Origin of the sequence: Aeromonas salmonicida (assembly GCF_028355655.1) — a bacterium.
GTDB lineage: Bacteria > Pseudomonadota > Gammaproteobacteria > Enterobacterales > Aeromonadaceae > Aeromonas > Aeromonas salmonicida.
Window position 1 is genome coordinate 835001 of sequence record NZ_CP110645.1, and the last position, 459020, is coordinate 1294020.

The following is a 459020-nucleotide window of genomic DNA, read 5'->3' on the forward strand; positions in this document are numbered from 1 at the left end:
GGAAGACCAAGGGTTCCTGTCCAACGTTAATCGGGGCAGGGTGAGTCGACCCCTAAGGTGAGGCCGAAAGGCGTAATCGATGGGAAGCAGGTTAATATTCCTGCACGACTTGTAATTGCGATGGGGGACGGAGAAGGCTAGGTGGGCCAGGCGACGGTTGTCCTGGTGAAAGTGCGTAGGTGGTGTTTCTAGGCAAATCCGGAGACACAACACTGAGACACGAGACGAAGCCACTACGGTGGTGAAGCCATTGATGCCCTGCTTCCAGGAAAAGCCTCTAAGCTTCAGATTACAAGTCATCGTACCCCAAACCGACACAGGTGGTCGGGTAGAGAATACCAAGGCGCTTGAGAGAACTCGGGTGAAGGAACTAGGCAAAATAGAACCGTAACTTCGGGAGAAGGTTCGCTCTTGACAGTGAAGTCCCTTGCGGATGGAGCAGTTGGGAGTCGCAGTGACCAGATGGCTGGGACTGTTTATCAAAAACACAGCACTCTGCAAACACGAAAGTGGACGTATAGGGTGTGACACCTGCCCGGTGCCGGAAGGTTAATTGATGGGGTTAGCGCAAGCGAAGCTCTTGATCGAAGCCCCGGTAAACGGCGGCCGTAACTATAACGGTCCTAAGGTAGCGAAATTCCTTGTCGGGTAAGTTCCGACCTGCACGAATGGTGTAACCATGGCCATGCTGTCTCCACCCGAGACTCAGTGAAATCGAATTCGCCGTGAAGATGCGGTGTACCCGCGGCTAGACGGAAAGACCCCGTGAACCTTTACTACAGCTTGGCACTGAACATTGAACCTACATGTGTAGGATAGGTGGGAGGCTTTGAAGGCGTGACGCCAGTTGCGCTGGAGCCGTCCTTGAAATACCACCCTTGTATGTTTGATGTTCTAACGCAGGGCCCTGAATCGGGCTCGCGGACAGTGCCTGGTGGGTAGTTTGACTGGGGCGGTCTCCTCCCAAAGAGTAACGGAGGAGCACGAAGGTTGGCTAATCCTGGTCGGACATCAGGAGGTTAGTGCAATGGCATAAGCCAGCTTAACTGCGAGACGGACAGGTCGAGCAGGTACGAAAGTAGGTCATAGTGATCCGGTGGTTCTGAATGGAAGGGCCATCGCTCAACGGATAAAAGGTACTCCGGGGATAACAGGCTGATACCGCCCAAGAGTTCATATCGACGGCGGTGTTTGGCACCTCGATGTCGGCTCATCACATCCTGGGGCTGAAGTCGGTCCCAAGGGTATGGCTGTTCGCCATTTAAAGTGGTACGCGAGCTGGGTTCAGAACGTCGTGAGACAGTTCGGTCCCTATCTGCCGTGGGCGTTGGATGATTGAAGGGAGTTGCTCCTAGTACGAGAGGACCGGAGTGAACGAACCTCTGGTGTTCGGGTTGTCACGCCAGTGGCACTGCCCGGTAGCTAAGTTCGGAATCGATAACCGCTGAAAGCATCTAAGCGGGAAGCGAGCCCTGAGATGAGTCATCCCTGACCCCTTGAGGGTCCTAAAGGGCCGTTGGAGACCACAACGTTGATAGGTGGGGTGTGTAAGCGCGGCGACGTGTTGAGCTAACCCATACTAATTACCCGTGAGGCTTAACCATACAACACCCAAGAAGTGTTCTAAGGCTTGTAGCAAATCGAAGAACTACTACCTAATTCAGTGATAACGAAGCCAACAGGCAAATCGTTATTCACGTCAGCTTTCTCAGATTGAAGAATTTGCCTGGCGGCCATAGCGCCGTGGAACCACCTGATCCCATGCCGAACTCAGAAGTGAAACGCGGTAGCGCCGATGGTAGTGTGGCATTCGCCATGCGAGAGTAGGACACTGCCAGGCACCCAACACGAAAAACCCCGCTCATCGAGCGGGGTTTTTTATTGCCTAAAATTTCCTTCCCACCGTTTTTTGCATTTCTGTACAAGGCATTGTCCAAATAATTCGCCTTCCCTTCGCGTTCAGTTTGATGATTTCCTCTTTTTATCCTCGGATCCCTATTTGGCCAAAGTCGTGATGCCTCGGCTATTCCCTCCGTTGATAATCACTATTGCTGCTACGGGGGATGACAAGAGACATGGGATCCATAGACTGTCTCTTTCACGAACAAGGAGCTGTGTATGTTGGGGATCCACGATCTGGCGTTGTTTATCGTATCTGGCTTGCTGTTGAACATGATGCCCGGGCCTGATTCTCTGCTCATCATGCTGCGCAGCGGCTCTCAGGGCTGGCGGGCGGGTTCCGTGGCTGCGCTGGGGATTGGGACGGGCACCATGGTGCATGTGCTGGCGGCTGCACTGGGGTTGTCTGCTTTGCTGAGCACCTCGGCTGAGCTGTTCACCGTCATCAAGTTGATGGGGACGCTCTATCTGGTCTACCTGGGGTTTTCCATGTTCTGGCAAGGGGCCAAGGCGCCTTCTGCTACCAACGTAGCTGTGCCCTTGCCTGTACTCTCCTATGGCCGGATCTTTCGGCAGGGGTTGCTGACCAATGTGCTCAATCCCAAGGTCGCGCTCTTCTTCCTCGCCTTTGTGCCCCAGTTTATCGCCCCGGATGCGCCACAGAAGGCGCTGGCCTTCATTCTGCTTGGCTGCATCTTCAACCTCAACGGCATGATCTGGTGCCACCTGCTGGCCTTCTCGACTGCCTATGCGAGCCGCAGGGTGAGCTTGCCTGCCCGGCTGGGGCGCTGGCTCAACCGTCTGATGGGGGGCTTGTTCGTGGGGCTGGGCATCAAGCTTGCCAGCGAGTAAATGGCAGCCATAGAAAAAGGCGTATCCCATTGCTGGAATACGCCTTCATCTGCACTGCAGCAGATCTGACCGAGATCAGTTCATGCCGTATTATCACACCACCTGTCTAATGCTGTTTGGTGTCGTCCATGACTTTAAGCTATCTATCTGATTTTTAACTTTAAATAATCCATTCCTGTCTAAAGCTATCTTAGGGTATATAAGACAGGTGTGGGTTCAAATGCGGGTTCAAAATGGCAATTTCAGATTCAAAACTCAAAGCAATGCTGCGTGGTCACGATGATGATACGCCCAGAAAGGTTGCGGACAGGGATGGGCTCTCTGTTCTGTGGAGGAATAGCGGAAAAGTCAGCTTCTTATACCGCTATCGAATTTTAGGTAAGGCAAAAAATCTGACTCTGGGCTCCTATACCGGCCAGGAGGGGGGGCTGTCGCTTTCCGAAGCAAGGAAAAAGGCGGCGCAATGTCGAGCTTGGTTGGAAGAGGGTTATGATCCCGCCTTGATGACGCGGATCGGGAAAGATGAAAGGCTTAAGGCTGTCACGGTTAAAGATGCACTCGAGTATTGGCTCTGCCATCACGCCGATAAGAAAAGGTCGAACAGTGAGAAGCATCGCCAGCAATTTGCGAAGTGGGTCTATTCCCGTATTGGAGATCTTCCTTTGTCAGATTGTGATACTCGTCACTGGTTGAGCGTCTTTGACGAGTACTCGAAGGTAGCGCCTGTGGCTAGTGGCTATTGTTTCCAAAACTGTAAGCATGCTCTGAAGTTTTGTCGTGTCAGACAGTTTGCAGTGAGTAATGCGTTGGATGACTTGACCGTCGCTGATGTTGGGCAAAAAGCAAGTAAGCGAGATAGGGTTCTGACTCTAGAAGAACTGCGAGGTGTAGTGGTCAACTAAATCCGGACACTTGGTTAGGCCGAGTCTCGGCTTTTGCTGGCGGCATCCCGTCATTGTGTTGATGTGGACGCCGCCAGTTGTAGTAATCCATCAGGTAATAACTGATATCCCGCGTTGCTTCCCGCAGGCTCATGTATCCCGTTGCCGGGAGCCACTCTGACTTCAGGCTTCTGAACAACCGCTCCATCGGGGCGTTATCCCAACAGTTGCCACGCCGACTCATGCTCTGGGTCATGCGATAGCGCCACAGTCGTTGCCGAAATGCCCTACTGCCATATTGGCTGCCTTGGTCGGAGTGAAACAACACACCAGAGGGGCAACTCCGCTGCTGATAGGCCATCTCCAGTGCTTTGATTGCCAGCTCTGCATCAGGCTTGTCAGACATTGCCCAGCCCACGACTCGGCGAGTATGGAGGTCAAGAACCACAGCTAGGTAATGCCAACGAGTACCTGCCCAGACGTAGGTGATATCGCCACACCACACTTGATTGGGTTGCGGAACATCAAATTCGCGGGCCAGCAGATTCGGAATATCCGGTCGTTCAGACCGTGCAACCTTATAACGATGTGTGCCCGGCTGTTTGGATGCCAACCCGGCTTCCTTCATCAGGTTACGGACTTTGAATCGGCCAATCTGATACCCCAACTCTCGCATCATCGACATCAAGGCACGGCTGCCTGCCGAGTCCCGGCTCGCTGTGAACAAGCGGCGCAACTCACTGCGCTGTTGCATGCGCTCACGGTTAATCACTCTCCTGCGAGCCAGATAATCGTAAAAACAGGATGTGGGAATATCGAAAGCGCAGCAGACCAAGGTGATGGGGGCTTGCTCCCTTAATCGGTCTATCAGCGCGTACGTGTGAACTCGTCCGCCATCAAGAGAGCAGTAGCCTTTTTTAGTATGTCCTTTTCACGTTCGAGCCGGTTGATACGGGCTTCCAGCTCCTGAATTTTCTGCTGCTCCGGAGTCAGTGCTTTGCTGATTGGGGTTGTGCCACTGCGTTCGGATTGCAGTTGCTGAACCCAGCGACGAAGCACGGTTTCACCGACATCCAGTGAACGGCTTGCTTCGGGAACAGAATACCCCTGGTCGAGCACCAGGGATGCGGCTTCGAGTTTGAATTCGGCAGTAAATGAGCGACGTAATCTTGTCATTGAACACCTCAGGTCATGGTGGCGACTGTACCACCTAAAATGGTGTCCGGGATGATTAGACCACTACAAACACTATGGAATTGGGCTGAGAAGCTAGGTCCATATTGCTACTATGGAAATTTGGCCAAGATTCTGTTGTCGTTTGGTGCAAGAACTCAAGAAGCTCGGCTATCAGCACCCGCAGAATGGAATCTAGTCGAAGGTACATGGACAGTACCTGCGTCCAACTCAAAAACAGGTAATAAAATCGTGAGACCAATACCTGATTTTATTCGGCCGACGATAGACGCTTTGCTGAAAGCTGCAGCCGCACAGTCATCCTCATACTTGCTAGGGGAGCTCAAGCGACCAGAAGCGGTAAGTCAGTGGGGAAGGGGGATTTGGAAACGGATCGGGCATAGCGCCCCTTGGACATGGCACGATCTGCGAAGGAGCTTGGCGACCCGCCTAAACGAGGCTGGGATTGCCCCCCATGTCGTGGAAAAAATTTTAGGGCATGCTCTACCTGGTGTAATGGCTCACTATGTTCATACGGTTCGGTTACCGGAACAAAAAATCGCTCTGGAGTTGTGGGGAGGGATTTTGAAACCATCAGAAAAACCGGCAGACAATATTGTGCATCTACAAGTGGGGTAGGGGAGTTACAGCTCTTTTCTTTAGTTCGATTTGTAGGCTGTGTCTATGGGGGTTACACCCAGAGTAACCCCCATTTATTTTTTACCTAGGTTGTACAGCTAGTGCCATCTTGCAGGCTGTGTATGGATATGGTATTCACCTGACAGTTGCCCACAAAAGGGAGTGGTCATACGGCTTCAAACCGGATAACAAAAAGGTACCCCTACCGTGTTATCTGGAGTCACCATATGACCACCAACGAGAAAGTAGCACGTCGCAAACTCAGCCTGCTAGAGCTCGCCAAAGAGCTCAATAACGTCAGCAAAGCCTGCAAGCTCATTGGCTACAGCCGTCAGCAGTTCTACGAAATTCGCCGTAATTACCAGTCCTATGGCGCCGAGGGCTTGCTCGACAAATTGCCTGGCTGTAAAGGGGCTCATCCCAACCAGGTCGCTCCCGAGATTGAGCAGGCCATCCTCGATTACTCCCTCACCAGGCCGACTCACGGCTCATTGCGGGTAGCTCAAGAGCTGGCGCTGCAAGGTGTCAACGTTGTTGAGCAGCGCGCAAAAATGACCAGGTTTCCGGTTTTTTCAGCGTCCAATTTTGACCACCCCGGAGTGTGTGCAACTATCCGATCTTTGGATCGGAGAACCTGGAGTGTTAATCATGGAAACCGTGTTGAAGATCCGGCGTCTGCATCAGGTGGACGGCCAGTCCATCAGCTCCATCGCTAAAGTCACAGGACTCTCTCGCAATACCGTTCGCAAGTACCTTCGCCAACCTCCCTCCGAACCGCCCAAGTACCGACGTCCACAACCGGCCAGACTTAAGCTCGGCGAATTCGAGCCGATACTGACCCAGTGGCTGGACCTCGATGCCAAGCGGTCCAAGCGACAACGCAGCTGTACCAGACAACTCTTCGAAGACCTACAACGCCTGGGCTACCAGGGTGCCTACGACAGCGTCCAGCGCTTCGTCCGTGACTATAAACAGCTGCCGGCCAAAGTGGCTGCCTTTGTACCCCTGACGTTCGCGGTTGGTGAGGCCTATCAGTTTGACTGGAGCGAGGAAGAGGTGGAGATCGGCGGTGTGGTGCAACGGGTCATAACACCTCCAATAGTTGCCTCATTTTAAGGCTGTGAGGTGTCTAGGGAACTGGGGGCGATTCATACCATGCTCATCTTTCATATCGTTACTAACATGGTCCTTTTCACTTACCTTGAAATAGATTTGTGAGAAGAATAGTAACTTTTCTTCAGGGGCATCAAGACTATTAATAATTGCAATAACATTCTGACATGTCATTGACATAAAAGATAGTATGGCAATTAGCGAAATACGTCTGAATAATGCGTGCATTGCTAACTCCTGTGAGGTTGAATGGTTATATACATACTATGTTCGAGTTATTCTTAGAATGGACAAGTAGTTATTGTTATGGCCTGATAATTAAAGTGACCCCAATGAAAATCAATGCAATACCTTAAAAATGGTTTTTACATCAATCTCATATCTTCTAATATTTTGAACGTACGGCATTAATGAGCGGTAGAGCACTCCAATTAGCGTTAATATTTCCAGGCCAAATACAAATACAAATACAAATACAAATACAAATACAAATACAATTGGAATGTCATGTATACTCCATTTCACATTGGTAGCACTCCAATTACCAAAGAAATTAAGTGCAAAACCGATCGCAATACCATTCGCTGTAATTAAACTAGCTCTGGCTTGATCGCTAATATACGCAGGATTATTAATTTCCAAAAATATTCACTTCCTTGATTTATGAATTTTAAATTGTATTCTTTAATCGAATATAACTCGATGACCATAGATAACCTTGCCCATATAGAGCATTTGTACACAATGCATGGCTTAAGTCACTCTTGGTTTCAATACCTTCAATAATGACCATTCCACATTTTGATTTAACATCATCAATTAGACTGGCTAATTGAGTATCATGCCTTTCACTCAGTTTCCAAAACTTATATTTATCGATTTTTATCGCTTGCCAAGGAATCGCAGAATTTATACTCTCGACAGAACTACAATCGTCTAGCCAGAAATCGATACCTGATTGCATCAATTTGGATATGTTGTCATGGAGTTCTTTCGGATAGATGGTTCCTTCTAGTTCTATACATAACTTTATTCGTGTGGACAAGAATTTCAGCTCCATTAATAAATCAGCCGAAAGCAAAGCGGATAATGGAATGTTTATGGTATAAAAGATATTTTCATTACTTAAGAATTTTCTTGCATTAGACAATTTGTTTAACCAAGAAATTTGATTTTCTAAAATTACTGAAAGGTTTTTACTGCTCATTTCTTTAAATAATCTCTCTCTAGATTTACTGCTATTATCCCCAACAGGTCTAGAGAGTAATTCATACCCCACTATAACCTCATTTTTTAAGTTCACTATTGGCTCCAGTCTTAACTTGAAACAGAAACCATCAACAATAAATCGATATGGGGGAAATTTCATTTTTATAGTCCGACACCATTGACAGCTAAGATAAGGGCATTTGATGCTACACAGTCGATACTAATCGAGTAATAACTACCAAATTTATTACTATGGGGGATAGATATTAATAATTTATCTGGAGAGAATTGATCTATTTTGAAAGTGATTTCAATACCATTCAAAGAGACGATATGATTTGATATTTTTCTGCGTGACATTGTCTGTATCTTTATCTTGCATTTTATTGTTAACCATAAAAATGGGGAGGAGGCCCTCACCTTAAAAGGACATGCTTGCACGAAATGTAAGGTGACTCACTTCCTTACAAAGAAAAATATCATAGAGACAATCTAAAAAATCAATAAAATAAAATAAAATATGTTTTAATGTTTTTTACTTTGATTATCTTGTTGTTTCGGCTTAAATGGTTGCGAGCTTAATTCTGAGCTCATATCAAACATGTATCTGCGTAGTGTGTTTATCCCGTGTGTTTATCCCGTTTGGGGGAGCGTTGCTCCCCCCTTTTTAAATATTACTATTCAGTATAAGGTTATTTAATATTCGGACTTAAGTTAAAACTGAATCGCCCCTAGTTCCCTAGACACCTTACTGTAGTGGTCTGTATGGAGATGGTATTCACCTGACAGTTGCCCACAAAATGGAGTGGTCATACGGCTTCAAACCGGATAACAAAACGGTACCCCTACCGTGTTATCTGGAGTCACCATATGACCACCAACGAGAAAGTAGCACGTCGCAAACTCAGCCTGCTAGAGCTCGCCAAAGAGCTCAATAACGTCAGCAAAGCCTGCAAGCTCATTGGCTACAGCCGTCAGCAGTTCTACGAAATTCGCCGTAATTACCAGACCTATGGCGCCGAGGGCTTGCTCGACAAATTGCCTGGCTGTAAAGGTGCGCACCCGAATCGGGTCGCCCCCGAGATTGAACAGGTCATCCTCGATTACTCCCTCACTAGGCCGACTCACGGCCCATGGCGGGTAGCTCAAGAGCTAGTGCTGCAAGGCATCAACGTCAGTGCGGGCGGTGTGCGTGGTGTGTGGTAACGTCACGATTTGCTCTCCAAACACGACCGCTTGCTGCGCCTCGAAAAAACCCACAGGGAACAAACGATTGAACTCAATGACGAGCAAATTCGCCTGCTCGAGCGTTTCAGCCCGGAGTTCCGCGAACGCCAGATAGAAGTCCACTACACCGGGGAACTGGTGGCGGTCGACACCTTCTTCGTCGGCGCGCTCAAGGGCGTGGGCAAGGTGTATCTACAAACCGTGCTGGACTGCTACAGCCGCCACGCTTGGGGCGGCTCTACACCAGCAAGCTGCCAATCACCTCTGTCCATGTGCTCAACGAAACGGTACTGCCATTCTTTGAAGCCCATGAGGCGCGGGTCTATACCATCCTGTCGGACGACGGGCGCGAGTTCTGCGGGTGCCCTGACCATCATCCCTACGTTCCTGCAACTGGAGGGGATTGAGCACCGGACCACCAAGGTGCGCAGGCCGCAGAGCAACGGCTTTATCGAGCGGCTGCACCGAGCCTTGCTGGATGAACACTTCCGTATCAAGGGGAGAACGACTTGGTATGAGTCGGTGGAGCAGATGCAGACAGACCTGGATAGCTACCTGGAACACTACAACATCCAGAGGCCATATCAGGGCAGGATGATGGAGGGTCAGACCCCCTACAGCATGTTCAAGAAGGGTCTGAAATTGATACCGAAGGAAGTGCGCACTAAAGTAGCGTAAACAAGACACCGGTTTGAGGCCGGTGTCAGGTGATAACTAGAGCTGTACAATTTCGGATACACTTTACTCTGCGCTCCATGGTAAGAAGGACGGAGGATTATACCGCTATCCTTGGCGTGGGCTCAGTATGCCAGTTCACTCCATTTATGATTGAAGTCACGAATAAGTATCTCCCCCACCTCGTTACGCGGAGTGACAAGATAAAAGGTGACATTCTGGCGAAACAGGGACAACCGGTATAAGGCTGTATAGTCCTCCTTGGATAGGCTCTTTTTAGAGGTATCATTAATGGGCACAAGGTCTACCTTGCCCTTTTTCAGCAGTTCCACACACTGCCTCAGACGGTTGGTAGTTCTGACTATTAGCCCTTGTTCGGTAATAACCCGCGCGATGACTTCAGAGAACCATCCCTTAGGTACGCAGGCTGTTTTTTGGTGCCAAGACAATGATTCCAGTATCTTCTTATCCGGAGTGGTGTACCAAGACTGGATATCGAAAGCGACGGGAGTACTGAACAGTAGGCGGTTACCCCGCTCGTTGGTCCAGGTAAAAGGGAACGCGGCGATGGCATTGCCAAGTTCAATGTTTTTAAGCCCTCTCGGCCATGGCTGATAAGAAACCTGTAGATCCGGGTAGCCGACCGCTCTCAAGACGGTGAGCACCTTGCTAGCTAGCTCGCCATTGTTTGCAAGTCCAGCAGATGAGTAGGGGGGCAACTCCCCGGTGATGATCACTTCCGCCCTGACGCAACCGGCCGAGAGAAGCAGCAGAAGGGCGGAAAGAGAAATTAGGGGGAACGGACCGGATGCAATCGCAACTGCACGATGAGTGACAAAAGGGACCAACTGATAACGCATGTTCATACCTGCTGAACTCACCATCATCTATTCCATTTGACAGCGTAGCGGTTTCACAGGGAAAAGCCAGATTCGATGTGCGCTGTATCCACTTGCGCAAAGGCAAGGAGAGTGCTTGCCGAAATTTCCGTCAGGTTGTTCATGCCTGATGGGCAACATTGCCATCTCAATGATTTTCTCGGGTATGCCACAGCCGCAGCACGTAGATGATCGAACTAAGAACCTCGTACTCACCAACCAAAATCTTCCTAACCTCGTGTGGCTCGATCTGGAACAGTTGATCTCCAATGTAGTGGTCAACTAAATCCGGACACTTGGTTAGGCCGAGTCTCGGCTTTTGCTGGCGGCATCCCGTCATTGTGTTGATGTGGACGCCGCCAGTTGTAGTAATCCATCAGGTAATAACTGATATCCCGCGTTGCTTTCCGCAGGCTCATGTATCCCGTTGCCGGGAGCCACTCTGACTTCAGGCTTCTGAACAACCGCTCCATCGGGGCATTGACGCTCCTATGTCAACAAGCTCGCGCTGAGTCAGCTAAATCGGCCAAGATCAAAGGGTAGAGTTCCCTGACGATATAGCGTTTCAAACAACGCTGGATCTCTTTCGAAGATAAGCCTTGGGCGCTACGTCGTGCGACGTAAGATTGGGTTTGTTGATCTCCCCGCATCCGGACCATTGCAATCGTCCATAACGCATTATTTGCGGCACGGTTACCACCTCGGTTTAAGCGATGTCGTACGGTCTTTCCCGAGGATGCGGGTAAAGGGTTAACCCCACCACAAAGTGCCGCAAGCGATGCTTCATTTCTTAACCGTTCAGGGTTATCGCCAGCAGTTGAAAGCAGCACCGCTGCGGTTTGAGGGCCGACGCCAAATTGCTCGCGCAGACGACGAGCATGTTGATGGGTCAAGGCATCCAACATGGCATCAAGTTTTTCAACTTCGTCTGCCAATAGCAGCCAACGCTTGGCCAGCAGACACAGGGTAGTCGTTAACGTATGCAGGAGTTCAGTGGTACCCAATGACCTAACTCGTGCGCATCCCTTTGCACAGTCAACGGGCTTGCTCTTCCAGAGCCGTTCACGAACATCCTGGGGGGCACTGACAAGCAATGTTCTGAGTTGATTCATTGCCTGCGTTTTGGCTTTGACGGCGCTGCGTCTGGCGACTGATACCACTCGCATCATTTCTGCCGCGCCTGACTGGGTCTTTGCTATCGCGGTAGCACTACCGGAAAGAACTGATCTCGCTGCACTTTCAGCATCGGTAGGATCCGATTTCCCCTGGAGCCTGCGTTTGGAGCGGTCAGAGCGATTAACTTCGAAGACTTCGATACCATGCTTGCGCAGTACACTGGCCAAGCCAGCACCATACGTGCCAGTGCCTTCAACGCCTGCTCTCTTCAAGCACCCGAAAGAGTTTGCCCAGGTCACGAGTCTCTCATATCCGCTGATATTGGTCGTGACCATCAAGCATCCCAGCTGGTGTCCTTGTGCATTAAGCAAAACCCCAACATGGGTATCCATATGGGTGTCTACACCAAGGATAACTTCAGCTTTGTTTCTGGAATTGTTCATGGCTCATTCCTCCAAGGAATCTGCACTACCAACCCCATACGCAGGACAGGACACTCAAGATGCAGCACAAGGCTCCTATTAGGTCACAGACGCTGGGCCCGGCAATGCCAGGGAACATCAGCATCCAATCGACAGGTCAACGCAAAGGCATTATGTTCGCCAATCCCAGCACGGGTCAGATTGGGCTGATGTTCTTGAGCATAATGAACTGAGTGTCCCAACAGTTGCCACGCCGACTCATGCTCTGGGTCATGCGATAGCGCCACAGTCGTTGCCGAAATGCCCTACTGCCATATTGGCTGCCTTGGTCGGAGTGAAACAACACACCAGAGGGGCAACTCCGCTGCTGATAGGCCATCTCCAGTGCTTTGATTGCCAGCTCTGCATCAGGCTTGTCAGACATTGCCCAGCCCACGACTCGGCGAGTATGGAGGTCAAGAACCACAGCTAGGTAATGCCAACGAGTACCTGCCCAGACGTAGGTGATATCACCACACCACACCTGATTGGGTTGCGGAACATCAAATTCGCGGGCCAGCAGATTCGGAATATCCGGTCGTTCAGATTGGCCAACCTTATAACGGTGTTCGCCCGGCTGTTTGGATGCCAGCCCGGCTTCCTTCATCAGGTTACGTACTTTGAATCGACCAATCTGATACCCCAACTCCCGCATCATCGACATCAAGGCACGGCTGCCTGCCGAACCCCGGCTCTCTTTAAACAAACGGCGCAACTCGCTGCGCCGTTGCATGCGCTCAGGGTTAATTGCTCGCCTGCGAGCCAGATAATCGTAAAAACAGGAAGTGGGAACATCGAAAGCGCAGCAGACCAGGGTGATAGGGGCTTGCTCCCTTAATCGGTCTATCAGCGCGTACGTGTGAACTCGTCCGCCATTAAGAGAGCAGTAGCCTTCCTAAGAAACACCCTCGATTGCCTGTAGGGTAAAACCAAATTCGGCGGCCCGACGGTGCAATCCCTTGACCACCCGATCGCGGTACTGCTGCTCGTAGTGATCGGCGCCAGGATCCTGATATTCCATACCAAAACGCATGGCGGCGAGCATCGTGGCATTTCGCTCTCCTGCGACAATGGCACGGATGATCCGCATACCGGTGGCGCCGGTGATGTCACTCACCACATGCTGTAATTGCAGGTTCATGTGAGTTAGCACCTTCTGCATGTGCTGGATATGGGCCGCAGCGTAATCGAGGTGACGTTCACGTAGCCGCAGATAACTGCGCAGCGCGGCGATCTCCCGCTCAGGATGGAAGCTGGCTCGCAGTAGACCGCAAGCATGCAGGCGCTGGATCCATTGCGCATCGCTGACGTCGGTTTTACGTCCAGGTACGGCCCGGGCATCCCGGGCGTTAGCCAAGATGACCTGTAAGCCATGGGTCTCCAGGATCTCGTACACGGGTATCCAGTACACGCCTGTTGACTCCATTGCCACGGTGGTGATCCCAAGCTCGACCAACCAAGTAGCCATACGCTCCAGGTCTGCCGTGAAAGCCTGAAAGGTTTGCACAGGTTCTTCAGCGAGCGCGGTGGGCACCGCAACCACATGGAACCGCGAGCCGATATCGATGCCCGCTGCGCGTGCATGGATGATCGGCAAACCGTGTTCAGTGTTGTGCTTTTTCATGATACCCCTCCATCACAAATAGTACCGGACGGGGACTCGGATTCGATCACATTCCTAAACGGGGTCACCAAGGTGCCACCACTCACGGGTCCGCAGCTTCCCCTGGGTCAGGTTTTTTGACGGGGACTCAGCCTCCAAAAAGCAAACGACCACTGTCCGGTGAGATCAGTGTAGTGGACGTGTTTCTAATTCCATGGGCCACGGAGTGCCGGGGAGGCGGTTTTTTAGTATGTCCTTTTCACGTTCGAGCTGGTTGATACGGGCTTCCAGCTCCTGAATTTTCTGCTGCTCCGGAGTCAGTGCTTTGCTGATTGGGGTTGTGCCACTGCGTTCGGATTGCAGTTGCTGAACCCAGCGACGAAGCACGGTTTCACCGACATCCAGTGAACGGCTTGCTTCGGGAACAGAATACCCCTGGTCGAGCACCAGGGATGCTGCTTCGAGTTTGAATTCGGCAGTAAATGAGCGACGTAATCTTGTCATTGAACACCTCAGGTCATGGTGGCGAAAAATGGTGTCCGGGATGATTAGACCACTACATACAGCCTTAAAATGAGGAAACTATTGGAGGTGTTATGACCCGTCAGTGTTATCCAGAAACATTCAGAATAGAAGCTGTGAAGCCACAGCCTGTATGCCTGGTTCAAGCAGCACGGTAAGCTAGCAGGAGGATGAAGCAATCATGGCTGGAAAGTGGTGCTATTTATGGTTACCGCAAGACAAATCGCGATCTCCCTAACTTGGGGGATGCCTGTGAGAAAGCCCCGAGAGTAGCGGTCATTTTGGGCTGAGGAAGTCATGGCTTGCTGGCTGATTTAGGCAACAACGCCGTCGTCTAAAGCTTTTTTCAGTTGCTCAAACGGGAGCGGATAAAGCGCAGGATTTACTCGACAAGAGGTGAAGCCCGCAGCGACGTATTTGATTATATGGAAATGTTTTACAACCCAATCAGGCGCCATGGTTCCAATGATGGGCTGTCGCCGGTAGAGCTTGAAAAGCAGTTCAATGTTCAACAACAGAGTGTCTAGAAAACCCAGGGCGATTCACTCAGATGCCGTTTTGGGGAGGGGTGACCATCCCATTAGCTATAGTCTGGTGCAACCTGCTGGCTCGAATGAAACATTTCATGGATATCGTGTCTCCTTCCCTTCCCTAGGAATCGCTATGGAACAGCGAAGGTGTAACACTATTAGGATCAGTTATTTAAGACCGGGGATGAAAACAGTGTGGGTCTCCAGCGAGTCTGTGGATGTAAATGAAAAGATGCGACCGAGTCTTTTTATTTGAATTCTGTTATATATTTTTACAATTTAGGGTTGACCCTAGAGGCACTCCTTGTATATCTATAATCGGATGGACTTGGTACACTGATAAAAATCCTGCTTTAGCAGGTATTCAGTGTTATGTAACATCGGGTTATTTTACAGTGTTAATTTTTACAGGCAGTGAAGTTAAGGTTGCATGCAATTTCACTCAATTTGCATGAAAATGCTTGAGTCCGCATGGGAACAATATCTAGTGGGTATGATATATGTCACAATGCATAGTAAATGTAGATAAAATCACTGGTTATGTTCATGCATATGATAACGAAATAATCGCAGGGGCAGGAAAGTTAAATGAAAATGAATTAAACGTGTTGTATGCGTTACATAATGCAAATGGATTAACTGTGGAGAGAAATACCTTACTAGAAATTGGGTGGCCGGGTAGGGTTGTTGGCCCCAACTCACTAAACATGGCAATTAATAAGATAAGAAAGTGCATCGCACTTGCAGCGAATGACGAAGATACCATATTCATTTTCACTGTACCTAGGCAGGGTTTTAAGTTGATCCCCGGAGTTATTTCATTTGTTAACGAACGAGAATTAATTTTACAAGAGGTAATACAGGGGGGCATTGTCAAAGAAGACTCAAGTAAGGCTGTTGAGAATTACGAGAAACCTAAAAAAAAGGCTTACCTAAAGGCTTGCATAGAAAAATTAAAACTAAAGATTTCAGTTTCTTTAGTTGTATTGTTTTCAGTTTTTTCTCTGTCTAGTGTTGCTGTGCTAGGAATTTATTGGTCAGATGTGGATTTATACTGCCACCTTGAAAATGGTCGTTGGATGTGCGGACTGGATAAAAATAAATGTAACGAAAAGAAATCAAACAGAGAAGTCGCAGAATTGAAAGGGGATGTCTATGTTTACGGCGAAGATTGTACAATTGAAAAATCGGTTAAAGTATCTGGAGGCAATAATTAAACGGGTGCTACTTTACTCTATTATCATCATCTTGGCCTTTATTTTGTACCCATTTATTAATGGGTTTGGATGTAACTTTTCGTTTGCAACTGAAAACGAACGTTTCAAAATTCACGGAGAGTGCAAAAACGGAATATTGTCCTACGTAACACTTTTTAAATCTACCAATATGCTCAGCATGCGTCAGAATTTATATGGCGTTGTTGGTAGAAAAGTAATAACAGTGAAGTTGGATCGAGCTATTTATGCATCTTCATCACCTAATCTATCGCAATTGTCTGTTGTATTTGATGAGTACAAATTGACATCAGATGTTTTTCGTTTTTATTACTGGGGACGTTCATCTGAAAATGAAAAATCAAAAAATCATGACCGGTGGTTTTTTCTTCAAAAAGTTAATGATGATTACATAGCATCACAAGTATTCACTATCGATGTTCCCTCATCAGCAAAACTAGCATTTATAGTGCCAGATTAGTCATAAAGGAGGGCGTTGTTGTCCAAATCAGCCATCGAGATTATAAATTTTTCTGTGTAAGTAGCGGTTAGTGGTGTTGTTTCCCAAATTAACTTCGCCTAAAGTGACTATTTTGGGGCTATTTGGTCTGATCACTACCATCCCCCCTTCAAGTCTGCATCATGGGAAGATTGCTTAATCCCATCCGCTGATGGAGGCCTCAATCAACAACGAGCTCTTTAAAGAGCCGTGCCTAAACCGGGTTTTCCCCATCACGGTCTGGCCCGTCTTGCCATCACTTAAGGCTTTCCTGAGCAATCAGTGGTGTTATCCCTCTCTTGCTGGCTCCGAATATTACGCATTCATCACTGATGCGTAGTATTCCTGGTTTTTGACCAATAAGGCCCACACTTTCCGTGCATTCTTATTGGCCAATGCTACCAAGGCAATGTTGTTATTCCGGCGCTCCAATAGCCTACTGGCCCAACCCGATATGGTATCCTGTTTACGTTTAACAGACTGTAAGAAAGCCTTGGCGCCATGAATAAGCGGGGTCTCAAATGGACGTTTCCACGTTTCCACGTTTCCACGTTTCCACGTTTCCATATCCCAAACAGCACTTGTTTACCTACACAGGGAATGCCGGCGTGGCACTAAGCCAAGCCAGGCTGCAAGTTGTCTGCGATTCTCGAAATTGTTGGCGTTGTCGATGATCGCAATCAACGCACTGGCGTTGATGGGGCCGATGCCCGGGATCTTACCAATACGCTGGCATAATGCGTTTTGCTGATGGCACGGTTCGATCTGTGTGTCGATTGTCGACATGACATCAAAAAAATACTCCATATGTTTCTGTAGCAAACTTGATTGAACCTGAAACAGGTTGGGTAACTGGTTCTCTGCGCCCTCCAGGCTCTCCGCTAACCATCGCGTAACCGTTCACCGAGAGTGGCTCCTGCATCAACAGCATCATGCTTGTTGGTTTTGGAGTCATCAGTTTGACGGTATGTCCCAGCCCTTGGAGCTTATTGGCCCAGAAATGTGCAGAGGCACAGGTCTCCATGCCGATCAAGCCGGGTGGGATATGGGCAAAAAGGAGGCTATTTGTGAACGCCGGAATGGCGTGTTGAACAACCGCTTACCGTGCTCATCCCCCCCGTGGACCTGAAATACCTCTTTTGCCAAATCGATGCTGATTGTCGTAGCCTTCATGGGGGTCACCTCCCATCAGTGGGAACGTACATTCGCCACTTTGGTACTCAGATGCCGTTTTGGGGAGGGGCAACCATTCAACATAAATAAAAATAATGCAATGCCATGGTCGGGCCAGCATCCAAATAGCTATTTGGATATGTTGGGGGGGGGGGCGATGTCAGTAATACAGCGCGAGATTCATGTGAGGTCATTATGTTTAAATAAAAATAATGCAATGCCATGGTGGGGCCAGCATTCAAATAGCTATTTAGATATGTTGGGGGTATTTTCGATGTCAGCAATACAGCGTGAGATTCATGTGAGGTTATTAGATTGAAATAAAAATAATGTATCGCCATGTGGTGATGCTTCCGAACAGTTGAGGTGGTAATTTGTTGTACAGCTTAATCAAGAGAAAGAGAAAGCAGATGGTATTGCGAGGCGGACTGCAGGTGTCTTACCTTGGCTATAGATATGGTAAAAGTGGCAGCGATAAGGGGATAGATGCGATAAATTTTGGATAAAGATCTTGTGTGAGTGATGCTATATGATTGTTTTCTCTACTTTTACTTGTTGTAGGCTATACGTTTATTTTAAATGTTGATTGAGTTTATATTCATCTATACAGGTTCAATATTCACAGTAAATAAAATAACAACATAAGACCCGCTTATAAAGAGGCGGTATCGGCGCTATACGACGTCGCAGTTTTAGGAACATAAAATGAAGAGTATTAGAACTCAAGAGAAGGGGGATATGACTCTCCTCAACTGGTGCATGTCTGCTTTTAGTATCATTGAACAGCGGCAGGAGGGAATATATATTATCCTGGAAGGAACGATGAGGTGGCAGGACTGCACCGATACCTACGAGGTATCCCCTAACGAAATGATATTCGTGAGTTGTGGTAGCTATGCTGTCTCGACCGGCGGAGAGCCCTGTCATCTGCTCAGGATACCCCTTTCTAAAGGCTTTTTGCAGGATTTTGTGCAGCGTTTCGGTTCAATGCTGAGTGAGATAAAGCGGGTCGAGGGGCGAGCATCTAGCCTGCTGCCGTTTCATGCATCCCCTCTGCTTACCCAGTCTATCCAAGGCTTGAAAGGGCTGATGGACCACAGGCATCCTCCCGAATTAGCTTGGTTACGAACTCAAGAGCTTCTATTTTTGCTTGCTTTTGAGAAACAGGGGCCGCAATTGATGTCCATTTTGCGCCAGCTGAGCAATCGTCAGGTCGAACGACTGCATCAGTTCATGGAAAAACACTATCTGATGGAGTGGTCACTCAGTGAGTTTGCCAAAGAGTTCGGCATGGGGCTAACAACATTCAAGGCATTGTTTGGCTCAATATATGGTGTTTCTCCCCGAGTCTGGATATGCGAACAGCGGCTCCTCTACGCTCATCAGTTATTATGCAATAGCGAAATGAGCATCGTCGATATTGCGATGGAGGCGGGGTTTTCCAGCCAGTCCTATTTCACCCAGAGTTATCGTCGGCGTTTTGGCTGCACCCCGAGCCATGCCCGTCATGACAAAGATTAAGGTCGGACTAAAATAATATGACGTTTTTTATAAGTCGCAGGGCGGGACAATGGGTAGAATAGCTAGCATACCGAAACATTATTCCATAAATTGCCCGCAGCGCAGCAAGATGAGCAAGGCATAGCATGAGTCAGCAAGATCACACATCATCCAATCAGGACCTCTTAGCAAGTCGCCGGGTTGCGGTTGTCCAGCAAGAAAGCATCAACCAGGCCCAACTGGTGGGGCGACAGTCTGTGCTCCGTTATCAGGATGCCGGCGTGATCAGCTCCCATCAGCTTGCGTTGCTGCAGCGTCTGCTGCCAAGAACCCGTGTGGAGCGACTGCTCGGGTCCATCTGGTTTCAGCGCCGTCTCGATATTGCGCTCGCCGTCTCGCGCGAGGAGCTGCAACAGCTGCTGCGCATCGCTAGCAGTGACCGCGATGATTGGCTGCAGCAGCTGGGGGATTGCATCAATCTGGCCGATCCGCAGCGGCTGTGGCATTCGGTGCTCTATCCCCTCCATCGCTGGTGGGTACAGCGTTTAGAACCACTCTATAGCGTCTGGCTCAACGAGTTGGATCAGCTGCATGTGATGCAATCTCAACTCAATGCCCTGTCGAAATTTTGGCAAACTGGGCTCTATATGCCCTCCGATCTCGAAAGCCGGATTGTCGAGCAGCTCGCCACCTTGCGCGAGCGCGAGCAGAAACTTGAGCAGTTGCAGGCGCAGTGCCAAGCTCGGCTGCAACAAGCCTGGCTGGCCTGGTACGCAGAGCTGGGCTCGCAGGTCACCATTGAAAGCTTGCAACCGGTGCCGCTTGAGCTGGAAAGTTTTTGGAAAGCCCTGCAGGCGCTGCCTCATGATGTCAGTGCCGCAGGTACTTTGCATGAGTTGCTGGTGGCGCGGGGCATAGCTCTCGCTAAGGATCATTTCTACTGGCACCCCCCGTGCCCTAGATAGCTTGAGGTTTTATGCAAAAGCTACTGAATCAATTGGCCGGAAAGCTTGGTCTAGAGCCTTTTGTTGCCGACGCACAGGGTAACTACTATCTGCGAGTCGATGACTATGCTCTTTTTTTGAGCCTAGTAAGGGGTGAGTTGCTGCTCAGCACCCCTCTCAACTCGACCCATAACAGTGAGGGTGATAGCCATGATCCTGCCTTGCTCAAGCGCCTGTTGCAACAGGTAGTGACTTGGGGGCGTCATACCCCGCATGCACTGGTACTGGATGGGTTAGGAAACCTGCAGTTGGAAGCCCGGTTAGCTCTGGAGTGGCTAGACGAAGCACAGCTGGAGCTCAGGCTCAGTCAGCACATCACCCTGCTGGAGCGGCTGGCGCCCCAGCTGACCGAGGTCGCGCTGGCCCCCCAATGGAGGCAGATGATATGGCAACCTTGAGCGTGCAAAGAGTTATCCGCCCGCTCTGCTGGCTGGCGCTTGCCATCATCGCCTGGCTGCAGCCACTGACGGCGCAGGAGCTGGACTGGGTGCCCATGCCCTACAGCTATGTGGCAGAGGGAGAGAACCTGCGGGATGTGCTGGTTAACTTCGGTGCCAACTACGAGGTCTCAGTGGTGGTCAGCGACAAGGTGAACGATCAGGTCAACGGTCAGTTCGAGCACGATGAGCCGCTTGCGTTCCTGCAGCAGCTTGCATCCCTCTACAATTTGGTCTGGTACTACGACGGCAATGTGCTCTACGTCTTCAAGAACAGCGAAGTGCAGTCCCGGCTTATCAATCTGGAACAGACCGGCGCAGGCGAACTCAAGCAGGCGCTGCAGCGCGCCGGCATCTGGGAACCCCGCTTTGGTTGGCGCCCCGATGCGAATAACAGGCTGGTCTATGTCTCCGGCCCGCCTCGCTATCTCGAGCTCATAGAGCAGACGGCCGTCGCACTGGAGCAGCAGTCGCAGTTGCGTAGTGAGAAGACTGGGCCGCTCGCCATCGAGATCTTTCCGCTCAAATATGCCTCCGCCACCGACCGCTCCATCCAGTATCGCGATACCAGTGTGGATGCGCCCGGTGTGGCGACCATTCTTGCCAAGCTGCTGAGCGATGCTGGCGTACAGATGGTGCTCGGGGAGGGTAATAAGGGGGCAGCAGTGACCTCCCGCGGGGCCATCGTGCAGGCTGACCCTTCCCTCAATGCGGTGATCGTGCGCGATGCGCCGGAGCGTATGGCGATGTACGGCAAGCTGATAGCAGCGCTCGACAAACCGGCTGCTCGTATTGAGGTGGCCCTCTCCATCATCGACATCAATGCCGAGGATCTCTCCCAGCTGGGAGTGGACTGGCGAGTGGGGATCCGCACCGGCTCCAACCAGCAGGTGATCATCAAGACCACCGGCGATCGCAAGGGAATTGAAGGTGGCGCAGCCCTCGGCAGTCTGGTTGATTCCAAAGGACTCGACTATCTGCTGGCCCGCGTCAATCTGCTGGAGAACGAGGGCAATGCTCAGGTGGTCTCCCGCCCGACCCTTCTTACTCAGGAGAATACCCAGGCGGTCATTGATCACAGCGAAACCTACTACGTCAAGATCAGTGGGGAGCGGGTGGCAGAACTTAAGGACATTACCTACGGCACCATGTTGCGGATGACGACACGGGTGATCCATATGGGTGACAAGCCCGAGATCAGCATGAGCCTCCATATCGAGGATGGCAATCAGAAGCCAAACAGCTCCGGTATCGACGGCATTCCGACCATCAGCCGTACCGTGGTGGATACCATCGCCCGGGTCGGCCACGGCCAGAGCCTGCTTATCGGCGGTATCTACCGCGACGAGATGAGCGAAAACCTGAGTAAGGTGCCTTTCCTCGGTGACATCCCCTATCTGGGGGCCCTGTTTCGCAGCAAGGAGACCCAGACCCGTCGTTCAGTGCGGCTCTTTATCATCGAACCTCGTCTTATCGATGACGGCATTGCGCACTATCTGGCCCTCGGTAACGGTCAGGATCTGCGTGCCGGAGTGCTCGAGGTTGATGAGATTTCCAATCAGAGCCTCTCCCTTGGCAAGGTGCTGAGCGGCGCCCAGTGCCAGAAGCTGTCTTCGGCCCGTGACTTGCAGCAACTGCTGCGTCAGGGGGGGAAGAGCTCCTATCTTACCCAGTGCCGGATGGGCAACGAACTGGGATGGCGGCTGGTCGAGATGAACAAGGATCAAAAATGTACGCCTGCTGCCAGCTGGTGTGAGCAGGCGGGTAACAGTGGTGCCACCCGATGAGCTGGAAGTGCCGCGTATATCGCGGGCTTAACCGCGGGGTGGAAGTCGCCTTGCCGGAAGGAAGGCTGGTCATAGGTGCCGACCCGCTGTTGGCTGATCTGGTGCTGGTGGACGAGGGGATGTCCCCCGAGCATCTGGTGCTGCTGGTGTCGGCCGAAGGGATCACCTTGCAAGGATGGGTAGAGGGTATCCTGCCGACTCAGGATGGCGTGGCTCTGGAGGTAGGGGCCCAGCTGATGGCTGGTTCTCGGCTGGAGGCTGGCCCTCTGCTCTGGAGCTTTTGCGACAGTAGCCGGTCGCTACCCGAACAGCTGGAGGCGTTGCCTGCTATTGCGGTAACGACATTCCCACGGTGGCGCGCTGCCAGTGCCGAATGGTGGCTGGTTGGCCTCTGTCTGTCACTGATCATTGCGGTAGTAATGATGCTTGGTCACGGCTGGTGGCAGGGAAGCCGCGAGAGCGATACTGCTCGCAGCGATCAGGAGCTCAAGCGCTTTCTCGCTGCGCCCATCTATCGCCAGGTGGTGCTCAACAGTAGTGACCCCGAACTTTGGCTGCTCTCGGGTTATGTGGATGAGAACGGTAACCGCCTAGCCCTGCAGCAGTATCTCGATGGCAAGGGGCTCAACTATCGCCTCGATCTGCGCACCATGGAAGATCTGCGTCAGGGGGCGAGTTTCATACTGCAAAAGCTCGGTTACGAGCAGTTGCAGATCCGCAATGGCAAGGAGCTCGGCTGGCTGCGTTTGAGCGGTGCTATCAGTGCTCAGGATGAGCGCTGGAACAGTATTGAATCCCTGCTCAAGCAGGAGGTGCCGGGGCTGCTTGGCATTGAAAACAGGGTTCAGGTTGCCGGCGCTCATCGCAAGCGACTCGATGCCATGTTGCAGGAGATGGGGCTGGCCGGTTTGCTGCGGGTGCGTGAAGCGCGCGACCGGATCGAACTGTCAGGTCAACTGGACGAGGCGAGGCTGGCTCAATTTCAGCAACTGCAGTTGCAGTTTCGCCGCGAGTTCGGCTCCAACCCTGTGCTTGAGCTGATCAACCAGAGCCGTACGCCCCGTCAGGATAAGCTGGAGTTCGAGGTACGCAGTGTCTCTCTCGGGCGGGTACCCTACGTCACTCTGGCAGATAACCGCCGCTACCCGGTCGGAGGGGTCACAGCCAACGGGATCCGCATCCTCTCTATCCAGCGTGAAGCTGTGGTGGTGAGCAAGGGCAAGCAACAATATATCGTCAGATTGAAAGGAGGCGAAAGCCATGATGACCAGTTTGGAAACGCAACTGTCCGGCGCTGATCCCGCCTTCGCCCGCATGCTGCAAGAGCAGCTGGTGCTGGCGCTGGGGGAGGTCAAGCGCCAGCTGATGCGCGGGGGATCTCCGCAGCAGTACCGGCAGTGGCAACAGGAAGCGGACGCCATTGAGGCGGGCATGCAGATACTTGAGCAAATCAGAGGAGCATAAGAGATGCCAGATATTTTTAACCCAGGGATTACCCTTGATAACGTCGCCAATAACCTGAAGGAGGCGGCCAATACAGCCAATGCCGATGTCAAGAAGTCGATTGATGAGCTGAAAACCAGCCCCGATGATCCGGCTCGGCTGGCCGAGTTGCAGCACAAGATCAACAAGTGGTCGGTGATCTACAACATCAGCTCCACCGTGACCCGCAGCATGAAAGACCTGATGGCGAGTATTTTGCAGAAGATTGGATGATGAACGCTCAACTCAAACGACAGCTGGCCGAGCTCGCGCTGGCCGGTACCGGACACCATTGCCACCAGGAGGCTGCCACCATCGCCGATTGGCTCGCAAGCGATCCGCAGATCAGCGAGTGTGTCACCTTGATCCGCTTATCCTCCCTGATGAACCGGGGGGATTACGAAGGGGCGTTGGCACTGGGTGAGGCGAGTTGCACTCAGGATCTGGAGCCTTGGCTCGCCCTGTGCGAATGGCGGTTGACGCGGCTGGATGCACTGCAGCTCCGGCTCGACCGCCTTGAGCAGAGCGATGAGATCGGCTTGCAGCAGTTTGCTGCCGGCATGCGAGAGCAGATCGTCTCATGAAAGTTGAGGGTAACGAACAAGGCCTCCATCCGCTTGCAGTGACGCCGCCGAGCTCGCCACCTGCTGTGGCAGAGCGGCAACATTTCGAGCAGCTGCTGGCAAAAGAAGAGGTGCGAGGCTCCTTGCTGACGCACTGTAAAGAGCTGGCGCAGTTGGAAGCTCTGTTCGAGGGGGGCTCTGCCGCCACCCGGCGTGAGCGCCTCTGGCAGATCTATCAGCAGGATGATAAGGCGGCCGGTGTAGCCGACCAGCTCTTCAAGCCGGTAGCGAGCAAGCTGGTTGAGCATTTCGGCGAGCGCCAGCTGCCGGTGGTGGCTGCTATCGACCTGCCAGAGCTGCGCGCCCTGATGCGGGAGTTTGATCCGCTCTCGTCACGACGAGAGACGGTGCTGCTCAAGGTGATGGCAGAGTTGCAGGGGGAGGGGCGCGGCGTATTGTCCGGTAACGACTATCTGGTCGAACTGGCCCGACGCGAACTGATGACCCTGATCCCGCACAACGGGATGGTCAACAATCTGGTGCGTTACGCACACAAACTGGATCTGGAGGAGTGATGGAGATAGCACAAAGCCTAGAAGCCGTGGTGACCAGCCTGGATGAGCTGAAAGCGGCGGATGTTCCCGATGCCCAGATCGCCGCCTTTGAGCAGGCGATGGGCAGTGATACCCAGGGGATTGGCAGTACACTGCTTGGCGAGATTGGTCAGATCAAGCAGCAGTTTGTCGAGGCCAAGCAGAGCCTGCAGGCCTCGCTGGCAACTCAGGTTGATGATCCCAGCAGCCTGATGCAGATGCAGTGGTCACTGATGCGGATCACCATGGAGGTGGATCTCATCGCCAAGACTGTGGGCAGGATGGGCCAGAACTTAGAAAACCTGTTGAAGACCCAGTGAGGTAGTGTGAAGAGAACGATGCTAATGGGGGTGCTGTGCACCTCGCTGCTGCTCAGTGGCTGCAAGGTGGAGCTCTATACCGGGGTGAACCAGAAAGAGGGAAACGAGATGCTGGCGCTGCTGCGTACCGAGGGTATCGCTTCGGACAAGCAGCCGGACAAGGATGGCAACATCAAGCTGCTGGTCGAGGAATCCGATGTGGCGCAGGCGGTTGAGCTCCTCAAGCGCAAGGGGTATCCGCGCGAGAGCTTCTTCACCCCGCAGGATCTCTTTCCCAAGGATAGCCTCATCTCCTCGCCGACCGAGGTGTTTGCTCGTCTCAACTACGCCAAGGCGCAGGAGATCTCCCATACCCTCTCGGAGATCGACGGCGTGCTGGTAGCTCGCGTCCATGTGGTGTTGCCAGAAGGAAACGAGGGGTTCGGCAAGAAGCCATCTCCCGCGTCGGCCTCGGTCTTTATCAAACATGCGGCGGATATCCAGCTAGACACCTACATCCCGCAGATCAAGCAGCTGGTCAACAACAGCATCGAGGGGCTCGCATATGACCGGATCAGCGTTGTGCTGGTTCCCTCGGCCGATGTGCGCCAGAGCCCCTTGATGCAGCGCAATACCACCCTCTTCTCCATCGAGGTGGGCGAGGGCTCCAAGTGGCGGTTGGGAGGGCTGATCGTGCTCCTATTGGCGCTGGTGGTGACCACCAATCTGGCCCAATTCATGTGGCACCGGCGTCGGAGTCGCTGATGGCGTTCGGCCTTACCCCCTATCAACTGCGCTTTTGCCCCGCCAGCTATCTGCACGATGATCACTTCCCCACCTCGTGGCGCTGGCTACAGGCGAGTGTGCCCGAGTGGCGCACTCTGCCTGCCTGCAATCAGGCCCTGCTCGACGAGCTGGCACTGGCTATCGACTACGAACTGCCCGCGCAGCTTGGCGGGCTGGCGCTCTTTCCGGCTGAGGTGCTTGCCCTCGTACTGCGCCAGCTCGGTGCCGTGCTACATGGCGAGGCGATCCGCCACTGCCTGCAAGCATCGGTGCTGCGCCAGATCATCGCCATATTGGGGGAGGAGGGGCACAGAGCGCTGCTTGCCCGACTCGATCTGCTGATTGGCCCCTGGCCTGCTGGCTGGCAGCAGCCGCTTCCCGCCATGGTGGACAGTGCCTCGCTGGAGGTGGTTGGCTTAGGATTCTGGCTGGCTGCAGCAGGGGCTGCTCATCCCGCCTGGGCCCGTCGCCTCGCACTGCGTATGCCCGTATCACCTCAGCGCCCAAGCTGGTCACTGGCTGATGCCGAGCTGCCGCTGGCGCGGGCACTCTGTCTCAAAATTGCCAAACAGGTAATGCCACAATGCTGCCATTTATTGAAATAAAGAGTGAACACCTGCAACTGGCTCCCGGTCAGCGGATCCTGTGCAGTAACGACTATCAGGCCTATCTGAGTGCTCAGGCGCTGGTCGATGCCGCCCGGGCACAGGCCGCCGACATCCTCGAGGAGGCGCGCGCCGTCTACCAAGAGCAGAAGCAACTCGGCTGGCAGGCTGGCCTCGAGGAGGCTCGCCTCGAGCAGGCAGTGCTAGTGCACCAGACCCAGCTACAGTGTCAGCAATACTACCGTACGGTGGAGCAACAGATGGGCGAGGTGGTGCTGCAGGCGGTGCGCAAGATCCTGCACGATTACGATCAGGTGGCGCTCACCCTCAAGGTGGTGCGCGAGGCGCTCTCGCTGGTGAGCAACCAGAAGCAGGTGACTGTGCGGGTTAATCCCGAACAGGTGCAGGCGGTACGCGATCAGATTGCCCGGGTGCACAAGGATTTCCCCGAGATCGGTTATCTCGAGATCTCAGCCGATGCCCGCCTCGAGCAGGGGGGCTGCATCCTCGAAACTGAGGTGGGGATCATCGATGCTAGTCTCGATGGCCAGCTCGACGCGCTCTCGCGGGCGATGGCGGTGACGCTGGAACGCGCCGATGTTCACGAGAGAAAATAAATTCCCGCATTGACAAAATCGCGGCTTCTGTTACCAAACGACCACTTGTTGCATCCCTATAATCGGGACAATCCCATCGTAACAAGGAGAAGCACGATGCAGATTCAGCAAGCCCCCCGTATTTCACAATCGACACACACGACAGCTGTTGAGCTGCAACCGAGCCAACCGCAGGAGAGTGCTCCCAGCCTTGTCGCGACACTGGGGGGCGTATCCGGCCCTCAGCTGGAGATTGTGAGTCATGCCCCATTGGCGGCTTCTGCCAAGAGCGATGTGATCTGTGAGGGCTGTGGTCCACGTCAGGTGACCATCACCCGTAAGCAGGATGGTTCGGCATCCGTTACCCTGGCACGCCCCCCGATCACCAGCCTGGTGCTCAGTGGTGGCGGTGCCAAAGGGGGTTCCTATCCGGGCTGCGTGCGGGAGCTGGAGGCGCAGGGGAAACTGGAGGGTATCCGCACTATCTCTGGCTCCTCGGCCGGAGCCATTACCGCAGCACTGCTGGCTTCCGGCATGAATGCGAGTGAGTTCAAGGCGCTCTCTGACAAGATAGACTTCATCAGCCTGCTTGATTCGCCGGTAAAGGAGATCAGCTTGGCCCAGCAAATGAGTGGCAAAGCAGGCAAAGCGATCGCAAGCGTGCTAGGAAAGCTGAAGCTGGGTAGGCTTGGCGGCTTCGTGCAACTGCTGAGTAACATCTTGCCGCGCCTGCAGTCGGACGCCGTCCCGCTCGAAAGGATAGTCAAGCAGGAGTCACGCAGTTCGGTTCTGGCGCAATTGAAGGCCCATCCCGAGCTGGCCACCAGACCCGACGTAGCAACCATTCGCCAGCGCCTCGAACAGGGTGGCGGTGTAACCTTCGGCGATCTGGCTCTGCTTGGTCGCCACATTCCGGCCATCAAGGAGTTGAACATAACGGGAACCGGCATGTTCGATGGTCGTCCCCAGATGATCCTGTTTAACGCCAGCCTGACGCCAGACATGGAAATTGCCCGCGCCGCGCACATATCGGGCTCATTCCCGGTGGTGTTCAGTCGCCCAGAGGAGCAGCACCAACCTTTCTTGGCGCAGGATGAGAAACTGTCATTGCAAGATGGCGGCGTCATGCTCAACGTCCCTGTGCCTGAACTTATCCATCCCGAGACCCGGGGCGCCACCATCGCCGAGCACGAGAACCTGATCCTCAAGTTTGAAAGTGAGAGCGGTAAACCGGCTGATCGCGGTACTCGCAAGGGGGCGATTAAAGACTGGATTGTGGGTGCTACGGCCGGCGCACGCTCGGCGCTGCAAACCAGAGGACTTGGCGGGTTTGCCGATCAAATCGTGACTGTCCCGCTTAAGTCCGAGCACGGCGATTTCAGAGGCACTTTCAGTGGCACCCTCAACTTCACCATGAGCGATGCTGACAAGCAGCATCTGCAGGAGCAGTTGGCTGACGTGGTCAGGCAACATCTGGAAGGACGGGAGATCAGCCGCAAGGATTATCAGTTCCAGGATCTGGAATCGGCGCTGCTGGCGCTCTCTGATCGGGATTTTGCCGCGGTGGCCGAAGAACGTACCCCAGATGTTCAGGCGACGGCCCTTTTTCGTCAGGCAGCTCAGGAGCAACTCTCTGTGCTGGTTGCATCGGTGTTGAATCAGGATCGCTCGGCGCGACTCGATCTCTCTGGCCCGCTGGCTCAGGCACTGGATCAGCTCGGAACGCTCGCAGACTCTCCTGCCCGGCAGCAGTGGCTTGCCGCTCAGTTCAATCAGGCAGACAACCCAGCACTTGCCAGGTTGCTCGATACGCCGAGCCCGACAGGGCGTTTCGCCGCGCTGGATCTTGGCAAGGAAGAGGCCAGTCGCCGTCAGGTGGCAACGGTCGCTAACAACATCATTCATGAGGTGATCTACCCCTCCCTGTTCCGCCCCGGTCAGCCGGACAGCAATGTGGCGCTACTGCGTAAAACCGAGCACGCACTTGTCGGCGCTACCACGCCGGCTGAGGTCAATGAGGCCCTGCGGGAGCTGGCTGATAACTATGGGGCCCGCAATAAACCCTGGAGCAAGCCTCTCTTCTCCTCTACCACGGTTACTCAGGCTCGCTCTTGGATGATGAGGGAGTAAATATGCTGATTGATTGGTTGGGTTCGCTGGGATTGGTTCTGCCCGCTGCGGGTGAGTGTCGGGTGATCAGGTTTGAGGATGAACCAGAGCTATGGCTTGAGAAGATCGACGGGCAATATGAGCTGGCACTGCCGCTGGCACCGCTTCCCTCCAAGATGCTTTCCGGCGTCATGCTGCTGTTGTTTCAGGTCAACAGCCCACTATCTACCTTGCAACCGGCCAGACTGACGGTGGATAGTCGAGGGTATGTGCTGTTATGGTGCCCCCTTGATGAGCATGTGGATCCAGAGGCATGCCAAGCTGCCTGCGACAAGCTTCATGCCGGCTACCACGAACTGCTGCCCTTGCTACAGGCTCAGGAGGAGATTATTCCGGTGCGCTTGGGGAGTATGTTCGTCTAGCCAAACGCAGACAGTCAATTCAAGCGCTTTCGCCTGTAGCAACCTTTCGGCTCGCAGATTGGCCAAACAAAACCGCCCCGGTTATCCGGTGAAGTGAACCCCATTTATTTATCGAGAGCGGAGGGATGGGCCATAAAGACCCGCTCGATGGCAAACTCGGTGGGTTTGAACTGGGTGATGATTTCGCATACCCCGTCATAGACCTGCTTGAGGCGCTCCGGCAGCTCGCCGCAATCGGTGCGGATGCAGCCAGAGCCAAGGTATTCGGCCTTGCCGCCCAAGACCCGGATAACCCCGTATCCGGTGATCCGAGCACGGCACCCACCACCTTGTTCGGGAAGTTCTGGAAGAAGCCCTCGAACGCTTTGCCAATCAGGTAGAGGTTGCGCTCCACCGCGTACTGCACGAACGGCAGATCGGAGACCATTCGGCCCTGATCCTCGTAGTGCTTGAGTGTGGCGGAGGCCAAGTAGAGGTGGCTCAGCACGTCACTCAGACGGGCGTAGATCATCTCCTTGTGCTTGAGATCGCCACCCAGCATTAGCATGGATACGTCGGTGCAAAGTGTCAGCCCTTTACTCATGCGGGACAGCTGCTTGTAGTAGCGGGCAGTTTCGCCAGCCACCGGTGCACTGTTGAACTGCCCCAGGGGCAGCCCCTGGAAAAGGGCGCCGAAGAAGTTGCTAGTGCCGAAGGCGATGTGCTTCATCAGCAGGGCGTCAAACTTCTCGAGACCGCGCTCCACGTCGGTGTCGGCGGCCGATTCAAGATCGGCAAATACTTAAGGGTGGCAGCGGGTCACCCCCTGACCGAAGATCATCAGGTTACGGGTCAGGATATTGGCCCCTTCCACAATGATGGCGACCGGAATGCCCATGTAGGCGTAGCCGGTGTAGTTTCTCTGGCCCAGCTGGATGGCACGACCGGCGTGGATGTCCATGGAGTCATCCATTATATGGCGGGCCATTTCGGTCATGTGGTACTTGGAGATCGCGGTGACGATGGCCGGTGCCTGACCCAAGTCCAGCGAACCGGCGGTCATGCGACGGGCCCCTTCCAGCTGATAGGTCAGGCCGCCGGTGCGAGCCAGTACTTCCTGCACACCTTCAAACTTGCCGATGGACATACCGCACTACTTGCGCCCGCAGGCGTAGGCACCCACGGTGCGGCTCGCCATGTGACCGAAAGCGGTACCTAGGGCAGTCAGCGAGATGCCGCGACCGGCGTAATCCGGGCCACCGATGATCCAGTCGGGTGGCATGAATATATCCTTGCCGAAGGTCGGGCCGTTCAGGAACGCCAGACCCATGGGGTAGTGGCGATCGCCAACACGCTCGTCTGGGTGGCTGGTGTGGATGAGCGCGCAGGTGATGTTGAGATCTTCCTTGTCACCCAGCAGTTTCTCAGGGTCGTAGAGTTTGAATGCCAAGCCAAGCTAGGTGGCGCGCAGCGCTAGGTGATGTAGCGCTTGTTCCATTTGAGGTTAGCATCCAGCACCTCTTTGCCATAGGCCAGCCCCGGCAGCCAAAAATCTTTCTGGGCATGGGTACCGTAGTGCATCAGCAGCTCACCCGGACCGAGGGAGTTCGGCGCCATGACGGTGCCCGCGACGCTCAGGCTCTTGGTGGCGATGCGGGTGATGATGGTGGAGTTGGCAATCGCTGAGAATTTGCGGCCGCCGTAGGATTTCGGGATGATCAGGGAGAAGAAGTCTTCCTTCTTCAGATAGTCCCAGACCTGTTCCGACAGGTCTTTGGTTTCGTTGACGATCTTGAAGTCGTCAACCATGGCGAGCAGGGTTTCGACCTGATTGTCGATGAAAGCCTGCTTCTGCAGTCATCTTGGCCTTGCCGTAGCTGTGCAGCTTTTTCCAGTCGGGGTTACCACGAAAAAACTAGCCATCCCACCATATGGAGCCGGCCTCCATGACCTCCCGCTCGGTGGCCGACAAGGGCGGCAAAATCTTCTTGAAGATGCCGAACACTGGACGGGTTAGCTGTGTAAACCCACCAGGTTGTTCACAGATTGAAGACGACTGATGGGGGGCTGGTAGCCCAAACTTGCATGAGGACGATGCCAGTTGTACTCATGTAGCCACGGTTGCAGGTGTTCTGCCCGTTGCACTGATGAGTCATAGCTCCGTGCATAAGCCATTCACGTAGCGCTGTCTGAATGAAGCGCTCTGCTTTGCCATTCGCTTGGGGTGTGTAAGGTTTGGTGCGCAGGCGCTTGAGCCCCAAGCGACGACACAGCTTCTGGAAGCGTTTCGACCGATAACTGGCGCCATTGTCAGTGAGTAGCCGACTGAAACGAATACCGAGCCCGGCGTAGTAGCGAAGTGCTTGTAACAGCGCCAGGCAGGCACTGCGTCCTGTTTCATCAGGATACAGGGCGCTGAATGCCACACGGGAGTGGTCATCAACCGCCACATGCGCATACTCCATCCCGCCCCCGGAGAGTCCTGGCGGCGGTCACCCGTCACCCGATGGCCGGGCCGATGGAAACGCCCCAACTTTTTGATGTCCAAATGCAGCAAGTCACCCGGTTTTGAATCGCCCCGGATTTTCTAGACACTCTGTTGCTGAAAAATAAATTGCCTTTCAAACTCTACCGGCGACAGCCCATCATTGGAACCATGACGCCTGATTGGGTTGTAAAACATCTCGATATAATCAAACACATCGCTGCGGGCTTCGTCTCTTGTCGGGTAAATCCTGCGCTTGATCCGCTCCCGTTTGAGCAACTGAAAGAAGCTCTCGGCGACAGCGTTGTCGTGACAGTTGCCACGTCGACTCATGCTGCAACTCAGGTTGTGGGCCTTCAGAAAGTCCTGCCATTCCCCACCGGTAAACTGGCTGCCCTGATCCGAATGCACCAGTACCTGCTGCTTGGGCTTGCGCCGCCAGACGGCCATCAATAACGCATCAACCGCCAAGTCTGCCGTCATGCGTGGCTTCATCGCCCAGCCGATGATCTGGCGAGAGAACAGGTCGAGCACCACCGCCAGATACAGCCACCCTTCTTGAGTGCGGATGTAGGTAATGTCAGTCACCCAGGAGATGTTGGGGGCTGGCACCTTAAACTGACGTGCCAGCGTGTTTGGGGCAGCCTGTGGGCTCTTGCCTCCATAATGCCCCTTACGGCGTTGATAGCCCGTTTGCGAACGCAGCCCTTCCCGCTTCATTAATTTGGCCACACGGTGCTTGCCGCAGGCTTCCCCCAAGTCACGAAGATCGCGATGGATCTTGCGATAACCGTAGACAGCACCACTTTCCAGCCAGGATTGCTTGACCAATCTGGTCAATCGTTCGTCCTCCTGCTGCCGTGGCGACGCGGGCTGTTTCAACCACGCATAGAAGCCACTTCGGTGAACCCCCAGGGTCTGGCACAGGGTAACTACACTGTACCGGTCGAGTCGGGAGGTTATGAACGCGTACCTTTCCTTGACTCGCTGGCAAAGTACCCGGCGGCCTCCTTTAAAATGTTGCGCTCCTCGGTGACTTGGCGCAGTTCGGCTTTCAGACGGCGTATCTCGGCTTGCAAGGCAGACTCTTCGTGCTGCTGGTCAGCGGGCTTACCGTACTGCTTGAGTCAGGCATACAGACTGTGGCTGGATACCCCGAGTGCTCGTGCAACATCAGCCACAGGCCGCCCGCGCTCGGTGACTTGTTTAACCGCTTCTATCTTGAATGTTTCTGGGTAACGCTGACGGGTCATAACACCTCCAATAGTTGCCTCATTTTAAGGCTGTGAGGTGTCTAGGGAACTGGGGGCGATTCATACCTCGGTCGATGCGGCAACCTGTCAGAGTGAGCTCGAGCGGGATGCGTCCCGCCTTGTGAACCTTTTTGACCCGACGCAGCAGCTTGAGGGCCTTGGCTCTGCTGCGTTGATCCCCGAATGGATGGGGCTGTCTGGCCCGCAATGAGAGGTGGGTCATTATCTTCGGCGCGGTGGTGTGGTTGAGCTGACCGATGGCAGCAGTTATCTGCCGAGGGGACAGGGTGTTGTAATCATGCAGATCGTGCATGGTTGGACTTCCTTCAAATGCAAAAAGCTCCTCAGCGTGAGGGGCTGTACGGGGTCGGTGGTTGGCTGTGTTCGGGATAACGGCTGGAGTGAGCACAAGGGCTCTGGGACGCTTCGTCAATTATCGAGGAAGGGTAATTGTCGTCTTATCGTTCTCAGTCGAACTGGGAGAGACCTGAGCCTACAGCCAGTGCTTGAGGCGGTTGATGTCTCGCTGATAGAGGTGACGGTGGCGGTGCTAAATCACCCATTCGGCAGCCGCTTCCTGCAGGCCGTGGTCATGGTGCGGGGCAGGACCAGATTTGTCCCGTCCCAGTTATCCAGGTCCAGCACGCCGGAACGCGCCAGACTCACCAACTGCGTATCGAGCTTGTGGGTCAGCTCCAATGCGATGAATTCTTCAATATGGGCTCGGAGACTGGAGATAGCAGCCTCTGGCGCGACTGCTCCAGCCAGCGCAGTACCTCGGCGATCGCCTCGATCTGGTCGGCGGGGATGTAGTTGTTGATCAGCGCATCGCGATAGAGGGCTCGGGCCAGCGGGATGCGCTGCAGCACCGGGATACCCTCCTCCTCGGCAATCTTGCGCACCTGCAGCGCCTGGGCATCGGTGAACTTGAGGGTGACCACCGGCAGCGGGGTCTCCCCCCGCTCGTAGCGAATGCCGATGGCGATATGGGTCGGGTTGGCGACGATGACCGAGGAGCGCTTCACGTCGGCGCGCATATTGCTTGATTGCAGCTCCTGATGGAACTGGCGGCGCTTGCTCTTGATCTCTGGGCTCCCCTCCATCTCCTTGTGCTCCCGCTTTGCCTCATCCTTGCTCATCTTGAGCTGCTTGATGTGCTGGTAGTGCTCGAAGGCGTAGTCGGCGATGGCGATCACCACAAAACCCATGGCGCAGACCGCCATCAACTGGCCCAGCATGCCCCCCAGCACCGGAGTGATGCAGCTCATGCCACAGCCGGGCAGTTGCAGCATGGCCTGCAGATTGCCCTCGATGGTTACCCACACCAGCAGGCTCAGGAGGCTCACCTTGAGCAGGGATTTGACGAACTCCATCAGGCTCTTGATGGAGAAGATCTTCTTGGCCCCCTCCACCGGATTGATCTTCTTGATGTCGGGTTTGATGGACTCACCGCTCAGCAGAAAACCGTACTGGGCGAAGTGGGAGGCGAGCACCACCAGCACCGCGACCGCCAGGATCGGTATGCAAAGGTAGGCCATCTCCTGCATCAGGTTTTCCACCACGTGGTTGAGCGCCTGACTAAAGGGGAGGTTGAGGTGGGATTCCGGGATCAGCATCAGCTTGCCCAGATGTTCGAGGTAGTAGTCGGACATCGCCATCAGCATGCCTACCAGACTCAGGATTATGGTGGTGGAGATCACCTCCTTGCTCTTGACCACCTGCCCCTTCTGCCGGGCATCCCGCAACTTTTTGGGGGTGGGTTGTTCGGTCTTCTCGCCGCTCATCGCGCCTCCAGAATGGGGATCAGCAGTTGCAGTGGATCCAGCACCGTCAGCACCTGCCAGTAGGCGTGATCCATCATCAGCTTGATGTAGATGACCAGCAGCAGGCTGGCGACGGCGCTTTTTATCGGCATCGCCAGTACGAAGACGTTGAGGGAGGGGGCGAAACGGCTGATGAGGGCCAGCCCGAACTCCGCCAGAAACATGGCGATCAGCAGCGGTGCCGCCAGCAGGGCGCAGAGTAGCAGCATCTGGCTGAACTGGCTGTAGAAAAAGCTCACCCAGAGATCTCCGATGGCGGGAAAGAAACGGGTAACCGGCCAGCTGGCATAGCTCTGGAACAGGGCCGAGAGCAGGGCGAGAAAGGCGCCGCCGGCGAAGAAGAGAGTGATCAGGGTCTGGGTCAGCAGCAGACCGGTGGGGCTGGTCTGGCTGGCGAGGCTCGGGTTGAAGAGCGACGCCATGGCCGCACCGCGCTGGTTATCCACCAGAAAGCCGCTTGCCTCGACTGCCCAGAAGGGGATTGCGGCGACAAAGCCGATCAGCAGGCCGAGCAGCACCTCCTTGGCCACCAGCAGCGTCAGATCGAGGGCATTGATGGCAGGGGGCAGAGTGTCAGCCACCATGGGGTAGGCGAACAGTGCCAGCGAGCAGACCACGCCGTTGCGGATCATCGCTCCCCCCAGCATCTGCTTGCTCAGCACCGGTAGCATGACAAAGCAGCTGATAAAGCGCGGCAGCAGCAGGGTGTAGGCCAGCATCTGGCCCTGCAGGCTCTCGATGGTCATTGGATCTGCGGCACCTTGAGCAACACCATGTCGGCAAAGCTGTAGAGCTCGTTGCCAAGCCAGGCGGCGGTGGCAAACAGGGTGATCACCACGGAGATAAGCTTGGCGACAAAGCCCAGAGTCTGCTCCTGGATCTGGGTCAGTGCCTGCAGCAGAGAAACGAGTGTGCCCACCAACGCTGCCACCAGCACCGGCGGCATCGAGAGGATCAGCACCAGCCAGAGGGTCTGGCTGGTGAAGTGGAGAATATCGGCGTGACTCATCCTAGCCTCCGTAACTGGTGACCAGCCCGTGGGTGAGGCGGGCCCAGCCATCGAGCAACACGAACAGCAGCAACTTGAAGGGGAGCGAGATGGTCATGGGGGAGACCATCATCATCCCCATCGCCAGCAGAATGTTGGAGATGATGAGATCGATGGCGATAAAGGGCAGATAGATTAGAAACCCTATTTCGAAGGCGCGGCTCAGCTCGCTTACGGTAAAGGCAGGCAGCAGGATCAGCAGGCTGTCGGGCTCCAGCCGGTCGGCATATTCGCTAGGCCAGAGCTGCTTGGTGCTGTCGATGAAAAAGGCGTGCTCCCGCGGCTTGATCTGCTTTTTTAGAAAGGCGCGGTAGGGGGCCATCCCCTCGTCGAGAAACTTTTCCACCGATTCGGATTTGGCCAGCGACACGTCGTTCTGGCGAAGGTAATCCTGAGTGGCAAAACCGACCGGCGCCATCACATAAATGCTGAGGATGATGGCCAGCCCGTACATTGCCATGTTGGGGGGGATCTGCTGCACCCCGAGGGCGTTGCGCAGTAGCGAGAAGACCACCGCCAGCTTGAGGAAGGAGGTTGCCATCACCGCTATAAAGGGGAGCAGAGCCAGCAGCGCTAGCCCGAAGATAAGGTTTAGCTCGTCCGGCAGCTGGATCATGACGGCGACTCGCTCTTGAGGCTTTCGACCCGTACCCCGAGTCGCCCCTGGATCTCCACCAGCCGGCCACTGCCGAGCAGGTGACCGTTGCTGATGATCCGCACCTCGCCATCGATGGGGGTGCCGAGATCGATGAGTGAACCCGGTTGCAGGGTGGTGAGGGCGTGCCAGTCCAGTGTCTGGCGGCCCACTTCAAAGGTGACCTGCACCAGCAGGTGCTCGAGCTGGGTGGCATCGAGGGCGTCATCGGGGGCTGCGTAGTGCATAGCGGTTAGTTCCAGATGTTGTTGATTAGGTTGGCAGTAGGCAAATGGGCGCTCCTCGATGCAGACCAGCAGTTGCTGGCCGAGCAAGGGGCTCGGCGGTGGCAGCAAGACATCGCCGCAGCTCAGCGCCTCAAGCTCGCTGATTGCAACGCGCATCGTCCTCCACTGAAGGGAGAGGGTGAGCGGTAGCTGTAAGCGCTGCAGGCTTGGTCGTGGGGGCAGTTTGCCAAACAGCGGGCCTGGCTCGGCCAGCCAGAGGGCGAGGGTAGCCCCCTCTCGCTTGAGCAGCAGTTGCAGCGCAGCCTCACCGGCCGCTTCGCAGGTGGCGAGTGGGGACAGCGCCGAACAACTGAGGCCGCCAAGTGGTTGCCCGAGGCGCTCGATCAGCGCCAGTTGCAGCGATTCTGGCAGACTGAACAGGGCTGCCTGCTGCAAGTCCTGCGCAAGCCAGTGGGCCAGTTCGGTGCAATGGCAAAACAGCGGCAGGGAGAGCCCTTGCCACTGCAGTTGCAGCCGGCAGTCGAGGGAAGCTGGCTGCTGCGCGATGGCGAGTGTGAGCTCGCCGCCACTCCAGCAATAGGAATGGCGGTAGTGGCTGAGGCGCTGCTGCAGGGTCAGCTCCGCCGGTGAGGCGGAGGGAAAGGCAATCGATGTCATGCGTCGGCATCCCACTCGTCATAGATGGATCGTTTCTGGCGTGACCCTTGTTCGCTGTCGCTTCGTGTAAAGAGGTTAAAGGCGACCTGTTCGCCGGGGTAGAGGCGTTGCAGGCGGTCGATCAGCTCGCCGCGTCCCTGATTGAGCAGCTTGGAGCCCTGCTCGCTGGCCAACATCTCCACTTGCAGCGAGCCCTGATGGTGCTCGATGCTAATGACAAGCTCCCCGATCGCCGGCAGGGTGAGCTGGAGCATTGGTGGGCGCTCCGGGCGGCCCAGTTCAAGGTGAATATCCACCGCTAGTCGGCTGAGCAGCTGACCCAGCTCGTGATGATCGAAGCGGGGTGCAACCCGTGCCAGCAGCAGGTCCCCCTGTGTTGCCGCGAGAGGCGGAACCCGGATGGCCGAGCCGGCAAAGATCTCTTGACCAAGCAGCTCTTCCTCGCTGGTCACTAGTGCCTGTTTGGTTGGCTCATCTGCTGTTTGCTGCCGTTCACCCACCTCAGGCCGGGCGGCCAGCACGCTTTGTTCCTGCTGCTTGTGGCTCTTGGCCAGCGTACTACTCCCCAGGGGCTTTTCATCCTGTGGTTGCTTGGTGAATCCTTCGATTGACATCTCGGCTAGTGGCAGGCCAGAGGCATATTTATTGCCTCTATCATGAGCGTCTGGCTCGGCAGCGACAGGTAGCTTGTGGCTCTTGGCCAGCGTACTACTCCCCAGGGGCTTTTCATCCTGTGGTTGCTTGGTGAATCCTTCGATTGACATCTCGGCTAGTGGCAGGCCAGAGGCATATTTATTGCCTCTATCATGAGCGTCTGGCTCGGCAGCGACAGGTAGCTTGTGGCTCTTGGCCAGCGTACTACTCCCCAGGGGCTTTTCATCCTGTGGTTGCTTGGTGAATCCTTCGATTGACATCTCGGCTAGTGGCAGGCCAGAGGCATATTTATTGCCTCTATCATGAGCGTCTGGCTCGGCAGCGACAGGTAGCTTGTGGCTCTTGGCCAGCGTACTACTCCCCAGGGGCTTTTCATCCTGTGGTTGCTTGGTGAATCCTTCGATTGACATCTCGGCTAGTGGCAGGCCAGAGGCATATTTATTGCCTCTATCATGAGTGTCTGGCTCGGCAGCGACAGGTAGCTTGTGGCTCTTGGCCAGCGTACTACTCCCCAGGGGCTTTTCATCCTGTGGTTGCTTGGTGAATCCTTCGATTGACATCTCGGCTAGTGGCAGGCCAGAGGCATATTTATTGCCTCTATCATGAGTGTCTGGCTCGGCAGCGACAGGTAGCTTGTGGCTCTTGGACAGCGTACTACTCCCCAGGGGCTTTTCATCCTGTGGTTGCTTGGTGAATCCTTCGATTGACATCTCGGCTAGTGGCAGCAACTTGGCCTGATCCACTCGTGTAGTCTCACGCCCTTGTTGTGCAGTTGATGCCAATATACCCTCGGGTATCTGCGAGGACGTACTGGGGAGCTGCTGGGATTCCTGCAGATCATCGTTTACCTCCAGCTTGTCGTTCAGGGCTTTGCTGCGCGTGGTCGGCCGTGCCAGCCCTCTGTCCACCAGCTCCTTCTCCTTGTCCGCCACTTTGCTGCTGGTAAATGGAACCGCTGGCTCTGCCCGACGGTTCTCATCCTGTTTGCTGGGTTTGTCGAGCAGGGCTTTGTTGTCACGTGCTCTCTGTTGTGCGAGCGCCTGCTCGAAACGCTGCTGCAGCACCTGATCCGCCTTGAGCGGTTCGAACGGCAAGCCTTGCTGTTCGTCAGCAACCCGGGTATCTGTGCGGGGGGCGGTGAGTCGGTTCATCTCTGGTTACATCCTGATCTGCTGGCGGAACTCTTCCTGTTCCTGCTCTTCGTTGTAGTCGAGCAGTGCTTGCCGGGCGGCCAGCTCCTGCCTGTGTAATTCGGCGAACTTCTCCCGCTGCTGGCGGGCGCAATACTCCGTCTGTTGGCACGCCTGCAGACGGGTGCGTTCTTCGATCACCTGTTCACCCTGTTCGGCAGCCAGTTGCTCAAGGTGGGCCTCTTTCGCTCGCAGTAGGGCCACCTGTTGTTGCCACGCTTTGAGCCCCTTGCGATCGAGTTGCTCCGCCTGACAGATGGCAAACAGGCGCGCCTCCTCGGCAAGGCGCCACTGGCGGTAGTCGAGGCTTTCCTGCTCAGCTTCGCGCTGGCGGATGCGGGCGAGTTGCACCCGAGCCTGTTGTGCTGTGAGCTGCTGCTCGGCCCGCTCCAGCCGCACCTGCTTTATCTGTTGCAGGCGGCCAATCATTGGGTCAGCGCTTCCAGAGTTGCGAGCGATTCGAGCAGGGTGCTCGGTTCATGGGTGTCCTGTTTGAGCCACTGTCGGATTGCCTCGATACGGGCGATCGCCTCGTCGGCCACCTTGTCCTGCCCCTTCTGGTATTCGCCGATCTGCAGCAACAGTTCGACCTCTTCGTACTTGGCCAGCCAACTGCGTAGCCGACCGGCTTGCATCTGATGCTCGGGCGCGATGATCTGGTTCATCACCCTGCTGGCGGAGCGCAGCACGTCGATGGCCGGGTAGTGGTTGGCCGCCGCCAGCTTGCGCGAGAGAATAATGTGGCCATCAAGGATGGAGCGGGTCTCGTCGGCTACCGGCTCGGTCATGTCATCCCCCTCCACCAGCACGGTATAGAGGGCGGTGATGGAGCCCTTGTCCGACTGACCGGCCCGCTCCATCAGTCGAGGCAGGGCGGCAAACACCGATGGCGGGTAGCCGCGCCGGGTTGGCGGCTCGCCTGCGGCCAGACCAATCTCGCGCTGAGCGCGGGCGAAGCGGGTGACGGAGTCCATCAATAGCAGCACCCGCTTGCCCTGATCCCGGAAATATTCGGCGATGGAGGTGGCGACAAAGCCCGCCTTGGCGCGCTCCATGGCTGGTCGATCCGATGTGGCCACCACCAGTACCGCCTTTTTAAGTCCCTCTTCCCCCAAATCTGCTTCGATAAACTCCCGCACCTCCCGGCCCCGCTCACCGATGAGCGCCAGCACGGTGACATCCACCTCGGCGCTGCGAATAAGCGAGGCCAGCAGGGTGCTCTTGCCCCCCCCCGCGGCAGCGAAGATCCCCATCCGTTGCCCCTCGCCGCAGGTGAGTAGACCGTCGATGGCGCGAATGCCCAGTGAAATGGGTTGTTCGATCCGCTTGCGGCTCATGGGGGATGGGGCATCGCGATAGACCTGATACCAGGCCGCAGGCTCATGCTGCTGGCCGCCGCCAAAGGGGTTGCCCAGACCATCCAGCACCTGACCGAGCAGGTGCTCGCCGACCCCGACCTGATGCATGGCGCCGGTCGGGCTCACCTCGGTATTGGAGGATATGCCGAACATCTCGCCAAGGGGGGTGAGCAGTGCCTGATGCTGGGCAAAACCGATGACCTCCGCCTGTAGGGAGAGGGTGTTGTCGGGGTTGCGCAGATGGCAGAGCTCACCGATGCGCACGCCGGGCACTACCGCTTTGAGCAGGGTGCCGGTCACCTGGGTGACCCGGCCACGGATCTGTATCAGGCGGCACTCGTCGATAGCGTGGCGAAGCTGGCCTGTGATGTTGTCGAGCGAGAAGAACATTGGGAGATCTGCACCATTAAAACGGGTGGCAACTATAAGCGATGAGGGCGAGCGGGGATTTCAGCGCAAGTCGGGACTTTTTAGAAAAGCGTTACGAGCCGGCTAAAAATTCACGACCGATTTTGGCATGGGCACCAGAGGGCGATTTGTATAATCCCATCAACTTTAATCGACCCATTTATTACGGGATCCGCCATGGCCACTATCAACCAGAGTAATGAGATTGCAGCCTACACTGACGCTGCGAACCGGTCTGCATCTGCTACTGATGCGGCCAGATACCCCCTTAGCACCCAGCAGGGAAGTTTTCAGGGAGAGCGGGTGGTGCTGATCCCCAACGGGGTGAACGGGTTGCAGGCCAACCCGGCCAACCCGGCCAACCCGGCCAACCCGGCCAACCCGGCCAACCCGGCCAATCAGGCCAACCCGGCCAATAATGTGGATAATCTGGAGGAGATAACCTTCGCTCCCACGTTAGCAAGGGGTCAAAAGCGCCCCAGCCCGGCAGGAAAGAAGGGTAAGGGACTAAGAGTAAGTGACCGCAATGCCCGCATCGGCAAGATAAAAGAGTTGGTTGATGGTTATATCAAGAAATTGCCATTGATTGAGCGTCAGATGAGGCTAAGGGAGGTAATGAACTACCTCGATAACCTCGATAGTAGCTTGCCGACAAAGCTACCCGAACTGCTGGCCAGCCTCACGGGCTACTCAGAGGAGGTGAGCCAGCAGTACTTGGCACTTAGCCTCGCCCGCGAGACTCTTGCCGAGCGCCCCGAAATGCGGGGTACGCTGACGTTGGTAGAGCAGGCGCTGGGCAAACTGGCCGATGAGCAGGGCAGAGCCATCGTGCTTGGCGTTCGTATTACCGGTCCGGCGCAGGAGGCCGCCCGCGAGGGGGCCGGCTCTGAGCAGGAGCTGCGGGTTTACTATTGCAAGAATGTGGTGCAGGACTACCCCGGCCTCTCTGCCGCCTGGCGCGATATTCACAGCCGCTTTGGCAATGGTGCCCTGGAGAAGGTGATCAGCTTCATGATCAAGGCCCTCGGTGCCGATCTCGACAGTAAGCAGCCTTTGCTCGACCGGGTCAAAGTGACGCTGCTGATCAACGATATGAATACGCTGCAGCAGCTCAGAACCTTCTCAGAGCAAGTGGACGAGCTGTGGAAGCGGGTGAAGGAGGGGGGGGGCTATGGCATACGGGCCTTCTGATCTGATGGGGGATCTCATCGAGTTGGTGGAGAAGCGTTGGTCTTCGGTGTACGACGTAGAGCAAATCGGCGTCGCTATGGAGCTGAAGCAGACACACCAGCAGGTGCAGCTCTATCAGGAGCTCAAGCGGTTGATCCGCCTGCTGCCGGTGGATCTTTTTAGCGAGGAGGATCAGCGCCAGAACCTGTTGCAGTGTTGTCAGGGCGCGCTCGATAACGCCATCGAACGGGAAGAGGATGAGTTGTCCGGAGAGTCGTCATGAACTGGCTTGAACCTCTGCTGGTACAGTTTTGCCAGGATTTGGGCATCACCATCGGGGATGGCCCCCACTACTTGATCCAACTTGAACTGGAGCAGAGCGGTACCCTGCAACTGGAGCGTCATCAGGGGCAACTGACTTTTTGGCTTGCCCGCACGCTGCCGTGGCATCAGAGCGGTGAGGCCATTCGCCGCGCCATGAGTTTTACCGCCGCCGCCCAGGCGCCCGCCCTGCCGGTGCGCTGTGGCTGGCTGGGGGAGGATCGGCTGATCCTCTTCGTAACCCTCGATGAGCGGGCGGTGACCCTACCGCTGCTCCATCAGGCGCTGCGCACCCTGACCCGACTGCAACATGACGTGGTGGCGCCATGATCCGGATCACAGCGGCCCATATCGGAATTGAGCAGCTCAGCGCCATCTGCCTCGACGATCAGGAGCAGAGCCTGCCTGGGCGCTACGCCCTGCTGCCGGATGGCAAGTGCATCGAACCTCACATCAGCAGGCTTTATCCCGCCAATCTGGTAGAGCGCACCCTGTATGACTTCGCCACCCCGGTTCACTATTTTCCCGGCCTGCTGCGCCCGCGCGACTTTACACAGGCGATGGCGGGGTTGTGGACCGTGCTGGAGGCCGGGACAACCCCCGAGTTGAAGGCAGCTAGTGAGCTGCTGAAGCAACTGATCGGGGACGAACAACTGATGCAGATGACTCTCCATCTGCTGCACAAGGTATGACCATGATCATCTCGTCACAGCAGCAGGATGCGCTGCTGCTTACCGGCTGGCTGCACCTGCAGTATGGCCACGCGGATCGTGCCCGCATCCTGCTGGTAGCGTTGCTGCAGATGCATCCCGACAATCAGGCGGCCCGCCGCACCCTGCTGGTGGCCCTGCTCAGACTGGGTCTTGGCGAGGAGGCGCTCGGTCATGCCGATCTGCTGATGGCGGAGGGGGAGGCCGATGGTCCGCTCTGGCTCTGCCGCAGCCGCGCCTACCAGCTGGCAGGAAGACTGGATGAAGCCCGTTTCGCCTATCAACAATATCTTGAACTGGAAGAGCAGAATGAACCAACGCTCCCTTGAGCTGATGCGCCGGATTGGCGAGCGCAAGGACATCATGCTGGCGGTGCTGCTGCTGGCCATCGTTTTCATGATGGTGCTGCCGCTGCCGCCGGTGGCCCTCGATATCCTGATCGCCATCAACATCACCATCTCGGTGGTGCTGTTGATGATGGCGGTCTATATCAACTCGCCGCTGGAGTTCTCCGCCTTTCCGGCGGTGCTGCTCATCACCACCCTGTTCCGGCTTGCCCTCTCGGTGAGCACCACCCGGATGATCCTGTTGCAGGCCGATGCGGGCCAGATCGTCTACACCTTCGGCAACTTCGTGGTGGGGGGCAATCTGGTAGTGGGGATCGTCATCTTCCTCATCATCACCATCGTCCAGTTTCTGGTTATCACCAAGGGATCGGAGCGGGTAGCAGAGGTAAGTGCCCGCTTCTCTCTCGACGCCATGCCCGGCAAGCAGATGAGTATCGATGGCGATATGCGTGCCGGGGTGATCGATGTCAACGAGGCTCGCGAGCGGCGCAGCGTCATCGAGAAGGAGAGCCAGATGTTCGGCTCCATGGATGGTGCCATGAAGTTTGTGAAGGGGGATGCCATCGCGGGCCTCATCATCATCTTCGTCAACATTCTCGGTGGGGTCACCATAGGGGTCAGCCAGAAGGGGTTGTCGGCGGCCGATGCGCTGCAGCTCTACTCCATCCTGACGGTGGGGGACGGTATGGTCTCCCAGGTGCCGGCGCTGCTGATCGCCATTACCGCGGGCATCATAGTGACCCGGGTATCGTCCGAGGAGTCTACCGATCTCGGTTCCGACATCGGCGCCCAGGTGGTGGCCCAGCCCAAGGCGATGCTGATAGGCGGCCTGTTGCTAGTGCTGTTTGGCCTGATCCCGGGCTTCCCCATGATCACCTTCTTCTCGCTGGCCGCCGTGGTGACGGCAGGGGGCTACTTTATCGGGCTGCGCCAGCGCAAGGCGCAGAGCCAGCAGAGCCAGGATCTGCCCACCATGCTGGCGCAGGGGGCCGGCGCTGCTGCCGCCCGCAGCAAGCCGAAGGCGGGCAGTAAACCCCGTGGCAAGCTGGGTGAAAAGGAGGAGTTCGCCATGACGGTGCCCCTTCTGATCGATGTGGATGCGGCCCTGCAGGCCGAGTTGGAGGCCATTGCCCTCAACGACGAGCTGGTACGGGTGCGCCGCGCCCTCTATCTCGACCTTGGGGTGCCTTTCCCGGGCATTCATCTGCGTTTCAACGAGGGGATGGGGGCGGGTGAATACCTGATCCAGCTGCAGGAGGTGCCGGTCGCCCGCGGCCAGCTGCGGCCGGGCCATCTACTGGTGCAGGAGAGCTCTGCCCAGCTCAATCTGCTGGGATTTTCCTACGAGGAGGGGATACCGCTGTTGCCAGGGCAGCCCACGCTCTGGGTGGCTAGCGAACATCAGGCACGACTGGAAACCTCCCGCCTTGCTGCGTTGACCCCGGATCAGGTGATGACCTGGCATCTCTCCCACGTGCTGCGCGAATACGCTGAAGACTTTATTGGCATTCAAGAGACCCGCTATCTGCTGGAGCAGATGGAAGGGAGCTATGGCGAGCTGGTGAAGGAGGCGCAGCGGATCATTCCGTTACAGCGGATGACCGAGATCTTGCAACGGCTGGTGGGGGAGGACATCTCCATCCGCAACATGCGCGCCATTCTGGAGGCCATGGTGGAGTGGGGCCAGAAGGAGAAAGACGTGGTACAGCTCACCGAGTACATCCGCAGCAGCCTCAAACGCTACATCTGCTACAAATATGCCAACGGCAACAACATATTGCCTGCCTATCTTCTCGATCAGCAGGTGGAGGAGCAGATCCGCGGTGGCATTCGCCAGACCAGCGCCGGTAGCTATCTTGCCCTCGATCCCACCGTGACCCAGGGCTTTCTCGATCAGGTGCGCCACACCGTGGGGGATCTCACCCAGATGCAGAACAAGCCGGTGCTGATTGTCTCCATGGATATCCGCCGCTATGTACGCAAGCTCATCGAGGGGGATTACTACGCCCTGCCGGTGCTCTCCTATCAGGAGCTGACCCAGCAGATCAATATCCAGCCGCTTGGCAGGGTCTGCCTATGAGCGGCGATCCGCTCATCCCGTGGCTGCAGGCTCACGGCGTGACAGTGACTCCTCACCATCTCGGGGAGACCCCGATCCAGCTCGGCAATGGATTGCACTATCGCCACATCTATCTCGCCTGGCGTGTCGATAGCGACACTCGCCGAGTTTGGATCCTGCTGCTGCGCCGTGAGGGGGAGCGGGGCGGCGGGTTGGCCAACCCCTTCGCCGCGCTCTACCTGCTGGCCGAGGCCACACGGGCAGTGCTGGGGGCAGGTTACGAGCTCTACGGCAACGTTGATGTGTTTCGTGGCAGTCGCCTTAGCGGTGAGCGGCTGGGCCGCTTCTATCGCCACTGGACCGGTGCCAGCGAACCCGAACCTGGCTGGTTTGCTCTCGCGGTTGAACAGGTCTGCTCCCTGCGCGAGATGCGAAAACGACAAAAGCACGGCCTTGCGTGACAGGCAAGCCCAAAAAGGACTCATAGAATAGGAGTCATGATGAAACAACCCCGTTTTGCCCACCATAGCGATGTCATCGAGCGAGCCGAACAGGCCATCGCCGACAGCGAACAGCGTAATGCCATGCTGCAGGAGATGCTGGCTGGCCTTGCCCTTTCGCAGCAGACCTGTCAGCTGCTGTTCGAGGCACCCGGCGAGCAGGTCGCCGTAGCTGAACAGGAGTTGCTGGCAGAGTTTCGCCGCAGGCAGGCGATGTTACCGGAGCAGCAGGGGGAGAGCCGCAAAAGCCGGCGCCCGACCATGATGCGCGGACTGATGATTTAAGGAGACGTGATGAGCATTATCTCTGACTACACCCGCAACCAGAACCAGATAAACAGTTGGTTGGACGCAGCGCCATCCCCTCTACAGGGCAAACAGCAACAGCTGGTCGAGCTGTTAGCAAGTAAAGGGATCTCGATCAGCAAAGATGATTTCACGCGGCTCACACTGCCCCAGCTGGAACAGCTTGTATCTCGTCATTTCACTACTGACAGTGCTCTCGACAAGATGCTGGCAACATTCAAGCAGCCAGATTCGCCCACGACCCTGACCTCTTTGGCTGCGCTGGCGGCACTGAACGATGATCTCTGGCCGGTTATTGAGACCCCTTTAAATGACCGTCTCATCAGCATCTTTAAAGAGGTAATGGGAGTTCAGGACGACAAGCGCAAGGGGCTCACTGATGAGATCAGGAAGCTTACCACCGAGCTGAAAATCTACTCGGTGATCCAGTCAGAGATCAATAAGGTGCTCTCATCTACCCCCGAAAATAGTAAGGATAAACTGGTATTTTCGCCCGTAACACTCAACCTGGAGGATTACCGCCACTACGGTTATGACTCCCATGAAGCGTTCACCAAAGGGCCTGAATATGACCTACTAAAAGATATGAGTAAGGATAGTTGGGGGGGTAGTAAATATGTTAGTGCCCGTACGTTCCTCGAGAGCGACAAGAAACAGAGCGGTGCCATGAAAAATGTCGAAGTATTCTACGCTTACGACAAGGACAACAACAAGCTGGGCAACTTTGCTACCAGCGTGAGTGACCGCTCACGTCCGCTCAATGATCTGGTGAGCGAGAAGACCACCCGACTCAACGATGTTAGCTCCCGTTACAACTCGGCCATCGAAGCCCTCAACCGTTTTGTCCAGAAATACGACAGCATCATGCGCGACATTCTTGGCGCCATTTAAGGAGATCACATGCAGACCGATACCACTCTGGCCCCGGAGTATGAAGCTGAACTGGAGGCCTTCCTCGCCGATGGCGGCACCATCGCCATGTTGAAGGATATCTCCGCCGATAGCCTGGAGCAGCTCTATGCGCTGGCATTCGGTCAATACCAGGCGGGCAAGTGGCAAGATGCACACAAGATTTTTCAGGCCCTCTGCATGCTGGATCACTACGAGCCGCGCTATTTCCTCGGGCTTGGTGCCTGCCGTCAGGCGATGTGCGAGTACGAAACGGCAGTTCAGAGCTACAGCTTTGGCGCCATGCTCGATTTGAAAGATCCCCGTTTCCCGTTTCATGCAGCCGAGTGCCGGTTGCAACAGGGGGATTTAACCGGGGCCGAGAGTGGCTTCCACTCGGCCCACCTGCTGGCGGGCAGCGACCCGCAGCTGGCTGATCTGGCGGCAAGCGCCAAGGTCATGTTGGAAGCCATCGCAACCAGAAGGGATCAGCAAGATGAACCCGATCAGCAATGAAAGAAGCGTTTCCCCGCAGGGAAACATCGGCAATGTGGCGGGCTTGCAGCCTGCTGCCGAGCCGCGCAGTGAAACCCGGCTCGATGCCACTGTTATACAGGAGGGCGGCGTAGTCTCCAGCGCGGGTGTCGCTCTGCCCCCGCCGCTGGCAGCCAGCAATGATCGTCCCGGCCAGAATGTGATGGCAGAGATCCGCGGGTTGGTCAGCGCGACTGTGGAGAACAACAGCAAGCTGCTGCCCCGTGTCGGCGCCCTGGTGACGGCAGCCTTCACCTCGCCGGCCGCCTTCGAGATTGAGCTTGGCATGCTCACCAGTAAACTGGAGCAGACCCAGACCAAGCTTAAGCTCGATGATGTCCGCCGCGCTCGTGAATTGAACGAGAAGAAGATTGGCGAGAACCAGGAGAAGATCGAAGAGGCTCAGCAGAGTGCCACGGAGGCCAAGAAAGCGGGCATCGTCGGCAAGGTTTTCGGCTGGATCAGTGCCATCGCTTCTGTGGTCATCGGAGCCATCATGGTGGCGACCGGGGTGGGCGCCGTCGCAGGTGCCCTGATGATCGCCGCCGGCGTGGTCGGCATGGTCAGCATGTCGGTGCAGCATGCCGCCGAAGCGGGGCTGATCTCGAAAGAGGTGATGAAGCATCTGGGTCCTGCCCTCATGGGGATCGAAATAGCCCTTGCTGCCATCTCTGTGGCGGCCAGTTTTGGCACCTCTATCGGCAGTATCATTACCAAGGTCGGGGCCAAGATCGGCGGGAAGGCTGCGGAGATGAGTGCCAAGTTGGTGACCAAGGCTGGTGAACTGGCGGCGAAAATGGCAGCCAATAGCACGGTTAAAGCCATGACGATGACTGGCCAGGGAGCCAAGGTGATGCAGTTGGGCACACAGGCTACCGACGTGGCGCTCAATGTGAGCGGTGGGGTGACCAAATCGGTTCAGTCATCCAAAGAGTCTGCTGCGCTTAATGCGCAGGCAGATTTGCAGCAGAACAAGAGCGAGATGACCCAGCTGCAGGAGGTGATCGATAAGATCAAGGACGCACTCTCTCAGGTAATGGAGGCGTTCCAGCAGACCATGGAGATGATCTTCCAGATGCTCAGCGCAAGGGACAAGATGATGAGAGATATTGCCAGCAGACCGGCCACCACATAAGGACATTGTCATATGAACATTAACGAGAACACCTGCAATCCGGTTCTTACCAGATCCTTCACAGAAAAAGCCGTGAAGCCCTTTGCGCCGGGGCGCCCTGAAACCATCCACGCAGCGGGCATTACATCATCTGGCAGCGAAATCACGTTGACGGGAAGGCCTGACTTGCCGCCCCCGACCCAGCGCCTCGACAGCACAAATCTGGGTCAGGTCAGTGCGGTGATTAGCGAAACCGTCGATATGATATCTGAGCTTTTCCTGTTTGGCAGCGCACAGCTGGAACAGGTCGCTGGCGTCATCAGTGATCACTTTGACCTGATGTCAGGGCTGGTTTTGTCTGACCGCACCAAGCTTGATGGGGCCATGGCCACGATCAGCGAAAACCTTGATTCGATGTCAGCGTTGTTCCAGCTTGACCGCACTAAGCTCGCGCAAGATGTTGCCCTGATCAAAGAGAACCCAGACGACCACCTCGATTTGTTGTCACAACTGTTTCTGCTGGCTCGTCTGGCACGCGAGATGGGGCTGACCCAGCGCGACCAGCTGAACAACCACGTGATCCGCAGCCAGACGGATCAGGTGGCCGAGATGCGCCATGGCGCCAAGCTGATGATCGCCATGGCTGTGGTCTCCGGCGTGATGGCTGGTTTTTCGGCCATCACCGGGGCGCTCAACCTGAAAGACGGGGCCAAGGCCATCAAGCAGCAGAATAATCTCGAAAAGAATATGGCTATTCGCGATAATGTTGTGCGTAACGAGGTCGCTAACTTGCGCGCGCAGGGCCAGCAGCCAAATCATAAAGAAGTGGCTAAGGCCTTCTTCGGGATGGAGCAGCAGAAAGATCGTTCTGCTTTGAACGCGCTGAAGACGAAGTCCGGCCAAACATCGGTAGAGATGCAGACCAACAACACCGTGAGCCAATCCGTAACGCAGATGAGCAACTCGGCGGTGCAGGTTGCCCAGGGCGAGAGTCAGGCAAAGGCCAAGGAAGATGAAGTCATGGCGACCATCCATCAGACCGAGAAGCAGAAGGTTGAAGACAACATGGCCTTCAATGCCAACTTCATGAAGGATGTGCTGCAACTGATGCAGCAGTACTCCCAGACCCTCAACCAGACGCTCAAGGCAGCCTTCGGGGTAGCTTGACGCGAGCAGGCAGCAAGGCGCCCATCGGGCGCCTTTTTTGTTTGCCAACCACTTTTCTAAAATTAGTCGCCTTTGAGTGATAGCCCTCATCAGGACGCCAGAGCTAACATCCTCTCTGCTGGAGGAAATCATGGACGCCACCATCATCAATCGGCTGCTCGTCGAGTTTGCCACCAAATATGGTTTGCCCTTACTGATCCTGACCCGGGAGGGGGGGCAGCACTCTATTTTAACGAGCGCTTGTCGCTCTCCCTCATTCTGGTACCCGAACGGTAGCATCCTGGTGATGCAGGTCGATGTCGCCGTGCAGCCTCATCAGGTGATCGAGGTGATATTTCGACAACTAAACAGCTTCAACCGCAGCCCTGAACGGTTCAATTTCCGCTTTAATTTCGATAAAAAGAGCCTGACGCTGCAACGCAATCGCCAGATATCGGCCTGCAAGATCAGGCTACGGATCTCCGCTAGTCCGGCTACTTCGTCGGGCGCCGCCATCCAGTTGATATAGGCCAGCTTTCATTGATAACGGCATTGCGCCAAACTTTCATTTTGACTTGAACTCAGGAGCAGACATTGGATCGTCTGTTGCTGGACGAGAGAAGGATCCGGTGTTATGAGGCCTTTATTGTTATGTGTGCTGCTGACTCTCGGCGGCTGCGTTACCACCACGATTGCCCCCCCTATGTCACAGATCCTTAAAGGAGAGGTGCACTTGAATGAAGCTCTGCCTCATCCCGCTACCGTGGAGGTGACAGTGTTGAGCCAGATGGAAGGACGGCCATTGCAGGTAGCCTCCATCCGTTATGAAGTGACCATGCTACCCCTGGTTTTTGATATGCGGCTGACGCCTTTGCAGTGGGGAAAGGGTGAACTCTATGTGCGCACTCGGTTACGGTTTGTCGGTAACTCCGCGATTCAGGCTACTGGTCTGCAAAAGGTTCATAAGGTTTTAAATGGCCGTCCGATGGTGATTTTGTTGCAACCGCGCTCTTGTTATCCAAAGTGTCAATAAGCGGGGGGGGGGGTAATAAAAAATGGCGTTGTGCCCAAATCAATTCAGCTTGAATGGAACTTACGGAGATCTCTGTGAGCTGATCACCACGTTCCCCTTCAAGTCTGGATTATGGGCACATCACCATCCCATCACTAGCAGGTCTAAAGATAACAACTCTTTGATTAAACGTGGCTCGCTCATCTGCTTGATATTCAAGGAGAGGTTCAGTCTGACTCTGCGAGCAACTCAAGAGCTACTCGACTTCTTGCTCGAGTGGCCTGAAGGTGTTTGGTGAAGGCGAGTGGAATGCTAGGAAACGCGGTACCGGAAAGCACCGAGTGCTGAAAGAAGCTCTCATGGGTCTAGGCTGTGTTCTCAAAATGCTGGTTTTCTGTGCACCAATAGTTCCCGTAAGTAACGAAGGCAGAAAGCCAGCTTGATAAAGGCTGCAAAACTTCCCGCCAGCTTTTCATACCTCGTTGAGAATCGGCGAAACTTCTTCAGCGATCCGAAGCACCGTTCGACCACATTTCTCCTACGATAACGAGCTTTGTCTAACACCAGTGGACGTCCCTTATGGTGCCGTTGCTGGTCGCTGCGTTGCGGGATAACCGCTTTTGTCTTTCTGCGCCGGAGTTCTGCCCGCAGAGCCCTGCTGCTATAGGCCTTATCTGCGGCAAGATGCGTTGGCCGCGTGCGATAACGGCCTGATGAAGTCGGGCTCCTTGCCATGGCCAACGCACTTGTCGCATATCTGATTTCCGCTGATTGCCCCGGCGAAAGGCAGAACCCCAGCGGTAAACCATTACCATCAGTGACCAAGTGAATTTTGCTGCCGAAACCACCACGAGAGCGACCAAGCGCTTGATTAACCGGAGTGTTTTTTTACGCGCCCCGGCAGCATCTTTTGATGCCCTGACATTGGAGCCGTCAATGCACCACAGGTCGAAGTCGATAAGCCCTTCTTCATTGAGATGCAGTTGCAGCGCCGCAAGGATGGCATCGATGCGGCCTGTGCTTTGCCAACGTCGAAAGGAGTTGTAGACCGAGTTCCATGGGCCGAAACGTTCTGGCAGATCTCGCCAAGGTGCACCGGTGTGAAGTATCCAGAGAATGCCATCAAGCACTTGGCGTGGCTCACGAGTAGGGCGTCCGCTTATGCGGTGGTATGGAAAAATGGGCTCGATAAGCCCCCATTGTGCATCGGTCAACTGGTAACGACGGGACACTGCATAGGTCTTAAGCTGTTGAGAAGATGTGAGATTATATCTTCATCACTTTAAGAACACAGCCTAGTCACAGCAAAGCCAACCACAGCCGAAGATCGGCCTAACCAAGTGTCCGGATTTAGTTGACCACTACAGACAGACAGACAGACAGACAGACAGACAGACAGACAGACAGACAAGAAATAAGGTCGTGCAGGAGATGCAAAAGGAATGGCTGGCGTATAAGGAAGAAAATATCGGGGGGGGCTCCGTTGCTCGATGGCGGCAACGGCGATGTGTCGGTTCAAAAAGTTGATGATGGGTAAAATCAGTTTGCGTAACTACACGGCCCAGTAGGAGAAGTCACGGCGTATGTGAGAGTAATAAATAAACTAAACAGACCTTGGTCTGCCTGTCAGAAAACCCCGAGTGTGGCTGTCACTTGGGGTTTGGGCATTCATAGGCTATAACGCCCATGAATAATTAAAAAAATTAAGTTATGCATTTTAGGTGGAGCTTTCTATAACAAATGGTGCTGTTAATGGGATGCTCGTCGTCTCATTAACTTTTATTAACTCTCAATAATAGCGGGGAATTAAATGCGAGTTGATGATTTTTCTTCAATAGACGTTGAATCAAATTGCGAATTTGACGGTCCTAATGTTATTAGGATTTTACAAAAGGGAATGAATGAAGGAAGAGAATTGGCGTTTAAGGTGGAGGATCTTACTCTCAAAGAAAATATTGATAGTTTCATGAGATATATTAAATCAAATCATGTTGCTGATATTAAATCATTTGTTGAGCTAATATTCCCGTCTACAGATGTTAAGAGTGACAGGGGGGAGATAGTACCATACCTTACTAAGGTGCTAATAAAGGCTATTGCGGAGAATGATGAAAATCAGCTCAATATAGGAAAAAAGATAAGGGATTGTGTTCATAATAAAATATTGAGCTCGTTAACGTTATCTCAATTTGCTATGAATAATCCAGAATTGTTATTGATGGCTGCTGTGATTTTCCCAGGTGAGCATGGCGCACCCTCGGTGGAAATTTCATTGATGATTGAAGAGTATAATAAGAATGATCTCAAGCCACAGTGGTGGCTCAGTTTTTCGCCTGTAAATAATGCTTTCACATTAAGATCAATAAAGTCAATTGATGCTCAATATGAGTCTGAAGATCATTTTTCCAAGGTGTTCAATGTAAAGTCTGATGGCGCATGTTTCTTTCGAGCATATATGGCTATAAAGTTGCGTGATGATTTTTGGCTGAGTAGGGCAACTAAGGGCGAGGTGTTAAGCGTAATTAACTACAAAGGGGATTTAGATAGTCCGCTCAGCCAGGTGTCAACCTCATTGAGTGATGTCATTAAAGAACAAATTCATGAGGCAATTTGTGATTTGAAAAGAGTCTACTCTGGTCAAGATACGATCGAACGGACTTTGCTTGATAAACTTGATGCAGAAAGATTATATGATAAAACCATTGGCAATGGTCGATTTTATTTATATTGTGCCGATGGGGTGAAAAAAGGTTTTAATAAATCAGACTTGCAGCGCATGAGTGATTGTGATGAGTTTTTTACCATTATCTCCGATGCTATCGGAAATAAATTAATGGAAAAGCTAGACCTCTGTACTCGATATGAGGATGCTGATGGTGTGGCTTATCTAAAACAAAATGACAGTCATGATCATTTCGATGTTGTTGCCCCTCTTGATTATTTTGACCGCGTAACAAATTATGATGAAATATATAATGGCAATCTGCATACTCCCGTGAGCATTAATTTTATTCAGGATACTAGCATTCCGCCAAATGAATTGATTAATAGGGCTGTCAATCGTAGGGTGAAGGGGAGAGAATTTACCGGCCGCTTGCTTGAGGCTTGCTGCTTGGCAATGACTGAAAACATTCAGCCTATGGGTTTGCGACTGCATCAGCCTTTGGCACTATGTGAGCCAGGAGAGGGTAGTCCGCACTCAGTCTTTACTGATCAGGTAGATGCATGTTGGATTGGGTACAGCGAACTTGATATCAAACAGACGGATATAATAGAAATAGAGTGCCATGGCCATCAGGGCAAGGGATTGGCTTATAATCAGTACGGTATCAATGGAAGAGTATTTAATGGAGAGAACGCGTTTTTTAAAGCTATAATTTATGCTAAAAATAAAGCTTTGTCAGATGATGACATTGAAAAAAAAGCAAAAATATTATCATCTAATTTAATGAAGTATCTTCGCTCACATGCGGAACAATTAGGTTTTCTCTTGCAGAGAGGGATCGAAGATGGTCTCGGGCTAGAGTGTGGAAAGGAGTCGACTGATGAGTGTGAATGGATCCCTGCTCTACCAGCTGATCTATCAAAGAGTGACAGAGACATTTCATATCGGGATATTGCCTTGACGCTGATGCAATTAACGGCTTCAGGCGTGAATACATATCGCAATGTTGTAGGTTCAGTCGCTCATAGGGAAGACTGGGTTAATACGTACGGGCGTGAGTGGCCGGATATACCGTCGGGAAGTCAAGCGAATGTGGCTAATGGGACTGATGAAGGCAGCTCATATCTGTCATATATGGCCGGCCAAGCTGGGCAATATTTTTACAATATTGTAAGTGATGTTTCAATGAGGCTAGATAAGTTTGCAGGCTACCTTCCTCCTTATCATGAGGGGGCCGATGCTGCGCCTGTAAGTAACAGTGCTGCCAAGTCATTCAATTCTGACCATGGCCCATCCCAAACTATATCGATAAATGATTGGGCATCAAACGCAACAACTTCTAGTGTGGTGCGGATGTCATTGCCGCCTTCCGTCAGGCTACCAAAGTCCGGTCAAGACCTTCTATACATAAAAAGAGAGGTCGAGGCACAATATTTAAAAGATACACAAAAAGGAAATTATAGACCCACATTCGTGGGAAGACCCAGAGCCCTTATCGATGACGTTACGGAAAAAGTTATTCCAGGTATGTTTGTCGTTGAGAATAATCATGGACAATTCATTGTATATAATTTGCTGTCGCGAAATTATTTAATTTGTATCAGGACCGAGGGGATGCAAATTATAAGCAATCCTGATATTAAAATACTCTACAGTTCTAGCGGGAAAAATGAATTTGTTGAATTGATGCAGTTTATGTTGCCAGAAGTTAAAGATCCTCTTAGTGCTACATACTATCTATCTGTTTTTAATGCTGAAAAAATATTTAGTGCTATGTATTCAGATATTCAACGGAATGCTGTATTAGGTCTTTATCTGAACGCTACGTCTACGAAATCTCGGGAGATGACGTTACCAACGCTGCCTTTTACCAGCAAGTTCGATGGGGTTACTGCAACGGCGACAACAACAACAACAACAACAACAACAACAACAACAACAACGGCCACTGCGGCAACGCCCACTATTACCTCTGCGATCCCTTTGCAGCTAGGTACTGAAGGGGTACTATTGAGTCTTGATAACGGTATGCTTGATCTTTTGATTAAGATAAAGTGCCGCAATTTCGTAACAGATACAAAACAGCCTTCGGTGCGTAGGCAGGCAGTACAGCAATATCTCGATGGTAATAACCCTGGAAAAACAATTTGGCATGGGAACTTAATCTTTGTCGACTTGTTTGCCTTGGAGTCTCAGGACGGTCTGATGGTGTTCAGTATTTCTGAAAATTGGCATACCTTTATCCCTCAAAAAGTCCATAGATATACAACAAACTGCGTGGAGGAACAACCTAGTCTATTTGGCGGAAAACTAATCACCTATTGCACTCCACATGAACAGAGATACTTTGACTGGGATAGTAATTGGCAGTTTAAAGCAAAAATGCGGGCTGCGACGCCGAGATTTCCATCAGAGATTAATGATTGGGTTTTTCCTACTCTTAAACCCGCGCATGGACCCGTTGTGCAGAATTTGGTTTTATCGGTATCCAGCAGATCTTTGGGGGGGGAATTGTTGTCCAGCTTGAACGAGTCTAGGCATCAATTATGGCGTAGTAAGGTCCAGGACCATCTGCAGATGTTTGGCGATGAGCTTGACCTTTTTCTTAAGCAATTTACCGATAATTTATTTAATGCCAGCAGGCCATTGATCGATGATGCTATGATGGATCGTATGGTTACTCATATGACGCAGCAAGCCGATCTGGCATTTGCTTCATTTTTCAACCCAGTTCATTTTGTTGATAATGCAATAAAAAAAGAAATTAAAGAGTATGAGCGTAAAATCGGACGTTCAATAAATCTAAAACCAGACAGTCTGATTTTAATTTTGCGAGATACTGTGATATCTAGCGGGACTCCATATCTTCCATTAACCGTCCATGATAGAGTCGCATATAAAATACCCGTTCGAGAGTTCGCTATGGGGTTAATTGAACGGAACAGGCCGCTTTTATCTAGTGAGACGCCACTGTACTTAGAGGGGCATAGTGATTTTTTGAGGGGATTGCAAAGTAAAATATCAAATATTCAGAATGACATGTTGGATAGCATAAATGATTACAGAAATTCTTCACCGCGTATGATGGCATTACAAAATCATTATCGTGGAGAAATTGTTCTTCGCTGCCTTAATTTTTTGGCGGCACCGAATGATAAGGTTTCTATTGAGCATAAAAAACTGATAACTGATTTCTTGAATGGTGACAAGTCAGCAATGGGAGTAAGACTCACGGGTACATCAATAGAAAGCATGGGTGGCAGTCCCCTTCGCAATCTATTTTTTATCCCGTCAGGTAAAAAGAAAGATATAATAACCGAGAGGTTTTATCATATTCCAAATAGGCCGCCAGAAGGTATTTTATTGTCATTGGATGATGAGCGGGTCTGGGATTTGACTGGTTCAAATATGAACGGTGCTGTGGTAGACACTAAGTTTCGTGATTATGTAAGTAAGGGTTTTGAGCTTAAAGATATACCAAATGTGAAAGATGCTATTAAGTTCAGATGCTATGTACCTGGCCCGGCTTTCTTTGCAGGACCAGCTTCCGACCGCCGCCAAATTAAATATTACCCTCTTAATGTGTTTGCTATTGGAGGGGTGGATGATGTGGCGAAATCATTAAGTGATATTGGACTGGATCATGCATCTTCAAATATTAACTATCTTTTTTATACTGATAAAGAGAGGCTCTGGGATATATTCACAACAGTGGCAGAAGAATTAATCTCTGTGGCGATGTTATCTACCATGTTTATCGGCCTCCCTGCTGGGTTAATCGGTAGGGTAATAATGCTGTCTGTAGAAGCTGGACTTTCCGCTGGGAGTATTGCTTTGAGTGTGAATAAATACATGATGGCATCTACAGACACAGAGAGGGAGAGTGCATTAGGTGAGATTATAATTGGAGCTCTCTGTACGACATTGATGACACCTGAGTTTTTGCAAATCGGTAAAGCTGTTTCAGATCCTGCTCGCTTGATGGCTGGCTATTCACGTATAAAGTCAATGTCATCTGATCTACGTGAACTGGTAGTTTGGCGAAAATCCGACCTGGCCAATAAAGTTAAACTGCTTGTGAGTAAAAAACCCGCCGTAAAAGAGCTCGCTCAAGTATTTGGAGATAAGCGATTTGAAATGATTATCAGAAGACAGTTGAGTCGACCTTCGTCGGAAACGACATTTCGAGCATTGTCGACTGACCTGGCTCGTGTGCAGGCTGAATATCGACGAACTTACCCGCTAGGTTTCTTTAATCGTTCGCGTGTGAACAATAATCCTGTGGTGGCGGCAAGAGAACCGATACGCGAGATCGTTCAGGAAAGCACCTCCCTTTACACACTGCCAGAGGCGTTGAGCAAGGCAGAAGATGAGTTGCGCGCTATATCAGACATCGGGCAGATGATGGCTAAGCCAGCAGAGAATTGTGAGGCTGTCGTGATGCCTGTTCAGAGGTTCATGCAACAAAAAGGTATGACCGATATTAGAGTTCGTGGAATGTATATCTGGGTGAATGGTGGGGATAAGATGCCTGCGAACCATTTTGCAGTAATAGGCCGATTGAATAATCAGGATTATATATTCGATGTGACTGCCGCGCAGTTTGCTCCTGCCATCGACACGCCGCTGATCCTGCCGTTATCTGGGTGGGAGAGGCGATATCAACAAGCTTGGAAGCGCAAAGTCATTAAGTACGCAGACTTTAGCTCCCTTGTGGATGCTCGGTCGACTTTTAGTGCTGTGAACATGGGACAGCTCCCGACGGAGGTGATGCCAAACGCAAAGGTGTTGGCCGCGCCAGACTGGTATAGAGCGCAATCGCTGGCAGCGTCACCTTCCGCTGCTATGCCTCTGACGTTTGTTGGTGGCCGAACTCCTCTGCATAATGCGGTGAGAAAAAGCATCTTTCGCGCTGATACCGGCCAGGAAGTTTACTGGGATTATGCTGTTAATATGGTGCGGGAGAGTGGAGGGGGGCGTCCACTGTTGCTTCAGCAACTGAAACAATTGGCAGCGCGCTCTGGGCAAACAGATATAGCGTCGGATATTACATCAATACTTTCAGGTTCTCGCCAACTCAGTAGCCTCGATGATGCATTGAGGGTGTCTTCAGGTGAGCTTTTGCTTTTTTTCAGGGAGCAGCAACTCGTCCACGTGATGGGTTCGCTGGGAGGCGGTCGCTACTTCGGGATGAAAAATGATGCCCTGAATCCAGTTTTGGGCGGAGGAAGGCAGATTGTATCGGTGGAGCAGTTGGGTCAATTCAGCGAAAGTGGCTTTCTGCCGTGGGCAAATAGTGATAGATTAGCGAAGGCTTCGAAAGAGTCTGCAATGGTGGTTTACGCGGGCATGCCGTTGGGAGAAAATCCGTCTTCGATCGTGTCGCCGCCAATTGCCAATTCGGCTGGGGGGCAGGGGGCGATAAGTATCCTGGAGGCCAGCGGGCTGGCGCCGGAGCAAGTTGCTGCCTTTGAACGGGAATTGAGTAATACCAATCAGATTTCGAGCCTACTACTCTCTTCGCCGCAGCACATCACTCAGCTTGAGCAGTTGCATGCACTTCCTGAAGGGGCCGTCGTTATGCCTAGTACAGGTACCGCAGATGTTGCTTGGGTCCATGCGGGAGAAGGCCGCTTTGTGCCAATGTTTTCCAGTGGTGTGGTAGAGGCTAGTCATATTCTGTTGAAATATCAGTTGGTCGCTGGCCGGGTTGATGTTATGCGATTACGGACCCCTGCATTGTTTGGTGAGCATGCGATGATTATTTTCAACGAACGTTCAGGGACGCTGACCGCTAGGCTTCATGGTAGGCCGAATATTATAAATCATATGGATGCGGGCGAGCTTGCTAATGCTCTAAGAGGTTGGATGATTGGCCGTAATCAGCAGTCTCGTTATATAAAACGTATTGAATTGCAATCTTGCTATGGCGCTTTTGGGCTGTGTTCATCGGGACAAGTCCTCGCGAATGAGTTTAATGTTGATGTGACAGCATATCGGTGGCGGTACAGTGCTGGAAAAGCTGATAGTTTTCTTAATAGGGTGGTCTTTCGACCAATGCCCTCCAAGACACCTGCTGAGATGGAAGCAGTGAGGTCTGTCGCCATAAAACATGCAAGAAATCATGAGTATTGGAATACGCTATTGACCGCATTTTATAGAGGAATAGCAAGATTGCGTGTACCACGCGCGGTTGCAGAAACGGATCAGATTGATTGGCGAGCAGCCTATCCGCAGATTAGCTCACTAGCATCCTTGGTTTTTGGAATGGAAACCATTGATAAATTCTTGGGCAATAATGAGAATGCGTGGTTTTGGGGGGGCTTGGACCTAAACCTGACAGATAAAGAACGGTATGATTTCAAAGAGAAAATGAAAGATGAATTGAGAGGTATCCTGTTGCCTCCCGGTAATAAGACCATTTCAATAGAAGTCTTCAAGCAGCGATGCGAAGAGGTTATAACATTGAATCCGTATACGTATTTTTATATAAAAGATATGTTTGAATGATGACCGTTAACAAAACTGCGGTGATGCCTCCGATCGGTTGAGCTGGTATGATGGGGGCCTTTGAGACTCATAGCTTCATGGCATCCATTACCGTTCACGACCCTCGCTGTCAATTAAATCACGTATATAGGCTGTCTCTTATACAAAAATCCCCAAGTATCGCTTGGGGATTTTTTTGAACTTATCTCCGATAGATCAGTTCGATCTGATGGTCGCCTAAAAATAGGCGCTACAAACTTTCTCGGGCTCTATCCCTTAATGCAATAGAACCGCTCCGCCGCTACACGTAACGTAAACTGGGCTTAGGAGGATCGAAGCTTTCCATCTCTCCCAGAGAAGCAAGCAGTTGCTCCAAGCGGGTGGCGAAACGGTCTACGGCTTCGGCAAAGTCATGGGACGATAGCATGTCGCTGGTCAAGTGCTTTACCAGCATGACGGCGCCGGTGCTGTCGTCAAGCACCAAGCTACCTTCGCCAGCCTCAGTCAGCGTCAGATTAAGGGCCAGTGCTTGTTGCCAGAAGTCGGCGCTACCATTGACGTCGAGTTCACCCAACATGCCGTACACAATGAGACTGCCGGGCAGGCTGCGAATAGAGAGCATCAACCGCTGGTCCAGCAGCAGGAAACACTGGCCGCGCTGGTCAAACGTAAGTTCCATGCCGATGGTTCGGCCCAGGCTGTTTAGAAGTTCTGCGTTTTTGTCCATAGCGATACCTTGTGAGCGGACCGACAATGGTCCGCGGTGCTTATTCAATGGCGAGCCCCATCAAATCTTCGATGCATTTGATCATCGCGTGAGCGGCAAGACTCAGTTGCTCAGCGCCTTGGGGATTGCTCTCATTATAGTGGTGCAACGCCTCCACCAAGCCAGCGGCTTTACGGGTGAGGGCGGTCGCGTCGTCGGTATTGGTGGGTGTGCCTTCACGAATGGCCTTGGCCAACGCACCCGCTCTGCCGGCGGTCAGTGCTCTGATGCAAGAGGCTTGCTTGGCATATAGGTTCTTCAACGCTGGGGGCTGCTTAGCTCGGTCTTCCGACGTGCTTTGCTCATTGAGTGGTTGATTGAGCTGGTCGATTTCTTTCTTTAATTCGCCCATATCGCCCTGATGGAGGAAGGCATCCCATTCCGTTTTGACCATGGGCTGTAGCAGCATCTTGTCGTAATGCTTGCGGATGTCGGCGACTTGGCGGTTGAGGTTATCTATCCTAGACTGCAGGCGCTGGGCATAGGCATGAGCCTTGTTGGGGTCTTCGGTTATCCAACTGGCGCTGAACGGCACGAAGTTTTCCGCGCCGCCGGCGAGCAGCATGCGCAGCGCCATGGAAGCGCAGTTTTCCTTAGTACTGCACATGGTATAGCCTATATGGCCTTCGTGTGCTTCGTCTTTGACGTGGCGGGCATCGCGAAGGATGGCTTTTTCATTGAGGCCGAACAATACGAATTTGGCGTTTCTGTCGCTGGCGGCGACGTCTTTATTGTGTCCGATCATCGGCAGGTAGACTTTGCGGGCGCTGGTGCCCCAGGATCCCTGTGTAGTGCGCTTTTGTTCAGTGCGGGGGCGGTACTTGGCTTCGGCAATCAGGGACGGGCTCGCGTCTTTACCCATGCGGCTCCATTGCTCACGCGCGGCCTCGCCGGCGTTGAGTTTATGCGCGGTGCGATCGGACATTTCGATTATTTTGTCATTCTGATATGTAGAATGCGAGTTTCCTTTAGTCGACTTTAACATGCCACTGAGCTTGCCCTCGTCATAGCTTCGCGGCAACCAGCTGACATGCTCATGCACGTGGCGGTGAGCATCCGCATCCATTTTGTTCTTGATGGTGACGGAAGAATGGCCGGGATGGAATATGCCCTTGTAGTCCCAAGTGCGGAATACGACTTGCCTCGCCAACGGCTTGGCGTCGCCTTGACCATGGAAGCGTGCGGCCACGGCAATCAGTTGCGCCACCTTTCGCTGATTAAGCGGCGAGCCCTGGAACCCGCCCATGCTATCCAGCGCTGCTTGGCCACTTTCAAGGCCATAACGGCGGGACAGCGTGTTGATGAACACTCCAAGAGCTGTGTTGTTTTCAGCCTGTACGCGCTTGCAATAGTTTTTGACGGCGTCCAGTTTTTCCAGTAGCGGCAGTTTGTTTAGGCAGGCATAGCACCGCCCCTTGAAACCTTGCCTGGCGACGGTTATGGTGGGCTCTGGGGTGTTTTCATTGATGACGACCCTGCCGCCATGACTAGCTGCTTGGACGAAGGAATTAAGATCGTTCATGTGGATTGCCTGTTTTTATCAACACTCTGTTGAGATTGCAACTTTTTATAGATTCCAAGCTTAATTTATTTACAGCTGAGTTTTCTTATAGATACTGGCATGATGATTATCAATATGGGGTTGAGGTGAGTAGACCGGTTCTGAGGTTACTTCTACAATATCATTCTAGGTCTATTCGGATCTAATTTTAGTTCTTCAAGCTGAGGAACTGCACCCCATGTAGCCATTAGAGCATGAACATATTTTAAATTTTCAGGAGGGGGTAAAAAGTGCCCAGAAGAATTATTAACAACAAACCGACCATCCGGCTCAGCTCTTATCATTCCAGCAGATTTAACCGGACATTTTATATTCTCTAAAGCAGCAATCGCTTGGTGACTTATATGTCTATAGTCTTCCTGATAAAAGCTTGATAAATATGGCATAGAATAAATGGCCAATCTATCATCAGCAGAAAGAACAAATTTATGCACCTTCCTATCGCCAGGAAAAATAGCAGCCTTTAATTGTTCCAGATTAGTAATAGTAGTGGTGATTGCACCTTGTCGACGCATAGTTAACTCTGCGGATCTAAGCTCCCGGTCTAAATCATCAGATCTATTGCTACTTAAAAGTGCTGGCTCAGATAGTGGGCGTAATGAGCTAGGATAACCAACCTGAGGTTTGGTATTAAAAACCCGTTTGATGCTCTCAACAAAACCGCAGATATCCTTGTGCTTAGCGTGCTTAGCGTGCTTAGCGTGCTGAGCATCAGAATTAAGAATAGAGAGCGAAGTAGATGCTTTCATAAAACCACCTAAAGTATGGGATGGGAAATACTCAATTAATCAATAGGAAACGTAAATAAAAAAATATGATAAAAGTGGACAAACCCAAGAAATGGTAGGCTGTATAGCATTATTAGGCACTCTGACAGTGGGTGATACCTCCGATCTTTTGAGGTGTTATAATAGGAGCTTTTGAGGCTCAACTCTTCATGGCATCCATCATGCCAGCGCAACCGTTTGGAGGCATAACTACCTATTTTAGGACTCGAAAAAATAACTTACTCTCTTTTTTATTTGAAAAGTGAGACCAGACAAGAATGAAAACAGGTTATAGTTTGTGCTAACTTATTTTCTTTTAGTGCATCTAAACTAATTAGCGCTTTCAACTCAAAGCCACCATCACACTGTCCTAAAGTTATGTGGCCCGTTTCAAAAAATTCAACAGGTGATGTAAGGATAGAAAGGATTGCTCTAGAGTTATAAAATAGTTTCTCTTCACTGAGAGAAATTAAAGACCAAAAAAACAACCGATCATCAATCAATGAGATATTGATCGCAAGCCCCTCATCCAGATCGATAGAAATGGTTGAGTGTGAATCAAAATCATTCAGTAGATTGTGTGAGACACCTATTCCAGAAAGAGCATCCCGAACCAAAGAACTAAGGTCTTGATGGATATTTTGAGAAAAAGAAAGTGGGTTATGAATCATATGCTCCAATCACAATGATGTAATAAGGTCAGCTATATGGCCACAATCGAGAGTTATTGTCAAATAGAGTGTAAAGTTCTAGGGGGCTTGTAAATAATTCGGTGTAACCGCTCACTCCATTACTGGACTGAGTTCCCTTCCTCCGGTTAGCTTCCATTCGGAACGGCTACCAATATAAAAAAAACGACAAATAATGATAGCTGGTTGTGCCTCTAATCAGTTCAAATGATGCCTTTAGATAAAGGCACAGATGACTTTATCGTTGAGCTCAAGAGAGCGAGAGAAGCAGATGGTTTTACGCGCCAATCGTTTAAGACGCGCTCTAAGCGTCAGGTTATTACGCTCAATACGCTGCGAGAAGATTTTCCCGGTCAGATGTATCTCGCTCGGCACCTCTCTGCGTAGCTACCCCTGTCATCACTGCTGATAAAGCCAATCTGGAAAGGGGGGGAGCAAACTCAGCAAGCGACGGCATGTCTCATCGTTTTGTTGGCCACAGGTATAAGGCAACGACTCGTTTTCTTTTAGTATCAAAGGCATACCAAAACCAATGTCGATGCTGTTTGTTGCCGACATAGGCCCATTACTCATCAAGTTCGCAGATAAGCGCTACATCATCGAGCACCACCTGTTCAGAGGTCACTTGCCTTTGGGAGAGTTTTTAGGGTGCGTATGACGGTGTTGATGCCAATCTTGAGGGCTAGAGCGGTATCACGAACACCTGAGCCGTTGAACGCCATATCAACAATCTTCCCTTTGAGCCCAGGCTTGCGGGCTTCATAGGTATAGGTGAGCTGAAAGACCTGAGGACAGGCAGTGCAACGGTAACGAACGTGACCGGCAGGAGTCTTACCATGGCGATATACGCGGTCAGAGTTGCAACGAGGACAGTGAACGGTGATGGATGCCATGAAGCTATGAGTCTCAAAAACACTTATTATACCGCCTCAACCGATCGGAGGCATCAGCTGTTGCATTAAGGGAGCTCTCTGGCAAGATCCCCCTTATTTTATCGGTAATTAATAAGAGGAATTATTATGTCTGCGATAATCGGTCTTGATGGAACGAGATTTAACCGAAAAATCACTGAATCTGATATGGAAAAAATTAGCTCAGCGACAAACATAAATGATGTAAGTAGTATTTTTGGAAATATTGTAGACTGGTTCTGTGGCACGAGAAAAGAAGCAGCAAAAGCAGAATTGTTTCATTTAATACACAGTGAGTTAGGCTATCAAAAAATTGAGCATTTCACTAAGCTAAAAAATATGGCATCTCCTGTCTATAAAGATAACTTCACTTATCAGGCAAGCAATTGTGAAAATGGTTCATTTAATGTTGACTTGACAATAATGGGTGTTTTGGAAATAAGGCAAGTCAACACACCTGGTAAAATCGAAGAGATTTCTGAAAAAGTAAAGTCATCTCTTGATTTAAAAATCATTGAAGGGAGTGAAAGTCTAGAGCAAATAAAGAAAGATATTGGTAGGTTTACATATCATTGCGAAGGTGTCACATATCAGGATGGCTCGTTACCAGAAGAAACGCTTAAAGCGTTCACATCAAAAATGAGTCCAAATCAAAAAAAGTCACTTGATGTTATAGCATCGCAAACTGGAATTATTGCAATCAAAAATGGGATCCATAGAATAGGTGATGGGCGATCTTTTGTTGGAACTCCTGAATTACAGGAGATATCAATGTCAAAGGATGGGGCTGGAGTGGTTCAGGTTGAGTTAAAAATGAAGCAAAATCATCAAGAAGATCGATTTGAAATATATAAAAAATCAGTTCCAGGAGCTCAGTACCCTTGCTTATCTATGAGCGCAATTATAAAAATAAATCCTGATGGGAGTCATTGTTTTGAGTCTGTGAAGGTTTCTCACCCAGGTTTTTAAAGGCTATGTCCCAATTACGTGTTGCATGGGGTGCCCCAGCGCCTCATGCAAACACGCTTTGATATTCACCCCCCTCCCGTAACGCTCCAGCATCCTGCGCCACCCCAGGTAGTTCTTCAGGTAGTGCGTCGCCACGCCATGGAAGCGCACCATCCACTCCTGCAACCGATGGTGATACCTGTCCACGTCTACAGATCTAGTTATCACCTGACACGGGCCTCAAACCGGTGTCTTGTTTACGCTACTTTAGTGCGCACTTCCTTCGGTATCAATTTCAGACCCTTCTTGAACATGCTGTAGGGGGGCTGACCTTCCATCATCCTGCCCTGATGTGGCCGCTCGGTGTTGTAGTGTTCCAGGTAGCTATCCAGGTCTGTCTGCATCTGCTCCACCGACTCAATGATCCAGTTTATCGATAGCTATGGTAATACGGGTAGAATGACATTTACGCCATCATCTACTTGGGATTTCTCTATCAATTAACTTGGGGATATAGACAGAGAGCCCTTGGTAACTAGAGGGGGGGATGCCTCCAATCAGCTGAAACGGTGCCTTTCGATAAAGGCACCGATAACCTTCTCGTGGCGTTCCACGGAGCGAGAGAAACAGATGGTTTTGCGAGCCAATCGCTTTATGCGCGTTCTGAGCGTCAGGTTGTTACGCTCAATACGCTAGACCATTAAACTTTTTGGATGATAGGTATCCCACCCTACAGCATTAAATACATATTCATGAGACACCGGATTCCCATTTAAATAAAATTTAACATTTTTTTGCACGTTCTCATCGTCGCGATGTCGATATAGCCATCGTAGTTCATGAGCTGTGATCGCATCACCATAAGATCCTTTTTTCCCTGCAATGTCTGGAATTTCTTTCATTAGACCATCTACACAGAAAAGGACCGATTTTTTTTGTATTGTTGTTTGAAATTCTAACCCAGCCTTGCTGGTTCTCATCCAAGATTGATCGCTAGCATCACTCAACGAGGGTGCTCTTGTAGTAACATTATATTTTACGTGCTTTTTCATTAAGGACTTAAAGTCCAAACCACGCTGACCATCTTTTAATACGGATTTAATTTCTTCATCTGATTTAAACTCATCTGGAACATCTCTACTCCAAACAGCATTCGTTAATGTATTTTGTACGACAATATCATTTCTACCCCTTTCTGGTAGAAAGCCGTTACGAAAATATATCATGTTCCCGACAAAAGCTCTTGGCGTCGCTAGTCCATAAAGAATATCGCCTTTATTGAAATTTTTGGCCGCACGTGTACCTACCCCCGAGAAAGTAACGTTGTCAAGATTATAACACTCTGGGTTTATATCCACGTTATAAAGTTTAATGTTGATATTAGGTGGCAAGCTCTGTGGTGAAATATCCCATTTTGTTTTTTTGAAGCAATTTAGGCTTATTTCATTTAGGTCATCAGGCAGCACAGTTGGCAATAACATCCTTTCACAATCATGGATCTCCAATCTTTTCAATTCTTTTGGTAGCGGGGTTGGCAGATTGCTTATTGAGTGACTGTATATGATCTTTAATTGCTGTAGCCCATCTGGTAATGGTGGTAATTTCGTCGTGATGTTGCAAAATTCAATGTTAAGTTGTTTCAAGCTATTGGGTATTTTTGGAGGCGTTGCTTGGCTATTTCCTTCGCTAACTTCAAATGCTTTAACGTTACCAACTATTAATTCCTCCAACCCCTCCTGGAGCGGAGGTAAAATCAGATTTTTACATTTTGAAATACTCAACGCCTTCAAGCTATTTGGCATGAGTGGTAAAAAGGAAAGCTCATGACAATCTACAAGTGATAGTCTTTCCAATCTATTTGGTAGAGATGACAATGATGTTAGGTTAGTGCAGCCGGACAGCTTCACATCATTCAAACTATCAGGCATGTCAGGTAATGATGTGATCTTAGGGCAATCATCAATTGATAAGGAGGTGCACCCTTGTGGTAAAGCAGGAAGGTTCTTAAGGTCGTCCAGAAACTGAAGCCGGACCGTCAAAATCCCTTCGGGAAGAGGTGGCAATGAACTGATTTCTGTGCAAAATAGCTCCAAATGCCCACTTGAACTTGCCTCTCTTATTTGATTTGCCACTGAGCGTCTATCCTCACCAGGAGGGGCATCTTGCTCCCACTGACTGACAGGATCCATGTTAACATTATTTGTAGCGTTAGTGGGAATGTCTGGAGAGGCCGTTGGGTTGATGACGCTGATTGATGGCATGGTTTAATCTCCTGTTCCGGTAGTTTGGTAAAACGAGGCGAGCAGACGGATAAACCTCTGCGCAGTAATAAGCAGCCCATCCCCCTGATGAAACCAGCTAGGATTGACCTGCCCCTTCAATTCATACCCTTCTTCACTCTCTCCCAGGGTCAACTGACCTCCCAGTCGACCAGCGCAAGCATTAATTTGGGCAACCCCTCCAGCTGTAGGGGTTGCAGAGTATCGAGAGGTAGCAGTGAGAATCCATTCCTTGCCAATGCTGGCATAGGTGGTCGCTTTCTCGAAAACTACTCTCGTATTGATCTGTTGAAAAAACCGAGTTGCGAGAACTGCGATAATGAGGTGTTTAGGTGGGTGGTGGGGCGTGCGCAAAACCTCTCCGTTACTTGGACTCGAATACGTTAACGTGTTTTAATTTCCAAATTCTAAAGCGACCCCTTGTAGGGGGTGTCCACAATAATGCGAGTGAATGGGGGTCTGATCTATCGTTATTGGTCTTTTTTCTTCTAATCACGGGCGTTGTTGACTAAATCCGGAGCTTTCAGCGCCTCAGGGGATCTGATCATCTGAGCCGACTAACCTAGAGTGTCAGATGGGCAAGTCCAAACTGAAAGTCTGCAATTGGAAGCAGTACAACCACGCCTTGGTACAGCGTGGTTCCCTCACCCTCCGGATGGATGAGCAAGCTATCAAGCTATGGTATTGCAAGACTCACCATGGTCGTAGAGGGCGAGGATGTCACTTCAGCGACAGGGCAATTGAGACCGCGCTGATGCTCAAGAGCGTGTTCAAGTTGCCCCTGCGAGCACTGGAGGGTTCACCAATTCGCTGTTCCAGTTGATGGATGTTCCCTTGCAGTCACTGGGCTACATAGATGGTCGCCCCGGTTTGCCAAGCGCTCAATCGATGAAAATGAGTCAGGTGGAGATTGCAGCCATAGATCCGGATTTCGATCGAGGCTACCGCCTCTATCCCTGATGGAATTCGCTGATGGGGACCTCTATCAGCTACGTTCTTACAAAGCCTTGTAGTCCACGGGTTTTCCCATCACTGTCTGACCTGTCTCGCCATCACGTCATGATTGCCTGTGCAATCGGTTGTTCTGATCGATATCAGTTACTATTAGAGTCGCTACGCAGTTGGTGTCGCGGGACACTTGTTGTTCAGGCTACCACGCCATAATTAGCTTCATATTCTCTTTCCTGAGCAATCAATGCCCAGACTATGCTGGCATTCTTGTTGGCGAGTGCCACGGCGGCAACGTTATGATTGCGCCGCCCCATCACCCCGGCTAACCAACTGTTTGCGTGCCCGGAGTACAGCCCGAGCGCCATGGACCAGCAGGGTGCGCAGATAGCTGTCGCCGAGTTTGCTGATCCCCAGTAATGTTTGCTTGCCACCGCTGGAATGTTGGTGTGGTACCAGTCCCAGCCACGCTGCCAACTGCCTGCCATTCTTAAAACTTTTTGCGTCTCCGACGGAGGCGATCAAGGCACTCGCGGTGATCGGGCCGATCCCCGGGATCTGCGCCAGCTTCTTGCTGGCGACGTTCTCACGATGCCAGCTCTGGAGTTGAACCTCTAGTTCCTGAACCTGCCGGTCGAGCGCCTTGAGGTGCTCCCCCAGGCGCTCGAGCAATTGCCGAAACGTCCCTGGCAACCCGTTCTCGTACTCCTCTAGGATCTCGGGCAGATGCTTGCCAATGTGGGCAATGCCTTTAGGGATGATGATCCCGTGTTCTGCCAGCAGACCGCGTAGCTGGTTGGCCTGTGCAGTACTCGCCTTAACAAAGCCTTGTCGGGCGCGGTGCAGCGCCAGGACGGCTAACTGCTCACGACTCTTCATTGGCACAAACCGCATGTTCGGCTGGCTCATCGCTTCGCAGATCGCCTCAGCATCCGCCGCATCGTTCTTGTTGGTCTTCACGTAGGGTTTAACAAACTGCGGGGCCATCAGTTTAACGGTATGTCCTAGCCCTTGCAGTTTTCTGGCCCAATAGTGGGCGCTGCTACAGGCTTCCATACCAATCAGACAGGGTGGCAGATTGGCAAAAAAGCTGATCATTTGTACCCGCTTGAGCTGCTTGTTAAACAGGCACTTGCCGTGTTCGTTCACACCGTGTATCTGGAAAATCGCTTTCGCCAAATCGATCCCGATAGTTTTAACGTTCATGTTGATCGCTCCACTCATATTGATGAATGTATCGTCCCACACGTTGGCACAGGTGCTGCCAGTTTAGGAGGGACGACCATCCCATTAGCTGCATCAGCAAACGCGCCAAGCAGGTCAGCATTCAGTACCGCTTGTCTAGCAAGGGGCCCGTGGCTCATCTTGTGATTGATGCCACTGGGCTGAAGGTCTACGCGAGGGTGCGTAAGCACGGCAAGAAGAAGCGGCGAGTCTGGCGCAAGCTTCACTTGGCGGTAGGTGTACAGACCTACGCCATCGTTGGTGCCGAAGTCAGCCTTGAAACGGTGGGGGATAATGACGTCTTGCCGACCTTGCTCAATCGACTGCGGCGCAAGATAGAGCAGGTCAGTGCTGATGGTGCCTATGACACCAAAGAGTGCCTGCCCTCCTGAAGAAGAAAGGTGCCAGGGCAACGATCCCGCCGAGGAAAAATACCGCATGGTGGGAAGAGGGCCATCCCCGCAAAATTGAGCCTGAGAAATGACAATGCCCAGGTTGGTGGTGCGCACAGACACTGTTTGCAACGATAGCGAGGTAGTCCGCGACTCCAACCCTAAGGTGCCCGGGTGCGAGCCGGGCGGCATCGGCGTGACAATGAGGGCAACCGCGGCATGCGTGCAACTGTGCATTGAGAGAGGTAATGGGGAGGGTGCTGGCAAACTCCTGCTTATCTGTACGATTCATAGAGAGCGTTTCAATTTGCTAAGCTGTAAATCCAATCTGTAATTGGGATCGCGAATCCGTTCCTTTTCTGGAACAAGTGTCTAGGGTACTGGGGGCGATTCACTGAAGCCGCTAAACTAAAATAGTGCGACCATGGCAAATAAACTCCGTTTTCATTTGTTGGTATGCTGAAGAGCAGATGTATATATGACAATGAAACAATGAAACAATGAAACAATGAAACAATGAAACAATGAAACAATGAAACAATGAAACAATGAAACAATGAAACAATGAAACAATGAAATAAGGAACCAACCTCATGGCTATTAATGGGCCAAGCCCGACGATGTTGACGGCGATCAACAGCCTGCAGTTCGCCACTGTCACTCCCGGTAGCAATCAGACGCTTGCTCTTCATCTGGGTCAAGGCAAGGATTACACAATTCGTATCGACGAGAGTGGGAATGTCTCTGTAAAACGGGACCTGGCCCATTTAAGCACTCTGGAGCGCGTCAAAAACGCAGTGGTCGACTTCTTTAGCCGAGCTGCGACCAATGGGGAGAGTGCGTTCACCACCCGTGCCACTCAAATTCAATCCGTAGTGCAGCAACAGCTGCCTGAACGTGTCTCGATCGAGAAGATTGTGCATCCGCCGGAGATTGAACTTGGCTCGGTCGAGGAGATGGTGCGGGAAGCCTTTGACTGGCCACAGGACAAGTTCGAAAACGTTGCTCAATATCTGAATAGTGGTGCTGCCATCAAAACGGCGACCATGGCTGATCTTAGAAGCGCAAACACCAATCGACTGGGCCTTGAGCAGATGAGTGACGCAGACCGGGGCTTTGCTCTGGAGAACTTCCCCGCTTTTATCAACGGCAAAGAGGCCATCTTCTCAAAGATTAGCGATTGGTATGTAGAGAAGATAAATGCCCTGAATAACGTGACAGAGAGGACGAAAGCCCTGATGGGCGACGAGGCTGGTCAGGATTTTATAAACAATAGTATATTTGCGTTGGGGCTGATGACGAATGAGTTCAGGGACAAGGTCAATGCCGAGTTCAATAGCAGCTTCGTCCACTTGTCTGAGCAAAGAGCCGCTGCCGACGAGCTGCAAGCAAACACCAGCGCCAACAGAATCTCACCACAGGTCGAAGAGCGCACTGGCCCATCGGACGGGGAGAACCCCGCTGCCAAGATGAAGAAAAGCGTGTCCTTTAACGACAACCTGAGCGATGTCCGGGTGTTCGAGCTTGAAGAGGGCCGAGCACTCAATATCAAGGTGTAACCCTTGCCGTAAATATGAATGACGGCCCTGCCCGCTCGGTGGCGGGGCCGTCTCTTTGTGATCTTGCCCTGCCCGGGCAACCGGACTGGAGTGTTGTGTTGGATATTTATCAAAAAATTGTGGCCGAGCTGTCGGTCGAACCGCTGGCCTTCGATGAAAACGGCGTCTGTGCGTTCGAGATCCAGCGTGCAGAAGAGGAAGCGAGCGCCCCCTTTGTGGTCAATATCGTGGTCCACCCCGACGAGATGGCGCTGGTACTCTCGGTGACCACGGCGAGCGATCTTCCCGAGCGTCTGCCCCGCGAGTTGTTCCTGCGTTTTGGCGAGCATGCCCTCGCCCCATTGCTCCATGGCTATGGGGTCGGCATCTATCCCGGCACCGAGCGGGTATCATTTTTCTCCCAGATCGCGCTGGGGAGCTATCGCCCGCACCAGATCAGGGAAAGCCTCGCCGATCTGCTGGAAAAGGCCCATGAGTGGGAGGCCCGCTTGTCCCAAGAGGGGCAGACTCCGAATGCGACAAAGAGCGATATGGGGGTGGGTCAGACCCTCAGGGTGTAATAGCCGGAGCCATAAAACTGGGTGAAAAAAGAGGGAGGCATGATACCAGTCGAACAGGCGCCAATGTCAGTGTCAGAAGCAAGTGGAGTCGTGTTGCGTTGCGCTGAGTTGTGCGCCACAGCGCCACAGCGAAAGGATTAGCTAGCTCATTACAATGACAAAAAAATGACCAATCACGATAGTTCAGCCTCCCGTTTGTTCGCACTATAGCCGATACCGACTACAAGAGATTTTTCTTATATGACCGTTATCCCTCCCAATGTATTACAAGCACAAATAGGCAGTATGCTGACAGGCTTAGGACTGCCTCTCGATACACTGCATACCCTCGAGGCAGAGCGCACTCTCGCCCTCCAACTGGAGGGGTTGCCCGAACTAATGCTTTCGCTGATCGACGGGGAGCTCTGGCTCTGGAGTCAGCTGCAGGATCTGAGCGCCAACAGGTTGATGGATAATGCCCCCGCCGTACTAACCCAGCTTATTATGCCAGTGGATGGGATACAGGGAGGTCAGTTGACCCTGGGAGAGGGTGAAGAAGGGTATGAATTGAAGGGGCAGGTCAATCCTGGCTGGCTGGATCAGGATGATGGTCTGCTTATTACAGCGCAGGGATTTATCCGTCTGCTTGCCTCGTTTTGCCACGCTACCGGAACAGGAGATTGAACCATGCCACCTATCAACGGCGTCAACACTGCCACTCCAACCATTACAGCCCACACTGCAAACACTGATGCTACAACTCCTATCGGCCAAGCCACATCTGCCAGTGTCAGCTTTAATGAGGGCCCCAATACTCATAAAGAACGCGCGATGTATGCGCCCTTTCCAGCACTAGACATGGTGCGGATTGCTGCATTCGAGAACGCCACTCGCCGCCGAAACGGCAAGACCGAGGCCCCATTGATCTGCGGGAACCAAGCGGAACTTGAGGGAATAAGGCAAGGCCTGATCAGCGTCAATGAAAACGCAATTAAAGAAACCCTATCAATCATCAACGAAATCCAATACAGCATCGAAAATCCTGTTATTTGGGATCCATTGGATAGCGCTGAGGACTCCCCCGAATTTTGGGATCCATTGGATAGCGCTGAGGACTCCCCCGAATATTGGGATAAATTGGATAGCGGTGAAATCATCCCAGATAGGAAGTCACAATTCGCTTATCTACAATCATGGGAATTGGAGGCGCTATTGGTGGAGCAAACAGAAGATCTCGATATGCTTTCCTCTGTAGTTGATGCTCTAAAAAATTTAACGATAGAGACGAGTGATGCCCTTAAATTACTCTCCCCAGGCCAACATAAACTCTATGTTCTTGGACACGGCGAGCCTGGCTCGGATGTTTTGTCGGCAGATTCTGAGTGTAGGCACGGAATGGTCACCGCCATGAAGGTTGCCCATCTGTTGGCCGAACAGGGACTAAACAAGGGCTTTCGCGATGTTCGAGTGACCTCCTGCTTTAGCGCAGATACCTGTGTGCCAACCTCGTTTAAAGAACCTGCTCTTTATAAGGCCTCACAACCGCTGTTCGCTCCCAATGGCGATGTCGTGGCCGAACCATTCGCCCAGACCTTGAGCAACGAGATGAAACGGGTGGGTTTCGAGCAACCTAGAGTGAGCGGTTATCACGGTGCAGGCTTGTCATCAATATATGCTGAGCACCACCAATATTGTTTACCCGACACTCAGGAGCCTGTCGTTCGCGCCTCCATAGTGCGGCAAGTCTTCATCCCAGCCTAAGAACCAGGGGGAGGCATCACCTGTAGAAGTCGCAACCTGATCTGACAGATACCCGTTTTGTGGATGCAGGACTGTCAGATCAATTCAAGCTGGTCACATCACCGAACGGTTGAAAGTGGGGGCGTCTCAGAATTCTGAAATTAAAGCACGCTAGGCTGTGTTCTCAAAATGCTGGTTTTCTGTCCACCAATAGTTGCCGTAAGTAACGAAGGCAGAAAGCCAGCTTGATAAAGGCGGCAAAACTTCCTGCCAGCTTTTCATACCTCGTTGAGAATCGGCGAAACTTCTTCAGCCATCCGAAGCACCGTTCGACCACATTTCTCCTACGATAACTAGCTTTGTCTAACACCAGTGGACGTCCCTTATGGTGCCGTTGCTGGTCGCTGCGTTGCGGGATAACCGCTTTTATCTTTCTGCGCCGGAGTTCTGCCCGCAGAGCCCTGCTGCTATAGGCCCTATCTGCGGCAAGATGCGTTGGCCGCGTGCGATAACGGCCTGATGAAGTCGGGATCCTTGCCATGGCCAACGCACTTGTCGCATATCTGATTTCCGCTGATTGCCCCGGCGAAAGGCAGAACCCCAGCGGTAAACCATTACCATCAGTGACCAAGTGAATTTTGCTGCCGAGACCACCACGAGAGCGACCAAGCGCTTGATTTACTGGAGTGTTTTTTTACGCGCTCCGGCAGCATCTTTTGATGCCCTGACATTGGAGCCGTCAATGCACCACAGGTCGAAGTCGATAAGCCCTTCTTCATTGAGATGCAGTTGCAGCGCCGCAAGGATGGCATCGATACGACCTGTACTCAGCCAACGTCGAAAGGTGTTGTAGACCGAGCTCCATGGGCCGAAACGTTCTGGCAGATCTCGCCAAGGTACACCGGTGTGAAGTATCCAGAGAATGCCATCAAGCACTTGGCGTGGCTCACGAGTAGGGCGTCCGCTTATGCGGTGGTATGGAAGAAGGGGCTCGATCAACCCCCGTTGTGCATCGGTCAACTGGTAACGACGGGATACTGCATAGGTCTTAAGCTGTTGAGAGGATTTGAGATTATATCTTCATCACTTTAAGAACACTGCCTAGGGCAAGATCCTCTACTGGGACGGGGTCAGTCCACCATAGGCATGGGGGTGGACCTTGATATGGCTGGCATCGGTCATCAGCCATTCATAATCAGGTTCTTCTATCAGACGTTCTTGAAGCCGGGTCCAAATACCCTTGTCGCGCCAGTCACAAAAGCGACGGTGGGTGTTTTTCCCGTCCCCGTAATCAGATGGCAAGTCTCGCCAGGGAGCCCCAGTGCGCAATATCCAGAAAACAGCATTGATAAACTATCGGTTATCGCGAGCCACATGTCCCCATTGACCTTTTGGCACAGTAGATGAGGAGCGAGTAAGGACCATACATGGTCGGAGATATCGTGGCGACGGTGAGCGGGTGTTGACATGAGGCGATGATATTTACGTTAACGGGGCAGGTATTGTACCGAAATTCATCAGCTCAAGACGACTGCCCCTAGTTGACAGCTACAATCACTCATTATTATTGGAAGCGTCACACCCTGCCCTGGAAGAAGGCTAATGCATCGTTAAACTTAGGGCTCTTAGGCACCTGCCAATCTGGGTGAGCGTTGAAGTGGTAGCCATTTTCCTTGATGCATGCGACGAACGTCTTGAAGCTCTGCTCGTTCGGCACGACGCAGATCTCATCGAAGCGCATCAACTCTCCCCCCACGCGATGCTCCATGGCTTGGGGAAGGTAGAAGGTCGCCGGGAAGTTATCCCCCATGGCAGAGACAGGATTGCCCGCGTCATCGCCGTGGTGAAACATATTCTTGTGCTCTCCACGCCCCAGCGTCTCATTGAGGGTATCCACCAACTGCCGGGTTCGTGACGTGGTGTTGCCATGGTTTGCATCCTGTCGGCTGTAAAAAGTCTCCGTGGTATAGGGGTCATTAGGCAAGGGTTTGTACTTGACCGCCGTGTTGGATCTGGCATCCGCCCCCCCACTGCCATACTCCTCGATCGGCGGGGCCACCATAAAAAGGTCGTAGTCTGCCGTCATGGGCAAGCCGCTCTTGGGATCAGCCAAGACTTGAATGGCCTTTTCCTCCCCCTTTAGAGAGATCTGATACATGTGGCTATCACCCTCTTGCTTGGCAACAAACTCATAGGGCTTGCCACTGGGGCCCTGGGCTAGTAGCAGTCGCACCGACCCGCCTCCCTCAGCCTCAAGTCCAAACTTCTCAATCAACTCTCCAATACGCTGATGGCTGATCTTGAGGTCGGCTTGGGTATAGCCGTTACCCATCCCCTTCGCCACCGCTTGGTTGAGCTTGCCGATCTCCACTTCGCCACGATTTTCCCGTTTGCTCAACCCCTGCTCGACACAGATAAAACCGGCCTGCGGCCCCCAGTTCGCACTCTTTCCTTTGACAGAGAGCCCCTTGGTCGGATAGCCCTCGTCAATCAGAGTTGTCACCATCCCTTCAACCGGACGAATGCCAAAGACGGTATTCTTCTCCTTGGCCACCGCTTGCATACGCATAGCATGCCCTACCGGGACTCCCACCCCATGAGAGGTAAACAGGCTCTTCACTGCCTGGTGATCCAGGCCAGCTGGGCGTGTGACCTCCTTGGGTTGCTCTACCTCTCTTGGCTGCACTTCACGAACATTGTCAATACGCATCATCTATCTCTCCGGTGTGAGTCAGGTGGTCAGTTTAAAGGCTACCGAAGATCGAAATTTGTACTATTGGCCGCAATGTTGTCGATTATGTTGTGGGTGCGTTATGGGGTGTAAAAATCCAGGTTATGTTTCATTAAGAGATTGCTGCTTATTCCCGGCGAGGTTGAACAGCTATTCCGGCCAACGTGAACACCCTGATCGGGAATCGGTGTTCATGATCGGCCGTAATATGCAAACGCATGATGATGCGGTCGCTCCACGTTGTAAATATCCACCGCCTCACGCACCATCTCCCGCGCTTGAGCCAGGTCCTGCGGGCTTTGCAACAACAACTCTCCTTTCAAAATCCCGTTCATCCCCTCTGCCAACGCATTCTGGTAACAGTCATACCCATCGGTCATCGAACATCTCACCCCGTACCATTCATGTAATGACTGATACAGGCCCGAGCAATACTGCACGCCGCGGTCCGAGTGATGGATAAGCAGCCCCGCTGCCACGCCGTGGCTTCAGTGCTTTTTTAAACGCCATCGCAACCGACTCGGCATGTATCCCCTCGTGCACGGGATGGCCCACTATCTTGTGTGAGTAAGCATCCGTCACCAGGCTCAGGTACAGCGGCCCGCTCTTGGCTGGCAGATAGGTGATGTCGGCGACCCACGCTTGTTCCGGTGCCACCGGCGTGACCTAATTAAGCCCCGCTTTGAGCAAGTTGGGATGACGGTAGAAACGGTAAAAACTGTGGGTGGTCTTGTGATACTCCCGCTTGGGCTGCACCAGCATGCGGTGCTCGGTCAATATCTGAAACAGCCTGTCCCGCCCGACCTTGAGCCAGCTATCATCCTGACCTTGAAGCAGATAATGCAGCTTGCGGGTACCCTCCCGTGGTTGGCGTAAACGTACCTGACGCACGAAGCTCACCACCTGCAACCCCTGACAATGGTCAGCCTCTCGACTTGCCGCTGCGAGAGGACTTGCCGGGTCGCTTTTTTACGATGGAGGCGCTGTAGTCGTTCTTCAGCGTATCGACGACGGCCTCAAAGAACTGGGTCTTCTGGCTCATCAACGCCAGCTGCTGCTCAAGCTCCTTGATACGCTGTTCGGGCGTTTTGTTGTCGGGGTCAGGCATGGTGATGCTCCTGCCGGCGCGCACAGAAGCCCCCAGGCTCCAATCCTGCCGACCATGTTTACGCAACCATACGGCGTTGTTGCCCAAATCAGCCAGCAAGTCATGACTTCCCCAGCCAGGTACCGCTACACTCGGGGCTTTCTGACAGGTAGGCCCAGGGTATTCAGTTTGTTTATGGCGCGTACATACGCCATGACTTCTCCCACTTGGCCGTTGTAGTTACGCAGACTGATTTTCCCCGTCAGCAACTGCTTGAATCGATACATCGCCGTCTCTGCCAGCGAGCGACGGTGGTACCCCGAGATCTTCTTCCAGTGCGCCAGCCCTTCCTTGCGCATCACCAGCACCGCCTCATTTCTTGGGTGTCCCTTTTTCCATAACCCCGCGCTCTTGCGAGGCGGGATACAGGCTGTCGCCCCTTTGCGCAAGATAAGCTGATGGCATGCTTTGCTGTCATAGGCGCCATCCGCATAAACATGTCCAAGCTTACGCCGCAGAGGGTTGAGTCAGGTGGGCAATACCTCGGCATCATGGACATTCTCTTTAGACACCTCTGCCGCCACGATATCGTGGGTCACCGGGTCAACCGCCAGGTGCAACTTGCGCCAGACTCGCCGCTTCTCGGCGCCGTGTTTTCTGACCTTCCACTCGCCTTCACCAAACACCTTCAGGCCAGTCGAGTCGATAACTAGGTCGGTGATGCGCCCCTTGCTGGGCAGCCGATAGGCCACTGTCACCCTGCGGGCCCGCTTGCTGACACAACTGTAATCGGGGGCACAAAGCGGTACGTTCATCAACTCGAACAGGGAGTCGAGTAGCCCCTGAGTGGCCCGCAGAATGAGGTTGAAAATCCCCTTGAGCATAAGGAAGGTAGAAATGGTCTGGTCAGTGTAAAGCTGGCTGCGGCCCCGCCGCCCATGATGGTCGTGGTGAAACCAGTTGCTCATGGCCTCGGCATCAACCCAAAGGTGAGTGAACCAGGGTTAATCAAAGACTTGTTGTATTTAGACCAGTTGGTGATGGGGTGAAGCGACGTGCCCATGATGCAGACTTGAAGAGGGTGGTGGTGATCAGATCACCGCGCCCTCAGTTAGTTCCATTCAAGCTGCATTAATTTGGGCAACAACGCCCAACCATACCAGAATGGTCGAGTTGGCCTGAATGCCATAATGCACCTGAGCCTGTTTGTAGGTGAGCTCGCCTTTTTCAATGCCAGTTTAAAAGTCAGCGAGTAATCGCGCTGTGTCCGTTTCACACCTTGTCCCATCGGGCTCTCCATTTATTGGGGGAAAGGTGTAAACCATATTCAGGACGGGACACTGTAAACAGAAAGGCCACACCCTATCGGCATGGCCTTGTCTGCTTTAGATGAGGAAGTCATCCAGCTGACGACCTTGCTCGAGTTGCTCAGCCAGGAACTTGGGTGTACGGCCCTGACCGGTCCAGGTTTTCTCTACCCCATTCTCGACATAACGGTATTTCGGGGGGCGAGGCTCTCGTTTAGCTTTGGCCACATTCGCAACTACTGGAGTACTGCCTACCAACTCAGCCGGATCAATCCCGGCATCGGCCAACATCTCTTGGAACTTAGCCAGCTTTTGCTGACGCTCGGCATTGGCGGCTTGCTCTTTCTCTGCGTGCTCCAGACGCTTCAGATAAATCGCTTCAATCTTCTCGTGGGCTTCTTGTATTTGCTCCAGAGACAACTCACGCAGTGCTGCCCGCAGGCTACGGATGTTCAACAGCACTTTCAGAAATTCACTCATAGATATCCTTTAATTAAATTCGTAGGGATTTTTCTATAGCATACTAATGAGCACTGATGTGCTCAAGCATCTTATCGTAATTGACTACAACCGAAGTTGCGTTGTCCGTCCATAACCTTAGTTCTCTGTTTACTTAGGTAAGCCAGACGAAATAGAAATGCGCTGAAATTATCATCTAAGTTTCGCGCCGAGTTACGGTCAAACCTGTATTGTGGATTTACAGGAAAGTTCACTAACGTTGCATTGTCAGGGTATAGGAGGCTCAACGCGCTGCACCACGCCTTCTGGATCCGAGTTCCCATATTGTTGGCATCATAATCCCGATAATCCCCTAGGAAGGCATACACGTCTTTGTTAAAAAGCAGCATCAGGTGGTAATGAGGTGATGCCGAAGACTCCTGCTCCCGACACCAGATGAAGGTTGGTAGTGACGGAGGTCCACACCGTTTCTGACGATAATGGTCTGCGCGTAATTGGCTTTTCAGTGACTCCATAAAGCGAGTGATCACTGATGAATCTGAACGCTGTAAACACGTCAGCGTATCAGTATCATCTTCAGGCGACTCACTAGCAAAGCGCAGATCCACACGCAGAGCATAAACACGAGGATACCTAGCCAGGGTACCGGAAACAACATCTAAGCTACGCCTCAAATAAGTACTATTCATAGGGCCATAACTGTATGCGTATAAACTAGTAAGCGCTTTCATCTTCAATACTGAATTTTTTAAGTGATTCAACATAGGAGTCCCTACCTTGGTTAATAAATACAGGGGTATAGTTCTATTGGATTAAATAAATAGATATGTTTTTTGCTTAAGAAAATACACCATGCTCTGGATGCTATCCATAGTGGTACATGCTTAGAGGCATGTAGTCTTCATGCTCCTCTCATCATTAGGTTGCATAGCGTATATGCTGTATTGTTAGTAGTGTGCATGGCAATGGATGTATATAAGAGTGTATGTATTGTTATATATAATACATATACCGCACTATGTCTTATTTAAATAACCTAACTCACAACTCAATCAAATCGATATATACACTGAAATATAAACATAAGGTTCCTAATTAAGATGCAATAATGATACATCCATATATAACAACACTCTTAAGTTACTTAAGGCGAGGTATCGCAATAGTTAATGCTAAACTATCAATAAAAGCTCATGGAGCAACTATTAATTTCGCAGTTTATTTCTCATGTCCATCAACGACCTTTTAAAAAGATCAATTGATGGTATCCCTAAGTGGCGTTTCCCTTGATACTCTACGAGATCGCTAACATAAATCCTATCGCTGGTGCGTACCAAAGAGCGCCTAACAAGCCTAGGGTATTTCTTCCACGATAAAGAAATATAGATTGACTGTTTCTTTTTAAAGCAAATAATATCTCCTCGAGCAATAAGAACTTCTATTGCATCTTCTAGCTTATTCGAATTACGAACGCAATGTGGGCCACTTCGTCTAATGTCACCTTTCAAAAACAGCTCATTATTCCAGTTATGAATAATCCACTCCAGTAGCTTATTAACATGTGTCTCGTCCACGAACTCCCTAGCCTCGGGCGATCTAAATATTATCAATGCTTGATGTAAGTATATTTCAGCCAGTTCAATAGCAGTCTGCATAGTTTCATGAGTCACAAGCGCGGTTCTGTAGTTTACATTGTTAAAAACATGAAGTGCCGCCGCAATTCTTGACGCCTGCTCCATAAACTTTGAACCAAAATCTTTATAGTGTTCCAAATATTCCCCACGCCTCATTGCGTATTCAATGTCATTGAACTTGTCATTCCAAATTTTCTTAGCACTTTCTGTTAAATTCAGGCAATGACGCTCCTTGCCTTGTGCTCTCATCTCGAGCCCTTCTTTCAGTAAAGAATCAATCCTGGAGTTAAATCTACCTAATTTAATTTGATCCTCTAGTGATGCGCTCTCATTTCTATCTTCTTGACGATAGCCAATCTCTGACTCAGGCTCACAAAGTAAAATTCGAGCGTCTAATCCAGAGCTCCTCATCGCATCACCATTACTATCTCTGAATGTTCTATATATATCAGGTTGGATTTGCATGCTCAAAGTCAAACGAGCACCTTCAATATGAGCTTCATTGGCATTGACTCTGTCAACACGTATAGTTTGACCTGACCATAAAGAGTTAAACAATGCATTATCTTTCATCAAGTCACTCGACAGTAGTGTCCCTGCCTCATCGGACACCAGAGCTAATGACGTATTTTTTCCAGCTAACATCGACTTCAGTTTTGCGATAGTTATATCTTCAGCTAAAATCCTCTTAACTACCGGAGCTACAGGCATATTTGCATGATGAGTATGCCATGTCTCTATTAGAACAGGCTGCTCATCACCTTTTTTATACATTTCATCTAACTCCTTGCTTAACACTTTCTTCTTCATATTCCACAATTCTAGTTCGACCTGATATTTCTGTTGTGCAGCTTCTACCTGCTCAGCCAAGCATTTTTCAAATTCACGGACTTGTTTCATGAGCAGCTTATCGACCGTGCTTTTTCTCTCACCAGAAGCCGCTAGAATTAGAATGTATAGCGATGCTGGGATTTTCATTTCGCTTTTTGGGCTAATATCTACCAACTGCTGCGATGCGATAGCTATTACAGACAATATTTGAGTCAAGATCATAAATCTCGGGGCCTTTGTTTTATAGGCGACGACATCCAGTGGATCCCAAAGGGACTGATCTAACCGCTCAATGACAGCTTCAATGGCTCTGTGTTGATTCATTATTGACCTCCATTGCTTGACTACTTTGCGACCTGGTTGCTATCCATTGATTGACCTCGCTCTGACGCCAGCCGATCGCTGACTTGCCAAGCTTTATCGCCTTGGGAAAGCTGGGGTCATGCCGGGAAGACCTGGCGTTCAACTTGTCATAAATCGTTGATCTAGCTAGGCTAATCATCTTTGTAAGCTCAGGCATCCTAATGATGCGGTCTATTGCTTCTTGCATTATGTGATGTCCTTCTAACGTCTGATTGGATGAGCTCGCATTATGGTGGACCTGGGGGTAACGTGTCAGGGGGACAAATTACGGACCCAATCGTGGGCAAACACACGAACATTTATTGAGCGAAAGCCATATTTTGTGAGCATAAATTGAGCAATCAACACTTACCAACATCAACTCAATCGTGTATATCCAACGATGCTTTCATCGAAACAGATCTTGAGTGTTCACAAACCGCACATACGCTCGACCACCCTGCAACGAACCCAACAGGTAAATCATGAAGACACATCCCTTTGCTGAATTTATCTACTCTGTAGAAGACACCCTTGGTCTTTGGCATAAGGCTCGGAAAACAGAGCAAACAAGTAAACGCCCTTTCGATGCGCACCGTGAACACTTTCAAAGTGTTGATCCAGCAAAATCTGATAGAGATGAATACCGACCAAGACTAGAAAAAATATGTAGACGGCTACATGTCGGCAGTCATTTGTCACTTGACATTCTTTCCAATCATGTTGACATATTGGAGAGTGTGTACATTGGTCTGGCTCGGCAAACCAATGTTGTTGAAGCATTCGCAGATGATATCAACCAGTTTTATATTGCTACCATATTAATCCCTCTAATATGTGCAGACATATTGATTTTCAAAGAGAAGGCTGATGAAAACTCCATCTACTATCATCTTAACCGGATCCTAGCAATAGAAGGGCTGGTAACACTCGATGGCGAGCAGGATAAACTCAGAAAAAGAACAGCACGAAAATATATGATTGACTATATAGATCACTATTTCACTGCAAATCGCGAGGTGCTTAAAGTCGATTATGAAAAACCTGCTTCGTTAATATTGGAGCTACTAGAATACTTAGATGAACTACCTAAGAAAGGCAATCAAACATGTGTGACATTAAATCAAAAAATTGATGTGTGTAACAAGTTGATTTTCAAGAAAAAAATTGAAAACTTTAGCATTCAACCAATTACCGCAGCTTACACCGCGATTATCATCCTTCAAGATATCGATACCAAAACAAATATGTTTGGGTATTTCTGTAAAATTTACAATGCAATGTCCATACAGGGTGATGAAGATGCTTTAAAATCAAGCCTGCACGCAGCTCTTAATGAGAATTACAATGACATTGATATAAATGAGTTTTTGGCATGTAAATATCTCAGCTATGAGCCCAAAAGACTCTTAAGCATCAAGAAGAAAAACAACTTAGACAACATTATTTATCACGCCCTTGAATTGTGTGAAACACGGTTACCATCTAATTATTTGGATATGCTAGCTCCATTCCCAACACAGGAATTATATTTGTCAAAGATGGTGTCTCTTCCACCTCAATTCGATATACCTATGGTAATCAGTGAAGATGCCATTTATTCAAAATATAAAACTGCCGCTATTGATATGAATATTATAGTGTTTGATAAAAAATCCATATTCGCTATGGCAGAACTAAAGCATAAAACTAAAAATCGAGTTGAAATACATTATGCTCAATACACGCCATTAATCGATGCTCTGAACTGTATTAAACTAAATAATCCAGATGCGGCTTTAAAGATAGTTGAGAATGCAGTGAAGAAAAGTTACCCACTGTTTGGCTTCATTAAGTATTCACTCGCAGTGCTTTACGTTGGACTCATTTATAAGCTAGAGAGAAGAAAAATAAAACATCAATCGTTAATGCAACAAGTAAATGACATTATAAATCACCAAGGGATTGTTTTCATCCCTGTAATTAGACCGTCTCATGTAACTACATCCTCCAATACTTCTTGGCTTTCCGAAGATGATTATATCAAATATTCTATAATCACCGGAGATAATACTTATAACGCAATCATATTGCAGGCCATATACAGTTATAACTTCACTGTTGCACGGCACACCTCTACGGACAATAATATAATTGATGCGAACGACTCCAAAATTTTGAGAGTGAACCTTCTTGATATAAATTACGCCTCCTCGATGATCTGTCACGATTTACTAGAACGGTTTAATTTGATATCAGGAAAAATACTCGCTGGGTTAGATAAAGTGAACACGGAGTCAACACCTGAATTATTTGTAAGTGACCTAATAAGTGCACACGTTATCTTACCTGAAGATTTAACTGACAACCTGATCCACTGTATAGGTGGTTCTTCACTCGGTGTCTGTCTACTAGACCATTTATCGATTATATTGTTTTTATCTGTTCCTGGGGATGATGTTGAGAACATTATAGCATTGGGTAAAAATACTAAAGTTGTAGAATTATTGTTCAGGTATCAGCATTCTTTAACTAACTGAGGTTCTGTACAGGAGTCAGGGTAAAGGTCGAGGTGTTCTTGGTTCATACCGGAATTATACGGATAACAACTGGGTACGTAACTTCCGTTAACTAAGAGCAAGAACACCTTTTGATGTATGTCACTGCCAAACACATCTATGAATAATGATTTGAACATGTTTTTATTATTAGGTATATTTTCACTAGGCGAGGATGTTACAAACCATGGATTTATGCTCTGATGACATGACAGCGACCCAATCCGGCAGCATCTACTCTGGTGTATGGTTATACTTCCTTCCCTTATCCGCGAGATGCCAGCAATCTAAAAAAAGAGAGCTCCGGATACTCTTTGATACAAATATCAAAAATATCTAAAATGTCAAATATATCACATACAAACGAGTCTCATGGATGCTAGTGGCTGCCGCCACAAAACCTCATATAAGGTTGCTTGAACTTTAATCTCTATGCATGGTGCATTGCGGTTATCGGACATTCTCATTACGACATTTAAAATAAACCCTCTAATATCCGTCTCTCTATACTCCTATCTGTAGTAATAATTTATTAAATTCATTTCCATCGGATGTTTTATATGTTTCACCTTATTAAAAGCATGATCTGCACTGGCAAGTCCACCCTGGCAAGGATTTGATAATCCATTACCAAAAAATATTTTAAGATTTCACTGAATAATGTAGAAATGACATTAATTAACAAACAGACTGAATTAATGTCTAATGTTTTTTCGAGCCTCTATATACTCATGCCTATAGTGTTCGCAAGGGTTATGATATCACGTCCCCCTCGCACGAGTATCTCAGCATCATAATGTGGTGTAGCCCCATAAAACTCCAGTAGAAGCAAAATGTTTTGAGCTGGGAACAGATGTGTCCTCAAAGGTGGTCGTAATATTTGAGCTCATGATCGTATCGCTCATGATATGAAAACTAGGGTGAGAGTGTTAATCTTATATGCCTCTTGCCACCAGCTGCAATGTAAGTTTCTTGATGACTACGGTATCAACCTAGAATTGGATAAGCGACGCCTTGATGTGTTAACGCCGATATAATAATACCCCTCAATCACCGAGCGATGCCTCAAGGGAATGCGAATAACGAGCGATTTGCGATACGCGACTGGATGCCATGCTTTATTTTAGGCACAGATATACACTCACCAGTGACAGCCGAGGAAAGGAGGTCATACAACTGAAAAAAGCCAGACAACGGTCTCTACCTCTCCACTCTCGGGCCTAAATAAAATACTGGACAGGTATTTACCCATCCAAATAGGTAAGTGGATGATGTTCCCGAACTTCGTCTTGGTAGATCACGATTATCGCTCTGCCGGTCCGATTGAAAAGTAACTCAGATAGATATTATCAAGGGAGAGTAAACACATATCGCTGTAAAGCAGCTTGGGAGCGCCATTGCGGCCTCCCAAGTTATTGACCCTGGCATCGGGTGTCAGTCAGTCATAGATGCGCACTGCAAGCTGTTAAGGCGTCAGTCGTGCCACCAGCTTATCAACCACCTCCAGCACCAGCTCTCTGTCCGCTGTATCGAGTTTGGCCAACTGTTGGCTGAGCACAATGCCTTGTTCGGTGGGGCGGTTGCTGGTCTCACGCAAGAAGTCTGCAAGCTCACAACCAAACAGCTGTGCGAGCTCTGCTAACCGTACCACGGTCGGCACTACGAGACCTCGCTCCATCCGAGAGACCGCTTCCATCCCAATATCTAGGTGCTCTGCGACTTGCTCCTGGGTCAGCCCCACCTGCTGGCGTTGGCGTCCAATCGCTTTGCCCACGCTCTTTGCCAGCTCTTCAGAGTTGATGCTTGTCATAAGTCCTCCAGTCAACCTTTATAGTTGACTATGGACTTCCATTGACATTAAGGACCCTTTTCGATGAGGATCACCCCATTAGATCTAATTCATTGAAATAGTCACCCCAACATCGAAAGGAGTTCGACACGACCTAACCTCAATCCATCCCCTTGGTGGCCCTGCACCACCATTAACCCATTACGTTTACACCCGTTAGCCCGACAGGTTCGCCTCGTCGGTCAGGCATCCTTTTGCCATTTTTATTAAGGAGAGATTATGAATCGCACACTGCTTTATCCCTTACTGCTGGCCTGTGGCCTATCACTGAGTGCCTGTAATGCTGAATCTGCCGATGGCCCAGAATTCACTCTGGAAGTGGAATACACAGCTATCGGGCGACCTCAGATATCTGTCACCTCGCTCAACGATCAAGTCACCATTCAGAAAGTGCTGATCAATGGCGGCAAGAGTAAATGCCGGGTGATGCTGCGCAATGACATCGGTGGTCAGCTCGGAGGGACCCATTTCCCGCTCAAGCTCAATTACACCCAACGCTGGCTCTTGGTCATGACCGAGCCGTGCCGATTGAGAGAGGTCACCCTCTTCACCAATCTGGGCAATGCCTCTTACACCATTAAATAATTGTCTGGAGAGTGACATGACAGAAAAAATCAAACTGGCACTGTGGTGCACATGGTTATCGCTGTTTGCCTTACCGGCCTGGGCTGCGCCTCAATTCACTGTGCCAACGGTCACTAAGCGGGTACCGGCCAGCGTCGAAGGGACCCTCAATTTCGCCAGCATGCAGTTTTGGATAGAGACCTCGAAAGGGGATCGCATCATGCTGATGCCGCAGGATGAAGATGAGCCAAGGCTCATACCCAGTGTCAGCCAGCCAGTTTCACTGAACGGTTTTATGCTGACCTATTCAGATGGCAGTCGTTACTTCGAGCCCTCCTTTGCACCTGCGTCAACTGCATCAAGTACCACGTCATTTACCATCGTGAAAAATGACGATGACAGCATCGAGATCCGGCATGGGGGTGAGGTGCTGCTGCGCACCTATGAATATGACGCCATCAAACTTACGCACCGTTTGCCGCTGGCCAACGGGCAGGCGGTCTTGTTTGAGCTGCACAGTGGCGGTGTGGCATGCCCGGTGCTCTATCAGTTAGCGGTCGTTCAGACGGGGGCATTGACCATGCTTTCACAACCCTTTGGTACCTGCAGCGATGAAGGCAAGCTGACCCCCGACCCCAACGGTTTCATCCTCGACCTGCCCGGCAATCCTCGTCAGCGCTGGGTATGGGATCCCAACAGCTTGACGCTGCGCAAGCAATCCTGACCACCAGCCACCACACATTCACCACCATCAGGGCACCTTCGGGTGCCCTCTGTTTTATGCCGCATTTCGTTTAAGGAACTGTCTATGCCATTACCGCAATCAGGGGACCACCTCGTTTCCCCACGCACCGGTTACCAGCACCACGGTCTCTACCTGGGTGACCACCAGGTCATTCACTACCTGGGCTTCAGTGCCGGTGAACTGTCTGGCCAGATAACCATCACCTCTTTGCCTGAGTTTTGCCAAGAGCGCGATTACTACATCCAGCATCATGGGACACGCGCCTACAACCGGGAGGAGAGTATCGACCGTGCCTATTCTCGCCTCGGGGAGGCGCACTACAGCACCCTCTTTAACAACTGCGAACACTTCGTGCTTTGGTGTATCGAGGGCTTTCACTACAGCAAACAGATTAACCAGCTGATTGCGACCGGGTGGGTGGCCCATCAGGCGCTGCGCACCGTGGCGAGTCAGCCCACCACTTCAGCACTCGCAGGGCTGGCTACCAGCTCCATGCAAAGTACGTCTACGCGCACAGTACTCACAGCAACCGCGGGTTCGCTGCTGAGCACCACTGCTGTCCCCATCACGCTTTCCCTCGCCGCTACCTACGGCCTCTACCGCGCCTGGCGTTGGTTCAGGGATTAATGCACCTCACATTCGATACGAAAGGACACACCATGATGACCATGCCATTTCACCTGGCAGGGATGGCCCTGCCGATTTCCCCCGAACTACCTGACTTGCTGCGCAAAGCAGTGCGGAAACAGCAGCTCAGCCTAGCCGACTTCTCGACCCTGACTGTTAACTTTCGCAGCCCCGGCTACAGTGCCGAAAAGGGTGGTGTCCATCCGGTAGAGCTGCGGCTTATTCGGGGATTAAACGGCTGGGTCTTCGATTACATCACCGACTTCAGTTACCAGGGGCTGGGTCAGGATGCCGAACTCTGCAAGGAGCTCGACTTCAACCTCTCCTGCGACGAGCACTATCTGCAGGGCTGGGGACCTCTGCCCGACGTGGAAGCACGGGAACTGTTTACCCTGTGGCAGAGCAATTTCATTAGCTACGCCCAGTTGGGGTATTTTGCCGTCATGGTCAGTGGGGAGTAGGAGGTGTGTGATGACTAACGAACTGGCGCTCTCCCACACCTTACGTCAGTGGCTGGGATTGGTAGCGGCCAAGGCTAAGCTAACCCTCACCCACAGTGGTCAGTGCTGGTTGCTGCACCTCACTCCTGGTAGTCCAAACGCCCGCACCGTCACGCTGCATCTGCGCTGGTCTGGAGTGCAGTGGCAACTGCTCTCCCTCACCAATGCCGAGGACTGGCGCACCATGAGCCAGCCCGTGGATGAAATCTGTGTGGACCCCACGCGTCGCTCTTTCTGGCGCAGCCAGGCAGGACCCGTCCCACTATCTGAGCAGCCCCGTGTACTGGGCAGCTTTTTGAGCGACCTGCAGCGTACCTGCATTCATCACGGCTATTGCGTGGAGAGTGACCCCTTACCCCAAGAGGAGGCACACGATGCCCAAACAACCGATAGCCGTTGAGCTTGAAGCGATTAATCGAGATGGCGAGACGCAGGTGGTGCGTGACAGTGGCATTACCGTACACGGCTACAGCGTCTACCTGCGGGCTGTGGAGGGCAGTGGATTGGCGCTGGCCACTTGGGTAGCTGACTACGACACTATCGGCCCCGCTTACGAACTGGCAGAACGATTAAGCCTGGCACTGGCTATCCCGCTCACCGTGCAGGTCCCCGGATCGCTGATGCCGGTGAAACGTGAATCCACAGCACGGCTGGTGCCATCCCCACAACCAACTGAACACCACTCAAAGTGAACCAGCAACCTCTCTGCATTTAGCCCCGGTATGCCTCGCACTGCCGGGGTCTTTCTTTTTCTGGAGAATTCAACATGCGTTACCACAAACTCAAAGCCGGGGAATGCCCCGGCACCTATGTCGTTACCGAACCGGTGACCGAGCAAGACCTGCTGCGCATCGCCAACCAGATTGCCCGCAAGCGGCTGGCCAAAGGCACTGCCATCACTAGTACCACAGAGGCCGCCAAACGGCTGCAAACCCTGCTGCAGGACCGGGAGCACGAAGTGTTTGGTGCACTGTTCCTCGACTCCCAACATCGTGTTTTGGCTTTTGAGGAGCTGTTTCGCGGAACCCTGGACAGCGCCAGCATCTACCCACGGGAAGTGGTCAAGCGGGCGTTACTGCTTTGCAGTGCTTCGATTATCGCGGTCCACAATCACCCCAGCGGTGACCCTGAACCCAGTCAATCTGACCGGGTCTTTACCCAAGCCCTCAAAGAGGCCTTGGCGCTGGTCGATGTGCGACTGCTCGACCATCTGGTGGTCGGTGCCGAGGGCGTGGTATCCCTGAAAGAGAGAGGCCTGCTATGAATCTTATCCTAGGTAAAACACACCTCACCGCTCTCGACATCCTCGTCGAACTGCGCAACTGGCTGGCAGACAACATAGAGATACAGGCAGAGCCCGCCATCGTGGCCCATCTGCCGAGCGGCTACCTGCTCACCCAGGCCGACTGTATCGATGCCATTGATTCGCTACTGCATCAGTTGCGCCATTAGCCCACCGAAGAAGGGTCCCGCACTATGCGATTACCCAATCCCTATTCCCTTGAGGAAACTCTCGAGAAGCTACGCCATCGCTTGGCAGCCACCTGCAACGAGGATGCTCTGACGTTGCTGGAAAAGGCCGTCACCAAGGCGCGTGATGACCCGGTTTATGCCAAGCGGCTTGAAGGGACCTTGCTGCAGGGCTCCACCGTCGAGATCCGCGAGTGCCTCAGCTGCTTTGGCGACTACTTCGAACGCTCCAGAGACTCGCTGCCCTATTACCCGCATCACGATGTCGTCAATGGCATTGATTGTGCGCTCTACGCCATCTTGTTCGATGCTGCTCACCCAGACGCAGAGCAAGCGCACGAATAACGGCAGCATCCCAAACCCGGATCATCAGTGCCAACACCATGATCCGAATATTCCGACACAACCCACTGGGCCACCTCATTGCAGGTGGCCTTTTTCATTTCAAGGAGTCATTCCCATGTCTGCTTTCATGATCGATCGCAAGGACTACCTTGCCTTTGCCGTACAATTGCACCGTTTTTGCAATGCCCCGATGCCACCCCACTACACCCTTGAGTTGCTGCGCTCCCTCTGGTGGATAGCGCCAGCAGACACGACCAGTATCTGGACGTGGCGGGTAGACCGGCTGGTACGGTTGATGATGCTCGCCAATCGGCGGGCTGTCTGGCATCGCTATCAGCTAGGGCGTCCGCAGGACCACAAGGAACCACGCCAGCACAGCTCTACCAAACTGAGTCCATTTAAACCTGCCCATCGTTACCATCAGGCACCACTCACCGATGCCGAACTGGTGGCGCTGTACAAATTCACCTGCTGCGCCCTGTACCAGTCGAGCGAATGGACCGGGAGCCCTGAGCAGGCCCCACGGCTAGTGAAGGTGATACAGCAGTTTCAGCAAGCGCTGGCGCAAGACGTGCTGACCCGGTTGTCACTGTGGGAGCAAGCACCTTGGGTAGAGATGTGATGGCTCTCTCCATCACCCTGACCATGACGAGTTCACCACCGGATGGTACAGCCCAACGCATTGCCGATGACATGGCACACCTGCATCACCGTCTGGGTGATGGGGTCAGTGATGAACTGGGCATAAGTATCAGCTATCTGGTCGAACAATTTGCGCTGTTGGCAGCAGCCTACCGCTCACCAGCTGAAAGGGAGAAACACCCATGATCGAATTCAAGGACAGTTTTAGCCAGGCCGCCGTAGCGGAGGCCATGTGTGCCCATTCAGGGCTCGCCAAGCTCATCAGTCAGCAGTTGATGCTACCGGGCTTTGCCTATGCCCACGATGTGGAGGGACGGCGTATTGGCGGCCCACTGGTCGCGCCCAACCCGGCGCTGCACAAAACAACGCTCTTTGTCAGTCCCCGCGATATGCGTGAGCACCTGCCGCGAGAGATTAACTTCGCCCGCTTTCGCTGCCCCTGTAATGCAGCGGGTCAACCGGTCGGCGAGTGGCAGCGGGTGATAGTAGGGGCTTACGTTAACCACGGCAGCAACGACGCGCCGGATTGGAGCAGCCATACATGACAACGCCGACAGCACCACCAATATCGCCAGAGGCCGCTATCGCCAGTCTCCGGGCTCATATCGAGGAGTTCATAGCGCTGGAGCTGACACACAAGCTCGATGCGCAGTTGGCCGGACTGGTGCGCTCCGGCGTGCTGGACCTAGATAGCTGGGAGGGGGCAACTCTGGTCCTGCCTCGTACCGTGACCACCGCACTGCTGGAGGCTGCTGCCGAGCGGGTGATTTGGCACAGCCACCGGCGTCGCTATCAACGAGACATCAACCGCCTCAAGCAATCGCTGTAGACAATCCTCCCCACAACCTCATGCAGCCCCTCACACCGAGGGGCTGTTTGCATTTTAAGGAACCCACCCATGCACGACCTGCGTGATTACAAAACCCTGACCGCTCGGCAGATAACCACTGCTATCGGCCATCTCAACCACAATACCGCTCCGAAGATAATGACCCACCTCGCATTGCGGGCCACACAACCACACCCGCTCGGCAATAGTCGCAGCCGAGTCAAGGCGCTCAAGCTGCTGCGTCGGGTCAAGAGAGCCCACAAGGTGGGGCGTATCCAACTCGAGCTCACAGTGACAAGTTGCCGCATCGACCGGGGTAGCCATCAGGCAGACCGCTACTACTACGACCGAACACTGCTGGCCCAAGGCTGGCAGCAATACGACACAGACCAAGATGCCTGGTATTTCGGAATCTGGATTAACACGAAGAAGCTGGAGACCTTTACCTACGCCGAGGGGGATACCCACCATGTGATTGCACCGAACATCGAGGCGTTTCGCTCTGAATTAGAGCTGCTCTACCAGTACCACCCGCAAGCCCCGGCGTTTATCAGCATTGACCCGGAGGCAGGCGTTGTGACCCGCCACTTTGAAAGCAAACCGGCGGTGTGAAATGGCCAAACACATCACCATCAGAGTGCCTGGCAAACATCCACAAACCGTGGAACTCACTACCTTCGAGCTTAAGGGGCAACGCATCGATATCGACATCGGCGGCCAAGCCGTGCCCTTCCTCATTCACGGGAGGGGCATCGGCACTTCGCTCACCCACATTCCGAGTGGCTACCGCATCGCGCTGCTCGGCGGCTGGCTCACTGCTCGTTACGCAATACCTGAGAACAAGCCAAGCAGAACGGCCTGCGCCCAGATGGCCATAGACCGGCTGGTGGCCCAATACGGCTCACTGCACCTGCTGGACAGGCTCAATTGCAAGCCTGTGATCAATGAGACCGCTGACTGCGCTCGTTGAAGACACACCGTCTCGCTTAGCCACAAACAGCATAAAGGGCCAGCCCTCACAGGCTGGCCCTTGACATCATTGGAGTCACCGAACATGACCCGCCTTATCACCGGGCTCGAGGTGCATTGCTATGCCCCCGAGCTCAACAAACTGTATCTGCGCAACCGGCAGACGTTACCGGCTCCCGGTGTCACCACCATCAAAGAGGCGAAAGCCAGCCTATTTGGCCGCTGGCAACCAGGGCATCAGGTGACCATCACCGTAAGCCATCCCAACCACATAAATCTCTCCCGCCTCTATCGGGGACGGCTGGTAAGTCTGACCGACCTCCCTGAGCATCTGACCAGGCTATGCCAGCGCCACAACGTGCCAGGCACCTGCATCGATATCCAACTGAGGTATCGCTAATCATGACCATGACAACCACCCACACCCATGACCAACAATCCACTGCGCCAGACCAGCCCACCCGGATTTTTGCGCAGTGGGGCTTGCCTCATACCGTTACACCACGCTTTGGGGCTCGTCTCATTTAGGAGCATCATCGGTTTCACTTTCTGTCAGATCGGGCCTCACTGGTTGGCGAATGGGCAGAGGAGACAATAGACCTGCTGGAGGCAGCTTTCCCAGCCATCATCAAGGAACTGGATGCAAAATTGCTGACAGGTGAACTGGATGCCCAACGCCAACACCGTATTATCGTCCAGCACTGTGGGTTTATCTGCGAAGCCGATACCCTCGGCAGCCATGGCTATGTCTACCTAGCGATTTACCCCGCGACGAGTATGAAGAGTGATTGCCGATTGTCGATGGAGTCGTCAAAGTAGTTAAGTGTTGAGTAGATTTACTTGCACTTACAACAGAAAGAGGCTCTTTTAATTGGCTATGTCCCAATTACGTGTTGCATGGGGTGTCCCAGCGCCTCATGCAAACACGCTTTGATATTCACCCCCCTCCCGTAACGCTCCAGCATGCTGCGCCACCCCAGATAGTTCTTCAGGTAGTGCGTCGCCACGCCATGGAAGCGCACCATCCACTCTTGCAACCGATGGTGATACCCGTTCACGTGTTGAATGTGATATGCGCCGGCCACTCGCTCACCCTGACGATTGCGCACCACTTGATGCGTCACGCCCTGTACTTTGCTGAAGCTGGCATACACACCCGCGCCATCGCTACACAGCACTGCATCCGGCGAGAGAAGGGGCTTCAACACCGCGATGGCTCTTTCGGCATTCATCTCTTCCAACTGAAAATCTGCATGGTGGCCAGCCCGGTCTTGTACCACCATAACCGGAATATAATCCCGTCCGGTTCCACGGGTTCGTCCTTTACCACCACGATGCCGTACAGGACGCGGTAGTCCCCGTTGCCCCTTGAACGATTCGAGGAAGAAGGTCTCATCGACCTCAACGATGCCTTCTTCACGGGGGGCTTGATGGGCGGCCATCGCACGCAAGAAGCGGTGACGCCAGAGGAAAGCGGTGTTTTTGCTTACTCCGCAACGCTGCCTGGCGGATAGTCAGTCCTTCAATGAGGGCTTGCGCATAGTCTTCCCAGCATTGGGCTTTTCGTAATCTGGCCAGTGGAGTCTTGGTGAGGATGGAGCTGGTGCGCAGGCACAGTTTGCAACGGTAGCGACTTAGTCCGCGACTCCATCCCCAGGGAGCCAGCTGATTGGCATCGGCCTGACAATGTGGGCAACCACTGCATGCAGGTAACTGGGTATTGAGTGAGGTAATGGTGTGGGGTGCTGTGAGCTCCTGTTGAGCAACACGGCGCTGGCGCAGGGTTAACTGGGGAAAGAGGACAACAGGTGTTGAAAGGCTGGGGTATCCATGATGTTAGCCCTCAAGGTGATGGCCTACTTCAAGATTAGCCTTTCAACACGTAATTGGGACAGAGCGTTTTAATTGGGTGGTAATAGGGCAGGTAGTTCAACATTGTTCATCAGGCTGCACGACCTGCGTTATCAACAATGAAACTTGCTTTGGAAGATGTGGGTTTAAATGTGGGTTCAAAACGAAAAAAAGCACTTCCAGTTTTATGAAAGTGCTTTGTTTTAAATAGCTTATCTGCTTATGCTTAGTTCATACCGTAGCGCTTGAGTTTCTTGCGCAGGGTGCCACGGTTGATGCCCATCATCACAGCGGCGCGGGTTTGGTTACCGCGGGTATATTGCATGATCACGTCCAGCATGGGAGCTTCGACTTCGGAGAGGACCATATCGTACAGATCAATCACTTCCTGACCGTTCAACTGGGCCAGGTAGTTACGCAGGGCCTGTTGCACAGAGTCACGCAGGGGGCGCTGGGTCGGCTCGGCAGCGTGATTGTGAGTAGTTGTTACCAATGCATCAGAAGTCAGGGTTTGTTCGAACATATTCGGTCGGCTCTTTAGTTATGCGTTAACCTAATCCATCGAAATACGCTTCGAGTGCCTCTAGTTGTGCGTCTGCACAATCCAGGGCATTGAAGTGCTTACGGAATTCTCGGCCCGTCTCTTCTTCATCCAGATACCAGCCCACGTGTTTACGAGCAATGCGCGCTCCCAGATATGCACCATAAAACTGATGCAGGTTGGTTACATGCTCGTTCATCAGGGTGCGAACCTCTTCCCTTTCGGGAGGCGGCAGCTTGGTGCCCGTCTCAAGAAAATGACGGATTTCCCGGAAAATCCAGGGTCGTCCTTGCGCTGCACGGCCGATCATCACGGCATCAACGCCGGTATAGTCGAGGACATACCGGGCCTTCTCCGGGCTGTCTATGTCGCCATTGGCGACAACAGGAATCGATACGGCCTGCTTAATCGCCTTAATCGTGTCGTACTCAGCGTGACCCCGGTAGAGGCAGGCACGGGTACGACCATGCACGGCGAGGGCCGCGATACCGCAATCTTCGGCGATTCGGGCGATCTCCTCGCCATTGCGGTTATCCGGATCCCATCCTGTGCGGATCTTCAAGGTAACAGGCACATCCACTGCATCCACTACGGCCCGGCAGATAGTTCTGACCAGATCGGGATGGCGCAGCAGGGCGGAACCTGCCAACTTCTTGTTCACTTTTTTTGCTGGACAACCCATGTTGATGTCGACGATCTGAGCGCCCTGCTCCACGTTGTAGCGGGCGGCAAACGCCATCATCTCTGGGTCGGCTCCGGCAATCTGGACCGATCGCAAGCCACCTTCTGCAGAGTGATCCATTCTCATCCTGGTTTTCTGGGTATCCCAGACATCCGGGTTGGCCAGCAGCATCTCGGAAACGGCCATGCCGGCACCCAATCGTAAACAAAGTTCACGAAATGGTCGGTCTGTTACACCGGCCATGGGCGCCACAATCAAGGGTGTTTCAAGCGTGTGGGGACCTATCTGCATTCCACGGTTACCATCGGCTTAGGGCGGCGTATATTACGCATTTTTTAGTCAGGAGAAAAGGTTAGTATTTGAGCGTCAGCCATTTTTTTCTGAAAAAAACGTCGCGCCAAGGCTTGCAAATTCAGGAGTGCTTGAAAATCAGGCATATTGTCGGGGTGGATCTGCGGGGTCAAATGAGTGGGTGGCTCGACGATTTGGCTGTCCCCCTCTTGTACTGGTTTGCGCTATTATACCGGCCTTGAATCGAGCAAAGGCTCCAAACAATTTCATTACAAACAGATTGGGGATGTATGACGTCAAGGTTCATCAAATCTCTCTGCCCATGCCTGCTTGGGGCCATGCTGGGCTCAGCCCAGGCACAGACGGTCAGTTTCAGCGAAGCCTGGAGTCGGGTTATCCAGCAGGATGACGGACTGGCGGCAGAACAGGCCGGTGTGGATAGAGCCAAGCAACTGCGCGAGGCTGCCAAGGCCATGTATCTGCCCAAGGTGGATGTGGGGGCCAGCTATACCCACCTCGATCAGCCGATGGAGCTCGACATGATGGATCTCAATCCTATCGCCAGCCATCCGGAATTTGGCAAGGTGCTGGCCCCTGTCATGCAGGCGCTCAATCTCTCCGCCAGTGATTTCGTGACTCCCCTGACCAAGCAGAATGTGGTGACCAGTTCGGTCAAGATGCTGTGGCCACTGTTTACCGGTGGTCGCATCGATGCGGCGCAGGATATCCGTCAGGCTCAGGTGAGCGAAGCGCAGCAGCTGCTGGTGCTCAAGCAGCAATCCACCTTCGAGAGCCTCTCCCAGACCTATTTCGGCGTAGTGCTGGCCGCGCAGGTGGTGCAGACCAAGCAGGAGATAGAGCAGGGGCTGGCCCATCATCTGGATCATGCCAAGAAACTCGAAGCCCAGGGCCAGATCGCCAAGGTCGAGCGTCTCTCTGCCCAATCCGCCTATGACAGGGCGCGCATAGATACCCAGAAATCCCGCCGCACTCTGGAGATAGCTCAGCTGGCGCTGGGCCACATGCTCAAGCTCAAGCAGGCCGAGCCCAACACCCAGCTCTTCATCAATGAGGGCATGCCGCAACTGGATGCCTTCGTACAGGAGACCCTGGCGGTCCACCCCGGCCTCAGGCTGCTGGCTGCCAAGAAAGAGCAGGCGCAGGGTCTGATCAAGCTTGAGAAGGGCAAATATGCCCCCGAGTTGTTCCTGTTCGGTAACTACAACCTCTATGAAGATGACTCGCTGGCCTCTAAAACCACGCCTGACTGGCTGGTTGGCGTCGGGGTCAGTATGCCGCTGGTAAGTCGGGATGGTCGCTCTGAAACGGTGCAGGCGGCCAAGAGCGCCGAGCTGCAGGTCAATCTGCTGCAGGCCAAAACCCGCCAGGATCTGGAGTTGCTGGTCGAGAAGACCTGGCGCGAGGCGGCGCAGGGGCTGGAGGAGTATCAGGCACTCTCCTCTTCCCAGGCCCTGGCCGAGGAGAACGTACTGCTGCGGGACAAGGCATTCGGTCAGGGGCTGTCCACGTCGCTGGATGTGGTCGATGCCCGTAACCAGCTGGCGGGGGTCAAGACCCAACGCGCCGCCGCTGCCTATCAATATGTGATTTCGCTGGCTCGCCTGTTGGCACTCTCCGGTCAGATGAACAGTTTCAATCAATATCAGCATGGTCAGGCAATAAAGGTGAATTCATGAGTCATTCTCCCATCAAGAAGAAGATGAGCCAGGGCAAGCCGCTGTTGTTGCCACTGGTATTGGTGTTGCTCGCTCTCTGGCTGGGCTGGCGCTTCTGGCTTGCCTATCAGCCTGAGCCGGTTCGCTTGCAGGGCCAGATAGAGGCGCAGCAGTATTCGGTTTCTTCCAAGGTGGCGGGCCGGATCGACGAGGTGCTGGTGAAGAAGGGTGACGTGCTAGCCAAGGATCAGCTGGTATTCACCCTGGCCAGCCCCGAGATTGAGGCCAAGCTGAGCCAGGCCAAGGCGGGTCAGGCTGCGGCCGGGGCCATGGCCGAAGAAGCCGAGAAAGGGGCGCGTGCCCAGCAAATCGCTGCGGCCAAGGATCAGTGGCAAAAAGCCAAGGCGGCCGCCCAGCTGCGTGGCAAGACTTACGAGCGTATCGCCAGTCTGCACCGTGATGGGGTCATGCCGCTGCAAAAGCGCGATGAGGCCTGGACTGCCTGGCAGGCGGCCAAGTACAGCGAAGGCATGGCCTGGCAGCAATATCAAATGACCCTGGAAGGGGCGCGGGAAGAGACCAAGGTGGCGGCCCGTGAGCAGGCCAATATGGCGGCAGGCTCGGTGGCGGAAGTGGAGGCTTATCTGGCCGATACCCGCATCGCCAGCCCCCACTCAGGAGAAGTGTCACAGGTGTTGTTACGCAGTGGCGAGCTGGCGCCACAGGGATTCCCTGTGGTGACGCTGCTCGACATGGGCGATGCTTGGGCCCAGTTCCATGTGCGTGAAGACTTGCTGCCCCGTTTTGCGTTGGGTACCGAGTTTGACGCCACCATTCCTGGTCTGGGTGAGCAGACGGTCCGCTTCAAGGTCACCCATGTGGCCGTGATGGGTGATTTTGCCACCTGGCGTGCCACCGATACCCGTCAGGGCTTCGACATGAAGAGCTTCCAGGTGGAAGCGCGCCCCTTGCAGCCGGTTGACGGTCTGCGGGTCGGCATGAGTGTGCTGGTCGAACTCTGATGAGACATGAATGGCGGCGATTGTGGCAGGACCCCTTCGGTCGTGCCCTGATGAGCTGGGTTCCCCTCTTGCTGATGGGTATCCTCTGCTGGATCTTCTCGGCCGGGTTGGCGCGGGATCTCAAGGTTGGTCTGGTGGATCTGGATCGGAGTGTTCTCTCCCGTCAGCTGGCATTTTCGCTGGATGGTTCCGCCGGCCTGCGCCTCACGGGTCAGTTTGATTCCATCGATGAGGGGGCCCGCGCCCTGCGAGGGGGGGAGATCTACGCCCTGGTGGTGATCCCTCATCATCTGGATCGGGATGCCCGCCAGGGGACCCAGCCCCAGGTGACAGTGTTCAACAATGGCCAGTTCATCCTGATTGCCAAGTTGGTCAACTCGGCGCTGGCTCAAGTGGTCGGCACTCTCAATGGTCAGGTAGGCGTGCTCGCAGCCATGGCCGATGGCAAGGCACTGTCCGGCGCCGTGGGGCAATCCGTGCCTATCAGCAGCCAGGTGACGGCGCTTTACAACATCAACTCCAGCTATGCCCAGTTTCTGCTGAGCGCCCTGCTGCCTGCGGTATGGCAGATCCTGGTTGTGCTCTACGGGATCAATGCCCTGGCTCGCACTGATCGATTGGGACTGGACTGGACTACTCAAGGGGTCTGGTTCGGCCTCTGGCGCATTTTGTTGCCTCATGTATTGATTGGGTGGGCTTGGGGCCTGGCGTGGAGCCTGCTGCTGTTCAAGGCGTTTGGTTATCCCATGCAAGGCAGCTGGCTGGTGCTGACACTGGGACTTGGGCTCGCCTCGGCGGCCTGCGTCAGCATGGGGGCCTTCTTTTACGGGATGATCCGGGATCCGGCCCGCGCCTTGTCGCTGGCGGGCGCCTATACAGCGCCGGGATTTGCCTTTATGGGGGTAACTTTCCCGGTCAGTGCCATGGGCGATTTTGCCCAGTTTTGGCGAAATCTCTTGCCCATCTCCCACTATGTGGAGCTGCAGATAGGGCAGACCAACTACGGTCAGCCGCTCGGTGCCGCCTTGCCCCAGTTCGGCGCCCTGCTGCTGTTTCTACTGCCGTTGTTACTGGTTGTTCGTCGTTACAAGCAACAGGCCGATCTTGCTCGTCAGACAGCCGATAAGGAGCCGGAACAATGCTAGGTTTCTGGGATCTGTTGCGGCTGGAGCTGCGTACCCTGCTGGCCGACAGGGCCATCATGCTGACCCTGTTTGGCGGGGTACTCTTCTACTCCTTCCTCTATCCGCAACCTTACCTGCACCAGTTGCCGCGGGAAGAGGCGGTGGTGGTAGTCAACGAAGATGGCAGTCAGCTCTCTCGCCAGCTGGAGTTCATGGCCGATGCCACCCCCCAGGTGAAACTGGTGGCGCGGGCGGCCAGTCTGGATGAGGCGCGTCATCTGCTGCTGACGGGTAAGGGCCGCGGTATCCTGCACATCCCTCGCCATTTTTATCGGGATCTGATGCAGGGCAAGAGCGTCACTCTGGGTTACGCCGGTGATGCCTCCTACTTCCTGGTTTACGGCACCATCGCCGAGGGCCTTGCCCTGGCCGGTGGCTCGCTCGCTGCGCAGGTGAAGGTCGCCCGGCTGCTGAGCCATGGCGAGGCCTTGCCCCAGGCCGCCACGGGCTGGAATGCAGTGGCACTCAACGTGCTGCCCGTTTTCAATTCCACCATGGGTTATGTGAACTATGTGGTGCCGGCGGTGTTCGTGCTGATCCTGCACCAGGTGTTGCTGATGGGGACTGGGATCCTGGGGGCGACCCAGAATCAACGCAGTGGGCGCGGTGAGCATGGTTATTGGCAGAGTGCCCCTGTGCTGGCCCTGTTGCTGGCCAGAACCCTGGTGGTGGGCGGGCTCTTCGTGCTGCCCGTGGCCTACTTTTTCGGCTTCTGCTTCGATCACTACAACATAGTGCGTACCGCAGAGCCGGCCGCGCTGTGGTTGTTCACCCTGCCGTTCCTGCTGGCGACTACCTGGCTGGGGGTGCTGCTGGGCGCCCTGTTTACACGGCGGGATTTGCCAACCCAGGTGGTGCTGCTCTCCTCCATGCCGCTGGTCTTCCTGGCGGGTTTCATCTGGCCGCTGGAGCTGATCCCGACCCCGCTCAACTGGCTGGCCCAGTGGGTGCCGAGTACTCCGGCCATCGAGGGCTTCTTGCGTCTCAACCAGATGGGCGCCGATTTTGACCAGGTTTCCCGCTACTGGTGGCAGTTGTGGGGACTGGCATTGCTCAACGGCGGCCTCGCTTGCTGGGTGCTGGCATGGCGCCAGCGGTCCGTGCCTGCCGTCAATTGACCCTGCCCGATATGGAAACGGTCAGCTGAGGCTGACCGTTTTTTTTAATTGGCTGGCAGGATTAACCGCGTTGCAGTGTGGGGTCACTGATGGCGTAGATATTCCCTTGTGTCGTCTCGTCGGCAAGCAGGCGCAATCCCTGTGCGGCCACATCCTGGCGTCGTACCAGGCCGTGTATCTCTTTCCCCTGACTCAGTTCCGCCTGTCCGGTGGCGTCACCGTCCTGCAAGCCCGCCGGGCGCAATATGGTCCAGCTAAGTGTGCTGCTTTGCAGCCAGCTCTCGGCCAGACTCTTCAAGCGCACCTCATGACCGAAGGCAGCCCGCGCCCGCTCTGGCAGGTATTGCCAGCTGTCGCCGCAACCGAGCGAGGTGACCATCAGCAGGCGTGTCAGCCCGGCTTGTTCCATCTCGTCGATCACATGGCGATTACCCAAATAGTCGACGGGTTCCGGTTGGCGGAAACTGCCGAGGGTCGAGACCACTCCGGCTTTGTGGCCAGCCAGCCTGCAAGCTTGCGCCACGGCCTCCTGGTCGAGGGCGTCACCCTCAACGACCTCGACCCCCAATGTACGCAGCTCTGCGGCCATCTCCGGGTTACGGACCAGGGCCACGACCCTGTGGCCCTGGCTCAAGGCACAATGGGTGAAGGCGCGGCCCAACCCGCGGCTGGCTCCGAAGATAAGTGTGGTTGGCATGGTTCTGCTCCCTTTGGCGAAAGGGTTAGCCTAGAGGGTTGGCATTGCTCTGTAAATGAGAGTTGTTTTTATTTGGTGGCGGGTAAGCAGGGAGGCACTGCGAGCCCGGCCAGCTGGCACGGGCTCGCGTGGAGATCAGCCGTTGTAGTGGCCTATGTTGGGGCGACGACTGGGGCCGCTCAGTTGGATATCCACCGGGTTGAACGCCTTGATTGCCTCGAAGCTGAAATCACCAATGGCCTGATGCAGGCTCTGGGGGCTGTGGTTGGTGATGATGATGACGCTTTTGGAGAGGTTGCGCCGGCGACGTAGCAGGTGGCCGAGGAAGCTGGACTGACTCTCCGCCATCTTGGCACGATTGGCGGACACCTCGTCGATGATCAGCAGGTCGACCTCTTCCAGAGCGCGGCGGTACTGATTGCGCTCCTCCTGATCCTGGATCACGTTGAAGAAGAGGCGATCCACTATGGAGGCCCACTGCTGAAAGATCACCGATTTCTGGTGCAGGGCGATCAGTTCATGGGCCACGGCGCCTGCCAGGGTCGATTTGCCGGTGCCATAGTCGCCATAGATGAGCATGCAGCCGCCACCGCTCTTCTCCCAGTGCTCGAAACCGCTGATGAAGTAGCGGGCCGTCTCCATGGGGTACTGCAGCGCCGGATCGGTGGCATCCATCTTCTCGAATACCCAGTCCGGGTTGAGATCCGCCTGGGCGATGAGCTTCTGGATCCGCTCCTGGCGAGCCGCCTTCTGCAGTTCGCGTACCTCGGCGTTGGCCTTGGCGTCGTACTCCTTGCGCAGGGTTTCGTAGTCGTACTGGCTGCCACCGGTCTGGGCCTGCAGACGGCGAATGCGCTCAAGCAGGCCGCCCACGTGCTGGCTCAGCTCGGTGTCGTGCACACGATGATCCTGTTTGGCTTTGGCGATCTTCCGGCGTTTGGCTTCAATCTCTTCCAGCTCCTGGCGCAGGGGATCTTGCGGGTCAGTCATGGAATGCTCCTTCTGCTGGGTCAGGGATGGGTTTGCAAGGGGTTGATTTTGCCTGCAGGCAGGGGCCGCTATCAATCATTATCCGGCTCCTGCAGTGGCGCCTGTTCCTGGGTCTGCACTTGGGCCAGCCGTTTGGCCTCTTCTATCATCTGCTGTGCCCGCTTGCTCGGTCCTGCCTCTGCCGGGGCTGACGTGACCTGCTGGTAGCCTTTCGCTTCCATGGGTTGGCGACGGACGTAGCGGCGGGTCTTGAGAGCACGAATGAACTTGAGCATCCATTGATGCTGGGAGTCGAACACCTCGGGGCGGCCCAGCCAGTAGGCGATGAACTCCCCCAGATCATCTTCGTTGTAGCTGGCATCGATCACCCCGCACAGGCGGGCGAGGGCGGGCAGCTCTTCATCCGGTCGCCATTGCAGGTGCATCTGGAAGGGGCGCTCCGGCAGCGGGCTGCGCACCTTCTGGGTCAGCAGCGGCAGCTGGAACGTACACTGATGGTAGTGCTCACTGTCAGCCTGCGCCTCGACTTGCAGCAGGCCGGCCTCCATCAACTCGTCGAACAGCTCGGTCAGCTGGCGGGCGTTGACCTGAAAACAGAAGCCGCTGGGATCGCTTGGATCAACCACTGCCAATGAGCGCCCAAGCTCGGGATAGTTGAGACGGGCCAGCTGATTTTCCAGCACCAGTCTGCGCAGCTGCAAGGTATAGAGGCTGCGAGCCGGATGGGACAACCTGGGATGGGCGAGGGCGCTGTATTCGGCTGGTGTCATGATGTTCTTCAGGGGCTGGCGTGGGAGGCATTATCCCCCATGGCGGGGTCTCATACAATTCGCGCCGAGCGCAGAAGTGGTCAGGTCGGGATTTTTCAGCATTCCCCGCTGACGTTACTGTGGGAATAATAGCGGGACGAAAAGGCTTCATGTGAATTCTTTTTTGCGCGAAAACCGTCAAGCCGGAAAATCCGGGCCTGCGCTCATCGATTGGAATTACCCACCTTTTATCAGATAGTTGGTCATCGAACCTGTAGGAAAATGCCGTTGTTCAAGCATCATGTTGGTCAGGCCAGCCAGTTATGGTCTAGGCTTGAGGCTAAAATAACTGATTGACTAATAAGAGCTTTATCAAGATGTCAAAAGCCGGATTACGGATCTTGGTGGTGGAGGATGAAGCCGTTTTTCGCCACTCTCTGGTAACTTATCTCGAGCATGACGGGGCGTGCGTATTTCAGGCCGAAGACGGGATTGAAGGCCTCTCTGCCGCCGCGATTTATCACCCCGATGTGGTGCTGTGCGATCTGAACATGCCCAACATGGATGGGCATGAGGTCATCGCCTGTCTCTCTGCCCGCTATCCCCATATTCCCGTCATCGTCATCTCGGCCCAGAGCAAGATGGAGGCGGTCGAGCGTGCTCTGCGCGCCGGTGCCCGTGATTATCTCATCAAGCCGGTATCTGACTACGGTTTGGTGCGCCACAGCATAGAGCAGTGTTTGACGGCCAACTATGGTCATGGGCAGCAGCTGGAACTGATGGATCACATCGACTTCTTTCGTGATCACGACAAAGCCGCCACTCGCTTGCTGGCTTGGCTGAGGCCGCCATCACTGCAGGAGTGGGGTCCCTGGCAAGTCACCTTCAAAGGGATGGGCAACCTGTTTATCCCGGATACCTTCAAGGTGGATGACAAGCTGCTGGTACTGGTGATGGAGCTGCCGATCCTCGGGGTGGATGCGGCTTTCTGCGGCGCCCTGGTGCGTTCTCTGATGAATGCCCCCTATCGCCAGTTCCAGCACAAGGAGAGCCTGCTGCTGACCCAGCCACACCGGTTGCTCGACTACCTCAATCTGCAACTTATCGAGTCCGGTCTGCGTCACTCCTTTGCCATGGCGGCTCTGCTGTTTGATCAGGAGGACGGGCTGGTATTTGCCAATGCCGGGCTGACCTCACCACACTGGCTGATGCGAGCTGGCGGTTTGCCGCTCGGTCTGATGCGCAGCAGCCACTACGCACTGCACAAGCGCAGCTGGCACGACCCCTTTGATCTGCAGTTTCACAACGATAGCGGCAGTGCTCTCCATATGCAGGTACGCCATCACTGATGGCTGGTTTGTGGCAGACATAGACAAACGGGGCGCCCAGTGGGCGCCCCGTTTGTCTTTTACAATCCTGACCGGTTAGACGGTGGCGGACTGCAGTTTCTTGTCGTGCTCTTCGGGCTCTTTGGCCGGACCTTCGGCGCCGTGCATCCAGTAGACCAGGCGGTTGGCCATGGTCAACAGGATCAGGGCACTGATCACGGCCGCGATGGCAATGCCGCCGAAGATGGCGATGGGACCGGATTCACCGACGAAGGAGCCAACGAAGCCGGCGATATAGTTGGCCAGGGCAACGAAGCCGAACCAGGCACCCATCATCAGGGAGGCCAGGCGCAGCGGGGCCAGCTTGGTCACCATGGAGAGACCGATTGGGGAGAGGCAGAGCTCACCCAGGGTGTGGAACAGATAGGCGCCGACCAGCCAGAACATGGAGGTCTTGACGCTCTGATCGCCACCCTGCTCCAGCACGGCACCGATCATGAACAGGAAGCCCACGGCCAGGAACAGCAGGCCCATGGCGAACTTCACCGGTGAGTTCGGCTCTTTGTTGCCGAGCTTGATCCAGATGGCTGCGACTATGGGGGCCAGCGTGATGATGAAGAAGGGGTTCAAGGACTGGAACCAGGCGGTCGGCACTTCGAAGCTGCCGATCATGCGGTTGGTATATTCCTGTGCGTACAGGTTCATCAGACCACCGGCCTGCTCGAAGCCTGCCCAGAAGATGATGGTGAACAGACCCAGCACCAGGATCACCTTGATGCGATCCACTTCCTGTTTGGTCAGCGGCGCCTTCTGCTCTTTGGAACGTTGCTGGGCTGCGCGCTGGGCGGCCGGTACACGACCTATGTCCCCGAGGAAGCGTTGCGCCATGGTGGCCTGCACTACCAGAGAGAGCAGCATGCCGATACCGGCGCTGACGAAGGCTGCTTGCCAGCCATAGGCAGTGGCAGCGGCGCCACAAATAACGCCTGCCAGCAGGGAACCCAGGTTGATGCCCATGTAGAAGATGGTAAAGGCGCCGTCACGACGGTGGTCACCTTCCTTGTAAAGGTCACCCACCATGGTGGAGATGTTCGGCTTGAACAGACCGTTACCCAGGATCAGCAAGCCGAGACCCGCGTAAAAGACGCTGTTGACCATCTCCGGGAACATGGCATGCGGCAGGGCCAGAGTGAACTGACCCGCTGCCATGAAGATGGCACCGATCAGGATGGCGCGGCGTTGGCCGAGGAAAGTATCTGCCAGCCAGCCACCTATGATGGGAGTGATATAAACCAGACCGGTATAGATGCCGTAGAGCTTGAGGGCATCGGCCTGAGTCCAGCCCATACCGCCGTTGGCAGTCATGTCTGTCAGATAGAGAACGAGTACGGCCCGCATGCCGTAATAGGAGAATCTCTCCCACAGTTCGGTACTAAAGAGCAAAAAAAGCCCTTTAGGGTGACCTAAAAAGGTCCCTTTGGACGGATTATTCATTGGAACTTCCACCTGTGTCTTATATTTTTTTAGGAGTTTTATGCAAGGGCTAGGAACAAGCCTTAATCCTTATAGAACAAGCGTGATTAAATTACAATATTATGATTTAGCGATATTTTATCTATCAATGGTTGAATAATTGTTTATAAAATGAAAAAGGGCATCGAACGATGCCCAGTTATTTATTCTGTAGATAGGTTAAATATTCAGCGTTTACAACTGTTTGACAAACTGCTTCAGCCAGGCGGTGAATTCACCGTTCAGTTCCGGATGGCGTACCGCGTATTCCACGTTGGCTTTCATGAAACCCATCTTGCTGCCGCAGTCGTGGCTGCGTCCTTTCATGAAGTAGGCGTTGACCTGCTCATGTTCCATCAGCATGGCGATGGCGTCGGTCAGCTGGATCTCGTCACCTGCACCGACAGGGGTGCGCTCCAGCAGTGGCCAGATGTTGGCTGACAGCACGTAGCGGCCGACCACGGCCAGATTGGAAGGCGCTTCGTCACGGGGCGGCTTCTCGACGATGGCCTGCATCGGCAGGGACATGCCCTCGGTCAGGGCTTCGCCCTTGATGTCGGCGATACCGTACTTGTCCACTTCGCTGTCGGGAACCGCTTCCACCATGATCTGGCTGATCTGATCCCCTTCGAACATGTGTACCATTTCGGCCAGGTTATCGCGCTTGAGGTTGCTGGCCATGTCATCGATCAGCACGTCCGGCAGCAGCACGGCGAAGGGGTTGTCGCCGATCAGCGGACGGGCACACAAGATGGCATGACCCAGACCTTTGGCCTCGCCCTGGCGCACATGCATGATGGTGACATCTTTGGGGCAGATGTGTTGCACCTCCTCCAGCAGCTGCCGCTTGACCCGCTTCTCCAGGGTGGCTTCCAGTTCGAAGCTCTTGTCGAAGTGGTTCTCGATGGAGTTCTTGCTCGAGTGGGTCACCAGGATGATCTCCTTGATGCCGGCAGCGATGGCTTCACGCACCACATACTGGATCAGCGGTTTGTCGACCACGGGCAGCATCTCTTTGGGGATGGCCTTGGTGGCAGGCAGCATACGGGTGCCCAAACCGGCAACGGGAAGAACGGCCTTGCGTACAACGAGCTGTGTCTTTTTCATGGAGAGAGTCCAGAGATACAAAGTGGCCCCATGATACCCGAAGAAAAATAGGGCAGCCACAGGCTGCCCTCATGATGGAAGAGGTCCAAACCGGCTATTTGACGATGATCATGTCCCGATTTGCTTCCAGGGTTGCCGGCCCTATGCCGCTGACATCCGCCAGTTGTTCAACCGTGGTGAACTTGCCCTGCTTCTCACGAAAATCGACGATGGCCTGCGCCTTCTTCTCCCCGATCCCCTTGAGGGCAGTTAACTCATTGATACTGGCCGTATTCAGGTTCACCTTACCACTCTCCTTGGCGGTGGTGACCGTGGTGGCTGGCTTGGCAGCCGGCTTGTCGGCGGCCAGCAAAGGCTGGCTCAACAGGGGCAGGCAGCTCAGCAGCAGGGTGGCGGTCAGGGTCTTGTAGTTCATTGCTTCATGTCCTTATGTTGCGTCGAATGACTATTGAGAATTAGCCGAGTCGCGCCACTTTTTGTCTGTCAGAAGTGACAGGTAATAACTCAGCTAAATCAGCTATAAGCCATGCCAATCCAAAATAGGTACACTGTGTTAACCATTTGACCAGGATGTCTTTTCTATGTTTTTCCCTGCAATTTCCGAGCTGGAGCCCATCGCCCGTGCTGCCGGTGACATCATCATGGCCATCTACAGCCAGCCCTTTACGGTGGAGTACAAGGGGGACGAAAGCCCGCTGACCGCCGCCGACAAGGGGGCGCATGAGGTGATAGTGCAGGCGTTGGCAGGGCTTACCCCCGATATTCCCGTGCTCTCGGAGGAGTCCGGCCCAGAGGTGATGGGGTTGCGCCATGGCTGGTCCCGTTACTGGCTGGTGGATCCGCTGGACGGCACCAAGGAGTTTGTCTCCCGCAACGGCGAGTTCACCGTCAATATCGCGCTGATCGAGGATGGCAAGCCGCTGTGGGGTCTGGTCTATGCCCCCGTGCTGGACCGGCTTTGGTATGGCGGCAAGGGGATGGGAGCCTGGCGTGTGGCCGATGGCAAACGTGAAGCCATCCAGACCTTGCCTCATCAGGAAGGGTCGCCATGGCGGGTGGTGGGCAGTCGTAACCACCTGTCCCGGGAGACCCTCGATTACCTGGCGCGCTTTGGTGACATAGAGCGGGGCGAGATTGAGCTGGTTTCCATGGGCAGCTCTCTCAAGTTCTGCATCATTGCCGAAGGGGGGGCCGAGCTCTATCCACGCCTCGCACCTACTTGCGAGTGGGATACGGCAGCGGCGCAGGCCGTGCTGGAAGGGGCCGGGGGCAGCGTGACCCGACTCGATGGATCACCCCTTGCCTACAACAAGCCAGATATTCTCAACCCCTGGTTTGTCGCGCGGGCCTGAGCGACCTTTAAACAAGGGCAGCACAGATGTGAAAAGGCCGGATAGTGTCCGGCCTTTTGCATTTTCGCCCACCACCTGAGCTCAAAACACCTTTTTGTAGGGCTTGATGGTGACCTTGGCATAGACACCGGCTGCCACATAGGGATCGTCATCTGCCCAGGCCTTGGCATCGGCTTGGCTGGCAAATTCAGCGATGACGGTACTGCCGGAGAAACCCGCATCGGCCGGATCGTCGGCATCTATGGTCGGGTTGGGACCTGCAGTCAGCAGTCGTCCCTCATCCTGCAGCGCCTGCAGGCGGGCCAGGTGGGCAGGACGGACCTGTTTGCGCAGGGGCAGGCTGTTGGGAACATCCTCGGAGTAGATGAGATACCACATGAGACAATCCTTCTTCTTGATGGCAATTATTTTTTCAGTTCGCCTTTCTGCTCGGCCGGCAGGTGGCGGTAAAGGTAGACACCGCTCAGCAGCGTAAACACCAGCGTCATGCCGAGCAAACCGAACACTTTGAAATTGACCCACATCTCTTGCGGCAGGTTGAAGGCCACATAGAGGTTGAGCAGGCCGCAGACGGTAAAGAAGCCAACCCAGGCAAGATTGACTCTATCCCAGATGGCATCGGGGGCTTGCAGCTCCTTGGCCAGCATCTGCTTGATGAGGTTTTTGCCAAAGCCGTAGCGGCTGATGAGCAGGCCCAGTGCGAACAAGATGTTGATGACGGTGACTTTCCACTTGATGAAGGCGTCGTCATGGAAGAAGACGGTGAGGCCGCCGAAGAAGCCGACCAAGAGGAAGGTAAAGAGCTGCATCTTCTCGACTTTGCGGTAACGCACCCAGCTATAGATGAGTTGCAGACCGGTCACGACGACAAGAGCGCCGGTAGCCGTGTAGATGTCGTAGAACTTGTAGACCGCGAAGAAAACGATAAGTGGAATAAATTCAATAAATTGCTTCATGTCTGGCTCATAGCCCTCAAAAATAGACCTCAAAATTTTGTCCAGTCTACCTGCAAGGTAGACAACGGCAAATGAATAAGACCGCTCATTTGGCGTCCAGTTCCTTGCCGCTTGCCTGGCCGAATAACTGCCGGGCAATGTCGGCGCCGAGGCGTTGTTGGTCTGCCAGCAGCTCGCGAATATGGCGTTCCTCAATCAGCGGATTGAGCAATACGGCGCGCAGCAGGGTGAGCGGCTGGGCACCATAGCGGACTACCGCTCGCTGGGTGCGGGAGACAAAGCTGTGCCCCTCGGCCCGCTGGGCTTTTTGCAGGGCGACGTTGAACTGGTTGATCTGGTCGTTGGCCGCCTCATCGAGCGCTTTGCCCTGTAGATGGGGCGGAATGCAGCGGTAGGAGAGCAGGTTCATCACCGGGGCCGACATCAGCTCGAAGGCGGGATCCTTGTTGATGAGATCCGCCATCAATCTGGCTCTGTCGTAGTTGGCCTCGATAAGCCGGGCGTAACCCTGCTGGCCAAACAGCTGGAAGGCCGCGTCCAGATAGAGGGCATTGGCGGGACGGGTGCCTTCCAGGGTAAAGCGGCCCTGATCAAAGGAGCTGGCACGGATGGCGTAGGGTGCTTCTCGCTTGACTGTCATCATGAGATCCGGCTGGCGGCAGAGCAGCATGCCGGTACCGAGCGGTACCAGCAGTTGCTTGTGACCATCCAGGGTCACTGTATCGGCCAGTTCAATTCCTGCAAGCAGCCCCTGATAGCGGGGGGAGAACAGGGTCGGGCCGCCCCAGGCGGCATCCACGTGGAAGTGGATCTGCTCGCGGGCCGCAATGGCCGCCAGCTCGGGCAGGGGATCGATGGAGCCAAAATCGGTACTGCCGGCTACCCCGACCAGCGCCAGCACCTTGAGTTTCTGCTCCTTGCACTGGATGAGTGCCAGCTCCAGCTCGGCCATGTCGAGCCGGTTCTGGTCGTCGGTCGCGAGCCGCCAGAGACTGTGCGCACCCAGCCCCAGCAGATCCATCCCCTTGTCGAAGGAGTAGTGCATCAGCCGGGATCCCAGGATCACTGCGCCGCGATAGCCCTGCTCGTAGAGGGCGAACAGATTGTCACCGCAGGCGCGGTTGCGGGCCAGCCAGAGGGCGGTGACGTTGGCGATGGTGCCGCCGCTGGTCATGACGCCGAGGGCGGCATCCTTGGCATGCATCTGCTCGCTATAAAAAGCATCATCGGCGCGATAGATGAGACGGTGCAGCTTGGCCAGCACCTCTCGCTCCAGAAAGCTGAGCAGGCGGGAGGACTCCATTTTCATCGGATTCTGGTTGAGCATCACCAGCAGGCGCGACAACTCGGCGGTGAAGGCGGGCAGTGGCGCCGTCATGTGCCCCATGTAGCGTGGGGAGGTTAGATGGGAGGCCCCTGGCACCAGGGTTGCCAGTCGCGCCAGATAGTCATCCATCGAGATGCCGACAGTGGGCATCCGGGATTTATCGAGCTGGTGGGTGAAGTGATCGTGCTGGTAGGGGGCCTGACTGTCATCCGAGTGATGGAAGGTCTCCAGCAGGGCCGTCATGGCCTGACCGAAGGCCGGATCCGGTAGTGCAAACAGTTCAGTCAACTTCATCAGGTTCTCCAGACCAGGTTGCCAGGGTATCACCGGGAGGTGAGCAACCGTGGCAGCGACAGCGACGTGGGCATCGGCCGCAGAGCATACACCAAAGGTAAACGGGTGACAGCCATGAGCGCATCATGGGGATGAGCCCAATCAGATGAGGTTTCATTTAAGCTAACACTTGTACTCTGAAATGACGACGGCTAGAGTGAGCCCAGTTTGGGCAGGAGTATGTTATGAGCAGTGTGACGGATTATTCTCCCCGCGAGGAGTTGGCCAATCGCCTCAGCCACGGCTTGGGGCTGGTGTTCGGGATCCTGGGCTTGATCCTGCTGTTGAACAAGGGTTGGGGGCAGGGCACCCAGGCGCTTATCAGCTATAGCCTCTATGGCGGCAGCCTGGTGTTGCTCTATCTTGCCTCGACCCTCTATCACAGCATGGCGGAGGGAAGTGCCAGACGTTGGTGCAAGGTGTTTGATCACTGCGCCATTTATCTGCTGATCGCTGGCACTTATACCCCTTTCCTGCTGGTGGCGCTCGATACCCCGCTGGCGCAGGGGCTGATGGTGGTGATCTGGGGACTTGCACTGGCGGGGGTGGTGTTCAAGCTGTTTTTCATCCACCGATTCGAAAAATTGTCGCTGTTTACCTACCTGATGCTGGGCTGGTTGTCGCTGGTGGTCATCTATCAGCTTTACCTCCATCTGGAGGGCGAGGGCTTGTTGCTGCTCGGGCTCGGTGGTCTCATCTACAGCCTGGGGGTCATCTTCTACGTGGCCAAGCGCATTCCTTACAACCACGCCATCTGGCATCTGTTCGTGCTGGGTGGCAGTGTTTGTCACTTTATGGCCATTTATGGTTACATCGCTTGACTAGCCCTTAATTGGTATTTTTGCCGCTAAGAAGGATAAAATCGTGCGGTATCACACAGTTGGCGTCAGCGTTTGCTGACAAGCTAGGGACAGTTCAATTCAGAAAGGATGCACACGATGAGTGATATCGCGCTTTCCATCAGCATGTTGTCGCTGGTGGCGGTGCTGGGGCTCTGGCTGGGAAACTGGCGGGTCTATGGCGTTGGCTTGGGAATAGGAGGTGTGCTGTTCGGTGGCATCATAGTGGGCCACTTCGCGGGAGTGTCGGATCTGGCGCTCGATGAGCAAACCCTGCACTTCATTCAGGAGTTCGGTCTCATCCTGTTTGTCTACACCATCGGCATCCAGGTCGGTCCCGGCTTCTTCTCCTCCCTGCGCAGCTCCGGCCTCAAGCTGAACGGATTCGCCGCCTTGCTGGTGATCCTTGGCTGTGTGGTCGCGGCAGGGCTGCATCAACTGTTCGATGTACCCTTGCCAGTGATCCTCGGGGTCTTCTCCGGTGCCGTGACCAACACTCCCTCCCTCGGTGCGGGTCAGCAGATCCTGGCCGAACTGGGAGCCGATCCCGGCTCGACCGGCTTGATGGGTATGGGCTATGCCGTTGCCTATCCGTTCGGCATCTGCGGCATCTTGCTGACCATGTGGCTGGTGCGCCTGTTTTTTCGCATCAAAATCGACGAAGAAGCCGACCTGTTCGAACAACATGCAGGCAAGACCAAGGAGAGTCTGCAGACCATCAATATTGCGGTGCGCAACCCCAATATGCATGGCCTGATGCTCTGCGAGATCCCGAGTCTCGACGAGTCTGATGTGATCTGTTCCCGCCTCAAACGCGGTGAGGAACTGATGGTACCTCGGTCGGATTCACGCATCGAGCTAGGTGATTTGCTGCACCTGGTGGGTGAACGCCACGCACTGCACAAGGTGTTGCTGGTGTTGGGGGAGGAGGTGGAGACCTCGCTCTCGACTCGCGGCACCGATCTGCGGGTAGAGCGGGTGGTGGTCACCAACGAGCAGGTACTTGGCAAGAAGATCCGCGATCTCGACATCAAGCAGAAATACGACGTTGTCATCTCGCGCCTCAACCGGGCCGGTATCGAGCTGGTACCGACCAGTCAGACCAGCCTGCAGTTTGGTGACATCCTCAACCTGGTGGGTCGACTCGACGCCATAGAGGCGGTAACCAATGTGGTGGGCAACGTGCAGCAGAAGCTGCAGCAGGTGCAGATGCTGCCGGTGTTCATCGGCATCGGCCTTGGCGTGCTGCTCGGCTCCATCCCCTTCTATCTGCCTGGGTTCCCGGCGGCGCTCAAGCTGGGTCTGGCGGGAGGTCCGCTGGTGGTGGCGCTGATCCTGTCGCGGATTGGCAGCATCGGCAAGCTCTACTGGTTTATGCCGCCGAGTGCCAACCTGGCGCTGCGGGAGATTGGCATAGTATTGTTTCTGGCGGTGGTGGGCTTCAAGTCCGGTGCCGGCTTTGTCGATACCCTGATCAACGGTGATGGTCCAGCCTGGATGATGTACGGCATGGCGATCACCCTGATCCCGCTGCTGGTGGTCGGTGTGCTGGCCCGTTTGTATGGCAAGATGAACTACCTCACCCTGTGTGGCTTGCTGGCAGGTTCCATGACGGATCCTCCCGCCCTGGCATTTGCCAACGGTATGCACCCTACCAGTGGTGCCAGTGCCCTGTCATATGCCACCGTCTATCCCCTGGTGATGTTTCTGCGGATCATTTCCCCCCAGTTGCTCGCCATCCTGCTGTGGGCGGGTGTCTGATCATGACCCGGACGGGGGCACAACTATGTGCTCCCATCATCAAAACGCAACACATTGATCATCTTGATTTTATTTTTACCTCCTCCGTCATTGACCCTTCTGTTTAACCGGCCGGTTTAGCCTCAAATCAGTCTATCCATTCGAATTTTCTAACTGGTTTCTGGCGTCATTCACGGGCACATTAGACGGTGGAATATTGCATGCCAATAGAGATTCAGGAGAGAACATGAGCAGCCATAAAATCGCATTGGAACAGGACGTCGTTGTTACCCAGTTGAAAGGCAACATTTACCTGGTCGCCGCAGATGGCAGCCAGAAGCAGCTTGCCGAAGGCGATATTCTGCCCAGGGATGCGGTGCTTATCACTCCTGAGGGCGCCAGTTTCAACGGCGGCAACCAGACTTTCACCCTGAGCCCGACCAACGAGCAGCAGGCTGAGGATGAAACGTCTCAGGCACCTTTGCTGGCCCAGAATCAGGATGTGGCCACTGGCACTCCTGATGAGATATCGGCTTTGCAACAAGCCATTTTGGGCGGGGCCGACCCGACCCAGGCGTTTGAAGCGGCTGCAGCCGGCGGTGCTCCTGCCGCAGGCGGTGGCAACATAGGTGGTGTAGCCGGTGCCAGTGGCAATGGCGGCTTCGTCACCATAGATCGTACCGGCGATGCCACCATAGCGGCGGCGGGATTTGATACCGCCAACCAGACGGATGCCGGTGTGACAGGCGATGCGGTCGCGGGTGAAGATGATCCCTTCGACTTGGTGCCGCCGGTGATCACCGTCTCTGCACCAGACAATACCAATGACACCACCCCGACCTTGACTGGTACCACGGATGCGCCGGCAGGCAGCACTGTGACCCTGCTGGTCACTGATGCCAATGGCAATCAACAGACCCTGACCACAACCGTCAACCCGGACGGAACCTTCAGTGTGGACGTCGTCACTCCGCTGGCAGATGGCTCCTATACGGTCACAGCCAATGTCACCGATCCTGCCGGCAACACAGCCACAGCCACAGATGATGGCAGTGTGGACAGCACGGCTCCCTCTGCTCCCCTGGTGGAAATACAGGATGGTGCGGACAATGTCATTTCCGCCAATGAACGTGAAAATGGCGTGGATGTGATTATCCGTTTGCCAGCCGATGCCAAAGTCGGTGATCGCCTCGATGTGGACTGGAATGGTGATGGTGTGCCTGACTCCAGCTCCATCCTGACTGCCGATGACATTAGCAATACACAGGTTACTCTGACTATTCCCACTACGGATCTGCCGGTCAATGGCCCCGTCATGGTGGATGCCACTCTTACCGATCCAGTGGGCAATACCTCTCCCAAGGGTACTGACAACAGCGTTGTGAATGCCGCGCCTGTGCCAGGGAACGACCAGTTCACCGTGGAAGAGGATGGGACGGTCACCATCAAGGTGCTCGACAACGACACCGACCTGGATGGCGATAGCCTCAGCATCACCGCCATCAATGGCCAGGCCATTGCCGAAGGTGGCTCAGTGGCCATTGGCAATGGTTCCGTCACCCTGACCAACGGTCAGCTGGTCTTTACTCCATCCCCTGATTTCAATGGCAATATTTCGTTCGAATACACAATCACAGATGGTTTGCATAGCTCGACTGGCGGTGTTACCGGTATTGTCACCCCGATCAATGATGCCGCCATTATTGCCGGTGCCGACATTGGTGCCGTGGTGGAAGACGAAAGCACGCCGACGCTGACCGAGACCGGCAACCTGACTGTGACCGACGTGGACGGGGCCGACGAGGCCAAGTTCGTGGCCGGTGCTGGCACCCCGAGCGCCGATGCACTGGGCAGCCTGACCATCACCGAAGGCGGTGAGTGGACTTACAACGTGGCCAACGGCGACGTGCAGTACTTGGGCAAGGGCGAAACCAAGGTCGAGACCTTCGTGGTCAAGAGCCTGGATGGCACCGAGCACACAGTGACCATCACCATCACCGGCGTCAACGATGGCGCGGTGATCAGCGGCAACGACACCGGTGGTGTCACTGAAGACGAGACCAACCCGACCCTGACCGAGACTGGCAGCCTGACCGTGACCGACGTGGACGGGGCCGATGAGGCCAAGTTCATTGCCGGCAACGGTACCCCGAGCGCCAATGCCCTGGGCAGCCTGACCATCACCGAAGGCGGTGAGTGGACTTACAACGTGGCCAACGGCGACGTGCAGTACCTGGGCAAGGGTGAAACCAAGGTCGAGACTTTTGTGGTCAAGAGCCTGGATGGCACCGAGCACACTGTCACCATCACCATTACCGGCGTCAACGATGGCGCGGTGATCAGCGGCAACGACACCGGTGGTGTCACTGAAGACGAGACCACCCCGACCCTGACCGAGACTGGCACTCTGACCGTGACCGATGTGGACGGGGCCGACGAGGCCAAGTTCGTGGCCGGTGCTGGCACCCCGAGTGCCGATGCCCTGGGCAGCCTGACCATCACCGAAGGCGGTGAGTGGACTTACAACGTGGCCAACGGCGACGTGCAGTACCTGGGCAAGGGTGAAACCAAGGTCGAGACCTTCGTGGTCAAGAGCCTGGATGGCACCGAGCACACGGTCACCATCACCATCACCGGCGTCAACGATGGCGCGGTGATCAGCGGTGCTGACACTGGCGCGGTGACCGAAGATGCCAGCCCGGATGTGCTGACTGACAGCGGCGTGCTGACCGTGACCGACGTGGACGGGGCCGACGAGGCCAAGTTCGTGGCCGGCAACGGCACCCCGAGTGCCGATGCCTTGGGCAGCCTGACCATCACCGAAGGTGGTGCCTGGACGTACAACGTGGCCAACGGCGACGTGCAGTACCTGGGCAAGGGTGAAACCAAGGTCGAGACCTTCGTGGTCAAGAGCCTGGATGGCACCGAGCACACGGTCACCATCACCATCACCGGCGTCAATGATGGCGCGGTGATCAGCGGTGCTGACACTGGCGCGGTGACCGAAGATGCCAGCCCGGATGTGCTGACTGACAGCGGCGTGCTGACCGTGACCGACGTGGACGGCGCCGACGAGGCCAAGTTCGTGGCCGGTGCTGGCACCCCGAGTGTCGGCGCGCTGGGCAGCCTGACCATCACCGAAGGCGGTGCCTGGACTTACAACGTGGCCAACGGCGACGTGCAGTACCTGGGCAAGGGTGAAACCAAGGTCGAGACCTTCGTGGTCAAGAGCCTGGATGGCACCGAGCACACGGTCACCATCACCATCACCGGCGTCAACGATGGCGCGGTGATCAGCGGTGCTGACACTGGCGCGGTGACCGAAGATGCCAGCCCGGATGTGCTGACTGACAGCGGCGTGCTGACCGTGACCGACGTGGACGGGGCCGACGAGGCCAAGTTCGTGGCCGGCAACGGCACCCCGAGTGCCGATGCCTTGGGCAGCCTGACCATCACCGAAGGCGGTGAGTGGACTTACAACGTGGCCAACGGCGACGTGCAGTACCTGGGCAAGGGCGAAACCAAGGTTGAGACCTTCGTGGTCAAGAGCCTGGATGGCACCGAGCACACGGTCACCATCACCATCACCGGCGTGAACGATGGCGCCGTGATCAGCGGCAATGACACCGGCGGCGTGCTGGAAGATGAAAGCACCCCGACCCTGACCGAGACTGGCAGCCTGACTGTGACCGACGTGGACGGGGCTGACGAGGCCAAGTTTGTGGCCGGTGCTGGCACCCCGAGTGCCGATGCCCTGGGCAGCCTGACCATCACCGAAGGCGGTGCCTGGACTTACAACGTGGCCAACGGCGACGTGCAGCACCTGGGCAAGGGCGAAACCAAGGTCGAGACCTTCGTGGTCAAGAGCCTGGACGGCACCGAGCACACGGTCACCATCACCATCACCGGCGTCAACGATGGCGCGGTGATCAGCGGTGCTGACACTGGCGCGGTGACCGAAGATGCCAGCCCGGATGTGCTGACTGACAGCGGCGTGCTGACCGTGACCGACGTGGACGGGGCTGACGAGGCCAAGTTTGTGGCCGGTGCTGGCACCCCGAGTGCCGATGCCCTGGGCAGCCTGACCATCACCGAAGGCGGTGAGTGGACTTACAACGTGGCCAACGGCGACGTGCAGTACCTGGGCAAGGGTGAAACCAAGGTCGAGACCTTCGTGGTCAAGAGCCTGGATGGCACCGAGCACACGGTCACCATCACCATCACCGGCGTCAACGATGGCGCCGTGATCAGCGGCAATGACACCGGCGGCGTGCTGGAAGATGAAAGCACCCCGACCCTGACCGAGACTGGCAGCCTGACTGTGACCGACGTGGACGGCGCCGATGAGGCCAAGTTTATTGCCGGCAGCGGCGTGGCCAGCAATGGCGCACTGGGCAGCCTGACCATCACCGAAGGCGGTGAGTGGACTTACAACGTGGCCAACGGCGACGTGCAGTACCTGGGCAAGGGCGAAACCAAGGTTGAGACCTTCGTGGTCAAGAGCCTGGATGGCACTGAGCACACCGTCACCATCACCATCACTGGCGTCAACGATGGCGCGGTGATCAGCGGCAATGACACCGGCGGCGTCACTGAAGACGAAAGCACCCCGACGCTGACCGAGACTGGCAGCCTGACCGTGACCGACGTGGACGGGGCTGACGAAGCCAAGTTCGTGGCCGGCAACGGCGTGGCCAGCAATGGTGCGCTGGGCAACCTGTCCATCGCCGAAAACGGCACCTGGAGCTACAACGTCGACAACAGCAAGGTGCAGTACCTGGGCCTGGGTGAAACCCGTGTCGAGAACTTCACCGTGCAGTCGGTGGACGGCACCACGCACACCGTGACCATCACCATCACCGGCGTCAATGACGGTGCCGTGGTGGCGGGTGATGACCGGGGTGCGGTGACCGAAGATCTGAACGTGGTAAGCGGCAAGCTGACCGACACTGGCGTGCTGACCGTGAGCGATGCAGATCAGGGTCAGGCCAAGTTCGTGGTCGGGGCGGGCGTGGCCAGCAATGGTGCGCTGGGCAACCTGTCCATCGCGGAGAACGGCACCTGGAGCTACAACGTCGACAACAGCAAGGTGCAGTACCTGGGCAAGGGCGAAACCAAGGTCGAGACCTTCGTGGTCAAGAGCCTGGATGGCACCGAGCACACGGTCACCATCACCATCACCGGCGTCAATGATGGCGCGGTGATCAGCGGTGCTGACACTGGCGCGGTGACCGAAGATGCCAGCCCGGATGTGCTGACTGACAGCGGCGTGCTGACCGTGACCGACGTGGACGGCGCCGACGAGGCCAAGTTCGTGGCCGGTGCTGGCACCCCGAGTGTCGGCGCGCTGGGCAGCCTGACCATCACCGAAGGCGGTGCCTGGACTTACAACGTGGCCAACGGCGACGTGCAGTACCTGGGCAAGGGTGAAACCAAGGTCGAGACCTTCGTGGTCAAGAGCCTGGATGGCACCGAGCACACGGTCACCATCACCATCACCGGCGTCAATGATGGCGCGGTGATCAGCGGTGCTGACACTGGCGCGGTGACCGAAGATGCCAGCCCGGATGTGCTGACTGACAGCGGCGTGCTGACCGTGACCGACGTGGACGGCGCCGACGAGGCCAAGTTCGTGGCCGGTGCTGGCACCCCGAGTGCCGATGCCCTGGGCAGCCTGACCATCACCGAAGGCGGTGAGTGGACTTACAACGTGGCCAACGGCGACGTGCAGTACCTGGGCAAGGGTGAAACCAAGGTCGAGACCTTCGTGGTCAAGAGCCTGGACGGCACCGAGCACACGGTCACCATCACCATCACCGGCGTCAACGATGGCGCGGTGATCAGCGGTGCTGACACTGGCGCGGTGACCGAAGATGCCAGCCCGGATGTGCTGACTGACAGCGGCGTGCTGACCGTGACCGACGTGGACGGGGCCGACGAGGCCAAGTTTGTGGCCGGTGCTGGCACCCCGAGTGCCGATGCCCTGGGCAGCCTGACCATCACCGAAGGCGGTGCCTGGACTTACAACGTGGCCAACGGCGACGTGCAGTACCTGGGCAAGGGTGAAACCAAGGTCGAGACCTTCGTGGTCAAGAGCCTGGATGGCACCGAGCACACGGTCACCATCACCATCACCGGCGTCAATGATGGCGCGGTGATCAGCGGTGCTGACACTGGCGCGGTGACCGAAGATGCCAGCCCGGATGTGCTGACTGACAGCGGCGTGCTGACCGTGACCGACGTGGACGGCGCCGACGAGGCCAAGTTCGTGGCCGGTGCTGGCACCCCGAGTGTCGGCGCGCTGGGCAGCCTGACCATCACCGAAGGCGGTGCCTGGACTTACAACGTGGCCAACGGCGACGTGCAGTACCTGGGCAAGGGCGAAACCAAGGTCGAGACCTTCGTGGTCAAGAGCCTGGATGGCACCGAGCACACGGTCACCATCACCATCACCGGCGTGAACGATGGCGCCGTGATCAGCGGCAATGACACCGGCGGCGTGCTGGAAGATGAAAGCACCCCGACCCTGACCGAGACTGGCAGCCTGACTGTGACCGACGTGGACGGGGCTGACGAGGCCAAGTTTGTGGCCGGTGCTGGCACCCCGAGTGCCGATGCCCTGGGCAGCCTGACCATCACCGAAGGCGGTGCCTGGACTTACAACGTGGCCAACGGCGACGTGCAGCACCTGGGCAAGGGCGAAACCAAGGTCGAGACCTTCGTGGTCAAGAGCCTGGACGGCACCGAGCACACGGTCACCATCACCATCACCGGCGTCAACGATGGCGCGGTGATCAGCGGTGCTGACACTGGCGCGGTGACCGAAGATGCCAGCCCGGATGTGCTGACTGACAGCGGCGTGCTGACCGTGACCGACGTGGACGGGGCTGACGAGGCCAAGTTTGTGGCCGGTGCTGGCACCCCGAGTGCCGATGCCCTGGGCAGCCTGACCATCACCGAAGGCGGTGAGTGGACTTACAACGTGGCCAACGGCGACGTGCAGTACCTGGGCAAGGGTGAAACCAAGGTCGAGACCTTCGTGGTCAAGAGCCTGGATGGCACCGAGCACACGGTCACCATCACCATCACCGGCGTCAACGATGGCGCCGTGATCAGCGGCAATGACACCGGCGGCGTGCTGGAAGATGAAAGCACCCCGACCCTGACCGAGACTGGCAGCCTGACTGTGACCGACGTGGACGGCGCCGATGAGGCCAAGTTTATTGCCGGCAGCGGCGTGGCCAGCAATGGCGCACTGGGCAGCCTGACCATCACCGAAGGCGGTGAGTGGACTTACAACGTGGCCAACGGCGACGTGCAGTACCTGGGCAAGGGTGAAACCAAGGTCGAGACTTTTGTGGTCAAGAGCCTGGATGGCACCGAGCACACTGTCACCATCACCATTACCGGCGTCAACGATGGCGCGGTGATCAGCGGCAACGACACCGGTGGTGTCACTGAAGACGAGACCACCCCGACCCTGACCGAGACTGGCACTCTGACCGTGACCGATGTGGACGGGGCCGACGAGGCCAAGTTCGTGGCCGGTGCTGGCACCCCGAGTGCCGATGCCCTGGGCAGCCTGACCATCACCGAAGGCGGTGAGTGGACTTACAACGTGGCCAACGGCGACGTGCAGTACCTGGGCAAGGGTGAAACCAAGGTCGAGACCTTCGTGGTCAAGAGCCTGGATGGCACCGAGCACACGGTCACCATCACCATCACCGGCGTCAACGATGGCGCGGTGATCAGCGGTGCTGACACTGGCGCGGTGACCGAAGATGCCAGCCCGGATGTGCTGACTGACAGCGGCGTGCTGACCGTGACCGACGTGGACGGGGCCGACGAGGCCAAGTTCGTGGCCGGCAACGGCACCCCGAGTGCCGATGCCTTGGGCAGCCTGACCATCACCGAAGGTGGTGCCTGGACGTACAACGTGGCCAACGGCGACGTGCAGTACCTGGGCAAGGGTGAAACCAAGGTCGAGACCTTCGTGGTCAAGAGCCTGGATGGCACCGAGCACACGGTCACCATCACCATCACCGGCGTCAATGATGGCGCGGTGATCAGCGGTGCTGACACTGGCGCGGTGACCGAAGATGCCAGCCCGGATGTGCTGACTGACAGCGGCGTGCTGACCGTGACCGACGTGGACGGCGCCGACGAGGCCAAGTTCGTGGCCGGTGCTGGCACCCCGAGTGTCGGCGCGCTGGGCAGCCTGACCATCACCGAAGGCGGTGCCTGGACTTACAACGTGGCCAACGGCGACGTGCAGTACCTGGGCAAGGGTGAAACCAAGGTCGAGACCTTCGTGGTCAAGAGCCTGGATGGCACCGAGCACACGGTCACCATCACCATCACCGGCGTCAACGATGGCGCGGTGATCAGCGGTGCTGACACTGGCGCGGTGACCGAAGATGCCAGCCCGGATGTGCTGACTGACAGCGGCGTGCTGACCGTGACCGACGTGGACGGGGCCGACGAGGCCAAGTTCGTGGCCGGCAACGGCACCCCGAGTGCCGATGCCTTGGGCAGCCTGACCATCACCGAAGGCGGTGAGTGGACTTACAACGTGGCCAACGGCGACGTGCAGTACCTGGGCAAGGGCGAAACCAAGGTTGAGACCTTCGTGGTCAAGAGCCTGGATGGCACCGAGCACACGGTCACCATCACCATCACCGGCGTGAACGATGGCGCCGTGATCAGCGGCAATGACACCGGCGGCGTGCTGGAAGATGAAAGCACCCCGACCCTGACCGAGACTGGCAGCCTGACTGTGACCGACGTGGACGGGGCTGACGAGGCCAAGTTTGTGGCCGGTGCTGGCACCCCGAGTGCCGATGCCCTGGGCAGCCTGACCATCACCGAAGGCGGTGCCTGGACTTACAACGTGGCCAACGGCGACGTGCAGTACCTGGGCAAGGGCGAAACCAAGGTCGAGACCTTCGTGGTCAAGAGCCTGGACGGCACCGAGCACACCGTCACCATCACCATCACCGGCGTCAACGATGGCGCGGTGATCAGCGGTGCTGACACTGGCGCGGTGACCGAAGATGCCAGCCCGGATGTGCTGACTGACAGCGGCGTGCTGACCGTGACCGACGTGGACGGGGCCGACGAGGCCAAGTTCGTGGCCGGCAACGGCACCCCGAGTGCCGATGCCTTGGGCAGCCTGACCATCACCGAAGGCGGTGAGTGGACTTACAACGTGGCCAACGGCGACGTGCAGTACCTGGGCAAGGGTGAAACCAAGGTCGAGACCTTCGTGGTCAAGAGCCTGGATGGCACCGAGCACACGGTCACCATCACCATCACCGGCGTCAACGATGGCGCCGTGATCAGCGGCAATGACACCGGCGCCGTGCTGGAAGATGAAAGCACCCCGACCCTGACCGAGACTGGCAGCCTGACTGTGACCGACGTGGACGGGGCTGACGAGGCCAAGTTTGTGGCCGGTGCTGGCACCCCGAGTGCCGATGCCTTGGGCAGCCTGACCATCACCGAAGGCGGTGCTTGGACTTACAACGTGGCCAACGGCGACGTGCAGTACCTGGGCAAGGGTGAAACCAAGGTCGAGACCTTCGTGGTCAAGAGCCTGGACGGCACCGAGCACACGGTCACCATCACCATCACCGGCGTCAATGACGGTGCCGTGGTGGCGGGCGATGACCGGGGTGCGGTGACCGAAGATCTGAACGTGGTAAGCGGCAAGCTGACCGACACTGGCGTGCTGACCGTGAGCGATGCAGACCAGGGTCAGGCCAAGTTTGTGGTCGGGGCGGGCGTGGCCAGCAATGGTGCGCTGGGCAACCTGTCCATCGCCGAGAACGGCACCTGGAGCTACAACGTCGACAACAGCAAGGTGCAGTACCTGGGCCTGGGGGAAACCCGTGTCGAGAACTTCACCGTGCAGTCGGTGGACGGCACCACGCACACCGTGACCATCACCATCACCGGCGTCAATGACGGTGCCGTGGTGGCGGGCGATGACCGGGGTGCGGTGACCGAAGATCTGAACGTGGTAAGCGGCAAGCTGACCGACACTGGCGTGCTGACCGTGAGCGATGCAGATCAGGGTCAGGCCAAGTTTGTGGTCGGGGCGGGCGTGGCCAGCAATGGTGCGCTGGGCAACCTGTCCATCGCCGAGAACGGCACCTGGAGCTACAACGTCGACAACAGCAAGGTGCAGTACCTGGGGCAGGGCGAGACCCGTGTCGAGAACTTCACCGTGCAGTCGGTGGATGGCACCACGCACACAGTGACAGTGGTGATCAACGGCACCAATGACTTGCCAACCCTGTCTATCTCCAATGGCGCAACTGTTTCCGAAGAGGGCTTGCCCAACGGGATCATCGACACCAACGGCAACCCGGATACCACGGATGCCAAGAGCATGTCCGGTACCATTTCAGTGGGTGATGTGGACAGCAGCAGCGTGGCTGTTTCACTGGGTGGACCGGCAGGCCTGACCTCCGGTGGGTCCGCAGTCCAGTGGAGCTGGGATGCCGGCAGCAAGACGCTGGTTGGTTATACCGGCACTCTGGGAAGCGACGGCTACAAGGCGGTGGTCGAGGTCAAACTGACCGCACCGAACGCCAGCGGCAAAGGTGATTGGGCCTATGATCTGACCCTCAAGGCGCCGCTTGACCACCCGGTCAAGGGCCAGGAGGATTCCCTGTCGTTCCAGTTGGATGTCAAGGTCTCCGATGGCAAGGGCACAACCACTGGCAAACTGGATGTCACCGTTGAGGATGACGCGCCAGTGGCGGGTGATGCTGCTGCCGTCTCCGTTACCAAGACAAATATTCCAGATGTGTTGACCGGGGTATTTGATCTGACCAAGGTCAGTGGCAACAAGGCCCTGGTGGATTTGGCTGGCTTTACCATCACAGCCAAGGGGTTCACCTCTGCAACCAACTCAACTCTGATTGATGCCAGTGTCAATGGTTCCAATGCAGGGTTGGGGGTGTCCAGCGTGGCCGGGCCGTACCACAACATTGCCAACGAGATAGACTTCCGTCACTTCGCGAACGGAACCTCTGCCTCCGAGCAGTTGATTGTGAAGCTTGATCCGGGCACGGTTGCCTATGGTGCCAACATCAAGTTCAGCCAGATGTTCGGTGGTGAGCTGGAAAGTGGCGTGGTCGAGTTCTACCGTGCTGGCGTGCTGATCGGTACCCAGACCTTCAGCTCCAATGCGACCAGTGGCGATTACGCCGAGAACTTCCAGGTACAGCAAGGCGGCTTCGACACCATGGTGATCAAGGCTACCAATAACGGCAACACCAATACCTCGGATAACAGCGACCTGACGGTGAAGAGCATAGAGTTCATCGGCTCCTCTACCGCCCAGGCTATCGCTTACGGCTCAGGCACGGTAACACCGCAGTGGGGGGCTGATGGCAAGGGCTATATGCAGCTGCTCGGCTCCAACGAAACCGGCCTGACCACGGCAACCGGCAAGCTGATCACCACCTCCATGGAATCGGCCAATACCTTGATAGGTAAAGCCAGCGATGGCTCCCTGGTGTTCCGTCTGGAATTTACCCCGGCCACCGGCAAGTGGGAGTTCTTCCAGTACCAGAACATGTCCAGGCCGCTTGGCGACGGTGATATCGACTTCCAGATCAAGGTAGTGGATGGGGATGGTGATTCCAGCCTGGGATCCTTTGCAACCAAACCACTGGTGACGCCAGTCGTACAATCTGTCTCGAGCGGCAACGCGGAGGAAGGCGGCAATCTCTCTCATACGGTGACCCTGTCTGACCAGACCCATGAGGCGACCCAGTATGACTTCGCTATTCAGGGCAGCGGTGCAAATCCGGCATCCAGCTCTGATTGGGGAATTGCACAATTCAGCAATGGGGTGACCTACAACAGCGCCACAGGCAAGCTCACTGTGCCGGCCGGGGTATCCGGCTTTACCGTGACGCTGCCGACCGTGAACGATCGACTGGTTGAAACTACCGAGACGCTGACGGTGACAGTGGGCGGTCAGAACGGCACGGGCACCATCATCGACAACGACCGCGCGCCTGTGACCACGGGTGGGCACGGTGTCGGGATGGAAGATACGCCACTGGTACTGAAGTGGTCCCAGTTTGGTGCCAGCGATGATCAGGCTGCGTCTGATCTGGGCGTCGTGATCGGCACGCTGCCGCAAAATGGCACGCTGGAGTATCTCAATGCCGCGGGTCAGTGGATTGCCGTCAAGGTTGGTGACCTCGTCTCTTACGGTGACATCAATACTGGCCATCTGCGCTTTGTGCCAGGACTCAACGAGTCCAGCACCAGTGCCGCCAATGGCAACGGCACGTCCATGGGTAACCAGCAAGGGGACTACGCCAGCTTCGGCTACCAGATCAGCGACGGTGCCAACTTGAGCAACTCAGGCAAGCTGGTGATCGACATTGCTGCTGTGGCTGACAAGCCGGTGGTGGATATCAGCCTGACCGGCAATGGCGTACCGCTTTATACCCAGTACCCGTCGTCCGGCATCTCGACCGGCGCGTTCCAGAGCGGCAACTTCAACAAGGGCAGCTTCGGGATCACCAACAGCCTGACCGACAGCACTAACAGTCAGGACTCTGTGGTGGGCGGCAATGGCAACGACTACATCGTCAGCGTGAAGGGCGGCGGCGACTATTTCGTCGGCGGTCTGGGCAATGACGTACTGGTCGGTGGCAACTCTGTCTCAGGCGATACCCTCGACGGCGGCGTGGGTAACGACATTCTGGTTGCCGGACTGGGTGGTGACACCCTGTATGGTGGCGCAGGTACAGACCTTGCCGTGCTGATGGGGTCGCGCGCCAACTATGTCATCGAGCGCAGAACTGATGGCGGCTTCAACTTCCTGGTGAAGGAGAACGGCACCACCATCAGCAAGTCGCTCTATGACATTGAACTGATTCAGTTTGATGACGGCATCTACCAGTTCAATCAGACTGACGGAACCTTGACGGCAGTACAGCCCAGTGTGGTGGACTACCCCCTCGAGATCAGTGCATCCCTTACCGATAGGGATGGCAGTGAACAGCTAGACAGCCTGGAGCTGAGCGGCATGCCGAGTGGTGCGACCCTGTATCAGGGCGGCACAGTGCTGGGAACCTCAGGTGCCGATGGCAAGCTGACCCTCAGTGGTCTCTGGAACCAGGGCGCGCTGGACGTCAAGCTGACCGGTCTGACCCTGCGGGTGCCGGGTAGCAATGCGGGTCAGTTCGACCTCAAGGTGGAGGCCATCGCCAAGGAGGTGGTGACCGACCAGACCAGTAGCGCATCGGATCAGGATTCGATCCGCATGAGCTACTTCCTCTCCACAGAAGGGGAGCCGGGCGACCAGAACCGTACCTACGGCAGCGAGCACAATATAGTGGTGGGCGATCTCGACGGCAGCGTGGTATTGCCGGGCCAGAACTATAACCTTGCCTTTATGGTCGACAGCTCTGGCAGTATCGGTACAACGGCCATGAATACCATCAAAGCCCAATTGGCACAGGTCTTTGACAGCCTCAAGACCAGCGCTGGCACCGATGGGGCTGGCAAGGTGAATGTCTTCCTGGTGGACTTCGATACCCTGTCCAACAAGTCGGTCAGCGTGAACCTGAAAGACAGCAATGCCCTTAGCCAGCTGCAGGCGATTCTCGACAGCATGGATGGCAGCTCGAACAACGGCGGCGGTACCAACTACGAAGACGTGTTCAAGACCACGGCCAACTGGTTCAACGGTTCTACCGCTCAGGGCAACACCAATGCCCAGAACCTGACCTACTTCATCACTGATGGTAAGCCGACTTACTATCTGGGCAGTGAAGGTAGCAACCCACTGATTGATGACTATCCGAACGATTCTCGTGATGTCTATCTCAATCAGCTGTTGCAGAACGGCTATGTGCCTGGTCAGGTTTATAAGAGCAGCGGATATACCATTATCGATGCTCAGGGTGCGGTTTATAAAGTTGATACAAAGGGGGATTCCTCCAAGATTGGCTACATGCGTCCTGATGGTCTGGGTGGTTACACCTATTCCACCTTGGCAGGTAACGGACAGGACTCCACGTCTACAACCATCAGTAATGCGGTGGCAGGTTTTGCCTTGCTGACCGGCATGGGTGTGAAGGTGGAGGCGATCGGCCTGGGATCCAACATCTCCTACAACGATCTCAAGTCCTATGACTCTGACGGTGTGATCATGACGGGCGTCAATGCCAACGATCTGGCCGGCGCCATTCTGGGGACCTCCATCAACAACAAGCCGGGCAGTGACCGGATTGATGGCGATGCCGGCGACGATATCCTGTTCGGCGATGCGGTTCACTTCGCCGGTATCAACGGGGAAGGCTACGCGGCCGTCAAGCAGTATGTAGCCGGTAAGTTGAGTGCAGGTTCGGTGACGGATGCCCAGGTCCATGACTACATCAGCAGTCATGCCAGCGAGTTCGATCAATCCTCCGCCAACGACAAGGGCGATGTGCTGATCGGCGGGGAAGGCAACGACATACTGTTCGGTCAGGGGGGTGATGACTTCCTGTTCGGTGGTGCCGGCAACGACATCCTGTTCGGCGGGAGTGGCAACGATACTCTGTATGGCGAGAGCGGCAACGATACCCTGTACGGCGGTAGCGGCAACGACACCCTGTATGGCGGTGCTGGCAACGACACCCTGAGCGGCGGTCTGGGCAATGACATTCTGGTCGGTGGCCTGGGCAACGATATCCTCAAGGGGGATGCCGGGGCTGACACCTTTACCTGGCTGCAGGGCGATACCACTGGCGGCACCATTGCCAAGGACTATGTGGTCGACTTCTCCAGAGCTGAAGGTGACAAGCTGGATCTGAGCGACCTGCTGGATCACGATGGTTCTCACAACCAGAACGATCTGAAGGGCTTGCTCTCTGTGTTCCAGGACAGCGAAGGGGTTCACTTGCAGGTCAAGGAGAACAGTTCGGCGTCCGTGACTCAGGAGATAGTGCTGATGAACCACACGTTCGACAGTCTCACCGGCAGTGCGGCGTCCACCTCTTCCCAGGTGATCGACTACATGCTGAGCAACAACATGCTGGATATCGACAAGTAATCCGGTTTGAAGTTAGTCAAAAGCGGCAGAGCAATCTGCCGCTTTTTTTATGTCTGGCCAACGGAAAGTGTATCCACTGGCGGTGATGGCCGGGGATTCGGCTGCGCATCGTAAAAGTCTGGCCCACACCCGGGGCCGAAAGGGCTGCGGGTCAGCCATTTGGCTGCTGACAAGTGTGGGGAGAGACCGGCTTTGAGCCGATTCTCGATTTTTTTCATCAAGTTCCGTCATCATCTGGCCGACATAGGATAAGAATACGGGTCGTGTTGGGATTCTGACCCTTCTATACTATGGCGAGACTCGGGCAACGGACGTAAGGGCTTTATATGGCGAGCATATTGGATTCAGTGGATCAACGTACCCAGCTGGTAGGGGAGAACCGTCTGGAGTTGTTGATGTTCCGTTTGGGATCCCGACAACTGTTTGCTATCAACGTCTTCAAGGTGAGGGAAGTGGTCAAGCTGCCCCATCTCAACAAAATGCCGGGGGCGCACCACAACATCAGCGGGGTGGCCAACATCCGTGGCACTTCTATCCCCGTGATCAACCTGCGCAGCGCCATTGGCATGCGCGCCATGCCCATCGACAGCGAGTCCAACCTCATCATCACCGAATACAACCGCACCATTCAGGGCTTTCTGGTGGGGCAGGTAGCCCACATCGTCAACATGACCTGGAAGGATATTTTGCCCCCCCCGCGCTCCGCCGGGCGGGCGAACTATCTGACGGCCATTACCCGGGTACCCGAAGATGGCGTCGACCAGATTGTCGAGATCATCGACGTGGAGAAGGTGCTGGCCGAGATCATTACTTACGACATCCGCATCTCGGAAGAGGTGCTGGACCTGGCCATATTGCCGCAGATGAATGGTCGCAAGGTGCTCATCGTCGATGACTCCAGTACGGCCCGCAATCTGGTGCGAGAAACCCTTGCCCAGCTTGGCCTGGAGGTAATCGAATGCCAGGATGGCCTGGAGGCGCTCAATCTGCTCAAAGGCTGGTGCGATGCGGGCAAGAAGGTGACCGACGAAATCTTGCTGATGATCACGGATGCCGAGATGCCGGAGATGGATGGCTATCGCCTGACCCACGAGATCCGCAGCGATGCCCGCATGTCGGATCTCTTCATTACGCTCAATACCTCCCTGAGCGGCAACTTCAACGAGGCCATGGTCAAGAAGGTGGGGTGTGACCGCTTTATCTCCAAATTCCAGCCGGACCTGCTGGTCGGGGTGGCACAGGAGCGGCTGCGCCAGATACTGGAACGCTGATGGTCATGGAAACAAAGATCCCGCTTCGGCGGGATCTTTGTTTTGGGCCGACAGGGCCCGATAGTGCGTATAGGGGGATACTGGGGGCATTATTGGGTCAAGAGGGGCTCGATAAAGCTGGCCACACGGTCGCGGATCAGCGGCTGGGCCGCCGCCGTGGGGTGGATGCCATCGTTCATCATGAGTTCAGGGCGCAACGCAATATCATCCATGAAGAAGGGCATCAGTGGCAGCGCATTGGCGGCGGCCAGCTCCGGAAAGATCTGCTCGAACTGGCGCAGGTAGCGGGCCCCGTAATTGCGGGGCAGCTGGATTTGGGTCAGCACTGTCTTGACCTGCAGCTCCTTGGTCAACGCCACCATCCTGGCCAGATTGTCACGGGTGATGGCGGGGGCGAACCCTCGCAAACCGTCGTTGCCTCCCAGCTCAATCAGTACCCAGTCCGGTTGATGCTCCTTGAGCAGAGCGGGCAGGCGGGCCAGGGCCCCTTGCGTTGTTTCACCACTGATGCTGGCATTGATAAGCTGATGCTCGCCCCCTTGCTGCTGCCATTTCTGGTTGAGCAGGGCAGGCCAGCTCTGCTCCGCCGGCATCTGATAACCTGCACTCAGGCTGTCACCCAATACCATCAGGGTTTGTGCCTGTACCGATGAAACCAGGCAACATAAGGCGAACAGGAAACGCGTCATGAATTCAACTCCCATTATTGTCGTCAAGGGCCTGGGCAAAACCGTTAGCCTGGGCCAGGAAAGCCTCACCATCCTTGAAGGGATCGACCTGCAAGTCAATACCGGCGAGACACTGGCGCTGGTCGGCGCCTCAGGCTCGGGCAAGTCTACCCTGCTGGGGTTGCTGGCTGGCCTGGATCTGCCGAGCGAGGGGGATATCGAGATCCTCGGGCAGTCGCTGGTGCAGCTGGACGAGGAGGGCCGTGCCCGCCTGCGTGCCGAGCAGGTCGGCTTTATCTTCCAGTCCTTCCTGCTGTTGCCTACCCTGAGTGCGCTTGAGAATGTGATGTTGCCAGCCGAATTGCGTGGCGAGACCCGCTGCGAGCCCAGAGCCCGCGAGCTGTTGGCGGCGGTGGGGCTCAGCGAACGTCTCCACCATCTGCCACCGCGCCTCTCTGGCGGTGAGCAGCAGCGGGTTGCCATAGCGCGCGCCTTCATGACCCGTCCCAGCCTGCTGCTGGCTGATGAACCGACCGGCAATCTCGACAGCAAGACCGGCGAGACAGTGATCGAACTCTTGTTCCAGCTCAATCGTGAATATGGCACCACCCTCGTGGTGGTCACCCATGATCACGACTTGGCCCAGCGTTGCCAGCGGCAACTGGTGATGGCGGCAGGACGACTGGAGGTCGAACAACATGAGGTGCAGCGTGCATAAGAGAATGCCTGGATATGACTGCAAGGTTGGCCGATTGAACGGGAGTGGTGACGCATGATGCAGTGGCGATTGGGATTGCGCCTGTTGCGGCGAGAAGGCTTCAACGGCGAGTTGCGCTGGTTCGTGCTGGCACTGGCGCTGAGTGTGGCCTGCGTGCTGAGCGTGGCTCTGGTGGCGGACAGACTGGATGCCGGACTCAAGGCATCGGGGCGCGACTTTATCGGTGCCGACCAGGCGCTGCGCTCGGCCACACCTGCGCCAGCTGACTGGCTCAAGCAGGCAGAAAAAGCGGGCCTCTCCGTGCAGACGACGGTCAGCTTCAACAGCATGCTGTTTCATGGCGATGCGCTGCAGCTGGCCTCCATCCGCGCCGTGCCGAGCGAGTTTCCCTTCTATGGCAAGCTGGAGCTGACTCCCCAGCGTGCACCGGCCCCGGGCGAGATCTGGCTCTCGGCCCGTGTGATGCAATTGCTGGAGGCAAAAATTGGAGATGAGCTGGAGGTGGGCAATACCCTCCTCAAGGTGGCAGGAGTGCTGGGTCAGGAGCCGGATCAGGGCTTCAGCCCCTTCCTGCTGGCGCCAAGGGCGCTGATCCACAGTGATGATATCGAGGCGACCGGCGCCCTGCTGCCGGGCAGCCGCCAGCAGTGGCGTTACCTGTTCAAAGGAGCGCGCGAGGACGTAGCCAGCTATGAGCGCTGGCTCAAACCCAAACTAAAAGCGGGACAGAAACTGATCAAGCCGGACGATCAGGGTTCCCAGGTGGGTCGCTCGCTGGCCAATGCCGAGCGCTTTTTCCGGCTCGCCTCCCTGGCAGGGGTGCTGCTGGGGGCGCTGGCCATGGGCATAGCGGTGCGCCACTTCGCCGAGCGGCAGACCAATATGGTGGCACTGCTCAAGACGCTGGGGGCGTCCCGCCGTACGCTCTGGCAACTGATGGGCTCACTGCTGCTGTCACTGACCCTGGTCGGTGCCCTGCTCGGTCTGGTGGCGGGCAGTGCCATGCAGTGGCTGACCCTGCATCTGCTGGGCAATCTGCTGCCGGCCGATCTGCCACCGCCGTCCTGGCGACCCTTTGCCCTCGGTCTGGCGGTCGCCTTCTTCATCACACTGCTGCTGGCCTTCGTGCCCTTCCTGCGCCTGCTGAAGGTACCGCCACTGCGGGTGCTGCGTCGTGAGCTGGAGGCTGGGATCCCGCCTTGGCTGGCGTTGCCGGTCGGTTTGCTGGGGCTGTTTGGTCTGGTGTGGGGCTTTACCTCGGATGCGACCCTGGCGTTGGGACTGATCGGTGGCATGGGCTTGCTGATGGGGCTGCTGGCGCTGATCGCTTCCCTGCTGCTGCGGCTTGGTCGTCGGGTCAAGGGGCCCCATGCGCTGCGCCTTGCCATCAATCACCTCTCCCGCGAGCGTGGCAGCGGCCTGTTCCAGCTGGCTGGCTTTGCGCTGGCGCTCATGCTGTTTGGCCTGCTGTGGGCGGCACGGGTTGACCTGCTCGACGAGTTTTCCGCCCGCTTGCCGGTGGATGCGCCCAACCGCTTCCTGGTCAACGTGGCCGATCACGAGCGGGAAGGGATCCTCACCGAGTTGCGCCAGGCGGGTGCCCTGACCTCGGATTTCTATCCCATGGTTCGGGGCCGGCTGGTCAGCATCGCCAGCGAGGCGGTGCGAGACAACGACGAGGATGGGCGGGAAGGGGTGAACCGTGAACTCAACTTCACCACCACGGCCAGCCTGCCGCCAGACAATCGTCTGACCGATGGACGCTGGCTGGATGGGCCCGGCCAGGTGTCGGTGGACCAGGACCTGGCCAAGCGACTCGACATAGCGCTCGGCGATACTCTGGGCTTCACCATAGAGGGGCGCAGCTTCAAGGCGCAGGTCACCAGTTTGCGGGCCATCAAGTGGGACAACATGCGGCCCAATTTCTACATGATCTTCTCCCCTGACATGCTGGCCTCTTTCTCCCAGACCTGGCTTGGCAGCTATCGCCTGCCGGAGCAGGGCCGAGCGGCAGAGGTGGAGATCATCCGTCGTCATCCCACCGTGAGTCTCATCGATGTAGACGATCTGATAGTGCGGCTGACGGCTGTGTCTGATCAGGTGAGCCGGGCACTCGGTCTGATGCTGGGTCTGGTGACGGTGGCTGCCCTGCTGGTGTTGCTGACCCAGACCCAGGCCAGCATGGCCCACCGCCGTCGCGAGCTGTTGCTGATGCGCACCCTGGGGGCCAGCAGCGACCTGCTCAAGAAGATGCTGCGCTGGGAGCTTGTTGCCAGTGGCCTGCTGGCGGGGCTGTGCGCCGCCATGGTGGTCGAGCTATGTTCCTTCGGTCTGCAATGGTGGTGGTTTGAGGGGCAGTGGCAGTTCCACTGGGCCATCTGGGGCGGCTTGCCCTTGCTGGGCGCCCTGCTGGTGACGCTGGCGGGGCAGGGAATGCAGCGTCAATTGCTGGCGGGCACCCTGAGCGATCGTCTGCGCGGGCTCGGTCAGGGGCTGCTCTAGTCTCTTGCTCTTTGCGCAAATGCAACAAGCCCGGCCACATGGCCGGGCTTGTTATTTTCGGCAATCATCTTGCCGGAACAGGTTCAGCGTGGCCGGTGCAGCAGGTTGGTGAGGGCCTGGGGCAGTTCGGGAAAGGTGAAGTGAAAACCGGCTTCTAGCAGGCGGGCCGGCAGCACTTTCTGGCCGGTGAGCAGCAGGTCGGCCGCCTCTCCCATCAGCAGTCGCAACGCCAGTGCGGGGACGAAGAAAAGATGCGGTCGGTGCAGAGTAGTTGCAAGGGTTTGGCTGAACTCGCGATTGCTGACGGGGTGGGGGGCCGTACCGTTGAAGATGCCGTCATACTCGTCGTGCTCCAGCAGGAACAGCATGGCGCGCACCAGATCCTGAATGTGGATCCAGCTCATGATCTGCTGGCCTGATCCCATGGGGCCGCCGAGGCCGAGCTGATAGGGGGGCAGCATCTTGGGCAGGGCGCCACCATCTGCGCCGAGCACCAGGCCGATACGCACTATGCAGACCCGGGTGTGGGCGCTGCGAGCCTCTTGCGCCAGGGTTTCCCATTGCTGACAGAGTTGATGGGTAAATTCGTCGTGGGGAGTCTTGCACTCTTCATCCAGCGGCGTCTCCCCCTGCCGCCCATACCAGCCGATGGCGGAGGCATTGATCAACACCTTGGGCGGCGTGCTGGAGAGCTTGATGAGGTCGACCAGCTGTTCGGTCAGCAGCCAGCGGCTGTCACACAGCAGCTGTTTGCGTTGCTCGCTCCAGCGCCCGGCGGCGATGGGCTCCCCCGCCAGATTGATAACAGCATCCACGTCGTTGAGGTCGTCGAGCCGATCCAGATTGTCGAGCAGCTTGATGTCATGGCCGAGCAGGTCGTAGGCGCGGCTCCCCTGACGGGTCAACACCACTACCTCGTGCTGTACCTTGAGATGTGCCACCAGGCGGCGGCCGATAAAGCCGGTTCCTCCCGTGATCAATATTTTCATATCCATACTCCCTGACTCTGTTGGCTCTACTCTAGTGGGCCAGCACAACATGAACAAGCAACTGTTTTTGCAAAGATTATAATCGTCACACCCGCTCTGGTTGCCGAGGCATCAGCTGGCTCGATATGAGCCAGGGCCAGATTGGGGGGATTGGGTATGCTCCGGCCCGGATGCCTTGCTCTATGTGGCTGCGAGCCCTGTTTTGATGGCGTATGGTGTCAATCAGGCCAAACCTGATTGCAGCCAATCGTATCAGAAGGACTTGCTAGGTGAGCGGAGACCAGTAGACTTGCCCGCTTTTTTGTCGTTGCCGTGAGGATGATTATGCCTTTTCGTCGTTTGAGGTTGCGCCAGTTCTATACGAGGCTGGGAGTGTCCCTGCTGGCAGGCTTGCTGTCTGTGTTGCTGGGGGGGTTGATCATCTCATGGCAGACGTTTTCGGGGGTGAAGCAGGATGCCGAGGAGCGTCTCTTGCATGCACGACACATGTTTGACCGTACCCTGGACAATGCCCAGCAGGCGGCGTCCATGGTGCGAAGCAGCATGGATCGGCCTTGCGACGAAGTGGTACAGGGGCTGCGGGATCAGGTGGCGACCGTGCCGGACATACGTACCGTCAACCTGGCCAGGGGGGAGCATATTTACTGCACCTCCCTCTACGGTTCCTACAGCGGTCTCTTCTCCCTGGCCGATTACGCAGAGGGTCAGCTCGACTTGCTGAGAGGCAACCCTGTGACGCCGGATCGCCCCCTTGTCGTCTATCGGCAGGCAGTGGGGGATAACAGCGTGCTGGTCGGGGTAGACGGCTACTATCTGCACAACATTCTCGACATGCTGAGCCGCAACTCGCCGCTGGCGCTGGTCATCGGCAGCCGGACTATGCAGGCCAACGGCCAGGTCAGCGAGGAGGTACCATCCCGTACGGGCGGCTATCTGGAACAGGTGTCCTCGAAGTATCCATTCAGGGTGGTCACCGATCTGTCCCACAATGAGTACGGCAGCCATGTCTGGAGTTACTCCAGGGCCAGCCTCATCATCTATCCCTTGCTGGGCATACTGGTGGGGGTTTGCGTGTTCTGGCTGACCGGCCGCTCTACTTCTCCTTCACAAGAATTGCGGCGGGCGCTGGCCCAGCGGGAATTCATACCCTATCTGCAACCCGTGGTGACGGGGGACGATGGACACTGGTGTGGCTGCGAGGTGCTGATGCGCTGGCAGCATCCCCGTCAGGGCATGATATCGCCGGATCGCTTCATTCCGCTGGCGGAAGACAGCGGCCTCATAGTCCCCATGACCCGTCTGCTGATGGCACAGGTGCGGGATCAGTTTGCCGGCAAGGCCCATACCCTGCCGAGGGGATTTCACTTTGGCTTCAACATCTGTGCCAGCCACTGCAAGGATCTGAGCCTGGTGGAGGATTGTCGCGACTTCATCGATGGGTTCAAGGCCAACCCCATCAAGCTGGTGCTGGAGCTGACCGAGCGGGAGCTGATAGTGGCGGATGAGGTGACCGACCGCTTGTTCGCCGAGTTGCACCAGCTCGGGGTCTTCATCGCCATCGACGATTTTGGTACCGGCCACTCCAGCCTGACCTACTTGCAGCAGTTCCAGGTGGATTTTCTCAAGATTGACCAGAGCTTCGTCGGCATGATCGGCTCGGATGCGCTCTCCAGTCATATCGTCGAGAACGTCATCGATCTGGCGACCCGGCTCGGCCTGATGCTGGTTGCCGAAGGGGTGGAAAACGAGGTTCAGGCCGCCTATCTGAGGGCGCGTCAGGTGACCTTCCTGCAGGGCTATTTCTATGGCAGGCCCATGCCGATGAAGGAGTTCGCCAAGCAGCTGGCAGCCTGACAGGCCCGGTTTCTCCTGCGTGAGAAATAAAAAAACCAGCGATCTGGACAGATCGCTGGTTTTTCTTTATTCAGGCGGCAGCGCTGTCAGAGCATGCGGGCCAGGGCACGGGTCAAGCGTTTGACCCCTTCCTCTATGGTGGCTTCATCCACGCAGGAGAAGCTCAGCCGCAAGGTGTTCTTGATCTCGGGGCGCACATAGAAGGGGGCACCGGGTACGAAGGCGACCTTCTCCTTGATGGCTTCCTCGAACAGTGCCATGGCACTGACACTGGCAGGCAGGGTCAGCCAGAGGAACATACCCCCTTCCGGTCTGGTGTAGCTCACGCCGGGCGGGCAGTGACGAGCCAGTGCGGCCTCCATGGCGGCGCGCTGGCGGCCATAGACCTCCTTGATCTTCTCCAGATGGGCATCCAGCGAGTTGTCGATCAGGAAGCGGTGCAGCACCTGCTGGCTGAAGGCGTTGCTGTGCAGGTCGGTGGCCTGCTTGGCGATGGTGACCTTCTGGCGCAGCCAGTCCGGCACCAGCATCCAGCCCAGACGGAAGGCGGGCACCACAGTCTTGGAGAAGGAGCCGAGCAGCACAGTATTGTTCGGAGCCAGCTTGGCGATGGGGGGCAGGTGCTCCCCTTCGAAGCGCAGCTCGCCATAGGGGTCGTCTTCCACCATCAGCAGCTCGTGGCTAACCAGTCGCTCGGCCAGTGCTTCACGGTTGGCGCGGCTGTAGGAGACACCGCTCGGGTTCTGGAAGTTAGGCACGCCGTAGAGCAGTTTTGCGTTGGAGCCGCTGGCCAGCAGCGCATCCAGCGCCACCAGGTCCAGACCCTCTTCCCCCAGCGTAATGGGCTGGAATGCCGGTTGATAGACGGAGAAAGCCTGAATGGCGCCAAGGTAGCCCGGCTCTTCAATGATGAGATCCTGCCCCTCGTCGATCAGCACCTTGCCCAGTAGATCCAGCGCCTGCTGGGAGCCGCTGGTGATGAGGATATTGTCCGGGTTGACGCTCATGCCATGGCGCGCCAGATAGCGATCTGCAATGTACTGGCGCAGCGGGGCGAAGCCCTCGGTGGCGGCATATTGCAGGGCGGCGGCGCCTTGCTCGCGCAGCACGTCCTGGCAGGCCTGATCGATGGCCTTGACCGGAAACAGGTGCGGATTGGGCAGGCCACCGGCAAAGGAGATGATCTCGGGATTGGCCGCGACCTTGAGGATCTCGCGGATAAATGAAGGCTCTACCTTCTCGAAGCGCTGGGCAAAAAACGGTTGCATAGGATTCTCTCTGGCATGGTGAGCGGTCGCTCCATTCGACCGCCAAGTTATCCGTTTGTATCAGATTTAAAAAATGAGGCAATGGCTGCAACAAAAATCGATAAAAAAGGGCAGGTTTGGCACCTGCCCGAATATTATCGGCCGGGGGCAGCCGTTGAGCGTAAAAAGCCCTGAATTGGTCCCTGGCCAACGCGCGTCATTGACGGCTTGTTGGCGTTACAGACCAGGTTCCTTGAGGAAGCGGATCATCAGATCCGTGTTGGCACTGAGCTGCTGCTCCACCCGGCCCGGGAACAGCTCGGCCATCTTGTCGAGACGGTCGTACTGGGTATGCCAGATCTTGCCCCACTGGGTCTCGCTGTCCCGGTCGCAGGCGCTCTTGGTGGCATCGTCGTAGCAGTCCCACAGCGCCGGATTGGTGGTCTGGGAGTAGCCGTCATAGCCATCTGCCCCGTTGATGGTGAAGTTGGTGGCCTCCACGTAGGCGATGGGCACCCCCAGGCAGGCGAAGGGGGCGTGATCCGACCAGCTGCCTGTCTCCCCTTCCGGATAGCCGGCGTAGCTGGGGTGGATGGCGAACGGGGTGTCAGTCTGTTTGGAGATGGCCAGCAGACGGTCACGGACCTTGGGATCGAAGCTGTAGCGGCTTGGCTCGGCACAGTTGTATTCGGCCACATCCGAGTGAGCAGAGTGAACATAGACGATGTCGCCGCCGGCTATGGTGTCGTAGTTCACCATGGCCACCAATTGGGCGATGGCGGCGCTGTCGAGGCTGGCGACATAGGCTTTGGAGCCGTTGAGGCCGTTCTCTTCCGCGCCGAAGAAGGCGAAGCGTACCGTGTAGGGCAGGGTCTGCCCCTTGAGCGCCTCGGCGACCGCCAGCAGCGCCGCGACACCGGCGCCGTTGTCGGTGGCGCCTTCAGAGCCATGCTTGTCACCCGTGCTGTCGTAGTGGGCGCCGATCAGGATCACCTTGTCGCTCTGGCCCTTCAGCTCGGCGACAAGATTCTGGGAGGCCTTGCTGGCCCCACTCTTGGTGTAGGTGAACGGCTGCTTCTGCACATCGTAACCCCAGCCTGTCAGATGATCCTGGATCCAGGCTGCGGCGCGGGTCTCGGCCTCCGTGCCTGTGGGTCTGGCCCCTATCCCCTCGGCGCTCGAGCTCAGTTGCACCAGATACTCATAGGCTTGCTCGGCGGCGCTGGGCGCCTGTGAATCATTGCTGGAGGTGTTGCACCCGGCCAGCAGGGCTGCGATGGCAAACGCCAATGCTGTGTGTTTCATACTGCAATCCTTTGTTGTGTATGGTTTTATTTTCGCAGGCAAGCATGCGCCCGACCCCACGCAGATTCTGTGAAGGGGGTGGCATTTGTCAATCGTGGTGGCGGAATTGGTCAGTGACGGGGGATTTGTTTCGCGAAACACTTGCGCCTTGGGCCTATCTTGGGATAATTCGCTACCCTGTTTCGCGGATTGATGAAATAACGCGCCATTCATCCATGTGATCCGTGACCCTGGGCAATGAAATAACGAGTAATCCATTCATGTCGTCTGTGACCCAGACCGATGCAATAACGAGCAATTTGATTATGTCTGTGACCCAAGATGTATTTAACGAAGACGGCAAGTTCATGCGCAAAATCCGCAGCTTTGTCCGTCGCGAAGGCCGCCTGACCAAAGGGCAGGAGAAGGCCCTGGAAGAACTCTGGCCGGTCATGGGTATCGATTTCGCGCCAGCACCGCTCGATCTGGTCGCCCTGTTTGGCCGCGAGGCTCCTGTGGTGCTGGAAATCGGCTTTGGCATGGGCGCCTCCCTGGTGGAGATGGCCAAGAATGTCCCCGAGAAAAACTTCATCGGCATAGAGGTACACTCACCGGGTGTGGGAGCCTGCCTCGGCACCGCCCAGGAAGCGGGCGTCACCAATCTCAAGGTCATCTGCCACGATGCAGTAGAAGTGCTGGAGCACATGATCCCGAATGGTTCGCTGGCCTGCCTGCAACTCTTCTTCCCGGATCCCTGGCACAAGAGCCGTCACCACAAGCGCCGCATCGTGCAGCCGGCATTTGCCCAGGATATCCGCCAGAAGCTGGCCATAGGTGGCGTGTTCCACATGGCCACCGACTGGGAAAACTATGCCGAACACATGCTGGAAGTGATGAGCGTCGCCGAGGGTTACGAGAACACCTCCACCACCGGCAACTGGGTGCCTCGTCCCGACTGGCGTCCGCTGACCAAATTCGAACAACGGGGCCATCGTCTGGGCCACGGGGTTTGGGATCTGATTTTCAAACGCGTTAACTAATTTAACGAGTCAACTAACCTAAGGAGCTATCATGGCCAATCGTAGCCGCCGTCTGCGTAAGAAACTGCGAGTCGACGAATTCCAGGAAATGGGATTCGACATCAGTTTCAATTTCCCGGTCGGCACTGCCGAAGAGACCATCGATGCGGTAGTCGATGCGATGATCGATGAGGTTGTTGAACCCCGTAGACTGGCGTTCGCCGGTTCAGGCCACCTGGCCTGGGAAGGGATGATCTGCACTCAGCAACTGGGCAAATGTACCGAAGAAGACCGCGCCGTTCTCAAATCCTGGCTGGAAGGCAAGGGGATGGAAGCCGTGGTGGTCACCGAACTGTTTGACCTCTGGTACGGTGAACCGGCCTGATAACCGCTTGCCTGTTGTGGGCGACCTGTTACGGGTACCCTGTGTCGGGTACATAGACAAATCCCGCCATTGGCGGGATTTTTGTCAGTGGGGATGGGATCTCCACAGTCCCTAGTTATGGAATCGCTTATGGTGTTGTCATCCGAATTACTGGCCAGCATTCTGGCCGAGGTGCGCCCGCTGCTCGGGCAGGGGAAGGTGGCCGACTATATTCCGGCCCTGGCCCAGGTGCCGGCCGATCGGCTCGGCATGGCGGTCTGTACCGTGGAGGGGGAGCTGTTCACCGCCGGTGACGCCTTCGAGCCCTTCTCCATCCAGAGTATCTCCAAGGCCCTGAGCCTGACGCTGGCGCTCACCCTCTATCAGGAGGAGGAGATTTGGGCCCGGGTGGGCAAGGAGCCCTCCGGCCAGCCGTTCAACTCGCTGGTGCAGCTGGAGTTCGAGCAGGGCATACCTCGCAACCCCTTTATCAACGCCGGTGCCCTGGTGGTGAGCGATCTGCTTGAGACCCGGCTCACGGCCCCGCGCCAACGTACTCTGGAGCTGGTGCGGCGCCTCAGTGGCAACCCGGCCATCATTGCGGATCAGGTAGTGGCCCGCTCCGAATATCAGCACTCCGCCCGCAACGCCGCCATCGCCTATCTGATGAAGGCTTATGGCAACTTCGAAAACGAAGTGGACAAGGTGCTGCAAAGCTACTTCAATGCCTGCGCCATCCGCATGAGCTGTGTCGATCTGGCGCGGGCATTCATCTATCTGGCCAACCGCGGCGTGCCGCTGGGGGCCGGTGAGCCGCTGCTGCCGGCCCGCACCACCAAGCAGGTCAATGCCCTGCTCGCCACCTGTGGTCTCTATGACGAGGCCGGTGATTTTGCCTATCGGGTCGGTATGCCGGGCAAATCCGGTGTCGGAGGGGGTATCATGGCGCTGATCCCAGGTGAGCTCTGTGTGTGTGTCTGGTCGCCCGAGCTCAACAAGGCTGGCAACTCGCTGGCGGGCACGGCGGCACTGGAGCTGCTGGCCGAGCGTCTGGGCCGCTCCATTTTTTAACCTTGTTTACCATGAATCGAGAAAACATCATGAAAGCATATATTGGTCTGTTGCGGACCGGTCTGACGGCCCTGTTGCTCTGGTGCGCGCTGCCCGCCTTTGCAGCCGAACTGCCACCCCTCTCGCTGGCGGATGCCAAGGCCAAACAGGCCGTTATTCTGGATACCCGTGCCAGCCACTTCTATCAGGGCTGGCCCATGGAAGGGGAGAAGCAGGGTGGCCACGTTGCTGGCGCCGAAAATCTCTCGGCCGACTGGAAATACAGCGATGACGAATGGCCCAAGGCGCTGGAGATCAAGGGCTTGAAAGCCGACCGTCCGGTGGCGCTCTATGGCGAGCCGCGGGAAGTGGCCGAGGTGGCCCGTCTGCTGCGCAAGCAGGGCATCAAGCAGCTGTTCGAGCTGCAAGCGTGGAAAGCCGCGCCGCGCGAGTATCTGGCGCGCTGGCAGCAGCTGGTCTATCCGCGCTGGCTGGCGGACCTGCAGGAAGGCAAACCCGTGGTTGCCGCCCCCAAAGGGGAGTGGAAGCTGTTCGAAGTGGATTGGGGTTCACCCAAGGCCTATCTCATCAGTCACATACCCGGGGCTGGCTATATCGATACCAACCGCCTGGAAGAGGAGCCGTTGTGGAACAAGGTCTCTGACGAGGCGCTCAAGGCGCTGCTGCTGGAAAATGGCATCCGTCACGACACCACCGTTATCCTCTATGGTCGCAACACAATGGCGGCAGCCCGCGCGGCGCACCTGATGATGTATGCCGGTGTGGCCGATGTGCGCCTGCTGGATGGCGGGCTCGATGCTTGGTTCGTGCAGCACCTGCGCACCGAAACCGGCCTGCCCAACAAGTTCGAGCCGGTGAAAGAGTTTGGCGTGGCCATTCCGGCCCACCCCGAGTACTACACCACACTCGATCAGGCCAAGGCGTTGCTCAAGCAGCCCGACAGTGCCCTGGTCAGCGTGCGCACCTGGGACGAGTTTGTCGGCAATACCTCAGGTTACAGCTACATCAAGCCGAAAGGCGACATTCCGGGAGCCAAGTGGGGTCGTGGTGGCGTGGATGCTAACAGCATGAGCGACTTCCACAACCCGGACGGCACCATGAAACCGGCCCGCGAGATCCTCACCATGTGGGATGAGTGGAATATCGAGCCGACCCAGCAGGCCGCCTTCTACTGCGGTACCGGCTGGCGCGCCTCCGAAGCCTTCTTCTACGCCTGGTTGATGGACTGGAAGCGGATCAGCGTCTATGACGGTGGCTGGTACGAGTGGAGTGCAGACCCTGCTAACCCCACAGTGACCGGTGAGCGTCAGCCCGCCAAGTCATGAACAGGCAGTAACAAGAGGCCGGACAGATGTCCGGCCTTGTTCATATGCGCTGTTGGCATCACGTTCAACGCCGACGCCAAGTCACTGATTTTTGATGCAGATCCCGTTCTGTCAATCCACTCTGTGGGGGCGGTGAGGTTGCGCTAGGCTTCAGTCAGCGTCCTCGTGGTGAGGATGAAGAGGGGATACAAGCAGCGATGAAACAACTGATGATGATCCTGGTATGTGCACTGGGGCTGGCGGCGTGCAGTTCCCAATACATCATGAGCACCAAGGATGGGAAGATGATCACCACCGACAGCAAGCCCAAGCTGGATGAGAGCACCGGCATGTACCGTTACTACGATCACGAAGGGCGGGAGGTGATGATCAAGCAGGACGACGTCACCCAGATACTGGAACGCTAGTCGGCATACTCGATAACAAGGGCTGCCTGCGGGCAGCCCTTGTTGTTTCTCGTGTCAGTTGATCTGGGCCACCTGGCGGTTGACCTGACCGACAAACAGCTGATGGAAGCGGGAGTGGGAGTTGGCCAGCAGGCTGACCGGCGAGCCCTGTTCCACCACGGTTCCCGCTTCCATCACCACCACCTTGTCCACCGACAGCAGCGGCTCCAGATGGTGGGCGATCACCAGATAACTGGCCTCCGGCCGATAGCGATAGAGCAGCTCCGCCATCTTGCGCATGCCGCCGTGATCGAGATCCGAGGTGGCCTCGTCCAGTACGATGAGCGGGCGACGTGACAGCAGTATGCGGGCGATCACCAGCAGCTGGGTCTCGCCGGCCGAGAGTTGCAGCTTGTCGAGGTCCTCGTCCAGCCTGCCAGCGCAGCGTTCTGCCAGACCGACCCGTGCCAGTGCCAGCTCCAGCGCCTCGTCATCCTGCTCGGTGAGCGGCGCCAGGTTGGCGCGCAAGGATCCGAAGAAGGTGAGGGGCGTCTGGGAGACGGTGTCGTAGAGATCCCGTACCGCCTCCGGTGCAAGACGGGACAGCGGCTGATCGCCGTAGTAAATCTCTCCCTGTGAGGCCGGATACATGGCTTGCAGCACACCGAGCAGCGAGCTCTTGCCCGCACCGGTACGACCGCAGACCCCCACCTTCTCGCCGGGGGCCAGCTCGAAGTTCACCTTGTGCAGGGCCCACTGGCTCGCCTCCGGATAGCGCAATCCCAGGTTGTCGAAGCGCACCCCGGGATGGGGCGTCACCAGCGCTTCCCCATGCTGGCGCTCACTCTCGATTTCACTGTATTCGCGCACCCGCTCCACCGCATTCATCACCTGCTCTACTTCGGCGAAGGTGCGAATGAGGGAGTTGAGCATGGCCGAGGCGGTAAAGGCGTAGGTGATGGCGACGGCCCCCAGCAGCGAGCTGTTGCCAAAGGCCACCATCAGCGCCACGGCGCCTACCAGCACGGCGGAGAGCAGGGTCTGGTGCATGCCGAGCCAGCGGTTGATGGAGGTGGTGGTGTACCAGCTGCGCAGGTTGTTGTCATAGTGCAGCAGCACCTGATCCAGCGCGAAGCGCTCGGCTCCGGCCAGACGCAGGGCGGGGGCTCCGCGAATGGTCTCGCTGATGCTGATGTAGAGCGGCGAGCGCAGCACGGATGCCTGCCGCCGCAGCTTGAGCTGCACCGCCCGGTAGCGCCGTTGCAGCACATAGAGCGCCCAGCCCACCAGGGGGGCGATGAGCAGCAGCAGCGGCATGTTGACGCCTATCACCACCACCTGCAGCAGCACTGAGATGAGCATGCCGAACAGCCCCATCAGCATGGACAGCAGTATCTCTTGCGCCTCCCCGAGATCCCGGTCGAAGCGGTTGAGGATGCGCCCCTGCGGCACCTTGTCGAAGAAGGCCATGGGGGCGCGGCTGATGCGGCTCAGCATGCCGTCGAACAGGGTCCATGCCAGCTTGAGCCCCAGCTTGTAGTTGATGACCCGCACCACCATGATGCAGACCAGTGATCCTGCCCCCAGCAGCACATAGATGCCGAGCAGTGAACTCACCTCTGTGAGGCCGGCCTTGCCGCCGAGCCAGAGATCCGAGGCGATGCGCAGCCCCTCCTGCCCCAGGGTGAGCAGCAGGGCGATCAGGATGGCGCCCGGGGCGGCGAGACGCTGCCACATGAAACCAAACAGCCCCCAGTCCACCTTGCCTTCCACCACCTTCTCTTCGCTGAACTGCTCCGCCTCCTGCGGTGCCACCATGGGGGCGGGAAGCGGGTGCTGGATGAGATCCGCCAGCTGGCGGGCATCGAGCTCAACCAGTCGGCCCTGCTCGATGCGGATCACCCGATCGCAGTGGGCCAGCACGTCCGGATCATGGCTCACCAGCAGCCGGGTCGGGCCCGGCTTGAAGGCGAGCCCTTGCTCGAGCACCTGGGCCGAGACGATGGGGTCCAGTGCCGAGAGAGGGTTGTCCAGCAGCAGAATATCGGCCTGGGCATAGAGGGCGCGGGCCAGAGCGACTCGCTGCTGCTGACCGCCGGAGAGGCGGGTACCCAGCTCGCCCACCAGGGTCTGATCGCCATGGCTGAGCAGGCCGAGGTCGGCGCCGAGGGCGCAGGCTCCCAGCACCCAGCGATAGCGTTCACCGTGCCAGGGCTGACCGAACAAGATGTTGTTGCGAATGGTGTCGTTCATCAACCAGGGCTTGTGGCCCAGGTGGGCGACCCGGCCGTGACGGCGGATCTCCCCTTCGAAGCTGTCATCGAAGCCGGCGATGAGGTGCAGCAGGCAGCTCTTGCCGGCCCCGGTGGGGCCCGTGATCCCCACCAGCTCCCCCGGCTGTATGATGAGGCTGGCCCCTTGCAGTACCGATTTTTGCTGGTGCAGGGCAGTGACCGCATCGACCCGCAGGCTGCCGACGGGCAGGCTGGCATCGGTGAGATCCCTGTGCTGCTCCGGGCTGTTGAGGAACTCGCACAGCCGGTTGAAGCCGGTGTTGAAGTTGATCAGGGTGCGGATGAGATAGGGCAGCCGCATCATGGGGATCCGCAGCACGGCGAACAGGGCTATGGTGGTGAACACCTGGGGCAGGGTCAGGCTCTGGCCCGATACCAGATAGGTGGTGAAGGTGGCCAGGGTCACCAGCAGCGGCGTGCTCAGCATCAGGCTGTCGTTGATGGCATCGAGCTTGAGCACCCGACCGAGCACCCCCAGCTCCTGCTGGCGTTTGGCGTTGGCCGCCCGGGTGAAGAAGGCGCCTAGCCCGTTCTGGCGCACCAGCCGCAGCTTCTTGATGTATTCCGCCAGTATGCCGTTGCGCTCGTCCTGCTGGCGCTTGAGCTGTTGCTCCTGCTGGTTCATCCGCCGCACCACCCGGGTGGAGATGAGCAGCAGCAGGGTGAGCACCGCAAAACCCACCAGGCCTGCGCTGCCCACTTGCCACACCAGCAGGGCTATGGTGCCCAGCAGTTGCAGTGCCATGGTGAGCGGCATGGCGGGGTCGGCCAGGATCCAGGTAATGTCCCACACATCCCGGTTGATGAGGTTCTGCACCCGACCGCCGGCCCTGTCGTCGAAGCTCTTGCCCCCCAGCTTCATCACCTTGGCCAGCAGGGCTTCGGCCAGCAGGCGGCGAATGGGGACGTGCATCTTGAGCGCCAGCTGCAACGAGTGCTCCGCCAGCATGCCGGCGGCGAGCACAGAGGCAAACAGGGCGAAAGCCAGCAGCAGTTTTTGCTCCGTGGGGGCGCCCGCACCGAGCTGGGTCATGCTGTGGTTGAGCAGCCAGGGGCTGGCCAGGGTCGCCAGCATGCCGAGCAGCTGCAACAGGGTGAGCAGGCCAATCCGCCCCTTGTAATGGCGCCAGATAAAGGCGGTGATGGGCCAGGGGCGTACCGGCTGGGTGGCGGTGAGCTGAAGGAAGGCATCGGCCCTGCCATCCCGTCTGTCTTCCGGCAGCAGGGGATAGAGATCGTCGAGGCCGACCTGGGGTTCGGTCAGCCCCTTGCGTTGCAGCGGGCCCGTCCAGTGATAGAAGAGGCGGCTCAGCCAGCCGGCCGAGATTTCCGGGTGATCCAATGGGTGTCCTTATTATTGTGCTGCTTCCAAAGGGTGGGGCGACTCATGGGTCGCCCTCGATATTATGTGTATCGCGACGGGCTCGTCGCCCGGCCGGGATCAGCGATCCCGGTTCAGCCGGATGAGGCGGTCCAGGATCAGCTCGCCATCGACTCGCAAGCCGTTGTGTTCATATTCATTGGTGATCCAGGCCCGGCTGTTGCCGAGGCCCTTGAGGGTCTCGCGGCTGTAGTCGAACTCCACATACATGTCTTCGGCATAGACGGCGCAGGCAACGGGCACAGTGTTGCGGGCCAGCTGCGCCGGGTCGTAGAGCGGCCCCCAATCGGCCTTTTTGGCCAGCAGGTGGGCCGCGTTCTTGAGTGGTATCAGCTCGCGGAACTGCTCGAACATCCAGGGGAAGATCATCTCGCCGGTGAAGGCGAAATCCTTGCCGGGTGCCCAGGCCAGGGCCGGATATTCGGCTCTGACCCGCTCGGCCGCCCAGTTGCTGGCGGCCCCTTCGGCGTAGATGGACTCATGCAGTATGGCGAACACAGGGTTGGTGTTGAACGGCTGCATGGCTTGCAGCTGATAGAGGAAGGCGGGGTTGAGCCGCTCGCCGATGAAGGCATCTTCCAGCAGGTAGTAGAGCTCCTCGAAGGCACCGCTGGCGCCGAGATCCAGCCCCTGCTGCTGCAACTGCTCCACCGTCAGGCGCTGGCCGTTGGGCAGGCGCACCTCGTGGCTGTGCAGGTGGTTTGCCAGCCGGTTGGCGATGCCCTGGGCATGGGGGAAACGGGCGAAGAAGGCACGGTTCTTGTCCGCCACCCGCTGATAGGTGGCGCGATAGACCTCATCTGCACTGCGGCCTATGGGGGCCACGCCGCCGGTGAGGTAGACCTCGTGCAGGCTGTCCGGGAACAGGGAGAGATAGGTGAGGCTGCAAAAGCCTCCAAAGCTCTGGCCAAGCAGGCTCCAGGGGCGAGCAGGACTCAGTATGGCGCGAACATATTCCGCATCGCGCACTATGCTGTCGGCGCGAAACAGGCTGAGGTAGTCGGCCTGCTCCTGGGCGCTGCGCTGGGCCAGCGCATTGGCACTGATGGGGGTTGAATGGCCGGTGCCGCGCTGATCGAGCAGCAATACCCGAAACTCCTGCAGGGCCCGCTTGAGCCAGCCGCTATTGGCGGTCGGACGCGGGGCACCAAAGCCGGGCCCCCCTTGCAGGAACAGCAGCCAGGGCAGCTCCTCGTGCAGCTTGTCCTGGCGGCAGAGGGTGCGACCAAACAGGATGAGCGTCTCCTCATCGTCCGGCTGCTGGTGATCAAGGGGCACGGTGAAGAAGTGTGGCTCGCAATGGATGCCGTCCAGCACGTAACGCAAGGGGCTGCTCATCTGACGTTCTCCCTGAACGAGGTGATTTTTTGGTGGGAGCCATATCATAACCATGGCCCCCGGCCCGGTCACGCCGGTTTTTGAAAGGGGTGGCAAGATGGGTAATTCCCCTCCTTTTACTCGCGATCCTGTGCCCGCAGTCAGCCCCTCGTGTTCTGGCTCATGAAATCCTCATCCTCTATGTCTATCGCTGTCTATTGCTCCCCTTCTATCAAGGTGACATCCGGTGTGGCATCGACAAAAAGCCACCGCCACACCCTGTTTTTGTGGCCTCCAGATGACCGTTTTCATGGCTGGGGGTGGGCAACTGACTGAAATGAATTTGGTTTTTCTGCTCTGCATAGTAACCTTTTAGAAATAAATTGATTTGATATATAAATCAAATTCACGCCTTTCGTTGTTATCTATCTGTTTGTTTTTTAATGTTGTTTTTGTTTGTTCCTGCATTTTGTTTTTTTATTCACTCTTTTTTACGTGGTTGATCCTTTCTGCTCTAATCTTTATGGTTGTTGCTGGTTGAACAATCAATTAACAAAAAATGCCCATAGTCGGAGTCTTTGAAGTACGTCATCAGGAACCGGTCCAGGCCACCATCTCTTCGGTGGACGAGTTCGGTTTGCAACACACCACCATCCATCACATCTGTGTCAAAGCTGGCTTGTTTTCTGGCCTCAGGCCAGCCACGAACCGTGCCCGTCTGCAGTACAACACATCCCCATGAGCGATGGCTTCTGGCTACGCCGTGCCTTGAACCCGACTTCAGCCGCGCCGAGCGGCTTTGCAAACTGTTTATCCAGCAACGACTGACCCCAGCGGAGTGAATTCATGTCTTTGAAGCGTTATCAGAATTTTGTCGACGGCCGTTATCTGGCCAATGCCTCGGGCGAGTACTTCGAGGTCATTAATCCTGCTAGCGGGGTCGTCATCTACGAGGTCGAGGTGGCCGATGAGGCAGTGCAAACTGCGGCCATTGCGAGTGCCCAGAAGGGTTTTGCGCTCTGGTCGGCCATGAGCGGGGTCGAGCGTGGCCGGATCCTGTTGCGGGCCGTGGCTTTGCTACGTGAGCGTAACGATATCCTTGCCGCCATCGAGGTAGCGGACACCGGCAAGCCCTGGCAGGAAGCCTCAGTGGTGGACGTGGTCACTGGCGCCGACAGCATAGAGTTCTTCGCCGGCCTGGCTGCTGCCATCGAGGGCAATCAGCAGCAGCTGGGGGCTGATTTTTACTACAGCCGCCGCGAACCCCTCGGCGTCTGTGCCGGGATCGGCGCCTGGAACTACCCGCTGCAAATTGCCTGCTGGAAGGCGGCCCCCGCGCTGGCCTGCGGCAACAGCATGATCTTCAAACCCTCGGAAGAGACGCCCCTCGGTGCCCTCAAGCTGGCGGAGATCTTCATCGAGGCCGGCATGCCCGCCGGCGTCTTCAATGTGGTGCAGGGGGATGGCCGGGTCGGTGCCTGGCTGAGTCAGGCGCCCGAGGTGGCCAAGATCTCCTTCACCGGCGAGGTGGGCACCGGCAAGAAGGTGATGCGCGCCGCTGCTGAGACCCTCAAGGGGGTGACCATGGAGCTGGGTGGCAAGTCCCCCCTCATCATCTTTGACGATGCAGATCTGGAAGAGGCGGTCAGCGCTGCCATGGTGGCGAACTTCTATACCCAGGGCGAGGTGTGCACCAATGGCACCCGCGTCTATGTGCAGCAGGGGATCTACCCCGCCTTCATGGCGCGGCTGCTGGCCCGAACCCGGGACAATATCCGGATCGGCGACCCCATGGATCCCGCCACCAACTTCGGTGCCCTCATCTCCCGCGAGCATCAGCGCAAGGTGCTCGACTACATCCGCATTGGCCAGGAAGAGGGGGCCACCCTGCGCTGTGGCGGGGAGGCGCTGCGGCCGGCCATGGCACCGGATGGCTTCTTCGTCGCTCCCACCATCTTCAGCGAATGCCGGGACGAGATGCGGATCTGCCGGGAAGAGATCTTTGGTCCCGTTATGTCGGTACTCACCTTCGATGAGGAGGAAGAGGTGGTACGGCGAGCCAATGACACTGCCCTAGGGCTGGCGGCCGGGGTCTTCACCCGGGATATTCGCCGCGCCCACCGGGTGGTGCACCAGTTGCAGGCCGGGATCTGCTGGATCAACAGCTATGGCGCCTCCCCGGCCGAGATGCCGGTGGGCGGCTTCAAGCAGTCCGGCATAGGGCGGGAGAACGGCCTGGCGACCCTGCAACACTACACCCAGCTCAAGTCCGTCTATGTCGGCATGCAAGCGATCCAGAGTCCGTTTTAAGGAGGCACCATGACGCAATTTGATTACATCATAGTGGGGGCGGGTAGCGCTGGCTGCGTGCTGGCCAACCGCCTGAGCGAGGACGGTCAGCACAGGGTGCTGCTGCTGGAGACGGGGGGCAGCGACAAGAGCATTTTCATCCAGATGCCGACCGCCCTCTCCATCCCCATGAACACCAAAAAGTATGCCTGGCAGTTCGAGACCGAGCCCGAGCCCCATCTGGACGGGCGGCGCATGCACTGCCCACGGGGCAAGGTACTGGGAGGCTCTTCCTCCATCAACGGCATGGTCTATGTGCGCGGCCACGCCGGTGACTTTGACGAGTGGCAGCAGGCGGGGGCGCAGGGTTGGGATTACGCCCACTGCCTGCCCTACTTCAAACGGGCCGAGCAGTGGGCCTTCGGTGGGGATGAGTATCGCGGCACTGAGGGACCGATTGGAGTCAACAACGGCAACCAGATGCAAAACCCCCTCTATCAGGCTTTCGTCGATGCCGGTGTGGAAGCGGGCTACGACGGGACGGCGGATTACAACGGCCGCCAGCAGGAGGGGTTCGGCCCCATGCACATGACGGTCAAGCAAGGGGTTCGCAGCTCCAGTGCCAATGCCTATCTCAGACCCGCCATGGGGAGGGCCAACCTCACTGTGCTGACCGGTGCCCTGGTCCACAAGGTACTGCTCGAGGGCAAACAGGCGGTCGGGGTGCGCTTCGAACACAAGGGCAAGATGGAGGAGGTGAGAGCCGGCAAGGAGGTGATCCTGAGTGCAGGCCCTATCGGCTCACCTCATCTGCTGCAACTCTCCGGCATCGGCGATCCCGATACTCTGAGGGCGGCAGGGATAGGGGTATTGCACCCTCTGCCCGGGGTGGGCGAAAACCTGCAGGATCATCTGGAGTTCTACTTCCAGTTTCGCTGTCAGCAACCCATCACCCTCAATGGCAAACTGGGTCTGTGGCACAAGTTCCTCATCGGCAGCCGCTGGCTGCTGCGCAAGGACGGTCTGGGGGCGACCAATCACTTCGAGTCTTGTGGCTTCATTCGCTCCAAGGCGGGGGGGCCCTGGCCGGATCTGCAATATCACTTCCTGCCTGCCGCCATGCGTTATGACGGCAAGGAGGCATTCGCGGGGCACGGTTTCCAGGTACACATAGGTCATAACAAACCCCGCAGTCGTGGTCAGGTGCAGGTGCGCTCGGCCGACCCCCGTCAGGCCCCCGCCATCCGCTTCAATTACCTCTCCCATCCGGATGATGTCGAAGGATTTCGCGCCTGCGTGCGACTGACCCGGGAGATCATCGGTCAACCGGCCCTGGATGCTTATCGGGGAGAGGAGATACAGCCAGGGGGGTCGGTACAAAGCGATGAGCAGATAGATGCCTTTGTACGCAGTGCCGTGGAGAGCGCCTACCACCCCTCCTGCTCCTGCAAGATGGGTATGGATCCCATGGCGGTGGTGGATCCCGAGACCCGGGTTCATGGCCTGCAGGGGCTGCGGGTGGTGGATTCCTCCATCTTCCCGACCATTCCCAACGGCAACCTCAATGCCCCCACCCTGATGGTGGCCGAGCGCGCCGCCGACCTGATCCTAGGCAAGGTGCCACTGATGGCGCACCCGGTCGAGGTGGGGCTGGCCGACCACTGGCAGGAGAAGCAGCGTCCGCGGGAGCCAGTGCGTTCCCTGGCTTGAGCCTGTTGGTTGAATAAAAAGAGACGCCACTACCCGGATGGCAGTTCGTCAGACCTTAGCTATCGCCTTGTCCGTTCAGATAACGGCGATAGCTAAGCCCTGATCCCGTGTCCATTTCCCCTCGCCAATGCGGGGTTGGGGAAGCCATGTCCGCAGGAAGCCGAACTGCCTCTTGAACACCACTATGCAATGACAAGGAGCACTTATGTTTGGTCACGAAAGGGATATCGCAGGAGGTCAGTCATGACAGTCTGGCTCAGTGCAGGAATACTGTTTACCTTTGCCGCCATCGCCTTTGTGCTCTATCGCTGGGGCAATATTCGTTGTATCGGTACCACGCCGGTGCACACCTTTACCTTCGTCGCCATCCTGTTCACCTCCGGGTTGGATGTGGGGCTCATCATGTTCCCGCTCACCGAGTTTGCCGGTTATGCCGATCTGCAGGCGAGCCCGGAATATGGCTTCACCAATCCGCTTGCCATTGAATTTGGTTACTGGGGATTTCTCATCTGGGGTTTCTACTTTCTGACCTGTTTCTATTTTTGCGTGATAGAACCCAGAGTGAAGTTCTTTGAGCTGGCGCCGGTGAAGTTCCTCAACAACCTGGTGATCATAGGCACCTGTGCCTTCACCGCTTATCTGCTGCTGAGCAACCTGCCCTGGTATCTGCCCCAGATCGGGGATGGCGAGAGCCTGGTGGCGAGTTTTTACCTGATAGTGCTGCTGGTGATTGCGCTCTCCATCTATTCGAGCACCAGCCTGAAGTTCGTCAGGATCCTGAGTCTGGGCACGACGACCTGCTTCATCGCCCTGATCGCCCTGATGTGGGGCGCCGCCTTTCTCACGCCGGCGGGATCCTTGGCCGATTTTGCCGCAACGCTGGCGCTGGTGGGAGGATACTTTGGTCACATAGAGCGCTTCGTGCTGCCCCTCAATGATTACCACGCCTTTTATCTCTATTGGTGGTTCTCCTGGAGCATCATGATCGGTCAGTTCACCGCCCGCTTCGTCGGCGGCTTGCGCACCTGGCAACTGCTGGGGGCCATGCTGGTGTTCCCTTCTCTGGCCATCGCCATCTGGTTCGCCGTGCTCTACTACTACCACGAGCAGGGGCTCTCGACCGCCGGCTTCTTCAACTGGGCCATGGTCGCCGTGGGGATCACCATGGTGATCAACTCCCTCGACTCCCTGATCCGCCTCTATACCGACAACCTGGGGTTGACGACCCAGCGGCTCGGCCAGTGGCGTTACTTCGGGCTCAACTTGCTGATGCTGGCCGGCTTGACCCTGCTGTTCAAGCTCGACTTCCTGCAGATCCAGTGGGTCGGTGCCCTGGTGATCGGCCTATTCTTCGCCTGTTTCGGCTACATCATCAGGTACAAGCTGAAGGCAGTGAGCCACATAGAGGGCGCGCCGAAGGAGAATCGCCTCGACTACGGCAAGATAGAGCTGGCCGGATAAGAGGGGGAGCCAGGGGCGCAGAGTCGGTGTGCTTCAAGCCCGAAGCCGCCGGTCAGTCACCCCCTTGTGAGCCAGGCGTATGATCGCCCGCACATTCGCACATTCGCACATTCGCACATTCGCACATTCGCGCGTCAGCATGCTCATGAAGCGGGACAGGGTGGGTCTCTTTGATGAATTTATTATCGAGGTGAAGATTGACGATAAAGGGGGGCTGATACAAAGATGGCTCGCCTGCCGATGTGTGCAGGGGCCAGTGCAGGAACAGGGTGAGGTGGGCTCGATGAAGCCATCGTGGATACGACGTCGGAAAAAAGAGAAAGGGGTAAACCCGGAAGGCGTGCTGCAAACAGGGCTCTTGCTGTTTAGCGCCGCCTGTGGGGCTACCCTGCTGTTGGCAGCCTGCAACGGCAGCTGAAAGGCATAAAAAAAGCCCGCTCGATGAGCGGGCTCTTCAAATTTGGCTCCTCCTGCTGGACTTGAACCAGCGACATACGGATTAACAGTCCGCCGTTCTACCGACTGAACTAAGGAGGAATTATTGGTGCCCAGAGACGGAATCGAACCGCCGACACGGGGATTTTCAATCCCCTGCTCTACCGACTGAGCTATCTGGGCAACGGCGCGCATTAAACCCTTTATACGCAGATGTGTCAACCACAGGGGGCAGATTGAGGTACCGTTCGCTCGATAACCGAGCAATTTCCCCTCCTGTCAGCGGTTTTTACCCTCAATCCTGCCTTGTTGTGCTGTTTTTTCGTTGTGGGCAATGAAAAAGGGGGCCTGAGCCCCCTGGGTGCATTGGATGACTCAGTGACGGCTGACGATGATCCGTCCCGTGCTCATGTCGCGGGCCTGACCGGTGACGCTGATCTTGAGGCCATGATCGGGCAGCAGGCGACCCGCATCCGGGATCTCCTTGCTCTGGTAGCTGCGGGAATCCTTGAACACCCGGTTCGGGGTGACCCAGAAATCGCGCAGCAGGGAGCCGCTCGGGTGCTTGAGGTTGAGCGGTTGCTGGAAGCCCAGGCTGAAGGTGGCATCGTGGATCTGGTAGCGGGTGCCGGCGACGGCGCCGTCACTCCACTTCAGAGTGCGTTGGTCTGCATCAACGACGCCGAGGAAGCCCTCACCCGGGTGGACGCCTACCCAGTTGTTGTCCTGGCTGTTGTCCACGTACCAGAGCAACATGCCCGGCTCGTAGCGCATCAGCTGGTCAGACACATTGATGTGGGCCAGCCCCTTGTCGACCCCCGCATGGTTGCGCCACTCGGCCAGATAGTAGTGATCCTTGGCCTCGTTGCCGTTGCTCTTCACAAACCCGGCCAGGGTAAAAGCGGAGTTGCCTTCAGCCCCGTCGCTCACCAGCGAATCCCCGTCGGCCAGGATCAGGATTTCGTCCACGAACAGGCCGTTCTCGGCCACGCCGCCATCGCTCAGGTATTGCAGGGTCAGGGTTATCTTCTGACCTGCCCAGGGGCTCAGGTCAAATTCGGCATCGGTCCAGCCATTGGAGTTGCCCGTGATGCCGACGCCAAAGCCGATCCCGTTCGGATCGTCGCTGGTGGTCAGGTTGCCGGGGATGGGCTGACCGTTGACCAGCACCCGCCCATAGTCAAACCCCTCTTCAATCTGGTACCAGGCCTTGAACGCCAGACTGGCGCTCTGCTTGCCGGTCAAGTCCAGGGTGAGGTTCATGCGGTTGTCGAGGTTGTTGGCCTTGCCACCGTGGTATTCGTATTGGCCGGCATAAGGCGGATTGAGCGGGATCTGCTTGGCGGGCAGATTGATGCGTACCACGTCGTCGTTGCGGCCCTTGTCGTTGGCTTGATCCAGCATGTAGACGTTGCCATGGGGGCTGAGGTCGGCGAGCTGCACATTGCTGCCGTGCAACCAGTTGCCGCCGAGGGAGGCCTGCAGGAACTCCTTGGCCCAGGCGGAGAAACCGGTCGGCTCTGTGCCGCCTATCACGCCGGCCCAGGAGCCGGATGACATGATGGACCAGGTGGCCACAGGTTCACCCTTGCCGGTGTACTTGGTGTCGTACTCGTCCGGCAGTCCCAGATCGTGGCCATATTCATGGGCACAGACCCCGGCCGCCGCATCGATGGGCTGGATGGTGTAGTCGTAGGCGGCAAACTGGCCGCCGAAGTTGCCGTTCGGGCTGCTGGTGCCGGGGATGGGGAAGGGGGCACCCAGGTTCCAGCGATGGGCCCAGATGGCATCCTCGCCAAGATCGCCACCACCGGCCTCTTCCCCCACGCTGGAGTGGAAGATCATCAGGTGGTCGATGAGACCATCCGGCTCGTTCCGGTTGCCGTTGCCGTTGAGATCGTAACGATCCTCCTGGTCAAACTGGGCCAGATCGATGGAGGGGTCATTGGCCACCTGGATCAACGCCTCCTTCACCAGGTCCCGAATGGTGTTGGGGGTGGCATTGGCGCCGTAGTAGGCGGCATTCTTGTCGGCGGTATACCAGCCCGCCACCTGCCCGCGCACGCTGTAGCTCTTGCCGGATTGCTGCTCGTAGAACTGGCGCATGGAGATGAAGGTTTCACCGTTCGGGCCCTTGTAGCCTTTGCCGGAGAACAGCAGGTCGTTGTAGTGCTCGGGTGTGTAGTCCGGGTAGTACATCTTGGTGAGATCCGGGGTGACGCTGTTCTTCGGGTAGTCGGGAAAGTCCACCAGGATGGCGAGGATCTTGTCCTTGCGCATCTTGCCGTTGTAGTGCTCCTTCTCGATGGACTTGAGCAGCAGGGTGGGCACCCGGTCGCCGGGACGGGCCGTGCCGTTCAGGCGGATCTTCTTGAGGATGGTCTCCCGCATCTTGCCCTCTTTCACCGCCAGGGTGCCGCTGTGGCCCTGGTAGGCTCGCGACTTTTCGCGATAAAAACGGGCGAGGGCGGCCTGCTCCATCTCGGGGGAGGCCAGGGTGGGGATGCGGCCGCTTTTCTTCAGCATATCCAGCACCTTCACCTCGTCGGCCAAGGGGGCATCGAACGGGCCATGTACCGGGGCGGCCATGGCGTGGTTTCCAATCATAAGGGTTGAGCCGATGAGCAGGCTCATTATTGTTTTTTTAGGCATTCTATGTGCTCCTTCACATGATAAAAGGGAGCCTTGCTGGCTCCTCTTTCCGTACGGGCCCTGTTGCGCCCGCGTCCCTTGATACACCCCTTGAGTGACCCTTGTCACTGAGTGAAAACTGGTGGATAGTGCTGATTTCACAGTGCTTTTCGATGTGGTTGTGCGTATCGTCAATCCAGATGTGAAGTTCCGTATGGGACATTTCACGAGAAGCGGCAGATTACACTTTATTAACCTTTTATGATGGCACCCCATTTGGGGTGGCTCCGGGCGAGACGCTATCTTGGCTTGCGCATTGAGCCGGATGCACTCTGCGGGTATGCTTTGCCGCAACTATGCCGCGCCGGGTGAATGTGAGCCGAAGCAGGCACCCGATTGCCGACGGCATGTGACACTAACAAAGTAGTAGCTGGGGTTAATATGAGTCTTGATATGCAAGAGTGGCGTGCAGAGACCACCGCCATCGTCAACGAGTTGCTGGCCGATGGCAGCAACCCGGATCTGGAATATGACATTGAGCACCACTTCGCCTGTCAGGATTTCGATCAGCTGGAGAAAGCGGCCGTCGACCTGTTCAAGGCCGGTTTTGAAGTGACTGACGCGGAAGAGATGGAGCTGGATGACGGTGCCCCCATCTTCTGTTTTGATGCCACCATAGAGCGCAAGCTGGACATAGAGACCATAGTGGCCGACATCGAGAAAATGTTGCCGATCCTCAAGAAGTACGGCGTGGATTACGACGGCTGGGGCACTTACTTCCAGGAGTAAGGACGACAGCGGGTGTCGGCGCTGTGCCGGACAACAAAAAGGCCACTTTCGAGTGGCCTTTGTTTTGTCTGCGATCAGCTGCCGGGCAACTGATAGTTGCGGGCAAATTCGTCGGGTGGCAGCGGGCGGCTGAACAGGTAGCCTTGCAGCCGATCGCAACCGGCTTGTACCAGCCAGGCTTGCTGCTCGGGGGTTTCAACCCCTTCGGCGGTGATCCTGATCCCAAGCTCGTGGCCCAAGCCGATGACGGAGCGCACTATGGCGGTGGTGGCCTGGTTGGTGGCCAGCCCCTGGGTGAAGCTGCGGTCCAGCTTGAGGGTAGCCACCTGCAGCCGTGGCAGGTAGGCGAGCGAGCAGTAACCTGTGCCGAAGTCATCGATGGCGAGCTGGAAACCTGCCTCAATCAGATTGGCGAGGTTGCTCTCAATCTCGTCGGCGTTCTCCATCAGCACCCCTTCGGTGATCTCCAGCTCCAGTTGCCAGGGGGCGAGCCCGTGACGCTCTATGCAGGCGAAGATCTGCGGGCAGAGGTCGGGGTCACGAAATTGCAGCGGTGACAGATTGATTGAGAGCACCAGATCCGGTGCCGCACCCTGCCAGCGAGCCAGTTGGGCACAGCCCTGTTCCAGCATGCGCTGACCGAGCTGGCCGATGAGCCCCAGCTCCTCTGCCAGCGGGATGAATTCATCTGGCGAGATCATGCCGAGTTCGGGGTGGGGCCAGCGGCAGAGCAGTTCAGCCCCGTGCAACTGGTTGTTGCGGGTGCTGATGATGGGCTGATAGACGGCGGTGAGCTGCCCCGATTTGATGGCCAGCGGCAGCTGGGCCGCGATCAGCTGACGGCGTTTGAGTTTGGCGTCTAGCTCGGGATCGAACAGGGTACAGTGCTGCTGCTGACGCTTGCCCTGGGCCAGCGCGGCCTCGGCATGGCTCAATAGCCGTTCGGCGTCGTTGGCCCTGCCGTGGGCAATGCCAAGGAACACAGGGATCTGGATCCTGTGCTCTTCGATCTGGTAGGGCACCATCAGCTCGTTTTGCAGGCGGCGACTCCAGTCTGCCAGCGGTTCGCTCAGCTCCGGCAGCAGCATGGCGAAGTCGTCGGCGGCGACCCGGCACACCAGTGACTGGGGCGGCGCCAGCTGTTGCAGACGACGAGCTACCTGGCTCAGCAGGCGATCGGCGACCCGGATGCCGAAGCGGTCATTGATCTCGCGAAAGTGTTGCAGGTCGACCAGCAGCAGGCTGGCCTTGCGGGCCCCGAGGTGGCGGCTGGTCTGCAGAAAATGGGAGAGTTTGAGCAGGCCGGTCAGACTGTCGTAGTGCTGCTCCTGCTGCAACTGGGCCTGGGTGGTCCGCAGTCCCGTGATGTCACGGCTCAAGGTCAGGATGCCGAGGGAGTTGCCCTCGTCGTCCGGCACATCGACCCGGGTTATCTCCAGGTGGCGGCCCTGGCCGTTGGCATCCACCAGGCAGTATTCGCCCCGTCCCATGGGTAACTCTGTGGAGAGTCTGTGTGCGACACGCTGGCCGAGCGCCTCGCTCGCCGCCATGCCCATGAAGTCGAGAAAGGCCTGGTTGCAGTCGATGAGCAGTCCCTGATGGTCTTCCAGCCGGATGGGATCCGGGATGGCGTCAAGCAGCCGGCGCTGCAGCAGCTGCTGCTGACGAAAGGTCTGCTCCAGCTCCTTGCGCTGGCCAATCTCGTTGACCATGCCAAACAGCGCTACTGGCTTGCCCTGCTCGTCATAGAGGGGGATCTTGTGGATCTCCATCCAACGGGTGCTGTCGCCACTGTTGCAGTGCAGCTGCTGATAGAGCAAAGGATTGCCCTCTGCCAGCAGGCGATCATCCTCTTCCCGAAAGATGTTGCCCCATGGCATCTCTATGTCCGTCTTGCCGATAAGCTCTTCTGTTTGCTGCAGACCTGCCTGCTCCACAAACGTGCGGTTGGCAAACAGGTAGCGCCCGTCCGTATCCCGACAGAAGATATTCATGGGCAACTGATCGATGATCTGCTGTAACAGCGTCAGGGTGAGCAAGGAATTCACGCAGGCACTCACGGGGGTAATTTCGAGCAAATCTATGATAGCAGACGGGTTTTGTAAAGCTTGGGTTAACGAGGATGCATTTCTGCCGATCTCTGCTGACAGTCTGTGTCGTCAACGCCATAATAGCCGCCGGTTGGCCGATGGCCGAATAATATGGATGAGAGAAGCAGCATGAAAAAGATATTGGGGATCGCCCTGGCCCTGCTGATGGCCGGGTGTGCCAGCGACAACAATGGTGGTGAGCAGTACCGCTATAACCCGCCGGTTGCCAAGGCGACCAACAACACCCAGGAGATGCAGATCCCTGTGGATCTGGTGTGGGCCCGTGCCGAGAAGTGGTTTGCCGATCACGGTCTCAACATCGAGAACAGCCAGCGTGGCTCGGGTCTGATGACGGCCAACGTCGAAAACTCCGCCGATGGTCTGGAGTGGCTGGATTGCGGCACCATGGGCTCCAAAGTGGCGCTGGGCAACCCCAATCTGCAGATCAATCTGATCATCACCCAGAGCGGCAACAACAGCGTGGCGACCGTCAACGTCAAGGGCAATACCCAGCTCTACTTCGTTGAGTCGTCCGGCGAGCGTGTCGCAGCTCCTTCCATCACGCCTGTCTGTGTCTCCCAGGGGCGCCTGGAACAGAGTCTGTTTGCCACACTGGGCAACTGATCCGCCTCTGTCAGTCGCCTGCTTGTCTGGCGGCCAGCATCAAACACCCCCTTGCTTGCAGCGGGGTGTTTGTTTTTGGGCGGTCAGCGTGCCCTGAATAGAGGAGATGCCACCGTCAGCGCATTTCAGGTTCTGACACCCGGGTGCCCCTGTGTTGCCGCCAGACATAAAGAAAAACGCCCACGGCAGGGGCCGGGGGCGTTCGGAGCGTCAGCACGACTGGCTGGCGACTAGAGGGCGCTGTCACCGTGAAAGAGAGCCTGCTCGCCGGATTTGAGCACATAGCCTTTCCAGGGGAAGAGCTGGTAGGCACCTCCCTGCCAGGACCAGTTGCCCTCATCCCCTTGTCGGGTCAGCAAGGTCTGCTCACCGTTTGGCAGAGTCAGTTCGGCCTTGCTCTGGTCGGCATTGAACAGCACGAAGGCGCTGCCGGTCTCATCCGATTTGAGGGATTGCAGTCTCACCGCCTGTTCAAACAGGCGCACGCACTGGTTGGTCAGCGCTGACCATTGATAACCGGCGCTGGCACGACAGCCGTGGATATCCTGATCATTGCCGACCATATGCTGAGTCGGGGTACTGCAAGCCGCCAGCAGCAGGGAGGCGGCCATCAGAGTCAGAGTGCGCATGCTTACTCCTGCTTGTCTTCGAGATTGTCCCGTTCGATGACGATGTTGGAGAAACCCAGCTCCTTGAAGTAGTTCTCCTGGTAATCCTTCACGCTCTTTTTGTCGCGGCGGCAGACTTGGGCCAGCTGGGCCTCCATGGCGTGGAAGCTGGAGAGATCCAGCCCTTCGGCGGCGGCAATGGCATCGTAGATGCTGCGAAACTTGTCGTTCGCATAGCCGAGCTCTTTGGTCTGCTTTTTGTAGGTGTAGGTAATCTTAAACGCCATCTGGCCCTTCCTTCTTCAATTTGGCTTGCTTGCGCTGGACATAGAGGTAGAGGCTTTCGACCTTCTCCCGTGCCCAGGGGGTCTTGCGCAAGAACTTCAAGCTGGACTTGATACTGGGGTCGTCGGTGAAGCAGCGGATGTTTATCTGCTGTCCGAGCTCTGCCCAGCCATAGTGCTCGACCAGGGCGGTGACGATCGCCTCCAGGGTCAGCCCGTGCAGCGGGTTCTTTGCTTGTGAGGAGCCTGGCTGGTCACTCATGCGTCGGCCGCCAGCTTGGCAAAGGGTTGACCCATGCGAGTGGTGACGCCATTGGCCAGATGGGGCTCAAAACCGGCCAGCATGCCAGGGCCAAACAGGCAGACCACGGTACTACCGAGCTTGAACAGGCCCATCTCGGCCCCTTTTTGCAGTGTGATGGCTTCATCACCGCTGTAATCCCAACGCACCACTTCTTTCTGCTTGGTCGGCGCTATATTGCCGGCCCAGATGGTTTCGATACTGGCGACGATAGTGGCGCCGACCAGCACCAGCGCCATGGGACCATGGGGGGTGCGGAAGGTGGCGACCACACGTTCGTTGCGAGCGAACAGGTTGGGCACGTTCTCGGCGGTGAGCGGGTTGACGGAGAAGAGATCCCCCGGCACGAACACCATGCTTTCCAGCACGCCGTCCAGCGGCATATGGATGCGGTGGTAATCCTTGGGTGCCAGATAGATGGTGGCAAAGTCCCCATCCTTGAATGGCGCCACCAGATCCTCGAAGCCACCCAGCAGCTCGCGGGCGCTGTAGTCGTGGCCCTTGGCCTGGATGATGCGGCCCTGATGGATGGGGCCGAGCTGGCTGACGGTGCCGTCCACCGGCAGGGCCAGGGTCATGGCATCCTCGACCAGCGGACGGATCCCCGGCTTGAGCTCGCGGGTGAAGAAGGCGTTGAAGCTCGCGTAGTGGGCCGGATCTTCGTGCAGCGCTTCGCTCATGTCGACGCCGTACTGCTTGATAAAGGCCTCTATCACCCTGGTGGTGAGGTTGCCCGCTTCTGCGGCAGCCAGCTTGCCCACCAGACGGGAGAGGGCGTGCTTGGGCAAACAGTATTGACCGGCAATTTTCAGGTTGTCAGTGATGCTCATGATCTTGATCTGGTCTTTATGGAAAGAGGGTTGAATAGGTCACGTCCGGGCTTGTTGCCGACCGTGGCGGGCTTCCTGCATGGTTTCCAGGATGCGGTGATAGTTATGGAAGCGATCGGCACTGATGTCGCCACGGTCGACCGCCGCACGCAGGGCGCAGCCTGGGTCGTCCTTGTGGGTGCAGTCGCGGAATCGGCAACCACCCAGGTAGTCACGAAACTCGATGAAGCACCAGGTGATGCGATCGGCTTCCAGATGCCAGAGTGCGAACTCGCGGATCCCGGGGGAATCGATTAGATCGCCGCCGCTCGGGAAGTGATAGAGTCGCGCCGTGGTGGTGGTGTGCGTACCTAGCCCCGAGTTTTCGGAGATCTCGCCGGTCAGCACATCCAGCCCCGGCATCAGGGCGTTGGTGAGCGACGATTTGCCCACCCCGGACTGGCCGACGAAGATGCTGATCTTGCCTTCGAACTGGGCCTTGAGCTCATCGAGGCCTTCGCCGCTCTCACAGCTCACCAGGATCACCTGGTAGCCCAGCTTGCGATAGGGGTCGAGTTGTCGTTCGACACGGATGCGGGCAGCATCATCGAGCATGTCGACTTTGTTCAGCACTATGAGTGGCTGTATCTCCACATCCTCGGCGGCGACCAGATAGCGGTCGACAATGTTGGTGGAGAACTCGGGCATCACCGCCGAGACGATGATGATCTGGTCGATGTTGGCGGCGATGGGTTTGACCCCGTCGTAGAAATCCGGCCGGGTCAACACTGAGTGGCGCGGATGTACCGCCTCGATGACCCCTGCGGTCGCGGTATTGAGGCCGGGCCGCCAGACCACCTTGTCGCCACACACCAGGCTGCTGATGCTGCTGCGACGCAGATTGCTGCGGTGGATGGTGCCGTCAGTCGCTTCTACGTCAGCATGCTGACCGAAACGGCTGATCACCACTCCTTCAATGGCCGGGCCAAACAGGGTGTCATCCACGACAGTGGTGTGATCTTTTTGCAACCGCCGCTCGCGGTTGGCCTGGACGCGCCTTTGTTGACCCAGATTGAGTTTTGCTTTCTTTGCCACTCGATTCGCCAGTTTATGAACAGATTCAAAGCCAGTATGATACATGCAAATTGGCAAAATTCCGCCATTCCTCCCAATAGAGAGAATAATCATGACAGTCAGCGCGCAGAACCTGGTATGGATCGACATGGAGATGACGGGTCTGGACCCCGAAGAGAACGTGGTACTGGAGATCGCCACCATAGTCACCGACAAGGATCTGAACGTGCTGGCAGAAGGGCCTGTCATCGCCATCCACCAAAGCGATGAAGAGCTGGCCAAGATGGACGACTGGAACGTCAATACCCATACCAGGAGCGGACTGGTGGCCCGGGTCAAGGAGAGTCAGTACGACGAAACCAGGGCCGTGGCCGAGACCCTCGATTTCATTCGCCAGTGGGTACCTGAGCGCACCAGCCCGCTGTGCGGCAACAGCATAGGCCAGGATCGCCGCTTCATGGTCAAGCACATGAGCGAGCTGGAAGCCTTCTTCCATTACCGCAACGTTGACGTCAGCACCATCAAGGAGCTGGTACGTCGCTGGCAGCCCGAGCTGCTGGATCAGTTCACCAAGAGTGGCTCCCACATGGCGCTGGACGATATTCGTGAATCCATCGCCGAGCTGCGCTTCTATCGTAGTCACGTCTTCAAGATCTGATTGCCTGGCATGGGGTTGCCATCGATTGGTTGCTAAAATCGACAGTTCGGCCAGCTTTTGAGCGAACACGCGCAACCAGACGAAAAAGCCCTTGCAATTGGAAAGACTGCTCTTATAATTCGGCTCCCGTGCAGTAGCGCAAGCAACCAAATGCTGCACGATTTGTTTTGATGCCATTTTATGGTGTGTGCGGGAATAGCTCAGTTGGTAGAGCACGACCTTGCCAAGGTCGGGGTCGCGAGTTCGAGTCTCGTTTCCCGCTCCAAATTGTGATGATGAAACTGGTTCAATCCAGCCCGATGCGGGAATAGCTCAGTTGGTAGAGCACGACCTTGCCAAGGTCGGGGTCGCGAGTTCGAGTCTCGTTTCCCGCTCCAATCATCTTCACAGACCAGATAATGACAACGCTGTTGCGGGAATAGCTCAGTTGGTAGAGCACGACCTTGCCAAGGTCGGGGTCGCGAGTTCGAGTCTCGTTTCCCGCTCCAAAATGTGATGATGAAACTGGTTCAATCCAGCCCGATGCGGGAATAGCTCAGTTGGTAGAGCACGACCTTGCCAAGGTCGGGGTCGCGAGTTCGAGTCTCGTTTCCCGCTCCAATCATCTTCACCAGCGCAAAACGACCATTTATGTTGCGGGAATAGCTCAGTTGGTAGAGCACGACCTTGCCAAGGTCGGGGTCGCGAGTTCGAGTCTCGTTTCCCGCTCCAAATATTTGCAATGTGACATCCTGTTGCGGGAATAGCTCAGTTGGTAGAGCACGACCTTGCCAAGGTCGGGGTCGCGAGTTCGAGTCTCGTTTCCCGCTCCAACACATTTGCAAGTGACATCCTGTTGCGGGAATAGCTCAGTTGGTAGAGCACGACCTTGCCAAGGTCGGGGTCGCGAGTTCGAGTCTCGTTTCCCGCTCCAATCTCTCTCTTCGAAGTACCCAAATCCAATAGATAAACATATTGATTACAACACCCGGTTGGTAGAGCATCATCCATGCCAGCCAAGGCTGGGGTCGTGTATTCGAGTCTCGTTATCCGCTCCAATTTCTCTTCGTAGTACCAGCATTCCTTTTAATCCTCCAAAAATGACTTCCGTATCGCGCTGCGATGCGTTTGTGTTCCTGCTTTTCAGCTCTATCCCTCTGTTTGCCAAGTTCGCTTACCCTGATAGCAAGACGCTGCCCTGGTCCGGGATGAGCTGATACCCAGTGGTCGTGATGGCCTGATGGTTGAGGGGCGACAAGAGGGAAATGGCGGGCAAGCGCAGTCACAACCCGGAGAGGGTCTGGTCACAAGCGGGCGATGAACAATAGTGGAGTGGTAAACGGCAGGCAAAAAAATAGGAGGAGCAGGTCTCCTCCTACAGGCTCACTGGCGTGGCTTAGAGCAGAGTAACGTTCTCAGCCTGAGGACCTTTTTGGCCCTGAGTCACAGTGAACTGGACTTTTTGACCTTCAGCCAGGGTCTTGAAACCTGTGCTCTGGATGGAGGAGAAGTGAACGAAAACGTCCGGTCCCTGGGATTGCTCGATGAAGCCAAAACCCTTGGTTTCGTTAAACCATTTTACTTGGCCGGTGCGAATGTCAGACATGTGGTAAGTCCTATCTATAACGAAATGAAACTAAGCCTTGTTGGGCAGCATTTGCCTAGGAATCAGGGGTTGAAGCATGACTGACCACGTCAATTTGTCCCAGTAGCATGTAGAACAATCCCTGTCTAAAGCACAAACGATTGTACGTGAGAGCAGATCCTTGTCAATTTTGCGCTTTTCATTTTTTGAGCAAGCTAAAAATATTGTGAAGTCAGCGGCTTATTTCACTGTGCTGGATCAAAAAGCGGGAGGCTCATGGCCTCCCGTTTTGTCACTCCTTGAGGGCGAACCCTTGGCCCTGCCGGTCATACCGATAGATGGCCTGACCGTAGGAGCGGATCTCCACCCGCTGGATACGGCGGTTGTCATCCACCAGAATGAACACCGACTTGCCCGATTGCAGCCGGGTCAAAGGGCGGTCCGGCCCTTCGATGGCAATCAGGCGACTGAGCTCGGCGCCTGGCAGCTCGAACTTGCGCCAGATGGAGTAGAGGGTTTCACCGGCTTGCACATCGTGCTGTAGCCAGCTGCCATCTACTTTCTCTTCGACCGGTTTGGCGGCCGAGGTGCCATTGCCAGTAGTCAGTGCTTCGGCTGGCACGGCCAGCGGCACGGCGAGCGAACCGGACGGGGCGATTGTCGGCATGGCAGGCGCAGGTTCCCAGGCCAGCAACAGCAGCCAGATGGGCACTAGCACCAGCAGGCCTATGGTGTGTTTGCGGGGCAGCGGGTTGGCCAGCTTGAATTTGCCTGCGCTGGCCTCCTGGCCGCGTTGGCCAAGGCCACGCATCCCTTGGCCGATGCGCTGGCGCAGGGGCAGGGTAGCGGCATTGATACGATGGAGCAGGGATCCTTGTGATTCGTCTTGTCGACGCTGCTGGGCTCGTCTGTTATGGCCACGTGGGCGACGGTCCGGGGTGGGCACGGCATTTACCTCTCACTACATTGCCTGCCATCAGGCAAATTCGTTGCCTATGGTAAACGGACTCGCCCCCGAGGGGGAGAGTCCGAGAGAGGAAAATTGTCAGCTGAGACGAAATTGTCCCAGTAATTGCTGCAAACGCTCGGCTGCCTGACGCAATGCCTGGCTGGCTTTGGCCGTTTCGGTCGCATCCTGAGCGATGTCGTTGGCCAGTGCGTTGGTTTTTGACAGATTGCCGGACACCGTCTCGGAGACGGAGCTCTGCTCCTCGGCGGCGGAGGCGATCTGATAGGTCATGTCGTTGATGGTAGAGATGGCCTGATAGATGCTGGCGAGCGCCTCTTCCGCTAGATCCGCCTCGCCCACCGCCTGATGGGTCAGCTGTTGGCTTTGATTGATGGCGCTGACCGCATTGGCCGAGCTGAGACGGATCTTCTCGAGCAGCTCCTGGGTGTTCTGCACCGCCTGCTGGGTGTTGCCCGCCAGCTTGCGCACCTCGTCGGCCACCACCGCAAAACCTCGGCCCTGTTCGCCGGCCCGTGCAGCCTCTATGGCGGCATTGAGCGCGAGCAGGTTGGTCTGATCGGCAATGCCCTGGATCACAGTGAGTATGTTGGTGATCTGCTCGCTGTCGTGAGCCAGCCCCTCGACCACTTCGGCGCCTTTGCCTGCTTCGGCCGCCACCTTGTGCATTGACTGGATCACCTGCTGGAAGCGTACCTTGCCCTGATCCGCCGCGCTCTGGGCCTGCTTGGCCGAGTCGGCGGTGTTGTTGGCGTGGGTGGCCACTTCCTGGCTGACATAGGACATCTCCTGTACCGCGGTCAGCATCTGCTCCATCTCCGCCTGGTGATGCTGCAAGTTGGTGTCGGTCTGCCCTGCGATGCGGTCGGTATCACCGGCGTGGCGGTTCACCTCGCTGGCGGTTTTCAGCACATCCCCCAGCAGCACCTGCAGCTTGTCGATGAAGCGGTTGATGCCCTTGGCGAGATCCCCCAGCTCGTCGACGGAGCGGGTGGTGAGGCGCTTGGTGAGATCCCCCTCGCCATCGGCAATGTCATCTACCAGGCTGACCATCTGGCGGATGGGGCCCGTGATACTGCGCGCTATCATCAGCATGGTGGCCAGTGCCAGCACCAGTACGACAAGGGCACCCACCAGTTGCTGGGTCATGGCAGCCCGACTCATGTCGCTTAGCTGACTTTCCAGCTGATCGGCGCCCGCCAGTACCACCTTGTAGGGCAGGGTGACTATGATGGCCCAGTTGCGGCTCATGCCTGGTACCATGATGGGCACAGAGATACGAAACGACTCGTCCAGCTCCTGACGCTGCACTTCCGGTTTCAGATATTGCTGCCACTGGTTGCCGAGCAGCTTGTCGGCCCGGCTGCCAAGCAGGCTGGCGTCACCGCTGGTACCCGTGATGACGCCGGCGGCGCTGACGATCAGGGTCTCGCCCTTGCCGTCATAGATGTTGCTGTTGAGGGACTGGGCCTGACGGCTGATGGAGTCCACCGCCAGATCCAGCGCGGCGATCCCCTTGAACTTGCCTGCCACCATGATGGGGGTGGTGATGGTGCTCACCAGCACCTGCTGGCCGTTGATATCCACCTTGAAGGGGTCGATGAGGCAGGAGCGTCCCTCCCGTTTCGGGCAGGAGTAGTAGTCATTGGCCGGGTTGCCGAATTCATCCGGATCGGTCTTTTCGATGGAAAGCAGCAGGTCTGTGCCTATCTGGTCCTTGTCACGATAGAAGTAGGGCACGAAGCGGCCCTGGCTGTCGCTACCCAGCGCGCTTTGACCGGCGAAGGTGGCGTCCTGGTCGTCGAAGCCGTTCGGCTCGAAGCCGGCGAAGGCGCCATACAATTGTGGTTCGAGCGCGAGCTGCGCCTTGAGTAGATCCGTGGCCTGCTGGCGATCCAGCGGTAGCTTGCCCTCTTGTTGCAAGGCGAGGGCACTGGCCATCTGCTGGGTATAGGAGAGCCCCTTTTGCAGCAACTGTGTGATGGTGGCGGCCTCGGCCCGTGCGTTGGCACTCACCTTTTGCCAGGCTTCTTGCTGCAGGGCGGCGCGACTGGAGCTGATGGTCAGCTGTTGGGTCTGTTGACCGGAATACTGGTTGAGCAGGATCAGTATGACCAGGGCTGCGGTCATGGCGATCCCGGCCATGACCAGAATTCGATTCTGGATAGAACGGAACTGCATCGTCTCTTCCTTGTGTCGTGAGAAGTAGTGTGAGAGTTGTTTGGATATCGGCCGGAGGAGGCAGCTCTCCAACACTCCCCATAGCAAATCGGAAATGCCGCTTCGGTTTTGCGATCCCCCTCAAATATCAGGCGGCAGGCGGCCGGGCTGCAAATTTAACCCCCTACTTTAGCCCGCAACGGCCTCATGGTTTTCCCATCCGGGATTCTGAGTGCTAAAATGCGACGGTTTTTTCTAACGAATTGGCCCAAGGCCCTCTACACAAGGCTTAAAGATGAAAGTCAAAACCCGTTTTGCTCCCAGCCCGACCGGCTTTTTGCATGTCGGCGGTGCCCGTACCGCACTCTATTCCTGGTTGTTTGCAAAGAGCCAGGGCGGTGAGTTCGTGCTGCGTATTGAGGATACCGACCTGGAACGTTCCACTCAGGAGGCGATCGACGCCATCATTGAGGGCATGGAATGGCTGGAGCTGAACTGGGATGAGGGCCCCTACTACCAGACCAAGCGTTTCGACCGCTACAATGGCATCATCGACGAGATGCTGACCGATGGCCGTGCCTACAAGTGCTACTGCTCCCGTGAGCGCCTGGACGCGCTGCGCGAAGGTCAGATGGCCAACGGTGAGAAGCCCCGCTATGACGGCAAGTGCCGTGATGCGGCTCACGATCACCCGGCCGATGCGCCGCACGTTATTCGCTTCCGCAACCCGACCGAAGGTTCAGTCGTATTCGATGACCACGTGCGTGGCCGCATCGAGTTCGCCAATACCGAGCTCGACGATCTCATCATCCGCCGTACCGATGGCGCGCCGACCTACAACTTCTGCGTGGTGGTCGATGACTGGGACATGGAGATCACCCACGTGGTGCGTGGCGAAGACCACATCAACAACACCCCGCGCCAGATCAACATCTACAAGGCGCTAAACGCGCCCGTGCCGGAGTTTGCCCACGTTTCCATGATCCTGGGTGACGATGGTGCCAAGCTCTCCAAGCGCCACGGCGCTGTGTCCGTGATGCAGTACCGCGACGACGGCTACCTGCCGGAAGCGCTGCTGAACTATCTGGTGCGTCTGGGCTGGTCCCACGGCGATCAGGAGATCTTCACCCTGGACGAGATGATCAAGCTGTTCAGCCTGGATGCCATCTCCAAATCCGCCTCCGCCTTCAACACCGACAAGCTGTTGTGGCTGAACAACCACTACATGCGCAGCCTGGATCCGGCCTATGTGGCCAAGCATCTGGCCTGGCACATGGAAAACCAGAAGATTGACACCAGCAAGGGCCCATCACTGCCAGAGGTTGTCACTCTGCTGGCCGAGCGCTGCAACACTCTGGTAGAGATGGCCGCCCAGAGCCGCTATCTGTTCGAAGAGTACGAAGCGATCGACGAAGCGGCTGCCAAGAAGCATCTGCGCGGCGTCGCTGCCGAGCCGCTGGCGCTGGCCAAGGCCAAGCTGACTGCGCTGGACACCTGGACCACCGAAGCGCTGCACGAGCTGATTGAAGCCACTGCCGCCGAGCTGGGTCAGGGCATGGGCAAGGTCGGCATGCCGCTGCGCGTGGCCGTGACCGGTCTGGGTCAGTCCCCTGGCATCGACGCCGTGATGGCGCTGGTGGGTAAAGAGCGTGTGCTGACTCGCATCGATCGCGCGTTGGCGTATATCGAAGCGCGCATGGCCGCCGAGTAAGTCGCCTGCTGCCGCGACGGGTGGCAGCCGGATAAATTGCCTTCCGCTGACAATAAAGGGCTCCCGCAAGGGAGCCTTTGTTTTTCGCGGTTAACCAGATTTGTGACATAAAACAGCGAGATAGCGGCAAGGTTGCCGGTAAAAACAGCTAACTGCTTGAATTTTGACTAAACGCTCCAGCCGGTGTTATTTTTGGGTTGACAGCAAAGCGGGTGATGCCTATCATGCGCCTCCGTTGCCGGAGATAACTTCGTCAGCGCCGAGGTGAGTTGGGGTTATAGCTCAGCTGGGAGAGCGCTTGCATGGCATGCAAGAGGTCCGCGGTTCGATCCCGCGTAGCTCCACCAAATTCTCCTCGAACAATCTGGAATCAAAGGGGTTATAGCTCAGCTGGGAGAGCGCTTGCATGGCATGCAAGAGGTCCGCGGTTCGATCCCGCGTAGCTCCACCAGGTTCCTGATTGAAGATAAAGTACCCAGGGCAGTGCGGTGTGTATCACCCAAGCCGACCTTTGTGGGGTTATAGCTCAGCTGGGAGAGCGCTTGCATGGCATGCAAGAGGTCCGCGGTTCGATCCCGCGTAGCTCCACCACTATTTGCGACAGATGGCCGCCAGAACCATTTGTTGAGTACGAAATTCGGGGTTATAGCTCAGCTGGGAGAGCGCTTGCATGGCATGCAAGAGGTCCGCGGTTCGATCCCGCGTAGCTCCACCACTATTTACGACAGATGGCCGCCAGAACCATTTGTTGAGTACAAAATTTGGGGTTATAGCTCAGCTGGGAGAGCGCTTGCATGGCATGCAAGAGGTCCGCGGTTCGATCCCGCGTAGCTCCACCAAATTTTTGTGACAAGAAGCCAAAAGGCCACCGTTATCGCGGTGGCCTTTTTGTTTTGGCTCATTTTGCGTCCGGCCGCCTCCTGCCCGTAAAAAAGCCCGCATCGCAGCGGGCTTTTGGCGTGATGGCAAAGCTGCATCAGCGGCGACGACGCCAGGCCAGGGGCAGCAAGGCCAGCAACAGGGCGCTCATGGCACCGCCGCCGCCGTTGCTCTCTTCCTTCAGCTTGAGGTCGACGATGATGGGATCATGATCAGAGGCGCTGAACGGACTGTCGGACTTGATCATGTCACCGGTGAAGCCACTGCCATATTCGAACAGGTTGCTCTCGAACGAATTGATGTGCCAGTCGGCGACCGCGATTACCTTGCTGGCCAGTGCCGGGTTGGCGAGGGCATAGTCCAGGGTACCGAGTTCGGCCTCGTAGCTGTAGGAGATAGCCTTCTCCTTGTTGAACCTGACATTCATGTCGATCAGGCCATAGCTCTTGCTCACGTCGCTGCCGGTCTGCTCATAGACTTGCTCGCCGAGGAAGGTCCGGGAGGCCGAGACTATCTTGCGCTGACCCTCGGTCGGCACATAGTCGGTCAGCACCCGGATCGCATCTTCCCTGGCGTAGGAGTTGAGGTCACCCACCAACATGACCATGCCCGGCAGCGTGTTCACCGTTTCGCCCAGTACCTTGGCGGCACTGACCCGGAACTCGGTACACTTGCCCTGCAGATCGGCCGGCTCCTTGCCGTCCAGGTTCTCCAGGCAGCCGGACCCCTTGGATTTGAGGTGGTTGACCACCAGGGTCAGCGGCTCCTTGCTGCCCTCGACGGTGAAGCTCTGCACCAGGGAGTCACGCTGGGAGGCCTGTTTCTCGACTCCTTTCGCGTCCTGGTATTTCTGTACCGGCAGCGTGATGACGCTGGCATCCCCCTGCGGCGTCAGCTTGGCGGGTCGGTAGATCATGGCGACCATGATGGCGTCGCCGCCGAAGAAGCGCTCGTCGCCAAGCAGCGCCTTGGGCAGGGCCACGAAGGCGTACTGTTTGTCGGCTTCCTTCTGTTGGGCGTTGAGGCTTTGCACCAGATCACTGATGGCTGAGTGGCTGTCAAAGCCGTTGTTCTCCATCTCCATCAGGCCGAGCAGATCGGCATCCATCTCAGTGATGGCGTTGACTATCTTGGCGCGCTGTTTCTGGAAGTCCTCCAGGTTTTTGGCGCCGCGGTTGCAGCCCTTGGCGCTGTCCGCATCCGCCTGATCCTTGCACAGCACATTGAGGCCCCCCCCCACGCTGGAGTGGCTGGTGAAGTAGTTGAGCACGTTGAAGCTGCCGATACGCAAATCGGTGCCATCGGCACGGGCCGGTGCGCTCTGGCGATCGTTATCGCCGGTGCGCAGCAGATCGCCGGCGGTGATCACCTGATCCTGCGGCACTATCAACCGGTATTCGTTGTAGCTGTAGCCCACCAGCGCATCCAGATTGACCGGGGCATCGCCGATGCGCAGATAACCCTGCTCCGGATCCCAGCCTGGCAGCCAGGGCAGTTTGCCATCGGCGGCCTTGAAGTCAGACTCGAGGAATACCCGGTTGCGGGCGTTGGCCCTGGCCAGCGCCTTTGCTTCCTTGCTGTCGGCGGCATGCAGCTGGGTCGGCTTCATCAGCGGTGCCTGGTGTGACAGCACCAGATTGTTGCGTTTGGCGGCGTAGTCATAGCTGAAGTTGCGGCTTACCTTGAGCGCGCTGTCAGCATCGAGGCGTACCCGCATCCCTTCGTGACGCTCCAGCGCCCGGGCCAGGGTCTCGTTTTCCAGTACCCGCAGCGGCACGGCGGCAGGCACAGAGCCCTGAGCGAGAACCTGCAGACGCGGGGCGCTGCTGTCAACGACCGGCTTGAGCTGGGTGTGGTTGTAGTACTCCTCGACCTTGGCCTCCAGACAGACTTCGGCACCCGGCTTGATGTCCGGGTACTTGCTGGCGAAGTTTTTGTCGTTGAGGTAGACGAAGATGCCATCCGACGTCTGGGGATTGTCATCCCCTTGCAGATCCTGCAGGTAGAAACCCTTGTTGAGACTCTCACCAAGTGCCGTGACCACCGCCTTGACCGTGACGCTCTGCGCACTTTCGAACTTGCCATCGGGGATGAGGGGACTCTTGCCACCAATGCCCTGAATGACGGGGATGGGGGTGAGGGCACTGTCAGCCGGGCAGCTGAAGCTGGCGGCATGGACGGACGGGGACGCGAGTGCAAACCCCACGGCCAGCGACAGCAGGGTACGTGTTCTTTTCATAACGGTTCCTTTTTTATTTTTTGCCAGTGTTTCCATAGCCTTGGCACCTTGACCAAGGGCGCGCATTGTCACATTTCTGGCACGTCATACCAGTGAGCCAACGCACATTACCGGGATGCAAATGAGGGCAGTGCTGGTTTTTTTGACCTGACTAACATTATGAAATTAATGACAAAATCATTAATTCACTGTTCTCGGGAAAGTGTGATCTGGCTTGCATCCACATATTTTTCTTCGAGAATGAAGATTGAGACTCTGCTGGTTGATTCCTATACTCGGCTTGTTCCTCACGGAACCCAGGTAAAGGGCAAACCGGTCGAAATGCCGGGACGCAATGCCTCCGGTCTCCAGATCAGTCGATCCAGATAGCGGGGCTTCCCAGGGTGAAGGTGGTGTTTGTGGCACGTCCATTGCCAGTTGTCTGCTCCCATCACGCCGGTTGCGCTTGTTCTTTGCCCTGGTGACCAATGCCAAGACAAAACAAGGAAGATAACAATATGCAACAGACCTTAAGGCCCAGCAGGCTTGCCATGCTGGTGGCCCTGGCTGCCATGCCCGCTTGGGCACAAGCCGCTTATCCCGCCTATCAGGCCGGCACCGCTTACAAGGCTGGTGATGTGGTCAGCAACGCAGGCGCTCTCTACGAATGCAAAGAATTTCCCTACTCCGGCTGGTGCGGGGCATCCCCCTATCACTATGCCCCCGGTGTGGGTGCTGTCTGGGCCGATGCCTGGAAGCTGTTCAACGACGGCGGCACGACTCCGGGCCTTGGGCTGGCAATCAGTTCGCCCGCTCTTGGTAGCGCTTTCAACGAAGGTGTACCCGTGGCCCTTGCGGTCACCCTGAGCGGCAACAGCAGCGCCCTGGTCAAGGTCGAGTATCTGATCGATGGTCAGCCGGTGGCGGTGAGCAGCGGGGCCCCCTGGTCGGCCAGCTGGGTCGCTACCGGTGTCGGCCCCCATCAACTCAAATCTCGTGGGTTGGACAAGGATGGCACTGTGCTGAGCGAGGCGGATGCCAGCTTCAGCGTCAACGCCGTGGTCGCGCCAGAGGCGCCCGGGGTGAGCATCAGCAGCCCGGCCAACGGCGCCAAGGTAACCCTGGGGCGCAGCGTGGCGGTCAGTGGCAATGTGACCGATGCCAACAATGACGTGGCCAGGGTCGAGCTCTACGTAGATGGCAAGAAGGTGGGCGAAGATACCAGCGCCCCCTGGCAGGTGAGCTGGACGCCCCAGAGCAAGGGGGCTGCCGCCCTCAAGCTGGTAGCGACCGACAAGGAAAATCTGGTGGGCGAGTCTGCCCAGGTCGATGTGCAGGTGGAAGAGGCGGCGCTGCCGCCCACAGGTGGCAACCTCTCTTGTGACATTCGCCAGATCTATCGCCCGGACGGTTACGAGTGCATGGGGGATGACCACGCCCGCCGGGTGATCGGTTACTTCACCTCCTGGCGCACTGGCAAGAATGGCCTGCCCGCCTACCTGGTGAACGACATCCCCTGGGACAAGCTCACCCACATCAACTACGCCTTCGCGGCGGTGGACGAGCAGAGTCACCAGATCAAGGTGGATGATGCAGCCACCAAGCTGACCTGGGATGGGGTGCCGGGCGCCGAGATGGATCCCGAATTCGCCTATCAGGGCCACTTCAACCTGATCTCCAAGTACAAGAAGCAGTATCCGGACGTGAAGACCCTTATCTCGGTCGGAGGCTGGGCCGATACCCGCGGCTTCTACACCGCCACCACCAAGGGCGACTGCTCGGTCAATACAGCCGGCATCAACGCCTTTGCCGATTCGGCGGTGAGCTTTATCCGCCAGTACGGTTTCGATGGGGTGGATGTGGACTACGAGTACCCCACCTCCATGAAGGATGCGGGCAACCCCAACGACTTCCCGCTCTCCAACCAGTGCCGTGCCAAGCTGTTTGCCAACTACGAGGTGCTGATGAAGACCCTACGGGCGCGGCTCGACAATGCCGGGACCGAGGATGGGCGCAAGTACATGCTGACCATAGCCTCACCGGCGTCAGCCTACCTGCTGCGCGGCATGGAGAACTTCCAGGTCACCCAGTATCTGGATTACGTCAACCTGATGACCTATGACTTCCACGGTGCCTGGAACCACTTTGTCGGTCACAACGCGGCCCTGTTCGACAACAATGCCGATCCCGAACTCTCCCACTGGGGCGTATACAATCAGGCCCAGTTTGGCGGTATCGGTTACCTCAACGCCGCCTGGTCGGCCCACTACTTCCGCGGTGCGCTGGCGGCCGGCAAGATCAACGTGGGTGTGCCCTATTACACCCGCGGCTGGCAGGGGGTGAGCGGTGGCAGTCACGGTCTGGGTGGCAAGGCGGCCCTGCCGAGCCAGAACGAGTGCCAGCCGGGCACCGGTGGCAGTACGATTCCGTGCGGCAATGGTGCGGTCGGCATCGACAACATCTGGCATGATCTGGACAAGAACGGCAAGGAGATCGGCGGTGGCGCCGTGCCCATGTGGCATGCCAAGAACCTGGAGCACGCGGCCAGCCTGGGCATCACAACGCTGCCGAGTTACGGCACTGCCTGGGGTCAGGATCCCAACAACCCGGCCCACGTGATGCAGGGCAAGTACGTGCGTTACTACGATGACAAGGCGCAGGCGCCCTGGCTCTGGAACGAGGAGAAGAAGGTGTTCCTCTCCACCGAAGATGAAGAGTCCATGGGTCACAAGCTGGACTACATCATCAAGCGCGGGTTGGGTGGCGTCATGTTCTGGGAGATGGCGGGCGACTACGCCTTCGATCCGGCCAAGAACGAGTACGGCATGGGCAGCACTCTGACTACGCTTGCCTACGAGAAGTTTGCCAAGGCAACTCCGTACAACAACAAGCAGAATGATCTGGCCGCGCCGAGTGCCCAGCTCGACATCCAGGTCAGCCTCTCCGGCTTCAAGGAAGGTGACTCCAACTACCCGATCAACCCGAAACTCAAGCTGGTCAACAAGTCGACTCAGACCATTCCGGGCGGCGCTCGCATCGAGTTTCTGATGCCGACGTCCACCTCTGACACCATCACGGATCAGAGTGGCATGGGGCTGAAAGTGGTCGAGAGTGGTGGCAACGACAACTCGGAGGGCATTGCCAACGAGAAGGACTTCCACAAGGTCGCCATGAACCTGCCGAGCTGGCAGACCCTGGCGCCGGGCGCTGAAGTTGAAGTCGCCATGACTTACTACCTGCCCGCCGCCGGCGTGCCGAGCGGCATGCGTATCATCAGCGGTAGCCAGACCATAGGCCTCAAGGCCGAGTTCCCGACCCTGCCAGAGGCCGTACTGGGCTCGGGCGGTGGTGAGAACCCGGGCGGCGCCACCTGCAGCAGCCAGAACGTCAATCCGGCGGCCTACAAGGCCTACCCGACCTGGCCGCAAGGGGATCACGCAGGTGGTGGCGATCGCATCACCCATAACAAGGTGGTGTGGCAGGCGAATTGGTGGACCAGCAGCGAGCCCAAGGCAACCGATGGCAGCTGGAAGCTGGTATGCAGTTACTGATGGCGCAACGGAGCGGGCACGGCCGACACCCTCACCGATGAGGTAATGCCCGTCCCCATGAATGACCCAATCCGGAGCCCAGGCTCCGGATTTTTTATGACGGCATATATAAATAGGAGGTCGCAGGCATAAAAAAGACCGCTCCGGGGAGCGGCCAATTGCCACCAAGGCAAGCGGTGGGGCGAACCCCTTGTGGTATGAAACGGGGGCGGGGAGGGCGCCCGCACCCGTTTCGCGTCATTGAGCCTTGACCTCGACCCGGGAGTGAATGGCCGGGGCCAGTGCGCTCGGGCACTTATTGAGTGACGGCACCGCCCTGTTGCTCCTTGAGGAAGCTTATCCAGGGGGAGGCACGGCCACTGACGTTGCCATTCTGGGCTGCCTGGGTGAAGGCGTTCAATGCTTCCTTCGGTTTTTGCTGCTCAAAATAGGCGACTCCGGTCAGGAACTTCAGGTCGGCGCGTTGCTCACTATTGGCATTGGCGGCCGGCTTGGCGGCCAGGGCCACCAGATCCTGATAGCGTTTGCTCTGGATCATCATGCGCGCCATCTTGAGCTGCAGATCGGCACTGGGGGCCATCTTGTAGGATTTGGCCAGTGTATCGATGGCCGGATCCAGCTCCTTGGCCTGGTGCCAGTAGTTGGCCAGTGTCTTGTAGTTGGCGGCACTGCTCTCGATGCTCCCCTCCTTCATCGCCTTCTCCATCACGCGAGCGGCGCGGTGAGGAATGCCGGCAAAGGCCAGGTAGTTGGCGAGACGCTGCAATTCGGCCGACTCGGTCAGCATGCCGAGGTTGTAGGCCGATTCGAGCGCCGCCAGCGCCTTGGCATCGTTGCCTGCCTGCATGTGCATGGCGGAGAGCTGGGTCCAGTACTTCTTCTTCTCCGGGAACTTGTCCACCAGAGCGGTCAGCACCTCTGTGGCCGGCTTGTACTGTTTCAGCTCGTAGTGCGCCGCCATCTTGAGCAGATACCAGGATTCCGGCGCCTTGCCCGCTGACAGCTTGATGGCCTGATCCACAGCAGGGATGGCCTCTCGATACTGCTTGAGCTGCACATGTGCGTTGGCCAGGGTGATGTAGGCGTGCGGGGTCGGTTTCTCATCCTTGCCGAGACTCGCAAACCACTGGTTCATGGTGCTGATGGAGCCCTTGAAGTTTCCCTCCGCCATGTAGAGCTGGGCCAGGTTGTAGCGCACCTGTTGTGCCACCGGTTGTGGCAGGCCGCCGGTGGCGATGGCCTCGGCGAAATACTTGGTCGCCTGACCGTATTTCTCCTGCTGGGCGGCCACGAAGCCGAGGGTCTGCAGTATCACCCCCTTGTCGTAGACCCGCTCGCCGGCACCGGACAGCGCCTCCTGCAGCTTGGCATTGGCCTCGCCGTATTTCTTCTCTGTGATCAACGCCTGCGCCTTGTTGACCGCGCGGTAGGCACGGTCAGACAGGGCTGGCTGCTCGGCGGCCCAGCTGGCGGTGCTGAGCAGCACCGCCATGGCAACCGGGGCGAGGATCAGGGTGTGTAACTTTTTCATCGCCACCTTCCTTAGTTGGTCGCAAACTCGATTTCTTGCTGCATGCGACTGGCTTGCGGCTTGCCATCGACCATGGCCGGCTTGAACGTCCACTTGGTGATGGTCTTGCGCGCTTCCTTGCCGAGGTCATAGCTGCGCGGCTCTTCCTTCACGATGCGGATATTGCTGACGGTGCCGCGTTCGGTCACGGTGAACTCCACCAGCACCTTGCCGGAAGCGAGCCCGGCCAGCGCCGCCTTGCGGGGCATCATGGGTTCGAAGGTCGCCAGCGGAATGGCACCGTTGTTGCCACCCATGCCGCCGCCACCGCCGCCCGTGCTGTAGGCACCGAGGGCATTGCCGCCCCCTATGTTGACCGGGATGTCGAGTTTGGGCATGTCCATGGGCGAGCTTTCCATCTGCGGCCTGTCCGTACTGGCCACTTCCATCTCGGGAGGGGGAGGCGGGCGGTTCGGCGGCGGCGGCTTGGGCAGCTCCCGTTGTTTCTCTTGCAGCGTCTCCTGGGGCTTGAGGCGGATGAAGTCGGTCATGCTGACGTCTTCGGATTCCACCAACTCCCGGTGATCCGGTGTGATCAGCTTGTTCATTCCCAGAAACAGGAAGAACACCACCACACAGGAGACAGCTAACGATATCAGGTATCTCATGGCGCTCGCTCCGGCATCAGCTGCTCTTGTCTGCCGCGATGGAGATGCTTTGGACACCGGCCATGCGGATCTGATCCATGACCTGGACCACCAGACCGGAACGGGATTCGGTGTCGGCCTGGATCACCACGGCGCTCTCCGGGTTCTCGGCCCGCAGCCGTTCGATGTTGGCGCGCACGGCACCCACTTCGACGATGCGCTTGTCGACCCAGACCTGACCATTTTCGCGAACCGCGACCATGATGTTCCCCTTCTTCACCGTCTCGGCCGTGCTGGCGCTCGGGCGGTTGATCTCCACGCCGGACTCCTTGACGAACGAGGTGGTGACGATGAAGAAGATCAGCATGATGAACACTATGTCCAGCATGGGGGTCAAATCGATAGCCGCCTCGTCAGCACCGCTGTCGCTGTAACGTTTTCTCATAGCAGAAACTCCTTGCTTGTTCTGTGCCCCCAGCAGGCCATGCCTGGCCGGGGGTATGCATCCTGCATCAACCGTGTTTCAGGTTGTCTTCCAGCTTTTGCACCGCCAGTTTGGCTTTGTGATCGAGCTGGTTGACAAAAAACAGGCCGGAAAGGGCGGCAATCATGCCCGCCATGGTTGGTACCGTCGCCTTGGAGATCCCTGATGCCATGGCGCGTGGGGAACCCGTGCCTGTGATGGCGAGGGTGTCAAACACCTGCACCATGCCGACCACGGTTCCCAGCAGCCCCATCAGTGGACAGAGGGCGATCAGCACCTTGATGACCGGCATCCCCTTGTCCACCGCCATGGAGACTCGCGACACCAGTTCACGCCGGATCTGTTTGGCAGACCAGGAGAGGTGATCGCTGCGTGCCAGCCAGGCCGTCTTGGTCTGCTTCACCTGCTTGGGGTAGACAGCCATGAAGTAGAACCAGCGTTCCAGCAGCAGGGCCCACATCATCAGGGTGAGGAAGAACAGGGCGACCAGTACGTCGCCCCCCAATCCCAGAAACCGGCGGACCGACTCGACTTCTTCAATCAACCAGAACCACATGGAAGACTCCTTATGCTGCTGCTTTGGTGGCGTGCAGGCTTTCCTGATAACGGGCGACGAAACCGGCGCTCTGCTCTTCCAGCACCTGGATCAGACGACGGCTCTGGGTCTGCACTATGGTGTAGAGGAACAGCATGGGGACCGCGACCACCAGACCCTGCATGGTGGTGACCAGGGCCTCGGAGATACCGCCAGCCATCAGCTTGGGATCGCCGGTACCGAACAGGGTAATGGCCTGGAAGGTGGCAATCATGCCGACCACTGTCCCCAGCAGGCCCAGCAGGGGGGCAACCGAGGCGATCAGCTTGATGATGCTGATGCCCTTTTCGAACTTGGGCACGTTGCGCAGTATGATCTCGTCCAGCTTGGATTCCAGATCCTCTATGTTGTCACCACGATGGCTCTGGTAGGCCCCCAGCATTTCGCCGATGGGGTTGCCCTTGATGATCTGGTCGGATTTCAGCTGCTTGCGCATGGATCCGCCGATGAGGGACAGACGAGCACCGCAGAACAGGGCCAGCAGGGTACCGAGCACGCCGAGTACCATGATGACGTAACCTACCTCACCCCCCTGATCGATCCGCTCTTTCAAGGTCGGAGACTGCACCAGCAGGGAGAGGATCACGCCGCGAGACGGGTCGACGAAGATGGGCTTGACGCCACCGTCACCCTGCTCAAACTCGGCAATCGGTTCCAATACGCCTTTGTCGGGTTGACGAGGCAGCTGTTCGAACTTGCCGGTTTCCGGCACGAAGGTAAGGTACTTGCCTTCGGAGACGGTATTGAACTCACCAATCTGGGTAACGGTTTTGTCGGCCTGGTTGCCCTCGCCGTACACCACGGTTGCCGGTATCTGGCTCACCTTGCCACCGTCGACCATGCGGCCCAGGGTCGTGGTCCAGAAGGCGGTCAGGTCGTCGCTGGAGGGGAGCTCCTTGCTCTCGGCCAGACGGGTCAGCAACGCGGCCTGCTCAGGGTGCTCGACCCGGCGGGCGGAGGCGTTGAAGATCCCCTTGAACTCACCTGCAAACTGACGGAGCACGCCAAACATCTCGCCCATGTTGCCGGAACGCTGGCGCAGGGTCTCGGTCAGTTCGGTCAGTTGCTTGTCATTGGCATCGAAGGTGGCCTTGAGCTGCTCGCCCTTGGCGGTTTCGGCGGCGAGCTCGGCCTTGGCTTTGGCCAGCAGGGCCCCTTGCTCGTTCTTGTCTGCCAGGAAGCGGGCTTCCCGCTCCTTGTTGAGCTGGGATTCACTCAGGCTGGATGCCTTGACCTGACTCAGCAGAGCATTCAAGTCCACCGGTTTTTCGGCTGCGGTCACCGGCAGGGTGATCAGGGTGGCTCCCGCGATCAGGGAGGCAATGGCGAGTTTGATTCCTTTCATGATGCTTTCTCCGCAGTTTGAACCGGCAGCTTGATGAGCGCGGGCGGTGCCTGCTTCTTGGCGATACGCAAGCCCTGTTCGACTGCACTGCGATACTCCTGGGGCAAGGCTTCCCACTGACGAGTCTTCTTGTTCCACATGCCTGTCTCGTTACCATCCGGGGACTGGTAAAGCAGGGCGATGCGGCCGACACGCAGGAACTCGTAGGTTTTCTCGCTGCCATCCTTGTCCAGACTGGCCTTGTAGGCCTCTATGGTGCGACTGAAGCCCTCCTCGATCTGGTAGGCCTCCAGGATCTTGCGGTACTTCTCGGAAATGGTGACATCGGCTCGGTTCATCAGGTCGGTCAGGGCCGCCACGCGGTCCTCCCGTTCTACCTTCTGGAACGGCAGATCCAGCGATACAAACTGCTCGAGGGAGTCGATCATCTTGAGCATCAAGGGCACCACTTCGGTGCTGGTCTGATCGATCTGGGCAATCTGGCGCTGCATCGAGGCCAGCTCGCTGCTCTGGGAGTCGACCATCTTGCCCACTTGCTCGTTGTAAGCGCGCAGGCTGTCGACCTGGCGCAGGGCGGCCTTGTACTGTGCCAGGGCTGACTCGGCAGACTCGGCGTAGTTGTCGATCTTCTGCTGGGAGACTTTGGATGCATTGTCGGTGGCGGCTTGAGCGTCCACTGCCTGACCGGCAGAGGCGGCACTCAGATTGAAGCTGGTCAGCAAGGCAGCGGATACCAGGCTGCCGAGGAGCGCTTTCTTCATTTTAATAGTCCTTGTCTTCATAGGATTACCCTATCTCCGTAACTTCCTTGGACGTTGGGCAAAGCCGGCCCGACCGGGCCGGCTTGGGTCGTATATCAACGGGGTTGATTAGAACTTCTGGGTGTAGTCGAGGTAGTAGATGCGACCGTCGATGCTGTAGAGACTTGTGTCCGGGTTCCTGTCATAGGTGAAACCATCGCTTTCCAGTGATGGGCCTACGTTGAACATGTTCTTCACACCGACCTGGATCTTGCCATCCCAGGGCGCTTCCACACCGACGTTCAGGTTCCAGGTAGTCTGGGACGCAATGTGACCCACTTCAGCACCGGTATCGGCGATGTAGTCCTGGCTCTGGGAGTCGATGTAGCTGGCGCTCAGGTAGGTATCCATGTTCCACCATTGGGGCACGTTGACACCGACCCCAGAGTTGAAGCGCAACTGCGGTTTGCCTTGTTGACCAACTTTGTCTATGACGGGACCACCGGCATACAGACCTTCCTTGTACTCAAGGATGTAGGTGCTGCCGAAGTCATAGCGCACCGTCGCCACGTTCAGGTCGTACTTGTAGTCCGCCTTGAAGTCCAGGCCGCTGGTGTTCAGCTCGCCCAGGTTGACCATGGGAGCGGTGCCCTGTTTGATCTTGCCCTGGCTGTTACGCACTATGTTGCTGGAACTGCCAGAGTTCAGCTCGTCATAGATAATGGACTGAAGTGAGTTCAGCTGGATGACATCGGTGATCTTGATGGTGTAGTAGTCCAGCGACAGATTCAGATCATCCAGCGGGCTGTAGGCCACACCGAAGTTCCAGGTATCGGCCGTCTCTTCCTTCAAATTCTCGTTGGAGGTGCGGATGGTAGTGTATTGCTGGTTCGGGCATGCTGCCGCCGAAATGCCGTTCGCTGCGCAATAGACATAATCCTTGGCCCAGTCGGCAGACTCGGAGTCTGCAGAGTAGAGATCGCTCAGGCTGGGAGCGCGGAACGAACGGGACCAGGAGGTGCGCAGCATCAGGTTGTCCAGCGGCTGGTAGCGCAGACTGGTCTTGGGCGAGAAGGCACTGCCAAAGTCGCTGTACTTGTCGAAGCGACCAGCCACGTTGAGCTCAATCTCATCCGTGATAGGCACCAGGGACTCGATGTAGGCGGCTGTGACGTCGCGCACCCCACCGGACGAGTTGCCCGCTGAACCTATGATGTTGCCTGCTTCGGACTGGGCATCGTACTTGTCGGCATAGACCCAGTCGTTGTATTCGGCGCCGGCGTACCAGCTGACCGGCCCGGCCGGCAGTTCACCCATGTCCCACTGGACACCGGCATACCACTGGTAGAAGTCCATGGTGGAGCGGCGGCTGGTGTCGGCAGCCATGGAGGCAGTGGTGGAGGCATCAAACTCGCCACCGACGAACTTGCCATCCTCGATCGCCTTCTGGGCGGCAGACTTCAGCACATAGCCGGTACCGTTCTCCTTGTTGTCGGTCTTGGAGTACATGTAACCGGCGTTCCACTGCATGTCGCCAACGCTTTCGGTGGCTAGGGTGCCTTCAAAACCCAGGTTCATGCTGCCAGTGGTGTCTGTGACCAGGTTGTCACGGGTACCGACGTTGTTGAAACGGTAGTAGGCATAGGCAGCTTCCCCCAGCCCTTGAGTGGCTGCGGCATCCAGGCCGTTGTCGGTGAAAAACTGCGCATTTTTCGGGTTGGCAGGGTCTATGGTGAATGCCCCTGCTGCCGGAGCATAACGACCAAAGCTCTCGACCCGTGAGCCAATGATCTGGGGTACGAAGTCGACGTTGTCGTTGATATGATAACGACCGTTCAGATAGAGGGTGTCACGACTGCGGGAAGCTGTCTTGGCCGCGACTTGACCGTAGTTGAAGTTACAACCGCCTTGGAAATTGGTGAAGGGCTCCTTGCAGGTACCATTTGCATTGGTTGCACCCGCCAGTGGGCCATATTTCCAGATTGGGTCGCCATTGGTATCCAGGCCAGTGATACCTTCCACGTTGCGGCCATAGACGCTGGGGGAGTCGTTGCCCTGTTTGGCGAGATAGTCACGGTCACGGCTGTAAATGACGTCTTTCTTGTCGTGCTCGTAGACTGCCATCAGGGAGCCTTTCTCGCTGGCGACACCGGCGACGATGGAGCCACTCTTCTCGTCTCCCCCCTCTTCGGTCGGGCTGCCGATGCGGCCCTGGAAGGTCAGACCCTCATACCCTTCTTTGAGCACCACGTTGATGACGCCGCCGATGGCATCGGAGCCATAGATGGCGGAGCCACCATCCAGGTTCACTTCCACCCGTTCAACCGCCGCCATGGGAATGGTGTTCAGGTTGATGGAGGTGCCGCCCATGGTGGGAGAGCCGGCGACACGTTTGCCATTCAGCAGTACCAGGGTGCGCTCAGAGCCAAGACCGCGCAGGCCAATAGTGGCCTGGGACTGAGCAGAGCTGCCCGAGGAGGGAGATACGCCACCGAAGGAGTTGTAGGAGGCCTGTTTCAGGTAGTCAGCCACTGTCTGCTGACCGGATTGCTCAATCTGGGCCTTGCTGACGGAGACAACCGGGGTGGCACCTTCCACATCGACGCGGGAGATACGTGAGCCGGTCACCTTGATTTTTTGCAGCTTTTCGACGTTTTGGCCTTCTTCGGCCAAGACAGGGGTGGTCATAACTGCCGCGCTCGCCAAGGCAAACGCTACGGCAGCAGAGAGTCTGCTTTTCCTAAGCATCGCTTATATCCTTCCTGGTTGTTTTTTGTTTGCTTCCATACCGCCCTCGTTGGAGCGATGCGTAAGGCTTATCAATCTTTGGCTGGTGACGTCAATGGAGCAGGGGAAAAGCGGCGTGCCGAATGCAAGTCGAGTGTAATAAGAGGAGTGTGTTATTTATGTGGTTATTTCTTAGTGAATAATGCTCTGAATAACATGCAAGGCAATGTGAAAATTTTGTTAATTGCCTTTTGTGTCGCCTAACTAAAAAGTGATGAACTTATTATTAATGCTGATGTCTCTTTGTATCTTGTTTTGTGAAAATGAGAAAAGAAAGGAGGAAACACTGTTTTAGTGGTGATGGATGCCATTGGTGGATATCCGTGGAACAATATAGAGGTGTTGTGGTGATATCGTTTTCAGTTCGGCAGGCTGGAAGCTAAAGCTATTTAAATTCATGTGGTTGGCTTTTCTTTAATAGCAGTTAAACAACTGTTCATTGTTTTTAAAATTTAATTGATAGCCAGCGTTTTGTTTTGATTTTTCTTTTTTAAATAAAAAACGTCATTTTCTTGCAGCTTTTACACCAAGTGGCCATTTCCAACGGTTTTACCCTTTCTTGTACTTGATTTTTGTTGCAGAGCTTTTACAGTGACCGAGCGGATTGTCTGCCAATAAACAGACTATCCAGTGAGTAATGCCAGGAAGGACAGGCAGGTCATCGGAATTGACTAGCCGCACAAGAACAACAAGGACGAGGTTTCACCATGCTGTCGTATTTCTTACGTCGGATGCTTTTGATCATCCCGACGTTTCTCGGTATCACCCTGCTCGTCTTCTCCATCACCCGCTTCGTGCCGGGCGGCCCGGTCGAACGCATGCTGTTGCAGGCTCAGGTCTCACAGAATGAGACCGGGCGATCCAGTGGCAGCAAGGGGGCTCAGGCGCTCTCCGATGAACAGATCGAGGAGTTGAAGGCATTTTACGGGCTGGACAAGCCTATGCTGGTCGCCTATTGGGAGTGGCTGCAGAAGCTGGCTGTGCTGGATCTGGGGGAGTCGACCCGCTACTACGAGCCAGTGTGGGATCTGATAAAGGACAAGCTTCCCGTGACGGCCTTTTTCGGGTTGGCGACCTTTCTGCTCAGTTATGCGGTATCAATACCGCTCGGGGTTGCCAAAGCCCTCAGGCATAACAGCAGCTTCGACTCTTTAAGCTCAATGCTCATCTACATGGCCTATGCGCTGCCCGCCTACGTGGTGGGGATCTTCCTCATCACAGTGTTCGCCTTCCATCTGGAGTGGCTGCCCATGGGCGGTTTTCCGGGGGACGACTTTGAATCTATGGAGAGTAGTTGGGATCAGGTCCGCACCGTCTTTGCCCATGCCCTGCTGCCGCTCATCGCCTACGCCATCGGGGATTTCGCCATCCTCACCATGACCATGAAAAACAGCCTGATGGAGAATCTGTCGGCGGATTATGTGCGTACCGCCGTGGCCAAGGGGTTGCCGTTTCGCAAGGCGGTCACCGACCACGCCATGCGCAATAGCCTGATCCCCATCGCCAGTCACTTAGGGTCCGTGCTCACCGTTTTCTTCGGCGGCTCCTTCCTCATCGAGACCATTTTCAACATCGACGGCATAGGCTTGCTTGGCTACGAGGCGATCGTCGAGCGGGATTACCCCACCGTCATGGGCATTCTGGCCATCACCTCCATGCTGATGCTGATAGGCAATATCGTTTCCGATATCTGTGTAGCCCTTGTTGACCCACGCGTGCGGTTTGGAGAATAACCATGAAGCTCAATCCGGTTACGCTGAAAAAACTCAAGCGCTTCAAGTCGATCAAGCGCGGTTTCTACTCGTTTGTCATCTTCACGGCCCTGGTGGTGCTCTCCCTGCTGGCGGAGCTGCTGGTCAACAGCCGGGCACTGATGGTGAGCTATCAGGGCCAGCTCCACTTTCCCACTTACGGTGATGTGATCCCGGGCCAGCACTTCGGGCTCGATTACGAGTACGAGACCAATTACCGCCAGCTCAAGGCCAAGTTCGCAGCACAAGGCAAAGGTGACTGGGTACTGCTGCCGCTGGTGCCCTGGAACCCCTATGAGCAGGACTTCAAGGAGGATGCCTATCCCCCTTACGCTCCCAGTGTGGCGGAGCGCCACTTCCTTGGCACCGACACCAGCGGTCGCGACGTGCTGGCGCGGCTGGTGTACGGTTTTCGCATCGCCATCGGCTTTGCCTTTATCGCCCTGGCGGCCAGCTATGCCATAGGGGTGACCATAGGCTGCATGATGGGGTTCCTCGGCGGGCGCTTTGATCTCATCCTGCAACGCTTCATCGAGATCTGGTCTCAGGTGCCGTTTCTCTACGTCATCATGATCCTGGTGTCGCTGGCCAAACCCAACTTTGGCCTCTTTGTCGGCATCAATGTGCTGTTTGGCTGGATGGGGATCACCTGGTACATGCGTACCCTCACCTACAAGGAGCGGGCGCGAGACTATGTGATGGCGGCGCGGGCCCAGGGGGCCACCACCAAACGCATCATCTTCAACCACATACTGCCCAATACCCTGATGATGATCGTCACCCTGGCGCCGTTTGCCGTGGTGGGCAACATTTCCACCCTGACGGCGCTGGATTATCTGGGCTTTGGCCTGGCGCCACCGACCCCAAGCTGGGGGGAATTGCTCTCCCAGGGCATCAACAATCTGGATGCCATCTGGATTGTGAGCTCAGTGGTGGCGGCGGTGAGCCTGGTGCTGATCATGGTCTCCTTTATTGGCGAGGGGATCCGCGAGGCGTTTGACCCGCGCAAATTTACCCGTTATCAGTGAGGAAGCGGCGCCACATCGCGTTGGTATACGCTGGCTACGAACAGTAATTAATGAAGGGCGGGCTGCCACCACAGGCGGACCGGGAGCAAGGGATAAACCCGTTATCAATCAAGACCCCCAGTGCAGGGGCTAGACTTGGAAGTCAAACATGAACAATAAAATCAAATGGATAGGTGCTCTTTTTCTACTGGTGAACGGATCCTGGGGTTGGGCCGTCAGCCTGCCCGCGGATCTCAAGTGGGAGACCAACGATACTGACCCGACATTCGCATCTCCCAAGGCGCTGCCCGGTGGTGCCATCACCATGTTTGTCGACAGCTTTCCCCTGACGTTTCGCACAGTGGGGCCGGACTCCAATGGTTCGTTCCGCTCCTATATTCTGGATAACCAGCTGCGACTCATCAGTTTTCACCCCAATACTGGCAATCCCATACCATCGCTGGCGACTCATTGGGCCATAGCACCAGACAGCCAGACCGTCTATTTCAAGCTGGATCCGCGCGCCAAGTGGTCCGATGGCAAGCCGGTTACCGCCGATGACTACACCTTCGGCTACGAGATGATGCGCTCCAAAGAGATCCGGGCCCCCTGGTTCAACAACTACTACACCACCGAAGTGGTGGCGGTAGACAAGATTGATGCCCACACCATTCTGGTCAAGGCGGGCAGCCGCAAGGCCAAGCTGGACCTGCTCAACACCACTGAGCTGTGGCCTCAGCCCAAGCATTACTACAAGCTCACGCCCAACTGGGTTAAGCAGTACAACTGGGCCGTGGTCCCGACCACGGGTCCCTATGTGATGAGCGAGGTCAAGAAGGGCAAGTCCATCACCTTCAGCAAGCAGCAAGACTGGTGGGCCAAAGACGATCGTTACAACCAGCACAGATTCAATATCGACACCATCAAGGTGCAGGTGATCCGGGATCACAACATAGCGTTTCGCCACTTCCTGAAGGGGGAGCTCGATACCTTCGAGATGATCCTGCCCAACTGGTGGCATGAAAAAGCGGTCACGCCGGAATACAAGAAAGGGTATGTGCAGAAGGTGATGGCCATGACCGACACCAAGCAGGGGGGGCAGGGGGTACACCTCAATGTCAGTAACCCCAAACTGTCGGATGTGAACGTGCGCCTTGGCATTCAGCATGCCATGAACCTCGACAAGATGATCGAGACGGTACTGCGTGGCGACTATGACAGGGCGACCACTTTCGGCTCGGGTTTCGGTGACTTTACCGACATGTCACTGCCAAGCCGGGCTTATGACATCACCAAGGCACGGGAGTACTTCGCCAAGGGCGGCTACAACAAACCGGGGCCGGACGGCATCTTGCAAAATGACAAGGGCGAGCGGCTGACCCTGGTGCTCACCTACACCACCCAGGAGCACTCCAAGCGACTGACTGTGCTCAAAGAGGAAGCCAAGAAGGCGGGCCTGGATCTGGAGCTCAACCTGGTGGATGGCGCCACCGGCTTCAAGGTGATGCTGGAGAAGAAACACGAGGCAGCCTGGCTCGGTTGGGGCGGCGGTGGTCTCTATCCCCAGTATTGGGAATCCTTCCATTCGGCCAACGCCAACAAGCCCCAGACCAACAACTTGTTCAACGTGGCTGACAAGGAGCTCGACACTCTGATCGACGCTTACAACATAGAGTTCGACATGGCCAGGCGGGCCGGGATTTCCCGCCAGATCCAGCAACGTATTTACGATTTGGCCATCTTCGTGCCCGGGGTACAGCTCAACTATGTGCGGGCCAGCAGCTGGCGCCATGTGATGCTGCCCGAGGTGCCGGCCACCAGAAATACCCCGGATCAGCTCTACTGGCCCATGGATGGCTACCCCCACAGCAGTGGCGGTCTGCTTTGGCTCGATCCCAAGGTGAAGGAAGAGACCCTGAAAGCCAAGGAGGCAGGAGAGGCGCTGGCGCCCATCAACCTGCTCGACAAGACCTATGCACATCACTGATGCCATTGAGAAGGGAGCGGCAGTTATGCCAACCATACAGGCTCCCATCCTCGACGTCCGAGATAATGGGGTGAAGTTCACCGTTGATAACGGCCAGAGCAGCGCCTCTATTCTCGAGGTACGTGATCTCGAGGTGGAGTTCGCCGTCGACGACGGCAAGATAAAAGTACTCGACGGGGTCAGCTTCTCTGTGGCCCCGGGCCAGACTCTGGGGATAGTCGGCGAGTCCGGTTGCGGCAAGAGCGTCACCTCGCTCGCCATCATGGGGCTCTTGCCCAAGCCCCATGGTCAGGTGGTGGCGGGTTCCATCCGCTTTCAGGGAGAGGAGTTGCTCACCCTGGCGCCGGATCAGATGTACAAGGTTCGCGGTAACCGTATTTCGATGATCTTTCAGGAGCCGATGACGGCGCTCAACCCGGTGCAGACGGTCGGTGATCAGCTGATGGAGGTGTTTCGCCTCCACAGGCCAGAGTACAGCAAGGCCCAGCGCAAGGAAGCGGCTATCGCCATGCTGCAAAAGGTGGGAATACCTGAGCCAACCCAGCGCTTTGCCGTCTACCCCCACAATCTGTCGGGTGGTATGCGCCAGCGGGTGATGATTGCCATGGCGCTCTCTTGCGAGCCGGACCTGCTCATCTGTGACGAGCCGACCACGGCGCTTGATGTGACCATTCAGGCCCAGATCCTGGAGCTGATGAAAGAGCTGCAGGCCCAGACGGGCATGGCCATCATCTTCATCACTCACGACCTTGGTGTGGTGGCGGAGCTGTGCGACGAGGTGGTGGTGATGTACGCCGGCCGGGCGGTGGAGCAGGCCGATGTCTTTGAGCTGTTTGACAGTCCGCGCCATCCCTATACTCATGGTTTGATGAGCTCGATCCCTCGGCTGGAAGATGTGCCCAAGAGCCTGCTAAAGACCATCAAGGGTCAGGTGCCCGCCCTGCACGAGATGCCGGCCGGGTGTCGTTTTTCCAATCGCTGTCCACACGCCACCGAGCTCTGTGTGATCGCCATTCCGGCGACTGAACAGCTCAATCCCCACCACAGGGTTGCCTGTCACCATTGGAAGGAGCTGGCCGTATGAACACGCTTTTATCCGTGCGGGATTTGAAACAGCATTTTCGGCTGGGCGGTGGCTTTTTGCGCAAGCACTACACCGTTTATGCGGTGGATGGCATCAGTTTCGATCTGAAACAGGGGGAGACGCTTGGGCTGGTAGGGGAGTCAGGTTGTGGCAAGTCCACCCTGGGTCGTTCACTGCTCAAGTTGTTCGAGCCGACTGCCGGCACCATCAGTTTCGAGGGGCGGGATATCACCAAGCTCTCGACCAGAGAGATGCGTTCCCTGCGCCAGGAGATGCAGATGGTGTTTCAGGATCCTGCAGAATCCCTCAATAGCCGCCATACGGTGGGCCAGATCCTGGAAGAGCCCTTCATCATCCACGGCAAGGGCGACAGCCAGCAGCGGCGAGAATGGGTATTGGCGCTGCTGGACAAGGTCGGTTTGCCGAAAAGTGCGGTGGATCGCTACCCGCACGAGTTCTCCGGCGGCCAGCGTCAGCGCATCGGCATCGCCCGCGCCATCGCCCTCAAGCCCAAGCTGCTGGTGTGCGACGAGGCCGTATCGGCCCTCGATGTGTCGGTGCAGTCCCAAATCGTCAATCTGTTGCTCAACCTGCAGCGGGAGATGAACCTCGCCATCATCTTCATCGCCCACGACCTGTCGGTGGTGAAACACATCTCGGATCGCATTGCCGTCATGTATTTAGGAAGGATTGTCGAGCTGGCGGATGCGCAAACCCTCTACCTGTCCCCTCGCCATCCCTATACCCAGGCGCTGATCTCGGCCATTCCGGTACCGGATCCGCGCCGTCGCAACCAGCGCATCCTGCTGACCGGCGATGTACCTTCTCCCATATCGCCTCCCAGCGGTTGCCACTTTCATCAACGTTGCCCCCATGCCACGGATCTGTGCCGCAATACGGCACCGAGCCTGCAGATTTGTGATGGGGATGCCCATGAGGTAGCTTGCCACACCCCCTTGCCGGTGGCTGAGGCGGTGCCGTTGGGAAAGGCGGTGTGATGTCGCTGCCGGCGTCACAGCTGGAAGGCAGGGAAGAGAAGCAATAAAAAATGGGGCCTGTAGGCCCCATCTTCATGGTTGGAGTTCAGGTTTGGCCGTGGAACATCTGGCCAGGGCAGGACAGCGGCCCCGACATGGGGTGGCTGTTGTACGGATTATAATGTGTGTAATTTTACTACTTTTAATGTACTTCCCTGATGCATCAGGCACCGTAACGGAAGTAGTACTCACGGGTTGACGGGGCGTAGGTGTCTTTCTCTACGGCGCCTTTTTTGCTGGTTGCACCCTTAAGGTGGAACAATACTGCCAGGTTCTCAAACATATATTCACCTCATCGCTCTGTTATCTAATTGTTGTTTGTGACCTGAGTCACAATTTGATCCTATGGCCTTATGTGATATGGATCAACTTTTTGAGTGGTAAAGTTACATAAATCATGGAAAAGGTTTTCAAACCCAGTTCTGTTCATGGAGACGGTTTCAGAGACATGCATCGCTGGATGGGGGTATTGGGATGCTCAAACAGATGAAGGGCGGGTGGATCAAAGAAGGGGACCTGCAGATGCGCCGATCCGACTCCTCGGGAGTGTGCTGGCACGGCTCCGCGGGTGACGGTTGCAAAAAAATACCCCGCACTGGGCGGGGCATAAATCATAGTGCTAGCGGACTAGCCTATTCTGCGAAAGATCAGAGGCCGACTCCCGCTGATGAGCTTGCAGGTTTACTTGGCCGGGATCTGTTCCAGCACATGGACCAGCAGCTGCCAGAAGCGCTCGACGGCCGGGATATGTACCTTCTCGTCCGGTGAGTGGGCGCCACGAATGGTCGGGCCGAAGGAGACCATGTCCCAATCCGGGTAGGCGCTCTTGAACAGGCCGCACTCCAGGCCTGCGTGGATCACCATGACGTTGGGCATCTCGCCGAACAGGGTCTGGTAGCTGTTGCGTACCAGTGCCATGACGGGGGAGTCCACATCTGGCGCCCAGCCAGGATAAGCGCCGGTAAATTCACAGCTGGCACCGGCCAGATTGAACAGGGAGCGAGTCATCTGTTCGACGCTCTCGCGACCGGAGTCGATGAGGGAGCGGATCAGGCACTGCACATAGACCTCACCTTCGAGCGTCTTGATGACGCCGAGGTTGGTGGAGGTCTCGGTGACGCCCGGGATGGCATCGCTCATGCGGATAACGCCGTTCGGGCAGGCCATCAGGGCGTCCAGCAGACGGGCCTGCAGGGTCTCGCTCATCAGTTTGGCCGGTTTGTCTTGAGCCGTGAGCAGCACTGTCAGGTTGGCTTCGGTGGCGGTCAGTTCGCTCTGGTAGATACCGGCGTAGCGATCGACCAGGGCCTTGAATTCATTGACGTGAGCAGCGGGCACCAGCAGCTTGGCGCGGGCTTCGCGCGGGATGGCGTTGCGCAGGGTGCCGCCGTGGATCTCGGCCAGACGCACGCCCAGTGGCTCGGCAGCCTTGAGCAGGCGTACCAGCAGCTTGTTGGCGTTGCCACGACCGCGGTGGATGTCAACGCCGGAGTGACCGCCACGCAGCCCCTTCACCTGCAGTTCAAACCCTTCACCTTCGGTAGTGGCTACCATCTCCAGCGGGAAGCGAATATTGGCATCCACGCCACCGGCGCAACCCATGTAGACCTCGCCATCCTCTTCCGAGTCGGTGTTGAGCAGAATTTCGCCTTCCAGCCAACCCGCTTCCAGTCCGAATGCGCCCGTCATGCCGGTCTCTTCGTCCGTGGTCAGCAGCACTTCCAGCGGGCCATGCTTGAGGCTCTTGTCGGCCAGCACGGCCAGGCAGCCGGCCATGCCCATGCCGTTGTCGGCACCGAGGGTGGTACCGCGGGCCGTCACCCAGTCACCATCTATATAGGCATCGATGGGATCTTGGGTAAAATCATGCCGGGTATCGGCGTTGGCCTGGGGCACCATGTCGATATGGGCCTGCAGCACCACACCCTTGCGGTTTTCCATCCCGGGGGTGGCCGGTTTCTTGATGATGATGTTGCCCACGGCATCTTGCTTGACCGCGAGACCTTCCTCTTGGGCCCACTGCACTATCCAGGCGCTTAAGCGGGCTTCGTGCTTGGAAGGGTGGGGAATGGAGCAGATCTGCTCGAAGAAATGCCAAATCAGTTTGGGAGAGAGAGAACTAAGCTGTGCCACGTCGGGACTCCTTACCAGCAAGGAAAATGATTGGGCCCCATCAACGGGCCGGGGAAGAGGATAACGATAATACAGTCAATCACACAAAAATGTGAGCGAACAGCGCAAATTGCGGGCGGCTTGTGCTGGCAATCTGGCGGTTCACAGCGTGCAGCCGATGTGTGAGTGACCAGATCCAGCACAAAAGAAATTATGTGACGCATATCACAAAAATATTGTGTTTATGGCGCCGACTGGTAAATTAGTGACCGTGGTTCGCCACCCGTCAGGATGACGAGGAGTGCCTCCAGGGAACCGAAGCAAAGCAAGTGCGCCTCCATGGAACCGAGTATCTGTTCAAGGATTTGAGCCCGCATTAAAGGTACGTAACTTGTTAAGCAATCAGGAGTTTTACTATGTCCGGCAGCAATTCAACCTATTGGTTTGCCCAATCACTTTATACCCAGGGTTATAGCTACCCGAATCCCTTCGCTTACCGCTAAGCCAGGGGGGCCCACAGGGGCAACACGCAAGATGCAGCAGCAGGTGAGCGAGGAATCTATCCTCCCCCTGCTATTTTTTTATCTGCAATTGGCGCCAGTGTCTGGTTATGCAGCGAGCATGGCAGGCCAAAGCCGGATCGCGCGAGCGGGATGACGCAGTTTTTTCCTGTATTTCGCATACGTTTGCCAGTCAATTTATCCGCAAACGGTGCTATCATTCCGGCCCAACAGCCTGTCTGGGGTCTTTCCTCCAAACGACATGGCCGCCAGCTATGCCCATCCCGCTTTCATTGAATCCGTTTTTGCTGCCGAGGTCCCAGCCCTGAGGCAGCCAACGTGCAAGCCGAATTCGGGAGACAGAGGCGCCAGCATTGACTCAGCCGCGCGTGAACGCGAGGCGATTATTTTTTAAGTAATTGTTTTATATAACTCTTCGAGATCGATAACATGCCGAAAAAATTCTACGTCTCATGGGATAACCTGCAACGTGAAGCGCGCCGTCTGGCCCGTCGTCAACTGCCTGTCAGCCAGTGGAAAGGGATCATAGCGGTTAGCCGTGGTGGTCTGGTGCCCGCCGCGCTGATGGCTCGCGAACTTGGCATCCGTAATGTCGAAACCCTGTGCATCTCCAGCTATGACCACAACAACCAGCGTGATCTGGTGGTGGTGAAGGCTGCCACCACCGCAGGTGATGGTGAAGGCTGGCTGGTGGTGGACGATCTGGTGGATACCGGTGGCACTGCCAAGGCAATCCGCGATCTCTATCCCAAAGCCAAGTTCATCACCATCTTCGCCAAGCCGATGGGTGAGCCGCTGGTGGATGATTTCGAGGTCGCCATTCCGCAAGACACCTGGATTGAGCAGCCATGGGATATGGCGCTGGAATTCGCCCATCCAATCTGCGACGAAGAGTAATCACCACACAGGGCTCCCATCCGGAGCCCTGTTTTTTTGTGGTGTAACTGGCTGCCTGGCGTGAAAAGTGGTTAAGATGGGACCACTGCCTGACAGTATGAGTAATTGCTTTGGACTTGAATGATGACCTTAACCTGACCGAAAAGCTTTTCACCCGGGTAAAGAAGGTGCTGGAGACGTCTGAAATCTCCAACAGCAGCCCGGTGGAAGAGCAAGATGCCAATCTGGACGAAACCTATATCGACGGTTCCATGTCGTCACACTGGTATCGTCTGCTGCGCCGACCCACCTGGGCCTGGCAGGGGGCGGATCCGGTCGAAGTGGAACAGACCCTGGCTTGCATCGCCATGGGAAAGGGTGAGCGCACCCACGAGCGTTATCTGGATACCATCAAGGGATATGTGCCCGGAAACTGGATCTACGAGTGGAGTCTGCTGGCTGGCAGTTACTTCAAGCAGGGGCGGGCACTCGCGGAGCAAGGTGACTCGGCGGCAGCCCTCAAAGATCTGCTCAAGGCGGTACGCTACTACTCCATCGCCAGCTATCCCCATCTCAAGAATGACGAGCTGGCCGATCAGGCTCAGCTGCTCTGCAACATGGCTTACCGCGAGGCTGGCCGTCTGTTCAAGGTCCCCCTCAAAGAGATACAGGTGCCATTTCGTGGCAAGAGCATTCAGGGCTATCTGCATCTGCCGACCATCGACAAACCCGTGCCTCTGGTCATCGTCAGCGGTGGCATAGACTCCTTGCAGGTCGATTTCCTCAGCCTTTACCTCAAGTATCTGGAACCCAACGGCATCGGCATGTTGTCGCTGGATATGCCGGGCATCGGCTATGCCGAACACTGGCCGCTGGTGCAGGACACCAGTCGCCTGCATCAGGCAGTGTTGAACCATCTTTCCGAGGTTGCCTGGGTCGATCATCAGCGCATCGCCATGGTGGGCTTTCGTCTGGCGGGCAATGTGGCGGCACGGCTGGCCTTCATCGAACCTTTCAAACTCAGAACCGTCGTCTGCATCGGTGCCGGCGTCAATCAGGTGTTCACCAATCAGGAGATGTTTGCCCGCTGCCCGCGCATGATGCGCGACGGACTGGCGAACCGCCTTGGGGCCGATGCGGCTCAGTGGGAGTTGCTGCGCACCAAGTGCCAGGTATTTTCACTCAAGACGCAAGGATTACTGGGGACTCGCACTTCCGTGCCGATATTAAGTATCGGACACAAGAAGGATTTTATTTGCCCCGAGCAAGATGTACGGGCGTTGGCAGCCGCCAGCCACAATGGCAAGGCGGTGGTGTTCGACAAACAACCCTTGCTGGAGGTGTACGACGAGGCGTTGAAAGAGATGATCGACTGGCTTAAAAAACACCTATGCACATGATTTAGCGCTAAAAATATAACGTCACCCAGGTGATGTGGCTTGTTCAACAGGGAGGTTAACATGTCAGAAAGAGTGACCTACAAGCGACTGCTGAGGCAGTTTGCAGCGATCGGCCCCTATTTACGTGAGGACCTGTGTGAAGAGGGCCGTTACCGTTTCGATTGTCTTTCCGTCTGTGTCAGTGCCAAGCCGGCACCGGACAAGCGGGAGTTCTGGGGCTGGTGGATGGTGCTGGAACAGCAGGATCGCAGCTTCAGTTATCACTATCAGGTCGGTTTCTACAATGCAGAAGGGGAGTGGATCAACAAGCCGTTGCCCAAGAAGCACCAGGCAGAAGTCGAACGAACCCTCAACCGCTTCTACAAGCTCATCAGTGACAAGCTCACCTTGCTGGAGTGCCATCTGGCCCCTTCCGAGCAGGTGACCAACGAGCTGGCGGTCACCGCCGCCTGATGATCTGATGCCCTGCGAGTTGTCCATTCACTCGCAGGGCCATCTTTTCCACACTGCTTTCCTCCACTCACCCACTCTCTCTTTAGTCCTGGTCGATGCTGTTGCAAGTCAAGCCTGCCTGGCCCCTTCCTTTATCCGAGTACAGCTCGCGGGCTTAATTGCCTTGCAGGGCAACAGGGCCGTGGGTATAAAGGGATTCCTAATTTTTCAGCCTTCTTGCTCCCATGGAAAACAGAACCATAGTCGTCAAACTGGGCACCAGCGTGCTCACAGGGGGATCTTCCCAGCTTAACCGTGCCCACATGGTGGAGCTGGTCAGACAGTGTGCCGCCTTGCATCGTCACGGCCATAGAGTCGTGGTGGTCACCTCGGGGGCCATTGCCGCCGGGCGTGAACATCTGGGTCACCCTCCGCTGGCGCCGACTCTGCCCAACAAGCAGATGCTGGCGGCGGTAGGCCAGACCCAGCTCATCCGGGTATGGCAGGACTTGTTCAACCTCTATGGGCTGCATATCGGTCAGATGTTGCTGACCCGCGCCGATCTGGAGGACAGGGAGCGTTACCTCAACGCTCGCGATACGCTGCGTACCCTGCTCGATCATCGCATCATTCCCGTCATCAACGAGAACGACGCCGTGGCAACCGCCGAGATCAAGGTGGGAGACAACGACAACCTCTCGGCTCGTGCCGCCATCCTGGCTGATGCCGATCTGCTGATCCTGCTGACCGATCAGACAGGCTTGTTCACTGCCGATCCGCGCAGCAACCCTGATGCACAGCTGATAGAAGAGGTGCAGACCATAGACGACACGCTGCGCAAGTTGGCGGGTGGCAGTGTCGGCGGGCTCGGCACTGGCGGCATGGCGACCAAGTTGCAGGCGGCCGACGTGGCGCGCCGTGCCGGGGTCAAGGTGGTGATCGCCACCGGCCAGATGCCCGAGGTGATCGGTCGTCTCGCCAAAGGTGAGCGTATCGGTACCCTGTTCCCGGCGCTCGCTTCCCCGCTGGAAGGACGCAAGAGCTGGATTTTGGCCGGTCCGCCCCCGCACGGTGAAGTCCAGGTCGATCAAGGCGCTGTTGCCGCCATGCAGGACAAAGGCTCCAGCCTGCTGCCCAAGGGCATAGTCTCCGTGAAGGGCGACTTCGTCCGGGGCGACGTGGTGCGCATTCTCGATCCCAAAGGCGTCGAGCTGGCGCGGGGCATCTGTCGCTATGATCACGTCGAGCTCAACAAGCTGCGCGGCGTGCATTCGGACAGCATCGAGCAGGTATTGGGTTACGGCTATGGGGCCGTGGCCATTCACAGAGATGATATGGTACTGCTCTAAGGCCGTTCGATAGAACGGGATAAATGGTCCATTCGCAGAGACGATATGGTACTGCTCCAGGGTGGTACCCAGAGTCGAGAGACAAAGGGATTAGGTTATGAGTCTGGAAAAAATGGGGCAGGCTGCCCGTGAAGCCGCCTATCAGCTGGCGACCATCAGTACGGCGCAGAAAAATCGGGCGCTGGCTGCCATTGCCGACGAGCTGGAAGCACGCAGCAGTCAGATCCTGGCTGCCAACGAGAAAGATATTGCGGCGGGCCGCGAGGCAGGCCTCTCCGAAGCCATGCTGGATCGCTTGCTGCTCAACCCGGCACGCCTTGCCGGGATAGTGGCCGATGTGCGCAAGGTGATCACCCTGGATGATCCGGTCGGTGCCGAGATAGATTGCCGGGTGCTGGAAAACGGCCTGCGCCTCTCCCGCCGTCGGGTTCCCATCGGCGTCATCGGCGTCATCTACGAGGCGCGCCCCAATGTGACCATAGATATCGCCAGTCTCTGCCTCAAGACAGGCAATGCCAGCATACTGCGTGGCGGTCGCGAGACCTTCCACTCCAATCTGGAACTGGTGCGGGTGATCCAGGCCGCGCTGGCTGCGTCCGGCTTGCCTGCCGAAGCGGTACAGTACATCGACAATCCGGATCGGGCGCTGGTGGGCGAGCTGCTGCGTCTCGATCGCTATGTGGACATGATCATCCCCCGTGGCGGCGCCGGGTTGCACAAGATGTGCAAGGAGAACAGCTCCATCCCCGTCATCATCGGTGGTTTTGGCATCAGCCATGTCTTCGTGGACGAGAGTGCCGATCCGGTGCGCTCACTGGCGGTCATCGAGAATGCCAAGGTGCAGCGCCCCTCGGCCTGCAATGCCCTCGATACCCTGCTGATGCATGAGAAAATAGCGGCGAGCTTCTTGCCGCAACTGGTCCGCCTGATGAACGAGCGCCAGGTGACCCTGGTGGCCGCTCCCAACGCCATGTCACTGCTGGCTGGTGCCGACAACCTGTGCGAAGCAGGCCCGGAAGACTTCGATACCGAGTGGCTGGGGTTGACCCTGGGGGTCAAGCTGGTGGCGGACGTGAACGAAGCGCTGGCCCACATGCGCGAGCACAATGCCGGTCACTCCGATGCCATCCTCACCAATGATCTCGCCAATGCGGAGCGTTTCGTGAACGGCGCCGGTTCGGCTGCTGTCTACGTCAACGCCTCCACCCGTTTCACCGACGGTGGCCAGTTTGGCCTGGGTGCCGAGGTGGCGGTGTCGACCCAGATGCTGCATGCCCGCGGCCCTATGGGGTTGACCGAGCTGACCAGCTACAAATGGGTGGGATTGGCGGACTATCTGATCCGCGCTTGATAGCACAACCAGAACGCATTGCATGATGCCGACCATGGTCGGCATTTTTTTTTCTTGCGCCCCATCAGGGGCTTGCATATAACTATCCAGCAGGCTGTGGCGATATTTTGCACACTGCGCTACCAACAAAAACGGGAGCAGATTCAAGGATGAAGCAAACAGATTGGATAAAGCGATTTGGTGCGCTCTGGTTGAGCTTGCCGCTCCTGTTCGGAGCGATCTGTTTCAGTGCCAGCAGCCATGCCAGTTGGGATCAGGATCTCTATCGTCAGCTTGGGTTGGCAGGCAAGCTCGACAAGCAGGTGTTTCGCAAGGCCATCGACAGTTACCAGAGCGTGCGCCACAAGCGCAAACCCATCCTCACCATCATTGATTACACCAAGCCCTCGACCCAGCGCCGACTGTTCGTGATCGACGTGAAACGCCACAAGTTGCTCTACCACACCTGGGTCAGCCATGGTCGCAATTCAGGTGAGCTGGCCGCTCGCCAGTTCTCCAATCAGTTGAATTCCAGGCAGAGTTCCCTCGGTGTCTATCGCACCGCCGAGACCTATCAGGGGAAGCACGGCTATTCACTGCGTCTCGATGGCCTGAGCCCGGGCAAGAACTGCAATGCCCGCAAGCGGGCAATTGTGGTGCACGGGGCCAGCTATGCCAGCCCGCAGCATCTGCGCAAATATGACAAGCTGGGTCGCAGTTGGGGCTGCCCTGCGCTGCCCAAGGAGCTGTCCAGAGCCATCATAGACACCATCAAGGGTGGCAGCGTCATCTACGCCCACGGTTGAGCGCGTTTCTGAAAGAGATAAGGCCAGCAGAGTGCTGGCCTTATCTCGTTGATTGGCGATGGAAGGGTTAGCGGACAACCAGCACAGGGCAGGGTGCGTGGCGCACCACTGACTCGGCGACACTGCCCACCAGCAGGTGGCTGAGGCCGGAACGGCCATGGCTGCCCATGACCACGAGATCAATCTTGTCCTCTTTTGCCTGAATGACGATTTCGTCGGCGGCGCGGCCGAAGCGTACTTCGAAGCTGGCGGGAATGGGCAGGGTGGCGACCAGCTCTTTCAACTGGGTCTTGGCCTGGCGTTCCATTTCGTGGGTGATCTCGATGGCGGTCATGTGCAGGATTTTGTAGCTGTCGAAACCATGCAATTGATCCACCACATGGATCAGCTTGAGCTCTGCCTTATGGCTCTGGGCCATGAACACGGCATAGTCGAGCACTGACTGGGACATCTGGGAAAAATCGACGGGGCAGAGCAGGGTTTTGATGGATGGCATATGAAGGCTCCCCTATGGTTGGGTTACTAATGAATCTTATTGTCAATAATACCCATTCAGAGGGCAATAACCCTCGACTCGCTCGCAAAACAGGGAAAAAGAGGTGATTCGGTTCGAGATCCCCATATCATGTGGTATGGCTTTGGTGTACTCATCGCGCAGGCTGATCCGTCCGATGAGCGCATCGCCACCGAGGAAATTGTGAATCATGGTTCGTCTGCTGCTTTCGTTGCTGTTTCTCTTGTTCTGCTTGCCTGGCAGGGCCGACCCTTTGCATGTCTATTGCGATGACTGGCCCGCTTTCTGTCAGCCCGATGGGCGGGGCATCTATCTGGATATCGTCGGCGCCATCTATCAGCCCCATGGCTATGAGGTCGTCCCGCACATAGTGCCCTACAAGCGGGCGTTGGCGGTGGTGGCGCAGAAGGGGGGCGACATGGCGATGGGGGTCTATCGGGACGAGGTCAACGGCGTACGCCAGCCGGACTATCCAGCCTCTGCCGACGATCTGACTGTGCTGATGCTCAAGAAGTGGCAACCCCAGTGGCTGGGTGAACACAGTCTGAAAGGGCAGGGGGTGCTGTGGCTGCGGGGCTGGGCCTTCGACAAGTACATCCCGGTCTCAATGCGCTGGCACGAGATTGACAGCCACGACATGGCGTTGCAACTGCTGGCCAAGGAGCGTTACCGCTACTACCTGACCGCCGGTGTGCTCTATTCAGCCGACTCCATTCCCGCCAACATGAATCGTACCTTCCTGCGCTGGATCCCGACCTACCCCATCTTTGCCGATACCGAGCGGGGGGCCCGCCTGCAGCAACTCTGGGATCAGGGCATGGTGCGCCTGATCCGCAGCGGCACCCTGACCGAGATCTATCGACGTTATCAACTCCATGATTACTATCGCGGTTTTATCAAGGAGTTGGAACAAAGAGTCGAGCCAAGCGGTAACTGATGCAACTATAGATGGAAAAGGAGTGAAGTAACTCATTCTCTGGTCGATAGAAAGATAAATCTATCGAAAATCCAGGGAGATAACATGCAAGTGCCCCTTCCATCAGCCGCTATCGGCCGCAGCGATACTGCTTCTACAGGCAGCCGTGCATCTGGCGACCCTCAAAGCAGAATTGCTCAATTAGAAGCAAAATCGGCAAAGATTAGGGAACAGATAAAAGCGCTCACAGACAAGAAAGATGAGAGCGCGGCAGCGGATCCCCAATCAGCGAAAGCACAGCAAGAGCAGATCAAAGTCCTGCAACAACAACTGGAACTGATCATGGCGGAAATTGCTCGCCTGCAGGCGGAAGCCGCCAAGAAAGAGGAGCCGACCAACAAGCGTCAAGAAGCTCCCGCGGCCGCCAATTCTGACAACTTGCCAATGAACAGCACATTTTCCATTACGGTTTGACTGTTCGTCACAGCGCCACGGCTCAGGACTGAGGTTATCCCTTCGCCAACTGGTCGTAGAGGATAACGTTGATCGAGGCACCTGGTTCATGCTGCCTTGCTGTGTAGTCACATAGACCAGATGCTTATTATCCCTTGGCCCTCAGGCGTTTGGCCAGCCGGTCATAGAGGATCACATTGACCGAGGCGGCCAGGTTCATGCAGCCCTGGGTCGGGACATAGATCACCTCCTTCACCGCCGCGAAGCGGGCGGGATCCAGGGTGCCATCCTCGGGACCGAAGATGTAGAAGGCACGTTCAGGGTGGACATAATCTGGCAACGATGTGGCCCCCTCGATAAGATCCACCAGCACAGGGGTGCAGCCGGTCGGCACAAAGTCCAGCAGCGCCTCGACCCCGAGCAGGGGGATCTTGTCCACCATCTGCTTGGTATCGGTAGCAAAACGGCGTGCCAGCTCGAAGCGGTTGCCCGTGTAGTAGACCTCGTCCGCCCCGTAGCAACCGGCGGCACGCATCACGGCCCCCACGTTCTCCGGTGACTTGGGATTGACCAGTCCGATGCAGCAATACGGGGATGCGTCCTCTGTTGGTGACTGTGGATTGGTTTGTCCCTCACAGCCGTAATCCGACTCTTTCATCTCTCTCTCCTCTGTGGCGGCGGCATTATAAGCGGCAGTCGCCCGCCCGCACATGAAAAGTGGCGCACATAGACGAGAAAGCCGTCGCAGCTTGCAGCTGATTTTTTGTGCGCAAATCGACATTTCTTGCACGAGAGGATGGCGGGAAAACGTTTTTCATAAATAATAGACAAACGTTTGCAACTGGATGTTTGTCTATGACTGAGCGTGAACAAGAGATCCTCGCCCTGCTGCGCCAGGATCCCATGATTGCCCAGCAGGAGCTGGCGGATCGCCTCGGCATCAGCCGCTCGGCGCTGGCGAGCCATATCTCCAGCTTGATGCGGCAGGGCTATGTGCAGGGGCGGGGCTATGTGCTGCGGGAAGGCCCCTACGCCGTGGTGATCGGCGGCGCCAATATGGATATCTGCGGCTGCAGTCATGACAACCTGCGCATCGGCGATTCCAACCCCGGCAAGGTGCGCACCTCCGCCGGCGGTGTGGGGCGCAACATAGCCGAGAACCTGGCACGGCTTGGCACCGACACCCGGCTGCTGACCGCGGTGGGCAACGACCAGTACGGTCATCATCTGCTGGAAGTGAGCCAGCGCGCCGGGGTCGACGTGCGCCAGGTGCTGGTGCTGGAGGGGCAGGCTACCTCCTGTTACCTCAGCCTGCACGATGGCAGCGGCGAGATGAGCTGCGCCGTCAACGACATGGCGATCATCGACCAGCTCACACCGGCCCGGCTTACCCCGCTCACCGGTTTCCTTGGCGCGGCGCGGCTCTGGGTGCTCGACACCAACCTCGCCACCCACACCCTGGACTGGCTGTTCGAGCGCCAGGGTGAGCACATCATCTTCGTTGACACAGTCTCCGTGGCCAAGGTGGAGAAGATCCGCCCCTGGCTGCACCGGATCCACACCCTCAAGCCCAATCGCAGCGAGGCTGAGCAGCTGTGCGGCTTCACCATTGCCGGGCCCGATACCTGGCCCATGGTGGCAGCCTGGTTCCACCGCGCCGGGGTGCAGCGGCTGTTCCTGAGCCTCGGCGATCAGGGGATTTTCTATAGCGACGGGGAGTGCCAGGGCCATCTGCCCGTGCTCGGCAGCCCTGTCGTCAACGTGACCGGCGGTGGCGATGCCTTCATGGCAGGGCTGGCCCACGCCTGGTTGCAGGAGAGCGACATGACCGACACCACCCGCTTCGCTCTCGGCTGCGCCGCCCTCACCGTCAATTGTTCCGATACCGTCTTTTCCGGCCTATCCAAGGCCGCCGTTGAACGCATGCTGGAGGAGTACCCATGTTGAACGCTTACCTCGATATCCAACCTGAAGTCGCCGCTGCCCTGGCCGCCGGCAAGCCTGTCGTTGCCCTGGAGTCCACCATCATCTCCCACGGCATGCCCTATCCGCAGAACGTGGAGACGGCGCGCCAGGTAGAGCAAGTGGTGCGCGACAACGGCGCCGTGCCGGCCACCATCGCCATTCTGGATGGCCGCCTCAAAGTGGGTCTGGATGCGGGGGCGCTGGAGGCGCTGGGCCGGGCCGGTCATGCCGCCACCAAGTGCAGCCGACGGGATATCCCCTTCGTGCTGGCGAACAAGGGGCTGGGCGCGACCACGGTCGCCTCTACCATGATCATCGCTGCCATGGCCGGTATCCGGGTGTTTGCCACCGGCGGTATCGGCGGCGTGCACCGCGGTGCTCAGGAAACCTTCGACATCTCGGCGGATCTGCAGGAGTTTGCCCAGACCCCGGTCGCCGTGGTGTGTGCTGGTGCCAAGTCGATCCTCGACATCGGCCTGACCCTGGAGTACCTGGAGACTCAGGGTGTGCCGGTCATCGGTTATCAGACCGAGGAGCTGCCCGCCTTCTACACCCGCGAAAGCGGCTTCAAGGTGGATTACCGCCTCGACACCCCGGCGGCCATTGCCGAGGCGCTGCGTCTGAAGTGGGAGCTGGGACTGGCCGGTGGCGCCGTGGTCACCAACCCGATCCCGACCCAGTTCGCCATGCCCAAGGCCGACATAGATGCCGCGATCAAACAGGCGTTGCAAGAGGCGGACGAGCAGGGAGTCAAGGGCAAGGCATCCACCCCCTTCCTGCTGGCGCGGGTGTGTGAGCTGACCGGCGGCAACTCCCTGGCGGCCAACATCCAGCTGGTGCTGAACAACGCCGCCCTGGGGGCGCGTATCGCCGCCAGTTTGTAATCACTTGCTGCAGACGAAAAAGAGGGCCCCTTGGCCCTCTTTTCTATTTCGGCGCTGTGATCGCCCGGGTGGATTATTGCAATACCAGCCGACCATGCAGCGGCTGCACGGGTCTGTTGTTGGGGTGGTGCATCACCGCCTTGAAGGCGTCGATCTGGGCCTGGCTCACCTGGACCGGCTGCTTCATCACCAACCAGCGCACCCCTTCCGAGCAGGGCGGTGTGGTCAGCGAACCGCTGAAGCGGTAGTAGTCGCGATTGGCTGGCAGCAACTGCTCGGCCGAAAGCGGCGCCTTGAGGGCGTGGATCTCGCCCGTTTTCGCTGGCAACTGATCCCAGGCCCGGGTCAGCGCCGGATTGGCCTTGCCCGCTTCAAACATCACGGCCAGCACGGCGATCTCGCCCTTGGCATTGGAGTGCACCAGGTGCCCTTCCAGCGGATAGGATTTGCCCTTGATGAGGTTTTCACTGGGAGCATGGAAGTGGAACTGCTTGAGCTCGAAGCGTATGCCATCGAGCATCAAGGTACTGCCCGGGGCATAGCCGACTTGTACTGTATGGCCATTGTTGACCAGGGTTTTACCGCCCGCCAGATAGTGGAACTGCAGTGGAACCAGCTTGGCGTCTACCAGACCGTCGAGGTCTATCGGCGACTGGTTGCTGCCTGCACACTGGCCAAATTCCGGCGTCAGTTTGGCCCATTGTGCCGGCCCGGCTTCACCGTTGTACTCCCAGTGCGGGGTGGCGGCGAAGACGGCGGGGCAGAGCAACAGAGAGCAGGCCAACAGAGACTTTCTCATCATACATCCTTATCTTGATTGAAAAGCACAGCCATCCGCTTCCTTAATAAGTGAAGGAACAGTGGATAGCATTATCTAAAATGCGGGATACAGAATGTTAGACAGTATTTTTATTATTAACAGCCGTATGACAGATCATATTTATGATGTATATAAAATAGATCTAATTAACAGGTGGCTGCCACTGCATATTGAATAATCGTTTTATTCAATGACAGCAATCTAATTAATCGGCTGTTATTGAAGATGGATTTGTTCATAATTCACTCATCGAAATTCAGCTCTTTTTTGCCTCGCAAGTCCCCGCCACCAGTCCGTCTTAAATATATTAATTCATTGTTTTTATTGTGGTTTTTGTTGGTTTCATTTGATCTTGAGCAAATAACGCACAAGCGTTCCCGGTCAGGCTGAGCTTGCTGTTATGCACAGCCACAAGGGAGAGAGAAAAATGAATAAATATTATTTTTTGCTGGCGTTGGGCCTGCCGGGGATGGGGTGGGCAGTCGAACCGATCCAACCTGTCGAGGCAGTCAAGGTGGGATCGCCAGAGAAAGTCGAGCTGGGCAAGATGTTGTTCTTCGAGCCGAGGCTCTCCAAATCCGGCGCCATCTCCTGCAACTCCTGCCATAACCTGGCGACCGGCGGCGTGGACAATCAGGTCAGCTCCCTCGGCCACAAGTGGAAGGAGGGACCGATCAACTCCCCCACAGTGCTCAACTCCAGCCTCAACTTCGTGCAGTTCTGGGATGGCCGCGCCAAGGATCTGAAGGCGCAGGCGGCAGGCCCCATCGAAAATCCGCTGGAGATGGCCTTCACCCACAAGCTGGCGGTGGATACCCTGCATACCCTGCCCGAATATCGCAGCCGTTTCAGCGCCGTCTACGGCAAGGCGAACTTTGGCATTGATGAGGTGACAGACGCCATCGCCGCCTTCGAAGAGACCCTGGTCACCCCCAACGCGCCGTTCGATCGCTGGTTGAAGGGAGACGGCAAGGCGCTGACGGCGCAGCAGTTGAAGGGCTATCAGCTGTTCAAGGAGAAGGGCTGCACTGCCTGCCACAACGGGGTGGCCATAGGTGGCAACTCCTATCAGAAGATGGGGCTGGTCAAGCCGTTCAAGACCGACAACCCGGCCCAGGGCCGTGGCGGCGTGACGGGCGAGAAGCAGTTCATCGGCTGGTTCAAGGTGCCGACCCTGCGCAATATCGAGCTGACCTACCCCTACTTCCACGATGGTTCAGTCTGGGATCTGAAGGAGGCGGTGCAGATAATGGCGGACATCCAGCTGGGCCAGGCGTTGAGCGAGCAGGAGGCCGACGACATGACCGCCTACCTCAAGAGCCTGACCGGCAAGCGGCCCCGGATAGTGCTGCCGATCCTGCCGCCCTCCCGACCCGATACCCCCAGGCCTCAGGTCAAGAGCTGACCGGGTCGTGAGTCTGAATCCAGGCGGGGCTGAGGCCCCGCTTTTTCATGGCTCTATCTCTCTGATAACACAGCCAAAGTACCGTATTCAGCATAATGACAAGGGGATGACAATCCCCCAGCTGGCGGCGGGGATTTCACCGATTTGCAGCCCTCTTCACAATTTCAACACGCTCACAATCTGTTCGATTGCCTAACTCATCCGACCTGGTGTCAAATCACTCCGCCCAATACAAGGAGTGGCATAATAATGAATAATATCAATAAATTAGTTCTGGCTATCGGATTCACTCTCACCACCTTCCCGGCCCTGGCGGCAGGCTTCCAGTGCAAGGATCACGTCAAACTCGGGGTCCCGAGTCAATCCAGTCAGCTGTTGTGCCGGGACGGTTATGCCGCCGGATACAACTATGACACCAAGGTCGCAGACTGGGTCTCTTACCGTATGACGGCGGCCAGCGCCCAGGGTCAGGTGCCGCGCAAGGATGCCTTCGCCGAAGACAGGGAGGTGCCGGTGCAGTTCCGCGCTACCCTGGCGGACTACAAGGGGTCGGGCTACGACAGGGGTCATCAGGCGCCCGCGGCGGACATGCGCTCCACCGCCGCTACCATGAAGCAGAGCTTCCTGCTGACCAACATGACGCCGCAGTTACCGGCGCTCAATCAGGGGGCCTGGCGCATTCTGGAAGAGAAGACCCGCCAGTGGGCCATCGCCTATCAGGATGTTCAGGTGATCACGGGCCCCATCTTCACCAACTCCGATGGCGCCATCGGTAACGGTGTAACTGTGCCCCACGCCTACTACCGGGTGGTGATGGATGTGGCCAACCAGGAGGCGATCGCCTTCGTGCTGCCGCAACAGAACGTATCGGCCAGCCGGCTTGCGGATTACATAGTGACTGTGGATTCGGTGGAGGAGCAGACCGGACTGGATCTTTTCACCGAGCTGCCGGATGAGCAGGAAGAGGCCATGGAATCACGGCTGATGGCCATGTGGGGCAACTGACTCGCGGCAACGACAACAGGGGCCTGGGCCCCTGTTGTCAGTCGTTCAGGTCGTCACCTATCTTCTTGACGGTGTCCCGGGTGCCGTGACCAATTTCGCGGGTCACATCCCGGGTGGTGTGGCCAATCTCGCGGGTCACGTTGCGGGTGGTATGCCCCACGGTTCTGCCCGCCTCCTTGATGTCGGCACATCCGCTGGTCAATGTGCCCAGGGTCAGGCCGAGTGCCAACAGTGCCATGCAGTTACGCATCATGCCGTGCTCCTTCAGGTTTCATCGTTATATCCGATTTGCGGCGGGCATTATGGCCTCGTGTGCAGCGGGCGGGCAACCAGCAGGGTATGGCCAGGGCCCGGGATCTCGTGCTCTTCCTCCACGTGGAAATGCGCCTCGCGCAGGCACTGGTACATCTGTTTGGAGTGATAGAAGCGGCTGTTGCCGTTGGCCAGACAGGTGAAGTAGAGGGAGGTGGCGTTGAGACTGAAACTGGCGGCTTCGAAGGTCTGCCGGTCCCAGAACAGCTCCAGGATGCAGACCCGGGCATCGGGTTTCATGCAATGCCGGATCCGGTTCAGGATGGCGACTATCTGCTTGTGGCTGAAGCAGTCGAGGAACTGGCTCATCCACCAGATGTCTGCCTCGCCGGGCAAGGGGCCCGGTTGCAGCAGATCCACCCCATGACCCTGTACTCGATCGCCGAGACCTGCCTCTTCAATATTCAGGCGGGCCAGTGCCAGCTGCTCGGGCAAGTCCAGAATGGTGACGTGCAGGGCGGGATCCCGCTTGGCACAAGCGATGGCCCACTTGCCGGTGTTGCCACCGAGATCGTAAAGGTGGCTTGGTTCATAGCTGAACACCTTGTTCTGGGCCTGCTGGAACGCCCAGTCGGAGTAGAAGTGATCAAACGCAAACCAGCTGCTGCGGGCAGGCTCCGGCAGCTCGCTCAAGTGCGGGTAGAGGGTCTGCCAGGGGCCGAATTCCTGCAAGCCGGCCGGTGTGCCCTGACGGATGGCATCGAGCAGGTGGGCGAGGGGCTGATAGCAGACATGCTGGGTGAAGTCGAGATTGACCCGGCTCATGGCATCGTGCTGCAGATATTTGCCGACCCGGCCCAGCACATAGTGCTCGCCGGCCAGGTAGCAGAGTCCGCCGCCGAGCCCCATGTCCAGCAGAACGCTGACGGCATATTCGCTCAGCTCGCACGCACTGGCTATCTGTGCCAGCGGAGCACCCTGCTGGCCACGGGTCTCGAGAAAGGCGAGCACCCCGGTTTCACGCAGACACCAGCTGGCCTGGAACAACATGGGCCCGAAGGCGATCTTCTGGGCCGCACTGATGGCCTCCAGCGCGTTATAGGGGTCTGCCTGATAGTGGTTCACTGGATGGCTCCTGCCGGATCAGCGGCTGTTTGCGCGGGCGAGTTCGGTCTGGATGGCCTGATTCAGGCCCAGGATCCAGCGGTTATAACTGCGATGAATGTTGCCCTTGCCTTTATCATCCAGATTGACGCTGCTCACATAATTAATGGAATAGTCGTGAGCGCTATATGGAATATCGATCACAGCCTGATGTTGGCGCACATTGACTTGGCCACGAATAAGTCCCGGCTTCTCTTTTTTCATCACCCAGCTCTTGCTGATCCCCGCCGTGATAATGGCGTTGGCCACCTGATCTTCGGTCAGATTGAAGGCAACCGGGTTGGCGGCCATATTGCGAATGGGCTGGCTGGTAGAGCAGGCGGCCAGCAGGGCGCAGGCCAGCAACAGGGATACCTTGTTAATAACTTTCATAATATTCCTTGCGACGATATTCAATATTGAGGACATGGCAATGAGACAACACAAATCATTTATTTTCAATCACTATGCCAATAGATAATCTGCGCCAGCTATTATTTTTGACGAATAATGGTATTATTCGCGCAGCATTAATGTGATGACTCCAATTGTTAATTTCCATGGAGCAGGCACTGCCCAGCGGGTGAGTGCTTTTTACCGTCTTCGCGCTCACGCCAAATGTTAAGGACAGGTTGCCTGAAATATGCTCTCTTTTTCGCTGCAAGCTAGTCAGGCACTGTCACCGGGTCTGGTCGACGAACGCGACTGGCAGGAGTGGGCGCAGTGGGGTCAATGGCCTGCGGCGGTACCATTTCCTGCCACTCCTCTGTTGCCCATGATGATGGCGCGTCGCCTGAGCCAGGGTTCCCGGTTGGCGGTGCAGGTCGGCTTGAGCCTGCTGGCCCGCCATCCCGTCGATTACGCCATCTTCGTCAGTCGACACGGCGAGCTGGCTCGTTCCGTGACCCTGTTGCAGGCGCTGGCGGCCAGACAGGCGCTCTCACCCACGGATTTTTCCATGTCAGTCCACAATACGGCCGCCGGCCTCTGTTCCATCCAGGGCCAGGCCGCCATCCCCATGACGTCGCTGGCGGCGGGGAAGGGCGGATTGATGGCGGGGTTTACCGAGGCGGTGGCGGCCTTGCACGCCGGTGCTCAACAGGTGCTGTTGGTGGCGTTCGAGGGGCCTGTGCCGGATTTTCATTGCCCCTGGCTGCCAGACGAGGCGCCACCCCATGCACTGGGGCTGATATTGCAGGCCGGTGAGCAGTGGTGCTGCCAAGCTGCGAGTGGCGTGAGTCCGGGATCCGGGGCAACTTCGACTTTGCCTCAGTCGCTGGCCTTCTGGCGGGCCCTGCTGCGGGATGAATCGGCACTGACCCTTTGCAATGGCCGGCAGGAGTGGACATGGCAGCGGCACTGAACCTGTGCTGGCGCCTGCTTGGCACGGCCTTTGGCTTCGCCCTGTTCGGGGTGGGCGGTCTGCTGCTCACCCTGTTCTGGTTTCCGTTGCTGGCGCTCTGCCTGCGCGGTGAGCGACGGCGTACCCTGGCCCAGCTGACCATACGTCACAGCTTTCGGCTGTTTCTCGGTGTGCTGCGCGGCTGGGGCGTGCTGGATTATCGGGTGAGCGGCATGCCCGCCGACTTGCGCGGCGCCCTGGTAGTGGCCAATCACCCCAGTCTGCTCGATTACGTCATGCTGGCGGCCGAGATGCCGGTGTGTGACTGCATCGTCAAGCAATCCCTCTGGCGCAACCCTTTCGTGGGCGGCGTGGTCAGGGCGGCAGATTATATTCCCAACGTAGAGGCGCAGCGCCTCCTGCCCCTGTGCATGGCGCGGATCCAGGCAGGCGGTCTGTTGCTGATCTTCCCCGAGGGCACCCGCACCACGCCGGGGGAGCCCATCAAGTTGCAACGGGGCGCCGCCCAGTTGGCGGTGCGCAGTCAGGTGCCCCTGCAACCGGTGCGGATCCACTGCAACACCCGATTTCTCACCAAGCAGGACAAATGGTTCAAGATCCCGGAAAATAAGCCGACCTTCACCATAGAATTCCTGCCGCAAGTGGCGCCAGACGAGGTGGTCGCCACCGGACAGAGCAGCGCTCTGGCCGCGCGCCAGTTGACCCGTTTTCTCACCCGGACCCTGCAAACAGGGCCCCAATGACAGCGTATGGAACAGTTATGCAAGACCTGCACCTAGAGATCAAACAACTCATCATCGACAGTCTCAACCTCGAGGGACTGACCCCTGAAGATATAGACAGCCAGGCCCCGCTGTTCGGTGATGGCCTGGGACTGGACTCTATCGATGCGCTGGAGTTGGGCCTTGCCATCAAGGGCCGCTACGGCATTGTGCTCTCCGCCGAGGATGAGAATACCCGTCGTCACTTTGCCTCAGTCGCAGCACTGGTCGCCCTGGTGCAGGCCCAGTCGAAAGGGGAGGCCTGAGCCATGACCCGTGACGACATCTTTGCCCAGATCAAAACCGCCCTCGTCGATCTGTTCGAAGTCGATGAAGAGGCCATCACTCCCGAGGCACGCCTCTATCAGGATCTCGAGCTCGACAGCATAGATGCCATCGATCTGGTGGTGCACCTGCAAAAGCTGACCGGCAAGAAGATAAAGCCGGAAGAGTTCAAGTCGGTGCGCAGCGTCAATGACGTTGTGGATGCGGTCGAGCGTCTGCTCGCCGGCGCCTGATGCGGATGCGCGCCAGATCATGACGCGCTGGCTCTCCTGGCTGGCCGGTGGTGCCCTCTTGCTCTACCCGCTGGCGGTGTACTGGGGGCTGACTCACACCAGCCAGACTCCGCTGCTGGTGGGGCTGCTGGTCATCTTCTCCTTGCGGCTGCTGCCGGGTCTGCTCAAGCGGCGGGTCCGGTTTGGTCCCCTGCCTGAGTGGCTCTGGCTGGGTCGCCTGCTGGCCTGCATCGGGCTGGGGCTGACCCTGCTGTCGGCGCTATTCTCTGCCCGCCACTGGTTGCTCTATTACCCGCTGGCGGTGAGCCTGGCGCTGCTCTGCCTGTTTGGCTGGAGCCTGACCCGCCCCATGAGTCTGGTGGAGCGGCTGGCCCGCTTGCAGGATCCCCGCCTGCCGGATGTCGCCATCGGCTACACCCGGCGGGTGACCCAGATCTGGTGCGGCTTCTTCGTGGTCAATGGCGCCCTGGCGGCCTTCACCATCTGGTACGGCGATCTGGCGCTCTGGAGCCTCTACAACGGCCTCATCAGCTATGGGTTGATGGGCGCTTTGATGGCTGGGGAGTATCTGGTACGCCGGCGACTGATGAAGAGGCTGGCCCCATGACCCTGCTGCAAACGCTCTGGCAGCGGGACGACGACCAGCTGGTGGCGTTCGGTCAAGGCGGCGATGTGACTCTGGCCGAGCTACGCCTTGGCAGCCTGCAACTGGCTCGGGCCATGGCTCGCCATGCTCGCCCCGGGCAGTCGCGCGCGCGCTGGGCGATCTGTTTCGATGACAGCCTGCTGTTTGCGCAAGCGTTGCTCGCCTGCGCCCTCGGCGGTCATCAAGCCATCTTGCCGGGCCATCAACGGCTGGCCGGGCTGCTGGCGCTGCGGGATCAGTTTGACGGCCTGCTCACCGATGGCGAGTTGCCAGCCGATGGGCTTGATGTGCCCCAGTTGCGGTTGCCCCTTGCCGATTGCCATGACGAGCTGGATGCAGAGCGCGCCGACCTGACACCCGAACGTCTCGATCTGACCCTGTTCAGCTCGGGCTCCACCGGCGAGCCCAAGGCCATCCCCAAAGCCTGGCCCCAGCTGGAGGCCGAGCTACGGGTGCAGATAGCGCTCTGGGGCCAGGCCCTGGCCGACACCCGGGTGCTGGCCAGCGTCAGTCACCAGCACATCTACGGCCTGCTGTTTCGTATCCTGCTGCCCCTGGCCCTGGGGCGTCCGTTCGATCGCCGCAGCATCGACTATCCGGAGCAGCTGGCGGTGCAAACCGCCCCCTGGGTGCTGATCGCTTCCCCCGCTTTTCTCAGCCGACTCGATCCGGCCATTCCCGCCGCGGGCTGCCGCCTCATCGTCTCCTCCGGCGGGCCTCTGCAACCAGGGGATGCCCATCAGGCCCGGGCCCTGCTCGGCCAGCTGCCGGTGGAGATTTTCGGCAGCAGCGAGACTGGCGGTATCGGCTGGCGCCAGCGCAATCAGGCGCAGACCCCCTGGACGACGCTGCCCGGGGTCGAGGTGCGGGTCGGCCCGGATCAGGGCTTGCTGCTGCATTCCCCCTTCCTGGCAGAGGACGGCTGGCTGGCCTGCGCCGATCGCATCCTGATGAAGGGGGCCGGATTCGAGCTGCTGGGGCGCCAGGACAGGGTGATCAAGCTGGAGGAGAAGCGCATCTCCCTCGACGAGGTGGAGGCGCGCCTGCAAGCCCTGCCTGAGGTGGAGCAGGCCGCCGTGCTGCCTCTGCAGCAGGGCCAGCGTCAGATCCTCGGCGCCGTGCTGGTGCTGAGCGAGGTGGGGGCCGTCCGCTGGGCCGAGCTGGGTCAGGGCCGCTTCCTGCTGGCCCTGCGCCAGCAGCTGCGCCCCTGGCTCGAACCGGTTGCCCTGCCGCGCAGCCTGCGCCGGGTCGAGTGCATGCCCGTCAACGCCCAGGGCAAACGCCCCTGGCCACAACTCAAGGAGCTGTTCGATGAGCCTCTCTGCTGACACTCTGCCGATGAACTCGCTACCGACAGTGCTGGGCTGCGAGACGCTGGCCGATGGCGTGCGCCTGCACCTGCGGCTCGATCCGGAGCTGCCCTGGTTTGCGGGCCACTTTCCCGGGGCGCCCCTGCTGCCAGGGGTCACCCAGATCCACTGGGTCATGCACTATGCCGCCAGCCGGCTCAACCTGGAGCTGCCGTTTCACGGGCTGGATCAGCTCAAGTTCCAGCGTCCGCTGCGGCCGGGGGCCGAATGCAGCCTGAGCCTGCAGTGGCAGCCACAAAAGGATCAGCTCGTTTTCAGCTATACGCTGGGGGATGAGCCGGCGAGCAGCGGACGGGTACGCTTCATCCCATGACACCCTGCATCCTGATCCCCTGTTACAACCACGCCGGCCCGCTGGCTGCCGTACTGGATCGGCTGGCCGGCTACCAGTTGCCCTGCCTGCTGATCGACGATGGCAGCGAACCCGTCGCCGCCGCCGCGCTGGATGGGCTGGCCGCCTGCCACCCCTGGGTCACCCTGCTGCGCCATTCGCACAACCAGGGCAAGGGCGGCGCCGTGATGACGGGGCTGCGCCACGCCCATGGCCTCGGTTTCAGCCACGCCCTGCAGGTGGATGCCGATGGCCAGCACGATCTGGCAGACATTCCGGCCCTGCTGGCCGAGGCGCACCGGGATCCTGATGCGCTTATCTCGGGGCGCCCTGTCTACGACGATTCCGTGCCCAAAGGGCGCCTCTATGGCCGCTACATCACCCATGTCTGGGTCTGGATCGAGACGCTGTCGTTTGCCATCAAGGACAGCATGTGCGGCTTTCGGGTCTATCCGCTGGCGGCCAGCTGCGCGCTGCTCGAACGGGTGACGCTCGGCAGGCGAATGGATTTTGACACCGAGGTGATGGTGCGCCTGTACTGGGCCGGGGTGGCGGTGCGCTTCGTGCCGACCCGGGTCATCTACCCCGCCGATGGCAGCTCCCATTTCCAGCTCTGGCGCGACAACCGCGACATATCCTGGATGCACACCCGACTGGTGTGCCGCCTGTTGTGGGATCTGCTGTTGCGCCTGGCGAGCGGGCCTCGCCGCCTCTGGTCATGGGCGACCCAGCTGTGGCGCGAGCGCCGGACCCACTGGTCGCGCACGCCGGAGCGCGGCTCATTGCTCGGCATGCAGATCATGCTGGCCAGCTATCGCCTGCTGGGGCGGCGGGGCTTCTCCCTGCTGCTCTACCCCGTCATCGGCTACTTCTGGCTAACCGGTCGCGCCCAGCGTCAGGCATCCCAAGCCTATCTGGCCCGGCTTGAGGCCTTTTCCCGGACTCAGGGCATACGGCTCCCCCCTGAGCCGAGATCGAGCTTTCGCCACTTCCTGCGTTTTGGCGAGGCGGCGCTCGACAAGCTGGCCGGCTGGCGCGGCGACATAGCCGAGGATCAGATCGAGCTGGTGGGGAGGGTGCACTACGAGGCCGCCATCAACAGCGGCAAGGGCTTGCTGCTGCTGGGCTCTCACCTCGGCGATCTCGAGCTGTGCCGGGCCCTTGGCAGTCGCAAGGGGGAGGTGCGCATCAATGCGCTGGTCTTCACCCGTCATGCGGCCCGCTTCAACGCCCTGCTCAAGCAGATCAACCCGGATTCACGGCTCAACCTCATCCAGGTGCAGGAGATGGGGGCCGATACCGCCATCCTGCTCAAGGAGAAGCTGGATCAGGGGGAGTGGGTGGTGATCGTCGGCGATCGCACCTCTGTGACCCGGGAGAAGCGGGTGGTCTGGGCCGACTTTCTCGGCGCGCCGGCCCCCTTTCCCCTCGGTCCCTTCGCCCTGGCCAGCGTGCTGGGTTGCCCGGTTTACCTGATGTTCGGCCTCAAGGAGCAGGGGTGCTTTCGGGTGCATTTCGAGCCCTTTGCCGACAGCCTCAGTCTGCCGCGCCAGGGACGACAACAGATACTCGCGTCCCGGGTGCAGGCCTATGCCGATCGCCTGCAGCATCACTGCCTGCGCGCCCCGCTGGACTGGTTCAACTTTTTTGATTTCTGGCAGCTGACCGATGAACAAGAGTGAGATGAAGTGCGTCACCTTCGGCGCCGAGCCGTTGACCATTGAAGATGTGGTGGCGCTGGCAGAGCGTCGTGCCCGCCCGGCATTGAACCGGGATCCCGCCTTTATGGCCTGCATCCAGCGGGGCGCCGATTTTCTCGACCGACTGCTGGCCGAGGAGGGGGTCATCTACGGGGTGACCACAGGCTACGGGGATTCGGTGACCCGACCCGTGCCCGCCGAGCTGGTGCCAGAGCTGCCGCTGCACCTGACCCGCTTCCACGGCTGCGGGCTGGGGGCGGATCTTGATCTCGATGCCGGTCGCGCCGTGCTGGCGACCCGGCTCTGCTCCCTGGCGCAGGGAGTCTCCGGCGTCAGCCCGGGTTTGCTTGAGAGGCTCTGCTGGTTGCTGGAGCAGGATCTCATACCGCGCATTCCACAAGAGGGCTCCGTCGGCGCCAGCGGCGATCTGACACCGCTCTCCTACGTCGCCGCCGTGCTGGTGGGGGAGCGCGAGCTCCATCACGATGGCGCACTGCGTCCCGCCGCCGAGGTCTATCAGGAGCTGGGGATCACTCCCCTGACCCTGAGACCCAAGGAGGGCCTGGCGCTGATGAATGGCACCTCGGTAATGACGGCGCTGGCCTGTCTCGCCTACGCCCGCGCTGACTACCTGATGCAACTGGCGACCCGGATCACTGCGCTGGTGAGCGTCGCCATGGGGGGCAACGCCTTCCACTTCGACGAGCGGTTGTTTGCCGCCAAGCCCCACCCCGGCATGCAGGGCATAGCGGCCTGGCTGAGGGCGGATCTGGTGGCCGGCGAGCTGCCGCGCCACAGCGACCGGCTGCAGGACAGATACTCATTGCGCTGCGCCCCCCACGTCATAGGTGTGGTGGCCGACAGCCTGCCCTGGTGGCGCCAGCTCATCGAAAACGAGCTCAACAGCGCCAACGACAACCCGCTGATCGACGGGGAGGGGGAGCACGTGATGCACGGTGGCCACTTCTACGGCGGCCACATCGCCATGGCCATGGACAGCATGAAGACGGCCATCGCCAATCTGGCGGACCTGCTGGATCGCCAATTGGCTCAGCTGGTGGACACCAAGTTCAACGGTGGCCTGCCGAGCAACCTCTCGGGGGCGCCGGCCGGGCGGCAGATGATCAACCACGGCTTCAAGGCGGTGCAGATCGGCGTCTCGGCCTGGACCGCGGAGGCGCTCAAGCAGACCATGCCCGCCAGCGTCTTCTCCCGCTCCACCGAGTGCCACAACCAGGACAAGGTGAGCATGGGCACCATAGCGGCGCGCGATGCCCTGCGGGTGCTGACCCTGACCGAACAGGTCGGGGCCGCCTGCCTGCTGGCGGCGGTACAGGGGGTCGAGCTGCGCCTGGCCCAGCCCACGCCCTTCACCCGGCCGCTCAGCCCGGCCCTGGCCCATATGGTGCAGCAGGTGCGGGCCGAGTTTGCGCCTCTGCTGGAAGACAGGGCGCTGGAGCAGGAGCTCAGGGCGCTGATCGCCCGTCTCCGCCAGCGTCACTACCCCCTTTATGGGCCGAGCCAGGACTGAAACAAGGTCACTATTGATGAGACAACCCATGCAGAATGAACCCTGGCAGATCAGTGCCGAAGTGGAAGTGACCATCCCCTTCCACGATGTGGACATGATGGCGGTCGCCTGGCACGGTCACTACTTTCGCTACATAGAGCTGGCCCGCTGCGCCCTGCTCGATCTTATCGATTACAACTACCCGCAGATGGAGGCTTCCGGCTACCTCTGGCCCATCATAGATACCCGGATGAAGTACTTGGCACCGCTGCGCTTCGGCCAGCGGGTGCGGGTGCGCGCCACCCTGACCGAGTACCAGAACCGGTTGAAGATCGACTACCTGCTGAGCGATGCCGCGAGCGGTACCCGCACCAGCAAGGGCTACAGCATCCAGGTGGCGGTGAGCAAGGCGAGCGGCGAGATGTGCCTGGCCTCGCCCCAGGTGCTGCTGGACAAGCTGGGGGTGAGCCAGTGAAGCCTCTTCTGAACCGCGTGATGGTCGGGCTGACCCTGCTGCTGGCGTTGCCGCTGCAGGCGGCCCCCCTGAGCCGTGACCAGGTGCAGCAGTTGCTGACTCTGAGTCAGGCCAGGCAGGCGCATTTCGAGCAGGAGAAGCAGGTGGCGGGGTTGAGCCAGCCGCTCAAAGCCTCCGGTGAGCTGCTGCTGGTGCGCGACCTTGGTCTCTGGTGGCAGCAGCAGAAGCCTTTTGCCCTGACTCTGACCCTGACGCCGCAACGCATGGTGCAGCAGATGGCGGGTCAGCCCGCCACCGTCATCGATAGTCCCCAGTTGCTTGAATTCAGCCAGATGCTGCTGGCGCTGTTCGGCTCGGACGAGGCGACCCTGAGTCGCTACTTCAAGATCGATTTTCAGAGCACGGAGGCGGGCTGGCAGCTGCTGCTGGTGCCGACCCTGACGCCGCTGGACAAGGTGTTCGCCAGCCTCACCCTGAGCGGTCAAGGGCAGCTGGATGAGCTGGTCATTGCCGACAAGCAGGGTGACAGCACCCGCATCCGTTTCAGCGCCTGGCAGGAGCGAAGCCTGCCACTGACCCACGAGGAGCAGGCCCGCTTTGCTGCCCACTAGCCCCGCATCGCGCCCTGCCACTGCCAGTGGTTTGGCCGGGAGAGTCGACCTTGCTGCAATCTGAAACCACCTGGCGCCGGCTTGGCACTATCTGGATCGGCCTCTGCCTGCTGCTGGTGGCCGTGCTGGTCTGGCAGCTGCCCCACAGCCGCATCAACACCAGCCTGATGGATCTGTTGCCCCACGAATCCCGCAGCGATCTGGATCCGGCGTTGCAGCAGGGCTTGCTGCAACAGCTCGATCGCCAGCTGGTCTGGATGCTGAGCCTGCCTGCCGGACAGAACGGGCAGGCGGCGGCCGAGCTGTGGGTAAAACAGCTCGACCAGATAGCGGCCTTCTCCCATATCAAGGGCTATCAGCCCGAGCTGGCCCCCGCCTGGCAGGGCTATCTGCACAGTCTCGCCTGGCAGCGGCTGGATGAAGCGGGCCGGGCCCGGCTGGCGGCTGGCGCCGAGGGCTGGAGCCAATGGGTGCTTGGCCAGATCTACTCGCCCTTTGGCGGCGTTTCCCGCGCCGAGTGGCAGAGCGATCCGCTGTTGTTGACCCGGGCCGGTGTGCTGGCAGAGGCCCGCGGCCCCATGCAACTCAAGGAGGGCTGGCTGGTCAGCCGGGACAAGTCGGGTCGCGACTGGTTCATGGTGCGGGCCGAGCTGGATCTCTCCGCCTTCGATATCCAGCGCAATCAGGGGTTGCTGAGGGTGCTCGACAACGCCGAGCTCCGGCTGGCCGAAGCCTATCCCGGTGCCGAGCTGCTGCGCCGTGGCACCCTTTTCTACAGCCAGCACGCCAGCAACCTGGCCCAGCAGGACATTTCCACCATAGGGCTTGGCTCCATGATCGGAGTCATTCTGCTTATCTGGGGCGTATTTCGCTCGACCCGGGCGCTACTGCTCTCCCTGCTACCCATCTGCGTGGGGCTGATGTGGGGGCTGGGCACTGTGCTCATCCTGTTTGGCGAGATCCATCTCTTCACCCTGGTGATCAGCAGCAGCCTCATCGGCATCGCCATCGACTACGCCATCCATTTCCTGTGCGAGCGACGGTTGCACGGCGGCGACGAGACGCCGCATCAGACCCGACTACGGCTGCTGCCGAGCCTCTCGCTGGCGGTGTTGACCACCCTGATCGGCTATGGCCTGCTCTGGTTTGCCCCCTTCCCCGGGCTGCAGCAGCTGGCGGTGTGCGCACTGGCGGGCCTGTTCAGCGCCTTCATCACTGTGCTCTGCCTGTTCCCGCGCTGGTCGGGCCCCCTGCCGACCCGGCCCTTGCGCAGTCAGCCACTGCTGATGGCCTGGCTCAGAGCCTGGCAGCAGCGTCGCCTGGTGCGCATCGGCCTGCCGCTGCTCTGCCTGCTGCTGGCCACCCTTGGCATCAGCCAACTGCAGGTGGATGACGACATACGCCGGCTGCAACCCTTGCCGGTGGAACTGCAGGCGCAGGAGAACCAGATCAAGGCCCTGACCGGTCAGCAGGGGGGCATGCAGGGTTTTCTGGTGACGGGTACGGATGCCGAGCAGGCGCTGCAACGGCTGGAGCGACTGGATGATCAGCTGACCGGGCTTAAAAATAGCGGCGCATTGCGGGACTTTGTCTCCCTCAGCCGCTGGCTGCCCTCGCTGGCGCGCCAGCAGCAGGATGCGGCCGCCATTCTGGCCCTGTTGCCCCGGGTGGTGACCCGACTGCAAGAGGCCGGAGTGCCAATACCAGCAGGGGGGCAAGGGCCCGACCGTCAGCCTGACTGGTTGACCCCGGCAGCCTGGCTTGCCAGCCCGGTCAGCGAGGGGAGCCGTCTGCTGTGGCACTCGCTGGAGGATGGCCGCGTCGCCATCTGGGTGCCACTGGTCGGGGTGCAGGACGAGGTCGCCCTGACGGCGCTGGCAGCTGCCGAGCAGGGTATCTACTGGCAGGATCAGCGCAGCGAGTGGAGCCAGTTGTTTGCCCACTACCGGATCAAGCTGGCCGAACTGCTGCTGCTGGCCATCGGCTTGGTGGCCCTGCTGCTCTGGCGGCGGATGGGGGCAGCCAGGGCGTCCCGGGTGCTGCTGGTTAACCTGATTGCGCTCGCCATGGGGCTGGCGCTGCTCGCCGCCTGCGGCCAGCCGCTCACCCTGTTTGGTGTGCTGGCGCTCAGCCTCATCTTCGGTATCGGCATCGACTACGGGCTCTTCTTTGCCCACTGTGGCAACCAGCTGGCGCGGCAGAGTTCCACCCTGCTCGCCATCCTGCTGGCGAACCTCACCACCCAGTTGGCGTTCGGCTTGCTGGCGCTGAGTCACACCCCCGCCATAGCGGGCTTTGGTCTGGTGTTGAGCGGCGGTATCTTTACTGCCTTCCTGTTGTCGCCTCTGGTGCTGGACCGCGTGCAACCGGATGGCGCGGTGCGGGAGCCCCAGTTGCCAGGGCAGGATAGCCGGGAGCCAACATGACAATAAGATCACTGTTTGTATTACTCATCTTTTTGCTGGGGGGCTGCAGCAGCCAGCCTTCCCCCACCGCCTATCTCGACAAGGGGACCGTCATGGCGCTGCCGGCCCCTGTGCTTGCCACCCCCTTCTATCGCCAGCAGTTGCTGACGGCCACTGTGGGTGAGGGTGCCCATCAGCTGATGACTGTGCTGGAGGCTGATGGCAGCCAGTTGACCCTGGTCGGCCTGACCCCGGCCGGGATCCGGCTGTTTCGGGTGCGTTACGACCAGCAGGGCATAGCGACTCAACAACTGAGCCCGCTGCTCGCCACCGGCATGCCGCCAGTGACCCAGGTGCTGGCGGACGTCATGCTCTGCTACTGGCCGCTGGCCAGCTGGCAGCCGCAGCTGCCGCCGGGCTGGACGCTGCGGGACCAAGGGCTGACGCGCCGGCTGCGCTCTCCCGATGGCGCCCTGGTCACCGAGATCGGGTACCAGGACAAGGGCGGTGTACGGGAGCCGGTCAGCCTGCAACAGCATGTATTTCACTACCGTTTGCAGCTGGAGACCCTGTCCCAATGAGTTGTTATATCGCGGCTTACGGCCTCATTTCGGCATTGGGGGAGGGCAGGGATGTCAGCGCCGAGGCCCTGCTGGCTTGGCAGACAGAGGGGATTACGCCACTCACCCGCCACAACCAGACCTTGCTGGATGGTCGGCTGACTCCGGTGGGGCGGGTCGAAGGTGCGCTGCCCGAGATACCGGCGGCGTTGGCCCCTTATGCCTCGCGCAACAACCGCCTGCTGCTGGCGGCGCTGGCGCAGATCCGCCCGGCCCTGGACAAGGCGCTGGCGGAGTTTGGCCCTGCGCGGGTAGGCCTGGTGCTTGGCACCAGCACAGCAGGGATCGGCGAGGCCGAGCTGGCGATCGCCGCCGCCCGGCGGGGGGAGGCAATTCCCCCGGCCTTTGACTATCGCCAGCAGGAGCTGGGCTCTCCGTCCGAATTTCTGGCCCGTTATCTCGACATCTCCGGGCCTGCCTACACCCTCTCCACCGCCTGCTCTTCCAGCGCCCGCGCCTTCATCAGCGGTCAGCGGATGCTGGCGGCCGGACTGGTGGATGCGGTGATCGTCGGTGGCGCCGACAGCCTTTGCGGCTTGACTATCAACGGTTTTGACAGCCTGGAGTCCCTGAGTGGCAAACTCTGCCAGCCATTCGACAACGGCCGCCAGGGCATCAACATAGGCGAGGGGGCTGCGCTGTTTCTGCTGAGCAAACAGCCTGCGCCGCTGGCCTTGCTGGGGGCGGGCGAGTCGTCCGATGCCTGGCATATCTCGGCCCCTCATCCGGACGGCGTGGGGGCCGAGGCAGCCATGCAGATGGCGCTGGCTCAGGCCGGTATAGCGCCTGACCAGGTGGGTTATATCAACCTGCACGGCACGGCCACTCGCCTCAATGACGCCATGGAGAGCCAGGCCGTGCATCGCCTGTTCGGGGACAAGGTACCCTGCAGCTCCACCAAGCCGCTCACCGGCCATACCCTGGGCGCCGCGGGGGCCATCGAGGCCGCGCTCGCCTGCCTGCTGCTGGAGCGGGCCCTGCCGCTACCTACCCAGTGGGTGACGACGGCGGATCCGGCGCTGGCCCCCATCCGGCTGGTGAGTGGCGCCACTCGGCTTGCGGCACCCCGGGTCCTCTCCAACTCCTTTGCCTTCGGTGGCAACAATGTCAGCCTGTTGTTCGGGAGATCACTCTCATGAATGAGCGCATACCGCTGCCCGCAATCGAGGCCCTGTTGCCCCATCAGGCCCCCATGCTGCTGCTTGACCACATCTGCACCGTGGATGCGAGCCAGGTGCGCTGCGAGACACGAGTCGGCCCCCGACACGCCTTGTTGCTCGATGGCGAGGGCCATTTGCCCGCCTGGGCAGGCATAGAGCTGATGGCCCAGACCATAGCCGCCTGGGCCGGCATGCAGGGGCGGTTGCGCGGCGAGCCGGTGCGCATCGGCATGCTGCTCGGTACCCGCAAGTACCGCTGCCAGCCCGCCCGCTTTGCGGCGGGGGCTCTGCTCACCATTGAAGCCAGCTGCCTGTTGCAAGACGGCGGCATGGCCAGTTTCGATTGCCGGATCCTGCAAGATGGGCTGGAGTGTGCCACTGCGCGCCTCTCGACCTATCAGCCCGCACCCGGTGAATTGTCCGATTTGTTAGCGTAAGGAAGCTTCATGATCTCTACCGTATTGGTCACGGGCGCCAGCAAGGGGATAGGCCGCGCCATCGCCCTCAAGCTGGCTGCCGACGGTTTTTTCGTCGTCGTGCACTACCACGGCGACCGCGCCGGTGCCGAGGCCACCCTGGCGAGCCTGCAAGCTGCAGGGGGACAGGGGCGCCTGATCCAGTTCGATATCGCCGATCGTCAGGGCTGCCGCGAGCGGCTGGAAGCCGACATGGCAGAGCACGGCGCTTATTACGGCGTGGTCTGCAACGCCGGCATCATACGTGACGCCGCCTTCCCCGCCCTCACGGACGAGGATTGGGACGGGGTGCTGCACACCAATCTGGATGGCTTCTACAACCTGCTCAAGCCCTGCATCATGCCGATGATTGGCCTGCGCCGGGGCGGCCGCATAGTGACCATCTCCTCGGTTTCCGGCCTGATGGGCAACCGTGGCCAGGTCAACTACAGTGCCGCCAAGGCCGGCATCATGGGGGCCACCAAGGCGCTGGCGCTGGAGCTGGCCAAGCGCAAGATCACGGTGAACTGCGTGGCACCTGGCCTCATCGATACCGGCATGGTCGATGCCGAGGTGAAAGAGGAGGCGATGAAGCTGATCCCTCTCAAGCGGATGGGGCAGGCCGACGAGGTGGCGGGGCTGGTCTCCTACCTGATGTCGGATATCGCTGCCTATGTGACCCGGCAGGTCATCTCCATCAACGGGGGCATGGTATGACGCTGATGCAATGGCTCTCCTGCCTGATGTCGACTCCAACTGGTACTGTCTCTGTGACTTGCCAGATCATCTCTGTGAATGGCGGTATGGTATGAAGCGGGTAGTAGTAACCGGCATGGCCGGGGTGACGGCGTTCGGCCAGGACTGGCCAAGTGTGCGGGCAAAGTTGCAGGCGGGACGCAACGCTGTGGTGACCATGCCGGACTGGGCCATCTACGAGGGGCTCAACACCCGGCTGGCTGCGCCCATTACCGACTTTGTGCTGCCTGCCCACTATCCACGCAAGAAGACCCGGGCCATGGGGCGAGTCTCCCAGCTGGCGACCGTGGCCACCGAGCTGGCGCTGGCGCGGGCCGGACTGCTCGACCACCCTGTGCTGACCGGCGGTCGCACCGGCATCGCCTATGGCTCCTCCACCGGCAGCACGGATCCCATCCGCGCCTTCGGGGTCATGCTCAACGACAAGAGCACCGCCAGCATCACGGCCACCACCTATGTGCAGATGATGCCGCACACGGCGGCGGTCAATACCGGCCTCTTCTTCGGCCTGCGCGGACGGGTGATCCCCACCTCCAGCGCCTGCACCTCCGGCAGCCAGGGGATTGGCTATGCCTACGAGTCCATCAAGCACGGCTACCAGACCCTGATGGTGGCCGGCGGGGCGGAGGAGCTCTGTCCGTCTGAGGCCGTGGTGTTCGACACCCTGTTTGCCACCAGCCAGATGAACGACAACCCCGAGCTGGCGCCACGGCCGTTCGACCGGCAGCGGGACGGACTGGTCATTGGCGAAGGGGCGGGCACCCTGGTGCTGGAGGAGCTGGAACATGCACAGGCGCGTGGAGCCACCATCATCGCCGAGCTGGTGGGGTTTGCCACCAATTGCGACGCTGCCCATGTGACCCAGCCCCAGCAGGAGACCATGCAGCTCTGCATGGAGATGGCGCTGGCCCAGGCAGGGCTGGTACCGGCCGACATCGGCTACATCAGCGCCCACGGCACGGCCACCGAGCGGGGCGACATTGCCGAGAGCCACGCCACCGCCGCCATCTTTGGCGACAAGACGCCTATCTCGTCGCTCAAGAGCTTCTTCGGTCATACCCTGGGGGCCTGCGGTGCCGTTGAGGCCTGGCTGTCGCTGGAGATGATGCAGGAGGGCTGGTTTGCCCCCACCATCAATCTGACCGAGCCGGATCCGGCCTGTGCCCTGCTGGATCATGTGGTGGGCAATGGTCGCGCGCTGGCGGTGGACTATCTGATGTCCAACAACTTCGCCTTCGGCGGCATCAACACCTCCCTCATCTTCAAGCGCTGGTCCTGAAGCCATGCGCCTTGCCTGCGGGCAGGGCGCCTGTACAGCCTGGGTTTGGTCTTGATGAATTAAGATGCCTCCCATTTTTAGGGAGGCATAATGTCTGTTCCATCTGCTGTTTTCTCTGTTCAACCCCACCTGCGCCGCGGCTTCAATGCGCTCTTGCTGTCCACCCTTTTATTGGCGCTGCCTGCACCGGCCATGGCCGATGATGAATTTCGGCTGGGCAAGACTCTCTTGCTGGGAGTGGGCGACCATGCCGCCATTATTCCCATCATCGTCTGCCGACCTGCCAAGTCCATCATGGTCAAGGCAGGACGGGAATTGACCCTTAACCGGGTCAAGGTGTTTTATGGCAACGACAGTAGCAAGACCCTCACTTTTGACAAGGATCTGAAAGAGGATCAGGAGTCGGACTGGAAATCCCTCGGCAGCCGCCTTTGCATCAAGCGGATCGAGGTCTATGGCAATTCGGAGGGGAGCAAGGCCGGGGTCAAGGTATACGGCCGCAAATAAGAGATGGACGGGGGGGCACATCCCCCGTCCATTTACCTATTTCTTGGGGCGAAACGGCTTGATGACGGCTTCGTTGCACTCGAGATAGGGTCCATCCATCAGGTCGATGCAGTAGGGGATGGCGGGGAAGACCGCATCCAGGCACTCACGGATGGATTTGGGCTTGCCCGGCAGGTTGACGATGAGCGAGCTGCCGCGCAGGCCGGCGGTCTGGCGCGACAAAATGGCGGTCGGCACGAACTTGAGGGACTCGGCCCGCATCAGCTCGCCAAAGCCCGGCATCATGCGATCGCACACCGCCTCCGTGGCCTCGGGGGTCACATCCCGTTTGGCGGGGCCGGTACCGCCCGTGGTGACGATGAGGCAGCACTGCTCCTCGTCTGCCAGCCGGATCAGGGTTGCTTCAATCTGATCCTGTTCATCCGGGATCACCTGATAGACGGGTTCCCATTCAGAGGTCAGATACGCGCCCAGCGTCTCTATGATGGCCTTGCCGGAGAGGTCTTCGTAGATGCCTGCACTGGCGCGATCGCTGACGGTGACGATGCCGATTTTTGCCTTGCTCATGGTCTGCTCTTGGTTGCGCTGAATAAGTGGCAAATAAAATAACATAATCAGTGAGATATGTTAAACGAGGCCAGACATTGGCGAGTGTGGTGCTCAACATCGAGTGCCGAATGAAAAGCAATATTGCAGGTTCCCTTTCAATAAGACATAAGGCTAGGGTGTCGTCGCCATAAAAATGTATAAACAGGTCCAGTGAAAATATTCAGGAATAATCGGTTGATCCATAACGAATAAGCCAGTGGCAGCTTGCCGCTGCCGTCATTTTTTGGCGCAATCGGGTTCGAAAGAAGGCTGTATGGATTGAACCAGGCGGGTAATCGTCTTATATAACTTCTTATACGGTTGGTTGAATTATGAGCTGATCGTTGTTGTTTGAGTATCACCATGCAGCGGCTGGCCGCGGGAGGGCATATGGAGTTGCCTGATTTTGATACCTTGAGACGGTTGGCTGTGGCGGAGCCCGAGCGGCTCGACGAGTTGCTGCGCCAGCAGATAGAGGGCTTGATCGACCGGGTCAGCCCAGAGCAGCAACAGCGGCTGCGCGGCCTGCAGTTTCGCATCGACTGCCAGCGGAAATTGGCCAAGAACAACATGGACAGCTGTATTCGTATTGCGGCCATGATGCACGACTCCTTTTATTCCATGCGCAGCGAGATGATCCAGCTCAATGCCAATCTCTATGCCGATCAGGCGCCCGTCTATCGGGGAAATAATGTTGTTTCTTTCTTTGATTATTACCACAAGAAGAAATAACACCCTTCATTAATAATTCAGTTAAATATTATTTTAGATAATATATTCGTTACCAGGTGAGGCTCGCTTGGTGACGTTAATTTATCTGGAGTTATTTGTAATCCATTTGATGTATTTTAGTGGCATCAGCTGTTTTATTAAAAATTGATTATTGCCGTGATCGGTGTGGATGAATGGCGCCGACAGTTAGGCTAATATGGCGATACTTTAAATTTGCTACGACTCGAAGGGATTATGAGAAGTATCACACCAAGGCGGGTGCTGTCGCGGGATCAACAGACAGAGATCACCCGCATCATCGTTAAGGCGGGCCAGATGCTGGCCCAGTTCGGGGCGGAGAGCCGCATCATAGAGCAGACCACGGTCCGGCTCGGCATGGCGCTTGGGCTGGAGAGCGTCGAGATGGCCATCTCCTCCAGTGCCATAGTGCTCACCAGTCTCTATCAGGGCAGTTGTGTCACCACTACCCGCCGGGTGCGGGAACACGGTATCAACATGCAGGTGGTGTGCGAGATCCAGCGTATCTGCATCATGGCGGAAAAGGAGCTGATAGGGGCACGAGAGGTGCGTCTGCGGCTCGATGGCATAGTGCCGTTTCATTACCACCCCTGGCTGGTGGTCCCCATGGTGGGGCTCTCCTGCGGCGCCTTCAGCCTGTTGTTTGGCGGTGACTTGCCCATCTTCATGGTGACCTGTCTCTCCGCTGCCGTAGCGATGCGGGTGCGCCAGCTGATCGCCCGTCATCACCACAGCCCGCTCATCAACTTTGCCGTGACCGGTTTTATCGCCACCTTGCTCTCCTCCAGTGCCACCTTCTTCAACTGGGGCGCCCAGCCCTATCTCGCCATGGCAGCCAGCGTGCTCTTGCTGGTGCCGGGTTTCCCGCTCATCAATGCTGTCTCCGACATGGTGAAGGGTTACTTCAACATGGGGCTTGCGCGCTGGGGCACGGCAACTCTGCTTACCATCAGCGCAGCCATTGGCATCATTCTGGCCATGTCGGTGACCGGTATCTGGGGGTGGAAGGTATGAAGGACTTTGACTCTGTATTGGCCAGCAGGAACGGACTTGACCTGCTGACCATCAGCGCGCGGATCAACCTCGGCATCATTCTCACCATGTCGGTCACGGGTATCTGGGGGTGGAAAGTATGATGGACCTGATCTGGCTACTGGCCAAGGATGCCTTCTGGTCTTCCATTCCGGCCGTGGGGTTTGCCATGTTGTTCAACGTGCCGCCGCGCATGTTGAAGTACTGCGCCATGGGCGGTGCCCTGGCCCACAGCTTGCGTACCTTGCTCATTCATTACGGCATGCCCATCGAGTGGGCGACCCTGGCGGCGGCGACCACGGTCGGCTTTGTCTGTGTCTACTGGTCCCGTCGCCTGCTGGCGCCACGGCCCGTGTTCAGTGTCGCCTCCATCATTCCCATGATCCCCGGCAGCTATGCGTTCAAGACCATGATCGCCGTGGTGGAGCTCAATATCTCGGGGGTGACTATGGAGCTTATCCAGAGTGCGGTGGAGAACGGCCTCAAGGCGTTGTTTATCGTGGGGGCCCTCAGTTTCGGTTTGGCGATCCCCTCTCTGGTCGTGTACCGTAACCGGCCCATTATTTGACAGACGCTGTGAGAGGCTGACCCCATGAAGATTTCCATGATTGCTGCCATGGCGCACGATCGCGTGATAGGCCTGGATAACCAGATGCCATGGCACCTGCCGGCGGATCTGGCCCACTTCAAGCGGGTGACCCTGGGCAAGCCTGTGTTGATGGGGCGCAAGACCTTTGAATCCATTGGTCGGCCGCTGCCAGGGCGGCGCAATCTGGTGATCAGCCGCAATCCCGATTACCGGGCCGACGGGGTGGAGGTAGTCGATTCTGTCGAGGCCGCGTTGGTGCTGCTGGCAAACGCCGGGAATGTGGACGAGCTGATGGTGATCGGCGGTGGTCATCTCTATGGCCAGCTGCTGCCACGGGCTGACAGCCTCTATCTGACCAGAATCGATCTGGCGGTGGCCGGGGATACCCGCTTCCCCGCCTTCGAGGAGGACGAGTGGCATTGCGTTGAGCGCGAACCCCATGAGCCCGACGAGAAGAATCCTCATCCCTACTGCTTCGAAACCTGGCAGCGGCGCTGAGTCTGTTGTTGGCTGCGCTGCCTCTATTTGTAATGGAATTACGTTTTTTGAGTGAATAACATGGATAGCAATTCAATTTATCCCATTGTACCCCCGCTCGCTTCCTTGCTCGCCCAATTTGATTACGCTTCCTGGCCCCGCTTTCCCAAGCGAGAACCCTATTGTCGTAAGAAGCTGCTAGCAAGGGTTTCAAGTGAAAATCAATTTTACGATAGAGATCGACAATGGATTGACAAGACGCTCGCCAATATCCCCGTTCCTGAAGGGGATGCATACGCGGTGTTGCCAAGGGTTGAGAGTGTTTGCCTAGCGGAGCTGGATCACTTGGTGGGAACAAGCTTGCTGGCAGGCCGTTGGCCACAAACAGAATATCGCCGCTATCCGCTGCTCTATTGGCAACTGGTGCGTTACTACCAGATAGAGTTGCATCGCAGCAGACAGTTGAACCTGTTGCAGCCTCATGCAGGATTTGACTTTAGGCGCATGGGGTATGTGGCGATGCTGCTGGCCTTGCTCGGTGATCGCCGTCGTTTGATGGATTGTGTGGCATTGGCTCATAGCGCCCCGGCTATCTGCCCAGCGACTAAGTTTATTCGCCCCTATTTTATAGAAACCTTTGCCTTGCAGCTCACCAGCCGCTTTCTGGGGTGGGGGCCCTTGCCACTGGGCGTCGACTTGGCTCAGGAGCCGCTCTATCTGGCGCTGTTGACCTTGTGGGACAGTGAAGATGTGGGCACGGTGGGACATTTGTTGACCCAGGCATGTCATTTGCACACTTACGGCGAGCTCAAGGATCCCCGTTTCCATCGAAAGGAGGCGATCATCGGCTGGTGGTGCTACTGGCCGCTGGAGGTGCTGTTGGTATTACGCCTGCGTCAATGGGCGGGGTTGCCCTTGCCGGTAGTAGAGCATCCTCTGATGGCTGCGCCTTTTGATGTGCTGCCACCTGCGCTGGAGGAGCCCGCCGAGGTGTGGCCTTATGAAGCCCTGCCGCGCCACTTTGCCACTCACTATCCCGAAGCCCCGGCACTGTTGGCGCAGATGTGCCAGCCCCCAGCATCAGCAGAACCAGATGCCTGGCCGAGTCTGAGCGAGCTGGAGGCAGTTCTGGCCCAAGGTATTCCCAAGTGGCCACCACAGCGGGGTGATGCCCCTAAACCGCGCCGAAAGAGCGCCGCCAAATCATCATCGACCCCATAAGAGAATGTGTATGTCTCCTCACCTGACCGCCCTGCTCGCCCAATTTGATTACGCTTCCTGGCCCCGCTTTCCCAAGCGAGAACCCTATTGTCGTAAGAAGCTGCTAACAAGGGTTTCAAGTGAAAATCAATTTTACGATAGAGATCGACAATGGATTGACAAGACGCTCGCCAATATCCCCGTTCCTGAAGGGGATGCATACGCGGTGTTGCCAAGGGTTGAGAGTGTTTGCCTGGCGGAGCTGGATCACTTGCTGGGTACAAGCCTGCTGGCAGGCCGTTGGCCACAAACAGAATATCGCCGCTATCCGCTGCTCTATTGGCAACTGGTTCGTTACTACCAGATGGAGCTGTATCGAAGTAAACAATCTGGCCAATTACAACCCGATGCTGGTTTCAAATTTCATCGTATAGGCTTTGTGGCAATGCACCTGGCCTTGCTTGGTGATCGCCGTCGTTTGATGGATTGTGTGGCATTGGCTCATAGTGCCCCGGCTATCTGCCCAGCGACTAAGTTTATTCGCCCCTATTTTATAGAAACCTTTGCCTTGCAGCTCACCAGCCGCTTTCTGGGGTGGGGGCCCTTGCCACTGGGCGTTGACTTGGCTCGGGAGCCTCTCTATCTGGCGCTGTTGACCTTGTGGGACTGTGAGGATCTGAATGCGGTGGGTCACTTGTTGACCCAGGCGTGCCATTTGCACACTTACGGCGGGCTCAAGGATCCCCGTTTTCATCGAGAGGAGGCAATCATAGGTTGGTGGCATTACTGGCCGCTGGAAGTGTTGTTGGTGTTACGCCTGCGCCAATGGGCGGGATTGCCCTTGCCGGTGGTGAATCATCCCCTGATGGCTGCGCCTTTTGATGTGCTGCCACCTGCGCTGGAGGATCCCGCTGACGTGTGGCCTTACGCAGCCCTGCCACACCACTTTGCCACTCACTATCCCGAAGCCCCGGCACTGTTGGCGCAGATGTGCCAGCCTCCTGCATCAGCAGAGCCAGATGCCTGGCCGAGTCTGAGCGAGCTGGAGGCAGCTCTGGCCCGAGGTATTCCCAAGTGGCCACCACAGCGTGGTGATGCCCCTAAACCGCGCCGAAAGAGCGCCGCCAAATCATCATCGACCCCATAAGAGAATGTGTATGTCTCCTCACCTGACCGCCCTGCTCGCCCAATTTGATTACGCTTCCTGGCCCCGCTTTCCCAAGCGAGAACCCTATTGTCGCAAGAAACTGTTATCTTGGGTTTCAAACGAGGATCCATTTTACTATGCAGATCGACAATGGATTGATAAGACGCTCGCCAATATCCCCGTTCCTGAAGGGGATGAATACGCGGTGTTGCCAATGGTCGAGAGTGTTTGCTTGGCGGAGCTGGATCACTTGCTGGGTACAAGCCTGCTGGCAGGCAGTTGGCCACAAACGACATATCGCCGCTATCCGCTGCTCTATTGGCAACTGGTTCGTTACTACCAGATGGAGCTGTATCGAAGTAAACAATCTGGCCAATTACAACCCGATGCTGGTTTCAAATTTCATCGTATAGGCTTTGTGGCAATGCACCTGGCCTTGCTTGGTGATCGCCGTCGTTTGATGGATTGTGTGGCATTGGCTCATAGTGCCCCAGCTATTTGCCCCGCGAATGAGTATATTCGTCCCTATTTTATAGAAGCCTTTGCCTTGCAGCTAACCAGCCGCTTTCTGGGGTGGGGGCCCTTGCCACTTGGCGTTGACTTGGCTCGGGAGCCTCTCTATCTGGCGCTGTTGACCTTGTGGGACTGTGAGGATCTGAATGCGGTGGGTCACTTGTTGACCCAGGCGTGCCATTTGCACACTTACGGCGGGCTCAAGGATCCCCGTTTTCATCGAGAGGAGGCAATCATAGGTTGGTGGCATTACTGGCCGCTGGAAGTGTTGTTGGTGTTACGCCTGCGCCAATGGGCGGGATTGCCCTTGCCGGTGGTGAATCATCCCCTGATGGCTGCGCCTTTTGATGTGCTGCCGCCTGCGCTGGAGGATCCCGCCGACGTGTGGCCTTACGCAGCCCTGCCACGTCACTTTGCCACTCACTATCCCGAAGCTCCGGTACTGTTGGCGCAGATGTGCCAGCCTCCTGCATCAGCAGAACCAGATGCCTGGCCGAGTCTGAGCGAGCTGGAGGCAGTTCTGGCCCGAGGTATTCCCAAGTGGCCACCACAGCGTGGTGATACGCCGAAACCAAGACGAAAAATGGGATAACTGTGACAGCGGTTACTCTTGCAAGAATTCGTACAAGTCTATTCAAGAAGAGGAGCTGTACTGGCAGAGAGGACCCGTAGACAACAGGGCCGGATCTGTGTCTGGTCCTGGTATTGTGTAATCCTGTTTCAAGAGCTGTCCGGCAGGCAAGGCCTCCGCCATTGCTGCGTTCAACCCCCCCTCCTATATACCCTCGTTTTTTGCCTACATATCATTAGGACTGTAAGGATTTTTCATACCCTGCTGCCTGTTCGGGATCCTGCCTGGCTGCATCCCCCGATCTGCCTGGTTGCCCCCTCCGATCGGCCTGTCAAAACACCACAATGATTAGTTATCTAACCAAAATGCATGCTGGCATGGGTCATGCTTGTCGGTTTGTGGGTTTTTATTGTCAAAAATAAACTATTAAAATCAATGCATTATGTTTTCATTGTTTTGTGTGGACTCTTATGGTTCTTTCGTTTTTGGTGGAAATTGCTTAGTGTAGTAAGTAATTGGTTAGCGTTCGGCGGGTTAATTATCAAGATGCCGACAATAAAAATAGGACAGTATGACAGTCAAACTCGAAGTCAAATCACTCTATAAAATCTTCGGAGAACAGCCGGAGAAAGTCTTCAAATTGCTGGAGAAAGGGCACGACCGCGCCAGCATTTTGAAAAAGACGGGTCAGACCCTGGGTGTGCATGGGGTGGATCTCGCCATCCACGAGGGAGAAATCTTTGTGGTAATGGGCTTGTCCGGTTCGGGCAAATCTACCCTGGTGCGTCTCTTCAACCGCCTTATCGAGCCGACCCGTGGTCAGGTGTTGATCGACGGTGAGGACATCGCCGCCATCTCGGACAGCGAGCTACGTCAGGTAAGGCGCAAGAAGATCAGCATGGTGTTCCAATCTTTCGCCCTCATGCCTCATCTGAGCGTGCTGGAAAACGCCGCCTTTGGTCTGGAGCTGGCCGGTGTGCCGCTTCTCGAACGCCAGGAAAGTGCTCGCCAGGCACTCAATCAGGTGGGTCTGGGCCAGTGGGTAGACTCCTTCCCCGATGCCCTCTCCGGTGGCATGAAGCAAAGGGTCGGTCTGGCCCGCGCACTGGCCAATGACCCCGACATACTGTTGATGGATGAGGCTTTCTCCGCGCTGGATCCGCTGATCCGCACCGAGATGCAGGATGAACTGCTCAAGCTGCAGGCCAGCCATCAGCGCACCATCGTCTTTATCTCCCACGATCTGGATGAAGCGATGCGCATCGGTGATCGCATCGCCATCATGCAGGACGGTCAGGTGATCCAGGTCGGGACCCCCGACGAGATCCTGAGCCAACCGGCCAACGATTATGTGCGTGCCTTCTTTCGCGGCGTGGATCTGGCCAATGTGTTCAGTGCCCGCGATATCGTCAGCCGCAAGCAGATGCCGCTTATCAAGAAGCACACCACGGATGGACCGGGCAACGCCCTGCGTCAGCTCAAGGACCAGGAGCGGGAGTTCGGTTACGTGGTGGATCGCAGTCGTCGCTTCCTCGGGGTCGTCTCGGTCGAGTCGCTCGGTCAGGCGGTGAAAAACAAAGGCAGCCTGGAGCAGGCCTTGCTGGCCGATATCCAGCCCATCCTGGGCGACACCTCGCTCAATGAACTCATCAGTCAGGTGGCCTCAGCGCCCTGTCAGGTGCCCGTGGTCGAGGAAGATGGCACCTACCTGGGCCTTATCTCCAAAGCCAACTTGCTGAACACCCTGGACAGGAGTACCCCGGTATGAATATCAAACCCTTTCATCGTCTGCTGACCGGCTTGCTGGCACTCTTGCTGCTGGCGAGTGCCCCCGTCCGGGCCGATGAGGCGCAGGCCGACCCCTGGGGTGCCTCTGCCTCCACGACTGTTGCCACGGATCCCTGGGGTAGCACAGAGACTGAAGCCGCTGACTGGCAGAACCAGATTGAAGCGACGGATACCTCTGCGGCTGTCGACTGGCTGGATCCCTTCCAGCAGGCACTGGTGCCGCTGGATGTCTGGGTGGAGAGCGGTATCGGCTGGCTGGTCGAGAACCTGCGCCCTGTATTTCAGCTGATCCGGGCGCCGGTAGAGGTCACTCTCAACGCCATGACCCATCTGCTGCAGACAGTGCCATCCACCCTGATGATGGGGATGCTGGCCCTGATAGCCTGGCAGATGGTCAATGGCCGCATGGCCCTTGGCACCCTGCTCTCTCTCGTCGGGATCGGGCTCATAGGTGCTTGGTCCGATGCCATGGTGACCCTGTCGCTGGTGCTGACCTCGCTCTTCTTCTGCATCCTGATTGGCTTGCCGGTCGGCATTATGCTGGCTCGTAGCGAGCGGTTGTCTACCTGGACCCGACCGCTGCTGGATGCCATGCAGACCACACCGGCTTTCGTTTACCTCATTCCCATCGTCATGTTGTTCGGTATCGGCAACGTGCCCGGTGTGGTGGTGACCGTCATCTTCGCCCTGCCACCCATGATCCGGCTGACCATGCTGGGGATCAGGCAAGTGCCTGAGGATCTGGTGGAGGCGGCCCACTCGTTTGGCGCCAGCCCCTCCCAGTTGCTGTTCAAGGTACAACTGCCACTGGCCATGCCCACCATCATGGCCGGGGTCAATCAGACCCTGATGCTGGCACTCTCCATGGTGGTGATCGCCTCCATGATAGCGGTCGGTGGTCTGGGCCAGATGGTACTGCGCGGCATTGGTCGCCTCGACATGGGGCTCGCCTCCATCGGTGGTCTCGGCATAGTGCTGCTGGCCATAGTGCTCGACCGTCTGACCCAGGCAATGGGGCAGCGGGATCGCAGCCGCACAGGCCGCTGGTATCAACATGGCCCTGTGGCGCTGCTGATGCGCCTGCGTGGCCGTAGCAAATCTATTGATTACAAAGGAGTAAACGTATGAAACCCATTACCAGGACACTGACCCTGAGCACACTGCTGCTGAACTCCCTGTTGCTGAGTTCTGTCGCCGTGGCCAGTGCTGAATCACCGGGGGAGGGGATCCGCGTTCAACCCTTGCAGAGCTCCCTGCCGGAAGAGACCTTCCAGACCTTGCTGGTCAGCAAGCTGATGGGCCGCCTCGGCTATGACGTCCAGCCTGTGCAGGAGGTGGACTACAACGTGGCCTATGCCTCGGTGGCACAAGGCGACGGCACCTTCCTGGCCTTTAACTGGATCCCGCTGCAAAACAACAAGTACGAACAGGCTGGCGGCGACAAGGTATTTTTCCGTCAGGGCACCTATGTATCGGGGGCCGCCCAGGGTTATCTCATCGACAAGAAGACGGCAACCCAGTACGGCATCACCAATCTGGGTCAGCTCAAGGATCCCAAGCTGGCGGCGCTGTTTGACGGCGATGGTGACGGCAAGGCGGATCTGGTGGGCTGCAACCCGGGTTGGGGCTGTGAAGAGGCCATCAATCATCATCTGGATGCGTTTGGTTTGACCCCGACCGTTACTCACAAGCAGGGCAACTACGCGGCCCTGATCGCCGACACCCGGGCCCGCTATCAGAGTGGCAAGCCGGTGCTCTACTACACCTGGACGCCTTACTGGCTGAGCAGCGAGCTGGTGCCGGGACGTGACGTTGTGTGGCTGGAAGTCCCTGCCAATGCCAAGGATGCGGACAAGACCCGTTTGCCCAATGGCAAAAACTACGGCTTCCCCGTCAACTCCATGCACATCGTCGCCAACAAGGGGTTTACCGAAGCCAATCCGGCGGCCGCCAAGTTGTTTAGCATCGTCAAGCTGCCCCTCAATGACATCAATATCCAGAACGGTCTGATGAACAAGGGTCAGAACACCCAAGCGGATATCGAGCGCCATGTGATGGCCTGGCTCAAGGGACACGAAGCCCAGGTCAACGACTGGTTGACTCAGGCTCGCGCCGCCAAGTAAGCGGATAATCAGGGCGCAAGAAGGTGCCACGCCATCAGGGCGCGCCTTCACGCGCTGAATATCACCCATAAAAGCGCCCGGCAGTTGCCGGGCGCTTTTTTATTGTCAGAACCCTGAAGAGGGATCAGATACCTGAGCCGTCGTGCTCGCCGCTCTCTTCGTGCAGGCCGCACTCGCGCTTGAGGCCGAAGAAGCGGGTCTGCTCCTCGCTCATGCCCGGCTCCCACTTGGTGGTGGTGTGCACGTCGCCGACCGAGAGGTAGCCTTGCTCCCACAGTGGGTGGTAGGGCAGGTCGAACTCCTTGAAGTAGTAGAAGACGTCCTTGTTGCTCCAGTCGATGACAGGCAGGAACTTGAAGCGACCGCGCTGGATTGCCAGCACTGGCAACTTGCCACGGCTGCCCGCCTGCTCCCGGCGCAGGCCGGAAAACCAGGTCTGGGCCCCCAGCTCGCTCAGGGCGCGGTCCATGGGTTCCACCTTGTTGAGCTGGTTGTAGCGGGTGATCCCCTCCACCCCCTGCTCCCACAGCAGGCCGAAACGCGCCTCCTGCCAGGCCGGTGACAGTTCTGCCCTGTATATCTTCAGATTGAGTGCCAGCCGTTCGGTCAGCTCATCGATAAAGCGGTAGGTCTCGGGGAAGAGATAGCCGGTATCGGTGAGTACCACGGGTACGTCGTTGCGCTCACTGCTCACCAGGTGCAGCATCAGCGCGGCCTGGATGCCGAAGCTGGATGACAATACATGTTCCCCCGGCAGATTGGCCAGTGCCCAGCGCACCCGCTCGGGGGCGCTCATGGTGTCCAGCTCCCGGTTGAGGGGGGCCAGCGCCTCGGTCTGCTCTTCACGGCCGAGGGTCAGCAGGGCTTGCAGGTCAAGACGGCCATTTTCAGTGACATCAAGCGGCATAGAAGTCCCTCGCTGAGTCGATAACGGGGGCCACCACACCAGTGCGGATCACGAAGTCACCGAAGCACTCCGCCGCATTGCGTTCGGCAGCCCAGCGGCCGATCAGTCGATCCAGCTCGGCCAGGATCTGCGGCTCAGTGATGTTCTCCTGATAGAGGCGCGGGATGCGTGTCCCTTCCAGATTGCCACCCAGGTGCAGGTTGTAGCGGCCCGGTGCCTTGCCCACCAGACCCACCTCCGCCAGCATGGCGCGGCCGCAGCCATTGGGGCAGCCGGTGACCCGGAAGATGATGGCGTCATCCGCCAGCCCGTGTTTGGTGAGCAAGCCTTCGATGTCGGTGACAAACGCCGGCAGCATACGCTCGGCCTCGGCCATCGCCAGCGGGCAGGTGGGCAGGGCCACGCAGGCCATGGACTGCTTGCGCTGCTCGCTCACGCCGTCATCCAGCAGGCCGTATTGACGCGCCAGGGCTTCAATGCGCGCCTTCTCGCCAGCGGGGACGCCGGCGATGATGAGGTTCTGGTTGGCGGTCAGGCGGAAATCCCCCTGGTGGATCTTGGCGATTTCCAGCATGCCGGTCTTGAGCGGCTTGCCCGGGAAGTCCAGCAAACGGCCATTCTCGATAAAGAGGGTCAGGTGGTGCTTGCCATCGATTCCCTCGACCCAGCCGAAGCGATCGCCACGGCTGGTGAATTCATAGGGGCGACTCTCGGCGAAGGGGATACCTGCGCGGTTCTCCACCTCGGCCTTGAAGGCCTCGACCCCCACTCGCTCGAGCGTGTACTTGGTTTTGGCGTTCTTGCGGTTGACCCGGTTGCCCCAGTCACGCTGGGTGCTGACTACGGCGGCCGCCACCTCCAATACGTGGGAGAGGGGAATAAAGCCAAAGTCACTCGCCTTGCGCGGGTAGGTGCTGGTGTCACCGTGGGTCATGGCCAGACCCCCGCCCACCAGCACGTTGAAGCCCACCAGCTTGCTGCCTTCGGCAATCGCCACGAAGTTGAGATCGTTGGCGTGGATATCCACGTCGTTGTGGGGCGGGATCACCACTGTGGTTTTGAATTTGCGCGGCAGGTAGTTGGAGCCCAGGATTGGCTCCTCGTCCCCACCCAGCTTCTCGCCATCCAGCCAGATCTCGACATAGGCGCGGGTCTTGGGCAGCAGGTGCTCGGAAATTTTTGTGGCCCACTCGTAGGCTTCCTGATGCAGTTCAGACTCCACCGGATTGCTGGTGCAGAGCACGTTGCGGTTCACGTCGCCAGCGGTGGCGATGGAATCTATGCCGGTGCTGTTGAGGGTCTGGTGCATCAGCTTGATGTCGCGCTTCAATACTCCGTGGAACTGGAAGGTCTGACGGGTGGTCAGGCGGATGCTGCCATACAGGCTGTGCTCCTCGGCGAACTTGTCGATCACCTGCCATTGGGCCGGGGTGATGATGCCGCCCGGCAGACGGGCGCGCAGCATGACGTTGTGCAGGGGCTCCAGCTTCTGGGCGGTACGCTCCGGGCGTATGTCTCTGTCATCCTGCTGATACATGCCGTGGAAGCGGATCAGCTGGAAGTTGTCGCCGTTGAAGCCACCGGTGAGCGGGTCTTGCAGATCCTGCTCTATGGTGCCGCGCAGAAAGTTGCTCTCGCGCTTGAGGCGCTCGTTGTCAGCCAGAGGCCCTTCAACTGGACCGGGAATAAGTTGTTTGCTCATCAATAGACATCCCTTTGATAACGTTTGGCACGACGCAATTCGCTCAAATACTCTTCTGCTTCCTCACGGCTCTTGTGGCCATGATCGCTAATCACATCCAGCAGGGCTTCCTGCACATCTTTCGCCATCTGGTTGGCATCGCCGCACACATAGAAGTGAGCACCTGCTTCCAGCCACTGGTAGAGCTCCAGACCCGATTCACGCAGTCTGTCCTGCACATAGATCTTGTTGGCCTGATCCCGGCTGAAGGCCAGCGAGATCTTCGACAGCAGGCCCGATTTCACATAGCGCTGCCACTCGACCTGATAGAGAAAGTCCTGGGTGAAGTGGGGATTGCCGAAGAAGAGCCAGTTCTTGCCCTCGGCCCCTTGTGCCTCGCGTTCCTGCATAAAGGCGCGGAACGGAGCTATGCCGGTGCCCGGTCCCACCATGATGACGGGGGTATCGGGATTGGCCGGCAGGCGGAAGTTGTCGTTGTGCTCCACAAACACCCGTACCTCGGCATCTTCGGCCAGCCTGTCCGCCAGATAGGAGGAGGCGGCGCCACTGCGCACAGTGCCATCTTCTTGCGGGTAGCGCACCACGCCAACGGTGAGATGCACCTCCTCTTCCACTTCGCTCTGGGCGGAGGCGATGGAGTAGAGGCGAGGGGTGAGGGGGCGCAGCAGGCCAGTCAACTGCTCCGCGCTGAGTTCGGTCGGGAAGCGCTTGAGCACATCCACCACTTGGGCAGAGGCGACCAGGGCATTGACCTGGGCCTTGTCACCGGCCAGGTCTTTGAGGGCTGCGTTACCCGAGATCTCTGCTAACCCCGTGATAAAGCCGCCGTGCAACCGGGTCAGTTCCAGATTGCGGGTGAGCACCTCGCGCAGGCTGCCATGGGCGGTGGCTTCGTCACCACTGCGTCCGGACAGGGCCAGCACTTCCCCCACCAGGTCGGCGTCGTTGTCGAACCAGACCCCGAGGGCATCCCCAGGCTGATAGGTCAGCCCTGACTCTTCGAGGCTGATCTCGATATGGCGGATATCCTTGGTGGAATCGCGGCCGGTGATCTTCTGATTCACCGACAGGCGGGCCGGGAAGGGATTAGCCTTGTCGTACTGACTGTGACCGACAGCCGCTTGTACCGCCCCCGCCACGCTGCTGGTGGCAACCCCGGCAGAAAGCGTGGCAGCAATGGCATTGACCGCCTGCTCACCCCAGGCCTTGGCTGCTTCCTGATAGTCCACATCCAGGCTGGCAAGCTCATGAATGCGATCGGCGCCCGCCTTGGTCAGCAGGCTGTCAAAGTCCTGACCTGTCTGGCAGAAAAATTCGTAGGAGCTGTCACCCAGCCCCAGCACGGCGAACTTGAGCCCCTCGAGTTTGCCAACCTTGCCCTTCTTGAGCTGCTCGAACAGATCGACGGCACTCTCCGGTGGTTCACCCTCCCCGTAAGTGCTCACTACCACCAGCAGGTGGGTCTCTTTCTTGAGCTGCTTGGGTTTGTAATCTGCCATGGAGGTGAGGGTCACCGGCAAGCCGCGGGCCTGTGCCTGCGCCTGGATGGCACTGGCCACGCCTTTGGCATTGCCGGTCTGGGATCCGTAGAGAATGGTCAGGCTGCCGCCGGGTGCTGTCACGGCACCCGTTGCCGCCACTGGCTGGCTGCCGGATTGGGAGAGACCGTAGAGATAGCCGCTCACCCAGACCAGTTGTTGGGTATTGAGGGTTGATAATGCCTGGTTCAGCTGACGTTGTTGTTCATCAGAGAGGGGGGCCAGATTGGTCAGGGAGTCCTTCAATTGCATCACACACGTCTTCCATGGTCTGATTTTTGGTCAGGTTAAGGGGTGTGATGGATAACAACAAAGAATAAAAATGTCTTTTTTATTCTATTAATGCATTAAAACCCCAAGGGATCCTGTCTTGAGCCTGCTCGGGCTGCGCCCTGTTTCATGGTATAAACGGCGAAGAATGAGCCCCGTCGTGACGTCACAGGAAAAACGAATGCCGACTATCAGACTGTTTCATGTCAATGCCTTCAGCCAGCAGCCCTTTGGCGGCAACCCGGCCGTGGTGGTGCTGGGGCCGGCCCAGCCAGATGCGCGACTGCAGGCCATGGCGGCCGAGTTCAACCTGTCGGAGACCGCCTTTCTCACACCGGCAGGGGCGGCGTGCTATCAGCTACGCTGGTTTACCCCTCAGGTCGAGGTGGATCTCTGTGGTCACGGCACGCTCGCCGCCGCCCACGTGCTGTGGCAGACGGGGGAAGTAGCCCCTCAGGAGGTCATCCGTTTCGAGACCCGCAGCGGCGTCTTGCTGGCCCGGCGCGAGGGAGAGTGGATCTGGCTCGACTTCCCGCGGATCCCGCTCACGCCACTGGTGCTGGACCCGGCTTACGGGGCTGCGCTCGGCTGTACGCCGCGGCAGACCCTGGCGGTCGGTGCCAAGTTCCTGCTGGAGCTTGAAGGCGAGGAGGAGGTGAGGGGGCTAGTACCGGATTTTCATGCCCTGCGTGCCCTGCCTGGGCGGGGGCTGATGGTGACTGCCCCGTCCAGCCGTGCAGGCGATGACTTCGTCTCCCGCTATTTCGCTCCCTGGGTCGGGGTGGATGAGGATCCCGTCACCGGCTCCAACCACTGTGCTCTGGTGCCCTTCTGGGCCGAGCGACTGGGCAAGAGAGAGCTGCGGGCTCGCCAGATCTCGGCGCGCTGTGGGGAGCTGAAGCTTGTCCTGCAGGGGGATCGCGTGTTGATGTCGGGTCAGGCGTTGACCCTCTGGCAAGGGGAGTGGCTGCTGCCATCCACTCTGTAAGGTACAAGCGTGTGCCCCTCTATGGTCGCCATAATGTTCGCCATAAAAAACGCCCCGCAGTTGCGGGGCGTTTCGTTGCCATCGAGTCACAGGTCTGGCCTGCACTCTGAGCTTATTTCTGTTGCGGGCGCAGGGCCGGGAACAGGATGACGTCACGGATGGTGTGGCTGTTGGTGAACAGCATCACCAGACGGTCGATACCGATACCCTGACCGGCAGTGGGCGGCAGGCCGTGTTCCAGCGCGGTCACGAAGTCGGCGTCGTAGAACATGGCTTCGTCGTCACCGGCTTCTTTCTGGTTCACCTGATCCTGGAAGCGCTTGGCCTGATCTTCCGCATCGTTCAGCTCGGAGAAGCCGTTGGCCAGCTCGCGGCCACCGATGAAGAATTCGAAGCGGTCTGTCACGTCCGGGTTCACGTCGTTGCGGCGCGCCAGCGGAGAAACAGCTGCCGGGTACTCGGTGATGAAGGTGGGTTGCAGCAGCATGTGCTCTACCGTCTCTTCGAAGATGGCGGTGATCACGTGGCCCAGCTCCCAGCCCTTCATCAGCTCGATGTGCAGACGCTTGGCAACCGCCTTGGCGCTCTCCAGGGTAGCCAGATCCGCCGGGGTCACATCCGGGTTGAACTTCAGGATGGAGTCCACCATGGTGAGACGCTGGAACGGCTGACCGAAATCGATGGTCAGACCCTCTTCACCCTCTTTGGCGTAACGGATCTTGGTGTCACCCAGAATGTCCTGGGCCAGGGTGCGCAGCAGCTCCTCGGTCAGGTCCATCAGATCGATGTAGTCGGCATAGGCCATGTAGAACTCGATCATGGTGAACTCGGGGTTGTGACGCACCGAGATACCTTCGTTACGGAAGTTGCGGTTGATCTCGTACACGCGCTCGAAACCACCGACCACCAGACGCTTCAGGTAAAGCTCGGGGGCGATACGCAGGTACATGTCGATGTCCAGCGCATTGTGGTGAGTGACGAACGGACGCGCGGAGGCGCCACCCGGGATGACCTGCATCATGGGAGTTTCCACTTCCATGAAGCGCTTGTCGTTGAAGAACTTGCGGATGCCGGCAACCACTTTGGTGCGGATCATGAAGGTCTTGCGGGACTCTTCGTTGGCGATCAGGTCCAGGTAACGCTGGCGGCAGCGTGCTTCCTGGTCGGTCAGGCCCTTGTGCTTCTCGGGCAGCGGACGCAGTGCCTTGGTCAGCAGGCGGATGGTGGAGACGTGTACCGAGAGTTCACCTGTGTTGGTACGGAACAGGGTCCCTTCCACGCCGACTATGTCACCCAGATCCCACTTCTTGAACTGCTCGTTGTAGAAGCCTTCCGGCAGATCGTCACGGGTCACGTAGATCTGGATCTTGCCAGCCATGTCCTGCAGGGTGGCGAAAGACGCCTTGCCCATGATCCGGCGGGTCATGATGCGACCGGCAATCTTCACCTGTTTACCCAAGGCCACCAGCTCTTCGGCGCTCTTGTCGCCAAATTCGGCATGCAGATCGCCAGAAAGGCTGTCACGACGGAAGTCGTTGGGGAAGGGGTTGCCCTGGGCGCGCAAGGCGGCCAGCTTGGAACGACGCTCCGTCATCTCGTTGTTCAGTTCGAGAGTGTGGTCGACTTCCGGAGTTGTGGTTTGTTCAGACATGGTGATTCCTGCTGTTCTGTTTTTACAGGCCTGATTTCAGGCTAGCTTCGATAAACTTGTCCAGGTCGCCGTCGAGTACCGCTTGGGTATTGCGGGTTTCGACGCCGGTGCGCAGATCCTTGATGCGTGCATCATCCAGCACATAGGAACGGATCTGGCTGCCCCAGCCGATATCGGACTTGGTCTCTTCGAGGGCTTGCTTCTCAGCGTTCTGCTTCTGAATTTCCAGCTCGTAGAGCTTGGCTTTCAGCTGCTTCATACACTGATCTTTGTTTTTGTGCTGGGAACGATCGTTCTGGCACTGTACCACGACACCGGTCGGGATGTGGGTGATACGTACCGCGGATTCGGTCCGGTTGACGTGCTGACCACCGGCGCCGGAAGCGCGGTAGACGTCGATCCGCAGGTCGGCCGGGTTGATCTCGATGTCGATGTCATCATCGATCTCGGGATAGACGAATACGGAACAGAATGAGGTGTGGCGACGGCCACCCGAGTCGAACGGTGACTTGCGAACCAGACGGTGGACGCCGGTTTCGGTACGCAACCAGCCGAAGGCATACTCGCCGGTGAACTTGACGGTGGCGGACTTGATGCCGGCCACGTCGCCGTCAGAGAGCTCGATAAGCTCCGGCTTGTAACCGTGGGCATCGCCCCAGCGCAGGTACATGCGCAGCACCATGTTGGCCCAATCCTGGGCTTCGGTACCACCTGAGCCGGACTGGATGTCGATGTAGCAATCGGAGCCGTCGTGCTGACCGGAGAACATGCGACGGAATTCGAGGTCCACCAGCTTGGTTTCAAGTACATCGGCTTCGGCCACGGCTTCGTTGAAGGTATCTTCGTCTTCCCCTTCCACCGCCAGGCTCACCAGCATCTCGACGTCTTCGGCACCCTGGGTCAGGGTGTCAATGGTGCCGACCACGTTCTCCAGGGAGACGCGCTCCTTGCCCAGCGCTTGTGCGCGCTCGGGCTCATTCCATACGTCCGGCTGTTCCAGCTCGGCGTTGACCTCTTCTAGACGCTCTTTCTTGGCGTCATAGTCAAAGGTACCCCCTAAGAAGCTCTGTCCTCTCAGACAGCTCCTTAAGTTTGTTTAATACAGGATTGACTTCAAACATCGTGAAAACTCTCGGGGTCGATGTGATTTAAAAACGGGATATTCTAGCCAATTGTGGAAGGAATAAACAGGGTCGCCTCTTCTTGTGCGCATCCGGTAGTCAATTTCTGGTGCAGTTTTCCCCAACTCGGTGGAAAATATCGTCCGCAGACTCATTTGCAGGTTCAGTTTTCGCCTGCCGGGTCGCTAATAACTACGCAGTGCTGTGCACTCTTTTGGGAAATCCGGTTCCTGACCTCATAAGAAGAAATCATGATGAAAAACCTATCACTCAAGCAGAAGATACTCTTGTCGGTGGTGATCGCCTTGTCATTGGTGATCCTGCTGCTCTCCTGGCAGAGCTATACCAGCCAGAAGTCCCTGTTGCTGCAAGGCAGTCAGGAACAGGTGCAACGATTGGGCAGCCAGCAGGCAGCCAGCGTCAGTGACTGGCTCTCTGCCCGTCGCGACGTGATCCAGGCCCTTGGCAACAAGGCCAGTGCAGAACCCCTCAATGCCCTGCAACAGGCGCAAGTGTCGGGTCGCTTCCAGCTCACCTACTTCGGTGAGGGCAATGGCAAGATGAACGACTCGGATCCTTCCATCAACCGTAGCGGTTATGATCCGCGCTCCCGTGGCTGGTATCAGGAAGCCATGAGCAAGGGTGGCCTCATTGTGACCAAGCCCTATCTGGACGTCGCCTACAACATCATGGTGGTGACGCTGGCCCAACCCGCTCAGGGCGGCGTGGTCGGTGGTGACCTCTCCATCGCATCCCTGGTAGAAGACATCACCAAGATGAAGCTGCCCGCCGACGGTTTTGCCATCATGATGCACAAGGATGGTACCGTCATCGCGTACAAGGACGCAGCCAAGGCGATGAAGCCGGCCACCGAGATCGACAACGATCTGACCAATGCCCTCATCGATCAGAGCAAGGCTGGCAATACCCTGATCCCTGCCTACTTTGACAGCGAAGGCCGTGACAAGCTGCTGATGGCAGTAGACATCCCGGATACCGACTGGGAACTGGTGCTGGTGCTGGACAAGGCTACCCTGGAGGCGCCGCTCTCTTCCTTGCTGATGACCCAGCTCGGTCTTGCCCTGCTGGTGCTGGTGGGCAGCATTCTCGCCATCTCCTGGCTGGTCAGCCTGTTGCTCGGCCCGCTCACCAAGGTCTCCCAGGCCCTGGCCCGCATCGCCGACGGTAACGGTGATTTGACCCAGCGCATCAAGATCGACGCGAACGACGAAGTGGGCCAGCTGGCCAACAGCTTCAACCGTTTCGTCGGCAGTCAGCATCAGCTGATCGCCAATATCCGCAAGCTGGCCAACGAGCTGAACGCCGACGCCGAGCGTAGTCTGGTGACCAACCAGGCCTCGGTGGACGAGCTGCAGCGCCAGCAACAGGAAGTGACCATGGTTGCCACTGCCGTCACCGAGATGGCGAGTGCCACCATGGAGATCGCCGGCAATGCCGAGAGCACGGCCGCCGCCGCCCAGCAATCCGCCCAGAGCAGTGAGCAGGGCAAGATGCTGGTGAACCAGACCCGCCAGTCCATCAACGGTCTGGCCGAAGAGGTGGGGCAGGCGACCGCCGTGATCGGCGAGCTGAGCCGTCACGCCCAGGCCATTTCTGGTATCCTCTCCACCATTCAGGGCATTGCCGAGCAGACCAACCTGCTGGCGTTGAACGCGGCCATCGAAGCGGCTCGTGCCGGTGAACAGGGTCGTGGTTTCGCCGTGGTGGCGGACGAAGTAAGGGTGCTGTCCCGTCGTACCCAGGATTCCACCCAGGAGATCCAGTCCACTATCGAGACGCTGCAACAGACTACTGCCCGTGCGGTCAGCCTGATGCAGACCAGCCAGGGTCTGGCCGACAACAGCGTGAAAGACGCCGATGCCGCCGCTGCCGCGCTGGAAGAGATCACCCAGGCCGTATCGCTTATCTCCGACATGGCGGGTCAGATCGCCACCGCAGCCGAGGAGCAGACCCAGGTGACTGGCGAGATCACCCAGAACACCACCGCCATCAAGGATGTGAGTGACGAGATCACTGCCGCCGCCATGCGCGATCTGGATCAGGCCCATCGCCTCAAGGGTCGTGCCACCGACCTAAACCAGCAGGTGTCGACCTTTATCCTGTAAGGAACCGGATTTCAGGCGGCAGAGACCGCCATGAAAAAGCCCCGCACTCGGCCGAGTGCGGGGCTTTTATTTTGTGGTTGCTGGCGCGCTTACAGGAAAGGCAAGGCCATAAACAACTTGATCACCATGGCGTTGATGATGTCGATGAAGAAGGCACCCACCATGGGCACTACCAGAAACGCCAGGTGGGACGGACCGAAGCGCTGGGTAATGGCCTGCATGTTGGCAATGGCGGTCGGGGTTGCACCCAGGCCGAAGCCGCAGTGGCCTGCCGCCAGCACGGCCGCGTCATAGTTGCTGCCCATGACCCTGAAAGTGACGAAGATGGCGTAGAGCGCCATCGCCACCGTCTGGGCGACCAACAAAATAAAGATGGGCAGGGCAAGGCTCGCCAGATCCCACAGCTTCAGGCTCATCAGCGCCATGGCCAGGAACAGCGACAGACTGACGTTGCCGAGCAAAGAGACTTCCCGATCGCTCACCTCGTGCCAGTTCAGCAGGGTCAGCAGGTTGCGCAGCAGCACGCCGACAAACAGCACACAGACGAAGACCGGCAGCTCGAAGGCGCCGCCTTTGAGGAAAGTGGAGAGCATTTCCCCCCCTTTCAGGCTGATGGCGATCAGCGCCAGGGTCTCGATCAGGCTGAAGGTGGTGAGCGGACGTTCCATGTCGGGCATCTCGAAGCCCCGTGGTGCGTCGTCCTTGTTGTGCTCCTCACCGGGCACCTGCACTTTTTTCACCAGATAGCGTGCTACCGGGCCACCGATGAGGCCCCCCAGTACCAGGCCGAAGGTGGCGCAGGCGATGGCAAGCTCGGCGGCGGATTGCACCCCGTACTTTTCGGAGAAGGTGGCGCTCCAGGCCGCACCGGTACCGTGGCCGCCGGAGAGGGTGATGGAGCCGGCCAGCAGTCCCATGTGCGGGTCCAGACCGAGCAGGGTTGCCAGACCCACGCCCAGGGTGTTTTGCACCAGCAGCAGGCCGGTCACCACCATCAGGAAGGTGATCACCGCCTTGCCACCGCGCTTGAGGCTGGCAAGATCGGCGGAGAGACCGATGGAGGCGAAGAAGGCCAGCATCAGCGGGGTTTGCAGGCTGGTATCAAATTGCAGCTCTACCTGAAGGGTGGAGCGCAACAGCAACAGTACCAGGGCGACCACCAGGCCGCCGGCAACCGGTTTGGGGATGTTGAAGGTGCGCAGCAGCCCGACTCGGGTCACCAGCAAGCGGCCAAACAGCAACACCAGGGTGGCTGCGACCAGGGTGGCGTAGGAATCAAGTTGTAACATTCAGTACTCCCATGTTGATTGGCTGTGTCTTTCGTTGATGAAGACTCACAGATTCAGCCGGGATAAAAACCAGGGTGGCTCAAGTGCCAACAAAGAAGGGGCTAGCAGCCCCGGTCCCACGCAAAGGCGGGATCTATGCGGGCCTGAATTGATCAGGCATCCAGATGAGATTTATGAAAAATCCGCCGGATAGTAGCAAAAAGCACCGCTTATATCCATATTTGTCAGATAAATGGTCGGCTTTAAACTTTATTGTGACATTTAACACTATTGGGACAGACGTCATGTTATGGGCGGGATCTGCTATTTCCCGGCTGTCATTTGGGGCGCCAGTCTCTATAATTCGCCGGTTTCCAGCCCACAAGAGGAAACCGGTCAGGTGTGAAGTCGTCGGTTTATTCCTTTATTAATTTGCCGGTTGCCGGTCCATCAAGAGGAGAGGGTGTGAAGAAGTCCATCTACATTGCTTACACAGGCGGTACCATAGGAATGCAGCGTTCCGACCACGGTTATGTGCCGATGGCGGGCTTTATGGAAGACTGTCTGGCGCGGATGCCCGAGTTTCATCGACCCGAGATGCCGGATTACCATATCCACGAATATGACCCCCTTATCGACTCCTCCGACATGACGCCTGCGGACTGGCAGCGGATCGCCGAGGACATTAAAGGCAACTACGAGAAATACGACGGTTTCGTGATCCTGCACGGCACAGACACAATGTCGTTCACCGCCTCTGCGCTCTCCTTCATGCTCGAAGATCTGCACAAGCCGGTCATCATCACCGGCTCCCAGATCCCGCTCGCCGAGCTGCGCTCCGATGGTCAGCAGAACCTGCTCAACGCCCTCTATATCGCTGCCAACTACCCGATCCACGAGGTGACGCTGTTTTTCAACAACCAGCTCTATCGTGGCAACCGCAGCAAGAAGGTGCACGCCGATGGCTTCCACGCCTTCGATTCGCCGAACTATCCGCCGCTGCTCAATGCCGGCATCGCCATCTCGCTGGAAGCGGGTGAGTTGGGGGAGCCGTCCGATCGTCCGCTGGTGCTGCACGACATTACCCCCCAACCCATCGGCGTGGTGACCCTCTATCCTGGCATCTCCAGCGAGGTAATCGCCAACATATTGCAGCAACCGGTGAAGGCGCTGATCCTGCTCTCGTTTGGCGTGGGCAATGCGCCGCAGAATCCGGCCATGCTGGCGCTGCTCTCCGAGGCATCTGCCCGCGGCGTCATCATAGTCAACTTGAGCCAGTGCCTGCACGGCAAGGTCAACATGGGGGGCTATGCCACCGGCAATGCGCTCTCCCGTGCCGGGGTTATCTCGGGGTTTGACATGACTGCCGAGGCGGCGCTCACCAAGCTGCACTTCCTGCTGAGCCTGGACTTGCCTGCACCCCGCATCCGCGAGCTGATGCAACAGTCTCTGCGCGGCGAGCTGACGCCCTGATCGTCCTCACGGTAGGATGCAATAGCGGCGTAATTCACCCGCTTTATTGCACCCGGCGAATAGTTAGATGAAGTAAAGAGGGGAGCCTTATTGGCTCCCCTCTTTACTGTTTGCCGTATCCGGTCGCGGCACGGGATGGGCGGCTTGCCTCAGTGACTGAGGTCGATCCGCACTATCTCTTCCTCGTCACGATACTGACGCTTGAGCTCGCTCTTGCTCTTCATCACTATCTCGCCGTCCCGGCCTATGTTCATGTGCTCAGGATTGTCGAGGTGCATCGCCTGCCAGGCCATCACGGCCTGCAGCGAGGTTGCCTTCTGCTCGTCGCTCAGGGGTTTGCCATCGGGCCATTTGCCCAGCTCGACCGCTGTCTTGAGCCGTTCGTACACTTCTTTGGGCATCTGTCTGATGGCCTGTTGAAACTCACCCTGTTGAAACGACATCCGGCTTCTCCTTGAAAATTGAGCCATGAACCCAGGATCTGACGGGCAGATCCTGGCGGGCTATGCAGGCAGATCCTGGCGGACTACGCCAGCCATCTGCTCCATCACCCGCACTACCTGACAACTGTACCCGAACTCGTTGTCATACCATACGTAGAGGACGCAGTGATCCCCCTCGGCGATGGTGGCCTGGGAATCCACTATGCCTGCGAAGCGGGAACCTACCATGTCGGAGGAGACCAGCTCTGTGCTGGCGCTGAAATCGATCTGGCGATGCAGGGCCGAGCTTAGCGCCATCTGCTGCAGATAGGCATTGAGACTCTCCCTGTCGGTGCTTTGCTCCAGGGAGAGGTTGATGATGGCGAGCGACACGTTGGGGGTTGGCACCCGAATGGCGTTGCCGGTCAGCTTGCCCTTGAGCTCCGGCAGTGCCTTGGCCACCGCCTTGGCGGCCCCCGTGCTGGTCATCACCATGTTGAGGGCTGCGCTGCGACCGCGACGCTCGCCCTTGTGATAGTTGTCTATCAGGTTCTGATCGTTGGTGTAGGAGTGGACCGTCTCCACGTGGCCGTGGCGGATGCCGTACTTGTCCTGCATCACCTTGAGCACAGGTGTGATGGCGTTGGTGGTGCAAGAGGCGGCAGAGATGATCTTGTCATCCGGCCCGATCACTTCATGATTGACCCCGAACACCACGTTCTTCATGTCGCCCTTGCCCGGCGCTGTCAGCAGCACACGGGCGGCGCCGCGCGCCTTCAAGTGTTCGCTCAAACCGGCTTCGTCGCGCCAGACACCCGTGTTGTCGACGATGAGTGCATTGTGAATGTCGTATGCCGTGTAGTCGATGTCGCTCGGGCTGTTGGCGTAGATCACCTGAATGAAGGTGCCGTTGGCGATGATGGCACTGCGATCACTGTCCACCTCGATGGAGCCGTTGAAGGGGCCATGTACCGAGTCACGGCGCAGCAGACTGGCGCGCTTCTCCAGATCTCCCTCACGGCCACCACGCACCACTATGGCTCGCAGACGCAGTGAGTTGGCGGCGCCGGTACGCTCTATGAGCAGGCGGGCCAGCAGGCGGCCGATGCGACCAAAACCGTAGAGCACCACGTCCGTCGGTTGCGGGATGTCACCCCGCCTCAGTGCTGGTGCCAACTTGGCACGCAGGTAATCGTCAATGCCTGCTTCGTCCTGGTGATCCTGCCAGTAGCCGACGGCCAGCTTGCCAAGATCGATCTCGGCTGCGGTGGGGTTCAAGGCCAGGATGGCCTGGAGCAGGGGGAAGCTTTGCTGGATCGGAAGCGGGGTGCCCTGATGACGGCGGACGACCCTGTGGGCTTTGAGGATATCGATGGTGGAGGCGTTTTGCAGCGGGCGGCCGTAGAGGGTGATCTCGATCCCTTGTTGTCGGTAGAGGCGACCTATCAAGGGTTGCATGGCTTCGGCGAGCTCCTGGCTCTCCTGCCACGCCTGCAAGTAGTGCTCGTGGGTCATTAACCAGATCCTTTATTTCACGTTGTTGGGGCAAATAGAAATTCGTCGAATGCAGATCAGTGTAGGGGTGTATATTTCGTTATATCATTCTGCAATCGCGGCCTTATACGGCGCGCGCATTGTAATGGATATGTAGCCGGTTTGCTAGCCAGAGGTGGCTGCACAAGGCTCCCATTGTTACCAACCAGATGTGAACTATGACTCCTTTTCCACTGCGTTCCGTACTGCTCGGCCTCTCCTGTGGCCTGACTCTGATTGCCTGCAACGATGACAGGATCCACAACATCTGTGCCAATCATCCCGAGCTGTGTCAGGACCTGGTGGACGATGGCTGGTGCCGCTACGAGCGGACCGACATCATCCGCAGCCGCTTCTATCTGCAAGAAGAGGGGACGGACAGGCGCAAGTACGAGCTGATGCGCAATCTGGAGCGTTATCTCAAGTGTGCGGAGCGGTCGACCAACATAGAGTACAAGACGGCGAGGGAGCAGAAGAGCCCCAGAGTGGAAGGCATGCTGGCGGCCGGTGATCAGCTGGCCGAGCTCGATGCCGCTACCCGCAACTCGCAGGATCCCTATCTGCTGCTCTGGCACTGGACCAATAACACCAACGAGCAGGCCCGTGAGCAGTTCACGGCGCTGGAGGGGCAGCCGGTGCTCGAGGAGCCCGAGCTGCAACTGGCGCTGGGAGGCATTTATGCCAAGAGTGCCCCACAGAAAGCCATCACTCTCATGCACCATGCCCTCTCCCTCTATGGAGAAGGGGACAAGGTCAACAGCCGGATCCTCACCTCTCTCAGCACCCTCTACATGGGCCAGAAGGAGTACGGTCTGGCTTATCTGTGGGGCAAGGTGAGCGAGTCGTTTCAGGATTCTCCTGACGTCTCGGCCAAACGCTTTGGTCTCTATCACTCCTTGAGCAAGACAGAGCAGGAGGCCTGGGATCTGCAGGCCGCCACCATAGTCGAGCAGCTAAAAAGCGGGACTTATCGTCCCTGATCCTTGATGAACCACATAAACCAACTGGCCAGTGACTGGCCTCATCCCTTCGACATCCAGCTGATGCATGGCCAGGTGGCCATTGATGGCCGCCGGCTGGAGCGAGTGACTGTCAGGGCCATAGTCCTGCGTGGAGACCGATTGCTGCTGGTACACTCCCGGGTCAACGGCGATCTCATGTTTCCTGGCGGCGGCATTGAAGAAGGGGAGTGCCACGGCACAGCCCTGGCTCGCGAGCTGCGGGAAGAGTGTGGTGCCGAGCTGGTGGAGGTCGGTGCCCTGCTCGGCCAGACGCGGGAGTACCGCGCCGCCCGGGAGGCCGACTATGATGCCTATTGCATCCGCTCTTTCTATTACCTGTGTCGGGTCGGTGAGGGGTGGAGTGAACCTCGCCCCCAGCCCTACGAGGTGCGGCTCGGTTTCACTCCGGGCTGGTTCGAGCTGGATGATGCGCTGCAAACCAACAAGACCCAGCTGGCGGGCCCTTGCCCCCAGTGGACGGCGCGGGAGACCCGGGTACTGGCTGAGTTGCATCATTGGCACGAGTCCGGCCTGCTGGTGTGAATCAGGCCCCTTGAGCAAGATGCAAAAAACCGCCCGAGGGCGGTTTTTTTATTGCGGGTGTCCGGTTACTGCACACAGACCGGGCAGAAGGCATAGGTGCCTTGAGGGTCGTTGAAGCGGGTCAGCGGATCCAGACTGCGGTTCACCTCCACCAGCGCCTTGCCAAATCCGGCCGGCAACCAGCTTTGCAGGTGCGGGGCCAGCGCTTGGGCACTGCTGTCGAACAGCTGGCGCAGGAACTTGTCCCTGGCAGATTCCTCCTGCTCTATGGGGGTGACCTGCCACTCCTTGAGGTTGGCAAGCGTGGCCGCCGCCTTGATGGCGTCTTCCTGATTACCGAATTCATCCACCAGACCCAGCGCCTTTGCATCCTGGCCGGTCCAGACCCGGCCTTCGGCGGCTTTTTCCGCCTCTTGCGGGCTCAAACCACGGCCCTTGCTCACCAGACCGACGAAGCGCTGATAGGTATCTTCCACGCTCAGCTGAATGGCCTGGCCTACGTGTTCAGGCAGGGCGCGGGTCAGGCCGACACCGACGTAATCCGTTGTGCCTACTCCATCAGTGTGTATCCCGTACTGGGAGAGCGCCTTGTCGATGGTGGCGAACATGCCGAACACCCCGATGGAGCCGGTGAGGGTGGTAGGGGAGGCGAAGATCTTGTCCGCATCGGCGGAGATCCAGTAGCCACCCGAAGCGGCGTAGCTGCCCATGGAGATCACCACCGGCTTGCCAGCCTGTTTCAGCGCCAGCAGCTCGGCGCGGATCTGCTCGGCGGCGAAGGCGCTGCCGCCAGGGCTGTCGACCCGCAGTACCACGGCTTTCACCTTGTCGTCACGGCGGGCATCGGCCAGCAGATCCGACAGACTGTCGCCACCTATGGTGCCGGCCGACTGTACGCCATCCATGATGGCGCCGCTGGCAACGATGAGGCCCACCTCATCCTTGCCGTTTTGGGGATATTGCTCGGGGGCGGCTGTCAGATACTCTTTCAGGCCAACCCCTTTCCAGCCGTGATCCTCGTCTTCACCCACTTCCTTGATGACAGCCTGGGTCATCTCGTCACGGGTGGCGAGCTGATCCACCAGACCGTTGTCGAGGGCGTAGCTGGCGGCGTTGCCGCCGGCCTTGCGCAGCAGCTCGAGGAAACGATCTTTGCTTGGGGCGACGGCCTCGGGTTCTATCTCCCGCTGCTCGGCCACGTCCGCTACATAGGATTGCCACAGCTGATCCAGCCAGCGCTGGTTCGCCTCCTTGCTCTCCGGGGACATCTCGTCCCGGGTGTAGGGTTCGACGAAAGATTTGTAGGTACCGACCTTGAACACGTGAGGGGTGACGTTGAGCTTCTCCAGCGCCGACTTGAAGTAGGTCTGGTAGACACCGAGTCCCTCGATCAGCACGGCGCCGCTCTGATTGAGCAGCACATGATCGGCGTGAGCAGCCAGCAGATACTGACCCTGGTTGTAGTAGTCGGCCATGGCGATGACAGGTTTGCCACTTTCCTTGAACTCGTCGATGGCGCCAGCCACCTCCTGCAGTTTGGACAAGCTGGTGCCTTGCAATCCCTGTGGTTTGATCACCAGCGCCTTGATGCGGTCGTCATCTTTTGCGCTGCGAATGGCCCATAGCAGATCAGAAAGCAGGATCTCGCTCGGCTGCTCGTCGCTGCTGTCCACCTGGCGCAGCAACTGCACAGTGGGATCTGTCTGGGTGCGCTGTTCCACCAGCACGCCGTTGAGATTGAGGGTCAACGCCCCTTCAATGGGAGCACTGGGTGCTTCTTTCTGGCTGATGCTAAAGACGATGACCAGCACCAGAATGAGAAACAGCAGATTGACCAGCATCAGCCGGGTGAAATTGAGCAGGCGCCACAGACTGCGAAACAGCCAACCCAGACCTTTGAAAATAGACATAGCCGCGTTATCGCCCTGTTAATGGGTAGAGAAAGGCCATTATTAACCAGTTGGCCGGTGAATTGCCATTTCCGCTTCGGTGCGATCGATAGCCCTGTCACCCCTTCTTGCTTCGGAATACGCCTGTTCGCTGAAAAAATGTCCAAACATTTGTTTGAAAAAGCATTTTTGATTCTTTACTCTAGCTGCAATTTGATAACAAAAAATTAACTGGAGGCATTGTGAGCCTTTATCCTACGTTGCTGACGCCCCTTGACCTCGGGTTTACCCAGTTGAAGAACCGGGTACTGATGGGTTCCATGCATACCGGCCTCGAAGAGGAGAAGGGTGGCTTTGACAAGCTGGCCGCCTTCTATGCCGAGCGCGCCCGTGGCGGTGTCGGCCTCATCGTCACCGGTGGCATAGCCCCCAATCTGCGTGGGCGGCTGGTGCCCCACGGCTCACAGCTGAGCTTCCCCTGGCAAGTCGCCAAGCACAAGAAGGTGACTCAGGCGGTGCATCAGGAGGGGGGCAAGATAGCGCTGCAGATCCTCCATGCCGGCCGCTATGCCTACCATCCCTTCAGTCTGGCGCCGAGCGCCCTCAAGGCGCCCATATCCCCATTCAAGCCGCGCGCCATGAGCGAGCGGCAGATCCGCGGTACCATCCGTGACTTTGCCTCCACCGCGCAGCTGGCCAGGGCGGCCGGTTACGACGGCGTCGAAGTGATGGGGTCGGAAGGCTATCTCATCAACCAGTTCATCTGCGAGCGTACCAACAAGCGCACCGATGGCTGGGGCGGCAGCAATGAGAACCGGATGCGCTTCCCGGTGGAGATAGTGCGGGCCATCCGCGAGCGGGTCGGCACGGATTTCATCATCATCTTCCGTCTCTCCATGCTGGATCTGGTGGAGCAGGGTTCGACGCTGGAGGAGGTGGTAGCCCTTGGCAAGGCGCTGGAGCAGGTCGGCGTGACCCTGATCAACACCGGTATCGGCTGGCACGAGGCGCGCATCCCCACCATAGCCACCAGCGTACCGCGCGGTGCCTTCAGCTGGGTGACCGCCGAGCTGAAAAAGCACCTCACAGTGCCGCTTATCACCACCAACCGGATAAATACCCCGGAAGTGGCCGAGCGCATATTAGCCCAGGGAGAAGCGGATATGGTCTCCATGGCGCGCCCCTTCCTGGCTGACCCTGAATTTGTCATCAAGGCCGCCGAGAACCGGGCGGACGAGATCAACACCTGCATCGCCTGCAACCAGGCCTGCCTGGATCACGTGTTCAAGCAAAAACGCGCCTCCTGCCTGGTCAATCCCCGCGCCTGTTTCGAGACCGAGCTGACGTTTGGCCGCGTGCCCCAGCCCAAGAAGCTGGCGGTGGTGGGGGCGGGTCCGGCCGGGCTGGCGTTCGCCTGTTACGCCGCCGAGCGCGGCCATCAGGTGAGCCTGTTCGATCAGGCGAGCGAGATTGGTGGCCAGTTCAACTTTGCCAAGCAGATCCCGGGCAAGGAGGAGTTTCACGAGACTCTGCGTTATTTTGCCAGGCGGTTGGAGAAGTGCGGCGTCGAGCTCTACCTCGGCCAGCGCCAGAGCGCCGAGAGTCTGCTCGGCGGCGGCTTTGACGAAGTGATCCTCGCCACCGGCATACGCCCGCGTACCCCGAACATACCAGGCATAGAGCATCCCAAGGTGCTCAATTACATCGACGTGCTGCGGGATCACAAACCGGTCGGCCAGAAGGTGGCGGTGATCGGTGCCGGTGGCATCGGCTTTGATGTGGCCGAATACCTTGTGGAGAAGAAGGCTGATAGCGGTACCGACGGACATCGCGATCACTGGCTCAAGGAGTGGGGCATCGACAAGCAGCTTGGTGAGCGCGGTGGCCTGATCACGCCGGAGATCGACGCCCCCGAGCGCCAGATCTGGCTGCTCCAGCGCAAGGAGAGCAAGGTGGGTGACGGTCTGGGCAAGACCACTGGCTGGATCCACAGAACCGTGCTCAAGAACCGCAAGGTGCAGATGCTTTCCGGCGTCCAGTACCTTGGCATCGACGATGAAGGCTTGCATATCCAGATAGGTGAAGCCAAACAGTGCCTGCCGGTGGATCAGGTGATCATCTGTGCCGGCCAGGAGCCTCTCAAGGAGCTGCAGGCCGGCTTGCAGGCGGCAGGCAAGCCGGTGCACATCATAGGTGGCGCCGACGTGGCCGCCGAGCTGGATGCCAAGCGGGCGATCCGCCAGGGGGCCGAGCTGGCCGCCGTTATCTAGTTGCTCCGCCTTGGCCCGCTATTGGTCTGATATTGCGATAAACCCCTGAGCCTCAGGGGTTTTCTTCATTGTGCGCTGTGCTAAGGTAGCGCCATCACAGCCCCTGACAAGGATTTGCCCATGGATGCCCTCACTCTGTTGCTCAACCGCCACTCCTGTGGCCGCCTGACCACACCCGCCCCCAGCGGTGAGGTGCTCGACAATATCCTCAAGGCGGGCTTGCGCGCGCCGGATCATGGCACCCTGACTCCTTGGCAGTTCATCCTGTTTGAAGGGGAGGGGCGTGAGCGGCTGGGGGATCTGCTGGCCGAGGCTGCTCGTGCCCGTGGCGAAGATGAAGAGAGCATCAAGAAGTGCCAGGAGGCGCCGCTGCGCGCTCCCTTGCTGGTGGCCGTTGCCACCCGTTATCAGGCCCATCCCAAGGTGCCGAAACTGGAGCAGGAGCTCTCCGCCGGTTGCGCCCTGATGGCGATGCAGATGGCGGCGCAAGCCCAGGGCTTCAACGGCATCTGGCGATCCGGCTGGTTCATCTTCGATGAGTTGATCAACAAGGGGCTGGCACTGGCACCGGAGGATCAACTGGTGGGCTTTCTCTACCTCGGCACCCCCATGCTGGAGGCGCGCAAGTTGCGCGAACTGCCGCCAGGCGAGTTTGTTCGCCGCTTCTAAGCTGCTTGAATTTCAGCCAAAGCCCTGACTTTTCAGGGCTTTTTTTATCTCGATCGATCACGAACCTGAGGCTGTACTGATAAATAAATACTTGCCAAGAGGGTGATGGGGATTGTCAGGGAATTTTTTAAATAGTGAGATGCTGTTCTCAATCCTGGTTGATTACGCTATGTAAAACGTTTGCGCCTCGTTAATATCCCTGTGCCAGTTTAGAAGGTGACCCCTTCTAATTTTCTGCGATGAGAGTCGCAATTCCGTAGCACCTTTTTACAGCCCAACGTCTTCATGACATTGGGCTTTATTTTTATGGGATTCTTTTGACTGCAGCATGCCTGCCGTTGCTGCACTGCTGGTAGGTGAAGCGGGCCCCGCTCGACGGTCCCTGCGGCGGACTGGCGGCGGGAATGGGTCAGCGCCCCGCTTTGACAGGCAGGATCCGCGCCGGGTTGCCCACTACCCGGGCGCCGGCAGGCACGTCTCTGGTGACGACTGCCCCCGCGCCGACAATAGCCTCCCGCCCGACGGTGACACCGGGCAGCAGTATGGCGCCGCCGCCAATCCAGACTTTGTCTTCTATGGTCACCGGCAGCGCCGTCTCCACTCCCTGGATGCGCTCATCGGTGGCCAGCGCGTGGGCAGCAGTGTAGATCTGCACGTTCGGCCCTATCATGACGTTGGCGCCGATGCGGATCGGTGCGCTGTCCAGAAACGTGGCCCCCATGTTGATATAGGAATCCTTTCCCAGGCTGATATGGCGGCCATAGGTGCAGTAGAGGGGCGGGCAGATAAAGGCGTTCTCCGCCAGCTCACCGACTATCTCCTGCAACAGCGCCAGCTGTTCATCCTCCTCTTCCGCCCGATTGAAGCTGCGATAGCGGCGCGCCGTCTCACGGCGCATGACATCCAGCTCCGGCGCCATGCAGTTATAGGGCTGGCTGCTGATCATCTTCTGATATTCGGTCATGGGGATTCCTGCTCTCTGGTTGGCATGAGGCGATTTGGGTGGCTGGCTGTCGCGCAAGCGCAGCACCTCCAGTGCAGACCTGTCCACCGGCAACAAGCGCACTGACAGAGGCATATATTACTGCTTTGTCAGCAGGATAAGAGTGAGCCTCAGCCCAGAGCCGGCATCACCAGGTGTTGTGGCCTGCCCTCGGAAAAGGCCAGCACATTTTCAAATGCCTTGCGAAAGTAGAGCTCATAGCTGTTTTGCTCCACATAGCCCAGATGCGGTGTGGCCAGCAGGTTGGGCAAAGCCAGGAGAGGTTCGTTATCCAGGTTGGCGGGCTCGCTATCGAACACATCCAGTGCCGCTCGCCGGGTGGGATTCGCACTGAGCACCGCATGGAGTGCGCCAGTTTCAATGAGCTCGGCCCGGCTGGTATTGACCAGCAAAGAGTCTGCCTTCATTCGAGCCAAGTCGGCACGGGTGACACAGGCTCGAGTGAGCTCGTTGAGCCGCAGATGCAGGGACAAGACATCGGCACGTTGGAAAAACGCTGTCTTGTTGGGGGCGGCGTCGAATCCATCCTGTGTCGCCCGCTGACGAGAAGATTCGCTACCCCATACCAGCACAGACATACCGAATGCATTGCCGTAACGAGCAATGCGCTGACCTATCTTGCCGTAGCCCCAGATACCGAGCGTCAGACCGTACAGGGTGCGTCCCAGGCCGAGTGAGCCAGATTGCTGCCACTGGCCCTTGGTCAACTCGCGAGTGTAAGCCGGAATATGGCGGGAGGCTGCCATTATAAGTGCCCAGCAGAGTTCGGCGGGAGCAACAGGGCTGCCTACGCCTTCTGCCACGGCAACGCCGTACCGCTGGCACAGTGCCGGGTCGATATGCTGGCTGATTTTGCCGGTCTGGCTGATCAGTTTGAGGGTGGGAAGCCGCATCAGCAGCTGTTCATCGATACGAGTACGCTCGCGGATCAGCACCAGTGCTTCTACTCCCTCCAACATGGCGGCGAGGCACGCTGTATCGGGTTCGCTCTGGTTGAGGATGGTAACGTCATGACCCGCCAGCAAGGCAAAGCAGGGCAGGTGACGAACCTGATCCTGATAGTCATCCAGAATGGCAATCTTCATCCGTTCCTCTTGTGTATCAAGCAATTGTCCTGAGGGGTAGAGGCGCGCCCCTTGGCTTCTTGGCGGGGGCAGGCGAGACGATGCCCAGTTTTCATTGCAGATTCAAGTGGTTCAGTTTGGAATTGGTGATGGGGCGGACCAGGCTGGCCGCCCCGTTGTCATGTTGGACGGCAAGGGGGAAGCGGGGCGTCGTGTTCGATCAGGCTGGCCAGCTCGCCGCTCTCATCCTTGAGGGCAACCCCGGTCAAGCGGCGGTTGAAGGCCTGCTCCAGCAACCAGGCCAGCTTGTGAGCCGCCTGAGGGAAATCGAGCCCGGCGGGACGTACGTTGGAGATGCAGTTGCGTTGTGAATCCATGCCCCCGACTCTGGGTTGCCAGGTCAGGTAGAGCCCCAGACTGTCGGGGGAGGAGAGGCCGGGGCGCTCGCCAATCATCACCAGTACGGCCCGGGCCCTTAGCAGCTCCCCTACCTCATCTCCCAGTGCCACTCTGGCCTGGCTGGCGATCACCAGAGGGGCACAGGCCAACCCAAGGCGCCTGAGATGGGGTTGCAGCACCTCGATAAAGGGCAGGGCATTCTGATGCAGGGCGGTGGAGGAGAGTCCATCACCCAGCATGATGACAAGATCGGCTTCAGCCTGCCGGGTCTGATACTCCAGGGGGGCGAGATCGGCCTCTGCTTGCGGGAGCTGGCTCAGCAGGAGGCGGCTGGCATCGTTCAGCCGTCGGCCCAGATCCGGGCGACGCAAATACTCTTCCCTGCTGGTGGCGGCGCTGTGCACCGTCAGAACTTTGTGTCCTGTGGCGTGCAGTGCTTTGGTCAGGGCGGCCACTTCCAGGGGCTGGTGCACAGCATCTCTAGCCTGTGCATGGGCCAGACCAAACGCCAGCAGTGCCTCTGTGGGCAGGCTGACTCCGGTGCGCCCCAGCGCTATGCGGGCCGAGGTGTAGCGTTTGAGTTCCAGCCAGGGATTGATGTGCACTATGTCACTCATGTCATGGGGATCCTTGCTCATCAGGCCACCTTGCCGCTTTGGCCAAAAGCCGTTAACAGAGGGTGGCGCAGGCTGGCATCGAGCAGTTGGCCGCCAGGGTTGGTGAGCTGCATCCGCACCAGCCAGTCTGCAAATTCCGGTGCGTGCTTGAGGCCGAGCAGCTCGCGAATATAGAGGGCGTCATGAAACGAGGTGCTCTGGTAGTTGAGCATGATGTCGTCCGCCCCGGGAACGCCGATGAGGAAGGTGAGGCCAGCGTTGCCAAGCAGGGTGAGCAGGGTGTCCATGTCGTCCTGATCCGCTTCGGCGTGGTTGGTGTAGCAGACGTCACAGCCGAGCGGCACCCCCAGCAGTTTGCCGCAGAAGTGATCTTCCAGTCCGGCGCGGATGATCTGCTTGCCGTCATAGAGGTATTCCGGTCCGATGAAACCGACCACGGTATTGCACAGCAACGGCTTGAAGTGGCGAGCTACCCCGTAGGCTCTGGCCTCGCAGGTCTGCTGGTCCAGTCCGTGGTGGGCATTGGCCGAGAGGCAACTGCCCTGGCCCGTCTCGAAATACATGACGTTGTTGCCAAGGGTGCCGCGCCCCAGGCTGAGGGCAGCGTCATATGCCTCTTGCAATAGGGCCAGATCGATACCAAATCCTCGGTTGGCAGCCTCTGTACCGGCGATGGACTGGAACACCAAGTCTACCGGCACATTGCGCTCTATGAGCTGCAAGGTGTTGGTGACATGGGTCAGGATGCAGGACTGGGTCGGAATGGCGAAACGCTGGATCACTTCGTCGAGCATCTGGTTCAGGCTGGCCAGTACGGGCAAGTTGTCACTGGCGGGATTGATGCCGACCACCGCATCTCCCGCGCCGTATAGCAGACCGTCCAGCATGGCTGCCGCTATCCCTTGAGGATCATCGGTGGGATGGTTGGGTTGCAGCCGCACGCTGAGGTGGCCGGGCAACCCTATGGTGTTGCGAAAGGCAGTGACGACCCGGCACTTCTTGGCGGCCAGGATCAGATCCTGATTGCGCATCAGCTTGCTGACCGCTGCTGCCATCTCGGGTGTGATGCCGGGGGCTATGCGTGCCAGGGTCTGGCTGTTGGCCGTCTCAGACAGCAGCCAGTTGCGAAAATCCCCTACCGTCAGGTGGCTGATGGGGGTGAAGGCGGCGTGATCGTGGTTGTCCATGATGAGGCGGGTTACCTCATCCTGCTCGTAAGGGATCAGCGCCTCATTGAGGAAGGTTTTGAGCGGAAGGTCTGCAAGCGCCATCCTGGCCGCCATGCGTTCCTCGGCGCTGTGGGCGGCCACGCCGGCCAGATAGTCACCGGAGCGGGCAGGGGTCGCCTTGGCCATCAGGGTGCGAAGGTCGGGAAACTGATAGCCGTGGTGTGACAGTTGGGTACGATACATGGGGCTCTCTCGTCGATGCAGGGTGGGGAAACAAGGCCAGCGCATGGCCTTGCTCCTGATGGGCGGATCTGGTTCAGCTTGCCTTGACCAGCTCACCGTCACTGGCGGCAATCCCTTCATCATGGGTCAGACGGAAGTAGGCATAGCCCGCCAGCATAAGGGCGCCAAAGATCAGCGCCAGCAAACCGTTGTAATAGACCATAGCGACCAGACAGAGTACTGCCAGTCCCAAGGCGAGAGCCGGAGCAAAAGGATAGAGAGGGGCTCTGAATGGACGCTCCAGTGCCGGTTCGCTGTGGCGCAGCTTGAACAGGGCTGCCATCGAGATGATGTACATCACAATGGCGCCAAACACCGCCATTGTGACTATGTTGGCGGTGAGGGATAGCCCGCCTATGACGATCAGCGAGTCGGAGAAGATCGCCAGGATCCCCACAACGCCACCGGCCAGAATGGCCCAGTGGGGGGTCTGGAAGCGGCGGTTGACCGAGGCCAGGGCTCCGGGTAGATAACCGGCCCGGGCCAGGGCAAAGATCTGGCGTGAGTAGCCCATTATGATGCCGTGGAAGGAGGCGATCAGGCCGAACAGCCCCAGCCAGACCAGCATGTGCAGCCAGCCGCTGCTCTCGCCCACTATCATCTTCATCGCCTGGGGCAGGGGATCATTGATGTTGGCAAGCTGGCGCCAGTCTCCGACGCCGCCTGCGAACACCATGACCCCCATGGCCAGCATGACCAGGGTCAGGATGCCACCGATGAAGGCTTTCGGAATTGTCTTCTTCGGATCCTTGGCCTCTTCGGCCGCCATGGCGGCGCCTTCAATGGCGAGGAAGAACCAGATGGCGAACGGGATGGCGGCAAAGATACCGGGGAGAGCGCCGAGGCTGAACTTCTGCTGGCCTGCCCAGCCGTTGAGCATGAAGTTGCTGGCGCTGAAACCCGGGCTTACTACTCCCATGAAGACCAGCAGTTCGAAAATGGCGAGCAGGGTGACCAGCAACTCGAAGGTAGCGGCGATACCGACTCCGACCAGATTGAGGGTCATGAAGATGAGATAGGCGCTCACCGCCACCCACTTGGGGTCTATGGCCGGAAACTGGACGTTGAGGTAGGCCCCGATCGCCATGGCGATAGCGGGCGGCGCGAACACAAATTCCACCAAGGTGGCAAAGCCTGCGATATATCCTCCGACCGGACCAAAGGCACGGTAGGCATAGGCAAAGGGGCCTCCTGCATGGGGAATTGAGGTGGTCAGCTCGGTAAAACTGAAGATAAAGGCGGTGTACATGGTGGCCACCAGCAGGGAGGTGACCAGAAAGCCCATGGTACCTGCTTGCGCCCAGCCGTAGCTCCAGCCAAAGTATTCCCCCGAAATGACCAGTCCCACGGCGATCCCCCACAGGTGAAAAGCCCCCAGGGTTCGTTTCAGTTCCGGTTTCGCACAATCCTGTTGCTGCATACGCTTCTCCAATATGACGTTCAATGGTGAAAGTCTCTGAAGAGGCAAATTGCAAGGGATATGCCATCCAGTTATATGGCTATTTAGTCATTTTTATTCATATGGTTACAGCTATTTTATGGTCTGAGGCCAAGGTGTGTCCGCTGCGTTGTTGTGGTGCAGCAGCACCAGATTGTTCGGCCGAAGTCCGGGCCTTTGCTTGTATGTGGGGCAGTGAGCAGGGGAGACACGAGAGGATGGCGGAAACAACAAGGGCACCCATCGGTGCCCTTGTTGTATGAGGTGGTTGCCATCAGCCGTGCTTGCGGCCGGAGAGGCGGCACCACTCCTCTTTTACCGCGGTCGGGTCCATGTCGAACCACTGGCCGTAAATGGTTTCCAGCTCCGGGGCCTGGCTCTCCAGCACGCCGGAGAGCGCCATCAGGCTGCCCGGCTTGCCGTGGCCGGCGATGAGCGGTGCCAGCTCGCGCAGCGGGCCGGCCAGTATGTTGGCCACCACCACGTCAGCTTCTACGTCTTGCGGCTGATCCGCCGGCAGGTAGAGTTCGATCTGGCCGGCGACGCCGTTGCGCTCCGCGTTGTCATGGCTGGCCTGAATGGCCTGCGGGTCTATGTCGATGCCGATGACGCGGGCGGCCCCCAGTTTCAGGGCGGCAATGCCGAGGATGCCGGAGCCACAACCAAAATCGACCACGGTTTTGCCGGCGAGATCCAGCCCGTCCAGCCACTGCAGGCAGAGCGCCGTGGTGGGGTGGGTACCAGTACCAAATGCCAGACCCGGATCCAGCATGACGTTGACCGCATCGGGGTTTGGCACATCGCGCCAGCTCGGGCAGATCCAGAGCCGCTCGCCAAACTGCATGGGGTGGAAGTGATCCATCCACTCGCGCACCCAGTCCTTGTCTTCCAGCTGCTCGACCTTGTAGCCCACGTCTTCCCCGAAGATCTGCTGGAAGAAGGCGATGGTGGGGGCCGGATCGGTTTCGGCATCGAACAAGCCCATCACTTCGGTCTCACCCCAGAGCGGGGTTTCACCCGGCAGCGGCTCGTAGACGGGTACATCCTGGGCATCCATAAAGGTCACGGCCTGGGCTCCACGCCCCAGCAGCATGTTGCTCACCTTGTCTGCCGTCTTGGCAGTGGCGTTGATTCGAATTTGTATCCAGGGCATGGCGTCGACTCTTCATAAATGTGAAACCGCGAGATTCTATCATCATGGGCCTGTGCTGTCGTGGTTTGCCCATGTCTGCATAGCGCAGGAAGAGAACTCTGCCAAGTTGGCACGGTTAATGTATTCCTCATTGGGTGACGGGAAGCAACCTGTTCCCGCTGAATGCTTTGCTCTAGGAAAGTTCCGTCATCTTTTTTCAGCCACCTTGGGGTGGCTTTTTTTTTCGGCATTAGTGCTGGCCGGGGGAAACAAGTGCGGATGACAGGCGTGAGGGGATGAAAAAGGGGGGAAGTGGGGGCGTTGGCACACAAGATGCAAAGATGGGTATGTCCTGCATAAGGATATGTGTGTGATTGTTACCCCAACGTTCAGGTATTTAGGGCCATCCCGGCGGGATGGCCCCTTTTTTATGTCGTTTTTATGGTGATGCTGCGTGGTGACTGTCTGGTGCCTGATATGAACTGTGCACTGTTGGGGCCTGTCACTGGTGAAATCACCCCATGATGGTGCAGTTTTTACCTATAAGGGATTAGTTTGCAAATCTGCTCATGTCGATCACCAGCTTGCCCACCATGCGGCCCGCTTCCACCTCGGCATGGGCCTGGGCCAGGGTGACCGGGGTCAGCTCGGACAGGGTGCGGGTGAGTGTGCTCTTGAGCACCCCTTGGTCGATGAGGGAGGCAACCTGACCAAGCAGCTTGTGTTGCTCGATCATGTCCGGGGTCTGGAACAGGGATCGGGTAAACATGAATTCCTGACTGAAGGTGGCACTCTTGCTCTTGAGCAGGGAGAGATCCCAGGGCTCGCTGGATTCGGCGATGGTGCAGATGTGGCCGAATGGGCGAATGAGGCTGGCCATGGCATCCCAGTGCTGCTCGGTAGCATTGGTGCAGAAGATGGCGTCGAGTTGGGTGATGCCCAGAGCGGTGAGCTCTGCCTGCAGCTTGTGATGGCTTACCACCTGATGGGCGCCCATTTCCAGACACCATTCACGGCTTTCTGGTCGGGAGGCTGTGGCAATCACTTCCATATTGGTGAGCTGGCGAGCCAACTGAATGGCGATGGAGCCTACCCCACCGGCCCCGCCAATGATCAGCAGCTTGCCTGTGCTCTCGCGGCGAAGGCCGATGCGCTCGAACAGTGTCTCCCAGGCTGTGATGGCGGTGAGCGGCAGGGCGGCGGCTTCCAGGTCGGTCAGGCTGGTAGGGGCGAGGGCGGTGATGCGCTCATCCACCAGTTGCAGGGCGCTGTTGCTGCCCGGGCGGCTGATGTCGCCGGCATACCAGACTCTGTCGCCCGCCTTGAACAGGCTCACTTCGCTGCCGACGGCCACGACTTCACCGACTGCATCCCAGCCCAGTACACGCGGGCTGGCTTCAACCTTGGCCTTGGGGGCGCGCACCTTGGTATCCACAGGATTGATGGAGGTGGCAGTCACTTTCACCAGCAGATCCCGCGGGCCTGGGGTCGGGTCGGGCAGATTGGCCTCGATGAAGCAGTGGGGGTGATCGCTGGGCAGATAATGGGTGAGGGCAATGGCTTTCATGGCAGTTCCTTTCAAATCGGATGGATTGGGATTGCCAGCTACTCTAGTCTGGTTAATTATTCTTATTAAGATGGGTAATTGGTAAAGACTGTTTGAATATATGAACAATGTCGATCTGGAGTTGATGGGGCTGTTCGCTACCGTGGTGGAGCAGGGCAGTTTTACCGGTGCCGCCGAGGTGCTCGGCATGCCCAAGTCCTCGGTGAGCCAGAAGATCTCGCGGCTCGAAACCCAGCTTGGGGTGCGACTGCTGCAGCGTACCACTCGCAGGCTCAGCCTGACCCCTCAGGGTGAGATCTACGTGGAGCAATGCCAGGCGCTGCTGGCGCTGGCCCGTAGTGCCAATCTGGCGATGGCGCGGCTGCGCGCCGCCCCCGCCGGTCGGGTAAGGATCACGGCGCCCGAGGCGACCGGCACTCTGCTGCTTGGCAGGATCCTGGCCGAGTTTCGCGCCCTCTATCCCGAGGTGGTGCTGGAGCTGACCCTCTGCGATGAGCAGCTGGATCTGGTGGGGGAAGGTTATGATCTGGCGCTGCGGGCGGCGCCGCTGAAAGATTCCAGTCTCATTTGCCGGCGCATTGGTCAGGTGCCGCGTCATCTGGTGGCGGCTCCCGGTTATCTGGCGGCTCATGGCGCGCCGCAGCAGTTGTCTGATTTGGGGCTTCACCCCTGTCTGGTGCACTCGGCATTGCCTGTGTGGCCATTGCAGGAGGGGGGCTGGCGGCCGCAAGGGGCCTGCATCAGCAACAGCTTGCTGGCGCTGCGGGAGCTGGCATTGCACGAAGGCGGGATTGCCCTGTTACCACACCATGTCTGTCAGGAGGATCTGGCGACGGGGCGGTTGCAGAAATTGCTGCCGGATCACCCCATACCGCCCAATCCCTTCTATCTCATCTACCCGAGCCGGGAACATCTGGCGCCTGCCTTGCGCTCGCTGATGGACTTTGTCGCCGAGCGGCTGCCGTTCGCCTGAGCCTACCAGTTGCCTGGGCTGGCAGACTCCTGATTGGGTTTGAGGCCGAGCGGCACCGACTGACGCTCCGCCAGCATGCGGATCTGCCCCTCGATCAGGCTGGCGTTGGGGCCCAGCACCAGTACCAGTTGATGGTCGTTGAGCTGGATCCAGGAGAGGCAACCCAGCCCCGGCAGGCGGGACTGATCCACCTGCGCTATGTCGCGCACCCGCAGGCTGAGGCGGGTCAGGCAGACGCTCATGGCCTGCAGGTTGTCCATCCCGCCCAGCGCCTTGAGGTACTGGATCGCCAGCATCTGGGGATCCGAGGGGGCGACACTGGCCAAGCGTGGGTGCTCATTGGCGATGGGCTTGCTCGGCAGGCTCAGGGGCGCTCGCTCCAGCAGCTGATAGAAGAGCAGTGTGTAGGCGACGAAGAAGAGTATGCCGACCGGAATGAGCCAGAAGCTGTGCTCGCCGGACTGATAGCTCAGCACCAGATCCAGCAGACCGGCGGAGAAGTAGCTGCCCACCTGGATGCCAAGCCCGCAGCAGATGGCCAGCGACAACCCGGTCAGCAGGGCATGGGCCAGAAACAGCCAGGGGGCGGTGAAGGCGAACAGGAACTCGATGGGCTCAGTGATCCCCAATAGTGCAGAGGTGAGCGCCAGGGTGAGCAGCAGTCCACCCTGCGGCAGTCGCTGCATGCGCTGGCGGTGCAGCCAGATGGCAAAGCAGGCGCCCGGCAGGCCGAACATGATGATGGGATAGAGGCCGGCTACATACCCTTCATGCAGCGGCTGGGCGGTGGCCAGCGCCTGCAGGTTGCTCTCGCCAAGGCCGATGAGACTGCCCAGTACCTGATGCAGGCCAAGGGGGATCAGCAGCCGGTTGAGGGTGCCGTAACAGAAGGCGCCCAGTGGGGTGCTGAGCAGTTCCGAGGCCAGTAGCGTGATGCCCTGCTCCAGCAGCGGCCAGAACAGGGAGAGGGGAAACGCCAGCAACAGGCAGGCGATCGCCGAGATGCACAGGCAGGCGAAATCCCCCTGTGCCATCTGCAGCCAGCCAGGCATGGTGCGCCGTTTCACCCAGGGGTAGATGATGGCGGTGGTTAGCCCCGCCAGCAGGCCGCAGATCATGTCCGCATGCAGGCCGGGGGCCAGGGTGCCCAGCGCCGAGCTCAGCAGCAGGAAGTTGACCGCCCCGGCCAGCGCCTGAGTGCCCTCTCCTTGTCGGCTCAGACCGAAGGCGATGGCCACCGCGTAGATGAGCGGCATCTGGCTGAACAGGGCGCGCCCCGTGAGGGAGAGCACAGCCTGATCCAGTACATCCGGTTGACCGAGCCGGTAGAGCAGCGCAGCCAGTGGCAGTATGGAGACCGGCAACAACAGGGCATAACCGAGTCGTTGCAGGGCCTGGATCAGGGTCTGTCTGGCGTTCTGTACTGGCATAAAGGTGCTGAGTTTTGTGACTTGGCGCACAGTTTACCCGTAAAACACCTATTTTGGGATAGTTTTGGAACCCTTTATTAATCTCTTTGTTACTGCTGTTCGAATAATCGCCGAACCCCCTGACTGGGAGGCGGAGTCAGCAGGCTGACCAGCACAAAGGCAACCAGTCCCAGCCCCAGACTCGGTACTATGGCATGCAGTCCGGCCAGTTTTATCCCCCACTGGCTCAGTACGCCATAGCAGACGATACCGGATACCATGCTGGCCAGGGCGCCCGGCCCGTTGGCCCTTGACCAGTAAAGGCCGAGTACCAGCGGCCATAGGAACACGGCCTGCAGGCCACCGAAGGCGAGCAGGTTGAGCCAGATGATCATATCGGGGGGCTGCAGCGCCGCCAGCAATACGAGCGTGCCCAGGATCAGGGTGCAGAGCAGGGAGAGGCGAGGAATGTGCACCTCCAGCTTCTCCTGCTTGGGATTGAGGTAGTTGAGGTAGAGATCCTTCACCAGGGTGGCGGAGGCCTGGATCAGCTGGGAGTCGATGGTGGACATGATGGCCGCCATCGGTGCCGCCAGAAACACCCCGGCCAGCCAGGGCGGCAGCACTTCCATCATCAGGGAGGGCATGATCTTGTCCGGGCTGTCCATGCCGGGCAGGATGGCGCGGCCCAGGGCGCCGGCCAGGTGCATGCCGAACATCAGCAGGGCACTGACGACGGTGCCGATAAGGATGCCGCGATGGAGCGCCTTGCTGTCCCGATAGCCGAAGCAGCGCAGGGCCGAGTGGGGCAGCCCCACCACTCCGACACAGACCAGGATCCAGAAGCTTAGCATGAAGGGTTGGGTCAGCATGTCGCCGGCCCCCGTCGGGCTCACCAGCTTGGGATCGATCACCTTGAGCTGGTGGATGAGGTTGGGCAATCCATCCCCGGCAATCAGGATCCCTGCCAGCAAAGCACCGGTGCCGATCAGCATGATGATCCCCTGCAGGGCGTCGGTCATCACCACGGCGCGAAAGCCGCCGATCACTGTGTAGAGCAGCACGCAACTGGCAAACAGCATCAAACCCTGCTGGTAGGAGAGGCCGGTGGCCGTCTCCAGCAGGCGGGCACCGCCGATGAACTGCACCACCATGGTGGCGATAAAGGCGAGGATGATAGTAACGGATCCGAGAATGACCACCGCCTTGCTCTGGTAGCGGGCCCACAGCATGTCATTGATGGTCACCGCATTGACCCGGCGGGCAATGATGGCGAACTTCTTGCCGAGCACCCCCAGGGTAAGCCAGACGGTGGGCAGCTGGATCATTGCCAGCAGTACCCAGCCAAGGCCAATCTTGTAGGCGGCACCCGGCCCGCCGATGAAGGACGAAGCCGAGGTATAGGTAGCCACCAGCGTCATGGCGAGCACCAGACCGCCCATGCTGCGGTTGCCGATGAAGTACTCCTGCACGAAGTCGCCGCCGGTGCGATGGCGACTGGCCCAGAAACCGACTCCCAGCACCAGCACCAGATAGATGATGAGCGGCAGCATCAGCTCAAGATTCATGGGGGGACTCCTTGGCATGGGGGTGAGGCGTATCGAGGGGAATATCCACAAACAGGCGATCCACCATCAGGCCACACAGCACAATGAACAGCAGCGGCATCACCATGCAGCTGAGCAGGAACCAGAGTGGCATGTCCCAGTATTCGATCTCTTCCGGGATGAAATACGCAGTGCCATACCAGGCAAAGAAATAGAGCAGGGTCAGCAGCAGGCAGAGGGCTGCTTCCCGACGAGCGAGCGCGAAACGATTCACCTTGGCCTCCGACAATTTTGAGGGGCGCAAGAATAACAAAAAAGGGCCATGTCGCCATGGCCCTTTTTCAACAGAGGCTCCTTGCGGAGCTGACTTCTATCGGAAGTCATTGTTCTGCCTTGGATCCTTACAGACCCAACTTCTTGTGCAGGTAGTGGGCGTTGGTACTGCCACCGTGCAATGTCATCGGGTCTCTATCAGAGATCCTTACAGACCCAGCTTCTTGTGCAGGTAGTGGATATTGGTACCACCGTGCTGGAAGTTTTCGTCTTTCATGATCTCTTTTTGCAGGGAGACGTTGGTCTTGATCCCTTCTACCACCAGCTCGTCCAGCGCCTGACGCATGCGGGCGATGGCGACGTCACGGTTCTCGCCGTAACAGATCAGCTTGCCGATCATGGAGTCGTAGTAAGGCGGTACCTTGTAACCGGCGTAGATGTGGGAATCCCAACGTACGCCCAGACCACCCGGCGCATGGAAGCGCTGGATCAGGCCGGGAGACGGCATGAAAGTAGCCGGGTCTTCGGCGTTGATCCGGCATTCGATGGCATGGCCACGGATGCGGATGTCCTGCTGGGTGATCGACAGGGGCTGGCCGGCGGCGATGCGCAGCTGCTCCTTGATCAGATCCACGCTGGTGACCATTTCGGTGACCGGATGCTCAACCTGGATACGGGTGTTCATCTCGATGAAATAGAACTCGCCGTTTTCGTACAGGAACTCGAAGGTTCCCGCACCGCGGTAGCCGATCTCGATGCAGGCGCGTACGCAGCGCTCTCCGATGAACTTGCGCATCTCTTCGGTGATGCCGGGTGCCGGTGCCTCTTCGACCACTTTCTGGTGGCGACGCTGCATGGAGCAGTCACGCTCGCCCAGATAGAGGGCGTTGCCCTGGCCGTCTGCCAATATCTGAATTTCGATATGGCGCGGGTTCTCCAGGTACTTCTCCATGTAGACCATGTCGTTCTTGAAGAACTGGCCTGCTTCGGATTTGGTCAGGGCGATGGCGGCAGCCAGCTCGGCTTCATTGCGCACCACGCGCATGCCGCGACCACCACCGCCACCGGCGGCCTTGATGATCACCGGATAACCGATGCGCTTGGCGATGGCGGCGTTGTGCTTGGCATCGCTGTCGACCGGGCCGTCAGAGCCAGGCACGCAAGGTACGCCCGCTTTTTTCATCGCCTCGATGGCGGAGACCTTGTCACCCATCAGGCGAATGGTCTCGGCGCGCGGGCCGATGAAGATGAAGCCGGATTTTTCGACCACTTCGGCGAAATCGGCGTTCTCCGAGAGGAAGCCGTAACCCGGGTGGATGGCAACGGCACCCGTTACCTCGGCAGCGGCTATGATCGCCGGCACATTGAGGTAGGATTCACCGCTGGCAGGCTTGCCGATGCAGATGGTTTCGTCGGCCAGGAGCACATGTTTGAGCTCCCGATCGGCGGTGGAGTGAACGGCCACTGTCTTGATCCCGAGCTCTTTGCAAGCGCGCAGGATCCGCAGGGCAATTTCACCGCGGTTGGCGATGACTACTTTGTCCAACATGGGTGGCAACTTCCCTTATTCGATGATGAACAGCGGCTCGTCAAATTCGACGGCCTGACCATTTTCAACCAGAATCGCTTTGATCACGCCGGTCTTGTCAGACTCGATTTGGTTCATCATTTTCATGGCTTCGACGATGCACAGGGTATCGCCGACATTGACGTGCTGACCGACTTCCGCGAACGGCTTGGCTTCCGGGCTGGAGGAGCGATAGAAGGAGCCAACCATGGGGGAGCGCATCAGGTGACCACTCGGGGTGGCCGCATCTGCGGTCGGTGCGACGGCGGCGGCTGCCGGTGCGGCGGCAGGGACCATGGCCGGCTGCATCATCATCTGCGGCATGGCGGTGGTCACCTGACCGGAGAAGTTGCGGCTGATGCGAACGGACTCTTCACCTTCGGAGATCTCCAGTTCGGCAATGCCGGACTCTTCAACCAGTTCAATCAGCTTCTTGATTTTGCGGATATCCATTAGCATTCTCTTTCTTCTTTATCTGATCAGTGATTATCAAGCCGCGCGCAACTGATGCACGGCCGCGGTTAAAGCGAATTGGTAGCCATCTGCACCCAGCCCGCAGATTACTCCTTTAGCGACATCAGACAGATAGGAGTGATGACGGAAAGGCTCCCTGGCATGGACGTTTGACAGGTGCACCTCGATAAAGGGGATGGCGACACCCAGCAGCGCATCGCGGATGGCGACACTGGTGTGGGTGAAGGCGGCTGGATTGATGATGATATAATCCACCTGGCCCATGGCCTGGTGGATGCGGCTGACCAACTCATGTTCGGCGTTGGATTGCAGGTGTTCCAGTGTGACGCCGAGTTCGCTGGCGTTGTGCTTCAGATCGGCGACGATCTCATCGAGCGTCTTGCTGCCGTAGATGCCCGGTTCCCGTTTGCCCAGCAGGTTCAGGTTTGGCCCGTTGAGCAGGAGAATACGGTGATTTTGCGACATATTGAGTACATCCTCGATGATAATGCTGCTATCTACCAGCTATCTTGTGGACTACCGGAAATCTAGCCATTTTCTGCGCAATTCGGTGTGCACTGGCACACAGATTTCGCAATTATATTGATTTCGTGAAAATTAGCAGCATTTTACTGGTCTAATCTCTACATCTGTCTGTTTTTTGCACTAATCGGTGCGCTGTTCAATTGCTCAGTAGCAGAGACGACAAAGCCGGCACAGGGCCGGCTCTGGAGGCAGATAACGGGCTACATCAGGCCGCTTCCGACTTCTCGCGGATGAGTTTATCCACGACCCCGGGATCCGCCAGAGTGGAGATATCCCCCAGGCTGTCGGTCTCGTCGGTGGCTATTTTGCGCTGCATTATGGAGCGCATGATCAGGCCGCTTCCGACTTTTCGCGGATAAGCTTGTCCACCACACCCGGATCCGCCAGGGTGGAGATATCCCCCAGACTGTCGGTCTCGCCGGTGGCGATCTTGCGCAAAATTCGGCGCATGATCTTGCCGGAACGGGTCTTCGGCAGCCCCTCCGCCCAGTGGATCACATCCGGGGTGGCGATGGCACCGATCTCCTTGCGTACCCACTCCTTCACTTCTTTGTGCAGCTCGCGGCTAGGCTCTTCCCCGGCGATCAGGGTGACATAGGCGTAGATGCCCTGACCCTTGATCTCGTGGGGCACTCCCACCACCGCCGCTTCGGCGATCTTGGGATGGGAGACCAGCGCTGACTCTATTTCAGCGGTCCCCATGCGATGGCCGGATACGTTGAGTACATCATCCACCCGTCCCGTGATCCAGTAGTAACCATCTTCGTCGCGACGGGCGCCGTCGCCGGTGAAGTAACGACCCGGGAAGGTGGAGAAGTAGGTCTGCTCGAAGCGCTCATGATCGCCAAACACGGTGCGCATCTGACCCGGCCAGGAGTCGGTGATCACCAGGTTGCCCTCGGTTGCACCCTCCAGCGGCTCGCCCATGTTGTCCACCAGCGCTGGCTGTACCCCGAAGAAGGGACGGGTAGCCGATCCCGGTTTCAGGTCGGTGACGCCGGGCAGCGGGCTGATGAGGATGCCGCCGGTCTCGGTCTGCCACCAGGTATCGACGATGGGGCAGCGTTCCTCGCCTATGGTGCGGTAGTACCACTCCCAGGCTTCCGGGTTGATGGGCTCGCCCACTGAACCCATGATGCGCAGGCTCTGGCGGGAGGTGCCCTCTACCGCATCACGGCCCTTGGCCATGAGGGCGCGGATCGCCGTCGGGGCCGTGTAGAGGATGGTGACCTGGTGCTTGTCCACCACCTGGCTCATGCGGTTGGTGGCCGGGTAGTTGGGCACCCCTTCGAACATGATGGTGGTGGCGCCGTTGGCGAGCGGCCCGTAGACCAGATAGGAGTGGCCCGTGACCCAGCCCACATCGGCGGTACACCAGTAGATGTCCTCCTCGTGGTAGTCGAACACGTACTTGAAGGTGAGGGTGGCGTAGACCAGATAGCCGCCGGTGGTGTGCAACACTCCCTTGGGCTTGCCGGTGGAACCCGAGGTGTAGAGGACGAACAGGGGATCTTCGGCGTTCATTGCTTCGGGTGGGCAGTCGCTGCTGGCGGCGGCAGTTGCCTCATGCCACCAGATGTCCCTGTGGTTGTGCCAGGCAACGTTGCCGCCGGTGCGCTTGAGCACTATCACCTTGCTGACCCGGGTATCCGGATTGGTGAGCGCTTCATCCACGTTTTTCTTGAGCGGGACAGGGCGGCCGCCACGCAGCCCCTCGTCGGCCGTGATGACGATGGAGGAGCCTGAGTCAATGATGCGGCCGGCCAGGGCCTCCGGCGAGAAACCGCCGAAGACGATGCTGTGCACGGCACCTATGCGGGTACAGGCCAGCATGGCGATGGCCGCTTCCGGCACCATGGGCATGTAGAGGCAGACCACATCACCCCGATGCACACCCTGTGCTTTCAATACGTTGGAAAACTTGCACACCTCTGTGTGCAGCTCGCGGTAGGTCAGCTTGCGATCCTCTGCCGGGTTGTCCCCTTCCCAGATGATGGCCACCTTGTCACCGCGCTGTGCCAGATGACGGTCCAGACAGTTGGCCGATACGTTGAGCAGGCCATCCTCATACCACTTGATGGAGACATGCCCCGGGTCGTACGAGGTGTTCTTGACCTTGGTATAGGGCTTCATCCAGTCGATGATTTTTCCCTGTTCACCCCAGAAGGCATCCGGATCCTGCACGGAGGCTAGGTACATGGCCTCGTAACCTGCCTTGTCCAGCAGGGCGCCGTTGCTGATGTGGGCTTTGACTGGGTAGACCTTGCTCTCGCTCATCTGTCACTCCTTTGAATACATTCTTGTAATGATTAAGTAACAACTTATACCTTTGGCGTACGAGGGCAATTAGACTTTTGGATAGATGGAAACATCTGCTTACAGTGCCATTCGTGACAATTCATCGGTGATTGAGTAAAAACATCGGTTTTATCGATGGAGATAGCCATGTTGTCCCTGCTCCTTTGCACCGCCCTCTGGCAGTCCGATGCCTCTACGCTTGCCGATGAAGCCGCACTGGCTGCTCCCCAACCCAAAGAGTTCCCCGTGACGCGCGATCAGAGCGGCTCGCCAGCAGTGCGAGAGCGTATTGCCGATCAGATGGGCAATGCATTTCTGGCGCGCAAACCCCCCGTGACTGTTACCCTCGGGCAGCCAAAACCGCGCTACCCGAAGGATGCACTGATGGCAGACTCGCTCCAGGGCCAGAGCGAGGGGTGGGATGCCAGGCTGACGTTCAGTGAGTGAGCCGTATTTTCGATCATTGAGCGGCTCTTGCAGCACTTGCCGGCTTCAGCACCAGACTCCCTTGCGGGGAGTCAGCTGGGCAGCCAGATGGGGTTCGGTCAAGGGGTGGCTGAACAGGTAGCCCTGTCCCTCCTGACAGTGCAGGGATTGCAGAAACTGGCGCTGGGCCTGGGTCTCGATCCCCTCGGCGGTGACCGCCATGCCCAGGCTGTCGGCCAGGTTGATGATGGTACGGCACAGCTCCCGACTGTGCTTGTCATCGGGCAGCGCCTGCACGAAGGTTTGATCTATCTTGATGCGATCGATGGGCAGGCTTTTGAGCAAGCTCAGGGATGAGAAGCCGGTGCCGAAGTCATCGATGGCAATCTGCACCCCCAGCGCCTTGAGGCGGGTGAACAGCTGCAAGCTATGGTCGACTCGCTGTATGATGCTTTCCGTCACCTCTATCTCCAGCCGCTCCGCCGGGAAGCCGGTCTCCGCCAGGATGGCCGCGACCCGTTCCACATAACCAATGGCGCGCATCTCCCTTACCGACACATTGACCGAGAGCCGTGGCACGGCCAGCCCGGCCGCCAGCCATGCCTGTCCCTGCTGGCAAGCGGTGCGCATTACCCACTCCCCAATCTGTTCTATCAAACCACACTCCTCTGCCACCGGTATGAAGCGGGCTGGCGCTATCATGCCTTCGCTGGGATGTTGCCAGCGCAACAGGGCTTCCAGCCCGCTCAGGCGGTTATTGGCCAGATCCGTCATGGGTTGATACAGGATGCAGAGCTGATGCTGATCAATGGCCTTGAGCAGCCCCTGCTCCATGCTCATCCGTTCCCGTTTCTGTTCGGCCATGTCGGGACTGTAAAACAGATAGCCGTTACGGCCCTGGCTTTTGGCTTCGTACATGGCGTTGTCGGCGGCACTGACCAGGGCGTCCGGGCTCCGGGCGTGCTCAGGGTAGAGGGCTATGCCAATGCTGGCGGAGATGGCGACCTGCTCGTGTTCCAGTTCGACCGGCTCGCGCAGACGTGCCAGCAGCTGTTCGGCGAGCTGTGCCAGCTCCTCCTGTTGTTCGAAATAGGGGATCAGCACCAGGAATTCATCTCCGCCTAGCCGAATGGCAACATCGTTGTGACGCAGGCTTTGGCGGATGCGCCCGGCCAGCAGTTTGAGCAGTTGGTCCCCCGCCCTGTGGCCCAGGTTGTCATTAATCAGTTTGAAACCGTCGAGATCGATGAACAGCAGGGCAAGTTGCTGCCGATTGAGCTGGGCAGTCTTGATTTCCAGTTCGAGCCGCTCCTGCAACAGGTTGCGGTTGCCAAGCTCGGTCAGAGGATCGTGATAGGCGAGGTGGTTGAGCTGAGCCTCTGCCTTGCGAATAGCGCTGATGTCGGAGAAGGTGATCACATAGTGGGCCGTGTTGTGGCGGCTGTCATAGACGGCGCTGACATGCTGCCAGGAGGTGAAGTAGTCGCCATCCTTGCGCAGACACATCATCTCCCCGTGCCAGGCGTGGCTGCCGGGCAGCAGGGTGTGCCAGGGGTAGTCAATGTCGGTATGGCGACGGGGATGCATGATGGCCTCCGGTGACTTGCCCACTATCTCGTCCGGTTCGTACTGGGTCATGTTGCAGAAGGCCGGGTTGACCGAAATGATCTGGCGCTGCCCATCCATGATGATGATGCCTTCGGCCGTGGTGTCGAAGACCACATTGGCCTGGCGCAGCTTGTCTTCCTGATTGCAGCGATCGGTTGCATCGTGGATCACTCCCATGATGCGGCGTCCCTGAGTGTCGGTGGCGGCCACATGATCGGCATGGAGATCGACCCAGCCCCGCATCTGGTTGGGCCCCAGGTAGCTCAAAGTCAGGTGAAGGGGGGCCGTGCCGTTGAGGGCGGTTCTGAGCTGCTCCCCCGACACGGGATCGAAGCGCTTGATGAAGTTATCCATTCCCCCCTGAAACTGGTTGGCGGCCGTGCCGAGCAGGCGTTCGACCTGGCCATCAAATTGCAACCTGTCTTCGGCCACATGCCACTCCCAGACACCAATCTGGCCCGCACTCATGGCCAGTTGCAGCCGTTGCTGCACTTCATACTGCTCGGTGACATCCCGCACTATGGTCAGTATGCCGTCAGGGGTGCCCTGTTCATCCAGCATGGGGCTGTAGATTGCCTGCCAGCGTCGTTGCTGGCCCTGATGGGCCTCCGTCTGGCCGCTCAGGCTCAATTCCACCTGGGGAATGCCGCTGCTGATGATCTGTTGAAACAGGGGTTCCAGCACAGGGGCCAGCGTCGGCACTATGTCACGCAAGTATTTGCCGTAGTGATCTTCCCGGGAGAGGCCGTTGATATCGGCCAGCGTCTGGTTGACGCTGCGGCAGCGAAAGTAGCGGTCGAACACGCCTATACCGAACGGCGCCAGCTCAAACAGCTGTTGCAGCTCGTTTGGATTCAGTTGACCCGGCGTTGGCGGATCTGGCATGGATTCGGATGTCTCTTCCTGCATGACGGCTCCTGAATTGACTTTCTTGTCATTTAAGGTGTTGTCAGTATGGCATGAAGCGCTTTGGAGGGAAGAGAGAGGGCTGCATTTGCCCCCTATCTGGTTGTGTTGCCGGTTGAAGTGGTGGCTACCAGCTGAAGCGATAGCTCAGGGTCAGGTTCACCACGGGTTGCCAATCGCGATCCTTGATGAGCCACTGTTTGGCGCCCACCTCTGTGCCCAGTCGCCATTGCTGCCAGCCCCAGCTGCGCTCCAGCGTGACGCCCCAATCCCGCCACCCCTCGCTGGCACCATAGGCCGCCATGTGAGCCTGGCTGCCTCGCGTCAGCCAGAGATTGAGGGAGAGGGCTGCCGGCAGTGGCAGGCTGTGTTCCATATACCAGAGTTGGCCATAGCGACCGGTCACATCATAGAGCTGTCCCAGGCTCAGCTGATGGTCCTCGTCCAGTTGCCAGCCGAGGCGCCAGAGCGCGCTGAAACGGGTGCGATCTACCACCTGCATGGGACTGACCCCCAGCGCGAGGAAGCTCTGCTTGTAGATCGGCAAGGCCAGCCCGGCGCTCTGTCCATCGGCAAAGATCAGGCCGACCATGGTTTCTCGTTCATAGGCGAGCCAGAAGTGGGCACTGGCGTCAGCCTTGACCCCGGCCTGATTGCTGTCGAGTTGCCACTGGCCGCCCACCTGCCACAGGTTATCCTGCTCCTTGGCCGACAAGGGCAGCGCGAGTGGCAGGGTCAGCAGCAGCCAGCGACTACTTGCCATAGAGCCGCACCCAGTCTCTGTCCTGATGCATGCCCATCAGGTGGCAGATGATGCCGGAGCGCTGGAAGGCATAGATGAGCAGCACGCTGGTGGCACTGAGCAGCATGATAAGGCCGAAGCTGTTGGGCAGAATGGTGCCCTGGCGGGCAGTCCACCACAGCAGCAAGGGGCCCCACAGGTGCACGAAGATACTCTTGTGGAAGATGAAGACGGTCAGCGAATACATGCCGATCCAGTTGAGCGGTCGCCAGCACAGGTTGATGTTGCGCTGATGCAGCCAGAGTACGGCCCCGATCACCAGAAACTCCATGCCCCAGATCCCGGCGCGTCCCGTCATGTCCAGCGCCAGCTCGTGCTCGTTGGCGTAGATGTCACTGAGTTCGACCGAACTGCTCTCGCCAAACGCAAGATAGATAACGAGGGCGATGAGGGAGAGGGTGAGTACCAGGCCATTGAGGCGATCCCGCCACTGAGGGCGCTGATGCCAGCACCAGCCGTACAGGAAACCGAAGCAGCCGCTAGCCATGAAGAGATCGAGGCGGGCATCCAGCTCATAGTCGGGGTGCACGTGCAGCTTCATCCAGCTGTCGATATTGCCAAGCAGGGTCTGCACGCCGAATTGATCCAGCAGCAGGCTGAGCACTGTCAGTACCAGCATGCCCCGGATGCCGAACCAGGCGTAAACCAGAGAGAAGAGTGCCAGCAGGCACATCCACAGCATGACAGGATAGAAGGAGATGGCCTCGCCGAAGTTGGGGGCTATGACCAGCCCTTCGACATAGAGGATCAGTATGATGCTGGCAAACAGCACCAACTTGCCGCCCAGTTGTGGTCTGAAACGCTCCTGGCTGCGACGGCTCAGGTTGAAGGCCGCCAGGGCCAGGTAGATCTGGCTCACCCAGGGGATAAGCCAGGCCGAGACCTGTGCCGTGGTGTTATCCATGGGCAGCAGGTGGCCGGCCATCGCCTTGTGTGACAGATAGAAGCTGTCCCAGAGGGCATGTTCACGGTTGAAAAAATCGATGTACCAGTAGTTGAGATAGCCGGTGTAGTGCTCGAAGACGGCCATGAAGATGACAAGCCCTCGCAACAGATCGAGACCCGTGATGCGCGCATCCTGTGGAGGCATGCTGTTGCTCCTGTGTCGGTTGGTAAAAAGGAGCCGCACTATAACGGTTGCAACAAAACTGAATGGGAGCTGAATGTAAGCAGATGTTACCGGCTCCCACCACGCCGACCTTGCTGGGACGGGGAATGCGGGGATCCGGCTGTCATGATTTGTAATACTTTTGGCGGTTTTTCAGCCTTTCTGGCGGCCGAATGCCTGAATGCCGCGCGTCAGCACCAGCAGGCCGAGCACATGAAAGGGCAGGGAGAGGGCAAGTAGCAAGAGCCAGTGGGCTTCGCTGCCGCTGGCATTGATAAAGCCTATCCAGGCGACCAGCAGGGTCAGCATGCCGGCTATCTGAAAACGGCGGCGAAGCACCACCTCCACCCCCAGGTTGGCGAGATAGAGGGTCAAGAGTATGCCGCCGAAACCGGTGAGCTGGGCCGTGCCATACAGATCTCTGTCCGGATTGAACAGCAAGCTGAAGAGCGGCGTCAGACCCTGATCTTGCGGGATCAGGGTCAGCAGCCAGCAGGCGATCAGTAGCAGGGCAGTTTTCATCGGCTTAGTCGGCGGAGGATGCCGGTTTGACCAGGCTGAGGTAGTTGGCATCCATGGTGAGGAATACACCCAGCAAGCGAGCACTGGCGCCGTAGAAACCAAAGGGGTCAGCGGCGCGGCAAGCGGCTTCGAAATGGGGGAACCAGGCCAGCAGATGGCCATGCAGCAATGCTTCCTGCTCGCCTAGCCACTGTTCACGCTGATCGGCACTGGGGGCTTCGGCGGCACGTATGATGAGGTTGCCCATCAGATCCAGTTCGACCCCAAGGTGATCGACCGGCTGCGGGTATTTGGCACTGACATCGATGGCAAGGCGCACCAGTCGTTGCTGCATGCGGCCGAGGGATGAGGCATCCAGATGGGCGGATTCATAAGGTTGAACGGCCGTATCGGCCAGAAACAGTCCCTTGAAGTCGGCCGCCAGGGCAGTGGCGCGCTCGTCACGCACCAGCAGGCGGGCGATGGCCTCATTGAGCTCGGCGACGGCCGGGCGCATGGGATCCAGCGTGGAGAGGCTCTTCAGGAAGCTTCGCACATCGTAGCTGTCGTATTCGGCGATCTGTTCATCGCTGAGCTCGGCGCTAAACAGGGTGGCGAACCACCAGTAAAGTTCGGCCCGACGTTCGCTAGTGGCCAGAAATTCCTGCATTTTTCCTCCGTGGATGGCAAGCGGGAAACAGAGTGAGCCCGATTCTAACGGCTTTGGCAGAAAAGTTAACCCATAGGTGACAATTCGGCGAACAAGCCAGAAAAAACGCCGCCGATGGCGACGTTTTCAGGGCGTATTGATGGCAACTCAGAGGGGGCGGGTCTCGAACTGAGGCAGCCTATCGGCTATTTCGTGCCGGGCCGTATTGGAGCCCACGAAGATGTGGAAGCCGGGTCGAGGATCCTGAGGCGTAATCGGCCCCGGAGAACTTGCAGCTCCCAGGGTGATGAATCAGATATCAGATCTCTTCGCGGTAGATCGCCTTCTTGCAACGGGTGCAGATATGCTGGCGGCGAAAATCGGTCTGGTGCAGCAGGCCGACATCCAGTTGCTGATGATGGCCGCAGTGAATGCAGAAGATGATATCGCCATCGATGGCCTCCGGGTGCGCCGCCAGATACTGCTCTTTGGTGGGCAATGTCTCCCACTGGGTGGTGAAAGGGCTTTTGCGACTGCCGGTATAGTAGACCCAATAGAAAACAGCGAATACCGATATGATCAGAAAAAGCATCAGGTTATCCATCATGGTGTACCTCCGTGTTGAGGTGATGCAAGGAAGGATGAGAGAGGCTTGACCCGCCATGGAACAGGTGTGCCGAGTGGAAATTCTTGTTGCCAGCGTTCGGTCGGCAGGCAGGCTGGCGAAAGCTCAGTGCCAGGGGAAGGTGCAAATTGAGATCCATCGGGAGCGTGGCGAGGGTCTTGCCCGGCATGTTTTGCCTCCATCTATAGGCGGTGCAACCGCTGTGCCGTGTAAAGATGTTATCTGTTAGTAACGGCTATATCCATGATCCGGCTCTGGTTTTGGCTGTTTGTTGTCCCGGTTTCTGTTTACTGGCAGGGCTATGGTGTGATGGGTATCGGGGACGGATGGACAGAGGGAGGATTATTCGCCAGCACTAATGTCAGCGCTATAGCTAAGGGGAGAGCCTGCACTGATTTCGAAATTTGCGACACATTTTACATTTTATAAACATTTTTTTGGGTGGTTGGACTGTCTCTTTGATCCAGCTCACGTTACAATGCGCGGGCCCACTTCACCTAACGCGCAAACGATTTTCAGGAGAGAAACGGATGTTGAAACGTGACATGACCATCGCCAATTATGATCCGCAATTGTGGCAGGCCATCACAGACGAGACCCGTCGTCAGGAAGAGCACATCGAGCTGATCGCGTCTGAGAACTACACCAGCCCCCGTGTCATGGAAGCCCAGGGCTCCCAGCTGACCAACAAGTACGCTGAAGGCTATCCGGCCAAGCGCTACTACGGTGGTTGCGAGTACGTCGACGTGGTTGAAACCCTGGCCATCGAGCGCGCCAAGGAACTGTTTGGTGCCACTTACGCCAACGTGCAGCCGCATTCCGGCTCCCAGGCCAACAGCGCCGTTTACATGGCTCTGCTGCAGCCGGGCGACACCGTGCTGGGCATGAACCTGGCTCATGGCGGTCACCTGACCCACGGCTCCCCCGTCAACTTCTCCGGCAAGCTGTACAACATCATTCCTTACGGTATCGATGAGTCCGGCAAGATTGACTATGACGAAATGGAACGTCTGGCCGTTGAGCACAAGCCGAAGATGATGATAGGTGGCTTCTCCGCCTACTCAGGTATCGTCGACTGGGCCCGCATGCGTGAAATCGCCGACAAGATTGGTGCCTGGCTGTTCGTTGACATGGCTCACGTCGCCGGTCTGATTGCCGCTGGTGTCTACCCGAACCCGGTGCCCCACGCTCACGTGGTTACCTCCACTACCCACAAGACCCTGGCCGGTCCCCGTGGTGGTCTGATCCTCTCCGCCGCTGACGACGAAGATCTGTACAAGAAGCTGAACTCAGCCGTCTTCCCGGGCGGCCAGGGCGGCCCGCTGATGCATGTCATCGCCGGTAAAGCCGTGGCATTCAAAGAGGCGCTGGAGCCCGAGTTCAAGACCTATCAGGCTCAAGTCGTCAAAAACGCCAAAGCCATGGCGGCGACCTTCATCGAGCGCGGTTACAAGATCGTCTCCGGCGGTACCGACAACCATCTCATGCTTGTTGATCTGATCGGCCGTGAGCTGACCGGGAAAGAAGCCGATGCCGCTCTTGGCAAAGCCAACATCACAGTCAACAAGAACTCGGTGCCGAACGACCCGCGTTCCCCGTTCGTCACCTCAGGTGTGCGGATCGGTACCCCGGCCATCACCCGCCGCGGTTTCAAGGAAGCAGAGTCCATCCATCTGACCAACTGGATCTGTGACGTGCTGGACAACCATGACAACGACGAAGTGCTGGCCAACACCCGCGAAAAGGTGCTGGATATCTGCCGTCGTTTCCCGGTTTATGCCTGATACACCAGCCATGCTGGTTTGAGACCAATGCCACCTGCGGGTGGCATTGTTTTTTCTGTTTCGGCCCCGCCATGGGCGCCGAGCTTGTGCAGCAGACATAGGAGGCATAATGCCAGCCCAGCCCGGTATCACAGATGACGCTCTGATCGTGTCCATCCGTGCCCAGTACCATTTTCGCGATAGTCCGGAGGGGCTGCTGGCATGGGATGTACGGCGTCTGGTGCGGTTGAGCCAAGGTTTGCCGGTGCAAGCTGTGCCATTGGTGCAGATTGCCGAACTGGATACCGATCACTGGTACGGACACGGCGTGGTCAGACCCACGGTGCGCAGCATAGCCGAGCATTGTCAGTTGATTGCCAGTGCTTCCCTTGCCTATCCCATCATTCTGGATAGTGCAGGTCGGGTCATGGATGGCATGCACAGGGTGTGCAAGGCATTGATAGAGGGGCACACTCACATTGATGCGGTGCAGTTTGCGCAAGATCCGGTACCCGACCACGCAGGTTGTGAGCCCGACGACTTGCCCTATGACGACTGAGCTCAAGCTTGACTGAAGGGTTAAATATCGCCTTGCTGGCGGTATTTTTTTAGCTGGAGAAAGTGCGATGAAGAGAGTGCTGGAAATCCGCAGTTATCGGCTCAAGGCGGGGAGCCGCGCCGCGTTTCATGCGCTGGTGACCGAGCAGAGCATGCCACTGCACCGTAAATGGGGGATGGATGTGGTGAGCCACGGTCCCTCCCTGCATGATCCGGATGCCTATTTTCTGATGCGGGCATACGATGATCTTGCGCATCTGAGCGCTTCCCAGGCGGCATTCTATGCAACGGATGCTTGGCGAGAAGGCCCGAGAGACGCCATTGTTGCGCTGATCGAAACGGATGCAAATACCGTCATCAGCTTGCCTGCAACGGCCATAGACGGACTTCGCACCCTCTGAAGTGTTTAAGGAATATAGACGGTGACATATTGTTTTTCTGGGCTTTTACCGGTTTTGGATGGCCGTGCTACACTGGCCCGCCAAGATCCTGCCCCTGTGGTCAGGTGCCCTGTTTGTTAACGCCGGAGGTCCGATGCATTGCCCTTTCTGTAGTGCGGTTGATACCAAGGTGATCGATTCCCGTCTGGTGGCAGAAGGCCATCAGGTACGCCGCCGTCGTGAGTGCCTGCTCTGTCACGAGCGCTTCACCACCTTCGAGATGGCCGAGCTGGTGATGCCCCGTGTCATCAAGTCCAACGGCTCCCGCGAGCCCTTCAATGAAGAGAAGCTGCGTGGTGGCATCCTGCGGGCGCTGGAGAAGCGACCCGTGAGCATGGAAGCCATCGAAAAGGGGGTCAACCATATCAAGTCCTGCCTGCGAGCCACCGGTGAGCGCGAAGTCGCCTCCCAGCTGGTGGGTAATCTGGTGATGGATGAGCTCAAGAGCCTGGACAAGGTCGCCTATATCCGTTTTGCCTCCGTCTATCGCAGCTTCGAGGACATCCGCGAGTTCGGCGAAGAGATCGCCAAGCTGGAGAAATAAGCTTCCCAATGTCCGGTTACGCTGCGCTAATCGAACCTACAACGCCCATTTTCTCGCTTTGAACGGGAGCCCAGATGTTTAGTCAAGATGATTACCAATGGATGAATCGGGCCCTTGAACTGGCCCGCCGTGGCCGCTATACCACGGCCCCCAATCCCTGTGTCGGCGCCGTGTTGGTGAAAGCCGGCGTTGTGGTCGGCGAGGGATGGCACAAACGAGCCGGAGAACCCCATGCAGAGATCTATGCCCTGCATGAGGCCGGTGACGAAGCCCGTGGTGCGACCGCTTATGTGACCCTGGAGCCCTGCTCCCATCATGGACGTACCCCCCCTTGCGCCGAGGCGCTGATCAAGGCCGGGGTGACCCGGGTGGTGGCGGCCATGGTCGATCCCAACCCCGAGGTGGGCGGGCGTGGTCTGCGGATGTTGTCGGAAGCGGGCATCAAGACCGATTTTGGCTTGCTGTCGAGCGAAGCCGAGGCGCTCAATCCGGGCTTCTTCAAGCGGATGCGTACCGCTTTTCCGCTGGTGACCGTCAAACTCGGTGCCAGCCTCGATGGCCGCACCGCCATGGCAAGCGGCGAGAGTCAGTGGATAACGGGCCCCCTGGCCCGTGCCGATGTGCAGCGGCTGCGCGCCGGTCACGACGCCGTGCTCTCCAGCGCCGCAACCGTGCTGGCCGATGGCGCCTCCCTGACGGTGCGTTGGGATGAGCTGCCCCCTTCTCTCAAGGCCACTTATGCCAAAGAGACGCTGCGCCAGCCTCTGCGGGTCATCGTCGATTCCCAGAACCTGCTGACCCCGGACTTGCCCCTGTTCCAGAGCACAGGCCCTGTCTTGCTGGCCCGTCACAAGGCGGCTGGCGACTGGCCTGAATGGGTGCAGCAACTGGAGCTGCCCCTGCTGGATGGCAAGCTGGATCTGGTCAGCCTCTTTATGCTGCTGGCCAAGCGGAACATCAATTCCGTGCTGGTGGAAGCCGGCCCCAGGCTTTGCGGTGCCTTGCTGGACAAGGGGCTGGTGGATGAGCTGGTGCTTTATCAGGCGCCGAAACTGATGGGTGATGAGGGGCGTGGCCTGTTCCATCTGCCAGCGCTCACCCGTCTTTTCCAGGCGCCCAAGCTCTGCATCAAGGATGTGCGGCTGGTGGGACAGGATATCCGCATCACCGCCAGGATAGCCTGATTTTCCAATCGTTATCGGGGGCCGAACCGGCCCCGTCATCATCAAGGTGATCTGCATGTTTACCGGAATTATCGAAGCGGTGGGAACCCTTGCCGCGCTGCGCCGCCAAGGCGAGGACATGGCCCTCACAGTTCACGCGCCGACGCTGGATTTTGGCGACGTCAAGCTGGGCGACTCCATTGCCACCAATGGCGTCTGCCTGACCGTGATTGGTCTTGGCGACAAGAGTTACACCGCCGATGTGTCGCTGGAAACCCTGTCCCGTACCGGCTTCGCCGCGGCCAAAGTCGGCGATCCCGTCAATCTGGAGAAGGCCTTGATGCCGACCTCCCGGCTTGGCGGCCATCTGGTCTCCGGTCATGTGGACGGGGTGGGTGAGGTGAAGAGCAAGTCCAGCAGCGGCCGCGCCATCGAATACTGGATCAAGGCACCGGCGGAACTCTCTCGCTACATCGCCGAGAAGGGGTCGATCGCGGTAGATGGCATCAGCCTGACGGTCAATGCCGTGCAGGGGGACTTGTTTCGCCTCACCATAGTGCCGCACACCGCCCAGGAGACCACCATAGCCCGCTGGAAACCGGGTCATCACGTGAATCTCGAGGTGGATCAGATAGCCCGTTATCTGGAGCGGCTGATGCAAGGCAAGGCGCAGGACGCTGCTACCTCCAGCCTGACCCTGGAGAAACTGGCCCAGTCCGGTTTCCTGTAAGTGGCGAAACAGCTGACCAAAACGATTTTCTGTGATCCCGCTCTGATTGAAATGGGGCCCAGAGCCCCCATCTAGAGCAACATAATTCTGTATCAAAGTGAGCCTCCGGGCTCAATCCCCGAAGCAAGTTGATGGAGTAGCCCATGGCGCTGAGCACAACCCAGGAAATCATTGCCGATATCAAGGCTGGCAAGATGGTGATCCTGATGGATGACGAAGACAGGGAGAACGAAGGGGACCTCATCATGGCCGCCTCCTGTGTCCGCCCGGAGGATATCAACTTCATGGCCCGTTACGGCCGTGGCCTCATCTGCCTGACCTTGACCCGGGATCGCTGCAAGCAGCTGGCGCTGCCGCTGATGGTTGATCGCAACAATGCCCAGTTCTCCACTGCCTTCACCGTGACCATCGAAGCGGCCGAGGGGGTGACCACAGGTATTTCGGCGGCGGATCGCGCCGTCACAGTACAGGCCGCCGTAGCGCCCGATGCCAAGGCCGCCGACCTGGTGCAGCCGGGCCACATCTTCCCGCTGATGGCGCAGGATGGTGGTGTGCTGACCCGTGCAGGTCACACCGAAGCGGGTTGCGATCTGGCCCGTCTTGCCGGTTACGAGGCCGCTTCCGTCATCGTAGAGATCCTCAACGAGGATGGCTCCATGGCCCGTCGTCCGGATCTGGAAGTGTTCGCCGAGCAGCATGGCATCAAGCTCGGCACCATCGCCGACCTCATCGAGTACCGCAACCAGCACGAGACCACGGTGGAGAAGGTGGCCGAGTGCAAACTGCCCACCGAGTTTGGCGAGTTCGACCTCATTACTTTCCGCGACACCATCGACAACCAGGTGCACTTCGCCCTGAAGAAAGGCGACATCCAGACCGAGCAGCCAACCCTGGTGCGGGTACACCTGCACGATGTGCTGAGCGATCTGCTGTTGACCGACCGCCATGCTGCCCGCAGCTGGCCCTTGCCCAAATCCATGGCCCGCATCGCCCAGGAAGGCGGCGTGCTGGTGATCCTGGGGGCCGAGGCCCACGGCGCCGAGTTGCTGGCGCGGGTCAAGGGCTTCGAGGCCGCCGACAAGGGGCTGCAACCGGAAGGGGCCAAGTGGCAGGGTACTTCGCGTCGGGTCGGTGTCGGCTCCCAGATCCTCAAGACCCTGGGGGTTGGCAAGATGCGGCTCTTGAGCTCACCGAAGAAATACCACGCTCTGGGTGGTTTCGGTTTGGAAGTGGTGGAATACGTAGGCGAATAAGCCTGATGCCATGAAATAAGGGATGACCTCGGTCATCCCTTATTGTTTTGCCTTAGCGGCGACGGCGCAACCAGACAAGCGGCAGCAGCAACAGGGCTCCGAGGCCCATGGCGCCACCACCGCCACCACCATTTGAGGTCGTGGTCGTTGTGGTGTCCGGGATCTTGGTGGGTTCGCTGGTGAGGCTCATCAGGGCGGCCTCAAGACGCTGACTCGCGCCTCGCTCGTCAGTGACTGTGAGCTCTACCCCCTGCAGGCGAAGTGTGCCGAGGGTGTCGTTGCCGTCGGCACGAAGGCGCAGTGTGCAGGTTTGGCCTGCTTCCAGACGGCTGGGACAGCTGTTGCTCATGGCCGGAGCATCGCTGTAGACGCCGCTCAGGGTCACAGCCTGGTTGCTGCGATTGGCAAGCAGGTAGTCGGCCCAGCCACTGGTGCCGGAGGGCAGGATGAGGCCGCGGATCGTGGTCAGGGTGACGCCCTGCTGCTGCTCGGTGATCCAGTCACTAAAGGCAGGAGCGTAGACATAGCCACCGGCGCTGCCGGTTGCACAGGGGAAAGCCCCGTAGCTGGTCACGCCGACCAGCTTTCCGCCATAAGTCAGCGGACCACCACTGTCGCCTTTGCAGGAGTCCTGACCGATCTGGTTGCCAGCGAAAATGTGGGTTGTGGTGGGGTCACCGTACCAGTAGTCGCGTTCCCCCCGATAGGCGAGATCCACCGCCAGCAGCTGTGGACTGGATGTGGTCGCGTCAGGGTTGGTGCCGCCGTAACCAAGGGCATGCAGCATGGTCGTGCTCCACTGCCAGGTATCCTTAATGGTTGGGTCAGCGATGGCAATGGGGGACTGGGTAACCGGGGTGGCAAGGTGCAGCAGGGCCACATCCGAGGCGTTCGGGGGTTCGCCATAACCCAGATTGCCCAGTAGATTGACATAATACTCGGGGTGCATCAGCACCTGGTCGACCTTGCTGCGAGCGTGGGGACGGCTCAGGTCAGTCACTCCGATGGCGACTTCCATGGGGCCGGACTGGGCATCGCCTACGCAATGAGCGGCGGTGAGTACCCACTGCTTGTCGATGAGGGTGCCGCCACAGAAATTGCTCCAATTGCCGTTGACGACTTCCCCGATGGCAACCATCCAGCTTGGGGCCGTCACAGCGCTGCCGCCGATGATGCGCGGACTGCCAGCATCGGCCTGGACAGCCAGTGGCAGCAGGCAGGCGAAGGCGACGCTGCTGCGTTTGAAATCCAACATACTGAACTCCTTGATGTTATTATTTTTACCCCGTGCCAGGGCCCGGTATTATTAACAGGTCGGAGCAGCTAATTAAAATCTCAATAGTGGTCTCGTTGTCGAAACTGTGATGCATGTTTTTGTCCGATTCCCCTTTGTGCTAGAATGTGCGCACTTTTGACTCCGGCCCCTTTTGATTGCACAGATACAGGATTTCCAATGAAGGTTATCGAAGGAAATATCGCCGCTCCTGAGGCGCGCGTTGCTATTGTCGTTGCCCGTTTCAACAGCTTCATCAACGAAAGCCTGGTGGACGGTGCTGTGGACGTACTGAAGCGTCAAGGCCAAGTCCAGGACAGCAATCTCACCCTGGTACGAGTGCCGGGCGCCGTCGAAATTCCCTTGGCTATCAAAAAGCTGGCCAAGAGTGGTCAATACGATGCCATAGTTGCGCTGGGCACCGTCATCCGTGGCGGCACCTATCACTTCGAGCTGGTGGCAAGCGAGAGCAGCAAGGGCATGGCCCAGGTAATGATGGAATATGAAATTCCGGTTGCCTTTGGCGTGCTGACCACCGAAAACATTGAACAAGCCATCGAGCGCGCCGGTACCAAGGCGGGTAACAAGGGTGCAGAGGCTGCACTGAGCGCGCTCGAAATGATCAACGTCCTGAAACAGCTGGACGTGTAACGAGGAGAAGTACATTGAAACCGTCCGAGCGCCGTAAAGCCCGCCATTGCGCCACCCAGGCCATCTACCAGTGGCAGATGACCAGGGCCAACGTGGGCGACATCGAAGAGCAGTTCAAGATCGATCAGGACACCAAGGGTGTGGACCTGAACTATTTCCGCGATCTGCTGTTCGGGGTAGCCCTCCACTGCAACGAGCTGGACAAGGTGTTTGCACCTTTCCTCTCCCGTCCGCTGGAAGAAGTGGACATGGTGGACAAGGCGATCCTGCGTCTGGCGACCTATGAACTGACTCGTCGCGATGATGTGCCGCCCCGTGTGGTGATCAACGAAGCGATCGAGTTGGCCAAGGCCTTTGCTGCCGATGACAGCCACAAGTTTGTCAACGGTGTACTGGACAAGGTGATCAAGACGCTGAACAAGCGTTGATCCTGATGTCCATCAGCATCACGAGCGTGTTTACGGCTTCGCAGCAAGATCGTGAACCGCTTTGAAGAGAGGAGCCAGCCTAACCGCTGGCTTTTTATTGCATGGGTGAATTTGAGCTGATTGATAAGTACTTCAAGATCCCCCACGCCCGCAAGGACGTGGTAATGGGCCCTGGAGATGACTGCGCCCTGCTGACCCTGCCAGCGGATACCCAGCTGGCGGTGAGCACAGACACCCTGGTGAGCGGCGTCCATTTTTTTCCCGACATGGATCCGGTGGATCTTGGCTACAAGGCGCTGGCGGTCAATTTGTCCGATCTCGCCGCCATGGGGGCCGAGCCGCGCTGGGTCTCGCTGGCACTGACCCTGCCCGCCATCAATGAAAGCTGGGTCGCAGGTTTTGCCGAAGGCTTTCTGGAGTTGGCCGAATACTACAATGTGGCGCTGGTGGGCGGTGACATGACCCGCGGCCCGCTTTCCATCACAGTCTCGGTGAAGGGATCCGTTCCCGCAGGCCGAGCCCTGATGCGCAGCGGCGCCAAGGCCGGTGATGGCATCTATGTGACCGGTACCCTGGGGGATGCCGCCCTGGCGCTCTCCCATCTGCTTGGCAAGCGTACCCTCAACGAGAACCAGCTGGCCGCCGTGCTGCCCAGGCTCGATCATCCCCATCCCCGTATTCTGGCCGGTCAGGCCCTGCGCGGGCTGGCGGGCAGTGCGCTGGATCTTTCAGATGGGCTTTCCTCGGATCTCGGCCATATCCTCAAGGCCTCCGGCGTGCGGGCCCAGATTGACCTTGGTCTGCTGCCCCTCTCGCCCGTGCTGCAGGATGCGGTGCCCGAGCAGGATGCCTGGCAGCTGGCGCTGGCCGGGGGCGATGACTACGAGCTTTGCTTCACCGTGCCCGAGGAGTATCGCGGCGCGCTGGACACGGCACTCGCCAACTGTGGCGTCAAGTTCACCCGCATAGGCCGCATCCTGGCCGGTGAGCCGGGTATCGACTATGTCCGCGGCGAGCAAACGGTCGAGCTGCAATTGACAGGCTGGGATCACTTCGCATGACCTTGTTTATGATAAAGCCCGAGCTGAAAAGGCTGAACCTGAAGAACCTGCTCCATTTTCTGGCGGTGGGGTTTGGATCCGGCCTCTCTCCCAAGGCACCGGGTACCATGGGGACGCTGGCCGCCATACCGCTGTACCTGCTGGTGAGCGGGCTTTCCACTCCCTGGTTCATTGCCCTGCTGGTGGTGGGTTTCGTGGCGGGTATTCGCATCTGTCAGAGTGCCACTGACGCCATCGGTATGCCGGATCACGGCGCCATCGTCTGGGATGAAGTGATCGGCTTTGGCGTGACCATGATAGCGGCGCCAGCCGGCTGGGCCTGGGTGCTGGCCGGCTTTGTGCTGTTCCGGTTGTTCGATGTATTCAAGCCCTGGCCCATCTCCTGGTTTGATCGCCGCATTCACGGCGGACTCGGCATCATGCTGGACGATCTCATCGCCGGTTTGTTCGCCCTGCTTTGTATGCAATTATTGGCATATTGGCTGGGTTGAATTACCCGACCAGGGGGATGGCCACGCTGGCATCCCCCTATATACCACTGTTTAATTTTCATTCGCCGGCATATGCTGCCGTTTAAAAATCATTTCACATAAATATTCACTACTCATTCGAAGCTTAATGCTATTGTGCTGATAGTGAATATTCCCGTCTGTTGCGTCTTTGTTGAAAGTAAAAGCACTAAAAATGATTGGTGGTGGTCATATAGTCTGGTTATGTGACATAAGTCATCATTTATGACTATCGGAATACCCTCTGACTAGGCAAAGTATTGCGAAATTGTATAACCCGATCATTTACACTCGCGGTTAAACCGTCTAAGTTACTCGCGGGTTATTCCAAAAAAATGCAAAAAACCCGCCCGGATCGCTGGTTTAACTGCCTCATGGATTGAGCGTTTCTTACTCAGAACAAGCACTCAAGATAAGTACCAAGGCAAACCGGCATCTGCGGCTGATTTACGGACGAATTATTTGGGACGGATGTCCCCCGCAGAGGTAAACATGTCCTTGCTCGAAGTGAAAAACTTGCGGATCGAGTACCCCTCCCGCTATGGGGTGCTGGCCGCGGTCAAAGATCTCTCTTTGTGTGTCGAAAAAGGGGAGATTGTCGGTGTGGTAGGCGAATCTGGCGCCGGAAAATCCACCATAGGCAACGCCGTCATCGACCTGTTGAGCCCACCGGGTCGCATCGCCCGTGGCGACATCTATCTCAACGGCGAACTCATCTCCGGCAAGAGCCAGAACGAGATGCGAGCTATCCGTGGTTCCCGCATCGGTTTCATCTTTCAAGATCCCATGACCTCCCTCAACCCCTTGTTCACCGTTGAACAGCAGTTGGTGGAAACCATTCTGGCCAATACCGACCTTTCCCGTGAGGCGGCCTTTGCCAAGGCCCTCGAGCTGATGGGGGCGGTGGGGATCCCGCAGCCCGAGCTGCGGATCAAGCAGTATCCCCACCAGTTCTCCGGCGGCATGCGTCAGCGGGTCGTTATCGCCATCGCCCTGAGTGGCGATCCCGAGCTCATCATTGCCGATGAGCCGACCACGGCCCTCGACGTCTCCATTCAGGATCAGATCCTCCAGCTCATCCGCAACCTCTGCAAAGAGCGCCAGGTGGGCTGCATGCTGGTGACCCACGACATGGGCGTGGTTTCCAACGTCACCGACAAGGTGGCGGTCATGTACCGCGGTGATCTGGTGGAGTTCGGTACCACTGAACAGGTGCTGGGCCGCCCCAATCACCCTTATACCCGCAGCCTCATCTCGGCTGTGCCCCGCTCGGACGTCAAACTGGTGCGCTTCCCGCTGGTCTCCTATATCGAGGATGCCAGTGCGCCGGATACCAATATCGATCTCAAGACCCACTGGCTCGGTCAGAGTCAGGACGAGCGCGCTTACGAAGGGGCCCTGCTGCGGGTGGAGAACGTGGATCTGAGGTTTGTCACCAAGGATTCCATCTTCCCGAGCCGCCGTCAGTACGTGCGGGCTTGTAACAACATCAGCTTCGAGATCTTCGAAGGGGAGACCTTCGGCCTAGTGGGGGAGTCGGGCTCCGGCAAATCCACCATAGCCCGCGCCATTACAGGGCTTTATCCGCCCGATACCGGCAAGATCTTCTTCGAGGGGATCGATCTCACCGCGCTCAAGAGCGAGCGTGAGCGTCGCCCCCTGCGCCGCCAGATGCAGATGGTATTCCAGAACCCTTACTCCTCGATGAACCCGCGCATGAAGGTGCGTGACATCATCGCCGAGCCCATCCGCTTTCATAAGCTGGCGGGCAGCGAGAGCCAGATCGAGGGGATCGTCAACGATCTGCTCGATCACGTCGGGCTCGGCCGTGGTGCCGGGGTCAAGTATCCCCACGAGTTCTCCGGCGGTCAGCGTCAGCGCATCTCCATCGCCCGAGCCCTGGCGACCCGCCCGCGCTTCCTCATCTGTGACGAGCCCACCTCGGCGCTGGATGTGTCGGTCCAGGCCCAGATCCTCAACCTGCTCAAGGATCTGCAGCAGGAGCTTGGGCTCACCATGCTGTTCATCAGCCATGATCTGCCGGTGATCCGCCAGATGTGCGATCGCATCGGTGTGATGCAGCACGGTCATCTGGTGGAAGTGGCCGAGACCGAAAAATTGTTTACCAATGCCGAGCATGAGTACAGCCGCAAGCTGATTTCCCTCATGCCGGAATTCAAGGGAATGTCCCGTGAGGGGCTGGAAATCGCAAGCTAGGAAAGCACCGGTTCGCCGGTTTGTCTGTCAATAAGAAAGCCAAAAGCATGGAGAAAGACATGAAGAAAGGATTATCCAAGATCGCCATGGCGCTGTTCGCCGCCGGCCTCGCCTTTAACGTTTCTGCCGTCGACATCAAGGTCGCCGTTGCATCGGATGCCACCTCGCTGGACCCGCAGGAGCAGCTCTCCGGCCAGACCCTGGAGATGTCGCACCTGGTGTTCGATCCCCTGATGCGTTACACCCAGGATCTGAAATTCGAGCCACGTCTGGCCGAGAAGTTCGAGCGTATCGATGACAAGACTGTCCGCTTCCACCTGCGCAAGGGCGTCAAGTTCCACTCCGGCAACGACTTCACCGCCGATGACGTTGTGTGGACCATCAATCGCCTGAAATCCTCCGTCGATTTCAAGGCCATCTTCGATCCTATCGCCGAAGTGAAAAAGGTAGATGACTACACAGTCGATCTGATCACCGCCAAGCCGTTCCCGCTGGTGCTGCAGACCGTCACCTATATCTTCCCGATGGACTCCAAGTTCTATACCGGCAAGACAGAAGCAGGCAAAGACAAGGCCGAGATCGTCAAGAACGGCGACTCCTATGCTTCTACCAATGTCTCCGGTACAGGTCCGTTCAGCGTCAAGTTCCGCGAGCAAGGCGTCAAGCTGGAGTACACCCGCAACGCCAACTACTGGGACAAGGCTTCCAAGGGCAACGTTGACAACCTGACAGTGGTGCCGATCAAGGAAGATGCGACCCGTGTTGCCGCCTTGCTGGGCGGGGACGTGGATGTCATCTATCCGGTTGCCCCGAACGATCTGGAGCGCGTCAAGAATGGCAAGGACACCCAGCTGGTGACCCTGTCCGGTACTCGCGCCATCATCATAGAGCTGAACCAGAACACCAACCCGGCGTTGAAAGACAAGCGCGTGCGTCAGGCGATCAACTACGCCATCAACCAGGTGGGTATCGTCGACAAGATCAACAAGGGATTCGGTACCCCCGCTGGCCAGCTGAGCCCGAAAGGCTATGCCGGTCACAACGAAGCGCTGGTACCACAATATGACCTGACCAAGGCCAAGGCGCTGATGAAGGAAGCGGGCTACGAGCAGGGCTTCAAGATGACCTTCATCTCCCCGGCTGCCCGTTACGTCAACGACGTCAAGATTGCCCAGGCGGTCTCCGCCATGCTGGCCAAGATCAACATCAAGGTGGATCTGAAGACCATGCCGGTGGCGCAATACTGGCCCGAGTTTGACAAGTGCGCCGCTGACATGCAGCTGATCGGCTGGCACTCGGATACCGAAGACAGTGCCAACTTCTTCGAGTTCCTGACCTTTACCAAGGATGCCAAGACCGGCATGGGTCAGTACAACTGCGCGGGCTATGCCAACGCAGAAGCTGACAAGATGGTGATGGAAGCGAACACCGAAACCGATCCGGCCAAGCGTGCTGCCATGTTGCAGAAGGTGGAAGCCATGCTGATCGACGACGCAGCCTATGTGCCGCTCCATTGGGAAGATCTGGCCTATGGCGCCAAGAAAAACGCCGACATCAAGCCCATCGTCAACGTAATGAACTTCCCTTACTTCGGCGATCTGGTGGTCGGCAAGTAAGCGAGTCGCAAGGAAGGACTGAGCGGGGGTTGCCTGTGGCGACCCCCGCCATTAACAGAAGCCTGTGCCAAGACACAGGCCACGTAGAAGGACAAGCATGTTTACATTCCTGCTGAAACGGTTCTATCAGGCCGTGATAGTGATGTTCGTCATCAGCCTGGTCGCCTTCTCCATCCAGGACAACCTGGGGGATCCGTTGCGCGAGCTGGTGGGACAATCCGTCTCCGAAGCCCAGCGTCACGAATTGCGCGAGAAGATGGGCCTGAACGATCCTTTCCTCATCAAATACAGCCGCTTTTTGAAAAATGCGGTGCATGGGGATCTGGGCACCTCCTATTTCTTCAAGCGACCGGCCCTCGAGGTGATCCTCGACAAGCTGGTAGCGACCCTTGAGCTGGTGTTTGGCGCCGCCGTGATCATAGTGGTGGTCTCCATTCCGCTTGGGGTCTACTCCGCGATCCGCCCGCGTAGCATCCTGACCAAGATCATCATGGCCGTGAGCAGCATAGGCATCTCCATCCCTGTGTTCCTGACCGCCATCATGTTGATGTACCTCTTCTCCATCCAGCTTGGCTGGCTGCCGGCCTATGGCCGTGGCGAGACCGCCAATGTGCTTGGCTGGGAGTCGGGTTTCTTCACTTGGGACGGTATCCTGCACCTGATACTGCCGGCTGTGTCCCTCTCCTCCATCATGCTGCCGCTGTTTATCCGGCTGGTACGCTCCGAGATGCTGGAGCAGCTCTCATCCGAGTACGTGAAGTTTGCCCGTGCCAAGGGGCTGGACAACAACAAGGTCTACTACCAGCACGCTCTGAAAAACACCATGCTGCCGGTGATTACCGTCGGTGGCGTGCAGATCGGCACCATGGTGGCTTACACCATACTGACCGAGAGCGTGTTCCAGTGGCCGGGAACCGGTTTCCTGTTCCTTGAGGCGATTCACAGAGTGGATACGCCGCTGATCACTGCCTACGTCATCTTCGTGGGACTTATCTTCGTGGTGACCAATACCCTGGTCGACCTGCTCTACGGGTTCATCAACCCGACCGTCAACCTGACCGCCAAGGGGTAACCGCATGAGTAACGCTGTAACTGCAAGCCCAAGCCGTTGGGCTCGATTCAAGAACTCTGATTTTGTCTACTACTTCCTGCGGGACAAGGTAGCCATGTTCAGCTTTGCGGTGTTTGTGGTGTTCGTGCTGGCGGCGTTGTTGGCGCCCTGGCTGGCACCGCACAACGTCTATGACCAGACCAGTTTTGATCTGATGGATGCGGAGCTGCCACCCTCCTGGCTGGATGGTGGCGAAGAGCGCTTCTGGCTCGGCACCGACAATCAGGGGCGCGATATCTGGAGCACCATCCTCTATGGTGCCCGCATCTCGCTCTCCATCGGCCTGTTCGCGGTGGGGTTGCAACTGGTGCTCGGCATCGTCATCGGCCTGATCGCCGGTTACTTCGGTGGTCGCATCGACAGCCTGCTGATGCGCTTTGCCGACGTGCAGCTGTCGTTCTCCACCATGATGGTGGCCATTATCATCTCCGCCATCTTTCAGGCAACGTTTGGCTCCGAGTTTTACTCCAAGTTTGCCATCCTGATGCTGGTAGTGATCATCGGCATTGCCGAGTGGCCCCAGTATGCGCGGACTGTGCGTGCCTCTGTGCTTGCCGAGAAGAAGAAGGAATATGTGGAAGCGGCCAAGGTGATGGGGTTCCGTGCCCCGCGCATCATGTTCCGCCACATTCTGCCGAACTGTCTGTCACCCATCCTGGTGATCTCCACGGTGCAGGTGGCCAACGCCATCATGAGCGAGGCGGCACTCTCCTTCCTCGGATTGGGAATGCCGGTGGATCAACCTTCGCTGGGCTCGCTCATCAGTGTCGGCTTCAACTACATCTTCTCGGGCTCCTGGTGGATCACCGCCTTCCCCGGCATCTGTCTGGTGGTGCTGGTGCTGGTCATCAACTTGCTGGGTGACTGGTTGCGGGATGTGTTTAACCCGAAGATCTACAAGGGTTGACTCGGGTCAGAAGTGAAAACAAAAGAAGGGCGCCATAAGGCGCCCTTCTTTATTGCTTGCGATTGTAGCCAGTGTTTGCGTCAGGCTTGCAGCCAGGCCTCTATGCTGGCTTGAATGCCCGTGCTGTCGAGTCCCAGCAGCGCATAGATCTCTTCCTGGGTGCCTTGCTCCACGAAGCGATCCGGCAGGCCCAGATTGAGCACCGGCTTGCACTGCTTGTTGCGCATCAGCAGCTCGTTCACCGCAGAGCCGGCGCCACCCATGATGGCGTTGTCCTCTATGGTCACGAACTGGTCGTGGCTGGCAGCAAGCGACAGCACCAGCGCCTCATCCATCGGCTTGACGAAGCGCATGTCCACCAGAGTGGCATCAAGCGCCTCGGCGGCAGCCCTGGCCTGCTGCAGCAGTGTACCGAACGCCAGTATGGCGGTGCCTTTGCCATTGCGGACGATGCGCCCCTTGCCGAGTTCCAGCACCTGCATCTCGGTCTGCACCTCGATACCTGTGCCACTGCCACGGGGATAACGCACCGCAGCCGGCTGGTTGCACTGATAGCCGGTGTAGAGCATCTGACGACACTCGTTCTCGTCGGACGGGGTCATGACGACCATGTTGGGCACGGTGCGCAGGAAGCTGATGTCGAACGCCCCTTGATGGGTCGGCCCATCGGCGCCTACCAGACCAGCCCTGTCGATGGCAAACAGCACCGGCAATGACTGCAGCGCCACATCATGGATCACCTGGTCGTAGGCCCGTTGCAGGAAGCTGGAGTAGATGGCAACCACAGGTTTCTTGTCGGCGATGGCAAGGCCGGCGGCGAAGGTGACCGCATGCTGTTCGGCGATGGCCACATCGAAGTAGCGATCCGGATACTGCTGGCTGAACTTGACCAGCCCCGAGCCCTCGCGCATGGCGGGGGTGATGCCGACCAGCTTCTCGTCTTTCGCCGCCATGTCGCACAGCCACTGGCCGAAGATGGCGGAGAAGCTCGGCTTGCCGCCACTCGCCTTGGGCAATGTGCATTCGTCCGGATCGAACTTGGGCACACCGTGATAACCGATGGGGTCTTTCTCGGCAGGCTCATAGCCCTTGCCCTTCTTGGTCTTGACGTGCAGCAGCTGCGGGCCCTTGAGATTACGCATGTTGCGCAGGGTTTCGACCAGCGCCTCAATGTCATGGCCGTCGATGGGGCCTATGTAATTGAAGCCGAACTCCTCAAACAGGGTACCGGGCACTACCATGCCCTTGAGGTGCTCTTCGGCCCGTTTGGCCAGCTCCTTGACCGGTGGCAGCCCCGCCAGCACCTTCTTGCCGCCTTCGCGGATAGTGGTGTAGAGCTTGCCAGACATGATGCGGGCCAGATGGTTGTTCAGCGCCCCCACATTCTCGGAGATGGACATCTCGTTGTCGTTGAGCACCACCAACATGTCCTTGTGGACATCGCCGGCGTGATTGAGCGCCTCGAATGCCATGCCGGCGGTGATGGCGCCGTCACCAATCACTGCCACCACCTTGCGACCCAGGCCCTCGCTCTCGGCGGCAACGGCCATGCCGAGCGCCGCACCTATGGAGGTGCTGGAGTGACCGACCGAGAGCACGTCATACTCGCTCTCGCCGCGCCAGGGGAAGGGGTGCAGGCCGTCTTTCTGACGAATGCTCTGCATCCGGTCGCGACGCCCGGTCAGGATCTTGTGGGGATAGGCCTGATGACCCACGTCCCACACCAGCCGATCGAACGGGGTGTTATAGACGTAGTGCAGCGCTACCGTCAGCTCGACGGTGCCGAGCCCGGAGGCGAGATGACCACTGGAGCGACTCACCGAACGCAGCAAATATTCACGCAGTTCGTTGCACAACAGCGGCAGCCGTTCGAAGGGCAGGGATCGCAACTCGACCGGCGTATCCGCGAGGGCCAGGTTGGGGAAATTGCTTATATCAACGCTCATATTGTTACTGTTATCCAGCGTTTAGTGGGTTCGCTCAATGATGTAATCGGCAAACGCTTCCAGAATGTCGGTATTGTAGGGCAAAGATTGCAAGGCTGTTAAGGCTTTACCGTGCAGTTCGCGAGCCAGCTCACGGGCATTGTCGAGTCCGAGCAGGGCCGGATAGGTACTTTTTTCCTGTGCCAGATCAGAGCCTTGTGGCTTGCCCAGTGTCACTGTATCCCCTGTGATGTCGAGGATGTCATCCTGTACCTGAAAAGCGAGCCCTATGGCTGCCGCGTATGTTTGCAGCGCCGCCAGTGTGGTGTCGTCTACGTCGGCCTTGCACAGGGCACCGAGTGCCACGGCACATTCGATCAGGGCGCCAGTCTTGTGGCGATGCACCTGCTCCAGCTCGGGGAGGCTGATCTGGCGGCCTTCGGCCTGCAGATCCAGTGCCTGTCCGCCACACATGCCAAGGTAGCCGGAGGCGCGGGCCAGAGTGCTCAGCATACGTACCCGGTTGGCCAGAAGGCCGTCGGGCAGGGGATGATCTGCCAGAATGGAGAAGGCCAGGGTCTGCAAGGCATCACCGGCCAGGATGGCGGTACCTTCATCAAATGCCTTGTGTACTGTCGGTTGACCACGACGCAAGTCATCGTTGTCCATGGCGGGCAGATCGTCGTGCAGCAGCGAGTAGGCATGGATGCACTCCACTGCCGCGGCAGGGCCGTCCAGCAGCTCGCGTTTGACGCCCAGCATCTCACCCACGGCATAGACCAGGAAGGGGCGCACCCGCTTGCCGCCGAGCAGCAGACCATAGCGCATGGCATCGCGCAGACGCGGAGCCATGGCGGGCAAGGATTCAAGTTGTGCAGACAGACAGTCGTCAATACGTTGCCGATGCAGACGGGAAAAATCGTCCAGCGTCACTCATTCCTCTCCTTGCTCTGGCTGGAAGGGGACTGCTTGCTCAGTGCCATCGGCCTGAGTCAGCAGGATCTGGATCTTCTGTTCGGCCTGTTCCAGCTTCTGCTGGCCAGCCCGTACCAGGTGGACACCCTGCTCGAACTGCTTGAGCGCCTCTTCCAGCGGTAAGGAACCTTGTTCCAGTTGATGAACTATGGTTTCCAGCTCTTCCAGAGTGGCATCAAAACTCAGGCGGTCGATTTTCTTACTGGCCATGTTCATCCTCGGGGATTGAAAAAAACGGCTTATCTTAACATCGACGACGCACAGGGGGGAGGCAGAAAAGTGCGGTCGGCTTAAACTCTCGGAAAAGTGGCCGATAATAAGCCATCTTGTTGGTAAGGAAAAATGTGGTGGCCCTTGCCGCTGACGAGCCAATAGCAGAAAATTCAACAAACTACAGATATAACAAATTTCAGCTTACAGGGGAGTAGGGACGTGGATCTAGGTAGTCTGATTGGCATAGTGCTGGGATTTGGGGTGGTGGTGTATGGCATGCTGCTGGGGGGCCCCATGAGCATGTACATCGATATGCCCTCCGTCTACATCACCATTCTGGGTTCCATCTTCATCGCCATGATGAAGTTCAATATCGGTCAGTTTTTGATGGCGTTCAAGATTGCTGGCAAGGCGTTTCTCTACAAGGGCGACAAGCTGGATGACCTCATTATCAAGGCGGTCGAGTTGGCTGATGCCGCCCGCAAAGGGGGGTTTCTGGCGCTGGAAGCCGCCGAAGTACCAAACACCTTCATGAAAAAAGGCATCGACATGCTGGTGGATGGTCATGATGCGGATGTCATCCGCGCCGTGCTGGAGAAAGACATAGAGCTGACCGCGGAGCGCCATGTCATCGCCATCAAGGTCTTTCGGGCGCTGGGAGATCTGGGCCCTGCCATGGGCATGATAGGTACCCTGGTGGGCCTTGTTGCCATGCTGGCCAACATGAGTGACCCCAAATCCATCGGTCCAGCCATGGCGGTAGCCTTGCTGACCACGTTGTATGGCGCCATCGAGGCCAACATGATTGCGATTCCCATCGCCGACAAGCTGGAGTTGCGCAGCGGTGAAGAGCAACTGAGCCGCTGCCTGGTACTGGACGCCATCATGGGCATTCAGGATGGACAGAACCCGCGGGTAATCCAGTCAATGCTGCAAAATTACCTGAACCAGTCCAAACGCAACAATGGCAGCGAGTAATCCCCATGGCTAAGTGCAAGTGCCCGCCACCTGGTCTGCCCGGTTACATGGGGACCTTCGCCGATCTGATGTCGCTATTGATGTGCTTCTTCGTACTGCTGCTCTCCTTTGCCGAGATGGATGTACAGAAGTTCAAGCAGATCGCAGGCTCCATGGAGAAGGCATTCGGCGTACAAAACATTCTGGAGGTGAAAGATATCCCCAAAGGAACCTCCGTCATTGCGCTGGAGTTCAGACCTGGTCGTCCCGAACCGACCCCCATCGATACCATCATGCAGCAGACCATCGACATGACCCAGACCGAGCTGGATTTTCAGCCCGGTGATGCCGATCAGGCGGGTGGCCATGACAAGGTTGAGGGGCAGCTGAGCGGTGGTGATACCCAGCAAGAGGCGCAGAAGCAGCAAGAGGTTCAAAAGCAGCAGGAGCAGTCCAATGCCCTGGCCAAGGCGCTGGCCGAGCAGATGAAAGCCCAGATTCAGGATGGTGCCATTGAGGTGGAGGCCCTGGGTCAGCAGATTATCATCCGGATCCGTGAGAAAGCAGCCTTCCCGGCCGGTTCAGCTTTCTTGCAACCCCAGTTCTGGCCGGTTATTCGCAAAGTTGCCAGCTTGTTGAAAGATGTGCCAGGTGAGATAACCGTGTCGGGTCATACCGACAACATAGCGACCGAAAATGAGCTGTTTCAATCGAACTGGGATCTTTCATCCCAGCGTGCGGTGGCGGTGGCTCACCAGATGATCAAGGTTCCTGGCTTTGATGGTAAACGCTTGGTGGTGCAAGGCATGGCGGATTCCCAGCCCCTGGTGCCCAACACCAATCCGGACAATCGGCGTATGAACCGGCGAGTGGAGATCTCCATCATGCAGGGCAAACCGACAGTGTCGGCCCCGATTGGCGTCTCTGAGCCCAAGTAGTGTTCGCCAGGAAGTCCACTTCCGCTTGCCGCGGTTATCCCCGATAGCCGCGGTTTTCCTTTTAGGGCCGCACTGAAGTGCCGCTCAACCGCTTTGTGATGGCGACTTGCTAAGGATATTGGGCGTGAGCAGCAGATTGAATTGTTATCAATCTTTTGTTTCTGTCATCACCCGATCCGCCAAACCGGCGGCAACATCCTTGTCATCGCGCTGATCGGCTTCTCGAGGCTGCGAGAGCTTGCGCCGCTGAGGATCGCCATCATTGGCATTGATTCAAGCCAGTTCATGCCTTCCCTGCCCGCCGCTGGATCCACGGCGTCAATTATTCAGTGCTCTTACAAACCCTGTTTTCTATGTATGTCAGCGTACAGACCCCCTGTTCTGCTCGATTTATGCTCATGATGGCTGGTGCAGGATCCCATTTCCATTTCCGGTTCTCGCGCCCTCATTCATATCACTATCAGGAGTTCACCATGAACAAGGATCAACTCAAGGGTCGTAGCGAAGAGAGCAAAGGCAAAGGGAAGAGTGACAAGGAATCGACCGGCGCTGCTCAAAAATCCACTGGTAAAGATCGGGTCACTGCAGAAGATCGCAAGGATGCCAAAAAGGGAAAATGAACCGTCAACGCGTTGGCCACTCAGTGGTCAACTCTCTTCCCCCATCCCGTTATTTGCCAAATAATGTCAGGAGCATCAAATGATCGATACCAATGTAACCAATACCGGCCGCCCGCTTGGCCCCAGAGTACTCAGTGCCAGTACGCTCAATGGCAACGATGTGTACAACCCGAGGGGTGAAAAGCTGGGCTCTATCAAGGAGCTCATGCTGGACATCGACAATGGCAAGGTTTGCTACGCAGTGTTGTCGTTCGGCGGTTTCCTTAGTCTCGGCGAAAAGCTGTTTGCAGTGCCGTGGCGCGCCCTGAAGGTCGATACTGAAAAGAAATGCTTTGTCATGGATACCGATGAAGAACACATGAAGAATGCCCCGGGGTTTGATAGTAATAGCTGGCCCGACATGGCTGATACCTCTTGGGAAAAGAGCATCAACAACTATTACAACACCAGATCCTGACGCCATGTTGCGATCTTGTTTGACGCTGATGCTTGTTGTGAATCCTATCAGCCGATAATCAGATGAGAACACAGCCTGGAAGTGCCTCTAAGCAGTTTTCCACTTAGGCAGGAGACAAGGCTCGATGCTGTGGTGGATCTGATCAAACAAGCAAAATGAAAGTATTGCAGCCAGGGCAAAGGTCGCCTTGGCTGCCTCAGTTACCTCGCTTTTCTTCACGACCTTCGCGGCATTCAGTACTCTAAAGCGCGATCCCGCTCGCAGGGACTGACATGGATTTTGTGCTGGCTTCATATTAAGATGCCCCATCCGAACCGATAGCTGCGGCTCTCTTTGATTGCCGCAGCTTCTCTTTTTCAAGCAACCCAGGTTTCGACTATGAATCATACTCCGATGACTGTTCGCGGCGCGGAAAAGCTGCGTGAAGAACTCGACTATCTGAAGAGCGAGCTTCGTCCGCAGATAATCGAAGCGATTGCAGATGCCCGTGAACATGGCGATCTGAAAGAAAACGCCGAATACCATGCCGCCCGTGAGCAGCAAGGTTTCTGTGAAGGTCGTATTCAGGAAATTGAGAGCAAGCTCTCCAATGCCCAGGTGATCGATGTCACCAAGATTGCTAACAATGGTCGCGTCATCTTCGGTGCAACCGTGACTCTGCTCAAGAGCGAGACGGAAGAAGAAGTGGTCTACCGTATCGTGGGTGACGACGAATCGGACATCAAACAGAACATGATTTCCGTGAACTCGCCCATTGCCCGAGCCTTGATCGGCAAGGAAGTGGACGATGTTGTCATCGTCAAGACGCCGGCTGGCGATGTGGAATACGAGATCCTGGCCGTCGCCTACCTCTGATGTGAGGTGATGCCTGAAACAGGGGAGCACGGCTCCCCTGTTTGTATTTAGCGGGGTTGGTAAGCCTGGGTGAACGCATCCTGATGGCGCTGGAACATCCAGCTTCGCAGTCGTTCCAGGTCCGGTTTGGCCATCTGGAAGTGGAGTGCCCAGCCTTGTACGCCATTGCGCTGATGGATATGCCTGACCAGCTCGGCGCAGAGGGGGAGAGGGGCCAGTTCATGAATGAGCAGGGTACCGCTGAGAGTGGTGCCAACGGTCAGTCTGGTCGGCAAGCCTTCCACTACAAGCCCATCCAGCGACAGACTGTGTACCAGATATTCGGTTTCGGCTACCTTGAAGCGGGCTTTTTCATCCAGGCGCCAGGCGCGCAGATGGGGGTAGCCCAGCTCCTTGATGACGGGCGCGGCGATGCGTGGTTCGACAAAGCCATCGTCTCCCTGAGTGAAACGCAGCGGAAATCGAAGTTGATGCCCGGCAAAGCGGGCTTCGAGTACCAGTTGATCGGCGCGTTGCAACAGCCCGAGCAAGGGAGTGGCGAGATAACCGCTCAGGGATTGTCCGGCGGCCATCTCCTGATCGCTCCCCAAGTCCCGTAGCATGGCCAGTTCATCTTCGGTGAGAATCTGATGGTGATCCATAGCGGGTATCCAGGAGTATTCATCGCAGGTTAAGGGCCTGGCGACTACTTTGGCAAGCGACTTGGGAAGAAGGGAAATGAAGGAAAGAGCGAGGCTCTTTCCTGTTACTTGCGGGGCAGCTGGATTTTCGGCTCGTTGGCCTGACGGTAGATGGTCAGCACGTGGCCGATGCTCTGTACCTTGACCGCGCCGGTTTCACGGACAATTGCATCCATAACCAGTTGTTTCATCTCACGATCTTCAGACGCAACCTTAACCTTGATCAGCTCGTGGTGGTTCAGCGCCAGATCGATCTCGGCCAGTACACCTTCGGTCAGACCATGTTGACCCATGAGGACAACGGGCTTCAGACTGTGGGCAAGGCCCTTGAGGTACTGTTTCTGTTTATTGTTGAGAATCATGGCAATTTCTTCATAAGTCAGGGTTGAAAGGGGCGTATTCTACCCCCACTTAGCCCTTAATACTAATAACCCTTGTGGTTTTTTAAAGTCGATAATCATGACCCAGAAAAAACGTTCCCCCAGCTCAACCCGCTGGTTAAAAGAACATTTCGACGATCAATACGTCAAAAAAGCCCAGAAATTGGGGCTGCGTTCCCGCGCTGTTTTCAAAATTGATGAAATTCAGGGCAAGGACAAATTGCTTCGCACCGGCATGACGGTCGTGGATCTGGGGGCCGCCCCGGGTGGCTGGTCCCAGTTCGCCGTTGAGCAGGTGGGTGACAATGGGCGAGTCATCGCTTGTGATATTTTGCCGATGGATCCCATTGCCGGTGTCGATTTCCTGCAAGGGGACTTTCGGGAGGAGACTGTACTCGGCGCTTTGCTGGACCGTGTTGGTCCGGACAAGGTGGACGTGGTCATGTCTGATATGGCGCCCAATATGAGTGGCACCCAACAGGTGGATCAGGCCCGCGCCATGTACCTGATCGAGCTCGCGCTCGACATGTGCAATCAAGTGTTACGCACTAATGGCAGCTTCGTGGTGAAGGTATTCCAGGGAGAGGGGTTCGATGCCTATCTCAATGAAATTCGTAAGCTTTTCTCTGCTGTCAAGATTCGTAAACCAGACTCGTCTCGTGCTCGTTCACGAGAAGTCTACATTGTGGCTACCGGTTTTAAACTGTAGTACCCTAACCTTCATCGTTAACTGTCAGTCTGCGAGGTCATTGATTTGAGTGACATGGCGAAAAACCTAATCCTGTGGCTGGTCATCGCCGTCGTGTTGATGTCGGTGTTCAATAGCTTCAGCCCCAGCGATACCACCAGTCGCCAGCTGGACTATTCCAGCTTCGTTAAAGAAGTGACCCAAGAGCAGATCCGTGAAGTGCGGATGGATGGCAAGGTCATTAATGGCGTCAAGCGCACTGGTGAACGCTTCACCACCATCATACCGGCGCCGGATCCCCAACTGCTCAACGACATGCTCAATCACAATGTCAAAGTGATGGGTGAGAAGCCGGAAGAGCCGTCTTTGCTGACCTCTATCTTCATCTCCTGGTTCCCGATGCTGCTGCTGATCGGTGTCTGGGTATTCTTCATGCGTCAGATGCAGGGCGGCGGTGGCAAGGGTGCCATGTCGTTTGGCAAGAGCAAGGCTCGCCTGATGAGCGAAGATCAGATCAAGACCACTTTTGCTGACGTCGCAGGCTGCGATGAAGCCAAAGATGAGGTGAAAGAGCTGGTCGACTATCTGCGCGATCCGAGCAAGTTCCAGAAACTGGGTGGCAAGATCCCGACCGGCGTCCTGCTGGTAGGTCCTCCCGGTACCGGTAAGACCCTGCTGGCCAAGGCCATTGCGGGTGAGGCCAAGGTGCCTTTCTTCACCATATCGGGTTCTGATTTCGTCGAAATGTTTGTGGGTGTCGGTGCCTCCCGGGTACGTGACATGTTCGAACAGGCCAAGAAGTCGTCCCCCTGCATCATCTTCATCGATGAAATCGATGCGGTCGGTCGCCAGCGTGGCGCCGGTCTCGGCGGTGGTCACGATGAGCGCGAGCAAACCCTGAACCAGATGCTGGTCGAGATGGATGGTTTTGAAGGCAATGAAGGCGTCATCGTCATCGCTGCCACCAACCGCCCTGACGTACTGGATCCGGCCTTGCTGCGTCCGGGTCGTTTCGACCGTCAGGTTGTGGTCGGTCTGCCGGATGTGCGCGGTCGCGAGCAGATCCTGAAAGTACACATGCGCAAGGTGCCATTGGCAGATGATGTCAATGCAGCCGTGATTGCACGTGGTACTCCGGGTTTCTCCGGTGCTGATCTCGCCAACCTGGTCAACGAAGCTGCGCTCTTCTCTGCCCGTGAGAGCCGCCGTGTGGTTTCCATGGCCGAGTTCGAGAAGGCGAAGGACAAGATCATGATGGGTGCGGAACGCCGTTCCATGGTGATGAAGGAGTCCGAGAAGGAGATGACGGCTTACCATGAGGCGGGTCACGCCATCATAGGTCGTCTGGTGCCGGATCATGACCCTGTCTACAAGGTTTCCATCATACCGCGCGGTCGTGCGCTGGGTGTGACCATGTACCTGCCCGAGCAGGATCGCTGGAGCCACTCCAAGCAGCACCTTGAATCCATGATCTCCAGCCTGTACGGTGGTCGTCTGGCGGAAGAGCTGATCTACGGTGCCGAGAAGGTATCGACCGGTGCATCCAATGACATCGAGCGTGCGACCGATATAGCCCGCAAGATGGTGACCCAGTGGGGCATGTCCGAGCGTCTCGGCCCCATGCTCTATGCAGAAGAAGACGGCGAAGTGTTCCTCGGTCGCAGCATGGCCAAGGCCAAGCACATGTCCGATGACACTGCCAGGGTCATAGATGCCGAGGTCAAGCAGGTTATCGATCGCAACTACGCCCGCTCCAAGCAGATCCTGCTGGACAACATGGACGTACTGCACACCATGAAAGATGCGCTGATGAAGTACGAAACCATCGACGCCAAGCAGATCGACGATCTGATGGCCCGTCGCGAGGTGCGTGCTCCGAGCAACTGGCATGATGAGCACAGCGATACCCCGTCAGGTGGTGCCACTGTCGCAGAGGATGCGAAACCGGCTGTGACTGAGGTCGAGCAGGTGGCTGATGTCGATATCGACAAGGCCAATGATCTCCCGGCCAAATAAACTGTAATGATGCAAACCCCGGGCTGGTCCCGGGGTTTTTCTTTATGCAAACGGAAGTGAAGATGCAGCTAATCAGCAAAGGGCTCAGCCTCTCCCTCGAACGCCCTCATGTCATGGGGATCCTCAATGTCACCCCAGACTCCTTCTCCGATGGCGGTCATTTCAGTCAGATTGAACGGGCGATGGCCCATGCGCGTCAGATGGTCTCTGACGGGGCAACACTTATCGATATTGGTGGCGAGTCGACCCGTCCTGGCGCCCCTGACGTGAACGAACAGGAAGAGCTGGACAGGGTGATCCCCGTGGTCGAGCGGCTGGTCGCCGAGCTGGATGTGATGATATCCCTCGATACCTCCAAGGCTGCCGTGATGCGCGAAGGTTGCAAGGCGGGAGCCCATCTCATCAATGATGTCAGGGCGCTGCTTGAACCCGGCGCCCTGGCGGTTGCCGCAGAAGCTGACGTACCAGTGTGTCTGATGCACATGCAAGGCCAACCGAGAACCATGCAGGCGGAACCCCATTATGATGACCTGCTGGGGGAGGTGAGGGCTTTCTTCGATGAGCGTATTGCCGCCTGTCTGGCCGTCGGGATACGGCGCCAGCAGTTGTTGCTGGACCCGGGCTACGGCTTTGGCAAGACGCTGGCACACAACTATCAACTACTGGCACAGCAGAGCAAGTTGCTCGATTACCAGCTTCCGCTCTTGGTCGGCATGTCGCGAAAGTCTATGATAGGCAACCTGCTTGGCCGACCGGTTGATGATCGGTTGGCCGGCAGCCTGGCTTGCGCGCTGATCGGGATGCAACATGGCGCCCGGATCATCCGGGTGCACGATGTGCGAGAGACCATGGATGCCCTGCGCGCCGGCTGGATGGTAATGACGGGACAAGATTTCATATCCAAATAAAAAACGAGAACAGATAATGGCAAGAAAGTATTTCGGCACCGATGGTGTCCGCGGCAAGGTTGGCGAATTCCCGATCACCCCTGATTTCGTGATGAAGCTGGGTTGGGCAGCAGGCAAGGTGCTCTCCAAGAAGGGCACCAAGAAGGTGCTGATCGGCAAAGATACCCGCATCTCTGGCTACATGCTGGAATCCGCGCTGGAAGCCGGCCTCTCCGCTGCCGGCCTCAAGGCTATTCTGATGGGCCCCATGCCCACCCCGGCCGTTGCCTACCTGACCCGCACCTTCCGTGCCGAGGCCGGTATCGTCATCAGCGCCTCACACAATCCCTTCTATGACAACGGCATCAAGTTCTTCTCCGCTGACGGTACCAAGTTGCCGGATGATGTGGAAATGGCTATCGAGGCCGAGCTGGATCACGAGATCAAGTGTGTCGAGTCCGCCGATTTGGGCAAAGCCGTGCGTATCGAGGATGCTGCTGGCCGCTATATCGAGTTCTGCAAGAGCACCTTCCCATCCAACCTGAGTCTGGAAGGGTTGAAAATGGTGGTCGACTGCGGCAATGGCGCAACCTACCACATAGCTCCTTCCGTCTTCCGCGAGCTTGGCGCCGAGGTGATTGCCATCGGCTGCAGCCCGGATGGTCTCAACATCAACGACGGGGTCGGTTCTACCGCTCCCGACGCGCTGGCTGCCAAGGTGCTGGAGTGCAAGGCAGACCTAGGCGTGGCATTCGATGGTGACGGCGATCGTCTGGTGATGGTTGATCACACCGGCTACATCATTGACGGCGACGAGATCCTTTACATCATTGCCCGCGATGCCCTGCGCAACGGCCGCCTCAAAGGCGGTGTCGTCGGTACTCTGATGGCCAACATGGGTCTGGAGCTGGCGTTGCAGACCCTGGGGATCCCGTTTGCCCGGGCCAAAGTGGGTGACCGCTATGTGCTGGAGATGATGAATGAGAAGGGCTGGCGTATCGGGGGTGAAAACTCAGGTCACATCATCTGCCTGGATCAGACCACTACAGGGGATGGTATAGTCGCCGCCCTGCAGGTGCTGATGGCCATCTGCACCGCCGAGATGCCGCTGGCCAAGCTGCGCTCCGGCATGAGCAAGTTCCCGCAGGTGCTGGTGAACGTCCGTTTCGCCGAGGGCAAGGATCCGCTGGCGGCTGACGCCGTCAACCAGGAAGTCGCCAAGGTGGAACAGGAGCTGGCCGGCCGTGGTCGCGTATTGCTGCGTAAATCCGGCACCGAACCCCTGATCCGGGTCATGGTGGAAGGTGAACATGAGCAACAGGTGCGCGACATGGCCCAGCGCATTGCACAACAGGTTGAATCGGCGTTTTAATGAACAAAAGGGCGGCTTTTTAGCCGCCCTGGTTGTATCTTGTTCAAACGATTCGAAAATTCAAAAATAGCACTTGTCAGCTGACAATCCTCTGGATATTATCAGCCCCGCTTTCGCAAGGGAGTTGCCGATGGGACATCGCAAGCCGTTTGTAGCAGCCAACTGGAAGTTACACGGCAGTAGGTCGCAGTTAGAGCAGTTTACTGGCCAATGCCTGAAAGGTATTGATGAGCAAGTAGATGTGGTCTTGTGTCCATCCCATGTGCATCTCGACTTCGCCGCCGCACTGCTCAACGAGCAAAAGGCAATGAAGTTGGGGGCTCAGAATGTGAGTCAGCACCGACAAGGCGCTTATACGGGTGAAGTCTCGTGTGAGATGCTGGTTGAGGCAGGGTGTCGTTACGTACTGGTAGGGCACTCCGAGCGCAGGCGTCTCTTTGGTGAGACCAGCTTTATCATCGCAGAGAAGTTTGCGGCAGCCAGAGCGGCAGGCTTGATCCCCATCCTCTGTTTGGGTGAGTCAGGTGCAGCGAGGCAAGCGAGAAGAGCCTTCGAGGTGATCGCTGAAGAGCTGGACATCGTCATAGAGAAAAATGGCGCGATGGCTTTCGATAATGCTATCATCGCCTACGAGCCGATTTGGGCTGTAGGTACAGGTAAATGCGCCACACCCGAGCAGGCACAAGAGGTTCATTCCTTTATACGCGGTCGCTTGGCGGAGGATACTCCGGTAATAGGTGAGAAAGTTAGAATCATCTATGGTGGGAGCGTGACACCGACCAATGCGAGAGATTTGTTTGCCCAGCCCGACGTTGACGGCGGCCTGATTGGTGGAGCAAGCCTCGATGACAAGACGTTTTTAGGAATTGTTGAAGCGGCAAAGGGTGCAAGTTAAATGTACGAAATTCTTTTAGTCGTTTATCTGCTGGTTTCACTGGCTCTGATTGGTCTGGTGATGATTCAGCAAGGTAAAGGGGCTGACATGGGCGCCTCCTTCGGCGCAGGGGCATCGAATACCGTATTCGGCTCCGGTGGTTCAGGCAGTTTCCTGACCCGAACAACAGCAGTTTTGGCTACTCTGTTCTTTCTGATTAGTTTGGTGCTTGGCTCTATGTCCAGCCACAAGGTCAAACAGGGTAGTGAATGGGAAAATCTGCAACAAACCGAACAGGTTGAGCAGACCAAAGCGCCAGTAAACAAAGATACTGACGTTCCCCAATAAGTGAGTTTTGCCGTGGTGGTGGAATTGGTAGACACGCTATCTTGAGGGGGTAGTGCTCTAGGGTGTGCGGGTTCGAGTCCCGCCCACGGCACCAATTAAGCAGTGAACTCGGGTAACCGGGTGTATTATAGTCACTCAGTCTTGTATGAAGAGAATGAACTGGCTATAATCTCGCACGATTTCGGACGCGGGGTGGAGCAGCATGGTAGCTCGTCGGGCTCATAACCCGAAGGTCGTCGGTTCAAATCCGGCCCCCGCAACCAAATTTCACGCATTTCCTACGCTCAGGAAGGCGGTCGCTGCGAGGCGACAATCAGGGTAAAGCGCCAAGCCCCGATTTGACATCGGGGCTTTTTGTTATGTGCGATTTACTCTGAATCGATATCTATCTGGGCTTTATGCCCTTTTTTTGTTTTTCGGAGGGTGACTTTGGCTACGTTGGAACAACGTTTGACCGATCTGCTCGAGGCTCCGGTCGTTGCCTTGGGTTTTGAACTTTGGGGTATTGAGTTTATCCGCGCGGGTAACCACTCCACTTTGCGTGTCTTTATCGACGGCGAGAATGGTGTGACTGTCGAAAACTGTGCTGAAGTCAGCCATCAGGTTGGCGCCATCATGGATGTCGAAGATCCCATCACAGAAGAATACTTCCTGGAAGTATCCTCCCCTGGTCTGGATCGTCCGCTGTTCAAGGTTGCCCAGTTCGAAAAATACGTTGGCCAAGAGGCGGCAGTGCAGCTGCGGATGGCAACAAATAACCGCCGCAAGTTCAAAGGCGTAATCAAAGCTGTGCAAGGCGACATGATCACCCTGACAGTAGATGGTAAGGACGACGTGTTGGCTTTCACCAATATCCAAAAAGCGAACATAGTGCCGAACTTTGGTTAACGAGGCTATCGGATATGAATAAAGAGATTTTGCTGGTCGTTGACGCTGTATCCAACGAGAAGGCGGTACCCCGCGAGAAGATTTTCCAGGCTCTGGAGACTGCGCTGGCGACTGCGACCAAGAAAAAATATGAAGGCGAGATTGAAGTTCGGGTTGAAATCGATCGCAAGACCGGTGACTACGAAACCTATCGTCGCTGGGTTGTTGTGGCCGATCAGGCTGCAATGGAGAACCCGTACGGTGAAATCACCCTCGAAGCCGCTCAGATCGAGCAGCCCGAGATCCAGCTCGGTGACTATGTAGAAGATCAGATTGATTCTGTTACCTTCGACCGTATCACCACCCAGACCGCCAAGCAGGTTATCGTGCAGAAAGTGCGCGAAGCCGAGCGTTCCCAAGTCGTTGACCAGTTCAAGGACAAGGAAGGCACCATCATCAGCGGTGTGGTCAAGAAGAGCAATCGTGACAACGTGATCCTGGATCTGGGCAGCAATGCCGAGGCCGTGATCTTCCGTGACGACATGCTGCCGCGAGAGACCTTCCGTCCGGGCGACCGTATTCGTGGTCTGCTCTACGCTGTGCGTCCAGAAGCCCGTGGTTCCCAGCTGTTCGTCAGCCGCTCCAGCCCGGACTTCCTGAAAGAGCTGTTCCGCATCGAAGTACCGGAAATCGGTGAAGAGATGATCGAAATCATGGGCGCCGCCCGTGATCCGGGCTCCCGCGCCAAGATCTCCGTCAAGACCAACGATCGTCGTATCGACCCAATCGGTGCCTGTATCGGCATGCGTGGTGCTCGTGTGCAAGCTGTCTCTGCCGAGCTGAGCGGTGAGCGTGCCGACATAGTGTTGTACGATGACAACCCCGCACAATACGTGATCAATGCCATGGCGCCGGCCGATGTGGCCTCCATCATAGTGGATGAAGACAACCACACCATGGATATTGCCGTGGAAGCCGCCAACCTGGCCCAGGCCATCGGTCGCAACGGTCAGAACGTGCGTCTGGCTTCCCAGCTGACCGGTTGGGAGCTGAACGTCATGACCGTCGAGGACATGCGCTCCAAGCACCAGGCCGAGAACGATCGCATCCTGACCCTGTTCACCAGCGCCCTGGACATCGACGACGATTTCGCCGGTCTGCTGATGGAAGAAGGCTTCTCGACTCTGGAAGAGATCGCCTTCGTACCCGTCAATGAGCTGCTGGCCATCGACGGTCTGGACGAAGACATGGTGGAAGAGCTGCGCAAGCGTGCCAAGGATGTCCTGACCACCAAGGCCCTGGCCAAAGAAGAATCCTTGGACGGCGTAGAGCCTTCCGAAGACCTGCTCAATCTGGCTGGCCTCGGTCGCGACATGGCATATGCCCTGGCCGCGCGTGGTGTCGGCACCCTGGAAGATTTGGCAGAGCAAGGTATCGACGACCTTGCCGACATTGAAGAGCTGACCGCTGAGAAAGCCGGTGAGCTGATTATGGCTGCTCGCAATATCTGTTGGTTCGGAGAAGAGCAGTCTGAATAAGATCAAACGGAGGAAAATGAATGGCAGAAGTATCAGTCAAACAACTTGCCACTGACATCGACACGCCGGTTGATCGTCTTCTCCAGCAGTTTGTCGATGCCGGTATCAGCAAGAGCAAGGCCGACGACCTCGTCAGCGAGTCTGAAAAACAGACTCTGCTGGCTCACTTGAAAAAACAGCATGGAGGTGACGAGCTCACCGCACCAGCCCGCATGACTTTGCAGCGCAAGACCAAGAGCACCATCAGTGTTCAGGGGACTGGCGGCAAGAACAAGGAAGTGCAGGTTGAAGTGCGCAAGACTCGCACCTATGTAAAACGCTCGGCGCTGGAAGATGAACAGCGCCAGGCGGAAGCCGAGGAAACAGCGCGTTTGGAAGCAGAAGAAAAAGCTCGTAGCGAGGCCGAGAACAAGGTTCGTCTCGATGCTGAAGAGAAGGCTCGCCGTGAGGCTGAGCAGGCTCGTCGTGAAGCTGAGGAAAAGGCGCGGATCGAGGCACAATCAAAGGCTCGACAGGCTCCACAGCCCGCCAAAGCAGCCAGTAGCACAGCTCAGCAAGAGGCAGAAAAGATGGCCAAGCGCGAAGCAGAAGAACTGAAGCGCCAACAGGAACAAACAGCTTTGCAAAAAGCAGAAGAACTCGCCGCCAAGAAAGCCGAAGAGGCTCGTCTCATGGCGGAACAGAACGGCCCTCGCTGGGCTGAAGAAGAAGCTGCTCGCGCCAAAGAGAGCAGTGACTATCATCTGACCACCAACAAGCATGCGCAAGCCGCAGAAGACGAGTTGGACCGGAAGGAAGAGACCAGTCGTCGCACGGCTGCTGCAGCGGTCAAGGCCCCGAAAAAGGCCGGTCGTCGTGAAGACGATCGCGACTCCCGCAACCCGCGTGCCCGCAAAGGCAAGCGCGGCAAGATGGCCATGCCCAACGCCATGAAGCACGGCTTCAACAAGCCCGCAGCTGTGGTTAACCGTGACGTTGTCATCGGCGAAACCATCACTGTAGCCGAACTGGCCAACAAGATGGCCGTCAAGGGTGTTGAAGTCATCAAGGCGATGATGAAGATGGGCGCCATGGCCACCATCAACCAGGTGATCGATCAGGAGACAGCTCAGCTGGTCGCCGAAGAGATGGGTCACAAGGTGGTGTTGCGCCGTGAGAACGAACTGGAAGAGGCGGTACTGTCCGATCGTGACGAGACCTCCGAAGCCAAGTCCCGTGCTCCTGTCGTGACCATCATGGGCCACGTCGACCACGGCAAGACCTCGCTGCTCGACTACATCCGTAAAGCCAAGGTTGCTGCTGGCGAAGCCGGTGGTATTACCCAGCACATCGGTGCTTACCACGTCGAAACCGACAGTGGCATGATCACCTTCCTGGATACTCCGGGTCACGCTGCGTTTACCTCCATGCGTGCTCGTGGTGCCAAGTCGACCGATATCGTCGTTCTGGTTGTTGCTGCCGATGACGGCGTCATGCCGCAGACCATCGAAGCCATCCAGCACGCCAAGGCGGCCGAAGTGCCTATCGTGGTTGCGGTCAACAAGATCGACAAGCCTGAAGCGGATCCGGATCGCGTCAAGACCGAGCTGGCCCGTTACAACGTCATGTCAGAAGACTGGGGTGGCGACAGCCAGTTCGTTCATGTCTCTGCCAAGTCTGGCGAAGGTATCGACGACCTGCTGGAAGCCATCCTGATCCAGTCCGAAGTACTGGAACTGAAAGCGGTAGTCGATGGCATGGCCAGCGGCGTCGTGATCGAATCCTTCCTGGACAAGGGGCGTGGTCCGGTTGCCACCGTGCTGGTACAAGAAGGTACTCTGCGCCAGGGCGACATCGTACTGTGTGGTCTGGAATACGGTCGTATTCGTGCCATGCGTGACGAACTGGGTCGCGAGATCAAGGAAGCGGGTCCGTCCCTGCCGGTGGAAATCCTGGGTCTGTCCGGGGTGCCGTCTGCCGGTGACGAAGCCACTGTTGTACGTGACGAGAAGAAAGCCCGTGAAGTGGCGCTCTATCGTCAGGGCAAGTTCCGCGACGTCAAGCTGGCTCGCCAGCAGAAGGCCAAGCTGGAAAACATGTTCGCCAACATGACCGAGGGCGAAGTGTCCGAAGTGAACGTGGTGATCAAGGCTGACGTACAGGGTTCGGTGCAAGCCATTTGCGATGCGCTGGTCCAGCTCTCTACCGACGAAGTCAAAGTCAAGATCGTGGGCTCGGGTGTTGGTGGCATCACCGAAACCGACGCCACTCTGGCTGCGGCTTCCAGCGCCATCCTGGTGGGCTTCAACGTCCGTGCCGACGCTTCTGCGCGCAAGGTCATCGAATCCGAGAGCCTGGATCTGCGTTATTACTCCGTCATCTATGATTTGATCGACGAAGTGAAGCAGGCCATGAGCGGCAAGCTGGCTCCTGAGTATCGTCAGGAAATCATCGGTCTGGCTGAAGTGCGTAGCGTCTTCAAGTCACCGAAGTTCGGCGCCGTTGCCGGCTGTATGGTTACCGAAGGTGTGGTCAAGCGTTCCAACCGTATCCGTGTTCTGCGTGACAACGTGGTTATCTATGAAGGCGAGCTGGAATCCCTGCGTCGCTTCAAGGATGACGTCAACGAAGTCCGCAACGGTTACGAGTGTGGTATCGCGGTCAAGAACTACAACGACGTACGCGAAGGCGACCAGATCGAAGTTTACGAGACCATTGAAATTCAACGGACTCTGTAAGCCGACAGTTAGACAAAATAGGGGGCTGCGGCCCCCTTTTATCGCAGGATAGAATATGGCCAGAGAATTCAGCCGGACCAACAGGGTCGGCCAGCAGATCCAGCGCGAAATCGCGCTGATCTTGCAGCGTGAGGTCAAGGACCCGCGCATCGGCATGGTAACCGTCTCGGACGTGGAAGTGTCCAAGGACCTCAACTATGCCAAGGTTTATGTCACCTTCTTGCAGCTGGATATCGATGCCGAGCGCATCGCGGAAGGGCTCAAGGGCCTGACCGAAGCGGCCGGCTACATCCGCAGCCTGCTCGGCAGCGCCATGCGCCTGCGGGTGGTGCCCGAGCTGCGCTTCTACTACGACCAGACCCTGGTCGAGGGGATGCGCATCTCCAACCTGGTGTCCAACACAGTGCGTGACGACAAGCGTCGCATGGCCGAAGCCGGCCGTGAAGAAGACGAAGCCGCACCGGATGATACAACTGAGGATAAAGCCTGAGATGTCTCGTAGACGCCGTTTCAAGGGTCGTGACGTACACGGCATCCTGCTGCTGGACAAGCCGACCGGTCTGACCTCCAACGATGTGTTGCAGAAGGTCAAGCGTATCTACAACGCCGCCAAGGCCGGTCACACCGGCGCTCTGGATCCGCTGGCGACCGGCATGCTGCCGATCTGCCTCGGCGAGGCCACCAAGTTCTCCCAGTATCTGCTGGAAGCGGACAAGCGCTATGAGGTGACCGCCAAGCTGGGCGAGCGCACCAACACCAGCGACTCCGACGGCGAGGTGGTTTCCACCCGTCCGGTGAACGTGGCTCTGGGTACCCTGATCGAGTCGCTGGACCAGTTCCGCGGCCCCATCATGCAGGTGCCGTCCATGTACTCGGCACTCAAGCACAACGGTCGCCCGCTCTACGAATATGCCCGTGAAGGCATAGAGATCGAGCGGGAAGCCCGCCCCATCACAGTGTTCGAGCTCAAGCTCATCAGCTTTGAAGGGGATGAGGTCAAGCTGGAAGTGCACTGCAGCAAAGGCACCTACATTCGCTCCCTGGTGGACGATCTGGGTGAAGTGCTGGGTTGTGGCGCACACGTTACCCAGCTGCGCCGTACCCAGGTGGCCACGTATCCCTATGAGCGGATGCTGACCCTCGAACAGCTCGAGTGCATCTTCGAACAGGCCAAGGCAGAGAGTATCCCGCCACGGGAGCAGCTCGACCCCTTGTTGCTGCCGATGGATACCGCCGTGGCCGCACTGCCCGAGGTGAACATGCTGGCGGCAGTCGCCGCCTATGTGAACCAGGGTCAAGCCGTGCAGGTAGCTGGCGCGCCGCAAAGCGGCCAGGTTCGCATGACGGTGGGCCCGGAGCGTGAGTTCATCGGTGTGGGCGAGATCGACGACGAAGGGCGGGTTGCCCCCAAGCGTCTGGTTCGCTACCACGATGAACACGACGAGGAGTGATCCTCAGGCGGTATCAGGGCGTCTTTCCCGCTGCGCCTCTTTCCCGTTGCGAAAAGTGACGGGGACGATTATGATACCGCCCTCATTTCACGGCTGAATTAGAGATTGGCTGTGAACCTTTAAACACTCTATTGGAGTAATACCATGTCTCTAAATGCTGAGATCAAAGCTTCCATCGTTGCTGACAACGCTCGTTGCGCCAACGACACTGGCTCCCCCGAAGTGCAGGTTGCCCTGCTGACTGCCCAGATCAACCATCTGCAAGGTCACTTCAAAGAGCACGCTAAAGATCACCACGGTCGTCGTGGTCTGCTGCGCATGGTTTCCCAGCGTCGCAAGCTGCTGGACTACCTGAAGCGTAAAGATGTTCAGCGTTATGCTGCTCTGATCGCCAAGCTGGGTCTGCGTCGTTAATCGACCATCAGATTTCGCGAAAAAGGGGAACCTCAGGGTTCCCCTTTTTTATTGTCCGTCAGGCTGTTGCCATCCTCACAGAATGTGTGTCACTGCTTACCTTTTGGTTCGAATCAAGTATACTTGCACGCGAATTTAAAGAGCCAAATTGTAAAAAGGAAATTCACGTGAATCCTATTGTAAAGTCATTCCAGTACGGTCAACACACCGTCACTCTGGAAACCGGTGTGATGGCCCGTCAAGCCACTGCGGCCGTTATGGTCAGCATGGACGATACCTGCGTATTTGTGACCGTCGTCGGCAAGAAAGAGGCCGATCACGGTCGCGATTTCTTCCCGCTGACCGTCAACTACCAGGAGCGTACCTATGCTGCTGGTCGTATCCCGGGTGGTTTCTTCCGTCGCGAAGGCCGTCCGAGCGAAGGCGAAACCCTCACCTCCCGCCTGATCGACCGTCCTATTCGTCCGCTGTTCCCGGAAGGCTTCCTCAATGAGGTTCAGGTGGTTGCCACCGTTATGTCCGTGAACCCGCTGGTTTCCCCGGACATCGTTGCCATGATCGGTGCCTCTGCTGCACTGGCCATCTCCGGCATCCCGTTTGGTGGCCCGATTGCGGCTGCCCGCGTGGGTTACATGAACGGTCAGTATGTGCTGAACCCGACTACCGCCGAACTGCCCCAGAGCGATCTGGATCTGGTGGTTGCCGGTACTGCCAACGCCGTGCTGATGGTGGAATCCGAAGCGGCCATCCTCTCTGAAGAGGTGATGCTGGGCGCCGTGGTATATGGCCACGAGCAGATGCAAGTCGTGATCAACGCCATCAACGAGTTCGCCGCCGATGTGGGTACCCAGCCATGGGATTGGACCCCGCCTGCGACCAACGAAGCCCTCAAGGCCAAGATTGCCGAGCTGGCTACAGCTGAACTGGGTGAAGCCTACCGCATCACCGAGAAGGCCGTGCGTTACGCCGCCATCAGCGCCATCAAGCAGCGTGTGGTTGAGCAAGTGATCGCCGCCGGCGTGGAAGACGATGCCAAGAAGATTGGCGAAGAGTTCCACAGCTTGGAAAGCCGCATCGTTCGTGGTCGCGTCGTACGTGGCGAGCCGCGCATCGATGGTCGCGATCCGGAAATGATCCGTGCCCTCTCCGTCGGTACCGGCATTCTGCCCCGCGCTCACGGCTCTGCCCTGTTCACCCGTGGTGAGACTCAGGCCATCGTCGTTGCGACCCTGGGTACCGAGCGTGACGCCCAGAACATCGACGAGCTGGCTGGCCATCGCGCCGACCGCTTCATGCTGCACTACAACTTCCCGCCGTATTGCGTCGGTGAAACCGGCATGATGGGTAGCCCCAAGCGTCGTGAAATCGGTCACGGTCGTCTGGCCAAGCGCGGCGTTGCTGCCGTGATGCCGAGCGCCGCCGAATTCCCGTACGTGGTGCGCGTGGTGTCTGAAATCACCGAATCCAACGGCTCCTCCTCCATGGCGTCCGTTTGTGGTTCCTCCCTGGCGCTGATGGATGCGGGTGTGCCGATCAAGGCCTCTGTTGCCGGTATCGCCATGGGTCTGGTGAAGGAAGAAGAAGGTTTCGTCGTGTTGTCCGACATCCTGGGTGACGAAGATCACTTGGGCGACATGGACTTCAAAGTGGCCGGTACTACTCAAGGTATCACTGCGCTGCAGATGGACATCAAGATCGAAGGCATCACCAAAGAGATCATGGAGATTGCCCTCAAGCAAGCCCGTGGTGCTCGCCTGCACATCCTGAAAGTGATGGACGAAGCCATCCAGGCGCCGCGTGCCGAGATTTCCGATTTCGCCCCGCGTATCCACACCATCAAGATCAATCCCGAGAAGATCAAGGACGTGATCGGCAAGGGTGGTTCCGTGATCCGTGCGCTGACCGAAGAGACTGGCACCAACATCGAGCTGGATGATGACGGTACAGTCCGCATCTCCGCCGTGGCCAACGAAGCGGCCATGGAAGCGATCCGTCGTATCGAAGCCATCACTGCCGAGATCGAAGTGAACCGCATCTATGAAGGCAAGGTTGTGCGTCTGGCCGATTTCGGCGCTTTCGTCAATATCCTGCCGGGTAAAGACGGTCTGGTGCACATCTCCCAGATCACCGACGCCCGCGTGCAGAACGTGGCCGACTTCCTGAAGCTCGGTGATGTTGTGAAGGTGAAGGTACTGGAAGTGGACCGTCAAGGCCGTGTGCGTCTCTCCATCAAGGAAGCGAATGCACCGACCGAAGCCGTTGCTCCTGCTGCTGACGTAGCCGCTGTCGAAGAGCCGGCTGCCGAATAAGGCTGCTGCGCTGTGAAGAGCCGACCTCAGGGTCGGCTTTTTTGTGTCCGCTATCCGCCACGCTTGTTTCCTATGAGACCCTCTGTTACAACGGAGAGCTCCCCGCGCGACGGGCAACAAGGAGCAGTATGATGTCGTGGGCCCTCCTCAGGCAGTTTCCCCCTCTGGTCTGGACCGTGATCCTGGGTACCTTCATGGTGCGCACCAGCTATTATATGGTCTGGCCGTTTCTCTCCATCTTGCTCTATCGGGAGTATGCCCTTTCGGCCACCAGTATCGGTGCCATGCTGGGGGCGACTGCGGCCATCTCGACCCTGGTCAGCTTCTATGGCGGCTGGCTGTCGGACAAGCTGGGGCGGCGCAACATCTTGTTGGCCGGTTGTCTGGTCGCGCTGCTCTGCTACGGCCTGCTGGGATTTGCCCACTCTGTATTCTGGTTAGGGGTCGGGGTGCTTGGCAGCGGCCTCTCTTCCGGCTTGATCGATGCGCCCGGCAAGGCGCTGATGGCCGACAGCCTCATCTCTGCCAAGGCCCGCGAGCTGGCACTCCACCTGCGTTACTTCTTGCTCAACCTGGGGGCGGCGATCGGGCCCCTGCTTGGGGTGACGCTGGGGATCAGTGCCCAGCAGCACACTTTTTTGCTGCTCTCCGGCAGCTATTTGCTGCTGGGGGCCGCCTTCGTCTGGGGGTTTCGCCAGCTGATTGAGGGCGAGCAGCGCAGCGGCGGCCTGGGTCTGCGCGCCGCCATCAAGGTGCTGTGGCTGGATTTGGGTTTTCTGTTGCTGGTGATGGCCAATCTGCTGATGGTGCTGGTTTACTCCCAGTTTCACTCGCCGCTGGTGCAATACCTGACGCGGGCAGAAACCCCAGAGGTGGCGAAACTGGTCGCCATCCTGGTGACCACCAATGCACTGACCGTGGTTGTGCTGCAATTCCCGCTGCTGCATCTGCTCGCCCGCTGGCCGCACAAGGTACGGCTGCAGGTCGGCATCATGTTGTTTCTGGGGGCTCAGGTGCTGTTCGCGCTGGGGGATCCCCAGCAGTGGTCACACTGGATCGGGGCCGTGCTATTGCTGAGCGTGGGGGAGACTATTCTGTTTCCGCTGCTCAATGTGCTGATCGACCAGATGTCGCCCCCTCATCTCAAGGGGAGCTATTTCGGCGCCGGTGCGCTGGCCGGGCTGGGTGGGGCCATTGGCGCCGTGCTGGGAGGCTGGATTATCGAGCAGTGGAGTGGCCAGTGGCTCTACATACTGATGGCGCTGCTCTGCGTGCTGACGTTTCTGTTGTACGAATGGGGGGCCCGGATCCCGCGCCCCGAGGCGGCGAAACCCTGTGCCCATCAAGGCTAGTGGGTCTCTTTCGGATTCACCTCTTTCAGCGCCTTCTTGGCGGCATACATGCGCTCGTCGGCCAGCCGGATCAGGCTGTTGCCCTCGTCGAACTGCAATGGCCCTGTCTGCACCAGGCCGATGCTGAGGGTGACATCACCTATCTGCTCTGCCAGTGCGTGGGTCAACCGTTGCAGATAGACGTCTCTGGCCTGATCCTCGCTGCAGTTGGGCAGGATCAGACAGAACTCGTCTCCGCCGTAACGAAAGCAGCAGTCCTCTGCCCGTGACACCTTGCGGATGGATGCGCCCACTATGCGCAGTATCTCGTCTCCCCGCTGGTGCCCCTGGGTGTCGTTGATCTGTTTGAAGTCGTCGATGTCGAGGTAGGCAATGACCACTGGCTCGGCCCGGCGCTGGCAGGTGCGCAGGGTGCGGGTCAGGTTCTCCTGCAGGTGGCGCACGCTGAGCAGGCCGGTGAGGGCATCGGTGCGGCTCATCTCCTCCAGTTGCTGGGTACGTTCCCGGACCTTCTCCTCCAGCGCTTTGGCATAGATCTCCGACTTCTCCTTGGATGACTCTATCTCCGAGACCAGGCTGCGGATGTAAGTTTCGAATACCAGGGTAATGTCGAACAGAAACAGTTTGTCGAGGGCGGTCAGCATGGCGATGCGCTCGGGCTCATGGGCTATCTGGGTGAAGATATCCTCGATGAGCAGCCCCTTGAGGGTGTTGATGGCCGCCAGATAGAGCTTGGGTTCCACCCCGATCCGCTTGTGTACCAGCCCGATCCGCAGCCGGTTGTTGACGTACTCCAGGTCATACAGGCCGCTGAACAGATCGAGTATGTAACGGCGCTGAGCCGCTCTGAGTCTTGTCAGCGTATCGGCATCGCCGATCAGCAGGGCAATCTCGGTGATCCCGGTCTGCAGTATATAAAACTTGTCGACCAACATATCAATATGAGGTTCTATCTTGGCGCGATAGCTGGCGAGCCGGGTGAAGTCGTCCTCGTCCAGCAGCAGTAGCTCCTTGCGATGGGCGATCTCAAACTCGGTGATCCGCATCTGTTCCAGCAGGGTCTGTTCGGTTGGATTCATGGTAGTTCCCTGAACGAATATGAGGGGGCGCACATTGTTATCTAATTGACAGTGTAGACAGTAAAAACAGGGTAATGGTTTTCAAATGGCGCAGGCTCCCTGCCGATCAAGACTTGTGCCTGTGAGGCTGTTAGCTGGCTAGAAGGTCAGCACCTTGTCGGCCGCCAGTGTCCATTGGGCCAGCAGGGGCAGGGTTCCGATCTCGATCCCCTCAATGAGGGGCAGCGCCGTGATGCCGCGGGCATCGGTGCAGGTCTTGCAAAGACGGATGGCTGTGCCCTGTGCCAGCAGTATCTCCAGCATCTGGCGCAGGTTGTAACCCTCGGCCGGGGCTTGCCCCGCCAGGGCGGCACTGACAGCGTCGGACATCAGGAACAGCTGCAGGCTGGCGCCACCCTGCTCGCCCAGGGCAATGGCCAGACGCAGGGTATTGAACAGGGACTCGCTGCCATAGGGGGCGCCGTTGGCAATAATGACAATTTGTTGATTCATAAGAGACTCCATCACGAAAACCCCATTGTAGACCTGGCCGGCCTGCATAGGCGTGATGTTGCACAAACTCTGTCGTACCGGTTTGCGCATGACTTGACCCGGTTGGCCGAGTACGGTCTGATAGGCGACCATCAAACATGACAGAGGAATGAGGTCGTTATGTGGAAGGTTTTCGGAATAAGTATGCTGCTGTTGGCCGGTCAGGCTTATGGCAGCCAGCAGGTCGGCTGCAAGGCTAGGCAACAGGCAGTGGCGGACCAGCTGGTCTTCGCCAAGGCGCACAATAATGCGGATCAGATAGCTGGGCTGGAGCAGGCGCTGCGCAACATAGAGGCCCACTGTACCGATGACGGTCTGTTCAAGGAGCAGCAGCAACGGGTAGCCAAGCTGAAAGAGCAGGTGAACGAGCGGCTGCTTGAGCTGCAAAATGCGCGTGTGTCGGGCAAGCCGGACAAGATCGCCAAGAAGCAGGCCAAGCTGGAAGAGGCCCAGGCCAAGTTGCTGGCCGCCCAGAGCGAGCTGGATGCCCTGAGCAAGCTGATCAAACCCTGAACGACGAATTGCACAATGAAAAAGCCGGGCATGCCCGGCTTTTTCATTTTTCAGCAGGCACTCATGTCAGAGCCCCCGTCGACCCACCATGTTGGCTGGCACTACCCAGGTATCGAACTCCTGCGCCGTGAGGTGGCCGGAGGCGATGGCGGCCTCCCGCAGGCTGAGCCCCTCACTGTGGGCCCGCTTGGCTATCTCGGCCGCCTTGTCGTAACCGATGTGAGGGTTGAGTGCTGTGACCAGCATCAGGGAGCCGGCCAGCAGCTCGTCTATGCGGGCCCGGTTCGGTGTGATGCCGGTGGCGCAGTGATCGTGGAAGCTCTGCATGCCGTCGGCCAGCAGACGCACGCTCTGTAAAAAGTTATGGGCAATCAGTGGGCGGAAGACGTTCAGCTCGAAGTTGCCGCTGGCGCCGCCTATGTTGATCGCCACGTCGTTGCCCATCACCTGGGCACACAGCATGGTGAGCGCCTCGCACTGGGTCGGGTTGACCTTGCCGGGCATGATGGAGGATCCGGGTTCATTTTCCGGAATGAGCAGCTCACCGAGCCCGCTGCGGGGGCCGCTGGCCAGCCAACGCACATCGTTGGCGATCTTCATGAGCGACGCGGCCAGCGTCTTGAGGGCGCCGTGGGCATGAACCAGGGCATCGCTGCTCGCCAGCGCCTCGAATTTGTTGGGGGCGCTCACCAGCGGCAGGCCCGTCTGCTCCGCCAGGGTGGCCGCCACGGCATCGGCAAAACCGGGTGGCGTGTTCAGACCGGTACCGACGGCCGTGCCCCCCAGCGCCAGCTCGCACAGATGGGGCAGGGCGGCTCGAATGTGGCGCTCCCCCTGTTCCAGCTGGGCAACCCAACCGGAGAACTCCTGCCCCAGGGTGAGCGGAGTGGCATCCTGCAAGTGGGTGCGGCCAATCTTGACGATGTCGTCGAAGGTGTGGGCCTTGCGGGCCAGCGTCGCGCTCAGGGTGATCAGGGCGGGCAGCAACTGCAGCGTGATGGTACTGACAGCGGCCAGGTTCATGGCGCTCGGGAAGACATCATTGCTCGACTGGCTGAGGTTGACCTGATCGTTGGGATGGACGAGACAGCCCTGCCCCCGCGGACCGCCGAGCAGCTCGCTGGCCCGGTTGGCCAGTACCTCGTTGACATTCATGTTGGTCTGGGTGCCCGAGCCTGTCTGCCAGACGCGCAGTGGAAACTCTTCCTCATGCAGGCCGCACAGGACTTCATCGGCGGCGCTCATGATGGCCTGGGCCGTGCGGGCGGGCAGCAACCCCTTGGCGTGATTGACCCGGGCGCAAGCAGACTTGATGCGGGCCAGGGCACAGATGAGCTCGGCGGGTTGGCGCTCTCCCGAGATGTCGAAGTGGAGCAGGGAGCGTTGGGTCTGGGCGCCCCACAGCCGTTCGGCCGGCACTTCTATGTCCCCGAAGCTGTCGTGTTCGATCCGTGTCGTCATGGCATACTCCCGTCTAACAAAACAAGGGGCGAGGGAAGATCCCTTGCCCCTTACAGCATGGCAAACCGCAGGTTCGGCGGCTCAGATCAGCACCTCATCTCTATGCTCCCTTTTTCATGGGCAGTCAGCCGTGAGGGCTAAAGGGGGTCAACTTCGCCAGCGGGGTGGCATTCATGAATTCCTGCACCTCCTCGCCGTGTTTGAAGATCTTGTAGCTCTCGCCGCGGGCGCTCCAGTATTCGAGGGTGTCGCCGCTGCTCTCACCGCTTATCTGCAGCAGGCTGGCTTCGCGCAGGGCCACCACGTATTCGCTCGGATTGATGGCGCAGAACTCCGCCAGACGTTCGTCGCGGGTTTCGCCCATGTGACCGCTGATGCTGGCATCCAGATAATGAGGGTTGATCTGCAACGGGAACAGGCCGAGCGCAGGCAGCACGGCGGCGTTGCACACCGGCATGTCGTTGGTGGTGCGAATGCTGGGGGTTGCCACATTGCAACCTGCGCTCCAGCCCACATAGGGCACGCCTCGCTCGCGCACCGCGCGCTGGATTGGCACGACCAGACCATATTCGTGCAGCAGCTGGTTCAGGCGCCAGGTATTGCCACCGCTGATGAAGATGGCATCAGCCTGATTGATGGCATCCACAGGGTCATCAAACTGATGAATACTGATGGCTTCCACCCCCAGACTCTCGGTGAGATCGCGGGCGCGGGCATCCCAGTCGCTGCGGATCACGGCGTAGGGGATCAGCAGTATGCGTTTGACCTGTTTGCGGGCGAGCAGGGTTTGCACCCTATCCCGGGCCCAACCGAGCAGACCCGGAAATTCGGTGGCTTTACCGTTGCTGAGAAGAAGCAGTTCCATGAAGCGTGTCCTCGATGAGTGAAAGCGGAGGCATCATCGCCAGAGCCTGGCGACAAGAGTCCCCATTCTAGCCTCATTGGTGCCCGTGTTCTGTGATCCCGTCGCCCCACCTTGGCAATGGCACTCATTGCTGTGCCCCTTGGCGCTTGCCGTGACCAAGGGCGGTTCACTTTGTTTGAAAACAATCAGGGGGCCCGCGGGCCCCCTGATTGTTGAAAACACCATCAAGTTAGTCGAGCTTGAAGTCGACCCACACCAGCCGGTGATCCGAGCTGACTCCCTTGGCGATGCCGAGCTTGGCGTCGTACACCAGGTGATAGCCCGGCTCGAAGCTGGCGGGCCAGAACACGCCCGAGGCGACCGCGTTCAGGTTGGCGGAGGGTAGCAGGTGATCGAGCTGCAGGCCGCTGCTGCTGGTGATGCGCTCCGGGGTGGGGCGCTTGTTGTTGCGCTTGCACTGATCCGGCTGGCTGGCGAGGCATTCGGGGCCGCCCTGGCTGACCGGAATGATGGCGCCGTTGGTGACCGCCTGGTTGACCAGCACATGGTTGTGCAGATCCTGAATGGCGGTGAGATCCCCGTCGCCAATCTGGGGATCGGCGTTGAGATCCCCGGCGATGACGAACTTGGCGCCCTCGGCCAGGCCGCCGGCCTTGCCCGCGTCATCCACTATGTAGCTGGCGGTCTCCACGTAGTCCTGCCAGAAGGCGACTTCGGCGCGGTTGTGCTTGACGTTGTGGCGCGCCGCGTTGCCGAAGATGGGCGGGGTCGGGTGGGAGATGAGGAAGTGGATCACCTCCTCCTTGTCGCCGCGCTTGATGCGCACCGGCACGTCGGCGTGGTTCTTGGAGGAGAGCGGGAATGCCTGCCAGGCGGCGTCGTCATACCAGGCATCGCCGCACTGGCGGCCCGCCGGGATCGGGGCCTTGGGGTTGCTGCAGTCGTCGATGACAGGGTTCGATTCGCCGGGCATGTCCTTCCACTTGAAGTGCTGGAAGGTGCGGATCTGCTTGGTATCGATGGGGTACTGGGACATGACGGCGAAGGCGTACTGGCCGTGGTAGTTGCCAAAGCCCCAGGCGTCGTCCGGCCCTGTGTTGACCTTGCCATCCAGGTTGAGGTCATGGCCGCTCATCAGGCCTGTGTTGGTGGCGAAGTTTTGCAGCACAGGGTAGCTGATGGCCTGCACCTCGCTGTGCTGGGCGTGGGCCAGGTAGTTGTCGTTGAACGCCTTCAGGTCGGCGGTATTTTCGCCTTTGCCGTCGTTGTCGAATTCGTTGAGCAGGAACACATCCGGCCGAGTGCGCTGCACTATCTCGGCGATATTGCGGATCTGCTGCACGTCCAGGGCTTTGGTCTTCTCTGCGCCGCTCAGGCCGCCGTCGGCGAGGCGAGCCAGCAGGGTGTCCTGCTCGGCGCGTGTCAGGGCCAGTTCCCCGCTCAGCATGCCGGGAGCGGTGCGATCAAAGGAGAGGTTGAAGGTAGCGAAGCGAACCATGGTATCTGGAGTCTCGGAGTCATTGTTGCTGTGACAGCCTGCCATCAATCCGAGGGAAATGGCAGCGGCGAGTAGGGACTTGCTGATTTTTTTCATTGTAATATTCCGTAGCATCAATAAGTTATACCTCATGGCACCAGAGCAGAGGCGCGCCCATTATAGGGAGCGCAACGTGGGGATGGGCACCGGATGGGTCAAAGTGTGAGTCCATTCACAGAGCAAATTCAGCGGGAGGCGAGATGAGTCGGCGGCAAACGGCCCTGGTGGTCGAGGGGGGCGCCATGCGCGGCATTTTTGCCGCGGGTGTGCTGGATGCCTTTTTGGCACAGGGCCGGACGGCGTTCGATCACTGTATCGGGGTCTCGGCGGGAGCGGTCAATCTGGCGGCTTTTCTGGCCGGTCAGCGCGGACGCAACCACAGCGTCATCACGGACTACTCCTGCCGCCCCGAGTTCATCAGTCTGGCCAGATTCGTGCGTGGCGGTCACTGGCTCGATCTCGACTGGCTGTGGGAGATCACCATCCGCGAGTGCCGACTCGATCTGGCCCGCTTTGCCGTCAATCCGGTGCCGCTGACAGTGGTGACCACCCGGGTCTCGGACGGTCAGGCCGCCTACCTCAAGGGTAATGCGGCCGAGCTGGAGCAGCAGATCAAAGCCTCCTGTTCTGTGCCCCTGGTCTATCGCGACTTCGTACGCATCGGCGGGGAAGCCATGACGGATGGCGGGGTGGCCGACTCCATTCCGGTGCGTCATGCCTACGAGCAGGGGGCGCGAGATATTACCGTGGTACTCTCCCGCCCCCTCGGCTATCGCAAGCGGGCGCCGCGTCTGCCTGCGCTGCACCGTTATCTGCTGCGCCAGACCCCGGCCCTGGCTCGCGCCAGCCTGGCGCGCCATCGCAGCTACAACGACGCCATCGACTTCATCCGTCAGCCACCGGCGGATTGCCGCATCCGGCTCATCTACCCGCCGGCGGGCTTTCGGGTCGGTCGCATGACCACAGACAAGGGGCGGCTGGAGCAGGGTTACCAAATGGGCTGGCAGGCGGCCCTGGATTATCTGGCGGCCGACCGGGCCCAGTTTTGAATCGTATGGCGGCTCCGCCCGGGGCCGCCATCATGAAAAACCATGGCGATGCCGCTGTGGGTCAGGGATGAATCATCCCGCCCGCCACTTCCTGTCTTGATTACCAGAGCCAGCGTTTGCTCGTCCGCTTAATATGCAGCTGGATAATAGTTTGCGATATTTAAAGCAAAATGGTCAGCATTGCCGGCATGAAAAAACATCACTATTAAGTTGAGCTAAATAATCCACGAGTCAAATTGTGACGGAATAATAAAACCGGTGGGGAACTTTCCTGACTGGTGCTTTTTAATACGCCAAGGTATTCATTAAATATGTTTTTATTCAGATGCATAGAGTGAGTTTGCTTATGCGAAATAGATTGTTAGCGCTGGGTTGAATCTCTTTACATTAATGGCGAATTGATAGCCTGACTTAATCTCGGCTACTGTCCCCTCTCGATTCGTTTGGGTAGCAAACGGATACATTCATAATAACGACAGAGACTGGACGCATTGATAAAGAGTCATCTTTATTGATTTTATCCTGCCTAAAGGAGCCGGAATAATGAGTGGTTTATCTTCCCATCAAATTGCCCGTGAGATATTTGCCGAGCTGTTGCCCTATCGTCGCCGCTTCCCCGATCCCATCCTGGACCGGCACAGCGAAGAGCAGGAGGTGGCGGCCATCCAGATCCCCCGGTTGCAAGCCTTCATCGAGCGGGGCGAGACCATTACCTGCGTCTTGCCCGCTTTTCCCACCAAGTCGCCGAACCCGAACAAGGTACTCGGCACTCTGCCGGACATGGCGGAGCGCCTCTCCCTCAGCTTTCTCAATCACCTCTGCCAGCGCATCCAGCTGCACTACCGGCCCGGCATGCGGATCCTGATCTGCTCGGATGGCCATGTCTTTGGCGATCTGATCCGGGTATCGGACCCGGCCATTGATGCCTATCAGGCCCACATAGAGCAGCTGATCCTGGAGCTGGGGGCGACCCACCTCGGGGTCTTTCATCTGGGGATGGTGGCGGGCATGGCCGAGTTTTGCGCCAACCGCGACTTCGACACCCTGCGTGAACAGCTGGTCGAGCGTTATGCCGAGCCGCTGGCGCAGATCAGTGAAGAGGTAAAGACCACGGAGGAGGGGGTTCGTCTCTATCGCGCCATGACTCGCTTCCTGTATGAAGACAGCCAGCTGCCGGACACGCCACTCTCCAACACGGCACTGCAGCGGGATGCCAAGTCGCGCACCCACGGCGTGATCCAGCGCAGCCGCGCCTGGGGCAAGCTGCTGGCGGAGCGCTTCCCCGAGGCCATCCGTCTCTCCATTCACCCCCAGGCCAGCCACAGCCTGAAGATGGGCATTCACATGCTGCCGACCCGGGATGACTGGCTCACCCCCTGGCACGGGGTGGCGGCCAATCTGGATGGCCAGTTCGTGCTGATGAAACGGCGCGACGTGCTGGCCCTGGAGCACGAACTGGTCCATATCCACGGCCGTCCGAGCCACTACCTGATCCGCAGCAAGCAGGCCGCCGCCTGAGGAGTTCATCATGACTGCATCCATCATCCCCCTCGGCGGCGAGCTCTGCCGCATCCGTCCCCTGGCTCCCTTTGGCCTGCTGATCGAACCGGCCAGGAGCGAGCAGCCGGTACAGGCTCTGCCGGTCGGATCGCTGCGCGAACTGGCCCGTCGCCACGGCGTGCTGATCCTGCGTGGGTTTGCTTCGGGCTTTGTCGACCCCGAGCGGCTGACCCATTACGCCGAGCGCTGGGGCGAGATCATGATGTGGCCCTTCGGTGCCGTGCTGGATGTGAAGGAGCACGAGAACGCCACCGACCACATTTTCGACTCCAGTTATGTGCCGCTGCACTGGGATGGCATGTACAAGCCAACCGTGCCGGAGTTCCAGCTCTTTCACTGCGTGCATGCACCTGCCGCCGATGAGGGCGGGCGTACCACCTTCATCAATACCCGCCAGCTGCTGGTGGATCTCGATGGCGAGCGGCTGGCCCGCTGGGAGCGAGTGCGGATCACCTATCGCATCAAGCAGGTGGTTCACTACGGTGGCGAGGTGAGCTCGCCCCTGCTGGTGCCTCATCCGGTGAGCGGTGAAACCGTCATGCGCTACAACGAGCCGCCGCGCGAGGGGGATCGCTTCCTCAACCGGCATGCGCTGCAGATCGAGGGGATCCCGCCCGAGGATCAGGGCGCCTTCCTGCAGGATTTGCACGAGCGACTCTATGACCCCCGTTACTTCTATGCCCATCAGTGGCAGCCCGGGGATGTGGTGATCGCCGACAACCTCGGCCTGCTGCACGGGCGGGAAGGCTTCACCGCCTGCTCGGCACGCCATATCCAGCGGGTCCATATCCAGGCCAGCCCGCTCTGCCTCAACCCGGCGCTGGCGCCGCAAGGGGCGGCGTGATGGTGACCATTTTGCTGGTGGCCACCGCCACCCCGGGCCACGTCAATCCCATGCTGGCGGCGGCCCGCCTGCTGGTAGAGGAGGGGCATAGGGTACTGATGCTGTGCGGCGCCCTGTTCGAAAAAGGGATCCGCCAGAGCTGCGCCGAATTTGTGTCTTTCTCCCCCGAAGTGGATTTTGACTACCGGGCGCTGGAGCAGCACTTCCCCGAGCGGGCCGAGTTGAGCGGCACTGCCCAGATGGCGCTGGCGCTCAGGCGTTTCTTCGCCGCGCCCATCCCGGTGCACGACCGCCGGTTGCGGGCGCTGATCGCTGAAGAGGGGGTGGATCTGCTGCTGGTGGAGAACGGCTTCTACGGTGTGCTGCCCTTGCTGCAGCAACCCCATGGCAGGCCAGTGCCGATCCTGATGCTGGGGGTTAACCCGGTCTCCTTCTCGAGCCCGGATGCCATCTTCTATGGCCCGCGCATCCCCCCCGAGCTGCGCCTCTCCCTTGGCGAGCTGCCATGGCTGGATGAACAGACCCGGCAACTGCAGGCCGAGGTGCAGCAGAGCTTCGATGCTGCCCTGGCCGAGGCGGGGGCGCCGCCGCTGGCGGCCCCCTTCACCGATGTGATGGTGACGGCGCCGGATGCGTTCCTGCAGCTCTCCTGCGCCGGCTTTGAATATGAGCGACCCGAGCTTGAGGGGCTGATCCGTCATATCGGTCCCCTGTTGCCACCCATGATTGCGTTGACGCCGCCGCCCTGGTGGGAACGGCTGGATGGGCGGCCGCTGGTCATTGTCAGCCAGGGCACCCTGGCCAACGTGGATCTGGGGCAACTGCTGATCCCGGCCATGCAGGGGCTGGCGGGTGACGAGGTGCAGTTGCTGCTGACCACGGGCGGGCGGGATCCGGCGCTGCTGGGGCCATCCATCCCCGCCAATGCCATCGTCACCGACCATGTGCCGTTCGAGCTGGCGCTGCCCCGTGCCGCCGTGCTGGTGACCAACGGCGGCTATGGTTCTGTGCAGGCCGCACTGGCCCACGGTGTGCCATTGGTGGTGGCTGGCACAGGGGAGGACAAGGCCGAGGTGGCTACCCGGGTGGCATGGAGTGGCGTTGGCATCAATCTGCACAGCAACGAGCCGACGGCAGAGGCCGTGGCTGCGGCAGTGCGCAAGGTGATGCACGAGCCCCGCTATCGGGCACGGGCGCGCCTGCTGGCCGACGAGATGGGGAGGCTGGATGCCAGGGCCGCCATCAGGGAGGCTGTGACCCGCCTGCTGGCCAGAGCCTGCTGAGGAGAGGGAGACCCATGGGTCTCCCTTTTGTTCATGCTCTACTCATTTGCTGATTGTTAGCTTGGCAAGGGTAAAAATGACAAGTCAGGGGCTGTGAATAGACTGTTCATGCAAAAAGAGCCATCCTGACGTTGAAATTTTGTCCGACTCAGGGAAGAATGCGCGCTCGGTGATTGGCCTCGGGCGCAAGGTGACTCGTCACAGGTCAGACCGAGGATGACACGGCCCCCGGCCAACTTGGTACAGGAAACCACACAGGAATTTTATGAATCCTTTTCGCACTGCCGCTTCGGCCCTTTTATTTACGCTGACGCTGGTCAGCTATCAGGCTGCTGCCGTTGAATACCAGCTGCCCGCTGCCAATAGCCGCCTGATCGGTGAGAACCTGGAGTATGTGGTACCCGCGGACAATCGCCCGCTGGAGCAGATCGCCTCCGACTTCCAGTTGGGTCTGACCAACATCATGGAGGCCAACCCCGGGGTCGATCCCTATCTGCCGACACCGGGCAGCAAGCTGATCATTCCTCATCAGCTGATCCTGCCAAATCCGCCCCGTGAAGGGATCGTCATCAACGTGGCCGAGATGCGCCTCTATTACTACCCGAAAGGCAAGAATGTCGTCGAAGTGCTGCCCATCGGTATCGGCCAGCTGGGGGTGAATACCCCGGAAAACTGGATCACCAAGGTTGAACGCAAGCGTGCCAACCCGACCTGGACTCCGACCGAGAACATCCGTCGCCGTTATGCGGCCCAGGGCAAGACACTGCCTGCGGTCTGGCCCGCGGGTCCGGACAACCCCATGGGTCTGCATGCCCTCTATATCGGCAACCTGTATGCCATCCACGGTACCAACGCCACCTTCGGCATCGGTCTGCGAGTGAGCAGCGGCTGCGTGCGCCTGCGCGCCGACGACATCAAGTACCTGTTCGACAACGTGCCGGTCGGCACCCGCGTCCAGTTCGTCAACCAGCCGGTCAAGTCCACGGTCGAGCCCGATGGTGGTCGCTACATGGAAGTCCATGAGCCACTGTCACGCAACGAGGAAGAGTTCAACTCCTCGGCGTCCGTGCCGCTTCCCATGACTCCTGCCATTACTCGCTTCATCGCTCATGCCGACAGCGACTCCAATGTGGTCAAACAGGTGCTGGAACAGCGCACCGGTATGCCGACGCGTCTCAACCCCTGAGCCTGATGGCTTGAATGTGAGACTCGGTAATGACAACGGCGACCCTATGGTCGCCGTTGTTGTTTCTGTCCTCGGCAGTGGGGGATTATTTGTGGCTGATGGTGACGATCGCCATTGTGCGGCCTTCATCGACCCACTGGTAGGAAACCTGACTGTGGGAGAGGCTCATTGACGCCTCTCTTGCCAGCTGTTGCAGATCAACTGTCTCGGTTGTTTGTGAGGGGCCGGAGAGGCAGGTGACCTGCATCTGCTTCTCTTGCTGGTTGACGCGGCAGGCATCTTCCACGATGGCGCCGCTGAAGGTGATGCGTCCTGTGCTGCTTGCCGAAGCGGCCTGTGCCATCGATATGCCCAGTGTGGCGAGGGTGATCGCCATTGCGATTGTCTTCATGCAGACCTCCATATTGTCTTGCACTTTGGTAGGAAACCGCGTTTTCATTGCCTTGCATTGTCAGTATCGACGGTGCCAGGCGGGGCATGAGCATTATTTGACCATTAGTCAGCAAGCTCCAAGCCACAGGTCAGAATAAAAAAGAGGGCAACCCTTGGGGTTGCCCTCTTGCTGTTCAGAACGGGACAAAGTGCCATTTTCTCTTTAAATGCGGGGGTTACTTGCCCGCAATGTTCAAACCACCAAAACGGATCAGCGGCGCGTAGAAGCCCTTGCCATCGTTGTGCTTCAGACGGTCACCGACCGCTTCCAGCTCGCCGAGCAGGCGGTAGAAGTTGCCTGCGACCGTGATGCCGCGCACCGGCTGGACTCGCACACCATTTCGGCACAGGAACCCTGACGCGCCGAAGGAGAAGTCACCGCTCACCGCATCAGCCCCTGAGTGCAGGCCATCGAGTTTGACCAGCTCCAGATACTCGCCGGTTTTGACCTCTGCCTCGCTGTGGGGACCTGTGCCAAACACCAGATGGCGAGTGGTCACATCCAGCGCGCTGCGGGCGCTGCGGGCGGCCGAGCCGTTGCTCGCCACACCAAAGTGGTGGGCGGTGGCGCTGTTGTGGAGCAGGGTTTTCAGCTCTCCCTCGCCAATCAGCAACAGATCCGAGGTGGCTGTCCCCTCGCCATCGAACGCCTTGATGTTCATGCCGCCCGGCATATAGGCCCGGCTCTCCAGGGTGAGCCAGCGGGAAGCCACAGACTGGCCCACCTTGTCTCGCCAGGGGTTGATCCCCTGTTGGGCCCACTTGCCCGAGAGCGCTGCCTGGAAGCAGCCAAACAGGCTGGCGAAGCAGTTGGTGCTGAAAATGGCACTGTAGCGACCGCTCGGTACCGCTTCCCCCGGCAACAGGTCATGGGCCACGGCGTAGATCTGTTCGATAAGGGTCTGGTTATCCAGCTCGTCGAAGCGGCGGCCATACTGCCCTTGCGAGTGCATCGACTGGCGGCCATCCCGCTCCACCAGCGCCGAGGTATAGCAGCCGACGCTGAATTCACTGTGCTGGCAGAGGCTGCCCAGGCTGTTGGCGAGCCAAAGGCTGCTCTCTCCCTCGAAGAAACTGTTGTAGGGGGCGCCGGTCACATCAGGTTGTGCCAGCATATCCGCCTCGAGGCGCAGAGCTAGGGCGATCTTCTCCTCCACCGCTGTGGTATCGGGCTGGTTTATCTCAGCGCAGTCGGTGCTGATCCGGCTGCCGGCAACCGAGATGCACTGATCCGGGTCCACCTTGGCAAAGCGGCTGGCATCCAGTGCATCCTGCAGCATGGCATCGAGGGCCGCCTCATCGAGGGATTCCGAGTAGGCAATGCCGACCCGTCCATCCTTGATCAGACGAATGCCGAGCTGCTGACTGCTGGTGACCTTGTATTCCCCGAGCTCCCCCTTGTCGGCCTTGAGGGAGAAGGCTTTGTCCTGATTGGCGATGATATCCGCCTCGGCGCCCAGATCGGCGACCTTCTCCAGCAGGCGGGTGAGCAGGTTGTTCATATCGAGTGTGCTCATCAGGCGTTCCCTCCTACCAGGATCTTGTCAACTTTCAAGGCGGGTTGGCCGACAGACGTGGGTACCGAGCCCGAGACGGAGCCGCACATGCCGGCGGCCAGCGCCAGATTGCTCCCGACCATGGAGATCTCTTTGAGCACTTGCGGGCCCGTGCCGATCAGGGTCGCCGATTTGAGCGGGCGGGTGATCTTGCCGTGCTCGATGAGATAGGCCTCCTGCACGTTGAAGTTGAACTCGCCGGTACCCGGTTGCACCGAGCCGCCCCCCATCTTCTTGGCATAGATGCCGTGCTCGACCGTGGCCAGCATATCGTCGAGGCTGTGGTTGCCCGGTTCGATATAGGTGTTGCGCATGCGCGAGGTGGGAGCGTATTTGTAGGATTCGCGCCTTCCCGAGCCGGTGCGGGCGTAACCTGTCTTGAGGGCGCCCATTCTGTCCACCAGAAAACCGGTCAGCACGCCGTCTTTGATGAGCTGGGTGTGCTGGGTCGCCATCCCTTCGTCATCGACGTTGATGGAGCCCCAGGCGTTGCTCTGCAAGCCTTCATCCACGGCGCTGACTGCCGGATTGGCGATCAGCTGGCCCATTTTGTCGTGGAATACCGAGGCCTTCTTGGCGACCGAGGTGGTCTCCAGCAGGTGGCCGCAGGCCTCGTGAAAGATGACGCCGCCAAAGCCGCTCTCCATGATGACCGGCAGGGTGCCGCTCGGGCAGGGGGCTGCACCGAGTTTCACCAGCGCTTGGCGAGTGGCAGTGAGGGCCAGCTCGCGCGGATCGATACGATCTGCGTGTTCCCAGCCCATCAGGGCGCCGGGCGCCTCATAGCCCACGCTCTGCTCGCTCCCCTCAACTGCGATGGTCTGGGCCATGATGCGGTTGTAGTGGCGGCGATCGCTCACCTGCAACCCTTCGCTGTTGAAGATCTCCACCTCCTGCTCCCAGCCCAGCACATTGCCGGAGAACTGGCTCACCTTGCTGCTCTCGGCGCGGGCCACCGCATCCATGGCGTGCAGATAGGCAATCTTCTGCTCCAGCTGCTTGTCGGCCGACAGCGGCAACGCCACCGGGTTGCGATCGGTCAATCGGGTGAAATCGAAGGCGGTGGCGGTCACCACTGGGTCGCGTCTGTCTTTGGCCGCCAGCAGAGTGACGATGCGCAGCAGCTCGTCGCGGCTGGCCAGATTGGTGTAGCCGTAGAGCACCTTGTGGCCGTAGCACAGGCGCACGCCTATGCCGAAATCGAGGCCGCCACTGATGTTCTCTATCTGGCTGGAGAGCAGGCTGAGCTGGCTGCGGCGCTTGCGCTCCACAAACAGCTCGGCGAAGTCAGCACCCAGCGCCAGCGCGTGATCGAGTACGTCGCGGGCAATGGCGGGGGCCAACAGGGAGAATGGGGTCATAGAATATCCTTTTCTGGTCTGTTCCTGTTTGCTTCCGACACCCGTTCTGATTGTGTTATGGGGTGTCGATTGCATTGTTGCAGACCAGCACAAAAAAGTCGCTATAGCGTCAAGCGATGATACCGATTGAGAAAATCGGTGCGATAACTGCGCCCGGACGGCCAATGCATCGGGACACTGGCCGCCGGTCAGGGGCTCACAACAGTTCGTGGATCTCGCCGAGGATCTGGTCGACCCACTGCTCGATGCGGGATTCGGTCTGGTCATACTGGTTGGCGTCATCGAGGGCCAGCCCGACGAAATGCCGGCCATCGTCGATCAGCGCCTTGGAGGCGTCGAACTCGTACCCTTCGTTTGGCCAGTAACCCACCAGTTTGACCCCCTTGGGCACCAGCTGATCGTGCAGGAGGCCCAGGGCATCCTGATACCATTCGCCATAGCCCAGCTGATCGCCCATGCCAAACAGGGCTATGATGCGCCCCTCCAGATTGACATCGGCTATGTCTTCCCAACGGGATTCCCAATCTTCCTGCAGTTCGCCGAAATCCCAGGTGGAGATGCCCAGGATCAGGATGTCGTACTCCTGCATGCGGACAAGGGGCACATCCTTGATGTTATGGATATCGACCAGCTCGGGGCCAATGAGGGCGCGGATCTTCTCGGCGGCCATCTCGGTGTAACAGGTGGTGGAACCGTAAAACAAACCTATCTTCATCGCACTGTCCTTACCGTAAAACAGATCGCTCTTTATCCTGGCGGCGCGTGGGGCGTACGCGCCCGGAGGCAACAGGGAGGGGCGCCAGTTTAGCAGATAGACTGACGCCCTTCACGGGGCAAGCGTGGCGCAGGCCCTCAGATCCCGCTGTCGTCCGGCGCCGGGCGCGCTACAATGAGCCACCGTTTGCCCAAGACCCAGTACCATGACCAAGCCAGCCCCCGCCGTGCACAATCATCCCCTGATCGAACCCTTTCTCGACGCCCTCTGGCTGGAGCGGGGACTCTCTGACAACACTGTCAGCTCCTATCGCAGCGATCTGGAGAAATTTGCTTTCTGGCTCGACGGGCAGGGGCGCTCTTTGTTGCTGGCGGGGATGGATGACATCCAGCACTATCTCGCCTGGCGGGTGGACCACCAGTTTGCCGCCAGCAGCACGGCTCGCTTTCTGTCTGCCCTGCGCCGCTTTTACCAGTATCTGAACCGCGAAAAGCTGCGCAGCGATGATCCGACCGTGTTGCTGGAGGGGCCCAAACTGCCCAAGAAGCTACCCTCTGATTTGAGTGAAGCCGAGGTGGAAGCACTGTTGCAATCACCGTTGGTGGACGACCCGCTGGAGCTGAGGGACAAGGCGATGCTGGAGCTGCTCTACGCCACAGGGCTGAGGGTATCCGAGCTGGTGGGGCTCACCGCCGAGCATGTCAGCCTGCGTCAGGGGCTGGTGCGGGTGATGGGCAAGGGCAACAAGGAGCGACTGGTGCCCATGGGGGAGGAAGCGGTGCACTGGCTGGAGCGTTACTACCGGGAGGCCCGTACCCTGCTGCTGGGGGGCACCAGCTCGGATGTGGTATTTCCCTCCAAGCAGGCCCGTATGATGACCCGTCAAACCTTCTGGCACAGGATCAAGCTCTATGCCCAGCGTGCCGGTATCCGCGGGGAGTTGTCTCCCCATACCCTGCGCCACGCCTTTGCCACCCATCTGCTCAATCATGGCGCCGATCTGCGGGTGGTGCAGATGCTGCTGGGCCATGCGGATCTCTCCACTACTCAGATTTACACCCATGTGGCCAATGAGCGACTCAAGGCGCTGCACGGCGAGCACCATCCACGTGCCTGAGTCGCCGACGCGCAACAAAAAACCGCCCGAGGGCGGTTTTTTTAAACACACGACAGGGGTTGGCGCTTATTTTCCCTGTTGGGATTTGAGCAGATCGCGAATTTCGCTCAGCAGCTCCTGATCCTTGGTGGGACCGGCGGGGGCGGCTGCCTCTTCCTGCTTCTTCTTGAGGGTGTTGATGGCTTTGAGCCCCATGAAGATGGCGAAGGAGATGATCAGAAAATCGATGATGGTCTGGATAAATTTGCCGTAGGCGATGACCACGGCCGGGGTCGCACCCTCGGCGGCCTTCAGGGTCACGGCCAGATCGCTGAAGTCCACACCACCCAGGATCAGGCCGATGGGTGGCATGATGACGTCGCCCACGAAGGAGGAGACGATTTTGCCGAAAGCGGCGCCAATGATGATACCGACCGCCATGTCGATGACGTTGCCTCGGGCGGCAAAGGCCTTGAACTCTTGAATCAGACTCATGTTTCCCTCCAAAAATGGGTAAATTGCAGCCGTCGCCGCATCAAAATTTGAATAATCAAGCATCAGGAAAACAGAGGATGGCCGCTTTTTTCCTGTCGTCACGGTTAGCTTGCTGGGCCTCTGCCCAATTGGCAACCTGTCAGGGAGGGATTTTTTTGCAGGTCTCTCTATTAATCAATCAGTAATTAACAAGTTGAGGCCAGGACATGGCCTGAGTTACCTTGTGAGTCCATTCGTTCATGCCAAGTGAGTAAAAGAGTGAAGCATTTACTACTGGGAATGATGCTGCTGTGCACCTTTGCTGCCAGCGCGGGGATGGATCCCCAATTATTGAAACAGCGTATAGAGCAGCGCCTCGGGGTGCAGGTCTATCTGGTGGATGAAACCCCCATGCCCGGTCTCTTCATGCTGGGCACCAGTCAGGGGCCGCTCTATGCCGATGCCGGGGGCGACTATGTGCTTCAGGGCATCATGCTGGATCTGGGCCACGACATGAAAAACCTCACCATGCTGGGTCAGCGTCAGCAACGTCAGCGGGCGCTGGCCCAGATTGGCGAACGGCGTATGCAGCTCAAGGCCGAGCCCGAGCGTCACAGCGTCACCCTGTTTACCGATCTGACCTGCCGCAACTGCCGTACCGCGCTGGATGAGTTGCCCGTTTTGCAGGCACAGGGGGTGAGTGTGCAGTTACTGCCAGCGCTGGGTACCTTCGCCGATGTGGCAGAGGCACAGGCACTCTGGTGCGATCCTGGCCTGTTCAGCGAACTTGAGCTCAGTGATCGTTTGCCTGCGACCGGCTGTAATGAGATCCTTGCCTATCATATCGGCCTGAGCCAGTGGCTCGGGATCAAGGCGCTGCCGAGCTGGGTCCTGCCAAACGGGGATCTGGTGCGGGGTTATCAGAGCCCTGAACAACTGCTCAAGATACTGGATCACATCAATGCCCCTGCAAATCCGTCGTCGTCCGCGAGTTGATGATTCCCATCTGCCCGCTACTTTGCACCCACTGCTTCGTCAAGTCTTTGCCAGCCGGGGGGTAGAGGATCCTGCCCTGCTCGAGCGCAGCGCCAGCCAGTTGTTGCCGCCCCAGCGCCTGTTCGGCATGGAGCAGGCGGTGCCGCTGCTGGCGGCGGCGCTGACCGCCCAGCAGCGCATCCTGATCGTCGGTGACTTCGACTGCGACGGCGCCACCAGCTCGGCCCTGTGCGTGCTGGCGTTGCGAGCAATGGGCGGCCACCACATCGATTTTCTGGTGCCCAACCGTTTCGAATTCGGCTATGGCCTGACCCCCGAGATAGTCGAGCTGGCGGTGGCGCGCGGCGCCGAGTTCCTCATCACGGTGGACAACGGCATCTCCAGCATCGCCGGGGTGGCGGCGGCCAAGGCGGCCGGCATGCAGGTTCTGGTCACCGATCATCACCTGCCGGGCCAGGAGCTGCCTGCTGCCGACGCGATAGTGAACCCCAACCAGCACGGCTGCGACTTCCCCTCCAAGTCCCTGGCCGGGGTGGGGGTGGCCTTCTATCTGATGGCGGCCCTCAACACCCATCTGCGCCAATTGGGCTGGTATGAGCGCCAGGACATTCGTGCCCCCAATGTGGCGGATTATCTGGATCTGGTGGCGCTCGGCACAGTCGCCGACGTGGTGGCGCTGGATGGCAACAACCGCATCCTGGTGCATCAGGGGTTGCAGCGGATCCGGGCCGGTCGCTGCCGTCCCGGCATTCAGGCTCTGGTGGACGTGTCGGGCCGCGATGGCCGCCGCCTCACCGCCGCCGACCTTGGTTTCGCGCTGGGACCGCGTCTCAATGCCGTGGGCCGGCTCGATGACATGTCCCTCGGGGTCGCCTGCCTGCTGAGCGATGATCTCAATCTGGCGCGCCAGCTCGCCTCCGAGATGGACAGCCTCAATCAGGAGCGCAAGGAGATCGAGCAGGGGATGCAGCAGGAGGCACTCGCCACCCTGGAGCAGATCCGGTTTCGCGATGGCGAAGTGCCCTCCGGTATAGTGCTGCACCGCAACGAGTGGCATCAGGGGGTAGTGGGGCTGGTGGCCTCCAAGGTGAAGGAGAAGTACTACCGCCCGGTGATCGCGTTTGCCGAGAGCAGCGAGACCGAGCTCAAGGGTTCAGGTCGCTCCATTCCCGGTGTGCATCTGCGCGATGCCCTCGAACTGCTCGATACCCGCCATCCGGGCCTGATGGGCAAATTTGGCGGCCACGCCATGGCGGCGGGGCTGACCCTGCCCAAAGCCAATATCGAGGCCTTTGGCCGCGCCTTCGAGGCGGTGATCGGCGAGCTGGTGACCCCTGAGCTGCTGACTGGAGTACTGCTCACCGACGGCGAACTGCTGCCGGATGAGCTCAGCCTTGAGCTGGCTGAGCTTATTCGCGCCTCCGGCCCCTGGGGCCAGGCCTTCCCCGAGCCGCTGTTTGACGGCGAATTCGTGCTGGTGCAGCAGCGGCTGGTGGGGGAAAAACACCTCAAGATGATGCTGACCACGGATTCGGGCCATGCGGTGGATGCCATCGCCTTCGGGGTCGACCTCAAGCGCTGGCCGGATGCCTCGGTAAAGCGGGTGCGGCTGGTCTACCGACTCGATGTCAACGAGTGGCGCGGCAACCGCAGCGTGCAACTGCTGGTGGAGCATCTGGAAGCGGCCGGTCTCTAGTCCGGCAGCAATAGCGCTCTGTTGATGAAAACGGCCACCCTCTGGTGGCCGTTTTGTTATCGGAGACGGCGCTCATCACGCCTGATGGACTCGAGTGTCAACAAGAGGGACCGGTACGCTCCCATTTTCATCTCAGCTTTTAAATGCCGATTTTGTGGGTAAAGTAGGTGTTTCACATCAAATTTCGCTGCGTACTGGATGCAAGAATTCAATAAATAACGCATCTGTGATATATTCGTCCCCGTTCAATCCCTTGCCTTTTCAAGGAGCCTGACCTCTTGCCACCCCTTGGCCGATCACAGCCGGGATGGATGGCTCTCGCCATCGCCTGCTTACTGTGGCTTGCTGCGTTTACCGCGGCAGGGGTCACTGCATCCGATCTGCCGGCATCTGTTGTGTCTGCGGCCCAGATGCAACTGCACGGGGCGTCCGATCAAGGGTTAGCAAACAGTGTCAGTCTGCCACCTGCCGCTCATTGGCGGCTCGGCGTCGAGCAGGGGCGCCGGCTGGAGGGGGCCAATCACCCCCATTTCGACCAGATGCTGCTGGCCTGGTTCCAGCACGACATCCTGGGTTTGCTCTGTGGTTTGTTGTTCTTCCTGCCCCTCATCTACCTCAGGCAGCTGTCCAGCTACTTGGGGGACCTTCATAAACGGCTGCTGTTCGGCCAGCATCTGCAATTTCGCTTCTGCCATGGCGACTCGTGTCCGGCTTGTTGCTGAGCGCGCACCGGATCCCGGCTTCTTCTCGTCGATAGACAACTGGCACTCGCCTGCTGGCTGATGCCGGGGTCTGCTGTCGCGCCTTGTTGCCCCTGCCAGTTTGCTCTGACCTGTTGGTCGGGTGCCGTGGCAGGGTTGTTCCCTGCACAAGCTGTGAGCCGATCCGATGGATTATTATGTAAACCTGTTTATTCAGTCGATTTTTGTCGAAAACCTGGCCCTCGCCTTCTTTCTGGGCATGTGTACCTTTCTGGCCGTTTCCAAGAACATCAACACGGCATTTGGCCTGGGCATGACGGTGCTGGTGGTCATGGTGATCGCCATTCCCCTCAACAACCTGATCTACCGCCATATCCTGCGGCCCGAGAGCACCTTCCTCGGGGAGTTTGATCTCGGCTTTCTCGATTTCATCATCTATATCGGGGTGCTGGCCGCACTGGTGCAGGTGATGGAGATGGTGCTCGACAAGCACTTCCCGGCGCTCCATCACGCGTTGGGCATCTATCTGCCGCTGTTGACGGTGCACTGCGCCATCTTCGGCGGCGTCATGTTCATGGCCCAGCGGGATTACGATTTCATCGAATCCATAGTGTATGGGGCGGGTTCAGGACTTGGCTGGTTGCTGGCCATCGTCGCCATCGCCGGCCTGCGCCAGAAGATGAAGTATTCGGATGTGCCCGAGGGGCTGCGCGGTATCGGCATCACCTTCATAGTGGCCGGGCTGATGTCGCTCGGCTTCATGTCCTTCTCCGGCATGTCGCTCTAGGCACGCCATCTGTGAAAACGGCCACTTGCGTGGCCGTTTTGCTATGCGGCGGGGGCTATCATCCCCAGCAGCCGGTCGTGGACCAGCGGCAGTGTCAGGAAACCGTCCCGATCGAGAAAGTGGCCACCCTGCTCCAGGCTGTAGAGTGGCGCGGCCAGCTGCTCGCTCAGGTGCTGGCAGTAGCGATAGGGCACTATGGCATCGTCCCGGGAGGCAACGACAACCCGTTGTGGTGCCAATGTCATGATGTGCGCCGGGTCGTAACGCTGGGTCATGAAGGCATCCAGCTCCGGCAGGGTATGCAGCGGCTGGTCGAAACCGGATACCAGCAGGATACCACCCACCCGGCGGGAGGCGGGCAGGCGGTTGAGCTGGCGCAGTATGGTGATGCAACCGAGGCTGTGGCCCAGCAGGAAGGTATGCTCGTCATGATCCTGGACAAGGCGGTCCATGGCGTGATCCCAGGCATCAGGCTCGGGATGGTGCGGGTTTGGCATGGCCAGCACCTCGACCTGAATACCGCGGGACTCGAGTTTCTCCTTGAGCCAGGGGAACCAGTGGGACTGGGGGGAGGCGGTGTAACCGTGCACGATAAAGACGCGGGTGTGTGACATCTGCATGATCCTGAAACGGGGCAACAGGGAATGAAAAACCGTACCGCTGCGGCAACTGGCCGGAGCGGCCACATCATAGCAGCCCCCGCCTGACCGCAACACGCCCCTGGCGGGATGGGGGCAAGATGAGGCTCAACCAAACTAACCCAGCAGCTTGGCCATGTTGTGCCCTGTGATGATGAAGCCTGCCTCCTGATAGAGCGCCAGGGCCCGCGGGTTGTCGTATGCGACCCGCAGCTTGATCTGGCTGATGCCACTGGCCCTGAGACTGGCTTCCAGTGCCGCTATGGCGGCCTTGCCATAGCCCTGGCTGCGCAGGGCCGGGTCGATATAGAAGTCGTAGATAAAGGTGGCGTTATCATCGGCATTGATGGCGTGCCAGAGATAGCCCAGTGACTCTGCCTCTTCTCCCGTCACCTCGCCCGGCATGATGCAGAGCAAACAGTGACCCGGGGTGGCGATCCCCTGTGGCAGGTACTGCAGCAGGGAGGCCTCGGACTTGCGGCGAGCGGTGGCGAGATCATAGCCATGGTTGCTGGCCAGATCTTGTGCGTAGTCCTCGAGGGAGCGGTCGTAGAAGACGGAATAATAGGCCGCGCTCATGGGGAGCAGACGAACGAGGGGGGTTGGCATCTTGGGTATCACTCCTGAAAAAGGAGCGATTACGTTAACTCTATGGCGGGGCGATCGCAAACGACTGATCTATAAGAAGAGCGCCCTTGGGCGCTCTTCTTAAGTAAAGGAGGGAAGAGATTACTTGACCTCTTCACCCTTGGCTTGCAGGTCCGCATGGTAGGAGGAGCGCACGAAGGGGCCGCAGGCGGCGTGGGAGAAGCCCAGCCCCATGGCGACATCTTTCAGCTCGTCAAACTCTGCGGGCGGCACGTAGCGCTTCACCGGCAGGTGGTGGCGGCTCGGCTGCAGGTACTGACCCAGGGTCAGCATGTTGACGCCGTGCTCGCGCAGATCTTTGAGCACCTGCACTATCTCTTCGTTGGTCTCGCCAAGGCCCATCATGACACCGGATTTGGTCGGCACATGGGGGTGCATCTCCTTGATGCGGCGCAGCAGCTCAAGGGACCACTTGTAGTCGGCACCGGGGCGGGCGACACGGTACATGCGCGGCGCGGTTTCCAGGTTGTGGTTGAACACGTCCGGCGGCGTCTCGCGGAACACCTCCAGCGCCTGCTCCATGCGGCCACGGAAGTCCGGGGTCAGGATCTCGATGCGGGTCTGGGGGCTGTGTTCGCGGATCTGCTTGATGCAGTCGGCGAAGTGCTGGGCACCGCCGTCGCGCAGATCGTCGCGGTCCACCGAGGTGATGACCACGTATTTCAGCCCCATCTCCTTGATGGTGAGTGCCAGCTTCTGCGGCTCGTCGGGATCCAGCGCCAGCGGGCGGCCGTGTGCCACGTCGCAGAAGGGGCAACGACGGGTGCAGATGGCCCCCATGATCATGAAGGTGGCGGTGCCGTGGTTGAAGCACTCGGCCAGGTTGGGGCAGGAGGCCTCTTCACACACTGAGTGCAGCTTGTTCTTGCGCAGCGTGCTCTTGATGTGCTCGATCTTCTGGCTCGACGGCGGCAGCTTGATCCGCATCCAGTCCGGCTTGCGCAGCACTTCCTCGTTGGGATCCGGCATGAATTTCACCGGGATCAGGGCCATCTTGTCGCCATCGCGCAGCTTGACGCCCGGCTCCATACGAACGGGTTTGCTCATGATTCACTCTCGGTGTTTGTTATTGTCTGGTTGATAGCCGTTTGGGCCATTTTCATGCCCTCATGGACGCCCGGCATGGGCTTGCTCATGGGGTATCGTCGGCATTCGTGATCGTTTGATAGCCAATCAGGCTGGCCAGTTCGGCCACCAGAATGGCTTGCGCCTCGGCCACGCTTTGCGGGCCGCCCAGGGTGCTGGTCTGGGTCATGGCCATGCCCGCATAGCCGCACGGGTTGATGCGCAGGAAGGGGGTCATGTCCATGTTGATGTTCAGTGCCAGGCCGTGAAACGAGCAACCCTTGCGGATCCGCAGGCCCAGGGAGGCGAGTTTGGCCTCCAGGCCCAGCTCGTTGGTCACATAGACGCCGGGGGCATCGGCCTTGGCATAGGCCTGGATATCGCTTTTTGCCAGGGTATTGATGATGGCGGTTTCCAGGCAGGTCACCAGCTCGCGTACCGACAGCTTGCTGCGGCGCACATCCACCAGTACATAGAGCACCAGCTGGCCGGGGCCGTGATAGGTCACCTGACCGCCACGATCGCTCTGCACCACGGGGATGTCACCGGGAGCGAGCAGATGCTCGGCTTTGCCAGCCTGGCCCTGGGTGTAGACGGGATCGTGCTCCACCACCCAGAACTCATCCGGGGTATCGCTGGTGCGGTTATCGGTGAAGGCCTTCATGGCATCCCATACCGGCTGGTAGGGGCGGCGACCCAACTGTCTGACTAACAGCTGTGGTTGGGCGGGGATCTGGGGTGACATGGTTCCTCACTGATAGGCGCTTGAGTCGGCAAAACAGGATTGCACAAAATCAATCGCCCCTGGCGGGGCGAGAGAGGTGGCTTACAGAACGTAGCGAACCAGCTCGATCTTGCCGAGAGCTGTGTACATGGCTTCGATATGTTCCTTGCTTTGGGCCGTCACAGTGACCCGCACCGAGTGGTAGTTACCCTTGGTGCTGGGTTGAACGGTCGGGCTGTAAGTGCCTGGGGCGTGCTGTTGCAGCACTTCTACCACCAGATCAGGCAGTGCCGGATCGGCTACGCCGAGCACCTTGAACGGGAACTTGCAGGGGAACTCCAGCAGTTCATCAAACTTGGTATTCATCTACTCACCTTTTGGCGTCATCACGGGATGACCTTATCTTTCATCTTGTGTGGCCAAGTGGCCTATGGCCCATCAGGGCCGCCAGTACAAGTCTATATGGGCATTGCCCGGGCCGGGATCAAGGCCCAGACTGATCGACAAGACATGGAGGTGCTGCTTTTTACCACAAATCAGCTGTCGGCGGAACCTGCAGATTGCAGGGTTATTCGCTCACTGAGACCCGAACTGGAGAGCGGCGCCTATTGGCGCCGCTCTTTTATCACTATTTTATCCTGTGGCTTACTTGAACCAGCTGGTGACCAGCAGTACCAGGTAATCCCACAGACGGCTCATCAGACCGCCTTCCTGCACTTCTTCCAGCGCAACCAGGGGAACCTGCTTGATCTCCTTGTCGCCTTGCTTCAGGAACACTGTGCCCACTCGCTGACCCTTGGCCAGCGGTGCTTTCAGTTCGCTTTCAAGCTGGAAATCCGCCTTCAGGTTGTTGCCCTGACCACGGGTGACCAGCACTGATACGTCCTTGTCGACACCCAGTTTCACTTCCGGCTTGTCACCCATCCAGATCTTCTGGGTGACCAGCTCGGTGCCGGCCTTGTACGGGGTCAGGCTCTGGAAGAAACGGAAGCCGTAGGTGAGCAGTTTCTTGCTCTCGGCGGCGCGGGAACCTTCGCTGCTGGCGCCCAGCACAACGGCGATCAGGCGCATGCCTTCATTGTTGGTGGCGGAGGAGACCAGATTGTAACCAACCTGGCTGACGTGGCCTGTTTTGATGCCATCCACTTGCAAGGACTGATCCCACAGCAGGCGGTTGCGGTTGTGCTGGGTGATGCCGTTGAACACGAAGGATTTCTGGGCGTAGATCTTGTACTCCTCCGGCTGATCGTGGATCAGGGCCTGACCCAGACGAGCCATGTCGCGAGCAGTACTATAGTGACCTTCTTCATCCAGTCCGTGGGGGTTTTTGAATTGGGTATCTTTCATCCCCAGCTTGGCGGACCAGGCATTCATCAGGCTGGCGAAGGAGTCAGTGCTGCCCGCCAGGAATTCGGCCATGGCGACGCAGGCGTCGTTGCCGGACTGGATGATGATGCCCTTGTTCAGGTCATCGACGGAGACCTGCTTGCCCACCTCGATAAACATCTTGGAGGAGTCGGTGTAGTTTTTGGACCAGGCGTTCTTGCTGATGGTCACCATGTCGGTGTTCTTGATGTTTCCTTCCAGCAGCTCGTGACCAATGATGTAGGAGGTCATCATCTTGGTCAGGCTGGCGGGCGGCAGGCGTTCATCGGCGTTGGCTTCTGCCAGTACCTGGCCCGAGTAGTAGTCGATCAGAATATGGGCCTTGGCGGAGATCTCCGGCGCGGCGGGAACGACCATGGGGGCGGCGTTCGGTGTGGGTACAGGTGTGTTGGCCTGGGCGGTGGCGCTTATCAGGGAGGCCAGAATAACTGAACGGGCAAATTTGGACATCTTGAAATTCCTGGAGCCTGGATGGGGGGTAACCCAAGTTAAAATGCGGGCTTAACTATACCAGAAGCGCCCGTTGGTCATAGTCCGACGTGCCATCTGGCCTGGTTTTTTATCCATCAGTAGTGGGTATCACGCCGGGAAACGACGTGATACCCATCAAGATGGTGGTGGCCACCTTCATATGAGCCACACGGCTCAGGGGACGATAAAGGCTTGCTCCAGCCCCCCCTGACGTATCTGTGCCAGCAGGGTGGCCTGCTGATCGGCGGCGACCGGGCCCAGCAGGACGCGGAAGAGGGCATTGTGTGTCACCACTTGATACGGCACGCCGTAGCGCTGGGTCATCACCTTGCCCATGGCCTCGGCTCTCTCTTTGGATCCACTGGCCAGCACCTGGATCATCTTGCCGTCGCCATTGCTGGCGGGGGCGGCTGCCTTGGCCGGTGCCGGTTTGGCTGCCGGGGCTTTGACGGGCGCGGCAGCAGCAGGGGTTGCCATCGCCAGCGCGGTCGGTTCACCCAGGAAGCCATCTTGCGATATCGTCTTGGGCGCTGCTGCGGCCGCGGTCGTCGGGGTCATTGCGATGGGCTTCATCGGCTCAATGATCATCATCTGATCCGGCGTGTCGTTGATAAGCTCCAGTCGCACGCGGGCCTCGCCACTCGCTACCATATCCAGCTGCTCTGCGGCAGCGTAGGAGAGATCGATGAGACGATCACTGCCAAAGGGACCCCTATCGTTGACCCGCACTATGGTTTCCAGCCCGTTGCTCAGGTTGGTGACCCGCACATAGCTGGGCAGCGGCAGATTGCGGTGGGCGGCGCTGAACAGTTTGCTGTCCAGCACGTCGCCGTTGGCGGTCTTCTGGCCGTCCAGATCCGGGGCCAGCCAGCTGGCGGTACCCTCTTCGGTATAGTGCTTGATGTCGCGCCACACCTCGTTCTTCTGCTTGCCAATCCAGTAGTCACGGTTGCCGCTGGCACTCAGGGGCTCGGGGCGCGGAATGGCCCCCGTGGCTTGTGGTATCTCTATGACCTGGGGTTTTTCCTGGGGCATGGGAGCCTGCGGCAGGGGGAGTTGTTCCGGCTGGCTGCTACAGGCGGCCAACAACAAGGTCAGGCTGAGCGGGAGAAATTTGTGGCTCTGATGCATACGCTTCCTGGATTGCTTGACTGAGTTGATGCACCGCCATCGCATAGAGAGGGCTGCGGTTATAGCGGGTGATCACGTAAAAATTGTGGCGCGCGACCCAGTATTCCGGTCCATCGGCCTGTTCCAATGCCAGCAACTTCACCGGTGTCTGTGGCGCCAGCTGCGTGGCGACTTCAATGCCGGCGGCGGCCAGCTCTGCCCACTGCTGCTTGAGTTCAGGCTCGGGTCTGAGCAGGGTACTGACGGGGGCCAGACCGATCAAGGCGGGCTCGACGGCAGACTCGCCCCAGCGCCATTGATGCTCGGCGAAATAGTTGGCGACGCTGCCGATGGCATCCACAGGGTTGCGAAACAGATCCCGCCGACCATCGCCGTCAAAGTCGACCGCGTAGTGGCGATAACTGGAGGGCATGAATTGCCCCATTCCCATGGCACCGGCATAGGATCCCTTGAGCGTAGTGAGGGGCCACTGCTCCTCCCGGGCCAGCAGCACCAGCTGGGCAAACTCTTTGGCAAAGAAGTCGCTGCGTTCCGGATAGTGGAAGCCCAGGGTGTAGAGACTGTCGAGCACCGAGTGGCGGCCCATCTGGCGGCCATAGAAGGTTTCGATGCCTATGATGGCGACGATGAGGGCGGCGGGCACCCGATAGGTCTGCTCGGCCCGCGCCAGGACATCGGCATGGCGTTGCCAGAAGCTGACCCCGTCCTGAATGCGGCTTGGCGTCACAAACAGCGGTCGATAGCGATGCCAGGGTTTGGCTTCCCAAGGGCGGCTGATAGTGTCCAGGATCTCCTGGCGCAACTGCGCCTTGGCGGCAGCATCCTGCAACGCCGCCAGCGGCACCTGTTGCTGCTCCGCCAGCAGGCTCAGTCGCTCGGGCGAAACGGTCGCGCCTGCCGTCAGCGAGCACAGTGCGAGTGCCAGCCACCATGATTTCATCAGGCCAGCAGCCTTCTGTGAGTCTGGATGGACATCAGAATGCCGAAGCCAGCCATCAGGGTCACCATTGAGGTGCCGCCATAGCTCACCAGCGGCAGTGGCACCCCCACCACAGGTAGTATGCCGCTCACCATGCCCATGTTGACGAACACATAGACGAAGAAGGTGAGGGTCAGGGCGCCACCGAGCAGACGCTCGAAGCTGTTCTGGGCTTGCATGGAGATAAACAGGCAGCGGCTGATGATGTAGAGATAGATGACCAGCAGCAGAGCCACGCCCACCAGTCCGAACTCTTCGCTGAAGACCGCAAAGATAAAGTCGGTGTGGCGTTCGGGCAGAAACTCTAGCTGGGACTGGGTGCCTTGCAGCCAGCCTTTGCCAAACACGCCACCTGAACCGATCGCTATCTTGGACTGGATGATGTGATAGCCCCGACCCAGGGGGTCTTTCTCGGGGTCTAGCAGCATCAGTACCCGCTGGCGCTGGTAGTCGTGCATCAGGAAGAACCAGAGTACCGGCATGAAGGCGCAGATCAGCATCACCGCCAGAGCAATCAGCCACCAGCTGATCCCCGCCAGGAAGATGACGAAGAAGCCGGAAGCGGCCACCAGTATGGAGGTACCGAGATCGGGTTGGGCCGCGATCAGCAGGGTCGGCAGCAACACCATCAGCAGCGCAATGATCACATGGCTGAATTTGGGAGGCAGGGAGTGGCGACTGAGCCAGGCTGCCACCATGACGGGCATGGAGAGCTTCATCACCTCAGAGGGCTGGAACTTCATAAAGCCAAGATCAAGCCAGCGCTGTGCCCCCTTGCCGATGTGGCCAAATACGTCCACCGCGATCAGCAGCAAGACCACGACCACAAACAGGGGGATCGACCAGCGCGCATAGAGTGACGGAGGCAACTGGGCCAGGCCTATCATCAGGCCGAAGGCCAAGCCGCCGCGTACCAGCTGGCGCACTATGGAATCCACATCCTGACCGGAGGCGGAGTAGAGCACCACCATGGAGAGGGACATCAGGGCCAGCAGGCCGAGAAAAAGGGGCAGGTCGATGTGCAGTTTGTACCAGAGACTCTGCTGCCGTGAGGAATTACTCATGGGGAACGACCTCGCTCTGTGGGGACGACGGCTTGGGAGCCGGTGGCAGCTGGGGCTCAGGCGGTACCAAATAGGCATCCAGCATCTGGCGCGCAACGGGCGCTGCCATACTACTGCCACCACCGGCGTTTTCCAGCACCAGGGCCACCACGGCCTTGGGCGCATCAAAGGGGGCAAAGGCGACGAATAGCGCGTTGTCGCGGTGCTCCACCTTCATGGCCTTGGCGTTGTAGACCTGGTTCTCTTTCATGCCTACCACCTGGGCGGTACCTGACTTGCCCGCGGCTTTATAGGGGGTGTTGGCAAAGGCGCGGCGTCCGGTTCCTTCATGGCCGTTGATGACGCGCCACATGCCATCCCTGGCCACTTGCCAGTAGCTGTCGCTCTTGGCCTGAAGGGCGATATTGGGGTTGACGGGGGCATTGACCACGCCCTCTTGCGAGGCGGTGCTCTTGAGCAGGTGTGGCGTCACGTCGTGACCGTTCTGGGTCAGTATGCTGGTGGCCTTGGCCAGCTGGATCGGCGTGGCGCTCCAGTAGCCCTGACCTATACCGATGGAGATGGTGTCCCCCTGATACCAGGGCTGGCGCCAGCGTGCCATCTTCCAGTCGCGGGACGGCATGACACCTCGGGTCTCTTCATACAGATCCACCCCACTGTACTGGCCGAAGCCGAACTTGGTCATATAGCTGTGGATCTTGTCGATACCGACCCGATAGGCGAGATCGTAGAAATAGGTATCCGCCGAAACCTCGATGGCGCGGTAGACATCGAGCCAGCCGTGACCCCATTTGCGCCAGTCACGAAACTTCTTGGTGGTGCCCGGAATGGAGAAGCTGGGGCCGCCGAAGTAGCGATAGTTGGCGGTGATGGCCCCTTCGTTCAGCCCCATTACCGCCATCATGGGTTTGACGGTGGAGGCGGGTGCATAGATTCCCTGGGTGGTACGGTTCACCAGCGGGCGTGCCGGATCGTTGAGCAGCGCCGAATAATTGGTGTTGGAGATGCCGGTCACGAACAGGTTGGGGTCATAGCTGGGGCTCGACTCCATGGCCAGGATGGCGCCCGTATTGGGATCCATCATGACGATGGCGCCCCGGCGACCGGCCAGCAGTTCCTGAGCCTTCAGTTGCAGGCGGATGTCGATGTTGAGGTAGATGTCCTTGCCAGGCTCGGGCGGCTGGAATTTGAGGGTTCGCACCACCCGGCCGCGGTTGTTCACCTCGACCTCCTGATAACCGGCTACCCCGTGCAGCTGATCCTCGTAGAATTTCTCCACCCCCTGCTTGCCGATATCTTTGGTGGCGGCATAGTTGGCGAATTTTTCCTCTTTCTTGAGGCGAGCCTCATCCTGGGTGTTGATCTTGGCCACATAGCCCAGCGCATGGGTGAGGGTGTCACCAAACGGATAGTAACGCTTGAGGTAAGCCTCGATGCTGGCACCCGGGAAGTTGTGCTGGTTGACCGAGAAGAGGGCGACCTGATACTCGGTCAGCTTCTCGAACAGGGGGACCGGCTTGAAGCGGCGCTGACGCTTGACCTCGGCCAGGAACTTCTCCTTGGTCCCCTCTGGCAGCGCCAGCAGGGTGATCAGCTCGTCGGCGGTCTTGTCCAGATCCCGGGTCTCTTCCGGCACGATTTCCAGGCTGTAAACCGGGCGGTTTTCCGCCAGCAGCACGCCATTGGCGTCATAGATGAGGCCACGCGGCGGCGCCACAGGCACAACCCGGATCCGGTTGTCGTTGGATCGGGTCTGATAGGTTTCGAAGGACTCTACCTGCAGATAATAGAGATTGCCCAGCAACACCAGCATCAGCACGACCATGCCGATGTAGGCGACCAGGGTGCGTCGGAAGAAGAGGCGGCCTTCGGCGCTGTGGTCGCGCATTTCGATGCGATTCTTCAGCATGCCGCTACCTTATGGCTGACGAAGGGAGAAGACAAAAACCCCATGGGTTATTCCCTGTGATACGGATGATTGGTGGTAATGCTCCAGGCGCGATAGAGGCTCTCGGCCACCAGCACCCGTACCAGCGGATGGGGCAGGGTCAGCGGCGACAGCGACCAGCTCTGTTCGGCGGCGGCCTTGCACTCCGGCGACAAGCCCTCCGGGCCTCCCACCAGCAGGGCCACATCGCGGCCATCCAGTTTCCAGGCTTCCAGTTGCACGGCGAGTTGTTCCGTGGTCCAGGGTTTGCCAGGGATATCCAGAGTCACAAGACGCGAGCGGCCGGCAGCGGCCAGCATGGCTTCCCCTTCTTTTTGCAGGATGCGGGGAATGTCGGCATTTTTACCGCGTTTTCCGGCGCCAATTTCGACGAGTTCGAATGGCATGTCTTTGGGAAAACGGCGACGGTACTCTTCGAAGCCACGCTCTACCCAGGCAGGCATCTTGGTGCCCACTGCAATCAACTGGATCTTCATCGTTTGTTACACTTGTGCCCTATTGCGCATTCACTTGAGCGGCACCGCTCCAGAGTTTTTCCAGTTGGTAGAAATCGCGATACTCATCCTGCATCACGTGCACTATCACGGACCCCAGGTCCACCAGTACCCATTCACCCGTGAGCTGGCCTTCCACGCTCAGCAGGTCGAGCCCCGCATGACGAGCTTCGCTGGCCAGATTGTGAGCGATGGCGCTGACGTGGCGGCTGGAGTTGCCGGAACAGACGATCATGGTGTCCGTGATGCTGGATTGACCGCGCACATCGAGGGTGATGATGTCGCGGCCTTTCATGTCATCGATCTTGTCGACGATAAAGGCTTGCAGTTCTTGGCCTTGCAATGATTCTCTCCTGTATTCCGGCGCCCTGCTACTTACGTCAGGGCGGCGGATTATATCATGGTCACTCCCGTTTCCCAGTCTGGTGAAGGGGAGTAGAGCGGGGGCCAAGCCGGGTCGGCAAACCAGGCCCCTGTTGATCAATATAGTGCGCAACCGGCCCGGACAATAGTCGGCACCAGTTGCATTCAGTCCGCCTGGTAGAGGCCCTGTTGCCGGATGTAATCGGCCACAGAGGCTGGCAGCAGATAACGGGGATCCTGTCCCGCCGCCAGCAGCTCTCTGAGCCGGGTTGCCGACAGCGCTATGGGCAGATTGTCTGCCAGCCAGATATGGCCGGCAAGGCGCCGGTGCAGCGCGCTGGCATCCGTGGTGTGATGGCGTGCCAGCAGGTCGGCCACCTCGGTCGGGTAGTCAGGTTGCCAGCCGGGGCGCACGCTCACCACCAGGTGGGCGTAATCGAGCAGTGCCTGCCAGCGATGCCAGCTTGGCAGCGTGAGCAATGAATCCATCCCCATCAGGAAGCAGAGCGGGGTATCGGGCAGTTCTTCCCGCAGCGCCATCAGGGTATCTATGGTGTAAGACGGCTTGTCCCGCTTGAGCTCCCGTTCATCCACTACAAACCCCGGGTTTTCCGCCACCGCCAGTCTGACCATGGCGAGGCGCTGCTCGCTCGAACAGAAGGGATTGGCCTTGTGGGGCGGTATATGGTTCGGTATCAGGCGGATTTCGGCCAGCCCCAGTGCGTCGCGCGCATCGATGGCCGGCCGCAAATGGCCGATATGGATGGGGTCGAAGGTGCCACCCAGCAAGCCGATGGGGGCTTTCAGCATGACCTTTCCCCCGCGTCAGCAAATCGCTTGCTGGCAACAGGACCACTTCGGTTCTTCAGGTCTGGCGGCGAGCTCATCATGATGCTGGCTCCAGCAAAGGCAGGGGAGTGCCATCGCGAAAACCGAGGGCGAGGGTCTGCAACATCAGCCAGGCCCGTTCGGTGTCGAAGCGACGCAAGGCGTCGTCAAGCTGGGCCATCAGTTGCCACAACTGCTGCAACTTGGTGAAGGGCAACCGGGTCAGCGCCTGCTGGATCAATTGCTGGCGGCTCTGCCAGATGCGCAGGCGTGAGAAGTGCTCCACCAGCGGCTGGCCGGCTCTGGCAGCCAGGGCCAGCTCGGTGAGCTGTTCCAGCTCCCGGCACAGGGCCCAGGAGAGCATGCCGGGCTCTGTGCCCTCGGCGCGCAGGGCCAGCAGAATGCGCTGGGCCCGGTTTACCTTGCCTTCCAGCAGGGTATCGATGAGCTGGAATGGCGTGAAGTGGGCGTGACGTATGATGGTCTCTTGCAGATAGGCGACGCTGATGGGCTGAGGCGGCGCCAGCAGGGTCAGTTTTTCTATCTCCTGGCTCGCGGCCAGCAGGTTGCCCTCGTAAGAGTGGCACATGAAGTTGATGGCATCGGGCAGCGCCTTGAGGCCGAAACGCTGGAAGCGGGCCCCCATCCAGCGTGGAAAGAAGCGGGGTTCGGGGTGATTGACCGGCACATAGGTGCCGCCCTGGCTGAGCTTGTCGAACCAGGCTGCCTTCATCTGGGTCTGGTTGAGGCGACCACCGCTGAGCACCAGCAGCAGATCTGGATGCAGTTGCTTGCCAATCTCGCTGATGCGGGCGGCGAGATCCTTGTCGACCTTGGCCGGCAGCTCCAGCTCTATGATCTGGCGGGCCGAGAAGAGGCTCATGGCCTGGCAGGCATCGTAGACCTGATTCCAGTCCAGCCCCGCCTCGACCACGAAGGTATGACGCTCGTCGAAACCCTGCTTGCGGGCGACCTGACGGATGGCGTCGATAGCCTCCAGCTTCAGCAGAGGCTCGTCACCAAAGATGAGGTAACAGGGCTTGAGCCCTGTTTTGAGATGATCCGCAAACTGCTCGGGATAGATCCGCATCAGAACTTGGCCTGGTTGAGTCGGTGGGTCGCAGGGGCGATGGCCTGCTCTTGAAAATTGAGCTGAGGCTCGTCGCCAAAAACGAGATAGCAGGGCTTGAGCCCTGCTTTGAGATGGTCCGCGAACTGCTCGGGGTCGACTCTCATCAAGATGCTCGCATCAGAACTTGACCTGGCTCAGCTGGCGGATGACCAGACTGGCGGCTTGCTCCTGCATCTCCTTGCCTAGCTGCTCCTGCTCACGGGAGGAGGCCAGTGCCGCGTCCGGTTTGTTCAGGAAGCTGCGGTTGAAGGTGATGGGAAACACCTGAGTCGGTTTGCCCGGCATGGAGACGGTGAACTGGGTGCTATAGCCCAGCAAATACTCGCGAGCCTGGCCGATGGAATCGACCGAAGCAATCTGGCTGGTGTTGCGCACGCCAGCCAGAGTGAGCACTGGGATGCCCTCCTTGTCTGCGAGCTGTACGCCAGCGGCCTTGAGACGAGTGGTCACCAGACGGTAGAAATCGCTCTTGTTGTCACCGACTACCTTCATGGTCATCAGCTCGGGCGGGATGGCGGTGCCCCGCATCTGAAAACCGCAGGCCTGCAACAGCAAGCCCATCAGTGCGATGGCCATCCAGCGAGTGAGGGTGGTGCCCATATGAAATCCTCTTTGCGTGAAGTGAAGAGCGGCGGGCGTCTGCCCGCCGTCATCATAATTAGCAACGGTCAGCTGACCCCTTCCCGACCTGCTGGTTTGCAAGGGGGAAGGAGCAAGGAGCTCCCTCCCATAACAAAAGGAGTGCAGGGGAGAGGCCTTGCCACCATTAGTTGGCGACAATGTTGAGCAGCTTGCCCGGTACATAGATAACTTTGCGCACTGTCAGACCGTCGGTGAACTTCTGCACAGAGGCATCGGCCATGGCCAGCTTCTCGACATCAGCCTGGCTTATCTCGGCCGGTACTGTCAGTTTGCCGCGCATCTTGCCGTTGATCTGCACCACTACCAGCTTCTCGGTCTCGACCATGGCCGCTTCATCGGCCACCGGCCAGGTGGCGTGATCCACGTCGTTGTCCTTGCCCAGCATCTTCCACAGCTCGAAGCCGATGTGCGGGGTGATGGGGGAGAGCATGACTACCACGGTCTCCAGCGCTTCCTGCATCAGGGCGCGGTCCTGCTCGTCTGAGCCCAGCTTGGCCAGATTGTTCATCAGTTCCATGATGGCGGCGATGGCGGTGTTGAAAGTCTGACGGCGACCCACGTCATCGCTCACCTTGGCGATGGTCTTGTGCAGCTCGCGGCGAACGGCTTTCTGTTCGCTGGTGAGGGCTGCCACATCCAGTGCCGGAACGGCACCCGCAGAGACGTGCTCGAAGGTCAGACGCCACAGGCGACGCAGGAAGCGCTGGGCGCCTTCTACACCGGAGTCGGACCACTCCAGGGTCATCTCGGCCGGGGAGGCGAACATCATGAACAGACGGACGGTATCTGCGCCGTAACGCTCGACCATCAGCTGCGGGTCTATGCCGTTGTTCTTGGACTTGGACATCTTGGTCATGCCGGAGTGGATCACTTCACGGCCCTCAAGGTCGATGGCCTTGGTGATGCGACCCTTCTCGTCACGCTCTACCTTGACGTCGGTCGGGCTAACCCAGACGTTGCCGCCCTTCTCATCTTTGTAGTAGAAGGCGTCGGCCAGCACCATACCCTGGCAGAGCAGGCGCTTGAACGGCTCGTCGCTGTTGACCAGACCCGCGTCACGCAGCAGCTTGTGGAAGAAGCGGGCGTAGAGCAGGTGCATACAGGCGTGCTCGATACCGCCGATGTACTGATCCACCGGGAGCCAGTGGTTGGCAGCAGCCGGGTCCAGCATGCCCTTGTCGTAGTCCGGGGAGCAGTAGCGGGCGTAGTACCAGGAGGACTCCATAAAGGTGTCAAAAGTGTCAGTTTCCCGGAACGCTTCCTGACCCTTGTAAGTGGTCTTGGCCCACTCGGCGTCGGCCTTGATCGGGCTCTGGATACCGTCCATCACCACATCTTCCGGCAACAGTACCGGCAGTTGATCTTCCGGCGTCGGCACGACGGTGCCGTCAGCCAGGGTCAGCATGGGGATGGGGGCACCCCAGTAACGCTGACGGGAGACGCCCCAGTCACGCAGACGGAAGTTGACGGTGCGCTTGCCGTGGCCGAGGGCTTCCAGCTTGTTGGCGATGGCGTCAAAAGCGCCCTGGAAGTCGAGGCCGTCAAACTCGCCGGAGTTGAACAGCACGCCCTTCTCGGTGTATGCGGCGTCGCTTACATCCACCTCGCCATCGGCATGCTTGATCACCGCCTTGATGTCGAGGCCATATTTGGTGGCGAACTCATGGTCACGCTGGTCGTGACCCGGAACCGCCATCACGGCGCCGGTACCGTAGTTCATCAGTACGAAGTTGGCGACCCAGACCGGTACCTTGCGGCCATCCAGCGGGTGAATGGCATACAGGCCGGTGGCCATGCCTTTCTTCTCCATGGTGGCCAGCTCGGCTTCGGCTACCTTGGTGTTCTTGCACTCTTCGATGAAGGCAGCCAGTTCCGGATTGCTGGCAGCAGCCTGCAGGGCCAGCGGGTGACCGGCGGCGATACCGACATAGGTGACGCCCATGAAGGTGTCCGGACGGGTGGTGTAGACCTCCAGCTGCTCAGCCTGACCCTCGATGGCGAAGCTGATGTTGACCCCTTCGGAGCGGCCAATCCAGTTGCGCTGCATGGTCTTGACCATCTCCGGCCAGCCTTCCAGATTGTCGATGTCGTTCAACAGCTCTTCGGCGTAGTCGGTGATCTTGATGAACCACTGGGGGATCTCTTTTTGCTCCACCGGGGTGTCACAGCGCCAGCAGCAGTTGTCGACCACCTGCTCGTTGGCCAGTACCGTCATGTCGTTCGGACACCAGTTGACGGAGGAAGTCTTCTTGTAGACCAGACCCTTTTCGTACAGCTTGGTAAAGAACCACTGCTCCCAGCGGTAGTAATCCGGCTTGCAGGTCGCCAGCTCGCGATCCCAGTCATAACCCAGCCCCAGCATCTTCAGCTGGTTCTTCATGTATTCGATGTTTTCGTAGGTCCAGGGGGCCGGTGCGGTATTATTCTTGACCGCGGCGTTCTCCGCCGGCAGACCGAATGCATCCCAACCTATGGGTTGCAGCACGTTCTTGCCATTGAGGCGTTGATAACGGGAGATCACATCACCTATGGTGTAGTTACGAACGTGCCCCATGTGTAGACGACCAGACGGATAGGGGAACATGGACAGGCAGTAGAATTTCTCCTTGTCTACTTTCTCCACGGCCTTGAAGGTTTTCTTGGCATCCCAGTGCTTTTGCACTGCTGGTTCGATCGATTGGGGAACGTATTGCTCTTGCATTGGTGACATCCGGATCTGTGAAATGAATAGATAAATCAGCTGGGAAATCGCAATAGAATACCCATATCCAGCGGCGGCAACAACCGCCAGCATCCGTCAGGCCTTATGCCGGGCATGATCAGGGTTCAGTAGAGGAGTAACGACCATGGACAAACGTCAAAAAGGGTACGAAGCCTTCATTGCAGAGTTGCAAAAGCAGTGGCAGGAGACCGAACAGTTCCAGGGGGAGCGCCTCAACCGGATGATCGCCAAGGTGCAGGCCTATCTGGAGGCCGCCAGCGATCTGACCCAGGATGAGCTGGCGCTGATCGCCGAATACGTGAAGCGGGATCTGGGCAACTATGAGCTGAGCCGCAACGATGATAAAGCACGCAGCGATGAGGCCGTGGAGGAGTCCGCCTTCATGCTGGCCCTCAAAGACACCGCCTGGTCCTGGCTGGCGGATGTGACCGACCGCGCCCAGGTGGAGTGGCGCGAGCTGGCCGACGAGCTGGAACACAAAGGGGTGTACGAAGCGGGAGACTGGGTCGGACTCGGCGTCATGGTGTGCGAGCAGTGTGGCTGGCGCCATACAGTGCTGCACCCTCAACCGCTCGATACCTGTCCCGAATGTGGCGGCCACGAATATCACCGCGAGCCGCTCTCGCCCTGAATACCATCAACTAGCGAAATGAAATGGCAAGAGGCGCCCCATGGGGCGCCTCTTTTGTTGATGTGCGGGTGTCGGAGCGTGCCGGATCAGAGTTCACGGGCCCAGGGATGGGCACGTGGACGCAACGCCAGTGCGAGCACCAGCAGCAGGGCCGTCATGCCGTACAGCGGCCAGTCGCCAAAGCGCAGGTAGGGGGTGGATCCGTGGGCGGGACGCACCTCGGCGCGCAGCACCCCGGCTTCGAACTGCGGGATCTGGCCTATGATGCTGCCGTCAATCTCGGTGACGACAGTGATGCCAGTGTTGGTGCCCCGCAGCAGCGGGCGTGCCAGCTCAAGGGCGCGCATGCGGGCGATCTGCAGGTGCTGCCAGGGGCCGATACTGGTGCCGAACCAGGCATCATTGGAAACGGTCAGCAGGAAGTCGGTATCAGGCTGCACATTGCGGCGCACCTCTTTGGGGAAGATGATCTCGTAGCAGATGGCGGCGGCAAACTTGAGCCCCTTGGCGATCAGGTTTGGTTGCTGTTCGTCCCCCCGGCTGAAGGAGGACATGGGCAGGTTGAAGAAGGGGGCTATGGGGCGCAGCAGATCCTCAAACGGCACGAACTCGCCGATAGGCAGCAGGTGGTGCTTGTAGTAGCGGTTCTTGTGCTCATAGTGATACGCCTCCTTGCCGTCAGCGTCCTGCACTCCCATGCCAAGCACCGTATTGAAGAAGCGCTGCTGCTCGAAATCGTAGTGGACTATGCCTGCCAGCAGACCCGTATCGTTCACCTTCATCGCCTTGTCCAGGCTCTCCAGGTAGTTGCCCATCTCTTTTTCGATGGCCGGAATCGCCGATTCCGGCCAGATGATGATGTCGGCATCCTGATTTTCGCGGCTGAGATCCTGATAGGTGCGCACCGTCGGTACCAGGGCCTCCGGATCCCACTTGAGGGACTGGGCGATATTGCCCTGTACCAGAGCTACCTTGACCGGCTCGCCCCGGGTCACCCAGTTGAGCTGCATCAGTCCATGGGCGGCACTGATCAGTGCAACGGGCACCAGCAGCCAGACGGGTTTGCGGTTCTGCCACACCAGCCAGAGGGCGGACGTCGACAGCAGCAGTGCCAGCGTGATGCCCTGCACCCCCAATATGGGGGCAAAGCCCTTGAGCGGCCCGTCGATCTGGCTGTAACCAAACCAGAGCCAGGGGAAGCCTGTCATCACCCAGCCCCGCAGCCAGTCAGCCACTAGCCAGAGCGCCGGGAAGGCGAGCAGCCAGCGGCTCCAGTGACGGCCACTGAAGAAGCGGGCAAAGGCCCAGCAGGCCAGGGCCGGATAGAGTGCCAGATAAGCCGAGAGCCCTGCCAGCAATACGAAGGCGACCGGCAGCATGATGCCGCCAAACATGGTCATGCTGACGTGGATCCACCATAGCCCCGGCAGGAACAGGCCCATGGCATAACCAAAACCGCGCCAGGCCGCCTGTTTGGGATTGGCCTTGTCCAGCAGCGCATAGAGGCCGAGCAGGGAAGGGATGACCAGAGGCCAGTAGTCGAACGGCGAGAACGCCAGGACGGCGAGCGCGCCGGATGCCATGGCAAACAGACTGGTCAGGAGTTTTGATTTCACGGGCGATGATTTCACGGACTATGCAGGCTCGGATTGGACGATAACAGGTTGATTGGCCGGTATCTTAACCTGTAAATGCGGTTAACGGCGAGCCTCCCGGCAGCCTGGACCTGTTCAAGCAAAAAGCCGGGCAGAAAATGGGAGACGGGCACGGTTCACTGAGGGAAGGGAGGGCGGTAGTGTCAAGGGGCGGCAGCTTGCCCTGCCACCAAACGGCAAGCGCCCCGACGAGCGGGGCGCTGATGCTTCACGGCAAGATAGCTACGTGAGACTTACAGGGCGTCAGAGCGACTTATTGCGCTTCAGACTGTGCCGCGACATGGTTGTCGGGGATCTTAACCTGCAACTGCTGCAGGCGGCGCCGGTCGGCGTGCATCACCTTGAACAGGTAACCTTGCAGCTCGATCTCCTCGCCCTTTTTCGGCAGGTGGCTGAAGGCGTGCATCACAAGACCGCCCACAGTATCCACCTCTTCATCACTGAACTGGGTGCCGAAGAAGTCGTTGAAATCCTCGATCTCGGTGAGGGCACTGACTGCGAAGACCCGCTTGCTGATGCGGCGGATCTCGTCCGGCTCATCTTCGATATCGTCGAACTCGTCATCGATCTCGCCGACGATGAGCTCCAGTATGTCCTCAATGGTCACGAGACCAGAGACACCACCGAACTCGTCCACGACGATGGCCATGTGATAGCGCTCTTCGCGAAACTCCTTGAGCAGCCTGTCGACCCGCTTGCTCTCGGGCACTATCACGGTCGGGCGCAGGATTTTTTCCAGCTGCAGCGGCTCGCTGGCATGGTGGCCGCCAAAACCGAACGGCAGCAGATCCTTGGCGAGCAGTATGCCCTCCACATGATCCTTGTCTTCGTTGATCACCGGAAAGCGGGAGTGACCTGACTCTATGATCACGGGCAAGATGTCGTCCACCGGCTGGGACTTCTCTATGGTGACCATCTGGGAGCGAGGGATCATGATGTCGCGAACGCGCAACTCGGCTATTTCGAGTACGCCTTCAATCATGTCCTTGGTGTCCTGATCGATGAGATCGCGCTCCTCGGCATCCGCTATCACATCCACCAAATCGTTGCGGTCTCTTGGCTCGCCCTGGAAGAGTTGGCTGAGTTTGTCGAGCCAGGTTTTCTTCGGCGAGCCGGTACTAGGGTGATCGTCAGTCATTTTTTCTCTTGGTTACTCGCTTGAACACATTTGGAATTGTTTTGGGTATGTAAGGATGACCATCGGCTGTTTCAAGGCGATGACGATCCCGTCCTTTACTCTTCGTCGTTCAGATAAGGATCGGCAAAGCCGAGTTCCTGCATGATGTCACGTTCCAGCTGTTCCATCTCCTCGGCCTCGTCATCCTCGATATGGTCATAACCTAGCAGATGGAGACTGCCATGCACAACCATGTGGGCCCAGTGTGCTTCCAGCGGCTTGTTCTGCTCGGCAGCCTCCTGTTCCACCACCTGGCGGCAGATGACGAGATCGCCGAGCAGCGGCAGTTCCATGCCGGGTGGCGCCTCGAACGGGAAGGAGAGCACATTGGTGGGCTTGTCCTTGCCGCGATAGGTGAGGTTGAGCTCGCGGCTCTCCGCCTCGTCGACGATACGCACCGTCACTTCGGCCTCTTCTTGGAAGCCGAGAATGGTGCCGTCCAGCCAGCCTTGCAGCTGTACTTCGCCGGGCAGACCGTCGGTGTCCGCGCAGGCCAGTTGCAGATCCAGGGTCACACTCATTGGGCACTCTCCTTATGGGATTTGCTGGCCGCCTGCTCGTCTGCCAGTTTGGCATCGAACGCTTCGTACGCCTGCACGATACGGGCCACCACAGGGTGGCGAACCACGTCTTTGGATTCAAAGAAGTTGAACGACAGGCCATCGACACCTTGCAGCACTTCCAGCGCGTGGCGCAGACCGGATTTGGCGCTACGTGGCAGGTCCACCTGAGTGATGTCACCGGTGACCACCGCCTTGGAGTTGAAGCCGATGCGGGTCAGGAACATCTTCATCTGCTCTGTGGTGGTGTTCTGGGCCTCATCCAGGATGATGAAGGCATCATTGAGGGTGCGACCGCGCATATAGGCGAGCGGCGCCACTTCGATGATGTTGCGCTCCATCAGCTTCTCGACCCGCTCGAACCCCAGCATCTCGAACAGGGCGTCGTAGAGCGGGCGCAGGTAAGGGTCGACCTTTTGGGAGAGGTCCCCGGGCAGAAAGCCGAGTTTCTCACCCGCTTCCACCGCAGGACGGGTCAGCAGTATGCGACGGATCTCCTGACGCTCCAGCGCATCCACCGCCGCTGCCACAGCCAGATAGGTCTTGCCGGTACCGGCCGGGCCTATGCCGAAACAGATGTCGTGGCTGACGATATTGGCGATGTACTGGGCCTGATTGGGGCTGCGTGGCTTGATGAGGCCGCGTTTGGTCTTGACCGTCACCTCCTTGCCATAGGGGATGCTTGGCGCAGGTTCGTCATCTTGCTCCAGCACCCGCGACTCCTGAATGGCCAGATGCACCATGTCGGGGATGATGTCGGTCACCTTGCCGCCCTTGAGGGGCTGGGTTTCCACATAGAGGTGCTTGAGGATGACGGCCGCCGCATCTACCTGGGCCTGTTTGCCCAGCAACTGGAAGTGGTTGTCACGGTAGCTGATCTCGACGCCGAGACGGCGCTCCAGCTGCTTGATGTTGTCATCGAAGGGGCCGCACAGGCTGGCAAGGCGCTGGTTGTCGGCGGGCTCCAGATGCAGATTCAGGGTCGCTAGGTGTCGGCTCAAAATATCCTCGTCTTGACGCAGTGCCCATCCGGCAAGGCCAGATGGGCACGAAGAGATTAGTGGGGAGTGAAGGCGGCCACGCCGAGGGCATCGGGCACATTGTCGGGACGACGAGCCAGGATCTCGCGGGGCGCAGTGGCGATGCGCAGGTTCATCTCATCCTCACCGCGGATAAAGCGACCGCGCAGTGAGTTGGGGCGTACCTCGGTGATCTCCACATCGGCAAAGCCGCCGATGAGGGTATGTGCCCCTTCGAAGTTGACCACGCGGTTGTTCTCGGTGCGACCACACAGCTGCATAGGGTCGAGCCTGGAGGGCCCTTCCACCAGGATGCGCTGGGTGGAGCCCAGCATGGCACGGCCAATCTGCATCGACTGGTTGTTGATGACATGCTGCAGGCGGGCCAGACGGACCTTCTTCACTTCCATGTCGACGTCGTCTGGCATGTCGGCGGCCGGCGTGCCGGGACGCGGGCTATAGATGAAGCTGAAGCTCATGTCGAAGTTGATCTCTTCGATCAGCTTCATGGTGGCCTCGAAATCCTCGTCCGTCTCGTTCGGGAAGCCGACGATAAAGTCGGAACTGATGGTGATGTCGGGACGGGCGGCGCGCAGGCGGCGGATCTTGGACTTGTACTCCAGCACTGTATGCGGGCGCTTCATCATGGTCAGGATGCGATCCGAACCGCTCTGCACCGGCAGGTGCAGGAAGCTGACCACTTCCGGCGTGTCCTTGTAGACCTCGATGATGTCGTCGGTGAACTCGATGGGATGGCTGGTGGTGTAGCGAATGCGGTCTATGCCGTCGATGGCCGCCACCAGGCGCAGCAGCTCGGCGAAGGAGCAGATGCTGCCATCAAAGGTCGGGCCCCGGTAGGCGTTGACGTTCTGGCCCAGCAGGTTGACCTCGCGTACGCCCTGTTCGGCGAGCTGGGCGATTTCGTAGAGCACGTCATCCATCGGCCGGCTCACCTCCTCGCCGCGGGTATAGGGCACCACGCAGAAGGAGCAGTATTTGGAGCAGCCTTCCATGATGGAGACAAAGGCGGTGGCGCCTTCGGCGCGGGGTTCCGGCAGACTGTCGAATTTTTCGATCTCGGGGAAGGCGATGTCCACCTGGGCGCCACGGCCCTCCTGGACCTGCTTGATCATGGCGGGCAGGCGATGCAGGGTCTGCGGACCGAAGACGATATCCACATAGGGGGCGCGACTGCGAATGTTCTCCCCTTCCTGAGAGGCCACGCAGCCACCCACGCCGATCACCAGACCGGGTTTGTTTGCTTTGAGCTTTTTCCAGCGGCCCAGCTGGTGGAACACCTTCTCCTGTGCTTTTTCGCGAATGGAGCAGGTATTCAGCAGCAAGACATCTGCCTCTTCGGGCTCTTCGGTCAGCGTGTAGCCATTGCTGGCATCTAACAGGTCGGCCATCTTGGACGAGTCATACTCGTTCATCTGGCAACCCCAGGTTTTAATGTGAAGTTTCTTGCTCATTGCTTCTCTTGACTTGTGTTGAAATCGGCATGGTCAAAGGACCGGGCATTTTACTCCGCAATCTGGATACTGCCTAGCTAATATCCAGCCCGCCATGGGGGGCTTTGCCCCGGAGCCTGTCCGTATGGGTATGGGCTTTCTCCTTGATTTGGCGCAGCAATTCGCAATTTGTCTCACTGTTTCTGCCGGTCCCTTGCGGTATCATGTCCCCATTCGGTCCGGCCCCGCCTACTCTGGTCCGGTGCGTCCCTTTTCAGGAATCAAGTTATGGAACAGTGTGATATCGCCATCGTCGGCGCTGGCATGGTCGGCGCCGCCACCGCCTGTCTGCTGGCGGCACAGGGCCTCTCCATTCGGGTCATAGAGACCCAATTGCCCGAGCAATACGCCCCCGAGCAGCCGCTGGATCTGCGGGTTTCCGCCATCAGCCAGGCCTCGGTGGCGATGCTGGATAAGGCCGGAGCCTGGTCGCACCTGCAGCAGATGCGGCTCTGTCCCTACCGCCGGCTGGAGACCTGGGAGCTGGATGGCTTTGCCACCCGGTTCGACGCGGCCGATCTCGGCCTGCCCCAGCTTGGCTACATCATAGAGAACCGGCTGGTGCAGCTGGCCCTGCTCAAGAGGATGGAGGATTTCCCCAACATCCAGACCCACACGCCTGCGGCGGTGATCAGCCTGCGTCAGAGCGCGGATGAGGCGGTACTGACACTGGACGACGGCACAGAGCTTTGCGCCCGCTGGGTGCTGGCCTGCGATGGTGCCGAGTCCCAGATGCGCCGGCTGGCTGGCATAGGCGTGTCCCGCTTTGAATATCGCCAGCACTGCATGCTGATCAACATCGACACCGAGTTTGCGCAGGAAGACATCACCTGGCAGCAATTTACCCCGAGTGGCCCGCGCGCCTTCCTGCCGCTGCCCGGCCAGCACGGCTCCCTGGTCTGGTATGACAATCCCGCCCGCATTCGCGCCTTGTCGGCCATGAGCAATGAGAAGCTGGGGGAGGAGGTGTGCCGCCACTTTCCGGCCCGGCTCGGCGGCTTCACCGTCACGGCCAAGGGGAGTTTCCCGCTGGTGCGGCGCCACACCAATGACTATCACGCCGGTCGGGTAGTGCTGCTCGGCGATGCCGCCCACACCATCAACCCGCTGGCGGGGCAGGGGGTCAACCTTGGCTTCAAGGATGTGGCCTGCTGGGCCGGGTTGCTGGCAAAAGCCGGTGCCGACTGGCATCAGCTGGCCCTGGCGGAGCGTTACGAGCGCCGCCGTCGCCCCGACAATCTTTTAATGCAGTCGGGGATGGATCTCTTCTATGGCGTGTTCAGCAACGAGATAGGACCGCTCAAGCTGGCTCGCAATCTGGCCCTCAATCTGGCGGACAAGGCAGGCCCGCTCAAGGAGATGGCGTTACGCTACGCACTGGGGCTGGTATGACCCGCATCGGGTTGAGGGCATGGCTCAGCCTTGGTGGTGTGCGTTAATTCACCAGAACCTTTTCGATCTCTTGTCTTTGCTCACTATTTTGAGATTTTCCCCCTGATCCCTCTGTTGAGCTGGCGCCGTTTTAGGGCAACATGGTGTCAGCATTGATGGCCACAAGGATGAGGGCATGCGTTATCAGGGACGGATCGCGAGCTGGAACGAAGCGCGAGGCTTCGGCTTTATTAAGCCGGAGCAGGAGGCGGGCGAGCAGCAAGGGAGCGAACTGTTCGTGCACATTTCGGCCCTGCAATCCGATGGCGCACTGCCCAACGTCGGGGAGCGCGTCTCCTACCAGTTAGGCACAGGCAAGGATGACAAGCCCAGAGCCGTGCAGGTGTTCTTTCCCGACAGGCCCCTGTCGCTGGCGGACGGGTTCAATCCACCTTCTGTATCCCCTCGGCTCGGCAGAGAGACCAGCACCCGATCGTCACAACCAGCGTCACTCAGACCCGGATCCCGCCCTCGCCCCGTCTATCGCCACAAGAGCAGCTGGCGTGGCAAAGTGATCCCCCTGCTGCTGGTGGGATTGTTCTCCCTCTACTCCCTTTTTTCGACCAACTCTGTGGTCCCCTTGCCGGTTTCCTCCTTCATCGGTGATGAAGGCAGTGCCTCCCGTAGTACACCACAGACCTCTGCTCTCAGCTATCAGTGCGATGGTCGTGAGTATTGCTCCCAGATGACCTCTTGCGAGGAGGCTACCTGGTTCTTGCGACATTGCCCGAACACCAAGATGGACGGAGAGGGGGATGGGGTGCCCTGTGAACGGCAGTGGTGTGGCCACTGAGGCTGGCCTGCCCGATTGCCGCTGCGAATATTCACCGCTTTTTTCATGCTGATGCACCATATCGGATAGGGTAATACCGGGCCAGGTCCTGTCTGTTCGTTGGCGCCACCTTTGTTGGCAAGGTGACGGATGGCGGCTTTACTTCTAGTACTGACTCGTTTGTTGCCGTATATGCCGTTTATTATTTTTCAGGATCATGGTCATGGTGGATTACTTTCAGGGCTCGTTGTTTCACTTTTCCGAACGGGCGCAGTACCTGGCAGCCTTGCTGAACTCGCTGGAAGACCAGATCGCCGTGATTGATCGGGCTGGGGTTATCCACTATACCAACCTCGCCTGGAACCGGTTTGCCGAGCAAAACGGCATGCCAAAAGGGTATGACTGGCTGGGTATCAACTACTTGCGGGTGTTCGACAGCGCCGTCGAGCCGCTGGTGCTGATGGCGGCAGAGGGGATCCGCCGGGTGCTCTGTGGCGAACAGGACCATTTCCATCTGGAGTATCCCTGCCACAGCCCGGATATACAGCGCTGGTTCATGATGCGGGTCTCCCCAGTACTGGGGGTGGATGTCGAGTTTTATACCATCACCCATATCAATATCACTGAGCGCAAGTTGCTGGAGCTGGATGTGACCCACCTCTCCCAGCATGATCCTCTGACAGGTCTTGCCAACCGGCGCCTGTTCAACAGTTTTCTGCATAACGAGTGGCGCCGCAGCATGCGGGAGCACACGCCCATCTCCTTCATCATGCTCGATCTGGACAACTTCAAGGCGTGCAACGATCACTTCGGCCATCAGGTTGGAGATGATCTCTTGCGGCAGGTGGGTCACCTGCTCAACGCCTTTTGCCAGCGGCCTGCGGATCTGCCAAGCCGGTTCGGGGGCGATGAATTTGCGGTGGTCCTCGGCAATACCGGCAAGGAGGCCGCCTTGAGGATGGGGGAGGCGATTCGCCTCGGGATCAAGGAGTTGAGTATGAATGAGCTGGGCGATGCCCGGCTCAGCGCCAGTATCGGCATTGCTACCCAGCTTCCGGAGCGGGTGCTGGTCTCGGAAGATGAGCTGCTGGCCGCTGCCGACATGGCTCTCTACAGGGCCAAGAAAGAGGGGAAGAACCGTTGCCACAGCGTGGCTTGCCCTCATTACCCAACCCTTGAGTGAAGGCCACATTCGATAATGGGACCGTGGCGAGGCTTTATCCCTTCAGACTCTGCCGGCTGAGGTGCGGGATGTGCCGCCATGACCAGCTGCAGGAATCGATCGCGAATGGGATCGGCAAACTCGGAATTCCAGACCAGACTGATTTCCCACTCTGACTTTGGCCCGGACAAGGGGTAGAGGGTGACGCCCTGGCCCGCGATAAAGCTGACGCTGCGTGGCAGTATGGCGTTGCCGATCCCGGCGGCCACCAACGCGACCAGTGTCTGTATATCCTCTGCTTCCTGAACTATGGCGGTCAGCCGGTTGGCGCCAAGGAAGCTGGCGATCTGCTGGCTCAGCCCAGGACAACGATGGCCGACCATTTGCAGCAGGGGCTGGTTGGCGAGCGCCCACTCAACGTCGAAGGTGGCCGGATCCGGCCCCGTCATCTGGCTGGGAACGGCCAGCACCAGCCGGTCGGTCAGCAATCTGTACTCTTGCAATTGAGGGGCCTGTGGTCTGCGCATGAAGCCCAGTTGCAACTGACCCGACAGCAGACGCTCATGCTGGGTGGCTGAGGTCATGTCCTGCATGTGTACCATCACATCGGGTACCTGCTGCTTGAAGCGGGCGACCAGCGAAGGAGCCAGCGCAAAGCTGGACAGCCCGAAGCCAATCTTGAGCCGTCCGGCAATGCCGCTCGCCAGCGCCAAGGCGTGGCGTTCAAATCCCCTGCCGTGCTCGACCAGTGCGCTGGCCTGGGTGAGCAGCTGGGTGCCGATGGCGGTCAGTTGGGCGCCATGTCGACCCCGGTTGAACAGGGTGCTGCCAAGGGCCAGCTCCAGCCCCTGGATCTGCTTGGTCAGCGCCGGCTGGGTGATAAACAGCCGGCTGGCAGCCTCCCGGTAGTTGGCGGTCTCGGCCAGCATCACGAATGCCTGCAGTTGCCTCAAGTCGAATTTCATTCCGTTTGGTTATCCAATGTGGCGATTAATTGATTATAAATTATCTAACTGCCTTGTTCTAATGGCCTCGTTACGGGCCATTTGCCCGCTCTGACGTGCAACAAGGAGCCATATCATGTCTACCGAACGCTATCTGTTTCTGATCAAGGGAACCCTGGTGATGGCCCAGCCACTGGCTGCGCCGGAGACGGGAGAACTGCTGACCAGCCTGCTGCAACAAGGCTTCGTCGTCGGGCCTTTGCAAGTGTGGGCGAGCAATGCCGAGCAGGCGTTGGCCTGTTATGAGGAGAGTGCCCAGCAGCGGGCCTTCAGCAATGTGCTGGCTGGGGCTTCGTCATGACCCGGCTCACCCTACGGGCTGCGGCCCTGTTGCTGGACATGGATGGCACCCTGGTTCACTCCACCGACGAGGTGGAAACCGTGTGGCGACTCTGGTGCCGACGTCATCAGCTGGCCCCTGAGCCCGTGCTGGCGATGTGCCACGGTTTGCGCTCGCGGGAGGTGATCAGGGCCCTGGCGCCGCAGCTGGACATGGCGCAGGAGGTCGCCCTGCTCGATGAGCTGGAGATCCATCACACCGGGCGCGGTGAGGCCATCATGGGCAGCCGGGCTCTGCTGAGCCGCTTGCCAGCCGAGCGCTGGGCGCTGGTCACCTCCGCCAGCCAGAGGGTTGCCCGCCATCGGCTGGAGAGTGCCGGTTTGCCGCTGCCTACCCTGCTGGTGGGAGCGGAGGACGTGGTTCATGGCAAGCCGGACCCCGAACCCTATCTGCTGGGGGCCGAGCGGCTCGGGGTTGCCCCTGCCAACTGTCTGGTGTTCGAGGATGCACCGGCTGGCATACAGAGCGCCCTGCGAGCCGGCTGCGCCGTGGTGCAGGTCGGAGGCAAGCGGTTGCTGGATCCGGCCGTCATAGCCGTGATCCAAGATTGGCGTCAGGTGAGTGTGGAGGTAGACGAGAAAGGTATGTTGCAGGTTGGCCTGCTGACCTGACGGACGTCTGGAAACAAGCAGCCCCCGACCAGCGGGGGCTTGAAGCGGATGTGGGGTCCGGGTTATTTGAAGACGCGAAACCGCACTGCATCATCCATGAAGGTCTTGTCGCCAGCCGGTTGCTCGATGCTGCCAAAAGGCATCTGGGCGCGCAGCAGCCAGCTGGCGGGCAGGTCCCACTCCTTGCGTACCGCTTCGTCGATCAGCGGATTGTAGTGTTGCAGGGAGGCGCCAACTTTCTCCTGGGCCAGGGTGGTCCAGACCGCAAACTGGGCGATGCCGGTGGCATGTTCCGACCAGATGGGGAAGTTGTCGGCATACAGCGCAAACTTCTGCTGCAGATCCTTGATGACATCCGTATCCTCGAAAAACAGCACTGTGCCGAACCCTGCGCGGAAGCTGCCATCTACCTTGGTTTCACTCTGGGCATAGGCGTCCGGTGGCACGATTTTCTTCAGCTCGGCCTTGACGATATCCCACAGCTTGTGGTGCTGGGCGCCAAACAGTATGACGGCGCGGGAGCTCTGGGAGTTGAAAGAGGAGGGACTGTGCTTGATGGCATCCTGGATCAGGGCCGTCAGCTGCTCCGGCGTGTGAGACACCTGGTCGCCCAGGGCATAGATGGTACGACGTACTTTGATCTGTTCGATAAACGGACTGCTCATAACATCTCCTTTGTTTGACAGATAATCGCATTCGGTGGTCGTTGCAAGGCCATCCGGCTCCGATTGTGCAAGCTATAGACTATAACACTCGCTTCCTCCTTAACCGTCAACGCCCAGTGGTCACTGTTTTTACTCTCCGTGGATATTGGTTGGCAGGGAAGAATGAGCCGCCTCACATTCTGGCGTTTTTAATCCATTGGCGGTTATCCAGCCGATTTCTATCGACGATTGCTCCTGCCTTTTCACCACAAGTTCGGTTCACATCGACTGTTTCAGTGGCAGTGTGATGATCAAGTAGGTGCCCAACCGGGTAGACGAGCTGCTGACTGCCGAGCCTTGCACCTGCGCCGTCTATCGGAGCGGGGGGACGAGTTGGCTGCCCTGCTGCCGTGGGAGCGCCACGAGCGGGAGTCGCGACTGCATCATCTGCTGGCGCGGGTACGCAACCAGCAGTGGCTAGAATCCAGGCACAGGTCACCCTGAGCGCGGGTGGCGCCCACTACCCGGATGATGGCCTTTTTCTGTTCGAAAGGGCCGACGAATGCCGCTACCAGAGCAAGCGACCGGGTCGGGATCGCTGGCATCTCTCTCCATCCCCGGATACTGGCGGTGAGCCTGTATCCCCTGGGGTGACAATATCTGTCTGATCCCTGCATGCCCGCGCCGGGCTGCGACAGCCTGACGTTGGACTAAATACCGTTCACCTTGTGCCGAACTGAGATTTTTTATCTTTATTTTCATGGTGTTAATTTTTAATTTTTCTTCCTGACGTCTTGCCGGGATTCCTTTGGATTAAATGTCAGGCTGTTTGCGCTACTGGCGCGGCGGGTGGCCATTTGTATAGTGCAGGGGAAATTAATCAGGTTTGACAGGAGTACCCCATGGAGATGAAAAAGCGCGGCATGAGTGCCCTGGCCCTGTTGGGCTCCCTGCTGCTGATGAGTGGCGCTGTGCAGGCCTCGGAAACCCTCAACACCATACTCGGTGGCGGTGCAGGCGGTGTGGCGGGCACCATGATTGGCAAAGAGCTGGGAGGCGATACCGGTGCCCTGGTCGGTGCGGCACTCGGCGGTGCGGCCGGTGGCGCCGCCACCGCCAACAAGGGAAACAAGAATGAGGCGGCCCTGGGGGGCGCCGTCGGTGCACTGGGTGGCGCGGCCATCGGCAAGAGCGTCGGCGGCAGCACAGGCCAGCTGATCGGGGCCGGTGTCGGGGGGGCCAGCGGCTCGGCCATCGGTGCCAAGACGGGGGATGGTCACAAGAGCAATAACAACCGCTACGACGACGATGATCATCACTACAAGAAACATAAGAAGCACAAAAAGCACAAGAAACACAGATGGCACGACGATGACTGATGTCAGCCTTGCTGCGTGCTGGCGACAAATAGAGGAAGGGGCCAACAGGCCCCTTTTTGCATGATGTGACTCAGACCAGCCGGTGCTGGCGTCGTCCCTCGGCGAAGGCGTTGATATTGTCGATCAGCTGATCCGCGAGGCGCTGCATCGACTCCTCGCTGGCCCAGGCCACATGGGGCGTCAGGATGAAATTGGGGTATTGCAGAGCCTGCATCAGCGGATGATCCGGGGGCGGCGGCTCGACGCTCGCCACGTCGAAACCGGCGCCGCCGAGGCGACCGTTGGCCAGCGCCTTGAGCAGTGCCGCTTCATCCACCAGGCCGCCACGGCCCACGTTGATGAGCAAGGCGCCCGGTTTCATCAAGGCCAGCTCCCGTTCGCCGATCAGGTGGCGGGTGTAGGGGGTGAGCGGGCAGTGCAGGCTGACCACATCCGAGCTTTGCAGCAGCGCCTCCAGCGGCAGCCGATCTTCGTCGTGGCTGGCGCCTGTCTGGCTCTGGGCGTAACGCACTATCATGCCCATCCCCTGCGCCCGTTCGCCGAGCGCCTGACCCAGGGTACCTTTGCCTATGATGCCGAGCTGCTTGCCGTGCAGATCCATGATGTTGTGGTCGAAGAAGCAGAACTGGCCGCTCTGCTGCCAGCGCCCCTCCAGCAGGGACTGGCGCCAGGCAAACAGGTTGCGCGACAGGGCCAGCATCAGTGCCATGGCGTGCTCCGGTACAGAGGGGCCCGAGTAGTTGCGGATGTTGCACACCCCGACGTTGGCGGCCCGGCATGCTTCCAGATCCACGTTGTCGCTGCCGGTGGCCGCCAGGGCGATCAGCTTGAGATCCGGCAGTTGTGCCAGCTCAGGGGCGCCGATGCGTACCTTGTTGATGATGGCGATGCTGGCATTCTTGAGCCGCTCCACCACCTGCTCGGGGGCCGTGCTTGGATGGCTCTGCCAGTGATGGGGAAAGTCGGGCCGGTGCAGTGTGATGCCCGCATCCAGGGTATCGCTATCGAGAAAAACTATCTGCTGCATGACGCCTCCTGCCATTGGAGCCGTCATGATGCCAAATATGGGCGCTAGGGAGCCAGCCCGAACGCCGTCAGTGGTGAATCAATGGCGCTGTCTGTGACGCTGGCGGCATTTTGGGGGCAGGTCGAGGTCAGAGCCAGCCGAGGTGGGTGAGCCAACCCTGAATGCGGGTCGGTGTTTCATCCAGCTCCATCAAGGCGTAGGGGCGGTAGTTGAGCTTGTGGCTGCGGCGGCTCTCGCTGCGACGAGCTTCGGCGGCCAGCAGTGGCCAGCGCCCTCCCTCTTCCTGATAGAGATCCAGGGTCGGCATGGTGGCCTGGGCTACCTGCTTGGCCAGGGTCTGGTTACTTTGCACATTCGGGAAGAAGCCATCGAGCAGCACCAGAGCATCGGGGGCGGGCACTTGCTCGCTGGCGATGAGATTGGTGGCCCAGGCGGCGCTGGTACCCTGAGCCAGTATCAGCTTGAAGCCCCCTTCTTGCAGCTTGGCATCCCCCAGCTTGATGATGCGGGCGGCAAACTGCTTGCGAAAGTCGTCGATAGCCTGCTGTTTCTTCTCGGCGGCGGGGTCCAGCTCTGCTTGTTGAGGAGAGGGAAGCAGCAGCAGGGTATCGAAGCCGAGTTGGCCTAGGGCCCGGGTCAGTTGCCACAGCTGGCCGCTGCGCTGCCAGTCTGGCAGCAGGATCGCCAGCCCCACATAGCTGTCGCTGTCGTGCTTGGCGAACAGCACTGTCTGCTTGTCGATCTGGGTGCTATCGGGCAGCCCTTGCCAGTCGCTGTTCTGCCAGTAGTCGAGGGGGGCGGGTGGCGTGACTTCGCTGGCTTGCGAAGCACCGCTTGCCAGCAGGGTCAGTAACAGCAGTGATAAGGATAATCTGGCCATAGTGCGCTCCCCGGTTAACTGGGTTAGCGGCGGCGAGCCGGTTTTCTGAAGTGCGGCCAGGGGAGCAATAAAAAAGCGAGCCAATGGCTCGCTTTTTTGCATTCAATTCAAGGGGTCGATCAGGAGAGACGACGCTTGAACTCGCCGGTGCGGCTGTCGATTTCGATCTTGTCACCGATCTCTACGAAGGCGGCAACAGCCAGCTCGTAGGCAGTGCCCTTCAGGCGGGCAGGCTTGGTCACTTTACCTGAGGTGTCGCCACGGGCGGCCGGCTCAGTGTACTCAACTTCGCGAACTATGGTGGTCGGCAGTTCTACGGAGATGGCTTTCTCGTTGTAGAAAGTCACTTCGCAGATGTCTTCCATGCCGTCTACCAGGTAGTTCAGCACGTCACCCAGGTTGTCTTTCTCGACGTCGTACTGGTTGTACTCGGTATCCATGAAGACATACAGGGGATCGGAGAAGTAGGAGTAGGTGCACTCTTTACGCTCCAGCTGAACCACGTCCAGCTTGTCGTCGGCCTTGAATACGGTCTCGGTCGCGCTACCGTTGAGCAGACCCTTCAGTTTCATCTTGACCACGGCGGAGTTACGGCCGGATTTGTTGAACTCAGCCTTCTGGACCACCATCGGCTCGGTACCGATCATGACTACGTTACCAGCGCGGATTTCCTGTGCGGTTTTCATGTAAAAAATTCCTGTTCGTGAAACGGACGGATAAAAACTGCCAGATTATATACGGCTTTCTAAAAATTTCACCAACCGCGTGACGAGATCCCCGTCCTCGAGCAGCTTCTGTGACCAGCTTCGCGCATCTTGCTGCCAAATAGCGCTATATCGGGGCCATTGGGCCCAAAGTTTGCTGGTATCTTCCCCCAGGTTGAGAGCGTGGTTGAAAGCCCGCAACCATTGGGCTGCCTCCGGGGGAAAGTCCGCCAGATAGTGATCGAGAAAACCGTCCAGCTTGACCATATGGGCCTGCTCTTCCTGCGGGTAGATGTGCCACAGGAAGGGGCGGGCGGCCCACTGTGCCCGCACGAAGGAGTCCTCGCCGCGCACCAGATTGAGATCGCAGCTCCACAGCAGCCGGTCGTAGCCTGCCTGATCCGTCATGGGCAGCAGCTTGATGGTGAGGCTGCCCGCGTGCAGCAGATCCCCCGCCTTGGCGGTGACGATGGTGCTCGCAAGGCCGGCGCCGCGCAGCACGTCATTGAGCGAGCGCCCCAGCGGTAATAGCAAAGTGACGGGGGTTGGGCTCTGGCACCAGCCTTCTATCAGGCTCACAAGCGCTTCGCTCTCGTAGGTAAAGAGGCTGACTCTCAGCTCATTGTCCCCTTTGGGCGGTAATCCCAGGCTGGCCCAGTAGGCGGCAAGGCCAGTCTCATCCTGTTGCCACTGGTCACGTTCGGCGATGAGCCCCTGCTCGCACAAGAGGCCGCCGGTTCTGGGGGTGAAGCCCGGGAAGAAGAAGTATTTGTTGAGGCTCAGGTCGCCGACCCGCTGGGGTGATGCAAGGCCGTGGCAATCTTCGACCCAGGGTTCCGCCGAGAGGTACTCCAGATTGATCCAGCAGGGGGTTGGCTGCTGCTGCGCCATACGTTGGGTAAAGGCAGCGGGCAGTTCGCAGGCAAACGCCTCTATGACCACCTTTGCCGGGATCACATCCGCCGGCAGCGCGTCGTGCCAGTGCTGGATATAGATGCCCTGTTGCCACTGACCGTCCAGCGTGGGATCGAGCCCCGGGCAGATGCGGGCGAAGCTGGCCAGATCGTCCACCCAGAGCCTGACGCTACCCTGGTCTTGCTGTTTCAGCTGACGAGCGAGCCGCCAGGTGACGCCTATGTCGCCGAAGTTGTCCACGACGCAGCAGAAAATATCCCAGTCGAATGGCGGTAGTTTGAGTGGCGAAGAGGTTGTCATGTGAGGGCACCGATGGAAAAGAGATACAAAAAAACCGGTGTGCAGGGTAGCACACCGGTTGGCTGGCTTCTAAGGGACTGCCGTCAGCCTGCCTGGCTCATCGCGTTGCGCTGGCAGACAGCAGGGGCAGGTTTACTCCTTGCCGTAGACGTTGTTTTCTTGCTCGCGCACCCGGATGAAGGTGGTGCGCTTGGTGAGCTCCTTGAGCTGGCTGGCACCCACGTAGGTGCAGGTGGAGCGCACACCGCCCAGGATGTCGCGCACCGTGTTCTCGACCGGGCCGCGGTAGGGCAGCAGCACGGTTTTGCCCTCGGAGGCGCGATAGTCGGCGACGCCGCCGGCGTGCTTGTCCATGGCACTCGATGAGCTCATGCCGTAGAACTTCATGAAGGGGGTACCATCTACGTCCACCACTTCGCCGCCGCACTCCTCGTGGGCTGCCAGCATGCCGCCCAGCATCACGAAGTCGGCGCCGCCGCCGAAGGCTTTGGCCACGTCACCCGGGCAGGTGCAGCCGCCGTCACCGACGATCTGGCCACCGAGGCCGTGGGCCGCATCGGCGCACTCTATGATGGCGGAGAGCTGGGGGTAGCCGACCCCTGTCTTGACCCGGGTGGTACAGACCGAGCCCGGGCCTATGCCGACCTTGACGATGTCGGCGCCGGAGAGGATCAGCTCCTCGACCATCTCGCCGGTGACCACGTTGCCGGCCAGGATGACATGGTTCGGGCAGGCTTCACGGATCTTGCGCAGAAACTCGACGAAGTGCTGGGAGTAGCCGTTGGCCACGTCCACGCAGATGAAACGCAGGGCGGCTGACATGGCCAGGATCTGGCGGGTCTTGGTGAAATCATCTTCGGAGGTGCCGGTCGATACCATGACATGGCCGAGCAGTGCCGGATCCGTGCTGTTGACGAAGGCTTGCCACTGCTCAAGGCTGTAGTGCTTGTGTACCGCTGTCATCATCTCGAAGCCTGCCAGTGTCCTGGCCATGGCGAAGCTGCCGACGGTATCCATGTTGGCGGCGATGACGGGAACGCCCTGCCATTGGGTCTGGGTGTGCTTGAAGGTGAACTGACGGGTCAGGCTGACTTGGGAACGGCTCTTGAGGGTAGAGCGCTTGGGGCGGAACAGGACATCCTTGAAACCGAGCTTCAAGTCTTCTTCGATACGCATTACGAATTCCTTATTGAGCCTTGTTGAAAGTCACTTTTGCAGTGGTCAATTTTCGGCAGGCGCAAAAAAACCGGCGGTTTTCAGGGCCTCCGGTTTACAACAGTGTAGGCAAAAATCCCGCCAGAACAAGACTGATAATTCACACATCATTGTGGTAGCCTTTGGCGTCACAACCTGAGCACAGCCTCAGGTGTCATCCAGCACCACTTTTTCTCCCAACGCTTTCGTCAGTTAACGCTTCAAAAGAATCCCTTTGTGGCCTGAGGTCGTGATCCTGACGCGGGCAGATCGAGCGCCGCGCTCATCGGCCTGACGCCGCGTTTCGTCAGTTGACAGCAGGCGTTTCCATCCCCACTCTTGGCCTCTCGGGCCCTTGTCGGCCCTGATCTGACGAGGAGTGAAAATGCTGGTACTGCGAACCATGACCTTGCTGTTGGCTTGCCTCTCCCTGTCGGGAATGGCATGGGCGGCAGCGTCCCCTGCCGTGTATGGCTGGATTGAGAAGGGACTGATCATGCCAGGCGGTGTGGCGGTGAAGATGAAACTCGATACAGGCGCTCTGACCTCTTCAATGGATGCGCGGGATCTGCACCACTTCAAGCGCGATGGCAAATCCTGGGTGCGCTTTACCCTGCAACTGACCGATGCCAACACCGACAAGCCGGTGAGCCAGACGCTGGAGCGGCCGGTGGAGCGCATGGTCAAGGTGCGAGGCGCCGGTGGCATGGAGCAGCGGCCGACCGTGACCATGTCCATCTGTTTGGGGGACAAGGTATACAAGGAGTGGTTCACCCTGCGGGATCGCAGCAAGATGATCTATCCGGTGCTGATTGGCCGTCGTCTGCTGGCGGAACTGGGGGCTGTGGATTCGAGCCAAACCTTTACGGTGAAGCCCGCTTGCCGTTGAAGGTCAGTGTGAATGTCATGAACAAGGAAGTGGAGGCCCCGGCCTCCACTTTTTATTGATGCGCTTTGCCAGTTTTATGCCAAGGCGCGCAGGGGCGGCGCTGGCAGCCGCACGCTGACTTCCAGCCCCCCCTCTGGCCGGTTGTGGATGTCCAGATCTGCGCCGTGCAACTGGGCGATGCGCGAGACGATGGCCATGCCGAGCCCGACCCCGTCACCTTGCTGGGGATTGACCCGAAAGAAGCGCTCACACAGGCGCGACAGAGCCGCAGTGGGAATGCCGGGGCCTGTATCGCGGATATCGACTCTGACCCGATTGCCCTCCTGCTGCACCTCGACCGCGATCTCGCCCTGGGCCGGGGTGTAACGCAGCGCGTTGTCGATGAGGTTGCTGAACATCAGATCCAGCAGTGTGCTTTGACCCATCACAGTCAAGTGTTCGGCTCCCTCCAGTGACAGCTGCTGGCCCTTTTTAAGGGCGATGGGCGCCAGCGTGGCCAGTGTGCCTTGCAGCAAATTCCCCAGGTCAAGTTCGGTTAGCTCCAATCCTTGCTGGCTGTCGATGCGCGCCTGGGTCAGCAACTGGCGGATCAAGCGATCGCTGCGATCGAGCGCCAGCAACATCTTGTGAAGTGACTGCTGGCGGCTGGCGTCATCCTCGGCGGCCAGCGCATTCTCGCTGTGGATGCGCAGTACCGCCAGCGGCGTGCGCAGCTCGTGGGCCGCCTCGTTGGTAAATTGCTTCTCCCGCTCTATGGTGTCGGCCAGAGCGTGCATCAGGCGGTTGATCTCGTCGGTGAGCGGAGTCAGCTCCTGGGCGCGGATCTTCAGATTGAGCGGGCTCAAGTTGGCTGGATGACGTTCGCCTATGGCCTGTGCCAGCAGTCGCAGCGGCGCCAGGCCACGGGAGATGAGCCACCATAGCAGACCGAGCAGGAAGGGCAGCGTGATGAGCAGCGGCAGCATGGCCAGGGTAGCCATCTTGCTGGCCAGTTCACTGCGCTCGTCATCCCGCTCCGCCACGACGAGCCAGGTATGCTCGTTCTGGTTGTAGAGAGTGAAAGTGCGCCATTGATGCCGGTCTTTTTCTACCGTGTTGAAGCCGGGGGCCAGCTCGACCAAGGGCTGGTTCGGGGCGCTCGGGGAGCGCAGCAGTATGCCGCCTTGCTCATTGAGCAGCTGAAAGTAGAGATTGCGCTCGAACTCGTGCCCAAGGGGGGTCAGCTCCCTGTCCTCTCCTCGCAGATTGAAGCTGGTGTCCTTTTGCCACTGGTCCGGGTTGTGCTGTTCCCACTCTTCATAGACGGTGCCGTTGGCGGGCAGGGCGCTGTGCTGATCCAGATAGCGGCTGAGCAGTTGGTTGGTGATGCGGGAGGATTGAGCGAGACGAGCATCGAACAGCTCCTCCATCTCGTGGCTGGCTTCCAGATAACCGATAAGGGCGCTGATGGCCAGGCTGGTACTGACCAGCGCCAATATGCCGGAGAGCAGAAAGCGGCGGATGGAGCGGGGGTGATTCATGCAAAGGGCTCCCTGTGCTGTGGCTGCTCAGAGTCGGGGGATATGTTGCCGCTGCCGCGAGCTGAACCAGGGTGACTCATGCAAGGTTACCTTTGTGCTGTGACTGTTCAAGCTGGGGGACTATGTAACCGACACCACGGATATTGCGGATGAGGTCGCTGTAGAACTTCTTGCGCAGATGGTGGATATGCACCTCCACCGCATTGCTCTCGGCGCCTTCATCCCAGCCATACAGGCTCTGCTGCAACTGATCCTTGCTCAGTACCCGGCCGCTCTGGGTAACGAGCTCCTGCAACAGCTTGTATTCGTGGGGGGTGAGCTTGACCGGTTCGCCCCGATAGGTGACCTGTTGTGACTCCGGGTGGATGAGGATGTCGCCATATTCGAGCACCGCCTGGGCTTGCCCCTTGCTGCGCCGCACCAGGGCGCGCAGGCGGGCATTGAGCTCCTGCAGGGCGAAGGGCTTGACCATGTAATCGTCGGATCCCGCATCCAGCCCCAGCACCCTGTCGTCCAGGGCATCGCGGGCCGTGAGGATCAGTACCGGCAGCACCTGGCCTTCCCGGCGCAACTTGCGCAGCAAGCTGATGCCGTCGATGTCCGGCAGATTGAGATCCAGAATGAGGGCGGCGAACTCCTCACTCTTGAGCACAGACAGGGCTGGCAGCCCCTGCTGCAGCCAGTCCACTGTGTAGCCACTGCTGCGCAGGGCATCCACCATGCCATCGCCCAGCATCACATCATCTTCTACCAGCAGGATCCGCATTGTGTTCCCCCTTGCTACCTGGTTCATGGTTTACGCCAGTGACATAAACGACGCTGCCCACCAGTATGCAAGCGGGCGGGCAGAGTTTACATCACTGATTTATCAGGGTGATTTATAGCTTGGCGAGCCGGTCGCGGATTTCGAGGCGACGGCCCTGATCTGCCAGCTCGCGGCCGGGGCGGTCCGGTGCGGCCAGCGCCTTGTCCAGATAGGTTTTCGCTTCGGCTTTGCGACCCTGATCCAGCAGGAAGTCGCCATAGAAGAAGTTGGGATCTATGCCGGCGGGGTTGAGTGCCAGCGCCTGCTTGAGCAGCTCCTCTGCCTTTTCATCATCGCCAAATCCCACCGGCCAGCCCGGTACCTGATAGTAGAGTGAGCCCAGACTGGTGTAGGCAGAGCCTTCCAGCGCCTTGGGATCCTGCTTGAGGGCGATCTCCAGTTTGGCCTTGGCCTCTTTCACCAGACCCAGGGCATCAAGCCCACCCTTGGCGCCGGCCCAGGTGCTCTTGACGATGGCCGACCAGATCAGCAGGTCGGTCCGAAAGGCCTCTTTGGCGCTGGCCTGATCGGCCTGGCTGCTCAGGGTTTCAAGGCAGCTCTCCTTGGCCTTGCCGGTTTGCTGGTACTGGCAGACGGCCCACTGTTGCTGGATTGGAATAAGCGCATCATTCGCAGCCGCGACACAGCTTGAACCCAGCAGGAGGGCGATGGCACAGGAGGTGGCAGAGTTAAGGGCAAAGGTCATATCAAGGTTCCTTTTTGGTCGGGATCGGGCGGGACAATGCCGGTTGCGGCGCAGCGCTTGCGCTGGTGTCTGCCGTCCTTGGTGGAAGGTGACGGGCGTAGCGTTCAATGATGGGCAGTTGTTTGGCCAGCGCCCGATCGACGATGCCGGGCAGCAAGGCATTGAGCCGTACGAACAGTTTTTCGGGCCAGCCGAGCCAACTGCGGCGGGTCTCGTTGCACAGGGCGATGACGGCGGCTTCGGCGACTTCCTGCGGGCTGTCGGTCTGGGTACCGAGCTCGGCATTCATCTCGTATGCTGCCTCTGAGTTGAGACGGGTACGGGTCGCGCGGGGAGCGAAGTGCAGCACCTTGATACCGGAGCCTTCCAGTTCCCGTCCCAGCGCTTCGCTAAAGCCGCGCAGGGCGAACTTGCTGGCACAGTAGACGCTGTAACCCGGATACCCTATGGCACCAAAGCTGGAGCCGATATTCATGATGATGGCGGGTTTGCGCAAATGGGGTAGCAGGGTGCGGGTAAGCTGAATAGGTGCCTCTATATTGAGCAGCAGCTGACGCTCCACCTGCTCGGCGCTTTGATCTTCCAGCCAGGCAAACTGGTTGCAGCCAGCATTGTTGATCAGCACATCCAACCCCTCTTCCAATGCAGGGTGTTGCAGCAAACGGGCCCGTTCCTGGTGGGATCCCAGATCGGCAACCACTGTCTGGTGGCGTTCCGGATGGGGCAGCTCCTTGCAGAGGCGATCCAGCACGCTGGCTCGGCGACCGTGCAGCAACAGGTGTGCCCCCTGCGCCGCCAGCTCCTGGGCCAGCGCTTCGCCTATCCCGCCGCTTGCGCCCGTGAGCAGTACTCGCTTTCCTTGCAGTTTCATAGGGTTGGGGTTCCTGTTCCTTGATTGAGCCTGCCGTGGGTGAGCGACATGTCTTTCTCCCTTTGCCGTCTCATTGCGGTTTGTCTGTCAGCTGATAGAGCATGTCGGCATAGAGGCGATAAACCACCTTGGCCGAGTGGATGATGGCGGCCTGATCGGCGGGATCTTCAACCCGGTTCATCAGGGACTCGAAGAACTTGAGATGCTCCTGATCCAGGGTGCCGTGGGAACTCAGGTAGCTCATGGCCTGGGGTGGCAGACCGAGGCCAGCCTTCAACTGATCGGCCACGGTCAGGGCGATGGCGACACTGGTGCCTTCCAGCACCTGCACCATGCCGAAGAACCCCATGGGGTTGCCGCGCTGGATCTGGTCATAAAGAAAAGCCACCATCAGCTCGATGGGCAGACCGGGCTGGCCATGGCGCACTGCCTCGGCATCCCCGCCACAGGCGCGGATATCGTTCAGGATCCACTCCTGATGGCCGTACTCCTCATCGATATATTCGGCAATGGCGCCCCGTACCCATTCGTACTCCTGACCCAGCTTGCCGCCTGTGGCCATCAGCAGCGGTACCGTATGGCGCACGTGGTAGAAGGCTTGAGACAGAAAATCAACATAGGTGCCGCGGGAGATATCTCCCTTGCGGCACGCCTCTATGATGGGGGCATTGAACAGATGTTCCCGTGCCGATGCGGTAGCGTGTTGCAGCGTGTGATAGAAGCTCATGAGGTCTCTCCGGTAAGGCATTGGCTGATTTGACGGGAAAAGTGGTGATAGATCCGCTCGCGGCGGGGGCGACCGTTGGCAGTCAGCAGATCGGGATGCTGATCCAGTGTCACCGGCAGCCAGTGATTGATACGGGCATAGTCGGGCAGGCGCTGGTTGAGCTGCTCAACCTGTTGCGCCAGCTGGGCGTCTGCCCCGGGTCGCGACTGGATAAGGGCGACGTTGGCGGGCTGGCCATCGCCGAAGATCACGATGCGGGCAATGGCCGGACAGAGCTGGGCTTCGGCCTCGATCCATTCGGGGGAGAAGTTGCGGCCAAAGGCGGTGATCTGCACGTTCTTCTTGCGCCCCGTGATGTGCAGGTAACCCGCCTCATCCAGATGACCCAGATCGCCGGTGGCGATCTGCACGGTAGAAGGGTCATCGGTGGCAAGTCGGGCGGGTTGTTGTTCGTCTGAGCCCAAATAACCCAGCATGGCCGCGCCCTCCACCAGGATCTCGCCATCAGCGGCGATCTTGATCCGGCAATGGGGCAGGGGCTGACCCACGCTGCCGAGGCTGTGGCCATCAGGCCCATTGAGTGCGACGACGGAGCCGCATTCCGACAGGCCATAGCCTTCAAACACCGGCAGCCCCAGCTTGCGGGCGCGGCTGATAAGCTCGGGGGCGACCTTGCCGCCGCCCACGGCGACGAAGCGCAGGCTGGTGAGGCGTTCGGCCAGTGCCACATCGGCACTGCACAGAGCGAGCAGCAGGCGCAGCAATTCGGGTACCAGTACCATGCTGTGGGTGGGCCAGCGCAGCAGGGCCTGGGTCAGGGTGGCCGGATCCAGCTTGCTGGAGCCGGAAAATCCCAGTTCACCCAGCGAGGGAATACGGCTGCAGGCACCGGTGAGCAATGGCACGTAGAGGCCGGTCAGGTTTTCCAGCAGTGTGGTCAGCGGCAGCAGGGTCAGGTGTTTCTCTACCTGCGCCGGGGCGACTCGCCGGGCCAGTGAATCACAGACCGCCATCATATGTTCAAGGGAGAGACAGACCCCCTTGGGTTGCCCCGTGCTGCCGGAGGTGTAGGTTATCTTGGCGGTACCAGCAGGCAGGGTGGGCACCCGTACCGGCTGGATGCGCCACAATGGCAATTCACCCACTGAGAGGAGCAGTGGCGCACTTGCCTGCCAGCCCTGGTGATGAGGGCCGATCAGGGCATCTGCGCCGCTGCTCTCCAGTAGCCACTCCTGCTGCTCCGGGCTGAAAAAGTGCGGCACAGGAATGACCACTATGCCTGCCTTTGCGCAGGCGAGATCGATTAGCGCCCAGGGCAGGCCGTTATCCAGTTGCAGTGCCAGCCGAGCAATGCCTGCCTGTTGCAGGCGATCTGCCAGTTCGATGATCTGCTGCCACAAGGCATGGTAGCTGAGGCGATGCCCGCTGCTGGTCAGCGCCGTGCTGTGCGGATCACTGTGGGCGAAGTGGGCTATCCGGTCGAACAGCATCATAAGGCGCTCCGCTGCGGGCAGTTGAACAGGGATGGCATGGGGGCGAGCAAGGAGAGCAGCAAGCTGCCCTGGGCCAGGGCTTGCCGCCCCTGATTGAGGTCACCCACCATCACCTTGGGCTGGCAGTGGTAGTAGGCTCCCCAGGCATTGGCATCCTCTCCGACCTGGTCGGCCCTGGCGGGGGCCAGCTCGATCAGGCTGAGACTGAGGCGATGAAAACTGTTGCGCAGTTTGGCTGTGCTGGTGAAGACAACGTGATCGAGAGCGTTGTCGCACAGCAAACGACACAGCGCCGCAAACATCAGGCGGGCATTGCCCGGTTCGCTGCAGGCCAGATTACCTACCTCGACGATGCGATCCCGCCGGGCACGCACACCCAGCCGTGTCTCGATGGCTGCCTCTATGGGCTGATCCAGATACTGTTCCAGATAGAGGCGCTCCTCGCTGGCCTGCTTGAGGCCACAGGCGCCGACCAGCAAGCCATCGGCCCGGTAGAGACCCAGCAAGCAGGGCAGGAAGTGGGGGATACGGGCATCGAATTCGTGGCTGTAGGCGGCCTGAATATAAGCCTGCAAGGCCATGACCTGTTCCGGTGTGTCGGCCAGGATCAGCCGGTAGGGGGCTTGAATGTCTGTGGTCATGGATGGCTCCTTCTTGTCTGTTAGGGTCAGACTAAAGGGGCAAACTTAAGAAACACTTAAGAGTGGGAAGAACAGCCTCATTTTTACCCAAAGGAACAGAAAACAGCCGCAACTAGCGGGGCTGCAGGCGGTTATTCCATGGGACAAAACCCCTTGTCAGCGGCCGCCCAGGCAGGCAAGCTGGCGCCCATTTCGAGCCCATCCCGGATTGGGCCTGTCACACTCGTGAGGAAATCCCATGTGCCCGTCTCCTTGCCCGCTGTGCGGTGCAGTCGATTCCTATGCACTGCCGGTGGCCGGCAAGTATTACCATCGTTGCCGGTCTTGCGAGCTGGTCTGGCTGGATGGCGCCGATCATCTGGGGCCGTCAGCGGAGAAGGCAGTCTATGACGGACACGACAATCAGGTGGACGATCCCCGCTACCGCCATTTTCTGATGCGTGCCTTCGGCGAGGTGCTGAGCCGGGTGCCGCCACCGGCCAGCGGCCTCGATTTTGGCTGTGGCCCCGGGCCTGCGCTCATCGCCATGGGGCGGGAGGCGGGCTACCAGATGGCGGGTTATGACAAGTTCTATGCCGATCTTCCCGACTTGCTCACCCGCCAGTATGACTTCATCACCAGCACTGAGGTGATCGAGCATATCGCCGACCCGCGCGCTGCACTGGACGTGCTCTGGGGCTGCCTCAAGCCCGGCGGCATCCTGGTGCTGCAGACCCAGCGGGTGCTGGACGATGACCGTTTCAAAACCTGGCGCTATCGGCACGACCCGACCCACATCGTCTTTTTTGCCGAGGCCTCGTTTCGTGCTCTGGCCATTCGCTGGCAGGCCGACGTCCTGTTTCCCCATGGGGATGTGGTCGTCTTCACCAAACCCTGAGCAGGGCGTTTTCATTTGGTCATGAGTTGGGCATGCTGGTGGCCTTAAACCCTGGAACGGATGCCCCTATTTCCATGTCGATCCCTCATTTGTCACTGCAAGATGCCCGCCACCTGCAGCTCGCAGCCCAGGGGCTGCTGACCCCGCGTCGTGCCAAGGCCAAGCCTGCGGATCTGCTGGCGACAATTCGGCGCATGGCGCTGCTGCAGATAGATACCATTTCAGTGGTGGCGCGCAGCCCCTATCTGGTGCTGTTCAGCCGACTGGGGCAGTACGATCCTCGCTGGCTCGAACAACTGTTGGCCGAGGGGGACATCTTCGAGTATTGGGCCCATGAGGCCTGTTTCATTCCCCGCGAGGATTACCGGCTGCTGCGTCATCGCATGCTGGATCCTGCCGCCATGGGCTGGAAGTTTTCGGCCAACTGGCTAGCCACCCATCAGCAGGAGATAGGCCAGATTATCGAGCGTATTCGCCAGCATGGCCCGGTGCGGGCCGCCGACTTTGAGCGCAAGGTGGAGAAGGGCAACGGCTGGTGGGACTGGAAGCCGGAGAAACGCCATCTTGAGGTGCTCTTTACCGCAGGCCAGCTGATGGTGCGCGAGCGGCGCAATTTCCAGCGAGTCTATGATCTCGCCGAGCGGGTCATGCCCGACTGGTGTGACGAGCGGGATTTGCCGAGCCAGGAACAGGTCCGGCGGGAGATGGTGCAGGCAAGTTGCCGCGCCCTTGGGCTGGTCAAGACCGGCTGGGTCGCCGACTACTATCGGCTGCGCCGCGGTAAATACGATGCCCTGCTCCATCAGCTGGCGGACGAGGGGGAGCTGTTGCCGGTACGGGTGGAAGGGTGGCAGCACGGCGCCTTTGTTCATGCATCCCTCGCCGATGAGTTGGCCATGGCCCTGGCCGGCACCCTCAAGGCGACCCACACCACGGTACTGTCGCCGTTTGATCCCCTGGTCTGGGATCGCAAGCGTGTCAGCGAGCTGTTCAACTTTGACTATCGCATCGAGTGCTATACCCCGGCGCCAAAGCGCCAGTATGGTTACTTCGTGTTGCCGCTGCTGCACCGTGGCAAGCTGGTGGGGCGCATGGATGCCAAGGCCCATCGCCAGCAGGGGATCTTCGAGATCAAGAGCCTCTATCTGGAAGATGGGGTGAGAGTGACCCGTACCCTGGCGCAGGATTTGGCCAGAGCGCTGCAAAAGCTGGCCGACTGGCATCAGACGCCGGCCCTGCAATACGGCGTCATTCCCGCGCCCCTGCTGGCGCTGTGGCGTGATACAGGCAGGTCTGAGACATGAGGGGACTGGCCGACTGAACTAAGCTGCAAAGGTAGTCAAGGAGGGGGCAATGAACCGAACAATCTTGCTGTTGATGGGGCTGGGAGCCGGCAGTCTGGCTCAGGCGGCCGAACCGCAGGTGCAGATCTGCCTGGGGGAGGGGAACGAATGGGCTCCCTTTACCTATTGGGAGCGCAAGGATGGCGTACCCGATACCAGCCGACTCACTGGCTCGGCCACTACTCTGGTGCTCGAGTCCCTGAAAAAGCTGGGGATCTCATACCAGATCCGCTATCTGCCCTGGGCGCGGGTGCAGCAGGAGCTGGCGGACTATCGTCAGAACGGCCTGTGCGAGCTGACCTGGGATGCCAGCTACAAGCCGGAGCGGGCCGAATATGCCCTCTACAGCGTGCCGCTCTACTACACACACCTCGGTTTTTTCTATCTCAAACGCCGCTTCCCTGAGGCGCCGGATCTACAGACGGTCAATCGCTCCCGGGTGTGCGGCGTGATTGGTTACAACTATGCCCCCTATGGCTTGACGCGGGAGCCCCATCTGGTCAAGCAACTGCAGCAGGCGCTGGATATGCTGGGGCGGGATCGCTGTGATTTCTTGCCAAGTGAAATAGAACCGCTGGTGAGTGGAATTGGCCTGGGCATCTATCGAAGTGAGAGCGGCCTGCTCAACCTCTCCCTGCCCAGCCGCAAAGGCTTCTATCTGTTGGTGAGCAAGGGCTCCCCGCGCGGGTACGAACTGGTTACCCGCCTCAATCAGGTGTTGATTTCGTTTCAGGACAGTGGTTACAGCGACGAGGTGATGCGCAGCTTCCTGCCGCCGATGGAGTGAGAGCCATCCACACGTCGGGCATCAGGCCCGGTTTTTGAATGACCGGGATGGGACTGGCGGGCGGTGGGAGCTGCTCGGCAGTTCTCCGCGCTCAGACGCCATCCCGCCCTTTGCCCGGACAGGCCTGAGAGCGTCTTCGCCGTGGCGTTGCATCCTTGCTGACGAAGGACGCCTACCTTCGCATCAAGCCGGGCAGCACCAGCGCAACGGCCGCGGCGATGCGCTCGCGGATGTCGCTGCCCGGCGCCAGCAAGCCGAGTGCCATCTGGCGCAGCGGCTCCGCCATGGTCATCGCCAGCAGCAGGTCACTGGTTTGTGCGACGTCCAGCGCGCGTAGCCAACCCAGTTGTTGCTGGCGCTGCAACCAGTTGGCCAGCGTCGCTCTGCCGCGCGCAATACCGTTGTCCTGATAGGCCGCCAGCAGTGCATCCCGCCCCTGAAACTCATGTTGCAGCAGCCGGAACATGCCGACCGCCGGCGCGCTCAGCACCTGGCTCGCAATGGCCTGCAATCCCTGCTCCATCATCTCCCCCAGGGCATCGGGGCTATCGGCATCCAGCTCGAATGCCGGTTGAAATGCATCGGTCCAGCTGCGTACCGCCTGTGCCACCAGCTCGTCGCGGTTGGCGGCGAAGCGGTACAGTGTCTTCTTGGCGACCCCCGCCTGTTTGGCTACCGCATCCACTGTTGCGGTGGCGTACCCCCCCTTAAGCAACAAGGTCAGCGTTGCCTCGACCAGAGCGGTGCGCAGGTCGGATTCCGGGGTGGCCGGCCGGCCGCGTGAACGTACTACGTCATTGGATTGGTTCGACATGTTTGGCTCCTGGAAAGCATTGACAGACACAGCATACAGGCATAGCTTAAATTAAGAAACGAATTTGGTTTCCAAATTAAATCGGAGTCACATCATGAATCCTTCCGCTTTGCTTTCCCCCTGGGGCGTCAATGACATCAATGAGTTGCTCAGGCTGCAGCCGCTGCGCCTGGAAATGGGCCTGACCCGCAGTACCGACGGCTTGCTGACGGTCGCCATTCGCACCGATCTGCACGGCTGCAAGGGGCGCATGCTGGATTGGTGGTTCACGTTTTTCAAGACGACCCAGCACATCAAGTGGTGGCACCCGCATGACCACGTCGAGCACCGGGGCTGGGACCATCACTGGAAAAAAGGGGAGCGCTATGTGGGGGCCAGCATAGATGCGGTGGAGTGGCTTGCCGAACTGCCGCCGGTGGCGGCCCGCCTCAAGTTTCACGGCGCCGAAGAGGTGTTCGCTGCACAATCGCTACACGAGGCGTGGGAGACGCAGGCACTGTCTGCCGCCATTTGCGCTCGCATCGGCTTTGGCGATCAGGTGGCGCTGGATGAGCAGGGTGCACCGCTGGATGGCGAGATGCTGCACCTGGCGCGCGATACTCCTTATGGTTGCGTGCTGCGCAGCCGCTTCCTGCTGGGCAAGGCCTGCACCAATCCACTTGATGAGGTGCCGGACGAAATCGGCTTCAATCTGATGCGTCACTGCTATAGCGAGTTCAGCTATCTGGCGCAGTTTCTGCCGTCACTCTATTACGCGGAAAACGGCCGTGAATCCGCGCCGCGGCTTTGGTGAAGGGACGCTGAAAGTGGCCGAGTGCCTTGTCCCATCAAGGGAGCAGTCCGGCTATCGGACTAAGGTGTGAGCTACCGAAGGCGATCATGAAAAAACCGGGCACTTGGCCCGGTTTGTCATTCAGTCAGGATGCGCTTACTGGAAGACCAGCACCATCAGCAGACCGACGGTAATGGCAGACACCAGGAAGGCGAAGCCATAGAACACATAGTGGTGCAGCTTGGTGGTGTGGATCCCCAGATCATGCAGACCGTGGTAGATACGGTGCATGCCGTGCCAGATCGGCAGGGCTATGATGACCAGCAGGATGCAGGCACCCCACCAGGAGCTGGCGAACTCGAGTGCGCGTTCGTAGCTCATGGTCTCCACGTCCATGATGCCCATGGGCACCAGCAGACCTGTGATGAGGACAATCACCGGCAGCAGCATGGCAACCACCATGCCACCGGCACCAAACAGACCCCAATAGATGGGTTCGTCAGAACGTCTCATTAATTTTCTCCTCAAGCCACGATGATCAGGATCAGCAGGGATACCACTGCCAGCGCCACATACTGGGCGATGACGATCGGCTTCTCCGGCACCAGGTCTTCACCACGGAAGATGCGCATGGCCTTGGGCGCCAGGGCGAACCAGGTCTTGGCGTGGAACAGGCAGGCCGCCAACGCGATGACGTGGAACAGGATGGCGATCGGGCTTTGCAGGGATTCCAGCCAGCCGTTGAACGCTTCCTGACCCTGAACCAGACGCAGCAGACCCCACATCAGCACGACGGCATAGATGGAGACGAAGATGCTGGTGCCTTCACGGATCATGTAACCGGTGTAGAAGGCATTCTTCAGCCACCAGTCTTTCTTCATTTCGCGGACGTAAGGCTTACGTTTGCTATTGGTGTTGTTCATGGTCTCATTCCTGATCTCAATCTGGCTTGAACATGGCGATCATGTAGTCCTTGGCACTCTCGACCTTGCCAAGCTGAATGGCTGCAGCCGGATCCACGCCCTTGGGGCAGACATCGGAGCAATAACCCACGAAAGTACAACCCCAGACGCCTTCGTCCTGGCTGATGATCTTCATCCGCTCTTTGGACGCGCTGTCACGGTTGTCGGCGTTGTAGCGATAGGCCAGTGCCAGTGCCGCCGGACCGGTGAACTTCTTGTTGATGCCATACTGCGGGCAGGCCGCGTAGCACAGACCACAGTTGATGCACATGGAGAACTGGTGATATTTCGCCATGTCAGCCGGGGTCTGGGTGTACTCGCCATCACACAGGCTGCGCGGTTCGCTCGGGATGATGTAGGGCTTGATGCTCTCCAGCTTCTCGATGAAATCGGACATGTCGACCACCAGATCACGCTCGATCGGGAAGTTGTTGAGCGGCTCTATGGTCATCTTGCCTGGCAGATAATCGCGCAGGAAGGTTTTGCAACCCAGCTTGGGAATGCCGTTGACCATCATGCCGCACGAGCCGCAGATCGCCATCCGGCAGGACCAGCGGAAGCTCAGGGTGGAGTCGAGCTGATCCTTGATGTATTGCAGGGCATCCAGCAGGGACATCTCTTTCAGGTAAGGCACCTGAAAGGTCTGCATCCAGGGCTCGTTGTCCTGCTCCGGGCGATAACGCAGGATTTCAATTTCGATCATCTCAGCCATTCTTCTTAGCCTCGTCTTGTTTCTCACCCTCGGAACCGTACACACGCTTGGCCGGTTGGGATTTAGTGATCTTCACATCGGAGTAATCGATGGTCGGGGCGCCTTCCTGGTTGTAGAAGGAGAGGGTGTGCTTGAGGAAGTTCACGTCATCACGCTCTTCGTAACCGTCCAGACGCTGGTGGGAACCGCGGGACTCTTTCCGGTTGAGAGCGGAGTGCGCCATGGCTTCGGCCACGTCCAGCATGTAGCCCAGTTCGATGGCGTACAGCAGATCCGTGTTGAAGACAGAGGACTTGTCGTTGATCTTGACCTTTTTGTAGCGTGCCTTCAGCTCGTTGATCTTGTCGATGGTGCCTTGCATCAGCTCTTCGGTACGGTAGATACCGACACCGGCTTCCATGGACATGCCCAATTCGTTGCGGATATCGGCCGGGTTTTCGGTACCGTCTATGTCCATCAGCGAGAGGTGCTGCTTTATCAGTTGCTCGGCCTTGGCGGCCAGCGCTTGCGTGTTGCCGTGGGCTTGGGTCTTGGCGAATTCGCCAGCGTGCTCACCCGCTACCTTGCCGAACACCACTATCTCGGACAGGGAGTTGGAACCCAGGCGGTTGGCGCCGTGCAGACCGACGGAGGCGCACTCGCCCAGGGCGTACAGACCCGGCATGCGGGTAGCGCACTGACCGTTGGTCTCGATACCACCCATGGTGTAGTGGGCAGTCGGACGTACCGGGATCGGCTCCTTGACCGGATCCACACCCACGTAGGCCTTGGCCAGCTCGCAGATGAAGGGCAAACGCTCTTTCAGATACTTCTCGCCGAGGTGGCGCAGGTCGAGGTGAACCACGTCGCCCATCGGGCCCTGGATCACGCGGCCTTTCTGCTGCTCTTGCCAGAATGCCTGGGAGAGACGGTCACGTGGACCCAGCTCCATGTGCTTGTTCTTCGGCTGGCCGACCGGGGTTTCCGGGCCCAGACCATAGTCTTGCAGATAGCGGTAGCCATCCTTGTTGACCAGAATGCCACCTTCACCGCGACAACCTTCGGTCATCAGTATGCCGGTGCCCGGCAGGCCGGTCGGGTGATATTGAACGAACTCCATATCGCGCAATGGCACACCATGGCGGTAGGCCAGGGCCATGCCGTCACCGGTGACTATGCCACCGTTGGTGTTGTAGCGGTAAACACGACCGGCGCCACCTGTAGCCAGAATGACAGACTTGGCCTGGATGAAGCGGGAGATGCCGTTCTGGATATCGAAGGTCAGGACGCCCTGCACGCGGCCATCTTCCACGATCAAGTCCATGCAGAAGTGCTCATCGAAGCGCTTGATGGTCGGATACTTGATGGAGGTCTGGAACAGGGTGTGCAGAATGTGGAAACCGGATTTGTCAGCCGCGAACCAGGTGCGGGGGATCTTCATCCCGCCGAATCGACGTACGTTGGCTTTGCCGTCCGGCTTGCGGCTCCAGGGGCAACCCCAGTGCTCAAGTTGAACCATCTCTTTGGTGGCATTGTTGACGAAGTAGTCGACCACGTCTTGCTCACACAACCAGTCGCCACCGGATACGGTGTCGTTGAAGTGGTTTTCGAGGGAGTCATCATCACGGACAACACCGGCGGCACCGCCCTCTGCGGCCACTGTGTGGCTGCGCATCGGGTAGACCTTGGAGATCAGGGCGATCTCCAGCTCCGGGTGGGCTTCTGCTATGGCGATTGCGGCACGCAGGCCACCACCACCGGCACCGATGATGGCGACATCGGTCTTGATAATATCCACATCTGCCTCCTTAGGGATAGATTTGCTGGGCACGATTTTGCTCTATTAAAAAAATTCAGGCTTGATGCAAGTCAAACTGGTTTGTTTTAGTGCTTGGCAATGGTGAGTTTTATTAAAATCACCCCATTCCTTGGATGAAAACGCCGTAATTATCGCCATCCTTCAGTTATCGGTGTCAGCCGCTGTCATTGCTATGGTTATTTTAAGCTCAGGATTATACGTAGTTTTCTTTCAAAAAAATGAGAAACACCTCTCTTTTTAGGTATTACCCATAAAGTTTTTAAGTTTTTTATCAAAAATATTTAATAAGAATTATTCACTGATTCGTGTTGGGTTGTTTGAGTTAAAAAAACTAATCCAAGTGCGGAGTGGGATTTGTTGTTTCATGACGGGGAACTGTGCCGGATGAGCATTTATTTCCTCATAGTCCAGACGATTCATGTGGTAATAACTATTGAAACAAAAGCATTTTTTCATAAAAAAAGGGGCCTGCATGGCCCCTTTGGTTTGTGCTGATCAGATGCGGAACATGCCGACCTGATTGCTCAGTTCACCTGAAATATTTTTAAGTTGTTCAGAGAGGTTGCGTGAGCTGTCGGCATCGACTGCCAGCTCGTCGGAGACATCCTTGACCGCCTGGATGTTGCGACTGACCTCGTCGGTGACGGCACGCTGCTCCTCGGCGGCACTGGATATCTGGGTCGCCATGTCGGAGATCTGGTTGATGGAGGTGGTGATTTGCTCCAGTGCCTGCGTAGCGTCGTTCGCATCTTCCACGCTGTTCTGGGCCAGCAACTGGCCTTCGTGCATGGTGCTGACAGCGCCCTGAGTATTACGCTGCAGCGTCTCAATCATGCTGCGGATCTCGACGGTGGAGCTGTGAGTACGTTGTGACAGCACCCGTACCTCGTCGGCCACCACGGCAAAGCCACGACCCTGCTCACCCGCCCGTGCAGCCTCGATGGCGGCGTTGAGCGCCAGCAGGTTGGTCTGCTCGGCGATCCCCTGGATAGTAGAGAGGATGGTGTTGATCTCTTGGGCGTTCTTCTCCAGTTCCTGAATGATGCCGGAGGCCTGTTTGACCTGAGTGGCGAGATCCGTGATGGAACGCTGGTTGCGGGCGATGACTTGCTTGCCATGCTCACAACTGCTGGAGGAGCTGCGGGCCGCATCGGCGGTCTGCTCGGCGTTGTTGGCCACTTCCACCGCAGTGGCTGACATTTCGTGCACTGCCGTGGCGATCTGGGAGATCTCGTTTTGCTGACGTGCCAGACCCTGGTTGGCTTTCTCCGCCATGTTGTGGGAGGACTTGGCCTGATGGTTCAACTGGCCGGAGGAGTTGGAAATATCCTGCACCATCACATGGATACGTTCGATGAAGGTGTTGACGTGCTTGGCTACAGCACCAACCTCATCTTCTCGCTCAATCTTGATGCGGCGGGTCAGGTCACCGTTGCCACGGGAGAGGTCGGCAATGGCTTCCCCCAGGGTTTTCAGCGGAGCCAGTGAACCGTTGATGGCCACATAGGAGAAACCGGCCACTATCAGTATGGTCAGCAAGCCTTGCAGCAGGGCGGAGGTGACCATGCGGGAGACGGACTGATAGGCCACGGCTTCGTCCACCATCATGCCGTAATACCAGTTGGTATTCGGGATCGCGTTGAAGTCAAAGACCTCTTTCTTGCCGCTGATCACCAGCTCATTGATCATGCCATCGTGAGCCACCTGGTTGATGTACGCCGCTGTCAACTCAGGTGCCAGACTGGTGGCGGGCTTCAGACTCAAGGAGGCATCGGGGTGGGCGATGATGGTGCCATTGCTGTCTACCAGGATGGCGTAGGTGCCTTCGGTGGTGACCGCCAGAATGTCAGAAACCAGCGAGCTGATGGAGAGGTCTCCGGCGATGACCCCCTGGGTATTGCCACGCTGGAAGGGCTCGGCAATGGTCACGATCAACTGGCCAGTGGTGACGTCTGCATAGGGTGAGGTGATGGCCAGTTTGCCCGCAGCCATTGCATCCTTGTACCAGGGGCGTTGGCGGGGATCGTAACCTGCCGGCAGGTCGGTCGGTTTACTCTGGATCATGCGCCCGTCAGTGGTACCGGCATAAACCAGGTCGAAGCCACCCGCGTTCATGGATTGAGCCAGGTGGCTGATCGGCTCATCTTCTTTGGCGAAGGCCTCCTTGGTGGAGGTGACCATGTTGATCCTGGCATCGAGCCAGCGAGATATCCCCTTGACGTTGGCCACCGAGCTTTCGTCAATGATATTCCATACCAGCCGCTGGGTTTCGCTGCGTAGTTGGGAGGTGTTGTACCAGACTTGCAGGCCTGTGATGACCAGGATAATGACCCCGATGGCGAGGACAAGTTTGTTCTTGATGGATAAGTTCATGTGTACATCCTTGTGAGCGTCAGTCTGCGATGTGAGGTGTTATTGTTATGAGCCAACTCTTATCGGCCAAAGTTGAACTTTTTGTATCCCGGTGCGCACTTAAATTTATAGCCTAAATCAGCGCTTAGGGATCTCCTGCCGAAGTAATGAGTCCCCTTGTTTCGGGGAAAGGAAGCGATCCGGCCGGTTGGTAAATATGCCGTCAACCCCCATGGCCGCCAGTGCGGTCAGATCGTCCCCATGATCGACCGTATAGACCAGCACTTTCAACCCGCGGTTGTGGGCATCCTGCACCAGTGCCTCATCGACGAAGTCCACATCACAGTTGAGTGACCAGGCGCCGAGCTCGGCAGCGAAGCTCGCCAGGGTGAATGGTAGGGTAGCGGTCAGTGCCCCAAGCCGGATCTCGGGTCGCAAGGCGGCGAAACGGGCCAGTTCCGGGTGGTGGAAGGAGGAGACGACCCACTGAACCGGTGTGAAACCCAGTTCGGCTTCGGCGCGCCGGGTCAGCAAGGCCACCTCGCTGGCAGTGTGCGCCCCTTTCAGCTCGATATGCAGCTCGGCGCGACCGGCAATGGTCGTCATCACCTGCCACAAGGTAGGGATCGATTCCCCTTGTCCGGCATCCAGACTGGTCAGATAGGCGCAAGATTGGGCTGTCAGCACGCCGCTTCCGTCAGTGCAGCGCTCGAGCCGCCGGTCGTGGAATACCCACAGCTCGCCATCGGCCTGCTGCACGTCTATTTCGATGGCTTCAGCCCCCAGTTCCAGCGCCAGCCTGATGGCCTTGAGGGTATTTTCCGGCGCCAGGCCACTGGCCCCGCGATGGGCGATGATCTGCATCATATAACTCCTTTATGTCCCGGTCAGGCGCGGCTCAGTCGAATATCGATCTGCTGGTGCGGCAGTCCCAGACCTTGTTGCTGCAGTTTCTCCAGCACCAGCGAGTGTACTTCGTGGGTGATGGGCATGCGGTGATCCATGCTGTTCACATAGAGCCGCATCTCGTAGATCAGCGCTGAATCGGTGAATTCGATCAGGAACACCTCGGGGGAGGGGGTCTCCAGCACCAGAGTGGAGGCCTTGATCGAATCTTCCAGAATCGTCTGTATCCGTTTGGGGTCCTGAGTCAGGCCGATACGGATGCGCAAGCGAACCCGGGTGATGGCGTCCGACAGGGACCAGTTGATGAACTGCTCGGTGATGAAGGCCTTGTTGGGGACGATGATCTCCTTGCGATCCCAGTCCACTATGGTGGTTGCGCGGGTTTTTATCTTGGTCACTGTGCCGGTTAGCTCGCGGATGGTGACAGTGTCGCCGAGCCGGATCGGCTTCTCGAATAGTATGATGAGGCCGGAGACGAAGTTGGCGAAGATCTCCTGCAGGCCGAAACCCAGGCCGACCGAGAGGGCTGCCACCATCCACTGCGCCTTGGACCAGTCGATACCAAGAATGGAGAAGCCGCTGAGCGCCCCCACTACCAGCACTATGTACTTGGTGACAGTGGTGATGGCAAACCCTGTGCCCGGGGACAGGCTCAGGTGCTGGAGCAGGGTCAGCTCCATCAGGCCCGGCAGATTGCGGGCAGTGACCACCGTCAGTATGAAGGTGAATGCCGTCAGCATCAGATCCTGCAGTGTGATGGGGGAGAGCTGCTCTATGCCGCCAATCTTGCTGGTGACCTGCCACACTTCGATGCTGCGCAGGAAACTGAACGCCGAGTTGAGCTCGGACCACTGCACCACCACCAGCATGGTGAATCCCAGCATCAGCAGGGTGCGCACCAGCCCCAGCGACTGGGCGCTGATGGTGTCCAAATCCAGCTCGGTATCTTCCACTACATCCGGTATCTCGGAGCTGAGTTCATCATGGCCCTCTTCCCGGCCACGTTGGGCCAGTATCTCGGCCCGTTTGCTCTTGGCCCGATCGAAGGCGAGACGGCGGCGCTGGATCAGCATCCAGCGGTGGGCCAGATAGTAGATGAGCAGGCAGCCGAGCCCCATCAGCAGGCTGAGCTCCAGCTGGCGCAGCAGGATGCGGGACGTGTAGAAGTAGCCGAGCAGGGAGCCGATCACCGCCAGCAGCGGGGCCAGCATCAGGCTGTTCCAGATGAAGTGGTGCAGCAGATGGGGCTTGCTCATGTCGGCCTGGCCCCAGGTCAGCGGCAGTCGCTCCCGGTTGAGGCGGGCAAAGAACAGCAGCAACCAGAGGGCACCGACGATGAACGCCATCCGGCCGAGGGAGTCATAGAAAGCGTGTTCCTGATAGCTGTTGGCCATGCCCTGCACGAAGAAGCTGGGGATGATCACCAGCAGCAGAGTGCGAAACTGGCTCCACACCTTCTGCACCCACTCTTTCTGCCAGCGAAAATGCAGGATCAGTATCCCTTTTTCCAGCGTCAGGTGGCGCGCCATCAAGAGTGCCAGCAGCAGGAACCAGATTTCACTCAGGCCCCGGGCGACCGCCACCGCGAACGGGTATTGCCAGGCGCCGTCGAGCAGACCATGCACCATCAGCACCATGGCGGGCAGGGGCAGGGAGGCGAGCAAAGAGCGCACCAGCAGGCGGCTGGTGAGGCTGAACTTGTCCTGGGTCACCTTGCCGATGCGCGGTGCTATGTGCTGACTGTAATGCGTCAGGTGACGGGCGAGCTTGAACCAGCACCAGGCCAGCACCAGTATGCCGATACCGGCCAGGGTGAGGGTGATGGGATTGTTCTCGGCGATGGCCTGCGGCAGTTGCAGCCAGTTGGTCGGGTTGAAGGCAAGGCCGAGGGCCGCCGGAATGCCGAGCAGTACGGTCGGGGTGAGCGGACGCACATCCGGCATCCAGAACAGGTGGCTGGCGCTGAGGTCGCGGATCTCGTCGATCTTGCTGTTCTGGCGGCTGTAGAGCAGCTTGAGGCGGGTCTGCTCCTGGATCAGGCTGTCGGACGCGTCATTGAGACGGGTCAGCAGTTGCCGTCTGGCCTTGAGCAGATTGTCGAGCACCGCCTGCTGGGAGCGATCGAGCGCCACCTCGTCGGTGGCCATCAGCTGCTCGCGCATCTGGCGCGGATCCTTGAGGGCATCCTGTTCGGTTTCGTACTGGTATTTGGCCATGCGGGCGTTGACGATGGCGGACTCCAGCTTGTCGAGCGGGAAGTAGGCTGGCAGGTCGGAGAGCTTGCTGCGCAGGTTCTCGCCGTAGGCGTTGCTGATCTGCAACCACTCCAATTGCTCCCGCACCGAATTGACCAGATCGTTCAGGGCCGACAGGTTCTTGTCGATGGCCCTTTGATCGTCCTGTACCCGCTCTATCTGATCCTCCAACGCGCCGAGCTGGATGGAGAGCGCCTGGTTCTGCTGTTGCTGCTCCAGCAGCAGCGGCATGTCGGAGGTGAGCTGCTTGCGCAGCCGCTCGCTTTCGGCCAGCGCCTGCTCCGTCTTGTCGCGGCGCAGCTGGTTCTGCTGGTTGAGCAGGCTGGCCTGCCACTCGTCTTCATCCGTGATGGCGAGATTGAGCTCCTGCAACTTCAGCTTGCCGAGATCGTTGCGCTGCTGGGCGGAGAGCTGCTCCAGCTCCAGCATCTGGATCCGGTCGGCGAGACTCTGCTCCTTGAGGCGGGTGGCCAGCCGCTGGGCATCCTGCTGGCGATCCGACTCGCTGCTGAAGCTGAGCCGGTCGAGCAGGGTACGGGTCTGCTGCAACTGTTTGCGCAACTCGTCGACCCTCAGGTGGTACTCCTGGCCCGTGCTCTCCAACTGGTTGAGGCTGTCCATCACCGCCTGACGCTCCTTGCGCAGGTTGAGTTGACGGTTGCTGCTCAGGCCGATGGCCTGGCGCAGCGCCTCCTCCCTCAAGGAGGAGAGGGACGGGCGGGACTGGGGCTGGTAGTTGTGCAGGCTCTCCTTGAGGCGGGCCGACTCCTTGGGGTAATCAATCAGGATCTGCTGATAGGCCTTAGCCTGCTCACGATAGCGCTGGGCTTCCCGGGCAAACTGCAGCGCCTGTTGATAACTCTCCCGCAATTTCTGGTTTTCCGGGGTGTCCGTCTTGGGGACGCTCTGCAGCAACTCCTCTACCTGGGTGATAGCGTCATCGGCCTGGACGAGCAGGGGAAAGAGAGAGAGGGAGAGCAGCAGCAGAGAGAGCAGGCGTTGCAACATGGCGCACGTTTCCGTTCATGAGAGGTCGCCCTAGCCTAAAGCAGGGGCCGGAGCGGGTAAAGTTTTCCATATTAATGATTTGTAACATAAATAACGGGCGATCCTGGCCTTGTTTGGCTATTATTCTGGCCGTTTCTCCCTCCTTTGAGCATCTTATGTCTGCAGTCGATCTGGGCACGGCCCCACTCTCTCGCCTGTTTTTGCGCTACGTCACGCCGACCGTGGCCGCCATGCTGGTCACCGGCATCTATGTCACCATAGACGGCATCTTCGTCGGCCATATCCTGGGTCAGGACGGACTGGCAGGCATGATGCTGGCGTATCCCATCTGCGCCGTGCTCTATGCGGTGGGGGCGCTGATCGGCATGGGTTCCTCGTCGCTCGCCTCCTTCTATCTCGGCAAGGGGGAGCAGGCAACTGCACGTCACATCGTCGGCAATGCGCTGGTGATGGTGCTGATGGCCTCGGTCGTGCTCACCTTTATCGGCATTCGCTATGGTGAGGCAATGCTCTCCTGGATGGGAGCCGAGGGGGAGATCTTCAACGCTGGCATGGCCTATCTGCGCTGGTATGCCTTGCTCGGGGTATTTGCCGTGCTCTCCATGGCATTTACCGCCTTGCTGCGCAACGACGGGCGACCGGGTCTCACCACCTGGATCCTGGTCGGCGGTGGCGTGCTCAACGTGCTGCTCGACTATCTGCTGATGGCAGTCATTCCCTGGGGACTGGCGGGGGCGGCCATTGCGACCATGCTCTCTCAAGCCGTGACCGGCGGACTCTGTCTGTGGCACTTTTTCACCCCCCGCAGCCAGTTGCGTATTCGCTGGGATACCCTTACGCCGAACTGGCGGCTGATGGGGGAGACCCTGCGCCTCGGGATATCGAGCTTTCTGATGTATCTCTACTTGTCGGTGGTGCTGGCGATGCACAACAAGGCGCTGCTGGCGGTGGGCACCTCGCTGCATGTGGCAGCCTATGGCGTCATCAGCTATAGCGAAGCCTTCTTCTATCTCATCTTCGAGGGGATCGCCATGGGCATACAGCCCATCGCCAGCTTCAACGCGGGGGCGGGCAACTGGCAACGGGTGTTGCGGGTGCGCAACCTGGCGCTGGGGGTCACCCTGTTGGTGGCGCTGTGCGGCATGATCCCGCTCTATCTGTGGCCTGAGGGGGTCGTATATCTATTTGCCGGCGACAATGCGGCCCTCCTGCCGGTGGCGAGCCTCGGCATCTGGCTTTACTTCTGGGGCCTGCCGATGGAGGGATTGCTGCTGGTGGGGGCAACCTACTTCCAGGCCATCAACCGGGCGCGCATCGCCTCCCTGCTCACCGGCGGCAAGCTGGTGCTGATCGGCGGCTTCCTGTGGGGCTTCTCCTCCCTGTGGGGGGTATCAGGTGTCTGGCTAGCGTTGCCGACTTGCAGCACTGTGCTGGTGCTGGTGATGTGGCGCGCCATGCGCAAAGAAGCGGGATTGCACGTTCCCGCCCATTGAGCTGTGTCCCCAAAACAGAAAAGGCAGCCTTGGCTGCCTTTTCTGTTTTATCCGGTCTGCTCATCACGGCTGATGCGCTGGATTGGCTGTCTCGAGTCAGGGCTTGAAGGCCCCGATAAAGATGGCGGGATCGACCCTGGCATCGTTGAGGCTGACGTTCCAGTGCATATGGGGGCCGGTGGCACGGCCGGTTGCGCCGACTCGACCGACTATGCCGCCGCGTGGCAGGCTCTGGCCGAGTTTCACATCGATCTTCGACATGTGGCAGAACATGCTGATGAGCCCCTGACCGTGGTCGACAAACACGGTATTGCCGTTGAAGAAGTAGTTGCCAATCAGGATCACCTTGCCGGCGGCCGGTGCTTTGATTGGGGTACCGGCACCGACCGCGAAGTCGAGCCCTGAGTGGGGGTTGCGCTCCTCGCCATTGAAGAAGCGGCGCAGACCAAACGGGCTGGAGAGGGGCCCCTTGACCGGTTTGTCGAACAGCAAATTGCTGGGTTGGGTGGGACTGAAGGTCTGATAGGCCAGGGTCTGCTCGGCCAGTTCGCGGTTGATGCGCACCATGTCTTCGGCCAGCGGATTGACCTGGCGGCTGTTCTTGAGCTTGATGTGCTGCTCGCGATAGTGCTTGGGCGTGACTGTGAAGCTGAGGGTGCGGCCATCATTGACCGTCAGCTGCTGGATTCCCTGCGGGGTTTTGAGGGGAATGCCGACGATGGCAATCCAGCGTTGGCCATCCTCTCGCACGACCAGCACAGGCTTGTCCTGATAGCGGACTGTGGGGGCCTGCAGCTCATTCCCGAGCGGTACCACGGCCACACCGCCGGGGACAGGGTGATTGAGCAGACGGCTGATAAATCCCTCGGCGAGGGCGGACTGGCTGGCCAATAGCAACAACAGACAACAAACGACTCTCATGACAGATCCACGCTATGGGTTGGGTCAAACGAACAAGGTTAAGGGCATCAGGAGGCCGGCTGGAAGTGCTGGTAGATGGCTTCCATCTGGACCGAGACCTCCTGGCGCACCAGATCCAGCTCCAGCATCTCTTGCAGCACTTTCAGCTGGCTTGGGTTCAGGAAGGCACGGCTGCTCTCCAGCACGCGTTGGGTATAGGCCTTCTGGTTTTCCAGATAGGTACTGGCATCGCCACTCTCCTGCTGGGACAGCTGCTGGTTGGCATCGCTCAGCAGACGCGTCAGAGATTGGCGCTGGGTCGGGGCAAGCAGCTCGCCGCGTTCCGCCAGCCGGCCCTGGATCTCCAGCAGCCGATTGATGTCACCCGAGTAGAGATCCTGCTCCAGCCGGGTGCGGGTATCCTCACCCAGCAGGTTACTGATATTGTTCCAGATCCGCTGGCTCTCCTGCTCATAGGCATCGGGGTGATCGAAGCCGAGGCGGTAGAGCTCGCGCAACAGCTCCTGCACCTGACCGCGCACATCTTCCACTACGTCCAGCCGGTCGAATACCGTGGTGAGATGGCGGCCCTGCTCTGCATCGTAGAGGCGCTCGATCAGCAAAGAGCCGTCGCTGGACTGGCTCCACTGGCTGATGGCGGCCTCCAGCTCCGGATTGGGGGGAATGGCTTCCTGAGCGGTGGCTGGCTCCCCCTGAGCGCTTTTGCCCGGCAGCTTGGCCATCAGGTTCTGGCCCGTGCTCTGGCTGGCGTTCGGGTTTGCAGCCCCATCGCACTGCACCATTCGGGGGCTGCCATCTGGCTCTGGTTGCGAGTGGACAGCGGTGGCAGGCTGGGCCTGCCATTGCCAGAGATTTAACAGCAGTGAGGCCAGCAGGATCAGTGCCAGATGAAGTTTACGCATCTTGGATTCTCTTGAATAAGTGAATGCCCCTGGTGCGGGGGTCTCTTATGATAACTGTAACGCCTGATACAAGCAGCCATGACATGCGAAGTGCTCGCCTATGGTCACCGCCATTGAGTCAGTCGGCCCATGGCTCTAGAATCGGCAGCCAGCCCGTTATCATCTGAGGAAACGTTATGAATGGATTGTCCCCCCTGCGAGCCGAACCCGCCCGTCACCCCATCGGGCGTGGCTGGGTCTGGGTGCGATCCGGCTTCGATATTTTCAACAAGGGCATGGGTGTCAGCGTCGCCATGGTCCTGATCTGGTTCGCGGTCGGTCTGCTGCTGGATCGCCTGCCTGCGGGCGGTCTCATCTCCCAGTTGCTTTATATGGTGTGGGGTGCTGGCTGGGTGGTCGTGGCCCATCGGGGCTATGAGGGAAATGAGCTCAAGTTTGCCGACTTTTTTGCCGGGTTTCGCAACAAGCTGACCCCGCTGATGCTGGGGGGCCTGCTGGTGCTGGCCCTGTTCACCCTGATCGGCCTCATTTGCTTGGGGCTGCTCTCCATGTGGGGGCTGACCTCCCTGCTGACCCAGGATCCCGAATCCATGGTGGTGAGCGTGGCTCAGGCGCAAGGGCTCTTGCTCTGTCTGTTGCTGGGACTGGCACTGCTGATCCCTGTATTGATGGCCATCACCTTCGCACCCGCCCTCATCTATTTCCACGATATGGGCATATTGCAGGCAGCCAGATTGAGTTTCAGGGGCTGTCTCACCAACATGTGGCCTTTCCTCTGGTGGGGCCTGATCACGGCTGGTCTGATGCTGTTTGGCGCCGCCCTGATGTTGATTGGCCTGCTGGTGGTGATACCGGCCCTCAACTACTCCATCTATGTGGCGTATCGTGACATCTATCTGGATGTGGCTCAGGAGGCTCCGTCCGAGGTGCCATTGACCGGTTTTGAAGCCTGATCCGGCTACAACTGACCGGGATATACAGTGACAAGGGGCCTGCGGGCCCCTTTTGCATGGTGTCGTTTTACTCCTGCCACATGGGGTCGGCCCCCATTCTGACCACCAGAAAATCGAGGAAGCTGCGCAGCAGGGGAGACATCTGTTTGCGGGTACCATACACACCGTAGACGCCGAGCCGTTTGGGTTGCCACTGGCTCAGCAGGGGCACCAGAGCACCGCTTTCCAGATAAGGTTGCGCCGAGTAACGGGGCTGCATGCTGATGCCTGCCCCGCCCAGGGTGGCCTCCAGCAGCAGGTTGGAGATGTTGGCGCTGAGATTGCCGCTGACTGGCACGGATTCCGGTCCGGCCGGCCCCTGAAACTCCCACAGGCTCTTGCCAAAATAGGTGTAGGTGAGGCAATTGTGCAGGGCGAGATCCTGCACTTTCTGTGGAGTCGGGTGCCTTGCCAGATAAGCCGGGCTGGCACAGACCACTGAGTGGCAGGTGCCGAGCCGGCGGGCCACCAGGTTGGGATCCAGATCATTGGTGATGCGAATGGCCAGATCGATCCGCTCCTCCACCAGATTGACGGTGCGGTCCAGCAGCAGTATATCGATGGCGGTGCCCGCATACTGGGCCAGGTAGTCATTGGCAGCTCCCACCAGCAGGGCCTCCGATAGGGAGTAGCTGCTGGTGATACGCAATTGTCCCTTGGGCGCCTCATCGCCCCGGATGGCGATCTGCTCCATCTCTTCCCCCAGCGCCAGCATGGCTCTGGCCCGGTTCAGTGCCTCTTCCCCCGGGCCGGTCAGGCTCAGTCTGCGTGTGGTGCGATGCAGCAGACGAGCCCCCATCCACTGTTCCAGTTCCGCCAGATAGCGCGTCACCATGGCGCGCGACATCTCCAGCTTCTCCCCGGCGCCACTCAGGCTGCCCTGTTCGACTACGCTGACAAAGACCCGTAATGCGGTCAGTCGATCCATGTGCAGGTCCTCTATATGTTCGATTAATGCAACAGTGATGCGCTTATTATGCTGTATTTGTACCGTTAATGATCCAATAAACTGTGTCCATCTGATGAACCACCCGATGACTTGATAAGGAATACCCGATGAACAATACCCTGATCCGCAATTTGACCCTGGCTACCACCCTGTTGAGTGGCGCTGCCCTGGCAGGCCCCCTGACCGTGACTGTCTACAACCCGGGCGAGAAGGCGATCTTCCCGGTCTCTTCCTCCCTGGTGGCTGGCGACAAAGAGGCCATTCTGATCGACGCCCAGTTTGATGTGAAAAACGGTCAGGCCCTAGTCGACATGATCAAGAAAAGCGGCAAGCAGTTGACCACCGTGTATATCAGCGCGGGCGACCCCGATTTCTACTTTGGTCTGGAGCCCATCCTGGCTGCATTCCCTGGCGTTAAAGTGCTGGCAGACCAGCATGTGATCGACCACATCAACAAGACCAAAGATGACAAGCTGACCTATTGGGGACCTATTTTGGGCGACGGCTCACCCAAGAGCCTGACAGTACCTCAGGTACTGACGGCCAACCACCTGACCCTGGAAGGGGAAAAGATTGAAATCAAAGAGATGAACACTCCGACCGCTTACCTCTGGGCGCCGTCCATCAAGACCGCATTCGGTGGTGTACCGGTTTATCACGGTGTTCACGTGTGGATGGCGGACAGCCAGACCAAGGACGCCCGTGCTCACTGGGTGAAGACCCTCAACGAATTGCAGGCGATGAAGCCCGAGCGCGTCGTACCGGGCCACTTCCTGGGCACTGAGCCCAAGGGAACCGAAGCCGTGACCTTTACCCGTGACTACGTACAGCGTTTCGAGCAGGAGCTGGCCAAATCCAAGAATTCTGGCGAGTTGATTGAAAGCATGAAGAAAGCCTTCCCGTCCCTGCCGGTCGATGACGGCCTGGCCATCGGTGCCAAGGTCAACACCGGCGAAATGAAGTGGTAAGCCACTGAGCCTGCTTTCCCTGTGTTTTTTGCCGGGCCCTGGGGCCCGGTTTTTTTTAGCCAGACAATCGAGAGTGAATCACATGAAAGAGACAAGCCTGCATTACGTATATGACCCCCTCTGCGGCTGGTGCTATGGCGCAGCCCCCTTGCTGCAAGCGGCTGCCGGGATAGCGGGCCTTCGCATTGAACTCCATGCCGGCGGCCTCTGGCTTGGCGAGCGTCGCCAGCCCATGGGCCTGGCACTGCGCGATTACGTTCGCCCTCATGACGAGCGGATCCAGGCCCTGACCGGCCAGCCCTTCGGCGAGCGCTACTTCAACGACTTGCTGCTCAGTGATGGCCTCTTGCTCGATTCGGAGCAGCCCATCCGTGCCATCCTGGCGATCACTGCGTTGGGTGGCAATGGCCTGGCCCTGCTTCATCGCATTCAGCAGTCCCATTATCGCGATGGCATCTGGGTCGGCTCCCTCGCACACCTGAGCAGCCTGGCGGCAGAGCAGGGCATTGACTCAGCTGCATTTGCAGATGCCTATCAGAACGTGGATCTGACCACTCATCTGGTGGACAGTCAGGGCTGGATGCGCCGCCTCGGCGGTCAGGGCTATCCCACACTGGGTCTGGTGCTGGGTGACAAGATAACGCCGGTGTCGGCTTCGTCCTTCCTGGGGGAACCGGAGGCATTTGCTCGCAAGCTCCAGGAGCTGATTGGGCGTTGAATTCCTTCTCCTGCAGTTGAGGTGCAGCTTTTCATCTACCTGCCTTGCGCCCGAGCCCTTGACTGATATGACGATATATTGAGTGACGGATAGTTTGAAAATCATCCGTTTTCGCTCATAGCGCTATGCTCTATGGGAAGTTGCTCGGGAGTGTTGCTCCACGGGTTTGCGTCCAGCTGCCAAGGATATCAATCATGTTCAGAAATATGTCTATCGGTCAGAAGTTGAGTACTGGGTTTGCGGTGCTGGCGCTGCTTGTGTTTGTGCTGGCAGGTTTCGGGATTTCCCGGCTCTCCTACCTGAACGGCAATACCCAGCTCATTACAACGAATCTGGTGCCCTCCATTCGGTATGCAAGTCAGATGCATGTAGCCTTGCTGGATGCACGCAGAGCCCAGTTGGCCATGGTAATTGCGCTGGCCAACAATGACAGCGCCGACATCACAAGACGCAATGACAGCGTCACTGAAGCAAAAGGTCGCTTTGCCAAGGCCGTAGCTGATTATGGGCGCCTGACATTCAATGCAACCGATGAAGAGCAGACATATGCAGCCTTGCAACCAGCAGGGGCGGCCTATTTCAGTGCCCATGATCAGCTCTATCAGGCTGTGATGCAGAACGACAGTGCCCGCATTGGCGAGTATCGGGACGGCTTGACACGCACAACCCTGGAGCAGGCGACCAAGCTCACCATGACCTTGCGTGAAATCAACGACAGGATTGGGGTGGCGATGGAGAAAAGCAACGACCAGGCATACCAGTCCGCCAAGCAGCTCAGTGTGGCCATCGGGCTGGTGACGCTGATCTTTGTGGTGCTGGTGGCCTGGTATCTGACCCAGCAGATCAAGCAACCGGTCAACAAATTGCTGGAGCTGGTGGGCAAGGTTGCTGCAGGGGATCTGGCTGCTCACCTCGATTTGAAGTGGTTCAATAATGACGAGTTGGGCAAGCTGGCCAAGGGGTTTGGCGAGATGCAGGGCAATTTGCGCAATCTGGTCAGCGAGGTGTCTGGCTCTGTGGTGCAACTCAGCTCGGCGTCAGAGGAGATAAGTGCCGTCGCTCGTCAATCCGCCAGCAATATGAATAATCAGCAGCATGAGCTGAACCAGCTGGCCACCGCCATGAACGAGATGCAGGCCACAGTGCAGGAGGTCTCCCGCAATACCAGTGACGCCGCCAGTGCCGCGACTCAGGTAAGCAGCTCCGCCGAGTTGGGAGCCAATACCGTCAACGACTCCATCAAGCGCATTGAGCAGGTGGCTGGTGCCATCGAGAGCACTGCCGTGGTGATCCGTCAGCTCGGCGATGACAGCCGCAATATCGGCATGGTGCTGGAGGTCATTCGTGGCATAGCCGAGCAGACCAACCTGCTGGCGTTGAACGCCGCCATCGAAGCGGCACGGGCTGGTGAGCAGGGCCGTGGTTTTGCCGTGGTGGCCGATGAAGTACGCACCCTGGCCAAACGCACTCAGGACTCCACTTCCCAGATCAATACCATCATCGCCGAGCTGCAGCAGCGGGCCGAGCAGGCTGGCACTACCATGCAGCAGAGCCAGGAGATGATGAACTCCACCGTGAGCACAGCCCGGGAGGCGGGACTGTCCATTTCGGAGATCAGCAATTCGGTAGAGAGCATCTCCCACATGAACATCCAGATTGCCACCGCAACCGAAGAGCAGGGGGCGGTGAGCGAAGAGCTCAACCGCAACGTGGTCAACATCAGCCACGCCTCGGAAGAGGTGGCGGCCGGTGCGACCCAGATGGCGCAAGCCTGTAACGACCTCAATCACCTGGCGAACCAGTTGCAGGAGATGGTGCGCCGCTTCCGGGTGTAATGACGGTTTGACACTCGCCGCTTGAGCGGGCCCGGATCCTGGATCCGGGCCCGTTTTGTTTTTCCATCCACCCCTCTTTTTCCATTCAGTCACCATCCCTTGTCCCTCCTGTCTTTCTTGGGCATGCTAATGGCCCAATTGGTTGGCAGGATTCTGGATGTATGAACCTTCGCGATCTCGAGTATTTGGTGGCATTGGAAGAGGAGAAACATTTTCGCAAGGCGGCGGAGCGCTGCTTTGTCAGCCAGCCTACCCTGAGCGGTCAGCTGCGCAAGCTGGAGGATGAGCTGGGGGTGATCCTGATTGAGCGCACCTCCCGCAAGGTGCTGTTTACCCCGGCCGGTGATGCCATGGCCCATCAGGCGCGCAAGGTGCTAAAAGAGGTGCGTGAACTCAAGAATATAGGCCAGCACTTTGCCGAGCCCATGTCTGGCGAGATCCATATCGGCTTCATTCCCACCGTCGGTCCCTATCTGTTGCCCCACATCATTCAGGACCTGCGCGAGCATTTTCCCAAGCTGGAGTTCTACCTCTATGAGGAGCAAACCCAGTTGCTGCTCAAACGGCTGGAGGAGGGAGAGCTGGATTGCCTCATCCTCGCCGAGCTGGACGGAATGGAAGGGTTTGGTTCCATCCCCCTCTATCAGGAGCCCATGTGGCTGGCGGTGCCGCAGCACCACCCGGAAGCCAAGGCCAGGGCTGTGCCGCTCAGCAATCTCAAGGGCAAGAAGTTGCTGATGCTGGCCGATGGTCACTGCTTGCGGGATCAGGCGATGGGATTCTGTTTTGCCGCCGGCATCGGTGAGGATCAACGCTTCAAGGGCACCAGTCTGGAGACGCTGCGCAACATGGTCGCTGCCGGCAGTGGCATGACCCTGGTGCCCAGGCTTGCCGTACCCGCCAATGCCGAGGAGGGCGGCGTCAGCTATCGGCCTGTGGTCGACCCAGTGCCGGGACGTACCATCTCACTGCTCTATCGTCACTACTCGGTACGCAGGCCCTGCTTCAACGAGCTGGCCTCCCGCATTTCCAGCCTGATGAAGAGCCTGCTCGGCTGACATTGCAGGCGTAGAAAAAGAAAACCGGCGCCTTGGCGCCGGTTTTGTCATCTGGTGTTGCTTAGAAGATATCGTCGGTGGAGACGGGTCCGTCAGTGGGCGAGCCATCGCCGCCATACACCTGATTGCCGTCCGAGCTCTGGGTCGCAAAGCGGGTCGGTTCAGTGCCTTCCTTGAAGAACTCCTCGGTGCTGCCGTCTGCACGATTGGTCAGCAGACCGGTTTCACGGTCAATCCGCACCGTGATGATCCCCTCCGGTACCGGCATCTTGCGCTCGGGCACCTGTTTGAGCGCCGTCTTCATGAAGTCGATCCAGATGGGCTGCGCAGCACCACCGCCAAACTCGGCCCGGCCCAAACCACGCTGGTGGTTGTCAAAACCGATCCAGGAGGTGGCGACCAGATTCGGGGTATAGCCGGAGAACCAGGCATCACGGGATTCGTTGGTGGTACCCGTCTTGCCGGAGATATCGTGACGCTTGAGATCCCGCGCCGCGCGCCAGCCGGTGCCGCGCCAGCCATTGCCACCCCAGATGGCGGTGGTCAGGGTATCTGTGACCAGGAAGGCGCTCTGGGCACTGATGGTCTGTGGTGCCATGTTGTTGGGCACGACAGGATCGATCGGGCACTGGGCCTTCCAGTCAGGAGCGGTATTGGCATAGGCATCGGCATTATCGAGGCCTGCCGCCGCCAGTACGCCGCAATCACGGCAGGCTGCAGCCGGATTGGCCTGATAAACGGGTACGCCAAAGCTGTCGACTACTTCCGTGATGAAGTAGGGGGTCACCTGGAAGCCCCCATTGGCAAGGACTGAATAGCCACGCACCACTTCCAGCGGGGTGAATTCGGCGGCGCCCAGTGCCAGCGATTCGTTGGCGGAGATGGTATCGCGCGCGAATCCGAAGCGGGTCAGACCGTCGATATAGGTGTCCAGACCGATGGCGCGCATCAGCCGCACCGACATTACGTTCTTGGACTTGGCAAGGCCGAGACGCAGTGAGGTGGGGCCTTCGTAGATGGCCGGGGAGTTCTTGGGCTGCCACATGGGGCCCTTGGAGGGATCCCACTGGTTGATGGGGGCATCGTTGATGAGGGAGGCCAGGGTATAGCCCTGCTCAAGCGCTGTGGCATAGAGGAACGGCTTGATGTTGGAACCTATCTGGCGGCGTGCCTGATCAACCCGGTTGAATTTGGACAGTTCGAAGCTGAAACCGCCGACCAGTCCCTCTATGGCACCATCCTGCGGATTCATGGCCACCAGAGCCGCGTTGACCTCGGGGATCTGGGAAAGCAGCAAGGCTTCGCCCTTCTCTCGGACCCAGATCTGGGCGCCAACTTTCAGCACATCACGGGCGGAACGGGGGGCGTAGCCCTGGCGATCGTCTGTGATGAAGGCGCGAGCCCACTTGATGCCGTTCCAGCCAAGCTCAGCCTGCTTGCCATTTTTCAGCACCAGGGTCGCCCCCTTGTCATCCAGCTTGGTGACCACGGCCGCCATCAGGGGTTCATAAGTAGGTTGCTTGGCCAGATGGGCCATTATCTGCTCGTAATCCCAATCGGCTTCGCCTGATTTCCACAGCTGGGCTGTCACGCCACGGTAGCCGTGACGAGTGTCATAGTCGAACACCCCATCCAGCAAGGCCTGACGGGCGGCACGCTGGCGCTTGGCACTGACAGTGGTATAGACGTGCAGGCCCATGGTGTAGGCATCTTCACCGAACTGCTGCACCATCTTCTGGCGCACCATCTCCCCCAGATAGGGAGCATTGAGGGTGATCTCGGCACCGTGATAACGGGCCTTGATGGGCATCTTGGACGCCTCGTCATACTGGGCCTGGGTGATCTTGCCGGTTTCCAGCATACGACCCAGCACCACGTTGCGGCGGGCAAAGGCACGTTCCGGTGAACGGATCGGGTTCAGCATGGATGGTGCCTTGGGCAAGCCGGCTATGATGGCGATCTCGTCCAGGGTCAAATCCTTGACCTCTTTGCCGAAGTAGACCTGAGCGGCTGCGCCGACCCCGAAGGCACGGTAACCGAGGGGGATCTTGTTCAGATAGAGCTGCAGAATTTCGTCTTTGGAGAGATTCTGCTCGATGCGCCAGGCCAGAAACACCTCCTTGACCTTGCGCACTATGGTTTTTTCGTTGCTCAGGAAGAAGTTGCGGGCGACCTGCTGGGTGATGGTACTGGCACCCTGGCGAGCCTGGCCGGAAACAGCCCAGACAGTGGCCGCCCGAACGATACCGATCGGGTCGATACCCGGATGCTCATAGAAGCGGGCATCCTCGGTCGCGAGCACGGCATCGATCATGGATTGGGGAATTTCGTTCAGATGCAGAGGGATGCGACGAATTTCGCCAAATTGGGAGATCAATTCCCCATCCCGGCTGTACACCTTCATCGGGGTGGCCAGCTTGACGTCGCGCAGAGCGGTCACATCCGGCAATTGGGGCTTGATGTAGAAGTAGATACCGATGAGGCTGGCAACACCCAGCACTGCACCCAGTATCATGACAATAAACAGGCGTACGAGCCATTTCAGCATGGAAGAACTACCAATCGTCTTAAAATTAGCCAACGGGCGCAGAGTATAGCCCTTTTGCCTCCGTAAATTCGAGGTTTTCCTGTTCGTAGTCAGGGTCCTCGACAAGAGGCGCGAGGTTAGCATTCTGTGGCTCAATAACCAAGGGGAGGCGGGGGCAGCCAGAAAGCGAGATGCATCACTTTTCGGTACAAACTTTATGACATTGATAGATAGAGCATTTAGGATGAGTTAAGCCGTCACCTTGCTGTGAGCTGTCCTACAATCAATCCTAAAACCCAATAACGCATGGATGTGTATATGTTTGGGCTATTCAATAAAGGTTCCTTGCTTCCCTTGGCAGGTATTGATTTTGGGAGCCAGACCATCAAGGCCGTGACCATCACTGGTCGCCCCGGCAAACTGCATCTTGAATCGGTGGCGGAAGTCGTCACCCCCAAGGGCACCCTGGTCGATTACCAGTTGCAGGATATCGAACGGGTCAGCCAGTCTCTCAAGGCCCTCAAGCGCCTCATTTCAGGCAATAGCCAGTACGTGGCGACGGCTGTCACCGGTTCCAATGTGATCACCAAGGTCATTCAGGTTGATGCCAGCCTGGGGGAGAACGAGCTGGAAAATCAGGTCCAGCTGGAGGCCGAACAGCTCATCCCCTTCCCCCTCGATGAAGTGAGCCTGGATTTTGAGATCCTCGGCAAGGTCAACGATCAGGATCGCCAGGAGGTGCTGCTGAGTGCGGCCCGTACCGAAAGTGTGAGCGGTCGGGTTACCGCCCTGGCCGAAGCCGACATGATCACCAAGGTGGTGGATGTGGGAGCTCATGCTCTTGGGCGCGCTGTCCTCGCCTGCCAGCCCGAGCTGCTTGCCTGGGAAAAACCGGTTGGTGTGATCGATATCGGGGCCAGTGCCATGACGTTTGCGGCCTTGGTCAAAGGCCAGACGATTTATTCCAGACTGCAGAATTTTGGCGGGGATCAATACAGTCAGGCACTCTCCTCTTTTTACAGCATGAGCCTGGAAGAGGCCGAGCAGGCCAAGATCAAAGGCACTCTGCCTGCTGACCATGAGCTGGATGTGCTGTTACCCCATATCAATGCCCTGTTGCAGCAAGTCAGGCGCAACGTTCAGCTGTTTTGCAGCTCCTCTGGTTATCGGGAGTTGTCAAAGCTTGTCCTGACCGGAGGCGGGAGCCTGCTGCCCGGGCTTGTCAGTCAATTACAAGATGAACTCAATTGTGAAGTGTTGCATCCGGATCCTTTCAGCTTGTTCGGCAAGCCTAAAGGGGAGGGCGGTGTGGTCCATGGTGCCAAGTACATGACGGCGCTGGGACTGGCATTGAGGAGCTTCACACCATGTCAAATATAAACCTCCTTCCCTGGCGCGAAGCACGCGCCCTGCGCCAGAAGAAACAGTTCGGGGTCATGCTCGGGATTTTCCTGGCGATCACCGCCTCTCTCGGCTTTGCCGCCGACTGGTTGGTGAAGCAGCAGATCAGCCATCAGCAGCAGCGCAATCAGCGTTTGCTGCAAGAGATGACCATACTCGATGCGCAACTTGGCGAGATCCGCTTGCTCAAGGAGCGACGCAAGGAGCTGATCGATCGCATGCAGTTGATTGAACAGCTGCAGATGCGTCGCAATCTGCCGGTTCGCCTGTTCAATCAGCTGCCTTCGCTGGTGCCCAATGGGGTTTATCTGAATACGCTTGCTTTGCAAAGCAACCGGATCGACGTCAACGGCAAGACCGAAGCCTACGGCAGGGTCGCCAGTATGATGCGGCGCATCGATGGTTCCGGCTGGCTGAGCCAGTCACAGATCAGCACGATTTTTGCGGCAGATGTCGCACCTGTGTCGCTGAGTCAGTTCTCCATGATGTTTCTGGTCGCGACGACAGCCGGCGTCACCGTCGATGTGACTAAGGGGCAACAATGAACCTGCAACAACTCAATGAACTGGATCTCAACAGCATTGCCAGTTGGCCCAAGCTGGCCAAAGGGATTTTCATCCTGTTTTTCTGTGCGCTGCTGGGGGGGGCCATCTATTACTACGTGATAGCAAATTCGTTGGCCTTGCTGACTCAGGAGACAAATAAAGAAGCGGAGCTGAAGGGGCAGTTTGAGAGCAAGGCGATGCTTGCAGCTAATCTGGGCGCATACAAGGCGCAAATGGTGCAGCTTGAACAACTGGTGGATGCCCAGCTCAAGCAGTTACCCAACACCCATGAGGTGGCGGGTTTGCTGGACGATATCAGTTTCATCGCGACCGACAATGGCCTCAAATTGAATCGCATCAATTGGGAGCCAGAGATCAAGCACGAGTTTTCGACCGAACTGCCCATGCGTATCGAAGTAGTGGGCACCTACAATCAGATTGGCAAGTTCACGGCAGACATGGCGGCTTTGCCGCGTATTGTCATCCTTGAGTCGTTCAACCTTGGTCAGAGCAAGGGAGAAGATGAGCTGATCGCCATGTCGATGCTGGCCAAGACCTACAAGTACAACGGCAAGTCAGTGGGGCAGAAAAAATGAGAATGATCTGCGTGCTGTTGCCGGTGTGTTTGCTGACCGCCTGCAGTGGCCAGGATGACATGGATAATTATGTGGCTCAGACCAAGGCCAGGAAGCCGGTCCCCATTGAGCCATTGCCTGAAATCAAACCCTTTTCTCCCATGGCTTATCGGCTCAGTGAGCAGCGTAGCCCCTTTATTACTCCCCAGCCGGAGACCAGCAGTGCCAAGGTCGATGCCAAGGTAAAGCCTGATTGTGCCCAGATAGTGGCCAACCGGGAGAAGGAGGTACTGGAGAGGTACTCTCTGGCCAACCTCATCATGCAGGGCTCCCTTGGCCAGCAAGGGCAGCTGTGGGCTCTGGTCCGGACGCCGGATGGTCAATCCATACGGGTTGGTCTCAATCAGCACATGGGATTGGATCAGGGGCGGGTGATCAGGATCACTGACACTAGCGTGGATTTGATTGAGACTGTACCGGATGGCAAAGGATGTTGGGTCACCAGAGAAACCCAGTTGAGCATGGCCAATCTTGAAGCAAAACGATAATCAGGGATGAACTGCGATGAGAGCAACAATAGGTAGTGTCACCAGAGTAGTCCTGCTGTTTTGCGCCGGAGTATGTGGCCAGGCCTGGGCCGTGGCCACATTGCAAGAGGTCAGGGTCAATCCGCTGATGGCCGATCAGCTGTTGCTGGAATTGAGCTTCAGTGAACCCGTCAGCGGATTTACCGACCGCCTCTCCTACCAGCCTAATCAGCTGCTGTTGCACGTGCCGGGGGCTGTGGGGGCGCTCAATGTCAATCCGCTGTCCATCAAGCAACAGGGGGTCGACAACCTCAAGGTAGAGGGTAAAGGGACAGGTCTCGACATCAAGATTGCCCTCGACCAATTGACCCCTTATCAGGTGCATCAGCAGGGCAACAAGCTGCTGGTGGCGCTGGGAGACAAGGCAAGCATGCCACCTCCTACCTCGTCCCAGTCATCCGGCATGGTATCGTCAGCACAGTCTGCGCCTGTCAATACACAAGCCGTCACTCAGTCAGCCTTGATTAATACCCAGATAGTTGCCCAGTCAGCCCAGGCTGCCGCCCCTGTTGCCAGCAAACCGGTTTTGCCCGTATCCCGCACCGAGGCGAACGGTGCCTATTTCAATTCCGTCAAGGGCGTGGACTTCAGACGGGGCAAGGATGGGCAGGGGGAGTTTCTGGTGATGCTGGACAACAGCTCTGCAGCGGTGGATGTCAGCAGCCGCGGGCAGACAGTGCTGGCCAAATTTCATGGAACCCGGATACCGGATGAGCTGCTCAACCTGATCAATGTGCAGGACTTCGCCACCCCCGTATCCCAGGTGGAAGTGTTCCGTCAGGGCAATGACACCCTGTTCGAGCTCTCCGTCAACGGCCAGTTTGATTACCGTTACGATCAGGCTGACAAAATGTTCATCGTAGAGGTGAAAAAACGCGTCGCAGCAACGGCTGGAAAACAGTATCAGGGCAAGCCTATCTCGCTCAACTTCCAAGATATCCCGGTGCGAACCGTGTTGCAGCTCATCGCTGATTTCAACAACCTCAATCTGGTCACCACGGACTCAGTGGCAGGCAACATTACCTTGCGACTCGATGGCGTGCCCTGGGAGCAGGCGCTGGACATCATCCTCAAGGTGAGAGGGCTGGATAAACGGCTGGATAACAATATCTTGCTGGTAGCGCCTGCCGAAGAGATTGCGCTGCGTGAGAAGCAGCAACTGGAGAGTCGCAACCAGGTGGCCGAGTTGGCCCCTCTCTACACCGAATACCTGCAGATCAACTATGCCAAGGCGACCGAGGTAGCCTCCCTGCTCTCCTCCGAGAACACCAAGCTGCTCTCTGCCAGAGGGGCGGTGAGCGTGGATGAGCGGACCAACGTGCTGGTGGTCAAGGACACTGCCGATGTGATCGGCAACATCAAGCGGATGCTGGATATCCTCGACATTCCGGTCAAGCAGGTGGTGATCGAAGCGCGCATGGTCACCATAGATGATGGTTTTGACGAGGCACTCGGGGTGCGCTGGGGGGTGACCAAGAACGACGGGCACGGTAACAGTACCTCAGGCAGCATCGAGGGCAACGATGGATCAGGCAACAACAACGGCGGTTCTGCCATCACTCGACCCGGGGTAGAAGACAGGATGAACGTCAACCTGCCGGTCACCAACGCCGCTGGCACCTTAGCATTCCAGGTTGCTCGTCTGGCGGATGGCACTCTACTGGATCTTGAACTGTCGGCGCTGGAAAAGGAGAGCAAGGCAGAGATTATCGCGAGTCCAAGAGTCACTACGGCCAACCAGAAACCCGCATTGATCGAGCAGGGGACCGAGATCCCCTATGTGGAGTCCTCCTCCAGTGGTGCTACCTCGGTTACCTTCAAGAAGGCTGTCCTCAGCCTCAAGGTTACCCCCCAGATCACACCGGACAACCGGGTTATTCTGGACTTGACCGTGACCCAGGATACCAAGGGTGAAACGGTGCCGACCGGTACCGGTGATGCGGTTTCCATCAACGCCCAGTCCATCACGACCCAGGTGCTGGTCAACAATGGCGAGACCCTGGTGCTCGGCGGCATCTATCAGCAAACCATCAAGAGCGACGTCAGCAAGGTGCCTCTGCTTGGTGATATCCCGGGCCTTGGCGTGTTGTTTCGCAAGACAACCAGCGAGAATAAAAAGCGGGAATTGCTGATTTTCGTGACACCCAAGATAGTTACCGACGCCTTCTGAATGCTTTACATGTGAGGGTAAAACACATATAACCTTACGCCCCAATGATGCTGGGGCGTAAGGGCTGCGGTTGCCAGTCCTGATTTCTATTGAGATAATCCCCCTCCTGATCCATCGCAAGATAAGGTTCATAGGTACCCCGATCGAGTGTTTGTCGGGGTCGTACAGTTTGTAATTACTAACGAAAAGACATGGCTGAGAAACGCAATATTTTCCTGATAGGTCCCATGGGTGCGGGCAAGAGCACCATAGGTAGACATCTGGCAGAACAACTGCATATGGAGTTTTTCGACTCAGATCATGAGATTGAGCGCCGCAGTGGTGCCGATATCGGCTGGGTGTTCGATGTTGAAGGCGAAGAGGGTTTCCGGATCCGCGAAGAGAAGGTCATAGGCGACCTTTCAGAACAGCAGGGTATCGTGCTGGCGACGGGTGGCGGTGCCATCAAGAGCCGAGAAACACGGAACAAGCTCTCTGCTCGCGGTATCGTGGTATACCTCGAAACAACGATTGAGAAGCAGCTGGCGCGCACACAAAGAGACAAGCGTCGCCCACTGCTGCAAACCGAAGAGCCGCCGCGCGAAGTGCTCGAGCGTCTGGCACAAGAGCGCAATGCGCTGTATGAAGAAGTGGCTGACTTTGTCATCCAAACTGATGATCAGAGCGCTAAAATCGTTGCCAATCAAATTGTTAAGTTGATCGGCATGTAATCTAGAGGACGTCCATGGAAAGGTTGAAGGTCGAACTGGGTGAACGCAGTTATCCCATCGAGATAGCGGCGGGTCTGTTGCAGCATGCAGAAGTGCTGACACAAACCATCAAGGGAAAACGGGTCATGATAGTGACCAATACCGTTGTCGCTCCCTTGTATCTTGAGCGGATTATCCAGTTGCTGTCCGGTTTTCAGGTTGAACACCTGATACTGCCGGACGGTGAGGCTTACAAGACCCTGGCAACCTTCGAGCGGATCATGTCTGCTCTGCTGGAAACCAATCATGGTCGGGACACGACACTGATCGCCCTGGGGGGCGGTGTGATAGGAGATGTTGTCGGCTTTGCTGCGGCAAGCTATCAACGTGGCATTCCTTTTATTCAAGTGCCTACCACACTGCTCTCCCAGGTTGATTCCTCCGTCGGCGGTAAGACCGCCGTCAACCATCCCCTCGGCAAGAACATGATTGGAGCCTTCTATCAGCCCAAACATGTGGTCATTGATACCGAGTGCCTCAAGACCCTGCCTGCCCGCGAATTTGCCGCCGGCATGGCCGAGGTCATCAAGTACGGCATTATCTGGGACGCCGAATTTTTCTCCTGGCTCGAAACCAACATGTCCCGTCTGCAGGCGCTGGAACCAGCGGCCCTGGCGTATGCCATCCGCCGTTGCTGCGAAATCAAGGCCGATGTGGTGACGCAGGATGAGACGGAGCACGGGGTTCGCGCTCTGCTCAATCTCGGTCACACCTTTGGTCACGCCATTGAGGCTGAAAAAGGGTATGGCAACTGGCTGCACGGTGAAGCGGTTGCCGCAGGCATGATGATGGCTGCCTCCACGGCCGAGGCCCGGGGTGATTTGGATGCAAGGCAGCTTGCCCGCATTCGCGATCTGCTGCTGGCGGCCAATCTGCCCATTCAGGCACCTGCCGAGATGGATTTCTCTGCCTTCATTCGTCATATGCGCCGAGACAAGAAGGTATTGGAAGGCAAGTTGCGACTGGTGCTGCCGGTCGGTATCGGTCACGCTCAGGTCGTAGCCGATGTCTCCGATGATGAATTGCTGGCGGTGATTGAGTCTGGTCGTGAGTAACAATAAACTGCTTAAATTTCCTTCCCAGCGGCAGCTGGTTGATCGGCTGCTGCATCTGATTGAATTCAATCACCCTTTTATTTTTCTCTCCGGCAAACCCGGCAGTGGCCGCGGCACCCTGTGTGAATCCCTGCTCGGCAACTTGCCCGAAAAAGTGCGGGTAGTGAGCCTGATTGGCAGTGCAGCCATGAAGATGGCGGACGTGCGCCAGCTGCTGCTGCCCCAGGTGGTGGCAAGGCCGCTGTTCAATCCGCAGGATGCGCTGGCAGAAAGTTTCTTTCGCATGCTGGAGGGCAAGCCCTCCACCCTGTTGCTGCTGATCGAGCGTGCTGACGAGCTGCCTGCTGAGCTGGTCGGCGAGCTGTGGAGTCTCTGTCGTCACAACGATACCCTGCCCATGCCACACCAGCTGGCGATCGTGCTCTCCGGGAGTGACGTCTGGTGTCGCACTCAGAAAAGCCTGCTAAAAGGGCGGGCCATGCCGGCTCTGGAGCTGGAGGTCGCGCCACTGAGCGCACCGGAGCAACGTATCTTCTTGTATGAGAAAGCCAAAGAGCTCAAGATCCCGACAGCCCTCTTGCCCAAGCTGAAAGTGGAAGAGATCCTGAACGTGGCGAATGGACATCCGTCCACCATCATGCAGTTACTGGAGGATATCATGACCGACAGAAGGCCCAAGAAACGTCAGGCCGAGTTGCCCGTTAAAAAGATTGCCATAGTGCTGGCGCTGGTTGCCGGCGGTCTGCTGGCCCTGAGCTATCTGCTGCCAGCCCTGTTCAGCGACGAAAGCAAGAGCACCGGGCTCGCCCCCTCACAAACCACGGCCTTGCCCATTCCCGTCTCAGGCGGAGATCCACTGACCGCAGGCGGTAGCAGCAATGACGGTCAGAATGGCGGTCAAAGCAGCCCGAATGCCAGCGGTGATAACCCGGGCGGTGTGGTGCGTGATTGGCAGCCTGATGCCAAGGTATTGCCCAAAGCCGTCGAGAGCGAAACGCTGACCACTGAATCGACCAACTATGAGGGGCGCCGTGTGGTGATCTCCGACGAGGTGGTCCAGAAGTTGATGAAACAACCCAATGTCAGCGGTGCCTTGCCCACTGGTGTGGTGGATGAGCTGACCGGTGTCAGTTCCCGGGCTGCTTCGACCGAGAACCCATCGACCCAGGGACTGACAGCGCAAGCTCCCCAATCGGCCACTGAGCCCAAGGCCCGGAACACGGCCCCCGTTACCAAACCGGTCGCCAAGCCAGCCGTTGTCGAACCGGCGGCTGCACCTGCGCCCAAGGTCGCCCTGACGCCGACGGCGACCCTGAACAAGAAGCCCAGAAATCACTACAGCGTCCAGCTGATGGGGGCGAGCAACACAGCAGCGGTTGACAAGTTTGTGGCCGAACATGGTCTGACTGGCAATGTCTGGGTCTACAAAACCCAGTTCCGTGGCAGCCCCTGGTATGTGGTGCTGCAAGGGGATTACGCCAACACCACTCAGGCCAAGGCCGCCATTCGCAAGCTCTCGCCCGCCCTGCTCAAGGGGCAGCCCTGGCCCAAGTCGTTTGCTCAGGTACAAAAAGAGTTGAAGCAATAGCCATTCGGCCTGAGAAGGGGGTAGAATCGTCCCCCTTTTTGGGTCTATGCCTTCTTAACACCGGATTTCCATGAAAAAAACACGCGCTTTTTTAAAATGGGCCGGGGGAAAATACTCCCTGGTTGAAGAGATTGCCGAGCGTTTGCCTGCCGGGCGTGTGTTGTTGGAGCCCTTCGTCGGGGCCGGGTCTGTCTTTCTCAACACCGACTACGATGCCTATGTGCTCAACGATATCAATCCGGATCTGATCTGCCTGTACAACCATCTCAAGGTGATGCCGGATAATTTCATCACCGAAGCACGTAAGCTGTTCGTAGCGGAGCACAATCACAAGGCGGCCTACTACCGGCTGCGCACCCAGTTCAACCAGACTGAGACCACCTTCGAGCGGGCGATGCTGTTCCTGTTTCTCAACCGCCACGGTTTCAATGGCTTGTGCCGTTACAACAAGAAGGGCGGCTTCAACGTGCCGTTCGGTTCCTACAAGAAGCCCTACTTCCCTGAAAAAGAGCTGTGGGCCTTTGCCGAGAAGGCGCAGAAGGCGACCTTCATCTGTGAAAGCTACGCCGATGCCATCAAGCGTGCCGAGGAAGACTGGGTGATCTACTGCGATCCACCCTATGCGCCACTCTCCAACACGGCGAGTTTCACCACTTATTCAGCCGGCGGCTTCACCCTGGACGATCAGGCCATACTGGCGCGGCTGGCACGTCATACCGCTGCCCGCAAGGGGGTGCCGGTGCTAATCAGCAACCACGACATAGCGCTGACCCGTGAGCTCTATCGTGGCGCTCGACTGGACGAGATTCTGGTCAAGCGCACCATCAGTCGCAACGGCGGCAGTCGCAACAAGGTAGCCGAGCTGCTGGCGCTTTATCCGCCCGGTATAGAGCCGGAACAGGGCTACTACCCAAGCGATGCCGAACTTGTTTCGCTCGGCTGATCCTCTGGCGGCACTTTCGGGTGCCGCTGCTGTTTCTGCCTGTCGCCATCCTGGTGTTCGCCTCGTTTTCACCGGATATGGGCGATAAATCGGGTGACCCGCTTTTTCCTGCCTGTGTTCGGGTCGTTTTCATCTGATATTTGCGGTAAAATTGCGCCGCTTTTTCTGCCACGCTGCCAATGGATGACGCTGATGAAAGACTTTCTGATTGCCCCCTCAATCCTCTCCGCCGATTTCGCTCGTCTGGGTGACGATGTTGCCAAGGTGCTGACCGCCGGTGCCGACGTGGTGCATTTCGATGTGATGGACAACCACTATGTTCCCAACCTGACCATAGGCCCCATGGTCTGTCAGGCCCTGCGCGACTATGGCATCAAGGCGCTCATCGATGTACACCTGATGGTCAAGCCGGTGGATCGCATCGTTCCGGACTTCGCCAAAGCGGGGGCCAACCTGATCACCTTCCACCCGGAAGCGTCCGATCACGTGGATCGTACCCTGGGTCTCATCAAGGAGCAGGGCTGTCAGGCCGGTCTGGTGCTGAATCCGGCGACCTCGCTCTCCTGTCTGGAGTACGTGATGGACAAGCTGGACGTGATCCTGCTGATGTCGGTCAACCCTGGCTTCGGTGGCCAGAGCTTCATCCCCGGTACACTCGAGAAGCTGCGTCAGGTGCGTCGCCTGATTGACGAGAGTGGCCGTGACATTCGCCTCGAGATCGACGGCGGCGTCAAGGTAGACAATATCCGCGCCATCGCCGAAGCGGGTGCCGACATGTTCGTAGCGGGCTCTGCCATCTTCAGCCAGCCGGACTACAAGGCGGTGATCGACCAGATGCGTGCGGAGCTGAGCCATGTCCAGCGCTGAGCGTGATTTTGATCTGGTGCTGTTCGATCTGGATGGCACCCTGATCGACAGTGCCCCCCAACTGGCGCTGGCGGTCAACCGTACCCTCACTGAACTGGGTCTGACCGAGGCTGATGAAGCCGTGGTGCGTACTTGGGTCGGCAATGGCGCCGACAAGCTGATCCAGCGCGCGCTGGATTATCGTGAGGCTCCTGAACTGTTTGCCAGGGCCCGCCCCCTGTTCGATCAGCACTATCAGGCCTGCCTGTTGGAAGGGCTTGAAATGTATGACGGTGTGGAACAGAGCCTGCGCCGCCTACAAAAGCTGGGTTACAAACAGGCCGTGGTGACCAACAAGCCGAGTCACTTCGTGCAGCCCATCCTGGATGCTCTGGGCATCAGCGACTGTTTCGCGCTCTGGCTGGGTGGTAACTGTGTGCCGGTCAAGAAGCCGAGCCCCGAGCCCCTGCTGCATGCCTGCCATGAGCTGGGCGTCAGTCCGTCCCGCACCCTGATGGTGGGCGATTCCGAAAATGACGTGCTGGCCGCTCAGGCCGCCGGCATGAAAGTAGTGGGGCTCACCTACGGTTACAACTATGGTCGTCCCATTGCAGATTCCCGCCCGGACTGGGTATATGAGCAGTTTGCCCAGCTCGATGCCCTGTTAGCCGAGTAAGGTGTCGGGTTGGCCGAATAACAAGGATTAACACTCTCATGACTAAACCAATCGTACTGAGCGGGGCCCAGCCGTCGGGTCAGCTGACCATAGGCAACTATATGGGCGCCCTGCGTCAGTGGGTCAACATGCAGGATGACTTCGACTGCCTCTACTGCATCGTCGATCTGCATGCCATCACCACCCGTCAGGAGCCAGCCGCCCTGCGCAAGGCGTGTCTCGATGCCGCCGCCCTCTATCTGGCGGTGGGGATCGATCCGACCAAGAGCACTGTCTTCATCCAGTCCCACGTGCCGCAGCACGCCGAGCTGGGCTGGATCCTGAACTGCTACACCCAGATGGGCGAGCTGTCGCGCATGACCCAGTTCAAGGACAAGTCCGCCCGTTTCGAGAACAACGTCAACGTCGGCCTGTTCGGTTATCCGGTGCTGATGGCGGCAGATATCCTGCTCTATCAGGCCAACCAGGTGCCGGTCGGCAACGATCAGAAACAGCATCTGGAGCTGACACGCGACATCTGCACCCGTTTCAACAACCTGTACGGCGAAGTGTTCACCCTGCCTGAACCCTTCATTCCGACCGAAGGTGCGCGGGTGATGAGCCTGCAGGATCCGACTAAGAAGATGTCCAAATCTGACGACAACGAGGCCAACTTCATCGGCCTGCTGGAAGATCCCAAGCAGATCGTCAAGAAGATCAAGCGTGCTGTGACCGACTCCGACGAGCCGGCAGTGGTGCGTTTTGATCCGGAGAACAAGCCGGGTGTCTCCAATCTGCTGACCCTGATGTCCGGGGTGACAGGCCGTTCTATCCCCGAATTGGAGCAGCACTTCGAAGGCAAGATGTATGGTCACCTCAAGACCGAGACTGCCGAGGCGGTCGTTGCCTTGCTGGAGCCCATTCAGGCGCGCTTCCGCGAGTTGCGTCAGGATGAGGCTCATCTGCAAACAATTTTGGCGACAGGCGCACAAAAGGCACGTGAAAGGGCTGAAAAAACACTGACCAGCGTATATGATGTAGTCGGCTTCGTTCCTCGAGCCTGACATACTGGGAAGGTGTAGTAGAAGAGAGCTGGGTCTTTGCCTGGCTTTCTTTGTTTTACCCGACCTGCTATTCGTTAATTCATCTTCCAATTTCAAACGCGGGCTTCTGCCCCAAGAGTGAGCATGTCTGTCGAATTAAACACCACGATTGAAGAGTTGGGTGACAAGGGTCACTGGCTGCGTAAATTCCGCAAGGCCAAGAACCTCAATACCCTGCAACTGATGGTCTCCAACGCCATCGACAAATATCACAACACCCCCGCCATTGCCGCCGCCATCTATCTGGCAGAATGCCAGCGCGAGCGCGAAATGGAGCAGGGCCGCTATCTGGATCGTTGATTCTCTGCCTCTGGTTGCCCCATGCTGTTGTTGATCGATAACTACGACTCCTTTACCTGGAACCTGGTGCAGTATTTTGGCGCTCTGGGGCAAGAGGTGGTGGTAAAGCGCAATGACGAGCTGACGCTGGATACCATAGCGCAGCTAGCTCCCCGTTATCTGGTGATCTCTCCCGGCCCCTGCACGCCCAATGAGGCGGGTATCTCCCTGTCGGCCATCAGCCGTTTTGCGGGTCAGCTCCCCATCCTTGGCGTCTGTCTCGGTCACCAATCCCTGGCTCAGGCTTTCGGTGCCAGAGTGGTGCGCGCGCGTCAGGTAATGCACGGCAAGACTTCCCTTATTCGCCATCAGGGCGGGGGAGTATTCAAGGCGCTCAACAACCCGCTGCGGGTCACCCGCTACCATTCGCTCATCGTGGAACGGGAAACCCTGCCCGACTGCTTCGAGGTTACCGCTTGGAGTGAACACGCCGATGGCTCTTTTGACGAGATCATGGGTCTGCGCCATAAGCAGTTGAATATAGAGGGAGTTCAGTTCCATCCGGAGAGCATTCTGAGCGAGCAGGGCCACCAATTGCTGGCCAATTTTCTAACCAGTTCCTGAATGGTTGTGATTGGCCTCACAGAATCGAGATGAGGCCAAAAATATTTTCCCTGACACTTTATTCACCCCCCTCCCTGTCCAAATTATCTCTTGCCAACACCCCCTGAGCCGTTATGCAATGCGGTTGCCTAAAATCTCACAGGCAATCGAACATTGTTCCCTGTAACTTGCTTTGTTGCAGACTTTTAGCTTTTTTTCTGTGACAATGCCGATGTGTTTACATGGATTTAACTTTTGGGCGGTGGATTATTCTGTCGCCAGATCGAAGGAGAGCAATATGTCAGAGTTGTTGGCAGTGACACGTGAAGTGTTTGATGAAGTGATGGTTCCCAACTATGCGCCCGCCAAGATAATCCCGGTGCGTGGTGAAGGGTCACGTGTCTGGGATCAGGAAGGCCGTGAGTATGTCGACTTTGCCGGCGGGATCGCCGTCAATGGCCTGGGTCATTGCCATCCCAAGCTGGTCGAAGCCCTGAAAACCCAGGGCGAGAAGCTGTGGCACCTCTCCAACGTGATGACCAACGAGCCGGCTCTGCGCCTGGCCAAGAAGCTGGTTGCCGCCACCTTCGCCGACAAGGTCTATTTCTGCAACTCGGGCGCCGAAGCCAACGAAGCGGCTCTCAAGCTGGCCCGTCGTTATGCCATCGAGAAATTCGGTGAGCACAAGACCCAGATCATCGCCTTCCATCAGGGTTTCCACGGTCGTACCTTCTTTACCGTCAGTGTGGGTGGCCAGGCAGCCTACTCGGATGGTTTCGGTCCCAAGCCGGCTGATATCACCCATGTGACTTACAACAATCTGGCGGAGCTGGCTGCCGTCATCTCCGACAATACCTGCGCCGTGGTGATGGAGCCGCTGCAAGGTGAGGGTGGCATCATTCGTCCGACCGACGAGTTTGCCAAAGGGGTGCGTGAACTCTGTACCAAGCACAATGCCCTGCTGGTCTATGACGAAGTGCAATCCGGGGTTGGCCGTACCGGCGATCTGTTTGCCTACATGGGTCTTGGCGTCACGCCTGACATCCTCACCAGCGCCAAGGCGCTCGGCGGCGGCTTCCCCATCGGCGCCATGCTGACCACCAATGAAATCGCGGCTCACCTGAAAGTGGGCACTCACGGCTCCACCTACGGCGGCAACCCGCTGGCGTGCGCGGTGGCCGAGGCGGTGATCGACGTGGTCAATACCCCGGAAGTGCTGAGCGGCATCAAGCAGCGTGAACAGCTGTTCCGTGCAGGGCTCGACGCCATCAATGCCAAGTACCACTGCTTCAGTGAAGTGCGTGGCAAGGGCCTGTTGCTCGGCGCCGTGCTGAACGATGACTACAAGGGCCGCTCCCGTGATTTCTTGCTGGCCTCCATCGATCAGGGGCTGATGGCACTGGTAGCAGGCACTAACGTGGTGCGCTTCGCACCTTCACTGGTTATTCCGGAAGCGGATATCAAGGAAGGGTTGGCACGGTTCGAGAAAGCGGTTGCCCAGGTGGTTAACGCCTGATCCTAATTGAGGTGGGGAGCCCTCCCGGCAGGAGCCGGGACCCCACCTGTCGTCAATGAAAGGGAGTTGTCATTTATGTTGGTTATCCGTCCTATCGAGCAAAAAGATTTTGCCGGTCTCAAGACCTGTGCCATTGAATCCGGCACCGGCATGACATCATTGCCTGTCAACGATGAACTGCTGCAGCGCAAGATAGATGCCTCGACCCAGACCTTCTCGGACAAACCGGCAGGTAAGGGTGATTGCCTCTACTTCTTCGTGGCTGAGGATCTGGAGACCGGCGAAATGGTCGGTACCTGCGCCATCGATGCGGCCGTGGGCCTGTCCCAGCCGTTCTACAACTATCACATCGGCAAGGTGGTGCACTCTTCCCCCAAACTCGGCATCTACAACGTGGTCGAGACGCTCACCCTGTCGAATGACTACACAGGCAATTCCGAGCTGTGCACCCTGTTTTTGCGCGAATGCGCCCGCGAGGGGCTCAATGGCCGCCTGCTCTCCAAGCACCGTTTCCTGTTCATGGCCGAGCACCCCGAACTGTTTGACAAGACCGTCTTTGCCGAGATGCGTGGCGTCTCCGATGAAAAAGGTCACAGCCCCTTCTATGAGTGGCTGCAAAAGCATTTCTTCTCGATGGATTTTCCTACCGTCGACTATCTCACCGGCATCGGCAAGAAGCGCTTCATCGCCGAGTTGATGCCCAAGTACCCCATCTACGTCAACCTGCTGAGCAACGAGGCGCGCGCCGTCATCGGCCAGACCCACGAGAAGACCCGCCCGGCCATCAAGATGCTGCAGGATGAGGGGTTCGTGAACCGTGGCTACGTTGACATCTTCGATGCCGGCCCCACCGTCGAGTGCGACGTAAAGAACATTCGCAGCGTGCGCCGCAGCCAGAAGCTGCGAGTGCTGATCGGCGAGCCCATAGGTGGCAAGACCCATCTGATCTGCAACACCCGCTACGAACAGTATCGCGCCTGCCACGGCAATATCCGGGTCGATCTGGACAAGCACGAAGCCATCATTCCGCCCAAGATGGCGGCGGCACTCAAGGTGCAGGATGGCGACATGGTGCGTGTCGTCGATCTCGACTGAGCCGCCTTGTCTGGTGTTGAAGGCAGCAGAACCGCATATGAAACAGGCAGCCAAGGCTGCTTGTGAAACACAGGGAGTGAATTGATGAGCCATTTAGTACAACTTATCGACGGCCAGTGGCTGGCGGGTGAAGGCAAGCCGTTCGAGTCAATGGATCCGGCCAAGAATGAAGTCATCTGGCAAGGGGGCGCCGCCAGTGCCAGTCAGGTGGATGCAGCCGTCAAGGCGGCCCGCGCTGCCTTCTACCATTGGTCCGATCTGGCCCTCGAGGATCGTCTGGCCATAGTGCGCCGCTACGCCGATCTGCTCGGCGAGCACAAGGAGGCGCTGGCGCTCACCATTGCCCGGGAAACCGGCAAGCCCCTGTGGGAGACCCGCACCGAAGTGGCCGCCATGCAGGGCAAAATTGCCATCTCCATCCGCGCTCATGACGAGCGCACCGGCACTGTCGAGAACCCCATGCCGGGTGCCAAGGCATTCGTGCGCCACAAGCCCCACGGCGTGGTCGCCGTGTTCGGCCCCTACAATTTCCCTGGTCATCTGCCCAACGGTCACATAGTACCGGCGCTGATCGCGGGCAATACGGTGGTGTTCAAGCCCTCCGAGCTGACCCCCATGGTGGCTGAAACCATGCTGAAGATCTGGCAGGAGGCGGGTCTGCCCAAGGGTGTCCTCAACCTGGTACAGGGCGAAGTGGAGACCGGCAAGGCGCTGGCGGGCAATCCGGATATCGACGGCCTCTTCTTTACCGGCTCGTCCCGTACCGGCCATTTCCTCCATCAGCAGTTTGCCGGTCAGCCTGGCAAGATCCTGGCGCTGGAGATGGGCGGCAACAACCCGCTGATCGTCAAGGATGTGAGCGATGTGGATGGCGCCGTCCATGCCATAGTCCAGTCAGCCTTCATCACTTCCGGCCAGCGCTGCACCTGCTCCCGCCGTCTGTTTGTCGAGCGCGGTGCCCGGGGCGATGCTCTGGTCAAGCGATTGGTGGAGGTGGTCGGCCAGATCAAGGTCGGTCTCTATGATGCCGCCGATCAGCCTTTCATGGGGGCCATGATCAGCGAGAAAGCGGCTCTCGGCATGGTAGCGGCGCAAGCCAACCTGCAACAACTGGGTGGCGAGAGTCTGCTCACCCTCAAACACCTGGAAGCGGGCACCGGCTTCGTTTCGCCCGGCATCATAGACGTGACCGCAATCGGTGCACTGCCGGACGAAGAGTATTTCGGCCCGCTGCTGCAGCTCATTCGTTACGACGACTTCGATACCGCCATCGACCAGGGCAATGCCACCAGCTTCGGCCTCTCGGCGGGCCTGCTTGGTGACAACGAGGCGGACTGGCAGCACTTCTTCAAGCGGATCCGCGCCGGTATCGTCAACTGGAACAAGCCCATCACGGGTGCCTCCAGCGCCGCGCCGTTCGGCGGCATAGGTGCCTCCGGCAACCACAGGGCGAGCGCCTACTACGCCGCAGACTACTGTGCTTATCCGGTTGCTTCCGTCGAGGACAGCAAGGCTGCCATGCCGGATCAGCTGTCTCCGGGTTTGACCTTTTAACAAGGAAGAGGCTGGCAGCAAGGCCGCCACGGTCGACACTGTCCTCCTCTGCGCTGAGCGCTGATAACAAAAAGCTGAGCGCTGATAACAAAAAATAAAAGGGGCACTGAACAGGTGCCCTTGTCTGTACCCGCAATCAAAGGAAAGAGAGATGCAAAAGGATATCGACACCCTGTTCGGTCACTTGTGGGATAACTACATTCAAGTCACCCCGAGCGCCCTAAAGGTCCACACCCTGCTGGGTGGCGGCGAGCCCATCGTCAATGATCATGTGGCGTTTCGCACCTACAACCTGCCCAAATTGGGGCTGGAGAAGCTGGCCGCCCACTTCCTGGCGCTCGGTTACGAGCAGAAGGGCGAGTATGTGTTCAAGGCCAAGAAGCTCTATGCCAAGCACTTCGAGCATCAGGATCCGGATGCCCCCAAGGTGTTTATCAGCGAGCTGAAAGTGGAGGAGCTCTCCGAGGCGGCCCAGGCCATCATCCACAAGCTGGCTGAGCAGGTACCTGATCACCTGACCGACACCCAGGCCTTCCTCTACACGGGGGCGCCCTGGCAGGTATCCTGGGCCGATTACCAGACCCTGCTGGCAGAGAGCGAATACGCCGCCTGGATGGCGGCCTGGGGCTATCGCGCCAACCACTTCACGGTCAACATCAATCGCCTCAAGCAGTTCGATACCATCCAGCAGGTCAATGCCGCCCTCAAGGCGGCCGGCTTCGTGCTCAACGGCGTGGGTGGCGAGGTGAAAGGGGACCCGCAGGTGATGCTGGAACAATCCTCCACCATGGCCGACAAGGCGGATGTGCCCTTCAGCGATGGCGTGCGCACCATTCCGAGCTGCTTCTACGAGTTCGCCCTGCGCTACCCGCAGGCCGACGGCGTGCTCTACCCGGGCTTCGTCGAAGCCTCGGCCGACAAGATCTTCGAATCCACCAACGCCATGTAACGGCGATGGTTGGTAAAAACGCCCCGCAAGGGGCGTTTTTTATGGCGTTTTGTGCCGGGCCCGTAGACCCCCGTTTGTCGCTGATATGCTCTCATCCAGGCCGCTGCGCGATATCTCAGCCGAGTCGGGGTTGAACGACCGAGCCCACCCGCAAGGGTGGGCCAGGATACTCGTCTGTCACACCCGCTGCAGCGTGCCTTCGGTGGCCAGCAAGGTGGTCATGCCGCCGGCCTTGCCTGCCTGAATGCCGATCTGGGTATCTTCAAACACCAGGCAGTTGGCGGGATTGGCGCCGAGCAGCTCGGCTACCTTCAGGAAGGTATCCGGATGGGGTTTGTGGTTGTGGATGTCGTCGGCACTGACCAGCACGGAGATATAGGCATCCAGGCCAGTGTTTTTCAAAATGCGCTCGGCATGATCCCGCGATGACCCAGTGCCTATGCCCATCGGCACCTTGCCGTGGCAGCGCCTGACCAGCTCCCACATGGAGGGGAAGACGCTGACCTTGTCGATATGCGCCAGATAGAGGGCCACCTTGCGGCGAGTGAAGGCATCCACATCGATATCCAGTCCGTGCTGCTCGGCCAGCATGCTCACTATCTTGCGGGTGGGAATGCCGCCATATTCATTGAGTTGCTCACGATTGAACGGCAGACCGAACTCTGCGCTGGTTGCCTCCCAGGCATCCAGATGCAGGGGCATGGAGTCCACTAGGGTGCCATCCATATCGAAAATCAGGGCGTCGTATTGATCAAACCGGAACTGCTCGGACATGGGTCTGCTTCCTCTTGGGGCAAAAGACCACACTACCAGATCCGGCGTTCGGATGCCGCGACGGCCGTCATGGTCAAGGGACTGGCCGCTGGATGGCAGTGGTTTTAGCCATCGGATAATGATTTATGAGACAATAATAAGTTCTTTGCCGCAGATTTTGGCATTTCACATTAGCGAGCCGGTTATATGTCCCCAAAAACCATCTTCTCAAGCGTGGCCCTGGTGATCGCCCTGGGTTCACTGGAAAAGAGCATAGTCACCACCCCCTTGCCCATCATTGGCGCCGAGCTGAACGCAGGCGCAGCCCTCACCTGGGTGGTGACCGCCTATCTGTTGGCTGCCACCGCCGCCCTGCCCGTGTATGGCAAGTTGAGCGATCTGTTCGGTCGGGTACGCATGCTCAATATCGGTATTGGTCTTTTCCTGGCGGGATCCGTGGCCTGCGCTCTGGCGCAGGATCTGCCGACGCTGCTGGCGGCTCGTGTGCTGCAAGGGCTGGGGGGCGGCGGCCTCATTGCACTTGCCTTTACCGTGATTGCCGACTGCATACCGCCACGGGAGGTGGGCAAGTATCAGGGTTACATCTCGGCCGTGTATGCGGTCTCCAGTATCGCCGGGCCTCTGCTCGGCGGCTACTTTACCGAGCAGTTGAGCTGGCGCTGGATCTTCTGGATCAACCTGCCTCTCGGGGCGCTCGCCATCTGGCTGGTGAACCGCAACCTCAAGCACCTCAATGTGCGTCGTCACAGCCGTTTCGACTGGAAGGGTGCGGCACTGCTCATCACAGTGACCACGCTGACCCTGTTGCTGTTATCACCCGAGACTGCGTTGCCTCCCATCTGGCTGGCGGCGGGTTTGGCGGTTGCCTTGCTGCTGCTGATCCTGGTGGAGCGACGTGCCCATGATCCTATCCTGCCTGTCCATCTGGTGCGGTTGCCCGGTTATCTGGTGAGTGTGCTGCTGGCACTGGTTTCGCAACTGCTGATGTTCGCCGTGCTGGTCTATCTGCCGTTGCAGATGCAGTGGCAGAAGGGGATGGGGGCCAGCGAGAGCGGCCTCTACATGGTGATCTTCATGGTCTGCATCACGGCGGGTGCCTTCGTCGGTGGCAAGCTGATCGGTCGCACCGGTTACTACAAGCGCTTCGTGGTGGTGGGCTTTGCACTGTCGGCGCTGGCTTTGTGGCAAATTCATTTCGATGTCTGGGCCAGTCTGGGGCTGGGCTTTGCTGGTCTGGGTCTGGGGCTGGTGCTGCCGGCCCTCGCGGTTGTGGTGCAAAATGCATTGCCGGCAGCGGATCGCGGCATCGGCATGTCCCTGTTCAACTTCGGCCGTGAGCTGGGGGGCGCGGTCGGGGTCGCCATCTGCTCCGTGCTGTTTCATGCCGCCCTGCCAGCGGGCACCAGCCACAACCTGGCCAGCCTGAGTCCGGTCGAGCTGGCTCCGGGATTCAGCGCTACCTATATCGGCATGGCGCTGATCGCCAGTGCCGCCTTGCTCATCACACTATTGGCATTGAAGCGGCACGAGCTGGCTACCATGCCTGCCTGATGCCGATCAGACTGGATGTGAAGAGGGCTCCCAACGGGAGCCCTCTTTGTTATCCGGTTTCACTGGTCGCCGGCAGGCCGATCACTCCTGTGGGGGAGCCTCCTTGCCGGCCAGCTGGCTGAGCCAGGCGAAGCGGCGGTTGGCGTCCAGTTCCGCTTCGCGATAGAGCAGGGTGGCGACCTCCGGCAACTGTCGTTCGAGGCGCTGGAAGCGGGGCTCCTGGCTCAGGGTCTCGGCCAGCGAGGCGTTCGGTGCCCGGGAGTCGAGCGCCAGCGGCAGCTTGCCCTCGTCGCTGCGGCGCGGATCGAAGCGGTAGAGCGGCCAGAAGCCGGTGGCGGTCAGCTGCTTCATCTGCTCGTGGCTCTGGGCCAGATCGTAGCCGTGCTCCTCGCAGGGGCTGTAGGCGATGATGAGCGACGGTCCCGGGTAGGCTTCCGCCTCCTGAATGGCCTTCACCGTCTGGTTCATCTGGGCGCCGAGGGAGATCTGCGCCACATAGACGTGGCCATACATCATGATGCTGGCACCAAGATCCTTGCGCCCCTTGCGCTTGCCCTGCTCGCCAAACTTGGTGATGGCACCGAGTGGCGTGGCCTTGGACTGCTGGCCGCCGGTGTTGGAGTAGCACTGGGTGTCGAGCACCAGCACATTGATGTTCTCCCCCAGACTCAGCACGTGGTCGAGCCCGCCAAAGCCGATGTCATAAGCCCAGCCATCGCCACCGATGAGCCAGACCGACTTGTCCACCAGGTAGTCCGCATCCCGTGCCAGCTCAGCCGCGCCCGGCTCGGTGCGACCCTGCAACAGACTGCGCAGCTGCGCTATATGGGCCCGCTGCTCGGAGACCGGCAGGCCGGCATCTTGCAGCGCCTGTTGCAGCTCGGCCGGGACTGCGTCGCCCAGGCTGGCCAGCAGGCGTTGCATCCGCTCGCGATGATGATCGACGGTGAGCCTGAAGCCCAAGCCAAATTCGGCGTTGTCTTCGAACAAGGAGTTGGCCCAGGCCGGGCCACGGCCCTCGGCGTTGGTGGTGTAGGGGGTGGTTGGCAGGTTGCCGCCATAGATGGAGGAGCAGCCGGTGGCGTTGGCGATCAGCAGCCTGTCCCCGTAGAGCTGGGTCAGCAGCTTGATGTAGGGGGTCTCGCCGCAGCCGGAGCAGGCGCCCGAGTATTCGAACAGCGGCGAGATGAGCTGGGAGGTGCGAATGTCGATGCGCTCCAGCTGCTCGGCCGTGCGCTCGGGGAGGTCCAGGAAGAAGTCGTAGTTCGACTTCTGGTCCTCTAGGTGGTCGAGCCTGGACGCCATGTTGATCGCCTTGCGGCTCGGATCGGTGCGATCCTTGGCCGGGCAGACCTCGACGCAGAGGTTGCAGCCTGTGCAATCCTCAGGCGCCACCTGCAGCACATATTGCTGGCCGCGCATGTCGCGGGCCTTCACATCGAGCGCATCCAGGGTCGCGGGGGCACCCTCCAGTGCATCTTTGTCCACCACCTTGGCGCGGATGGCCGAGTGGGGGCATGCGGCCACGCAGTAGTTGCACTGGGTGCACAGGTCCGCTTGCCAGATGGGCACTTCCTTGGCGATGTTGCGCTTCTCCCAGCGGGTGGTGCCCACCGGCCAGGTGCCGTCCGGCGGGAAGGCGGAGACCGGCAGGCTGTCGCCCAGCCCCGCCAGCATGGCGGCGGTGACGGTCTGGACGAAGTCGGGGGCCTTGGCCGATACCACGGGGGGGCGCTGGTGGCTGGACTGATCAAGCACCTGCAGCGGCACAGGGATCAGCGCCTCGCAGGTGGCGGCCAGGGCCTGCCAGTTGCGTTCGACCAGCGCTTGTCCCTTGCTGCTATAGCTGGTAGCGATGGCCTGCTTGAGCAACTCGGTGGCCTCTGCCGGCGGTATGATGGCGGTGAGTTGGAAGAAGGCCATCTGCATCACGGTATTGATGCGGCTGCCGAGCTGGCACTCCCGGGCAATCTTGGCGGCATTGATGATGTAGAAACGCGCCTCTTTTGCACGCAGGGCCTGTTGCACCTCTTGCGGCAGTCGCTGCCAGATCTGATCGGCGTCGTAGGGGCTGTTGAGCAGGAAGATCCCGTTCGGTTTGAGCCGCTCCGCCATCTGGTACAGGTCGATGAACTGCCACTGGTGGCAGCCGATAAAGTCCGCCTCATCCACGAGATAGGCCGATTGCACCGGCCGCTCATTCACCCTCAGGTGGGAGACGGTGAGGCCGCCCGCCTTCTTGGAGTCGTAGACGAAGTAGCCCTGCGGATAGAGTTGTGTGTGGTTGCCGAGGATCTTGATGCTGTTCTTGGCCGCCGAGACGGTGCCGTCGCTGCCAAGGCCGTAGAAGAGCGCCTCCAGCTTGCTCTGGCTCGGCTTGTGTTGCGAAGAGCCGAGCACCGGCAGCGGCAGGGAGAGGCCGGTGACGTCGTCGAAGATACCGACGGTAAAGCGCGGCCGTGGGTTATCCAGCGTCAGCTCATCGAAGATGGCCTGCACGCAGGCCGGATTGAACTCCTTGGAGGAGAGGCCGTAGCGGCCGCCGATGACCCGTGGCAGGCTGGCCCGATCGCCCCGGCTGACTGCCTCGGCCAGCGCCGTCATCACATCCAGATAGAGCGGCTCGGCCTGGGCCCCCGGCTCCTTGGTGCGATCCAGCACTGCAATCTTGCAGGCGCTCTCGGGAATCACCGCCAGCAGATGCTCGGCACTGAAGGGGCGGTAGAGGCGCACCTTCACCAGCCCCACCTTCTCGCCTCTGGCCAGCAGCCGTTCGATCACCTCTTCGCAGGTGCCGATGGCGGACCCCATCAGCACCAGCACCCGCTCGGCCTGCGGGTGACCTACATATTCAAACGGCTGGTAGTGACGGCCGGTCTGTTCGCCGAAGGCTTGCATCGCCTCGCTCACGTGGCGATAGCCCTCGTCATACCAGGGGTTGCTCGCTTCCCTGCACTGGAAGTAGGTGTCCGGGTTGGCGGCGGTGCCGCGAATGACAGGCCTGTCGGGGGTGAGCGCCCGATCGCGATGGGCGCGGATCGCCGCCTCCGGCAGCAGGGCACGCAGTGTGTCATCCGCCAGCGGCACTATCTTGGCTATCTCGTGGGAGGTGCGAAAACCGTCGAAGAAGTGGATGAAGGGCAGCCGGCTGTTGAGGCTGGCCACCTGGGAAATCAGGGCGAAATCCTGCGCCTCCTGCACATTGCTGGCACAGAGCATGGCGCAGCCGGTCTGGCGCACCGCCATCACGTCCGAGTGATCGCCAAAAATCGAGAGGGCGTGGGTCGCCACTGTGCGCGCCGCCACATGCAGCACGAAGGGGATGAGCTGACCCGCCAGCTTGTAGAGGTTGGGGATCATCAGCAAGAGCCCCTGGGACGAGGTAAACGAGGTTGCCAGCGCGCCTGTCTGCAGGGCGCCGTGGACGGTGGCGATGGCGCCCCCCTCCGATTGCATCTCCACCACGCGAGGTACATCCCCCCACAGATTCTTGCCCCGATCGCTCGACCAGGCCGACGCCTGCTCCGCCATGGTGGAGCTGGGGGTGATGGGGTAGATGGCGATGACTTCGCTGGTGCGGTACGCCACTGAGGCGACTGCGTTATTACCGTCTGTGGTGATCATGAGTTGTCCACTTGCTATGCCAGTTTGAAGGCCGGTTGCGGGCAACCGGCCATGGATAGGTCGCAGGCATAGTAAGAGGGTTGGAGAGATCGCATCAAACGGGATAAATAATCAATTAATACATCATCTATTCGTCATTTATACCCTTGAAAATAATCGGGTCTATTTGTCGGGACATATCTATCGATCCAGCGTGAATAATGGTGGCAGGGATGGGGCGGTACCGAAATCGTTGAATTAAATAAATCATGAAATTAAATAATTAGATGGAAGAGTCATGTTTGCTTGCACCGGCAGCCTGAGTTGGAAACAGGTCGCCGCTCATGGTGGATGGGCGACCTGTTGGGGTGCGTGCCTGGTTCACGCTCGTTTTCTGTCGGGGATCAGGCCGTGGCGTTGACCGGCCGCAAGACCACTATGGCACTGCCGAACAGCAGTATGGCCAGGGCTGCCAAGGCCACAGGCCCTGCGCTGTAGGCGAATCCGGCGACACCGGACCAGAGCGCCACGCCAAGGTGCATCATGGTCATCGCCAGCGACATCAGCATGCCTCTGTGAGCGCTGGAGAGCTGCGCAATATAGCCCTGCAGCGCGGGCGATCCTATGCCGCCTGCCAGTGCCCACAGCAGCAGCGGTAGCAGCATGGGTTGCTCAGCCGGATAGAGGTAAAACCAGACGCTGACCAGCAAGCAGACCACCAAGGCCATACGCATCAGGGTGCGCCCGCTCTCGACCCGGCCAGACAGGCGGGGCATCAGCAGGTTGCCGATGACGCTGATGATGCCAAGCAGAGCGTACAAGCCCCCCACGGACCCGATGGACCACTCCTGGGTATCGCGCAGGTGCTGGCCGACGAGATTGAACAGGCCGATGCCGCCGCCAAGACCCAGGCACATGGCGAACAGGGCACCGACCGCGCCCGGGATGGCCAGCAGGCGGGGGCCCTTGTCCTCCTGATGCTCAGCCGATTTTTCTGCCGGAGCTTGGCCAGCGGGCAGCAAGGCCAGCGCCGCCGCCACACCCCAGGCGCACACGCCGAGCAGGATGAAGGCAGCCCGCCAGGAGAGCCATTGGGTCAGCAGAGCCCCGACGGCCGGGCTCGCTATCATGCCCAGGGTCAGGCCTGCCTGGACCCAGGCAATGCGCTTCATGGCATCTGTCCCTGCGCTGTCAGCTGCCATGGCAAAGGCGATGGGCAACATGCCGGCACTGGCAAGGCCGGTGAGCACCCGGCTTGCGAGCCCCCATTCAAAGTTCTCCACCAGGCCTGTTGCGACTGAGGCCGCCCTGAACAACAGGGCGGCGGGCAGCATCACCTTCATTCGGCCCAGACGATCCGAGAGGGTGCCCAGCAAGGGGGCGACCATCGCCAGCGCCAGGCTGTAGGCGGTGATGAAGAGGGTCACGCGCTCGGGTTGAACTCCCAGATCCTTGCCGATGGGAGCCAGTATGGGGCCCAGCATCAGCTCATCGGCCCCCACCAGAAACGCAATCAAGAACAGCAATATTTTCAAAAACATATCTTTGACCTCAAACGCAATACGTATGTTCAGCGGCAGTGAAGGCGTGAATATCCACCACCCGATCCGGCCAGTGGGCGATGAACTCCCGTTCGTGGCAGACCAGCACCACAGTACCTGGATAGTCCTGCAAGGCCTGTTGCAGGGCTGCTTTGACGGTGGCATCCAGGTGTGTGGTCGGTTCGTCCAGTACCAGCAGATTCGTGGGTTGCAGGGCCAGTCGGCACAGTTTCACCCTGGTCTGCTCACCACCACTGAGGGAGGCAATCGGCCGCAATGCCAGTTTTCCTGTTATGCCAAAGCGTGCCAGATGTTGCCGGGCCACCTTGTCATCCACGCCCGGGCACACAGCTTTCACCAGATTGACAGGTGTGGCATCCGGGTCACCCCAGTACAGCGCCTGCTCGAAATAACCCAGTTTGAGGGCCGGTGACAGGGCGAGCTGGCCAGATACCGGGGGCAGCTCGCCCACCAGGGTTTTCAGCAGGGTGGATTTACCTATGCCGTTGAACCCGGCAATCACCAGCTTGTCGCCACGGCTCAGGGTCAGCGAGATGGGGGCCAACAAGGGGCGTCGATAGCCAATGACCAGCTCAGTGGCGGCAAGCAGCTGCTGCCCATTGTGCGGGGCGTTACGAAACGAGAAGGCGACGGCCTTTTCCTGCTCCGGTGTTGCCAGCCTGTCTATGCGGTCCAGCTGTTTCTTGCGGCCATTGGCGATGCTGGCGTTGACCCCGGCCCCGTTTTTGGCAATGAAGTGTTCAAGCTTGTCGATATGTCGCTGCTGCGCCAGATACTGCCTCCCATGGGTGGCATCTTCAGTGGTTTTCTGGGCCATGGCCTTGTCGACGTTACCCTTGAATTTGCGGATCTGCTGCCGGTCTATGTCGCAAATGCCGGTGGCAATCCGGTTTAGAAACGCCTTGTCGTGAGAGACCACCATAAAGGCTCCCTTGAAGCCGCTCAGGTAGTTCGCCAGCCAGTCAAGGTGAAGGGTATCCAGATAATTGGTCGGCTCGTCCAGCAGCAGGACATCCGGCGCGAGCAACAGCAGGCGGGCCAGCATGACCTTGTGCCTTTGTCCGCCGCTCAATTCCCCCAACCGGGTATGCATACCCAACTGAGTGATCCCCAGGCCACCCGCCACCGCATCGATGCGGCTGTCGACCAGATAAAACGACCGGCTCTCCAGGCTGGCCTGAAGGGTGGCGGCACGTGCCAGATGGCGCGCTTGGATACTTTTCGCCGGGCAGGCGTAGATGGCCATTATCTCTGCCTCCTGCCGGTAGAGATCTGCAAAAGCGGTTTACAGGTATTCGCGCACTCTTGTTTGCGCGTCCATCTCGGCATGCTGATCCAGATAACCGAGGCTCACAGCGGGCTGCCAGAGGATGTCGCCCCCGTCGGGCAACAGTTCCGCCTGCAGCAGTTTCAGCAAGGTGCTTTTACCTGCCCCGTTTTTGCCCGTGACGCCGATATGCTCGCCGGCGAAGAGGGTGAAACTGGCCTGCTGGTAGAGGGTCTTGTCACCCATGTGACAAGTCAGGTTTTGAATGGTGAGTAAACTCATGGTGCTACATCCATAAAAAACGGGGGGCTGGTACTTGGCGTACCGGCCCCCGTTTCAAGCAATATTGAAACTTTGTCCTGAATATCAGAAACAAAAAGGCCGGCGATGAAGCATCTCGCCGGCCTGAGTCCCCTGTTTTCATCAGATGCGGGGCAGCCTCCCTGTGAGAGGGCGTGCACGCAGCTGATGAAGATTCAGAAGAGGGATGGCTCCGGGCAACACTTCATCGTGTTAGTGCACGGAGCACAGCCTCCTGACAGAGCATTTGAACAGGATGTACAACATGGAAAAGCGGTCCAACAAAAATTCTGGTCGCAAATTACACAGAACCCGCTTGCGAGTCAAATGACTGTCAGTTGAACGCCTGGATCAAGCACTCGCTACTCGTGGTGCAAGGTGATGCAATCCAGGCCGCCGCTGCCCCTGAGCAGAGCCTCCGCCTGGTTAAATCCCTCCCGCGTGCTGCTTGCTGTCTGACCCACAAAGTAGATGGTCAGCTCGGGCACCTCGCGTTTCAACCAGGCGCTGAAGGCCTGATTCAAGGGGGCTATGCTGGCGGCGTTGGTGATGTAGAAGGGTTGCTGCGCCGTGCCCATGATGCCGTTCATCCAGTTCACCGCCCGCTTGTTCACGTTGAAGGCGCCCGGGGTGGCGATGGGAGTCAGACCTGCGTCGGTCAGCTGCTGCCGGATGAGGGCATGGATCTTGTGCCAGCGTTCGGCCTGTTGTTTCAGGCTGGTGAGGGTCTCGGTGAGGCCCTGGCGCTCGCTATCGTTCAGGCTGCCGTTGCTGGCCAGCACCTGCTGGATCAGCGCCTCGCTGGCCGCAGGGTCGTTGAACAGAATGCGGCCATCGGCCAGCGGGCGCATGGCCATGTCGAGGTGAAAACCGGGTTGGGCCAGGATCACCAGATCGCGCTCGGCCACCTTGAGCTCCTGCGCCATCAGGCGCTGGCTGATGGCCATCATGGCGAGGAAACGGCGGGTCTGCTCATCCAGCTCGGCGCCGGCCAACTCCTTGCGTTGGTAGCCGCCGGCCTGCAGCATGCGTCCCAGCCGGGTCAGGGTGGCGGTATCGGCCTGCAGCGTTTGCATCTCCTTCTCTATCTGATCATCAGCAAAGTCGGAGTGGAGATCGGCGGTGACCACCAGGCTGGCGTAGTCCTGTTTCAGCCGGGCCAGCAGATCGAAGGAGGCCGGCAGCGCCTGGCCATGGAGCGCGCGATAGCGCTCGGCGATGAGGGCGCCCTGCTGCTGGCTCAGAAACATCCTCCCCTGTGCGGCCTGCCGGCTGTCCCAGTCCACTTGGTACTGTGCCAGCTCGGCCTTGGCGCGCGCGGTTCTGGCAAAGGCGTGGCGCTGCTCGGCGTTCAGATCCCGAGGCAGCAGGTTGGCGGCCTCCAGCAGTATGAGGTCCACCTCGGTATCGTGGCCGTTCTGCACCGTATGGGGGCTGCCCAGCCACTCCCGCTCGATCAGTTGCAGCCGAAAGTCACCGTCGCGCTCCATGGTCTCCTGCCGGGTAGCGATGCGCTCCCTATCCAGCCGGCTGTGGTGCAGAGTGGTCTGAAGCAGGGCATCGCGACCGATCAGGGCATAGGGGGTACCGTCGGCCCGCTGGCCGGTCAGCATGTTGCCGCCATCTATGATGGAGAAGGTCGGGATCAGCTCCCGTCCCTGCTCGTTGGCAAAGGTGTCGGCCTGGGCCAGCATGCCATCCTCCAACCCCTGAGAATCCTGGTTGCCCAGACTGTGGTGGCCCTCCTGCTCGGCCTGCGGGCTCTGCGCTGTCAGGGCTGTGATGAAGGCGTGGTAGTGACCCTTGTCGGCCAGTGGCGCCCTGGGGCGGAAGACGAGGGCGCCATCCCGTGACAGCCACATGTTGTCTTCGGTCCATTTGTACATGTCGTCATGGGTGTTGACCGAGAATCCCTGCTGCCTGCCGATCTGCTCCAGCTCAGCCACCAGCTCGGGTTCGGTCTGAATTGGCAGATGGAGCTGGTGGATCCGGTTGCCCAGATCGTCCTGCGCCAGCTGGAAGGTGCGAGCGAGGGCGGGCGTCTCTGGTCCATGGCTGGCCAGCGGGTCGTCCGGGAATATGATGGGAGTTGCCGTGGCCGAATTGAGCCAGAAGAGAGTCGAGATGGCGAGTGCCACACCGGTTTTACGCATGATGATTACCTTTTTGTTATGGCGGGATAACTATCCCGCGAGCCTGAACTGCATGTTGGCGCAGAGCGAGGATCTCCTCGCGCCGGATGGAAACCATAAGGTTCAGGCTTGGAATAACAAGGCCGCAGATTTGAATTGACTTTTAACCCTGGCTAAATAGAACAAAATACATCCTGTAAATAACCATTCAATAGACCTACATTCGTTATTACTTCATTAGAAACAGTGCGTTGTGGTGTCTCTATTATCTATAAAGAGATCGGTTGTTATATTTCGGGCTGGTCGCCACACGCCTGAAAATACGAAGTTTTTAAGTGATTAAAGATAAATGGTGCAGGCCAATATGGAGGAGAACAATACAGGGAAATAACAGGGCCAGGACCTGGTCATGTATTGGCGGCGATAAACGAGAGGGATATTGGGAGCCAGCACAAGCGGGGAGGCCATGTGCCGGCCCCGAAGCGCCGCCTGTTACTCACCCGCTTATGCCTGCATCAGCCAGACGGTGGCCTGATAGGGAGCAAAGTGAGTCGTGGGCGCGTCCGGGTAGTTGCCCATCAGCAGGGTGGCCCCCCTCTCCACCATGTCAAGATAGGGCATGGACAAGGTGCCCGCGGTGAGATTGGCGAGCAGCAACAGGGTGTGGGTCTCGCCGGTGGCAGGATCCCGCCACTGACGGCGGTAGCTGACACGCTGTGGATCATCCCCATCCAGCAGCTCGAAGTCGCCATGACGAATGACGGGGTGGGCCTTGCGCAATGCAATCAGCTGGCGATAGCAGTGAAACAGCGAGCCGGGGCGGGCCAGCTGCTCGGCGGCGTTGATCTCTACGTGGTTCTCGTTGACCGCGATCCAGGGGGCGGCCGTGCTGAAGCCCGCATGTCGGCTCGCATCCCACTGCATCGGGGTGCGGGCGTTGTCGCGGCCAATCGCATCGATACGGCGGCTCAGCTCGGCGGGATCCAGCTCCGCCTGGCTGGCACAGTAGTGGATGGCCTCCACATCGCGCAACTCATCGGTTTGCCAGTGGCGGTTGGTCATGCCCAGCTCCTCCCCCTGATAGATGAAGGGGGTGCCCTGCATCATGTGCAGCACCAGGGCCCACTGTTTGGCACTCAGCTCGCGCCACTCGGGCCTGTCGTCGCCAAAGCGGGAGACGGCGCGGGGCAGGTCGTGATTGCCGAGAAACAGGCTGTTCCAGCCCCGGCCGTGCAGCCCCTGCTGGTGGCGGGCCATGGCCCGCTTGAAGGTGAGGAGATCAAAGCGGGATGACCATTTATCCTGCCCCAGCCCCAGGTGTTCGAAGTTGAACACCATGCTGAATTCGCTGCCATTCGGGTTCGAATAGTGCTGCATATGAGCGAGATCCGCCCCCCAGGTTTCCCCGACCGTGATGATCCCCTTGTTGCCGAAGCTGGCGCCGTTGAGCTCGCGGATATAGTCGTGCAGGCGGGGGCCGTTGCTCATGGCAAGGGGCGACCACTCCTTGCTCACCATGTCGATCACATCGAAGCGGAACCCCTTTATGCCCTTGGCCAGCCAGAAGTTGATCACGTCAGCCATCTCGGCGCGCACCGCCGGGTTGTCCCAGTCGAGATCGGCCTGGCTCACATCGAAGTTGTGCAGATAGTAGCTGTCGAGCGCTGGCACGTATTGCCAGCCGCTGCCGCCGAAGATGGATTGCACCGGATGGGTATCGACGAAGGCTTTATCCCGAAAAACGTAATAGGCCTGATAGCGGGCGTCCCCGGCAAGCGCCCGTACAAACCACTCATGTTCGGTGGAAGTATGGTTGGCGACTATGTCCATCATGATGCCCATGCCGCGTTCGGCAGCCTTCGCAATCAGCTGTTCCATGTCGGTCAGGGTGCCGAACGCCGGGTCTATGTGGCGATAATCAGCCACGTCATAGCCGTTGTCCCGTTTGGGGGAGCAATAGACAGGGGTAAGCCAGAGCATGTCGACCCCAAGCTCGGCCAGATAGTCGAGGCGCTGGCAAATGCCATTGATATCCCCCATGCCATCGCCGTTACTGTCCTGAAAGCTCATGGGGTAGATCTGGTAAATCACACAGTTATCGAGAGGGGTCATGGGTCAGGCCGGGCACAGAGAGATGACCCCATTCTAGGTGTTTGCAGATGCGCGGGGCAGGGCGTGGGAACGTCTGAAAAGGGTTCCATAGTTGACTGATTGTCAAAAATGAGGGGAGGGTCACAGGCCGCCCTCCCTTGCTACATGTGTGGCAGGATTCAATAGCTGTGATGGGAAAGGGTTATCGGTTGGCCGTGACCTGTTCAGCCTGCTGGCGCTCGGCCTGTGCCTCCAGCTCCTTGCCGAGGAAGTAGTTGAGGAAGGTGCGGATCACCGCAATGATGGCGAGACGGATCAGCTCCTCCTTGCTTGGCGCGACAGTGGTGGCCAGTATGTCGGCGGCGAGCTGGAATTCCAGCGCCAGAATAAGCCAGCTGCCAAAACAGAGCCGGATCCGCGGAAAGCCGGGCTGGTGATCCCGTACCCGCGCCGCCAGCCAGAGGGTCTTGCCAAGGCCAATGACCACGCAGGCGATGGAGATGATCTCCAGCAGCAGCTGGAACAGCTCGACCCCGTGCATCATCGCCTCTTTCAGGCTCGCTATCTCAAACACGTTTGGCTCCTCCAGGATGCAAAGTGGACACTATTAGCATATTGCTCGGCCAAGGCCAAATCGGACTCGGGTCATCAATCAGGCAAGCAGTTTGAATTCAATTACATAGAGTGGCGGCAGGTCAGGGTAGATATCCCGGATCACCTGTTTTAGCTCCGCCAGGGTCATGTTCTCCTGGCGGGCGTGTTCGTCGTTGAGGGCATCGAAGGCGACCGACGTGACCGACAGTACCTCAATGGTGCCGAACGGCTGGTGCTCGGGGTTGGTAAAGAGTGCCAGTCGCTGGCCCGGTTGCCACCGGGCTTCGCTCTCATCGCGAATGGTGATGGTCTTGCGGCCTGCCTGAATATCGGTCACGAAGCGGCTGAAGAAGGTGAACTCTGGGTAGGATTGGGAATGCATGGGATGTCTCTTTGATAGCAGTTAAAGGTTGAGGTAGGCGCGCAGTTTGGCGAGATCGGCGATGGCGAGGCCATCAGCGCCTTCGCACACGATTCCCTGCTCGACCAGCTCCTTGAGGGCGCGGCGATAGACCCGCTCCGTGGTGCCAAAGCGCGCCGCTTCATGAGCCCGCTTGCGCGAACCCAGCATGGGAGTGCGCTGGCGCTCGCGCCATAGTTCATAAGCAATGTTGTAGGCGATGGGATGCAGCAAGCGGCTGGTGGTGATGTCCAGGGTATCGAGATAATCACTGGCCAGGGCCGCGGCGAAGAAGAGTACCAGGCCGGGTTCTGCCAGCAGCCGCTGGGCCAGCTTGTGCGCACAGATGACGCTGGCATCCAGCTCGGTCTCGGCCACCACGCTCCACTGCACCGGGGTGGCACTGAAGAACTCCATCTCGCCGAAGATCTGGTTGTGGCAGGCTATTTCGCCGAGCTGAAAGATGCGCCCCGAGTGCACAGTGCTGTTGAGGGAGACTCGGCCCGTCTCCACCAGATAGAGGCACTCGCTCTGCTCCCCCTGCCGCATGATGGGTTCGCCCGGCAGGTAGCGGCGCAGGAACAGGCTGCACTCCTCGAGCGCCCTGGCAAATTCGGGTTCTTGCTGGCTGAGTTCGGTGTGAAAGCGGCCGAGAGGATAGGGTTGTTGCTGCATGAGAAACCCGCGGGGGAAACGAGGGCCATGAGGCTAGCAAGAGCGCGGGCCGGATACCAGCGCCCGTGCCATTGAATGTGCCGGGCTTAACGTTTTGTCAGGGGCCGCTGCGGTACCAGCCCCTGAAGGGGTCAGGATGAGCCTGGCTTACTGCACCAGGGCATGGAGCGCGGCGGCGATGGCCAGTCGCTCGCCGGTCATCATGGCCTGCTCGGCGCTGGCGTAGTCACCCACGCCCTGCTGCACGTCCTGCTCGAATGCCACCACGTTGCAGAGCACGGCGGCGACCCGCACCTTGCGCAGGCGACCCACTGTGAGCAGGGAGGCTGTCTCCATGTCGGCCCCCAGCAGGCCGCGCTCGTGCCAGTAGCGGCACACCGCCAGCTCGTCATCCCGGTAGAAGCTGTCGTGGGATCGCACCAGACCGTGCCAATGGGGCAGGCCGCTGGCGGCGATGTGGTCGAGCAGGGCTGCCTGCAGGCGAATGTCGGCGCAGGCGGGGTACTCGGGGGGCAGATAGGCTTGTGAGGCGCCATCGTGGCGTACGGCCCCTTCCACCACGATGAGATCTCCCAGTGCTATCTCATGTTGCAAGGCCCCCGCCGAGCCGACCCTGACCAGTGCTCGGGCGCCGGCTTGCACCAGCTCCTCCAGCGCTATGATGGCCGACGCGCCGCCTATGCCTGTGCTGCAGACTGTGATTGGCAGTCCCTGATAACGGCCGTTGATCAGGCGAAACTCCCGGTGCTGGCCCAGTACGTCACACGACGCCAGCTGGTTTGCGATGCGATCGACCCGGGCCGGGTCGCCGCACAAAACAACCCGCTCGGCAATCTGATCCGGGCGGCATTGCAGGTGGGGCAGCAGGCTCATGCGATCACTTCCTGCCGTTGGCGTTTGGCCGCCAGCATCCAGAGGCGGGTACCGTTGGCGGCGATAAACAGCAGGATCAGGTACTCCAGCGACATGGCATAGACGCCCTGAGCGGCATAGACGCCGATGCTGATGATGTTGATGACCACCCAGAGGATCCAGTTCTCCACGTATTTGCGGGTCATCAGGATCTGGGCGACCACGGAGAGCACCGTCATGCTGGCATCCCAGAACGGGAAGGCATCGGGGGAGGGCTCAGGCGTTGCGAGACCCGCGCCCAGCAGGTTGAGCAGTGAGACGGAAGTGCGCGCCAGCGCGGCGAACACAGGGTCGATATAGCGGGTCAGCAGGGCAATGGCCAGCACGCTCAGGGCGGCGGTCACCATCAGCTTGGACTTGCTCAGCCAGCGGACTTGCAGTGTGTCCCCCTGATCGTTGGCGGGCCGAGTCCAGGCGTACCAGCCGTAGAGGTTGGCGCAGAAGAAAAAGAGCTGCAGCATCAGCAGGCCGTAGAGCTGGATCTGGAAGAAGATGATGGCAAACAGACTGACGTTGATAAGGCCGAACAGGTAGTTGATGGTCTTCTCCTGACTGGCAAACCAGATGCAGGCCAGGCCAAACAGGGTGCCGATGGCTTCAATCCACGACATGGCGTAACCGCCGCCCAGCGGTATGGTCACCAGGGTGTGATTGATGCTGAACCACTCGAATATGCTCATTTTCGTTTCCTTTGAAAATTTGAAAAAGGGAGGTGATCGGAACGGGCCTATTCTAGGGGCTGCGCGGGGTCGGCCGCAGGACTTTTGTCCGCCCCGGCCTGAGCCACATCAAAGAATGGGTCAAAGAAGTGTGACGACGGCGCACCCTTTTACGAACCGCGTGGGGGGCGGGATATGCGATGATGCTCCTCCCCTTTATTGATATGTAACAAATCGGGGCAGAATAAGCTGTGGTCTGATGGAGTCCGTGGTTGCACCCTGATGCAATGGCGGAGATGAACGAAAGGAGCGAGTGTGAATGCCGAACTGATCTGGGTCCTCTGCATGCTGGTGGGGGCCATCTATCTGTTTATGACCAACAAGGTACGCATGGACGTGGTTGCCCTGTTGATCATCATACTGTTTGTGCTGAGTGGCACCCTGACACTGCCGGAGGCGCTGGCGGGGTTCAGCGATCCCAACGTCATTCTGATCGCCGCCCTGTTCGTGGTGGGGGAGGGGTTGGTCCGTACCGGCATCGCCTATCAGGTGGGGGATATGCTGGTGAAGGTGGCGGGCAGCAGCGAGATCCGCATGCTGGTGCTGTTGATGGTGGCTGTCTCCCTGCTGGGGGCCGTGATGAGCAGCACAGGGGTGGTGGCCATCTTCATCCCTGTGGTGCTGAGCGTGGCGAACCGCATGGGGATACCGGCGGGCAGGCTGATGATGCCACTCGCCTTTGCCGGCCTCATCAGTGGCATGATGACGCTGGTGGCGACCCCGCCCAACATGGTGGTCAACAGTGAGCTGATGCGCCACGACATGCCCGGTTTCGGCTTCTTCGACTTCTCTCCCATGGGGGTCATAGTGCTGGCGATGGGGATCCTCTACATGCTGCTGATGCGGGGCTCCCTGGTGCGTGAAGGGGAGGAGGGCAAAGGCAAGCCGGCAGGACGCAGTACCATGCGGGAGCTCATCCGTGATTACCGCCTGACCGGGCGGGCTCGCCGCCTGGCATTGCGCCCGGACTCCCCCCTGATTGGCCACACGCTGGACGAGTTGCAACTGCGCGCCCGTTACGGTGCCAACGTCATAGGGGTGGAGCGCTGGCGCAAGTTCCGGCGGGTAATGGTCACCGTCTCCGGCGTTACCGAGTTCCAGGCCAGGGATGTGCTGCTGATCGACATGTCCGATCCCGAGGTGGATATTCGCGAGTTTTGCAGCGAGGCCCGGCTCGAGCCCATGATACTGCGCGGTGAGTATTTCTCCGATCAGGCGCGGGAGGTCGGCATGGCCGAGGTGTCGCTCATTCCCGGCTCCCGCCTGCTGGGCAAAAGCATTCGTGAGGTGGCGTTTCGCTCCCACTATGGCCTGAGCGTGGTCGGGATCCGCCGCAACGGCGAGGCGCTGACCGGCAAGCTGGTGGACGATCCCCTGCTGATGGGGGACAGTCTGCTGGTGGTGGGGAACTGGAGCCTGATCCGCTTGCTGCACACCCACAACCGTGACTTCCTGCTGCTTGGGCTGCCTGCCGAGGTGGACGAGATGGCGCCAGCCCGCAGTCAGGCCATCCCTGCACTGATCTGCCTCGGGCTCATGGTGGTGTTGATGGTGACCGACCCTGTTCCCAACGTCGTAGCGGCCTTGATTGCCTGCCTGCTGATGGGACAATTTCGCTGCATCGACATGGAGAGCGCCTACAAGGCCATCCACTGGCCAACCCTGATCCTCATCGTTGGCATGCTGCCCTTTGCCCTGGCACTGCAGAAGACCGGCGGGGTGGACTTGATTGTCGGCGGACTGATAGCTGCAGTGGGGGAGATGGGCCCAAGGGTGATGCTGGCCAGCCTGTTTGCCCTGTGCGCCCTGATTGGGCTGTTTATTTCCAACACTGCCACGGCAGTACTGATGGCGCCCATAGCGCTCGGCACGGCCCAGCAGATGGGCGTGTCACCCTATCCATTTGCCATGACCATTGCCATCGCGGCCTCGGCGGCCTTCATGACGCCAGTCTCGTCGCCGGTCAATACCCTGGTGCTCGGGCCTGGCAATTACAAATTCATGGATTTCGTGCGCATTGGCGTGCCCTTCACCCTGCTGGTGATGGTGGTGAGCGTCATCGCCATCCCCTGGTTCTTCCCGTTCTGACCTGTGGTTATCAGGGCAAAGAGACAAGCGGCTTGCGAGCCGCTTTTTATTGGGCTGTCGCGAGTACAGGGAGGGGCAACCGCGGTTGAGCAGGGCTGTGGTGTGAGCTGGGCAAGGGATGACAAGAGGCTGCCTGGTGAAAAACAGGTACAAAAAAACCAGCATGAGCTGGTTTGTTTGGTACTGGTATTAATGGTGCGGAAGGAGAGACTCGAACTCTCACACCTTGCGGCGCCAGAACCTAAATCTGGTGCGTCTACCAATTTCGCCACTTCCGCAGTATTAATGGTGGCTATGACGGGATTCGAACCTGTGACCCTCGCATTATGAGTGCGATGCTCTAACCAACTGAGCTACATAGCCGTCTTGTGCTCGACGCGAGTCAAATACAAGTAATAATGGCTGGGTACTAGGGTTTGGACCTAGGCACGTTGACGAGATCAAAGTCTCTCACGCTTACCACAGCAAATCATCGACAGGTCGATGACGGGTAAAAATGGCTGGGGTACTAGGATTCGAACCTAGGAATGGCGAGATCAAAACCCGCTGCCTTACCGCTTGGCGATACCCCAACAGAAAAATTAATGGTGGCTATGACGGGATTCGAACCTGTGACCCTCGCATTATGAGTGCGATGCTCTAACCAACTGAGCTACATAGCCGTCTTGTGCTCGACGTGAGTCAAATACAAGTAAAAATGGCTGGGTACTAGGGTTTGGACCTAGGCACGTTGACGAGATCAAAATCTCTCACGCTTACCACAGCAAATCATCGACAAGTCGATGACGGGTAAAAATGGCTGGGGTACTAGGATTCGAACCTAGGGATGGCGAGATCAAAACCCGCTGCCTTACCGCTTGGCGATACCCCAACAGTGATGTCTGACAAAGACTATCAAACACCTTTAAAAATGGCTGGGGTACTAGGATTCGAACCTAGGGATGGCGAGATCAAAACCCGCTGCCTTACCGCTTGGCGATACCCCAACAGTGATGCCTGACAAAGACTATCAAACACCTTTAAAAATGGCTGGGGTACTAGGATTCGAACCTAGGAATGGCGAGATCAAAACCCGCTGCCTTACCGCTTGGCGATACCCCAACTTCAGAAATAGTGGTGGCTATGACGGGATTCGAACCTGTGACCCTCGCATTATGAGTGCGATGCTCTAACCAACTGAGCTACATAGCCAACCGTGCTTCCAGTGAGTCGTTGCCTCGTCACTGTGCGGGCCGAATTATGCGTATCTGGCTCTGGGGCGTCAACCCTTTTTTTGTCAGAAAAACCGAATTTGGGTGCGTTTGGCGAGTTATTGGTCGCTGTCGTGCAAAAGCCCAACAATCTGGTTTTTTTTACGACATTTGCCGGAAGATACCTGACAAGTACAGATAGAAAAGAGGCCAGCAAATGCTGGCCTCTCATGGGATTAGACGTTGAACAGGAAGTTCAGTACGTCGCCATCTTTGACGATGTAGTCTTTCCCTTCTGCGCGCATCTTGCCCGCTTCCTTGGCGCCTTGTTCACCCTTGTAGGTGATAAAGTCTTCGAAGGCGATGGTTTGAGCGCGAATAAAGCCTTTTTCAAAGTCGGTGTGGATCTTGCCAGCGGCTTGCGGTGCAGTGGCGCCAACCGGTATGGTCCAGGCACGCACTTCTTTCACCCCGGCGGTGAAGTAGGTCTGCAGCTTGAGCAGCTCGTAACCGGAGCGGATCACCCGGTTCAGGCCCGGCTCTTCGATGCCAAGATCTGCCATAAATTCGGCGCGGTCTTCGTCATCGAGCTCGGCGATGTCCGATTCGATGGCGCAGCAGACCACTACGACAACCGCGTTCTCGGCGGCGGCGATTTCACGCACCTTGTCGAGGTAGGGGTTGTTGTCAAAACCGTCTTCTGCCACGTTGGCGATGTACATGGTGGGCTTGAGGGTCAGGAAATTGAGGTGGCTCACGGCCTCCAGCTCATCCTTGTCCAGCTTCATGCCACGGATCATCTGACCGTTTTCCAGTGCGACCCGGATCTTCTCCAGGGTTTCCACTTCCAGCTTGGCATCCTTGTCACCGCCCTTGGCGCGCTTGGACTGGCGATGAATGGCACGCTCGCAGGCGTCCAGATCCGACAGGGCCAACTCGGTGTTGATCACCTCGATATCGTCGGCCGGGGAAACCTTGCCGGCAACGTGAACTATGTTGTCGTCATCGAAGCAGCGTACTACGTGGCCGATGGCTTCGGTTTCACGGATATTGGCCAGGAACTGGTTACCCAGACCTTCGCCCTTGGAGGCACCGGCAACCAGACCTGCGATGTCCACGAATTCCATGGTGGTCGGCACGACGCGCTGGGGATTGATGATGGCCGCCAGCTGGTCGAGACGGGGATCCGGCATGGGAACCACACCCGTGTTCGGCTCAATGGTGCAGAACGGGAAGTTGGCGGCTTCGATGCCGGCCTTGGTCAGCGCATTGAACAGGGTGGATTTACCTACATTGGGCAGGCCCACGATACCGCATTTAAAACCCATGGATTGTTACCTTACTTGATAGATGCTGTGAGGGACGCAGGCGCATCCAGTTATATACTTGCCGGCCTTGACGCTGTGCAAGCGGTTCATGGCCTTGGTCATAGCGTGTTTGAACAGTCTGTCGGTGGCGCAGGTAGACATTCACCCCTGACGTCACCCATCAAACCCTGTTCAGACTTTCTCGGCCTTGAAGCTGTGCAAGCGGTTCATGGCCTTGGTCATGTCTTGTTTGAACAGTATGTCGGTGGCGCGCAAGGATTCATCCAGTGCGGCGTCGATCAGGTTCTGTTCGCTGCTCGGGGCCTTGGTCAGCACGAACCCGGCCACCAGCTCCTTGGCGCCAGGGTGGCCAATCCCGAGACGCAGCCGGAAGAAATTATTGTTATTGCCCATCCTAGCAATGATGTCTTTCAGACCGTTGTGACCGCCGTGGCCTCCGCCCTGCTTGAACTTGGCGATGCCGGGGGGCAGGTCCAGTTCATCGTGGGCCACCAGCATGGCTTCCGGCTCTATCTGGTAGAAACGGGCCAGTGCGGCCACTGCCTTGCCGGAGAGATTCATGTAGGTGTTCGGGATGAGCAGACGCACATCCTGCCCTTCCACCTGAATGCGAGCCGTGTGGCCGAAGAACTTGGGTTCTTCGCGCAGGCTGACATTGTGCCAGCGAGCCAGTTGCTCCACATACCAGGCGCCCGCGTTGTGGCGGGTCTTGGCGTATTCAGGGCCGGGATTGCCCAGACCCACGATCAGTTTGATTTGGTTTGTCACGCTTGATGTCTTCACTCGCTACTTGCAATGGGCAGACCGCCCAAGGCAATGGGACGCGATATTCTAGCCGCCGACTGGCGATCACTCAACCAAAGCTCGGCAACCGTGAGGGAATAACCCTGGTTCGGGTCGCGAATGGCCGCAAAACGGGCCTCTTCTCGAGGCCCGTTCTGGTCAGTATTACCCGGGGGGAGCCTTATTCGGCCCGCAGTAGCGTGACGGTCGGTTCACTCAGTGCCGTCAGTGTCGGTCGCTGCTCTCGCACGTATTGCACGAAGGAAGCTGCATCCGTACCGCAATTGACGGCCCTGGCCTGGCAATCGAGCGTTTGACCTCGGGCATAACGGGCGTTCAACTGATCGCCGCTTTGCTCCACTTTCTCGATGGGAAAACCGGTCAGCTTGCCATCCACCCAGGCGAGATCCAGTCGCTCGGCCCGCAGGGCCTGGGCGCGGGCCAGCGCCTGCCAACCATCGTTGCCGTTGGCGCTGTAGGCGTTCATCACCACTCGATAGCGCTGGTTGTCGACCAAGTCCTGCCACTGTCCTTCGGTCGTCTGCCATTGCAGTTGGGTCAGGTCGCCACGCTTGCCCGCTTCGGTTTCGGTGAAGGTGTAGCGAAGATGGCCGCCGTAGGGGAACTTGCCGGCATGGGCGCTGGCAGGCAGGGTGGCCGTGATG

The 459020-nt window shown here is 58.1% G+C and carries 405 protein-coding genes, 24 tRNA genes, 2 rRNA genes, 27 pseudogenes and 1 riboswitch (2 of these 459 running past the window's edge); of the genes and pseudogenes, 249 read left to right on the forward strand and 209 right to left on the reverse strand.

From position 1 onward, the window contains the following. The 4 genes from ONZ54_RS04110 to ONZ54_RS04125 form a co-directional block, all read left to right on the forward strand. Window positions 1–1604, forward strand: a 23S ribosomal RNA gene (locus ONZ54_RS04110); it begins 1283 nt to the left of the window's first position. A 121-nt stretch (window positions 1605–1725) separates the two neighbouring features. Beyond that, a 5S ribosomal RNA gene (gene rrf / locus ONZ54_RS04115) occupies window positions 1726–1840 on the forward strand. A gap of 278 nt (window positions 1841–2118) precedes the next feature. Further along, complete coding sequence (locus ONZ54_RS04120) at window positions 2119–2751, forward strand: LysE family translocator (RefSeq protein WP_271787511.1); 633 nt, start codon at window positions 2119–2121, stop codon at window positions 2749–2751. 233 nt (window positions 2752–2984) lie between these two features. After that, window positions 2985–3653 carry an Arm DNA-binding domain-containing protein gene (locus ONZ54_RS04125; protein WP_271787512.1) on the forward strand — a complete coding sequence of 223 codons (669 nt, stop codon included), beginning with the start codon at window positions 2985–2987 and terminating at the stop codon, window positions 3651–3653. On the opposite strand, the gene ONZ54_RS04130 is transcribed toward ONZ54_RS04125, so the two are convergent. Beyond that, a protein-coding gene (locus tag ONZ54_RS04130) for an IS3-like element ISAs33 family transposase (RefSeq protein ID WP_271787513.1) occupies window positions 3646–4808 on the reverse strand; the annotation gives its coding sequence in 2 pieces (ribosomal slippage) (window positions 3646–4553 and window positions 4553–4808; 1164 coding nt in all). The genes ONZ54_RS04125 and ONZ54_RS04130 overlap by 8 nt on opposite strands. A gap of 51 nt (window positions 4809–4859) precedes the next feature. Here ONZ54_RS04130 and ONZ54_RS04135 point away from each other — a divergent pair. The 3 genes and pseudogenes from ONZ54_RS04135 to ONZ54_RS04145 all read left to right on the forward strand — a co-directional run bounded on the left by ONZ54_RS04135 (window position 4860) and on the right by ONZ54_RS04145 (window position 6560). Next, window positions 4860–5444 carry a site-specific integrase gene (locus tag ONZ54_RS04135; protein ID WP_271787514.1) on the forward strand — a complete coding sequence of 195 codons (585 nt, stop codon included), beginning with the start codon at window positions 4860–4862 and terminating at the stop codon, window positions 5442–5444. A 227-nt stretch (window positions 5445–5671) separates the two neighbouring features. After that, a pseudogene (locus tag ONZ54_RS04140) lies at window positions 5672–5977 on the forward strand (helix-turn-helix domain-containing protein); the annotation flags it as partial. Window positions 5978–6092: 115 nt separating this feature from the next. Continuing rightward, window positions 6093–6560 carry a hypothetical protein gene (locus tag ONZ54_RS04145; RefSeq protein WP_271787515.1) on the forward strand — a complete coding sequence of 156 codons (468 nt, stop codon included), beginning with the start codon at window positions 6093–6095 and terminating at the stop codon, window positions 6558–6560. Here the strand turns inward: ONZ54_RS04145 and ONZ54_RS04150 are convergent. The 3 genes from ONZ54_RS04150 to ONZ54_RS04160 all read right to left on the reverse strand — a co-directional run bounded on the left by ONZ54_RS04150 (window position 6552) and on the right by ONZ54_RS04160 (window position 7926). After that, a complete protein-coding gene (locus tag ONZ54_RS04150) occupies window positions 6552–6785 on the reverse strand; it encodes a hypothetical protein (protein ID WP_271787516.1) in 234 nt (77 codons plus the stop codon). The genes ONZ54_RS04145 and ONZ54_RS04150 overlap by 9 nt on opposite strands. 111 nt (window positions 6786–6896) lie before the next feature. Continuing rightward, a complete protein-coding gene (locus ONZ54_RS04155; protein ID WP_271787517.1) occupies window positions 6897–7199 on the reverse strand; it encodes a hypothetical protein in 303 nt (100 codons plus the stop codon). 28 nt (window positions 7200–7227) lie between these two features. Then, entirely contained in the window at window positions 7228–7926 is a 699-nt protein-coding gene (locus tag ONZ54_RS04160) for an EAL domain-containing protein (protein WP_271787518.1), read from the reverse strand. Window positions 7927–8636: 710 nt separating this feature from the next. On the opposite strand from ONZ54_RS04160, the pseudogene ONZ54_RS04165 reads away from it, so the two are divergent. Continuing rightward, window positions 8637–9671, forward strand: a pseudogene (locus ONZ54_RS04165) (IS481 family transposase). Window positions 9672–9793: 122 nt separating this feature from the next. On the opposite strand, the gene ONZ54_RS04170 reads toward ONZ54_RS04165, so the two are convergent. The 6 genes and pseudogenes from ONZ54_RS04170 to ONZ54_RS04195 all read right to left on the reverse strand — a co-directional run. Then, window positions 9794–10528: a type 2 periplasmic-binding domain-containing protein gene (locus tag ONZ54_RS04170; protein WP_271787519.1), complete on the reverse strand. Its 735-nt coding sequence runs from the start codon at window positions 10526–10528 to the stop codon at window positions 9794–9796. Window positions 10529–10824: 296 nt separating this feature from the next. Further along, window positions 10825–11028 (reverse strand): annotated as a pseudogene (locus ONZ54_RS04175) (integrase core domain-containing protein); the annotation flags it as partial. 12 nt (window positions 11029–11040) lie between these two features. Further along, window positions 11041–12105: an IS110 family RNA-guided transposase gene (locus ONZ54_RS04180; RefSeq protein WP_271787520.1), complete on the reverse strand. Its 1065-nt coding sequence runs from the start codon at window positions 12103–12105 to the stop codon at window positions 11041–11043. A 214-nt stretch (window positions 12106–12319) separates the two neighbouring features. Then, a pseudogene (locus ONZ54_RS04185) lies at window positions 12320–13018 on the reverse strand (IS3 family transposase); the annotation flags it as partial. Further along, a complete protein-coding gene (locus ONZ54_RS04190) occupies window positions 13019–13747 on the reverse strand; it encodes an IS110 family transposase (RefSeq protein WP_271787521.1) in 729 nt (242 codons plus the stop codon). It abuts the pseudogene before it with no gap. Window positions 13748–13969: 222 nt separating this feature from the next. Next, window positions 13970–14230, reverse strand: a pseudogene (locus ONZ54_RS04195) (transposase); the annotation flags it as partial. 356 nt (window positions 14231–14586) lie between these two features. Between ONZ54_RS04195 and ONZ54_RS04200 the strand changes: the two are divergent. From ONZ54_RS04200 to ONZ54_RS04210, 3 genes and pseudogenes are all read left to right on the forward strand, one after another. Continuing rightward, window positions 14587–14775 (forward strand): annotated as a pseudogene (locus ONZ54_RS04200) (IS3 family transposase); the annotation flags it as partial. Between the two features lie 503 nt (window positions 14776–15278). Then, entirely contained in the window at window positions 15279–15995 is a 717-nt protein-coding gene (locus tag ONZ54_RS04205) for a winged helix-turn-helix domain-containing protein (protein WP_271787522.1), read from the forward strand. Window positions 15996–16173: 178 nt separating this feature from the next. Beyond that, complete coding sequence (locus tag ONZ54_RS04210) at window positions 16174–16473, forward strand: hypothetical protein (RefSeq protein WP_271787523.1); 300 nt, start codon at window positions 16174–16176, stop codon at window positions 16471–16473. Window positions 16474–16806: 333 nt separating this feature from the next. On the opposite strand, the pseudogene ONZ54_RS23330 reads toward ONZ54_RS04210, so the two are convergent. Further along, a pseudogene (locus tag ONZ54_RS23330) lies at window positions 16807–17664 on the reverse strand (transposase). A 705-nt stretch (window positions 17665–18369) separates the two neighbouring features. On the opposite strand from ONZ54_RS23330, the gene ONZ54_RS04220 reads away from it, so the two are divergent. The 15 genes from ONZ54_RS04220 (at window position 18370) to ONZ54_RS04290 (ending at window position 29847) form a co-directional block, all read left to right on the forward strand. Then, window positions 18370–19185, forward strand: a complete 816-nt coding sequence (locus ONZ54_RS04220; protein ID WP_271787524.1) for a helix-turn-helix transcriptional regulator — start codon at window positions 18370–18372, stop codon at window positions 19183–19185. A gap of 125 nt (window positions 19186–19310) precedes the next feature. Then, a complete protein-coding gene (locus ONZ54_RS04225; RefSeq protein WP_271787525.1) occupies window positions 19311–20129 on the forward strand; it encodes a T3SS regulon anti-activator ExsD domain-containing protein in 819 nt (272 codons plus the stop codon). Between the two features lie 11 nt (window positions 20130–20140). After that, window positions 20141–20566 (forward strand): YscB family type III secretion system chaperone, encoded by a 426-nt coding sequence (locus ONZ54_RS04230; protein ID WP_271787526.1) that lies wholly within the window; start codon window positions 20141–20143, stop codon window positions 20564–20566. Continuing rightward, complete coding sequence (sctC, locus tag ONZ54_RS04235; protein WP_271787527.1) at window positions 20539–22392, forward strand: type III secretion system outer membrane ring subunit SctC; 1854 nt, start codon at window positions 20539–20541, stop codon at window positions 22390–22392. The genes ONZ54_RS04230 and sctC overlap by 28 nt, the downstream gene beginning before the upstream one ends. Next, window positions 22389–23690 (forward strand): type III secretion system inner membrane ring subunit SctD, encoded by a 1302-nt coding sequence (gene sctD, locus ONZ54_RS04240; protein WP_271787528.1) that lies wholly within the window; start codon window positions 22389–22391, stop codon window positions 23688–23690. The genes sctC and sctD overlap by 4 nt, the downstream gene beginning before the upstream one ends. Continuing rightward, window positions 23653–23856 carry an EscE/YscE/SsaE family type III secretion system needle protein co-chaperone gene (locus ONZ54_RS04245; protein ID WP_271787529.1) on the forward strand — a complete coding sequence of 68 codons (204 nt, stop codon included), beginning with the start codon at window positions 23653–23655 and terminating at the stop codon, window positions 23854–23856. Before sctD ends, ONZ54_RS04245 begins: the two co-directional genes overlap by 38 nt. A gap of 3 nt (window positions 23857–23859) precedes the next feature. Then, window positions 23860–24108: a type III secretion system needle filament subunit SctF gene (gene sctF / locus ONZ54_RS04250; RefSeq protein ID WP_271787530.1), complete on the forward strand. Its 249-nt coding sequence runs from the start codon at window positions 23860–23862 to the stop codon at window positions 24106–24108. Next, window positions 24105–24458 (forward strand): YscG family type III secretion system chaperone, encoded by a 354-nt coding sequence (locus tag ONZ54_RS04255; protein WP_271787531.1) that lies wholly within the window; start codon window positions 24105–24107, stop codon window positions 24456–24458. Before sctF ends, ONZ54_RS04255 begins: the two co-directional genes overlap by 4 nt. After that, the gene (locus ONZ54_RS04260; RefSeq protein ID WP_271787532.1) at window positions 24455–25012 is read left to right on the forward strand and encodes a YopR family T3SS polymerization control protein; all 558 of its coding nucleotides are present in this window, start codon (window positions 24455–24457) and stop codon (window positions 25010–25012) included. The genes ONZ54_RS04255 and ONZ54_RS04260 overlap by 4 nt, the downstream gene beginning before the upstream one ends. Continuing rightward, window positions 25012–25350 carry a type III secretion system inner rod subunit SctI gene (sctI, locus tag ONZ54_RS04265; protein ID WP_271787533.1) on the forward strand — a complete coding sequence of 113 codons (339 nt, stop codon included), beginning with the start codon at window positions 25012–25014 and terminating at the stop codon, window positions 25348–25350. The genes ONZ54_RS04260 and sctI overlap by 1 nt, the downstream gene beginning before the upstream one ends. A gap of 6 nt (window positions 25351–25356) precedes the next feature. Then, the gene (sctJ, locus tag ONZ54_RS04270) at window positions 25357–26094 is read left to right on the forward strand and encodes a type III secretion system inner membrane ring lipoprotein SctJ (protein WP_271787534.1); all 738 of its coding nucleotides are present in this window, start codon (window positions 25357–25359) and stop codon (window positions 26092–26094) included. Then, window positions 26094–26720, forward strand: coding sequence for a SctK family type III secretion system sorting platform protein (locus ONZ54_RS04275; RefSeq protein ID WP_271787535.1), 627 nt, complete (start codon window positions 26094–26096; stop codon window positions 26718–26720). Before sctJ ends, ONZ54_RS04275 begins: the two co-directional genes overlap by 1 nt. Next, complete coding sequence (locus tag ONZ54_RS04280; RefSeq protein ID WP_271787536.1) at window positions 26699–27337, forward strand: HrpE/YscL family type III secretion apparatus protein; 639 nt, start codon at window positions 26699–26701, stop codon at window positions 27335–27337. Before ONZ54_RS04275 ends, ONZ54_RS04280 begins: the two co-directional genes overlap by 22 nt. A 96-nt stretch (window positions 27338–27433) precedes the next feature. Further along, entirely contained in the window at window positions 27434–29446 is a 2013-nt protein-coding gene (locus tag ONZ54_RS04285; RefSeq protein WP_271787537.1) for a patatin-like phospholipase family protein, read from the forward strand. 2 nt (window positions 29447–29448) lie between these two features. Next, window positions 29449–29847, forward strand: a complete 399-nt coding sequence (locus ONZ54_RS04290; RefSeq protein WP_271787538.1) for a type III secretion system chaperone family protein — start codon at window positions 29449–29451, stop codon at window positions 29845–29847. 128 nt (window positions 29848–29975) lie between these two features. Here ONZ54_RS04290 and ONZ54_RS04295 read toward each other — a convergent pair. The 13 genes and pseudogenes from ONZ54_RS04295 to ascN all read right to left on the reverse strand — a co-directional run. Then, window positions 29976–30155 (reverse strand): annotated as a pseudogene (locus tag ONZ54_RS04295) (crossover junction endodeoxyribonuclease RuvC); the annotation flags it as partial. Window positions 30156–30157: 2 nt separating this feature from the next. Beyond that, window positions 30158–31873, reverse strand: a pseudogene (locus tag ONZ54_RS04300) (acyl-CoA dehydrogenase domain-containing protein); the annotation flags it as partial. After that, a pseudogene (locus ONZ54_RS04305) lies at window positions 31840–32395 on the reverse strand (integrase core domain-containing protein); the annotation flags it as partial. The pseudogenes ONZ54_RS04305 and ONZ54_RS04300, both read right to left, overlap by 34 nt. Window positions 32396–32413: 18 nt before the next feature. Continuing rightward, a pseudogene (locus ONZ54_RS04310) lies at window positions 32414–33564 on the reverse strand (IS3 family transposase). 19 nt (window positions 33565–33583) lie between these two features. Continuing rightward, window positions 33584–33877, reverse strand: a complete 294-nt coding sequence (locus ONZ54_RS04315) for a hypothetical protein (RefSeq protein ID WP_271787539.1) — start codon at window positions 33875–33877, stop codon at window positions 33584–33586. A 376-nt stretch (window positions 33878–34253) separates the two neighbouring features. Next, on the reverse strand, window positions 34254–35348 hold the full coding sequence (ascU, locus tag ONZ54_RS04320) for a SctU family type III secretion system export apparatus subunit AscU (RefSeq protein ID WP_271787540.1): 1095 nt from the start codon (window positions 35346–35348) through the stop codon (window positions 34254–34256). After that, window positions 35345–36133 carry a type III secretion system export apparatus subunit SctT gene (gene sctT, locus ONZ54_RS04325; protein WP_271787541.1) on the reverse strand — a complete coding sequence of 263 codons (789 nt, stop codon included), beginning with the start codon at window positions 36131–36133 and terminating at the stop codon, window positions 35345–35347. Before sctT ends, ascU begins: the two co-directional genes overlap by 4 nt. Next, complete coding sequence (gene ascS / locus ONZ54_RS04330) at window positions 36130–36396, reverse strand: SctS family type III secretion system export apparatus subunit AscS (protein ID WP_271787542.1); 267 nt, start codon at window positions 36394–36396, stop codon at window positions 36130–36132. The genes sctT and ascS overlap by 4 nt, the downstream gene beginning before the upstream one ends. Window position 36397: 1 nt before the next feature. Next, window positions 36398–37051 carry a SctR family type III secretion system export apparatus subunit AscR gene (gene ascR / locus ONZ54_RS04335; protein WP_271787543.1) on the reverse strand — a complete coding sequence of 218 codons (654 nt, stop codon included), beginning with the start codon at window positions 37049–37051 and terminating at the stop codon, window positions 36398–36400. Next, complete coding sequence (gene sctQ / locus ONZ54_RS04340) at window positions 37048–37974, reverse strand: type III secretion system cytoplasmic ring protein SctQ (RefSeq protein ID WP_271787544.1); 927 nt, start codon at window positions 37972–37974, stop codon at window positions 37048–37050. Before sctQ ends, ascR begins: the two co-directional genes overlap by 4 nt. Beyond that, window positions 37971–39779, reverse strand: coding sequence for a type III secretion system needle length determinant (locus tag ONZ54_RS04345; RefSeq protein ID WP_271787545.1), 1809 nt, complete (start codon window positions 39777–39779; stop codon window positions 37971–37973). Before ONZ54_RS04345 ends, sctQ begins: the two co-directional genes overlap by 4 nt. Before the next feature lie 6 nt (window positions 39780–39785). Continuing rightward, complete coding sequence (gene sctO, locus ONZ54_RS04350) at window positions 39786–40247, reverse strand: type III secretion system stalk subunit SctO (protein ID WP_271787546.1); 462 nt, start codon at window positions 40245–40247, stop codon at window positions 39786–39788. After that, window positions 40244–41566 (reverse strand): SctN family type III secretion system ATPase AscN, encoded by a 1323-nt coding sequence (ascN, locus tag ONZ54_RS04355; RefSeq protein ID WP_271787547.1) that lies wholly within the window; start codon window positions 41564–41566, stop codon window positions 40244–40246. Before ascN ends, sctO begins: the two co-directional genes overlap by 4 nt. A gap of 195 nt (window positions 41567–41761) precedes the next feature. Between ascN and sctW the strand changes: the two genes are divergently transcribed. The 15 genes and pseudogenes from sctW to ONZ54_RS04430 all read left to right on the forward strand — a co-directional run. Beyond that, window positions 41762–42775, forward strand: coding sequence for a type III secretion system gatekeeper subunit SctW (sctW, locus tag ONZ54_RS04360; protein WP_271787548.1), 1014 nt, complete (start codon window positions 41762–41764; stop codon window positions 42773–42775). After that, window positions 42756–43037 carry a TyeA family type III secretion system gatekeeper subunit gene (locus ONZ54_RS04365; RefSeq protein ID WP_271787549.1) on the forward strand — a complete coding sequence of 94 codons (282 nt, stop codon included), beginning with the start codon at window positions 42756–42758 and terminating at the stop codon, window positions 43035–43037. Before sctW ends, ONZ54_RS04365 begins: the two co-directional genes overlap by 20 nt. Next, window positions 43034–43405 (forward strand): SycN family type III secretion system chaperone Acr2, encoded by a 372-nt coding sequence (acr2, locus tag ONZ54_RS04370; RefSeq protein ID WP_271787550.1) that lies wholly within the window; start codon window positions 43034–43036, stop codon window positions 43403–43405. The genes ONZ54_RS04365 and acr2 overlap by 4 nt, the downstream gene beginning before the upstream one ends. Continuing rightward, complete coding sequence (gene sctX / locus ONZ54_RS04375) at window positions 43402–43767, forward strand: type III secretion apparatus assembly protein SctX (protein WP_271787551.1); 366 nt, start codon at window positions 43402–43404, stop codon at window positions 43765–43767. Before acr2 ends, sctX begins: the two co-directional genes overlap by 4 nt. A gap of 2 nt (window positions 43768–43769) precedes the next feature. Further along, the gene (gene ascY, locus ONZ54_RS04380) at window positions 43770–44114 is read left to right on the forward strand and encodes a type III secretion system chaperone AscY (protein ID WP_271787552.1); all 345 of its coding nucleotides are present in this window, start codon (window positions 43770–43772) and stop codon (window positions 44112–44114) included. Beyond that, window positions 44047–46212: a type III secretion system export apparatus subunit SctV gene (gene sctV, locus ONZ54_RS04385; RefSeq protein ID WP_271787553.1), complete on the forward strand. Its 2166-nt coding sequence runs from the start codon at window positions 44047–44049 to the stop codon at window positions 46210–46212. Before ascY ends, sctV begins: the two co-directional genes overlap by 68 nt. After that, the gene (locus ONZ54_RS04390; protein ID WP_271787554.1) at window positions 46209–46652 is read left to right on the forward strand and encodes an LcrR family type III secretion system chaperone; all 444 of its coding nucleotides are present in this window, start codon (window positions 46209–46211) and stop codon (window positions 46650–46652) included. The genes sctV and ONZ54_RS04390 overlap by 4 nt, the downstream gene beginning before the upstream one ends. A 36-nt stretch (window positions 46653–46688) precedes the next feature. Continuing rightward, window positions 46689–46976: a type III secretion protein gene (locus tag ONZ54_RS04395; RefSeq protein ID WP_271787555.1), complete on the forward strand. Its 288-nt coding sequence runs from the start codon at window positions 46689–46691 to the stop codon at window positions 46974–46976. Window positions 46977–46985: 9 nt separating this feature from the next. Further along, window positions 46986–47888 (forward strand): virulence-associated V antigen, encoded by a 903-nt coding sequence (locus ONZ54_RS04400; protein ID WP_271787556.1) that lies wholly within the window; start codon window positions 46986–46988, stop codon window positions 47886–47888. A 9-nt stretch (window positions 47889–47897) separates the two neighbouring features. Continuing rightward, complete coding sequence (locus ONZ54_RS04405) at window positions 47898–48401, forward strand: SycD/LcrH family type III secretion system chaperone (RefSeq protein WP_271787557.1); 504 nt, start codon at window positions 47898–47900, stop codon at window positions 48399–48401. Next, window positions 48382–49554, forward strand: coding sequence for a type III secretion system translocon subunit AopB (aopB, locus tag ONZ54_RS04410; RefSeq protein WP_271787558.1), 1173 nt, complete (start codon window positions 48382–48384; stop codon window positions 49552–49554). Before ONZ54_RS04405 ends, aopB begins: the two co-directional genes overlap by 20 nt. A gap of 12 nt (window positions 49555–49566) precedes the next feature. Continuing rightward, window positions 49567–50700 (forward strand): YopD family type III secretion system translocon subunit, encoded by a 1134-nt coding sequence (locus ONZ54_RS04415; RefSeq protein WP_271787559.1) that lies wholly within the window; start codon window positions 49567–49569, stop codon window positions 50698–50700. A 130-nt stretch (window positions 50701–50830) separates the two neighbouring features. Continuing rightward, window positions 50831–51208, forward strand: coding sequence for a type III secretion system chaperone family protein (locus tag ONZ54_RS04420; protein WP_271787560.1), 378 nt, complete (start codon window positions 50831–50833; stop codon window positions 51206–51208). Window positions 51209–51313: 105 nt separating this feature from the next. Beyond that, a complete protein-coding gene (locus ONZ54_RS04425; RefSeq protein ID WP_271787561.1) occupies window positions 51314–51712 on the forward strand; it encodes a YscW family type III secretion system pilotin in 399 nt (132 codons plus the stop codon). An 82-nt stretch (window positions 51713–51794) separates the two neighbouring features. Further along, window positions 51795–52044: pseudogene (locus tag ONZ54_RS04430) on the forward strand (hypothetical protein); the annotation flags it as partial. A gap of 25 nt (window positions 52045–52069) precedes the next feature. On the opposite strand, the gene ONZ54_RS04435 reads toward ONZ54_RS04430, so the two are convergent. Beyond that, window positions 52070–52923 (reverse strand): IS5 family transposase gene (locus ONZ54_RS04435; protein ID WP_271787562.1). Its coding sequence is split into 2 segments (ribosomal slippage): window positions 52070–52581 and window positions 52581–52923, totalling 855 coding nucleotides; the frame shifts between segments, so codons are not numbered across the junction. A gap of 178 nt (window positions 52924–53101) precedes the next feature. On the opposite strand from ONZ54_RS04435, the pseudogene ONZ54_RS04440 reads away from it, so the two are divergent. Continuing rightward, window positions 53102–53385, forward strand: a pseudogene (locus ONZ54_RS04440) (hypothetical protein); the annotation flags it as partial. 116 nt (window positions 53386–53501) lie between these two features. Further along, the gene (locus tag ONZ54_RS04445) at window positions 53502–60866 is read left to right on the forward strand and encodes a hypothetical protein (RefSeq protein WP_271787563.1); all 7365 of its coding nucleotides are present in this window, start codon (window positions 53502–53504) and stop codon (window positions 60864–60866) included. Window positions 60867–61146: 280 nt separating this feature from the next. Here the strand turns inward: ONZ54_RS04445 and sicP are convergent, their stop codons facing one another. From sicP to ONZ54_RS04470, 5 genes and pseudogenes are all read right to left on the reverse strand, one after another. After that, the gene (sicP, locus tag ONZ54_RS04450) at window positions 61147–61572 is read right to left on the reverse strand and encodes a chaperone SicP (protein WP_271787564.1); all 426 of its coding nucleotides are present in this window, start codon (window positions 61570–61572) and stop codon (window positions 61147–61149) included. A 40-nt stretch (window positions 61573–61612) separates the two neighbouring features. Then, a complete protein-coding gene (locus ONZ54_RS04455) occupies window positions 61613–63133 on the reverse strand; it encodes a type III secretion system effector BopA family protein (RefSeq protein ID WP_271787565.1) in 1521 nt (506 codons plus the stop codon). A gap of 152 nt (window positions 63134–63285) precedes the next feature. Further along, a complete protein-coding gene (locus ONZ54_RS04460) occupies window positions 63286–63921 on the reverse strand; it encodes a hypothetical protein (protein ID WP_271787566.1) in 636 nt (211 codons plus the stop codon). Window positions 63922–64190: 269 nt separating this feature from the next. Further along, entirely contained in the window at window positions 64191–64610 is a 420-nt protein-coding gene (locus tag ONZ54_RS04465) for an InvB/SpaK family type III secretion system chaperone (RefSeq protein WP_271787567.1), read from the reverse strand. Window positions 64611–64844: 234 nt separating this feature from the next. Further along, window positions 64845–65521: pseudogene (locus ONZ54_RS04470) on the reverse strand (IS1 family transposase). Window positions 65522–65647: 126 nt separating this feature from the next. Here ONZ54_RS04470 and ONZ54_RS04475 point away from each other — a divergent pair. Beyond that, complete coding sequence (locus ONZ54_RS04475; protein ID WP_271787568.1) at window positions 65648–66508, forward strand: hypothetical protein; 861 nt, start codon at window positions 65648–65650, stop codon at window positions 66506–66508. A 3-nt stretch (window positions 66509–66511) separates the two neighbouring features. Here the strand turns inward: ONZ54_RS04475 and ONZ54_RS04480 are convergent. The 4 genes and pseudogenes from ONZ54_RS04480 to ONZ54_RS04495 form a co-directional block, all read right to left on the reverse strand. Continuing rightward, a pseudogene (locus ONZ54_RS04480) lies at window positions 66512–66694 on the reverse strand (IS1595 family transposase); the annotation flags it as partial. A 50-nt stretch (window positions 66695–66744) separates the two neighbouring features. Continuing rightward, a pseudogene (locus ONZ54_RS04485) lies at window positions 66745–66906 on the reverse strand (IS481 family transposase); the annotation flags it as partial. Between the two features lie 138 nt (window positions 66907–67044). Beyond that, window positions 67045–67179: pseudogene (locus tag ONZ54_RS04490) on the reverse strand (IS1 family transposase); the annotation flags it as partial. Beyond that, on the reverse strand, window positions 67180–68748 hold the full coding sequence (locus ONZ54_RS04495) for a hypothetical protein (RefSeq protein ID WP_271787569.1): 1569 nt from the start codon (window positions 68746–68748) through the stop codon (window positions 67180–67182). It abuts the pseudogene before it with no gap. 592 nt (window positions 68749–69340) lie between these two features. Between ONZ54_RS04495 and ONZ54_RS04500 the strand changes: the two are divergent. Next, window positions 69341–69618 (forward strand): annotated as a pseudogene (locus ONZ54_RS04500) (transposase); the annotation flags it as partial. Beyond that, the gene (locus tag ONZ54_RS04505; RefSeq protein ID WP_271788325.1) at window positions 69601–69726 is read left to right on the forward strand and encodes a hypothetical protein; all 126 of its coding nucleotides are present in this window, start codon (window positions 69601–69603) and stop codon (window positions 69724–69726) included. The pseudogene ONZ54_RS04500 and the gene ONZ54_RS04505, both read left to right, overlap by 18 nt. A 185-nt stretch (window positions 69727–69911) precedes the next feature. On the opposite strand, the pseudogene ONZ54_RS04510 reads toward ONZ54_RS04505, so the two are convergent. Then, a pseudogene (locus tag ONZ54_RS04510) lies at window positions 69912–70920 on the reverse strand (IS110 family RNA-guided transposase). An 86-nt stretch (window positions 70921–71006) separates the two neighbouring features. Here ONZ54_RS04510 and ONZ54_RS04515 point away from each other — a divergent pair. From ONZ54_RS04515 to ONZ54_RS04540, 5 genes and pseudogenes are all read left to right on the forward strand, one after another. Further along, a pseudogene (locus ONZ54_RS04515) lies at window positions 71007–71401 on the forward strand (IS5 family transposase); the annotation flags it as partial. A gap of 522 nt (window positions 71402–71923) precedes the next feature. Then, window positions 71924–72889 (forward strand): hypothetical protein, encoded by a 966-nt coding sequence (locus ONZ54_RS04525; protein ID WP_271787570.1) that lies wholly within the window; start codon window positions 71924–71926, stop codon window positions 72887–72889. A gap of 95 nt (window positions 72890–72984) precedes the next feature. Next, window positions 72985–73449 carry a CesT family type III secretion system chaperone gene (locus tag ONZ54_RS04530; RefSeq protein ID WP_271787571.1) on the forward strand — a complete coding sequence of 155 codons (465 nt, stop codon included), beginning with the start codon at window positions 72985–72987 and terminating at the stop codon, window positions 73447–73449. A gap of 285 nt (window positions 73450–73734) precedes the next feature. Continuing rightward, window positions 73735–74112, forward strand: a complete 378-nt coding sequence (locus ONZ54_RS04535) for an InvB/SpaK family type III secretion system chaperone (protein ID WP_271787572.1) — start codon at window positions 73735–73737, stop codon at window positions 74110–74112. Between the two features lie 3 nt (window positions 74113–74115). Continuing rightward, a complete protein-coding gene (locus ONZ54_RS04540) occupies window positions 74116–75189 on the forward strand; it encodes a hypothetical protein (protein WP_271787573.1) in 1074 nt (357 codons plus the stop codon). Between the two features lie 163 nt (window positions 75190–75352). Here the strand turns inward: ONZ54_RS04540 and ONZ54_RS04545 are convergent. The 10 genes and pseudogenes from ONZ54_RS04545 to ONZ54_RS04585 all read right to left on the reverse strand — a co-directional run bounded on the left by ONZ54_RS04545 (window position 75353) and on the right by ONZ54_RS04585 (window position 83767). Beyond that, window positions 75353–76188 (reverse strand): IS5 family transposase gene (locus ONZ54_RS04545; protein WP_271787574.1). Its coding sequence is split into 2 segments (ribosomal slippage): window positions 75353–75864 and window positions 75864–76188, totalling 837 coding nucleotides; the frame shifts between segments, so codons are not numbered across the junction. Window positions 76189–76305: 117 nt separating this feature from the next. Beyond that, window positions 76306–76637: pseudogene (locus ONZ54_RS04550) on the reverse strand (IS5 family transposase); the annotation flags it as partial. Between the two features lie 107 nt (window positions 76638–76744). Continuing rightward, a complete protein-coding gene (locus ONZ54_RS04555) occupies window positions 76745–77881 on the reverse strand; it encodes an anthrax toxin-like adenylyl cyclase domain-containing protein (RefSeq protein ID WP_271787575.1) in 1137 nt (378 codons plus the stop codon). A 209-nt stretch (window positions 77882–78090) separates the two neighbouring features. Then, a pseudogene (locus tag ONZ54_RS04560) lies at window positions 78091–79079 on the reverse strand (IS3 family transposase); the annotation flags it as partial. A 53-nt stretch (window positions 79080–79132) separates the two neighbouring features. Then, window positions 79133–80049 (reverse strand): annotated as a pseudogene (locus ONZ54_RS04565) (IS5 family transposase). An 88-nt stretch (window positions 80050–80137) separates the two neighbouring features. Continuing rightward, window positions 80138–80274, reverse strand: a pseudogene (locus tag ONZ54_RS04570) (IS3 family transposase); the annotation flags it as partial. Window positions 80275–80371: 97 nt separating this feature from the next. Then, window positions 80372–80773 carry an H-NS family histone-like protein gene (locus ONZ54_RS04575; protein WP_271787576.1) on the reverse strand — a complete coding sequence of 134 codons (402 nt, stop codon included), beginning with the start codon at window positions 80771–80773 and terminating at the stop codon, window positions 80372–80374. 71 nt (window positions 80774–80844) lie between these two features. Continuing rightward, a complete protein-coding gene (locus ONZ54_RS23235; protein WP_416995604.1) occupies window positions 80845–81516 on the reverse strand; it encodes an inovirus Gp2 family protein in 672 nt (223 codons plus the stop codon). A 441-nt stretch (window positions 81517–81957) separates the two neighbouring features. Next, window positions 81958–83541, reverse strand: a complete 1584-nt coding sequence (locus tag ONZ54_RS04580) for a YfjI family protein (RefSeq protein WP_271787577.1) — start codon at window positions 83539–83541, stop codon at window positions 81958–81960. Continuing rightward, entirely contained in the window at window positions 83519–83767 is a 249-nt protein-coding gene (locus ONZ54_RS04585) for a helix-turn-helix transcriptional regulator (protein WP_259235957.1), read from the reverse strand. Before ONZ54_RS04585 ends, ONZ54_RS04580 begins: the two co-directional genes overlap by 23 nt. 277 nt (window positions 83768–84044) lie before the next feature. Here ONZ54_RS04585 and ONZ54_RS04590 point away from each other — a divergent pair, with 277 nt between their 5' ends. Further along, window positions 84045–86078 carry a hypothetical protein gene (locus ONZ54_RS04590; RefSeq protein WP_271787578.1) on the forward strand — a complete coding sequence of 678 codons (2034 nt, stop codon included), beginning with the start codon at window positions 84045–84047 and terminating at the stop codon, window positions 86076–86078. Between the two features lie 1483 nt (window positions 86079–87561). Here the strand turns inward: ONZ54_RS04590 and ONZ54_RS04595 are convergent. Beyond that, window positions 87562–87906 (reverse strand): helix-turn-helix domain-containing protein, encoded by a 345-nt coding sequence (locus tag ONZ54_RS04595; RefSeq protein ID WP_271787579.1) that lies wholly within the window; start codon window positions 87904–87906, stop codon window positions 87562–87564. Window positions 87907–88164: 258 nt separating this feature from the next. Between ONZ54_RS04595 and ONZ54_RS04600 the strand changes: the two genes are divergently transcribed. From ONZ54_RS04600 to ONZ54_RS04680, 17 genes are all read left to right on the forward strand, one after another. Continuing rightward, on the forward strand, window positions 88165–88530 hold the full coding sequence (locus tag ONZ54_RS04600) for a hypothetical protein (protein WP_271787580.1): 366 nt from the start codon (window positions 88165–88167) through the stop codon (window positions 88528–88530). A gap of 16 nt (window positions 88531–88546) precedes the next feature. Further along, window positions 88547–89233: a hypothetical protein gene (locus ONZ54_RS04605; protein WP_271787581.1), complete on the forward strand. Its 687-nt coding sequence runs from the start codon at window positions 88547–88549 to the stop codon at window positions 89231–89233. Window positions 89234–89317: 84 nt separating this feature from the next. Then, complete coding sequence (locus ONZ54_RS04610; RefSeq protein WP_271787582.1) at window positions 89318–89881, forward strand: lecithin retinol acyltransferase family protein; 564 nt, start codon at window positions 89318–89320, stop codon at window positions 89879–89881. A 35-nt stretch (window positions 89882–89916) separates the two neighbouring features. After that, window positions 89917–90342: a DUF2787 family protein gene (locus ONZ54_RS04615; RefSeq protein WP_271788246.1), complete on the forward strand. Its 426-nt coding sequence runs from the start codon at window positions 89917–89919 to the stop codon at window positions 90340–90342. Between the two features lie 10 nt (window positions 90343–90352). After that, window positions 90353–90781 carry a hypothetical protein gene (locus tag ONZ54_RS04620; RefSeq protein ID WP_271787583.1) on the forward strand — a complete coding sequence of 143 codons (429 nt, stop codon included), beginning with the start codon at window positions 90353–90355 and terminating at the stop codon, window positions 90779–90781. After that, complete coding sequence (locus ONZ54_RS04625; protein WP_271787584.1) at window positions 90756–91073, forward strand: hypothetical protein; 318 nt, start codon at window positions 90756–90758, stop codon at window positions 91071–91073. The genes ONZ54_RS04620 and ONZ54_RS04625 overlap by 26 nt, the downstream gene beginning before the upstream one ends. 74 nt (window positions 91074–91147) lie before the next feature. Further along, on the forward strand, window positions 91148–91645 hold the full coding sequence (gene radC, locus ONZ54_RS04630; RefSeq protein WP_271787585.1) for a RadC family protein: 498 nt from the start codon (window positions 91148–91150) through the stop codon (window positions 91643–91645). Further along, complete coding sequence (locus tag ONZ54_RS04635; protein WP_271787586.1) at window positions 91642–91833, forward strand: hypothetical protein; 192 nt, start codon at window positions 91642–91644, stop codon at window positions 91831–91833. Before radC ends, ONZ54_RS04635 begins: the two co-directional genes overlap by 4 nt. A gap of 24 nt (window positions 91834–91857) precedes the next feature. Further along, a complete protein-coding gene (locus tag ONZ54_RS04640) occupies window positions 91858–92196 on the forward strand; it encodes a hypothetical protein (RefSeq protein WP_271787587.1) in 339 nt (112 codons plus the stop codon). Window positions 92197–92311: 115 nt separating this feature from the next. Continuing rightward, window positions 92312–92818: a hypothetical protein gene (locus ONZ54_RS04645; protein WP_271787588.1), complete on the forward strand. Its 507-nt coding sequence runs from the start codon at window positions 92312–92314 to the stop codon at window positions 92816–92818. Beyond that, window positions 92818–93024: a hypothetical protein gene (locus ONZ54_RS04650; protein ID WP_271787589.1), complete on the forward strand. Its 207-nt coding sequence runs from the start codon at window positions 92818–92820 to the stop codon at window positions 93022–93024. The genes ONZ54_RS04645 and ONZ54_RS04650 overlap by 1 nt, the downstream gene beginning before the upstream one ends. Next, on the forward strand, window positions 93021–93383 hold the full coding sequence (locus tag ONZ54_RS04655; RefSeq protein ID WP_271787590.1) for a hypothetical protein: 363 nt from the start codon (window positions 93021–93023) through the stop codon (window positions 93381–93383). Before ONZ54_RS04650 ends, ONZ54_RS04655 begins: the two co-directional genes overlap by 4 nt. Next, window positions 93380–93667 carry a hypothetical protein gene (locus ONZ54_RS04660; protein WP_271787591.1) on the forward strand — a complete coding sequence of 96 codons (288 nt, stop codon included), beginning with the start codon at window positions 93380–93382 and terminating at the stop codon, window positions 93665–93667. The genes ONZ54_RS04655 and ONZ54_RS04660 overlap by 4 nt, the downstream gene beginning before the upstream one ends. Window positions 93668–93736: 69 nt before the next feature. Further along, the gene (locus ONZ54_RS04665; RefSeq protein ID WP_271787592.1) at window positions 93737–94279 is read left to right on the forward strand and encodes a hypothetical protein; all 543 of its coding nucleotides are present in this window, start codon (window positions 93737–93739) and stop codon (window positions 94277–94279) included. Window position 94280: 1 nt separating this feature from the next. Next, a complete protein-coding gene (locus ONZ54_RS04670) occupies window positions 94281–94637 on the forward strand; it encodes a hypothetical protein (RefSeq protein WP_271787593.1) in 357 nt (118 codons plus the stop codon). An 84-nt stretch (window positions 94638–94721) separates the two neighbouring features. Further along, the gene (locus tag ONZ54_RS04675) at window positions 94722–95036 is read left to right on the forward strand and encodes a hypothetical protein (protein WP_271787594.1); all 315 of its coding nucleotides are present in this window, start codon (window positions 94722–94724) and stop codon (window positions 95034–95036) included. 167 nt (window positions 95037–95203) lie between these two features. Then, window positions 95204–95455 carry a type IV toxin-antitoxin system YeeU family antitoxin gene (locus ONZ54_RS04680; RefSeq protein WP_334312731.1) on the forward strand — a complete coding sequence of 84 codons (252 nt, stop codon included), beginning with the start codon at window positions 95204–95206 and terminating at the stop codon, window positions 95453–95455. A gap of 56 nt (window positions 95456–95511) precedes the next feature. Here ONZ54_RS04680 and ONZ54_RS04685 read toward each other — a convergent pair. From ONZ54_RS04685 to dusB, 3 genes and pseudogenes are all read right to left on the reverse strand, one after another. Then, window positions 95512–96468 (reverse strand): annotated as a pseudogene (locus ONZ54_RS04685) (IS1595 family transposase). A 245-nt stretch (window positions 96469–96713) separates the two neighbouring features. Next, the gene (fis, locus tag ONZ54_RS04690; protein ID WP_005309538.1) at window positions 96714–97010 is read right to left on the reverse strand and encodes a DNA-binding transcriptional regulator Fis; all 297 of its coding nucleotides are present in this window, start codon (window positions 97008–97010) and stop codon (window positions 96714–96716) included. A gap of 25 nt (window positions 97011–97035) precedes the next feature. Beyond that, window positions 97036–98001 carry a tRNA dihydrouridine synthase DusB gene (gene dusB, locus ONZ54_RS04695; protein WP_005318109.1) on the reverse strand — a complete coding sequence of 322 codons (966 nt, stop codon included), beginning with the start codon at window positions 97999–98001 and terminating at the stop codon, window positions 97036–97038. Window positions 98002–98291: 290 nt separating this feature from the next. Here dusB and ONZ54_RS04700 point away from each other — a divergent pair, with 290 nt between their 5' ends. Genes ONZ54_RS04700 through ONZ54_RS04715 form a run of 4 tightly spaced genes read left to right on the forward strand, consistent with a single transcriptional unit; the run spans window position 98292 to window position 103001 of the window. Then, a complete protein-coding gene (locus ONZ54_RS04700; RefSeq protein ID WP_271787595.1) occupies window positions 98292–99698 on the forward strand; it encodes a TolC family protein in 1407 nt (468 codons plus the stop codon). Then, window positions 99695–100699: an HlyD family secretion protein gene (locus tag ONZ54_RS04705; RefSeq protein ID WP_087757248.1), complete on the forward strand. Its 1005-nt coding sequence runs from the start codon at window positions 99695–99697 to the stop codon at window positions 100697–100699. Before ONZ54_RS04700 ends, ONZ54_RS04705 begins: the two co-directional genes overlap by 4 nt. Beyond that, a complete protein-coding gene (locus ONZ54_RS04710; RefSeq protein WP_271787596.1) occupies window positions 100699–101844 on the forward strand; it encodes an ABC transporter permease in 1146 nt (381 codons plus the stop codon). Before ONZ54_RS04705 ends, ONZ54_RS04710 begins: the two co-directional genes overlap by 1 nt. Next, complete coding sequence (locus ONZ54_RS04715; RefSeq protein ID WP_271787597.1) at window positions 101838–103001, forward strand: ABC transporter permease; 1164 nt, start codon at window positions 101838–101840, stop codon at window positions 102999–103001. The genes ONZ54_RS04710 and ONZ54_RS04715 overlap by 7 nt, the downstream gene beginning before the upstream one ends. Window positions 103002–103062: 61 nt before the next feature. Here the strand turns inward: ONZ54_RS04715 and ONZ54_RS04720 are convergent, their stop codons facing one another. From ONZ54_RS04720 to ONZ54_RS04730, 3 genes are all read right to left on the reverse strand, one after another. After that, window positions 103063–103698 (reverse strand): SDR family oxidoreductase, encoded by a 636-nt coding sequence (locus ONZ54_RS04720; protein ID WP_271787598.1) that lies wholly within the window; start codon window positions 103696–103698, stop codon window positions 103063–103065. Window positions 103699–103833: 135 nt separating this feature from the next. Further along, window positions 103834–104688: a DnaA ATPase domain-containing protein gene (locus ONZ54_RS04725; RefSeq protein WP_021140633.1), complete on the reverse strand. Its 855-nt coding sequence runs from the start codon at window positions 104686–104688 to the stop codon at window positions 103834–103836. 71 nt (window positions 104689–104759) lie between these two features. Next, window positions 104760–105458 (reverse strand): DnaT-like ssDNA-binding domain-containing protein, encoded by a 699-nt coding sequence (locus ONZ54_RS04730; RefSeq protein WP_271787599.1) that lies wholly within the window; start codon window positions 105456–105458, stop codon window positions 104760–104762. Window positions 105459–105814: 356 nt separating this feature from the next. Between ONZ54_RS04730 and ONZ54_RS04735 the strand changes: the two genes are divergently transcribed. After that, window positions 105815–106786 carry a response regulator gene (locus ONZ54_RS04735; RefSeq protein ID WP_271787600.1) on the forward strand — a complete coding sequence of 324 codons (972 nt, stop codon included), beginning with the start codon at window positions 105815–105817 and terminating at the stop codon, window positions 106784–106786. Between the two features lie 75 nt (window positions 106787–106861). On the opposite strand, the gene ONZ54_RS04740 is transcribed toward ONZ54_RS04735, so the two are convergent. The 3 genes from ONZ54_RS04740 to ONZ54_RS04750 all read right to left on the reverse strand — a co-directional run bounded on the left by ONZ54_RS04740 (window position 106862) and on the right by ONZ54_RS04750 (window position 109799). Further along, entirely contained in the window at window positions 106862–108259 is a 1398-nt protein-coding gene (locus ONZ54_RS04740; protein ID WP_169047469.1) for a peptide MFS transporter, read from the reverse strand. 213 nt (window positions 108260–108472) lie between these two features. Further along, window positions 108473–109384, reverse strand: coding sequence for a UTP--glucose-1-phosphate uridylyltransferase GalU (gene galU, locus ONZ54_RS04745; protein WP_005318075.1), 912 nt, complete (start codon window positions 109382–109384; stop codon window positions 108473–108475). Window positions 109385–109478: 94 nt separating this feature from the next. After that, complete coding sequence (locus tag ONZ54_RS04750; RefSeq protein WP_021140625.1) at window positions 109479–109799, reverse strand: ComEA family DNA-binding protein; 321 nt, start codon at window positions 109797–109799, stop codon at window positions 109479–109481. Between the two features lie 166 nt (window positions 109800–109965). Here ONZ54_RS04750 and cysQ point away from each other — a divergent pair, with 166 nt between their 5' ends. Continuing rightward, a complete protein-coding gene (gene cysQ / locus ONZ54_RS04755; protein ID WP_125602467.1) occupies window positions 109966–110736 on the forward strand; it encodes a 3'(2'),5'-bisphosphate nucleotidase CysQ in 771 nt (256 codons plus the stop codon). A gap of 81 nt (window positions 110737–110817) precedes the next feature. On the opposite strand, the gene ONZ54_RS04760 is transcribed toward cysQ, so the two are convergent. From ONZ54_RS04760 to ONZ54_RS04770, 3 genes are all read right to left on the reverse strand, one after another. Continuing rightward, a complete protein-coding gene (locus ONZ54_RS04760; protein WP_005318066.1) occupies window positions 110818–111114 on the reverse strand; it encodes a YciI family protein in 297 nt (98 codons plus the stop codon). A gap of 26 nt (window positions 111115–111140) precedes the next feature. Next, window positions 111141–111692 (reverse strand): septation protein A, encoded by a 552-nt coding sequence (locus ONZ54_RS04765; RefSeq protein WP_005318063.1) that lies wholly within the window; start codon window positions 111690–111692, stop codon window positions 111141–111143. An 85-nt stretch (window positions 111693–111777) separates the two neighbouring features. Continuing rightward, on the reverse strand, window positions 111778–113313 hold the full coding sequence (locus ONZ54_RS04770; protein WP_271787601.1) for a pyridoxal-dependent decarboxylase: 1536 nt from the start codon (window positions 113311–113313) through the stop codon (window positions 111778–111780). Window positions 113314–113537: 224 nt separating this feature from the next. Between ONZ54_RS04770 and trhA the strand changes: the two genes are divergently transcribed. The 5 genes and pseudogenes from trhA to ONZ54_RS04790 all read left to right on the forward strand — a co-directional run bounded on the left by trhA (window position 113538) and on the right by ONZ54_RS04790 (window position 132275). Then, a complete protein-coding gene (trhA, locus tag ONZ54_RS04775) occupies window positions 113538–114173 on the forward strand; it encodes a PAQR family membrane homeostasis protein TrhA (RefSeq protein ID WP_021140622.1) in 636 nt (211 codons plus the stop codon). A gap of 117 nt (window positions 114174–114290) precedes the next feature. Further along, window positions 114291–115952 (forward strand): putative transporter, encoded by a 1662-nt coding sequence (locus tag ONZ54_RS04780; RefSeq protein WP_058395958.1) that lies wholly within the window; start codon window positions 114291–114293, stop codon window positions 115950–115952. A 226-nt stretch (window positions 115953–116178) separates the two neighbouring features. Continuing rightward, a pseudogene (locus tag ONZ54_RS23335) lies at window positions 116179–120789 on the forward strand (retention module-containing protein); the annotation flags it as partial. Between the two features lie 24 nt (window positions 120790–120813). Then, on the forward strand, window positions 120814–131004 hold the full coding sequence (locus tag ONZ54_RS04785) for a VCBS domain-containing protein (protein WP_465248790.1): 10191 nt from the start codon (window positions 120814–120816) through the stop codon (window positions 131002–131004). A 326-nt stretch (window positions 131005–131330) separates the two neighbouring features. After that, on the forward strand, window positions 131331–132275 hold the full coding sequence (locus ONZ54_RS04790) for a chemotaxis protein CheV (protein WP_021139650.1): 945 nt from the start codon (window positions 131331–131333) through the stop codon (window positions 132273–132275). A gap of 89 nt (window positions 132276–132364) precedes the next feature. On the opposite strand, the gene ONZ54_RS04795 is transcribed toward ONZ54_RS04790, so the two are convergent. Then, on the reverse strand, window positions 132365–132964 hold the full coding sequence (locus ONZ54_RS04795) for an arylesterase (RefSeq protein WP_005318006.1): 600 nt from the start codon (window positions 132962–132964) through the stop codon (window positions 132365–132367). Here ONZ54_RS04795 and ONZ54_RS04800 point away from each other — a divergent pair. Continuing rightward, entirely contained in the window at window positions 132963–133661 is a 699-nt protein-coding gene (locus ONZ54_RS04800) for an ABC transporter ATP-binding protein (RefSeq protein WP_005318003.1), read from the forward strand. The genes ONZ54_RS04795 and ONZ54_RS04800 overlap by 2 nt on opposite strands. A gap of 54 nt (window positions 133662–133715) precedes the next feature. Next, window positions 133716–136163: an ABC transporter permease gene (locus ONZ54_RS04805; protein WP_017412392.1), complete on the forward strand. Its 2448-nt coding sequence runs from the start codon at window positions 133716–133718 to the stop codon at window positions 136161–136163. 83 nt (window positions 136164–136246) lie between these two features. On the opposite strand, the gene ONZ54_RS04810 is transcribed toward ONZ54_RS04805, so the two are convergent. Next, window positions 136247–137152: a TIGR01777 family oxidoreductase gene (locus ONZ54_RS04810; RefSeq protein WP_005317998.1), complete on the reverse strand. Its 906-nt coding sequence runs from the start codon at window positions 137150–137152 to the stop codon at window positions 136247–136249. A gap of 324 nt (window positions 137153–137476) precedes the next feature. Between ONZ54_RS04810 and ONZ54_RS04815 the strand changes: the two genes are divergently transcribed. Further along, on the forward strand, window positions 137477–139006 hold the full coding sequence (locus ONZ54_RS04815; protein WP_005317996.1) for an EAL domain-containing protein: 1530 nt from the start codon (window positions 137477–137479) through the stop codon (window positions 139004–139006). A gap of 86 nt (window positions 139007–139092) precedes the next feature. Here the strand turns inward: ONZ54_RS04815 and ONZ54_RS04820 are convergent, their stop codons facing one another. Next, window positions 139093–140274, reverse strand: coding sequence for an aminotransferase-like domain-containing protein (locus tag ONZ54_RS04820; RefSeq protein WP_042468079.1), 1182 nt, complete (start codon window positions 140272–140274; stop codon window positions 139093–139095). Between the two features lie 216 nt (window positions 140275–140490). After that, complete coding sequence (locus ONZ54_RS04825; RefSeq protein ID WP_125607043.1) at window positions 140491–141558, reverse strand: M28 family metallopeptidase; 1068 nt, start codon at window positions 141556–141558, stop codon at window positions 140491–140493. A gap of 305 nt (window positions 141559–141863) precedes the next feature. Between ONZ54_RS04825 and trmB the strand changes: the two genes are divergently transcribed. The 5 genes from trmB to ONZ54_RS04850 all read left to right on the forward strand — a co-directional run bounded on the left by trmB (window position 141864) and on the right by ONZ54_RS04850 (window position 145723). Further along, window positions 141864–142577, forward strand: a complete 714-nt coding sequence (gene trmB / locus ONZ54_RS04830; protein WP_271787603.1) for a tRNA (guanosine(46)-N7)-methyltransferase TrmB — start codon at window positions 141864–141866, stop codon at window positions 142575–142577. Window positions 142578–142608: 31 nt separating this feature from the next. Further along, a complete protein-coding gene (locus tag ONZ54_RS04835; RefSeq protein ID WP_005317987.1) occupies window positions 142609–142941 on the forward strand; it encodes a YggL family protein in 333 nt (110 codons plus the stop codon). Window positions 142942–143070: 129 nt separating this feature from the next. After that, window positions 143071–143991 (forward strand): glutaminase B, encoded by a 921-nt coding sequence (glsB, locus tag ONZ54_RS04840; protein WP_271787604.1) that lies wholly within the window; start codon window positions 143071–143073, stop codon window positions 143989–143991. A gap of 29 nt (window positions 143992–144020) precedes the next feature. Further along, window positions 144021–145316, forward strand: a complete 1296-nt coding sequence (locus tag ONZ54_RS04845; protein WP_005317984.1) for a sulfurtransferase — start codon at window positions 144021–144023, stop codon at window positions 145314–145316. Window positions 145317–145513: 197 nt separating this feature from the next. Beyond that, window positions 145514–145723 (forward strand): YgdI/YgdR family lipoprotein, encoded by a 210-nt coding sequence (locus ONZ54_RS04850; protein ID WP_058395997.1) that lies wholly within the window; start codon window positions 145514–145516, stop codon window positions 145721–145723. A gap of 54 nt (window positions 145724–145777) precedes the next feature. Here ONZ54_RS04850 and ONZ54_RS04855 read toward each other — a convergent pair whose 3' ends face one another. Together ONZ54_RS04855 and ONZ54_RS04860 are read right to left on the reverse strand one after the other, a co-directional pair. After that, window positions 145778–149338, reverse strand: coding sequence for an ATP-binding cassette domain-containing protein (locus tag ONZ54_RS04855; protein WP_271787605.1), 3561 nt, complete (start codon window positions 149336–149338; stop codon window positions 145778–145780). Between the two features lie 99 nt (window positions 149339–149437). Continuing rightward, on the reverse strand, window positions 149438–150715 hold the full coding sequence (locus ONZ54_RS04860) for an alpha/beta hydrolase (RefSeq protein ID WP_271787606.1): 1278 nt from the start codon (window positions 150713–150715) through the stop codon (window positions 149438–149440). 825 nt (window positions 150716–151540) lie between these two features. On the opposite strand from ONZ54_RS04860, the gene betB reads away from it, so the two are divergent. The 4 genes from betB to ONZ54_RS04880 all read left to right on the forward strand — a co-directional run bounded on the left by betB (window position 151541) and on the right by ONZ54_RS04880 (window position 156572). Continuing rightward, a complete protein-coding gene (betB, locus tag ONZ54_RS04865; RefSeq protein WP_271787607.1) occupies window positions 151541–153004 on the forward strand; it encodes a betaine-aldehyde dehydrogenase in 1464 nt (487 codons plus the stop codon). A gap of 9 nt (window positions 153005–153013) precedes the next feature. Continuing rightward, entirely contained in the window at window positions 153014–154693 is a 1680-nt protein-coding gene (betA, locus tag ONZ54_RS04870) for a choline dehydrogenase (RefSeq protein WP_271787608.1), read from the forward strand. Between the two features lie 243 nt (window positions 154694–154936). Further along, entirely contained in the window at window positions 154937–156154 is a 1218-nt protein-coding gene (locus ONZ54_RS04875) for a BCCT family transporter (RefSeq protein ID WP_271787609.1), read from the forward strand. Window positions 156155–156233: 79 nt separating this feature from the next. Next, window positions 156234–156572 carry a hypothetical protein gene (locus ONZ54_RS04880; RefSeq protein WP_271787610.1) on the forward strand — a complete coding sequence of 113 codons (339 nt, stop codon included), beginning with the start codon at window positions 156234–156236 and terminating at the stop codon, window positions 156570–156572. A 43-nt stretch (window positions 156573–156615) separates the two neighbouring features. On the opposite strand, the gene ONZ54_RS04885 is transcribed toward ONZ54_RS04880, so the two are convergent. From ONZ54_RS04885 to ONZ54_RS04895, 3 genes are all read right to left on the reverse strand, one after another. Beyond that, window positions 156616–156691: transfer RNA gene (locus ONZ54_RS04885), tRNA-Asn, on the reverse strand. Window positions 156692–156696: 5 nt separating this feature from the next. Then, window positions 156697–156772 (reverse strand) — tRNA-Phe (locus tag ONZ54_RS04890). A 192-nt stretch (window positions 156773–156964) separates the two neighbouring features. After that, window positions 156965–159241 carry an immune inhibitor A domain-containing protein gene (locus ONZ54_RS04895; RefSeq protein ID WP_271787611.1) on the reverse strand — a complete coding sequence of 759 codons (2277 nt, stop codon included), beginning with the start codon at window positions 159239–159241 and terminating at the stop codon, window positions 156965–156967. 420 nt (window positions 159242–159661) lie between these two features. Here ONZ54_RS04895 and rraB point away from each other — a divergent pair, with 420 nt between their 5' ends. Further along, window positions 159662–160009 carry a ribonuclease E inhibitor RraB gene (gene rraB, locus ONZ54_RS04900; RefSeq protein WP_011898395.1) on the forward strand — a complete coding sequence of 116 codons (348 nt, stop codon included), beginning with the start codon at window positions 159662–159664 and terminating at the stop codon, window positions 160007–160009. A 74-nt stretch (window positions 160010–160083) separates the two neighbouring features. Here the strand turns inward: rraB and ONZ54_RS04905 are convergent, their stop codons facing one another. Continuing rightward, window positions 160084–162057, reverse strand: a complete 1974-nt coding sequence (locus tag ONZ54_RS04905) for a sensor domain-containing protein (RefSeq protein WP_099994210.1) — start codon at window positions 162055–162057, stop codon at window positions 160084–160086. A gap of 171 nt (window positions 162058–162228) precedes the next feature. Between ONZ54_RS04905 and ONZ54_RS04910 the strand changes: the two genes are divergently transcribed. Next, window positions 162229–162723, forward strand: coding sequence for a substrate-binding domain-containing protein (locus tag ONZ54_RS04910; RefSeq protein WP_005317941.1), 495 nt, complete (start codon window positions 162229–162231; stop codon window positions 162721–162723). A gap of 230 nt (window positions 162724–162953) precedes the next feature. Here the strand turns inward: ONZ54_RS04910 and ONZ54_RS04915 are convergent, their stop codons facing one another. From ONZ54_RS04915 to rsgA, 5 genes are read right to left on the reverse strand one after another with little or no spacing between them, the layout of a single operon-like run. Beyond that, window positions 162954–163352, reverse strand: a complete 399-nt coding sequence (locus tag ONZ54_RS04915) for a hypothetical protein (protein ID WP_005317936.1) — start codon at window positions 163350–163352, stop codon at window positions 162954–162956. A 2-nt stretch (window positions 163353–163354) separates the two neighbouring features. Then, window positions 163355–163618, reverse strand: a complete 264-nt coding sequence (locus tag ONZ54_RS04920; protein WP_005317932.1) for a DUF2960 domain-containing protein — start codon at window positions 163616–163618, stop codon at window positions 163355–163357. Continuing rightward, complete coding sequence (locus tag ONZ54_RS04925) at window positions 163608–163877, reverse strand: VF530 family protein (RefSeq protein WP_005317929.1); 270 nt, start codon at window positions 163875–163877, stop codon at window positions 163608–163610. The genes ONZ54_RS04920 and ONZ54_RS04925 overlap by 11 nt, the downstream gene beginning before the upstream one ends. Next, window positions 163874–164746: an archaetidylserine decarboxylase gene (gene asd, locus ONZ54_RS04930; RefSeq protein WP_111588382.1), complete on the reverse strand. Its 873-nt coding sequence runs from the start codon at window positions 164744–164746 to the stop codon at window positions 163874–163876. The genes ONZ54_RS04925 and asd overlap by 4 nt, the downstream gene beginning before the upstream one ends. Window positions 164747–164785: 39 nt before the next feature. Next, window positions 164786–165820: a small ribosomal subunit biogenesis GTPase RsgA gene (gene rsgA / locus ONZ54_RS04935; protein ID WP_059113181.1), complete on the reverse strand. Its 1035-nt coding sequence runs from the start codon at window positions 165818–165820 to the stop codon at window positions 164786–164788. A gap of 91 nt (window positions 165821–165911) precedes the next feature. Between rsgA and orn the strand changes: the two genes are divergently transcribed. From orn to ONZ54_RS04975, 8 genes are all read left to right on the forward strand, one after another. After that, window positions 165912–166457 (forward strand): oligoribonuclease, encoded by a 546-nt coding sequence (gene orn / locus ONZ54_RS04940; protein WP_005317921.1) that lies wholly within the window; start codon window positions 165912–165914, stop codon window positions 166455–166457. 189 nt (window positions 166458–166646) lie between these two features. Further along, window positions 166647–166722 (forward strand) — tRNA-Gly (locus ONZ54_RS04945). A 36-nt stretch (window positions 166723–166758) separates the two neighbouring features. Continuing rightward, window positions 166759–166834, forward strand: a tRNA-Gly gene (locus ONZ54_RS04950). 35 nt (window positions 166835–166869) lie between these two features. Then, window positions 166870–166945: transfer RNA gene (locus ONZ54_RS04955), tRNA-Gly, on the forward strand. Between the two features lie 36 nt (window positions 166946–166981). Continuing rightward, window positions 166982–167057 (forward strand) — tRNA-Gly (locus ONZ54_RS04960). Window positions 167058–167092: 35 nt separating this feature from the next. Next, window positions 167093–167168 (forward strand) — tRNA-Gly (locus tag ONZ54_RS04965). 25 nt (window positions 167169–167193) lie between these two features. After that, window positions 167194–167269: transfer RNA gene (locus ONZ54_RS04970), tRNA-Gly, on the forward strand. Window positions 167270–167294: 25 nt separating this feature from the next. Then, window positions 167295–167370 (forward strand) — tRNA-Gly (locus ONZ54_RS04975). 462 nt (window positions 167371–167832) lie between these two features. On the opposite strand, the gene ONZ54_RS04980 is transcribed toward ONZ54_RS04975, so the two are convergent. The 3 genes from ONZ54_RS04980 to ONZ54_RS04990 form a co-directional block, all read right to left on the reverse strand. Next, entirely contained in the window at window positions 167833–168042 is a 210-nt protein-coding gene (locus ONZ54_RS04980) for a cold-shock protein (RefSeq protein WP_005317918.1), read from the reverse strand. Between the two features lie 271 nt (window positions 168043–168313). After that, on the reverse strand, window positions 168314–168967 hold the full coding sequence (locus tag ONZ54_RS04985; protein ID WP_265431916.1) for a LysM-like peptidoglycan-binding domain-containing protein: 654 nt from the start codon (window positions 168965–168967) through the stop codon (window positions 168314–168316). A 99-nt stretch (window positions 168968–169066) separates the two neighbouring features. Next, entirely contained in the window at window positions 169067–171169 is a 2103-nt protein-coding gene (locus ONZ54_RS04990) for a methyl-accepting chemotaxis protein (RefSeq protein WP_265431917.1), read from the reverse strand. A 274-nt stretch (window positions 171170–171443) separates the two neighbouring features. Between ONZ54_RS04990 and gltX the strand changes: the two genes are divergently transcribed. From gltX to ONZ54_RS05020, 6 genes are all read left to right on the forward strand, one after another. Continuing rightward, a complete protein-coding gene (gene gltX, locus ONZ54_RS04995; RefSeq protein WP_125598084.1) occupies window positions 171444–172859 on the forward strand; it encodes a glutamate--tRNA ligase in 1416 nt (471 codons plus the stop codon). A gap of 271 nt (window positions 172860–173130) precedes the next feature. Continuing rightward, window positions 173131–173206 (forward strand) — tRNA-Ala (locus tag ONZ54_RS05000). Window positions 173207–173234: 28 nt separating this feature from the next. Continuing rightward, window positions 173235–173310, forward strand: a tRNA-Ala gene (locus ONZ54_RS05005). Window positions 173311–173374: 64 nt separating this feature from the next. Further along, window positions 173375–173450 (forward strand) — tRNA-Ala (locus ONZ54_RS05010). Window positions 173451–173498: 48 nt separating this feature from the next. Continuing rightward, a tRNA-Ala gene (locus tag ONZ54_RS05015) sits at window positions 173499–173574 on the forward strand. Window positions 173575–173622: 48 nt separating this feature from the next. Beyond that, window positions 173623–173698, forward strand: a tRNA-Ala gene (locus ONZ54_RS05020). A 137-nt stretch (window positions 173699–173835) separates the two neighbouring features. On the opposite strand, the gene ONZ54_RS05025 is transcribed toward ONZ54_RS05020, so the two are convergent. Continuing rightward, window positions 173836–175977 (reverse strand): ExeM/NucH family extracellular endonuclease, encoded by a 2142-nt coding sequence (locus ONZ54_RS05025; protein WP_271787612.1) that lies wholly within the window; start codon window positions 175975–175977, stop codon window positions 173836–173838. A gap of 296 nt (window positions 175978–176273) precedes the next feature. Beyond that, a riboswitch (cyclic di-GMP riboswitch) is annotated at window positions 176274–176359 on the forward strand. Window positions 176360–176474: 115 nt separating this feature from the next. Between ONZ54_RS05025 and ONZ54_RS05030 the strand changes: the two genes are divergently transcribed. Beyond that, window positions 176475–179507 carry a glycosyl hydrolase family 18 protein gene (locus ONZ54_RS05030; protein WP_416995605.1) on the forward strand — a complete coding sequence of 1011 codons (3033 nt, stop codon included), beginning with the start codon at window positions 176475–176477 and terminating at the stop codon, window positions 179505–179507. A 295-nt stretch (window positions 179508–179802) separates the two neighbouring features. Here the strand turns inward: ONZ54_RS05030 and ONZ54_RS05035 are convergent, their stop codons facing one another. The 7 genes from ONZ54_RS05035 to ONZ54_RS05065 form a co-directional block, all read right to left on the reverse strand. Beyond that, the gene (locus tag ONZ54_RS05035) at window positions 179803–181038 is read right to left on the reverse strand and encodes a tetratricopeptide repeat protein (protein ID WP_271787613.1); all 1236 of its coding nucleotides are present in this window, start codon (window positions 181036–181038) and stop codon (window positions 179803–179805) included. Between the two features lie 11 nt (window positions 181039–181049). Continuing rightward, the gene (locus ONZ54_RS05040) at window positions 181050–181685 is read right to left on the reverse strand and encodes an energy transducer TonB (protein ID WP_005317900.1); all 636 of its coding nucleotides are present in this window, start codon (window positions 181683–181685) and stop codon (window positions 181050–181052) included. Window positions 181686–181701: 16 nt separating this feature from the next. Then, window positions 181702–182109, reverse strand: a complete 408-nt coding sequence (locus ONZ54_RS05045; RefSeq protein ID WP_005317897.1) for an ExbD/TolR family protein — start codon at window positions 182107–182109, stop codon at window positions 181702–181704. Window positions 182110–182176: 67 nt separating this feature from the next. Further along, window positions 182177–182704, reverse strand: coding sequence for a MotA/TolQ/ExbB proton channel family protein (locus tag ONZ54_RS05050; RefSeq protein ID WP_005317894.1), 528 nt, complete (start codon window positions 182702–182704; stop codon window positions 182177–182179). 10 nt (window positions 182705–182714) lie between these two features. Further along, window positions 182715–184088: a MotA/TolQ/ExbB proton channel family protein gene (locus tag ONZ54_RS05055; RefSeq protein ID WP_058393675.1), complete on the reverse strand. Its 1374-nt coding sequence runs from the start codon at window positions 184086–184088 to the stop codon at window positions 182715–182717. Further along, window positions 184085–184849, reverse strand: a complete 765-nt coding sequence (locus ONZ54_RS05060; protein ID WP_005317887.1) for a DUF3450 domain-containing protein — start codon at window positions 184847–184849, stop codon at window positions 184085–184087. The genes ONZ54_RS05055 and ONZ54_RS05060 overlap by 4 nt, the downstream gene beginning before the upstream one ends. 108 nt (window positions 184850–184957) lie before the next feature. Next, window positions 184958–187576, reverse strand: a complete 2619-nt coding sequence (locus tag ONZ54_RS05065) for a TonB-dependent receptor plug domain-containing protein (RefSeq protein WP_271787614.1) — start codon at window positions 187574–187576, stop codon at window positions 184958–184960. 746 nt (window positions 187577–188322) lie between these two features. Between ONZ54_RS05065 and ONZ54_RS05070 the strand changes: the two genes are divergently transcribed. The 5 genes from ONZ54_RS05070 to ONZ54_RS05090 all read left to right on the forward strand — a co-directional run bounded on the left by ONZ54_RS05070 (window position 188323) and on the right by ONZ54_RS05090 (window position 194442). Beyond that, the gene (locus tag ONZ54_RS05070; protein WP_334312719.1) at window positions 188323–189348 is read left to right on the forward strand and encodes an ABC transporter permease subunit; all 1026 of its coding nucleotides are present in this window, start codon (window positions 188323–188325) and stop codon (window positions 189346–189348) included. 2 nt (window positions 189349–189350) lie between these two features. Beyond that, window positions 189351–190394: an ABC transporter permease gene (locus tag ONZ54_RS05075; protein WP_271787616.1), complete on the forward strand. Its 1044-nt coding sequence runs from the start codon at window positions 189351–189353 to the stop codon at window positions 190392–190394. A 148-nt stretch (window positions 190395–190542) separates the two neighbouring features. Next, the gene (locus ONZ54_RS05080) at window positions 190543–192360 is read left to right on the forward strand and encodes an extracellular solute-binding protein (protein WP_271787617.1); all 1818 of its coding nucleotides are present in this window, start codon (window positions 190543–190545) and stop codon (window positions 192358–192360) included. Window positions 192361–192385: 25 nt separating this feature from the next. Further along, entirely contained in the window at window positions 192386–193444 is a 1059-nt protein-coding gene (locus tag ONZ54_RS05085) for an ABC transporter ATP-binding protein (protein ID WP_271787618.1), read from the forward strand. Next, on the forward strand, window positions 193441–194442 hold the full coding sequence (locus ONZ54_RS05090) for an ABC transporter ATP-binding protein (protein ID WP_017412679.1): 1002 nt from the start codon (window positions 193441–193443) through the stop codon (window positions 194440–194442). Before ONZ54_RS05085 ends, ONZ54_RS05090 begins: the two co-directional genes overlap by 4 nt. Before the next feature lie 720 nt (window positions 194443–195162). Here the strand turns inward: ONZ54_RS05090 and ONZ54_RS05095 are convergent. Beyond that, a complete protein-coding gene (locus ONZ54_RS05095) occupies window positions 195163–196614 on the reverse strand; it encodes an aminoacyl-histidine dipeptidase (RefSeq protein ID WP_271787619.1) in 1452 nt (483 codons plus the stop codon). 929 nt (window positions 196615–197543) lie between these two features. Here ONZ54_RS05095 and gpt point away from each other — a divergent pair. The 6 genes from gpt (at window position 197544) to ONZ54_RS05125 (ending at window position 203307) form a co-directional block, all read left to right on the forward strand. Further along, window positions 197544–198011 (forward strand): xanthine phosphoribosyltransferase, encoded by a 468-nt coding sequence (gpt, locus tag ONZ54_RS05100; protein WP_005317860.1) that lies wholly within the window; start codon window positions 197544–197546, stop codon window positions 198009–198011. Between the two features lie 110 nt (window positions 198012–198121). Next, window positions 198122–199390, forward strand: coding sequence for an esterase FrsA (frsA, locus tag ONZ54_RS05105; RefSeq protein WP_271787620.1), 1269 nt, complete (start codon window positions 198122–198124; stop codon window positions 199388–199390). A 60-nt stretch (window positions 199391–199450) separates the two neighbouring features. Further along, on the forward strand, window positions 199451–199843 hold the full coding sequence (crl, locus tag ONZ54_RS05110; protein WP_271787621.1) for a sigma factor-binding protein Crl: 393 nt from the start codon (window positions 199451–199453) through the stop codon (window positions 199841–199843). Between the two features lie 224 nt (window positions 199844–200067). Continuing rightward, window positions 200068–201171, forward strand: coding sequence for a glutamate 5-kinase (gene proB, locus ONZ54_RS05115; RefSeq protein WP_219597731.1), 1104 nt, complete (start codon window positions 200068–200070; stop codon window positions 201169–201171). 97 nt (window positions 201172–201268) lie between these two features. Next, a complete protein-coding gene (locus ONZ54_RS05120) occupies window positions 201269–202522 on the forward strand; it encodes a glutamate-5-semialdehyde dehydrogenase (RefSeq protein WP_271787622.1) in 1254 nt (417 codons plus the stop codon). Window positions 202523–202671: 149 nt separating this feature from the next. Further along, window positions 202672–203307 carry a murein L,D-transpeptidase catalytic domain family protein gene (locus tag ONZ54_RS05125; RefSeq protein ID WP_005317845.1) on the forward strand — a complete coding sequence of 212 codons (636 nt, stop codon included), beginning with the start codon at window positions 202672–202674 and terminating at the stop codon, window positions 203305–203307. A gap of 67 nt (window positions 203308–203374) precedes the next feature. Here the strand turns inward: ONZ54_RS05125 and ONZ54_RS05130 are convergent, their stop codons facing one another. Then, a complete protein-coding gene (locus ONZ54_RS05130) occupies window positions 203375–203803 on the reverse strand; it encodes a universal stress protein (protein WP_271787623.1) in 429 nt (142 codons plus the stop codon). A gap of 208 nt (window positions 203804–204011) precedes the next feature. On the opposite strand from ONZ54_RS05130, the gene ONZ54_RS05135 reads away from it, so the two are divergent. Both ONZ54_RS05135 and ONZ54_RS05140 read left to right on the forward strand, forming a co-directional pair. Continuing rightward, a complete protein-coding gene (locus ONZ54_RS05135) occupies window positions 204012–204758 on the forward strand; it encodes a type 2 periplasmic-binding domain-containing protein (protein ID WP_271787624.1) in 747 nt (248 codons plus the stop codon). An 84-nt stretch (window positions 204759–204842) separates the two neighbouring features. Then, a complete protein-coding gene (locus ONZ54_RS05140) occupies window positions 204843–205211 on the forward strand; it encodes a FlxA-like family protein (RefSeq protein WP_271787625.1) in 369 nt (122 codons plus the stop codon). A gap of 127 nt (window positions 205212–205338) precedes the next feature. On the opposite strand, the gene ONZ54_RS05145 is transcribed toward ONZ54_RS05140, so the two are convergent. Further along, window positions 205339–205848, reverse strand: coding sequence for an RNA methyltransferase (locus ONZ54_RS05145; RefSeq protein WP_271787626.1), 510 nt, complete (start codon window positions 205846–205848; stop codon window positions 205339–205341). Window positions 205849–206045: 197 nt separating this feature from the next. Here ONZ54_RS05145 and ONZ54_RS05150 point away from each other — a divergent pair, with 197 nt between their 5' ends. Together ONZ54_RS05150 and ONZ54_RS05155 are read left to right on the forward strand one after the other, a co-directional pair. Beyond that, window positions 206046–207137 carry a PfkB family carbohydrate kinase gene (locus ONZ54_RS05150; protein WP_271787627.1) on the forward strand — a complete coding sequence of 364 codons (1092 nt, stop codon included), beginning with the start codon at window positions 206046–206048 and terminating at the stop codon, window positions 207135–207137. Next, entirely contained in the window at window positions 207131–208039 is a 909-nt protein-coding gene (locus ONZ54_RS05155; RefSeq protein ID WP_271787628.1) for a pseudouridine-5'-phosphate glycosidase, read from the forward strand. Before ONZ54_RS05150 ends, ONZ54_RS05155 begins: the two co-directional genes overlap by 7 nt. A gap of 73 nt (window positions 208040–208112) precedes the next feature. On the opposite strand, the gene ONZ54_RS05160 is transcribed toward ONZ54_RS05155, so the two are convergent. Then, window positions 208113–208838 carry a carbonic anhydrase gene (locus ONZ54_RS05160; protein WP_271788249.1) on the reverse strand — a complete coding sequence of 242 codons (726 nt, stop codon included), beginning with the start codon at window positions 208836–208838 and terminating at the stop codon, window positions 208113–208115. Between the two features lie 448 nt (window positions 208839–209286). On the opposite strand from ONZ54_RS05160, the gene ONZ54_RS05165 reads away from it, so the two are divergent. Further along, complete coding sequence (locus tag ONZ54_RS05165) at window positions 209287–210264, forward strand: cytochrome-c peroxidase (RefSeq protein ID WP_271787629.1); 978 nt, start codon at window positions 209287–209289, stop codon at window positions 210262–210264. Between the two features lie 249 nt (window positions 210265–210513). Continuing rightward, window positions 210514–211269, forward strand: coding sequence for a DNA/RNA non-specific endonuclease (locus ONZ54_RS05170; protein ID WP_059168156.1), 756 nt, complete (start codon window positions 210514–210516; stop codon window positions 211267–211269). Between the two features lie 37 nt (window positions 211270–211306). Here ONZ54_RS05170 and ONZ54_RS05175 read toward each other — a convergent pair whose 3' ends face one another. From ONZ54_RS05175 to ONZ54_RS05185, 3 genes are read right to left on the reverse strand one after another with little or no spacing between them, the layout of a single operon-like run. Continuing rightward, complete coding sequence (locus ONZ54_RS05175) at window positions 211307–211522, reverse strand: hypothetical protein (protein WP_005317818.1); 216 nt, start codon at window positions 211520–211522, stop codon at window positions 211307–211309. Between the two features lie 47 nt (window positions 211523–211569). Further along, entirely contained in the window at window positions 211570–212646 is a 1077-nt protein-coding gene (locus tag ONZ54_RS05180) for a methyltransferase (protein ID WP_271787630.1), read from the reverse strand. Between the two features lie 18 nt (window positions 212647–212664). Further along, window positions 212665–213126 carry a hypothetical protein gene (locus ONZ54_RS05185; protein ID WP_271787631.1) on the reverse strand — a complete coding sequence of 154 codons (462 nt, stop codon included), beginning with the start codon at window positions 213124–213126 and terminating at the stop codon, window positions 212665–212667. A 181-nt stretch (window positions 213127–213307) separates the two neighbouring features. Here ONZ54_RS05185 and ONZ54_RS05190 point away from each other — a divergent pair, with 181 nt between their 5' ends. From ONZ54_RS05190 to ONZ54_RS05275, 18 genes are all read left to right on the forward strand, one after another. Then, window positions 213308–214027, forward strand: a complete 720-nt coding sequence (locus ONZ54_RS05190) for a beta-ketoacyl synthase chain length factor (protein ID WP_271787632.1) — start codon at window positions 213308–213310, stop codon at window positions 214025–214027. Further along, entirely contained in the window at window positions 214012–214770 is a 759-nt protein-coding gene (locus ONZ54_RS05195; RefSeq protein ID WP_271787633.1) for a lysophospholipid acyltransferase family protein, read from the forward strand. Before ONZ54_RS05190 ends, ONZ54_RS05195 begins: the two co-directional genes overlap by 16 nt. Window positions 214771–214787: 17 nt before the next feature. Next, a complete protein-coding gene (locus tag ONZ54_RS05200; RefSeq protein ID WP_005317803.1) occupies window positions 214788–215054 on the forward strand; it encodes a phosphopantetheine-binding protein in 267 nt (88 codons plus the stop codon). 3 nt (window positions 215055–215057) lie between these two features. Beyond that, window positions 215058–215306, forward strand: a complete 249-nt coding sequence (locus ONZ54_RS05205; protein WP_005317801.1) for an acyl carrier protein — start codon at window positions 215058–215060, stop codon at window positions 215304–215306. After that, window positions 215263–215913: a COG4648 family protein gene (locus tag ONZ54_RS05210; protein ID WP_238157617.1), complete on the forward strand. Its 651-nt coding sequence runs from the start codon at window positions 215263–215265 to the stop codon at window positions 215911–215913. Before ONZ54_RS05205 ends, ONZ54_RS05210 begins: the two co-directional genes overlap by 44 nt. Beyond that, window positions 215910–217280, forward strand: coding sequence for an AMP-binding protein (locus ONZ54_RS05215; RefSeq protein WP_271787634.1), 1371 nt, complete (start codon window positions 215910–215912; stop codon window positions 217278–217280). The genes ONZ54_RS05210 and ONZ54_RS05215 overlap by 4 nt, the downstream gene beginning before the upstream one ends. Then, entirely contained in the window at window positions 217264–217635 is a 372-nt protein-coding gene (locus ONZ54_RS05220) for an ApeI family dehydratase (RefSeq protein WP_043556209.1), read from the forward strand. Before ONZ54_RS05215 ends, ONZ54_RS05220 begins: the two co-directional genes overlap by 17 nt. After that, window positions 217632–219335: a glycosyltransferase family 2 protein gene (locus tag ONZ54_RS05225; RefSeq protein ID WP_271787635.1), complete on the forward strand. Its 1704-nt coding sequence runs from the start codon at window positions 217632–217634 to the stop codon at window positions 219333–219335. The genes ONZ54_RS05220 and ONZ54_RS05225 overlap by 4 nt, the downstream gene beginning before the upstream one ends. Next, the gene (locus ONZ54_RS05230) at window positions 219322–220884 is read left to right on the forward strand and encodes an HAL/PAL/TAL family ammonia-lyase (RefSeq protein ID WP_271787636.1); all 1563 of its coding nucleotides are present in this window, start codon (window positions 219322–219324) and stop codon (window positions 220882–220884) included. Before ONZ54_RS05225 ends, ONZ54_RS05230 begins: the two co-directional genes overlap by 14 nt. 28 nt (window positions 220885–220912) lie before the next feature. Beyond that, window positions 220913–221338 carry an acyl-CoA thioesterase gene (locus ONZ54_RS05235; protein WP_096118707.1) on the forward strand — a complete coding sequence of 142 codons (426 nt, stop codon included), beginning with the start codon at window positions 220913–220915 and terminating at the stop codon, window positions 221336–221338. Window positions 221339–221358: 20 nt separating this feature from the next. Beyond that, on the forward strand, window positions 221359–221949 hold the full coding sequence (locus tag ONZ54_RS05240) for an outer membrane lipoprotein carrier protein LolA (RefSeq protein ID WP_271788250.1): 591 nt from the start codon (window positions 221359–221361) through the stop codon (window positions 221947–221949). Between the two features lie 50 nt (window positions 221950–221999). Beyond that, window positions 222000–224375, forward strand: a complete 2376-nt coding sequence (locus ONZ54_RS05245; protein WP_271787637.1) for an MMPL family transporter — start codon at window positions 222000–222002, stop codon at window positions 224373–224375. A gap of 2 nt (window positions 224376–224377) precedes the next feature. Then, the gene (locus ONZ54_RS05250) at window positions 224378–224935 is read left to right on the forward strand and encodes a DUF3261 domain-containing protein (RefSeq protein WP_334312732.1); all 558 of its coding nucleotides are present in this window, start codon (window positions 224378–224380) and stop codon (window positions 224933–224935) included. After that, window positions 224932–226113 (forward strand): beta-ketoacyl-[acyl-carrier-protein] synthase family protein, encoded by a 1182-nt coding sequence (locus tag ONZ54_RS05255; protein WP_271787639.1) that lies wholly within the window; start codon window positions 224932–224934, stop codon window positions 226111–226113. The genes ONZ54_RS05250 and ONZ54_RS05255 overlap by 4 nt, the downstream gene beginning before the upstream one ends. After that, window positions 226110–226571 carry a hotdog family protein gene (locus ONZ54_RS05260; protein WP_271787640.1) on the forward strand — a complete coding sequence of 154 codons (462 nt, stop codon included), beginning with the start codon at window positions 226110–226112 and terminating at the stop codon, window positions 226569–226571. The genes ONZ54_RS05255 and ONZ54_RS05260 overlap by 4 nt, the downstream gene beginning before the upstream one ends. 9 nt (window positions 226572–226580) lie before the next feature. After that, complete coding sequence (locus ONZ54_RS05265; RefSeq protein ID WP_005317763.1) at window positions 226581–227306, forward strand: 3-ketoacyl-ACP reductase FabG2; 726 nt, start codon at window positions 226581–226583, stop codon at window positions 227304–227306. 91 nt (window positions 227307–227397) lie between these two features. Then, window positions 227398–228624, forward strand: coding sequence for a beta-ketoacyl-ACP synthase (locus ONZ54_RS05270; RefSeq protein WP_271787641.1), 1227 nt, complete (start codon window positions 227398–227400; stop codon window positions 228622–228624). 90 nt (window positions 228625–228714) lie between these two features. Further along, on the forward strand, window positions 228715–229131 hold the full coding sequence (locus ONZ54_RS05275; RefSeq protein ID WP_099994171.1) for a DUF2541 family protein: 417 nt from the start codon (window positions 228715–228717) through the stop codon (window positions 229129–229131). A gap of 36 nt (window positions 229132–229167) precedes the next feature. Here the strand turns inward: ONZ54_RS05275 and mog are convergent, their stop codons facing one another. Next, window positions 229168–229698 carry a molybdopterin adenylyltransferase gene (gene mog, locus ONZ54_RS05280; RefSeq protein ID WP_096118703.1) on the reverse strand — a complete coding sequence of 177 codons (531 nt, stop codon included), beginning with the start codon at window positions 229696–229698 and terminating at the stop codon, window positions 229168–229170. Window positions 229699–230109: 411 nt separating this feature from the next. Between mog and ONZ54_RS05285 the strand changes: the two genes are divergently transcribed. From ONZ54_RS05285 to proX, 11 genes are all read left to right on the forward strand, one after another. Then, the gene (locus ONZ54_RS05285) at window positions 230110–230451 is read left to right on the forward strand and encodes a DUF3135 domain-containing protein (RefSeq protein ID WP_271787642.1); all 342 of its coding nucleotides are present in this window, start codon (window positions 230110–230112) and stop codon (window positions 230449–230451) included. Window positions 230452–230685: 234 nt separating this feature from the next. Beyond that, the gene (locus ONZ54_RS05290) at window positions 230686–231483 is read left to right on the forward strand and encodes a threonine/serine exporter family protein (protein ID WP_271787643.1); all 798 of its coding nucleotides are present in this window, start codon (window positions 230686–230688) and stop codon (window positions 231481–231483) included. Then, window positions 231480–231605: a hypothetical protein gene (locus ONZ54_RS05295; RefSeq protein WP_271787644.1), complete on the forward strand. Its 126-nt coding sequence runs from the start codon at window positions 231480–231482 to the stop codon at window positions 231603–231605. Before ONZ54_RS05290 ends, ONZ54_RS05295 begins: the two co-directional genes overlap by 4 nt. Beyond that, window positions 231602–232069, forward strand: a complete 468-nt coding sequence (locus ONZ54_RS05300; RefSeq protein WP_005317742.1) for a threonine/serine exporter family protein — start codon at window positions 231602–231604, stop codon at window positions 232067–232069. Before ONZ54_RS05295 ends, ONZ54_RS05300 begins: the two co-directional genes overlap by 4 nt. 24 nt (window positions 232070–232093) lie before the next feature. Beyond that, window positions 232094–232588 carry a type 3 dihydrofolate reductase gene (folA, locus tag ONZ54_RS05305; RefSeq protein WP_059111377.1) on the forward strand — a complete coding sequence of 165 codons (495 nt, stop codon included), beginning with the start codon at window positions 232094–232096 and terminating at the stop codon, window positions 232586–232588. 327 nt (window positions 232589–232915) lie between these two features. Then, the gene (locus ONZ54_RS05310; RefSeq protein ID WP_271787645.1) at window positions 232916–233788 is read left to right on the forward strand and encodes a hypothetical protein; all 873 of its coding nucleotides are present in this window, start codon (window positions 232916–232918) and stop codon (window positions 233786–233788) included. A gap of 10 nt (window positions 233789–233798) precedes the next feature. After that, window positions 233799–234914 carry a hypothetical protein gene (locus ONZ54_RS05315; RefSeq protein ID WP_271787646.1) on the forward strand — a complete coding sequence of 372 codons (1116 nt, stop codon included), beginning with the start codon at window positions 233799–233801 and terminating at the stop codon, window positions 234912–234914. Window positions 234915–234924: 10 nt separating this feature from the next. Then, a complete protein-coding gene (locus tag ONZ54_RS05320) occupies window positions 234925–236019 on the forward strand; it encodes a hypothetical protein (protein WP_271787647.1) in 1095 nt (364 codons plus the stop codon). A 550-nt stretch (window positions 236020–236569) separates the two neighbouring features. Then, on the forward strand, window positions 236570–237766 hold the full coding sequence (gene proV, locus ONZ54_RS05325) for a glycine betaine/L-proline ABC transporter ATP-binding protein ProV (protein WP_017412696.1): 1197 nt from the start codon (window positions 236570–236572) through the stop codon (window positions 237764–237766). Then, window positions 237763–238914, forward strand: coding sequence for a glycine betaine/L-proline ABC transporter permease ProW (proW, locus tag ONZ54_RS05330; RefSeq protein WP_271787648.1), 1152 nt, complete (start codon window positions 237763–237765; stop codon window positions 238912–238914). Before proV ends, proW begins: the two co-directional genes overlap by 4 nt. Beyond that, window positions 238911–239909, forward strand: a complete 999-nt coding sequence (gene proX, locus ONZ54_RS05335) for a glycine betaine/L-proline ABC transporter substrate-binding protein ProX (RefSeq protein ID WP_059168136.1) — start codon at window positions 238911–238913, stop codon at window positions 239907–239909. Before proW ends, proX begins: the two co-directional genes overlap by 4 nt. A 124-nt stretch (window positions 239910–240033) precedes the next feature. Here proX and ONZ54_RS05340 read toward each other — a convergent pair whose 3' ends face one another. The 3 genes from ONZ54_RS05340 to ONZ54_RS05350 are packed head-to-tail and all read right to left on the reverse strand — an operon-like array spanning window position 240034 to window position 244308. Next, window positions 240034–240816 (reverse strand): phosphoadenylyl-sulfate reductase, encoded by a 783-nt coding sequence (locus ONZ54_RS05340; RefSeq protein WP_059168135.1) that lies wholly within the window; start codon window positions 240814–240816, stop codon window positions 240034–240036. Continuing rightward, window positions 240806–242518: an assimilatory sulfite reductase (NADPH) hemoprotein subunit gene (gene cysI, locus ONZ54_RS05345; protein WP_271787649.1), complete on the reverse strand. Its 1713-nt coding sequence runs from the start codon at window positions 242516–242518 to the stop codon at window positions 240806–240808. Before cysI ends, ONZ54_RS05340 begins: the two co-directional genes overlap by 11 nt. After that, a complete protein-coding gene (locus ONZ54_RS05350) occupies window positions 242518–244308 on the reverse strand; it encodes an assimilatory sulfite reductase (NADPH) flavoprotein subunit (RefSeq protein WP_271788251.1) in 1791 nt (596 codons plus the stop codon). Before ONZ54_RS05350 ends, cysI begins: the two co-directional genes overlap by 1 nt. Before the next feature lie 199 nt (window positions 244309–244507). Here ONZ54_RS05350 and ONZ54_RS05355 point away from each other — a divergent pair, with 199 nt between their 5' ends. Next, entirely contained in the window at window positions 244508–245314 is an 807-nt protein-coding gene (locus ONZ54_RS05355) for a PhzF family phenazine biosynthesis protein (protein WP_271787650.1), read from the forward strand. A gap of 112 nt (window positions 245315–245426) precedes the next feature. On the opposite strand, the gene lysS is transcribed toward ONZ54_RS05355, so the two are convergent. Together lysS and prfB are read right to left on the reverse strand one after the other, a co-directional pair. Beyond that, window positions 245427–246965 carry a lysine--tRNA ligase gene (lysS, locus tag ONZ54_RS05360; RefSeq protein ID WP_021138091.1) on the reverse strand — a complete coding sequence of 513 codons (1539 nt, stop codon included), beginning with the start codon at window positions 246963–246965 and terminating at the stop codon, window positions 245427–245429. A gap of 22 nt (window positions 246966–246987) precedes the next feature. Then, a protein-coding gene (prfB, locus tag ONZ54_RS05365) for a peptide chain release factor 2 (protein WP_096118696.1) occupies window positions 246988–248086 on the reverse strand; the annotation gives its coding sequence in 2 pieces (ribosomal slippage) (window positions 246988–248010 and window positions 248012–248086; 1098 coding nt in all). 254 nt (window positions 248087–248340) lie between these two features. Here prfB and ONZ54_RS05370 point away from each other — a divergent pair. Further along, window positions 248341–250212 (forward strand): methyl-accepting chemotaxis protein, encoded by a 1872-nt coding sequence (locus ONZ54_RS05370; RefSeq protein WP_058393897.1) that lies wholly within the window; start codon window positions 248341–248343, stop codon window positions 250210–250212. Between the two features lie 89 nt (window positions 250213–250301). On the opposite strand, the gene gltS is transcribed toward ONZ54_RS05370, so the two are convergent. Continuing rightward, the gene (gene gltS, locus ONZ54_RS05375; protein ID WP_005317714.1) at window positions 250302–251501 is read right to left on the reverse strand and encodes a sodium/glutamate symporter; all 1200 of its coding nucleotides are present in this window, start codon (window positions 251499–251501) and stop codon (window positions 250302–250304) included. Window positions 251502–251945: 444 nt separating this feature from the next. Here gltS and ansA point away from each other — a divergent pair, with 444 nt between their 5' ends. Continuing rightward, complete coding sequence (gene ansA / locus ONZ54_RS05380; protein WP_021138095.1) at window positions 251946–252953, forward strand: asparaginase; 1008 nt, start codon at window positions 251946–251948, stop codon at window positions 252951–252953. A 149-nt stretch (window positions 252954–253102) separates the two neighbouring features. On the opposite strand, the gene ONZ54_RS05385 is transcribed toward ansA, so the two are convergent. Further along, a complete protein-coding gene (locus tag ONZ54_RS05385) occupies window positions 253103–253396 on the reverse strand; it encodes a YeaC family protein (RefSeq protein WP_005317709.1) in 294 nt (97 codons plus the stop codon). 60 nt (window positions 253397–253456) lie between these two features. After that, on the reverse strand, window positions 253457–254890 hold the full coding sequence (locus ONZ54_RS05390) for a glyceraldehyde-3-phosphate dehydrogenase (RefSeq protein WP_271787651.1): 1434 nt from the start codon (window positions 254888–254890) through the stop codon (window positions 253457–253459). Window positions 254891–255087: 197 nt separating this feature from the next. On the opposite strand from ONZ54_RS05390, the gene ONZ54_RS05395 reads away from it, so the two are divergent. Then, window positions 255088–255888, forward strand: coding sequence for a DUF2989 domain-containing protein (locus tag ONZ54_RS05395; RefSeq protein WP_005317704.1), 801 nt, complete (start codon window positions 255088–255090; stop codon window positions 255886–255888). A gap of 6 nt (window positions 255889–255894) precedes the next feature. Beyond that, on the forward strand, window positions 255895–256452 hold the full coding sequence (locus tag ONZ54_RS05400) for an NUDIX domain-containing protein (protein WP_005317701.1): 558 nt from the start codon (window positions 255895–255897) through the stop codon (window positions 256450–256452). A 65-nt stretch (window positions 256453–256517) separates the two neighbouring features. Here ONZ54_RS05400 and sppA read toward each other — a convergent pair whose 3' ends face one another. After that, on the reverse strand, window positions 256518–258362 hold the full coding sequence (sppA, locus tag ONZ54_RS05405) for a signal peptide peptidase SppA (protein ID WP_005317698.1): 1845 nt from the start codon (window positions 258360–258362) through the stop codon (window positions 256518–256520). 221 nt (window positions 258363–258583) lie between these two features. Here sppA and ONZ54_RS05410 point away from each other — a divergent pair, with 221 nt between their 5' ends. Together ONZ54_RS05410 and ONZ54_RS05415 are read left to right on the forward strand one after the other, a co-directional pair. Continuing rightward, complete coding sequence (locus ONZ54_RS05410; RefSeq protein WP_059111388.1) at window positions 258584–260611, forward strand: NADPH-dependent 2,4-dienoyl-CoA reductase; 2028 nt, start codon at window positions 258584–258586, stop codon at window positions 260609–260611. A gap of 120 nt (window positions 260612–260731) precedes the next feature. Then, entirely contained in the window at window positions 260732–261280 is a 549-nt protein-coding gene (locus ONZ54_RS05415; protein WP_087755031.1) for an NAD(P)H nitroreductase, read from the forward strand. Between the two features lie 409 nt (window positions 261281–261689). Here ONZ54_RS05415 and ONZ54_RS05420 read toward each other — a convergent pair whose 3' ends face one another. From ONZ54_RS05420 to ONZ54_RS05450, 7 genes are all read right to left on the reverse strand, one after another. Then, window positions 261690–262244, reverse strand: coding sequence for a sugar O-acetyltransferase (locus tag ONZ54_RS05420; protein ID WP_271788252.1), 555 nt, complete (start codon window positions 262242–262244; stop codon window positions 261690–261692). 149 nt (window positions 262245–262393) lie between these two features. After that, window positions 262394–263368 (reverse strand): D-2-hydroxyacid dehydrogenase family protein, encoded by a 975-nt coding sequence (locus tag ONZ54_RS05425; RefSeq protein ID WP_058393728.1) that lies wholly within the window; start codon window positions 263366–263368, stop codon window positions 262394–262396. A 158-nt stretch (window positions 263369–263526) separates the two neighbouring features. Continuing rightward, window positions 263527–264384 (reverse strand): ethanolamine ammonia-lyase subunit EutC, encoded by an 858-nt coding sequence (eutC, locus tag ONZ54_RS05430; RefSeq protein ID WP_271787652.1) that lies wholly within the window; start codon window positions 264382–264384, stop codon window positions 263527–263529. Further along, window positions 264384–265775, reverse strand: coding sequence for an ethanolamine ammonia-lyase subunit EutB (locus ONZ54_RS05435; protein WP_265466993.1), 1392 nt, complete (start codon window positions 265773–265775; stop codon window positions 264384–264386). The genes eutC and ONZ54_RS05435 overlap by 1 nt, the downstream gene beginning before the upstream one ends. Before the next feature lie 73 nt (window positions 265776–265848). Beyond that, window positions 265849–267234 carry an ethanolamine permease gene (gene eat, locus ONZ54_RS05440; protein ID WP_265466992.1) on the reverse strand — a complete coding sequence of 462 codons (1386 nt, stop codon included), beginning with the start codon at window positions 267232–267234 and terminating at the stop codon, window positions 265849–265851. A 292-nt stretch (window positions 267235–267526) separates the two neighbouring features. Further along, entirely contained in the window at window positions 267527–268405 is an 879-nt protein-coding gene (prmA, locus tag ONZ54_RS05445) for a 50S ribosomal protein L11 methyltransferase (protein ID WP_005317670.1), read from the reverse strand. Window positions 268406–268934: 529 nt separating this feature from the next. Then, on the reverse strand, window positions 268935–269951 hold the full coding sequence (locus ONZ54_RS05450) for a zinc-binding alcohol dehydrogenase family protein (protein ID WP_271787653.1): 1017 nt from the start codon (window positions 269949–269951) through the stop codon (window positions 268935–268937). Window positions 269952–270051: 100 nt separating this feature from the next. On the opposite strand from ONZ54_RS05450, the gene ONZ54_RS05455 reads away from it, so the two are divergent. Next, on the forward strand, window positions 270052–270924 hold the full coding sequence (locus ONZ54_RS05455) for a LysR family transcriptional regulator (RefSeq protein ID WP_271787654.1): 873 nt from the start codon (window positions 270052–270054) through the stop codon (window positions 270922–270924). Between the two features lie 2 nt (window positions 270925–270926). On the opposite strand, the gene ONZ54_RS05460 is transcribed toward ONZ54_RS05455, so the two are convergent. From ONZ54_RS05460 to acs, 7 genes are all read right to left on the reverse strand, one after another. Further along, window positions 270927–272354: a PTS transporter subunit EIIC gene (locus ONZ54_RS05460; protein WP_271787655.1), complete on the reverse strand. Its 1428-nt coding sequence runs from the start codon at window positions 272352–272354 to the stop codon at window positions 270927–270929. 89 nt (window positions 272355–272443) lie between these two features. Then, the gene (gene panF / locus ONZ54_RS05465; protein ID WP_271787656.1) at window positions 272444–273901 is read right to left on the reverse strand and encodes a sodium/pantothenate symporter; all 1458 of its coding nucleotides are present in this window, start codon (window positions 273899–273901) and stop codon (window positions 272444–272446) included. After that, complete coding sequence (locus ONZ54_RS05470; protein ID WP_005317658.1) at window positions 273891–274154, reverse strand: YhdT family protein; 264 nt, start codon at window positions 274152–274154, stop codon at window positions 273891–273893. The genes panF and ONZ54_RS05470 overlap by 11 nt, the downstream gene beginning before the upstream one ends. A gap of 207 nt (window positions 274155–274361) precedes the next feature. After that, window positions 274362–275702, reverse strand: coding sequence for an acetyl-CoA carboxylase biotin carboxylase subunit (gene accC / locus ONZ54_RS05475; RefSeq protein WP_005317655.1), 1341 nt, complete (start codon window positions 275700–275702; stop codon window positions 274362–274364). A 15-nt stretch (window positions 275703–275717) separates the two neighbouring features. Then, entirely contained in the window at window positions 275718–276173 is a 456-nt protein-coding gene (gene accB / locus ONZ54_RS05480; RefSeq protein ID WP_271787657.1) for an acetyl-CoA carboxylase biotin carboxyl carrier protein, read from the reverse strand. Between the two features lie 36 nt (window positions 276174–276209). Continuing rightward, window positions 276210–276659 (reverse strand): type II 3-dehydroquinate dehydratase, encoded by a 450-nt coding sequence (gene aroQ, locus ONZ54_RS05485; protein ID WP_021138116.1) that lies wholly within the window; start codon window positions 276657–276659, stop codon window positions 276210–276212. A gap of 390 nt (window positions 276660–277049) precedes the next feature. Continuing rightward, window positions 277050–278996, reverse strand: a complete 1947-nt coding sequence (gene acs / locus ONZ54_RS05490) for an acetate--CoA ligase (protein WP_096118685.1) — start codon at window positions 278994–278996, stop codon at window positions 277050–277052. 168 nt (window positions 278997–279164) lie between these two features. On the opposite strand from acs, the gene ONZ54_RS05495 reads away from it, so the two are divergent. Then, window positions 279165–279464 (forward strand): hypothetical protein, encoded by a 300-nt coding sequence (locus tag ONZ54_RS05495; protein WP_005317639.1) that lies wholly within the window; start codon window positions 279165–279167, stop codon window positions 279462–279464. Between the two features lie 45 nt (window positions 279465–279509). On the opposite strand, the gene ONZ54_RS05500 is transcribed toward ONZ54_RS05495, so the two are convergent. The 6 genes from ONZ54_RS05500 to ONZ54_RS05525 all read right to left on the reverse strand — a co-directional run bounded on the left by ONZ54_RS05500 (window position 279510) and on the right by ONZ54_RS05525 (window position 285624). Next, entirely contained in the window at window positions 279510–281960 is a 2451-nt protein-coding gene (locus ONZ54_RS05500) for a sensor domain-containing protein (RefSeq protein ID WP_059168122.1), read from the reverse strand. 124 nt (window positions 281961–282084) lie between these two features. After that, a complete protein-coding gene (locus tag ONZ54_RS05505) occupies window positions 282085–282720 on the reverse strand; it encodes a porin family protein (protein WP_271787658.1) in 636 nt (211 codons plus the stop codon). Further along, window positions 282710–283849, reverse strand: a complete 1140-nt coding sequence (locus ONZ54_RS05510; protein ID WP_017412003.1) for a hypothetical protein — start codon at window positions 283847–283849, stop codon at window positions 282710–282712. The genes ONZ54_RS05505 and ONZ54_RS05510 overlap by 11 nt, the downstream gene beginning before the upstream one ends. 171 nt (window positions 283850–284020) lie before the next feature. Beyond that, window positions 284021–284389 (reverse strand): hypothetical protein, encoded by a 369-nt coding sequence (locus tag ONZ54_RS05515; protein WP_005317625.1) that lies wholly within the window; start codon window positions 284387–284389, stop codon window positions 284021–284023. A gap of 4 nt (window positions 284390–284393) precedes the next feature. Further along, entirely contained in the window at window positions 284394–285038 is a 645-nt protein-coding gene (gene torD, locus ONZ54_RS05520; protein WP_265455789.1) for a molecular chaperone TorD, read from the reverse strand. A 298-nt stretch (window positions 285039–285336) separates the two neighbouring features. Then, entirely contained in the window at window positions 285337–285624 is a 288-nt protein-coding gene (locus tag ONZ54_RS05525) for a hypothetical protein (RefSeq protein WP_021138124.1), read from the reverse strand. Window positions 285625–286172: 548 nt separating this feature from the next. Between ONZ54_RS05525 and glyA the strand changes: the two genes are divergently transcribed. From glyA to ribBA, 7 genes are all read left to right on the forward strand, one after another. Next, window positions 286173–287426 (forward strand): serine hydroxymethyltransferase, encoded by a 1254-nt coding sequence (glyA, locus tag ONZ54_RS05530; protein WP_005317611.1) that lies wholly within the window; start codon window positions 286173–286175, stop codon window positions 287424–287426. A 109-nt stretch (window positions 287427–287535) separates the two neighbouring features. Then, window positions 287536–287964: a ParB N-terminal domain-containing protein gene (locus tag ONZ54_RS05535; protein WP_271787659.1), complete on the forward strand. Its 429-nt coding sequence runs from the start codon at window positions 287536–287538 to the stop codon at window positions 287962–287964. Between the two features lie 67 nt (window positions 287965–288031). Next, entirely contained in the window at window positions 288032–288364 is a 333-nt protein-coding gene (locus tag ONZ54_RS05540) for an NIPSNAP family protein (RefSeq protein WP_271787660.1), read from the forward strand. A gap of 133 nt (window positions 288365–288497) precedes the next feature. After that, window positions 288498–288947: a transcriptional regulator NrdR gene (gene nrdR, locus ONZ54_RS05545; RefSeq protein ID WP_005317604.1), complete on the forward strand. Its 450-nt coding sequence runs from the start codon at window positions 288498–288500 to the stop codon at window positions 288945–288947. A gap of 74 nt (window positions 288948–289021) precedes the next feature. Beyond that, window positions 289022–290131, forward strand: a complete 1110-nt coding sequence (ribD, locus tag ONZ54_RS05550) for a bifunctional diaminohydroxyphosphoribosylaminopyrimidine deaminase/5-amino-6-(5-phosphoribosylamino)uracil reductase RibD (protein ID WP_271787661.1) — start codon at window positions 289022–289024, stop codon at window positions 290129–290131. A 55-nt stretch (window positions 290132–290186) separates the two neighbouring features. Continuing rightward, window positions 290187–290840 (forward strand): riboflavin synthase E1, encoded by a 654-nt coding sequence (ribE1, locus tag ONZ54_RS05555; RefSeq protein WP_058393748.1) that lies wholly within the window; start codon window positions 290187–290189, stop codon window positions 290838–290840. A gap of 143 nt (window positions 290841–290983) precedes the next feature. Beyond that, complete coding sequence (gene ribBA / locus ONZ54_RS05560; protein ID WP_059168114.1) at window positions 290984–292093, forward strand: bifunctional 3,4-dihydroxy-2-butanone-4-phosphate synthase/GTP cyclohydrolase II; 1110 nt, start codon at window positions 290984–290986, stop codon at window positions 292091–292093. A gap of 52 nt (window positions 292094–292145) precedes the next feature. Here the strand turns inward: ribBA and ONZ54_RS05565 are convergent, their stop codons facing one another. Beyond that, complete coding sequence (locus ONZ54_RS05565; RefSeq protein ID WP_271787662.1) at window positions 292146–293348, reverse strand: S1 family peptidase; 1203 nt, start codon at window positions 293346–293348, stop codon at window positions 292146–292148. Window positions 293349–293546: 198 nt separating this feature from the next. On the opposite strand from ONZ54_RS05565, the gene ribH reads away from it, so the two are divergent. From ribH to ONZ54_RS05605, 8 genes are all read left to right on the forward strand, one after another. Continuing rightward, window positions 293547–294017 (forward strand): 6,7-dimethyl-8-ribityllumazine synthase, encoded by a 471-nt coding sequence (ribH, locus tag ONZ54_RS05570; RefSeq protein ID WP_005317595.1) that lies wholly within the window; start codon window positions 293547–293549, stop codon window positions 294015–294017. A gap of 14 nt (window positions 294018–294031) precedes the next feature. Further along, on the forward strand, window positions 294032–294445 hold the full coding sequence (gene nusB / locus ONZ54_RS05575; RefSeq protein WP_005317593.1) for a transcription antitermination factor NusB: 414 nt from the start codon (window positions 294032–294034) through the stop codon (window positions 294443–294445). Between the two features lie 101 nt (window positions 294446–294546). Then, entirely contained in the window at window positions 294547–295506 is a 960-nt protein-coding gene (thiL, locus tag ONZ54_RS05580) for a thiamine-phosphate kinase (protein ID WP_271787663.1), read from the forward strand. Next, window positions 295503–295997 (forward strand): phosphatidylglycerophosphatase A family protein, encoded by a 495-nt coding sequence (locus ONZ54_RS05585; protein WP_271787664.1) that lies wholly within the window; start codon window positions 295503–295505, stop codon window positions 295995–295997. Before thiL ends, ONZ54_RS05585 begins: the two co-directional genes overlap by 4 nt. A 510-nt stretch (window positions 295998–296507) precedes the next feature. Continuing rightward, complete coding sequence (locus tag ONZ54_RS05590; protein WP_005317588.1) at window positions 296508–298232, forward strand: dipeptide ABC transporter ATP-binding protein; 1725 nt, start codon at window positions 296508–296510, stop codon at window positions 298230–298232. Window positions 298233–298291: 59 nt separating this feature from the next. Next, window positions 298292–299848 carry an ABC transporter substrate-binding protein gene (locus ONZ54_RS05595; protein ID WP_271787665.1) on the forward strand — a complete coding sequence of 519 codons (1557 nt, stop codon included), beginning with the start codon at window positions 298292–298294 and terminating at the stop codon, window positions 299846–299848. A gap of 97 nt (window positions 299849–299945) precedes the next feature. Next, a complete protein-coding gene (locus ONZ54_RS05600; protein ID WP_005317584.1) occupies window positions 299946–300920 on the forward strand; it encodes an ABC transporter permease in 975 nt (324 codons plus the stop codon). A gap of 4 nt (window positions 300921–300924) precedes the next feature. Further along, window positions 300925–301866, forward strand: a complete 942-nt coding sequence (locus tag ONZ54_RS05605) for an ABC transporter permease (RefSeq protein WP_011898427.1) — start codon at window positions 300925–300927, stop codon at window positions 301864–301866. Between the two features lie 80 nt (window positions 301867–301946). On the opposite strand, the gene dxs is transcribed toward ONZ54_RS05605, so the two are convergent. From dxs to xseB, 3 genes are read right to left on the reverse strand one after another with little or no spacing between them, the layout of a single operon-like run. Next, a complete protein-coding gene (gene dxs, locus ONZ54_RS05610) occupies window positions 301947–303812 on the reverse strand; it encodes a 1-deoxy-D-xylulose-5-phosphate synthase (RefSeq protein WP_271787666.1) in 1866 nt (621 codons plus the stop codon). Window positions 303813–303833: 21 nt separating this feature from the next. Beyond that, a complete protein-coding gene (gene ispA, locus ONZ54_RS05615; RefSeq protein WP_271787667.1) occupies window positions 303834–304724 on the reverse strand; it encodes a (2E,6E)-farnesyl diphosphate synthase in 891 nt (296 codons plus the stop codon). Beyond that, window positions 304725–304976, reverse strand: a complete 252-nt coding sequence (gene xseB, locus ONZ54_RS05620; protein ID WP_005317577.1) for an exodeoxyribonuclease VII small subunit — start codon at window positions 304974–304976, stop codon at window positions 304725–304727. Between the two features lie 222 nt (window positions 304977–305198). Here xseB and pomA point away from each other — a divergent pair, with 222 nt between their 5' ends. The 5 genes from pomA to greA all read left to right on the forward strand — a co-directional run bounded on the left by pomA (window position 305199) and on the right by greA (window position 308806). Next, a complete protein-coding gene (gene pomA, locus ONZ54_RS05625) occupies window positions 305199–305957 on the forward strand; it encodes a flagellar motor protein PomA (RefSeq protein WP_005317570.1) in 759 nt (252 codons plus the stop codon). A gap of 5 nt (window positions 305958–305962) precedes the next feature. Beyond that, the gene (locus ONZ54_RS05630; RefSeq protein WP_059168108.1) at window positions 305963–306874 is read left to right on the forward strand and encodes a flagellar motor protein MotB; all 912 of its coding nucleotides are present in this window, start codon (window positions 305963–305965) and stop codon (window positions 306872–306874) included. Window positions 306875–307347: 473 nt separating this feature from the next. Further along, entirely contained in the window at window positions 307348–307494 is a 147-nt protein-coding gene (locus tag ONZ54_RS05635; RefSeq protein ID WP_005317567.1) for a hypothetical protein, read from the forward strand. A gap of 79 nt (window positions 307495–307573) precedes the next feature. Continuing rightward, entirely contained in the window at window positions 307574–307951 is a 378-nt protein-coding gene (locus tag ONZ54_RS05640; protein WP_058393758.1) for a PRC-barrel domain-containing protein, read from the forward strand. A 378-nt stretch (window positions 307952–308329) separates the two neighbouring features. Continuing rightward, complete coding sequence (gene greA / locus ONZ54_RS05645; protein WP_005317553.1) at window positions 308330–308806, forward strand: transcription elongation factor GreA; 477 nt, start codon at window positions 308330–308332, stop codon at window positions 308804–308806. Between the two features lie 47 nt (window positions 308807–308853). Here the strand turns inward: greA and ONZ54_RS05650 are convergent, their stop codons facing one another. Both ONZ54_RS05650 and yhbY read right to left on the reverse strand, forming a co-directional pair. Continuing rightward, window positions 308854–309447 carry a hypothetical protein gene (locus tag ONZ54_RS05650; protein WP_059111420.1) on the reverse strand — a complete coding sequence of 198 codons (594 nt, stop codon included), beginning with the start codon at window positions 309445–309447 and terminating at the stop codon, window positions 308854–308856. A 104-nt stretch (window positions 309448–309551) separates the two neighbouring features. Beyond that, the gene (yhbY, locus tag ONZ54_RS05655; RefSeq protein ID WP_271787668.1) at window positions 309552–309848 is read right to left on the reverse strand and encodes a ribosome assembly RNA-binding protein YhbY; all 297 of its coding nucleotides are present in this window, start codon (window positions 309846–309848) and stop codon (window positions 309552–309554) included. A 97-nt stretch (window positions 309849–309945) separates the two neighbouring features. Here yhbY and rlmE point away from each other — a divergent pair, with 97 nt between their 5' ends. From rlmE to ONZ54_RS05735, 16 genes are all read left to right on the forward strand, one after another. Beyond that, on the forward strand, window positions 309946–310575 hold the full coding sequence (rlmE, locus tag ONZ54_RS05660) for a 23S rRNA (uridine(2552)-2'-O)-methyltransferase RlmE (protein WP_005317545.1): 630 nt from the start codon (window positions 309946–309948) through the stop codon (window positions 310573–310575). Between the two features lie 45 nt (window positions 310576–310620). Further along, window positions 310621–312570, forward strand: coding sequence for an ATP-dependent zinc metalloprotease FtsH (ftsH, locus tag ONZ54_RS05665; RefSeq protein ID WP_005317541.1), 1950 nt, complete (start codon window positions 310621–310623; stop codon window positions 312568–312570). Window positions 312571–312632: 62 nt separating this feature from the next. Beyond that, on the forward strand, window positions 312633–313478 hold the full coding sequence (folP, locus tag ONZ54_RS05670; protein ID WP_005317538.1) for a dihydropteroate synthase: 846 nt from the start codon (window positions 312633–312635) through the stop codon (window positions 313476–313478). A 16-nt stretch (window positions 313479–313494) separates the two neighbouring features. Further along, a complete protein-coding gene (gene glmM, locus ONZ54_RS05675; RefSeq protein WP_005317535.1) occupies window positions 313495–314829 on the forward strand; it encodes a phosphoglucosamine mutase in 1335 nt (444 codons plus the stop codon). A gap of 130 nt (window positions 314830–314959) precedes the next feature. Beyond that, the gene (gene tpiA / locus ONZ54_RS05680) at window positions 314960–315724 is read left to right on the forward strand and encodes a triose-phosphate isomerase (RefSeq protein ID WP_271787669.1); all 765 of its coding nucleotides are present in this window, start codon (window positions 314960–314962) and stop codon (window positions 315722–315724) included. Then, window positions 315725–316051: a preprotein translocase subunit SecG gene (secG, locus tag ONZ54_RS05685; protein ID WP_021138145.1), complete on the forward strand. Its 327-nt coding sequence runs from the start codon at window positions 315725–315727 to the stop codon at window positions 316049–316051. It begins immediately after the preceding gene. A 9-nt stretch (window positions 316052–316060) separates the two neighbouring features. Further along, window positions 316061–316145 (forward strand) — tRNA-Leu (locus ONZ54_RS05690). A gap of 92 nt (window positions 316146–316237) precedes the next feature. Next, a tRNA-Met gene (locus ONZ54_RS05695) sits at window positions 316238–316314 on the forward strand. Window positions 316315–316480: 166 nt separating this feature from the next. Continuing rightward, a complete protein-coding gene (gene rimP, locus ONZ54_RS05700) occupies window positions 316481–316939 on the forward strand; it encodes a ribosome maturation factor RimP (RefSeq protein WP_005317527.1) in 459 nt (152 codons plus the stop codon). A 14-nt stretch (window positions 316940–316953) separates the two neighbouring features. Next, window positions 316954–318456, forward strand: a complete 1503-nt coding sequence (gene nusA / locus ONZ54_RS05705) for a transcription termination factor NusA (protein ID WP_005317524.1) — start codon at window positions 316954–316956, stop codon at window positions 318454–318456. Window positions 318457–318476: 20 nt separating this feature from the next. Continuing rightward, complete coding sequence (gene infB, locus ONZ54_RS05710) at window positions 318477–321173, forward strand: translation initiation factor IF-2 (protein WP_005317521.1); 2697 nt, start codon at window positions 318477–318479, stop codon at window positions 321171–321173. 55 nt (window positions 321174–321228) lie between these two features. Then, window positions 321229–321663, forward strand: coding sequence for a 30S ribosome-binding factor RbfA (rbfA, locus tag ONZ54_RS05715; RefSeq protein ID WP_005317518.1), 435 nt, complete (start codon window positions 321229–321231; stop codon window positions 321661–321663). Between the two features lies 1 nt (window position 321664). Then, complete coding sequence (gene truB, locus ONZ54_RS05720) at window positions 321665–322624, forward strand: tRNA pseudouridine(55) synthase TruB (protein WP_005317516.1); 960 nt, start codon at window positions 321665–321667, stop codon at window positions 322622–322624. Between the two features lie 144 nt (window positions 322625–322768). Beyond that, window positions 322769–323038, forward strand: coding sequence for a 30S ribosomal protein S15 (gene rpsO, locus ONZ54_RS05725; RefSeq protein WP_005317514.1), 270 nt, complete (start codon window positions 322769–322771; stop codon window positions 323036–323038). Window positions 323039–323205: 167 nt separating this feature from the next. Next, window positions 323206–325347: a polyribonucleotide nucleotidyltransferase gene (gene pnp / locus ONZ54_RS05730; protein WP_212538939.1), complete on the forward strand. Its 2142-nt coding sequence runs from the start codon at window positions 323206–323208 to the stop codon at window positions 325345–325347. A gap of 41 nt (window positions 325348–325388) precedes the next feature. Further along, complete coding sequence (locus tag ONZ54_RS05735; RefSeq protein ID WP_334312720.1) at window positions 325389–326699, forward strand: MDR family MFS transporter; 1311 nt, start codon at window positions 325389–325391, stop codon at window positions 326697–326699. Here ONZ54_RS05735 and ONZ54_RS05740 read toward each other — a convergent pair. Beyond that, window positions 326696–327778, reverse strand: coding sequence for a protoglobin domain-containing protein (locus tag ONZ54_RS05740; protein ID WP_271787670.1), 1083 nt, complete (start codon window positions 327776–327778; stop codon window positions 326696–326698). The genes ONZ54_RS05735 and ONZ54_RS05740 overlap by 4 nt on opposite strands. A gap of 138 nt (window positions 327779–327916) precedes the next feature. Beyond that, window positions 327917–328270, reverse strand: a complete 354-nt coding sequence (locus tag ONZ54_RS05745) for a DsrE/DsrF/TusD sulfur relay family protein (RefSeq protein ID WP_058393899.1) — start codon at window positions 328268–328270, stop codon at window positions 327917–327919. A gap of 159 nt (window positions 328271–328429) precedes the next feature. On the opposite strand from ONZ54_RS05745, the gene ONZ54_RS05750 reads away from it, so the two are divergent. Continuing rightward, a complete protein-coding gene (locus tag ONZ54_RS05750) occupies window positions 328430–328822 on the forward strand; it encodes a DUF1090 domain-containing protein (RefSeq protein ID WP_058393767.1) in 393 nt (130 codons plus the stop codon). A gap of 66 nt (window positions 328823–328888) precedes the next feature. On the opposite strand, the gene fumC is transcribed toward ONZ54_RS05750, so the two are convergent. The 3 genes from fumC to ONZ54_RS05765 all read right to left on the reverse strand — a co-directional run bounded on the left by fumC (window position 328889) and on the right by ONZ54_RS05765 (window position 332742). Next, the gene (gene fumC, locus ONZ54_RS05755; protein ID WP_271787671.1) at window positions 328889–330283 is read right to left on the reverse strand and encodes a class II fumarate hydratase; all 1395 of its coding nucleotides are present in this window, start codon (window positions 330281–330283) and stop codon (window positions 328889–328891) included. Between the two features lie 124 nt (window positions 330284–330407). Next, the gene (gene pepE, locus ONZ54_RS05760; RefSeq protein WP_021138151.1) at window positions 330408–331148 is read right to left on the reverse strand and encodes a dipeptidase PepE; all 741 of its coding nucleotides are present in this window, start codon (window positions 331146–331148) and stop codon (window positions 330408–330410) included. 229 nt (window positions 331149–331377) lie between these two features. Further along, entirely contained in the window at window positions 331378–332742 is a 1365-nt protein-coding gene (locus tag ONZ54_RS05765) for an endonuclease/exonuclease/phosphatase family protein (RefSeq protein WP_271787672.1), read from the reverse strand. 143 nt (window positions 332743–332885) lie between these two features. Here ONZ54_RS05765 and ONZ54_RS05770 point away from each other — a divergent pair, with 143 nt between their 5' ends. The 5 genes from ONZ54_RS05770 to ONZ54_RS05790 all read left to right on the forward strand — a co-directional run bounded on the left by ONZ54_RS05770 (window position 332886) and on the right by ONZ54_RS05790 (window position 338607). Further along, complete coding sequence (locus ONZ54_RS05770; protein WP_271787673.1) at window positions 332886–333734, forward strand: patatin-like phospholipase family protein; 849 nt, start codon at window positions 332886–332888, stop codon at window positions 333732–333734. A gap of 543 nt (window positions 333735–334277) precedes the next feature. Continuing rightward, window positions 334278–335252 (forward strand): isocyanide synthase family protein, encoded by a 975-nt coding sequence (locus ONZ54_RS05775; protein ID WP_271787674.1) that lies wholly within the window; start codon window positions 334278–334280, stop codon window positions 335250–335252. A gap of 10 nt (window positions 335253–335262) precedes the next feature. Next, window positions 335263–336138 (forward strand): TauD/TfdA dioxygenase family protein, encoded by an 876-nt coding sequence (locus ONZ54_RS05780; protein WP_271787675.1) that lies wholly within the window; start codon window positions 335263–335265, stop codon window positions 336136–336138. Beyond that, complete coding sequence (locus ONZ54_RS05785; RefSeq protein WP_271787676.1) at window positions 336138–337421, forward strand: glycosyltransferase; 1284 nt, start codon at window positions 336138–336140, stop codon at window positions 337419–337421. Before ONZ54_RS05780 ends, ONZ54_RS05785 begins: the two co-directional genes overlap by 1 nt. Before the next feature lie 265 nt (window positions 337422–337686). Beyond that, complete coding sequence (locus ONZ54_RS05790) at window positions 337687–338607, forward strand: L,D-transpeptidase family protein (protein WP_271787677.1); 921 nt, start codon at window positions 337687–337689, stop codon at window positions 338605–338607. A gap of 85 nt (window positions 338608–338692) precedes the next feature. Here ONZ54_RS05790 and ONZ54_RS05795 read toward each other — a convergent pair whose 3' ends face one another. The 4 genes from ONZ54_RS05795 to fldB form a co-directional block, all read right to left on the reverse strand. After that, window positions 338693–338998: a hypothetical protein gene (locus ONZ54_RS05795; RefSeq protein ID WP_005317463.1), complete on the reverse strand. Its 306-nt coding sequence runs from the start codon at window positions 338996–338998 to the stop codon at window positions 338693–338695. 217 nt (window positions 338999–339215) lie between these two features. Further along, a complete protein-coding gene (locus ONZ54_RS05800) occupies window positions 339216–340556 on the reverse strand; it encodes a TldD/PmbA family protein (protein ID WP_271787678.1) in 1341 nt (446 codons plus the stop codon). Further along, entirely contained in the window at window positions 340556–341956 is a 1401-nt protein-coding gene (locus ONZ54_RS05805; protein WP_125607204.1) for a TldD/PmbA family protein, read from the reverse strand. Before ONZ54_RS05805 ends, ONZ54_RS05800 begins: the two co-directional genes overlap by 1 nt. Before the next feature lie 196 nt (window positions 341957–342152). Further along, window positions 342153–342671: a flavodoxin FldB gene (gene fldB / locus ONZ54_RS05810; protein WP_005317454.1), complete on the reverse strand. Its 519-nt coding sequence runs from the start codon at window positions 342669–342671 to the stop codon at window positions 342153–342155. Between the two features lie 205 nt (window positions 342672–342876). Between fldB and xerD the strand changes: the two genes are divergently transcribed. Next, window positions 342877–343788 (forward strand): site-specific tyrosine recombinase XerD, encoded by a 912-nt coding sequence (xerD, locus tag ONZ54_RS05815; protein ID WP_271787679.1) that lies wholly within the window; start codon window positions 342877–342879, stop codon window positions 343786–343788. A 66-nt stretch (window positions 343789–343854) separates the two neighbouring features. Here the strand turns inward: xerD and mscL are convergent, their stop codons facing one another. Beyond that, a complete protein-coding gene (mscL, locus tag ONZ54_RS05820) occupies window positions 343855–344262 on the reverse strand; it encodes a large-conductance mechanosensitive channel protein MscL (protein WP_005317444.1) in 408 nt (135 codons plus the stop codon). Window positions 344263–344520: 258 nt separating this feature from the next. Between mscL and ONZ54_RS05825 the strand changes: the two genes are divergently transcribed. The 4 genes from ONZ54_RS05825 (at window position 344521) to nqrE (ending at window position 348421) form a co-directional block, all read left to right on the forward strand. After that, window positions 344521–345237, forward strand: a complete 717-nt coding sequence (locus tag ONZ54_RS05825) for a disulfide isomerase DsbC N-terminal domain-containing protein (protein ID WP_271787680.1) — start codon at window positions 344521–344523, stop codon at window positions 345235–345237. Beyond that, a complete protein-coding gene (gene recJ, locus ONZ54_RS05830; protein WP_271787681.1) occupies window positions 345203–346933 on the forward strand; it encodes a single-stranded-DNA-specific exonuclease RecJ in 1731 nt (576 codons plus the stop codon). The genes ONZ54_RS05825 and recJ overlap by 35 nt, the downstream gene beginning before the upstream one ends. A 311-nt stretch (window positions 346934–347244) precedes the next feature. Further along, window positions 347245–347655, forward strand: coding sequence for a hypothetical protein (locus tag ONZ54_RS05835; protein WP_059111439.1), 411 nt, complete (start codon window positions 347245–347247; stop codon window positions 347653–347655). A 166-nt stretch (window positions 347656–347821) separates the two neighbouring features. After that, window positions 347822–348421 carry an NADH:ubiquinone reductase (Na(+)-transporting) subunit E gene (nqrE, locus tag ONZ54_RS05840; RefSeq protein ID WP_271787682.1) on the forward strand — a complete coding sequence of 200 codons (600 nt, stop codon included), beginning with the start codon at window positions 347822–347824 and terminating at the stop codon, window positions 348419–348421. A gap of 41 nt (window positions 348422–348462) precedes the next feature. Here nqrE and ONZ54_RS05845 read toward each other — a convergent pair whose 3' ends face one another. The 17 genes from ONZ54_RS05845 to leuS form a co-directional block, all read right to left on the reverse strand. Then, window positions 348463–349035, reverse strand: coding sequence for an RBBP9/YdeN family alpha/beta hydrolase (locus ONZ54_RS05845; protein WP_271787683.1), 573 nt, complete (start codon window positions 349033–349035; stop codon window positions 348463–348465). A 141-nt stretch (window positions 349036–349176) separates the two neighbouring features. Further along, entirely contained in the window at window positions 349177–349668 is a 492-nt protein-coding gene (locus ONZ54_RS05850; RefSeq protein WP_271787684.1) for a GNAT family N-acetyltransferase, read from the reverse strand. A gap of 120 nt (window positions 349669–349788) precedes the next feature. Continuing rightward, entirely contained in the window at window positions 349789–350754 is a 966-nt protein-coding gene (gene lipA / locus ONZ54_RS05855; protein ID WP_017412924.1) for a lipoyl synthase, read from the reverse strand. 85 nt (window positions 350755–350839) lie between these two features. Beyond that, on the reverse strand, window positions 350840–351517 hold the full coding sequence (gene lipB, locus ONZ54_RS05860; protein WP_271787685.1) for a lipoyl(octanoyl) transferase LipB: 678 nt from the start codon (window positions 351515–351517) through the stop codon (window positions 350840–350842). A gap of 81 nt (window positions 351518–351598) precedes the next feature. Next, window positions 351599–351862, reverse strand: a complete 264-nt coding sequence (ybeD, locus tag ONZ54_RS05865; RefSeq protein ID WP_005317360.1) for a DUF493 family protein YbeD — start codon at window positions 351860–351862, stop codon at window positions 351599–351601. Between the two features lie 279 nt (window positions 351863–352141). Next, window positions 352142–353332: a serine hydrolase gene (locus ONZ54_RS05870; RefSeq protein WP_005317357.1), complete on the reverse strand. Its 1191-nt coding sequence runs from the start codon at window positions 353330–353332 to the stop codon at window positions 352142–352144. Window positions 353333–353527: 195 nt separating this feature from the next. Beyond that, complete coding sequence (locus ONZ54_RS05875; protein WP_099994111.1) at window positions 353528–354484, reverse strand: septal ring lytic transglycosylase RlpA family protein; 957 nt, start codon at window positions 354482–354484, stop codon at window positions 353528–353530. After that, window positions 354426–355424, reverse strand: a complete 999-nt coding sequence (gene mltB, locus ONZ54_RS05880; RefSeq protein ID WP_271787686.1) for a lytic murein transglycosylase B — start codon at window positions 355422–355424, stop codon at window positions 354426–354428. The genes ONZ54_RS05875 and mltB overlap by 59 nt, the downstream gene beginning before the upstream one ends. Then, the gene (rodA, locus tag ONZ54_RS05885; protein ID WP_005317349.1) at window positions 355424–356527 is read right to left on the reverse strand and encodes a rod shape-determining protein RodA; all 1104 of its coding nucleotides are present in this window, start codon (window positions 356525–356527) and stop codon (window positions 355424–355426) included. Before rodA ends, mltB begins: the two co-directional genes overlap by 1 nt. Beyond that, window positions 356520–358436, reverse strand: coding sequence for a penicillin-binding protein 2 (gene mrdA, locus ONZ54_RS05890; protein ID WP_271787687.1), 1917 nt, complete (start codon window positions 358434–358436; stop codon window positions 356520–356522). The genes rodA and mrdA overlap by 8 nt, the downstream gene beginning before the upstream one ends. Window positions 358437–358483: 47 nt before the next feature. After that, window positions 358484–358951 (reverse strand): 23S rRNA (pseudouridine(1915)-N(3))-methyltransferase RlmH, encoded by a 468-nt coding sequence (gene rlmH, locus ONZ54_RS05895; RefSeq protein ID WP_017411988.1) that lies wholly within the window; start codon window positions 358949–358951, stop codon window positions 358484–358486. A gap of 19 nt (window positions 358952–358970) precedes the next feature. Beyond that, window positions 358971–359312, reverse strand: coding sequence for a ribosome silencing factor (rsfS, locus tag ONZ54_RS05900; protein WP_005317340.1), 342 nt, complete (start codon window positions 359310–359312; stop codon window positions 358971–358973). Between the two features lie 185 nt (window positions 359313–359497). Continuing rightward, window positions 359498–360142, reverse strand: a complete 645-nt coding sequence (nadD, locus tag ONZ54_RS05905) for a nicotinate-nucleotide adenylyltransferase (protein ID WP_271787688.1) — start codon at window positions 360140–360142, stop codon at window positions 359498–359500. A gap of 76 nt (window positions 360143–360218) precedes the next feature. Next, entirely contained in the window at window positions 360219–361250 is a 1032-nt protein-coding gene (gene holA / locus ONZ54_RS05910) for a DNA polymerase III subunit delta (RefSeq protein WP_005317335.1), read from the reverse strand. Further along, window positions 361250–361396, reverse strand: coding sequence for a hypothetical protein (locus tag ONZ54_RS05915; protein ID WP_005317332.1), 147 nt, complete (start codon window positions 361394–361396; stop codon window positions 361250–361252). Before ONZ54_RS05915 ends, holA begins: the two co-directional genes overlap by 1 nt. Window positions 361397–361409: 13 nt before the next feature. After that, entirely contained in the window at window positions 361410–361892 is a 483-nt protein-coding gene (locus tag ONZ54_RS05920) for an LPS-assembly lipoprotein LptE (protein ID WP_005317329.1), read from the reverse strand. Window positions 361893–362058: 166 nt separating this feature from the next. Then, the gene (leuS, locus tag ONZ54_RS05925) at window positions 362059–364635 is read right to left on the reverse strand and encodes a leucine--tRNA ligase (RefSeq protein WP_271787689.1); all 2577 of its coding nucleotides are present in this window, start codon (window positions 364633–364635) and stop codon (window positions 362059–362061) included. 145 nt (window positions 364636–364780) lie between these two features. Here leuS and ONZ54_RS05930 point away from each other — a divergent pair, with 145 nt between their 5' ends. Continuing rightward, a complete protein-coding gene (locus ONZ54_RS05930) occupies window positions 364781–365287 on the forward strand; it encodes a zinc ribbon-containing protein (protein WP_005317324.1) in 507 nt (168 codons plus the stop codon). A gap of 86 nt (window positions 365288–365373) precedes the next feature. Here the strand turns inward: ONZ54_RS05930 and lnt are convergent, their stop codons facing one another. From lnt to miaB, 5 genes are all read right to left on the reverse strand, one after another. Beyond that, on the reverse strand, window positions 365374–366918 hold the full coding sequence (lnt, locus tag ONZ54_RS05935) for an apolipoprotein N-acyltransferase (protein WP_271787690.1): 1545 nt from the start codon (window positions 366916–366918) through the stop codon (window positions 365374–365376). Window positions 366919–367195: 277 nt separating this feature from the next. Further along, window positions 367196–368080, reverse strand: coding sequence for a CNNM family magnesium/cobalt transport protein CorC (corC, locus tag ONZ54_RS05940; protein ID WP_005317320.1), 885 nt, complete (start codon window positions 368078–368080; stop codon window positions 367196–367198). A gap of 95 nt (window positions 368081–368175) precedes the next feature. After that, a complete protein-coding gene (ybeY, locus tag ONZ54_RS05945) occupies window positions 368176–368640 on the reverse strand; it encodes an rRNA maturation RNase YbeY (protein WP_271787691.1) in 465 nt (154 codons plus the stop codon). Beyond that, entirely contained in the window at window positions 368637–369680 is a 1044-nt protein-coding gene (locus tag ONZ54_RS05950) for a PhoH family protein (RefSeq protein ID WP_271787692.1), read from the reverse strand. The genes ybeY and ONZ54_RS05950 overlap by 4 nt, the downstream gene beginning before the upstream one ends. 56 nt (window positions 369681–369736) lie before the next feature. After that, the gene (gene miaB / locus ONZ54_RS05955) at window positions 369737–371170 is read right to left on the reverse strand and encodes a tRNA (N6-isopentenyl adenosine(37)-C2)-methylthiotransferase MiaB (RefSeq protein ID WP_005317314.1); all 1434 of its coding nucleotides are present in this window, start codon (window positions 371168–371170) and stop codon (window positions 369737–369739) included. A 267-nt stretch (window positions 371171–371437) separates the two neighbouring features. Here miaB and ONZ54_RS05960 point away from each other — a divergent pair, with 267 nt between their 5' ends. The 3 genes from ONZ54_RS05960 (at window position 371438) to ONZ54_RS05970 (ending at window position 374595) form a co-directional block, all read left to right on the forward strand. Then, window positions 371438–372601 (forward strand): FAD-dependent monooxygenase, encoded by a 1164-nt coding sequence (locus ONZ54_RS05960; protein ID WP_271787693.1) that lies wholly within the window; start codon window positions 371438–371440, stop codon window positions 372599–372601. A 175-nt stretch (window positions 372602–372776) separates the two neighbouring features. Next, window positions 372777–373433: a cold shock domain-containing protein gene (locus tag ONZ54_RS05965; protein ID WP_271787694.1), complete on the forward strand. Its 657-nt coding sequence runs from the start codon at window positions 372777–372779 to the stop codon at window positions 373431–373433. Between the two features lie 202 nt (window positions 373434–373635). Continuing rightward, complete coding sequence (locus ONZ54_RS05970; protein ID WP_059168367.1) at window positions 373636–374595, forward strand: sensor domain-containing diguanylate cyclase; 960 nt, start codon at window positions 373636–373638, stop codon at window positions 374593–374595. Here the strand turns inward: ONZ54_RS05970 and ONZ54_RS05975 are convergent. Next, window positions 374577–375539 (reverse strand): LysR family transcriptional regulator, encoded by a 963-nt coding sequence (locus ONZ54_RS05975; RefSeq protein ID WP_059168368.1) that lies wholly within the window; start codon window positions 375537–375539, stop codon window positions 374577–374579. The genes ONZ54_RS05970 and ONZ54_RS05975 overlap by 19 nt on opposite strands. A gap of 115 nt (window positions 375540–375654) precedes the next feature. Here ONZ54_RS05975 and ONZ54_RS05980 point away from each other — a divergent pair, with 115 nt between their 5' ends. Both ONZ54_RS05980 and ONZ54_RS05985 read left to right on the forward strand, forming a co-directional pair. Beyond that, entirely contained in the window at window positions 375655–375879 is a 225-nt protein-coding gene (locus ONZ54_RS05980; RefSeq protein ID WP_271787695.1) for a hypothetical protein, read from the forward strand. After that, window positions 375876–376529 (forward strand): HAD-IA family hydrolase, encoded by a 654-nt coding sequence (locus tag ONZ54_RS05985; protein ID WP_005317302.1) that lies wholly within the window; start codon window positions 375876–375878, stop codon window positions 376527–376529. Before ONZ54_RS05980 ends, ONZ54_RS05985 begins: the two co-directional genes overlap by 4 nt. 62 nt (window positions 376530–376591) lie before the next feature. Here ONZ54_RS05985 and ONZ54_RS05990 read toward each other — a convergent pair whose 3' ends face one another. Then, on the reverse strand, window positions 376592–377194 hold the full coding sequence (locus ONZ54_RS05990) for a nitroreductase family protein (protein WP_005317295.1): 603 nt from the start codon (window positions 377192–377194) through the stop codon (window positions 376592–376594). A 422-nt stretch (window positions 377195–377616) separates the two neighbouring features. Further along, a complete protein-coding gene (locus tag ONZ54_RS23240) occupies window positions 377617–377778 on the reverse strand; it encodes a hypothetical protein (RefSeq protein WP_404295223.1) in 162 nt (53 codons plus the stop codon). 297 nt (window positions 377779–378075) lie between these two features. Here ONZ54_RS23240 and ONZ54_RS06000 point away from each other — a divergent pair, with 297 nt between their 5' ends. Continuing rightward, complete coding sequence (locus ONZ54_RS06000; RefSeq protein ID WP_021138191.1) at window positions 378076–378552, forward strand: YMGG-like glycine zipper-containing protein; 477 nt, start codon at window positions 378076–378078, stop codon at window positions 378550–378552. Between the two features lie 70 nt (window positions 378553–378622). On the opposite strand, the gene ONZ54_RS06005 is transcribed toward ONZ54_RS06000, so the two are convergent. The 5 genes from ONZ54_RS06005 to ONZ54_RS06025 form a co-directional block, all read right to left on the reverse strand. Then, window positions 378623–379579, reverse strand: a complete 957-nt coding sequence (locus tag ONZ54_RS06005; protein WP_271787696.1) for a D-2-hydroxyacid dehydrogenase — start codon at window positions 379577–379579, stop codon at window positions 378623–378625. A gap of 127 nt (window positions 379580–379706) precedes the next feature. After that, on the reverse strand, window positions 379707–380459 hold the full coding sequence (locus ONZ54_RS06010) for a DUF3530 family protein (RefSeq protein ID WP_125728993.1): 753 nt from the start codon (window positions 380457–380459) through the stop codon (window positions 379707–379709). 119 nt (window positions 380460–380578) lie between these two features. After that, complete coding sequence (efp, locus tag ONZ54_RS06015) at window positions 380579–381145, reverse strand: elongation factor P (RefSeq protein WP_005317282.1); 567 nt, start codon at window positions 381143–381145, stop codon at window positions 380579–380581. A gap of 45 nt (window positions 381146–381190) precedes the next feature. Next, on the reverse strand, window positions 381191–382378 hold the full coding sequence (gene earP / locus ONZ54_RS06020) for an elongation factor P maturation arginine rhamnosyltransferase EarP (protein ID WP_271787697.1): 1188 nt from the start codon (window positions 382376–382378) through the stop codon (window positions 381191–381193). Between the two features lie 132 nt (window positions 382379–382510). Then, complete coding sequence (locus tag ONZ54_RS06025) at window positions 382511–383554, reverse strand: GMP reductase (protein WP_265455705.1); 1044 nt, start codon at window positions 383552–383554, stop codon at window positions 382511–382513. Between the two features lie 403 nt (window positions 383555–383957). On the opposite strand from ONZ54_RS06025, the gene rloA3 reads away from it, so the two are divergent. Beyond that, window positions 383958–384461 carry a retropepsin-like aspartic peptidase RloA3 gene (rloA3, locus tag ONZ54_RS06030; protein ID WP_005317263.1) on the forward strand — a complete coding sequence of 168 codons (504 nt, stop codon included), beginning with the start codon at window positions 383958–383960 and terminating at the stop codon, window positions 384459–384461. A 74-nt stretch (window positions 384462–384535) separates the two neighbouring features. Here the strand turns inward: rloA3 and ONZ54_RS06035 are convergent, their stop codons facing one another. The 7 genes from ONZ54_RS06035 to ONZ54_RS06065 form a co-directional block, all read right to left on the reverse strand. Then, window positions 384536–385981: an ATP-binding protein gene (locus ONZ54_RS06035; protein WP_058406416.1), complete on the reverse strand. Its 1446-nt coding sequence runs from the start codon at window positions 385979–385981 to the stop codon at window positions 384536–384538. A gap of 76 nt (window positions 385982–386057) precedes the next feature. Then, window positions 386058–386747, reverse strand: coding sequence for a response regulator (locus ONZ54_RS06040; RefSeq protein ID WP_125599625.1), 690 nt, complete (start codon window positions 386745–386747; stop codon window positions 386058–386060). Between the two features lie 112 nt (window positions 386748–386859). Next, window positions 386860–387492 carry a tetratricopeptide repeat protein gene (locus ONZ54_RS06045; RefSeq protein ID WP_271787698.1) on the reverse strand — a complete coding sequence of 211 codons (633 nt, stop codon included), beginning with the start codon at window positions 387490–387492 and terminating at the stop codon, window positions 386860–386862. A gap of 1 nt (window position 387493) precedes the next feature. Continuing rightward, window positions 387494–388363: an SDR family oxidoreductase gene (locus tag ONZ54_RS06050; RefSeq protein ID WP_005317251.1), complete on the reverse strand. Its 870-nt coding sequence runs from the start codon at window positions 388361–388363 to the stop codon at window positions 387494–387496. 70 nt (window positions 388364–388433) lie between these two features. Then, window positions 388434–389090: a TenA family transcriptional regulator gene (locus ONZ54_RS06055; protein ID WP_096118635.1), complete on the reverse strand. Its 657-nt coding sequence runs from the start codon at window positions 389088–389090 to the stop codon at window positions 388434–388436. Further along, the gene (locus ONZ54_RS06060; protein WP_271787699.1) at window positions 389087–390583 is read right to left on the reverse strand and encodes an AMP-dependent synthetase/ligase; all 1497 of its coding nucleotides are present in this window, start codon (window positions 390581–390583) and stop codon (window positions 389087–389089) included. The genes ONZ54_RS06055 and ONZ54_RS06060 overlap by 4 nt, the downstream gene beginning before the upstream one ends. Further along, entirely contained in the window at window positions 390580–391224 is a 645-nt protein-coding gene (locus tag ONZ54_RS06065) for a thermostable hemolysin (protein WP_005317227.1), read from the reverse strand. The genes ONZ54_RS06060 and ONZ54_RS06065 overlap by 4 nt, the downstream gene beginning before the upstream one ends. 238 nt (window positions 391225–391462) lie before the next feature. Here ONZ54_RS06065 and ONZ54_RS06070 point away from each other — a divergent pair, with 238 nt between their 5' ends. The 3 genes from ONZ54_RS06070 to ONZ54_RS06080 all read left to right on the forward strand — a co-directional run bounded on the left by ONZ54_RS06070 (window position 391463) and on the right by ONZ54_RS06080 (window position 394231). Continuing rightward, entirely contained in the window at window positions 391463–392101 is a 639-nt protein-coding gene (locus tag ONZ54_RS06070) for a class I SAM-dependent methyltransferase (RefSeq protein WP_271787700.1), read from the forward strand. Window positions 392102–392175: 74 nt separating this feature from the next. Then, window positions 392176–393405 (forward strand): winged helix-turn-helix domain-containing protein, encoded by a 1230-nt coding sequence (locus ONZ54_RS06075; protein WP_271787701.1) that lies wholly within the window; start codon window positions 392176–392178, stop codon window positions 393403–393405. A 49-nt stretch (window positions 393406–393454) separates the two neighbouring features. Next, window positions 393455–394231: a substrate-binding periplasmic protein gene (locus tag ONZ54_RS06080; protein WP_113719853.1), complete on the forward strand. Its 777-nt coding sequence runs from the start codon at window positions 393455–393457 to the stop codon at window positions 394229–394231. A 172-nt stretch (window positions 394232–394403) separates the two neighbouring features. Here ONZ54_RS06080 and ONZ54_RS06085 read toward each other — a convergent pair whose 3' ends face one another. After that, complete coding sequence (locus tag ONZ54_RS06085) at window positions 394404–395045, reverse strand: TetR/AcrR family transcriptional regulator (RefSeq protein WP_271787702.1); 642 nt, start codon at window positions 395043–395045, stop codon at window positions 394404–394406. A 94-nt stretch (window positions 395046–395139) separates the two neighbouring features. Between ONZ54_RS06085 and ONZ54_RS06090 the strand changes: the two genes are divergently transcribed. Then, window positions 395140–395838 (forward strand): DAPG hydrolase family protein, encoded by a 699-nt coding sequence (locus ONZ54_RS06090; RefSeq protein ID WP_271787703.1) that lies wholly within the window; start codon window positions 395140–395142, stop codon window positions 395836–395838. 135 nt (window positions 395839–395973) lie between these two features. Here ONZ54_RS06090 and frdD read toward each other — a convergent pair whose 3' ends face one another. The 7 genes from frdD to mscM all read right to left on the reverse strand — a co-directional run bounded on the left by frdD (window position 395974) and on the right by mscM (window position 405810). After that, window positions 395974–396330 carry a fumarate reductase subunit FrdD gene (gene frdD, locus ONZ54_RS06095; RefSeq protein ID WP_042867662.1) on the reverse strand — a complete coding sequence of 119 codons (357 nt, stop codon included), beginning with the start codon at window positions 396328–396330 and terminating at the stop codon, window positions 395974–395976. Between the two features lie 11 nt (window positions 396331–396341). Continuing rightward, window positions 396342–396740 carry a fumarate reductase subunit C gene (locus ONZ54_RS06100; protein WP_021138209.1) on the reverse strand — a complete coding sequence of 133 codons (399 nt, stop codon included), beginning with the start codon at window positions 396738–396740 and terminating at the stop codon, window positions 396342–396344. Window positions 396741–396756: 16 nt separating this feature from the next. Beyond that, window positions 396757–397491: a succinate dehydrogenase/fumarate reductase iron-sulfur subunit gene (locus ONZ54_RS06105; RefSeq protein WP_059168380.1), complete on the reverse strand. Its 735-nt coding sequence runs from the start codon at window positions 397489–397491 to the stop codon at window positions 396757–396759. Next, window positions 397484–399268: a fumarate reductase (quinol) flavoprotein subunit gene (gene frdA, locus ONZ54_RS06110; RefSeq protein ID WP_005317201.1), complete on the reverse strand. Its 1785-nt coding sequence runs from the start codon at window positions 399266–399268 to the stop codon at window positions 397484–397486. Before frdA ends, ONZ54_RS06105 begins: the two co-directional genes overlap by 8 nt. A gap of 516 nt (window positions 399269–399784) precedes the next feature. Further along, window positions 399785–401662 (reverse strand): methyl-accepting chemotaxis protein, encoded by a 1878-nt coding sequence (locus ONZ54_RS06115; protein ID WP_042467821.1) that lies wholly within the window; start codon window positions 401660–401662, stop codon window positions 399785–399787. A gap of 117 nt (window positions 401663–401779) precedes the next feature. After that, window positions 401780–402505: a glycerophosphodiester phosphodiesterase gene (locus ONZ54_RS06120; RefSeq protein ID WP_271788254.1), complete on the reverse strand. Its 726-nt coding sequence runs from the start codon at window positions 402503–402505 to the stop codon at window positions 401780–401782. A gap of 23 nt (window positions 402506–402528) precedes the next feature. Next, window positions 402529–405810, reverse strand: coding sequence for a miniconductance mechanosensitive channel MscM (gene mscM / locus ONZ54_RS06125; protein ID WP_271787704.1), 3282 nt, complete (start codon window positions 405808–405810; stop codon window positions 402529–402531). Between the two features lie 155 nt (window positions 405811–405965). Between mscM and ONZ54_RS06130 the strand changes: the two genes are divergently transcribed. Next, window positions 405966–407303, forward strand: a complete 1338-nt coding sequence (locus ONZ54_RS06130; RefSeq protein ID WP_058393816.1) for an MATE family efflux transporter — start codon at window positions 405966–405968, stop codon at window positions 407301–407303. Between the two features lie 96 nt (window positions 407304–407399). On the opposite strand, the gene ONZ54_RS06135 is transcribed toward ONZ54_RS06130, so the two are convergent. Both ONZ54_RS06135 and ONZ54_RS06140 read right to left on the reverse strand, forming a co-directional pair. Beyond that, window positions 407400–408224, reverse strand: coding sequence for a peptidoglycan DD-metalloendopeptidase family protein (locus tag ONZ54_RS06135; RefSeq protein ID WP_271787705.1), 825 nt, complete (start codon window positions 408222–408224; stop codon window positions 407400–407402). A 47-nt stretch (window positions 408225–408271) separates the two neighbouring features. Continuing rightward, window positions 408272–409126 carry a hypothetical protein gene (locus ONZ54_RS06140; RefSeq protein ID WP_271787706.1) on the reverse strand — a complete coding sequence of 285 codons (855 nt, stop codon included), beginning with the start codon at window positions 409124–409126 and terminating at the stop codon, window positions 408272–408274. Between the two features lie 176 nt (window positions 409127–409302). On the opposite strand from ONZ54_RS06140, the gene ONZ54_RS06145 reads away from it, so the two are divergent. Further along, a complete protein-coding gene (locus ONZ54_RS06145) occupies window positions 409303–410079 on the forward strand; it encodes a BPSS1780 family membrane protein (protein ID WP_271787707.1) in 777 nt (258 codons plus the stop codon). A 67-nt stretch (window positions 410080–410146) separates the two neighbouring features. Here the strand turns inward: ONZ54_RS06145 and ONZ54_RS06150 are convergent, their stop codons facing one another. Next, window positions 410147–411046: a LysR family transcriptional regulator gene (locus ONZ54_RS06150; RefSeq protein ID WP_059111480.1), complete on the reverse strand. Its 900-nt coding sequence runs from the start codon at window positions 411044–411046 to the stop codon at window positions 410147–410149. Between the two features lie 128 nt (window positions 411047–411174). On the opposite strand from ONZ54_RS06150, the gene ONZ54_RS06155 reads away from it, so the two are divergent. The 4 genes from ONZ54_RS06155 (at window position 411175) to oxyR (ending at window position 415646) form a co-directional block, all read left to right on the forward strand. Then, a complete protein-coding gene (locus tag ONZ54_RS06155; RefSeq protein ID WP_125599465.1) occupies window positions 411175–412035 on the forward strand; it encodes a Vmh family MBL fold metallo-hydrolase in 861 nt (286 codons plus the stop codon). Between the two features lie 82 nt (window positions 412036–412117). Continuing rightward, window positions 412118–412753: a DsbA family protein gene (locus tag ONZ54_RS06160; RefSeq protein ID WP_271787708.1), complete on the forward strand. Its 636-nt coding sequence runs from the start codon at window positions 412118–412120 to the stop codon at window positions 412751–412753. A gap of 194 nt (window positions 412754–412947) precedes the next feature. Continuing rightward, window positions 412948–414588: a methyl-accepting chemotaxis protein gene (locus ONZ54_RS06165; protein ID WP_125729005.1), complete on the forward strand. Its 1641-nt coding sequence runs from the start codon at window positions 412948–412950 to the stop codon at window positions 414586–414588. Between the two features lie 161 nt (window positions 414589–414749). Then, on the forward strand, window positions 414750–415646 hold the full coding sequence (gene oxyR / locus ONZ54_RS06170; RefSeq protein WP_021138222.1) for a DNA-binding transcriptional regulator OxyR: 897 nt from the start codon (window positions 414750–414752) through the stop codon (window positions 415644–415646). A gap of 61 nt (window positions 415647–415707) precedes the next feature. Here the strand turns inward: oxyR and ONZ54_RS06175 are convergent, their stop codons facing one another. After that, a complete protein-coding gene (locus ONZ54_RS06175; protein ID WP_271787709.1) occupies window positions 415708–418194 on the reverse strand; it encodes a penicillin-binding protein 1A in 2487 nt (828 codons plus the stop codon). Window positions 418195–418479: 285 nt separating this feature from the next. On the opposite strand from ONZ54_RS06175, the gene tapM reads away from it, so the two are divergent. From tapM to ONZ54_RS06265, 18 genes are all read left to right on the forward strand, one after another. Next, entirely contained in the window at window positions 418480–419553 is a 1074-nt protein-coding gene (tapM, locus tag ONZ54_RS06180; protein ID WP_212540161.1) for a PilM family type IVa pilus assembly protein TapM, read from the forward strand. Beyond that, window positions 419541–420119, forward strand: coding sequence for a PilN family type IV pilus biogenesis protein TapN (gene tapN / locus ONZ54_RS06185; protein ID WP_005317129.1), 579 nt, complete (start codon window positions 419541–419543; stop codon window positions 420117–420119). Before tapM ends, tapN begins: the two co-directional genes overlap by 13 nt. Then, complete coding sequence (tapO, locus tag ONZ54_RS06190; RefSeq protein WP_271787710.1) at window positions 420116–420715, forward strand: PilO family type IV pilus biogenesis protein TapO; 600 nt, start codon at window positions 420116–420118, stop codon at window positions 420713–420715. Before tapN ends, tapO begins: the two co-directional genes overlap by 4 nt. Continuing rightward, window positions 420712–421242 (forward strand): pilus assembly protein PilP, encoded by a 531-nt coding sequence (locus ONZ54_RS06195; RefSeq protein WP_011898454.1) that lies wholly within the window; start codon window positions 420712–420714, stop codon window positions 421240–421242. Before tapO ends, ONZ54_RS06195 begins: the two co-directional genes overlap by 4 nt. A 16-nt stretch (window positions 421243–421258) precedes the next feature. Further along, entirely contained in the window at window positions 421259–423451 is a 2193-nt protein-coding gene (locus ONZ54_RS06200; protein WP_271787711.1) for a type IV pilus secretin PilQ, read from the forward strand. Window positions 423452–423642: 191 nt separating this feature from the next. After that, window positions 423643–424161, forward strand: coding sequence for a shikimate kinase AroK (gene aroK, locus ONZ54_RS06205; protein ID WP_005317117.1), 519 nt, complete (start codon window positions 423643–423645; stop codon window positions 424159–424161). 14 nt (window positions 424162–424175) lie between these two features. Further along, window positions 424176–425255 (forward strand): 3-dehydroquinate synthase, encoded by a 1080-nt coding sequence (aroB, locus tag ONZ54_RS06210; RefSeq protein WP_271787712.1) that lies wholly within the window; start codon window positions 424176–424178, stop codon window positions 425253–425255. Next, window positions 425248–426843, forward strand: a complete 1596-nt coding sequence (locus ONZ54_RS06215; RefSeq protein WP_099994069.1) for an SPOR domain-containing protein — start codon at window positions 425248–425250, stop codon at window positions 426841–426843. Before aroB ends, ONZ54_RS06215 begins: the two co-directional genes overlap by 8 nt. Window positions 426844–426913: 70 nt before the next feature. Further along, on the forward strand, window positions 426914–427786 hold the full coding sequence (locus tag ONZ54_RS06220; RefSeq protein ID WP_017412038.1) for a Dam family site-specific DNA-(adenine-N6)-methyltransferase: 873 nt from the start codon (window positions 426914–426916) through the stop codon (window positions 427784–427786). Between the two features lie 192 nt (window positions 427787–427978). Beyond that, complete coding sequence (rpe, locus tag ONZ54_RS06225; protein WP_271787713.1) at window positions 427979–428653, forward strand: ribulose-phosphate 3-epimerase; 675 nt, start codon at window positions 427979–427981, stop codon at window positions 428651–428653. Further along, entirely contained in the window at window positions 428640–429308 is a 669-nt protein-coding gene (locus ONZ54_RS06230) for a phosphoglycolate phosphatase (RefSeq protein WP_271787714.1), read from the forward strand. Before rpe ends, ONZ54_RS06230 begins: the two co-directional genes overlap by 14 nt. A gap of 38 nt (window positions 429309–429346) precedes the next feature. Then, window positions 429347–430351 (forward strand): tryptophan--tRNA ligase, encoded by a 1005-nt coding sequence (gene trpS / locus ONZ54_RS06235; RefSeq protein WP_271787715.1) that lies wholly within the window; start codon window positions 429347–429349, stop codon window positions 430349–430351. Window positions 430352–430474: 123 nt separating this feature from the next. Then, window positions 430475–430690, forward strand: a complete 216-nt coding sequence (locus ONZ54_RS06240; protein ID WP_005317103.1) for a hypothetical protein — start codon at window positions 430475–430477, stop codon at window positions 430688–430690. A gap of 21 nt (window positions 430691–430711) precedes the next feature. Continuing rightward, window positions 430712–431293 (forward strand): aminodeoxychorismate synthase component II, encoded by a 582-nt coding sequence (locus ONZ54_RS06245; protein WP_021140398.1) that lies wholly within the window; start codon window positions 430712–430714, stop codon window positions 431291–431293. Window positions 431294–431570: 277 nt separating this feature from the next. Next, window positions 431571–432788, forward strand: coding sequence for an aspartate aminotransferase family protein (locus ONZ54_RS06250; protein WP_059111492.1), 1218 nt, complete (start codon window positions 431571–431573; stop codon window positions 432786–432788). A gap of 75 nt (window positions 432789–432863) precedes the next feature. After that, a complete protein-coding gene (gene astA, locus ONZ54_RS06255; RefSeq protein ID WP_005317100.1) occupies window positions 432864–433883 on the forward strand; it encodes an arginine N-succinyltransferase in 1020 nt (339 codons plus the stop codon). 84 nt (window positions 433884–433967) lie between these two features. Beyond that, window positions 433968–435437, forward strand: coding sequence for a succinylglutamate-semialdehyde dehydrogenase (gene astD, locus ONZ54_RS06260; protein ID WP_271787716.1), 1470 nt, complete (start codon window positions 433968–433970; stop codon window positions 435435–435437). A 151-nt stretch (window positions 435438–435588) separates the two neighbouring features. After that, window positions 435589–436386: a DUF1338 domain-containing protein gene (locus ONZ54_RS06265; protein WP_005317093.1), complete on the forward strand. Its 798-nt coding sequence runs from the start codon at window positions 435589–435591 to the stop codon at window positions 436384–436386. A gap of 177 nt (window positions 436387–436563) precedes the next feature. Here ONZ54_RS06265 and ONZ54_RS06270 read toward each other — a convergent pair whose 3' ends face one another. Next, window positions 436564–437160 carry an HAD family hydrolase gene (locus ONZ54_RS06270; RefSeq protein ID WP_271787717.1) on the reverse strand — a complete coding sequence of 199 codons (597 nt, stop codon included), beginning with the start codon at window positions 437158–437160 and terminating at the stop codon, window positions 436564–436566. Between the two features lie 186 nt (window positions 437161–437346). On the opposite strand from ONZ54_RS06270, the gene ONZ54_RS06275 reads away from it, so the two are divergent. Beyond that, a complete protein-coding gene (locus ONZ54_RS06275; protein WP_021140393.1) occupies window positions 437347–438711 on the forward strand; it encodes an MDR family MFS transporter in 1365 nt (454 codons plus the stop codon). 81 nt (window positions 438712–438792) lie between these two features. Here ONZ54_RS06275 and nifJ read toward each other — a convergent pair whose 3' ends face one another. The 11 genes and pseudogenes from nifJ to pnuC form a co-directional block, all read right to left on the reverse strand. Further along, entirely contained in the window at window positions 438793–442335 is a 3543-nt protein-coding gene (nifJ, locus tag ONZ54_RS06280) for a pyruvate:ferredoxin (flavodoxin) oxidoreductase (RefSeq protein WP_271787718.1), read from the reverse strand. A gap of 383 nt (window positions 442336–442718) precedes the next feature. Further along, window positions 442719–443855, reverse strand: a complete 1137-nt coding sequence (locus tag ONZ54_RS06285) for an MFS transporter (RefSeq protein WP_271787720.1) — start codon at window positions 443853–443855, stop codon at window positions 442719–442721. Between the two features lie 10 nt (window positions 443856–443865). Beyond that, on the reverse strand, window positions 443866–444798 hold the full coding sequence (locus tag ONZ54_RS06290; RefSeq protein ID WP_271788255.1) for an ATP-binding cassette domain-containing protein: 933 nt from the start codon (window positions 444796–444798) through the stop codon (window positions 443866–443868). 75 nt (window positions 444799–444873) lie between these two features. Continuing rightward, window positions 444874–445425 (reverse strand): annotated as a pseudogene (locus tag ONZ54_RS23245) (ATP-binding cassette domain-containing protein); the annotation flags it as partial. A gap of 380 nt (window positions 445426–445805) precedes the next feature. Next, entirely contained in the window at window positions 445806–447596 is a 1791-nt protein-coding gene (locus ONZ54_RS06300; RefSeq protein ID WP_271787721.1) for a hypothetical protein, read from the reverse strand. Between the two features lie 483 nt (window positions 447597–448079). Next, entirely contained in the window at window positions 448080–449687 is a 1608-nt protein-coding gene (locus tag ONZ54_RS06305) for a glycoside hydrolase family 13 protein (RefSeq protein ID WP_271787722.1), read from the reverse strand. 181 nt (window positions 449688–449868) lie between these two features. Beyond that, entirely contained in the window at window positions 449869–450240 is a 372-nt protein-coding gene (locus tag ONZ54_RS06310) for a DUF1622 domain-containing protein (RefSeq protein WP_021141165.1), read from the reverse strand. A gap of 78 nt (window positions 450241–450318) precedes the next feature. Continuing rightward, window positions 450319–450642, reverse strand: a complete 324-nt coding sequence (gene yqfB / locus ONZ54_RS06315; RefSeq protein WP_059168406.1) for a N(4)-acetylcytidine aminohydrolase — start codon at window positions 450640–450642, stop codon at window positions 450319–450321. 21 nt (window positions 450643–450663) lie between these two features. Next, window positions 450664–451335 carry a Crp/Fnr family transcriptional regulator gene (locus tag ONZ54_RS06320; protein WP_271787723.1) on the reverse strand — a complete coding sequence of 224 codons (672 nt, stop codon included), beginning with the start codon at window positions 451333–451335 and terminating at the stop codon, window positions 450664–450666. A gap of 147 nt (window positions 451336–451482) precedes the next feature. Continuing rightward, entirely contained in the window at window positions 451483–452208 is a 726-nt protein-coding gene (locus ONZ54_RS06325; protein ID WP_059168408.1) for a nucleoside phosphorylase, read from the reverse strand. Continuing rightward, window positions 452205–452927: a nicotinamide riboside transporter PnuC gene (pnuC, locus tag ONZ54_RS06330; RefSeq protein WP_005317039.1), complete on the reverse strand. Its 723-nt coding sequence runs from the start codon at window positions 452925–452927 to the stop codon at window positions 452205–452207. Before pnuC ends, ONZ54_RS06325 begins: the two co-directional genes overlap by 4 nt. A gap of 294 nt (window positions 452928–453221) precedes the next feature. Here pnuC and ONZ54_RS06335 point away from each other — a divergent pair, with 294 nt between their 5' ends. Beyond that, window positions 453222–455054 (forward strand): SLC13 family permease, encoded by a 1833-nt coding sequence (locus ONZ54_RS06335; RefSeq protein ID WP_219591091.1) that lies wholly within the window; start codon window positions 453222–453224, stop codon window positions 455052–455054. Between the two features lie 193 nt (window positions 455055–455247). Here ONZ54_RS06335 and ONZ54_RS06340 read toward each other — a convergent pair. The 11 genes from ONZ54_RS06340 to ONZ54_RS06390 form a co-directional block, all read right to left on the reverse strand. Continuing rightward, window positions 455248–455332 (reverse strand) — tRNA-Leu (locus ONZ54_RS06340). Window positions 455333–455340: 8 nt separating this feature from the next. Next, a tRNA-Met gene (locus tag ONZ54_RS06345) sits at window positions 455341–455417 on the reverse strand. 134 nt (window positions 455418–455551) lie between these two features. Continuing rightward, a tRNA-Gln gene (locus tag ONZ54_RS06350) sits at window positions 455552–455626 on the reverse strand. Between the two features lie 13 nt (window positions 455627–455639). Continuing rightward, window positions 455640–455716: transfer RNA gene (locus ONZ54_RS06355), tRNA-Met, on the reverse strand. A gap of 134 nt (window positions 455717–455850) precedes the next feature. After that, window positions 455851–455925 (reverse strand) — tRNA-Gln (locus ONZ54_RS06360). Window positions 455926–455965: 40 nt separating this feature from the next. Continuing rightward, window positions 455966–456040 (reverse strand) — tRNA-Gln (locus ONZ54_RS06365). A 40-nt stretch (window positions 456041–456080) separates the two neighbouring features. Further along, a tRNA-Gln gene (locus ONZ54_RS06370) sits at window positions 456081–456155 on the reverse strand. A gap of 13 nt (window positions 456156–456168) precedes the next feature. Continuing rightward, window positions 456169–456245: transfer RNA gene (locus tag ONZ54_RS06375), tRNA-Met, on the reverse strand. A 235-nt stretch (window positions 456246–456480) separates the two neighbouring features. Further along, the gene (gene ychF, locus ONZ54_RS06380; protein ID WP_017412588.1) at window positions 456481–457572 is read right to left on the reverse strand and encodes a redox-regulated ATPase YchF; all 1092 of its coding nucleotides are present in this window, start codon (window positions 457570–457572) and stop codon (window positions 456481–456483) included. Between the two features lie 171 nt (window positions 457573–457743). Then, window positions 457744–458340, reverse strand: a complete 597-nt coding sequence (gene pth / locus ONZ54_RS06385) for an aminoacyl-tRNA hydrolase (RefSeq protein ID WP_021140052.1) — start codon at window positions 458338–458340, stop codon at window positions 457744–457746. A gap of 196 nt (window positions 458341–458536) precedes the next feature. Beyond that, window positions 458537–459020, reverse strand: the end of a protein-coding gene (locus tag ONZ54_RS06390; protein WP_271787724.1) for a bifunctional metallophosphatase/5'-nucleotidase. It continues 1505 nt past the right edge of the window; the window shows 484 of its 1989 coding nt (coding positions 1506–1989); the start codon falls outside the window, past its right edge — the gene reads right to left on this strand; it ends in the stop codon at window positions 458537–458539.

Excerpts from the sequence above, each read along its gene's own strand:
- ONZ54_RS04120 (WP_271787511.1), top strand. The coding sequence starts at position 2,119 with ATGTTGGGGATCCACGATCTGGCGTTGTTTATCGTATCTGGCTTGCTG.
- ONZ54_RS04125 (WP_271787512.1), top strand. The coding sequence starts at position 2,985 with ATGGCAATTTCAGATTCAAAACTCAAAGCAATGCTGCGTGGTCACGAT.
- ONZ54_RS04135 (WP_271787514.1), top strand. The coding sequence starts at position 4,860 with ATGATTAGACCACTACAAACACTATGGAATTGGGCTGAGAAGCTAGGT.
- ONZ54_RS04145 (WP_271787515.1), top strand. The coding sequence starts at position 6,093 with ATGGAAACCGTGTTGAAGATCCGGCGTCTGCATCAGGTGGACGGCCAG.
- ONZ54_RS04150 (WP_271787516.1), bottom strand. The coding sequence starts at position 6,785 with ATGCACGCATTATTCAGACGTATTTCGCTAATTGCCATACTATCTTTT.
- ONZ54_RS04160 (WP_271787518.1), bottom strand. The coding sequence starts at position 7,926 with ATGAAATTTCCCCCATATCGATTTATTGTTGATGGTTTCTGTTTCAAG.
- ONZ54_RS04170 (WP_271787519.1), bottom strand. The coding sequence starts at position 10,528 with ATGCGTTATCAGTTGGTCCCTTTTGTCACTCATCGTGCAGTTGCGATT.
- ONZ54_RS04180 (WP_271787520.1), bottom strand. The coding sequence starts at position 12,105 with ATGAACAATTCCAGAAACAAAGCTGAAGTTATCCTTGGTGTAGACACC.
- ONZ54_RS04190 (WP_271787521.1), bottom strand. The coding sequence starts at position 13,747 with ATGAAAAAGCACAACACTGAACACGGTTTGCCGATCATCCATGCACGC.
- ONZ54_RS04205 (WP_271787522.1), top strand. The coding sequence starts at position 15,279 with ATGTCACAATGCATAGTAAATGTAGATAAAATCACTGGTTATGTTCAT.
- ONZ54_RS04210 (WP_271787523.1), top strand. The coding sequence starts at position 16,174 with ATGCGTCAGAATTTATATGGCGTTGTTGGTAGAAAAGTAATAACAGTG.
- ONZ54_RS04220 (WP_271787524.1), top strand. The coding sequence starts at position 18,370 with ATGAAGAGTATTAGAACTCAAGAGAAGGGGGATATGACTCTCCTCAAC.
- ONZ54_RS04225 (WP_271787525.1), top strand. The coding sequence starts at position 19,311 with ATGAGTCAGCAAGATCACACATCATCCAATCAGGACCTCTTAGCAAGT.
- ONZ54_RS04230 (WP_271787526.1), top strand. The coding sequence starts at position 20,141 with ATGCAAAAGCTACTGAATCAATTGGCCGGAAAGCTTGGTCTAGAGCCT.
- sctC (WP_271787527.1), top strand. The coding sequence starts at position 20,539 with ATGGAGGCAGATGATATGGCAACCTTGAGCGTGCAAAGAGTTATCCGC.
- sctD (WP_271787528.1), top strand. The coding sequence starts at position 22,389 with ATGAGCTGGAAGTGCCGCGTATATCGCGGGCTTAACCGCGGGGTGGAA.
- ONZ54_RS04245 (WP_271787529.1), top strand. The coding sequence starts at position 23,653 with ATGATGACCAGTTTGGAAACGCAACTGTCCGGCGCTGATCCCGCCTTC.
- sctF (WP_271787530.1), top strand. The coding sequence starts at position 23,860 with ATGCCAGATATTTTTAACCCAGGGATTACCCTTGATAACGTCGCCAAT.
- ONZ54_RS04255 (WP_271787531.1), top strand. The coding sequence starts at position 24,105 with ATGATGAACGCTCAACTCAAACGACAGCTGGCCGAGCTCGCGCTGGCC.
- ONZ54_RS04260 (WP_271787532.1), top strand. The coding sequence starts at position 24,455 with ATGAAAGTTGAGGGTAACGAACAAGGCCTCCATCCGCTTGCAGTGACG.
- sctI (WP_271787533.1), top strand. The coding sequence starts at position 25,012 with ATGGAGATAGCACAAAGCCTAGAAGCCGTGGTGACCAGCCTGGATGAG.
- ONZ54_RS04275 (WP_271787535.1), top strand. The coding sequence starts at position 26,094 with ATGGCGTTCGGCCTTACCCCCTATCAACTGCGCTTTTGCCCCGCCAGC.
- ONZ54_RS04280 (WP_271787536.1), top strand. The coding sequence starts at position 26,699 with ATGCTGCCATTTATTGAAATAAAGAGTGAACACCTGCAACTGGCTCCC.
- ONZ54_RS04285 (WP_271787537.1), top strand. The coding sequence starts at position 27,434 with ATGCAGATTCAGCAAGCCCCCCGTATTTCACAATCGACACACACGACA.
- ONZ54_RS04290 (WP_271787538.1), top strand. The coding sequence starts at position 29,449 with ATGCTGATTGATTGGTTGGGTTCGCTGGGATTGGTTCTGCCCGCTGCG.
- ONZ54_RS04315 (WP_271787539.1), bottom strand. The coding sequence starts at position 33,877 with ATGCACGATCTGCATGATTACAACACCCTGTCCCCTCGGCAGATAACT.
- ascU (WP_271787540.1), bottom strand. The coding sequence starts at position 35,348 with ATGAGCGGCGAGAAGACCGAACAACCCACCCCCAAAAAGTTGCGGGAT.
- sctT (WP_271787541.1), bottom strand. The coding sequence starts at position 36,133 with ATGACCATCGAGAGCCTGCAGGGCCAGATGCTGGCCTACACCCTGCTG.
- ascS (WP_271787542.1), bottom strand. The coding sequence starts at position 36,396 with ATGAGTCACGCCGATATTCTCCACTTCACCAGCCAGACCCTCTGGCTG.
- ascR (WP_271787543.1), bottom strand. The coding sequence starts at position 37,051 with ATGATCCAGCTGCCGGACGAGCTAAACCTTATCTTCGGGCTAGCGCTG.
- sctQ (WP_271787544.1), bottom strand. The coding sequence starts at position 37,974 with ATGACATCGATTGCCTTTCCCTCCGCCTCACCGGCGGAGCTGACCCTG.
- ONZ54_RS04345 (WP_271787545.1), bottom strand. The coding sequence starts at position 39,779 with ATGAACCGACTCACCGCCCCCCGCACAGATACCCGGGTTGCTGACGAA.
- sctO (WP_271787546.1), bottom strand. The coding sequence starts at position 40,247 with ATGATTGGCCGCCTGCAACAGATAAAGCAGGTGCGGCTGGAGCGGGCC.
- ascN (WP_271787547.1), bottom strand. The coding sequence starts at position 41,566 with ATGTTCTTCTCGCTCGACAACATCACAGGCCAGCTTCGCCACGCTATC.
- sctW (WP_271787548.1), top strand. The coding sequence starts at position 41,762 with ATGGCCACTATCAACCAGAGTAATGAGATTGCAGCCTACACTGACGCT.
- ONZ54_RS04365 (WP_271787549.1), top strand. The coding sequence starts at position 42,756 with ATGGCATACGGGCCTTCTGATCTGATGGGGGATCTCATCGAGTTGGTG.
- acr2 (WP_271787550.1), top strand. The coding sequence starts at position 43,034 with ATGAACTGGCTTGAACCTCTGCTGGTACAGTTTTGCCAGGATTTGGGC.
- sctX (WP_271787551.1), top strand. The coding sequence starts at position 43,402 with ATGATCCGGATCACAGCGGCCCATATCGGAATTGAGCAGCTCAGCGCC.
- ascY (WP_271787552.1), top strand. The coding sequence starts at position 43,770 with ATGATCATCTCGTCACAGCAGCAGGATGCGCTGCTGCTTACCGGCTGG.
- sctV (WP_271787553.1), top strand. The coding sequence starts at position 44,047 with ATGAAGCCCGTTTCGCCTATCAACAATATCTTGAACTGGAAGAGCAGA.
- ONZ54_RS04390 (WP_271787554.1), top strand. The coding sequence starts at position 46,209 with ATGAGCGGCGATCCGCTCATCCCGTGGCTGCAGGCTCACGGCGTGACA.
- ONZ54_RS04395 (WP_271787555.1), top strand. The coding sequence starts at position 46,689 with ATGATGAAACAACCCCGTTTTGCCCACCATAGCGATGTCATCGAGCGA.
- ONZ54_RS04400 (WP_271787556.1), top strand. The coding sequence starts at position 46,986 with ATGAGCATTATCTCTGACTACACCCGCAACCAGAACCAGATAAACAGT.
- ONZ54_RS04405 (WP_271787557.1), top strand. The coding sequence starts at position 47,898 with ATGCAGACCGATACCACTCTGGCCCCGGAGTATGAAGCTGAACTGGAG.
- aopB (WP_271787558.1), top strand. The coding sequence starts at position 48,382 with ATGAACCCGATCAGCAATGAAAGAAGCGTTTCCCCGCAGGGAAACATC.
- ONZ54_RS04415 (WP_271787559.1), top strand. The coding sequence starts at position 49,567 with ATGAACATTAACGAGAACACCTGCAATCCGGTTCTTACCAGATCCTTC.
- ONZ54_RS04420 (WP_271787560.1), top strand. The coding sequence starts at position 50,831 with ATGGACGCCACCATCATCAATCGGCTGCTCGTCGAGTTTGCCACCAAA.
- ONZ54_RS04425 (WP_271787561.1), top strand. The coding sequence starts at position 51,314 with ATGAGGCCTTTATTGTTATGTGTGCTGCTGACTCTCGGCGGCTGCGTT.
- ONZ54_RS04445 (WP_271787563.1), top strand. The coding sequence starts at position 53,502 with ATGCGAGTTGATGATTTTTCTTCAATAGACGTTGAATCAAATTGCGAA.
- sicP (WP_271787564.1), bottom strand. The coding sequence starts at position 61,572 with ATGGACAAAAACGCAGAACTTCTAAACAGCCTGGGCCGAACCATCGGC.
- ONZ54_RS04455 (WP_271787565.1), bottom strand. The coding sequence starts at position 63,133 with ATGAACGATCTTAATTCCTTCGTCCAAGCAGCTAGTCATGGCGGCAGG.
- ONZ54_RS04460 (WP_271787566.1), bottom strand. The coding sequence starts at position 63,921 with ATGAAAGCATCTACTTCGCTCTCTATTCTTAATTCTGATGCTCAGCAC.
- ONZ54_RS04465 (WP_271787567.1), bottom strand. The coding sequence starts at position 64,610 with ATGATTCATAACCCACTTTCTTTTTCTCAAAATATCCATCAAGACCTT.
- ONZ54_RS04475 (WP_271787568.1), top strand. The coding sequence starts at position 65,648 with ATGTCTGCGATAATCGGTCTTGATGGAACGAGATTTAACCGAAAAATC.
- ONZ54_RS04495 (WP_271787569.1), bottom strand. The coding sequence starts at position 68,748 with ATGCCATCAATCAGCGTCATCAACCCAACGGCCTCTCCAGACATTCCC.
- ONZ54_RS04525 (WP_271787570.1), top strand. The coding sequence starts at position 71,924 with ATGGCTATTAATGGGCCAAGCCCGACGATGTTGACGGCGATCAACAGC.
- ONZ54_RS04535 (WP_271787572.1), top strand. The coding sequence starts at position 73,735 with ATGCTGACAGGCTTAGGACTGCCTCTCGATACACTGCATACCCTCGAG.
- ONZ54_RS04540 (WP_271787573.1), top strand. The coding sequence starts at position 74,116 with ATGCCACCTATCAACGGCGTCAACACTGCCACTCCAACCATTACAGCC.
- ONZ54_RS04555 (WP_271787575.1), bottom strand. The coding sequence starts at position 77,881 with ATGATGCGTATTGACAATGTTCGTGAAGTGCAGCCAAGAGAGGTAGAG.
- ONZ54_RS04575 (WP_271787576.1), bottom strand. The coding sequence starts at position 80,773 with ATGAGTGAATTTCTGAAAGTGCTGTTGAACATCCGTAGCCTGCGGGCA.
- ONZ54_RS23235 (WP_416995604.1), bottom strand. The coding sequence starts at position 81,516 with ATGTTGAATCACTTAAAAAATTCAGTATTGAAGATGAAAGCGCTTACT.
- ONZ54_RS04580 (WP_271787577.1), bottom strand. The coding sequence starts at position 83,541 with ATGAATCAACACAGAGCCATTGAAGCTGTCATTGAGCGGTTAGATCAG.
- ONZ54_RS04585 (WP_259235957.1), bottom strand. The coding sequence starts at position 83,767 with ATGCAAGAAGCAATAGACCGCATCATTAGGATGCCTGAGCTTACAAAG.
- ONZ54_RS04590 (WP_271787578.1), top strand. The coding sequence starts at position 84,045 with ATGAAGACACATCCCTTTGCTGAATTTATCTACTCTGTAGAAGACACC.
- ONZ54_RS04595 (WP_271787579.1), bottom strand. The coding sequence starts at position 87,906 with ATGACAAGCATCAACTCTGAAGAGCTGGCAAAGAGCGTGGGCAAAGCG.
- ONZ54_RS04600 (WP_271787580.1), top strand. The coding sequence starts at position 88,165 with ATGAATCGCACACTGCTTTATCCCTTACTGCTGGCCTGTGGCCTATCA.
- ONZ54_RS04605 (WP_271787581.1), top strand. The coding sequence starts at position 88,547 with ATGACAGAAAAAATCAAACTGGCACTGTGGTGCACATGGTTATCGCTG.
- ONZ54_RS04610 (WP_271787582.1), top strand. The coding sequence starts at position 89,318 with ATGCCATTACCGCAATCAGGGGACCACCTCGTTTCCCCACGCACCGGT.
- ONZ54_RS04615 (WP_271788246.1), top strand. The coding sequence starts at position 89,917 with ATGACCATGCCATTTCACCTGGCAGGGATGGCCCTGCCGATTTCCCCC.
- ONZ54_RS04620 (WP_271787583.1), top strand. The coding sequence starts at position 90,353 with ATGACTAACGAACTGGCGCTCTCCCACACCTTACGTCAGTGGCTGGGA.
- ONZ54_RS04625 (WP_271787584.1), top strand. The coding sequence starts at position 90,756 with ATGCCCAAACAACCGATAGCCGTTGAGCTTGAAGCGATTAATCGAGAT.
- radC (WP_271787585.1), top strand. The coding sequence starts at position 91,148 with ATGCGTTACCACAAACTCAAAGCCGGGGAATGCCCCGGCACCTATGTC.
- ONZ54_RS04635 (WP_271787586.1), top strand. The coding sequence starts at position 91,642 with ATGAATCTTATCCTAGGTAAAACACACCTCACCGCTCTCGACATCCTC.
- ONZ54_RS04640 (WP_271787587.1), top strand. The coding sequence starts at position 91,858 with ATGCGATTACCCAATCCCTATTCCCTTGAGGAAACTCTCGAGAAGCTA.
- ONZ54_RS04645 (WP_271787588.1), top strand. The coding sequence starts at position 92,312 with ATGTCTGCTTTCATGATCGATCGCAAGGACTACCTTGCCTTTGCCGTA.
- ONZ54_RS04650 (WP_271787589.1), top strand. The coding sequence starts at position 92,818 with ATGGCTCTCTCCATCACCCTGACCATGACGAGTTCACCACCGGATGGT.
- ONZ54_RS04655 (WP_271787590.1), top strand. The coding sequence starts at position 93,021 with ATGATCGAATTCAAGGACAGTTTTAGCCAGGCCGCCGTAGCGGAGGCC.
- ONZ54_RS04660 (WP_271787591.1), top strand. The coding sequence starts at position 93,380 with ATGACAACGCCGACAGCACCACCAATATCGCCAGAGGCCGCTATCGCC.
- ONZ54_RS04665 (WP_271787592.1), top strand. The coding sequence starts at position 93,737 with ATGCACGACCTGCGTGATTACAAAACCCTGACCGCTCGGCAGATAACC.
- ONZ54_RS04670 (WP_271787593.1), top strand. The coding sequence starts at position 94,281 with ATGGCCAAACACATCACCATCAGAGTGCCTGGCAAACATCCACAAACC.
- ONZ54_RS04675 (WP_271787594.1), top strand. The coding sequence starts at position 94,722 with ATGACCCGCCTTATCACCGGGCTCGAGGTGCATTGCTATGCCCCCGAG.
- fis (WP_005309538.1), bottom strand. The coding sequence starts at position 97,010 with ATGTTCGAACAAACCCTGACTTCTGATGCATTGGTAACAACTACTCAC.
- dusB (WP_005318109.1), bottom strand. The coding sequence starts at position 98,001 with ATGCAGATAGGTCCCCACACGCTTGAAACACCCTTGATTGTGGCGCCC.
- ONZ54_RS04700 (WP_271787595.1), top strand. The coding sequence starts at position 98,292 with ATGACGTCAAGGTTCATCAAATCTCTCTGCCCATGCCTGCTTGGGGCC.
- ONZ54_RS04705 (WP_087757248.1), top strand. The coding sequence starts at position 99,695 with ATGAGTCATTCTCCCATCAAGAAGAAGATGAGCCAGGGCAAGCCGCTG.
- ONZ54_RS04710 (WP_271787596.1), top strand. The coding sequence starts at position 100,699 with ATGAGACATGAATGGCGGCGATTGTGGCAGGACCCCTTCGGTCGTGCC.
- ONZ54_RS04715 (WP_271787597.1), top strand. The coding sequence starts at position 101,838 with ATGCTAGGTTTCTGGGATCTGTTGCGGCTGGAGCTGCGTACCCTGCTG.
- ONZ54_RS04720 (WP_271787598.1), bottom strand. The coding sequence starts at position 103,698 with ATGCCAACCACACTTATCTTCGGAGCCAGCCGCGGGTTGGGCCGCGCC.
- ONZ54_RS04725 (WP_021140633.1), bottom strand. The coding sequence starts at position 104,688 with ATGACTGACCCGCAAGATCCCCTGCGCCAGGAGCTGGAAGAGATTGAA.
- ONZ54_RS04730 (WP_271787599.1), bottom strand. The coding sequence starts at position 105,458 with ATGACACCAGCCGAATACAGCGCCCTCGCCCATCCCAGGTTGTCCCAT.
- ONZ54_RS04735 (WP_271787600.1), top strand. The coding sequence starts at position 105,815 with ATGTCAAAAGCCGGATTACGGATCTTGGTGGTGGAGGATGAAGCCGTT.
- ONZ54_RS04740 (WP_169047469.1), bottom strand. The coding sequence starts at position 108,259 with ATGAATAATCCGTCCAAAGGGACCTTTTTAGGTCACCCTAAAGGGCTT.
- galU (WP_005318075.1), bottom strand. The coding sequence starts at position 109,384 with ATGAAAAAGACACAGCTCGTTGTACGCAAGGCCGTTCTTCCCGTTGCC.
- ONZ54_RS04750 (WP_021140625.1), bottom strand. The coding sequence starts at position 109,799 with ATGAACTACAAGACCCTGACCGCCACCCTGCTGCTGAGCTGCCTGCCC.
- cysQ (WP_125602467.1), top strand. The coding sequence starts at position 109,966 with ATGTTTTTCCCTGCAATTTCCGAGCTGGAGCCCATCGCCCGTGCTGCC.
- ONZ54_RS04760 (WP_005318066.1), bottom strand. The coding sequence starts at position 111,114 with ATGTGGTATCTCATCTACTCCGAGGATGTTCCCAACAGCCTGCCCCTG.
- ONZ54_RS04765 (WP_005318063.1), bottom strand. The coding sequence starts at position 111,692 with ATGAAGCAATTTATTGAATTTATTCCACTTATCGTTTTCTTCGCGGTC.
- ONZ54_RS04770 (WP_271787601.1), bottom strand. The coding sequence starts at position 113,313 with ATGAAGTTGACTGAACTGTTTGCACTACCGGATCCGGCCTTCGGTCAG.
- trhA (WP_021140622.1), top strand. The coding sequence starts at position 113,538 with ATGAGCAGTGTGACGGATTATTCTCCCCGCGAGGAGTTGGCCAATCGC.
- ONZ54_RS04780 (WP_058395958.1), top strand. The coding sequence starts at position 114,291 with ATGAGTGATATCGCGCTTTCCATCAGCATGTTGTCGCTGGTGGCGGTG.
- ONZ54_RS04790 (WP_021139650.1), top strand. The coding sequence starts at position 131,331 with ATGGCGAGCATATTGGATTCAGTGGATCAACGTACCCAGCTGGTAGGG.
- ONZ54_RS04800 (WP_005318003.1), top strand. The coding sequence starts at position 132,963 with ATGAATTCAACTCCCATTATTGTCGTCAAGGGCCTGGGCAAAACCGTT.
- ONZ54_RS04795 (WP_005318006.1), bottom strand. The coding sequence starts at position 132,964 with ATGACGCGTTTCCTGTTCGCCTTATGTTGCCTGGTTTCATCGGTACAG.
- ONZ54_RS04805 (WP_017412392.1), top strand. The coding sequence starts at position 133,716 with ATGATGCAGTGGCGATTGGGATTGCGCCTGTTGCGGCGAGAAGGCTTC.
- ONZ54_RS04810 (WP_005317998.1), bottom strand. The coding sequence starts at position 137,152 with ATGAAAATATTGATCACGGGAGGAACCGGCTTTATCGGCCGCCGCCTG.
- ONZ54_RS04815 (WP_005317996.1), top strand. The coding sequence starts at position 137,477 with ATGCCTTTTCGTCGTTTGAGGTTGCGCCAGTTCTATACGAGGCTGGGA.
- ONZ54_RS04820 (WP_042468079.1), bottom strand. The coding sequence starts at position 140,274 with ATGCAACCGTTTTTTGCCCAGCGCTTCGAGAAGGTAGAGCCTTCATTT.
- ONZ54_RS04825 (WP_125607043.1), bottom strand. The coding sequence starts at position 141,558 with ATGAAACACACAGCATTGGCGTTTGCCATCGCAGCCCTGCTGGCCGGG.
- trmB (WP_271787603.1), top strand. The coding sequence starts at position 141,864 with ATGTCTGTGACCCAAGATGTATTTAACGAAGACGGCAAGTTCATGCGC.
- ONZ54_RS04835 (WP_005317987.1), top strand. The coding sequence starts at position 142,609 with ATGGCCAATCGTAGCCGCCGTCTGCGTAAGAAACTGCGAGTCGACGAA.
- glsB (WP_271787604.1), top strand. The coding sequence starts at position 143,071 with ATGGTGTTGTCATCCGAATTACTGGCCAGCATTCTGGCCGAGGTGCGC.
- ONZ54_RS04845 (WP_005317984.1), top strand. The coding sequence starts at position 144,021 with ATGAAAGCATATATTGGTCTGTTGCGGACCGGTCTGACGGCCCTGTTG.
- ONZ54_RS04850 (WP_058395997.1), top strand. The coding sequence starts at position 145,514 with ATGAAACAACTGATGATGATCCTGGTATGTGCACTGGGGCTGGCGGCG.
- ONZ54_RS04860 (WP_271787606.1), bottom strand. The coding sequence starts at position 150,715 with ATGAGCAGCCCCTTGCGTTACGTGCTGGACGGCATCCATTGCGAGCCA.
- betB (WP_271787607.1), top strand. The coding sequence starts at position 151,541 with ATGTCTTTGAAGCGTTATCAGAATTTTGTCGACGGCCGTTATCTGGCC.
- betA (WP_271787608.1), top strand. The coding sequence starts at position 153,014 with ATGACGCAATTTGATTACATCATAGTGGGGGCGGGTAGCGCTGGCTGC.
- ONZ54_RS04875 (WP_271787609.1), top strand. The coding sequence starts at position 154,937 with ATGACAGTCTGGCTCAGTGCAGGAATACTGTTTACCTTTGCCGCCATC.
- ONZ54_RS04880 (WP_271787610.1), top strand. The coding sequence starts at position 156,234 with ATGATCGCCCGCACATTCGCACATTCGCACATTCGCACATTCGCACAT.
- ONZ54_RS04895 (WP_271787611.1), bottom strand. The coding sequence starts at position 159,241 with ATGCCTAAAAAAACAATAATGAGCCTGCTCATCGGCTCAACCCTTATG.
- rraB (WP_011898395.1), top strand. The coding sequence starts at position 159,662 with ATGAGTCTTGATATGCAAGAGTGGCGTGCAGAGACCACCGCCATCGTC.
- ONZ54_RS04910 (WP_005317941.1), top strand. The coding sequence starts at position 162,229 with ATGAAAAAGATATTGGGGATCGCCCTGGCCCTGCTGATGGCCGGGTGT.
- ONZ54_RS04915 (WP_005317936.1), bottom strand. The coding sequence starts at position 163,352 with ATGCGCACTCTGACTCTGATGGCCGCCTCCCTGCTGCTGGCGGCTTGC.
- ONZ54_RS04920 (WP_005317932.1), bottom strand. The coding sequence starts at position 163,618 with ATGGCGTTTAAGATTACCTACACCTACAAAAAGCAGACCAAAGAGCTC.
- ONZ54_RS04925 (WP_005317929.1), bottom strand. The coding sequence starts at position 163,877 with ATGAGTGACCAGCCAGGCTCCTCACAAGCAAAGAACCCGCTGCACGGG.
- asd (WP_111588382.1), bottom strand. The coding sequence starts at position 164,746 with ATGAGCATCACTGACAACCTGAAAATTGCCGGTCAATACTGTTTGCCC.
- orn (WP_005317921.1), top strand. The coding sequence starts at position 165,912 with ATGACAGTCAGCGCGCAGAACCTGGTATGGATCGACATGGAGATGACG.
- ONZ54_RS04980 (WP_005317918.1), bottom strand. The coding sequence starts at position 168,042 with ATGTCTGACATTCGCACCGGCCAAGTAAAATGGTTTAACGAAACCAAG.
- ONZ54_RS04990 (WP_265431917.1), bottom strand. The coding sequence starts at position 171,169 with ATGCAGTTCCGTTCTATCCAGAATCGAATTCTGGTCATGGCCGGGATC.
- gltX (WP_125598084.1), top strand. The coding sequence starts at position 171,444 with ATGAAAGTCAAAACCCGTTTTGCTCCCAGCCCGACCGGCTTTTTGCAT.
- ONZ54_RS05025 (WP_271787612.1), bottom strand. The coding sequence starts at position 175,977 with ATGAAAAGAACACGTACCCTGCTGTCGCTGGCCGTGGGGTTTGCACTC.
- ONZ54_RS05030 (WP_416995605.1), top strand. The coding sequence starts at position 176,475 with ATGCAACAGACCTTAAGGCCCAGCAGGCTTGCCATGCTGGTGGCCCTG.
- ONZ54_RS05035 (WP_271787613.1), bottom strand. The coding sequence starts at position 181,038 with ATGAAAAAGTTACACACCCTGATCCTCGCCCCGGTTGCCATGGCGGTG.
- ONZ54_RS05040 (WP_005317900.1), bottom strand. The coding sequence starts at position 181,685 with ATGAGATACCTGATATCGTTAGCTGTCTCCTGTGTGGTGGTGTTCTTC.
- ONZ54_RS05045 (WP_005317897.1), bottom strand. The coding sequence starts at position 182,109 with ATGAGAAAACGTTACAGCGACAGCGGTGCTGACGAGGCGGCTATCGAT.
- ONZ54_RS05050 (WP_005317894.1), bottom strand. The coding sequence starts at position 182,704 with ATGTGGTTCTGGTTGATTGAAGAAGTCGAGTCGGTCCGCCGGTTTCTG.
- ONZ54_RS05055 (WP_058393675.1), bottom strand. The coding sequence starts at position 184,088 with ATGAAAGGAATCAAACTCGCCATTGCCTCCCTGATCGCGGGAGCCACC.
- ONZ54_RS05060 (WP_005317887.1), bottom strand. The coding sequence starts at position 184,849 with ATGAAGAAAGCGCTCCTCGGCAGCCTGGTATCCGCTGCCTTGCTGACC.
- ONZ54_RS05065 (WP_271787614.1), bottom strand. The coding sequence starts at position 187,576 with ATGCTTAGGAAAAGCAGACTCTCTGCTGCCGTAGCGTTTGCCTTGGCG.
- ONZ54_RS05070 (WP_334312719.1), top strand. The coding sequence starts at position 188,323 with ATGCTGTCGTATTTCTTACGTCGGATGCTTTTGATCATCCCGACGTTT.
- ONZ54_RS05075 (WP_271787616.1), top strand. The coding sequence starts at position 189,351 with ATGAAGCTCAATCCGGTTACGCTGAAAAAACTCAAGCGCTTCAAGTCG.
- ONZ54_RS05080 (WP_271787617.1), top strand. The coding sequence starts at position 190,543 with ATGAACAATAAAATCAAATGGATAGGTGCTCTTTTTCTACTGGTGAAC.
- ONZ54_RS05085 (WP_271787618.1), top strand. The coding sequence starts at position 192,386 with ATGCCAACCATACAGGCTCCCATCCTCGACGTCCGAGATAATGGGGTG.
- ONZ54_RS05090 (WP_017412679.1), top strand. The coding sequence starts at position 193,441 with ATGAACACGCTTTTATCCGTGCGGGATTTGAAACAGCATTTTCGGCTG.
- gpt (WP_005317860.1), top strand. The coding sequence starts at position 197,544 with ATGCCGAAAAAATTCTACGTCTCATGGGATAACCTGCAACGTGAAGCG.
- crl (WP_271787621.1), top strand. The coding sequence starts at position 199,451 with ATGTCAGAAAGAGTGACCTACAAGCGACTGCTGAGGCAGTTTGCAGCG.
- proB (WP_219597731.1), top strand. The coding sequence starts at position 200,068 with ATGGAAAACAGAACCATAGTCGTCAAACTGGGCACCAGCGTGCTCACA.
- ONZ54_RS05120 (WP_271787622.1), top strand. The coding sequence starts at position 201,269 with ATGAGTCTGGAAAAAATGGGGCAGGCTGCCCGTGAAGCCGCCTATCAG.
- ONZ54_RS05125 (WP_005317845.1), top strand. The coding sequence starts at position 202,672 with ATGAAGCAAACAGATTGGATAAAGCGATTTGGTGCGCTCTGGTTGAGC.
- ONZ54_RS05130 (WP_271787623.1), bottom strand. The coding sequence starts at position 203,803 with ATGCCATCCATCAAAACCCTGCTCTGCCCCGTCGATTTTTCCCAGATG.
- ONZ54_RS05135 (WP_271787624.1), top strand. The coding sequence starts at position 204,012 with ATGGTTCGTCTGCTGCTTTCGTTGCTGTTTCTCTTGTTCTGCTTGCCT.
- ONZ54_RS05140 (WP_271787625.1), top strand. The coding sequence starts at position 204,843 with ATGCAAGTGCCCCTTCCATCAGCCGCTATCGGCCGCAGCGATACTGCT.
- ONZ54_RS05145 (WP_271787626.1), bottom strand. The coding sequence starts at position 205,848 with ATGAAAGAGTCGGATTACGGCTGTGAGGGACAAACCAATCCACAGTCA.
- ONZ54_RS05150 (WP_271787627.1), top strand. The coding sequence starts at position 206,046 with ATGACTGAGCGTGAACAAGAGATCCTCGCCCTGCTGCGCCAGGATCCC.
- ONZ54_RS05155 (WP_271787628.1), top strand. The coding sequence starts at position 207,131 with ATGTTGAACGCTTACCTCGATATCCAACCTGAAGTCGCCGCTGCCCTG.
- ONZ54_RS05160 (WP_271788249.1), bottom strand. The coding sequence starts at position 208,838 with ATGAGAAAGTCTCTGTTGGCCTGCTCTCTGTTGCTCTGCCCCGCCGTC.
- ONZ54_RS05165 (WP_271787629.1), top strand. The coding sequence starts at position 209,287 with ATGAATAAATATTATTTTTTGCTGGCGTTGGGCCTGCCGGGGATGGGG.
- ONZ54_RS05170 (WP_059168156.1), top strand. The coding sequence starts at position 210,514 with ATGAATAATATCAATAAATTAGTTCTGGCTATCGGATTCACTCTCACC.
- ONZ54_RS05175 (WP_005317818.1), bottom strand. The coding sequence starts at position 211,522 with ATGATGCGTAACTGCATGGCACTGTTGGCACTCGGCCTGACCCTGGGC.
- ONZ54_RS05190 (WP_271787632.1), top strand. The coding sequence starts at position 213,308 with ATGCTCTCTTTTTCGCTGCAAGCTAGTCAGGCACTGTCACCGGGTCTG.
- ONZ54_RS05195 (WP_271787633.1), top strand. The coding sequence starts at position 214,012 with ATGGCAGCGGCACTGAACCTGTGCTGGCGCCTGCTTGGCACGGCCTTT.
- ONZ54_RS05200 (WP_005317803.1), top strand. The coding sequence starts at position 214,788 with ATGCAAGACCTGCACCTAGAGATCAAACAACTCATCATCGACAGTCTC.
- ONZ54_RS05205 (WP_005317801.1), top strand. The coding sequence starts at position 215,058 with ATGACCCGTGACGACATCTTTGCCCAGATCAAAACCGCCCTCGTCGAT.
- ONZ54_RS05210 (WP_238157617.1), top strand. The coding sequence starts at position 215,263 with ATGACGTTGTGGATGCGGTCGAGCGTCTGCTCGCCGGCGCCTGATGCG.
- ONZ54_RS05215 (WP_271787634.1), top strand. The coding sequence starts at position 215,910 with ATGACCCTGCTGCAAACGCTCTGGCAGCGGGACGACGACCAGCTGGTG.
- ONZ54_RS05220 (WP_043556209.1), top strand. The coding sequence starts at position 217,264 with ATGAGCCTCTCTGCTGACACTCTGCCGATGAACTCGCTACCGACAGTG.
- ONZ54_RS05225 (WP_271787635.1), top strand. The coding sequence starts at position 217,632 with ATGACACCCTGCATCCTGATCCCCTGTTACAACCACGCCGGCCCGCTG.
- ONZ54_RS05230 (WP_271787636.1), top strand. The coding sequence starts at position 219,322 with ATGAACAAGAGTGAGATGAAGTGCGTCACCTTCGGCGCCGAGCCGTTG.
- ONZ54_RS05235 (WP_096118707.1), top strand. The coding sequence starts at position 220,913 with ATGCAGAATGAACCCTGGCAGATCAGTGCCGAAGTGGAAGTGACCATC.
- ONZ54_RS05240 (WP_271788250.1), top strand. The coding sequence starts at position 221,359 with ATGGTCGGGCTGACCCTGCTGCTGGCGTTGCCGCTGCAGGCGGCCCCC.
- ONZ54_RS05255 (WP_271787639.1), top strand. The coding sequence starts at position 224,932 with ATGAGTTGTTATATCGCGGCTTACGGCCTCATTTCGGCATTGGGGGAG.
- ONZ54_RS05260 (WP_271787640.1), top strand. The coding sequence starts at position 226,110 with ATGAATGAGCGCATACCGCTGCCCGCAATCGAGGCCCTGTTGCCCCAT.
- ONZ54_RS05265 (WP_005317763.1), top strand. The coding sequence starts at position 226,581 with ATGATCTCTACCGTATTGGTCACGGGCGCCAGCAAGGGGATAGGCCGC.
- ONZ54_RS05270 (WP_271787641.1), top strand. The coding sequence starts at position 227,398 with ATGAAGCGGGTAGTAGTAACCGGCATGGCCGGGGTGACGGCGTTCGGC.
- ONZ54_RS05275 (WP_099994171.1), top strand. The coding sequence starts at position 228,715 with ATGTCTGTTCCATCTGCTGTTTTCTCTGTTCAACCCCACCTGCGCCGC.
- mog (WP_096118703.1), bottom strand. The coding sequence starts at position 229,698 with ATGAGCAAGGCAAAAATCGGCATCGTCACCGTCAGCGATCGCGCCAGT.
- ONZ54_RS05285 (WP_271787642.1), top strand. The coding sequence starts at position 230,110 with ATGGAGTTGCCTGATTTTGATACCTTGAGACGGTTGGCTGTGGCGGAG.
- ONZ54_RS05290 (WP_271787643.1), top strand. The coding sequence starts at position 230,686 with ATGAGAAGTATCACACCAAGGCGGGTGCTGTCGCGGGATCAACAGACA.
- ONZ54_RS05295 (WP_271787644.1), top strand. The coding sequence starts at position 231,480 with ATGAAGGACTTTGACTCTGTATTGGCCAGCAGGAACGGACTTGACCTG.
- ONZ54_RS05300 (WP_005317742.1), top strand. The coding sequence starts at position 231,602 with ATGATGGACCTGATCTGGCTACTGGCCAAGGATGCCTTCTGGTCTTCC.
- folA (WP_059111377.1), top strand. The coding sequence starts at position 232,094 with ATGAAGATTTCCATGATTGCTGCCATGGCGCACGATCGCGTGATAGGC.
- ONZ54_RS05315 (WP_271787646.1), top strand. The coding sequence starts at position 233,799 with ATGTCTCCTCACCTGACCGCCCTGCTCGCCCAATTTGATTACGCTTCC.
- ONZ54_RS05320 (WP_271787647.1), top strand. The coding sequence starts at position 234,925 with ATGTCTCCTCACCTGACCGCCCTGCTCGCCCAATTTGATTACGCTTCC.
- proV (WP_017412696.1), top strand. The coding sequence starts at position 236,570 with ATGACAGTCAAACTCGAAGTCAAATCACTCTATAAAATCTTCGGAGAA.
- proW (WP_271787648.1), top strand. The coding sequence starts at position 237,763 with ATGAATATCAAACCCTTTCATCGTCTGCTGACCGGCTTGCTGGCACTC.
- proX (WP_059168136.1), top strand. The coding sequence starts at position 238,911 with ATGAAACCCATTACCAGGACACTGACCCTGAGCACACTGCTGCTGAAC.
- ONZ54_RS05340 (WP_059168135.1), bottom strand. The coding sequence starts at position 240,816 with ATGCCGCTTGATGTCACTGAAAATGGCCGTCTTGACCTGCAAGCCCTG.
- cysI (WP_271787649.1), bottom strand. The coding sequence starts at position 242,518 with ATGAGCAAACAACTTATTCCCGGTCCAGTTGAAGGGCCTCTGGCTGAC.
- ONZ54_RS05350 (WP_271788251.1), bottom strand. The coding sequence starts at position 244,308 with ATGCAATTGAAGGACTCCCTGACCAATCTGGCCCCCCTCTCTGATGAA.
- ONZ54_RS05355 (WP_271787650.1), top strand. The coding sequence starts at position 244,508 with ATGCCGACTATCAGACTGTTTCATGTCAATGCCTTCAGCCAGCAGCCC.
- lysS (WP_021138091.1), bottom strand. The coding sequence starts at position 246,965 with ATGTCTGAACAAACCACAACTCCGGAAGTCGACCACACTCTCGAACTG.
- ONZ54_RS05370 (WP_058393897.1), top strand. The coding sequence starts at position 248,341 with ATGAAAAACCTATCACTCAAGCAGAAGATACTCTTGTCGGTGGTGATC.
- gltS (WP_005317714.1), bottom strand. The coding sequence starts at position 251,501 with ATGTTACAACTTGATTCCTACGCCACCCTGGTCGCAGCCACCCTGGTG.
- ONZ54_RS05385 (WP_005317709.1), bottom strand. The coding sequence starts at position 253,396 with ATGTCGTTTCAACAGGGTGAGTTTCAACAGGCCATCAGACAGATGCCC.
- ONZ54_RS05390 (WP_271787651.1), bottom strand. The coding sequence starts at position 254,890 with ATGACCCACGAGCACTACTTGCAGGCGTGGCAGGAGAGCCAGGAGCTC.
- ONZ54_RS05395 (WP_005317704.1), top strand. The coding sequence starts at position 255,088 with ATGACTCCTTTTCCACTGCGTTCCGTACTGCTCGGCCTCTCCTGTGGC.
- ONZ54_RS05400 (WP_005317701.1), top strand. The coding sequence starts at position 255,895 with ATGAACCACATAAACCAACTGGCCAGTGACTGGCCTCATCCCTTCGAC.
- sppA (WP_005317698.1), bottom strand. The coding sequence starts at position 258,362 with ATGTCTATTTTCAAAGGTCTGGGTTGGCTGTTTCGCAGTCTGTGGCGC.
- ONZ54_RS05415 (WP_087755031.1), top strand. The coding sequence starts at position 260,732 with ATGGATGCCCTCACTCTGTTGCTCAACCGCCACTCCTGTGGCCGCCTG.
- ONZ54_RS05420 (WP_271788252.1), bottom strand. The coding sequence starts at position 262,244 with ATGACCGAATATCAGAAGATGATCAGCAGCCAGCCCTATAACTGCATG.
- ONZ54_RS05425 (WP_058393728.1), bottom strand. The coding sequence starts at position 263,368 with ATGAAGATTGCCATTCTGGATGACTATCAGGATCAGGTTCGTCACCTG.
- eutC (WP_271787652.1), bottom strand. The coding sequence starts at position 264,384 with ATGAGCAAGGATCCCCATGACATGAGTGACATAGTGCACATCAATCCC.
- ONZ54_RS05435 (WP_265466993.1), bottom strand. The coding sequence starts at position 265,775 with ATGTATCGTACCCAACTGTCACACCACGGCTATCAGTTTCCCGACCTT.
- eat (WP_265466992.1), bottom strand. The coding sequence starts at position 267,234 with ATGCAGCAACAGGATTGTGCGAAACCGGAACTGAAACGAACCCTGGGG.
- prmA (WP_005317670.1), bottom strand. The coding sequence starts at position 268,405 with ATGCCCTGGATACAAATTCGAATCAACGCCACTGCCAAGACGGCAGAC.
- ONZ54_RS05450 (WP_271787653.1), bottom strand. The coding sequence starts at position 269,951 with ATGAAAGCCATTGCCCTCACCCATTATCTGCCCAGCGATCACCCCCAC.
- ONZ54_RS05455 (WP_271787654.1), top strand. The coding sequence starts at position 270,052 with ATGAACAATGTCGATCTGGAGTTGATGGGGCTGTTCGCTACCGTGGTG.
- ONZ54_RS05460 (WP_271787655.1), bottom strand. The coding sequence starts at position 272,354 with ATGCCAGTACAGAACGCCAGACAGACCCTGATCCAGGCCCTGCAACGA.
- panF (WP_271787656.1), bottom strand. The coding sequence starts at position 273,901 with ATGAATCTTGAGCTGATGCTGCCGCTCATCATCTATCTGGTGCTGGTG.
- accC (WP_005317655.1), bottom strand. The coding sequence starts at position 275,702 with ATGTTGGACAAAGTAGTCATCGCCAACCGCGGTGAAATTGCCCTGCGG.
- accB (WP_271787657.1), bottom strand. The coding sequence starts at position 276,173 with ATGGATATCCGCAAAATCAAGAAGCTGATTGAACTGGTTGAAGAGTCC.
- aroQ (WP_021138116.1), bottom strand. The coding sequence starts at position 276,659 with ATGTCGCAAAATCACCGTATTCTCCTGCTCAACGGGCCAAACCTGAAC.
- acs (WP_096118685.1), bottom strand. The coding sequence starts at position 278,996 with ATGAGCGAGAGCAAGGTCTACCCAGTCAAAGCCCACATCAGCAACGGC.
- ONZ54_RS05495 (WP_005317639.1), top strand. The coding sequence starts at position 279,165 with ATGTTGTCCCTGCTCCTTTGCACCGCCCTCTGGCAGTCCGATGCCTCT.
- ONZ54_RS05500 (WP_059168122.1), bottom strand. The coding sequence starts at position 281,960 with ATGCAGGAAGAGACATCCGAATCCATGCCAGATCCGCCAACGCCGGGT.
- ONZ54_RS05505 (WP_271787658.1), bottom strand. The coding sequence starts at position 282,720 with ATGGCAAGTAGTCGCTGGCTGCTGCTGACCCTGCCACTCGCGCTGCCC.
- ONZ54_RS05510 (WP_017412003.1), bottom strand. The coding sequence starts at position 283,849 with ATGCCTCCACAGGATGCGCGCATCACGGGTCTCGATCTGTTGCGAGGG.
- ONZ54_RS05515 (WP_005317625.1), bottom strand. The coding sequence starts at position 284,389 with ATGAAAACTGCCCTGCTACTGATCGCCTGCTGGCTGCTGACCCTGATC.
- torD (WP_265455789.1), bottom strand. The coding sequence starts at position 285,038 with ATGCAGGAATTTCTGGCCACTAGCGAACGTCGGGCCGAACTTTACTGG.
- ONZ54_RS05525 (WP_021138124.1), bottom strand. The coding sequence starts at position 285,624 with ATGATGGATAACCTGATGCTTTTTCTGATCATATCGGTATTCGCTGTT.
- glyA (WP_005317611.1), top strand. The coding sequence starts at position 286,173 with ATGTTGAAACGTGACATGACCATCGCCAATTATGATCCGCAATTGTGG.
- ONZ54_RS05535 (WP_271787659.1), top strand. The coding sequence starts at position 287,536 with ATGCCAGCCCAGCCCGGTATCACAGATGACGCTCTGATCGTGTCCATC.
- ONZ54_RS05540 (WP_271787660.1), top strand. The coding sequence starts at position 288,032 with ATGAAGAGAGTGCTGGAAATCCGCAGTTATCGGCTCAAGGCGGGGAGC.
- nrdR (WP_005317604.1), top strand. The coding sequence starts at position 288,498 with ATGCATTGCCCTTTCTGTAGTGCGGTTGATACCAAGGTGATCGATTCC.
- ribD (WP_271787661.1), top strand. The coding sequence starts at position 289,022 with ATGTTTAGTCAAGATGATTACCAATGGATGAATCGGGCCCTTGAACTG.
- ribE1 (WP_058393748.1), top strand. The coding sequence starts at position 290,187 with ATGTTTACCGGAATTATCGAAGCGGTGGGAACCCTTGCCGCGCTGCGC.
- ribBA (WP_059168114.1), top strand. The coding sequence starts at position 290,984 with ATGGCGCTGAGCACAACCCAGGAAATCATTGCCGATATCAAGGCTGGC.
- ONZ54_RS05565 (WP_271787662.1), bottom strand. The coding sequence starts at position 293,348 with ATGTTGGATTTCAAACGCAGCAGCGTCGCCTTCGCCTGCCTGCTGCCA.
- ribH (WP_005317595.1), top strand. The coding sequence starts at position 293,547 with ATGAAGGTTATCGAAGGAAATATCGCCGCTCCTGAGGCGCGCGTTGCT.
- thiL (WP_271787663.1), top strand. The coding sequence starts at position 294,547 with ATGGGTGAATTTGAGCTGATTGATAAGTACTTCAAGATCCCCCACGCC.
- ONZ54_RS05585 (WP_271787664.1), top strand. The coding sequence starts at position 295,503 with ATGACCTTGTTTATGATAAAGCCCGAGCTGAAAAGGCTGAACCTGAAG.
- ONZ54_RS05590 (WP_005317588.1), top strand. The coding sequence starts at position 296,508 with ATGTCCTTGCTCGAAGTGAAAAACTTGCGGATCGAGTACCCCTCCCGC.
- ONZ54_RS05595 (WP_271787665.1), top strand. The coding sequence starts at position 298,292 with ATGAAGAAAGGATTATCCAAGATCGCCATGGCGCTGTTCGCCGCCGGC.
- ONZ54_RS05600 (WP_005317584.1), top strand. The coding sequence starts at position 299,946 with ATGTTTACATTCCTGCTGAAACGGTTCTATCAGGCCGTGATAGTGATG.
- ONZ54_RS05605 (WP_011898427.1), top strand. The coding sequence starts at position 300,925 with ATGAGTAACGCTGTAACTGCAAGCCCAAGCCGTTGGGCTCGATTCAAG.
- dxs (WP_271787666.1), bottom strand. The coding sequence starts at position 303,812 with ATGAGCGTTGATATAAGCAATTTCCCCAACCTGGCCCTCGCGGATACG.
- xseB (WP_005317577.1), bottom strand. The coding sequence starts at position 304,976 with ATGGCCAGTAAGAAAATCGACCGCCTGAGTTTTGATGCCACTCTGGAA.
- ONZ54_RS05630 (WP_059168108.1), top strand. The coding sequence starts at position 305,963 with ATGGCTAAGTGCAAGTGCCCGCCACCTGGTCTGCCCGGTTACATGGGG.
- ONZ54_RS05635 (WP_005317567.1), top strand. The coding sequence starts at position 307,348 with ATGAACAAGGATCAACTCAAGGGTCGTAGCGAAGAGAGCAAAGGCAAA.
- ONZ54_RS05640 (WP_058393758.1), top strand. The coding sequence starts at position 307,574 with ATGATCGATACCAATGTAACCAATACCGGCCGCCCGCTTGGCCCCAGA.
- greA (WP_005317553.1), top strand. The coding sequence starts at position 308,330 with ATGAATCATACTCCGATGACTGTTCGCGGCGCGGAAAAGCTGCGTGAA.
- ONZ54_RS05650 (WP_059111420.1), bottom strand. The coding sequence starts at position 309,447 with ATGGATCACCATCAGATTCTCACCGAAGATGAACTGGCCATGCTACGG.
- yhbY (WP_271787668.1), bottom strand. The coding sequence starts at position 309,848 with ATGATTCTCAACAATAAACAGAAACAGTACCTCAAGGGCCTTGCCCAC.
- rlmE (WP_005317545.1), top strand. The coding sequence starts at position 309,946 with ATGACCCAGAAAAAACGTTCCCCCAGCTCAACCCGCTGGTTAAAAGAA.
- folP (WP_005317538.1), top strand. The coding sequence starts at position 312,633 with ATGCAGCTAATCAGCAAAGGGCTCAGCCTCTCCCTCGAACGCCCTCAT.
- glmM (WP_005317535.1), top strand. The coding sequence starts at position 313,495 with ATGGCAAGAAAGTATTTCGGCACCGATGGTGTCCGCGGCAAGGTTGGC.
- tpiA (WP_271787669.1), top strand. The coding sequence starts at position 314,960 with ATGGGACATCGCAAGCCGTTTGTAGCAGCCAACTGGAAGTTACACGGC.
- secG (WP_021138145.1), top strand. The coding sequence starts at position 315,725 with ATGTACGAAATTCTTTTAGTCGTTTATCTGCTGGTTTCACTGGCTCTG.
- nusA (WP_005317524.1), top strand. The coding sequence starts at position 316,954 with ATGAATAAAGAGATTTTGCTGGTCGTTGACGCTGTATCCAACGAGAAG.
- infB (WP_005317521.1), top strand. The coding sequence starts at position 318,477 with ATGGCAGAAGTATCAGTCAAACAACTTGCCACTGACATCGACACGCCG.
- rbfA (WP_005317518.1), top strand. The coding sequence starts at position 321,229 with ATGGCCAGAGAATTCAGCCGGACCAACAGGGTCGGCCAGCAGATCCAG.
- truB (WP_005317516.1), top strand. The coding sequence starts at position 321,665 with ATGTCTCGTAGACGCCGTTTCAAGGGTCGTGACGTACACGGCATCCTG.
- rpsO (WP_005317514.1), top strand. The coding sequence starts at position 322,769 with ATGTCTCTAAATGCTGAGATCAAAGCTTCCATCGTTGCTGACAACGCT.
- ONZ54_RS05740 (WP_271787670.1), bottom strand. The coding sequence starts at position 327,778 with ATGAATCCAACCGAACAGACCCTGCTGGAACAGATGCGGATCACCGAG.
- ONZ54_RS05745 (WP_058393899.1), bottom strand. The coding sequence starts at position 328,270 with ATGAATCAACAAATTGTCATTATTGCCAACGGCGCCCCCTATGGCAGC.
- ONZ54_RS05750 (WP_058393767.1), top strand. The coding sequence starts at position 328,430 with ATGTGGAAGGTTTTCGGAATAAGTATGCTGCTGTTGGCCGGTCAGGCT.
- fumC (WP_271787671.1), bottom strand. The coding sequence starts at position 330,283 with ATGACGACACGGATCGAACACGACAGCTTCGGGGACATAGAAGTGCCG.
- pepE (WP_021138151.1), bottom strand. The coding sequence starts at position 331,148 with ATGGAACTGCTTCTTCTCAGCAACGGTAAAGCCACCGAATTTCCGGGT.
- ONZ54_RS05765 (WP_271787672.1), bottom strand. The coding sequence starts at position 332,742 with ATGAAAAAAATCAGCAAGTCCCTACTCGCCGCTGCCATTTCCCTCGGA.
- ONZ54_RS05770 (WP_271787673.1), top strand. The coding sequence starts at position 332,886 with ATGAGTCGGCGGCAAACGGCCCTGGTGGTCGAGGGGGGCGCCATGCGC.
- ONZ54_RS05775 (WP_271787674.1), top strand. The coding sequence starts at position 334,278 with ATGAGTGGTTTATCTTCCCATCAAATTGCCCGTGAGATATTTGCCGAG.
- ONZ54_RS05780 (WP_271787675.1), top strand. The coding sequence starts at position 335,263 with ATGACTGCATCCATCATCCCCCTCGGCGGCGAGCTCTGCCGCATCCGT.
- ONZ54_RS05785 (WP_271787676.1), top strand. The coding sequence starts at position 336,138 with ATGGTGACCATTTTGCTGGTGGCCACCGCCACCCCGGGCCACGTCAAT.
- ONZ54_RS05790 (WP_271787677.1), top strand. The coding sequence starts at position 337,687 with ATGAATCCTTTTCGCACTGCCGCTTCGGCCCTTTTATTTACGCTGACG.
- ONZ54_RS05795 (WP_005317463.1), bottom strand. The coding sequence starts at position 338,998 with ATGAAGACAATCGCAATGGCGATCACCCTCGCCACACTGGGCATATCG.
- ONZ54_RS05800 (WP_271787678.1), bottom strand. The coding sequence starts at position 340,556 with ATGAGCACACTCGATATGAACAACCTGCTCACCCGCCTGCTGGAGAAG.
- ONZ54_RS05805 (WP_125607204.1), bottom strand. The coding sequence starts at position 341,956 with ATGACCCCATTCTCCCTGTTGGCCCCCGCCATTGCCCGCGACGTACTC.
- fldB (WP_005317454.1), bottom strand. The coding sequence starts at position 342,671 with ATGAAGATAGGTTTGTTTTACGGTTCCACCACCTGTTACACCGAGATG.
- xerD (WP_271787679.1), top strand. The coding sequence starts at position 342,877 with ATGACCAAGCCAGCCCCCGCCGTGCACAATCATCCCCTGATCGAACCC.
- mscL (WP_005317444.1), bottom strand. The coding sequence starts at position 344,262 with ATGAGTCTGATTCAAGAGTTCAAGGCCTTTGCCGCCCGAGGCAACGTC.
- recJ (WP_271787681.1), top strand. The coding sequence starts at position 345,203 with ATGCCCCTGCAAATCCGTCGTCGTCCGCGAGTTGATGATTCCCATCTG.
- ONZ54_RS05835 (WP_059111439.1), top strand. The coding sequence starts at position 347,245 with ATGGCTCTCGCCATCGCCTGCTTACTGTGGCTTGCTGCGTTTACCGCG.
- nqrE (WP_271787682.1), top strand. The coding sequence starts at position 347,822 with ATGGATTATTATGTAAACCTGTTTATTCAGTCGATTTTTGTCGAAAAC.
- ONZ54_RS05845 (WP_271787683.1), bottom strand. The coding sequence starts at position 349,035 with ATGTCACACACCCGCGTCTTTATCGTGCACGGTTACACCGCCTCCCCC.
- ONZ54_RS05850 (WP_271787684.1), bottom strand. The coding sequence starts at position 349,668 with ATGCCAACCCCCCTCGTTCGTCTGCTCCCCATGAGCGCGGCCTATTAT.
- lipA (WP_017412924.1), bottom strand. The coding sequence starts at position 350,754 with ATGAGCAAACCCGTTCGTATGGAGCCGGGCGTCAAGCTGCGCGATGGC.
- lipB (WP_271787685.1), bottom strand. The coding sequence starts at position 351,517 with ATGTCACCCCAGATCCCCGCCCAACCACAGCTGTTAGTCAGACAGTTG.
- ybeD (WP_005317360.1), bottom strand. The coding sequence starts at position 351,862 with ATGAATACCAAGTTTGATGAACTGCTGGAGTTCCCCTGCAAGTTCCCG.
- ONZ54_RS05870 (WP_005317357.1), bottom strand. The coding sequence starts at position 353,332 with ATGTCCAAATTTGCCCGTTCAGTTATTCTGGCCTCCCTGATAAGCGCC.
- ONZ54_RS05875 (WP_099994111.1), bottom strand. The coding sequence starts at position 354,484 with ATGCATCAGAGCCACAAATTTCTCCCGCTCAGCCTGACCTTGTTGTTG.
- mltB (WP_271787686.1), bottom strand. The coding sequence starts at position 355,424 with ATGAAATCATGGTGGCTGGCACTCGCACTGTGCTCGCTGACGGCAGGC.
- rodA (WP_005317349.1), bottom strand. The coding sequence starts at position 356,527 with ATGAGTAATTCCTCACGGCAGCAGAGTCTCTGGTACAAACTGCACATC.
- mrdA (WP_271787687.1), bottom strand. The coding sequence starts at position 358,436 with ATGCTGAAGAATCGCATCGAAATGCGCGACCACAGCGCCGAAGGCCGC.
- rlmH (WP_017411988.1), bottom strand. The coding sequence starts at position 358,951 with ATGAAGATCCAGTTGATTGCAGTGGGCACCAAGATGCCTGCCTGGGTA.
- nadD (WP_271787688.1), bottom strand. The coding sequence starts at position 360,142 with ATGCTGAAAGCCCCCATCGGCTTGCTGGGTGGCACCTTCGACCCCATC.
- holA (WP_005317335.1), bottom strand. The coding sequence starts at position 361,250 with ATGCGGATCTATCCCGAGCAGTTTGCGGATCATCTCAAAACAGGGCTC.
- ONZ54_RS05915 (WP_005317332.1), bottom strand. The coding sequence starts at position 361,396 with ATGAGAGTCGACCCCGAGCAGTTCGCGGACCATCTCAAAGCAGGGCTC.
- ONZ54_RS05920 (WP_005317329.1), bottom strand. The coding sequence starts at position 361,892 with ATGGGCACCACCCTCACTCGCTGGATGGCCATCGCACTGATGGGCTTG.
- leuS (WP_271787689.1), bottom strand. The coding sequence starts at position 364,635 with ATGCAAGAGCAATACGTTCCCCAATCGATCGAACCAGCAGTGCAAAAG.
- ONZ54_RS05930 (WP_005317324.1), top strand. The coding sequence starts at position 364,781 with ATGGACAAACGTCAAAAAGGGTACGAAGCCTTCATTGCAGAGTTGCAA.
- corC (WP_005317320.1), bottom strand. The coding sequence starts at position 368,080 with ATGACTGACGATCACCCTAGTACCGGCTCGCCGAAGAAAACCTGGCTC.
- ybeY (WP_271787691.1), bottom strand. The coding sequence starts at position 368,640 with ATGAGTGTGACCCTGGATCTGCAACTGGCCTGCGCGGACACCGACGGT.
- miaB (WP_005317314.1), bottom strand. The coding sequence starts at position 371,170 with ATGAGCAAGAAACTTCACATTAAAACCTGGGGTTGCCAGATGAACGAG.
- ONZ54_RS05960 (WP_271787693.1), top strand. The coding sequence starts at position 371,438 with ATGGAACAGTGTGATATCGCCATCGTCGGCGCTGGCATGGTCGGCGCC.
- ONZ54_RS05965 (WP_271787694.1), top strand. The coding sequence starts at position 372,777 with ATGCGTTATCAGGGACGGATCGCGAGCTGGAACGAAGCGCGAGGCTTC.
- ONZ54_RS05970 (WP_059168367.1), top strand. The coding sequence starts at position 373,636 with ATGGTGGATTACTTTCAGGGCTCGTTGTTTCACTTTTCCGAACGGGCG.
- ONZ54_RS05975 (WP_059168368.1), bottom strand. The coding sequence starts at position 375,539 with ATGAAATTCGACTTGAGGCAACTGCAGGCATTCGTGATGCTGGCCGAG.
- ONZ54_RS05980 (WP_271787695.1), top strand. The coding sequence starts at position 375,655 with ATGTCTACCGAACGCTATCTGTTTCTGATCAAGGGAACCCTGGTGATG.
- ONZ54_RS05985 (WP_005317302.1), top strand. The coding sequence starts at position 375,876 with ATGACCCGGCTCACCCTACGGGCTGCGGCCCTGTTGCTGGACATGGAT.
- ONZ54_RS05990 (WP_005317295.1), bottom strand. The coding sequence starts at position 377,194 with ATGAGCAGTCCGTTTATCGAACAGATCAAAGTACGTCGTACCATCTAT.
- ONZ54_RS23240 (WP_404295223.1), bottom strand. The coding sequence starts at position 377,778 with ATGCCAGCGATCCCGACCCGGTCGCTTGCTCTGGTAGCGGCATTCGTC.
- ONZ54_RS06000 (WP_021138191.1), top strand. The coding sequence starts at position 378,076 with ATGGAGATGAAAAAGCGCGGCATGAGTGCCCTGGCCCTGTTGGGCTCC.
- ONZ54_RS06005 (WP_271787696.1), bottom strand. The coding sequence starts at position 379,579 with ATGCAGCAGATAGTTTTTCTCGATAGCGATACCCTGGATGCGGGCATC.
- ONZ54_RS06010 (WP_125728993.1), bottom strand. The coding sequence starts at position 380,459 with ATGGCCAGATTATCCTTATCACTGCTGTTACTGACCCTGCTGGCAAGC.
- efp (WP_005317282.1), bottom strand. The coding sequence starts at position 381,145 with ATGAAAACCGCACAGGAAATCCGCGCTGGTAACGTAGTCATGATCGGT.
- earP (WP_271787697.1), bottom strand. The coding sequence starts at position 382,378 with ATGACAACCTCTTCGCCACTCAAACTACCGCCATTCGACTGGGATATT.
- ONZ54_RS06025 (WP_265455705.1), bottom strand. The coding sequence starts at position 383,554 with ATGCGTATCGAAGAAGACTTGAAGCTCGGTTTCAAGGATGTCCTGTTC.
- rloA3 (WP_005317263.1), top strand. The coding sequence starts at position 383,958 with ATGCTGGTACTGCGAACCATGACCTTGCTGTTGGCTTGCCTCTCCCTG.
- ONZ54_RS06035 (WP_058406416.1), bottom strand. The coding sequence starts at position 385,981 with ATGAATCACCCCCGCTCCATCCGCCGCTTTCTGCTCTCCGGCATATTG.
- ONZ54_RS06040 (WP_125599625.1), bottom strand. The coding sequence starts at position 386,747 with ATGCGGATCCTGCTGGTAGAAGATGATGTGATGCTGGGCGATGGCATG.
- ONZ54_RS06045 (WP_271787698.1), bottom strand. The coding sequence starts at position 387,492 with ATGACCTTTGCCCTTAACTCTGCCACCTCCTGTGCCATCGCCCTCCTG.
- ONZ54_RS06050 (WP_005317251.1), bottom strand. The coding sequence starts at position 388,363 with ATGAAACTGCAAGGAAAGCGAGTACTGCTCACGGGCGCAAGCGGCGGG.
- ONZ54_RS06055 (WP_096118635.1), bottom strand. The coding sequence starts at position 389,090 with ATGAGCTTCTATCACACGCTGCAACACGCTACCGCATCGGCACGGGAA.
- ONZ54_RS06060 (WP_271787699.1), bottom strand. The coding sequence starts at position 390,583 with ATGATGCTGTTCGACCGGATAGCCCACTTCGCCCACAGTGATCCGCAC.
- ONZ54_RS06065 (WP_005317227.1), bottom strand. The coding sequence starts at position 391,224 with ATGACCACAGACATTCAAGCCCCCTACCGGCTGATCCTGGCCGACACA.
- ONZ54_RS06070 (WP_271787700.1), top strand. The coding sequence starts at position 391,463 with ATGTGCCCGTCTCCTTGCCCGCTGTGCGGTGCAGTCGATTCCTATGCA.
- ONZ54_RS06075 (WP_271787701.1), top strand. The coding sequence starts at position 392,176 with ATGTCGATCCCTCATTTGTCACTGCAAGATGCCCGCCACCTGCAGCTC.
- ONZ54_RS06080 (WP_113719853.1), top strand. The coding sequence starts at position 393,455 with ATGAACCGAACAATCTTGCTGTTGATGGGGCTGGGAGCCGGCAGTCTG.
- ONZ54_RS06085 (WP_271787702.1), bottom strand. The coding sequence starts at position 395,045 with ATGTCGAACCAATCCAATGACGTAGTACGTTCACGCGGCCGGCCGGCC.
- ONZ54_RS06090 (WP_271787703.1), top strand. The coding sequence starts at position 395,140 with ATGAATCCTTCCGCTTTGCTTTCCCCCTGGGGCGTCAATGACATCAAT.
- frdD (WP_042867662.1), bottom strand. The coding sequence starts at position 396,330 with ATGAGACGTTCTGACGAACCCATCTATTGGGGTCTGTTTGGTGCCGGT.
- ONZ54_RS06100 (WP_021138209.1), bottom strand. The coding sequence starts at position 396,740 with ATGAACAACACCAATAGCAAACGTAAGCCTTACGTCCGCGAAATGAAG.
- ONZ54_RS06105 (WP_059168380.1), bottom strand. The coding sequence starts at position 397,491 with ATGGCTGAGATGATCGAAATTGAAATCCTGCGTTATCGCCCGGAGCAG.
- ONZ54_RS06115 (WP_042467821.1), bottom strand. The coding sequence starts at position 401,662 with ATGAACTTATCCATCAAGAACAAACTTGTCCTCGCCATCGGGGTCATT.
- ONZ54_RS06120 (WP_271788254.1), bottom strand. The coding sequence starts at position 402,505 with ATGCAGATCATCGCCCATCGCGGGGCCAGTGGCCTGGCGCCGGAAAAT.
- mscM (WP_271787704.1), bottom strand. The coding sequence starts at position 405,810 with ATGTTGCAACGCCTGCTCTCTCTGCTGCTGCTCTCCCTCTCTCTCTTT.
- ONZ54_RS06130 (WP_058393816.1), top strand. The coding sequence starts at position 405,966 with ATGTCTGCAGTCGATCTGGGCACGGCCCCACTCTCTCGCCTGTTTTTG.
- ONZ54_RS06135 (WP_271787705.1), bottom strand. The coding sequence starts at position 408,224 with ATGAGAGTCGTTTGTTGTCTGTTGTTGCTATTGGCCAGCCAGTCCGCC.
- ONZ54_RS06140 (WP_271787706.1), bottom strand. The coding sequence starts at position 409,126 with ATGCGTAAACTTCATCTGGCACTGATCCTGCTGGCCTCACTGCTGTTA.
- ONZ54_RS06145 (WP_271787707.1), top strand. The coding sequence starts at position 409,303 with ATGAATGGATTGTCCCCCCTGCGAGCCGAACCCGCCCGTCACCCCATC.
- ONZ54_RS06150 (WP_059111480.1), bottom strand. The coding sequence starts at position 411,046 with ATGGATCGACTGACCGCATTACGGGTCTTTGTCAGCGTAGTCGAACAG.
- ONZ54_RS06155 (WP_125599465.1), top strand. The coding sequence starts at position 411,175 with ATGAACAATACCCTGATCCGCAATTTGACCCTGGCTACCACCCTGTTG.
- ONZ54_RS06160 (WP_271787708.1), top strand. The coding sequence starts at position 412,118 with ATGAAAGAGACAAGCCTGCATTACGTATATGACCCCCTCTGCGGCTGG.
- ONZ54_RS06165 (WP_125729005.1), top strand. The coding sequence starts at position 412,948 with ATGTTCAGAAATATGTCTATCGGTCAGAAGTTGAGTACTGGGTTTGCG.
- oxyR (WP_021138222.1), top strand. The coding sequence starts at position 414,750 with ATGAACCTTCGCGATCTCGAGTATTTGGTGGCATTGGAAGAGGAGAAA.
- ONZ54_RS06175 (WP_271787709.1), bottom strand. The coding sequence starts at position 418,194 with ATGCTGAAATGGCTCGTACGCCTGTTTATTGTCATGATACTGGGTGCA.
- tapM (WP_212540161.1), top strand. The coding sequence starts at position 418,480 with ATGGATGTGTATATGTTTGGGCTATTCAATAAAGGTTCCTTGCTTCCC.
- tapN (WP_005317129.1), top strand. The coding sequence starts at position 419,541 with ATGTCAAATATAAACCTCCTTCCCTGGCGCGAAGCACGCGCCCTGCGC.
- tapO (WP_271787710.1), top strand. The coding sequence starts at position 420,116 with ATGAACCTGCAACAACTCAATGAACTGGATCTCAACAGCATTGCCAGT.
- ONZ54_RS06195 (WP_011898454.1), top strand. The coding sequence starts at position 420,712 with ATGAGAATGATCTGCGTGCTGTTGCCGGTGTGTTTGCTGACCGCCTGC.
- ONZ54_RS06200 (WP_271787711.1), top strand. The coding sequence starts at position 421,259 with ATGAGAGCAACAATAGGTAGTGTCACCAGAGTAGTCCTGCTGTTTTGC.
- aroK (WP_005317117.1), top strand. The coding sequence starts at position 423,643 with ATGGCTGAGAAACGCAATATTTTCCTGATAGGTCCCATGGGTGCGGGC.
- aroB (WP_271787712.1), top strand. The coding sequence starts at position 424,176 with ATGGAAAGGTTGAAGGTCGAACTGGGTGAACGCAGTTATCCCATCGAG.
- ONZ54_RS06220 (WP_017412038.1), top strand. The coding sequence starts at position 426,914 with ATGAAAAAAACACGCGCTTTTTTAAAATGGGCCGGGGGAAAATACTCC.
- rpe (WP_271787713.1), top strand. The coding sequence starts at position 427,979 with ATGAAAGACTTTCTGATTGCCCCCTCAATCCTCTCCGCCGATTTCGCT.
- ONZ54_RS06230 (WP_271787714.1), top strand. The coding sequence starts at position 428,640 with ATGTCCAGCGCTGAGCGTGATTTTGATCTGGTGCTGTTCGATCTGGAT.
- trpS (WP_271787715.1), top strand. The coding sequence starts at position 429,347 with ATGACTAAACCAATCGTACTGAGCGGGGCCCAGCCGTCGGGTCAGCTG.
- ONZ54_RS06240 (WP_005317103.1), top strand. The coding sequence starts at position 430,475 with ATGTCTGTCGAATTAAACACCACGATTGAAGAGTTGGGTGACAAGGGT.
- ONZ54_RS06245 (WP_021140398.1), top strand. The coding sequence starts at position 430,712 with ATGCTGTTGTTGATCGATAACTACGACTCCTTTACCTGGAACCTGGTG.
- ONZ54_RS06250 (WP_059111492.1), top strand. The coding sequence starts at position 431,571 with ATGTCAGAGTTGTTGGCAGTGACACGTGAAGTGTTTGATGAAGTGATG.
- astA (WP_005317100.1), top strand. The coding sequence starts at position 432,864 with ATGTTGGTTATCCGTCCTATCGAGCAAAAAGATTTTGCCGGTCTCAAG.
- astD (WP_271787716.1), top strand. The coding sequence starts at position 433,968 with ATGAGCCATTTAGTACAACTTATCGACGGCCAGTGGCTGGCGGGTGAA.
- ONZ54_RS06265 (WP_005317093.1), top strand. The coding sequence starts at position 435,589 with ATGCAAAAGGATATCGACACCCTGTTCGGTCACTTGTGGGATAACTAC.
- ONZ54_RS06270 (WP_271787717.1), bottom strand. The coding sequence starts at position 437,160 with ATGTCCGAGCAGTTCCGGTTTGATCAATACGACGCCCTGATTTTCGAT.
- ONZ54_RS06275 (WP_021140393.1), top strand. The coding sequence starts at position 437,347 with ATGTCCCCAAAAACCATCTTCTCAAGCGTGGCCCTGGTGATCGCCCTG.
- nifJ (WP_271787718.1), bottom strand. The coding sequence starts at position 442,335 with ATGATCACCACAGACGGTAATAACGCAGTCGCCTCAGTGGCGTACCGC.
- ONZ54_RS06285 (WP_271787720.1), bottom strand. The coding sequence starts at position 443,855 with ATGTTTTTGAAAATATTGCTGTTCTTGATTGCGTTTCTGGTGGGGGCC.
- ONZ54_RS06290 (WP_271788255.1), bottom strand. The coding sequence starts at position 444,798 with ATGGTGGTCTCTCACGACAAGGCGTTTCTAAACCGGATTGCCACCGGC.
- ONZ54_RS06300 (WP_271787721.1), bottom strand. The coding sequence starts at position 447,596 with ATGCGTAAAACCGGTGTGGCACTCGCCATCTCGACTCTCTTCTGGCTC.
- ONZ54_RS06305 (WP_271787722.1), bottom strand. The coding sequence starts at position 449,687 with ATGACCCCTCTCGATAACTGTGTGATTTACCAGATCTACCCCATGAGC.
- yqfB (WP_059168406.1), bottom strand. The coding sequence starts at position 450,642 with ATGCATTCCCAATCCTACCCAGAGTTCACCTTCTTCAGCCGCTTCGTG.
- ONZ54_RS06320 (WP_271787723.1), bottom strand. The coding sequence starts at position 451,335 with ATGCAGCAACAACCCTATCCTCTCGGCCGCTTTCACACCGAACTCAGC.
- ONZ54_RS06325 (WP_059168408.1), bottom strand. The coding sequence starts at position 452,208 with ATGAGCCTGCTGCCCCACCTGCAATGCCGCCCGGATCAGATTGCCGAG.
- pnuC (WP_005317039.1), bottom strand. The coding sequence starts at position 452,927 with ATGAGCATATTCGAGTGGTTCAGCATCAATCACACCCTGGTGACCATA.
- ychF (WP_017412588.1), bottom strand. The coding sequence starts at position 457,572 with ATGGGTTTTAAATGCGGTATCGTGGGCCTGCCCAATGTAGGTAAATCC.